Origin of the sequence: Nocardia sp. NPDC050175, from assembly GCF_044459885.1 — a bacterium.
Lineage (GTDB): Bacteria > Actinomycetota > Actinomycetes > Mycobacteriales > Mycobacteriaceae > Nocardia.
On the sequence record NZ_JBITJI010000008.1, the window covers coordinates 1 to 450,569 of the forward strand.

Below are 450,569 nucleotides of genomic sequence, written 5' to 3' on the forward strand. Positions count from 1 at the left end.
GGTCAACGCCTTCGCGATCACCTTCGCTGACCGCTGGCCCAACGCCCAAACCTACTGAGAGAAACCGCCGGAAACACCGTTAGCGAGATAGTCCCCCCGGAGTAGACCGGGCCGCGTCGATACGCGGACCGTGGGAGCTGCGCGGGTGGGGGCGGACGATCGTATGCTCGTCGGCATGGAGTTCTGGGCGATGGTGGCGCATGAATCGGATAGCGGGATCGTGCTGACCAAGCAGGAGGTCGGGGAGGAATTCCTCGGGGCTGGTGAGGTCACGATCAAGGTGCACTTCTCCAGCGCTAACTACAAGGACGGGTTGGCGATCACGCCGGGGGGTGGGGTGGTGCGCAAGTATCCGATCATTCCCGGCATCGACATCACCGGCGAGGTGGTCTCGTCGGAGGACGACGACTTCGCCCCGGGCGACCTGGTGGTGGCGCACGGCTACGACATCGGGGTCTCGCAGAACGGCGGGTTCGCCGAGTACGCCAGGGTGCCTGCCGACTGGGTGGTGAGACTGGACGGCTTGAGCCCCAGGGACGCCGCCGCACTCGGCACGGCGGGCTTCACCGCGGGACTGAGCGTGCAGTCGCTGCTGGACCGCGGCATCACCCCGGAGACGGGCTCGGTGCTGGTCACCGGCGCGACCGGCGGCGTCGGCAGCGTGAGCATCGACATCCTGTCCGGGCTCGGCTTCGAGATCATCGCCTCGACCGGCAAGGCCGACGCGGGCGATCTGCTCAGCGAGCTCGGCGCCAACGAGATCATCGGCCGCCTGCCCGAGGATCCCGACGCCAAGCCGCGCCCGCTGAACAAGGCCTGCTGGGCCGCCGCGGTGGACAGCGTCGGCGGCAAGTCGCTGGCCTACATCCTCAGCGCCATCGGCTACGGCGGCGCGGTCGCGACCAGCGGCCTGACCGGCGGCTCCGGCCTGCCGACCACCGTGCTGCCGTTCATCCTGCGCGGCGTCGCGCTGCTCGGTATCGATTCGGTGTTCGTCCCGATCGAGAAGCGTCGCGAGCTGTGGACCCGCCTCGCCAACGAGCTGCGCCCGCAACATCTTTCATCGCTCACCCAGTTCGCGTCGATCACCGACGCGGCCGAGGTCCTGCATTCGATCCAGCACGGCACCCACACCGGGCGCACCGTCTTCAACGTCCTCGGCGAATTCTGAACGGACAGTAGGAAATAGACAGCGAAAGACCGGTTCGATCATCGAGCCGGTCTTTCGCTGTATTCGGTTGTCCTACTGGACGAGTACTTCTTCGAGCACCTCCGCCGGGGCGGTCTTGTTGTTGCGCATGACGAACAGGGCGACAATCGCCCCGGCCAGGATTCCGACACCCCCGGCGATAAAGCTGACCGACATGGCGGTGGTGAATGCTTCCCGCGCAGTGCCGAGAAGCTCGCTGTCGCCGGTCCGGGCGGCCAGCGCCAGCGCGTCGCCGATCGAATGCCGGGCCAGCTCCGGGGTCGATTCCGGCATGCTGCTGGTGAACGTGCTGGACAGGATGCTGCCGAGCACCGCGATGCCGAGGGCGGCCCCCGCCTGCTGAATGGTGTCGTTCAGCGCGGACCCGACACCGGCCTGCTCCGGCGGCACGGCACCCATCAGCGCGGCGATGGCCGCAGGCTGCGCGAGGCCCGCACCGGCACCGAGCACCACCAGTGCAATGGACAGCACGCCAAATCCGCTGTTCGCGGACAGGCCGGCCAGCAGGCCGAGCCCGACGGTCGAGACGAGCATGCCGGTGACGGCCAGCGTGCGGTTGCCGACCTTGCTGCCCAGACCGGCACCGAGCACGTTGAACACGATAGAGGCAGCCATCATCGGGATGAAGGCGAGCCCGGCCTTCGTCGGCGAGTAGCCGAGCACGAACTGCAGGTACTGGGTAAGCACCAGCAGCAGACCACCATTGGCGACCTGCACCAGCGTCAGCGACAGACTGCCACCGGCGAAGTCACGGTTGCGGAACAGGTCCAGCGGCACCATCGGATGCTCGACGCGCTTCTCCCACACGATGAACGCACTCAGGCTCACCACGGCGATGGCCAGCGTGACCAGTGTGGACGCGTGATCGAAACCGCCCTTGGGGAATTCGATGATGGTCCAGACCAGCGCGACCATCCCGACCATGGACAGCACCGCACCGGGCACGTCCGGCTTGGTCCACGGCCCCTTGGATTCCGGCATCAGCACCAGCGCGGCGATGATGGCGACCGCCGCGACCGGGATGTTGATCAAAAACGCCGCGCCCCACCAGAAGTGCGCGATGAGTACGCCACCGAGCACCGGACCGCCGACCAGGCCGAGCACCGAGGCGGCACTCCAGAAGCTCATCGCCTTCCGCCGTTCCTCGTCGTCGAACACGGTGATCAGGATCGACAGCGTGCTCGGCAGCACCAGCGCGCCACCGATGCCCATCACGGTGCGCGCCACGATCATCTCGATCGGGCTGGCGGCCAGCGTGGCCCCGAGCGAGGCAACGCCGAACAGGACGAGCCCGATCAGCATCACCCGCCGCCTGCCGAACCGGTCGGCGAGGCTGCCCGAGGTGAGCAGCAGGCCCGCGAAAACGAGGATGTAGGAGTCCAGGATCCACTGGATGTCCTGGGCGCTCGCGTGTAGATCCTCGGCCAGCGCGGGCACCGCGACGGCCAGTACGAAATTGTCGATGACCAGGACCAGCGTGCTGAGGCACAGCACGACCATAATCCACCAGCGTCTCGGATTGCGGGTCTCGATCGCGTCCATCGGAAACTCTCTCTCACGGTGTTGCGTACGTCGTTCTCTTGTTGCGAACATCGTACGCAGGATCTTAGTACGTTCGCAAGTGCGAACATTGTGCGCTAAGCTGGTGGTAACCGAAGGGAGTCGACGTGGCCGTCGAAAAACAGCAGGTCGGATCGGTGTGGACGCGCCCGCGCAAAGGCAGGGAACAGCCCGCGCTGACCAGGGAGCAGATCGTGGCCGAGGCCGTCGTCCTGCTGGATGCCGAGGGGATGGAAGCGCTCACCATGCGCCAGCTCGGTGCCCGGCTGAACGCAGGCGCGACGTCGCTCTACCGGCACGTCGCCAACCGCGACGAGCTGATCGAACTGGTCGTCGATGAGGTCTACGGCGAGATCCGGGTGCCCGAGATCGCCGACCCGGCGGCCTGGCGTGCAGCCACCGAGGATTGCGCGGAAAGCCTGCGCTCGATGATCCTGCGGCACCCGTGGATGGCCTCGACCCTCGGTCAGGTCGGGTTGTCCTACCTCGGCCCGAACGTCATGCGGCTCAACGACAGCCTGGTCGGACTGTTCGAAGCGGGCGGATTTCCAGCGGCCGAGACCGGCGATGCCATCAGTGTCGTCATGAGCTACGTCGTCGGGATGGGCATCAGCGAGGCCGCCTGGCTGGCCCTACTCGCCCGGTCTGGGCAAACGGAGCGGGAGTTCGTCGCCGAGTTGCGCCCTGCCGCCGAGGAGGCCGCCAAGGACTACCCCAGGTTTCAGCAGGAAGACTGGGACGCCGACCCGGTCGAGCGGCGGGACCGGAAGTTCCGCTACGGCCTGGATCGCATACTGGACGGGCTCGACGCTCGCCGGGATTGAGCCGAAACGCGGAACTGCTCAGTGCCAGGTGTGATCGGTGAGCGGCGTGCGCGGACCGAACTTCGGCTTGTGCGCCTGCCCGCTGACCTCCAGCAGCCGCACCGCCCGATAGCGGTGCGGCCGAAGCGGTTCCAGGTATTCGACCATCGTGTCGTCATCGATCGGGTGGCCGAGCAGGGTCCAGCCGACGATGGCCGCGAGATGGAAATCGCCGACCGACAACGCATCCGCATCGCCGAACGCGCGCTGCGCGGTCTCGGCGGCAGTCCACACGCCGATCCCCGCGATCGTCCGTAGCCTGCGGGCGGCCTCGGCCGGGTCGACGCCGGCGGCTCGCTCCAATGAGCTGGCCACCCTGGCGACCCGCACGATCGTCTGCGCTCGCTGCGGACCGACATTGGCCCGATGGAACGCCCAGGACGGAACCCGTCGCCAGGTATCGGCGTCGGGCGGCAATCGCAGGCCCTCCGGCGCCGGGCCGGGTGCGGGATCACCGAACTGCCGCACCAACTTTCGCCACGAGCCGCGGGCTGAGATGGTGTGCACCTTCTGCTCCAGCACCGCGGGAATCAGCGCCTCGAGCACCAGGCCGGTGCGCAGCATTCGCAGACCGGGGAAGCGCCGATGCGCCTCGACAATCTTGGGGTGGTCGGGGACGAAACCGTCCATGTCCTCGTCCAGGCACAGCATGTGGTCGAGTCCGTCGAGAAATTCCTCCGCACCCGGACCCCAGGCGTGGCCCTGCACCGAGGATGGTCCTGACTGCGTCAATCGGTAGGTGACCGGGCCCGACGACATGCGTGAGGCGTGCCAGTGCGCACCGTCGGCGGTCGTCTGGTGGCACGGATCGCCGGTGCCGCGACGCAGCGGCGCGATGGTGCACGCCAGGTCGATCGGGTGGTCGGACGTCACGGTCCTGGCCAGACCGGTTGGCTCACCTACCGGCTCGACCATCGCGTTACGCATCGGACCATTCTGCCCGATGACGCGGCCCGGAATGCGCGCCCGTCCGCGCCCGGTCGAGAAACTATTCGCGCGCAACACAATTCGCCGCTATCCGATGCCGAATATGCATCATCGCAGGTACCCGGTATTTTGTAACGCTAAGAATGAACGTGGCGATATTGGTTTCGATCGGCAAACAGCTGGCAGTCGCCACATGGAGGTATCGAATGATCACCAACTTGCTCAACTGGTTGCTCGCCGCCTGGGGCGGCGTTTCCGCAGGCAGTTCGGGTTATCAGATTCCGCCGGGCAGCCTGCCGTTCGGCAGCTGACCGGTCGCGCGCACTCGCCGCGGCCGGCACATCCGGCGAGGGCGCGAAATTCTCACCGCTCCAACAGGAGTTGGGCCAGGTGGCGGCTTCGGCGGCCGGCCAATTGCGCGGCCTGGGTGCGGCAGGAGAAGCCGTCCGCGAGGAAAGTCGACTCGTTGTCGGCGGTCCGCAGCGCTGGGAGCAGGCCGTTCTCGGCTACCGCGACCGAAATGTCGTAATGGTCCCGTTGCATTCCGAAGTTTCCCGCGAGACCGCAACAGCCGGTGATTTCAGTCACATGGATTCCCATTGTGGCTAATAGCTGGCGATCGGTCTCGAATCCGAGAATCGCATGGTGATGACAATGCGGCTGAACCAGCACGGTTCGGCCCGGCCATTGCGGCGGTTGCCAGTCCGGTTGTTCGGTCAGGAACTCGGCGAGCGTGCGCACCGCGCGTGCGGTGGCCGCCGCGCGTGGGTCCTCCGGTAGCAGTTCGGGCAGATCCGACCGCAGCACCGCGGTGCAGGACGGTTCCAGCCCGACCACGATGCCGCCGCTGCGCACATGCTCATCCAGCGCGTCCAGCGTGGCGCGCAGCCGCGCGCGGGCACCGTCCAGTTGCCCGGTGCTGATCCAGGTGAGCCCGCAGCACACGCGTCGCGCGGGAATGCGCACCCGGTAACCGAGTGACTGCACCAATTGCGCTGCCGCCAGGGCTATCTCGGGATCGAAGGCGTCGGTGAAGGTATCGACCCACAGCATGACTGCGGGCCGATCCGTATCGGCTTCCGGTGTGGCGGTAGGACTCTCGGCCGCATCGAGTTCGTCCGCCGATACTGCGGGCGGGACAACTCCGCCGAGGTCACGCCACATGCGGCGAAAACTGCGTTCCGCCAGTCGCGGTACCTCTCGGCGCGGGTCAATGCCCGCCGCGCGCAATCCGATCCGGCGCAGCATCGAGTTGTCCGCCAGCGCATTGGCGGCACGCGGCATCCGGGTCGCCACCGCCAGCCAGCGCGGCAGCCAGCCGAGCGAGTAGTGATCGAGCGGCCGCGGACGGCGCCGGTATCGGCGGTACAGCGCCTCGGCTTTATAGGTGGCCACGTCGACGCCCGCCGGGCAGTCGGAGCGGCATGCCTTGCAGGACAGGCACAGATCGAGCGATTCGGCGACCGCCTCGGACGACCACGGCAGCGCGCCGCGGACCACCTCCTGCAATACCCTGGACCGGCCGCGGGTGCTGTCCTTCTCGTCCTTGGTGGCCAGGTAGGACGGGCACATGAAACCACCGGTCGCGCGCGTGTCGGCGCGGCACTTGCCGACTCCGACGCAGCGATGCACCGCCGTACTCAGATCGCCGTGATCGTGCGGGAAGGCGAAGCCGCCCGAGGCGGGTACCAGTGGCAGCCCGACCAGTCGCAGGTCGGCGTCGATCGGTCGGGGCGCGACGAGCACTCCGGGGTTCAACACATCGGCGGGATCGAAAAGGGTCTTGAATCCGGCGAATACGTCGAGCACCTTGCGGGAGTACATGACTGAGAGCAACTCCGAGCGAGCACGACCGTCGCCGTGCTCACCGGACAGCGAACCGCCGTGCCGCACAACCAGTTCGGCGGCGTCGAACAGGAACCGCCGAAAGCGTTGCGGCGCATCGGCGATCGGCAGGTCGAGTCGCACGTGGATACAGCCGTCACCGATGTGCCCGTACAGCAATCCATCCACACCGTGCTCGTGCGTCAGGTCGGCGAAGTCACGCAGGTAATCGCCCAGCCGCTCCGGCGGCACCGCCGCGTCCTCCCAGCCCGGCCAGGCAGGCTGCCCGTCCGGCGTGCGACCGGCCAGGCCCGCACCGTCCGCGCGAATATGCCAGAGTGCCGCTGCCGCAACGGGATCGGTGACGATGCGGGAGTCCAGCGCGTCGACCGACCCGCGCAGTTGCTCGGCGATGGCCAATGCCTCGGCGGGTGTGTCGCCCGCGGTCTCCACGAACAGCCATCCGCCGCCGCGCGGCAGGTCGGGCACGGTGCCGCGATGGGCCCGGACCGTATCGACGAGCCGCGCGTCGATGCCCTCGACCGCGGTGGGCTTGCACGCCATCACCGCGGCGACATTGTCCGCGGCGGTGGCGATATCGGGGTAGCCGAGCACCGTCAGCACCGCGGCCTTCGGCAGCGCGACCAGCTCGACCGTCGCATCGAGCAGCAGCCCGCAGGTGCCCTCGGATCCGACGAACGCCTTCGCCACCGCCGAACCACGTTCGGGCAGTAGATGTTCGAGCCCGTAGCCGGAGGCTTGACGTTCGAAGCGACCGAGTTCGGTGCGCAGCACCGCGAGATGCGCGCCGGTGAACTCGGCCAGCCCCGGCAGCACCGACAGCTCGTTCGCGAGCGTCCGCTCGACGCCCGTCCCGTCGAGAATCCGCAGCTCCCGCACCGTATCCGAGGTGCGTCCCCAGGCGACCGCGCGTGGGCCGCAGGCATTGTTGCCGATCATGCCGCCGAGGGTGCACCGGTTCTGCGTGGACGGATCCGGCCCGAACCGCAACTCGTGCGGCCGCGCCGCGCGCTGCAATTCGGACAGCACGACACCGGGCTGCACCCTGGCGATCCGTGCCTGCGGATCGACCTCCAGGATCCGATTCATATGCCTGCTGAAATCCAGCACCAGGCCGGGGCCGATGGCATTGCCCGCCACCGAGGTGCCGCCGCCGCGCGCGGTGACCGACAGTCCGTGCTCCGTGGCGACCGCCAGCGCGACGGCCACGTCCTCGTCCGTGCGGGGAAAGACAACGGCCCGCGACGGTACGCGATAATTGGAGGCGTCCGACGAATACTCCGCCCGCCGGCGGTCGGAGGCGTCGACCTCACCGTCGAGCCTGCCGTCCAGCACCTCCACCACCCGGTCCTTGGTCACCTGGCCAGCCTAAGCGCGGGTACGGAAATTTCGCTGAGCGCGGAATCGGAACCTGGCGGAAACGACTTGCTCTCAACCTTTGTTGAGGTCTTAGTGTCAGTGCCGAGGGCTTTGATGGGTGGGGAGCGAGAGGGAGAAAAACGTGAGCATCGAATCGGTGGCTTGGAGCCAGATGTACCGGCGGGCCAACGCGCCGCAGGAGCAGCGGCAGTTCAGCCTGGCCACCGCGCGGCGCATTCTCCGCTTCGCCGCGCCACATCGGCGCCGGATCGGCGTGTTCCTGCTGTTCAGCGTCGTCTCGGCGCTGCTCGCGGTGGCCACCCCGGTGCTGGCGGGCCGGGTGGTCAACAACATCATCGGTGGTTCGGCGCCGCGAGTGGTGGTCGATCTCGCGCTGATCATCGCCGTCCTTGCCGTCTTCGACGCCGTGCTCGGGTTGGGCATCCGCTGGCTGTCCTCGCGCATCGGTGAGGGCCTGATCCTGGATCTGCGCACCGCCGTCTTCGATCACGTGCAGAAGATGCCGATCGCGTTCTTCACCAGGACTCGCACCGGCGCACTGGTCAGCCGGTTGAACAACGACGTGATCGGCGCCCAGCGCGCGTTCAGCGACACCCTGTCCGGCGTAGTCGCCAACCTGGTGACGCTCGCGCTCACCCTCGGCGTGATGCTCAGCATCTCCTGGCAGATCACCCTGATCGCACTGGTCCTGCTGCCGGTGTTCGTGCTGCCCGCCCGGCGCATGGGCAACCGCCTCGCCGACATGCAGCGCGAGGCCGCCAAGTTGAACGCCGCCATGAGCACCCAGATGACCGAGCGGTTCTCCGCACCCGGTGCGACGCTGGTGAAGCTCTTCGGCCGCCCGCAGCAGGAATCCGGCGAGTTCGAGGTGCGCGCCCGCCGGGTGCGCGACATCGGCGTGCGGACCTCGATGCTGCAGACTATTTTCGTCACCTCGCTCACCCTGGTGTCGGCGCTGGCGGTCGCCCTGGTCTACGGGCTCGGCGGCTGGTACGCGCTGCGCGGACAGTTGGACGCCGGTGCCGTGGTGGCCCTGTCGTTGCTGCTGACCAGGCTCTACACGCCACTGACCGCATTGGCCAGCGCCCGGATGGAGGTCATGGCCGCGCTGGTGAGCTTCGAGCGGGTCTTCGAGGTGCTCGACTTGAAGCCGCTGATCGAGGACGCGCCCGACGCCGTGCGGGTGCCGGACGGCCCGGTCGCCGTCGAGCTGGACAACGTGACCTTCGGCTACCCATCCGCCGACAAGGTGTCGCTGGCCTCGCTGGAGGACGTCGCGACCCTGGACACCCGCGGCGGCGTCGACGTGTTGCACAGCGTGTCGCTGCGCGCCGAGCCCGGCCAGCTCATCGCGCTGGTCGGTTCGTCGGGTGCCGGTAAATCCACTGTCGCCCAGCTGGTTTCCCGGCTGTACGACGTGGACGGCGGCGCGGTCCGGCTGAACGGCACCGACGTGCGCGACCTGACCACCGAGTCGATCAGGGAGACGGTCGGCCTGGTCACCCAGGACGGGCACCTGTTCCACGACACCATCCGGGCCAACCTGCTGCTCGCCCGCCCGGAGGCGCAGGAATCGGAACTGTGGGACGCGTTGCAGCGGGCCCGGTTACGCGACCTGGTCGACTCGCTGTCGGACGGCCTGGACACCGTGGTCGGCGAGCGCGGCTACCGCCTCTCCGGCGGCGAGCGCCAGCGTCTCACCATCGCCCGCCTGCTGCTCAAGCAGCCGCGCGTGGTGATCCTGGACGAAGCAACCGCCTCGCTCGACTCCACCTCGGAAGCCGCGGTGCAGGAAGCACTCTCGGAGGCCCTGGAAGGACGGACCGCACTGGTGATCGCGCACCGCCTGTCCACCATCCGCGCGGCCGACCAGATCCTGGTGATGGAGGACGGTCGAATCATCGAGCGCGGCACGCACACTGAGCTCTTGGCGGAAGAGGGCCGCTACGCCGAGCTGTACCGCACCCAGTTCGCCGACGAACCGGCGACGGCAGCCGCCTGACCAATCGAAGTCATAAAACTGTTCGGCACCACCGATTCCGACACACCGATATGCAAGATATCGAGGTGCGGCATCCACTGAGTAGCCCCGCGTATGTTCTTTCTGCGGTCGAAGAAAGCGCGCGACGAGCGAAAGGACGGTAATGGCGGTCCAGCAGCCGAAAACGGCCGATGTGGTGATTATCGGCGGCGGCATTGTCGGCGTATCGACCGCCTTGCAATTGGCGAAACGGGGCATCCGTGACGTTGTCGTGGTCGAACGGGAACAGCTGGGTGCGGGCGCGACCGGGAAATCGGGTGCCCTCATTCGCTGCCACTACGCGAATGTCCCGGAGGCCCGCCTCGCCTACGAGAGCCTGCGCGTCTTCCGTTCCTGGGACGACGAAGTCGGTGCAGGCTCGCCCGACTTCGACCCGGTCGGCTTCCTGCGCCTGGTGGCACCGAGGGACGAACCCCAGCTGCGCGCGAATGTCGCGGCGCAGCAGGCGATCGGCATCGAAACGAGCATCGTCACCGCCGACAACCTGCGCGCGATCGAACCGCTGATCCGCACCGCTGATCTGACGGTCGCCGCGTTCGAGCCCGGTTCGGGTGTCGCCGATCCCAACGGCGCGCTCTACGGTTTCGCCGAGGCCGCAAGGGAACTCGGCGTGACGATCCTGACCGAGACACCCGCGACGGAGATCGTGACGCGCGGCGACCGCGTCACCGGCGTCGTCACGTCGGCGGGACCGATCTCGACGGGGACCGCCGTGCTCGCCGCCGGTGCGTGGTCCGATCAACTGCTGCGCCCACTCGGTCTCGACTTCGGCCTGGTCCCGGTGCGCACCCAGGTGGTGATCTTCCGCTGGCCCGCCGCCGTCGACCACGAACGCAAGCATCGGGTCATCGTCGACTCGGCCCGTGGCTCCTGGTTCCGGCCCGAGCCGGGCGCCGCGACCCTGGTCGGCGTCGGATCGGCGGCCCGCCCGACCAATCCGGACGAGGTCGACGAAACCATCGACGCGCCGGCGATCGCCCGCGCCAGAGCTGCGATGGCGCACCGCTTCCCGGGCTTCGCCGCCGCGACAATGCGCGGTGGTTGGGCCGGTACCTATATGCGCAGCCCGGACGGCCATCCCATCATCGATCAGGTGCCCACCGTGCCCGGTCTCTGGGTGATGACCGGCGACAGCGGCACCTCCTTCAAAACCGCGCCCGCGATCGGCATCTGCCTGGCGGAATGGATCACCGATGGCGCCCCGAAGCTGGTCGATCTCGCACCGTTCCGGTCAACCCGATTCGCCGACGGCCAGCTATGGATCGACGACAATCCGTACACCGATCCCGTCGATCTGACTGTTTTGCATTGACCGCCAGGACAACTCGCTAAGGAATTACCCTCGCGGTGGAATAGTCCGATATCCCGCGACGAAATATCAGAATGGACCGCTGTTCGTCGAATTGCTATACAGACGCTGTCCGCTACTGACTCGCTTGATCCGCATAGCAAGTCGTGTCCTCCGCAGGCAACGTCCCCGCACCGAAGTACGTATTGATTGCCTCGTTCACACAGGCACTGAGCCCAGGCCGAAATGTCATGTGAATCCGCACATCCTGCAACGTGACCAGCCGCGACCCGGACATGTCCTGATGCAGCCGAACCGCATGGCCGTACGGAGTCCGCGGATCGCCGGTCGAATTCAGGATGAGCGCGGGCACCGCATTGCGCACCACGGTGGCCGGTTCGACCGGCCCAGCCCAGAACGCGCACGGCTGAATGTTGCTCGCCAACGCCCCGAACACCGGCTGCGTCGCCCGGGTCTCCTCGATGTTGCGCCAGTACCAGCCCGGATCCCGCGGCGCCCCAACGTCTCCGCAGGCGATCTGCGCCAACGTGGAATCCTCGCCGTCCCGCAACGACTCGACAATCGCTTTGAGCCACGGCGTACGCGCCTTTGTCGGCGGGCCGCCCACGGCATCGGCGATCTCCCGCACCACAGCGGCCAGCTTCTCGTTCAGCCGGAAGTTCATCAGCATCCCGTGCAGCAGGAACGGCAACCAGTGATCGTCGACCGCGAAGCCGTCGAAGACGACCGGTTGCCGCGCCACGCTACGCACCAGCCCCTCCACCGTGGCCCGCACCTGCTGCGGCGTCGCGCCGAGACGGTAGGTGTCGTCCTTCGTCGCGGCCCAGGTCGCCCAGTCGTCCAGGGCGCGCTCGTTCGCCGGACCCCAATCCTGCACGAGCCCTTCCCAATACCGATCCGGATCGATCGCGCTGTCCAGCACGATCCGCCCGCTGCGCTCGGGGAACATCTGCGTGAACACCGCACCGAGGTAGGTGCCGTAGGACAGCCCGAAGTAGTCGATCGTCTGCTCGCCGAGCACGCCGCGCACGACGTCCATGTCCCTGGCGGTATTGCGAGTGGTGAACTGCCGCATCATCTCCGGGTCATGGATCAGGCAACCCGCGGCCATCCCGACCGACTGCACGGTGTCGTGCACGAACCCGAGCGGATCCAGACCCGCCGAGCGGATCATCTCGCCCACCGGCCAGCCGCACCGCGGACTCCGCCCCGACTCCCCGACGCCGCGCGGATCCATCCCGATCAGGTCGTGCGTCGCCGTGACGTCCGGCGTCAGCACATCGCCGAGCAGGTCGATACTGTCCAGTCCTTCGCCGCCGGGCCCGCCGGGGTTGGCCAGCAGAATCCCTTGGCGCCGAGCCGGATCGGTGGCCTTGACCCGGGAGATCGCCACGGTCATGGTCCGGCCGTCCAGCCGACCGTAATCGAGCGGCACCTGTACGTCCGCACACTCGCCGTCGGCTTTGTCCAGATTCGAGATCCCGCAGGGATGCCACTGCAGCTGCTGGCCATAGAACCGTTCCATGCCGACGGGCCGCGTGTCACCGCCTGGCACCGCATTGCTGTACACCGGCACCGCGGCCAGCACCGACACCGCAACCACTGCCACCGACCGCCGGAGTACCCGAACCAACACCACACTCGCCTCTCACACAAACCTTGTCGCGCAGAGAACGGTAGTGGATCGGCCCTGTTTCGGTCAGGTGTACCTCAGGACGGCAGCGCCCGCTCGTCGAGCACGCATCGGCCCGCCTCGACCAGCGTCGCCCGTGCCCGCCGCCGCACCCGGCACCGGTCCACCGTGCAATCGAGGTGCAACTGCATGGCCGCATGAGCCTGGTCGATATTCAGCACGCCCGGATCGGTGCCGCAGGCCAGCATGGCCGCCACGTGCATATTCAGATTGGTGAGTTGCATCAGGCGACTCCCGCCGGATGCGCACCGACGCTCCAGCGAGGTCGGGCCGGGTGCGGACGTTCCTCCGGCCACGAGGATTGCCGTACCGCCATGCCGACCGCCTCCAGCGCGGTCAGCCCGACCTCGTCGGCGAGCTCGCCGACCAGGTCGAGCAGCGCGGGCACCACCTCGGCGACCCGCAGCGCGGCCACGGCTTGCGCACACGTCAGGGTGCGGCCGGGCAGGTAGGACACCACCCAGCTCCCGTGTCCGACGCTGCGCGCGCGATGCGCGGTGAGATCGCTGGTCATCAAGGACGACGCAATGACATGTACAGCCATGACTCCTCGTTCCTGCGGGCGACTCGTGCTCCAGTGCCCGGAAGTGTCGAGGCGGCGACGCCGAGGATGGCGTTCGATCCGTCCGGGCATACTTCCAGCACACCATTGCCGGGTGTACGAAACAACGCCCGCGATGGATATCCAAAGATTTCGCGCGAATTCCCAGCACGAAAACCAGCCGGGAGGGGAGGATTCTCCATAGTGGACGAAAGAGCCCGCTGCCCAAGCGAAGTGACGGGGAACCGAGCTTGCTGGTTGCCCCCGGAAAATCACGGGTGAGCAGCCGAACACAGAACGGAGCGTGCTGTGTCAGCGAGTTCGGCAAGAGCGTCAACGAGTTCGGAGCGACTGCCCGGGTTGGACAAACCGACCGGTATCGAGGGCGCCTCCTCCACCCTACCGCGCAGGCAGCTCGGCCGGTATCTGCGCGACTGGCGCACCCAGGCCGGCCTCACCATCGCCGAGGCCTCGCGGCTGATGGAGTGGGGCGCAAGCACTTTGCAGCGCCTGGAGAAGGGGCAGGCCGATCGGATCCGCACCATCGACATCCAGGAACTGTGCCGCATCTACGGCATCAACGAGGACCTGGCCGACGGCCTCAAGGGCCTGGCCCAGCAGGCCGCGGTCAAGAGCTGGTGGCACGCCTACGGCGACCTGATCCCCGAAAACTTCGATGTCTATGTGGGTTTGGAGGCATCGGCCCAGCAACTGAGTTCCTACCAATCGGAACTGGTGCTCGGTCTGCTGCAGACGGCGGACTACGCCAGGACCCTGCATCGTCTCGGCTATCCGAACGATTCCGAGTCCGAATTGGAGCGGCGCGTCCAGCTGCGGTTGCAGCGACAGGCGTTGATCACCAGACGGGCCGCCCCCGCGAAGGTTGCCGTGGTGTTGCACGAATCGGTGCTGCGCCGCGTGGTCGGTGGCGTGAAAGTGATGGCGGCACAGCTACGACACCTCGCGGATTTGAGCACCAGCGACAATGTCTCGGTGCGCATTCTGCCGTTCACGGCGGGCATTCCGCTCGGGGATCCCACCGGCCCGTTCACCGTGCTGGAGTTCGGTACCGACGGCAAGGGGCAGCCGGTCGAGCCGCCGGTGGTGTACGTGGAGGGTTTCACCGGAGATCTGTATCTGGAAAGACCGGTAGATGTGCAGCGGTACCATCGGGCACACCAGAGCCTGCAGCACGCCGCGCTGGATATCCAGACCAGCCGGCAGCTGCTCCGGCAGGTGGCCAAAGAGTTCGCGGTGTGAGTTATCGATCTAATTGGGGCGCAATAGTTTACGTGCACAGCCGAGTGCGGCGTGGAGGTTCCTCCGCGCCGCACCCGGCTCCAACGAAGGAGCTTTTGTCGTGAGCATCAATAATGGCGCGAATGTCGACCTCGCCGGCGCGACGTGGCGTAAAGCAGGCGAGGGCGAAGGCAAGGACAGTGTGGAGGTGGCCCTGCTCGCGGACGGTCACGTCGGCCTCCGCGACGGCAAGAACCCGGACGGCCCGGCGTTGGTCTTCACCCCGGCCGAGTGGGCCGCGTTCACCGCGGGCGTGCACGACGGCGAGTTCGACCGTCCGACTAGCTGACCACGGCCCGGCGCGTCGGGCCGTTCGCTCTTGCCAACCGGACAACTGATCTCGAACGCACATGGGTAACTCGCCGGGGACCGGCTAACTCCCCCGCAGTGCTGCCGCCGGTCGCCAACGCAAGCCGCCCCGCGCCTGAGTCCGGCCTGAATACTCGGAGAGGCGGATTAGCTTGGATAACAATCGGGTAGACCACTCTTTGTGGACCGTGGGCTCAAAGGCTCCCACTCCCGGTACAAGAAATTGCGACCTGGTGATTGGGTGGAATGGCTGATCGTCGCGTTGCTGTTTGCCGTGACGACGATCGGGCTGTTCATCCTCACCGGCTCGCTGGTGTCGTCACTGGTCATCGGCGTGCTCGTCGGAGTTGTCGCCGTCGGCGTAGTGGCGATGTTGTAAATAGCGCAATCTCCGGCCGAGGGGAATTCCCGGCCGGAGATCACGTCGTCAGCGACGAAACAGCTTGTTGCCCAGCCACACCAGCGGGTCGTACTTATGATCCGCCACGCGCTCCTTCATCGGGATCAACGCATTGTCGGTGATCTTGATGTGCTCGGGGCAGACCTCGGTGCAGCATTTGGTGATATTGCACAGCCCGAGCCCCTGCTCGTCCTGCGCCAGGTCGCGCCGGTCGCCGACATCGAGCGGGTGCATCTCGAGCTCAGCGATCCGCATCAGGAACCGCGGCCCGGCGAACGAGGTCTTGTTCTCCTCGTGGTCGCGCACCACGTGACAGGTGTTCTGGCACAGGAAGCATTCGATGCACTTGCGGAACTCCTGCGAGCGCTCCACATCGATCTGCTTCATCCGGTAGTCACCCGGCTTGAGATCCGCGGGCGGCGTGAACGACGGGATCTCCCTGGCCTTCTGGTAATTGAAGGACACGTCGGTGACCAGGTCCTTGATCACCGGGAAGGTGCGCATCGGGGTCACCGTGATCACCTCGGCCTCGGTGAAGGTGGACATCCGGGTCATGCACAGCAGGCGCGGCCGCCCGTTCACCTCGGCCGAGCAGGAACCGCACTTGCCCGCCTTGCAGTTCCAGCGCACCGCCAGATCGGGCGCCTGGGTGGCCTGCAGCCGGTGGATGATGTCGAGCACCACCTCGCCCTCGTTCACCGACACGGTGAAGTCGTGCAGCTCACCGCCGTCGAGGTCGCCGCGCCACACGCGGAATTTGGCGTCGTAACCCATCGCTACGCCTTTCCCTCTGTCGATTGCCCGGCCGCCGCCGGATGCCCGGCGGTTTCGCCCGGGGTGTAGTACTTCTCCAGCTCGCTCAGGTCGAACAGGGCGAGCAGCTCCGCCCGCATCGGGGTCTGATCCTTGGGCGTCACAGTGACATCGGGGATCGTCTCGCCCGCCGTGCTCGGATCCACCGAGCAGACCAGCAGCTTGTTGCGCCAGCCGGGATCCATCGCCGGATGATCGTCGCGGGTGTGCCCGCCGCGGCTCTCGGTGCGCAGCAACGCCGCCTTCGCGACGCACTCGCTGACCAGCAGCATGTTCTCCAGATCCAGCGCGAGGTGCCAGCCGGGGTTGAACTGCCGGTGACCCTCGACGGTGACCTGCTTGAACCGGGCGCGCAGCTGGTCCAGCTTGGTCAGCGCCTCCTGCACCTCGTGTTCCTTGCGGATGATGCCGACCAGGTCGTTCATCGTCTGCTGCAGGTCGGTGTGCAGGGTGTACGGGTTCTCGCCCGCGCCATCGGCAGGCGGATCGAACGGTGCGAGCGCGACTTTCGCGGCCGCGGTGATGTCGGCGTCGGTGATCGTCGGCCGCTCGCCGAGCTGCTCGACGTAAGCGGCGGCACCGAGCCCGGCCCGGCGGCCGAACACCAGCAGGTCCGACAGCGAGTTGCCGCCGAGCCGGTTGGAGCCGTGCATGCCGCCGGAACACTCACCGGCGGCGAACAAACCGGGCACCGTCGCCGCCCCGGTATCGGGATCGACCTCGACACCGCCCATCACGTAGTGACAGGTCGGCCCAACCTCCATCGGCTCCGCCGTAATGTCCACGTCCGCAAGCTCTTTGAACTGGTGGTGCATGGACGGCAGCCGGCGCTTGATCTCGTCGGCGGGCATCCGCGAGGCGATATCGAGGAAGACGCCGCCGTGCGGCGTGCCGCGACCGGCCTTGACCTCCTCGTTGATCGCGCGCGCCACCTCGTCACGCGGCAGCAGATCGGGGGTGCGGCGCGCGGAGTCGTTGTCGCGCAACCACTGATCGGCCTCCTCCTCGGTCTCGGCGTACTGCCCCTTGAAGACCGGCGGGATGTAGTCGAACATGAACCGCTTGCCGTCGGTGTTCTTCAGGACGCCGCCGTCGCCGCGCACGCCCTCGGTGACCAGGATGCCCTTGACGCTGGGCGGCCAGACCATGCCGGTCGGGTGGAACTGCAGGAACTCCATGTTGATCAGCGTCGCCCCGGCCCGCAGCGCGAGCGCGTGGCCGTCGCCGGTGTACTCCCACGAATTAGAGGTCACCTTGTACGACTTGCCGATGCCGCCGGTCGCCAAAACCACTGCGGGCGTTTCGAACAGGATGAAGCGGCCGGATTCGCGCCAGTAGCCGAACGCGCCGGAAATCCGGTCGCCGTCCTTCAGCAGTTCGGTGATGGTGCATTCGGAGAAGACCTTGATGCGCGACTCGTAGTCGCCGGTCGCCGCGAAATCCTCCTGCTGCAGCGAGACGATCTTCTGCTGCATGGTGCGGATGATTTCCAGGCCGGTGCGGTCACCGACGTGCGCGAGCCGCGGATAGGTGTGGCCGCCGAAGTTGCGCTGGCTGATCCGGCCGTCGGCGGTCCGATCGAACAGTGCCCCATAGGTTTCCAGCTCCCACACCCGGTCGGGTGCCTCCTGGGCATGCAGTTCGGCCATGCGCCAGTTGTTCAGGAACTTGCCGCCACGCATCGTGTCCTTGAAATGCGTTTGCCAGTTGTCCTTTTCGTTGGCATTGCCCATCGACGCGGCGCAGCCGCCTTCGGCCATCACGGTGTGCGCCTTGCCGAACAAGGATTTGCACACCACCGCGACGGAGTGGCCGTGTTCTCTGGCCTCGATCACCGCGCGCAATCCTGCGCCACCGGCCCCGATGACGACGACGTCGTACTTGTGCCGTTCTACTTCTGGCATGGCCGCGAATACTCCTGGGGTTGGGACGGATCAGTTGATGAACCGCAAGTCCGAAATCGTCTTGCTGGCAACCAACATGACGTAGAAGTCGGTCAGCACGAGGGTGCCGAGGGTGGTCCAGGCCAGCGCCATGTGCCGGGTGTTCAGTTTGGAGACCTGGGTCCAGAACCAGTAGCGCACCGGATGGGCGGAGAAGTGCTTGAGCCGCCCGCCCGCGATGTGCCTGCAGGAATGGCAGGACAGCGTGTACGCCCACAGCAGGATCACGTTGAGCCACAGCACGAAGTTGCCGAGGCCGAGCCCGAAGCCGCCGTCCTTGCCGTGGAACGCGGCGATCGCGTCGTAGGTGTTGATCAGCGAAACCACAATGGCCACATAGAAGAAGTAGCGGTGCGCGTTCTGGATGATCAGCGGCAGCCTGGTCTCGCCGGTGTACTTGGCGTGCGGCTCGGCGACCGCGCAGGCAGGCGGGGAGAACCACACGGCCCGGTAGTAGGCCTTGCGGTAGTAGTAGCAGGTCAGCCGGAAGCCGAGCAGGAACGGCAGCACCACGAAGCCGAGCGGAATGATCGTGGGCAGATCGCCGAACGGCGTGCCGAAGTGGCTGGCGCCCTCGACGCACGAGGTGCTCAGGCACGGCGAGTAGAACGGCGTCAGGTAGTGGTAGTCCGGAACCCAATATGCCGTTCGCACATAGGATCTGATCGTCGCGTAGATAACGAACGCGCCGAGTCCGAGCACGGTGACCAGTGGTGGGACCCACCATCGGTCGGTGCGCAGCGTGCGTTCGGAGATTCGGGCCCTGGTCTTGCTGAAGACACCGTTCCCCGTTTCCGGAGTGGTGGTCGAAGCGGCACTCACTGGTGGATGCCTCGCTGATCTGCAGTGCGGGTGGTCATCGATACCTCCGCAAATCGAATGTGATGCCCAGCACCATACGACACCCCCGCTATCGCTCGAGCAGGGTCCCGGGATACCGGACCCAGCCGGATGCCCGTGATTTGCGCCACATTGGATGTCACTTCAACGGCCGAGGTCGAGTGGTGAACGGACCGCTAACTCTTCGAACTCGACTAAAACAGAACAGCATTCGTGGACAGCCCGACTAAACGAAACCGGAAGTCGAAATAGCGACGCGCCGGTTGTCACACGGAGGCAACATAATTGTGGTCCTCTTTCCTCGAGATGTACCCGCTGACGTGCGCTGATGTCCACGTCGCGCCGGACTTGGCCGGGGGAAGGAGCCCAAGATGAGAAGAGCCGCGATCGTTGCGCCGGTGCGTACGCCGAGTGGGATCGAGGGGGGTGCGCTGTCCGGAATGCCGCCGGAATGGATGGCTTCGACGGTGCTGTCGGCGGTGATCGAACGCTCAGGGATCGACCCGATGCGGATCGAGGACGTCGCCATGGCGTGTATCGACGGGGGTCTGGCTACCGGGCCGGAGTTGAGCAGGCTTGCCGCGCGCGGCGCGGGTCTGCCCTTCGCCGTTCCCGGGTTTCTGACCGATCGACGCTGCGGCAGCGGCCTGCAGGCGGTGATCACCGCGGCCATGATGGTGCAGACCGGCGCGGCCGATGTCGTGGTGGCAGGCGGCGTCGAGTGCGCCGCCGATGCCGCTGCCTGCCATGGGGAATCGGCGACCACGTCCGATCTGATGAACGCGGAGGACCTGGCGCGCTACTACGGCATCAGCCGGATCGAGGCCGACGAGTTCGCGGTGGCCAGTCATCGCAAGGCCGCGCGCGCCTGGCGGCAGGGCAACTTCGCCGCCGAGGTGATCCCGGTCGGGGTGGTGGATGAGCCGGGTTGGGCCGACCCGGGCCTCGAAGGCACTGGGGGACACCGCATTCTGCGTGATGAAGGTTTACGCGACGACGTCTCCACCTACACCCTGGCCGCGCTGCGCCCGCTGCTCGCGAACGGCGTGGTCACCGCGGGCAATATGAGCGCCCACCGGCATGGCGCGTCGGCCTGCCTGGTCGTCGCGGAGGACCGCCTGGTGGATCTCGGCTTGACGCCGATGGCGTATCTGGTCGGCTGGGCCGCGGCCGGATGTGATTCGGAGACCGCCACTCTCGGCGCGGCACCGGCCGTCGCCAAGCTGCTCGGCCGGACCGGGGTCACCCTCGACGATATCGATCTGGTCGAGGTGAACGAGGGTTTCGCGGTGGAAGTGCTTGCGCTGGCCCGGGAATGGGATTTTGATCCGCGCGACCGGCTCAACGTGAACGGTTCGGCCATCGCCCTCGGGCATCCGGTCGGCGCCACCGGCCTGCGGATCATGACCACGATGCTGCACGAATTGTCCCGCACCGGCGGCAATTACGGCCTGGAGGCGATCGCCCTCGGCCACGACCACGGCATCGCCGCACTATTCGAATCGGCCGGGGCCGACCCGGTGGTCGAGACGCCGCGCGGCGCCCGCTTCCACGGGGCCCGCCCGGCCCGCCGCTTCGGGCGGCATCGCGCCTGACCGTGTGCGAACAGCACTTCGCGGGCCCGCCGGCACGGACCGGGCCCGCGAAGTTCGGTCTTGCGCTACTTGGTCCTCGGGCGGGAGTGGAAGCCCAAGCCCTCGTCCTGGGCGCCCATCCAGGCCGCCTCGTCGGACTTGCTGTCCGGGACGTAGATGGTGTCCTGCGGGCGACGGTGCACCTCGGGCGGCGGTGACTGCTCGAGCTCGTCGGCGTCGATGACGAGCCGCTCGAGGTCGTTCTCCAGCCGCCGCACCATATTGGCATCGCCGTAGTGGGCCCGCAGTGCGCCGATGGATTGCCGGAGCTGGCCGACCGTGTAGCGGAGTTCAGCGATTTCGCTGCGTGTCATCGATACCTCCTGTGTTCCTGGCAGACCTGCGAACTCGGTGGGTAACGGGTACTTCCATGGTCTGCCTGGAAGCGCGCTGCACCAAGTCGTGTGACTCACCACACAACGTGATCTTTAACACAGTACATAAAGAATTCGGATCTGGCTCGTCAGCTGCCAAAGTTCGGCAGTTCGCCCAATTGTTGCTCGCGCCCGGCCGTCGCGCTTGGTGTGAACCACCGATCGGTCAATTTCGGTGTTCGGGGACCGCCCAGCATTCATCCGGCGACGGCGTACTCCGGCCCCTGCCCGCGCATCCCGGCGACCACCTGATCGACCAATCCGACGATGGACAGCGCCACCTCCTCGGCCCGCTCGAAGATCACGCTGTGCCCGGCGCCCTCCAGTGGAACCAACTGCGACCCGGCCAGCTGCGAGGCGAGCACCACCGAGTGCGCGAACGGCACCACGATGTCCGCGGTGCCCGCCAGCACCAGCGCCGGGATGGTGCCGAGCCGGTGCAAGGTCGCGGTCTCGTCGAAGGTGATCAGCGAGGCAAGGAAGCTCGACATGGTCAGCAGCGGCGTGTCGTTCAGCATGGCGGTGGCGACCGCGACCATCCGCGGATTCACCCGCCTGGTTCCGGTATTCGCCGCCCGCATGATCGGCTCGAAGAGCCTGCGGGACAGTCGCTTCGAGCCCTGCATGACTCGCGGCGCGCGCACCACGGCCACCTGCAGCGAGTTCACCGCGCGCCGCTTCAGGAACCGGCCGAGCCCCACCTCGGTGAGACCGTTCGCGGCACCGGCGATCAGGCCGACGCCGACGATTCGGGTGCCGATCGTTTCGGGGAACAGCCGGGAGTAGGCCAGCACGACCATCGCGCCCATCGAATGTCCGACCAGGATCACCGGACCGGTGGGCGCGACCGTCCGCAGCACGGTGTCGAGATCGCGGCCGAGTTGATCGATGGTGTACGTCGACGGGTGCGCCTCGCCGGATTGGCCGTGGCCGCGATGGTCGTAGAAGACCATCCTGGTCTCGGCGCCCCACTGGCGCAGCAATTGGTCGCGGAGGAAGGACCAGGATTCGGTGCGCAGGCAGTGCCCGTGCACGAAGACCACGGTGAGGGACGCGGAATCGGTCCCGAAGGTGCGAACCGAGATCGGGATACCGTCCTCGGCCGACACCGTGACCCGGTGACCGTCGTAGTCGGCGGCGCAGCGCGCGATCGTCGTGGACATGACGTCCTCCTAGGAGGGTGCATCCTTGCGGAGCGTTCTTGCCCGGTTGTCGATATACATTTCCGCTGCGTTACCAGCTCATACCCGGCGTTATGGACAAGTTGTCCAACTGACGCATGGGATGTATGTACGGGCCGGGCGGCCCTCGGCGATCGGGGAATCTACGAATCACTAGGTCGAGCCCTAGATTCCGGTAGAGAGCCATGATCGGCCCTCGCTTGCCGAGTATCGGCCCATCGACCGGATTTCCTAGAGTCTCCTAGATTCAGCTACGAAGCAGTCACTGCTCCCCTGCCATAGAAATCTACTGCTATCTAGCGATTTGCCGATACGGTCGGATATTCGCCTGACGATGACACCCACGGGGCCGCACGTTCGGCGAAGAACGTGCGGCCCGGTGGGGTTGTCTTCCTGGTCAGGGTGCCGAGTGGCTGCGCGTGGACGGCAGGAACGGGCGCAGCAGGTTCTCTTCGGTCGACGGACCCAGCTGCCATTCGGCGATCCACGGCCCGGTGCCCTCGCTCGGATCGAACACGCCCTCCTCGAGCCAGGTGTAGCGCCCGCTGAGCACACCGCGCGACAGCGTGCGGTCATCGTCATCGGTGTTGTCCCAGAGCGCGTCGAACAGCCTGCGCACCCGGACCCTGGACTGTTTGCAGAAGGCGTCCGCGAGTTCGGTTGCCGCGGTGGCCTCCGGCGCGTTCGCGGTGCGCAGCGACTGCGCCCGCATGCAGGCCGCGGACATCGCGAACAGCTCGGCGCCGATGTCGACGATCCGGCCGAGGAAGTTCTGCTTGTACTCCAGCCCCGCCTGCCAGCGGCCCATCGCGTACATCAGCGACCTGGCCTGCTTGCGCGCGCTGCGCTCGACGAACCGCAGATGCTTTGCCAGCGTGCCGAATTCGGTATAGGTCGCGGGCACCGTGCCCGAGCCGACCGCGAGCTGCGGGAACCACTTGGCATAGAAGCCGGTCGCGCCGACCGCTGCCTTGGCCTTGTCCTTGAACTCGGCGTTGCGGTCCACCAGGGCACCCGCGGCGGACATGTGCGCATCGGCCATCTCCCTGGCGATCAGCAGCCGCATGATCTCGCTGGAGCCCTCGAAGATTCGGTTGATGCGCAGATCGCGGACCAGCTGTTCGGCGCCGACCGCGCGTTCGCCACGGGCCTCGAGCGAGGCCGCCGTCTCGTAGCCGCGCCCGCCCCGGATCTGCACCAGCTCATCGGCGATGGTGCAGCTCATTTCGCTGGCCCAGAGCTTGGCCAGCGCCGCCTCGATCCGGATGTCGTTGCGCGCCTCGTCGCACATGGCGGCGGACAGGTCGAGCGCCGCCTCCAACGCGTATGTGGTTGCGGCGATGAAGGATATCTTCTGGCCGACCGCCTCGTGCTCGCCGACCGGCCTGCCCCACTGCACCCGCTCCGTGCTCCACTCCCTGGCGATCTTCAGCGACCACTTCGCCGACGCGGTGCACAGCGCCGGGATGGCGAGCCTGCCCGCGTTGAGGGTGGTGAGCGCGATCTTCAGGCCGTCGCCCTCGCGGCCGATGAGATTGGCGCGCGGCACCCGCACGTTGTACATCCTGGTGACGCCGTTCTCGATGCCGCGCAGGCCCATGAACCTATTGCGCCGCTCCACCGTGATGCCCGGCGAATCCGCCTCGACCACGAATGCGGAGATGCCGCCGCGATGCCCCTCGCTCTTGGGCACCCTGGCCATCACCACCAGCAGTTCGGCGACCACACCGTTGGTGGTCCACAGCTTGACGCCGTTGAGCTGGTAGGCGGTGCCGTCCTCGATCGGGGTCGCGGTGCTCGCCATCCTGGCCGGGTCGGAGCCGACGTCGGGCTCGGTGAGCAGGAACGCGCTCACCGCGCCCGCGGCGCAGCGGGGCAGGAACTCGGCCTTCTGCTCGTCGGTACCCGCCAGCTTCAGCGGTTCGGGCACGCCGATGGACTGGTGCGCAGAGAGCAGCACGCCGAGGCTGGGGTGCGCCGAGCCGACCAGCATCAGCGCGCGGTTGTAGCCGAACTGGGAAAGACCCTGTCCACCATAGGATTCCGGGATCTTCAGGCCGAAGCAGCCGAGCTCGGCCAGCCCCTTGACGTACTCGTCCGGGATCCGGCCCTCCGCCTCGATCACCCGGCCGTCGATGGATTCGCAGAACGGGCGCAGCTTGGCCAGGTAGGCCGCGGTGCGGGCGGCGTCCTCCGCCCCCGGCTGGGGGTAGGGGTGGATCAGATCGAGCCGGAACCTACCGAGAAACATCTCCTTCGCGAACGATGGTTTGGCCCAGCTGGTTTCGCGGGATTCCTCGACCAGTGCGCGGGCCTGCTCTTCGGTGGCGTCGACTTTCGCGGCTGTCGCCATGATGTCCTCCTCGGACGTGATCAGGATCACATTCGAGTGTAGGAACTTTAGTTACCGGCCGGTAGGGCTGCAGGTCGATTGATTTCTATCGATCTCTAATGATCTTGGTAGACAAGCTAATACGCCGCTATCCCCCGTTGTTCGTATTGTCCGATTCTCGACCTCACACGCTGCGCAGGTAGCGACCGAAGTGCGGCACGGTGAATCCGATGGTGCCGCGCTCGGCCGAATAGATCAGGCCCTTCTTGATCAGCCCGTCGCGAGCGGGCGAGAGCGAGGCCGGCTTGCGGCCGAGTTCGCTGGCCACCGCCGAGGTGGCCACCGGACCGTCGTCGCCGGCCAGATCGGCCATGGCGCGCATGTACTCTCGCTCGGCCGGCGTTGCCCGTTCGTAGCGGGAGCCGAAGAAGCCGACCGCCAGTTCCTCCTCCGCGGTCGGCGCGGCCACCTCGACGTCCTCGGCCGAGATCGGGCTCTCCGGCGCCTGATCCCAGGCGGCCTTGCCGTAGGCCTGCACGAAGTACGGATAACCATCCGCCTTGTGGTACAGCGCATCCAGCGCTTCGTCGGTAAATTTCACTTCCTCGCGCTCGGCGGGCGCGATCAGCGCGAGGTCGGCCGATTCCCGGTCGAGTCGATCGATGCGGTGATAACTGAACAGTCGCTCGGAGTAACTCTTCGACGCGGACAGCACCGCGGGTAGGTGCGGCAGGCCCGCGCCGACCACGATGAGCGGCGCGGTGTCCTGGCTCAATTCGTGGCAGGCCCCGCAGATCGCGGAGATGTCGGCGGGACCGAGATCCTGCATCTCGTCGATGAAAATCGCGATGCCGACACCGATTTCGCTGGCCAGCGCCGCCGCCTCGACCAGCAGCTCGACCAGGTCGATCTCGATATCGCCGGAATCCGCGCGGCCGGTCACCGCGGGCACGTCGATGCCGGGTTGCCAGCGTTCCCGCATCCCCTTGTCCGCGGTGGCGCGCAGCGCGAAAGCCTTGAGGATGCCGAGGAAGTCGTCGACCCGCTCCGGATTGCGGTGCGACATCGCGATGGCGCGGACGGCCATGTGCAGCGCGGAAGACAGCGGCCTGCGCAGTTCCTGATCGGGTCGCGCCTCGATCTTGCCGGTGCCCCAGCCGCGCGAGATGGCGGTGGAGCGAAGTTGATTGAGCAGCACCGTTTTTCCGACGCCACGCAGGCCGGTGAGCATGACGCTGCGTTCGGGGCGGCCGCGCGCGATGCGCTCCAGCACGATGTCGAAAGCGGTGAGTTGCTTGTCGCGCCCGGCTAATTCGGGTGGGCGCTGTCCGGCTCCGGGAGCATACGGATTCCGCACGGGGTCCATGCCCTAACACCGTAGCGCGTTATGTCCGCGAAATCTGTCCGTATCTACGGCGTGTCCTAGATATTGCTAGCGGCCGGTATTGCACGATTGCTCTCGCCCGGTTGAGATGGGCACGGAAGTCATTACGCTGGTGGCGTTTCCAGCGAGTATCGGAGGGTCATGTCCGACGAGCCCACCCCGACCACCGCCGAGGTGGTCGAATCCTGGAACGTGCCGGCCGGCGCGACGGTGGCGCGACGCATCCGCGCCAACATCCTGGTGGCGATAGAGCGCGGCTACGACGATCCGCAGCTGGTGGCCGACCTCGCGGTCGGGCCGTTGGTGATGGCGCTCGGTCAGCTCGAGGTCGGGCTCGCCGACGCGCGGCGCCGGATCGCCGAACTCGAGCAGGCGCTCGCCGAACGTGACGGCGAAGCCTCGAACGGTCGCGAATCCTGAATTACCAGCGGACGATTCGGACATTTGCCACCGATCGGTAACAGACACTTATTCGCCGATATCGTGTCGTGACCCGATGGGCGTGTCGGGATTCCGGGCGATCGTCCAGGGAGTTTGTCGGGACCGGAAAACTACCAGGTCGTTGCGCTGGACAACACCGCGTCGGCATCGTAATCTCTTCGTGACTTAGTGGAGTCCTGTCGTTTCGAAAGAGAAGCGGCGCCACACAGTTACCGCCTTAGCGGCCGTCGGGGCCATCTTCCCGCCTGCCGTGCCGGGAACACCCACAGTGTTCGTCTGGGTGATTCCTTGCGGCCATTTACTGGTCGCTCACCGGTCGGCGGGAGAGTACGAAGATCGGAGACGTAGCTCGGTGGGTAAACACAGCATGCAGCGGGATTCGCGCTTGCCGAATTCCGTCAAGGGTGCCCTCGTCATGGGCGCGGTGGCCGCGACAACCGGCGCGATGCCCGCGATCCCCGCGATGGCGGCAACCATCAACCTCCCCGGACTCGGCAACTTCGATGTTCCTGTGCCACAGGAATACGAGGCGCCCGTCCAGCAACTCAACCAGCAGATCCAGCAGGCCGTGTCGGCCATGCCGAACGCGCAGGTTCCCGGCGCACCGCAGCAGCAGGCGGCGCCCGGCATCCCGAACTTCGCGCCGAACATGCCCGGTCTGTTCAATCCCGCACCCAGTGCCAGCGATATCGCGCTCGACGCCGCCAAGACCAAGGTCGGTGCGATGTACTCCTGGGGCGCCGCAGGACCCTCCAACTTCGACTGCTCGGGTCTGGTCCAGTGGGCCTACCGTCAGGCCGGCGTCGAACTCCCCCGCACCAGCTTCGAGCAGTCGCACGTCGGCGCTCCGGTGGCCTTCCAGAACCTGCAGCCCGGCGACATCGTCGTGACCAACGGTGGCGGCCACGTCGGCATCTACGCGGGTGACGGCAAGCTGCTCAACGCCGTTCAGTCCGGCTCGCCCGTCTCCTACACCCCGCTCCGCCAGGGCGATATCGTCACCGCACGCCGTATCGTCTAACGAGTGACCCCCGCCGAAAACGGCATCCGTGTAAGCGGAAACAAGAGCACCGCGACGCAGGCCCGAGTCGATTCATGGACTTGGGCCGTGCGCCTGTTCAAAACCAGATCCGCTGCCGCCGAGGCGTGCCGAGGTGGGCACGTCCGCGTCAACGGCGCGGCGGCCAAGCCCGCCCAGTCGGTCAAGCCCGGCGATGAAGTGCGCATCCGCATCAGCGGCCTCGAACGCATCGTGATCGTCGAACAGATCGTCACCAAGCGCGTCAGCGCACCCCTTGCCGCGCAATGCCTGATCGACCGCAGCCCGCCGCCCCCCTCCCGCGAGATCATCGCCACCATGCCGCGCCGCGACCGCGGCTCCGGCCGACCCACCAAACGCGAACGGCGCGAGACCGATCGGCTACTCGGTCGCGCCGACGAGTGAGCGCTATGTCGCGGCAGCCTCTTTCGGAGCGTGTGCGGCCACTCGATTCGCCGCCACCGCGGCTGCGGCGATCGTGCACAGCGCGCCGAGCATCAGGGCGGCCGCCTCGCCCGGCACCAGCACCTGCAATTCGGTGCCGACGGTGACCGCGGCGACCGGAACGCCGATCTGTGCCGCCGCGAGTGCGCCGTAGCCGACCGGCTGGCCGATCAGCCGCGGCACCACATGGACGAGCACCGCGCCGACGCCGAGTGCTAGGCCGAGGGCGATGAGGCGCGGATGCTCGCCGAAATCGCGCAGGTTGAGCCGAGCGCCGAGCCAGACGAAGAACAGTGGACCGAGAAAACCGTCATTGATCGCGAACAGTTGGCGGGCCACCCGGCGCGGCTCGCCGATCGCAGCCACCGCGAGCCCGGCGGCGAAGCCCGCCAACATGATCGACACCCGAGTCTGGGTGGCCACGGCACACAGGGCGAACAGCACGGCGAGACTCACCCGCAGTTCGAGCGCGAGTTTGCGGTCCTCGGACAGCCGGTGCGCCCGGCGTCGCACGCCGGACACCGCCAGCCATCGCAGCAGCACGAAGAGCACGATCCCACAGGCGGCGACCGCCAACGCGCCGAGCGCCGCGCGACCGGCATTGTCTGGATCGATGGCCAGCGGCAGCGCGACAACACAGGCGGTATCGGCGATCGCGACCTGGGCGGTCAACGCCAGCACCGGCTTACCCCGCAGGCCGAGCGAGTCGATGATCGGCAACACCAGCGCCGCCGACGAGGAGGCGAGTAGCACCGCGTACATGGCGCCGTGGTCGGTATCGAACCAGTGCGCGATGCCGAAACCCGCTGCGACAGCGAGCAATCCGACCAGCACCGCGCGTACCGCACCGACGCCGAGTGCGGAGCGAACCGCCGGATCTCGCACCGGCACATGGGTGCCCGCCACGAACATGACCACGGCGAAGCCCATGTCCGCCAGGAAGGTGAAGATCGGATCGGCGCTGTGCAGCACGCCGAACCCGGTGGCGCCGAAGACAATTCCGGCAATCACCTCGCCGAGAATCACCGGCACGTGCCACGAACTGCGCAGCGCGAGCAGCGGACCGCACAGGCCGAGCGCGAGGACGAGCGCGAGGGTGGAGAAGGTCACGGCATGGCGGCTATCTTCGCCGGAATGGCGATGTTCTCATCCGCCCAGTGGATCGCGCAGACCCGGTGGTAGCCGTCGGCGATCACCAGCGGCGTCCCGGTGCGGAAATCGCCGCGCACCAACAGGATCGGCGACAGCGCCTTACCATTGTTGATCTTGATCAGGTCCTGCCGGACATGCGGATTCTCCGGCGGCAGCAGCTCGAGCCGGGCCGCCCGCAGAATGTCCTTGGCCTTCTTGTGCACGATGGGGGCGGCCCGCAGATCGTCCACCACGGCACTGACGACCTTCGGACCGGCCAGCAGCTCCAGGTAGTCGGCCGCTGCCGGATAGTCGTGCTCCTCGGGAGTGTCTTTCCACTGCACGGAGATGGTGTCGGTCGCCATGCGCCTCATCATCGCGGCCGACGGGCCGGATCAGCGGGACCTCGCCGGTGTTTCGGGCGAGCTCAGATCATCGCCACCGGGTCGAGCTGACCGGCGATGTAGCGGGCCCGGCATTCGCCGCGGCGCAGTTTGCCGCTGGTGGTCTTGGGGATTCGGCCCGGCTCGACCAGCATGACCGAGCCGGGCATCACCTCGTGCGCGGCTGCGACCGCGGTGCGGATCCGGCGGGCGAGCACCGAGAGTTCGGCGGGCTCGATGGCCTCGACGATGCGCAGTTCGGCGACGATGACCAGGTCTTCGCGGCGTCCGTCGTCGTGCCCGAACGCCGTCACGTGCCCGGGCCGGATCTCGATGGCGCAGGCCTCGACCGTCGCCTCGATGTCACCCGGAAAGTGATTGCGGCCGTCGACGACGATCACGTCTTTGCGCCTGCCCGCGATGAAGAGCTGGTCGTCGAACCAGAAGCCGAGGTCGCCGGTGCGTAGCCAGCGGGCGTCGCTGCCGCGCAGGGTGGCGTGGAACGCCTCGGCGGTGGCGTCGGGCCTGCCGTAGTAGCCGTCGCACACGTTCGCGCCCGCGACCCAGACCTCGCCGACCCGGCCGGTGGGCAGCTCGGCGCAGGACACAGGGTGCACGATGCGCACGTCCTGGCCGACCGGCGCGCCGCAGCCGACGAGCGATGTCGCGCCGAGCGGGTGCGTCTCGGCGGTCGGCGGCACCGCCCGGCCTTCGGCGAGTGCGCTGCGGTCGAACTGCCGCACCACCGGTTCGTCTCGCCAGTCGCAGATGGTCACGGTCAGCGTCGCCTCGGCCAGGCCGAAGCCGGGCGTGTGCGCACGGTGCCGGAAACCGTATTCGGCGAAGGCCTCGGTGAATTCGGTGAGCGCTTCGGGCCGGATCGGCTCGGAGCCGTTGAGCAGCATGTCCAGCCCGGACAGGTCGAGCCCGGCCCGCTCCTCTGGCGTTGTCGCCGAAACAGAAAGGGCCAAACCGAAATTGGGTCCGCCGGTAATGCCGGCGTGGTAGTCGCTGACGGCGCGCAGCCACCGGATCGGCCGCTTCGCGAATTCGGCGGGCGACATGGTCAATCCGTGCACACCGCAGTAGAGCGGCAGTGCCATGCCGAGGATGAGGCCCATGTCGTGGAAGAACGGTAGCCAGGTCAGGATGGGATTGCGCGGCGTCAGGGCCTGTCGCAGCTGTTCCAGCGCCGTTGTCATGTTCGCGTGGGTGACCCGGACGCCCGCGGGCGATTGGGTCGAGCCCGAGGTGTACTGCAGGTAGGCGAGCTCGGCGCGCAGCGGTTCGACGATCGGTTCGGCCGAATCTGCCGGGGGTACAGTGACATCCGAGGGCAGCTCGGCCACCTGGCCGAGCATGGAGCCGAGCACCGCCGCGCTGGTCGAGTCGCCATACGACAGCAGCGCCAGCGTCGGTCGCGCGTCGGCGAGCACCGCGAGCAGCCGTTCCTTATTGCGCGTGCCTGCCGCCGGAAACAACGGCACCGCAATGCGATTGCTGTACAGGCAGGCGAGAAACGCGACGGCATAATCGAGTCCGTGCGCGCAGAGGATGGCGACCCGGTCACCCGGCGCGCTCCCGTCTCGGACGCGCTCGGCGAGTTCGCCTGCGGCGGAATGCAAGCGGGCGTAGGTGAGGGAGACGGGTATCCGCTCCTGCATCCGGTACCGCAGCTCGGTGTAGGCGACGTCATCCGGACGGGTCGCGGCCAACTCGGCGACCCGTGCGGCGAGGCTGTTGCATGGGGTCACGTGGCCTCGCTGGTGTGTGCGACGACTAGCGGGCCGGTCGTATCGGGTGGCGGTATCGAGAACGTCGGCGGGTCGAGGTGGGCTGGTGGCCGATGCTCGGCCACCAGCTTCGGGTCGACCGAAGAGCTCATGGGGGCAAGCAGATTCGACAGCCGCCGCGACAGGGGCGAGGTGTCGGCCGCCGGAATGTAGTCCACCGCTGAGAGGTATGTACCGGCGTACCGCAGTACCTCCGACAGCAGCGCGGCACCGTACCGGGTGTCGAAGGCGGCGATACCCGCCTGTCGCACCGGCGAACCCGTCGCCCACCTGCCCCAGCCGATGCTGAGTACGCCTCGACCCGGATACGTCAGCGCGAGCGAGTCCATTGCCGCGTTGGCGGCGGCCTCGGCGGCGCGGCCCGGCCCGCCGAGCGCTCCGGTGGCGGCGGAGAACAGCAGAATGAAGTCGGTCGGGTCGGCCGCGGTGAGGTGGATCAGGTTGCCTGCCGCAGTCAGTTTGGGCGAGAACAGCGTGGTCAGCTGCCCGGGTGTGATGGTGCCGAAGGCGGCGTCGGCGGTCGTGCCCGCCGCGTGCACGACGCCGCGAATGGTCGAGCCGCATTCGCGGATGTCGTTGAGTGCGTTGGCAAGATCGCGCCGGTCGGCGGCATCGCAACGCACGACGACGATCCGGTCCTCCAGCCCGTCGAGCAGCGGCGGCACCGGGCGGGGCGCGCGGGTGAGCACCACCACGTCGCGGGCCCCGGCATCGAGCAGCCAGCGCACCGCGACCGCGCCGACCGTGCCCAATCCGCCGGTGACGACGTAGGTTCCGGTGGCATCGATGGTGGCCGGGGTCGACCGGAGTCGCGCGGGCGTGAAGCGGCGGACGGCGAGTTCGCCTGCGCGGAGGCGCAATTCGTCGGGGAGTTCGGGTGCGGCACTCTCCGCGACGAGCCGACAGAGCGGTGCGAGGCTACGGGGATCCGCGTCCGCCCAGATCAGGCGTACCGGGTGGCCGGATTCGAGCTGCAGGGACCGCACCAGACCGGCGATCGCGTGCGGGGCGGCGAGCACATCGGGATCACTGTGCTGCGGCTCCGGCACGGCGGGTTCCGGCAGCACGATCGTCAGAGAGGCGGTGCCGTCGTCGGCGTGCACCCGCTGGAGCAGATCGAGGACGCGGCAGGTCGTCGCGGCGGCACTGCGGCCGGGGCCGATGGGGTCGGATTGTGTTGCTGACGAATCTGTTTCGGTCGGCCACACGAGGACGACGGCGGTGTGTGCACGGCCGGTATGTCCGATCGGCAAGGCGGTGATGAGGGGCCGCGCGGCATCGGGCTCGCGGGCCAGCCGGTCGGTGGGCAGGGTGACCGCCAGTGCGTCGGCCAACCGTTCGGCCAGACCCGAGCCGCCGATCACCAAGGCACGCTCGACATTCGGGCCGCCGGACTCGTCGAGGCCGAAGACGGCGGGTGTCTGCCAAATCTGCTGCCGGAACGGCGGAGGACACTCGGCGGCGCGCGGTGCCGCGACGACGCTGGCGGGCGCATCTGCTCCGGCGAACCGGATTCGCACACCAGAAAACGCGAGACAAGGCACCCCGTGCTGGTCGGTGCCGATGACATCGCCGGTGAGTCCGGTGGCCGTTCGCTCGCGCAGGAACGCGTGGGCTTCGAGGACGGTCCGATTCGGTTCGGCGGACAGCCAGCCGGATTCGAGGCCGATCGGCAGCGGGATCAGCTCGGCGGGCAGATCGTCGTAGACGGTCGCAACGAGCAGTTGCAGGCAGCCGTTCAGCGTTGCGGTGTGGTGCAATTCGGCGACATCGAAGAGGCCGATGGCACTGTCCGGCCCCGTCGCGATGCCGCGCAGCACCTGGAAGCGTGGCCCGTACTCCAGTCGCAGGCCGCGCAGTTCGGTGTAGAAGGCGGCGGGCGCGATCATCCGCATGCGGTGGCGCCCAGCCCGGTTGGCATCCACGACCCGCATCCATGCGACGATATCCGCGGGTGTGGGGTCACCGCCGGGCCGCGCCGATGCCAGCGCTGCGGCCTCCGTGACCTCCGCCCGTAGACTTCCGTCGCCGTGCCTGCGATAGCGCACCTGCGGCAGGGCCGAGAGCTCGGTGCGTTCGTGCACCACGAAATCGGTGAGCACCGTCGCTGCTCCCGAGTCGGTGCGCGCCAAATGCAGCAGCCTGCGCAGCCAGAACGCCACGGGTACCACCGGCGCACTGTTGATCACGTGATCGGTGAGATCGTCAGGGGGAAAGCCGGATTCGGTGTCTCCCGGCTCCGCGGGAGTGGTAATCAGGGGGAATCGGCGTTTGCGCCACACTCGCCGTGGCGCGATTCGGAACGGGCCCTGCGCGGACCAGTCGACCGGCCGACCTTCGAGATGCAGCCGAGCCAGGCAGCTGAGGAATTCGCCCGCCTCGTCGTCACGAGTCGCCACCGGGTGCGTGGCGCCACGGAATTCGGGATACTCCTGGACCGCCTGGTTCAGCATCGGATGCGGCGCGATCTCCAGCACAGTCGATAGCCCAGCCGCGGCAGCGCGCTCCAGCGCGGCGGCGAGTTCGACTGTTCCCGTGGCGTTCTCGGCCCAGTACGCGCCATCCATGGCTGCCGTGGTGATCAATTCGGCACGGCGGACGGTGGAGTACATGGGGACATGCGGTGGCATCGGCTTCAGGTCCGCGAGCGCTTCGATGAATTCCGGTGGCACGGTGTCGACCAATGGGTTGTATGTGGCGGAGTCGTCGGCGATCCGCAGCGCGGACATATCCCGGCGTTTGGCCCGCCGGACCAGCGTATCGATGTAGCGCGGTGTCCCGCGGACGATCACCGACCGTGGTCCGTTGACCGCCGCGATACCCACCTGCGCGCGCATCGGCTCCACCAGCTTCGCCGCCTCGTGCGGTGCCGCCGACAGCAATGCCATCGCGGTTCTGCCCTCCGGTGCGGCCGGGATCCTGCTGCGCCGCACCACGATCAGCGCCGCATCCGACAGCGACAGCGCGCCGCCAGCGACGGCAGCGGCGATCTCGCCGAGTCCGTGCCCGGCCACCGCGTCCGGCCGAATGCCCCACGCCGCCAGCAACTCCGCCAGCGCCACTTGGAACGCGAAGATCGCGGGTTGCGCGAATGCCCTAGCGTGCGAGACGTTTCCGGTGCTCCCGTTGCCCGAGGCGGCCATCGCGAACCCGTGTCGCGGCGTCCAGACCCGAGGGCCGCCTACCGCGACGATCGCGTCGGCGGCCTCGGCCAACGCGGCGGCGAAGGCGCTGTGCCGCGCCGCGAGCGCCCGTCCCATCGCGGGATGTTGTCCGCCTTGCCCGGCGAACAGGAACAGCACGCCACCCTGCCGCCGTGTCGTGGACGGACCGAGTACCGCCGTACTCGAATCGCCTTGCGCGACCGCCCGCAGCTGCCGCACCGCATCGCCGCGGTCACGCACCAGCACGCAGGCTCGCGTGCGCGCGGGCAGCAATCTGGCGGCCGCGGCGGCGAATTCGCGCAGCGGCTCGCCACCGAGTTCGAGCCGGTCGGCGAACCGAAGGGCCTGGGCACCCAGTTCCGCGGCGTCGCGCCCGGTGACCGGGATCAGCACCGGCGGGTCGTCGCCGCGGACAACTCGGGGAACCTCGACACCGCGCAGCACCGCGTGCACGTTGGTGCCGCCGAAGCCGAACGAGCTGACACCCGCCCGGCGTTCACCGAGCGGCACGGTGCTCCAGTCGACGGGTGCGGTCGGCACCCGCAGGCCGCGCTCGGCCAGCTTCAGCAGCGGGTTCTCGGTGTGGAATCCGACGGTGGGCGCGATGACGCCGTGATGGATGGTGAGCGCCGCCTTGATCAGGCCGGTGACACCCGCGGCCGCCTCCAAATGCCCGATATTGGACTTCACCGAGCCGATCCAGATCGGTGCGGTGCTCGCTGAACTATCTTGTGCGACAACGGCAGCCAGCGCGCCGATCTCCACCGCATCGCCCAATGGCGTTCCGGTGCCGTGGCATTCGAGGTATCCGGCGGTCCGTGGATCGAGTTCGGCGCGCGACCAAGCGGCGCGCACCGTGTCCTGCTGCGCGCGACCATTCGGTGCGTAGAGGCCGTTGGAACGCCCATCCGAACCGACCGCCGTCCCCGCGATCTCCGCGTACACCCGATTGCCTTCGCGCACCGCGTCTTCGGTGCGCTGCAGGATCACCACGGCGCAGCCTTCGCCGCGCGCGAAGCCGTCCGCGGTGACATCGAACGGTTTGGCACGTCCGTCCAGCGCCAGGAATCCGGCTGCCGCAAGGTAATTCGAGGCATGCGGCAGCAACGTGAGATTGACACCGCCGACGATCGCGAAGGGCACCGCGTCGTCGGCGAGCAGCCGCACCGCCACATCGACGGCGGCCAGCGACGACGAGCAGGCGGTGTCCAGCACCAGGCTCGGCCCGCGCAGATCGAGCACATAGGACAGTCGGTTGGCGATGATGCTGAGCGCGGTACCGGTGACCGCGTAGCGTGCGTCGAAGCCGTCCCGGCCGAGCACAGCGATGCCGTGGTCGTAGCCGCCGACACCGAACACCACCGCCGCACCGGAACCCTTGGTGCGGTAGCCGATCCCGGCGTCATCGATGGCCTCGACCGCGACCTCCATGGCCAGCCGCTGTTGCGGGTCGAGCAGCGCGGTCTCCCGGTCGGCGAGGGCGAACCACTCGTTGTCGAACGCGTCGACACCGTCCAGATATCCGCCGTGCCCGGTGCCGAGCCGCCCGGCCGGTGGTGGCCCGGTGGCATCGCGTCCGGCCAGCAGCAGCCGCCAGAACTCGTCGCCGCCCTCGGCTCCCGGCACCCGGCAGCCGATCCCGACGATGGATATCCCGGTCATCGCATCGCGAGATACTCGACCAATTGGTCTATGTCGGGGTAGTCGTAGATCGCGGTCAGCGAAACCTCGACACCCATCGCATCCTCCAGCCGCGCCGTCAGCCGGGCCAGCTGGGTGGAGCTGAGGCCCAGATCGGAAAACGGCGCGTCGGTGCAGACAGTGGTCGCGTCGACGCCGAGCAGCTCGGCCACGGCCGCTATCGCCGTGGTCGTGAGCGCCGCACGACTGCGTACCATCGAGCTCCGATCCATCCCGAGACGCACTACCCCCGCAGCGGCGGCTCGTCTCGACCGCCCAGGTACACCCCCCGCGATTATGCCGAGATATCGCACTATGGAGAAGAGTCTTTTGCGTGGCTTGCGTCCCGCTGCGCCGCCAAGGCCCGTCACCTACCGTTGCGACGTGAGCGAAAACTCCACCCGACTGGCCGATGGCCGCCCCGGCACGCTCCGAACGCTGGGGCGCTGTTGCGCCGCGCTGGCCGCGACGCCCGGCCGATTGCTCCGGCCGCGCCGCCCTGATCAGGCGTTTCTGGCGGGTCTGGTCGCCGCGCCCGCCCCGAAGGCCACCGCAGCCGTCCGGCTGACCGCGCTGCCGCAGGCGCGGATGGCCGCGCCGACCATCATCGTCGCCGAGGGCGTGCGGAGTTTGCGCGAGTTGCCGATGTCGATGGGGGCCTTCCTGGTCGAGCATCCGCAGGCCAGGTTTCTGGTCGATCCCGCCATCTGCGCCGACGTGCACGCGCGCGTGCTGCCGGGCCACCCCTTCCCTGTCGGCAAACTGGTGGCGCCGGACAAGCCGGTGCTCGGACTGAGCAACGCCCTCGCGGCCCGCGACCTCGCGGTCGCCGATGTCGACTTCACCCTGGCCACCCACCTGCACTGGGACCACGTCGCGGGCCTGCTGGAGCTGCCGGACTCGACCGAACTCCGGGTCCCCGCGGTGGAATACGACTGGGCCATGCGGGGCGACACGGCGCCGATCGGCGTGGTTCGGGAAACGTTGCGCGGGCAGACCATCGCACCGGTGGAACTCGACGGACCGCCCGTGCTCACCTTTCCGCGCAGCCACGATGTCTTCGGTGACGGCGCCGTCGTCCTCGTCGACCTGGCGGGGCACACCCCGGGCAGCGTCGGCGTGCTGCTCGCGGTGGACGACGGCACCCGGGTACTGCTGGCCGGCGACGCGGTGTGGAACACCCTGCAGATCAAGCTGATCCGCGAGAAGGCCCCGATGCCGGGCAATCTCTTCGACGCCGACCGCGACGCCGCGTTCCGCACCATCCAACGGTTGCACGCGCTCCCGGCCGACGTCGAGGTCATCGCCAGCCACGACTATGACGCGGTGCTGGCCCGCGCGGTCCGCTGAAGGCGGCCATCGACCACACCCCGATCGGCGACCGCCGGACCCGGCTCGGGTCCGGCGTCTGATCAGCACATCAGCTGGCGCGCAGGCCGATGATCAAACCGTCCTTGGTGCAGCTGGACGGTGTCGCCGGGTCGGGTTGGGCGCTGCACTGCCAGCCCTGGATCGTCTGGGTGTCGGTGTTGCTGACCGTCGTCGCGTAAGTCGTCGCGACATTGATCGCCTCGGTGCACCCGACGCGACCCGTCGGGGTGCCCACGGCGATGACGGTGCGGGTGCCGCCGCCCGCGTCGGTGACCGGGCCGCAGTCGACGTCCGCCACGACGGGGGCCGGGGCTTGCTTACTCGCCTCGGCGGTGCGGAGGGGCGCCGCGGTGGCCGAAGTGGCGGGGGAGGTGGCGATGGCGTGCACCGAGTGGTCTTCCGAGGCGGCCTTGCTGCAACCGGTCGCACCGGCTACGACCGCGAGGGCGGTGGCGGCGACTATCCCGAGGTTGGTGAGTTTCACCGAGTTAACTCCTGATCTCTGGGCGAATCGACCGAATCGGCGCGGAGGCACCGAGATTCGGCCATAGCGGTCATGTTGCCAATACCCATTCCAGCACGGCACCACCCGTCCGGGCCGAGATCAACGGCGGGTGATCAACTCCAGCGCCTGCGCCGCGGACAGCGAACCAGCGGTGATGAGTTCGAGATTGGCCAGTGCCGCCTCGTGCGCTTCCGCACTGGCCGCGGCGGTGCAGTCGGCCACGGGATGCACGGTGAAGCCGAGATCGGTCGCGTGTCGCGCGGTCTGCTCGACGGTCAGATTGGTCGCGACACCTGTGACGAACAACGTATCGATCCCCTGACCGGCGAACCACTCCGCCAGTTTGCTGCCCGCCAGCCCGGACAGCTTCTGGTTGTCGAACACCTCGCTCGCCTGCCCGGCCACCTCCGGAATGAGCTGACTACCAGGCGAATCCGGCCGGAACTCGGTCTGCGCAGCGCCCACCGAGCGCATGAAGCCGGTGTTGCGCACCAGCTCGCCCTCGCCGACCGGAATGGTGAAGCGGGTGAAGATCACCGGAACACCCTGTGCGGCGGCGGCTTCGTGGAAGTCCACCGCGCGCGCGACGACCCCGCTGGCCGCGACCGGCGCCGCGAGCATTGGCCCGAAGAAGCCTTCGGGCTTGATCACATTCACCTGCCAGTGCAACGCGAGCACGGCCGCGCGGATACGAGGGATCGCCATCTCCCGACCCTACCGCCGGGCACCGAAGTCAGCTTGAATAATCCTTGCGCAGTTGGACTTTCACGACCTTGCCGCTGGCGTTGCGCGGCAGTTCCGCGACGAGCATCAGATCCTTGGGATGCTTGTAGCGTGCCAGGTTGTCGTTGAGGAACACCGTCAGCTCGTCCAGCGTCAGCTCGTCCCCGGGATTGTTCAGCGCGACAACGGCGACCGGCACCTCGCCCCACTTCTCGTGCGCCCGGCCGATCACCGCGGCCTCGCGGATCTTCGGATGCGCGAAGAGCACGTTCTCCACCTCGGCGCAGTAGATGTTCTCGCCGCCGGAGATGATCATGTCCTTTTTGCGGTCCACCACCCAGACGAAGCCCTCCTCGTCCTGGCTGACCAGGTCGCCGGAGTGGAACCAGCCGCCGGCGAAAGCCTCCGCCGTCGCCTCGGGCTTGTTCCAGTAGCCCTGCATGAGCGTCGGCCCGCGATAGACGATTTCGCCGATCTCACCGGGCGCGACGTCGTTCATCTCGTCGTCGACGACCCTGGCCTGGATGGTCGGGATGGGCTTGCCGACCGAGCCGAGCTTGCGCAGCGCGTCCTTGCCGTCGAGCACACAGGTGATCGGCGACATCTCGGTCTGCCCGAACACCGCGACGTTGAACGCGTTCGGGAAGCAGTCGGCCATCGCCCGCAGCACCGTGTCGGAGGCGGGCGCGGCACCCCAGCTGAGCGCGGTCAGCGCGAGCTTGCGCTCCTTGACCCTTGGCTCGGCGCAGATGGCCTGCCACTGCGCGGGCACGCAGAACGCGCTGGTCGCCTGTTCCCGCTCGACCGCGTCGAGGAACTCGGTGGCGTCGAACGCGCCGAGCGGATGCAGCACGGTCTTCGCGCCGAGCAGGAAACACGGTGCGAGACTGCCGAGTCCGGCGATGTGGAACAGCGGCGAGGTGCAGAAGCCGATCGAGCTCTGCTCGGTGGCGAGCGCCCGAATGACCGTCAGCGCTTGGGAATTCATGTTCGCGTAGGACAGGATGGCGCCCTTCGGGCTGCCGGTGGTGCCCGAGGTGTACATGATCAGCGAGGGCGTGTCCTCGGGGATGTCGAGCGGGGTATGCGGCTCGCCGCCCTCGGCGAGCACGTCCTCGAAGCCGAATACGCCGTCCGCGCTCGGCCCGCCGATCACGAAACATGTTTCCAGCGTGGCGGATTGCGACTGAACGGCGGTGGCGAGCGGCAGCAGCATGGTGTCGGTGACGATCGCCTTCGCGCCGCTGTCGCTGACGATGTAGGCGACCTCGGGCGGGGTGAGGCGGAAGTTGACCGGGACCGCGATGGCGCCGAGCGCGTTGATGCCGAACACCGCCTCCACGTATTCGGGGTAGTTCAGCGCGAGGATCAGCACCCGGTCGCCGAAGCCGACACCGCGGCGGGCCAGCGCGTCGGCGAACTTCAGCGAGCGCTCGTGCAACTGCCGCCAGGTGGTGTCGGCGCCGCGGAACCGCAGCGCGACCGCGTCCGGGCGCATCTGCGCGTGCACGGCGATCTGGTTGTTCCAGTGATTGCGCCGCGACCTGAGCGGCTCGTCGAGCGCCTGCACACGGGGGGTCATGCCACGAACTCCTCTCGGACCGTCACCTGCGTCCACCGGGCTGGCCGACAACTGTGACGGGCTGAACTGAGCGCAGAATATCAACTAACTTATCGCGACGGCAAGGGTTCAGGAGATGAACCGTCGTTAATCTGACCGAAGCGGCGTTCGGTTCAGCAAAGGCAGCTTCAACTGCTATTTTGTGGTCACTTTTGGTTGTTCAGTTGAGGTAAGAAGGCCTCGGGATCGACGTGTCGATGCGAATGTCGGCTTACTTATGGGTTGAACCGGAGTGGATCCTCGTGTCACCATTCAGATCTTCGGGCGAACTGGCACGCCCGCGCGAGGCAAGAGGAGAGCGCAATGCTGCGGACCAGGTTCACCGAGACCTTCGGCGTGCAACACCCGATCGTGCAGGGCGGCATGATGTGGGTCGGCCGGGCCGAACTCGTCGCGGCGGTCGCCAACGCGGGCGGGCTCGGCTTCATCACCGCGCTCACCCAGCCGACGCCGGACGACCTGCGCCGCGAGATCGCCCGCACCAGGGAGCTGACCGACAAGCCGTTCGGCGTGAACGTCACCATCCTGCCGTCGATCAACCCGCCGCCGTATGCGGAGTACGTGCAGGCGATCATCGACAGCGGCGTCAAGATCGTCGAAACGGCGGGCAGCAATCCGGAACCGTTCCTGCCGTACTACAAGGACGCCGGCATCAAGGTGCTGCACAAATGCACCAGCGTGCGGCACGCGCTCAAGGCACAGCGGATCGGCGTCGACGGTGTGAGCATCGACGGCTTCGAATGCGCGGGCCATCCCGGCGAGGACGACGTGCCCGGCCTGATCCTGATCCCCGCCGCCGCCCGGGTGCTCGACATTCCGATGGTGGCGTCCGGCGGTTTCGCCGATGCCAGCGGCCTGGTCGCCGCCCTCGCCCTCGGCGCGGACGGCATCAACATGGGCACCCGCTTCCTGTGCACCCAGGAGTCCGCGGTGCACCAGAAAGTCAAGGAACAGATCGTCGCGCACACCGAACGCGACACCCAACTCATCTTCCGCACCATGCACAACACCGCCCGCGTCGCCGACAACGAGATCAGCCGCAAGGTCGTCGAGATCGAAAGGGCAGGCGGCACTTTCGACGACGTCCGCGACCTGGTAGCCGGCGCCCGCGGCCGCCGCGTCTTCGAAGAGGGCGACCTCGACGCAGGCATCTGGAGCGCAGGCCAGGTCCAAGGCCTCATCCACGACATCCCCAGCTGCGAAGCCCTCATCACCCGCATAGTCACCGAAGCCGAATCCCTCATCACCACCCGCCTCACCCAAACCGTCGTCGCCTGAACCCTTCTCGCCGACTTGACGTACGAAGCACGCTCTTGACGCACGTTGCAGCATGCGTCAAGAGCGTGCTTCGTACGTCAAGTGCTACAACTGAGTCAGCGTGATCGGACCCGCCCGGACAGGCCGGGGCCGATCAGTTGTTCCAGGCGTTGGTATGCCTCGGTGGGTGTTATCGGGGGGTCTGCGTCGGCGATCGCGCCGAGTACGCCGACTACGCCCCAGGACAGGAACGTGATGGTCGAATCGAATTCGGCCTCGTCCATGTCGAGCAGCTCGGCAAGGCGCTCGGTGAGGATCTCGGCGACCATTTCCCGCGTCGTTCGCAGCAGCAGGGCACCGCTCTTGCGGCCGAGCAGGGCCTGGTACACCTCAGGATTCGCGGCCGCCAGCTGAAACAGTGTGTGCACCGGCGCAAGTGGCGTCGCGTCGGCACCGGACTCGGTGCCAGGCGCGGTCACCGCGGCACGCAGATAATCGGTGCTGCTCAGCAACAGCAGGTCGTCCTTGTCGCGGAAGTGCGCATAGAACGTGGACCGCCCGACGTCGGCCCGGTGCAGTATGTCCCGCACCGAGATTCGGTCGTAGCCGCGCTCGAGCATGAGTTCGATCAACGCCCGATGGAGCAGGCTTTTGGTCCGCCGGACCCGGCGATCCGTGCTGCCCGTCAGCCTTTTTACTTCCGACGACAATGTGCCTCCCGTACAAATGTCGCGAATCCGTCCCGAATGGAACGGTTTCCGTGGTTTTGCCTCTGGTCGAAGCGGCGGCCCCTCCCGACCATGAACACATGACCAAAAACGCACCCCAGTCTTCCATTCGACAGGGCCACCATGACACCGAAACCGGTGTTCTGCTTACCAAGCCTCGGAGTTACCGCACATTCAAGGCCCTATTTCTGCTCGGACGCGGCGCCGGACTCAACGCTCGACCGGTCGCCCTCAGCGGCGCGGCACTCGGCCATCGGGTCGTCGATATCGGTTGCGGCCCAGGCGATCTCGTCCGAGTGCTGGCGGCGCGAGTAGGTCCCGGCGGCAGCGTCATCGGTATCGATCCGGCCGTGGAAATGATCGACTACGCGACCGAACATTCCTAAGCTGTGACGAATTGCCGATTCGAACTAGGGGCCGCCCAGACGCTGACGCTGCCCGATGCAACCTTCGATGTGGTGACCTCCACCTTTGCCATGCACCATATCCTGGAGGCGCAACGCCCCGCGGATCTGTTGGCGGCGGTCGACATTCGCCGTTATCGGGACATGGTGCGGGCGGCCGGATTCGGCACGCTGACATTCAGCGCGGTGCGACCTTCGACCGGAGTTCTGCTCGCCACCAAGGACATCCGTGGCTAGATCATGTCTTTCGAGGCCATCCAGCGCATGGTGAACCAGCCGCACAGCACCGGCAGCCAGCAGGTGAGCACGCGATAGAGCAGCACCGACGGGACCGCGATGTCCAGCGGCACGTTGAAGGCGCCGAGGCCACCGATCAGCGCGGCCTCGACGGCGCCGACGCCACCCGGGGTCGGCGCGGCCGAAGCCAGCGTGCCGCCGATCATGGTGACGATGGTGACGGTGACGAAGGTGGTGCCGCCGCCGAATGCCTCCACGCTGGCCCACAGCGCACCGGCCATGCCGAGGGTGATCGCCGCGCAGCCGAGGATGATCACCGAGAAACGCTTGGGATCGCGCGCCAGATCGGCGAGCTCGGTGAGCACCTCCTGCAATTGCGGGCGCACCGAATTGTTCAGCCAGTGTCGCAATTTCGGCACGAACATGAAGGTGCCGATGATGCCGACGCCGACACCGGCGATCAGATACAGCACCGTGGCATCGGGGACGAAATGGGAAAGGTCCGCGGAGGTGCCCGCCGCGACGCTGAACACGGCGAGCAGACAGAGGTGGGTGATCACCTGCACCGCCTGCTGCAGCGCCACCGCCGCGGTGGCGCGCACCGTGCCGACACCACCCTTCTGCAGGAATCGCACACTGAGTGCGAGCCCGCCCACCCTGGCCGGGGTGGTGGTCGCGGCGAAGGTGTTGGCGATCTGCATGATCACCAGATTCTTGAAACTCACCGCACCGGACGCACAGGCCCACAGTGCCGCCGCCGCACCGAAATAGGTCAGGCAGGAGACCGCGAGCCCGAGCAGGGCCCACCACCAGTTGGCCGACTTCAGCTGGGTGAAGAAGGTCGGCACCGCGCTGATGAACGGATAGGCGACGTAGACGAGCGCGATCAGCAGCACCAGCTGGATGATCTGGTTGCGGGTGAACCGGGTGATCTGCTCGGCCTGGATCCGATCCTGGCCGGTCTGCTTGCGCACCTCGTCGCGCGCGGCGCCCAGCGCGTCCTTCCAATCCGGGACCGTCTTGCGCAGCCCGGCGGGCATGGCGGACTTGGTCAATCGGCTCGCGGCGGCGAGTACCGGCTGCTCGCCGAGGGATTCGATGGCCGCGCTGACAGCGGGTTCCTTGCCGAAGATCGAGGTCGTCGACACCAGCAATTGGGCGATGTCGGATTGCTGCTGCTTGAGCGAGGCGCCGTATTCTGCGCTGGCGAATCCGCCGAAGAGCGTGGTGCCGTTGTTGATTCGGATCTCGGTCGGGCGCAGGTCGCCGTGCGAGATCTGGCCCTGATGCAGGTCGTCGAGTGACTTCCACACCCCGGCCAGCTGCTCGACGGGCGCCTCGCTGATCCGGGTGCCCTTCGGCATGGTGTGCGCATGCAGCATCCAGCCGCGGTCCAGCGCCGCGACGGCGACCGGCGTGCTGCTCGCCAGGCCGAGTTCGCCGACCGCGAGCGCCATCAGCGCGCGATGCTCGACGGCGCGATGCATGGATCCGTGCAGGGCCGCGGTCTCGCTGGCGCGGAAGGTCAGCCAGCGCCACAGCTGGCGCAGCGCACCGAAGCTGCGCTGGTTCTTGCCGTACATCTCGACGACGAGTCCGCGTTCCGGCCCGTCGATGGCGGCGGCCAGCACCAGCGGGCCGCGCCCGGCCGGATGCACCACGGTGAATCTGGTGACCGTATGCCCGCGTTTGGCCAGCACGCGCACCGCGGCATCGAGCGGCACCTCCAGCGCGGGCGTGCCGACGACGAGCACGATGACCGCGCCGACCAGCCAGCCGACGGCCAGCCCGAACATCGCCCGCGCGGGCACCACCGTGCTGACCACCAGGTGGATCGGCGCGAACGCCAGCAGCAGGAACCACAGATACCGCCGGGGACGGTTGGGCAGCCACGGACTCGACACCGTCAGCACGGCCGCCAGCATCGCGATCCAGCGCGGATCGTCCAGGAACTGCGACAGGAAGGTATCGAGTCGATCCGGCACCTGCAGATGCCATTTCGGCGCGGACAGGCCGGTACCGGTGATCGAGAGCAGCAGTCCTGCGGTCAGGCCCGCCGCCGCGTAACCGGCCAGCAGCTTCCACTGCCTGCCGATGATCAGCTCGAGCAGGATGGCGAACGGCAACGCCAGTATCGCCATGCCATAAACGAGATAGACCAGGTTCGATTGGTCGGGATTCAGGAATCCGACGATATTGGATACCGAACGTTCCAGCGCAAGCCATTCCGGCCGGGTGATCACCGACGCGGCAACGACGATCGCCACCCACACCGCAGCCAGCACGACCCGGATGATGTCACTCGTCCGCCGGATAAGCGGCTGTAGCAGGTTGCCCGTTACCGGGATTTCCCGCCCATCGACTCGCATGTATCGGCACTTTCGGATCGAGTTGGAGCTGCGTCGGCCACCCTCGCTCACCCTTTTGGTGAGTATGCAGGAGACCGGCGTGGACGATACACACCAACACGCCGCGCGCGCCCAGGCCAAATGTCAGCTGGGCCAGTGCCGTGTGCGGTATCTCACGCCATGCGGAGGTTGAACGTGACACTGGTGTCAGGTTTGAGAATTGACGGCATGGACAACGAGCTCTACGACTACCGCCCGATCACCGATCGCGCGCCGATTCAGTGGCCCGGCGGCGCGCGGGTCGCCTTCTACGTCGGACTCAACGTCGAGCACTATCAGGTGGATCGGCCCTCGACGAGCATCTTTCCCGGTACCGCGGGCCTAGCCCCCGATCCGTTGAACTACGGCTGGCGCGATTACGGCCCTCGGGTCGGCATCTGGCGACTGACGGAAATACTGGACCGGCATCGGATCCGCGCCAGCGTGCTGCTCAATTCCGATGTGGTCGAGCACAATCCGCAGATCATCACGGCGGGCTTGGCCAGGGATTGGGCCTGGCTGGCACATGGCAAGAACAACTCGATCTTCCAGGCCGACATGACGATCGAGGAGGAGCGCGGCTATCTCACCGAGGTGGTCGAAACCATCGAGCGGGCCACCGGTCGCAGGCCGCGCGGCTGGATGGGGCCCGCGCTCACCGAAACCTTCCACACCCCAGCGCTGTTGGCCGAGCTCGGCCTGAACTATGTGCTCGACTGGACCAACGACGACCAGCCGTATCCGCTGAATGTGCCGGGGCTGCTGAGTGTTCCGTACACGGTCGAGCTGAACGACAACACGCTGTTCCTCGGCAAGGGGACCAGCGGGCCCGACTTCGTGCAGATCGTCAAGGATCAGCTAGACCAGCTCTACGCGGAATCGGCCGAGAGTGGCCGGGTGATGGCGCTCGCGCTGCACCCGTTCGTGATCGGCCAGGCGTTCCGGGCCAAGTATCTGGACCAGGCGCTCGAGTACGTGACGAATCATCCCGGCGTGTGGCTGACCACGACCGACGAGATCGCCGCGCATTTCGCGGGTGCTCTTGCCGAATCTGCCCGCGCCGAAGACGATCAGGTCAGTTAGACCAACGTTCAGGAGGCAGGGATGGCTGTGCAGGACCAGGATCTGACCGGGAAGACCGTGGTGGTGACCGGCGCGAGCTCCGGCATCGGCGCCGAGGCGGCCGCGATATTGGCCGCGCGGGGTGCCACCGTCGCGGTGGTCGGCCGCTCGCCGGAACGGACGGCGGCGGTGGCGGCCAAGGCGGGTGCCGAGCCGTTCGTCGCCGACTTCGCCCGCTTCGACGAGGTGCGCAAGCTCGCCGACCAACTGCTCGACCGCTATCCGCGCATCGACGTGCTCGCCAACAACGCGGGCGGCTCCTGGCCCAAGCGCACCGCCACCGACGACGGCAACGAGCTGACCTTCCAGGTCAACCACCTGTCCCCGTTCCTGCTGACCACCCTGCTGCTCGACCGGCTGGTGCAGTCGCAGGCCAAGGTGATCAACACGGCCAGCACGACCTACCGGATCGCCAGGCTGAACCTCGACACCGTCAACGCGACGACGGGCTCGTTCAACCAGATGGGCGCCTACGCCGCGTCGAAGCTGGCGAACATCCTGTTCACCAGGGAGCTGGCCCGCCGCACCGAGGGCACCGGGGTGGTCACCGCCGCCTTCCATCCCGGCGCGGTCGCCACCCACGTGTATGACCAGGCGCCGCTCGGCCTCGGCCGGCTCATCCGATCCCCACTGTCCAAGCCGTTCTTCATTCGACCGGACAAGGGCTCGGAACCGTTGGTGCACTTGGTGACCACGTCGGACGAGATCAACGGGCAGTACTTCCACCGGTTCAAGCTGGAGCCGCCCAGCAACAGGCAGGCGGTGGATCCCGCTCTCGCGCAACAGCTGTGGGAGATGTCCGAGCGGGTCACCGGGTAGTTACTGTTCGGCCTCGGCGAGTTGTTCGTTGCGGCCACCATCCGCCTCGGGCTCCACGCCAACGCCGAACACACCGCCGGTGTAGCTGCCGCGGTCGAGCTCGACGATCGCCTGCGCGACCTGCTCGGTGGGGACCAGCGCCGGAAAACTGTTGGGCGCGATGCCATTCGCGCGCACCCCGAACTCGGCGAATTCGTCGGCGATGTTCCTGGTCAGCTGATTGAGCGCGGCCTTCGACGCCGAGTACAGCGTCTGTCCCGGGTACACCTCCGAGCCGGAGATGCTGGAGACATTGACGATGTTCCGGTTCGCCGCGCGATTCTCCGGCCCGGCATGCAGCCAGCACCGCTGCGCCAGTCGCACCGAAAACCGCAGCGGCACGGCGACATTCAGCGTGAAATGCGGATCGAATTGCTCCAGCGCGGCATCGCCGTCGACGATGCCGCGCGGCTGCAACTGGACGTGCGCGGCATTGTTGACCAGCAGATCGACCTTGCCGAACCGGGCGAGCGCGAGGTCGACCACCCGCTCCACCTCGCCCGGCGCGGTGAGATCGGCGCGGACCACGTAGACGCGCGAATCGTTCTCCGGCACCGCCTTTTCCGGCTCGAGCGGATCGACGAACCACTCCAGCTGGGACGGCACCGCGGGCGTGCGGGTGCGGCAGACGGCGACGATGTCGTAGTCGGTGTAATAGGAGCGGCAGAACACGTTGCCGAGCGTGCCGCCCGCGCCCGTGATCAGGCAGACCCGGCGTTCACCAGTAGACAATGCGGTCCCCTCCCCAACGCTCGATCGCTTCGTCCTTGGTCCGGTGCACCCACATCACCACGCTGTTGCGGTCCTTGGTGTTGCCGCCCGCGAAGGTGTGCCAGGTGCGCGGCGTGACCTCGAACAGGATGAGCGAATTGTCCAGCGGCGGAACGAGGGTCAGCTCCGGCAGCTTGTCGCCCTCGGCGATGTGGTCGTAGAGCGCGGTCTCGCCGCCGTCGCCCGGCTGCCAGCCGGGGTTGCCGAAATAGAACAGCATCGCGACCGCGCGGACCGACTCGCGGGCGACCACACCCGACGCGCGCGTACCGAACTTGGTATCCACCCCGTCGCCTGGCAGCCGCACCTCGTCGGGCCCCGGCGCTTCGCCGGGGAACCATGCGGGATTGAGATCGTTGTGCGGCCACCCGTACGGGGCGCCGGGCGAATGATGGTGCACCGAACCCTCGACGTCACCGGTCGCGGTGACGCCGCCGATCCCGGCGACCAGGTCGTGCCACTCGCGGGAGGTGAACACCGCGAGCGAGGTGTCGCGCAGATCGGCGAGGCGGATCCCGTCGGCGCTGTAGTTCGTCGCGACCTGACCGGCCAATTCGGGGCGTTCGCGCTGCACGCGCGCCAGATCATCGGTCATCCGCTGATAGAACTCCGGCACGAATACGTCCCTGGCGTACACGTGCGGGAACGGCTGACTGCGCCGGATCCAGCGCCGATGGGCGAACAGGTCGGCGAACCGCTCCGGCCGTGCCTGTGCCTCCAGCACCGACTCGGTTGTCACATCATCACTCCCTCCCGGTCGAACCACTCGCGATCATATTGCCCAGATGTCGCTGCGCGCTGGTGGTGTTCGTTTTGTGCGCGAGCGATGGAGGGCGGTGCGAATGGTCGGGCCGGGCGGCGGCGGACAGGCTCGATCAGCGGGTGCCGATGCGCGGGAACCACCAGTTCCAGCGGCCCATGATCTGCATCAGGGCGGGCACCAGGATCAGCCGGATCACGGTCGCATCGATGATCAGCGCCATGGCGATGGTGAATCCGATTTCCCGCATGCCGCTGATTCGGGACACCAGCAGGCTGCCGAACCCGACCGCGAGGATCACCGCGGCCAGCGAAATCGGCCGAGCGGTGCGCCGCAGACCCGCCACCACCGAGGCGCGATTGTCGCCGGTGATCCGGTACTCCTCTTGGATCCGGCGAACGAGGAACAGTTCGTAGTCGGTGGATAGCCCGAACAGGACCACGAACACGATCAATGGCACTTGCGGCCAGATCATGCCGTCGGTAGTCAAGTCGGCACCACCGTCGCGCTGGAAGACCAGCACCGTGAGCCCGAATGCCGCGCCGGTGGCCAGCAGACTCATCACCAAGGCCTTCAACGGCAGTAGGAGGCTGCGGAGCACGCCGACCAGTACCGCGAACATCAGCGCCAGCACGCAGCCGACCACCCACCACAGGTGCGCCGACGTCTCGGTGAGGATGTCTGCCATCAGCGCGCTGGGTCCGCCGACGAGCACCGGAAGTCCGGGAGGCGCGGCCGCGGGCACGATCTGGGTGCGAACTCGGTGCACCAGCTCGATCACCGCAGGTGAGTTGGGAATGTGTTTCGGGATGGCGATCACCGCGGTGAGGTCGACGCCGTTGCCGAACGTAGTGGCCACGGCCACTTCGGGATCCGCGCTCAGGGCAGTCAGCAGCGGCCCGGTATCCGGTTCGGCACTGTCGGCAGGTCGTCTCAGCACGATGGTCACCGGACTCGCCAAACCGGGTATGTCTCGTTCGATGATGGCGCCGCCGGCGCGGTACGTCGTATCGGCCAGGGCGTGCCGTTCCGCGTTGAAACCGAGCGTCATGTCGGGCATCGGCGTCGCGGCCAGCAGCAGACCGGCGGTGACGGCGATGGCATACGGCCAGGGGTGCCGCATCAGATGATCGGCCCAGCGGGCCAGCCATGCCCCGCCTCCGGCCGGGCCATCGATGAGCGGAGCCCGCCGGGCCAGCCATCGTGGCTGGTATTCGAGCCGTTCGGTGAGCGACACCAGCACCGCGGGCAGCAGCGAGACCGAGCCCGCCAACGTCACCGCGACCACCGCCATTGTTCCGACCGCGGCCTGGGCGAAGATGTGCCAGCGCATCAGGAACAGACTCGTGCAGGCCAGCGCCAAGATCAGTCCCGAGTACACCACCGTTCGTCCCGTGGTGGCCGCGGCCGTCGCGATGGCTTGCGCCGGGCCCGCTCCGGCCGCCAGCTCTTCCCGATAGCGACTCGTCACGAACAACGCGTAATCGACACCGATGCCCAACCCGGTCGCGCCTACCTCGATCAACAGCATGCCGTCTACTGAGAACACCGGACTGAGTAGGGCGAACAATCCCAAGGTGGTCACCACCGATGCGCAGGCGATCACCATCGGCACCAGCGCGGCTACCGGCGCCCGAAGACCCAACAGCAGCACCAGGATCGCGATGGGTACCGCCACCAGCTCGATGCGCATGAGGTCTTCGACCTCGGCCTGCTGCAGTCCTTGGCCGATCCCCGATGCTCCGACCAGGTAGGCCCGCACCGCATCGCCGGACGCGCCTCGGGTCGCCTGGTCGATCGCGGCCTGCTGCGCCGGTAAGCGGCCTTGCCGTTGCCTGTCGTCACCGGAAGTTCCCACCAGCACATAGGCGGTGTGCTCATCGTGGAACAGCGGGCGCAGCGGTTCCATGCCGCTGGCCAGCGCTGTGTCCGGGTCGTCTGCCAGCGGAAACAACAGTGCCCCGGAGATGCCGTCCTGGTCGCCCAACGCAACCACCCCGGCGGTGATCGCGTGCTGGAACGCCGGGTCCGTCGCCCGCAGCGCGGGAGAATGCAGTACCGCGATCATCGACTCGTTGCCGAGCGTCGGCAGCGCTTCGCCGAGGACCTCGCTCGCCTGTTGCGATTCGGAACCCGCGACCTCGATCGTGGGGGCGACGACCGTTCCGAGTAGATGCGGCAGCCCGAACAGCCCGATAGCTACCGCGATCAGCCACCCGGCGATCACCCGGCGTCGATATCGGGCCATGACGATGGCCAGCCGCGCCAAAGCATCCTTGCGCTCGGCGAGCACGTTCCACCCCTTTTGCTGAACTATTTCCTGTCAGATATCGAGCACCGCGCCGATAGTTACCGGCGCGGGTGCAACGAATTAGACTTCTCGATGCGAATCGAGCTATTGATTCGGATCGTCCGTTGTGATGGAAAAATCTTTCAAGGTAAAGACTGTCGCGAGTGGTACGGCACTCGCTTTACACTCCTTCATTTTCAATCCCGTTATTTTCGCGTTAGCGAGGGCATTTTCACCGGGTTCGTCGGGGCTGTCCTTGGTCGCATTGACATGGGCAAACACTTTCGCCGGCGTATCCTTGCCCAGTGCCACCTCTATCCGAATCGACCCTTTCGACTCGGGCTTGTTGCCGGTCGTCTTGTCCAGGCCCGCGAGATCGTCCGAGATCAACGTGCAGGTCGCCCCATCCTTGGAGACCTGCAGGGCGATATCCGAGGCTGAACCCTCGACTTTGTGGATACACGTCCCGCCGTCTTCATTCTTGAATTTTCCTTCCCCCTTCCCCGAGGCTGTAAGCTTGTCGGAATCGTTCTTGATAGTGAATGTGCCGGTGACTCCGGAGAATGTGCCGTCAGCCGTCTTGCATTCTTCAGCTGCTATCGAGCTCGGCGCAGTGAGAATGCCGTAGCCGATGGCGGATACACCCAACAAGCCTGCGGCGAGGAGAACCGCCGGCCGCGCTCCCCGGCGACGCGTGCGCGGCGCGATTGCCGGCTCGAATTCTTCTGATCGGTTGGTTTCCATCGTAAAACCTTCCTATCGACTGTGCGGTTATCCGAACGTCACTCCCACGCATTGCGCCGCCCGATGCGGGAGTCGCCGAAACCAGAACCTCGCTATCCGGCGTCGTCACCTAGCATTCGTCACCGCGATACACGTGGATGGGTCGAATCCCGGTCGGTCGCACTCTCGGACGCTGGTGAGCGGACCGTCGTGCCAACGTGTTTGACGCCCGAGGCCTGGAAGAGGAACGCCGTCGTCGGGGACGGCACCATCCGCACGGTGTCCTTCCGGCCGGAAAGCCAGCTCAGCAGGTCGAGCGCCGATGGCCGGATCCCACTGAGCCGCAACACAACACCGTGCCGTCGGCATTCCTCGACCAGTGCCGCTCGGTCCACCAGCAACTGTGGATCGTGCATGCCGCGCGGGATACCGCCGGGCACCCGCTCAGCGACGGTGATGGCGAGAAAGCGGGACAGGAAGGTCGCGGCGAGGGTGTCGATGACAAGCAACCCACCTGGCCGCAGCACCCGGCACGCTTCGGCGACCGCGGCGGACAGGTCGGTGACGTGCTCGAGAATCTCGCCTGCCACAACCACATCGGCGCACCCATCGGCAAGTGGCAGCCGGAGGACGTCGGCCCGCACAGTGCGCACCCCGTGATCGGCCGCCTGCCGCAACGCGCTCGAGGAGAGGTCGACGCCGATATGGGTGTAGCCCTTTCCCCGCAGATGCGGGGCCAAAAGCCCTGCGCCACAAGCGAGGTCGACGAGCACGGCCCCATCGCGGACGGCGGGCGGGACCATCCTGGCTCGCGCAGGTGCCAGCCAGTGCAGCCCGGCCAACGCGCCGCGCGGTTGCCACCATTCGTCGGCCAGATCCTCGTACTGGGCCGGATCATTGCGGGCTCGGATCGGACCGCTCGGCCAACGTCCGGTCCTGGCGAAAGCTGCCCGCGCAGTGGGCATGTACCGCAATCGAGTTGGCAGCATCGGCCAGCAGACTTTGACAACGGCGACCAGCACACGCAGCGCCATCGCCTCCGAGCGCCGCATGCGCAGACCGAGTCGGTCCAGGACCACCCGCGGAGTCGTGCCCTTGGCGACCAGCCACAGCAGCCAACTGGCCGGTCTGCAGATCAACGACCATAACCAGTTGGGCAGGTAGGGATTACGCGCGAGCCCTGGCTGCCGCATGATCGCCAGCGTGTGCCGCGCCGAGGGGGTCAGCCGCAGCGTTCGCGCACAGGTATCGGCGATATAAGCGTCATAGTCGGCCAGGTCGGTCGGCAGCACCCTCGGGTTGACGCCGTACCTCGAATACCACTGACACGATTCCTTGAAGAGCAGTTCGCGCTCGGCAGTGGCCAGCGGGCCCTCGAACAGTTCCAGCATGCGCTCTACGGCGTCGACGAACACCACGTGCGACCAATAGAACGCTTGCGGCTCCAGTGCATGCCGGAGCCGAGTTTCGTCGACGCGGGTCACATCACGGTGCAGCCTGCGGATGCGATCCCCGGTCTGCACACCCGCTGCTCCGCCATACACAACAGCGAGGATCTGTGGCAGGGCACGAGAACTGCGGATCCACGGCTGCCGGACCCAGTCGGCGTCGGTCGCGACCGACGCGTCGACATCGGGGTGGGCCAGCTGCAGCAGGACACCGCGCGCGGCGAACAGCAATAGTCGGCGATCTCCCAGGTGCCGCCACAGCAGTCCCTCCGGGCGAACAACTTCACCGGACACGGCGGTCACGCAATCCGCGGCCTGGCGAGCAGCCAGCCGACGACCCACGCGCAACAGATGAAAACCGTAGCGGCGTATACCGGGACCCAACTAGCGAGCCCGTGGCCCCCGCCCTGCAAGGTATCGACGACCAGTCCCGACATCGCCGCGCACACAATCGCCGGAAGCTGCATGGAGGCCAGGAACGTGACGAGGTTCGCCCGTCGGGGGACCCGCATCGCCTCGGTGAGCAGTTGCCGCCCGACCCAGATCGGCAGCGGGCAGGTGAGCAGCATGGCGAAGCAGACCGGCAACGGCAGTGCGCCGCTGACGCCGAGTGCGAGAATGAGCGTGTAGCAAGCGATTTGCCCACCGATATACAGGCGGATCACGATGCGCGGGCCGACAATCACCGCAATGGTGCGTTTATCCGCGAGCCGGTCACCTTCGATATCCGACAGATTCATCAGGAACTGCCGCAACATCTGGATGAACAGGATCGGGACAACGATCGCGAACAGCATGGTCGACCAAGTTCCCGCCTGCAGGCGGTAGCACAGGGGCGCCAGGCCGTAGAGACAGATACCTGTCGTCAGCTCCCCGAGCCCTCGGTAGTTGAGCCGGATCGGGGGTGCCGTATAGAACCACGCCAACGCGACCAGCAGCACGCCCAGCTCGCGGACCAGCAGATCCGGCACGGCAGCCAGGATGAAGAAGGCGAGGAAACCGAGCAGGAACGCGGTTCCGAGACTGGTCTCCGGCTTGACGAGGCCCTCCACCAGCACGCGGCTACCGCCGGTCCACTGGGTGTGCTCGACATTCTTCCGGTCGGCGTCGAGGTCGAAATACTCGTTGCAGTAATGCACCATCAGGTGGCTGATCCAGGCGCCCAGCAGCGCGAATACGTACCAGACCGGATGCAGCGGATGCCCGTCGTAGGCCGCGACTGTCATGCCGAGACCGACTGCGGCCGCACTCTGTAGCAGGAACTTGGGGCGTCCGAGTCGGATGAAGGCACGTAGCCATGCCCATCCGACCGGCACCGCGACGACTTCGAGCTTGTCCGTTGTGACCACGCGAGCTCCTTGTTGAGTCCGTGGCCCACTGATCAGTGGGCTCGTTCGATAGCAAAAGCTGGCGAAACAGGTGGACCAACGGGGCCGCCGACGGCTACGGCAGACTCCCTGAATATCCCTGCCCCCTTCCGGCCAACGGCCATGCGAGAGCCCAGCTCTCGTGCGCGTGGGCACGGACCGAAGCGACGGTAGTGCAGGCGAGTTCGGGGTGGTCGAGCAATGCGGAGGCGTCTAGGCGGACAACCGGATGTCCTCCTAGCCGCGTTTAATATCAACGGTTTTCGGCGTACCTACCAGCCGCGCGGTGATCACGACGGGATGCTGCGGTGGCTTGCCCGCCGCGAGCACCCGAGTTGCCTTGCGCCGCTTGCGACGGCCGATGATTCTGCTGCGCATGTCTCTCCTCGACGCCTAGGTGCGGACGCTCAGTCTGCGGCTGCGCATGAACTCGGCGAGGTCCTCGTTGGTGAACGAGTCCGGCCGGACGTCCTCGATGTCGCCGGTGTACGTGGCGGTAGTGTCACCCGCCATCTTGGTGAACGCGTAGTGGTCGAACGGGAAATGCTTATTCCCCCACCACATTTCGAGATGTGTACTCGGCCGGATCGCCGCCGGGTCGCCCTGATAGTTGACGTAGTACGTATTGGAACCGGCACACGCGTCGGACAGCCACATTGTCTGCGACCCGCGACGCACACACTGCTGGAAGTAGGCGTCGTGCGGCTCCTGCTTGATCTCCACCGCGGTGGCGCCGCGCCTGCGCGCCTCCTTGATCGCCCTGGCCGCGTGCCTGGTGGTGCACTCGATCATCGCGAGATAGGAGCCGGCTGCGAACCCGTACGGGCCGGTGATCAGGAACAGATTCGGAAACTTCGGCACCGTCACGCCCTGGTACGCCTGGTAGTGGTTGCGGTCCCAGAACTCGCCGAGATCGAGGCCGTCCCGGCCGGCCAGCGGATACGGCGGCGTGTAGCCCTTGTCCATCACCCGGAATCCGGTGGCGCACACCAGCACATCGGCCTTGCGCAGCACCCCGTCCGCGGTGACCACGCCGGTCTTGGTGACCTTCTTGATCGCGTCGGTGACCAGCTCGACGTGGTCCCTGGTGAACGTGCGCAGGTAGCGGTTCGACACCGACGGCCGCTTGCAGCCCGGCGCGTAATCCGGCGTCAACCGTTGCGCCAGTTCGGGATTGCCCGGCAGCTGCGCCCGATACAGCGCACCGCCGCCGCGCTGGGCGAGCTTGACCACGCCGGGAATCTGGCTGTGGAACACCCCGACACCGGAGATGCCGAAGTCGATGCCGAGTGTCACCGCCGCGCGCAGTACCCGGCGCAGCGGACCCACATTGACCATGATGTTCTTCGCGAACGCCGGAATCGGGAAGTCCGGTTTCGGGGCGACCCAGATCGGCCGCCGCTGGAACACCGTGAGACTCGACGCGATGTCGGCCATCTCCGGAATTAGTTGCAGCGCAGTGGCACCCGTGCCGATGACGGCGATCCGCTTACCCGCGTAGTCGTAGTCGTGGTCCCACTGCGCGGTGTGCACGATCTTGCCGCCGAAGTTGTCGATGCCCTCGATATCGGGCATCTTCGGCACCTCCAGGCCGCCGACGGCGCCGACGACGAACCGCGAGGTCACCACCTGGCCGGTGTCGAGCTTGCCGCGCCAGAGATGGTGCTGCTCATCCCATTCGCCGCCGACCACCTTGGTGTTCAACAGGATTCGTGACCGCAGCCCGTACCGGTCGACCACCTGGTCGGCATAGGCCTTCACCTCGGCGCCCGGCGCGAACATGCGCGACCACACCTTCGGCGGCTCGTAGGAGAAGCTGTAGTAGACCGACGGAATGTCCACCGCCACACCGGGATAGGTATTGGCCTGCCAGGTGCCGCCGATATCGCTGTTCTTGTCGACGATCAGAAAGTTGTGGATTCCCGCCTTGCGGAGTTCGACGCCCATCCCGATGCCGCCGAAGCCCGCGCCGATCACGACGACTTCGAAATCGGGTTGTTCGACCGAACGCGAGTGCGCCGCCTGCGCAGGTGCTATCGACACGGTTTACCTCCGTTGGTAGTGCTGCGTCGACGATAGCACTGTCTGGGACAGTAAGGCCAGGTCTGGTCAGCCGACCGACATCTGCCGGTTGTCCGTGTCGTTTCGCCGCTTGCGCACCGCGGCCAAGTCCACCGGACGATCCGGGTCGGGCTCGTCGACGGTCCCGAGCGCCTCGGCGAGGCCCGGCATCCAGCGCAGGATCTCCTCGCGGTACGGGCCCTCGGTCTCCAGCTGGCTCAGCACGCCGATCAGGGTGAGCGCGGCCCTGGCGAACGGGGTGAAGTAGGCGGGCATGGTCATCTCGCGCACCACATTCGACAGCCGCGGATTCGTGGTGCGCAACACCTGCTTGCGCAACCAGGGCGTCGTCATTCGATAGGTCGCGTGCTTGAACGGTTCACTGCACGGTTCGACGATGGCGTAGAGCTCTTCGGTGTCGAAGGCCCGCCCGGTCGTGACGAAGCCGTGCCGCCGGGTCGCCAGCTCCAGCTTCTCCGGCCCACCGCCGTTGAAGAAGGCCTTGCAGTAGTCGAGCGCCAGTTCCTCGAAACCCTCTGGCGGCCAAGCGCAGCAGGCGCCGAAATCGACCACGCCGAGCCGTCCGTCCGGCAGCACCCGGAAGTTGCCGGGATGCGGGTCGGCGTAGAGCAGCCCGTGCCGTCCCCAGCCCGAGGTGACGAAGCGGACCATCAGCATGCCGACACGATCGCGCTCGGCCTGTGCGCCGGAGGCCACGATGCGAGTCAGCGGGGTGCCCTCGACCCACTCGGTGATCAACACGTCGCCGCGCTGCGCGATCACCTGCGGCACATAGAAGTCCGGATCGTCGGCGTAGGCCGCGGCGAAGGTGCGCTGATGTTCGGCCTCGGCCGCGTAGTCCAGTTCCTCGCGCACGCAGTCGCAGATCGCCTCGGTGACCGCCTTTACGTCGGCGCCGGGCAGGAAAACGGTGGCCAGATGCGAGATCCGGCGCAGCTGCTCGAGATCGCCCTCGACGGCCTGACGGCCACCGGGGTACATCACCTTGACCGCGACCTGCCTGCCGTCGTGCCACACCGCGCGGTGTACCTGGCCCAGCGAGGCCGCCGCCGCCCGCCGGTCGTCGAACTCGCGGAAATGCCAGCGCCAGTCCTCGCCCATGCTGGCCGCGATGGCCGCGTGCACGGTTTTGGGCAGCATGATCGGCGCCGCGTCCTGCAGCTGGCTCAGCGCGATCCGATACGGCTCGGCGATCTCCGGCGGCAGCGCGAGTTCGTAAATGGCAAGCAGCTGACCGAGTTTCGCGGCGCAGCCCTTCAGCTCGCCGAGTACCTCGAACATGTGCTGCGCGGTGCGCAGCTGGATGTCTCGATTGACTTCTTCGGACGATCTGCCGAATGCCCGCTTGCCGACGCCCGCCGCCTGCCGTCCGGCGAAGGCCAGCGGCAGCGCGGCCAGTTTGGCATTGCGAACAGTCGCGCGAACTGGGGGTTTGCCGCCGGACCTCGACGCGAACAGGCGCGAGCGCCTGCCCGTTGAACCCTCGTCAGAACTGTCGCCGCTGCGCCGGATAGCCATGACTCACCTCACACTGTGCGCGGACCAGTGTTGCACACGTGCAGTCTGGCACAGTAGGGCTTAGACTGTCTGGGACGTAATCTAACGTAGTCGAAAGGTGACTTCGATGGGATCCCAGACGGTAGTCGCCGACGTTGCCGATGAGTTGGCACGCCGGGTTGCCGCGGGGGAGTATCAGCCGGGGGACCTCATGCCGTCCGTGCGCCAGGTAGCCGAAGAGTTCGAGATGAACCGGGCGACCGCGCAGCTGACGCTGGGGCGGCTGGAGACAAACGGGTTCGTCGAGGCGCGCCGCGGCAAGGGTTTCACCATTCGGGACGTCCGCGAGGCGGGCGGCGTCGATGTGTACCGGCAGCTGTTCCGTTTCTCGATTCCGATGCCGGACATCGCGATAGAGATGTTCCGCGACATCGTCGACGTCGAGCGCGGCATCGTGATGGAGACGCTGCTCGCCTACACGGGCAGCGATCAGGCGATCGATCAGGCCGAACTCAAGGCCGAGATCGACAAGCTCGAAGCCATTGCCCGACAGGACGATCCGGACCTGCGCCAGATTCTGAGCATCGAGGTCGGCCTGGTGCGCAGGCTGCTCACCGCGCTCGGGCTCACCATGCAGCGGGCGATTCTGAACTCGGTCGGCGAGATGGTGCTCGAGGTGCCGGAGGCGGTCGAGGCGTTCTTCGCGGGCGCACCGGACCTGCACGTGCTGGTCTGGCGGGCGCTCGCGGCGGTGTGGGACTCCGGTTCCGGGCCGTCCGAGGCGCAGGTCGCACTGTTCGAAGACCTGTTCGGGATGTATCACGAGAAGGTGATCATCCGGTTCGACGAGCTGGTCGGCGCATCCGACGAGCAAACCGACCAGGAGCACGCGGCCACCGCCTGACGGTGCGCATCGCTCGGTCACGCCCGGCAAGTGCCGCTTTTTCGCGCCCCGAATTCGGCCTCCGCTGACGTATTGCCCCATTGCCTCGCTGTCTCAGACAGAATAGGGTGGGTGGTACGCACCGAAGCGAGGTAACCATGGCAGGCAGTAGGCGTAAGGGTTTGGCGCGGTCGGCGAAATTGGCGGGGCTGCCGATGGGCATCATGGCCCGCCGGGTCACCGCGACCGGTCGCGCGATGATGACCGGCGTACCGCGCGGCGAACTCGACGACGAGCTCATCGACAAGGCCGCGGATCAGATGTTCGCGGTGCTCGGCGAGCTCAAGGGCGGCGCGATGAAGCTCGGCCAGGCGCTGAGCGTGGCCGAGGCCAGCATCCCGCCGCGCTTCGCGGACCGCTATCGCGAGGCGCTCACCCGGCTGCAGTCGCAGGCGCCGCCGATGCCGACCAGCTCCGTGCACCGGATGCTCGCCGAACAACTCGGCACCCGCTGGCGCGAGCGCTTCACCGAGTTCGACGACAAGCCGGTCGCCGCGGCCAGCATCGGGCAGGTGCACCGGGCGGTGTGGCGCGACGGCCGCACCGTCGCGGTGAAGGTGCAGTATCCGGGCGCCGACACGGCGCTGATGTCGGACCTGAAGATGCTCCAGATGTTCTCCGGCGCTTTCGGTCTCATGCTGCCCGGCGCGGACGCCAAGTCATTGATCGCGGAGTTCATCGACCGCACCGCCGACGAGCTCGACTATCGGATCGAGGCGGATCACCAGCGGCGCTTCGCCAAGGTGTTCGCGGGCGACTCGTCTTTCCAGATCCCCAAGGTGATCGCGAGTGCGCCGAAAGTGCTTGTCTCCGAATGGATGCAGGCCACTCCGCTGGCGAAGATCATCGTCGACGGCACCAAGGCGCAGCGGGATCGGGCGGGCCGACTGCTCGTCGAATTCTCGCTGTCCTCGCCGGTGCGGGTCGGCTATCTGCACTGTGACCCGCATCCGGGGAACTTCCAGCTGCTCGCGGACGGTCGCCTGGGCGTCATCGACTTCGGCGCGTCGATCGCACTGTCGGAAGGGATTCCGGCGGTGATCGGTGAGCTGGCCCGCTGTGCGATGCAGGAGGACTACGACCAGTTGGTGATCGTGCTGCGGGACAACGGTTTCGTGCGTCCTGGTCACGCGCTGGAGCTCGGTCCGATCGAGCGGCTGGTCGCGCCGATCGTGGCGCAGCTCAACGGTGACAGCGTGCACATCAGCCGAGAACTGTTGCAGGGGCACACCGCTCGCGCGCTCGACATGAAGAACGTGTCGCTGACCAACACCCGCGCGGTGAAGGCACCCACCGAGATCCCGGAGCTGGCCATGCTCGGGCGGGTCTTCGCCGGAGTGGTCGGGGTGTGTGCCCAGCTCGACGCCGAAGGTCCGTTCGTCGAGCTGGTTTCCCGCTGGCTGCCGGGGTTCGGCGAAGACGGCGCCGCCGCTTAGATTCGAGTGGCGAGCCCGCCCAGGCTCCACCGGGCGAGCGGACGGGCCAGCGGCGCGAAGAGCTGATACGGCAGCAACCACCCGAAGCGCGGCTGCGCGGCCAGTGTCCAGGTGAGCGTCGTCGCGCCGGAATCCGTTGGGCTGAGCGCGTATTCCTCGACGATCGACTTCATGACGAATGGCACCGAGGAGGTGGTCGCGGTCAGCGCGAGTCGATGGCCGTCCTCCCTCGCGACCACCTGCTCCGCACCGGCGACCAGCAAGCCGTCGAAGACTCGGGTGGCGCCGACGGCGCGGCCCTGGTCGCGGTAGCGCATGCCGTTGATCAACGGCAGCCAGGAGAACAGGCCGTTGGTATCGAGCGCGGCCCATACCCGATCCGGTGCCGCCTCGAAGGTGCGCTCGGCGGTGACCACGAAGGCCGCCTTGTTGTCGACGAAGTGCCGAAGTTTGTCGGCGCGGACGGGTTTGAGGGGATTGCCGCCACCCGCGAGCGCCGCTTTGGTCCAGTGCCGCAGTACGACGAGCGTCGCCGCTCCGGCCAGTCCGAGGACAACCAGTACGGCGGCGATGATGATCCAGATTGTCATGCGGCGAAGCCTGTATAGCAGTTGGTCATTCGCAGAGCATACACTGTCTCAGACAGTTGAAGATCACTCGTGAGAAGCGGCTCGACGAACTAGCCGGGTTACCGGCGTACCGTTTTCTCCATGACCGTCTCATTCGAGCCGTTGCCCGCGATTCCGCTGGAGTCCTGGCGGCCAACCAAAGAGACACTGCACCGCTTCGCCCAGATCGTGGGCAAGGTGGCGCTGGCCAAGGGCGTCCGGCGCAACCACTGGTGGCATATGACCTACCGGCTCACCGCGCGCGGCTGGACCACCGTCCCGCTCGGCTCCGCGCGCAACGGCCCGGTGTTCACCTGCGCGTTCGACTTCTTCGATCACGTGCTGCGGATCGCGACGGATCAGGGAACGCAGGTCGAGATCGACCTCGTCGACCAGTCGGTGGCCACCTTCTACGGTGACGTGATGAACGGCCTGCGCGACCTCGACGTGGATGTTGTTCTCGCGCACCCACATCCGTTCGATCTGCCGGACGTGCGGCGGCCGTTCGAGGACGACGACGAACACCGTGACTACGACCGGGACAGGGCGCAGCACGCTTTTCGGGTGCAGAGCCAGGTCGGGCGGGTGCTGGAGGAGTTCAGCGCGACCTACTCCGGCAAGATCAGCCCGGTCCAATTGTTCTGGCACACCTTCGATATCGCGGTGCAGCGGTTCTCGCCGCGGCACATCGAGCTGCCCGACACGGTGGATTCGGTGACCAGGGAGGCGTACTCCCGCGAGGTGATCAGTTCCGGATTCTGGTTCGGCGACGACAAGGTGCCCGAGCCGACCTTCTACTCCTACACCGCGCCCGAACCCGCCGGACTGGCCGAGCGCCCGCTGACCCCGGCGGCCGCCCACTGGGTCGCCTCCGGTGCCGGCCACTCGGCCTACTACCCGTACGACGCCGCCCGCGAGACCACCGACCCGGTCGGCGCCGCACTCGAGTTCTTCCAGTCCGTCTACGCGAACGGCGCCGAGCTGGCCGGGTGGGACACCGACCAGCTGACCTGCTGGGGCGGCGTCACCGACCCGGTGCTGCGCGAAAAGGGCTGGCCGGAATGGCCCGAATAGCTACAGGCTGCCGTTGAGCTTGTTGAGGCGGTCGCAGGCCTCGACGTACTCCTGGATCAGCCGATTCACCACGTCGGCGGAACGCTCGACCTTGGTCATCATGCCGACCACCTGGCCGACCGGGTTGAAGTTCACGTCCTTGGCGGCCTCGGGATAGCGGTGCCCGCGCTTGACGCCGTCCAGGGCCACCATCATCTGCAGCGGCATGGGCAGCGGGTCCGGGGTGTCGGCCTGCTCCCAGGCATCGGTCCAGTCGTTGCGCAGCATCCGGCACGGCTTGCCGGTCCACGAGCGCGAGCGCACGGTGTCGTGGCTGGACGCATCGATGTAGGTCTGCATCTGCGCCGGTGGCACATTGGCCTCCTCGACGGTCAGCCACAGCGAGCCGGTCCACGCGCCCGCCGCGCCCATCGCCATCGCGGCGGCCACCTGGCGGCCGTTGCCGACGCCGCCCGCCGCCAGCACCGGCAGGTCGCCGACGGCGTCGATCACCTGCGGCCACAGCACCAGCGAGGAGATCTCGCCGCAGTGTCCGCCGCCCTCGGTGCCCTGGCAGACCACGAAGTCCAGGCCCGCGTTCTTGTGGTTGAGCGCGTGCTTCACCGAGCCGCACAGCGCGCCGATGAGCCGGCCGGAGTCCTGCACCTGCTTGATCACGTCGTCGGGCGGGGTGCCCAGAGCATTGGCGACCAGCTTGGCCTTCGGGTGCCGCAGGATCACCTCGACCTGCGGGGCCGCGGTCGTCGCGGTCCAGCCGAGCAGCTGGTTGTGCCGCTCGCCGTCGGGCAGCGCGGGCACGCCGTGGTCGGCCAGGATCTTCTCCGCGAAATCGCGGTGGCCGTGCGGAACCAGTTCCGCCAGTTTGGCTTCCAGCTCGTCGGGGGTGAGGCCGTCGATGCCCTTGCCCTCGTATTTGCTCGGGATCACCAGGTCGACGCCGTACACGCCGTGCACATGTTCGTCGAGCCAGCTCAGCTCGACCTCTAACTCCTCGGCCGTGAAGCCGACCGCACCGAGCACGCCGAGTCCGCCGGCATTGCTGACCGCGGCCGCCACGTCGCGGCAGTGGGTGAACGCGAAGATGGGGAATTCGATCCCGAGCCGTTCGCAGATTTCGGTACGCATGGCGTGCTGGTCTCCCTCGCTGCCGCGCCGCCGCGAACGACGCACCGCAGCTTGTCCTAGAACGAGTTACATAGTTGTCCGCGGTGCCGTCCGGAGCATGCTCGGATCCCGACTCGTCGAATCAGCCGCGGGCCGTAGCTATCGCCATGACACGGCCGCGGCGTCCTCGACTGGTCGTGCACCATTCTTCGACAGTAACACGTTCTAGTTTTGTAGGGCAGGCCTCTTTCAGACGGCGGCTTCCTCCAGCTCGCTCAGCGCGTTCTCCAGGTGGTCGAGCAGCCGGGGGAGTTCGGGGACGCTGCGTCGGCAGCCGACCAGGCCGAAGTCGAGATTGCCCGCGTTACTGGTCAGCGTGATGTTCACGGCCTGGCCGTCGAACGGGATCGACATCGGGTAGGTGGCGTCGAGGCGGGCGCCGTTCCAGTACATCGGTTCGCGCGGGCCAGGCACGTTCGAGATGACGATGTTGAACGCCGGATTGGTCAGCGGGACCAGGCCGGGCAGCAGGCTGAGCGCGATCGGGCTGACCATGAGCGCGGACAACGCCATCGTCTGGAGGCTCGACAGCGAGCTGTACACGTCCTTGCTCTTGCGCATCGATTCGCTGACCACGCGTAGCCGGTCCAGCGGATCGGCGATGTCGGTGCCGAGGTTGCACAGCACGGCGCCGACCTTCACGCCATTGGTCTCGACATCGTCGGCCGCGCGCAGCGACATCGGCACCATGGCGATCAATGGCTTGTCCGGCAAGGCATCTCGCTCTTCGAGGTAGGAGCGCAGCGCACCGGCCGACATGGTGAGCACCACGTCGTTGATGGTCGAGCCGGTCGCCTTCTTGACCTGCTTGATCCGCTCCAATGGCCAGGAGCGGACCACGGTGCGCCGGGCTCCGCCGATGGGCACGTTGAACATGGTGCGCGGCGCCTCGAACGGCATGGTCAGCTGCTGCTGGAGCAGCACGGAGCGGGCGGTGCGCAGCAGCGTCGGCCCGGATGCGGCCGCCGACAACAGGTTTCGGGCCGCGCCGCGCAGTCCGGAGCCGGACTCGGGCGCGGGTTTGCGCGGCGTCCTCGGCAGATTCCACGGCACCTTGGCCTCGCCCGCGGTCGGTTCGCTGGTCAGCGTTCGCTGCATCACGCGTTGCGCGGAGACGCCGTCGATCAGGGCGTGGTGCATCTTCGAGTAGACGGCGAAGCGGCCGTCGGCGAGGCCCTCGATGAGGTAGACCTCCCACAGCGGGCGGTGCCGGTCGAGCAGGTTGCTGTGCAGCCGGGAGGCGAGCTCGACCAGTTGGTCCATCCGGCCGGGACGCGGCAGCGCGAGGCGGCGCACGTGGTATTCGAGCTCGACGTCGTCTTCCCTGGTCCACGCCATTTGCGGGGCGCCGAACAGGGTGGCCGGGCGCTTACGGAAGGTCGAGTCGATGTCCTTGCAGGCCAACAACTTTTCGAAGGTCTGCCCGGCGAAGTCGGGTCCGGCGTCGTCGGGCGCTTCGAACAATTGAAGCGAGCCGACGTGCATCGGGTGTTCGCGGGATTCGGCGAGCAGGAAGACAGCATCAATCGGTGCGATGAGATCCATGGTGTGGTCGCCCCCTGACGACAGGTGGTGGTTTGTAATCGAATCGACCACGTTGTCGGGCGGGCCCGCGCGCAGCCATGAATCCTGCGCGACACAACCAAGTTACCTGGTCCGGACGGTCCCTGCGCTGTCTTTAGCGAAGCTTTGATACCAGTAAGTAGGCCTGCTGGAATCGTTCGCCCGGATCCGGCTCCCGAACCATTCGGGTGTGCACCGTGAATCCGGCGTCCCGCAACAGTGCGGCAAGTCGCTCCGGTGACCAGCGGTAGGCGCGAGCCACCCTGTGGTCGAACGCTTCTACCGTGTCGGGTGTGTCGGTCGCGAAGAAGGCAAGCAGCGCGTGCCCTTCCACCTCGAGTACCCGATAGAACTCGGCCAACACCTCCGGCATGCGTTCGGGCGGCAGATGGATGAACGAATACCAGGCGACCAGCCCGCGCACGCTGGCATCGCCGAGCGCCAACTGCTCCATCGAACCCTCGGCGAAGGACAACTCCGGATACTGCTGCCGGGCAAGGGCGATCATGGCGGGTGACAGATCGATGCCGAAGGCCGGTAGGCCGAGGGTGTGCAGGTGTGCGGTGAGTCGTCCTTCGCCACAACCGATGTCGGCGACCGCGCCGGAACCGTTGGCCTGCAACAGTTCCGCGAACACGGCCAGCATCGCGCGATCGTGCGCCTGCTTGGCGAGATGACCCTTGACGAATTCCGCATAGACATCCGCGATGTCGTTGTAGGCGTTGCGGGTGATGTCCACGTCGGCGGGGGCGTTCGTATTTCCAACCACCCCAACATCATCCACATCGCCGGACGGGTTCAGGCGTCGGCCTCGAAGGCCTGCGCGACGGCCAGGCTGTCCTCATAGACGTGATGCCTGGTGACCAGGCCCGCCTCGACGGTCAGGTGCAGTGCGAACCGGGCGCGATAGGCGCGCCCGGTGCTGCGCGCGGTCTGCCGGATCTCGCCGAGCACCACCGCATCAGCGCCGTCGACGAGGACGCGCTCGATCTCGGTCGCCACCTCTTCCGGCACATGGTGTTCGGCGATCGCGCGGAAGTGGGCGGCCGATTCGGCGCCCGTCGACCGGTGCCGAATCCACGGTGTCGCGGCCCGGCCGTGCTCGGCCTCCGGCCAATCCAGCTTCCAGTCCACTTCGTCGGCGTATAGCTCAGCGATCGCATCGGCCTCGCCGGAACCGATGCGGCGCAACAATTCAGCCACCACGCTGTGGGTGGTGGACGTCGTCGACGACAAGGTCGATCCCTTCGATCTCCGGCTCGCCTCCCGTCGAGGCGGCCTGCGCATTATTCTGGCCGCGGCCGTCGACGCGGTCGATTACCTCGCGGGTAATGGTGGCCGCCTCGGGTGCCGCGGGGGTGGTGCACAACGCCTCCTCAGGTACCTCGCGGCTGCGGGCGGTGCCGAGGATCGAACCGAGGATCACCAGCGGGAAGCCGATCGCCATGCCCGCGGTGAGTGGTTCGCCGAGCGCCGCGACGCCGAGCACGATGGCCACCGCGGGATTGATGTAGGTGATCACCGTCGCGCGGGCCGGACCGACCTCGGAGATGAGCGCGAAGAACAGCAGGAACGCGGCGGCCGTGCAGATCAGCGCGAGGCCGACCACGGAAAGCGTGGCGTCGGCGGGATAGCTGGCCGGTCTGCGCCAGGCCGCGAACGGCGCGTAGACCACGGCGGCGATGATCAGCGACGCGGTCACCACGCCGAGCGGCGGCAGGTCGGCCAGCGCCCGGTTGATCACGATCGGCCCGACCGCGTACCCGATGGTGGTCAACGCGATCGCGCCAAGGGCCGCGGGATTGGACAGGTCGATATCCAGGCCGACCAACGCGGCGACGCCGGCGAACCCGACCATCAGCCCGGTGACCCGGCGCCGGTCGAAGCGGTCCTGGCCGAGCTTGGTCACGATGACCACCGCGATCAGCGGGACGGCCGCGATCAACAGCCCGACGGTCGAGCTGTTCAGCGTGGTCTCCGCGAATCCGATGAACAACCACGGCCCGACGATCTCGACCACCGTGTACAACAGCAGCGGCCGCCAGCGGCGGAACACCGGCCCTAATGCCTTGGTATACAACGCGATCGGCAACAGCACCAGCGCGCCGATCAACGTTCTGGCGAACGCGACAACCACCGGATCGAAGTCCTCCACCGCGATTCGGATCATCGCGTAGGGCACGCCCCAGATCACGCCCATCGCGAGGAATAGCAGCCAGCCGCGCCGCGTCATCGCGCGACCGCCCGTCGGCACAGAACAATGGGGGACGTCGTAACTGGCATGCTCCACTCGCTTTCGATCAAACGGGAGCTTAGACCGCAGATCCGATCATCCGACAGATCCACTTCTCAGGGCATGGACCAGGCCACTTGCCCCTACTACTCGGGGCATCAGCGCTTTTCGGCCTCAGACGGAATCGACAAGTGGGCGCAGGTGGGCGGCGGCGCCTCGATCGTTGTGCCACGTACAGGCCAGCCCGAATGCGGCAACTCGGCCGGTGTCCACGATGCCGCGGATGGCGCCGGCGACCGTTTCCAGGCTCGGGCCGCCCGGCGCGGGGAAGAGCAGTCCCGGCAGGTCGCCCGGATCGACCACATCGCAGTCGAGATGCAGGTAGAGCGGGCCGTCCGGGAGCTCGCCGAGGTCGTCCACCCTGCGGTGCCGGATCCGCGCCGTGCGCAAGAACTCCGCTTCCGGCGGATCGAGATCGCGGCCGTCGACCAGGATGGCGCGTTCCTCGGGGATGTCGCGCAGGCCGATTCGATCGGCGATCAGGTGCCTGCCGTATCCGGTGAGCATCCGCAGCGGCATGCCGCCGAGGTAGCCGGAGGTGGAGGTCTCCAGCGTCTGGACGTCGCCGTGCGCGTCGAACCAGACGATCGCCGGGTCGAATCCGGCTCGCTGCAGTCCGGCGACGACGCCGAGCGAGGTGGTGCAGTCCCCGGACGCGACCACCGCCGGGTGTTCGGCGCGGCGGATGGACGCCGCCACCTGCTCCGCGACGGTGTCGTACAACACCGCCATGCGGGCCCACGGGTCGTCGACGTCCGGTAGTTCGGGGGTGATCACTTCGTCCGGGGTCACCGGCGCATCCAGCTCGGGTAGGTACTCGTCGAGGTGGTAGGGGACGAGAAAACGCATGGGACCGAGCGTAATTCGGCGGCCGATCACAGGCACCCGATTATTGAGCGGCTCCGGCGCTGCGGCGCAGCGTGCGGATTCGGCTATGTGGTCGAGTCACTTTCGGCATCGATGTGCGCAACGCACTAGGTGATCGTGGCGCTGACCGGCCCAAATGTGGCAGGTCATGGCAGCTCGATGCGCGTAGGCTCAGTAGGTGAAGCAACTGACGATCGGTGTAGTCGCGACCTCCCGCAAAGAGGACGAGCACCGGTTGGCGATCCATCCGGCGCACCTGGACCGGATCGATCCGGGGCTTCGCGAGCGAGTTTTCCTCGAACACGGCTACGGCGACCGATTCGGTTACACCGATGAGCACCTCGCCCCGCTGGTCGCCGGACAACGCAGCCGCGAGGAACTGTTCGCCGAATGCGACGTGCTGCTGTTGCCCAAGCCGCTGCCCGAGGACCTGGAGCACCTGCGTGCCGGACAGATCGTCTGGGGGTGGCCGCACTGCGTGCAGGACCAGCGGATGACCCAGCTGGCCGTCGACCGCGGGCTCACCCTGATCGCCTGGGAGGCGATGAATCACTGGACGAAGGAAGGCAACTTCAGCGTCCACGTCTTCCACAAGAACAACGAGCTGGCCGGCTACTGCTCGGTGCTGCACGCGCTGCAGCTGCGCGGATCCAGCGGCGACTACGGGCGCCGGATGCGGGCCGCCGTGATCAGCTTCGGCGCCACCGCCCGCGGTGCGGTGCGCGCGCTCAACGCGATGGGCATCAGCGACGTCACGGTGCTGACCCAGCGCAGCGTCTCCGCCGTCGCCTCGCCGTTCGCGTCGGTGCGGATGCAGCACTTCGAGCGCGATCCCGCGAACCCCAGCCGGACCCTCGCACTGAAGGCGCCCGAACCCGGCCCGCTGGCCGAGGTGCTCGCCCAGTACGACGTGGTGGTCAACTGCATCCTGCAGGACACCGAAGAACCGCTGATGTTCGTGCTGAACGAGGATCTACCGCTGTTCGCTCGCGGCACCCTGTTCGTCGATGTCTCCTGTGACGAGGGCATGGGTTTCGAATGGGCCCGCCCCACTTCGTTCACCGACCCGATGTTCACCATCGGTGAGGACCTGCACTACTACGGCGTCGACCACAGCCCGTCCTTCCTGTGGAACTCCGCCACCTGGGAAAACTCCGAGGCCCTGCTCGAATACCTGCCCATCGTGATGGCGGGCCCCGACGCCTGGGACGGCAGCGAAACCGTCCGCCGCGCCATCGAAATCCGCGACGGGCGAGTGCAGAACCTCCGCATCCTCTCCTTCCAGAACCGCGCCGCCGCCTACCCTTACGCGGTCGTCTGATCCCGCCGACAGCAAAAGACCCTGCCCGACGCGAAGTGCGTGGGGCAGGGTCTTTTTGGATTCAGTTAACCGACGGCGCTGGTGGTCGGCGTCGGGGTGACGCTGGTGGTGGTCGGTGCCGCGGAGGTGGTTGTCGGAGTGATGGTCGGCGCCGTGGTCTCGGTCGGTGTGACCGAGGTCGGAGCCGGTGCGTTGATTGCCTGCGGTGTCACCGGGATGGTCGAGGTGGTGGTCGGTGCCACCGTCGTTGTCGGCGACGGGGTTGTCGCGGTGCTGCTCGTGGTCGGAGCGGCACTCGTGGTGGTCGGCGTCGCGCTCTTGGTCGGCGTGGCCGTCGGCGACGTCGAGGTGGGAGCTGCGGCCTTGTAGGCGGCGGCCAGATCGGCCTCGGTCGGCTGGGCGTTCGTGTCGACCTTCTTGCCTGCCTGTGCCTGCTGCGCCAGGTGGGTGATCCACGCGGCCGCGTACTCGGCGGAGGTCATCGGCTTACCGTTGGCCGGATCGGCGTCGTGCCAGTAGTCGAAGTGGTGACCGGTGTGGTCCGGGCCGAGGGTCTGCTTGTACGGATCGCTCATGATCACCGGGATGGTGTTCTGGTTGGTCACGATCAGACCGATGATCTCGTTCAGGATCTTCTGCGGCAGGTAGGCCAGCGGCGACATGTTGTCGGCCGCGATCGCGTCCGCCTTCGCCACCGGTTCCTTCGGCGCCTGGCCCGGCTTGTAGTTCGGATCCGACACCTTCAGCAGCACCTGGAGGAAGGTCTCGTCGCTCTTCAGCCAGTTCGGCTGTGACGAGATATCGGCGAACGCGGCGAGCGCGATCCGGCCGAGCACCACCGCGACGTCCTGTCCGGTCGCGGGGGTGAGTCCGTCCTGTTGGAGCGCATCGCCATTGAGCTGGCGGCCGACGTTCACCACCAGCTGCAGCAGTGAAATATTCTGCGGCGCAGAGCAAGTGAGGTCACCGTCGGAGCAGAACGACGCGATCTTGCCGTTCAGCGCGCCGAAGTCGCCGCTGGTACCCGGCAGGGCGCCCTGGCCCGGCGTCGGGTTCTTGCCGTTCTGGTAGTTCTGGTCGAAGCCGTCGGGATGGCTCGGGTCCTTCGCGCCGGGGAACGGCCCGTCGCCCGCCGAGCGACCGGCGTCGGCGATGATGACCACACCGACGACCTTGGCCGGATCGACGATCCCGTATTCGCCGTCCTTGCCCGCCTCCTGATGCCCGACCTTCATCGCGACGCGGCGCACGACGTCGGCGCCCTCGCTGTAGCCGACGATGGAGAACTTGGTGTTCGGGCACGCCTGCGCGATCTGCCGCATCACCTGTTCGGTATTCGCGGCACCGGTGTTGACGGCGTCCTCATAGGTCGCCAGGTTCGCCGGATACGCGATGTAGACGGCGGCGTAGGAGCCGGGATCGACGGCGCCTGCGGCCGGGTTGACCACCGGATCGACCCACTCGCTGTTGTAGTCACCCGCGAGCGCGGCGGGCAGTTCGTTGCCGTTGGCGTCGACCAGCAGCTTCGTCGTGCCCTGCTTCGGTGTGTCGTTACGGCCCGCCACCGAGATGCTGACCATGTCGTGGCACTCGGTGACCGACGAGGTGAGCTGGGTATCCCTGGTCTGCGGCGACGACGTCAGCGCGAACGTGGTCGCGACGATCGCCGCGACGCCGAGCACCGCGGGCGCGGCGACCGCCGAGGCAATGCGATGTCGGGCGAAGAACCCGCGAAAATCCATGTCCTGTTTCCCCATTCCAATTACCGGCATGTTGGACGGGCAGGCCCCCCGAGGCCGTGCGTCACCAAGGACGTCGGAAAAGGGGAGGTGAGCGTTACGGTGCCGAGTCCATAAGGCGCCGCCGGACACGGTCGAGTCACGCTGTGGCAACGGCATTTGCCCCCATCAATAGGGGCATCGACCATTCCTGGTTGAGATCGGCTACACCTGGTGAATGCCGAGGTAATGGAATCGGCGAATTCTGATCATGGCGGTGTCGAAAACCGCTCATATGGCTGAAAAGTGACATTGCCGACTCGGCGTGACCGCACGGTCTCGCCGAAAAATCCGTTGACCTTGACGCTGCGTCGATCACTATCGTGATCGACCGTGACGATCACCGTGCTGGACAGCTACACCGCGACGCGCGCCATCCTGACCGCGCCGCTCGCCGAACGACCCGAGTTGCTGCGCCGGATGCTCGAACCGACCGCGGACATGTACCGCTACTTCCCCGGCACGCCGGACCTGGTGCAGCTGCACCACATGAGCGGCGGGTTCCGCGCCGACCGCGCAGTCGACGGAGCCCTGGCCGGGCTGGAGGAACTACACGACGCGCAGGCCTGGGATCGGATCGAAGCCGCCATGAACGCGGCGCTGTCGGTTCAGTTGACCGCGACACCGGATATCCGGGTCCCCGACATCACGGTGATGATCGTGCTCGGCGACCACACCGACGCACACTTCATCGACGTAGGCCTTGGTATGAGTGGTAACGGCGGCATTTCCGGCTACATCTGGCTCGCGTTCTGGCCGAGCCCGGAGAATCTGGCGCGGCTGGAGGCGGTGGCGGTGCACGAGCTGAATCACAACCTGCGCTACAGCAACGTGCGGTGGGACCCGGAAACCGTGACGGTCGGTGAGCACGTGGTCAGCGAGGGCCTCGCCGACGCGTTCGCCAGGCACCTGTACGGCGACCTCGGCTATACCCGCATCGGCGTGCCGTCGCTGACCGATGATGCGGTGTACGACAAGGTGATCGGCGGCCTCGGCGTGCGCGGCATGCAGAACTTCGCCGCCTACGTCCACGGCGATGCGATCGCGGCGCGATACGGCGGCACGCCCGTCGGGCTGCCGACCGGTGCGGGCTATGCCGTCGGAAACCGGCTCGTGGACGCGTATCTCGCGCGCACCGGACAGCAGTCGCCCGATGCGCTGCTCGTCGACGCCGCGGACGTCATCGAATTGGCGACGAAGGGTCGCTAGCGGGAAAGTCTGTCACGCAACGTTTCCAGCAACCGCACCATTCTTAGGCGCAAATCCTTAGCAAAGAACGCGACCTGTCCCGCTTGTCCGTCCGTGGCAGCGGGGAACCCGGGTTATTGCACGTGTCACCGGTTACCGCGATACGCTTCTGTGGCAGGCAATAGGTGTTGCTCTGGTCAGTAGATGGCCGCGAACGATGTTGTCCGCGTGGAGACTAACCGGATAAAGAAACTGGGCGGTCGGCTTTGTTGCCGGGCGCTCTGTTCTCATGCGAGTCCTCTGAGACAACAGAAAGGCTGCGATCAATGAGAATCCAGCCACGGCGCCAGATATTGAATGTCTGGAGTTCACTGCTGGCCGCCTGCTATCACGACGACACCTGGGTCTGGGGCGGGCGCGACGGCTCCAACTCCATCAGTGACGCCGAGCAACTGTTGTGTCTGCTTTATCCCGCCACCCAGATCGATAGCTTCTCGCTGCACAACCCCGACCGGATCGCCGACGATGTCCGGACGACGCTCAAACCCCTTGGCCGCGAACGCCGCATCGGTCTCAAGATCGTCGAGGTGATGGACGAGTATCTGCGGCGCTACGAACGCGACGATCAGCCGATCTTCTCGGGCGGCAGTTACCTGCGAGCCACCGAGGGGATCGAGGCGAACGAGCGACAGCGCGCGGTCGACGTGGTCGATTCCTACTCGATGTCGCTCACCGTCTGCCTGGCCGGGCTGCAATACCTGCGCGCGCTGCAGGATTCGATCGGTTCCGGCGACCAGCAGCGGCTGGAGCGGCTGATCAAGCCGGTGCAGGCCCGGCTCAACAAGCGACTCACCGCGGCCATGGTCGGGCTGGTGCGCAGCTTCGTGGTGCAGTCGGTGGATCCGGAGACCGACACGGGCGCGGCGATGCTCAGCATGTTCAATCAGACCGGGGCCGAAAACGACGCGATCGTCGCGAGCCTGGCCAAACGGCTCGAGCGGGTCCGCGGTCGGCTGCTCCGAGATGTCACGCTCAACAAGACGCCACAGGCCGACCTTGCCAGCCCGGCGCTGATGTTCGAGTGCGGCTGGAGCTGGGGCGTGGTCGAAGGCGCCGAGGTCATCGACTTCATCGACGTGCCGATCGCCAAGTCGGAGGGTTTCGCGGTCGGGCGTCCGTATCTGTATTTCACCATTACCGCGTTGGACGGCATCAACGACTTGACCCAGCCGCGCACCCGCGAGCTCGATCTGCTCGACGCGGACCAGCGCCGCTTGGCCGACGCGCTGCAATTGCGCTGGGACCTGGCGCAACGCTATTGGTCGGCGATGGCCCGTTTCGGCGAAGGGGATTGGCCACTCGAGGACATTCCGTGGCGCACCTCCGACGGCGAGGAATCGGACTATTTCAGCCTCTGCGTTTCCGGCCTGCTGATCCAGGACCTCATTGCCCGCGAAGCCGATGACGACGACCTCACCAGGGCCACGCGAATTTTCGATGAGCTGGCTCGCCGCGGCCGGATCACCCGCAGGCTGACCGAGAACGATCCCGCGCGCCGCCTGCACGTGCCAGGGGTGCTGCTGCGATTGAACGGTACCGAGGCCATCGACGACGGCCCGCTGCTGTACTGGGCGGTGTCGGACTACGCGCCCATGTTGCTGAAACGGACGCTGCAGGCGGCCCAGCTGTCGCGCACGCTGTCCACCCGCAGGCAATTGCTGGAACTGGCGCAGTCGACCATGGACCATCTGGAATTGCGTGCCTTTCAACGTATTCCGGCCAAGGGTCTGTGGGACGACGCCTTGCGGGTTTTCGTGGAACCATCGCCGACCGGCGAGGTGGTCCCGCCCGCGTCGGACGGGCCGCAGGAACCTTCCTGGTACTTCACCGAGCGCATCATCGAATGTCTGGTCGTCGCCGAATCGTCCTACCAGAATCCGCCGTTCCGATCTCCGACGTCGCTGACCCGCGCGCTGGAACTGCTCGACGAGGCCGACCATCTGCTCAATCAAAAATTCCTGGAGCTCAGCGAACGGGACAACACACCGAATCGCCGGGCGTTGGAGAACATAGAAAAGAATCTGGTGCGCGCAAGCAGATTGGTCGACGAACGTCCGGCCACGGCATTCAGTCTCTGTGTCGACGCGCTGCGTGAATTGGACGGGCTAGAAGTCGCCGGCCTCGATGCCATGAGGGGTGAATAGGTTGAGCGAGCGCATGCTTGTATTCTCTACCTCGGACAAGGGCGGCACCGGCCGTTCGGTGACGAGCTGCAATATCGCCTACCGGCTCAGTGTGGACGGCAAAAGCGTCGCGTACCTCGACTTCGATTTCGGCTCACCGACTTCGGGTGCCCTGTTCGAGATCGAAAAAATGGATCGCGGCGTATCCGGCAAGCAGGGATTGCACGAATACCTGAACGGCCGGATCACCATACCGGCCAGGTGCGATATCCGGTCGGAGACCAATCGCAAAGACCTGCACGCGCTTCGGCATCCCTACCAGCTCACCCTGTTTCCGGGTGATCGCGGCGGCGGGGAGTTCCCCGCGTCCGCGCAGGTGGTGAAGCAGTGCGTCGAGCTGTTGATGATCTGCCAGCAGGAATTCGATGTCACCTTCGTCGATCTCAGCGCGGGCCGTTCGGCGGCATTGGAGATAGTGCTGCGGGCCACGGCGGCCGAACCCCTGCGTGCGGTGGCGGCGCGGTGGCTTGTCTTCCATCGGTGGACCCGCCAACATATCCTCGCGGCGAACGGCCTGGTACACGGCCCGAACGGATTGCTGGAGGCGGGGCAGAAATGCGGCCACGACGTCGGTGACCTGCTCGAGTCGGTGCGCTATATCCGCACCGCGGTGCCGTCGACGAACGAGGGATCCGGCGACAAGGACCGTGGGCCGCAGTGGGCTTGGTTGCGCAAGCAGAACGAGGCGCTGGAACAGCTCGCCCTGGCCAATCAATTGGGCTCCAGCGTCACGCTCGGCACGACACCGATGGAGCCGGTGCTGCAGTGGCGCGAGCAGCTGATCCTCGACGCCGACGTCGATGCGAAGATCGCCAACGAGGAAACCGTGAACGCCTTCACGGAGTTGGCCGTTGAACTCATGGACGACGCGACGTGGGAGAGGCTCTTCTGACGATGAACGCCACTGTGTACAGCGAGGCGGCCGAGCAGGTCCAGACCGCCGGGGTGAAATTCGCGCACCTGTCCATCGAGACCGGGCACTTCTACATGAAGAGCCTGCTCGATGGGGAAGAGAAGATCCGTGCCCATTTCCAGCGGGTAGCCAGGCTGGTCGAGCTGCATACCGCCGAGGCCGAGGCGGAATACGGCAAATCGGCGCGGGTGAGCACCTGCTTCCTGGTCGATGACTACTTCGGGTCGAACACCGACCCCAGCGAGATTCTGGACAAGGTGCTCGGCATCGCCGACAAATGCGGGCTGCGCATCGATTACCTCGCGCGCGAGGCCGGGTGCTGGGAGACACCGCTGTATGTCGACGGCCGCCTGACCGGGCAGCAGATCCCGCTGGCCGAGATGGTCGCGTCCTGGGTGGTCGCCGAACCGTTGAAGCAGACGACGGGCCAGCGTCCGCCCGACGTCGAGTCCGGCTGGCTGTGCAACGGACGTCGCTCCTCCGAACACGACTCGGAGCAGGCGATGCAGGTGGCGGCGGCGTATCGCCGCCCGGAGGAGTTCGCGAGCCGGGAGCACACGATCTTCCTCGACATCGAGCTGTGGAACACCCAGATCAACAAGGACGGCGAGGAGCACACCCGCTGGTCGTGCCCGTTCCTTGCCGCGATCTGGCAGCTGCTGCGCCTTGGCATGGTTCGCTACGAGGGCAGGGCGGTGGTCGAGCCGCAACCTCGCGGTGCGAGCTGGCCGGCGAGCTGGTGGGAGATGCCGTCCGTCATCCAGCTGAACCCCCATGCCGCGCCGTTCGAGGCGTATCGAGCTCTGTCCATCCTGCCGCGCGAGTATGTGAAGATCGAACACGCGGTGCAGACCATCCTCGATCACATCGTGATCGATCAGGAAGTGTTGAACAAGGCCATCATTCGCGCCGATGCGGAGGGGATCGCGATGCCGCGGGAGATCACCGGGCGGCTGTCGCACATGTTCGTCGATGAGGTCGCCAAGCGCCCGCGCGCCGGTAAGGCCTGATATGGCACAGGCACAAGCGAATTCGGATGACGCGCCGCTGGTCGTGCTCGGCGAGATACACACCTGCCTGCTGCCGTCACAGCACGTGCTGGACACCGCGGCATGTATCGAACTGCTGAGCGCGGTACAGCGCGGCCTCACGGTGACCTCCAGGGAGCGGCCGATGCCGCTGGTGGTCTCGCCGAATCGTTTCGAGGGCGTCGACTGCAACCTGATTCCGGTGTCGGGCAAGCACATTCACGTGATCGGCACGGTGGCGTCGCGCACGGTGGTGATCGGCGGCCGGGTGCTGCAGGGCTCGTCCCAGACCCGGGTGATGCGCGCCGAGGAACGGCAGCCCTGGTCGTACTACCTGAGCAGGCCGGGAACCGTGGACGCGGTGAGCAAGCTCGGCAGCGAGCCCGCAGGCCGAGTGGTGGACGGGCACCTGAGCTCGCACGGTGACGACAAGCTCGATCTGACCTCGATCAGCCAGCGGATGTCGACCTTCGCCAGGGTGGATCCCCGGCTGGATCAGAAAATGCCGTTCCGGGCGGGCACCACTCGGCTGCGCTGGGCCGTCGAGGTGGGTGATGAGTCGGATCAGTTGCCCCGCTTCGCCTTTCATCTTGCGGGCAACACGCTGCGGACGGTGCGGCTCACGCTCGCCGGTTCGAATGTGGCTGCGGCGCAACGTTTCTGCGAGGATCTCGCGATCCACGATTGGCTGCTGACCGCGATAGGTCAGGTGGCCGATCGTGCGGGACGTAGCGATCACGAGACCGATGCACTGCTGGATCAGCTGGTGCCGCTACTGGATCAGCTGGTGCCGCTGTGGATGCCGGGCGCGCACACCGCGCCGCAGCTGCGTCAGTTGTGGGCGGATCTGGAGACGGACCCCGGCTTCACCCGCCAATGGACCGCGCGGGTCGGGCAATTGCGCGACCGCATGACCACCGCGACCCTCAAGGCGCTGCGCCATTCCAAGATCATCAGCCACGACTGGTGAAGTCTCAGAGCCGAAACCAGCGACGTACCAGCAGCGCGAAGAACACCGACGTCGATAACACCCCCGCGTACGCCTCCACCACGAACACCAGCTGATCGGTCCCGTCGAGCCCCGCGGTATCCGCGGGGCCGAGGGGATTCAGATAGTTCATGGCGCAGTCGTAGACGATCGACAGGGTCGACTCGGTGGACAGCGCACGCACGACCACAATCGACAATGCGACCTGGAGAATGATCCACAGCAGCATTCGATACGGGCGATAGCCGTAGCCGCACACCAGGTCCGAGAAATAGCCGACGAAGCGACGCCACCGGACCGGCTGCGCCCACCGCTTGGCCCGGGCCAGACTCAGGCCGCAGCGGTCCTCCGCATCGGTATCGCCGTCCTGGCGGTACAGGCTCCACGCCCGCCGGAACGACAGCGCCGCGTGACCGGGCAGGTCGAGCGCCAGCAGGCCGCCGAGCTGTTCGTAGACCTCGGCGAGCCGTCGGCTTTGCGTGCGGCTCAACTTCAGTGGGCCACGGTATTCGACCTCGGCGGCGAACAAGGCGACCAAGATTTCCGGAGCTATCTGCGCCGCCGAGTCCGACGCCTTGCCGAGGTCTGCGTAAGCGCGGGCGAACAACAGGCTGTCGCTGCGCCGTCGAATGCCGGGCGGGTCGTACCCGGCGATGACGGCCTCGACGTGGCGGTTGAACGAATCCAGCAGGTCCTGTTCGCCTTCTCGCCTGCGGTCGACCCAGTTCTTCGCCAAGAACGGATAAAGGTCCAGATCGGCGTATGCCTTGGCATGCCGGTCAACCCGGGTGAACATCGAGCGCGCGAAATGCGAATCCTGTTGTTGCTCATCCACTGCAGCCCCACCATCGACGTCGTTTTTCGGCGCACCGCCACGATAACGCGATACGACAATTGAGCCGACGTTCTCGCCGAGGTGCAAGCCCACACATCGTTTGCCGTGTTCACGGGCAGGTGCGTAGCTAGAATGTTGTTGTGCCGCACCATGCGGCGGGGTGCGACGGGGAGGCAAGCCATGGCCGACGTGTTGTTCATCGTTTCGGCTGGTTCGGGGGACGAACAGCAGTTGGATCGCCTGGCCGAAGAACTGGCCGGCGAGCTACGGGAAGTCTCCGGGGTGACGATCGGTGCGGTGACGACAACCGGCAGTCCCGGCACCAAATCCGGTACCGCAGTGGAGATCGGTCAGCTGCTGGTATCCGGGGGTGCGCTCAGCACCACTGCCTGGGCAATCCGCGATATCGTCCTGCGCTTCCTGGCCCGCGGCCGCGCGGAATCCGTCACCGTGCGCAACGGCGACCGCGACGTCACCATCGTCCGGCCGACCGATGGACAGGTCGACGGCGTCGTCGATCAGTTGCGGAGTCTATTCGCCGATGACTAGCCCGCGGGGTCGCCGGATCGCGCTGTTCGTCGCCAACGACACCTTCTACTCGACGTCGATCTCGCAGCTCTACGCGCCGGTATCGGATGCCAGAGAGCTGCGAAACCTGTTGCACGACCCGAGCATTGGCGCGTTCCAGCCCGCGGAAATACTGGTCAACGAGTCGAAGACGGAGATCGAGCGCAGCATCGAGCGGCTGTTCCGCAATGCGGGCCCGGAAGATCTCGTGCTGTTCTACTACTCGGGCCACGGTTTCCGCACCAGCCGCAACCTGTATCTGGCCGCCTGCAACACCGATCCGAACCTGCCGAGCAGTTCCGCGGTGTCGTCCGCGTTCATCAAGGAGCTGATCCGCGAGTCGAGCGCCGCGGCGAAGATCATCCTGCTCGATTGCTGCTACAGCGGCGCGTTTCTCGGTAATGACGTGATCAAGGCGGTCGGCGGCATCGACGACGGCGTCGGCGAGCACCTGGTCACCGGGGACGGGATCTGCGTGATGACCGCCTGTACCGGCGTGCAGATCGCCGAGGACGGGATACGTTCCGCCGCAGATGATTCCGTACCGCTGTCGATGTTCACCTCGGCGATCGTCAACGGCATCACCACCACCGGGCTGGCGGGCAACGGGACCGGGGAGATCAGCACGCACGACCTGTGGACGTATGTCAGCGACGAGGTGCGCCGCCGCACTGATCGCCAAACACCAAGTCACTACGGCTTTTTGAACGACGAGGTGTACATCGCCCGCACGCGACGCCGGACCGCGGGTGCGAGCGACGGCGGCGATCGGGTGCTGCTCGGCAGTCTGCTCGGGCGTTTGGAGCAGGTGGAGGACGCCGGACTGCGGGCGGAAAGTTGGTGGGGCACCGGCAAATTGGCGGTGCCGATCGGCAGGCAACGCCGACCGGACGGCACCGTCGGCGATATCGTGCAGCTCGAGTTCGCCGGGCCGGACAACGGCCTGCTGGTCGTCGGTCGCGCGGGTTCCGGCAAGAGCACTCTGCTGCGCACCTTGGTGGCGTCGCTGGTCCTGACCCATTCACCGGGCGAAGCGCGCGTGCACGTCCTGGAATCCAGCAATCGGTTGGGCTCGATGCGCGAGCTGCCGCACGTCGCCGACGTGGTCTGCGACGACGAGCCCGAGCAGGTCGCCGCCCTGTTGCAGCGCATGCTCGAGGAGATCAGCAGCCGAAAGCGGCTGTACCGCAAGCACAATATCGACTCACCGGCCAGCCTGCGGGCGGTCCGCGACGCGCTGCCCGAGGGGCCGGTGCCGGATCTGTTCCTGGTGCTCGACCGCTGGGACGATTTCGCGGAGCTGCTGCCCGCGGCGGCGGACACGGTGCGCCGCATCGCCGATGCCGGGCCGGAATACGCCGTGCACGTGGTCGCCACCGTGCGGGACTGGAACGAGGTGCCGGACTGGATGGCCAGGCTGCTGGCCGTCCAGATCGAGCTGCGCATGCATCAGCCGCGCGATTCACACATCGATCCGGAGCTTGCGGTGCGCCTGCCGGAAGGTCCAGGGTGGGCGCTGCACCAGCAACAACCCTTCCGGATCGCGGTACCTGATATTCGTGAGCCACCCGCTGACCCCGCGATGGTGGACGATTTCACCGATGGCGCTGCGGATCTCGTCGCTCGCCTGCGGGCACGGCACACGGCCGCAGGGCTCGGCCCCGGATCGACCGGGCCTGAGGTCGAGGCCGACTTCGCCGCATTGCACGGCCTCGACGATGTCTCGGTGTTCGACATCGGCCAGTGGTGGCGCGAACGCCCCGCGCGGGAGTTGCTGCGTATCCCCATCGGCGCGACGCGACCCGGCGACCCGGTGCTGCTCGACCTCAAACAGGGGGCCGAGGGCGGCATGGGCCCGCACGGGCTGGTGGTCGGTGCGATCGGCTCGGGCAAATCGGAGCTGCTGCGGACCATCGTGCTCGGACTGGCGTTGCGGCACAGCCCGGATCAGGTGAACTTCCTGCTCGTCGACTTCAAGAACGGTGCGACGTTCCAGCCGTTGACCAGCCTGCGGCACCTGGCCGGACATGTCCGGAATGTGGAACAGGATCTCTACCTGAGGGACCGGTTGCAGGATGTGCTCGACGGCGAGATCGACCGACGGCGCAGGCAGCTCGAGGAGAGCGGTCCGTACACCACGATCGGCGAATACGAGCGGGCCCGCGCGGGCGGCGCGGCCCTGCCGCCGCTGCCCGTGCTGGTGATCGTGATCGAGGAGTTCGTGGAATTGCTGTCCGGGACTTCGACGTTCGTCGATGTGCTGGTCCGGATCGGGCGCCTCGGCCGGTCGCTGGGCATGCATCTGCTGCTCGGCACCCAGCGTCCCGATGAATGGCGGTTGCGCGCGCTCGACAGCTATCTGTCGTATCGCATTGCGCTGCGGACCTTTTCGCCCGCCGAATCGCGATTGGTACTCGGCACCACCGATGCTTATCACCTGCCGCGGGTGCCCGGCTACGGGTATCTGCGAATCGGCACCGGCACCGCTACGCGCTTCCGGGCCGCGTACGCGTCCGGTCCGGGACCGTCCGTTCCCGGTGACAGCGATACTGAGCCGGTCGATCGCCCGGTGTCGGAATCGCTCGCCGTCGCCCTAGGCAGGCACGGATCCGCGGCACATCTCGTGTGGACCGACCCGCTGAGCGACTCGCCGACGGTGGGAATGCTTTTGCGACAGCGGAATTCACCGCCGTCGACGGATGGGCCCGGACTGCTGCGGCTGCCGATCGGGGTCGTCGATGTGCCGCGCAAGCATTACCGCGAGGTGCTGTGCGTGGACCTGTCGGACAGTTCCGGTCACATGGCGATCGTCGGAGGTCCGCGTTCGGGGAAGTCGACCGCGCTGCGGACGCTGATGGTGGCCGCCGCGGCCACGCACACACCCGAGCAGGTGCAGTTCTACTGCCTGGACCTCGGTGGCGCCCTGGCCGGACTGGCCGAGTTCCCCCATGTGGGATCTGTTGCCGGGCGACGCGACTCGGATCGCGTGCGCCGCACCGTCGCTGAGGTCGGCGCGCTCGTCGGTCGCCGGGCACAACGGTTCCGCGAACTCGGCATCTCCTCGATGCACGAATTCCGTTCCCGTAAGGCGCGATTGATCGAGATATCACTGGAAAAGCAAGCAGCCGACCCGATCTCGGCGGACCGGTACGGCGACGTCTTCCTGATGGTCGACGGACTCGATGTCGTCCAGCAGGACTACCCGGCACTCGAGCAGGCCATCATCACCATCGCGACGCAGGGACCCCGCTACGGCATCCATGTCGTGGTCACGCTGCCGCCGTGGACCAGGACCCGGCTCGCGCTGCCCGACATGGTCGGCACCCTGATCGAACTGCGGCTCGGCGACCCCGCGGACTCCCAACTGGACCGTCAGGCCGCGGGAACGGTGCCACCCGATCGGCCGGGCCGCGGCCTTTCCCCCGACAAACTGCACCTGCTCATCGCGCTGCCACGGCTGGACTCGATCACCGACCCGAAGCAGTTGCCAGCCGGTATCGCCGCAGCCGCCCGGCAGCTGCGGACAATCTATGGTTCGCGACAAGCCCCCGAGGTCCGGCTGCTGCCACTCGAGATTCCCCGCGCGCACGTGCTGCGGTCGGCCCTGCACGCAGGTGTCGCGCAGGACGTGACACACCTGGCGGTTGGCCTCGGCGAGAACGAATTGTCTCCGCTCATAATGGATTTCGACGCCCACCCACATCTCATGGCGTTCGCGGACCAAGGCTGCGGCAAGACCACACTGCTGCACAACATCCTGCTCGGCATCAGCGAGAATTCCACCCCCGAGCAGGCCCAGATCCTCCTGATCGACTACCGCCGCACCCTGCTACACGCGGTCGACCCGAACCGCCTGACGGCCTATTGCGCTTCGGCGACAACAGTTCCGGACGCCATCGACCAGCTCTGCCACCTCCTCACCACCCGCCTCCCCGGCCCCGAGATCGGCCCCAACCAACTCCGCGACCGCACCTGGTGGACCGGCCCCGAGTACTACGTCGTCGTCGACGACCACGACCTGATCGTCACCGAAGGCGACGATCCCCTGGAGCCCCTCCTCGAGTTCCTGCCAACCGCCTACGACATAGGCCTGCACCTGATCATCACCCGCCGAGCAACCGGCCTGGCCAGAGCACTACACAGCACCCTGCTCGCCCGACTCCGCGAAGAATCCGCAGCAGCCCTACTCATGAGCGCCCCCGCCGAAGAAGGCAAACTCTTCGGCGGCGACCTCCGAGCCACCCCCCTCCCCCCGGGCCGAGGCACCCTCGTCACCAGATCCCAAGAGCCCCAACTCATCCAGATCGCCTACCTACCGCCACCCCAGTGAAACCCGGTTATGAAGGCAGCTTCTGCATGGCCCGCTCGGCCTGCTTACGCACCGAGGCAGCCCGGTCATCGACGAGCGGTTCGATCAGGTGCCGTACGCCGGTCGCCTTCATCTGAACCAGCGCCTTGATCGCGTATCCACGCGCGGGACCGTCGAGATAACGTACTGCGGTATCTCGGGATTCGGCTGTCTCGACTTTGCCGAGGTACTCGACCAACGGCAGCATCGCGGTCCCCTTCGGCAATTCCGCGAGCAGATCGGCGATCTGGGTGAAGTTCTTCGGCCCAGCGTCATGGTGTAGCCGTTGTCCCTGGCCCACTGCTCCTCGATGAGCAGCTGCTTCTCCGCATCGACGATGCTGTTGGTGTTCTTGACTTCGGTGAGCTGCCGGTTCGTATCGTCGATGCGATCGGGGATCGCCGAATGATCGTCGTCGTCGCGGTCCAAGATCGTGATCTTGCGCTTCGGCGCGTTCGGGTCGATCCCCGCGCGCCTTTCCCCTTCGTCACCGGCCGCGCTGTTCTGCTGGATGTCACGGCCGCCGATGTATTTCGTGCTGCGCGGAGTCCGGCCGAGGATCGACTCGAGGTCGGCGGTCTCGGTGCTCACCAGGTCATAGATCCCGGTGTTCGACTTCACCGCCTCGGCGACCTTGGTCTCGATATCGCCGAGTCGGTCGGAGATAGCCTTTGCGTACTCGGTCTTGTTCGAGGTGATCAACGCGTCGATCGCGGCCTCGGCTCCGTCGCTGGCGGGCAGCCGTTCCGCGGCGAGTTTGTCGGCCGCATAGGAGGCGAGAATGACCGAGAGGAGATTCAACGACGTCCGGCAATCGTCCTTGGCCGATTTGGCGGTCGCCGCGACTTGTGTGCAGGCGAGGCCCAGGTAGGAGGAGCCATCGGAGTGCGCCTGGATGGCCCGGCACACGGCACCGGTGTCATCGACGTATTCGGCCAGGATCGGGTCGTCGCGCTGGGCATCGGCGGGGAAGAGCGTGGTGACGCTGGTGTACAGCTGGGTCGCGTAATCCCGAGAAAACGTCAGACCAGTGAGAAGAAAGGACAGCCAACGATGAAACACACCAATCAAGCCGGTCATCGGGAGCGCCGATGCCGACGACGACGCGAACCTGCGGCCACCGGCAGGCGCAAAACCATTGAGACACAACATGATCAGACCAGCCGACCCCCACCGCGACCGAAGGCGCCAGCCATGACGACCCCGACTTGGCCCAGACTATTGGACCTCTGCCGGCCCGATCACCGATTCCAAGCGCGCGATGCCCCCGTCGTCGAGTCGATACGGCGCCGCCACGATCCGCAACCATTCGAATCGTTCAACTCTCGACATCGACTCCCACTCAGGATGCTGCGGGAGATACGCCGAAATCCGCTCAACCTGCCGCTCACCGGCAGACGACAGGGCATACCAGTCGCGCCAGTTGGTGGCCTTCCCGGCATACCCTTCCTGGTCCCAGCCGTCAGCGATGGCCGAAAGCATCTTTTCCAGAGCGCTCGCCATTATCGGGCTGCCCATAAAGATATCCGCGTCCTCGGAACCGCTGAACTTGAACGTTGCCATCGCACGGAAGGCCACCTCAAGCTCCCAAAGGGTGTCAAACCGCACTTCCGGCATCGTCGTGACCACGCTCTCTTCCGAACACGACCGCTCGGACCGCGCAAAAACAGGACAACAGCCGTCGATCATACCGAGCGACCCCGACCTGTCAGTCAGCCTCAGACCCCGCGCCTCCTGGTCCGCCGCAGCAGGCAGCAGGGACCCGACAACCAAGTCCGGTTTGTCGACGGTTTCGAGAAAGTGCCACACCCACGATGCAAGACCAGCGAGAAACCACATGATCTGCCCTGGTCACGGTGAGCCGGAATGCCAACTTCGGCGAGAACCTACAGCGCGGGTCACCTCGGACTCGACCAGCGACCAGTGGTCTGGATTGCCCTCGGTGCCGCCGATCGACAGCTGCGTGGGGTGCAGGTTCATCGTCAGCGTTGTCCCCTTCTGGATATCCGGAATGGGGTCGGGCGTGCCAGGGTGCGAGCCGTTTTCGCTTCGGATGAGGTTCTGGCCGGCGGTGCGGATCTGGATGCCGAGCGCATTGCACGCCATGGCGGCGGTCGGCCCGGCCTCGAAGATGTCGGCTGCCGACTGGTCGAAACTGCGCCCCCAGCTCGGGCCACCGTACGGATACAGCCCGGCGGATCGCGCGACGGCGAGGCCTTTGTCGAGCGTGCGCAGCAGACCTTCCAGGAGCGTGCTGATCTTGATCAACCCCTCGCCGACTCGGAAGTACGTGTCGGCGTCAACTGTGGTCATCGAGAGCCCCGGTGTTCACGAGCGCATCTCCTTGTTGGCCTGCTCGGCCTGTAGATAGTTGCTGTGTGCGAGCGCGATCTTTTCGCGTATCGCGCGCAGCTCATCGACGAGCGTTGTTGTGCCGGAAAGCCATTCGCGCTGACTGTCGGAGAAGGCTTGGGCGGCAGTGCCACTGAACTGAGCAACCTGGCGGAATCCGACTCTTTCTCGTGTGCGGCTGACGAAGATCGACTACACCCGGACCTCGGTTTGTGTCTTCTGTTGAAGTCTCTCATAGGGTGTTTGGCCGTCGAGTCCGCCGTGGGGCCGGTGGTAGTTGTAGTAGTCCTGCCAGTCTTTGAGCCGTGCGTTGAAGACATTGACGTCATCGATGACGACGCCGTCGAGCAGCCGGTAAAATTCCTCGGCGTCGATGCGGTGCGAGCGCTCGACTTTCCCGTTCAGTCGAGGCGTGCGGGGCTTGATGTAGACGTGTTTGATGCCCTTGTCCAGCACGTGCCAGTGGAAGCCGGACTGGAACTCGGCGCCGTTGTCGGTCTGGATCGTCTCGACCGCGAACGGCAGCTGCGAGAGCACGTAGTCGAGGAACTGGATCGCGGTTTTCTGGTTGTTGTGCGGGTAGATCTTCAGGATCCGCAACCGGGTGCAATCGTCAATTGCCGCACATCACACTTTCGCCGACTCTCGTGTGAGCGTTTGTTTCTGGAGCCGTGAGTGGCGCCTCGGTGTCGATACACGGGGCAGTATCGCTCATCTCCAGCGCATACCCATCTAAGTTGTTCATAGCTTCGAATAAGCGGACGTACCTTCAGCCGACTGGCTGGTCTACCTTCTAGAGATGGGAACCGCTTTGCGTGTGGATCGTGGACAAATCGCAGCCCTTGTCACCGCCTGTGGGGTTGCCGCTGCGGCCTGGATTGTTACTGCTCCAGCGGCCTATGCTGCAACCCCGACGTACACCTGCGACACCGAGAGCTACACCCAGGACTACTATGGACGGACTTACTACTCCGGCACCGGCCACTGTGTCGCATCTGACGGCGCAGGCGAAAAAAGTACCTCCGGCAAGGCGAAGATCGCCAGGCGCGACTCCAACAGCTACTACAGTTGCAACAATGTAGAGGCCAAGTTGCCTGACTACGCCGGAAGTAAGAGTTGCACCTATGTTAAGCCCTAGGACGTGCCTCTCCATTGATTTCGGTATCTGGGCCGCAGCATAAGTTGGTATCGCCGCCGGGACGGAGGCGGCGGCCTGGCCGCCACCGCTCGCACGGCATTCACCACCGCGATGTCGAGCACGTTCGTGGTCGCCGCCTGCAGGGTGTTCACTGAGCACGGCTGCAAGATCGCGCCGTCCACCCACTACGGTGCCCGCAACCGCACCGCATCCAAGCGTGCCGTGGCCGATGAGGCGTTGAAGGTCGAGATCACCCGGGTGCACCAGGAGAACTACTCGGTGTACGGGGCCCGCAAGGTGTGGCTCCAGTTGCACCGCGAGGGTAGCCAGGTGGCCCGCTGCACGGTGGAACGGCTGATGCGCGACCTCGGCTTGCGGGGCGCGTTGCGGGGCAGGGTCAAACGAACCACCATCGCCGACCCCGCGGCGGATCGCCCGGACGATCTGGTGCAGCGAAAGTTCAACCCGCCGGCACCGAATGTGTTGTGGGTGGCGGACTTTACGTACGTCTCGACATGGTCGGGGTGGGTGTATGTGGCGTTCGTGATCGACGCGTTCTCGCGGCGGATCGTGGGCTGGCGCACGTCTACCTCGATGACCACCCCACTGGTCCTCGATGCCATCGAGCACGCCATCTGGACACGTAAACGCGAAGGAGTGGAAGATCTTTCAGGATTGATCCATCACAACGACCGCGGGTCGCAAGGCGGATTCAACTGTAGGTCTCAATGGTTTTGGCGGTTGCCACCGGTCCGGGTCACGCGGACCGGTGGTTTCGGAGCCCACTTCGAGGCTGCGTCACCTCTCCCTGACTGGGCCTCACGGAGAGGTGAGGTGGGCATCGCGCTTCGGGCCCCGGGCGAGCAGGTAGAGGAGCAGGGTTGACATGACGGCGACGCCTGCCCACATGGCTTGCTGCCAGCCGTCGACGAAGGACTGTTGGGCGGCTTGGATCAGCGCTTCGGCCTGTGAGCCTGTGTTGTTCGCTGCGGCAACGGCATTGGCGACGCCTTCGCGTGCGGTGTCGGCGGCCTCGGTGGGGACGCCGCCGAGCTTGTCATCGATGGCGTTGCGGTAGCCGGCGGACAGGAGCGCGCCGAGTAGGGCTACGCCGAGTGCGGTGCCGAATTCGCGGGTGATGTCGTTGAGTGCGGAGGCGACACCCTGGCGTTCCCGCGGCAGCGAGCTGGTGATGGCCTCGGTGGCGGGTGTCATCGACAGGCCCATGCCGAGGCCCATGACGAGCATGCCGGGCAGGATGGACAGGTAGCCGCCGTCGACGGAGACGAGGCCCGCCATGAGTGCCAGACCGGCGCCGGATAGGGCGATGCCCGTGGCCATGGTCGAACGAGAACCGATGCGCCCGGCGAGCTTTGGCGCGAGACCGGAGGCCGTCATCATCAGCACGGCCATGGGCATGAACGCGAGGGTGGACAGCAGTCCCGACCAGCCGAGCACGGCTTGGAAGAACGGGAACAGGACCACGAAGATGCCTGCCTGCACACCGAAAACCGTAAGCAGGGTGAGCGAGCCGCCGGCCAGCTCACGCTCGCGGAAGAGGCGAACGTCCAGTAGCGCGGTCTCCTGACGACGCTGCTCCCAGAGCACGAAGCAGACCGTGGCGACGATTCCGACGACGAGGCTGATCAGGGTGGCGGGGGCGGTCCAGCCGCGTTCCGGTCCCTCCTGCAGGACGAAGATGAGGGCGACCACGGCGACTACGGAGGTCAGCGCGCCACCGGTGTCGAAGGCGTGTCCCGAGGTCTCGCGGGAGTTGGGGACCGAGCGCAGCGCCATCGCGAGCGCCACGATGACCAGCGCCACCGGCAGGACGAACAGCCACCGCCAGCTCGCCACGTCGACGAGCGCGGCGGAGAGGAACATGCCGAGGATGCCGCCGCCGCCCGCGACGCCGGTCCAGACGCCGATCGCCCGGCTGCGTTCCGCTTCGGGGAAGGTTGCGGTGATCACGGCAAGGGTGATGGGCATGATCATCGCCGCGCCGACGCCGCTGAGCACGCGTGCGGCGAGCATGACCTCGGTCGAGGGCGCAAACCCGGCGAGTGCGCTGGCCACGCCGAACACACTCAGACCGGCGATCAGCATCGGCTTGCGACCGAGCCGGTCGCCGAGGGCGCCGAGTGGCAGCAGCAGCGCGGCCAGGGCGAGGGTGTAGATGTTGATGATCCACAGGATCGTGCTCTGCGAGGCGCCGAATTCGATCGCGAGATCGGGCTGGGCGACATTCAATCCGGAGACCGAGGCAATGACGGCCATCAACGCGACGCAGACGGCGATCAGGATCATCCGCCGCTGACGCTCGTCCGGCGTGCGGGTCGCCTCGGCGGTGGCAACCGGTGCTGGCTGGTTCGTACTCATGGATTCCTTTCGAAAACTGCAGGCAGGGGGCCCGGCGCTGGGCAGGGGAGCAGGCCCGCTGTTGCCGAAGCTAACTGCGTTTTGCATGAAAGGCATAGACTCTTGCTTATGGCGCAAAATGATGACGACCTGGACAGCCTGGTGCGCAAACGCATCCGTGCTTTGCGGGTGGCGCAGGGCTGGTCGTTGGAGGAGTTGGCGGGTCGCGCTCGGCTCAGTCAGTCCACGCTCAGCCGCATCGAGAACGGCCAGCGCCGACTGGCACTGGACAGCCTCGTCACGCTCGCCCGAGCCCTGGACACCACCCTGGATCAGCTCGTCGAGACCGCCCCCGATGACGTCGTCACCAGCCCGATGATCGACGGGGCGCACGGGTTGATGCGCTGGTCCATCAAGGGGGATCCGGGCATGAGCGTGGTGCGCCAGCGGATGACCGAACCGCCGCCCGACAACCCCGCGCGGATGCGCGCGCATCCCGGCCGGGAATGGCTCGTCGTCCTGTCCGGCACCGCGATCCTCATGCTCGGCCAGCGCCGCTTCCGCATCGAGACCAATCAGGCCGCCGAGTTCCCCACGATGCTGCCGCACGCCATCGGGACCGCGGGCGGTCCGTGCGAGATTCTCGGGATCTTCGATCGCGAAGCCCGCCGTGGCCACCAACGCGCCGAGGGCGGCTCCGGCACGTAAGGCGCATTGCGCGTTCGACACCGTCCGCGACCATCTTCTTGCCAATACGGAAAGGGATCGTGCTGTAGACGCATGATCGTCATAGCGTGTCGATATGCCTCATGACCACGCACATACGGCGCAGCACGACACCGACGGTCAGGCGGAGATTCTCGACCTGGACGCGGAAGTCCTCGCCGAGCGCATCGCCGCCATCACCGGGTGGCTGCCCATCGCGACGCCCCCGCGCCAGATCGTGGATCTCGGCTGCGGGACGGGAGCGGGCACGTTCGCCCTGCTCGACCGTTTCCCGGAGGCACATGTCACCGCGGTCGACACCTCGGCCGGTCATCTGCGTCGCTTGCGCGAAAAGGCCTGTGCGCGAGGCGTGCACGAACGCGTGCGCACCGTAGCGGCCGACCTCGACACCGACGACTGGCCCGACCTCGGCACCCCGGACCTGATGTGGGCCTCGGCCTCGATGCACCACCTGGCCCACCCCGACCGCGCACTGCGCAAGGTGCACGACACCCTCGCACCGGGCGGGCTGTTAGCAGTCGTCGAGCTGGCCGGATTCCCCCGTTTCCTACCCGAGAACGCCCCGGACGAGCGCCCCGGCCTGGAAGAACGCTGCCACACCGCGAGCGACCGCTACCACGCCGAACACGTCCCGCACCGCGGTGCCGACTGGGGACCGAAGCTGATCGACGCAGGCTTCACCCTCGACGGCGAACGCACCTTCACCGTCGACATCGCAGGCCTCGGCAATCCGGCGGTCGGCACCTACGCCCGCAGCAGCCTGCAACGCCTCCGCACCAGCGTCGCCGACACGCTCGCGGCCGAAGACCTCGCCGCACTCGACCGACTGCTCGACACCGACAGCCCGCACAGCATCCTGCGCCGCGACGACCTCGCGGTACGCACCGAACGCACCGTGTGGGCCGCGCGCCGCGGGTAGGGGTGAACACCCGTCCGTCCGATGAGAACGCTCACCAGATATCGGCCCAGATGGGCCGTTTGGGAATGTCGAATACTGCGTAATTCTTGTGCACCACAAGGGGAACCGAGCTACCGACGCTCAGTCGCTCGGCCAGCGCGCGCGCTTTGACCTCGTGGAATTGCGGATAGAAGTACCGCTTCTGGACGCGCGCATCCGTACCCGAGTCCGGGTGCGGGAACTGCACTTCGACCTGTACCTGCCACAAATCGAAATTGAACATGGCCCGACCGTGCTTGCGCCGCAGATCAGAATTGACCACCACTGCGGACATCGCGATCCCGATCCGCCGCAGGTAATTCCGACGCACCCGCCATGCGGCAGCCAGCACGAGCATCCATCCACCGATGCCGACCATGACGCTTATCGGAATAGACAGTGCCATGGCGACTTCCGAGTCGGTCCACTGGATTATCGCGAAAACCAGGTTAAGCACGTCCCCGGCGAAGGCCACCGCCGCCACTGCGGAACTCAGCATCCACACCAGTGTCATGGCACCGATCAACTTCTGGGACCGCCCCATACCCCAACTCCCCCTGTGTAAAGCCGCAGCCCTGCGCCGCAGACTATGAACTGCGGCTTTAGCGTTGTCCGACAAGGGTTTCAGTGCCTGGCTGTCTCATCGGACGCTGTGTTTCCTCAGCCATAATGTAGTGCCTCTGGAAATTGCGGAGGCCCTACAGCGATTGCTGCAGGGCCTCGGAGTCGGCACCTGACCCACACGTGGCGTGCTGGGCCGGATGCGACGATCTCGGAAATGGTTGGCGCGCTAGCAGATCCCGGGAACTTCGCCGTGGATCAGGACTTGGATCAAGCACTGAAGGTTCGAGCTGCCCGAACTCGGCGCAGGCGCGGGTGCCGGATCCGCGCTCGCGGTCGGCGCGGCCACCAGCGCCGTCAAGACGAAAGCGGCAGCCGATACCGATACAGCCACACTGTTTCTGATACGCATACCAATCTCCTTTGGTTAGGAAGCCAGACCACGGTAGCGATGCCCGAGCAATCCCCCCAGCCCCTACTTTTGCGGTGCCGGACCGGCGCGGCCGCTGGGTAGCGTCACCGCCCGTGGCACCGGACACCAGCACCGAGCTCGTCCCGAGCCTGCTACTGATCGACGCCGACACCGTCGACGTAATCGCCGAGCGCCCTCGGTAGCGGGTGGGCTCCGAGCGGTGGAGTCGCGGTTATAGCGTGATCACGATTTTGCCGTGGACGTGGCGTTCGGCTTGCTGTGTTACGGCGTCGCGGATCTTCTCGATCGGGAAGGTCGCGGCGATCGGGACGGTGATTGTGCCGGCGAGGATTGCGTCGGTGATGTGGGACATAGCATCTGGGCTCGCATCGATGCCGCCGGTCGCGCGTACGCCGCCGGGAGGGTTGGGGCCCGCGGCGACGGTGGAGATTCGTTCGGGCGGTACGCCCAGTGCGAGTGCGGTTTCGGCAGTTTCGGTGCTGAACAGATCGGTTGCGGCGGTTACGCCCTCCGGAGCCAGTGTCCGTACCCGGTCCGCCAACCCGGGGCCGTAGGTCACGGGCGCGGTGCCGAACCCGCGCAGGAACTCGAATGTGCGCTCCGAGGCCGTGCCGATTACCTTGGCGCCGGCCAGTTTCGCGAGTTGTACGGCGAACACGCCCACTCCGCCCGCGGCGCCGCCGATCAGGATGGTGTCGCCGGACCGCAGCTCGATCGCGGCCAACGCGGCGGCGGCGGTCATGCCTGCCACCGGGAGCGTGGCCGCCACCTCGTCGCTGATGCCTTCTGGTGTGTGCCAAAGCATCCCGGCTGCCGTCGTGGGTGTCTCGACCACTACGAAATCGGCGATGGCTCTACCCAATGCGCCACCGTAGACGCGGTCGCCCACCGCGAAACCCGTGGCGCCGTCGCCGATTTCGTCGATGACACCGGCGAAGTCGTAACCGAAGCCGGACGGCACGGTGATGCCGAACTGCGCTGCGGCCTCGGGTCGCGCGGCGATACCCCAGTCCATGGGATTCAGGCCTGCGGCTGTGACGCGGACGCGGACCGCGCGCGGCCCGGCATGCGGTTGCGGAACCTCCCGCAGCTCCAGGACCTCGGGACCGCCGAACGTTTCGTAGATGACGGCTCGGCTCATGACTACCTCCAGCAATCTAACGGGACTTGGTCCCATCACTGTACGCCCAGTGACGGGACCAAGTCCCGTAATATGTTTGCCATGGCCCGCTGGCAACCCAACGCCTCGCAGCGACTCGTCGTCGCTGCCCTCGAGCTGTTCGAGGAGCAGGGCTACGAGAACACGACGGTGATCGAGATCGCCGAACGCGCCGGGCTCACGAAAAGCACCTTCTTCCGGCACTTCCCGGACAAGCGGGAGGTCCTCTTCGGCGGGGGCACGATGGCCGGACTGCTGGTCGACGGGATAGCCGCGGCGCCGGCCGAGGCCGGACCGGTCGATGCGGTGGCGCACGCCTTGGCGGTGATCGGGCGCGAAGCCTTCACCCCCGATCGCCGCGAGTTCAGCGCTCGGCGGCGCGCCGTGCTGGCCGCCCATCCTGAACTGCGAGAACGCGAGGCATTGAAGGGCCTAGGTCTCACCGCGGCAATGGTCGAAGCGCTCGCGCGCCGCGGCGTCCTTGCCCTGACCGCGCGTGTGGCCGCCGAACTGGGCGCGCTCGCCTGGAAACTCGCCTACGAGCGCTGGAGCGACCCGACCAACAGTGACAACTTCGGTGACCTCGCGCGGCGCACCCTCACCGAAGTGCGAGCGGCCAGCGCCTTGTGCTGACCGCAGCGCGGGGTTCGAGCGCTTTCTCAGCGGACGAGTTGCGGATAGAGCAGCGCCGGATCCTCGCCGAGGCGCGCCTTCCACGCCACGGTCTGCGGATCGGCCAGCACCTCGAGGGCGCCCGCGCGCACACCGTCGAGTGCGCGGCGCGCGATCAGGGCCGGATCGATCTTGTCGACGTCGATACCGGCCATCATGTCGGTATCGACGCTGGCCATGGCCAGTCCGGTGACCTGGGTGCCTTGATCCGCGAGCTCGAGGCGGATGCCGTTGGTCAGCGCCCAGGCCGCGGCCTTGGAGGCGGAATAGCTGTTGGAATGTTCGTAGGCCATCCAGGCCATCACCGACAGCACATTGAGCACCGCGCCACCGCCGTTCGCGGCCAGCACCGGCGCGAAGGCGCGGACCATGCGCAAGGTGCCGAAGTAGTTGGTCTCCATCTCCTGCCGGATATCGGGCATCGCGCCGTCCACCAGTTTCGCGAACGTCGACATACCGGCGTTGTTGATCAACAGGGTCACGTCACCAGCCGCTGCCGCCGCGGCCGTCACGGACGCATCGTCGGTGACATCCAGCCGGATCGGTACCACCCCGGGCAGATCCACCTCCTCCGGATTGCGGGCTGCCGCATAGATCTTCGCTGCACCCCGGCTCTGCAATTCAGTGACGAAGCGTCGGCCGATGCCACGATTGGCGCCGGTCACCAGTGCGATCGAGTTCTCGAGTTCCATGACCGCTACGCTAAAACCTGACGTCGGCGTGAGAGGCAAGCCGATCCAGCGTGAAAGACGGCACATCTCATGCGAATCGGAGAACTCGCCCACCGCGCCGGTGTCAGCGTGCGCGCCCTGCGGTACTACGAGGAACAGCAACTACTCATCCCCGACCGCACCGCCTCCGGTCAGCGCGTCTACACCGAGGAAGCGGTCGAGCGGGTACGCGTTTTCCAGCTGTTCTACGCGGCCGGACTCGGCAGCCGCACCATCGCAAAGCTGTTGCCCTGCATCGATACCGGCCACACCACCCCCACCCAGCGCGACGAACTACTCGCCGAGCGCAGCCGCCTCGCCGGCCACCTCATCACCATGACCAACGCCCTGCACCGCCTCGACGACCTGATCACAGCCGCCGACCAGCGCACCGAAATACAAGCTGCCCCTTAGCCGCGGGCCATATCCACGAACCGACTCAAATGCAGCTGGTGTGCGACGGTGATGGTGGCGGTCGGGCCGTTACGGTGCTTGCCGACGATCAGGTCGGCTTCGCCGCCGCGCGGGTCGTCTCGTTCGATGGCGTCCGGGCGGTGCAGCAGGATGACCATATCCGCGTCCTGCTCGAGGGAGTTGTGAACTGAAATTCCTTGAGCCACAAAGTTATGCGTGCCTGGAACGGTGCCGTCGTAGACGTCCTGTTCGCCGAGGCTGGTGATCTCGACGATCTTGTCCCAGAAGACGTCGTTGGTGGCGAGCATGTCGATTTCGGCGTCGTCGAGCACTGCCGCGACGCGGGCGAGACGTGACCGGCTGGGGGAGCATTTCCACATGGTCGAGCCGCAGAAGCGTGAGCCCATTGCTGCCGAGAACTCGCGGTGTGTCATGTGTTTGGTGGACAGCAAACCGCGGACCTTGGTCCAGACTTCCTTGGGCACGGTGTCGACGTTGGTGTTGCGCACCACCGGCGCCAGCTCGGCCAGTGCCGCTTCCGCGGCCTTGCCACGGGCGCCGTGCACGCCGATGTCGCGGAGGAAGATGGTCTGGTTGTCCGAACCATCGATCATGAGGTGCCAGCAGGGACGGTAGCCGGTCTTGTTGACCTGCTTGATTCGTCCGTGCACGCCGAGGCGAAGCAGTAGTTGCGCTACGTCATCGACGAGTCGGCGGCTGGTCGAGGCATAGTAGACGCGCGCTTGATGGCCCTTGGCGTCCCAGCGCACCGAGCCGTCCGTCGCCCAGAGGTGCTTGAGGAACAGTGCAACCTGGTCGTTGGGGAGTGCGAAAACGGGTTGGGGGACGAACTTTTCGTAGCTGCGTAAGCCGAACAGGCCCAGTTCATCGAGCCATGCGGCGATCGGATTGCGCTTACCGTGGGTGAGGCGTTCGGGGGCACGCAACCGTAACGTTGTCACACGCGCCGCCGGATAGTCGTCGCGTGCGGCGGTGACACCGAAATGAGTGGCCGCCGCAGTGACGGCGGCGAGGTTCTCCTCGTCGATGCTGGCGTAGCGGATCGGTTGGCGCTTGACACAAGAACCATCACCGATCATATGCGCCAACAGGATCACCTCGGCATCCGCCATCCGCGTGGTCTGCACCGGCTCGGGGACGACGCGCGGGGTAGCCAGGCGATCGTCAATGGCCAGCTTCTCCAGCGGGATCCAGCCGTCGACGGTCAGGAAGGGATGGTTGCCGGTGGCTTCGACCTCACGTCCGGAGGCGAGGCGGAGCCGGAATACTTCTTTGCGCCCGCTGGGGAACACCTTGACCATCGGGCGAGCGACCATCCGCATACGATCGTCCAGCGACCACACCAGCGGCTGTTCCCCGCTGGTGAGGAGCTCGCCCAGGGTGGTCTCGCCACCAGTGTCGGCACGGAGGATGCGGGTAGCCGCAGGCAGACAACCCGATTCACGGAGGTCGGAGACCATCGGCCGCTTGTCGGTTCGCTGTTCGGGACCACGGTTCAGCTGGCTGATCGCGATCACCGGAACCTCGAGTTCCTTGGCGAGCAGCTTCAGACTTCGCGAGAAGTCCGAGACTTCCTGCTGCCGGGATTCGACCTTCTTACCCGAGGACATCAGCTGGAGGTAGTCCACGACCACGAGTTTCAGGTCATGCCGCTGCTTCAGGCGTCGCGCCTTGGCTCGAATCTCCATCATGGTGAGATTCGGCGAGTCGTCTACGAACAGTGGCGCTTCACTGATCTCGCTCATGCGGCGGGCCAGTTTGGTCCAGTCGTCGTCGCTCATTCGTCCCGAGCGCATGTCACCGAGTTTGATCTTCGCCTCGGCCGACAGCAGACGCATCACAATCTCCGTGCGGCTCATCTCCAGCGAGAAGATGACGCTCGGCAGGCCGTGCTTGATCGAGCAGCTGCGCATGAAGTCCATGCCGAGGGTGGAGTTGTGGGTCGGCACCATGGTCCGCCCGGCGAGGTAGAGATGGTCGCCGTTGTCGACCTCGACGCACCGCACGGGGATCGTGTCGATTTTGCGGACGTCCACGATCTGTCGCGACTCCGAACGCGCGGTGGCGGGCACGGCGTGGTTCAGGTTGTCGTCAGCCGATCGAAGGGTGTGGCCGATGTCGCCAGTTGTCCGTACTGCCGACCGAGTCCCTGGGGAGCGGGCGACGGTGAGCCACTGGTGTTCCTCGTCCGCGACGAGCACTGTGCCGTCGGAGAATTCGACCTCGTAGCACGGGCGGTCGGTGAGGACGTCGGTGGCGGCTACGACGCGAGTGGGGTGGCCGTTGGCGTCGAGGAGTTCGTCGCCGACGCGGACTTCGCCCATGGTGGTCCAGCCGGTGGGAGTCGGCAGGGGAGTGTCGAGGGCGAGGGCCTTACCGACGCCGGGTCGGGCCGCGACGATGATCATTTGGCCGGGGTGGAGGCCGTTGGTGAGTTCGTCTAGTTCGGTGAAGCCGGTGGGGACGCCGAGGGAGATGCCGCCGCGGCTGGCGATGGAGTCGATTTCGTCCATCGTTGGCTGCAGGAGTTCCTCGAGGGGGAGGAAGTCTTCGGTGGTGCGGCGCTCGGTGACCTCGTAGATCTCGGCTTGGGCGCGGTCGACGACCTCGGCGACGTCCTGGCCGTCGGCGCCGGCGTAGCCGTACTGGACGATCCGGGTGCCTGCCTCGACGAGGCGGCGCAGGATGGCCTTTTCGGCGACGATCTCGGCGTAGAAGCTGGCGTTGGCCGCGGTGGGGACGGTCTGGGTGAGCGTGACGAGGTAGGGCGGTCCGCCGATGCGCTTGAGTTCGCCGCGGCGGTCCAGGCCGGCCGAGACGGTCACCGGGTCGGCGGGTTCGCCGCGACCGTAGAGGTCGAGGATGGTGTCGTAGATGAGCTGGTGCGCGGGGCGGTAGAAATCGCCGGGGCGCATCACCTCGATGACGTCGGCGATCGCGTCCTTGCTCAGCAGCATGCCGCCGAGCACGGACTGCTCGGCCGCCATGTCGTGCGGTGGCTGACGCCCGAAGTCCTCGCCGGGCGGCTCGGGCGGATAGTTCGCGTGCCCTCGGTCATCGACGACTGCCATGAGACTCGACCGTCCTCTCTCCACCTACCGGGCTCACCCTATTGATGATTGGTCCCACTCTCGGGCTCCGACACGTCTGCCGCAGGGCAGCGGTTGCCACCCGCGTGATGGTTGGTGCCACCTGCGAGTTCCAGCTACCGTTGCGATATCGATGGATCCGGACGTTCGGGGCCGCTTGATTCACGTCGTAGCGACGAACCTAGGCGACCCGAGGGCGGTCAACAAACCGTACTGTGCACACACCTGTGGATAAGTTGGGGACTGTTCACCTAACGGTGTGCACCCCCTGTGTACTACTTGGGGAAAACCCAGGTCATCCCGCGAAAACTCGCAGATAGATATCGATTTCCTGATCTATCCACGTGTGGATGAATAAAGTCGCGGCGTGTCGGCCAAGTTGAACAGCCGGGCGTGTTGAGTTAACGGCACGGGTAACGGTTATGAGCTGAATCACATTGCCACCGGTCGGTTTTCTGAGTAATCCACAGGCCCAGCACAGGGAACCCCGGTGACCAGCGGTGATTTGCCGAGAATGTTCCGTATGGCAGAGCTGCCCATGAGGCAAACAATTAGTTACTCAGAAAAGTGGGCAGCGTCGCACAGCCGAAGACCACCCCCGTGCCGAACACGGGAGTGGTCTTCGAAGTGGTGCTATATCAGCTGGCAGCGACCGTGAGGTCGAACTTGGCCACCACGTCCGGGTGCAGGTGCACTACGACGCCGTGCTTGCCGGTCGACTTGATGTGCGACTTCGGCAGCTCGATGCTGCGCTTGTCGACCACGGGCCCGCCGGCCGACTTGATGGCCGAGGCGACATCCGCCTGGGTCACCGAGCCGAACAGCTTGCCGGTGCCCGCCGTCTTCACCGAAAGCGCGACGGCATCGAGGTTCTCGATGGCCTGCTTCAGTTCGTTGGCGTGATCCAGGTCGCGCACCTTGCGCGCGTCCTGGGCCCGGCGGATGCCCGCGACCTGCTTCTCGGCCCCACGGCTGGCGACGATGGCCAGTCCGCGCGGCAGCAGGAAGTTACGGCCGTAGCCGTCCTTGACCTCGACGGTGTCGCCGGGCGCACCGAGGTTGTCCACGTCTGCAGTCAGAATCAACTTCATTTGCGTGTCTCCCTTACTCAGCGAGCCGTCGACACGTAAGGAAGCAGGGCCACCTCACGCGAGTTCTTGACGGCAACCGCGATGTCACGCTGGTGCTGCACGCAGTTGCCGGTGACGCGGCGGGCGCGGATCTTGCCGCGATCGCTGACGTACTTACGCAGCAGTGCCGTGTCCTTGTAATCGATGTTGACGATTCCGGACTTGGCTTCCTTGCAGAATGCGCAGGCCTTCTTCTTGAGCACCTTTTCGCGCGCTGGCGCTTTAGGCATGGTCTTTTACTCCGTAATCAGTGATGGTCCACGCAAGGCAGACCTATGAGTTGCCGTTATCAGAACGGCGGTTCGTCATCTACGCGGCCGCCGCCCCCGAAGGAGCCTGCCGCGGGCGCACTGCCCCAGGGATCGTCCTCGGCACCGCCGGAACGTCCACCGCCACCACCGGAGCCGGCCGGGGCGTTGCCGCCGCCGGAGCCACCGCTGCCGCCGGACCCGAAGCCGCCGCCGCCGCCGCCACGACTGGTCTTGTTGACCTTCGCGGTGGCGTACTTCAACGAGGGGCCGACTTCATCGACCTCGAGCTCGACGACGGTGCGCTTCTCACCCTGAGCAGTTTCGTAGGAGCGCTGCTTCAGCCGCCCACTCACGATGACTCGGGAACCTCGGGTCAGGCTCTCGGCGACATTTTCCGCAGCCTCGCGCCAAATATTGCAGCGCAGGAAAAGCGCTTCGCCGTCTTTCCATTCGTTCGAATTACGGTCGAACATCCGGGGAGTCGACGCGACGGTGAAATTAGCCACCGCCGCTCCCGCGGGCGTGAATCGAAGCTCGGGGTCGGCCGTCAAGTTTCCGATGACGGTGATGACCGTGTCGCCTGCCATGTGGTTCCTCCTGCTCGGGGTGCAGTCCGCGTCTCGCTGTTGCGCTAGAGCCTAGAGATAGACACCGACGCAATCGAGGGTTGCGGGACTACTTGTCGTGGCGCAGAACCTTGGTGCGCAGCACCGACTCGTTCAGGCCGAGCTGGCGGTCGAGTTCGCTCACGGTCGCGGGCTCCGCGGTCAGATCGACCACCGCGTAGATGCCCTCGGCCTGCTTGGCGATCTCATAGGCAAGCCTGCGGCGGCCCCAGATATCGACCTTGTCGACCTTGCCGCCTTCGGTACGAACCACGGTGAGCATCGTCTCGAGAGACGGGGCTACGGTGCGCTCGTCCAGACTGGGATCGAGGATAACCATCACTTCGTAATGACGCACGGACCAATCACCTCCTGTGGACTAGGAAACGGCCACGGGCTCTCCGTGGCAGGAGGGTCGTTGCGTCAGCAACCCGACAAGGCTACATGAACACCCTCTGACCATTGAAATCGATCTCATCGGCGAGGGAACGGGGGCATTGACGTATCTCGCCGCTTAGGGTGGTCCACATGCCGACCGGACTCGCCAGCAGCGACCTGATCGCGCGCCGCGTCGGCCGTCGCGCGGCGCTGGCGGCGGTGGTGCTGGTGCTGTGCGGGCTCACGCTCGTGCTCGGATATGCGAACAAGGCGCGGTGTGCGGGCGCGCCGTTCAGCGCGGACGGTCGCAGCTCGGTGTTCGATACCACCAAGGATTCGGATGTCTGTTACTCCGATATCCAGTTCCTCTGGCTCGGCCGCGACATCAACGAGCACGTCTTCCCGTACGTGCGGGGCGGCATCACCGACGACGGCACGCTGGTCGGCGGCGCGGTCGAATATCCGGTGCTCAGCGGCACTTTGATGTGGCTCGGCGCGCTGGGCGCGCACAACGACGCCGACTTCCTGCGGCATTCCGCACTCCTGCTAGCGCCGTTCGCGCTGCTGACCGCGTGGATGCTGGCCCGGCTCGCGGGCCGCGCGGCGCTGCTGTGGGCGGCGGGGCCACCGCTGGTGCTCTACGCCTTCCACAACTGGGAACTGCCGGTGGTTTTCACGGCCGTCGCCGCGGTCTATGTGGTCGCCACCCTGACCCGATACTCGTTGCGCACCAGGGGAATTCTGGCCGCGATCCTGCTCGGCCTCGGGTTTTGCCTGAAGCTCTATCCTGGGATTTTCGTGCTGCCGCTGCTGGCGTACGTGCTCACCGGCGGCGTCGAACGCGATCCCGGCGAGCGGCGGATGGATGTGCGCGGCGCGCTGCTGACGGCGGGCGCGGCCATCGGCACGGTGATCGCGGTGAACCTGCCGTTCGCGCTGGCCGGGTACGAGGGCTGGCGCGCGTCGATCACCTTCCAGCAACTGCGGCAGGCCGACATCACCACGAATTCCATTTGGTACTGGGGACTTCGGCCGCTGTTCGGCGCGGATACGCAGAGCGAGGCGCTGTTCCAGCAGGTCGTTTCGGTCGCCTCGCCCGCGCTGGTGCTTGCCGCGTTCGCGCTCGCCATGTGGCTCGGCTGGAAGCGCTATCTCGTGACGGGTGTGTTCCCGTGGGTCGGGGTGAGCGGCGCGATGCTGTGTGGATTCCTGTTGTTCCACAAGGTGCATTCGCCGCAGTACACGCTGTGGCTGGTGCCGTTCCTGGTGCTGCTCGAGGTGCCGTGGACGGCGATCGGCGCGTATCTGGTCGCCGACGCGGCGCTCGGGATCGGCGTGTTCCGGTACTTCTACGCGCTCGGCACGGGCAGGCCTGCGGAGCAGATGGAAAAAGTCGTGCAGTTCGGGGTGTGGGGCAGGGCGGTGCTGTTGGTCGCGTTGTTCTTCCTGTTTCTGCGTGCGCTGCCGCGCGGCTTTCGGCCGGTGCCGCCGCAGGTGCCGAGGTTCGCGCCGGGTGAGCTGATCCCGGTCGGTTAAGCCGGCGGATTCCACCCGCTGTTCCACCCTCGGGTGGTGCCGGGCAACCGGCGATTCCCGGAGTCTTACGGGCATGACCTCGAACAACTTGCTCACCGCCGTGTTGGTAATCGCGATACTCGGCTGGATCATCTATCGCCAGAATCAGTGGCGCCCGTTCGATCCGGCCCGAATGTGGCGCGGGCCGCTGGTTCTCGGCATCGTCGGCGTGGTGCTCTTCGCATCCTCCGACAACGCCCCCGCGGTGCACACCGTGGATATCGCGCTGCTGGTCTTCGAGGGTGTGCTCGGGCTCGCGGTCGGCGCGCTGATGGGTGTGCTGTCGAAGTTCAGTCGGCAGGACGGTCAACTGATGGTGCGCACCGGCGTCGTCGCCTCCGCGCTGTGGGTGGTGCTGATCGCGGTGCGCATCGGAGTGGACGTGGTCGCGGTCGACATCGGTGCGTCGGCGGTGGTCTCGGTCGGCGCGATCATCGCGCTGCTCGCGGTGAACCGGCTCGGCCGCATGCTGGTCATCTCGACGCGGGCGGAACGGTTGACCGGTCCGCGTGCGATGGTTCGGGCAGACTGAGCGAATGCCGCCCCGCGCGGACAACGCGCCGACGACCCCGACCAGGCTGCTGCGCCTGACCGGGGTCATCGCCATGGGTGTTCTGCTGCGCGATGACCAGTTATCGCGGCAGGGGATTCCGGTCCTGGTCCTGATCGGTCTTGCCGGGCTCGCGATGCTGGTGTTGGCGGTGGATCCCCGAGGCAGGCCGTGGTTGAGCAGGGCCGCGCTCGCCGTGATGGCGGTGTGCGGTGGTCTGACGGTCGCGCAGGCGGGCGCCTCGCTGGTCCCGCTGCTCGTCGCCGCGTTCGCCGGGTTCGCGCTGGTGCAGCACTCGATCCTGTTCGGGGCGTTGATCATTGGCGTCGAGCTGATCACGGTGGGGGTGTCGTCGGTGGTGGCCGACCACACGCCGAGCGCCTACCTCGGGACGCTGGCCGGTGTGCTGTTGGTGGCGCTGCTCGGCCTGAGCCGCAGGCAGTTCCGGGTCACCGCCGAACAGAATCGGCTGCTGGTGCAGCAGAGCCGGGAGATTCGCGCGGAGCGCGACCGCGCCGCCGCGCTGGCCGAGCGTGGGCGGATCGCTCGTGAGGTGCACGACGTGCTCGCGCACACCCTGGGCGGGCTGGTGCTGCAGCTCGATGCGGCCGACGCGCTGCTGGAGGCGGGCGAGACGGAACGGGCGGCCGACAAGGTTCGTGCCTCGCGGGAACTCGCGGCGTCGGGGCTGGCCGATGCGCGCCAGGTCGTCGGTGCATTGCGGGCCGAAAGAGTTGATCTACCAACAGAATTCGATGCATTGGTAGCCGAACATCGCGATGCGGGCGGCCGGGTGGACGTGCGGTTGGACGGTGACACCCAGCATCTCGGCGAGCAGGTGAATGTCGCGCTGCTGCGCGGCGTGCAGGAGTCGCTGACCAATGCCCGCAAGCACGCGCCGGGCGCGGAGGTCGAACTGCGGCTGCGGGTCGGCGCGGAGCAGGTCGAGCTGGTCGCGTCGAATCCGCTGTCCGATCGGATCGGGCTACTGTCGGCTTCGGGCATGGGCGCGGGCCTGCTCGGTATGCGCGAGCGGATCGGCGCACTGGGCGGCACAGTCGAGGCGGGAAAGGTGGGTGACCGGTGGACAGTGCGAATAACGGTGCCGCGCAGGTGATCACGGTGGTCGTCGCGGACGATCAGACCGTCGTGCGGGAGGGGCTGACCACCGTGCTTTCGCTGCTGCCGGATATCGAGGTGGTCGGCGAGGCTCGAGACGGTGCCGAAGCGGTCGAGCTGGTGAGCCGTCTCGCGCCCGATGTCGTCCTGATGGATTTGCGGATGCCGATCCTGGACGGTGTCGCCGCCACCGCTGCGATCACCGCGGATCACCCCGAAACCGCGGTGTTGGTGCTGACCACCTACGCCGACGACGAATCGATCGCGGGCGCGTTGCGTGCCGGTGCGCGTGGATATTTGACCAAGGACGCGGGCCGCCGCGAGATCGCCACGGCCATCCGCGCGGTCGCCGGCGGACAGGCCACCTTTGCCGCGGAGGTCGGCCAGCGCCTCGTCGCTTCGCTGTCGTCCGTGGCGCCCGCTCCGTCCGATGCGGCTGAATTAGGACTCAGCGCAAGGGAACTCGATGTGCTGAGGTTGATTGCCAAGGGGCACAACAACTCTGAGATCGCCAAGGAACTGTTCATCGGTGTCAGCACCGTCAAAAGCCACATCAACTCGCTGTTCGCGAAGCTCCACGTCCGCGACCGCCCGCAGGCGATCGCCCAGGCCCACCGGCTCGGTTTGAGCTAGCCCGGGTCTCGGTCATTGCTGTGGTTGCCAAGTAGTAGATGGATCGTGCCTCGACTACCGCGGTGTGCGGTCGCTTCGTCTCCTGGTTTCGCGCTGCGAGGTGTGTCACTGCCCTTCGGGGTCGCGGTGTGGTCGCCGATTGCCCATGGATTGCTGAATGCCCAGCTCAGGAAGAGGTCGGGCGGCGGTCGGACAAAGGTCACCTCGGTGTGGGCCGAGCCATGCGCTGCGGATGCGTCGTGCTGACTGGCCGCCGGCCCGCTTACCCTGATCCGGGGCTAGGCGACACATCGAGGCGGTGGCGAACGGATGGATCACGCGGACACGGGCACCCTCGTGCCCGATGTGCTGCGGTTGACGCTGCTCAACGGGGTGGAAGCGCACCTTGCCGGACAGGTTCTCCCGCTCGGTCCGCCACAGCGGCGGGCGGTGCTGTGTGTGCTGGCGTTCCGGCGGCGGCAGTGGGTGTCGGCGTCGAGTCTGCTCGCCGCGTTGTACGACGGTGTGCCGCCGGCCAGCGGCGTCGGCGTGATTCAGACCTACGTGTCGGCGTTGCGCCGGGTGCTCGAGCCGGACCGCAAGCCACGGACACCGCCTGCGGTGCTGCTGTCCGGGCACGGCGGGTATCAGCTGCGGATCGAGGACGAGCAGACCGATCTCGGTGTGTTCGACCGGTTGGTCGGCGAGGCGGCTCGGGCACGCGAAGCGGGCGATTGGGCGCGCGCCGAAGATCGGTACGCGCAGGCACTTGCACTGTATTCCGGCGAACCTTTGGCGGGGCTGCCCGGGCCCTTCGCGCAACGACAGCGGGCCGGGCTGGCCGAGCGGCGACTCGCCGTTGTCGAGGACAGTCTCGATGTCGTTGTCGCACTTGGTCATTCCGACGATGCGATCGATCGCCTGCGTATGCTGACCGCGGAACATCCACTGCGCGAACGTCCGCGGGCGGTGCTGATGCGCGCGCTGTACTCGCACGGCCGTCAGTCCGAAGCGCTCGATGTCTACCGCGATACTCGGAATCTGCTGGTGGATCAGCTGGGCGTGGAGCCGGGCGAAGAGCTTCGCGCGCTGCACAAGCAGATATTGGCGGGTGAGAGCGTTGTGCGACCGCCTAGATCTGTCGCCGCGCTCACGTCGGCAACCCGGGGCACCGGCGTACCGGCGGACGGGTCAGCAGATCGTGAGACCCGAACGCCGACTGCCGAAATGTCAGGCCCGACCGACGCGGCCGATGGGGAGACCGCCGCCGACTCGGCAGCTGACCCAACGCCCCCGGTCGAGTCGAGCTCGCGCACCGGCTTGTCGGAAGAGGCTGTTGTACAAGAACTTCCGAGTTCGACGACCGCGAACGGAGCCGAACACCGCCTGGCAATGGTGGGAGCGTTGTGGCCGACGCCGACGCCGGCACCGGATTCGGCAGCGCCTGTCGTATTCGAGCGCGATCAGGAGTTGACCAGGATCACGGCGTGGACGGAGCGCGCGGCCGCGGGCAACGGTGGGCTGGTGGTGATCTCGGGACGCCCCGGCTTCGGAAAGACACAACTGCTGGACGAGGTCGCCCGGCGCATGCCTGGTGCACGCAGGGTGGACCTGCTGCCGTCATGTGACGGTACACCGCCGGTCAGCCTGGTCTCGGAACTGCTCGGCACTGCGATATCGCGGGACGACAGCGACGCCCAGGTAGTAGAAGCTTTGTCCGCCACACTGATTCAGGACACGGCAGCGGGACGGCTCATCGTCCTGGTAGACGGCGCGGAACAGTTGGACGAGCGTTCCGCGCGCGTACTGGCCGCGCTGGCCCCGCGACTGCGCGGCATGCGGGTGCTCATCGTGCTGACGCTGGACGAACGTTCCTGGGAGCCGGCGATTCTCGCCCTGCACGCGCGGCTGGAGCCGATCGCGGTCGCGGTATTGCGGCCGAGCGGACTCAGCGTCGCCGCGATCGCGGGACTTTACGAACGACGCACCGGCACCGTATGCCCGCCGGGTCTGGCCGCCGACATCCAGCGCGCGGCGGGCAACGTCCCGTTGCTGGCCGACGCGTTGATCACCGACCTCGCCGCACTCCGCGACCACGGCCGCATTCCGGAATACCTACCGGAGGGCTGCTATTCACGCTCGATCAACCGGCTGCTCGGCCGGTACTCGCCGGGTGGGGTCGCCATGCTCCGCGCGCTTGCCGTGCTGCAAGATGTCGCGCCGACCATCGAGGTGCTCGCCGCGGCCTGTGCCGAACCGGCCTGCGTGGTGCGCCACCGCTGCGAATTACTCGCCACCACCGGCGTTTTGGCCTCGGTCGAACCGCCGGCTTTCCGGCATCCCTTGATCGGTAACACGATTCGCTGGCTCGGCGGCGACACGGGGCAGATCCGGATCGCCGCCGCCGAGCAGGCCCGCAGCGCCGGATACTCGGCCAGGCAGGTCGCGGCCTACCTGCGTGACCTGGTCGGGGTGCGGTACTCCCGGTGGACGGTGGTGCTGCTGGACGCGGCCGAGGAATGCCTGCGCAACGGCCTGATCGCCGACTCCGTGCGGCAGCTGGCGGCGGCCTTGCGGATCACCACGCCCGAAGGCCGCGACGACATCCTCGTCCGTCTCGGCCAGCTCGAGTTGTGGACCAACCCGGCCGCGGCCCGCGCCCACCTGGAGGAAGCGCTGCACAGCCAGCGCGACCGCCGCGTCGCGCCGACCGCGCTCATCCCGCTGGCCTGGACGATGTCGACGCGGTGGCAGGCCGGTGCGGCGATGGCGCTGATCGGCGAGGTTCTCGCCGAGACCGAGGAGCGAGACCCGCTGGCAGCCAAGAACATCAGGGCCGCATCCTGGGCGGTCGCGGGACTGACCTCGACGACGTGGCAAGGGTTCATCGCCGAGTTACGCGCCACCGCATCGACCGATCAGATCAGCACGGCGGTACTCACCTGGGACGACGCCTTCAGCGTCCGGCACTCCGCACGTGAGACGCTCGCTCGTTTCCCCGCCGGACCCGATCCGGCGCTCGGCTGGGATGTGTTGCCGCAGCAGCTGATCGGGCTGCTCGCGCACCTGTCCATGTGGTCCGGCGATCTCGCGTTGGCCAAGCAACTCAGCGAGCAGCGCAGGGATCACCACTTCGGCACCATCGATGTCTACCGGCTCATCCTGCGCTCGGAAGTGCTGCTGCGCTGCGGTGACTACCGGCAGGCGCTGCGCGAGGTCGCACCGACCGTCGGCACCCTCGGCGACGAATCCATCCGTCCGCCACTGGCATTGGTCGCCCAGTACGCCCATGCCCTGCTCGGGCTCGGCCGACTGACCGAGGCCGAGCAGTGGCTCGACAGCGTGACCGACCACGCCAACCCCGAAACCTGGGAGTGGACGGTGGTCATCCACGTCAAGGGCATGCTCTGCACCGCTCGCGGCGATTCCCGCCAGGCCATCGCGCACTACCTCGACTGCGGACGCCGGGTCGCTGCGGTCGGTATCAGCAACCCGGCCCACATCCCATGGCGCAGCTCCGCGGCCATGGAACTCGTGCGCCTCGGTGAGCACGAACAGGCCCACGAGCTCGCCGCCGTGGAACTCGAACTGGCCCGGCAGTGGGATACCCCGGGCACCATCGGAAGGGCTTTGCGCGCAATGGCTTCGGCTGCCCTGGGTGGCGTGGACGCGGAATTGCTCGACCAGGCCGTCGCCCAGCTGCGCCGCTATGACTCACCGGTCGAGCTGATCCCGGCGCTGCTGGAGCTGGCCGCGGTCCGGCACGACGAAGGTGCCATCGAGCGTGCGGCCGAGCTGCGCTGGGAAGCCCGATCGCATGCCGAAACCATCGGCGCCACAAGGTATCTCGAGCTGATCGGGGACCTGCTCGGCGCGTCGGCCGATGGCGTGACCACCGGCTGACGGCAGCCTCACTGACCGGCGGCGGCCCGCGCGATGAGGTCGGCGATCGCGTCCGGCTCGGTGACCATCGACGCGTGCCCGGTGGCCAGCGACACGATGTGGTCCTCGGTGGCCACCTGATACGCCATCTTGGTCTCCAGATCCGGGTGGATCATCGCGTCCAACTCCGAGATCTGGTACCAGGTGTTGTCCCGCAGCGTTTCCCACGCGGGTGTCGCGGCGCCCGAACCGGCAAGGGAGAGCACGGAAGTCGGCTTCTGGGTGGCGGCGAGCAGCGCGGCCTCGCGCGGGTCGGCGTCGGCGGCGAAGTCGACGTGGTAGCGGTCGCGGGCGATGATCAGGTCCGGGGTGTCCGCGGCGCCGATGTTCACCAGATCCGCACCGCTGGGCAGCTCCTGCCCGAATTCCTGGTTGATCTGGAAGGCGGACTGGCCCGCGACGGGGGTGTACGCGGCAACGAACACCAGCCCGGTGACGTCGGTCCGGCCGGAACCGGCCTGGCTGATCACCGCGCCACCGTAGGAGTGACCGACCAGGATCGTCGGCCCGGTGAGCGCGTCCAGGTCGCGGGTGACGGCGGCGACGTCGTCGGCGAAGCCGCGCAGCGGCAGCTGGCCGGCCACCACGGTGCCGAAGCCCCGGTCGAGCAGGCGCTCGATCACCTTGTTCCAGCAGGACCCATCGGCCCAGGCGCCGTGCACGAGCAGCACATTCGGGGTGGTCATCGACATCCTCCAGTTCGTGTCGGATCGCCGGAACAGGTGGGCGATCGATCGCCTACAGCATCGGGAGCCGACTGAACGTGGTCTGAATGTCCACCGAACGCGCTGGTCAGCGCCTCACTCGGCGTGCCGGGCGCGGAAGGCCGCGCTCTTGACGCGGTTGCCGCAGATCGTCATATCGCACCAGCGTCGGGTGCCGCCGCGGGAGGCGTCGACGTAGAGGCGGGTGCACTCGGGTCGGCCGCATTCCTTGATCGTGGCCGAGCTGCCGAGGAGTTCGATGGCGGAGCGGGCGATCGCGGTGAGCGCGGCGGCGGGCGTGCCGGATCGGGTGACGGTGCCGTCGGGTCGCAGGCTGATGGCGGGGAGTTCGCCTGCGGCGCAGTCGTTCACGATGCGGCGGTCGGCCTCGGCGAGTGGTTCGCCGAGGGATACCGCGACGGCCATGCGGTACGCGGCCTCGCGCAAACGCACGGCGCGGTCGAGGGTCGCCGCGTCGCAGTCGGGGGCGTGGTCGAGCAACTCGGCGGCGACCAGCCAGTCGGCCAGGGCCGAGGGCGCGTCGAGGGCGTCGTCGAACGAGCCGGTCCTGGCCTTGACCGTGCCCGCGAAATCCAGGGCGAGGTTGCCGCTGACGAAGGTGAACACCTTCTCATAGTAACCACCTTGACAGGTTATGTGGCGAGGTGTCACGGTAGTAACCATCTAAGGCGGTTAGCTCAGGAGGGCTCGTGAAGGCTCAGTTCATGTCGGTGGCCGCGCAGCCGCTGTTCGTCGTGCTGTGGAGCAGTGCGTTCATCGCCGGCATCGTCGGCGTCGGTGCCGCGCCGCCGATGATGGTGTTGTTCGCGCGCTACGCGATCGCCGGAATCCTGCTCATCGGCTATGCCTTCGCCGTGCGCGCGACCTGGCCGCGCGGCCGTCAATGGCGACATGTCGCGGTCGCCGGGTTGCTGATGCAGGCGGTGCAGTTCGGTGCGTTCTACACGGCGATGGGCGAGCACGTGTCCGGCGCGGTCATCGCGCTGGTGCAAGGCCTGAATCCGGTGGTCATCGCGTTGTTCGCCGGGGTGCTCGGCGAGACGGTCACGGCGCGGCAGTGGTTCGGCTTCGGCATCGGCGGGGTCGGCGTCGCGATGGCGGTCATGGATCAGTCGAACTTTTCCCGGATCGGCTTGCTGCTGTGCGTGATCGGCTTGCTCGGCTTGAGCATCGGCACGGTGTATCAGAAGCGATTCGTGCCCGAGGTCGATTCCCGGGCGGCCACCGCGGTGCACGTGGTCGTGAGCGCGCCCGTCGCCGGTGTACTGGCCTGGCTGACCGGTCAGCTGCACGTGACGGATGTGACCAGGTTCGCCGGATCACTCACCTGGATGGTGCTGGTGAACTCGATGGTCGCGTTCCTGTTGCTGAACTCGATGCTCCAGCGTTGGGACGCCACCAGGGTCGGCAGGCTGTTCTTCGCCACCCCAGCGGTGACCGCGCTGCTCGCCTGGCTGCTGATCGATCAACCGTTGCGGCCGTTGACCGTTGCCGGACTCGGGGTCGGGCTGATCGGCCTGGTCTTCGCCTCACGCAAACCGTCGGCGGTGCCCACTCCCGAGCCACGCCTCGCGGTCGCGGCGCGCTGAACTACTTGCAGGCCCTGAGTTACTTGCGGGCGCTGTGCCAGTTCATGCCCCAGCGGTAGGCCTCGTCGATCTCTTTCTGCGCACCGTTGATGTAGTGCACCTCCCGATGCACGGTGATACCGCTGCCCTGGTTCTGCAGCAGCGCGATCGCGCAGGAGCGAGCGCCGTCCACGGGGGAGTCGAGGCGGACCTCGATCTGCGGGCCGGCGGTGGGGAACAGCGTCACGACACCGTCGGCGGCGGCCCAGTTCGGCACGCCCTCGTAGATGAAGGCGAAGATCAGCACCCGCCGGAACAGTTCGGGCCGAGCGAGATTGATGTGCATGTTCTCACCGCCGGTCGCGGTGCCGCTGCGGTCGTCGCCGTCGAGCTTGATGAACGGCTCGGCGTCGAGCGTGCCGAAGTTGTTGCCGATCGCCTGCACAACACCCTTGGTGCCGTTGGCCAGTTCGTAGAGGCAGCCGAGGTCGAGATCGACCGGCTTGGCCCGGCGGAAGAAACCCTTCGAACCGGTGGACCAGTTCAGGTTGACCCGCATGGTCCCTTGCTGCTCACCCGGTTTGGTGAGGTTGATGCTCGGCGTCGCCTTCGACAGGGTCACCTTCGATAGGTTGACCCCACCGGCGTTGCTGTCGTTCGCCATCGGCGTGATCCCCCTCGGACAGAGTGCATGACACAGATATGGGAGCGGCAGCGGTCCCCCCGAGGGAGTGGCCGCTGCCGCACGAGTCTTCGGCTTGCTTGCCGAAAATCAGCCTACCGGGGTGGGCTCTCGTTCGCTGTCCACTTTTTCGTCGTCTTCACGCCGGTTGCGAATGACGCTGGTAATGAACGCCGCACCGATGAACGCGACGCCGACCAGACCGGTGATGATCTCGTTGATGTGCACGCCGATGGAGACGAACAGGATGATCGCCAGCGCGCCGATCGCCCAGTGCGCGCCGTGCTCCAGGTACACGTACTCCGACAGCGTGCCCTTGCGCACCAGGTAGACGGTGATCGAGCGGACGAACATGGCACCGATCAGGCCGAGGCCGAGCGCGATGATGATCGGGTCGGAGGTGATGGCGAACGCGCCGATCACGCCGTCGAAGGAGAACGACGCGTCGAGCACCTCGAGGTAGAGGAACAGGAAGAACCCGGCCTTACCCGTCGCCTTGACCAGCTCGGACGGGCCGCCTTCGGAGTGCTCCTCGGTGTGGAACATCGAGCCGAGACCGTCCACGACGATGTAGACGACCATGCCGAGCAGACCGGAGATGAGGACGGTGGCGCGCTTGTCGTCGGCTGCGATCACTTCAGCGGTGAGCACCAATACGACGGCCGCGACGACCACCGAGAACATGTCGAGCTTGCCGAGTTTGGCGAGCGGGCGCTCCAGCCAGGACAGCCAGGTGATCTCGCGCTCTTCGAAGATGAAGTTCAAGAACAGCAGCAGCAGGAACATGCCGCCGAACGCGGCGATCTGCGGATGCGCGTCGGTGAGCAGCGTCTCGTAGCTCGGGTCGCCGTTGGCGAAGTGCGCGGCGCCGTCGGCGGGCGGGTTCAGCGCCAAGTCGAAGGCCTTCACCGGGTTCAGCCCGGCGGTGACCCAGACGATCGCCAGCGGGAACACCAGGCGCATGCCGAACACGGCGATCAGCACGCCGACGGTGAGGAAGATGCGCTGCCAGAACGCACTCATCCGTTCGAGCACTGTCGCGTTGATGACGGCGTTGTCGAAGGACAATGACACTTCGAGGATGCCGAGGATCGCGGCCAGCGCCAGCGCGGTCGGTCCTCCGTAGAGCAGCGCGGCGGCGAGCGACAGCACCGTCACGATGATTGACATGCCGAAAATGCGCAGGACCACGCGGGGGACCTTTCGTTTGCGTCGGCCGGACATCCGTCCGAGCGCTCGTTTTATGTGACCGATCTGACGCCGCTGTTACCAGCGTGGCCGCTGAACCGCCGGATGTCCAACGGTGTTCGCGCCCACCGCGGCGGGTGCGTTCTCGGGTCGTCCCGGTTGGCCCGGGCGCATGACGAGGGGGCCCGTCGCCGGGCCCCCTCCGAACGACAAAGTGTTCCTTAGACGTTCACGCCGTAGTCGCGGGCGATCCCGGCGAGGCCGGAGGCGTAGCCCTGGCCGATCGCGCGGAACTTCCACTCGGCGCCGTTGCGGTACAGCTCGCCGAACACCATGGCGGTCTCGGTCGACGCGTCCTCGGTGAGGTCGTAGCGGGCGAGCTCGTTGTTGTTGCTGCGGTCGACAACGCGGATGTAGGCGTTGCGCACCTGACCGAACGACTGCTGCCTGGTCTCGGCATCGTAGATGGAGACCGGGAAGAAGATGCTCTCGATGGTCGGCGGGGTGTTGGCCAGGTCGACGTTGATGACCTCGTCGTCGCCCTCGCCCTCGCCGGTGGTGTTGTCACCCGCGTGCTCGATGGCGCCTTCCGGCGACTTCAGGTTGTTGAAGAACACGAAGTGCTGGTCCGAAAGCACCTTCTTGTCCGCGCCGGTCGCGATCGCGCTGGCGTCCAGGTCGAAGTCGGTACCGGTGGTGGTCCGCACATCCCACCCTAGGCCGACGGCGACGGCGGTCAGGTTAGGCGCCGCCTTGGTCAGCGAGACATTGCCGCCCTTGGACAAACTGACACCCATGCGGGATTCCCTTTCAATAGTCCGTCATTGGTTCCCAGCATGTCCGAATCGCCGGGTACGCCTTACGACAGTAGTAGGTTTCCGCGAACTTGCGTAGGAACCCGCAGAACCCCCGGTGAACACGGGAGATCTCTAAGATCGGGGCGTGGTAGGTCGCAGGCGCGGATGGTTTCGGTCCGCCGGGAACAACGAATGGATCGAGTCGGCGCGACAGGCGCTGGCCTCGGCGTTCCTCGACATGGACAAGCGGCAGAGCGCGGCGGAGGCGGCGGTGCACGCGGCCGAGCAGGTGTTCCCGGACCGCCGGATGGCGGTGGCCTGGGAGCCGGTGCGGAGTCGTTGCTACGACGCCGCCGGTGCGTATGTGGCGCTGACCGAGCAGCTCGAGCAGGCCGAACGCGACGGAATCGCGCTACCGCAGGGACCGCAGCAGGCTGAGACGGTGACCAGACAGCTGACCGACGCGGCCCGCGCCGTCGACGAGTTCTACCGCGGCAATCAGGCACAACTCGAGCACGCGGTCGCGGTGCTCGGCACCGTGCCGCAACTGGCCCAGCAGGTGAAGATCGCGGCGGCCGGGGTGCGTGGGCAGGCGGCCGAATCCGAGTACGCGGACTACCCCTCGGTGCGCGAACACGCCGCCGCCGTGGATGAGGCTCTCATCACATTGGAAGCGGCCGGTTCGGGCGCGTCGGCGGCTGTGGTGCGCGAGTCGGCGAACCGGCTGGAGGCGGAGACGAAGCGATTGGCGGATGCGTTGGCGCAGGCCCCATCTCGGGCCGCCGCCGCGAAGACCGCGATCTCCTCGGTGACCACCCGCTTGGCCGCCGCCCGGACCAGGGCAGAAGGCCTGGCCCCGGCCTACTCGGGGCTGCTGCGCGAATTCAACGCTGCGAGTTCCGCGGATTTAGCTGACAATGAGCGGGAAAGCCAGCGAGCCATCGACGCCGCGGATGCTGCCCTTGGCCGGGCGCGTGCGGCAGCGGCGGAGAACAACCCGGAGATTGCACTTGATCTGACCACATCCGCCCGCGGGTATCTCACGGAGGCCGAACACCAGGTCGACGCCGTCACCAAGCGGCTCGCCACGTTGCGTGCGGTCAGGTCCGACCCGCAAGAGAAAGCCAAGGCCGTACGATTTCGGCTGCGGGACGCCCAAATGCTCGCGGTGAGTCGCGGGCTCGTCACCGAATGGGGCTCTGTGCTCGACGCACAGGCCGCCCGGATCGATCGAATCAGCGAGACACTGACGGGGCGCCACCCCGACTACTGGGCCTATGTGGCGGAGCTGGATACCATCACCGACTTCATAGCCGGGGTAGTGGATCGAATGAGAAAACAAGCAGGACCACGACGAGAATGAGGGTGGGATAACGATGACCGCAGGCATCGCCGTCCAGCGGGAAGTTTCCCTGCGGAAGCGAATGCCGCTGCGCCACTTCCGGCAGCTGCACGGCCCCGAGGCACGCAATCTTTTCTATCGAGAACCGGAGCCGTTCGGCGACGATTACACCGATCGAGAACTACTCGCCGTCGCGCTCGGCGCGACGCTGTACGCGCCGGCCACCCGGCCGGATCTGGCTTTGACCATCGGCAAACGCGCCGAGCGCGGCGTGTGCTCGATGGTGATCGACCTGGAGGACGCGGTCGCCGACCACGAGGTCGAGTTCGCCAAGCGGCAGACCGTAGAAACGCTGAATTTACTTGCCGCTAACGGGGATTCGAATCCGTTGCTGTTTGTTAGGGTGCGTGACGCGGACACCATCACCGAGATCGTCGAGCAGTTGGGCGCGGGGGCCTCGGTGCTGACCGGGTTCGTCTTCCCCAAGTTCGACAGCAGCACGGGGCCGCAGTATCTGGCGGCGTTGAGTGCGGCGGTCGAGCGGTTGGATCGGCCCATCTATGGGATGCCGGTGCTCGAATCGGCGGGGCTGGTGCACCGGCAGACGCGCGATCAGGAGCTGACCCGGATCGCCGAACTGCTGGCCGCGCATCGGGACCGGGTGCTCGCGGTGCGGGTCGGCGCGACCGACATGTGTTCCACGTTCGGTATCCGGCGGGACCGGGATCTGACGATCTACGACGTGCGGGTGGTCGCCGATGTGATCGCCGACATCGTGAACTATCTCGGGCGCGCGGACGGGACCGGGTTCGTGATCACCGGGCCGGTCTGGGAGTACTTCGCCGATCACGAGCGGATGTTCCGGCCGTTACTGCGCACCGCGCCGTTCGAGGAATCCGATGCGGTGCCGTTCCGGCAGTACCTGGTGAGCCGCGACCTGGATGGGTTACTGCGCGAGATCACGCTGGACCGGGCCAACGGGATCCAGGGCAAGACGGTGATCCATCCGTCGCATGTGGCGGCGGTGCACGCGCTGTCGGTGGTGACGCACGAGGAGTACTCGGACGCGTTGGACATCCTGCAGGTGGATGTCGGCGGCGTCGCGGCGTCGGGATATCGGAACAAGATGAATGAGATGCGGCCGCACCGCAGTTGGGCGCGGCAGACGCTGTTGCGGGCGCGGGTGTTCGGTGTGGCCAATAAGGGAGTTTCGTTCGTGGATTTGCTGACGGCGTTGGTGACGGTATGAGCGGCGCCGCGCTCGAAATTGTCGGAATTCCTTGGGCGACAAAAAATCTCGGTCTTCGGCTGCAGCATGCGGAGTCGTATGGCGTGGTCGAGGAGCGGTCGGCCAGTGCGTTGCCCGCCGAGTTGGCCATCGCGGAGCTGATTCAGCCTGGGCTGCGGCGCAATCCGAAGCGGGCGCATCTGCTGGTGTCCACCGTGCTCGGTAAACATCTGCCGACCGACCCCCGGGTCGTGCTCGACGGCGGGAATCGGCTGGGCGATCTGGTGCGGGCGGTGCTCGGCGATCGCGAGGCGCTCGTGCTCGGATTCGCCGAAACCGCAACGGGTCTCGGGCATTGCGTGGCTGCGCGGATTGGCGCGGTCGGTTACCTGCATTCGACGCGGCGCGATGTCGCCGAGGCGCAGACCCTGACCGGGTTCGAGGAGGGGCACTCGCATGCCACCTCTCATCAGCTGCAACCGATGCCCGCCGATATCTTCGTCAACGATCTGCCGCTGGTGCTGGTCGACGACGAAATCTCCACCGGCGCTACCGCACTCGATGCGATCCGTGCGTTGCACGCGTTCTCGCCGCGTTCGCATTATGTGCTGGCTTCGCTCGTGGACATGCGGTTCGAGGCGGATCGCATTGCCTTCGACAAGGCGGCAGCGGAGCTGGGGGCCAGCATCGATACCGTCTGCCTGGCGTCGGGGCACACCGTGCTGCCGGAGGGATTGGTGGACGCGGTCGCGGAGCTGCCGGAGCCCGAACTGAATCCACTTGCTGCGCAGCGTGGCTCGTTCACCCGACTCGATCTGCCCTGGCCGACTTCGGTTCCCGAGGGCGGCAGGCACGGGGTTTTGCGGTCGGACTACGCGGCCTTCGATGCCGCCGTCGGTGCCGCGAACGACGTACTGCGGTCGCGGCTCGCGGCGGAGTTCGCCGGTCGGCCGGTGATCGTGCTCGCGCACGAGGAGCTGATGTATCTGCCGCTGCGGTTGGCGGCGGCGTTGGCCGATTCGGGTACGCCTACTCGATACCAGACCACCACTCGGTCACCGGCCTATGTGCTGGATGAGCCCGGGTATCCGTTGCGCCGTGGATTCCGGTTCACCGCACCGGAATCCGGACAGGAACAGCCTCGTTACCTGTACAACGCGCACTGGGCCGCCGAGTTCTCCGGGCAACCCGGCGGTGTGGATTCCGCTGGCGTGCCGGGTGATCCGGTGTTGGTGGTCGTCATCGATCCACCCGCCGATACCGAGGAACTCGTCGCCGACGGCGGACTCGTCGACGTACTGACCGCCTCCGGCGCCGACGTGCTGGTCGCGCTGCTGCCCGGCGCCGATCCGCGCACACTGCACGCCGAGCGCAGCGCGGTCGCGGCACTGCCGGAGCCGCTGCACGGTCCCGCGTTCGGTTCGTATGCGGCCGAGGAGGTTTCCTGGCTGCTGAAGGATCTGTCCGACGTCGACCTCGAGGCCGACGTGGCCGAGCGGGAACGCCGCATCCAGTCCGGCGCCGCGCACTACGCGGAATCGCTGCCGATCGAGTATCAGCCGGACGCCGCCTACCGCTCGCTGTTCGACGAGGTGCTCGCCGACAGTGCCGAGCGGCTGGCATTGGCCGTGGCGACCGTCGCGGAACTCGTGGTGGCCGAACGCGGCGACGACATCGTGCTGGTGTCGCTGGCGCGGGCCGGTACGCCGATCGGCATTCTCATGCGGCGCTGGCTGCTTTCGGGGCGCGGTGCCGATCTGCCGAGTCTGGACGTGCCGCACTACGCGGTGTCGATTGTGCGTGATCGAGGTATCGATGCGGTCGCGCTGGATTACCTCGCGCGGCATCATGATCCGGCGTCGATCGTGTTCGTGGACGGCTGGACCGGCAAGGGGGCCATCACCCACGAGCTCGCCGAGGCCCTCGACGCCTATCACGCGGCGGGCGGGGCCCGGTTCAACGCCGAGCTCGCCGTGCTCGCCGATCCAGGGCATTGTGTCCGCACCTATGGCACGCGCGACGACTTCCTGATCGCCTCGGCCTGCCTGAATTCCACGGTGTCCGGCCTGGTTTCCCGCACGGTGCTGAACGACACGTTGATCGGGCCCGGCGAGTTCCACGGCGCCAAGTATTATCGCGAGCTGGCCGAAGACGACGTTTCGTTGCGCCTGCTCGACACGGTCGGTGCCGCGTTCGACGCCGTCCGCGATCGGGTGCCCGCGGCGGTGGCGGCTGTACTCGGCAGCGATCGCACGCCGACCTGGACCGGCTGGGCCTCGGTCGAGCAGGTGCGCGCCGAATACGGCATTGCCAGTGTGAATTTCGTGAAGCCCGGGGTCGGCGAGACCACCCGGGTGCTGTTGCGACGGATGCCGTCGCTGGTGCTGGTTCGCGACGCCGAGGCGCCCGAACACGCGCATATCCGCCTGCTCGCCGCGGCCCGCGGCGTGCCGGTCGAGGTCGTGCCCGACCTGGCCTACTCGTGCATGGGACTGATCAAGGACGTGCAGACATGATGGACCTACGCAGGCTACGAAGACATACGCTGGTCGCCACCGACCTGGACCGAACAATGATCTACTCGCGCAACGCTTTCAGCGCGAACACCGACGTGCCGACCGTCTGCGTGGAACACCTCGAGGGCGCGCCGCTGTCGTTCATGACGACGGCCGCCGCGCTCCGCATGCAGACCCTCACCGAGCCCGCCGCGGTCATTCCGACCACCACGCGGACCATCAAGCAGTTCAACCGCATCCAATTGCCCGGCGCGCCATGGCGTTACGCCATCACCAGCAACGGCGGCAATATCCTGGTCGACGGCGTGCCGGACCTGCGCTGGCGCATCGACATCGACGCCAAGGTCCGCGCGGGCGGCGCGACGCTCGCCGAGGTCACCGCCGAACTCCGGGCCCGCATCGACGATTCGTGGGTCACCAAGTTCCGCGAGGCCGACGACCTCTTCTGCTACCTGGTCGTCCGCCCCAAAGAGGTCCCCGCGGGCTTCCTGGCCGAATGGGACGCCTGGTGCCGGGCCCGCGGCTGGTCCGCCTCCCAGCAGGGCCGCAAGATCTACTCGATGCCCGACGTCGTCTGTAAGAGCCACGCGGTCGCGGAGGTCCGTCGCCGCCTGCACGATTCCGGCGAACTCGACACCGAGGCAACAACTTTCGCGGCAGGCGACGGCGCCCTCGATGCCGAGATGCTGCGCGCCGCCGACTACGCCATCCGTCCCCGTCACGGCGAACTCGAACACCTCAACTGGACCCACCCCAACCTCACCGTCACCCGCGCCACCGGCATCCTCGCGGGCGAGGAAATCATCAACTGGTTCATCAAGGGCGCACCGTCGGCTGAATAGACGGTTCAGGCCGGTTTCGGCTTGCGCGTCCGAATCGCCTGGGGTGCAGGGCCTTCGAAGGTCGACTTGAAGTCGGGGCACGCCACGAGCGGCTCGTGGGTGCACGTCGACGCGTGCCGGAGGCTGTCGCGCATGCGGGTAAGCCGGGCGATGTCTTCGTCGAGTTCGCCGGCTTTGCGGGCCATGCCTGCGCGGAGTTCGGTGTCACTGGGGGTGGCGCGGAGGAACCTGGCGATTTCGGTGATGGTGAAACCGGCGCCGCGGGCGCAGGAGACCAGGGCCAGGCGGCCGAGTACCTCGGGGTGGAAGGTGCGGCGCAGGCCGTTGCGCCCTGCCGGGGTGATGAGGCCGCGCTTTTCGTAGAACCGCAGCGCGGACGGGGCGAGCCCGGACTCCTCGGCCACCTCGGCGATGTCCAGCAGGGTGTCGGTCATTGTTCTCCTTGACTTGAAGCGCGCTTCAAGTCAGAGACTACTCGGCATGAACATTCATCACCTCAATTGCGGCTCGGTGCGACAGATCGAAGCGACCTACGACGGCCCGGCGCCCGCGCACGCGGTCAACCACTGCCTGCTGGTCGAAACCGATTCGGACGGACTGGTTCTCGTCGAAACCGGGATGGGCCTGGACAATGTCCGCGACCCGAACGGCACCCTCGGCGCGGACTGGGTGACCATGGCCCAGCCGCTGCTCGACGAGGACGAGACGGCCATTCGCCAGGTCTCGCGTCTCGGCTACGCGCCGGAGGACGTCGGCCACATCATCCTCACCCATCTCGACGTTGACCACTGCGGTGGTCTGCCCGACTTCCCGCAGGCTCAGGTCCATGTCCTGGCGGCGGAACTCGAAGCGGCAGTGGCGGAGGCGCCGAGTTTTCGCTATCGCGAAGCACATTGGGCGCACGGCCCGCATTGGGTCACCTATGCGCCGGAGGCGGGCGAGGACTGGTTCGGGTTCACCTCGACTCCATTGCAAGGCCTGTCCGCCGACTTCAAGTTGATCCCGCTGGGCGGCCACACCGCGGGCCACACCGGAGTCGCGGTGCGCGACGGCGAGCGCTGGTTGCTGCACAGCGGCGACGCCTACTACTACCACCGTGAACTGGAACAGTTCCATCACCCGCACCCGATCATGGACATCGTGCAAACCACCTCGGAGGTGCACCACGACCTGCGCGTCGGCACCCAGGCCCGGCTCCGCGAACTGGTGCGCGACCATGGCGACGAGGTCTCGGTGTTCAGTGCGCACGATCCGTGGGAGCTCAACAGCTACCGGTGAGAGCTATGCCCGACAATTGCTCGGTGCGGGTACTGGTGACAGGAGCGAACGGGTATCTCGGCGGGGCCGTTGTCGAGGCGCTGCGTGCCGACGGGCATGACGTGGTCGGACTTGTGCATCTCGCGCGGACGCGCGTGCCGCAAGGGGTGGGGGTTCGGTCCGCCGACTTGCTCGATACCGAGGCGCTGACCGCGGCTGTCCAAGGGGTCGATGCGGTATGTCATTTGGCCGGGCTCACTCGCGTTCGCGAATCGTTCGCTGATCCGCTGCGGTATTTCGAGGTCAATGTCGGCGGGACGGTTTCGCTGCTGCGGGCGATGGCCGAGGCGAAGGTCGGCAGGCTGGTCTTCGCGTCCACCGCGTCGATCTACGGGACGCCGGAGCGGCAGCCGATGTCGGAGGAGTTGCCGGACCAACCGCCGCATCCGTACGCGGCAAGCAAGCTGGCCGCCGAATCGGTGATCGCGGCGCAGGCGGCGACTGGTCCGCTGGCCGCTGTGGTCTTGCGGCTGTTCAACATTGCGGGCGGCGCGGATCTGGATCCGACCAGGATCGTGCCGCGCATTCTGGCGGTGGCGGCGGGTGACAGTCCCTGCCTGGCGATCAACGGGGACGGTACCGCCGTTCGCGACTATGTGCATATCGACGATGCCGCAACAGCTTTCGCGGCAGCGGTCGCGCATATGCCGGATCCTGGTTCGTGTCGCCGATACAACATCGGCAGCGGTACCGGAACCAGCGTCAACGAACTTGTGGCTGCGGCGGGACGAGTAACCGGCCGGACCATCTCCGTCGAGCATCGTCCTGCGGTACCGGAGCCGGCACGGCTGATCAGCGACTGCAGCCGGGCGCACGACGGATTATATTGGGAGGCAAGAACCTCCGATATCGACGCGATTGTTCGCGATGGGTGGGCGCAGGGCGGCCGGTGATCACGGCCTGCGGTCGCGGACCTGGTTGAGCCAGTCGAGGCCGTCGCGCAGCGTTGGCGAGCGATCGGTTCGCGGCCGCTCCCGGTAGCCGCGGTCGTCTCCGCGTTGGTCGTATCGTGCGTCGGCGGGCGCGGACTTGCGCAGGTACTGGTCTTGATCGGACCGATCGCGTGGCGGGGTGTGCCCGAAGTCGCGGTTCGGCAGACCTGGTTCACGCGGCTGCGCTGTCCCGGGGTGCCCGAGGTTGTTCAGGAAGCGGTCGAGATATGAATTATCCGCTCCGCGTTGGTTATCCGCAGCAGATCGAGCCGCGGCCTTCTTGTCCGGCGCGAAGGGAATACCGCTGGACAACGCCCGCAGCCCGAGCGTCAGCATCTCGCCGAGCATGCCGATGCCGATCGACAAGGTGACGGGTTTGGCATCGTGATGCATACCCATCGTGCTGCCGAGCAGGCTGATCCCGAAACCCGCGGCCACCGAAGTTCCCCATATGACAAGGGTTTTCACGGTATACCGCTGCCAGAGATGCCCGTCGCGAGCGAAAAGCACAGTGGTGGTGCCACGCACGGCCCCGAACGCGATGCCGACCACACCGCCGATCACCAACCACACGATGTCGATCCCACTCAGGTCCTCGACCTTGGTCACGCTGTAAACGCCGATCCCCACCAGGATCAACGGCGTCACAAACGTATCCCGTGCGTCCACCGGTTCCCCCATGAACCGCTTCACGATCAACACGATCGCTCCGACAATGATGACGAATATCAATCCGACACTCATAACCCCTCCCAGCAAGAAGTCCTGCCGGAAAACTAACGCCGCCCCGGCGAACGCTGAGTCCGCCGAACGGATGACCCGAGGGAGGATTCCCGGATCCGACCGCCGGGCTCAGTGCCCCTGCTGCCCACCCAACTGCTGGGCGATGATGCCCTGAAGTCGTTGCAGGCCGGTCGGCGTGATGCCGCTCTGGATCTGGCCCTCGATGGTGCGCACCAACATGGCGTCGCTGAGCACCTTTTCACTGGATTGGATCAGCACGGTGCCCGCGCCGGTGAAGTCGAATTGGCGTTCCTCGCCGGAGTTCACGCCGAACCGGGCGGCACCGGCGGCGAGGAAGCTGGAGATCCAGCGCTGGTCGTAATGGTGGCTGGGGGAGGGGCAGTCGGCCCAGCCGACCAGAGCTTCCGGGTCGACCCGCAGCGGCGGCTCGGCGAACATGACCGGACCGTTGGAGGAGGCGAGGAACTTGCCGGTGCCGATCAGCGTGAGGAAGCCGGGCACGATGGACTGGTTCAGCGACAGGCCGGGCTCGAAGGCGAGCAGGTTGGCGGCGCGGATGGTGAGGTTGCCGTTGTCCTCGAGGTCATAGGAATTGATGTCGTAGCCGCGGTCGCCGATGATCAGCTTCCCGTGTCCCTCGGCCACCACATAGTCGCCGGTGAACAGCGGCGCCGAGAATTGTTGCGCCACCATGTGCAACAGCCCGCCCTGCAGGCCGTGGGTGAGCATCTGGAATCGCATGTCGCCGTAGTAGGCGATCATCGCGCCTTTGCGCATGAACCACGGTTTGTTCAGGTCGATGCAGTAGGCGTAGCTGTTTCCCGGAAGATTGTCGCTCTCACCGAGATTCATCGGATTCAGAATTTCCGGCATGGTCACAACTTCTCTTCCGAGGCCTGCACGTACACGACACCCTGTCCGACACAATGCAATTGCATGGCTTCACCGGAGCCACGGCCGACGGCGTCGCGCCAGCTGAGCGCCGTCTTCAGTTCGGTCTGCACATTGCCGTAGGCGGCGACGAAGGCCTGCGGGTCGACCACGATCGGATTCGGCCCGCCCACTGGCAATTCCAGGAAGCCGCCGTGCGCCAGCAGTACCGCCGCGCCCTGCCCGGACAGTTGGGTGGTGAACATGCCCTGACCGGTCAGTGCGCCCGTCGCGGCACCGCGCAACGCACCCATCAGCCCGCCGCCACCACCGCCCCCGCCACCCGAACTCATCACCGAGACAATGGAACTCTGTAATCCCGCGGTATTGGCGAGCAGCCGCGACGCCTCGACCCGCAACGTCGCGCCGGGCTGCATCTGGACCACGTGGACCTCCAGCCCCGCGAATCCGTAATGCACTTCGCCGGTGCCCTGCGCGAGCATGGTGCGCTCGTGCTCACCCGCCATCATGCGACCGGCCACCCGCATCAGCCCACCGCCGCCACCCATCCCCTGGCCGCCCGGAATCTGGTGCGGCGCAAAGGAAACATCGCCGGTATAGAACAGCATCGCGCCAGTGCGGGCGGCCACGCCACCCGCCATGCCGACATTGACCTTGACGACCTTGCCGTTGACTTTCTCGAACATCCGCTCGCCCTTACCGTTCCGCAGGCTGGATCAGCACCACGCCCTGGCCGTCCCAGCGCAACGAGAACGCCTCGCCCGCGTCTTGGCCGACGAACGTGCGCCAGGACACGTCGGTGACGAACGACTGATTGAGGTTGCCGCGCGCCGCGACGAACGCGTCCGGGTCGACCACCAGGGGGTACTGCGGCGCCACCTCGAGGTGGATCAGCGGCCCGCCCGCCGACAGCAGCGCGACCTGCCCCTGCCCGGTCACCGTGGTGGTGAACAAGCCCGCGCCGGTCGAGGCGCCGCGTAGCCCGGCGAAGCGCACGTCGGTGCGCAGGTTCCCGGCGAAGGCGAGCAGTTGCTGGGATTCCACCTGCAGCGTCTCGTTGTTCAGGTTGACCACGGTCACGTGCTGGCCGTTCACCGCGAAGAAGACCCGGCCGTTGCCGGAGCATTCCATCAGCGAGAGCTTCTCGCCGGTCGCGCGGCGCTTGAGCCCGGCGAGCACGCCGTCGCCGCCGCCGAATCCGGCCGCCTTGAACTGCACATTGCCTTCGTAAGCGACCATCGAGCCGGAAATCGCGCGGAGACTGGTCCCGGCGAGATGCGCCTCGATCACCTTCTTGGATTGTTCGAACAGTTGCGCCATGAGGGTGTGCTGCCTGCTGTCTCGATCGGGAACATGGAAAAACCACCACATTCCAACTGCGTGTCGTCACATTAACCGATGGCCCCCAGAACTGCCGGGGTTCATCGACCCGATTAGCGGAACCGTCACCCGAGCGTTTCTCGTAGAGTGGCATTCGAACGCACCGACAAGCGAAGGGTCTAACTTGTCCGCAACACTCGCCAAGGGCCAAAACGGTCCGCTGGCCACGAACGACGTGGTGGTCTCCATCCAGCTCACGGCGCCCGCGGATCTGTCCGCACTATTGGTCACCGAACAGGGCAAGGTCCGTACCGATGCGGACTTCGTCTTCTTCAACCAGCCCAGCGGACCTGGGGTCAACTTGCAGCCCGCACCCGCCGGGCAGCCCGCCTCGCTTGCGGTGTCGCTGAACGCGGTGCCCGCCGAAATCGCGCAGATCCGTGCGGTGATCACGCTGGACGACGCGACCAGCAACTTCGGCCGGTTCCCCGCGCCCACCGCGATCGTGTCGGACGCGACCGGTAATCGGTTGTTCGAGTACCAGATCGAGGGTTTGAGCACCGAGTCGATCGTCATCGCGCTCGAGCTGTACCGCCGCCAGGGCAGCTGGAAGGTGCGCGCCGTCGGACAGGGGTACGCGGGTGGTTTCGCCGCGCTGGTCACCGACCACGGTGTGACGGTCGATGATTCGCCCGTGCAGCCCACCCAGCAGGCCCAGCCCACTCAGCAGGCCCAGCCCGCACCGCAGGCCGCGCCACCGCCGCCCGCCTACCAGGCCCAGCAGCCGCCGGCCTACCCCACGCAGCCCGCGCCGAACTACCCGCCGACCGCGCCTGCGTACCCGGCCCAGGGCGCGCCGACCGGTGGCTACCCGCCGCCCGGACCCGGTTACCCCCCGCCGGGCCCCGGTTACCCGCCCCCGCCCGGCCCCGGCGGTTACCCGCCGCCAGCCCAGGGTGGCTATCCGCCGCCCGGGCAGCCGGTTCCGCAGCAGCCGCCCGCCGAGGTGAGCCTGAGCAAGGACCGTCCGGTCAGCCTGACCAAGGGCCAGCGGGTCACCCTGCGCAAGGAGGGCGGCGCCGCGCTGACCTTCGTCAAGATGGGCCTCGGCTGGGATCCGGTGAAGAACCGCGGCATGTTCGGCAACCGCACCGTCGACGTCGATCTCGACGCGTCGGTGGTCATGTTCGCCGACAACAACCCGGTGGACGTCGCCTACTACGGCCAGCTGACCTCCAAGGACGGCTCGATCCGGCACCAGGGCGACAACCTCACCGGTGAGGGCGAGGGCGACGACGAGGTGATCCTGGTCGATCTCACCCGCATCCCGGCGCACGTGAGCACGCTGGTGTTCATCGTGACCTCCTACAAGGGCCACACCTTCGAGCAGATCCAGAATGCGTTCTGCCGCTTGGTCGATGGCACCAACAACGCCGAATTGGCCAGGTACACGCTGGCCGGCGGCATGCCCTTCACCGCGATGGCGATGGCCAAGGTGTTCCGGGTCGGCAACGACTGGAAGCTGCAGGCGATCGGCGAGGGCTTCGCGGCCAAGCATCCGGGCGAAGCCGTGCCGCACCTCGGCCGGTTTCTGCAGCACGTTTGATCGGGTGACGCGGACAGCAAGGCAGACAACGTGATTCAACTGAAGGCCGGTCAGAACATTCCGCTGACCGGTAAAGTCGTTCGATTCGGTGCGAAAGCCGAAGCCGCACTGGATGTTTCGGCGCTGGTGGTGGCGGAGAATCTCAAGGTCTTCGCTACCGAGGATTTCGTCTTCTACAACCAGCCGAGCGCCGCGGGGGTGCGGCTGGACGCGGACCAGGTGACCATCACGCTGCCCGAGGTGCGCGGCGACGCCAAGGCGGTGCTGCTGGTAGTGAGCGCCGACCCAGCGGTGCCCGGCCGGACGGGCGGCCTCGGCTCGGTGACCGCGACGCTGTCCGAAAACGACCAGCTGGCAGCGGAATTCGTGATCACGCCGTCGTCCGGCGAGGCGGCACTGATCTGCCTCGAGGTGTACCGCCGCGGCACCGACTGGCGGCTGCGCGCCGTCGGGCAGGGCTACTCCGGCGGCCTCGGCGTGCTGCTGACCGCGCACGGCGTCGAGGTCGAGGACGATCCGGCGGACCCGGCGGCGCAAACCGGTTCGGCGGCACAGACCGGCGACTCGCCGCAGCCGAGCGTGACCCAGCAGCCCGGCCCCGGCGTGCACACCATGGCCGGGCCGATGGCCAGCGAGGCCCGCTCCGCCAAGGCGGCGCCGCTCGAGGTCGGGCACGGCCTGGAACGACTGTGGATGATTTTCGAGGACGCCGCCCGCTCGGCCGCCGCGCTGGTCTCGGCCCGTGACTACGCGGCCAAGCGGCTCGATCACGAATTGTCCGTCGCCGTCTCGGATCCCGCGACCCGCAACACCCCGGCCGCCGATGCCGCGCGCCGGGCCGCGCAACAGCGCAACGACGAGTTGATCGCCACCGCCGAAAGCAACCATCAGCGCGACAGCGTGCAACTCGTCCGCGAGCTCGCCGATGCCGACCTGATGCTGCCGCCCGCGCTGGCGTCCTGGGACGCACCGGCCTGGGACAAGCCGATCACGCCGAGCGACGGCATCCGGCTCGGCGAGCTGTACGCGCGCGAACGCGGGACGCTGCGGGTGCCGTATTGCGTTCCGGTGCCGTTGAATCGGCCGCTGTGGATCGACACCGAGTCCACCCGCGCGGTCGCGCCGGTGGTCGGCGCGTTGCTCGCGCGGCTGCTCACCTCGACCCCCGGTCGGCGCACCCTGGTCGACATCATCGACCTGACCGGGGCGTTCAGCGGCTTCACCGGGCTGCTCGCGCCGGTGCTGAACGGGCCGCCGATCACCGACCACACCGAGATCTCCGAGCGCTTGCAGGCCCTGGTGCAGGCGGCCGAACTGGCCGAATTGGCCTTCACCAGCGGCATGGGCAGTGCGCCGTCGGAGCACCGGATCCTGGTCGCCGCCGACTTCCCGCACGGCTACCAGAGTTCGGACGCGCAGCGGATCGGTTCGCTGATCATGCGCGGCGACCTGATCGGGCTGTCGACGGTGATCATCGGCAGCGACGAATCCGACTCGGGCGACAGCACCGTGGCGATGCTGTCCCAGTCCTGCAGGCACCTGCCGACTGTCGACGGGACACCGCTGTTCGATCCGTGGACCGGCAGCCCGTGGCAGCTGGACCTGGACCTGCTGCCCCAGGAACCGGCGCTGCTCGCGCGTTACCTGCGCACCCACTGAATCGGATCGGCGACGTTCGCTACCCCTACGTGGTTACGCGTGGTGGAATCGCCGGCCTGCGAGTGCCACTCGCGGGTCGGCGCCACCCGGGGGCGCAAGAACTCGGGCAGCCACGCCAGCAACGGATCCGGTGCCCGGTCGAAGACGCCGCCGATCGGGTCGTCGACGTAGTCGCGGCGGACCAGGTCCTCGTCGGGGCGATAGATCTGCCGAACGATCAAGGCGCACAACGCGATCACCGCGAGGTCGCGCAGCACCACGGTGCCGGTGAACCACTGCTCGGGCAGGCCCTTCTTGTCCAGGCCGAGGTAGTAGAACATCCGCGGCGCCCAGACCAAAGCGTCGATCGTCATCCAGGCCAACAGGATTCGCCGGTGCGGCAGCGCGAGCACCGCGATCGGCACCAGCCACAGCGAATACTGCGGGCTCCACACCTTGTTCGTCAGCAGGAACGCGGCGACCACCAGGAAGCACAGCTGCGCCAGCCTCGGTCGTTGCGGCGCGGTGAGCGCGATGTAGCCGATGATCGCGCACGCGGCCACGAACACCAGCAGCGACACCGCGTTCAGGATGACCGGCTGTTGCGCGTGGGTGAGCGTCCCGTCGAAACCGGTCCAGCCGGTGAACGAGGTGATCACGTTGTACAGCGAGTCCGGGTCGGCGTGCCGGGAGGTGTTGAGCCGGAAGAACTCCCGCCAGCCGTCCGGATACAGCGCGGCGATGGGCAGGTTCACCACGACCCAGGTGCCGAGCGCGGCGGACACTGTCACGGCCGCGGCACCGAGCGGCCGGGTGCTGAGAAGGTGGACGCGATAAGGGGTTTCGCGGATCCAGTCCCGCGCCGTCGACCAGCTGTCGATATCGCGCAGCCGCAGCCCGAGCTGGGTGCTCGGCATCCGCTGCATCGGATCGGCGCGCAGGCACAGCACCACGATCGGGCCGAGCAGCAGCAGTGGATACAGCTTGGCGGCGCCGCCGAGGCCGAGCAGCAGACCGGCGAGCACCGGGCGTCTGCGCGCCCAGGCCAGCAGCCCGGTCGCGGCCAAAGCCGTTGCCAGCGCATCGAAATTGGTGAAGATGTGCACGATCACCAGCGGCGAGCAGGCGACCAGCGCCGCGTCCCACACCCGGCGCCCGGCCAGCTGCGCGGTCGCCCACACGGTGACCAGCCAGGCCAGCGCGAGGCCGAACGCGACCACGTTGAAGTAGATCACCACCTGCAGCGCGCCGGGTAGCGGCGCGGCATCCCAGGCCTTGGCGATCCGCATCGAAAGATATTGGTACAGACCGGATAGCACCGGATATTCCATGTACCGGGTTTCCCGGCCACCGTCCGAGGTCGTCTCGGTCCAGTCCTTCTTGTACGGGAAGGCGCCCTCGTTCAATCGCTCCGCGCCGTACAGCGGCACGGTGTCCGAGTAGCACATCGCCACGTACTGGCGGCCGTTGTTCCAATCGAGGGTGAGCGATCCGTCCGTGGTGCCGGTCTGCTGGATGCAGCCGGCCTTGCCGAACCAGCCGAACGCGAGGAACACCACGGTGAACGCCAGCAGCACCCGCATCGGCGTCCAGAACCGCACCCGCCCGATCAGCGCGTGCTCACCGACCGGCCCGCCGATGACGGTGGACAGCTGCGCGGTCAGCGAATCGTTGCGGCTGGGCCGATCTCGTGCGTCGGCCGACCGCAGATCCGGCGCGAGCGGGCCGGGCGCGATGTAGTGCGCGCCACCGGAAGACGCCCCACCCGATTGCGGCACGCTCCCGTTCGTTCGCTGGTCCACCAGTTCCTGATCGGTCACGGCACCCGACGCTACCTTGAGTTCGGCTATGGGTTCGGATCGCGTCGTCCCCACTCGGCTGAGTAGCGGCGGTACGCGCAGTGCGGATTGCGTTTCTCGCAGGCTTTACCGAAACCCTGCGGCCCCTGGCGCCAGGGGCCGCAGGCTCGGACTATCTGCTGCGGGTGGTCGGCGGAGCTCCGGTGCTCTCGCCCTGATTGGTGTATCCGTTGGCGCCGGGCCGTGGCGAGTTGGTCGAGCTCGGCGACGAGGGATCGGTCGCCATCGGCTGGCCGGGCAGCGGCGTCGGTCCGTCCTCGCGCTGTTGCTGCTGTTGCGGTTGCTGCTGGGCCTGCGGGCGTGGCTGGGCACCGGGGATCTGGATCGGCCCGAACGGGGTGTCGATCTGCGGCGGCAGCATGATCGGCGGGATCAGCGGCGGCGCCTCGGTGGTGGACGGCGGGGTGAACGGGGCCGACCACGCGGGCACACCGGCCTGTCCCTTGATCGGGGCGGGCTTCGGGAAGCTCTCGTTCTTCGTGCCTTCCAGCGCACCGTCCATGGTGGCCTTCCAGATGTCGGACGGCAGCCCGGAACCGTAGATCATGCCGCCCTGGTAGTTACGCAGCGCCGTGCTGTCGACGGCGCCGACCCAGACCGCGGTCGACAGGGACGGCGTGTAGCCGACCATCCAGGCGTCCTTGTTGTCGAGGGTGTCGCCGAGCTGGGCGGTGCCGGTCTTGGTGGCCGACTCGCGGCCGCCCGCCAGATTGTGGTTACGCGACCAGGCCGCGATGGGCTTCATCGCGTCGGTGACGTTGTCGGCCACCGCGGCGTCGACCCGCTTCTCGCCGGCCACCTCACCGCGATCGAGCACCACCGTGCCGTCGGCGGCGACCACCTTCTGCACGAAGTGCGGCTTGTGATAGACGCCGGAGGCCGCCAGAGTGGCGTAGGCCGAGGCCATGTCGAGCGGACGAGAGTCGTACTGGCCGAGCACGATGCCGTTGTTCGGGCCGTTGCCGTCCGCTTCGGTGAGCGACTTGCCGACGCCGGGAATGTTCTCCGGGATGCCGAGCTTGTGCGCCATGTCGGCGATCTTCTGCGGGCCGTTGCCCATGTCGACTTCCATGCGGTAGAAGCTGGTGTTCAGCGACCGCTTGAGTGCCTCGGCGATGGTGCAATTACCGCACCCTTCACCCTCGACATTGGTGATCTTGATGCCGTTGACGGTGACCGGCGAGCTGTCGTACAGCTGCGAAAGCGGAACGCCCTGTTCGAGATTCGCCGCCAGACCGAACACCTTGAAGGAGGAGCCCGGTTGCAGGCCTGCGTTGGCGTAATCCCAGCCCTGGCCGTCCTCACCGCCGTAGTAGGCCTTCACCCCACCGGTCTTCGGATCCACCGAAACGACTGCGGCACGCAGCTTTTCCGGCTCGCCCTGCATCTTCTTCTGCGCCGCGTCGACGGCCGCCTTCTGCGCCTTCGGATCGATCGTCGTGGTGATCGACAGACCGGAGGTGTTCATCTGCTGCTCGCTGATGCCCTCCGCGGCCAGCTCCTTGAGTACCTGCGTCTTGATCAGGCCCTCCGGGCCGGTGTCCAGGGTCTTGTCCTTGGTCGTCGACACCGGGGCCACCCGCGGATACTGCATGCCCTGCCGTTCGGCGGCGGGCAGGTTGTTGCCGGCGACCATGCCGTCGAGTACATAGTTCCAGCGCGTCTTCGCGCCCTCCGGGTTCTTCTCCGGATCCAGGCCGGACGGCTGCTGGATGGTGGCGGCGAGCACCGCGCCCTCGGCGGGAGTCAGTTCCGTCACCGGCTTCTCGAAGTACGCCTTGGCGGCGGCGTCGATGCCGTAGGCGCCGCGACCGAAGTAGATGGTGTTCAGGTACGCGGCGAGGATGTCTTCCTTGCTCCACTGGCGCGCCATCTTGGCCGAGATGACCAGCTCGTGCAGCTTTCGGGTGAGCGAGCGTTCGTCGCCGACCAGTGCGTTCTTCACGTACTGCTGAGTGATGGTGGAACCACCACCGGCGCTTTCCTTGCCGAGGACGTTGTCCCTGGCGGCGCGGGCGAAGCCGGAGATCGAGAAGCCGGGGTTGGAGTAGAAGTCCCGGTCCTCGGCGGCGATCACCGCGTTGCGGACGTGCGCGGGGATCTGCTCGATCGTGACGTCGGTCCGGTTGCCTTCCGGCGGAACGACTTTGCTGATCACCGATTCGCCGTCGGAGGCGAGGATGGTCGCGACCTGATTGGTTTTGAGGTCACCGGGCTTGGGTACCGAAACAGTCGTGTAAGCGATGAGGAAGACGCCACTGGGGATCAGGATGGCCATGGCCATCATCACGTAGATGACCCGGCGCACGATCCGCCACGGCGACTTCTTCTTGGCGCCCGGCTTGCGCTTGCCAGGGCCGGAGCCGTCGCCGCCGCTGCCACCGTTGCGGCGCGGGGGCGGGCCGGACGGCGGACCACCTGCGGTCTGCCTGCGTTCGCCGGTGCCGTTGCCGGGGTCGCCGACGCGGCGGGCTCGCTCGGCGGTCGGCCGCGGCCCGGTGGGCGGGCCGCCACGGCGGTTGCGCTCGGAGACCGCGTCGGTCAGCGAGTTCCGCTCGATCTTCTGGGTGGCGCCGGCGCCGGGCGGCGGGGCCGGGTTCGGTCGGCCCTGCGGCGGCCGCTGCTGCGGCGGCGGGGGCGGACCGGGACGACGCTGCGGCTGCGGGCCACGAAGCTCCCCCGGGTAGGGGGCGGGGCGCTGCGCGGGCGGCGGTCCGGGCCGGGGGCCGGGGCCGGGGCCGGGCGGCGGGCCGGGACGCGGATTCTGATACGGATTGGGACCAGGCTGTGAACTCCGTGGAGGACGGCCGCCATGCGGTTCATCGCCGTAGGGGGAAGTCTCGTAGGGCGAATTCACTGACAAGATCTCCATAACTCGTAACGTTGCGGATGGCTCGGGGCGGTCATCTCGACCGCAGCGGACACGTGTTGGCTCCGCGAGTCATCCGACGGGCAGATGACCAGGCACTTCATTCGGCTGCGGTGCGCCGGGTCCCGGTGCGACGCCGCGTTGGCGCCGGCGTGGTACCGAGGACGTAAGACTGCACCAGATGATTCCAGCTGCAGCTGCGGCATACCTCGACGACATGGACCGAGAACTCCTCACGAGTCTCGGCGAGGCGGGTCAGCTCCTCCGGTGTGCGAGCCGAGCCCGCCACCGGTCCGAGACCGTCGCCGTAGACCCAAGATACAAGCGTGAGTTGTTCTTTCCGGCAGATCGGGCATGTGACCTCGCTCCCCCGGCCGTGGAACTTCGCCGCACGCAGCAGGTAGGGATTCGCATCACACACCGAGGCGACATCGACACGGCCCGCATACACGTCAGCCAGCAACGACCGACGCCGTAGGGCGTAGTCGACCACCTGCCGCTGGATTCGCACGAGAACCAGAGTAGCGGTGTTGCCGAGGGGCCGCCCCGGCTCAGGGGTATGAGATGCCCGGTAGATCCAGGTTTATATCGACCAGGACTGTGCACAGTTATATCGGCCCGATATAGTGTGGAGTCGCATCCATCGGTTAGGTCTGTACATAGTCAGGGAGGTGAAGCCCGGTGCTCGAGCTGGCAATTCTCGGGCTGCTCCTCGAATCGCCCATGCACGGCTACGAGTTGCGCAAGCGGCTCACCGGCCTGCTCGGCGCGTTTCGGGCCTTCTCCTACGGTTCGCTCTATCCCACGCTGCGCCGCATGCAGTCGGACGGGTTGATCGCCGAGGAGATTCCGGCGGGCGTGGTCACGCGCCGAGCCCGCCGCGTCTACCAACTGACTCCGGCGGGCCGCGAGCGGTTCAGCGAACTGCTCGCCGATACCGGACCGCAGAACTACACCGACGACGGCTTCGGCGTTCATCTCGCCTTCTTCAGCCGCACCCCCGCGACCGCGCGGATGCGGATTCTGGAGGGCAGGCGACGCCAGGTCGAGGAGCGCCGAGAAGGACTCCGGGAGGCGATCAAGAAGGCCAGCGGGTCACTCGATCGCTACACCCGGCAGCTCCACCAGCTCGGACTCGAATCAAGCGAGCGCGAAGTGCGCTGGCTCAACGAGTTGATTGCGGCGGAGCAATCGACGAAGGCGGCACCACAGAAAGAGGGAAATATCGGCCATGAGTGATGACAAGAAGGCTGACAACGCCACAGAAGTTCGCGTCGCCATCGTAGGTGTGGGCAACTGCGCTTCCTCGCTGGTCCAGGGTGTGCAGTACTACAAGGACGCGGACGAGACCGCGGTCGTGCCCGGACTCATGCACGTCAAATTCGGCAAGTACCACGTCCGGGACGTGAAGTTCGTCGCCGCGTTCGACGTCGACGCGAAGAAGGTCGGCTTCGACCTCGCCGAGGCCATCTTCGCCAGCGAGAACAACACCATCAAGATCTCCGACGTGCCGCCGAGCGACGTTGTCGTGCAGCGCGGTCCGACCCTCGACGGCATCGGCAAGTACTACGCCGAGACCATCGACCTGTCCGAGGCCGAGCCGGTCGACGTGGTCAAGGTCCTGAAGGACAACAACGTCGACGTCCTCGTCTCCTACCTGCCGGTGGGTTCGGAGGAGGCCGACAAGTTCTACGCACAGTGCGCCATCGACGCGAACGTCGCCTTCGTCAACGCGCTGCCGGTGTTCATCGCCTCCGACCCGGTGTGGGCCGAGAAGTTCACCAAGGCAGGCGTTCCCATCGTCGGTGACGACATCAAGAGCCAGGTCGGCGCGACCATCACGCACCGCGTCATGGCCAAGCTGTTCGAGGACCGCGGTGTGCAGCTCGACCGCACCATGCAGCTGAACGTCGGCGGCAACATGGACTTCAAGAACATGCTGGAGCGCGAGCGCCTGGAGTCGAAGAAGATCTCCAAGACTCAGGCCGTCACCAGCAACCTGAAGAAGGAAATGGGCGCCAAGGACGTGCACATCGGCCCGTCCGACCACGTCGGCTGGCTGGACGACCGCAAGTGGGCCTACGTCCGGCTCGAGGGCCGCGCCTTCGGCGACGTGCCGCTGAGCCTGGAGTACAAGCTCGAGGTGTGGGACTCGCCGAACTCGGCGGGCATCATCATCGACGCGGTCCGCGCGGCGAAGATCGCCAAGGACCGCGGCATCGGCGGACCGGTCATCCCGGCCTCGGCCTACCTGATGAAGTCCCCGCCCAAGCAGCTCGCCGACGACATCGCGCGGACCCAGCTCGAGGCGTTCATCATCGGCGCCGAGTAGTTCGGTAGCGCTGAGTAGTTCGGTAGCGCAGCGCGCGAATGAGCCGGGCCCCACGAACTTTCGTGGGGCCCGGCTCATTTCGCGTGTTCTCGCGGATCAGTCCAGCGAGACGTAGACCTCGACCGAGGTCGGTCCGGTGTAGCGCTCGATCTCCGCGGTGTGGGATCGGGTGATGGTTCCGGCGCTCTCCGCCTTGCGGACCTGAGCCCACGCGGTGCGCAACAGGTCGTAGGGCTTGTCGGAGACGACGAACTTGGCGTAGCGGCCCTGTGGGACGCGGGTGAGCACGTCGCCCGCGTCCATCTCGTCCATCGAGGCCACCTCGTAGCCGAGCACGGCGACGGCGTGGTCGTTCTGGCCGATGTAGGCGGCCACCCGCGGCACGCTCTTCTCCCGCGCCAGGTAGCGGTCCCAGGTGAAGTTCACCAGGTCGAGGTCGCGCGCGGTCACCTCGCGTCCGGCGAGCGGGACGGTCAGTCCGGCGACCAGGCTCTCGTCCAACGTGACAATCTCGAAGTCCACAGTGTTGTTCCTACCCGTCGACTTGATCGTCTGCCAGCGCTACGAATACTTCGGCCGTGCGCGCGTCGGGATAGTGCTCCCAATCCCCGGTGTAGGCGCGCACGAATCGGCCTGCGGCCTCGGCGTCCCACACCGAGCGCCAGATGTGCACGATGGTGTCGCCGAGGTTGTCTCCGCTGGCGATGAACCGGGCGAATTTGCCCGCGGGCACCCGGGCCAGCACGTCGCCGGGTAATAAGTCGTCCACGCCGCGGCAGCGGTAGCCGACGATATGGGTTAAATACGAATTGATTTCCGGCGCGTGGTCGACATACGCGGTCGTCGGCGGCCCGGGCAGCTGGCGGGCCAGGTTGCGCTTCCACGCCTCTTCGACTTTCGCGCGGCGCGGTCCTTCGACCGCGAGCGCTGGGCTGCGAAGTACTGTTCCCGCCACCAGCGTCTCGGGTTGGTCAACGACATTGAAATCCACCGGCGTAGCCCCTATGTCTCGTCTGTCTCCAATTGGCGGCGTCGTCGCTCGAGCGCATATCCTTCCGCATCGATCCCGCGGCGTCGGCGTCGGCCTTGTCCGACACACTCGCTGTTCGCTCTCACTCTGGCAAACGATGCTGCCATGTCATCCGTTCCCCTGGGTGCGGGAAGGTCACAGCATCATCGCTATCCCGGCACCGGGATGGTCAGTCCGGGAAAAATTTCCACTTCCTTAGGTGTTTGTGGCGCGGGCGGGATGATGATCACCGGCTCCCGCGGCGGGCCGGGCGGCGGATTCAGGATGTCGTAGGTGCCGCCGGACGGCTTGCTCGCGGACGGCGGCGTGATGGCCGCGGCGGCGCCGGGCGCGGCCGGGAACTGCTCGACCGGGGTGCCGTCGAGCGCGCCGTCCATCACCTGTTTCCAGATGTCGGCGGGCAAGCCGGACCCGTAGATGTCGGTGCCGCGGGCGGTGTGGATCGGCTGCGACTGTTCGGTGCCGATCCAGACCGCCGTGGACAGCGAGGGCGTGAAGCCGATCATCCAGGCGTCCTTGTTCAGCTTGGACTCGCCGAGCTGGGTGGTGCCGGTCTTCGCCGCGGACGGCCGGCCACCGGACAGGGCGTGTCCGTTGGAGTAAGCGGCGATCGGCGTCATCGCCTGGGTGGTGTTCTCGGCGATCGCCTTGGGGATGCGCTGCTGGCCGTCCGGCAGTTGCTTGCCGGTTCGCTGCTCGGGCGCGCCACGGTCGAGCAGCACTCGTCCGTCGCCGGTCACCACGCGCTGCACGAAATATGGCTGGTGATAGACGCCGGACGCGCCGATCGTCCCGTACGCCGACGCCATGTCGATGGGCCGAACGAGATACTGCCCCAGCACGATTCCGTTCAGCGGGCGCCCGCCGTCCTCGGTCAGCGTCTTGCCCGCCACGCCGGGGATCTCCTCCGGAATGCCCGCCGCGTGCGCAGCGTCGGCGATGGCCTTGGGTCCGTCGAACATCGACATGGTCAGCCGGTAGAAGCTGGTGTTGAGCGAGCGCTTCAGCGCCTCGGCCATGGTGCACCGGCCGCATGACTCACCGTCCACATTGGTGATCTTGGTGCCGCGGTCGGTGACCGGGGAGCTGTCCAGCAGCCGGTTCAGCGGAATGCTCTGCTGCTGTGCGGCGACCACCGCGAAGGGCTTGAACGCCGAACCGGTCTGCAACGGCGCCTGGGCGTAGTCGTAGCCGATGCCGTCGGTGCCGCCGAAGTAGGCGCGCACCGCGCCGGAACGCGGGTCGATCGACACGATCGCGGCACGCAGTTCGGGCGGCTGCCCAGCGAGCCGGTCATGCACCGCGTCCAGCACGGACTGCTGCGCCTTCGCGTCGATCGTGGTGGTGATCTGCAGGGCGCCGGTGTCCAGCTCGTGTTCGCTGATGCCGGACGAGCGCAGTTCGCGGACCACCTGGGCGCGGATCAGGCCCTCGGGGCCGCGGGCCACGTTGTCGTCGGGGATCTCGTTGAGCGGGATGATCGCCGGGAACACCGTGGCGTCCCGGTTGCCCGGCGAGAGGACGCCCATCTCGACCATGCCGTCGAGCACGTACTTCCAGCGCGCGGTCAGGTCGGGCAGGTGCGTTTCCGGGTCGAGGATCGACGGCGTGCGCACGAGTGCGGCGAGCACCGCGCCCTCGGCCAGCGTCAGCTGGTTCACCGGTTTGTTGAAGTAGGCCTTGCTCGCCGCGGCGATGCCGTAGGAGCCGCGGCCGTAGTAGATGGTGTTGAGGTAGGCGGCGAGGATGTCGTCCTTGCTCCACTGCCGTGCCATCTTGGCCGAGATGACCAGCTCGCGCATTTTCCTGGTGAGCGTGCGCTCGGAGCCGAGGAAGGCGTTCTTCACGTACTGCTGGGTGATGGTGGAACCGCCGCCCGCGTTGTCGCGGCCGAGCAGGTTGTCGCGGGCGGCGCGCAGGAAGCCGGAGGTCGAGTAGCCGGGGTTGGTGTAGAAGTTGCGGTCCTCCGCGGAGAGCATCGCGTCGCGGACCGGCTGCGGCACCTCGGCCAGCGGGATCGGGCTCCGATTGCCGTTGGGCGGCACGACTTTGGCGATCACGGTGCTGCCGTCGGCGGCCAGGACGGTGGCGATCTGATTGGTCTGTACCGAATCCGGATCGGGGATCTCGGCGCTCCAATAGACGAGTACGAAAAGGAGTGCGGGCACCGCGCCGAAGATGATGAACAGGGCGAGCACCAAGCGCCGGAAGCGTTCCCCCCGGGTGCGCGGCGGGCGATGCGGATCGGGTGTCGGCCGCGGGGTCTTGGGCTCTTTTGCCGGGCGGGCGTGCTTTCGCCGTGGCGAGGTGTCGAGCTCATTGAAACCGGCGATCGACGTATAGGGCGCGGGTTCCGGTTTGGCTCTCGCACTACGTCGCCGCTTGCCGAACGAACTCACGACTGCGCCTCGCTGCAACTCGTGCGTCCGAACGCGCGGCAACCCCGGTTCACTCGCTGGCGCTCGCTCACGATCATCTCCTCCCGGAGCGTCGGCCGAAACTCACCTGCACGAACAACGATCGGAAATGGGCCCCCACGGGCACGACTTTACTCGCGCCGTGGGTGACCCGCGATGCTATCACCGGGCCGCTGCGGCACATCGTCATTCCAGCTATTGCCGGAAAAACGTGCGCTGAGCGGTGTTTCTAGCTCTTGACGCCACCCGCGGTGAGGCCGGAGATGATGCGACGCTGGAACAGCAGCACCATGATGACCAGCGGGATCGACACCATCACGCCGGCGGCCATGATCGCGGCGTAGGGCTCGACCAGCGGGTCGTTGCCGGAGAAGCGGGCCACCGCGACGGTCACCGGTTCGGTGCTGCCGCTGGAAAGCAGTCGGGCCAACAGGTATTCGTTCACCGCGGCGATGAACGCGAGGATCGCGGTGGTGAAGACCGCGGGCGCCGCCAGCGGCAGCATCACCAGCCGGAACGCCTGCAGCTTGGTGGCGCCGTCGATCCGCGCGGCCTCCTCGAGTTCCCAGGGGAGCTCGGCGAAGAACGAGGCCAGGATGTAGACGGTCATCGGCAGCACGAACGAGATGTTCGGGATGATCATCGCCTGGTACTTGCCGATCCAGCCGATGTTGGTGAACAGCTGGAACAGCGGCGTGACCAGCACGACCACCGGGAACATCGACGCGCTCAGGATCAGCCCGGACACGATGTACTTGCCCCGGAAGGTGAGTCGCGCCAAGGCGTATGCGGCCATCACGCCGAGGACCAGCGCGGCAACAGTGGTGGCCGAGCCGATGATCACGCTGTTGGCCAGCGCCTTGCCGAAGTTGTTGCCGCGACTCGTGTCGAACGCGTTGCGGAAGTTCTCGAAGGTGACATGCGTCGGCCACGGCGTGCTGTCGAAGGTGTAGTCGGGATCGCGGAACGCGGTGACCGTCATCCAGTAGAACGGGCCGAGCCCCCAGATGAGCACGATGGCCACACCGACGTACAGCCGTACCGACCGAAGCCGTTGTGTCCACGAAACGGCTTGTGCGGCAGGCTTTTCAGCAGTCCGAACAGACATCAGTGCGCCTCCCGCTGTTCTTCCTGAGTGCGGACTGCGTTGGCGCCCAACACCTTCACCAGTACGAAGGCCACCGCGAAGATCATCAGGAAGGTGATCGTCGACAGTGCGGCCGCGCTGTTCGGGCCCTGCCGGACCTGATCGACCACCAGGATCGACACCACCCGGGTTGACGGGTTGCTCAGCGTCATGATGGCGGGCAGGTCGTACATGCGCAGCGCGTCCATGGTCCGGAACAGCACCGCGACCAGCAGCGCCGGCTTGAGCAGCGGCAGCGTGATCTGGGTGAACCGCTGCCAGGCCGAGGCGCCGTCGACCCTGGCCGCTTCGTACACGTCGGCCGGGATCACCTGCAGACCGGCCAGCAGCAGCAACGCCATGAACGGTGTCGTCTTCCACACGTCGGCCGCGATCACCGCGAACCGCGCGGGCCACGCGTCGGAGGTCCACAGGATGTGCGTGCCGAGGACCCGGTTCACCACCCCGTTGTACTGGAACATGAACTCCCACAACCGCGCCGTGACCGCGGTCGGGATGGCCCACGGAATCAGCACCGCGGCGCGCAGCAGCGCGCGTCCCTTGAACGTCTTGCCCATCACCATGGCGAAGCCGAGGCCGAGGGTGGCCTCCAGCGTCACCGTGATCACGGTGAAGAACAGCGTGACGCCGATCGCCAGCCAGAACTGCGAACCGAGGTTGCCGGTCGGGCAGCTGACCGTTTCACCGCCCGCCTGACACTGTTGCAGCAGCCAGTGCGTGTAGTTCGAGAAGCCCGCGCCGCCGCCCTCGACGAACATGCCGGTCGCCGGGTCCAGACCCGAATCCTTCTGGAACGACATCCACAGCGCCCGGATCACCGGGTAGCCGATGACCACCGCCAGCGACAACAGCACCGGCGTGACGAACAGCCAGGCTTTGCCGGAGCGCCGCATTTCCAAAGCCAGGGTCTCGCCGAGGCCACGCTTGCGTGGCAGGAACTCGTCACTCGGCACAGTGCTGGCCGCTCCCGAAGGATCCGACACCGTTTCTCTCTCCTACGGGTCTCGTCGGGTCCGTTGCGCTATCCGCCTACGATCCCGCGGTCTCGATGCCCTTCTGCATCCCGATGATCGCGTCGTCGACGGACTTGGACTGCTTGAGCGCAGCATAAGCGTTGTCCTGGATGGCTTTCGACACCGCCGGGTAGAACGGCGTGACCGGACGCGGCACCGCGCTGGCGATGGAATCCTTGAGCGCGGGCAGGTACGGCATCTTCGCGATCAGCGCCGGGTCGTCGTACATCGAGGCGCGCACCGAGGGCAGCGCGCCCGAGGCGACGATGTGCTGGGCGTCCTCGCTGATCAGGAAGCGCAGGAAGTCCAGCGCGGTGGCCTTGTTCTTGGAGTACGAGCTGATCGCCGCGTTGTAGCCGCCGAGGGTGGAGGCGCCGACGCCGTTCTCGCCGGGCAGCGGGGCGACACCGAACTTGTCCTTCACCGAGGACGCGTCGCCGCCGACGTCACCGTAGGTGGATGGCCAGGAACGCAGGAACATGAGCTTGCCCTGCGAGAACGCGGTGCCGCTCTCCGGCTCCTTGAAGGTGATCGCTTCCTGCGGGATGTTGCCGTCCTTGTAGGCGTCGACCAGAACCTTGAGTCCTGCGCGCGCCTGCGGGCTGTTCACGGTCGGGGTCTTGCCGTCGGCGCCGACGAAGCTGCCGCCGTAGGCGTTGATCGCCTCGGCCGCGTTCACCGTCAGGCCCTCGTACGGCGCGAACTGCCCGGCGTAGCAGCCGATGTTCTGTGCCTTGGCGATCGGGCACTGGGCCATCATCTCGGTCCAGGTCTTGGGCGGGTTCGGCACCAGGTCCTTGCGGTAGAACAGCAGGCCGCCGTTGGTGTTTCGGGGCGCCGCGTACAGCGTGTTGTTGTAGGTGGCGCTGGCGACCGGCGGGGAGAGCAGCGCGGAGGTGTCGATGGCGAAGGAATCCTTCAGCGGCTGGATCCAGCCCTTCGCGGCGAACTCGGCGGTCCACGGCACGTCAAGGGCGACGACGTCGTAGGTGGACTGCTTGGACCGCATGTGCTCGACCAGGTCGTCGTACTGCTGCGAGGCGTCGTTCGACTGTTCCTTGAACGTCACCTGCTCGTCCGGGTGCGACGCGTTCCAGCGCTCGATGAGCTGCTTGACCGCACCGGTCTCGGTGGTGTCCTTGCCCTCGACGTAGGTGATCGGCCCACGCCCGCTGAGGTTCTGGCTCGTCGGACTCCCGCCGCTGTCGCTGGAGCAGGCGCTGGTGAACGTCGCCGTCAGCAGCGCGACCGAGACGGCCGCGTACACGGCCTTCGGTACGAGCGACGCTCGTAGGGACGACACCTTTTTCACAGCCATCGCGGACACTCCAAGTCGATCGTGAGCATTAGCACACCCTGCCGGTTGCACAACGCAAGATACATGGTGTGGGAGTGACTCGCGGGATTGTGGCGGGAAGTCCTCGCTACTCTGGCGTGTGATGACATCGCCGAACCCGGTTCCCGAGCGGATGCTGACCCGCATCGGCGGGCTGCTGCGCCAGGCCGAATCGACCGACAACGAGCACGAGGCCGAGGCGTTTCTCGCCGCGGCCCAGCGACTCGCGACCAGATCGTCCATCGATCTGACGGTGGCGCGTGCGCACATCGCGGGACGTGAGCGCAGGCCGACGCCGATTCAGCGGATCATTCCGATCGGCGAGCCCGGCAAGCGCGGATTGCGCACCTACGTCCAACTGTTCGTCGCCATCGCGCACGCCAACGATGTGCGCTGCGATGTCGCTCGCACCTCGACCCAGGTGTACGCCTACGGTTTCGATTCCGATATCGACACCTGCGAGGCGCTGTACGCGAGTCTGCTCGTGCAGATGGTGCGGGCCTCGGATCAATACATCAAGTCCGGGCAGTACCGCTCGGCGACGGTGGAGAAGGTGGTCACCGAAAAGCGCTGGGGACGCAAGGTGCAACGGCGGGTGCAGGCCCCGGTCGCCGGTGTCACCGCGCGGTTGAACTTCCAGATGGCGTTCGCCGCGCGGATCGGCCAGCGGCTGGCCGCCGTGAAGGCGGAGGTCGAAGCCGAGGTGGTGCCCGGCGACACCGCGGGAGCGGGCACCGCGCTCGCGTTGCGCAACAAGGAGATCGAGCTCACCGACTTCTACACCAGCACCTCCGAAGCGCGCGGCACCTGGCGCGGGCCGCAGGCCTCGGCCGGACACTCGGCGGCCGCGCGGCGCGCGGGGGACCGGGCGGGTAAGGCGGCTCGGCTCGGTACCTCGCCCGAACTCGGTGCGGCGCGTGGGCAATTGACGCGGAAGTCGCGTGGTTCGGCCAATGGGTCGGCGTGAGTGCTGCGGATTTCCCGCGCCGGAACGGTGGACGTGGGAATTCGGAATGGTCTGCGGCGTGTCTGTCCGTGGGCGCGCGGGGGAGGGCTGACTCGGGTCGCGCAGGTGTCTTTTGTGGACGATGCTCGTGACCGAGCGCCAGCGAGTGAACCGAAATCACAGTGCGCACTCGCGCACGACGGAGCCGAGCACTAGCGAGGGGGATTCGTGAGTGAGCGTCAGCGGAGTAACCGCAGGCACAGTGCGCGTTCTCGTATGACGGAGTCGAATGCTTGCGAGGGGGATTCGTGAGTGAGCGTCAGCGTGTGAACCCGAGACACAGTGCGGCCACGTGTACGACGCAGCGGGGCGCTAGCGAAGGGGAGTCGTGAGCGTGCGAGATACGCAGCGCGCCAAGGTGTATGATGCCGAGCAGTTGGTGCGTGGGATGTTCGACCGTGCCGATGAGCATGGCAGTCGCACTGTCGAGCTGTACGGTTCGCACATCACGCTGCCGATCGAACGACGTTTCGCCTCTGTCGATTCCGTGCAGAGCTATGCCGACAAGGTCCTGGCGCTCAATTGGGTTCGGGCCCAATGGGATCGCGCGGGCACCTCGGTCCGGGTCCGCTCGCGCGCGGGCGCGACCGCCGCCCACTACGAAGCCGCCGACGCTGTCCTCGCCGTGCCACTGCACACCGGCGGCACCGCGTGGGCGCTGCGCGAACTCGTGGTGCTGCACGAAATGGCGCATCATCTCGAGCCCGATCCCGGCTCGGTCGCACCGCACGGCCCCGAATTCTGCACCCGCTACCTGGAATTGGTCGACGGCATCATCGGGCCGGAGGCAGCCTTGGTGTTGCGCGCGACACTGTTGGGTTGTGGTGTGCGGCTCGGGTAATGCATCGTGCCGGTCTGCACGGTCAATATCGAAGCTGTAGCGGCTATTTCGGTGTGACAGTCGCGAAAAATGTCCGCTCAGAACGACTTCGGTGGTGCCTCGACCATTCGCAGGACGCGCGCCAGCCGGTCTTCCCACCATGCGGTCCGGTCCGGGTCACGCTGCCGGTACTGCTCGGCCAGGGCAGGATCGGGTTGCGGTGGTGTACTCGGAACGGGCAGGTACCCGTCGACAGGGCGCAGGGAATCGACCACCACGTCACCGGTGAGCAGCGACAATGTGCCGAGCCCGCAGGCGAAGTCGAGTTCGGGCAGCGTTCCGGCGAGCGCGAGTTGCGCGGCCAGTCCGACGCTGGTTTCCAGCGCCGAGGACACCACGCAGGGGAGTCCGGCTGCTTCGGCCACGCGCAGCGCGCGGCGGACTCCGCCCAGCGGAGTGCATTTCAACACCGCGATGTCGGCGGCCCCCGCGACGGCGACCCGCAGCGGGTCCTCGGCGCGGCGGATGGATTCGTCGGCGGCGATCCGCACGTCGACGCGACGGCGAACCGCGGCCAGTTCTTCGATGGTCCGGCAAGGCTGCTCGACGTACTCCAAACCGCCTGCGGCCTTATCGATTCGGGTGATGTGCGCGACGGCAGTCTCCACATCCCACACCGCGTTGGCGTCCACCCGAACGGCCCCACTCGGTCCGAGCGCGTCTCGCACCGCCTCGACCCTGGCGAGGTCCTCGGCGAGCGAATCGCGATGATCGGCGATCTTCACCTTCGCGGTGCCACACCCCGACTCCGCGACAATCGCGTGCGCACGTTCCGGATCGACCGCAGGCACCGTGCAGTTGATCGGAATCCGATCGCGCACCGGCTCCGGCCACCCCACCGTCACCTGTTCGAGCGCGGTGGCCAGCCATCCGGCCGCTTCCCGATCGTCGTACTCGGTGAACGGACAGAAGTCGCCCCACCCGAGCGGCCCCCGGATCAGCATCCCTTCGCGCACGGTGATGCCACGGAACCTGGTGCGCATCGGGATCGCATAGACGATGCTCTCAACAACGTGATCGGTCATCGCCGCCCAGCTTAACGGGCGCCGCCAGGTTCGGGCCTGGCTCCGGCAACGGTCACCTGACCAGCTGTTTGCCGAATTCTCCCCATGCGGTCTGAGTAGTTTTGCGGTCCTCCACACGCAGGCCGATCGCGATGCTGAGTACATGACCTACTACCCGACAACGCAGCAGCAGTGGCAACAGCCGCAATGGCAGCAGCCGACGCCACAGCCGCAACAGCGGACCTGGGACCTGGTCCTCACCATCGTGCTGTACTCCTGCGCCGCACTGCTCGGCCTTCTCGCCGCCTACGCCACCCTCTTCTTCGCCTTCGCCACCGACGCGTGCGGCACCAACAACTGCAACGACAGCTATCTCGGCGCCGCCTTCATCGTCTCCTGGGGCGGCACCGCCCTCGCCCTGGTCGGCTCCCTCGTAATGATCATCGTGGCCGGCCTGAAGCGCTGGTACATGTGGTACTGGCCCGTGCTCGCCGCACTCCTGATCGTCGCCTCATTCGCCAGCGGCGTAGCCCTTGCCTCCCACGTCTACGCAGGCCCCTGACCCACCCCGCGCACGAATTGTGCCGCTGCGCACGAAATCGTCCGCAAACTCGTCCGCAGCAAGCAATGTCATGTGCGCGCTCACAGCTGCTGCACACGCAACGCCTGGGCCAGTCAGCAACTCGCGTACAGCAAGTGCTGCGCGCTCAGCTGAACAGGCGTGCTGCGCACGAATTGTGCCGCTGCGTATGGATTCGCCAGCAATTTCGTGCGCGTCGAGCAATGTTGTGCGCGCGAGCATCCGGCGCATCCGCCACGCGTGGGACCGTCAGCAACGTGTGCTCGGCGCGCGTGCCGCCGATCAAGGGTGCTGCGCACGAATTGTCCTGCTGCGAATGAGATGGTCGGCAAAGGTGTGCGCGGCGTGAGACTTTGCGCGCGGACTGCACGGTAGGTCTGAACGGGTCATCCTGGGGTATGGCATGGGAACGACCGGAGCGATTGCCGGACCTCGTGCGCGCGGGGCTCGGGTCGCTGATCACGGTCGCCTTCGCCTGGTTCGTCGGGTCGTTCGTGCCGCTGTACGAGGTGGTCGCGCGCGATGACGAGGATGGGCGAGCGTGGCGCTACCTGTCGGTGGCGCAGGTCATCGGTTGGGGAGGGATCGCGGCGTCGGTGATCTGGGCCGGTTGGCTGATGGTGCGGAAGGCGCGGGCGCGCAGGCAGATCGGGTGGACGCCGTTGATCGCGGTGCCGTTGATCATCGAATCGTGGGTGGTCGGATTTCTGATCGCGCTGGTGCTCTGACGCGGTGCCCACCGCGCGATGGGCACCGCGTCGGCGCGATTCAGAGGCGTTCGAGAATCATGGCGTTCGACAAACCGCCTGCCTCACACATGGTTTGCAGGCCGTAGCGGGCGCCGCGGTCCTGCATGGCGTGTACCAGGGTGGTGGCGATGCGGGAGCCGGAGGCGCCGAGCGGGTGGCCGATGGCGATCGCGCCGCCGTTGACGTTCACCTTGGCGAGGTCGGCGCCGGTCTCCTGGGCCCAGGCGAGCACGACCGGTGAGAAGGCCTCGTTCACCTCGAACAGATCGATGTCGGAGATCTGGAGTCCCGCGCGCTGCAACACCTTTCGGGTCGCCGGGATCACGGCGGTGAGCATCAGCAGCGGGTCGTCACCGACGACGGCGAAGCTGTGCAGCCGGGCCAGCGGCTTCAGTCCGAGTTCTTTCGCGCGTTCGCTGGTCATGATCAGTACTGCGGCGCTGCCGTCGCTGACCTGGCTCGCGGTCGCCGCGGTGACCTGCCAGCCGATCTGCGGGAACCGGGTGGCCATCGCCTCGTCATAGAAGGCGGGGCGCAGCTTGGCGAGGGAGTCGAGGGTGCTGCCGACCCGGATGCCCTCATCGGCGGTCAGTCCGTTGATCGGCGCGAGTTCGTTGGCGAACAGACCGTTCTTCGTTGCCAGCGCGGCCTTTTCGTGGCTGCCGAGCGCGAACTCGTCGAGCTGGGTGCGGTTCAGGCCCCACTTGGCGGCGATCAGTTCAGCGCTGATCCCTTGCGGTACAAGGCCTTCCGGATAACGTGCGGCGAAGCCGACCCCGGAGACATCCTCGGAGCCGATCAGGTTGGCGCCCATCGGGATCCGCCCCATCGATTCGACACCGGCGGCCACGACGATGTCGTAGGCCCCGGAGATCACGCCCTGGGCGGCGAAGTGGATCGCCTGCTGGCTGCTGCCGCACTGCCGGTCCACCGTGGTGGCGGGGACGGATTCGGGATACCCGGCGGCCAGGGCCGCGCGCCGGGTCATGTTGGCGCCCTGCTCGCCGATCTGGGTGACGATGCCACCGATCACGTCGTCGATCAGCACCGGATCGATGCCGCTGCGATCGACCACTTCGCGCAGGCTGTGTGCGAGCAGATCCACCGCGTTGACGTCATGCAGCGCGCCGTTCGGCTTGCCCTTGCCGATCGGAGTGCGTACCGCTTCGACAATTACCGCGTCTCTCATCGTGCTTCCTTTCGGACCGAGAACCGGGCGGCCTTGCCTGGCTCTATCAACACATAGTCAGGTTACACCTGACGATAGTTGAGACAAGTCAGCAAGGGTATGATGTTGGTCATGGCAGCAGTGATGGAAGGACCGTTGGCCGATCTGAGCTCGTGGCAGACCACGGATTGCTCGATCGCCAAGGCGATCGAGCTCGTCGGCACCCGCTCGACCGTGCTCATCCTGCGCGAGGCCTACTACGGCACCACCCGCTTCGATGGCTTCGCCCAGCGTGTCGGCATCACCGACGCCGCGGCCGCCACCCAACTCCGCAAACTCACCGAAGCGGGCCTGCTCACCAAGCAGCCCTACCGGGAGCAGGGCAAACGCACCCGCCACGAATACATCCTCACCCCCAAGGGCCGCGACCTACTCCCCGTAGTCCTGGCCCTCATGCAGTGGGGCGACACCTACCTCCAGCCCGGCCCGCCGCCACTCCTGCTGGTCGAAGAAGCCACCGGATCACCCGTCCGCGTCCAAGTCCGCAGCGACTCCGGCCGCGAGATAGCCCTCGAAGAACTAGGCATCCGCGTCAACGACGACTACTTGGACTCCCGCCGCGCCCGCAAAACCAAGCGCTGAAACGCCCACCTGTCGAAGGTGTTCTGCTCATTCCGGAAACCATCGGCTCGCCCATCGGTTGAGCGCGGCGACCGCTTCCTGTAGGTCTCGGCCCATCTCGGTGAGCTCGTACTCCACGCACACGGGAGTCTCGTCGTAGACGGTTCGCGACACGATGCCTGCGGCTTCGAGCTCGCGCAGGCGAGTCGACAACATGCTGTCGGTCAGGTCCGGGATGGCTCGCCTGATCTCGACGAAATGCTTTGCGCCGAGCAGTAACTCGCGCAGGATGACGCCGTTCCAGCGCTTGCCGATCAGCTCGACACCCCGGTGGTAGCTCGCGCAGAACCCCGGTCGCAGGTCGGGGTGCGCCACCGCTGCTTCGTCCATTCTCCGACGGTAACACGGATCGGGTATTGACTCTAAGATTGGTAGTCACTATAAATTTCATAGTGTCTCCATGGGTCGGGAGGACCGGAGCCGGCACAACAGAGTTGGAGATGGACGTGGACACCGTCGACCACAAGAAGGCTTTCCGCGCGGCCTGGGAAGACCCGGCCAACACGACTTACGAGCTGCCGCCACTCGATGTCAACCAGGTGCTCGCCGAGCGCTACGAACTCGCGAGCCCGCTGGTCTTCACCCGAACCATGCTGTGGGACATGGAGACTCGCAAGGCCCGCCGCCCCGACATCTACATCCCCGCCGTCGTGACAGGCGGCGCGCAATCGTGGGGCGAGGGGGATGTTTTCGTGCGGAAGTCCCGGCAGCGGCTGTGGCTGCGACCGGACACGGACGGTCTTGTCCTCGAACAGACCCACCTCGATCATGCGAACCAGGTCGTCACGTTCATTGGCGCCGCTGAATTGCCCGGCCCCGCAGGTGAACTCCTGCACGCCGGAACCGAGCAGCCGATCTTCCACGTCGAGCACGGTGCGTCGGGCGGCGAGGAACGGCCACTCAACACCTGGCGGATCGTGCACTTGACCGAAACGCCCGACCCGCGCTTCGCCGAGGTCTTCGACCGGATAGCGGCGGATCCATATCTGCCGGTGTTCTTGGAGATCTACATCCGCGACGTGCTGGAGATCGGACTCACCCGCCGCTGAACGCCGCGGTCGGCTGTCGAGCCACTGCGGATGTCACAGCTGCGGTGGCTGCTTCGTCGTCTCTGTGACGGCGGATTGCAGAGGTTGGGAGTGGAAAGTGGTTGCTACGAAAGAAATTGCGCAGGTTGAGTCGGTGGAGAACGTTGAGGTAAGGACGGGCAACGGGCATCCGGCGAAGTGGAAGTTCTGGCTACTGACGCTGATCGGTCTCTACCCGATGCTCACCGTGCTGGTGACGGTGACGGCTCCGCTGCTGGAACCGCTGCCGACGCCGCTGCGGCTGGCCTGCATTCTGCCGGTGGCGGTGGGCGCGATGGTGTGGGTGATCATGCCGTTTCTGACCCGGCGCTTTGCCGGATGGTTGGCGCGCTGACCCTTGGTGGTCGAGAAATGACCGAGCCCGGTCCGTTGCGGACCGGGCTCGGTGGCTGGTGCTGACTGAGCGGGCTCAGTGCAGGCGGCGCCCGTCCTTGGCGGAGAAGAAGTAGGTGTGCTGGGGGTCGGTGGAGAGCCGGACCCGGGTGCCCTTGGCGGGCGGGTTGCGCCAATCCGCCCGCGCCACAATGGTTTCGCCGATGGCGTTGCCTTCGGAGGTGGTGCGGCCGTAGATGTAGGCGTCGGAGCCGAGCTCCTCGACCACGTCGACCTCCATCTCGATGCCGGAGCCGGCACCGTTGCCGAGCTCGAAGTGCTCGGGGCGGATGCCGACCGACACCGAACCTTCGGCGGAGTCGATGACCGAGCGCGGCAGCGGCAGCACGTGCCCGCCGAGTGAGACGGAACCGTCGGACACCGGAAGTGTGAACAGGTTCATCGCGGGCGAACCCATGAAGCCTGCGACGAACACGTTGACCGGGTCCTGGTACAGGTCGCGTGGCGTCGCGCACTGCTGCAGCAGACCATCTTTGAGCACCGCGACCCGATCGCCCATGGTCATCGCCTCGACCTGGTCGTGCGTGACGTACACGGTGGTGGTGCCGAGCCTGCGCTGCAGCTGCGCGATCTGGGTGCGGGTCTGCACGCGCAGCTTCGCGTCCAGGTTGGACAGCGGCTCGTCCATCAGGAACACCTGCGGCTGGCGCACGATCGCCCGGCCCATCGCGACGCGCTGGCGCTGACCGCCGGACAGCGCCTTCGGCTTGCGGTCCAGGTACGGCTCCAGGTCGAGCAGCTTCGCCGCCTCGAGCACCCGCTTCTGCGTCTCCGCCTTGGCGACCTTGGCCAGCTTCAGCGCGAAGCCCATGTTCTCCGCGACGGTCATGTGCGGGTAGAGCGCGTAGTTCTGGAACACCATCGCGATATCGCGTTCCTTGGGTTCGGCGTGCGTCACATCCTTGGCGCCGATCAGGATGCGCCCGTCGCTGACGTCCTCCAGGCCGGCGAGCATGCGCAGCGAGGTCGATTTTCCGCAGCCCGACGGGCCGACGAGAACCAGGAATTCGCCGTCTTCGATTTCCAGATTCAACTGGTCGACAGCGGGTTTGGTCGAGCCAGGGTAGAGCCTGGTCGCGCTGTCGAAGGTCACTGTGGCCATGACAAATCACATCCCATCACCGGCAGGAACGTGCCGGACGATCCGAGTAAGGGTTGACCGGCGACATTACTAGGTCTGCTCGATTCGCGCTCGAAATGCTCGAGTTCGCGCGCGAAGTGCGGAGGACGCAACGCCTCTGGGCCGCGGATCGGATTGCCGAGAGCTCCGGCCGGATACCGTCCGCGCCGGTAGCCTCGATCGGGGACCAATCCGGACGACGAGGAGAGTTTCATGAGCCGAGCGGTTCGTATCGGAGTTCAACTGCAGCCGCAGCACGCGCCCAAGTACGGACTGATTCGCGACGCCGTACTGCGGTCCGAGGACGCGGGCGTCGATGTCGTCTTCAACTGGGACCACTTCTATCCGCTCAGCGGCGACCCCGACGGCGCCCACTTCGAATGCTGGACCATGCTCGGCGCCTTCGCCGAGCAGACTGAGCGGGTGGAGATCGGCGCGCTGGTCACCGGCGGCGGCTACCGCAACCCGGACCTGCTCGCCGACATGGCGCGCACCGTGGACCATATCAGCGAGGGCCGCCTCATCCTCGGCCTCGGCGCGGGCTGGTTCGAGAAGGACTACGACGAATACGGCTACGAATTCGGCACGCCGGGTACCAGGCTCGCGCTGCTGAAGGAGAACATGGCCCGGCTCAGCGCCCGCCTGAAGAAGCTGAACCCGCAGCCGACCCGGGAGATCCCGATCCTGATCGGCGGCGGTGGCGAGAAGAAGACGCTGCGCCTGGTCGCCGAGTACGCGCACATGTGGCACACCTTCGCCGACCTCGACTCGCTCGCGCACAAGAACAAGGTGCTCGCCGAGCACTGCGCCGTCGTCGGCACCGACGAGTCGCGGATCGAGCGTTCGGTGCAGTGGCCGGGCGTCGAGAAGGCGTCGGCCCTCGTCGAGGCCGGTGTCTCGCTGTTCACCGTCGGCGTCAGTGGCCCGGGCTATGACCTGAGCGAGGTCGAGCGAGCGATCCGCTGGCGCGACGAGGTGAACCCCGAGCAGGTCAGCAGGCTCGCCTGATCCCTGCGCCGAGTCGGGCCAGGCTCGCGGCGAGTGTGCACCGGCAATGTGATGCCAGATCCGGCCCGACCCGGATTGCCGACCGGGGCATGCCCCCGTGACGCCGAATTCGGATCACGTTGATCCGAACTCTGTCGCCGCTGGTCCGACTTGTCGCATTCCAGGTGGCGCAACGTCGGCGGCGGGGTAGCTGCGAGTTAACACTTGGTCGCGGCTAGGGTTTGTCATCATGGCTGGTCTGCCCGCTGTGCGGTCTCGTGCGTTGATCGCCGTGATATTGCTTGCTGTCGGTCTCGCGGCCACGGCGTGTGGTTCCGGCTCCGATGATGCGTCCTCGGAACGCAACCTGTGTTCCCCGCCGGGGGTGAGCGCGGCGTCGGCCGCGCCGACCAACCTGGCCTCCGCGCAGACCGCGGGCGCGGACAAGTACACGACGGCGAGCGCCGCGCCGGTGTCCTCGATCGACACCTCGAAGCTCGGGCTGATCACACCGGGCAAGCTGAGCGTCGGCACGCTGTCGGACGCGCCGCCGAGCATCTGCGTGAACGGCAAGGGCACCTTCACCGGCTTCGACAACGAGCTGCTGAAGGCGATCGCCACGAAACTCGGCCTGCAGGTGGAGTTCTCGGGCACCGAGTTCGCCGGACTGCTCGCCCAGGTGGCGGGCAACCGCTTCGATGTCGGCTCGTCGAGCATCACCACCACCGATGCACGCAGGCAGCTGGTCGGCTTCACCAACGGCTACGACTTCGGCTACTTCTCCCTTGTCGCGCCGAATTCCAGTGGCATCAAGGGCTTTTCGGACCTGAACAAGGGCACCCGGATCGCCGTGGTGCAGGGCACGGTGCAGGACGAGTACGTGATCAATACGTTGCACCTGGACCCGGTGAAGTTCCCCGACTACAACACCGCCTACGCCAACCTGAAGTCCGGCCAGGTCGACGCCTGGGTGGCGCCGTCGGCGCAGGCCGAGGGCGCGATCAAGCCGGGTGACGGAACGGCGGTGGTGCAGAACACCTTCAGCCTGGACAACTTCGTCGGCTGGGCGGTGTCCAAGAACAACCAGCCGTTGACCGACGCGCTCAACAGCGGCCTCGACGCGGTGATCGCGGACGGCACCTACGCCAAGCTCTACGGCGACTGGGTGCCGCGGGAACTGCCGCCGGGCTGGAAGCCGGGCTCGAAGGCGGCGCAGCTGCCGCAGCTGCCGGACTTCGCCGCCCTTGCCGCGGAACACAAACCGGCCGACACCACGGTGGTCGCGCCGAAATCCACGCTGCAACAACTGAAGGACACGTTCTTCGACTGGTCGTTGTACCGCAAGGCATTTCCCGACCTGTTCAAGACCGGCTTGCCGAATACCCTGATCCTCGCGGTGGTTTCGGGTGTCCTCGGCACCGTCCTCGGCATGCTGCTCGCGGTGGCGGGCATCGCCCGAACCCGCTGGCTGCGCTGGCCCGCCCGGGTCTACACCGACATCTTCCGCGGCCTGCCCGCCGTGGTGATCATCCTGTTGATCGGCCTCGGCATCGGCCCGGTGGTCCGCAACGTGACCGGTAGCAACCCGTACTGGCTCGGCGCGGTAGCGCTGGCATTGCTGGCCTCGGCCTATATCGGCGAGATCTTCCGTTCCGGCATCCAGTCCGTCGAAGCCGGTCAGCTGGAGGCGGCCCGCGCCATCGGCTTCGGCTACCGGCAGGCAATGACGCTGGTGGTGATCCCGCAGGGTGTCCGGCGGGTGCTGCCCGCGCTGATGAACCAGTTCATCGCGCTGATCAAGGATTCGTCGCTGATCTACTTCCTCGGCCTGCTCGCCACCCAGCGCGAGCTGTTCGCGGTCGGTCGCGACCTCAACGCGCAGACCGGCAACCTGTCCCCGCTGGTGGCCGCAGGCCTGGTCTACCTGCTGTTGACCATCCCGCTCACCCACCTGGTGAACTACATCGACCGCCGCATGCGCACCGGCAGGCCGGACCGGCCGATCGACCCGGTCGAGGCCGCCACGATCACGGAAGGGCGCGGTTAAAACATGAGCGAGCGCAGCGAGCGAATCGACAACACAGCGCCCGGAGGCGATCAGGCCGGAACCGAGCGCCAGCGAGGTGGAGGTCTGAGTGCCTCCCTCACCGGAACCAATTTGCACCTCAAGCTCGGGCACAACCACATCCTTCGCGGCATCGACATCCACGTCGACGCGGGCAAGACCACCACGGTCATCGGCCCGTCCGGCTCGGGCAAGTCCACGCTGCTGCGCGTGCTCAACCGGCTGCACGAGCCGGACCAGGGCGATGTGCTGCTCGACGGCAAGTCGGTGCTCAAAGAGGACCCGGACAAGCTGCGCCAGCGCATCGGCATGGTGTTCCAGCACTTCAACCTGTTCCCCCACAAGACTGTCGCCGACAATGTCTCGCTCGGCCCGCGCAAGCTGCGCGGACTGTCCAAGGATGAGGCGCGTGCCGTGGCGGCGGAGCAGCTGGAGATCGTCGGGCTGTCGGACAAGCTGGACTCGCGGCCGGCGAACCTGTCCGGTGGGCAGCAGCAGCGGGTCGCCATCGCCCGCGCGCTGGCCATGAAGCCGGAGGTGATGTTCTTCGACGAGGCCACCTCGGCGCTGGACCCGGAGCTGGTCAAGGGCGTGCTCGCGCTGATGGCCGATTTGGCCGCCGGTGGCATGTCGATGGTCGTGGTCACCCACGAAATGGGCTTCGCTCGAACGGTTTCCGACCGGGTTGTGTTCATGGACGAGGGACAGGTCGTGGAGACCGGCACGCCCGACGCGCTGTTCGACAATGCCGAGACGCCGCGCCTGCAGCGCTTCCTTTCGCAGGTGTTGTAGCGCACCCTCGGCTAACTCGCATTGATGCGCATCTGTTAATGTGTCTGCGCTCACATATCCATCTGTCCACGCTTGGAAAGAGGGAGATCTGATGACAACGGCACATATGCAGCACACCGCGCACGATCACGCGCACGGCCCGGGTTGCGGGCATGCGGTGATCGAGCACGGTGATCACGTCGATTACGCGCACGACGGTCACCTGCACCGCGAACACGACGGCCACTACGACGAGTGCGAGCCGCAGGGCCACGCCGAACACACCGATCACGCGCACGAGCACGGCCCCGACTGCGGCCACGACACCGTCCAGCACGGCGATCACGTCGACTACGTGCACGACGGCCACCGCCACGCGGCACACGACGGCCACTACGACGAGCACTGAGGCTCCCCCGCCTCTCCGAGTATTCAGGCCAGACCTAGGCGCGGCGATCGGAACGTTGGCGGCCGGCGGTGACCACGTGGATGCGGTAGCCCGTACCCGGCGAGTTACCCATGTGATTGCGAGATCAGTCGGCCCGTTCCGTGACCGTGTGACTGCCTGCCGAGATGCCGAGGGGTTCTAGAGTCGAGCATGTGATCGAGGCAATCAAGATTCCTACCGCTGCCGGAACGTTCGATGCGTTGTCCAGCGGGGAGGCCGGGGGACGGGAAGTCATGCTGCTGCACGGCTTTCCGGAGGCGGCCATCGAGTGGGAGTTCCAGCTGCACGCGCTCGGTGGCGGTGGGTGCCACGTGGTGGCGCCTGATCAGCGGGGGTATTCGCCCGGTGTGCGGCCGGACCAGGTCGCCGACTATCGGCTCGACGAATTGGTCGGCGATCTTGTCGCGATCGCCGACGAATTGGGTTGGCAGCGCTTCGATCTGGTCGGGCACGACTGGGGGGCTTATGTCGGGTGGGCGGCAGCGGCAGACATTCCGGAACGGATCCGCAGTTTCACCGCGGTGTCGCTGCCGCATCCCGCCGCGTTCCTGCGGGCGATGACCGAGGACGAGGATCAAGCGCAACGGTCGCAATACTTTTCGCTGCTGCGCAAGCCGCGGGTGGCCGAGCGGGCGCTGCTCATGGACGAGGGGGCCGGGCTGCGGAAGATCTTCGAGTGGAAGATTCCGGAGGAACGCATCGACGAATACGTTCATCGTCTTTCGCAGCCGGAGGCGCTGACGGCGGCCCTGAATTGGTACCGAGCGATGCACCTGTCCGGGCCGACCGGACCGGTCTCGGTGCCGACGCTGTACGTGTGGAGCACCGAGGACAGCTCCATCGGCTCCACCGCCGCCCTGGCCACCGGGAAGCACGTGACCGGACCGTATCGATTCGAAATGCTCGAGGAAGTCTCGCATTGGATCCCGGAGCAGGCGCCGGAGGAATTGACCCGCCTGATCATGCAGCACCTGCTCGCGCACCGCACCTAACGCGGCCGTTCGCCTGACACAGCACCGCCTGGGGTGAATTGTGGACTACAGGGTCTACGCACCGGAGGCGAGTTCATGGACGTCAAAGAAATCAACCGCACCACCATCACCCAATTCCGCGCGGGCGGCGAGATCGAGGGCATGCATCGCGACAAACTCGTGCTGCTCACCACGATCGGCCGCCGCACCGGCAAACCGCACACCACACCGATGATGTTCCACCTCGACGGCGACCGTCTGCTGGTCATCGCCTCGAATATCGGTGCCCCGACGCATCCGGACTGGTATCAGAACCTGGTCAGCAACCCCGAGGTGATCGTCGAAGTCGCCGACGAACAATACGACGCCCTCGCCACCCCGCTCACCGGCGCCGAACGCGACCACATGTGGACCATGTTGAAGCAGCTCTATCCGTTTTTCGCCGACCACGAAACCAAAACCGACCGGACAATTCCGATCGTTGCGCTAACAAGACGGTGAAACTCCGATCCAAAAGGGCAGGCCGCTCCGAATGCGGAGCATGCCCAACACGAACACACGCAATCTCCACGAGCTGTCTGCCGACATCACCGCCGTTGTCCGCGACGTAATAGCGACCGGCGAAGACGCCGTCATCACCGACGACGGCACCGAAGTCGCGGTCATCATGTCGATGGCCGACTACGACCGTCTGCACCTCTACGCCGAACTGGCGGACGCGGCGCGACCCGGCTACGCGGGCGCGACCGAATTCCGGGCGATGTCCATCTCGGAGATGCTCGATGTGCTCGGCGTGCATCCCACGGTGGACCGCGGGCTCCGTGGCTGACTCAGGCGCCCCGTTGCTGACTCAGGCGCACAGCGTGGCGAACGCCGACCACAGCAGCGGCGAGTGCTCGACGGTGCGTTCGGTGCGCCAGGCGTGCAGGCGCTCGCGCTGCCAGGTGGCGAGCGCGGCGACCGGGTCCGGCTGTTCGTGCGCGGCGTCGATGGCGCAGATGGCCTGGTGCAGCGGGTGGGCGTCGGGTGGCGCGCCCGCGATGCGGTGGAAGGCGAGGTCGGTGGGCAGCGGCCAGCGGCTGGCCGTCACCAGTTCGGCGCCGCCGTTGATCATCGCCGCGGTCAGTCCGAGTGCCTCGGTGAAGCGCAGGTCGCCGCCGCTCTCGCAGGCGATCAGGGCAACTCGGCTCGGGATAGGCCAAAGGTCCTGGCCGTCAGCGGGTTCCGGGGCGAGGGTGTGCGTGCCTAGCAGGAAGTCCTTGGCGGACAACGGGCGATGGGTGCGGGTGGGGATGGCGAAGCCGAGTGTGTCCGCGGTGCAGGCCAAGTGGAGTTCGGCGTCCTCGCTCTGGCCGGATTCGGGTGCTGCGGCGGTGACGTGGCCGACGTAGATCAGGCGGCTCGCGCCGTCGCGTAATGCTGTGCTCAGCCAGGTGCGGTCGATATCGGTCCGGCGGAAGGCCTCCGTCGGGTCGAGCACCGCGGGCCGCAGGCGATCCTGTGCCGCGTACTCGGCGATCCGTTGGGTGAGTGGGGCATTCGCGGGCATGCGGCCGAGCACCGAGCCGAGGATCGAGTCGGCGCGAAAACCGGGAATGCGCGGATCCAGCACGGCGACGACGGGTGCGCCGTGCGTCGCGGACCAGGTGCGCGCGGTGCGTCCTGGCGCGTGCACGATGCTCGCCGGTGCGAGCAGGCTGACGTCGGCGATGTCGATCAGGCGGACCTCCGGACCGGGAGCGATGATCTCCCACGGCACCTGGGCCACCCGCGGCGACGGCTGGAGTCGGATATGCGGGCGGATGCCGCGTTGGTACAGCTCATACAGCTGTGCTGCCAGCATGTGCGGCAACAACGCACGAGAAAGAGCCTGGGCAACAAGGTATTCGGTGTCGAGCTCGGCGAAAGCCCCGGTGGTCATGGCGCGTTCGAGCCGACCGGGCTCGGCCGGATGCGGCAGGGCGTCGGACAGCCGCCGCACGGCCTCCACTACCGGTTCGCCCGGCAGCATCGCGGCACCCCGTGGTGCGGAGTCCCCGACCCAGCGCCAGGACATGTACACGTCACCCGCGTCCGCCATGCGCACCACGACGGTCGGCTGTTCTTGCGTCATACCGTCAATACCCGGCTGTCTCGGATCACTCGTCCGTAGCGTTGCTCGGCAGCGGCGATATAGGGGGCCAACGCGATTCGGCCCTCGGCGGCCAGTGCGAGGCGCGGCGGCGGGGAAACCGGCAGGCCTGCGCTGGCCGCGACTTCGGCCAGCGCCGCGCCCAGCTGGAGCGCGGTGGCTCCCGGGCGCTCGGCGAGATCGGCTGGGGGATCGAGGAGTTCGAGCGGCAGTCGGATCGCGCTGCGGTCGTCGGATCTATCGATGTTCAAGGTGGTTCCCGCGCATTGTGTTTCGATCAGGTCGGCGAGGAGCAGTCCGTTGCCGGACAGGTAGGCGAAGCGGAAGGCCAATCGCATGGCAGGGTCGGCGATCTGGCGGTTCCACTGGTCGCGCTGATTGCCGTTGGGCAGGGTGTAGCGCACCGCGTCGATGGCCAGTGCGGCCGGGACCGCGACGTCGACCGCTTGGGCGAGTAGTTCGGGCGAGTCCGCGAGGGCACCTTCCAGCAGCGTCGCATGCCAGTAATCGAGCTGGGCACAGTGCAACCCGAGACCACGCTCGGCGTACGCGTCGAAAGCCTCGGCGAGCAACGCCTCGCACTCCTCGTACCGGCCGCTCTTGAACGCCACCGTGGATAGGCGCATGCGCAGGTCGGCGGCATCCAGCACCGCACCGGATTCGATGAAATAAGCCAGGCTGCGGCGGTAGAGCTCCTGCGCCTGCGCGAGATCGTCGCGACCCTCGGCGAGGAAAGCCAGTGTCTTGAGCCCGATTCCGGCGCGGTAGCCGAGCCCGGCCTGCTCGAAGTACTGCTGGCTCGCCCGCAGCGGCGCCTCGGCCTCGTCGAGGCGATCGGTGCGGACCAGCATGGTGGCGAGGTTCTGCTGGGTCTCGGCGACGGCGTTGCGGTCGCCCGCCGCCTCGAACGCGGCGAGTGCCTGCTGGACGAAGTCGACCGCGAGGTCGCGGCGGCCGGTCTCGAAATACGTTGCGGCCAGGTTCATCAGCGGATGCCCGGCCAGCTGCGGCGCGAATCGCCATGCCGCGTCCAGGGATTCGGTGGCGAGCTCGGCGGCGTACGCCCAGTGCTGGCGGTGCAGGGCGACGGCGGTCAACGACAGCAGGCAGGCCACCCGGAGCACGCCCTGATCGGTGTTGTCGGCGAGCAACCCCCGTGCCTGCTCCAACGCATCCTGGGCCGCGTCGAGTTCGCCGAGGTGCTGCAACGCCTGCGACATGTTGACCAGTGCGTTGGGGCGCAGTTTCGGAGCGTCCTCGGGCATGGCGGCGAGCGCCTCGCGGTACAGGCCGAGCGATCTGGCGTGATCGCCGAGTTCGTCCGCCATGCTCGCCGCGTTGACGATGGCGCCGATGCGGACGTCGCCGGTGGTGTTGCGGGCGGCGTCCTCGAAGATGCGCAGAGCTCCGGCGGTGTCGCCGCGGGTGTACGCGTCGGCGCCTGCGGCGAGCAGAGCGCGACCGTCATCGGGTGTTTCGCCGGTCATTTCAGAAGTCCGAATCTGAAGCAGCAGCGTCTATTTCGGCGAGCAACGGCGCGTCACCGGCCTCGTCGGCGGGGTCGGCGGCACGGCGCAGTCGCTGGACGGCGAGGTCGCGTATCCGTTGGCGCACCGCTGGGCCGCCGTGCTCCGAGCTGTCCGAGCCGACACCCGGCACGTAGATCGCCACGGTCACAGCGGATTCCGCGCCTTCGGGTGCGGGCACCTCGGTAGTCCAGATGTCACCGGCCAGGGTCAGCGCCGCGTCGGCGGTTCCGGCGCTCGTGCGGACCAGCACATGAGGATGCAGGTACGAGGGAAAGTGGCTCTGCGGCGCGGTGACCGCGCGTACCGAGACCGTCGTAGTTCCGGCCTGGCGCACCACTTCCCACGACACAGCCTGCTCGGAGGCGTCGAGCAGCCTCGGTGGACAGCGGCGCCAATCCCAGCCGCCGCTGCCCCTGGCCAGTACCAAGGCGCCAGGCGGTGTCGCCGACGCCGGTCCCGCCGCAAGGGCGTAGTCCTCCGCGCGGCCGCGCGCCTCCGGTACCCGGTCGGGCGTTTCGGTCACCTCGAACGGCGCGTCCGCGCCGTCGACGATCATCTCGCATTCCTCGGAAAGCGTCGCGATGTCGTCCAGCAGCAGCCGTTCGTCCAGTGGCGCAATGCCATCGATGATCGATGCGGGCCACCATCGCGCCGCCCAGTGCGCGTATCCGAGCCGCCGCGCGCTCGTGACGAGCTCCGGCAAGCCGGGCACGGCGGTCAGTTCGCCGGTTTCGCCCGCGTCGACCGCCAGCGCGACCTCCTCGCCGAAGACTGCCCACAGCCAGTCCTGGGCCAGCTTCACATCATCGATCACCGCGGCCGGAAGTGCCGGTCCGTCGAGCAGACTCCACGTCAGGTGTCCGCCTGCCGCCTCGAGCACCAGCACGTCGATCTCCGGTGCACCGTCGAGGACGGTCGGCGCACCGTCGGGCGCGATGATCAAGAGCCCGTCGGCGGCCCGCCGCAGCCGCACCGTGCCGTTCATCAGCTCGCCCTCGATTCCGTCGAATCCGATTCGGCCGCACTCGCACTCAAAGCCTGTTTGACTCGCGTCCGGTGATCGAGGATGACCGAGCGTGCCACACCGTCGAGCAGATCCCACAGTTCATCCGGGTCGTCCACCGCGAACTCCCGAACATCGCGCCCGTGCAGGCGAACCCACAGCCGCCGCAGGTACGGCCGCCACGGTGTGGACAACTCGGCCGCGATCGCGGCGAGCGGCCCGGTCGGTGGCGACGCGGTGTCGGCGCGCACCACCAGCCGCCGGGCCTGCAACACGTAGGCCTCACGTTGCCAGCGGCCGTTGATAACTCGGTGCGCGGTGGTCTCTCCCGCGGCAGCCGCAGGCAAGCGTGCCATACCGACTTCTACACGTTGCCGCCGAACGGCCCCGATCGGCGCAAGCCCATGCGCGAGGGCGACGCCCGCCGTCGCCGTCACCCGGAGCGTCTCGTCCAAAAGTGCCCACGGCGAACAACTTCGAGCGATCTCGGTGGTCACCAACTCCGGAATCGGCGGCAGCTCGGCGCGTTCGCTGGAAGCCTGCAACGCGGTGAACACCCGCTCGTACACGGTGCGGTCGAACGGCAGCCCCAGCGTTGACTTCGAGGCCGACGCGCCGACGGCGGGCGGCTGCGGCACCGGATACACGGTGAGTCCCAGTTCGTCTGCGGTGTAACCGGATTCGGCCCGCCACAGTCGTATTCCGGCATGCGTCCCCGCATGCGCGCCGACCAGCGCGTCCAGTGCCGCCTGCCCGTTGTCTCGACTCTGCGCCAGCCGGGCCGCGGCACAGGCGTCGAGCAGTTCGGCGACCGTGGCGTGGTGGTCACCGCCCGCCGGACCGGTCAGTGGCCGCCGTCCCCACGCGACCTCGACCAGACCCGCGAGCTCCGGAGTCCGTTCGGCGACATACTCCTTCAACGCCTGGGTAGTACGGCCCGCCGCGTACTCGTGCACGTCGCGCAATGTTGCCTCGGCTATGGGCCTGTCCCGCACCGGATCCGGCATCCCCGACGTCGTCGCCAGCTCGAAACACCGTTGGAAGTACAGATCCTGCGGATGCCCCTCGGTGATCCGCAACGCCCGCCGCACCTGCTTGAGCACCGTGAACCAGGCCGCCGTCGCGCGCAGCACATCCGCCGCGGCGTGCACCCGCGCGGCCAGCAGCACTGCGCCGTCGGCCGTCACGATCGGCCCGGCGCAGGCCGGATGCTGCACCGGCCGGATCACCAGCGGATCCAGGATCAGCTTCACCGTGCGGCGCAACGGCCCGCCGTGCGGACCGCTGAGCGGTTCGACGCCGTCGAGCTTGCGCCACACCTCGTCGAGCACCATGGCGCGCGGTCGTCGCATTCGACCAGGTTAACGGACTTTTGTCCGATTCGACCCGGCGAAAACCTGGGATCGGTAGGACGCGAACCGTTCCTAGGTTTCTCGTATCGGCCCAGACACCCGGGCCGCACGAACACAGGAGACACCATGAACACCAAGTCCATCACCGCAGCCCTCGTCGCCTCCGCCGCCGCGGCCGCCTTCTTCGTCACCGGTTGCAGCGACAACGCGAGCAGCACCCCGCCCAAGTCCTCGGCCGCCCCGCAGACGAATTCGGCCCCGTCGGGCAAGTCGACCGCGTCGGTCGACGGCAAGGCGTTCGACGCGAAGTTCACCACCACCTGCGCCAAGCAGGGCGGCACCCTGGCGCTCGCGCTGACCGACGCCGCCAACACCGCCTACGGCAACCTGTCCGTCAGCGCCACCATCACCGGCACCGACACCGTGCAGGCAATCGGTATCGCGGGCAGCAAGGGCGGCGACGCGGGCCAGCCGTACGCGGTCGGCTTCGGCAACGGGATGCCCGGCGGCTCGGCCACGCTCACCAAGGACGGCAACACCTACAAGGTCACCGGCGAGGGCGTCAGCGCCGATCTCAGCAACCCGCTGGCCGGCCCGAAGACGTCCAAGTTCGACGTCACCTTCGCCTGCTCGACCGTCGTCGGCGGCTGAATCGTCCGCGGCCCGCTCGGGTTTCGCTCGAGCGGGCCGACAACGTGGGCGACCACTTTCGAATCATCGAGGAACATCATGAAATCCCTCCGCTGGATCACCGCCGCACTCGCCGCACTGGCCATCGGCTACTACCTCTTCCACGGCCTCACCTACGTCAGCCCCAACGAATTCGAGCCCGCCGAATTGGCGTGGGTCGGTTGGCAGATGGCGCTGCCGATCACCGCGATCACCCTGGTCCCCATTGTTTTCGCGTGCACCGGCGAAGGTATTGTCGCGGCCTTCAGCGGCCGCAACAGCGCCGAATTCCGTGACGCCCTGGTCGGTCTCGGCACCATCAAGTCGTTCAGGCAAACCGGGTTGAGCGTCAACGACCAACCGCAGGTGCGCATAGAATTCAGTGTGGAGGGGGTAGACGGCAAGAACTTCACCGCCGCCGCGAAAATGATTGTGCCGCTTACCGAACTGGCGCTGCTCCAGCCCGGTGTCGTGCTGCCGGTGCGCTACCTGCCGGACCGGACCGACAAGGTCGAGGTCGATAGGTCCGGCGACACGACCATCGCGCAGCGGGCCATGAACGAGTCGATGATCCGCAAGGGCATCACGACCAGGCACAAGCTCGACATCGCCGAGCGCGGCATCGCCACTCAGGCTGTGGTGCAGTCGCTTTCGGTCCCCGGCGAGATCCGGGACGGTCACTCCAAGATCGAACTCGGCCTGGTCGTCACCCGCCCGGACGGCTCGACCTTCAGCACCCGCGTGGAGAAATTCCTCGCCCCGAGCCTTGTCGGACAGGTACAGGTCGGCCGCATCCTGCGGGTGCACTATCTGCCCGATAACGAGCAAGAGGTCGTCATCGCCCTCGCGGTGAATGCCTAGCCCCAACGAATGCCGCGTTGCTTCGAGCTTCTCGAACAACGCGGCATTCGCCTGTGCGGGGCACTACATGTTGGCGAAGCGCGCGAAATCGCCCTGGGCGCCGCTGTATACGTTCAGATCGGTGTTGCCCGCGATGCCGTCGATGCCGCCGCTGTCGGTGGTCTGCCAGAACGTCCAGGTCGGCCAGCCGCCCGGCACCTCGGGTGCGTCGTTGCCCCGGTAATCGGCGATCCACAGCGGGTACCTGGTGAACTCGTTGGTGTCGGCCATCGCCGTGCGCCAGAAGTTCGGATAGGTGTAGACCACCGGAGTCCGTCCGGTCAGCGCCTGCACTGTGTTCAGATACCGGTGCGTCCAGTCGATCAGTGCGGCAGGCGGCAGCCCGCCCGTGGTCTCCAGGTCGAGCACCGGCGGCAGATCCAGGGCGCCGTTTTGGCCGAGCACCACTGCGGCGTACATCGCGGCCTGCGGTTCCGGCGCCAGGTTCGGCCTGGCGTAGTGGTACGTCCCGCGTGCGACACCGGCCGCGCGCATCAGCAGGCTGTCCGCGACGAAGTACGGGTTGATGTAGCTCACGCCCTCGGTGGCTTTGACCATGGCGAACGTGTGACCGGAGCGCCGCACCGCGAACCAGTCGATCAGTCGGCCGTCGATGTGCTGCCAGGACGAGACGTCCGGGCCCGTCGGTGTTGCCTCGGCGCGTGCGGAAAAGGTAGCCGTAAGGATGCCGGATAGGGCGATCAGTGACAGCGCCGTGCCGCGGCGACGGATGGTCGAGCTCCAACGCGAGGTGTCCATGGTGTTCGACGATAGCTATTTGATCTTAAAGTGACCAATGTTGCACAAGGTGCAGTTGCGCAATGTTTACCTGAACATCGGTCAGGCCGTCATCAGCCGAGCCAATCGAGCACCGAGGCCGCCGTCCACGACTGCTGCATACTGCCGAGCGGTTCCCCGGTGAACGGCTCGTAGTACTCGGCGAAACTGCCGTCGCTGGCCTGACGCAGGCCCTCGGCCCGCAGCATGAACGAGCGCTCGGCCCAGCCGCGCCGGGCGAACACCCAGGAGAACAGCCAGCTCATCACCGGCCACACCGGGCCACGCCAGTACTCGCGGGACCGGAAGTCCCGCGACACCGGCGAGGTCGACGGCGGCAGCGCGTACCGCAGATCCGGATGCCCGCAGAAGCGCGGCCCCTCGAACGTGCGCAGCAGGCTGCGTTCGGCGTCGCGCGGCAGCCCGCCGCACAGCAGCGGCGCGAACATCGCCAGCGTCTCGGTGCCGATCCAGCGCTGCAACCGCACGTCGAAGTCTCTGGCCGCGCCGGTGCGCGCATCGGCCGTCGCGACAACGCCGGCCCGGAAGCGATCGGCCCACCCGTACAGCTCGCGGACATCGGCGAGCGGCTGTTTGTACTCCTCACCGATATTCGCCAGCACCTCACAGGCCAGCGCGAAGATCCCGGTGACGAACACATCCTCGACGGCGAAACTCATCGTCGAGGACAGCTGGTAGTCGTCGTAGCCCGCCCGGCGCATCTGCTCGACCAGCCACAGGTACCGGTCGTATTCGCGGTCGCTCGGCCGCTGCGTCGGATCGGCGACCACCCGCACGTCCTCGCGGTGATACGGCGGCAGATCGCCGGGGATCACGTTCTCGTAGGCGCGGTCCCAGCGCGGCGAGTTGTCCATGCCGGATTCCCAGCCGTGATACAGCGTGATCCGCCCGGTCTCCTTGGGATCGCGCGCGTGCGCCAGCCAGCGGTGCCAGCGCACCAGGTCCGGCCAGCGGCGGTTCAGGAATTCCTCGGCGACCGCGCGGGTGCTGCGGCCGTGCCGCCGGGAGTGATCGAGAATGCGCTGCACCGCGATGGCGTGCACGGGCGGCTGGGTGATCCCCGAGGTGTCCGGGCCGTCCGGCGCGTTGGCGGCCAGCTTGCGGCACTCCCAGCGGGACGGGCCGGGAAAGTAACCGTCGACGCCGTTGGCGAAGACGATGTGCGGGATCATGCCGTTCTTCCACTGCGCGGACAGCAGCGTGTCCAGCTCGATCACCGCGCGTTCCACGCTCAGCGGGGCGAGCCCGACCGCGACGAACGCGGCGTCCCAGCTCCACATATGCGGATACAGCCGGGGCGCGGCGCTGGTCATCGTGCCCAGGTCGTTGCCACGCAGCAGGTAGGCGGCGCGGGCCGCGAGCTGTGTCGGAGTGAAACCCGGGTGTGCCATCCCCCTATTCTGCGATGCCACCGGCAAGTACGCCCGCTCGGCGGTGTCCGACTCGGCCGCGTCCCACCTGCCGGTGGGTGGCTCGTGCTCGGCGCTTCTCACTCTCGAATGCCCCGTCCGTAATTCGCTGCTCGAGATTTTCGCATAGATGTATGCGTGCATCGTTCCGCTTTCGCGGGCTATTACGGTGGGGCGCATGACCAATGCCGTGACCAGCTCCCCGAAGCCGACCGCGCTGATCACCGGCGCCAGTCGTGGACTCGGCGCCGCCATCGCCCGTGAGCTCGCGCCGACGCACGACCTGCTGCTCGGCGCCAGATCCGCCGACGCACTGCGCGACATCCGCAAGGAACTGCCCGAGGCGACCGGGTGGCCGGTCGAGCTGACCGACTATCCGGCGGTGGCCACGGCGGCCGAGCCGATCCGGCGGCTGGACGTGCTCGTGCACAACGCGGGCATCCAGGACCTGGCCTCGATCGCCGAGTCGACGGTCGATCAGTGGCGAAACACGTTGGAGGCCAACCTGATCGCGGTCGTCGAGTTGACCAGGCTGTTGCTGCCCGCACTGCGCGCTGCGGACGGCCATGTGCTGCTGATCAATTCGGGGGCCGGGCTGCGCGCGAACGCGGGCTGGGCCTCCTACGCCGCGAGCAAGTTCGGGCTGCGCGCCTTCGCCGACGCGCTCCGGCTGGAGGAACCCAAGCTGCGGGTTACTTCGATTCATCCCGGCCGCATCGACACCGACATGCAGCGCGAGATCATCGCGATGGAGGGCCGCGAGTACCGGCCGGAGCAGTTCCTGCGCGCGGAGACGGTCGCTGGTGTGGTGCGCAACGCGATCGAGACGCCGCGAGACGGGCATCCGACGGAGATCGTGCTGCGACCAGCGTCGAGCTAGTCGGCGCGTCGTTCCCGCGTGATCAACGGTTCAGGCTGTGGACAGATTCGATCGGTAGCCTGTCGCTGTTTGTGCGCCGTCGCGCCGGGTGTGGGTGACGGCTCGTTCGACCAGAGCAGGGGTTCAAAGCAGTGGACAGACGTCGGATGTTGATGCTTGCCGCAGGTACTGCGGCCGTATTGGCTGGGTGCGCGGTCGCGGAGGGTGATCCGATCAACAGCGGGTCGGCCGGCGGCGGACCGCTCGCGCCGCCGAAACCGCCGCTGCTACCGCCGCCGCCCGGTGGGCCGAAGACACCGATTCCCGCCGCCACCATCACCGGGTTGCCCGGTCCCGGCACCAGCATGGCGCTGACCGTCGACGACGGGGCCAGCCCCGAGGTGGTCGGCGCGTACATCAAGTTCGCCAAGGACACCGGCGCCCGGCTCACCTTCTTCGTGACCGCCTACTACGACTCGTGGGCGATCCACCGAGACGCGTTGCGCCCCTTGGTCGATTCGGGCCAGATCCAGCTCGGCAACCACACCTGGGACCACCCCGACCTGACCAAACTGTCCGCAGGCGCGGTAGCCGATCAGCTGCAACGCGCGAAGACCTACCTGCAGAACAACTTCGGCGTCGACGGCGCCCCGTACTACCGCCCGCCGTTCGGCAGGCACAACGCCACCGTCGACAAGGTCGCCGCCGACCTCGGCTACACCGTGCCAACCATGTGGTATGGCTCACTGTCGGACTCCGGCGTGATCACCGAGGACTACCTGATCGAGTGCGCCCGCAAGTACTTCCACCCGCAAACCATCATCATCGGCCACGCCAACGCCCCCGCCGTCACCCACTGCTACGGCCAACTGGTCGACATCATCAAGGAGCGCAACCTCTCCCTGGTCACCCTCAACGACGTCCTACTACCCCCGCACTAACCCATCGAGACGAGCGACACCGTCCAATCAGCTTCCTACGCTGAACCCCTCACCCTTTGTGTAACCCGCCCACCCGGTATACGCGGTGAGCGGCCTATACAAAGGGTGAGCGGCTTCCAATTACCCACGTGGTCAGCGGAATCCGCACCCCGTGTCGAGATCGCGCACCCGGATTAGCGCCCAAGTACCGGGCGGATTCCGAGGGAGGGTGCGGATCCGTGGTCGAACCGAGCACAACCCCCGCCACGAGTACCCAGCCCCCCCAAGCCGAACCCAGAATCTGCGCACTCTCTCGGGATCGGCACTGGCTTTAGGGTCCTATTCCGAGTGCCGATCCCGAGTGAGAGTGCAGATCTTGGGTGTACCGGTTGGAGGGGTTACTTCGCAGGCTGATTGATCACCCGACGTCGCGCACCCCGCACAGAGGAAGCGCACCTCGCGCAAACGCTGTGCGACCCCGCACTCGCCACTCTGACTACAGAATCCGCACTCTCACTCGGGATCGGCACTGGCTTTAGGGCCCTATTCCGAGTGCCGATCCCGAGACAGAGTGCAGATCCCGGGGACACCGGTCGGGGAGCACCTCGCGGGTCTGATCGAGCATCGAAACCGCCGCCGACCACCCGCTCTTGTCCAAAGCGCTTGTGACGCAACCACAGCCAGATGACCACCTCACCAACGTGACACCGCGCACCTGACGTGCACCTAAAGCCGGGTACGGCAGGCGACGCGCCCAGCACTACTCACGGGAAAATGTGGATAGGTCTTCAGCTTCTCTGGACTGTCCACCTTTGGAGTCCTGAGAAGCACTTGCCCGGATAGGTGCACTATTCCGAGGGTCTCTGCGTGTACTGGTCCGAGATCGTGTACTGAGAGATCTCCGGTGGTGTGCTGTCTGCGAGGTTTTCGACTGGTTCATCGGATGACCGGAGTAGTGCTGAGCACGTCAGGTGGGGTACCCGACCTTCTCTTCCGTAACTTGTGATGGGCAGCGTGTGTGTTCCAGCGTGAGGACTGGCTGTGGTCCGGTTGAAAGATGCTGGGGAAAACGAGGCGAGTCAAAGGGTCGTTGGGCGTCATCGAGGCGAGTCAAATGGTTGCTGTTGAAGATCGTTTAGCGACCATATGACTCGACTCGATGGGGCTCAGGCGACGATGTTGATCAGGCGGCCGGGGACGACGATCAGCTTGCGGGGGGCGGCGCCGTTCAGCAGTGCGGCGATCTTCTCGTCGGCCAGGGCGGCCGCCTCGATGGCCGCGTTGTCCGCATCCGCTGGGACCTGAATTCGGCTGCGTACCTTGCCGTTTACCTGGATCGGGTACTCGACGGACTCGTCCACCAGGAGCGCCGGGTCGGCGATCGGGAACGGACCGTGCGCCAGGGAAGCGGTGTGGCCCAACCGCTCCCACAGCTCCTCCGCGATGTGCGGCGACAGCGGGGCCAGCATCAGCACCAGCGGTTCCACCACCGCGCGCGGGGCGCCGTCGGGGTAGGTCTTGGTGAGGTGGTTGGTCAGCTCGATGAGCTTCGCGCCCGCCGTGTTGTCCCGCAGCGCGGCCAGATCCTCGTCGACACCGGCGATCGTCTTGTGCAGCAAGCGCAGGGTTTCGTCCGCTGCCGCGGCCTCGGTGACCCGGATGCCGCCGGTCTCCTCGTCCACCACCAGACGCCACATCCGTTGCAGGAAGCGGTGTGCGCCGACGACGTCCTTGGTCGCCCACGGTCGCGAGGTGTCCAGCGGGCCCATCGACATCTCGTAGAAGCGGAAGGTGTCGGCGCCGTACAGATCGCACATCTCATCGGGAGAGATGGCGTTCTTCAACGACTTGCCGATCTTGCCGTACTCCTGGTTCACCGAGATCTCGGTGCCGGTCGGGTCGGTCCAGAAGAACTTGCCGTCGCGCTCCACCACCTCGGCGGCCGGGATGTACGCGCCGCGCTCGTCGGTGTAGGCGTAGGCCTGGATGTAGCCCTGGTTGAACAGTCGCCGGTACGGCTCGTAGCCGGACACGTCACCCAGGTCGAACAGCACCTTCTGCCAGAACCGCGCGTACAGCAGGTGCAGCACCGCGTGCTCGACACCGCCGACGTACAGGTCGACGCCGCCGGGATCGTTCGGGCCGTGCTCGCCCGTGCGTGGGCCGAGCCAGTACTGCTCGTTCTCCTTGGCGCAGAACGCTTCCGAGTTCGTCGGGTCGGCGTAGCGCAGCTGGTACCAGGAGCTGCCCGCCCAGTTCGGCATCACGTTGGTGTCGCGCCGGTACCGCTTCGGCCCGTCGCCCAGATCCAGTTCGACATTGACCCAGTCGGTCGCCTTGGCCAGCGGCGGCGACGGCTCGGAGTTCGCGTCGTTCGGATCGAAGGTCACCGGGGCGAAGTCGTCCATCTCCGGCAGCAGCACCGGCAGCATGGATTCCGGCAGCGCGTGCGGCGCGCCGTCCTCGTCGTAGACGATCGGGAACGGCTCGCCCCAGTAGCGCTGCCTGGCGAACAGCCAGTCGCGCAGCTTGTACTGGATGGTGCCCTTGCCGTGGCCGTCGGACTCCAGCCGGGCGATCACCGTCGCCTTGGCCTCGTCGATCGAAAGTCCGTCCAGGTAATCGGAATTCACGATGGCACCGTCGCCGGTGTAGGCCGCGGCGCTGAGGTCACCGCCCGCCACGACCTCCTTGATGGGCAGGCCGAGCGCGGTGGCGAAATCCCAGTCGCGCTGGTCGTGGCCGGGCACCGCCATGATCGCGCCGGTGCCGTAGCCGCTCAGCACGTAGTCGGCGATGAAGATCGGCATCGGCGCGCCGTTCGCCGGGTTGGTGGCGTAGCTGCCCAGGAAGACGCCGGACTTCTCCTTGTTCTCCTGGCGCTCCAGATCGGACTTGGCCGCGATCGACTTGCGGTAGGCCGCAACGGCATCCGCAGGGCTCGCGCCACCTTCGTTGGTCCAGCGGGCATCCGTGCCTTCGGGCCATGCGGCCGCGGTCAACGTGTCGACCAGCTCGTGCTCCGGCGCCAGCACGACATACGTCGCACCGAACAGCGTGTCGGGCCGGGTGGTGAAGACCTCGATCTGCGCGCCGTTCGCGTCGAACTTGACCTGCGCGCCACGCGAGCGCCCGATCCAGTTGCGCTGCATGGCCTTCACGTTCTCCGGCCAATCCAGGTGATCGAGATCGTCGACCAGCCGGTCCGAATACGCGGTGATGCGCATCATCCACTGCCACAACCGCTTACGGAACACCGGGAAGTTGCCGCGCTCGCTGCGGCCCTCCGCGGTGACCTCCTCGTTGGACAGCACCGTGCCGAGGCCGGGGCACCAGTTGACCATCGAATCGGTCTGGTACACCAGGCGATACGAGTCGAGCACGGCCGCGCGTTCGGCGGCGGTCAGCGTCGCCCAGTCCTTGCCGTCGGGGGCGGGGCGGGCGCCGCTGGCGAACTGGTCGGCCAGCTCGCCGATCGGGCGGGCCCGGCCCAGCTCCTGGTCGTACCAGGCGTTGTAGATGCGCAGGAAGATCCACTGGGTCCAGCGGTAGTACTCGGGATCGGTGGTGGCGAACGAACGTCGCCGGTCGTGCCCGAGTCCCAGACGATCGAGCTGGCGCTGCATGGTGCGCATGTTCGACTCGGTGGTGTCGCGCGGGTGCGCGCCCGTCTGCACCGCGTACTGCTCGGCGGGCAGGCCGAACGCGTCATAGCCCAGCGCGTGCAGCACGTTGCGGCCGTGCATCCGGTGGTAGCGGGCGAAAACATCGGTGGCGATGTAGCCGAGCGGATGCCCGACGTGCAGGCCTGCCCCGGACGGGTACGGGAACATGTCCTGCACGAACAGCTTGTCCGCGGGGGTGGCACCGGCCAGCGGGCCGACCGGATTCGGCGCATGGAAGGTCCCGCGCTCGCCCCACGTCTGCTGCCACCGACGTTCGATGCGGCCCGCGAGGTCCGCGGTGTACCGGTGCTCGGGTACGTCGCTATCGGTTGCACGAGTGTCCTGCACGGTCCTGCCTTCTTGTGATCGCCGATCCCCGACAAACTTCGTCTATCAGGGTAGAACGTGTGGACCGCAGTACTGAAAATCGGGCTGTGCTGCCTGCGTCGGCGCGTCCGCGTTCACGCCTCGGGGAAAGCTACCCGCCCGTCGGGATCGGACTGTGCCGCACCGTCTTCTCGTTACTCGCGGGTTGTCGTTCCCATCCGAGCGGTCCCAACAGTGCGTTTGGTTGCTACAGCTCCGGCCTGGTGTCGCGCGGTGTGGAACACGCCTGTCCGGGCTGGTGCGTGGTCGGGTGCTGATCAGTTGCGGGGAGCTCTCGGCGGGCCAACGACACCGATGCGCTAGCCTGCATGAGTGCTCGTCGTCGCTCTCGTCCTGTTCGTGCTGGCCCTGGTGGCCATCGCAACCGGCGCTCTCGGACTGATCGGCAGGCTGCCGCGCAACCGCTTCGTCGGGGTGCACACCGAGGCCGCCCTGTCCGATGACGAGACCTTCCGCATCGCGAATCGTGTCGCCGCCCCCACCTCGCTGGCTGCGGGGGCACTGCTGTTCGCCGGTGGTCTCATTGCTCTCGCCGCGAGTGCCGTCGTCGCGCTGCTCGTCGGTGCGGGCGCGGTCGTTATCGCCCTCTTCACCCTCGGTGCCGGAGCCAATGCCGCAGCCTCGACGGCTGCCGCCATCGCGCCGCCCGCAGAGGTCGGCGGTTGTGGCAGTGCGTGTGGCGCGTGCTCGCTGCGCGACGCTTGCCAGCCCGCGACCTAACGACCTTTTTCGCACTCCGGTGCGGGCACGCTGCGGGACAGCGGACTCCCGAGCGGATTGACGTAAAGCACGCACAGGTGAACCGGCACTGAGCCGCGGTTGCGTGCGACATGTGGATAACTCGGGCCACTCGGCTCACGAAAGACGCGCCCGCGACGGTAGACCACCGGTGCGCAGTCCGCGCCGGGATGATCGAGGGTGCCGCGCGTGACCACAACCAGCAGCGTGCCGTCGTGATAATGCCAGCCGCTGCTGCCGCCGGGCTCGATGATGGTCTGGCGCAGCACGAACTCGCGGCCGCCGAGGGCGAAGCGGAACAGCACGCGACTCGCCGTGCCCTGCGCGGGCGCCGCGTTCACCTGATACTCGCGTCGCATCAGACCATCGAACCATTTCCCCGCGGTCCGCGTAGCACTGTGCCGACCAGGCCTTTCCGTGTGGCGCTTCGATATCCGGGTGGGTTGAATCGACCGAGTTACATTTCGGGTCGAACCCTGTCGGCCGCGGTATCGGCAGTCCATACTTGGGGCGTTGCAGTACAGCTTGATTTTCGGGGTGGAAATGAACTCGCTCGACTTTGTTGCCGCAGGCAATACCTGGGGAATCTCCGGACCCGACTTCATGGCGCTGTATTGGCCATTCATCGGCCTCGCGCTGCTATTCGGATTGTTGATGCGATTGCGGGTGACCCGCGGCGCCGTCGACAAGCGCGGCATCGAGCGACCGGGCATGGACCTGTCGCTACCCGAGATCGCCATGCTGTTCGACGATCGCCGCGCGGTGCTGACCGCGCTGGCCCGGCTGCGCAGCCACGACCTGATCGACTCGGCGGCCGCACCGGCGCGGCCACTGACCGACGCGGACAAGCATCGCCTCGACCCGTTCACCCGGTCGATCTACGACCGGATCGTCGCCGGAGCCAAGCCGACGGTCGTCTCGCTGACCGCCAATTCGGCGGCGGCCCTCGGCCCGCTGCGCGACTCGATGATCAAGCGCGGCTACTTTCCCGACGCGGCCTTCCGGCGCAGGCTGTGGGACGCGGGGCTGCCGTTGCTGATCGTCGGCGCGGTCGGTGTGGTGCGATTCATCGCAGGGACGCTGAATCACAACCCCGTCGCGTTCCTGGTCATCGCTCTGGTGGTGCAGGCGTTCGGTTTTTGGCTCGTGGTGGCCAAACCCCGGCTGACTCCGCTCGGCCGACTGGCCCGCAAGAACGCGACCAGTAGCAATATGCATCTGCGGCCGTCCAATTCGCCCGCCTACGCCACCTACGGCGCCGAGAGCGCCGCGCTCGCCGCCGCGGTCTTCGGCGGTGCCGCGCTGCTGTCCCTCGATCCCGGGCTCGCGAATGCTGTTCAGCCCCCGAGCTCTTCGGGCGGCGACGGCGGTAGCAGCGGCGACAGCGGCGGTGGTGGTGGCTGTGGCGGTGGTGGCGGCTGCGGTGGTGGCTGTGGCGGCTGACCACGGCCCGCATCGGATGAGTGGACCGTTGCCGGACGGGGCGCTCGGTATCGGCTGGCGCCCGGAGATCTGCGGGGTGATCGCGGAGCTGACTGGTCTCGGATTCGGTGAGGTGATCGCGGAGTCGCTGCGAGTGCGGCGACGGCTGCTCGGCCGGTCGGAAGTTGCGATTCCCGATGAACTGACGGCATTGATCGACCGAGGGGTAGCCATTGTGCCGCACGGCATTTCGTTGTCGCTCGGTGGCGCCGAACCCGTGGACGAGCATCGGATCGAACATCTCGCCGCGTGCGCGCAGGCGGTTGGCGCACCACTGGTGAGCGAGCACGTCGCGTTCGTCCGGGCCGGCGGAGTCGAAGCAGGACATCTACTTCCGGTACCCCGCTCTAAAGCGTCCTTGAATGTCTTGGCCCGCAACATCTCCCGCACCCAGGAAGCGCTCGACGTACCGCTGGCTGTGGAAAACATTGCGGCACTGTTCGATTGGCCGGACGACGAATACACCGAGTCGGAATTCCTCGCCGAACTCGTCGACCGCACCGGGGTATACCTGCTGCTCGATATCGCCAACGTCTACGCGAACGCCCGCAACCGCGCCCGCGACCCCCTCGACGAACTCCTGCGCCTGCCCACCGAACGCATCGCCTACTGCCATGTCGCGGGCGGCCACGAATCCGGCGGCCGCTACCACGACACGCACACCGACCCGATCCCCGCCGAAGTCCTCACGCTCGTCAGCGAATTCACCGATATCCACCCCGTACCTCTGATGCTGGAACGCGACGGCAACTATCCACCCGCCGCCGAACTCCTCGATGAACTCGACGCTATCGCGGCGGCCGCGCATCGCCCGTCCATCACGGGCCACGCCCGATCGGCGCGTACATGAGGTCGCCCGAGGCGCAGACCGACGCCGACGTGCTTGCCGAGCGACAGGCAGCATTGGTCCGGGCCTTGGTAGCCGGGAGCCCGGCCCCGGACGGCTTCGATACCGAAGCCGTCGCCGCGGCAGCCCGCGCATTGCTGCACAAACGCGCGGGCGAAGTCGCACGCCGCTTCCCAGTGCTGGTGCACACCTGCGGCGACGACTTCACCGAACGGTTCATTGCCTGGGCCGCAGACAAACCGAAGACGTCTACCGCTTCGGACGCAACGACTTTCGCTGAATACCTGGGTATCGCACAGCAGACGAGCAGCCGCTCCCGTGTGTGGTTCCTGCGCCGACGTCGATAGCCGGGCTATTCGCCGTGCGTTGTCGCTAAAGCTCCGAGCTCTCGTGATTCGCCCGGTGCCAGCACGGTGACGTGCACACCGAGGTCGGCCGCCGCGGCCTGGAACTTGGCCAGCGAGTCGTCGACCTCCACGTAGTACGGCGGGCTGTCGAGGCCGAAGTGAATCGGGATGATCGTGCGTGCGCCGAGGATGTTGCCCGCCGTCGCCGCTTGCTCCGGGGTGAGCACGGCGGGCAGCGGGCTCGCCGGGCGCAGGTGGGAAAACCGCACTGCCGCACCGTTTATCGGCAGTATCGCCGCGTCGATGGGACCGCACCGGCGGGCGATGAGCCACCACAGGCCGTGAAAGATGGTGTCACCGCCGTGGAAGATGCGGTGGCCGCCGGCGCTGACGACCCAGTTCACCTGCAGGTCGCCGAGGCCGTCGACGGCAGGAACGGCAGTGACCTCGAACGGGCCGATCGTGGTGGTCTCCCATTCGTCCATCACCTGGGTCGTCAGATCGTGTGCGGCAAAACCTTTTTCGGCATCCCTGGTCCACACGAGATCATCGCCTGAACCCACCATCGGTGCCGGGCGCAGGACGATCCCGTCCGTCGTCAGGATGCGGCGCAACGCGGCGGGGTCGGCGTGATCGGAATGTAGGTGGGTGACCAGGGCGGCCAGCGCGGCATTCGGCTGGCGCGGGGCGGTCAACGCGTCGTGCGGCAGCGAGCTGCGCAGCGGCTCGCTGTCCTGCACCGCGTCGATCACCAGTGTGGCCCCGTCGAATTCGACTTCTACGCCTGCCCAGCCGAGTCTGCGGATCTTCATTGCTGCTCCTTCGTTCGCATACGCTGCAGAAAGTGTACGGACGAACGTTCGTATTTTTCTAATATGCCAAGAGGTCCTATGGTGTGACGAATTACGTACTTTTCGGTTCCATCCGGACACACCCTCGGCGTTAGCGTGTGGTGTGCGATTCCTCAGCAAGTTCTATATCGACGGATTCATCTTGTCGATCCTCGCTACGGTTGCCCTGGCCAGCGTGTTTCCCGCCCGGGGTACCGCTGCCGACGTAGTCGGTGTGCTGACGAAGATTGCCATCGCATTGCTATTCCTGCTGTACGGCACCCGCCTATCGCCGAAGGAGGCCCTGGCCGGCCTCACCCACTGGCGGTTGCACATCGTCGTGCTGGCGAGCACGTTTGTGCTCTTCCCGCTGCTCGGCCTGGCGGCCCACCTGTTGGTGCCGGGGGTGCTCACCGACGATCTGTACACCGGTTTGCTGTTCCTGTGCCTGGTGCCGTCCACCGTGCAGTCCTCGATCGCCTTCACCTCGATCGCGAAGGGCAATGTGCCCGGCGCGATCGTCAGCGCGACGGCGTCGAACCTGCTCGGTGTCTTCGTGACCCCGCTGCTGGTCATCCTGTTGATGAACACCACCGGCCAGGCCAGCGTCGACTTCTCCTCGATCGGCGACATCGTGCTGCAGCTGCTGGTGCCGTTCGCCGTCGGCCAGCTGATCCGGCCGAAGGTGCACCGCTGGCTCAGCCGGTACGCCGAGCCGACGAAGCTGGTGGATCGTGGCTCGATCCTGCTCGTCGTCTACAGCGCGTTCAGTGCGGGCATGGTCGAAGGCATCTGGCACATGCTCTCGCCGTGGCGGATCCTCGCGCTGGCCGGTGTGTGCTGTGTGCTGCTCGCGCTCGTCATCGCCGCGACCATGCTGATCGGCCGGATCTTCGGCTTCGCCATGCCGGACCGGATCGTCATCGTGTTCTGCGGCTCGAAGAAGAGCCTCGCCACCGGGCTGCCCATGGCGACAGTGCTTTTCGCCAGCCAGCCGGTTGGGCTGATCGTGCTGCCGCTGATGATGTTCCACCAGATTCAGCTGATCACCTGCGCCGCGTTGTCGCAGCGCTGGGCCAAGAAGGCGGCGGAGTCCGGCGAGGAAGGCGAACTGCCTGCCGCCGCTTAACGCAGCGTCGCCAAGGCCTCCAGCACCGCGTGATCCGCCGCCGGATCGCCGACCGAAATACGCGCGCTCCCATCGGGATACGCCTTGGCGGCAATGCCCGCCCGCCGCAGCGCGGTAGCAACACCGGGCCCCGGCAGGTACAGGAAGTTCGCGTGACTGAGCGGCACCGCGATCCCGCAGCGGCGCAACGCGTCCCGCAGTGTTTCCCGCGCGGCGGTGATCCGCATGGTCCGCGCGGCGAGTTCGGGTTCGGCGGCGTAGGACGCGGATACCGCGGCCACCGCCGCCGAACTCACCCCGAACGGCAATTGCAGCCTGCGCACCCTGGCCATCAGTTCGCGCCTGCCGAAGGCGTACCCGATGCGCAGCCCGGCCAGCCCGTACGCCTTCGAGAAGGTCCGCAGCACAAGCAGATTCGGATGCCTGCTCAGCATGGCCAGCGGGTCGATGTAGTCGGCGGCGCCGAGGAACTCGACGTACGCCTCGTCCAGGATCACCGGTACCCGCGCGGGCACGCTACTCAAGAACGTCTTCAACTCGCTGGCCGAGACCACCGTGCCGGTCGGATTGTGCGGACGGCAGACCACCACCAGCTCGGTCCACTTGTCGATGGCCTTGGTCATCGTGCGCAGATCCTGGTTGCCCGCGGCGTCCAACGGCACCGGCACCATCTCGACGCCCGCCATCTCGGCCATGATCGGGTACCCGTCGAAGGTCGGTGCCGCATAAACCATTCCGGCGCCAGGCGTGGTCAGCGACTGGATGATCTGCATCGCCACCCCGGTCGCGCCGGAGCCGACCACCACCTGATCCGGCTGCACGCCGAGATGCCGCGCGATCAGCTTCGGCAGCCGCAGCGGCAGGAACTCCGGATAGCGATTGGCCTGTGCCAGCACGCTGTTCACCGCGCGAAGCACCGAAGGCAGCGGCGGGAACGGGTTTTCGCTGAGGGTCAGATCGAACCGGGGTGGCGTCGACGAGCCGCTAGGCCGCCGTGACGGCGTGGTCTCGTCGACGAGGTGCAGGCTCATCGCGCCGCGCCCCACCGGATGGCCGCGGCGCCGGCGAAGTCACCCGCGTGCGCGAACGCCGACATGAGGACTACCGAGCCGTTGCGCAGTCTGCCCGCCCGGTTCTCCACATCCAATGTCACCGGAATACCTGCGGCGAAAAGGTTTCCGCACATGTCGAAGGTGTCCGGATGTCGTTCGGCGGGCAGCTCGAGCGCGTCGTGCCAGTTGCGCAGGAACAGCCGGTTCGGCTGATTGGTGACGAACGTGTCGATGTCACGCCCCTTCACCCCGATCCGATCGCACACCGCCAGTGCCACTTCCGGCACCAGCCGGTTGCCACGCGCGAACACCTTGGTGATCTTCGATTCGGTGAAGCTGACGCAGCCCTGGCCCTCGCCCGGCTCCCAGTACTTGCGCTCGCCGTTGGTGGAAAACTCCATGTCCCCGGCGAATTCGGGATAGGTGCGGCATTCGATGTCCAGGATCGGCGCGCTGTCGTCCTTGACCAGCAGCCCGACCCCGCAGCCGTCACCGGGCACCGGCGCCTGCGCCAGTTTGCGAATGTCGGGTTGGGTGAACACCGGGCCCGCGCAGTTCTGCGTCGCCACGATCAGCGCGGTACGAGCGTTGGTGGTCTGCAACACCATTCGAGCGATCGACATCATGTGCACGAAGGCCGCGCAACCACCGTTGTGCACGTCGTACACGAAGGCGGGGTGCGCGCCCAGCCGCTTGGCCACCTCGGGCCCGGCGCCCAGCACCGGATTATCCGGCAGCTGGGTGTGCGTGATCAGCACGTCGATGTCCGAAATGAACTGCGCGCCATGACGTTCGATCAACGGCGCGACGGCGCGTTCGACCATGTCCACCGCGGTCTCGTCCCGATCCACATGGTGACGGGCCTTGGGCGACCGGAACATCACGTTCTTGGCCATCCGGTCCGAACGGGAGAACTGGGTGAAGTATTCGGTGCCGACCGGCTCCCCAGGCAGGTAGCTGGCCACATCGACCAGGCTGACCGAGGGCAGCGCGGGTGCGTCCGGGTTGGTGGGGGTCATGCCGGGTCTCATTTCATCCAGTCGGGCTTGATGGGCAGGCCATGCGCCGCCCGGTACTCACAGATCGCCTTGAGGTTGTCCATCTCCAGCTGATGGCCGGCGGAGAACATGTCCCAGAAGTCGCCGACCCACACCGGGCGCTTCGCGGGAGCGGTCTCGGGATAGGGGTTCTCGTCGTAGAACGGGTGCCGGCAATTGACCCACAGCACCACCGAACCCGGCTTGTTGAACACCGTCTGCGCGTCGACGACCCGCAGCAGGTAGATCATCCACAGGTGCTGCGACTGGTCCCAGGCGCAGTGGTAGTCGACGGTCATCCCCTCGGGGTGCGCGACGGTGCGGGTGAAGATCTCGGTCTCGTCGCCGAGCCGGTCGTAGGCCAGCCACAGGCCGGGTTCCTCGGTCGGCACGAAGCCGCGCAGGCTGTAGGTCCACTCCTCCAGCGAGCGGGTGTCGGCGAGGTATTCGTACACCTCGCGCGGCGGCGCGGCGATATAGGCCTGCACCGGGCAGTATTCGCCGAAGATCTGGTCGTGCGGGTACACCGACCGCAGCATGTCCACGATGATCGGGGTGGTCGCGTCCTTGTCGGAATTCTCGATCCGCAAGAGCCCGGGCGGCAGCGCGTGCTCCGGGATATCGCTGAGGGCTGGCAGGGCGCTTGTCGTCACGGCTTACTCCTGGATTGTTCGATGGTCGTCAAGAACGGAAGAAACGGTGGTACCTCGTCCGGGTCGACGTCGATCGAAATGAACGACGGCCCTGGGGTTTCCATGCAGTGCCGCAGCGTCGCGGCCAGCTCGGTCGGTAGCCGCACCGAGAAAGCGGGGAGTTCGGGGAACATAGCGGCGACGCCGTCACCGAGGTGTGCTGGCCGGAATCGGTTGAAGCTGTAGCGATCTCGGTAGTACAGCTGTTCTCTGGTCACGCACATGGCGTGGGCGTTGTTGTTGAGCACGATGAACGTGATCGGCAGCGCGTGTTCGATCGCGGTGTGTATCTCCATGCCGTGCATGAAGAACGCGCCGTCACCAGCCACCACCACCGTGCGCCGCACCCCGTCGGACCCGTGCCCGCGGGCGAACGCGGAACCGATGCCCGCGCCGAACGCGTAACCCATGCCGCCCATCCCGAGCGCGACCACGAACCGGCCACGGCGCGGTACCCGCAGGTGATGCACCACGGCCGCACCGGTATTGCCCGCGTCGGCGAAGACGTCGGTGCCGTCGGGCAGCCCCGCGTCGATCGTCTCCACCAGCTGCCGATAGCGCAGCCCGGGGCCGGAGGCTTTCGGAACATGCAGTGGGGTAAGCGAAGTGGTGGTGCGCCGCTCGGGTGCCGCAGTGGCAGCAGCGAATTCGTCGGCCAGCTCGCCCAGGGTGCGTGCCAAGTCGGTACTGGTGGCATGGGTTGTCGGCAGGTGTGGCGGTGTCACACCGATACTCGCCACCGTGCCGTTCGCCAGCGACTCGTCCAGCCCGGTCCGGGTTGTCATGGGCATCGTTGTGCCGATGAGCAGGCACAATGCCGCCGACCGGACGGCCGCGCCGAGTTCGGGATGCCCCATGGTGCCCGCGACCCCGCAGAAGCCGGGATCGGTGTTGTCGTAGGTGTCCTTGGCATCGGGCGCGACGCCGACCGCGGCATCCAGGACGGTGGCCAACCTGGCCAGTTCGTCCCGCGCGTCGTCGCGGGCGACCTGGTCACCGGCGATGATCACGATCTTCCCGGTCCGCCGCGCCGTCGTCAGCGCGTCGCGCAGCCGGGTCAGACCGGCCTCGTCGCGCCGATATACCTTGCTGGGCAACCGAATCGGCCGAGCCGCGCCTATGTCCGCCTGCTGCACGTCCTTGGGCAGCAGCAGCACGGCAGGCCCACCACGCCGGGCCGCGCCGACCGCCCTGGCCAGCAGATCCGGCAGGTCGGCGGCGGATTCGACGCGTGCGCAATAGCGGGTGATCTCCTGGAACATCCGGGCAGCGTCGATGGTGCCCGCCTGTCCGCTGGTGTCTTGAAAGGCGCCATTGCCCTCCAGCGCGGTCGGCGGCTGGCCGACCAGCGCGAGCACCGGTACCCGCGAGGCGAACGATTCGGCAAGTCCGGCAACGAGATTCATCGCGCCACCGCCGGACGTCGCGGCGACCACACCGAGTCCACTGGTCGAGCGGGCGTACCCGTCGGCCATGGTGGCCGCCGAGAATTCGTGCTTGGCGATCACCCCGGTGACGTCGTAGGGCGCATCGAAGATCGCGTCGTATAGATCCTCGATATTCGCGCCGTCGACGCCGAAGATGTGCCGGACTCCCAAGGCCGAAACCGCCTGCACCAAATAATCCACGACCCGGCTCTGCATCGGCACTCCTTCCCGCGGTGTCCCCCTGTGCCCTGGGCACACGCGAGATCACTTCCTGCGTACAGCAGTGATACGGGTTGGGAGCACGGACGGTTCAACGCCGAACCGGAAGTGCGGCGCCGGCGCCGCTACCGGAGGGCGGTCAGCTCAGCTCGATGGGGTCGCTGTAGACGACCTCGCTGGTCTGTCCGCCGGGCGTCACCAGGGTGAATTTGACGAAGGTGCGCACGGTCACCGGCCCGAACGCGCCGGTGACGGTCAGGTGCGTGTTGGACAGGTCGGCGTAGGCCATCGGCTGGGTCAGCGCGACCGTCGCCAGCGTCGTCGCGACGATGCCGCCGTGTCCCACCTGGAACGACGTCTGCTGGGACGGCAGCACGGTGGCCAGCGCGCCGAACTCGCCGCCGAGTTCGTAGTTCAACGGGGTTTCCGACGAGGCAGACTCGGATTCGGACTGGGACTCGGATTGGGATTGAGACTGGGACTGGGACTGCGATGAGGTGGTGCCTGCGATCTTCGGCTTGGCGTTTCCGGTGACCGCCACCGACGGCGAGTTGAGCGTCGCGGTGATCCCGTTGGGCGCCAGCGCCACCGGATAGCCGATTTCGTAGCCGACCTCGAGCACCGCGCTGACGATCTTGCCGCGTTTGGGCCCGTCGACCTGGCCGATGCCGATCCCGGACAGGAACGCTTCCTTGCTGAACGGATTCTGGTCCAGCGGCGGCGTGCTGTTGGCCGCGGTATTCGCCTCGATGATCATGAACGAGTAGCCGTCCATGGTCCGTTTGACCAGCTGGTGGCCGATTCGGACGGGCAGCGTCGCGGGATCGACGAACTTGGCCGACGCGGGTGTCGCGGCGGTCAGCGGCAAGGCCAGCGACAGCAGGCAACTCCCCAGCACCAATCGCATGCTGTGCTTTCGCTCGGCGTTCAGAGGCTTCACAGCCGCACCTTCTCGCAATCCGCGTCCAGCAGCTGGTGCCGAGCTGGCGGTTCGCTGCCAGTCGGCGGATAGTGGTGACCTTCCAGCAACCTACAAGAGCCGGATTCCGAAATGCCGCATTTCGCCGGGCGGTGTCGCAAGGCTTGCGTGTACGTATACATCTACGTATAGTCGAATCATGCCCAACAAGACGATCTATGTTGCCGATGACGATCTGCCGCTGTTCCAGCGGGCCCAGGAACTGGTAGGCGGCAATCTCTCCGGGGCGGTGACCACGGCGCTGCGCCGGTTCATCGAATTGGAGGAAGGTCGGCAAGAAGGGTACGACGAGGTCATCGTCCGGGTCGGGCACAACGGTGTCCGGCAGGTCCGGTTCTCCGGCGCGCTGCTCTTCGAGACCAACGACGTCAACGACCATCGGATGGAACACGTCCGGGTGTTCCGCAGCCGCAAAGGCAAGTTCGTGCTGCACGCCCACTACGCCAGCTGGGACGAATATCCGCAATCGGCCAACTGGATCAAGGATTTGAAGAACTGGCGGCGCATGCTCGGTGTCGGCGAACAGGATTGGGGCGATTTCATCCTGGAGATCGTCGACTCGATCGAGGAGTTGAAAGGCAAGCTGCCGGACAAGGTTTACGAACGGGTCGTCGATATCGCGAAGCGGCCGCAGATCGAAGACCTCGACATCTAGCCGAATCGTGGTTCCGCACAACTGAATAGCACCTGTCCGACCCGAAAAGCCGCTCCCTGGGAGCGGTGTCGATGATGCATGCGCGCATGCGCATTCAATGATGTAATTCACTGAAAGGACCGTCATGGTCAACGGCCATCGCGCACCTGCCATTTCGGCACTGGGCCTGCGCAAATCGTTCGGCGAGCAGGTGGTGCTCGACGGCATCGACATCACCGTCCCCGAGGGCACGATCTACTCGCTACTGGGCCCGAACGGCGCGGGCAAGACCACCACCGTGCAGATCCTGAGCACGCTGATCCACGCCGATGGCGGCGACAACCGGGTCGGCGGCCACGATGTCGAGGCCGACCGCGACGCGGTGCGCAAGGCGATCGGCGTCACCGGCCAGTTCTCCGCCGTCGACGAGCTGCTCACCGGCCGGGAGAACCTGCAGCTGATGGGCGACCTGCAGCACCTGCCGCGCCGCGAAACCCGAAGGCTGGCAGCGGATCTGCTGGAGCGCTTCGACCTGGTCGAGGCCGCCGACAAGCCCGCGTCCACCTACTCCGGCGGCATGACCCGACGGCTGGACCTGGCCATGACGCTGGTCGGCGACCCGCGCATCATCTTCCTCGACGAGCCGACCACCGGCCTCGACCCGCGCAGTAGGCGAGCCATCTGGGAGCTCATCCGCGGCCTGGTCGACGACTACAACGTCACCGTCTTCCTCACCACCCAGTACCTGGAGGAGGCCGACTACCTGGCCGACCGGATCGCGGTGCTCGACCACGGCCGGATCGTCGCGGAAGGCACTGCGGCGGAACTGAAGCGACTGGTGCCCGGCGGGCACATCCGCTTGCAGTTCGCCGACCGCGCCGCCTTGTTCGCCGCGTCCGCCGCGCTCGGCGTCGCCGCACAGGTGCTCGACGACGCCGACGAAGACCTGACCCTCGCCGTACCGAGCGACGGCAGCGTGAAATCGCTACGGGCCCTGCTGGATCGGCTCGACTACGAGCAGATCGAGGTCGAGGGACTCGCCGTGCACACGCCCAACCTCGACGATGTCTTCCTCACCCTCACCGGCCAGCCGACCTCCGAAAAGGAACCCGTCTGATGAGTACCATGTCCTACGCGCTCGCCGACTCGGCAACGATGTTGCGGCGCAACCTGACTCATGCCAAGCGGTATCCGAGCATGAGCGTCGGCGTCATCGTGATGCCGACCATCCTGCTGCTGATCTTCAAGTTCGTCTTCGGTGGCGCGCTGGAAAAGTCTTCCGGCGGAAACTACATCGACTACCTCGCGCCCGGCATGCTGCTGATGGTTCCGGCCTACATCACCGCGTCGGTGGCGGTGTCCATCGCGACCGACACTTCGAAGGGCATCGTTAATCGGTTCCGCACCATGGGGATTACGCAGTCGTCGATGCTGACCGGCCATGTGCTCGGCGCGCTGCTGCAGGCGCTGGGCGGCATCGTGCTGATGGCCGCGGTCTCGCTGCTCATCGGGTGGCGGCCCGACGCCAACGTGTTCGAATGGATCGCCGCGCTCGGGCTGCTCAGCTTCACGATCTTCGGATTGAACTGGCTCGCGGTCGCGCTGGGCCTGCTGTCGCCGAACCCGGAGGGCGCGAGCAACGTCATCTTCCCGATCATCATGCTGCCGTTCCTCGGCAGCGGTCTGGTCGGCACCGACACCATGCCGGTCGGGCTGCGTCAGTTCGCCGAGTATCAGCCGTTCACCCCGATCACCGAGACGGTGCGCGGCCTGCTGATGGGCACCGAGATCGGTAACAACGGCATCCTCGCGCTCGCCTGGTGTGCGGGCCTCACGCTTGTCGGATTCCTTTGGGCGAACTCGATTTTCCGTCGCCAGACCAGCTGACCAATTTGCGACGAGGGGTACTGATCCCCCGCCGGTATCCGGCGGGGGATCGGTGTGTGCTCAGACGGTTCCGGACAGCAGCGTCTCGCCCGAGGACGCCAACCGGATCTGCACGGCCTGGATCTGCTCCGGCGTCTTGTCGATGGTCCGGTCGATCGTCAGCTCGGTGCCCGGTCCGGCCGGCCACTGATCGAGCTCGGTCTGGCTGCCGTCGGTGCCGAGCACGAACAACTTCAGATTCCAGCTGTACTGCTGGTCGCTCGGTCCGTAGCTGCAGGTCATGACGATCCGCGTCTTGCCGTTGGCCTGCACGACCTTGAAGCTGGCCGTCACCGGATTCGGCTTGAGCGGTTGCATACTGCGTTCCGCGACAACCTGTTCGGAGCTGGTGTTGCCCGACGAGGTCACGGTGGCGACCACCGGAACCGCGATGGCCACCGCGGCAGCGGCCGCCGCGACCGCCGCACCGACGGCCACCCACCGGCTGCGGCGCCTGCGCTTCGCGGCCGCGTCGGCGAGCCTCGGCAGCAACTGCGGCACCGGCGGACCGGCTTCGGCCGCAGCCGAGCCCAGGCCCGACGACGAGCCCAGCTCCGCCGCAATGGCTTCGGGTAGCTCGATCATCGCGAGCGCGGTCGCGGGTTCGACCATCGCGAGCATGCCAGGCATGCCGGCCAGTTCGGCGACGGCGGCCTGGCATGCGGGGCAGCCGGCCAAATGCTCTTCGTATTCCCGGCGCTCGGTTCTGGTCAGGGAGCCGAGCACGTAGGGCGCGTCCCACGTGGTGTAGTCGTCAGCGATGTCGGTCATTGGTTCGTCACCCCCATCTCCTGTAATGCCAGCCGTAGTGCCCGCATGCCGTAGTGCATCCGGGATTTCACCGTGCCCGCCGGGATGTCGAGTTCCTCGGCGATCTGGTGGGTGGAAAGGCCCCGATAGTAGGCCCGCACGATCACCTCGCGGTGATCGGGACTGAGCCTGCCCAACGCGTCCGCGACCACCCAGCCGTCCAGCGCGCGATCGGCTTGATCGGGCGTGGCCTGCTCGGGCGGTGCGTCGGTGCGGAACTCGCGCCGGTTGCGGGCGCTGCGATGCTCATCCACGGCGAGATTGCGCGCCACCGTGAACAGCCACGCGCGCGCCGACGTGTCGGACTGATCCAGCACCTGCGGGCGTTGCCACGCGCGCAGCAACGTTTCCTGCACGATGTCCTCGGCCCGTCCAGGGTCGCGAACCAAACCGAGCGTGTACCGCCATAGAGCGGCCGCATGTTCGTCGTACAGGACCCGCAACAACTCGGTTCGGTTGTCGGGCTTGTCCGCCTCTCCGAGTATTTTGCGCACAAGTAGGTGCCTCCGGACTTACGTTGCGGGCCGGCGGCGTGGTGCCGAGTCGAGTTCTGGGCGTACCCGATGAGTTACCCATGTTCTCGCCAGATCAGTTGTCGCGTCGCCATGCCCTAATTCGCTTGTTCGAGGAGTACACGTCTTCAGTTGCGTTCTAGTTCAATCGGGTGTGTCGCCAGCAGCGAGAGCGGCAGCGGCTGGCGGCGCAGCACGTGCGCCCACAGGTCGGCGCGGCCGGTGCTGATCGGGTCGGAGGGCAACGCGGACAGCACGATCCAGTCGTCGTTCTCCAGCTCGCCTTCCAGTTGGCCGAAGGTCCAGCCCGCATAACCAGCGAAAATGCGGATGCCCTCGACCAGCTGCCCGATCTCCTCCGGGTCGGCGTCCAGGTCGACGAGTACCACCCGGCCGTCGATCCGGCGCAGGCCGGGGATGCCGTCGATGGTCGCGCCGACGCGGATGGTGCCGAGGCACAGCGCCGCGTCGCGTTTGACCGGGCCGCCGATGAACAGGGTGCGCGGCGCGGCCGCCACCTCGGTCCAGCGGGGCAGCACGTCGTGCACGGCCGTATCGCTCGGCCGGTTCAGCACGACGCCGAGGCTGCCCGCATCGTTGTGCTCGATGATGTAGACAACGGTGCGCCGGAAGGTAGGTTCGGCCAGTTCGGTCGCCGACACCAGCAGGGTGCCGGCGCGCACCGTCTGCTCGCCGTGCCGGAAATCGCGCCGCTTGCGGTCGCCGTGCCCGCCGCGAGTTTTCCGATCATCCGGGTCGTCTGCGCGTGCCACTCGGACATCATCGCAGTTGTTTCGGCGATATGCGCTTCTGCTGAGCAGTTCGGTACCGGGAATTTGTCTCGGGGCCCGATGCTGGGCGCTTGCGGCCGTCGTAGAGTCCGTGTCATGGAACCTCCCGAGGTACGCCTCGAGAACAGCGATACCGTGTACGACTTCTATCTCGATCATCGGCAGAATCGGCTGAAAGCCTGGGCCGCATACGCCATTCTGGGTCGTCGTTACTATCCCCGCGTCTCCTACGCCGAGGGTGCGCAGGCCGGTTTGCGTGCGGCGATCCGGCAGGGCCGACCGCTGTTGATCTCGATCAATCATCTTTCCGAGAACGATCCGTACACGGTCGCGGCGGCGGCGTGGCGCAGCGCGTTGCGACCGGTGATCGGGCGGGTCCGGGTGCTGGCCAAGGACGAGTTGTTCGAGGAGCCCGAGCAGCGGCGCAAGATCGACATGATGGGCGGGATTCCGGTGTTCCGCGGTAAGGACCACGGGATTCGGGCGGTCAACGCGGCCGGTCAGCGGATGATGGACATCTGCGCGCAGCGGATCGCGCGCGGTGACGGCGTCGCGGTGTTCCCGGAGGGCACCTGCAACGAGGTCGACCCCACCCAGGTCCAGCCGGTCGGTAGCGGGATCGGGCACATCGCGTTTCGCGCGATGAAGCTCGGCGTCGAGCCGGTGCTGGTGTCGATGGGCCTGAGCTACGGGCCGCGCGCCGACCCGACGGTGCAGCCGAACAAGGAGCAGGCCAAGTCGGCCAGCTTCTACTTCGGCGTGCCGATCACCGAATTGCCGAGCAAGCCGGGCGATATCGCGCGGCTGGTGCGCACCGATCTGCAGCAGGCACTGGACGGGGCGGTCGCCGCTTACTGAGGCAGGTTCAGGCTGTCGCGCGCCCAGTGCGGCACCATCACCAGATATTCGGGGCGGGTCTCGATGAAGTGGTGCACCATCCGGCACATCGGCAGCGCGCCGAGTTTGTCTTCCGCAGTGCTGTTCAGGGCCGCCTCGACCAGCACTCGGCCGTAGCCCTGGCCCTCATAGCGGGGGTAGATCTCGGTGTGCACGAACGCGCGTTCGGACTGGGTGTCCTGGTATTCGACATACCCGGCGTTGTCACCGTCGACATAGAGCTCGAAGCGTTCCAGAGCGGTGTTGATACGGACCTCCGTCGACATGGCTCGACGCTACTCCCGTGCGACGTCATCCGCGCATTCCGCGCCGCATAGCGCCGCGCCCGTTCGGTCTGGGGACGGCGGCGCCCTCGGGGGCCTGACCGGCGTAATCCGGTGCTCGACTTGTCTGCCGGTGCCTGCCTGCGCAGAATGCTCATGATCGGGGTCGCGTACGCGCGCGTGGCGGCGGCCCGTGGAGGTACGAAACATGATGAAGGTACGGCTGTTTTCGCGGGCGGCGGCTGCCATGGCCGTCTGCCTGCTCGGCGGATCGATCGGCTCGGGCACGGCCGACGCCGCGCCGTCGTTCGGGGCCTGCCCGGACGGCTCGGTGGTCGCGGGGCACGGCGTGCAATGTGCTGTCGTCGACGTGCCCATGAACTACGCCGACCCGGACGGGCCGAAGATCCAGGTGACCGTCAGCCGGATCGCGGCAACGGGGGAGCGGCGCGGCGCCATCTTCGCCAACCCCGGTGGACCCGGCGCGGACGGGCTGGACTTCTGGGGTCTGCGGACCGAGGTGCTGCCCGCCGAGCTGAACGCCCACTACGACCGGATCGCGGTGCAGCCGCGCGGATTGCGCTGGGCCACCCCGTTGAACTGCACCGCCGAGGGCGGCGCCCAGGTGCCGCTCGGCGGCGGCGACCGCACTGCCATCAAGAAGGCGTGCGACGAGACGCATCCGGGCTACCTCGACACCATCACCACCGAGAACACCGCCCGCGACCTGGACGCGGTGCGGGCCGCGCTCGGGCTGGACCGGATCAGCTACCTCGGCACCTCCTACGGCACCTACCTCGGCGCGGTGTACGCCTCACTGTTTCCCGGCCGGGTCGAGCGAATGGTGCTGGACTCCAACGTCAATCCCGACTGGGTGTGGACCGAGGAATTCGCCCAGCAGCAGATCGCGGGCAAGCAACGACTCGATGATCTGTTCGCCTGGATCGCCGACCACAGCGCCGAATACCATCTCGGCGACACGGCTTTGCAGGTCTATCAGAACTGGGTACGGATGGCAGTGGACCAGGGTGGTGGCTGGTACGCCAACCTGACGCCGCCACCGGCCAGCCTCGCCGACCTGCCCGGCTCGCTGCCCGAGCCGCTCGCCGAGATCGCCCGCGACGGTTACACCGGCAGCCTCGAGCAGACCGGGAAACTGCAGAACCTGTTGCGCACCTTGATCTCTCGTGGTGCTACCACGCAAGGCCCACTGCTCGGCGCGACGTCGGTCGCCAGCTACACCCGCACCTACTGGCCTGTTTTCGCGCGCGCGATGGCGGATGCGCTGGCCAATCCGGCGAACGTGCAACGGTTGCGCGCCATCGAGGGCGTCACCTCCACCGACTCCACCGGGCAGTTCGTGTTCGCCGCGATCACCTGCAACGAGAACGCGATCCCCGGGCGACTCGAGGTGATCGGCTCGGCGATCGCGACCATCGCCTCCGGCGGCGATGCGATGGATGCGCGCGCCGACCTCGTTCGCTCCGGAATGGCCTGTGGAACATGGAAACCCGTCACCACGCCGGTCCTGATCACCGGCGCCGGTCTCGGTACGCGACCGCTGATCCTGCAGAGTCGCCACGATGCCCTCACCAAATACGAAGGGGGACCGGCGATGTCACGCGCACTGAACGGCTCTCTGATCTCCGTCGAGGGTGGCGATCACGGCAACTTCAGCCGTGGCAACCAGGTGATCGATGATGCGGTGATGACCTACCTGCGCACCGGACAGGTCACGATCACCGAGGCGGCGGAGGCGCCCTTACCGGCGCGCTGACGCTCCCCCTGTATTCGTGGCGGACGTGCTGTCTCGGCGAGTAGGCACGGCCGCGCCGAGCGGGTTGTCTGGTTGGGTGGACGGTAAGTTCGGCTCGGCGTTGCCTGCTCCGGTCGGTGCGGATCACACTGCAATCCATGACGACATGGATGCCGCTGCACGGTCAGCCTTATCAGCCAGTTGCGTACCACCCGAACCGGATTCCCGTAGCGGAGGCGCTGGCCGCGTCGGCCGCGTTTCGCGCGCGGATGGACGAGCGTCGGACCGTGCGGATGTTCTCGACCGAACCGGTGCCGGAGCAGTTGGTGCTCGACGCGATCGCGGTGGCGAACACCGCGCCGTCGGGTGCGCATCAGCAGCCGTGGACGTTCGTGCTCGTCGAAGATCCCAACGTGCGCAACAGGATTCGGGAGGCGGCCGAGGCGGAGGAGCGGATCTCCTACAACGGGCGGCTCGGCGAGGAGTGGTTGTCCGCCCTGCAGCCGCTCGGCACCGATGAGCACAAGCCGCACCTCACCGACGCACCTTACCTCTTGGTCGTCTTCCAGCAGCGCTTCGGCTTGCGCCCGGATGGCACCACCTACAAGCACTACTACGGCGACGAATCGGTAGGCATCGCCGTGGGCATGCTGCTTGCCGCGCTGCACATCGCCGGCCTGGCCGCCCTGACGCACACCCCGAGCCCGATGAAGTTCCTCGCCGAGGTGCTGCAGCGGCCCCGCAACGAAAAGGCTTTCGCGGTAATCCCTATCGGCTACCCTGCCGAAGATGCCGTCGTCCCCGACCTCGTGCGCAAGGCAATGGATCAGGTACTCGTTCGAATCCGATAGGGCGCAATACTTTACGGTTTCGGCGTTGGGGGTGACTGCAGCTCGGCGGCCAGGTCTTCGGGAGCGGACAACCGCCAGGCTTCGAAGACGAGCTCGGACAGTTCGTCCGCCTCGATACCCGCCAGGTGGACGACGACCCAGCCGAAACCGCCTGCCGTGAACTGTTCTTCGAAGACGTCGGGTCGCTCGGCGACCAGCGCCTTCTGTTCGGACAGCAGCTGTTTCAAGCCGACCGTCTTGGTGCGCGGCCAGTAGTAGCCGAACAACTTCCCGCGCACCTTGTACGAGGTGTACTTCGCACCCTTCGTGCCCTGCACATCGACCAGGCCGCCGACGACCCGGAAGAACTCATCACTCTGCACTGCCACCGCGGACCCCTCACAAGTCAGAGTCCGCAATATACCTGCGCCGCTGGTCAGCGGGTCACGGTGGCCGAGGTGAGCACAACCTGCTGGACCGGCACGTCCTGTCCACCGGTCTTGACCTTCCCGATCTGGTCGACGACGTCGTTGCCGCGGGAGACCTTGCCGAATACCGCGTAGCCCCAACCGTCTTGCCCGGGGTAGTCGAGGAACCCGTTGTCGCTGGTGTTGATGAAGAATTGGGCCGACGCCGAATGCGGGTCGGAGGTGCGGGCCATGGCGACGCTGTAGATGACGTTCTTCAGCCCGTTCTTGGCCTCGTTCTCGACCCGGTTCGGGGCCGGCTTTTCCCGCATGGTCTTGTCCAGCCCGCCGCCCTGGATCATGAAGCCGTCGATCACGCGGTGGAAGATGGTGCCGTCGTAATGACCACTGTTGACGTAGGTCAGGAAGTTTCGCACGGTCTTGGGTGCTTTCGCTTCGTCGAGTTCGAGCTCGATGTCACCCATAGAGGTTTGGAGCAGGACCTTGATCATGATTTCCCCAATTTGTGCGACGGGCTCAGTCCCGCAATCGCCCTGACGGACGCGTGCTCCAACCGAGCTGGACACGGACCCGTGCAGCTTACCGGTGCGTGGCCGCGAGGAAACCGTTTCGGCCCCGCACCGGTGCCCGCCTCGGCAACTACACGGCCAGGTCCGGCAGTACCTCGCCCGTCTCCAGCAAGGTCTTGAGGTTGGACAGGATGCCCGGCCAGCCGCTGCTGATCCCTTCCCGCACACCGCTGTTCGGCGGAAAATTGTTGTGCACGACGGTCAGCTTGACCACATCGTCGCCGGCCTGCTCGAGTTCGAAGGAGACATGGGAGCGCGGCTCACGGGCCCAAGCGGCGACTTCGTCGGGGTTCATGTCGAAGGCCTCGGCGAACGCGGGATCGAAGGTGTGCCAGGTGTAGGCGAGCTTGTTGTACGGGTCCGCTTCCAGCACCACCTGCTCCGGGTCCTTGCTGGTCCAATCCCGTTGGTGCCAGACCATTTCGGAGCCGGGCTGCCAGTCGGTGTCGAAGGACGAACCCCAGTATTGCTTGGTGAAGGCCGGTTCGGTGAGGGCCTGCCACAGCTTTTCCCGGGTGGTTTTGATGAAGGTCGTGTAGACGAAGGTGTTGTCGCTCATCGGTGCTGCCTCCAAGGCTTTCTTGAGATCGGCGAGTGCGTGCACGCGCCCGCGGTCGTAGCGGGTGATCCAGCGTTCGGTGATGGCGTTGATGGGTTCGGCATTGAGGTAGTGCAGTTTTTCGCGGCCGCTGCGGCGGGTGGTGATCACGTTGGCCGCCTCCAGCACGGCGAGGTGTTTGCTGACCGACTGCCGCGTCATCGCCAGCCCCGCGCACAGCTCGCGCAAGGTCTGCCCGTTGCGGGCATTCAGGCTGTCGAGCAGTCGTCGGCGATGGGGATCGGCCAGCGCCTTGAATACCTCGTCCATGTCACCTTTCCGCATTATGCAACCGTTTGGCTGCATGTTTGGAGATTAGGCAGCCGAATGGCTGCATGTCAAGGGATCTCGATTCTGAAGAAAGCATTGTCGTGGCGAAATGTAGTAGATATGCTACGAAAAGACAGAAACCCGCAACGGGGGGAGCAGTATGACAGTGGGGCAGGGCGTCGCACTCGACGTCGAGAAATTGCGGATGCGGTACGGCAGCACCGACGTCTTGCACGATGTGACGTTCCAAGCGAGGCACGGCGAAGTGCTGGTGCTGCTCGGCCCGAACGGTGCGGGCAAGACCACCACCATCGAAATCCTGGAAGGCTTCCGCATGCGGTCGGCGGGCCGCGTCGAGGTGCTCGGTATCGATCCGGCGCACGGCGGCGAGGCGTGGCGGGCGCGCATCGGCGTCGTCCTGCAATCGTGGCGTGATCACGGCAAGTGGCGGGTCAGGGAACTGCTGGACTATCTTGGTGCGTTCTACGCGCCGTACCGCACTGACGGCATCCAACGACCTTGGGACACAGACGAACTCATCAAGGCGGTAGGCCTCACCGACCAGTCGTCCAGCAAGATCAGAGACCTGTCCGGCGGCCAGCGCCGCCGGATCGACGTCGCGATCGGCATCGTCGGCCGCCCCGAGGTGCTGTTCCTGGACGAACCGACCGCGGGATTCGATCCGGAGGCCAGGCGTGAGTTCCACGATCTTGTGCATCGGCTGGCCGACGACCAGCAGACCACCATCCTGCTCACCACGCACGACCTCGACGAGGCCGAGAAGCTCGCCGACCGGATTCTGATCCTGGCCGGCGGGCGGATCATCGCCGACGGTTCGGCCGACGAGCTGTCGCGCCGGATCGCCGGCGAAGCGGAGGTGAGCTGGACCAACGACGGGCAACGTTTCGTGCACGCGACCGCCGAATCGACCAAGTTCGTCTACGAACTGTTCAAGCAATACGGCGACGCGATCGGCGACCTGGAGGTCCGCCGCGCCTCGCTGGAGGACACCTATATGACGCTGGTGCGCCGGTTCGAATCCGGTCAGGTCGAGTCCGAGCCGCGCACGATCGAGGAGGTGGGGCGATGAACCCGATCGCGGTGGCGGTTCGCCAGGGCGGGGTACGCGGCAGGATCGAGCTGCGGCAGTTGCTCACCAATGGTCAAGACCTGTTCGGGCTGCTGTTCTGGCCACTGGTCGTGCTGGTCGTGTTGTTCTTCATGCGGCACGCGTCGTTCCAGTCGAGCGGGCTGCTGCTCGGCTCGCTCGCCTTGCCGAGCGTGATCGGCATGCTGGTCGCGATCAACGGAATGGTCGGCATGGGGCAGCAGCTCACCATCGACCGCGAGGACGGAACGCTGTTGCGGGCCAAGGCGACCCCGAACGGCATGGTCGGCTTCCTGATCGGCAAAATCATCCAGGTGTCCGGCATGGTGCTCATTCCCGGTGCGATCATCCTGGTGGCCGGGTCGTTCATCGTCGACGGACTCGCGCTCGACGACGCCGGGTCATGGCTGACGCTGTGCTGGGTGATGGTGCTCGGGCTGCTCGCCACCTTGCCGATCGGGGCCGTGTTCGGGTCGATGTTCGCCAACCCGCGCAACTTCGCGTTCATGACGTTGCCGATCACGGGACTGGTCGCGGTATCGGGCATCTTCTACCCGATCACGTCGATGCCCGGCTGGTTGCAGAGCGTCGCCCAGGTGTTTCCGGTGTACTGGCTCGGGCTCGGCATGCGCTCGGCGATGCTGCCCGACCAGGCGGCGGCCGTCGAGCTCGGCCAGTCCTGGCGACACCTGGAAACCGTTGGGGTGCTTGGTGTCTGGGCCGTGATCGGGCTGCTCCTCGCGCCGACGGTGCTGCGCAGGATGGCGCGCCGCGAGTCCGGCTCCAGCGTTGCGCTCCGGCGCGAGAGGGCGATGCGGCGTGTCTAGTGAGGCCATCTACAACCGCATCGCGATGCTGCGCGCCGAGCGCGGCATCTCGCGGCGCGAGTTGGCGGAGGCGCTCGGCGTGCACTATCAGACGGTCGGTTATTTGGAGCGTGGTGAGTACAGCCCGAGCCTGCATCTCGCACTGCGGATTTCGGCCTACTTCGAGGTGGCGGTGGAGGTCATCTTCGCCACCGCCCCCTTCCCGCGTCTCGGGTCGAGTAGCGAAACCGCCTGAACCGCAAGCAGCTACACCTGCTCGCCACGGAGTAGGGCGTAGGTCGACACCGCCTCGCCCTTCGCCTCGCTGGCGGCAACGGCCTTGCGCCACAACGACTGTGCGGTGTGCGAGAACGTCGCGTCCACGCCGACCTCCTCGCTGGCATCGATGATGTGCTGCGCGCCCGCGTCCATCATCTTCAAGCTCGCCAGGCTGGCCCAGCCGCCGTTCTGATTGGCGACCGAGAACTCCTCCATGAAGTAGGGGAACGCGGCGGCCGAGCGGACGGCGAACGGCACGAACTGGGCGATGCTGTGCCCGGACCGGTCGATCAGCGCGGTCGCCTGATCGAACGCGAGCAGCCACGGATGGAAGATGGTCAGCAGCGCCTGGTAGAAGACCTGTGCGAGACCGTCGTCCGCGCCGAGGTATTCCTGCGGGCTCAGCGGCCGCAGCAGTTCGGCGTGCGCGTCGAAGACCTCGCGCGGTCCGCTGTAGAAGATGTACGACGCGGGATGGACGATATTGTCACCCGCCGACATCACGCCGCCGGAAATGAATTGCGCACCGTGCGAGCGAACCCACTCGGCACCCTTGCGCGTCTTGTCCGGCGAATCGGAGGACAGGTTGGCGATCACCTTGCCCGCCAGGTGATCGGTGGCCTGCCCGAGCACGTCGTACATGGCGGCGTAGTGGGTGAGGCTCAGCACGGTCACCTCGTTGGCGTCCAGTGCGTCGGCGACGGTCGCGGCGCGCGCGGCACCGAGTTCGACCATCGCGTCGACCTTGTCGCTGCTGCGGTTCCACACGGTCACCTGGACGCCGGCGTCCAGGAATGCCTGGACCATCGCCTGGCCCATCGGGCCGAGTCCGACGACGGAGACGGAGCGGGGGCTGGTCTGTTCGGACATTGTGTGTCCCTTCGGTTCTCGTTCGGATGGTGTCGGCGCCGGAATCAATACTCGTTGTCGCAGGTAGGGTCGGGAAGACCGAACGTTCAGGTGGGGTTGCTTACCTAGAGGTTCGAAATGCGGTCAGAAGGAGTGCGGTGGACATGAGCGGTGACGCGGATCACGACGTGTGTGGCATGTCCGTGGCGATCGATGTCGTCGGCGGCAAGTGGAAACTGCACCTGATGTGGGCACTGAGCGCCCGCCCGCAACGGTTCGGCGAGATCCGCCGGCTGCTCACCGGCGTCAGCGAAAAGGTGCTCGCGGAAAACCTGCGCCACCTCGAGGCGAGCGGCGTCGTGCATCGCGAGGTCTACCCCGAGGTCCCGCCCCGCGTCGAATACTCCCTCACCCCACTCGGCGTAGAACTCGCCGCAGCCTTGCGCCCCCTCGAAGAATGGGGCGAGAAGTACCGCAACGACCTCCTCGGAAACCTGCTCGCCTCGGTGACCTAACGGCGCAGGTGCTGTTCGGCTATCCGCGCGCCGACCTGTTCCAGGAGGAGGCTCGCGTTGGCGATCGAGCGGGCGGGGTCCGGCTCCAGATCGGTGAGCGGGTAGCAGGCGGTGAAGCCCGCCGCTCGAATCTCTTGGGCAGCAAGGAGTGTGCGGCCGACGACGGCGATGACGGGGACGCCCGCCTTACGGGCGGTGTCGCAGACGCCGATCGGGGCTTTGCCGTGCAGGCTTTGCGTATCGAGCGAGCCTTCGCCGGTGATGACTAGGTCGGCGCCGTCGAGTAGGGCGGGGAAGTCGAGGAGTTCGAGGATTACCTCGATGCCGCTGCGCACCTGTGCGCCGAGCAAAGCCAGTGCGCCGAAACCGGTTCCGCCTGCGGCACCCGCGCCGGGCTCGCTTGCGACATCGGGTCCCGCGAGTTGTGCCCAGTTGGTGAGTGCGGACTCCAGCGTTTCGAGATCCCCTGCGTCAGCACCTTTCTGGGGTGCGTAGACCGCGACTGCTCCGGTCGGACCCAGTAATGGGTTGTCGACATCGCAGGCCAATGTGAAAGTGGCGGAAGCGATTCCGGGATGCGTAGCGGAGCGGTCCAGCTGTGCGGCGTGGGCCAAAGCCGTACCACCCTTGGGTAATTCGTTGCCATCGGCGTCCAGAATCCGGGCGCCGAGCGCCTGCGCCATGCCCGCTCCGCCGTCGGTGGAGGCGCTGCCGCCCAGTCCGAGGACGATGTCGGTGGCACCGTGGTCGAGGGCGTGCGCGATGACGACACCAAGGCCGAAGGTGCTCGCGCCGAGTGGATCCGGTTGGCCCCCAGGGAGTTTCTCCAGTCCGACAACCGTCGCCAATTCGATGACGGCCGTCGTCTCCTGTCGCGCGTACGACGTGCCGCCGGGCACGCCCGTCGGACCGGGCGCGGTCAACTCGACCCGCGTCCACCCGGCCGCCACGAACGCGTCGACGGTCCCGTCGCCGCCATCGGCGACCGGCACCTGCCGGATCCGCACCCGCGGCGCGACCCGCGCGATGCCCGCGGCAAGGGCCGCCGCTACCCGCGGTGCGGTCAGCGACCCCTTGAACTTGTCCGGGGCGAGCACTACCCGGCGAACGGTCTCGCGCGTCATCCCCACATTGTCGGGTGCGTTCCGGGCTAGCGCGCGCCGGGCCGTTCCCATTTCATCCACAGGCTTGTCACCCCCTGTGAGACCTGTGGATGGACGACGACGTCGCTCGTGAGCAGCGCAAACAGAAAAGAGAGCACTGCTCTTGACTTTGCCTTCGCCAAAGTGGAACACTTATCGCAACAGAGAGCAGTGCTCACTAAGGAGTAAAGATCATGGACCACAGCACCCGCTACATCGGCCCGGCCGGCCTGGATCCGATCATGAACCGGATCTTCAACTGGCTGCCCAGGCTCGGTATCAGCGTGATGGGTTCGCGGCTGCTCGCGGTCCGCGGCCGCAAGAGCGGGGAGTGGCGCACCACGATGGTCAACCTGCTGCTTCGCGAGGACGGCGCCCGCTTCCTGGTCGCCCCGCGCGGACACACCCAGTGGGTGCGCAACCTGCGCGCATCAGGCGGCGGCGAGCTGCGGCTCGGCCGCAAGGTCGAGGAATTCACCGCCACCGAGCTCGCCGACGCGGACAAGGTCCCGGTGCTGCGGCTCTATCTGCAGAAGTGGGGCTGGGAGGTCGGCAAGTTCTTCGAGGGCGTCACCAAGGACGCGACCGACGACGAATTGGCCGCCATCGCACCGGGATTCCCGGTTTTCCAGATCAACTGAACGCGCGGCCTGCGTAATTACGTTGAGCGCGCGAGGAATTCGATCGCGGCGGCGTAGCCCTGGATGCCCATCCCGGCGACCACCGCGGTGGCGATCGGGGAGATGTAGGAGTGATGCCGGAACTCCTCGCGGGCGTGCACATTGCTGATGTGCACCTCCACGATGGGGAGTTCCGGGATCACCAGCGCGTCCCGCAGGGCCACCGAGGTGTGCGTGAGCCCGCCGGGATTGATCACGATGCCCGATTCGACGCCGCGCGCCGCGTGGATCCGGTCGATCAGCGCGCCTTCGGAATTGGATTGGAAGGCGACGACCTCGCGGCCGTGGCGTTGCGCGGTCTGCCTGCAGAGCTCGACGACGTCGTCGAGCGTCGCCGACCCGTAAACCTCCGGCTGACGAGTGCCGAGCATGTTCAGGTTCGGGCCGTTGAGAACCAGGATCGGACCGGGTGCGGACATGCCAGCAACATTAGTCCGTATCGAATGAGCGGCCTGCCCGGCGCAAAGCTACTGCGTCCGGGCGCGTCGCTAGAGCCCCTGCGGTCCTTCTGAGCGCAGGTCGTCCACTGTGCGCATGGCGCCGCGCAGTTCTTCCAGCCAGGATTCCGCGTGCTTGCCGGCCAGTTTTACCGTCCAAGCCAGTGCGTCGGCCCGCGAGCGCGCCACGCCCGAGTCGACAAGAGTGTCGAGCACTTTGCGTTCGGGCTGCCGCAGCCGGGTCATCACCGGAACCGCCAGGTGGGTGAACATGACTCGCTCGCCGCCCACCGACACGCCCCACGCGACGCTGCGCCCATAACGACGCTGTGCCTCGTCGGCGATCTGCATGCGGGCCCCACGGGTGGCCTCGCGGAAGCGGGAGATCGCGCCCTCCTTGGTCGCCTGCGGAACTTCCTCGGTCGGCGCGTCCGCGTCGCCTTCCGCAGGCGCGTCGACGGGGGTCTTCTCGGGCTGGGTGAGCGGCAGTTCGCCGATGACGACGATCTCGTCCCGGTCGATCTCGATGACGGGGGAACCGACGAACCAGTCCTCGGGCAACCGGCCCGCGAACCAGTCCGGCGCGTCCGCGGGATCCGGAAGGTCGGCCTGCTGCCAGCCGCCCGGTCGTCCGAATCCTCGACCCCGATGTTCGTGTCTCATGAGGGATTCACCTACTTACTTTTCAGCTTTGCTTACAGTGATTACAAGATTACGTCGCAATCTCTGCCAATGGTTCCGCTCTGTGCGAACAGAGTTCGCCGCTGGTTAACGGGGGTGATTTGCGGTTCGTGGACGCTCGCTCTGGGTACTCATTGATCCGAAACGCCGAGTAAGGCAGTAAGCGCACAACTTTGCGTGGGGCCCCGGTACGGTAGCGGCGCCGGTTGTCGCCGCAGCACTGGACAACGATCATGATCGGTCCCCCGAGACGGGAGATTTCGGGCACAATTGAGATGCTGAGCATAGGTAACGTCCTTGCGGCGTAGGCACCGCAGACAGGTCTTTTTCAGGTACGGTGGTCTTGTTACTGGAGTGACAAGAGTGAAGAGTGGGCGACATGGATGTCTGGGGATCCCGCCGCTTTCGCGTCCGGGGCGCTATGGCACTCGCGGGGGTGGCGGCGCTCGCGATCGCGATGGGATCGTGCGGCGTACACGAGGGTAAGAACGAGGCCGAGGCTGTCGTAGAGCGCTTCACCGAGCTGTTGGACAAGCAGGATTACGTCAAGGCTTCGGAGCTCACGTCGTATCCGTCGGCGGCTTCGGCAACGCTGAAGCAAATGTTTGCTGGGTTGCAACCGGGCAAGGGCGATTACAAGAAGACGCAATACATCGGCCTCGATTCCGAGTCGGCGATCTTCAGCATGGACGCCGACTGGAACTTCGGCGAGGGCAAGAACTGGACCTACAGCCTGCAGGGCAACGTACGCAAGCTCGCCATCGGCTGGCGCATCTCCTGGGATCCGGCGATCGTCATGCCGCAGCTCGACCACAATCGCACCGTGCGCCTGGTGCGCACCGAGCCTGCCCCGGCCCCGCGGGTCAACGACATCGCGGGCCAGCCGCTGATGACCGAGCAGACCATCAACGTGATCAAGCTCGACCCCGCGAAGATGCCCGACCCGGTCGGCTCGACCAACGCGCTGGCCAAGGCCATCGAGCCGGTCGCGCCGCTGATCACCGGGCCGTCGCTGATGCAGCAGGTGGCCACCTCGCAGGGCAAGCCGGTGGTCGCGGTGAACCTGCGCGAGCCCGACTTCGCGATCTTGGAGAAGAACATGGCGCCGATCCCCGGCGTGGTCATGGAGAAGCAGTCGCGGCTCATCTCCGCCGACCGTCGGGTCTGGTCGCCCATGCTCGACGCGCTGAGCAAGGTGCAGCAGGAAAGCCAGGCGAACCACTCCGGCTGGGGTGTGCAGATTTTCGAACAGGACGGCCGCTTCGTCGGTCAGCTGGCCGGCGTGCAGGGCCCGCCCGGCCCGGACATCGCGGGCACCATGGACCAGCGCCTGCAGCGCGCCGCCGAGGACGCGGTGGTCAGCGCGGCGACGCCCGCCTCGATCGTGGCCATCCAGCCCTCCAGCGGCGCGGTGGTCGCGGTCGCGCAGAACACCCAGGCCAGCGAGCACGGGCCGGTCGCCTTCACCGGACTGTATCCGGTGGGCGGCAATATCGAGCTGTTCCGCAATATCGCGGCCGTCGCCAAAGGCAAGGCACCGCAAGAGATTCCGGTGCAGGAGGCGGCCGAGGCCGCGACCACGCTCGGCGTCGGCATCGACTTCAAGGTGCCCGGCCTCGACGAGGTGACCGGACGGCTTGCCGTCGCAGGCCGCAGTGCCGAGCAGGTCAGGCAGGGTGGCGGTTCGGATGCGGTGCTGGCCAGCCCGTTCGGGATGGCGATCGCCGCCGCCGCGATCGCCCGCGGCGAGGTGCCGCCGCCGATGATCGAGGTGGCCCGGCCGAGCACCACCGACGCCCAGCTCGCCCCGCTATCGCCGGAGATCGCCGACCGGCTGCACGGCATGCTGCGCGATTCGACCAACGCGCCGGACCTCGCGAGCCTGCGCGGGTACCGAGACGTCAACGGCTACAGCGCGACTGCGGGACGCGACGGCTGGCTGATCGCGATCATGGGCGATCTGGCCTTCGCCATCCACATCAACGACGTGGACAGCGGCGACGCCACCGCGCGGATGGCGGTGCGGATGTTGCAGTCGCTGGCCGCGCCGGAGACGTAGGTCTTATCGCAACGCGGTGATGGCGGCGCGCCAGCCGAGCAGGAACAGTGCGAGCACCGCCGTCGCGACGACGATGAAGCTGAACGCGGTGCCCTGACCACTGACCGCGCGCAGCAGCATGCCGCCGCAGAGGGTGCCGAGCCAGACCAGGATTCCGGTGGGCCACAGCGCGGTTCCGTCGAATCGGGTGTCGCGCCCCGCGTCACCGAACATCCGGCTCGCGGCGGCCACCGCCACGGTCCAGCCGATCGCCAGGCCGATCGCGAACGGCCATAGCGTGCGAAGTAGTCCGGTGAGTACCGCCTCGTCGTGACTGCGCCTGCCGATCGCACAGAACAGGATCACCAGTAGCGCATCTACCAACAACGGCACCAGTTTCTTCACCCGGCCAGCGTAGTTGGGTGGGCCGGGTGAGATGTGAACTGCCCGCGCGCTGCGTGTTCGTCCATCCGCATCCACCACGCGCGAGTTTTGCGAGCGCCGTTCGCGGCCCGTCTCGCGTCCGAGCTGTCGAAGCGCATGCGCCGCAGGCGCGAGTCTCGACAGCTCGGACGCGAGACACCCAGGGGCCGCGAACACGCCGCGGCCACGCGGCCAAAAATTTAGAAGCGGCGCTGGGAGAATTCTTTCTCGAACTCGGCGTCGTCGTCCTGCGGGGTGCGGAACAGGAACAGGAAAACTATCCAGCCGACGATCGCGACCAGGATGAAACTCACCAGCCGGTAGACGAATGCGGCGGCGACCGCCTGCGCGGCGGGCAGCCCGGCGGCCGCGGTGAGACCGTAGATGAGCGTCGCGTCCACGTAGACGATCCCGCCGGGCGCGAACGGAATCGAGCCGACCGCCTTACCGATGGCGAACGCGAGCAGCAGCCCGGCCAGCCGCGGGTCGGCGCCGACGGCATAGCAGGCGGCACCGAGACAGGCTACGTCGGCGAAGCGGTGCAGCACCGCCCACACCGCGACCAGCGCGCCGTCGCGCTTGCCGAGATCCACCGACTCCAATTGCGCGAGCACGTCGGCGATCTTGCTGACGCCCTGGTCGGCCGGGCGCTTGCGTACTCGGTTGACCAGGCTGAGTGTCTTGCGCAGCAGCGCTTCCAGCGACCCGGGATTGCGCGAGACGTAATTGCCGCCCCACACCACCGCGACCACCGCGGCCAGCGACAGGATCAATTTGAACGGCCCGATGGTCCCGCCGGACAGCAGCGTGCCGCCGACCCCGAGCAGCGCGAGCCCCGCCGCGGCGACCACGCCGGAGAACACCAGCTGCCAGGACGCGACGATCGGACTGGCGCCGAAGCGCCGGGTCTGCCGATAGGTGAAGGCGGTGGAAAACACCTGGCCCGCAGGCAACGTGACGGACATGGCGGTGGCGCCGTAGACCACCGCGACGGATTTGCGCTGACTTACCGCGACACCCCCGGCGTTGAGCAGTTGTTTCTGCACCCGCCCGAATCCGCTCATCGACAAGGCCTGCAGCCAAATACAGGCGGCGACCCACCCCCAGTGAATGTCGCTGAGTTTGCGCCACGATTCGTGTAGTCGCGGCCACAGATAGATACCTTCGGCGATCAGCAATGCCAGCAGGGCGACGCCGAGCACCCATTTGACCCACCAGAATTTGCCACGGCGGCGTTCGGACATGGGCGGTGTTTGATTTGCGGCATCCCCTTGGCCCTGCGTGGTCACGCTCCGCTACCGCCTTCGGGCCTGACGCTCATGCCGCAGGGCGCAGCTTCTCCCGCCGGTTCCCCATCAGCCGTCACCCGGTCAGCCTAACGAACGCACCGTTTCGCTGTCTGTAGGCTGATCGCCCTCCTTCGGATAGGCGAGCAGCGTTTTTCGCCGCCGTCCGCGCAGCTGTACCTCGTCGCCGGTTTCCCACTTGTCCTGCTCGCTTTCATCGGCGAAATACAACGCGCTGCCGGAGGCCAAGGTGCGACCCGGCTGGTCTTTGGCGAGCTCGGTCAACCGGGAAGCCTCGTTGACCGGATCGCCGATCACCGTGTATTCGAAACGGTTTGCGGCACCGATATTTCCGGCGACGGCCAGACCGGCCGAGACGCCGATCCCGATATCGAGACCGGGTACTTCGCGCAGCACCTCGCGCAGTTCGCGGGCCGCGGCCAGCGCGGCGGTCGGCGCGTCCGGCCGATCCAGCGGCGCGCCGAAGATGGCCAGCGCGGCATCACCGACGAACTTGTTGACGAAGCCGTTGTGCCGGTCGATCACGTCGACCACGATCCGGAAGAACTCGTTGAGCAGGCTCACCACCTCGGTCGGCGGGCGCTCGGCGGCGGTCGCGGTGGAACCGACCATATCCACGAACAGCACCGCGACGAACCGGGTTTCACCGCCGAGCTCGGTGCCGTAGTCGAGGGCGCGCTGCGCGACCTCCTCGCCCACGTGCTGACCGAACAGTTCCTGCAGCTGGCGGCGCTTGGCGGCCTCTTCCATCATCCGGTTGAAGCCGACCTGCAGCAGCCCGATCTCGCTGCCGTCGAATACCTCGACCTGGACGTCGCGCGCGCCCTCCTGCACCCGGTCGATGGCCTGGCTGAGCTGGCGCACCGGGTCGGAGATGCTGGAGCCGGTGAGCATGGACAGCGCCAGCGCCTGCAGGATCACCACGCCGCAGAGCAACAGGATGGAGATGGCCAGCGATTGGGCGGAGAACTTCACGTCCGAGGAGATCTGGGTGATACACAGCAGCACGATCGCGATGGTGGGGGCGAAAGTGCCCATGCCCCAGGTCATTGCCATCCGGGTGCCGACACCGGGGGTCAGCGTGTGGTCGAACGTGCCAGCGGTCAACGCCGCCGCCGCGACCGGACGCAGGATGCGTTCGCCGAGCATGTAGGTGAAGCCGAACACGATGGTGGCGGCCATACACAACGTGACGATGACCGCGCCCGCCAGCTTGGGTTCGTCGGTGATGATCAGCAACGCCAGGATCGCGCCGCCGATCAGCCAGAGCGCCAGATGCAGGATGGCCTGCCGCAGCGGGGCGTGCAGCGCGGCCATCTGCTCTTGGCGGCTCGGTGGTCCGCCGCGCATCTGCCAGCGCATCACCGGGCGCAGCATCAGCGCCGACGCGGCCATGCTGAGCAGGCCGCCGGTCAGGAAGACCAGCGCGGGGATGAGCAGGCCGGTGCTGCGCGCGCCGTCGTGCGCGCCCTCGGGCACCGGCAGCCCGTACTGGATGAAGGCCCAGACCAGCACCGCGCCGAAGGCGTTGGCCAGCAGCATCGAGGTCAGGTACAGCGGCCAGCGCGTTCGCATGGTCTGTTTGACCGCTTCCAGGGGCGCTGACACAACCAACAATCTAGCGTTTCGATCGCGCGCGCCTCGCCGCGGCGCTGTCGCGCCCCCTGGCATTCGCCCGGCTCGGCGCAGGCTGAGGACGGACAACTGTCTGCTTTGCTCGTTATGCTCGGCCAGGTGACGGACCCGAAGCCGAGCTCGAAGCGGAAAGCCTCCCTGACGCGGCCTGCCGCCGACTCCGTGCACCCGATCGTGCGGGTGTCGGCGGAGTGGGGCTGGCGCCTGCTGATCATGTTCGCGGTGGTGCTCGCGCTGGCCGCGATCGTGCAGAAGCTGGCGACGGTGGTCATCCCGCTGGCCATCGCGCTGCTCGCGGCCGCGCTGCTCGCGCCACTGGTCGACTGGCTACAGCGGGTCGGGGTGCCCCGCTCGGTCGGCGTGTTCGTCGCCTTGGTCGGATCGCTCGGACTGGTCGCGGGGGTGATGACCTTCGTCGTCGAGCAGTTCATCGCGGGCGTGCCGCAGCTGTCCGACGAATTCACCAACAGCATTCACAAGATCCAGGATTGGCTGATCACCGGTCCGCCGCATCTGAGCAACGATCAGATCCGCAATGTGGGCGACCAGATCATCAAGACGATCCAGTCCAATCAGGACCGGCTCACCAGCGGTGCGCTGACCACCGCGACGGTGATCGCCGAGTTGCTCACCGGCACCTTCCTGACCCTGTTCATCCTCATCTTCTTCCTGTACGGCGGCGATCAGATCTGGCGCTTCGTCACCCGGATCGTGCCGACCGAGCAGCGCGAGAAGGTCCGCACCGCCGGACAACTCGGGTTCGGCACGCTGGTCGGGTTCGTCCGCGCCACCGTGGCCGTCGCGGCGGTGGATGCCATCGGCATCGGCACCGGCCTCGGCATTCTCGGTGTGCCGCTGGCACTTCCGCTGGCCTCGCTGGTGTTCATCGGCGCGTTCATCCCGATCATCGGCGCGTTCGTCGCGGGGTTCGTCGCGGTGTTCATCGCGCTGGTGACCAAGGGGCTGATCACGTCGCTGATCGTGCTCGGCATCATCATCGCGGTGATGCAGCTGGAAGGGCATGTGCTGCAACCGCTGCTGCTCGGGCGGGCGGTGAGCATCCATCCGCTGGCGGTGGTGCTGGCGATCACCGCGGGCGTGGTGCTCGGCGGGATCGCGGGTGGTCTGCTCGCGGTGCCGTTCGTCGCGGTGATGAATACCGCTATTCGGTCGCTGCTCGCGGAAAGTCCGGAGGAGTTGTTCGAGGAACTACAGACCGGGGAGGTCGAGCCGGACGATCCGGAGCCAGGTCGGTTCGACGTGACGGCCACATTGGCGAAGGAAGACGCTCGCGAAACCCGGGTCGCCGAGCCGGAATCCGATGATGGCGCGCCGAAAGGCTGAGCCCGATAGGGGAGGCGGGGCTTGATGGCGCGCGGGGCTGAGCCGCGCTCGGCCGATGTGGCGACTACGCCGCTGTGGCGGGCCGCGCAGGCGTTGCGGCTGGTGACTCTGCTGTACGCGGTGCTGCAGCAGGTCGCGTCGGCGCCCTACTACCAGAATCAGCGGTTGAGCTGGGTGCTCATCGCTCTGATGGCGGTGTGGTCCGGTGCGTCGGCGATCATGTTGTCGCAGTGGCAGTTTCCCGATGTGCGACGGGTGCGCGTCTGGGTGGTGTTCGGTGACCACGTGGTGGTGATCGCGCTGATGGCGGCGACCAGGCTGGTCGCCGACTACGACTGGTACCACGGACATCAGACGCTGCCGACGACGCTGTGGGCCACCAATGCGGTGATCGGTGCGGCGATCCTGCGCGGGCCGGTCGCCGGGGTGCTGTCCGGCGCGTTGATCGCGGCCGTCGCGTTGACCGTGCGGGACCAGTGGGGGCAGGACGTGTGGACCGATGCGACCGTGCCGGTGCTCGTTTCCGTCGGCCTGGCGCTGGGTTTGGCGGCGAACACCGCGCGCCGCGCGCAGGACCAGCTCGAACGCGCGGTCCGGCTCACCGCGGCCACCGAAGAGCGGGAACGGCTTTCGCGTGAGGTGCACGACGGCGTGCTGCAGGTGCTCAGCTACATCAAACGGCGCGGCACCGAGATCGGCGGGCCTACTGAGGAATTGGCGCGGCGCGCGGCGGAACAGGAAGTGGCGCTGCGGGTGCTGATCACCGAGAGCGCCGTTCGCGACGATTCCGGTGGGGCCGAGGTCGATCTGCGTCCGCTGCTGACCGTGCACGCGACGCCGTCGGTGTTCGTGTCGACGCCGGGTAACCCGGTGCCGATCGGACGCTGGGCGGGCGCGGAAATCGCGGCGGCCGTGGCGACGGCGCTGTCCAATGTCGGACTGCACGCCGGACCCGACGCGAAAGCCTATGTGCTGCTGGAGGACACCGGGGATGAGCTGGTGATCAGCGTGCGCGACGATGGAGTCGGCATCCCACCCGGTCGACTGGCCGAAGCGGAAGCCGAAGGGCGGCTCGGGGTTTCCCGGTCCATCGTCGGCCGGATCGAGGCGCTCGGCGGGACCGCTGAGCTGCTCACGGACACGGAGGGTGGGGTCGGCTTCGGCACCGAGTGGGAATTCCGGGTGCCGCGAGCATGAGACCGTTGCGATCGACCCAGGAGGTGTGGCGTGACCGATAATGTTGCGGCCGAAGGTATTTCGGTGATGGTGGTAGACGACCACCCGATGTGGCGCGACGGTGTCTCGCGCGACCTCACCGAGGCGGGCTTCCACGTCGCCGCCACCGCGGACGGGGTCGGCGCGGCGACCAGGCGGGCGGCGGCGGTGCGGCCCGCCGTGGTGCTGATGGACATGCAGCTGCCCGACGGGAACGGCGCCCAGGCCACCGCGGAGGTGCTGCGCGTCTCGCCGGACAGCCGGGTGCTGGTGCTCTCGGCGTCGGCCGAACGCGACGATGTGCTCGACGCGATCAAGGCGGGCGCCTCGGGTTACCTGGTGAAGAGCGCGTCGGTCGCGGAGCTGATCGAGGCGGTGCACGCGACCGCGGCCGGACAGCCGGTCTTCACCCCCGGCCTGGCGGGCCTGGTCCTCGGCGAATACCGGCGGATGGCCACCACACCGGCCGAACCCGATGAGCCACATCGTCCGGCACTGACCGATCGGGAGACCGAGGTACTGCGGATGGTGGCAAAGGGATTGTCCGCCAAGCAGATCGCGTCCCGGCTCGGGCTGAGTCATCGAACCGTGGAAAATCACGTCCAGGCGACCCTGCGCAAGCTGCAACTGGCCAACCGGGTCGAGCTCACCCGCTATGCGATCGAGCAGGGCCTCGACGAGTAAGAGCTGACCGAAAGTCGTACACCGTTATCCGGGATCGCCCTGATACATCTCGGCTCTCGAATCGGTAATCTCGAATCATGGGCGGACCCGAATCGGAATCCAGTGGCGTCGGCTCCGGAGACGCGATAGGCGACCGGGATCTACGCGTGTCCGACGTCGAACGCGAGCACGTCGGCCAGCTGCTGCAGCGCGCCGTCGGGCTCGGCATGCTCTCACTCGGGGAGTTCACCGAGCGGATGGACACCGCGCTGGCCGCGAAGACCCGCGGCGAGCTGAATGCCGTGCTGATCGATCTGCCAGGCGTCCGCCTGGTCGGTCAGCCCGCCGCGCGGCCGTCGACCTTCGTGAACACCGCCCCCTCGTTCGTGAAGCAGCACCGGCCGGCACCGTCCCCGCTCGGCGTGCCCAACGTGCCCGGCGGCGTGATCCGCTCCCGCCTGTCGGGGGTGAACAGGCGCGGGCCATGGCATGTCGCGCCGTCGCTGCAGCTCAACAGCTGGCTTTCGGGGGTGACCCTGGATTTCACCGAGGCGATCATGTCGACCCAGGTGGTCGAGTTGACCGTCGATGACTACTGCAGCTCACTCACGCTGATCCTGCCCGCGGAGGCGACCGTCGACCTCAACGACGTCGACCTGATCGGCTCCAGCGTGAACAACAAGGTCCGCACCGGACCGCCGTTCGGACCATTGCACTTGGTCGTGCGCGGTCGCGTCCGGTTCAGCTCCATCACCGCCAAGCACACCTTCATGACGCACTGGCGTCGCATGATGGGCCACTGACCGTTCGGGTCAGGTGTTGACGCCGATCCGGCGGGCGAAGGCGCGCAACGGGACTCGGCGGTCGTGATCGAGCAGTTCGGAAACGATGTGGCGCGGCAGCGACTGGTATTTGAGCCAGTCGGCGCCACCCACTCGTTCGGCGGTGAGCAGCGTGTCGAGTGCGCGCTGATGCTGGCCGGTGCGAGTCAGCGCGACCGCGGTATCGGTGAGATGGCGCGCGCGGGAGGCCTGCGGCAGGCCGCCGTTGGCCGGCATCGCCTTGGCGGCGGCCAACGCCTCGGGATAGCGCTCGGAGGACACGTTGACGTCGACCGTCTGCATGACGACTTGAGAAGGGCCGAAATAGGTTTCGTAGTCCCTGCGGTCGCTGCCCAGGCGCAGTGCGACCTCGCCCGCGGCCTCGACCAGCGACAACGCGTCGGGTATCGCCTGCGCCCGGCCCGCGGCGGTCGCGCTCAGCAAGACCAGCGAACCGTATGCGGACAGGTGCCCGGGGGTCACCTCGCCGCTCGGTTCCAGGCTCGCGGCCGCGCGCAACGCGACCCGGCGCGATTCGTCATAGCGGCCCTGCACCAGCAACTGCCAGGCGACCGAGCCGCGGATGGTGCCGAGCAGCAGCGGGTCGTTGCCGTCCTCGGCCGCCGCGAGCGCCTGCCGGATCGCCAGGAACGCCGGATCGGTCTGGCCGAGGTGCACCAGCGTGCAGCCGGTGACCCAATACATCCGGGCCAGCAGCTCATTCGCCGGCGCGACCGAGCCGTTGCGCGCGGCGTGGACGGTGGCCCGCAGCTGGGTGAGCCCCGACGGCAGGATCGAGGTGAGCAGTTCGTAGCGGCCGACCCAGTACGCGCCCCACGCGTAGTCGACGGCGCGGCGGCCGTCGCCGAGGCTGATCGCCGCCTCCTCGTTGGTCTCGCCGAGCAGGTCGTCGACCGGGGTCAGCGCGCGGCGGATGGCGACGATGCCCGAATCGGGATCGCTGGACGGCACGCCCGCGCGTTTACCGATGAGGTCGGCGATGTCCACATCCAGTGCGCGGGCCAGCTTCTGCAGGCTGGCGATCGAGGCGGTCTGGCGGCCGCCCTGCTCGAGTTTGCGCACCAGGTCGACACTGACACCGGCCTGATCCGCGAGCTGGCGCTGGGTGAGCGCCTTGCCGCGGAACATTCGGATGCGAACGCCGATCGACGAATCGTCCATGTACCCAATTCCTTTTGTTACATCTAAGTTTCAGGGTACGACGCTAAATCACCGAACTCGACCAAAGTGGGACATTACGTACGACTCGTTCACTGCTGGATGGAATACCGTTGCCTTTCTGCAACTTTGATAGCAAAGGGCGGCGGCAAATGAACACCATGCCGAACACCTCTGTGCAGGGCAAGCGTGCCGATCGCGCGCTGGGACCCGCGAACCATCGCATCGCCCGGCTCTCCCGCACGGCATTACCGACCTACCGTGGCGTCACCGCACGCCACCTGCAGCGCGTGCGCGAACAGCACGGCCCGCTCCGCCGAACGACGACCTCCGCGATCCGGTCCGCTGTTCTCGCCGAAGGGTAAATCCATGTTCGAGCGCTGTCATACCCCCCTCGATATCGCCCACCTGCTCCGCGACCTGTACGGCCTCCCGGTCCAACTGCTGGCCGGCCGCCCGATGGTCACCACCGGCTCCATCCTCGGCGCCATCGTGATGCCGCCCGACCTGGGCCGCAAAGTCCTCGCCACCCTCGACCGCACGCACACCGCCCCCGTGATCGCCGACCCCGGCGAACGCAACTGGACCTTCCTGGTCACCCCACCCACCCCGGCCCACCCCGTCGAGATCCCCGTCCGCCGCACCCTGGCCGGCCACCACGTCACCATCGTCCCCGGCGGCCACCACATCCTCCTCCCCACCACCGACTCCACCCTCGGCTGGCACTGGGCAGGCGAACCAGCCCCCGGCGCCCTCCGCATGCCCCCACGCCAAGCCGTAATCAACGCCATCCACCAAGCAACCACCCTCCAAACCACCACCCCCTGACCACCCGTCGAGACCGACCCCCACCCGCCGCACCGGGGTGGGGGTCGGTCGGCAAGCCCGCCCGCCTTCACCCAGTCGGCGAACTGCTCGCGGCGTCGGCGGTGCACAACATCAGCCAACGCCGCGTTGACGGTCGTGGTGTTGGCCGACGTTCCTAAAACGTTGGCCGCTTGCTCGACCAGGTCAGCATCGATGCCAAGAACGGTGCAGGTCATCTGGCCTCCGATAGCCATGGTGTCACCCAGTAGCACAAGGTGCTATGCGCGATATAGCCTGAAGGTATGTCTCTTCAACCTGAGATTACGCAGCGGGATCTGCGAAACAAGTCCAAGGAGATCATGGATGCCGTCGAGCATGGACGGTCATTCACGGTCACACGAGACGGCCACCGGATCGGCGAGTTGATCCCGTTGCGTCGCAAGCGAAGGTTCGTCAGCCGAGAAGATTTCGCGGCGATGTCACGGAATGCTCCGGACATCGATCTCGAAGCGTTCAGGGCTGACCAGGAGGCTGCGGTCGACACCGAAGCGAGTAGTCCGTATGACCGATGAGATTCCCGAATTCGGGCTGCTCGATACCAACATCCTGATCCTGCGTCGACACATCGATCCCGCGCTGCTTCCTGCGAGCATGGCCATCAGTGCCATCACGCTGGCTGAGTTGTCGTCAGGGCCGCATGAGGTGCGTCGCAACGAGGAGCAGGGCGACTATGACGAGCACGAGGAACGGGCCCGGCGGCTCGATGTCCTACAACGGGCTGAAAGTGAATTCGATCCGATCCCGTTCGATGTAGAGGCTGCGCGTGCGTACGGACGGGTATCGGCGGCAGTCGTCGCGATCGGCCGAAAGCCTCGAAGGCGCCTCGCGGACTTGATGATCGCTTCTACTGCGGTTGTCGAAGACTTGCCGTTGTTCACGACCAACCCCGATGCCTACCGAGGTTTGGAGAAGTTGCTGCAGGTCGTTCCAGTAGCGCGACCGTTGGGATAGGCCAGCAATTTGTCTGGCCGCGAGAGCGTCCCGGCTGAAGTCGGGTAGATATCGGTGGTCTACAGGGGGTAATTACTCATGCTGGTCGGTGGGTGGGCGGACAGCATGGGGTTATGACCACATCTATCGATCCGGTGTTGATTTCGCGCATTTCGGGGGAGTTCTCTGCGTTGGGGGCGCAGATGGGGGTGCTTGGGCGGGATCTGGAATTGCTGCGGACTCAGGTTGTGGGGGGTTCGGTTGGGGTGCAGGGGGTTTCGGCGGTTGCTCCGGCCGAGGGGGCGCCGACTCCGGTAGCGCCGGTGCCGGGTCAGTCGGCGCAGGTGCCATGGGTGGGGCAGCAGGTTGTCCCCGGCATGGTTCCGCCGAGTTCGGCTGTGCCCCCGGCACCGACGTATGTTCCGCGGTTTGCTCCGGCGGTGCCCGGGTGGGCTGCAGGGGCGCCGGGTGGGGCGGTGCCGCCGATGGGTGCGCCGATGCTGCCACCGGGGATGCGGCCGCCGCCTCCGCCGCGGCTGGGGCCGCCGGTTCCACATACGCCGTGGTGGCAGCGGGACGGGGTGATCAGTCGGGTGCTCGCGGTGGCGGGGGTGGCTGTCACGTTGATCGGTGTGGTGATGCTGTTGGTGCTGGCCGCGCAGGCGGGGTTATTCGGGCCGGTGCCGAGGGTTGTTGCGGGCGCGGTGTTCTCGGCGGGGCTGGTGGCGGCCGGGATGCGGGTGTTCGGGCGGGTCGGTGGCCGGGTCGGCGGGATCGCGTTGGCGGCCACTGGTATTGCGGGGGCATACCTCGATGTTGTTGCGGTGACTTCGATTTACCATTGGTTGCATCCGGTGATCGGGTTTGCGGTGGCGTTCGGTGTCGCGGCTATCGGTGTCGCGCTGGCGATGCGGTGGCAGTCGCAGCCGTTGGCGGTGTTGGTTGTGGTCGGCGCGGCGGTGTTGTCGCCGGTGCTGACGACGGAACTGGTGTTGCTCGCGTTCCTGATCGTGTTGCAGTTGGCTTGTGTGCCAGTGCAATTGGTGCGGGATTGGCCGTATCTGCATGTGGTGCGGACGTTGCCCGCGGTGCTGGCCACGTTCCAGCTCATCGCCGGGGCGATTCTGAGTGGACCTTCGGACCGCGAACGTCCGCTGCTGTTGCTCGCCGCAGTGGCGGTAGCAGCGGTGGGGCTGGTCGGGACCGTTCTGGTGGTCCGCCGCAGGCCCAACGATCTCACCGCCTCGCTGATGCTTGCGCTGGCAACCGCGCCGATGCTGGCCGCGCCGGGGCTGTATGAAGTCGATCGACCCATCGCGGCAACGATCGCGGGGATCTTCGCTGTGGTGTTGCTTTCGGTCGCTGGAACCACGCTCGTGCCGAAATTTGCTGCGGTAGCAAAGATTCCGAGTCACACCGCAGTGGTCGCCGCCGTCGCCGGTTCCATCGCGCTGCTCGAAGTCTGTGTCTCGGTGACCGATCCGCGAACCCTGCCGACCGCATGGTTCCTGGTGGCCTTGGGCTTCCTCGGCGTGGCAGGCCAACGACGCTCCGGCGTCGCAGCGGGCCTCGGCGCGGCCTTCGCGACACTCGGCGCCCTCGCCTTCCTGAACGTCGCCGGACCGGATGTCCTTGCTTCCCAACAGCGTTCGACAGACAGCCTGAGCGTCTCGACGGTGTTCGGCGCGGTGCTCGCCCTCGCCGTCGTCGCCGTAGCGGTGTGGAGCGCACGCCAACTGCCGAGCATGCAGAACACCGCTGAACTGCAGTGGATCGTCGCAAGCATCGCCGGCCTGTACGCGGTAACCGCAGCGACAGTCTCGATCGGCATCGCCACCGGCGCGGACGACGGCTTCGTCATCGGCCACAGCGCCGCAACCATCCTGTGGATGGCAGGCGCTACCACCGCCCTGTTCTACGGACTCCGCAACATCGGCAAAGCCACCGCAGTAGCCAAACTCGCCCTCGGCTCCGGCTTACTGGTCACCGCAGCAGCTTTGGCCAAACTCTTCCTCTTCGACCTCGCCACCCTCGACGGCCTGGTCCGCGTAGCCGCCTTCCTCGCCGTGGGCGTCCTGCTCCTCCTCGTCGGCACCAGGTACGCACGAGCGTTCGCCGAAGCGGGTGCGAACTCGCGGGAATCCAGCGAGGCGCCGACTCACTGACGCTCTCAGCTGGATTGTGAATTACCTAGGGGCGGTCGAAGTTTGCGACTTCCCAGCTGTCCTTACCCGTGTCCCAGTAGCAATCTCCCGGATGGCCGCCTGCCTGGATGGCCCAATCTCGCAGGCTCGAGCACGTTGCTTGAGTATTTCCCCGAGGGTTGCTGGGGCTCGCCGCAGCAACGCCCAACCCGACTCCGGCGATCAGCGTGCTCGACATCAGTCCGGCAACAACAAATTTCGTGATCATTTGATACTCCCCGATATCAGTACTCCCCGTTGGTACAGAACCTGAGGTTCTGTACCAACGCAGAATAGCGCGATCGACTGCGGCGGACAACAAGATCTGTTGTTGTCCAAAAGAATCCGCACATTGTCAGCGTGCTGGCCTACTCGCCGCGATGCTGGCGACGCAGCAGTTTTAGTTGACGCTGACGGTCCTGCTGTCGCGCCCTTCGTCGGTGCTACGCCGAACTACTCCCGGTCGCGCCGACGAAGCAGTTCGTTGACGCTGACGGTGCGCCCGTCCCCTCCGGAATGACGTCCCTCGTCCGCCTTGCCGGAGCGGCGGGAGGAGCGGAGTCCGGCCATCCAATCCTCGATGCTGTTGCGGTTCGGGTCACCGGGATCGGTTGAATCGTCTACCGCGGCAGTGGGTTCGGGGGCGGCGTGATGGGTGGGCGGCTCCGCCGGGGCAGGCGGGTCCTGGCGCGGCGCGATGAATTCGGTGTACGCGGGCGGATCCAAGGGTGCCAGTGACGGTGTCGGCTGCGTCGGCTCGAACTTGGCCTCGGGACGTCTGGCTCCGTGGGCCTGCGGTGCCGGAACTGCCGGTGGTGTCGGAACTGCCGGCGGCGCGGGCGCCTCGAACGAACTTGCCGCAGGCGATTCGAACGCCGAGAACGAGGTTCCCGCAGACGTTTCGGACCGAGCGCCGCCGATGTCGAAGGGCAAAGCGGGCGGAGCCGGTCGCGGCCCGGTGGGGTCGTGCGGAATCGCCGGGAAAGGTATGGGCGGCTGCCCATTCGGGCTCACCCCGGTAACCGGCGCCCCGGTACCCGAAGGTCCGGCCGGGCGCGGCATGTTCGGATCCGACAGGAACCCCGACGGCGGCGTCGCCCGCTGCCGAGTCGGGTCGAGCGGAGCCGGTGCCGGTGTCCCGGGCGGCTTCGGCACGGCGGGCGGAATCTTGTTGAGATGCTGGGTGGGCGCCTCGGCCTCGATCTCCTCCACCGTGCGCGGCCGCCGCGGCTTACGCGGCCGATTGCCGTTGTCGATGGCGGGGATCTGCATGGTGACCGGGTCGGTGATCGGTGTCGTCTTGACCAGGTCGACCACCTCGCCGCCGCCGGGCCGCTCGTCGTCGAGGATGGGCTCGCCGAGTCCGATCTTCTGCTGGATCTTCTTCATCCAGGCGGGTGCCCACCAGCAGTCGTCGCCGAGCAGCTTCATGGTCGCGGGCACCAGCAGCATGCGCAGAATGGTGGCGTCGATGAACAGCGCGGCGATCATGCCGTACGCGAGGTACTGCATCATCACCAGATCCGAGAACGCGAACGCGCCGGTGACCACGAGCAGAATCAGCGCGGCCGCGGTGATGATGCGGCCGGTCTGCGCGGTACCGATGCGGACCGCCTCGGTAGTCGAGGCGCCTTGCGTGCGCGCCTCCACCATGCGGGACAGCAGGAAGACCTCATAGTCGGTGGACAGACCGTAGATCACCGCGATGATCAGCACCAGCACCGGCGACATGATCGGCTGCGGCGTGAAATTCAGCAGCCCCGCCCCGTGCCCGTCGACGAATATCCACGTCAAAATGCCGAGCGTGGAACCCAAGCCGAGCGCGCTCATCAGCGCGGCCTTGATCGGCAGCACCAGCGAGCCGAAGGTCAGGAACATCAGCAGGGTGGTGACGAGCAGCACCAGGCCGATCATCAACGGCATCCGGTGCAGCAGCGCGTCGATGCTGTCCTTCTGGATGACCGGCTGCCCGCCGACGTACATGGTCACGCCGTCGGGCACGTCGATCGAGCGCAGATAGTCGATGGTCGGGTCGGCGTCCTCGGAGTCGGCGAGGGTCGCGCTGGTGCGATAGACCTGGTTGTTGGTATTCGATCGGGACGGCACGTCGAAGGTGCCGTTGAGGCCGGGCGCCTGCTTGGCCGCGGCCCACGCCTTGCCGACCTTGTTGCTGTCGTCGGAGACGAACACCAGCTGGATCGGATCGGATTTGCGCAGCGGGAAGATCGAGTCGAACTTCGCCTGCGCGAGCCGGGTCGAGTTGTCCGGCGGCAGATATCGCTCGTTGATGCCGCCGAAGGCCAGGTTCTTGACCGGAATGATCAACAGCAGCAACAGGATGCAGATCGGGATCGCGATCTTGAGCGGATGCTGCATCACCCAGCGGGTGGACTTGCCCCAGAAGCCGTTCTCCACCTCGTCTGCGGTCTTGGTCTTGCGGAACCGCTTGAACCCGAACATGTCTACGCGCGGGCCGAGCACGCCGAGCATCGCGGGCAGGATGGTGATCGAGGTCAGCGCCGCCAGCGAAACGGTGGCGATGGACCCGTAGGCGATGGATTTCAGGAAGCCCTGCGGGAACAGCAGCATGCCGCCGAGGCTGGCGATGATCATGGTTGCGGAGAACACGACGGTGCGGCCCGCGGTCATCACCGATCGGCGTACCGCAGCCGGGGTGCTGTAGCCCTCCGCGAGTTCCTCACGGAATCGGCTCACGATGAACAGGCCGTAGTCGATCGCCAAACCGAGGCCGATCATCGAAACAACCGGTGCGACGAACGAATTCACCTCGGTGAATCTGGTGATGAACAGCACGATGCCCTGCGCGCCGATCACCGTGAGACCACCGACGATCAGCGGCAGCCCGGCGGCGACCAGGCCGCCGAAGATGAAGAACAGCAACACCGCGACGGCGGGGATGGCCAGGATCTCCATCCGGTGCTGGTCCTCGGCCATGGTGTCGTTCAGCGTGCCCGCCACCGCCTGCAGGCCGGCGACCTGCACGTCTACTCCCGGAATAGTGAAGACGTCCTTCACTTTCCGGAAGTTGTTCAACATCTCGGTGTCGTTGTTGCCCTTGATGGCAATCGAGGCGAACGTGTACTTCTTGTCTTTGGAACCGAACGTCTGCGGTACGGCCTGCCCGGTGTCGGTCTTCCAATAGGCGCCGTTGATCTGGGAGATCTCCGGGTGTTCGCGCGGCAGCCGGTTCAGGCTGTCGACGACCTTCTGCCGGAACTCCGGATCATCGATCGTCTTACCGTCCGGCGCGGTGTACAGCACGATGACGTCACTGTTGTGGTCGCGCCCGAAGGAGGCGTCCGCGATCTGCGCGCCCCGCGAGGATTCCGACGTCGGGTCGTCCCACCCGCTGGAGCTGAGGTGGTCGCCCAAACCGAGGCCGTACCCGCCGAGCGCCAACAGCGCGGCCGCGACGATGCCGATGACGCCGAAGCGCAGCTTGTAGACCAGATCGCCCCAGCGTGTGAACACTTAAGCGACTCCTTGCGCTGGGCGAGAGGTGAGCAGCGCCGTCAGCGGCCGGAACGGCTGCAGCCAGGCGCCCTCGTCGGGCAGCGAGTCGAGGCTGACCCTGGGCAGTGGTTCACGGAACACACCCGGGATGTCCTCGAGATCGATGAACTCGAGGGTATCGGATGTGACGGCCCAACTGGCATGCTCGCGGAAGCCTAGTACCTGACAAGGTATTCCGCTCGCGGCGAGTTCTTCGAGCGGTTCACGGAACGCCTGGCCGTCGGCCGAGGCGACCATGATGCCGGCTAGTCCGGCACCGCGGCTGCGCAGTTCGATGTGCGCGAGCATGTCCGCGTCGACATCGGAGTCCTCGTCGATCTTGGGCTTGGCGAATACCGCGTAGCCGACGTTGCGCAGCGCCTCGACCCACGGCCGCACCACATCGGCGGTGCCGGGCGCGATGTTGGTGAAGACGGTCGCTTCCGGTTCGACCCGGTGCACGGTGCCGACCGACAGTTCGGCCGTGCGGGCCAGCAGCCAGCGGCCGAGCGCGTCGAACCGGGGGCGGTAGGCCGCGGTCGGCCGCCCGCCGAGAATGGCCCCGAGGCCCATGTCGAGGTTCGGGGCATCCCACACCAGCAGGACCCGGCGCACATCCGGCGTTGCGCCACCCAGGCCTTCCGATCCGGTGCCCTGCACCTCCCCGGCAACATCGACCACCTCGTGGGCCATCTCACTGACACTCATAATTGAATCTTCCCCCATATGAGCTCAGTAATGGCGCTACCGGCACGATGTGCCTTGCCCTCGAATTTCGTGACGGGCCTTTCGAAACCGATCGGCGCGCTGTCGCGATGGTCCGCGCTGACGCCGCCCGTGGCCTCGTTAAGGCCTTTGAGCAGCGGTTCTTCCGCGCCTACCGCGGCAATGTGTTCCGCATAGTCGGCGTGGTCTGTCGCGACATGCAACACACCGCCCGGTTTTAGTCGATTGGCGATCAACGCGAAAGTCGCGGGCTGCAGCAGGCGCCGTTTGTGATGACGCGCCTTCGGCCACGGGTCGGGAAAGAAGACTCGAACGCCGGTCAGCGATTCGGCAGCAATCATATTTTCCAGCACGTCGACGGCGTCGCCGCGCAGCAGCCGAATGTTGTCGATCTGCTGCCGTTCGATGCGCTGCACCAGCTGGGCGAGCCCGGGCCGATATACCTCGATGCCGATCAGGTTCAGGTGCGGTTCGGCCTGTGCCATCGCCGAGGTGGCCGTGCCGGTGCCGCAGCCGATTTCGACGACCAGGGGCGCTTCGCGGCCGAACCAGGCGGCGGCGTCCAGCGGTTCGTCGGCGACCTCGCGGCCGATCGCCGGCCACATGCGGGCCCACGATTGCTGCTGTGTCGCGGTCAGCGCGCCACGGCGCGACCGGAAGCTGGTTACGCGTGGGTACAGGCGAGAGCCGGTGTTGTTCCGGGGCTCAGGCTCGTTCTGGGCCGAACCTGTGGACGGCGGGCCCGGAACTGACTCGGCAGTATTGTTCGCGGCGTCGTTCACGGCATCCATTGTCCAGCATCGGCGCGGTGGTGCGGCAATCGAGTGCGTGCTTGCCGTCCATCGGGAGGTCAGGCGGCGCGTGCGCGGTCGATCCTGGCCACCGGCGCGCTCTCCTGTCGCAGCGGTCGGCCCAGGGCGACCTTGGCCGCGGTCACCATCATCTCGTACAGGCCGCGCGCTCCGGTCAGTGACGCGGCGACCGACCACACGGTGCGGTCGCCCACGTCGCTCACCGGTTGCCCGGCCAGCCGGTCCGCGAGCCACTCCAGGCTGATCGGGGTGGCCAGTGGCAGCAGTGAGAAGTGTTCGCTGAGCCGGTCGCGCACATAGGTGACCTGCGCGCCGCCGCGCCGGTAGCGGTCCACCTGGCCGTCGATGCCGTCCAGGTGGATCACCTGGTCGTGGATCGGCTGCACCACCAGCAGCGGGCAGGTGGGCGTCGAATTGCCAAGGCGCAGATCGTCGAACATGGCCTGGAACTCCGGCGTCGCGATCACCTCGTCGAGCGGGCGGCTCAGGTAGTCGTCCATCCGCTTGTTGGCCAGGCCGAAGATGGCGCCGAACGGCGTGGCGTTTTCCGCGCGGGCCACGAAACGGCGGCCGTCCAGGGTGAGTTCGTTCTGCAGCATCGCGCCGAGCACGGGATAGAGCCTGCGCAGCGCCGCGATCACGATGGCGGGCAGGCCCGCGTAGCTGGTGCCGTTCAATCGGGCGAAGACCTGGCCCGGGTCGCCGACCGGTGCGCCGAGCACCGCGCCGACGATGTCGAGTTCCGGGGCGTAGGTCGGTGCCATCTCGACCATCCAGGCGCTGGCCATGCCGCCGCCGGAGTAGCCCCACACCGCGATCGGCGTGTGCGGGCCGAGGCCGAGCGGGGCGAACCGCTGCGCGGCGCGCACCCCGTCGAGCGCGCGATAGCCGGGTTCGCGTGGCGCGCCGAAGTTTCCGCGCGGGCCCTCGTGATCGGCGATGCTCACGGCCCAGCCGCGGCGCAAGGCGTTCGCGACCAGCAGCCACTCGAACTGGGTGACCGAGCCGAGCGCACGGGCGCCGTAGCGCAATGCGTAAGAAGGGGAGCATTTCTCGGTGACCGCGTCCATCGCGGTCTGAAAGGCCAGTAGCGGCCGGTCTTCTCGCGGGTCGGCGTCCAGCGGCAGTAGCACCGTGGTGATCGCCGCCTCCGGGGTGCCGTGCATATCGCAGCTGCGGTAGAGCAGCTGCCAGGCCGAGACCTGCTGCGGCACAACACCGAACAGCGCGAGCTCGATCTTGCGGCTGCGCAGGATGGTGCCGGGCGGCTTGGCCGCGAAACCCTTGGGCGGCCGATGGAACGGGTCGCTACTCGGCAGCAGCGGTTTCCCGTCCGCTAGGGCGGGCTCCGTATCGGCAGTGCCGATGACATCGGCTGTCATCGCGACCTCCTCGTCGGTGAGGTCGGTTTGCCGCGTTCGAAAAGCGAAGTTGCGCACCAACAATGGCGCCGACCACTTGAATGCAGGGTAAATGACCGGTGCGGCTCTGGGAAGCCCGGTCGTACCTGGTCGACCGCACTAGACTGCGCGGTATGGGCAGACCGTCAGTGTTCATCACCGGTGCCGCGGCCGGGATCGGCCGGGCGACGGCCCTGCTTTTCGCTGCGCAGGGGTACCACGTCGGCGCCTACGACATCGATGAAGTCGGCTTGACCAGGCTCGCGGCCGACGTCACCGGCACGGGTGGCAGCGTGCACACCGGGATACTCGATGTGACGAATGCCACCCAGTGGGCCGAGCGGCTCGCCGAATTCCACGCCGACGCCGGACAGCTCGACATCCTGATCAACAACGCGGGCATTCTGCGCGCGGGCCCGTTCGAGGGCCTCGAACTGTCCGCCCATCAGACGATCATCGACGTCAACCTCGGCGGCGTGCTCACCGGCACGCACACCGCGTTCAGCTACCTGCGTGACACCCCGGGTGCCCAGGTGGTGAATCTGTGCTCGGCGTCGGCCATCTACGGCCAGCCGGAACTCGCCAGCTACGGCGCGAGCAAGGCCGCGGTCAAAAGCCTCACGGAGGCCTTGGATCTCGAATGGGAACACCACGACATCCGGGTGATCGCGATCTGGCCGCTGTTCGTGGACACCGCCATGGTGAGCGGGGTGGAAACCGGCACGACGAAGTCGCTCGGCGTCCGGCTCACCGCCGAGGACGTCGCGGCGGGCATCTGGGACGCCACCCGCAAGCGCGGCAGGCTGCCCAAGGTGCACTACGAGATCGGCGCGCAGGCAAAGGTCCTGGCGGCCGCCGCGAAGTACGCGCCGAACTGGGCAGTGCGCACCGCGAACAAATACTTCAGCGGTACCTGAGGCGGTCGCCACCTGCCGCGTCGCGTCTTCTGCAAGAATTGCGCACCGTAAAGGGGGTGCAACATGCCGACAGCCACCGAGTCCGACGGGCCGTTGCGCGAACGCGGCGTGCCCGCGCGCGAACACGACCAGCTCGACCGGCTCCTCGCCGACCTGCGGTTCGGCACGGGGCGTGACAAGCAGATCGGCTATGCCGCCGGCGCCGCCGTCAGTGCTTGGCGCACGCCGCCGCGCATCCAGGTGATGGGTCGTGCGCACGCGGGCCGCACGACGGTGCTGCAGGCCCTCGCGCTCATGTCGGCCGTGGAGACCGGTCCGGTCGACGAGCCGGACATGCCGGATCCGGCCTTCGACGCCGACATCGTCATCTACGTGCTGTCCGCCGCACCCTCGCCCGCGGACCGCCGCGTGCTGGCGACGCTGCCGCCGGAGCGCACCATCGTGGTGTTGAACAAGGCCGATGCGATCGGCGGGCGCTGGGGCGACGCGGTCGCCGCCGCCGAGCAGTACGGCCGGGAGGTCGGCACCGCCGTGCTTCCGGTGGTCGCCTCGCTGGCCCTGCGCACCAGGTCGGGTGCGATGACCGACCCCGACGTGATCGTGTTGCGCAGGCTTGCCGCGAATGCCGATGCCGCGCTGACACTTTCGCCGGACCTGTTCGTCGCCCCCGGCCCGGACCTCGCCGGTCGCGAAGAATTGCTGCAGCGCTGGGACCTGTACGGCGTGAGCTGCGCGCTGGCCGCGCTCGGCCACGATCCGGAGCTCGCCCCGCAGACCCTGCTGCAAATCCTGCACGCCGCAAGCGGAATCGACGCGCTGCACCGCCTGCTGCACCGCCGTTACGAGCAGGTCTCCGCGCTGCGCGGCGGCGAACTCCTCGACGAACTCACCCGGCTGGCCGCCAGGGCGGTTCCAGAAGCGGGCAGCACGGCCCGAGACATCTTGGAGGCGTACCTCTTCGGCGACGATGCCCGCTGGCTCGGCCTGTGCGCGGGCTTGGCCCACCCCTCCGTCGCCCACCTCGCCGCGGGCTATGCCGCCCCGGCGCCGGCCGACGCCGACGACGCGATGGCCCGTGCCGCCCGGTGGCGCGCCGTGGTGTCCAGCGACATGCCGCCCACCGCGCGACGGGCCGCGTTACGCGTGCACAACGGTTATATCCGACTATGGGAACGGATGAGCAGTGCCGGGCTCTGAACCCCCGCCCGTCGGGGCCGACCGGCCGCTCGAGCTGCCTGCCGACGCGGCTGTCGCACCCGAGACCGCTCGTTCCGTCAGTCCACCGCCGGAGGTGGAAGCCGTGGTGGCACGGTGGAATCCGCAAGGTATCGCGCTGCTGCGGGCGGTTCAAGGGGCCGGCGCGGCCGGTGCGGTGACCTTGATCGGGCCCGCCGACGCCAACACCACACTGCTGCGGACCGAGCTCGCCCGCTTCGAACCGCGCATCACTATCGCCGATCCGGTGGCCGACGCGACCGCGGCGGTGGAGACCACGTCGCCGTCGGGCACCGCGCCGTCGCCGGTCGCGCTGATCCTGTTGGACGCCGGAACCACGATCGGCGCCGACACCCTGCGCATCGTGCACCGCCTGCGCTCGGACGGCACCCGCATCCTGCTCGCCATGAACGGCATTCACGCCTACCAGGATTGGCGCTCGGTGCGGGCACGCGACCTGGAACTGCTTGCCGCGCAGGGCGCCGTCGAGCTGGACATCCTGCCGGTGTCGGCGCGCCTCGCCACCGCGGCGCGCACCGCGAACGACGCGGGACTGATGGATCGGTCCGGGCTCGGCGCGCTGCACGCGGCGTTGGCCGCGGCCGCACTCGGCGCGGAAGCCGAGGGCGGCGGCAGGCTCGCTGCGGTGACCGCACGCGTGCTCAGCGATACCAGGCAGCGGGTCGGCGAACAGGTGACGGCGCTGCATTCCGGCGCCGAGACGGCCAAGCTGCGCGAGGAGCGCGCCGTGCTGCTCGCCGGTCGCGACGGCGGCCGGGCCACCGCGATGTCCACCCTGCGCGGCCAGCTGCACCTGGCTCGGGTCGACCTGATGACTGATCTCGGCGCCCGGATCAGGGCGCTGCACACCGCGACCCGCGCCGACCTCGATCGGCTGCGCCGCAGCGAGCTCGGCGGCTACCCGGAGCGGTTGCAACACGCCGCCACCGAACTGACCGGTGCGGTCGACCTCGCCATCGACCAGCGACTCGCCGAACTCACCGCACACATCATCGGCGACGTCGCGCCGGGAAACAGCCTGCCGCTGCGCCGCCGCGACCCCGCGCCCCGGGTCGGCCCCGACCCCGATCCGCGGCACCGCGGTGTCGAAGATCACCTCATGATCGCGCTCGGCGCGTCGGCGGGTGTCGGCCTCGGCAGGCTGTTGGTTTCGCCACTTTCCCTGGTGCCCGCCCTCGATTTCGCGAGCGTCCCGGTGACCCTGCTGCTCGGTGCCGGCGCGGCGGGCTGGGTGGTGCGGGCGCGCGGGCAGCTGGCCGATCGCGCGCACGTGCGACAGTGGGTGTCCGACGCGCTGATCAATGTAAAAGCCCAGCTCGAGCAGCGCGTCGCGACCGCACTCGTGGAAACCGAGACGGTGCTGGCCGATCGAGTCGTGCAGGTGAGTACGACCCGTATGGTGGACACCGATCGCAGAGTCGCCGAACTCGAGGCTCGTTTACGGCGCATGGTCACCGAACAACCGGGTCAGTTGGCGGCGTGCGAACGGGATATCGCGATCCTCGATCGTTGGATCACGGGTTGATTAACTCATAAGAATGGGTACATAGTGACGAACCCGATTCAGTACCGGTCGTCACATCGCGTTAACCTCTAACCAGGAACTTGGGCGTCCGCTAAGTCCTCGTCCGCCGTCCAGCCGGGGCGCGCTTTCGATTGGTCGTAGCGGGTGCCTTCCCGCCAATGGTGGCGCTCGGTGTTTGTTCGCGCTGGTCAAGGGCCTAAGCGTAGCGACTGCTCGCAGGTCGCTCGAAACGGTCAGTCAGGCGGGGACGCATCGTAGGGACCGCCCATCTCAGGAGAGTTTTCATGACCTCAGCGACCATTCCTGGTCTTCGTGGATCCGACGGTAAGCCGCCGACCGAGCACAGCGAACTACTCGCCTGGGTACAGGAAGTCGCCGAACTCACGCAACCAGAGCGGGTGGTCTGGGCCGACGGTTCCGATGAAGAATGGGACCGCCTGACCGCCCAGCTCGTCGCGGCGGGCACGTTCAAGCAGCTCGATCCGAAGAAGAAGCCGAATTCCTTCCTCGCGCTTTCCGATCCCTCCGACGTGGCTCGGGTGGAGTCGCGCACCTACATCTGTTCCAAGAGCGAAGCCGACGCAGGCCCGACCAACAACTGGGTCGACCCCGCCGAGATGCGCGCCACCATGACCGAGCTGTACCGCGGCTCGATGAAGGGCCGCACCCTGTTCGTGGTGCCGTTCTGCATGGGCCCGCTCGGTGCCGAGGACCCCAAGCTCGGCGTGGAGATCACCGACTCCGAGTACGTCGTCGTCTCGATGCGTGTCATGACGCGCATGGGTAAGGCCGCGCTGGAGAAGCTCGGCACCGATCGCCCGTTCGTGAAGGCGCTGCACTCCGTCGGCGCGCCGCTGGCCGACGGCCAGGCCGACGTGCCGTGGCCGTGCAACGACACCAAGTACATCACCCACTTCCCGGAGGACCGCGAGATCTGGAGCTACGGCTCCGGCTACGGCGGCAACGCGCTGCTCGGCAAGAAGTGCTACTCGCTGCGCATCGCCTCGGCGATGGCGCACGACGAGGGCTGGCTGGCCGAGCACATGCTGATCCTCAAGCTGATCTCGCCGGAGAACAAGGCCTACTACATCGCCGCCGCGTTCCCGAGCGCCTGCGGCAAGACCAACCTCGCGATGATCCAGCCGACCGTGCCCGGCTGGCGCGCCGAGACCCTGGGCGACGACATCGCCTGGATGCGTTTCGGCAAGGACGGCCAGCTCTACGCGGTGAACCCGGAGTACGGCTTCTTTGGCGTCGCGCCCGGCACCAACCACAGCTCCAATCCCAACGCCATGGCCACCATGGAGGCGGGCAACACCGTCTACACCAACGTCGCGCAGACCGACAACAACGACGTGTGGTGGGAGGGCCTGGAGGGCGAGCCCGATCATCTGATCGACTGGAAGGGCAACGACTGGTTCCTCCGGGAGACCGAAACCCTTGCCGCCCACCCGAACTCGCGCTACTGCACGCCGATGTCGCAGTGCCCGACGCTGGCGCCGGAGTGGGATGACCCGCAGGGTGTGCCGATCTCGGCGATCCTGTTCGGCGGCCGCCGCAAGACCACCATCCCGCTGGTCACCGAGTCCTTCGACTGGCAGCACGGCGTTTTCATGGGCGCCACCCTGTCGTCCGAGCAGACCGCCGCGGCCGAGGGCAAGGTCGGCACCGTGCGCCGCGACCCGATGGCGATGATCCCGTTCATGGGGTACCACGTCGGCGACTACCTGAACCACTGGATCAACCTCGGCAAGAACGCCGACGCCACCAAGTTGCCGAAGATCTTCTACGTCAACTGGTTCCGTCGCGGCGCCGACGGCCGCTTCCTGTGGCCCGGCTTCGGTGAGAACTCCCGCGTGCTGGAGTGGATCGTCGGCCGCGTCGAGGGTTCGGCGGAGGCCACCGCCACCGCCGTCGGCAACGTCCCCGTCGCCGCCAACCTCGACCTCGAAGGTCTCAAGGTCGACCCCGACGACGTCGACGAGGCCCTGAAGGTCGACGCCGCCGAGTGGCGCAAGGAGATCCCGCTCATCGAGGAGTGGTTCGAATTCGTCGGCGACAAGCTGCCTTCGGGCGTGCGCGATGAGTTCGAGGCACTGAAGGAACGCCTCGGCTGATCAGCTCGAAACCTCAACCGCCCGCACCGTTCCCAACGGTGCGGGCGGTTTCGTTTGCGCCCCAACATTTTCCGCCATTACCGCACCGCCACCGTTTGGACACCCGCCCACCGGCTATACGTGCCCTGTGCCTACGGCCAACTTGGGCACTGGCGAGTGGCACATGGTGGAGAGGGCTCCTACGGCATCGCCGTAACCATGTGCCACTCGCTGCACAGGCGACCTTCTCCACACCCCGGTGTGGTTTCTCGCGCAGCTGTCAGCGCTGCGCCTATCATTCCTCCGATAACTGAGCTTCGCTCGTCCCCGGTTCTCGTGTACTCCTCGGCACCGTCCACGACACAACTCGAACGGAGGGTCCGTGTGTGAGGAATATCGGTTCTGTAAAATTTTTGTGCGGAACGCAGAGCCTCCGGTTCTGATGCAGTTGGTCGCCGGATTGCTAGGCGAAAATTTCGCACTCCGAACCTTGGCGCTGCCCACTGCGACTGTAGATGTCTTGAAAAATCCGGATGCCAAAGGCGATTCAGATGACTTCCTATTCTGGCCATCGATGGTGGAGATCGAGGCCCGGGATCCGATTGATCCACAAGAAATCCTCACCACAACTCGGCGAATCTTGGTCGCGCTGTGGGAAGCAGGGTTTCCTGCTGTAGCGGCAGGCGACTTCGAGGACGAACTTCCTTGGCGCGGTGGCGTCGACCGACTGTCACCAGGGACATGAGTCGTATAAGTTTCCGGGTGCGTCCAGGCGGTCCCATTCCGCTGACGCCGCTCTATCGGAAGTCGGAGCACTCATTCGATGTGACGCCCACCGCCGTCGAGAGTGCATCGGTATGGATACACCCTGAATTTACCGACTAGCAGCGAAAATTGGCAGCTACTGGAAATGCATACGTCGAGATCGGAGAGCTGATCAGACCATGAGCGGTGAGAAGATGTGCCGGAAGCTGTCGCCGATCGAGTTCGAGATAATCGATCGATTTGTGCGGTCGTCGAACTTGCGTGGTGGCGACGAGCTGTTGGCGCAGCTCGATACTGCCATGGCTGCACCGACTACTGCGAAGTGGATCATAGACATCATGGTATCGCCGGGTGCAGCAAAGGCGGACATATCTCATGGTCCGTTGCCGGTAGGAGCGCCAGTATTCGACGGGGGTGATTACCAGGGTGAGATACTGGTATGGGTCACAGATGGCTTACTGTCGGGGTTGGAGTATGCATGGGTCACCGATGATTCCCCTACGCACTGGCCTAATCTTGCCAGTATCGAGTTCGAAACACCTGACTCCCGAAGTGGCAGAGCAGGTCGGCCTCGTCTCAACCAGCGGAGGGGGTTCTGATGTTGTCTATCCGCTTCGGCGACGACCGCGAGTGGTGGGCATCCGGCAGTATTTTCGACCGGCTGTTCGCTGCGGGCTTGCGTAGCGAAGTGATCCCGCCCGAGCTTGCCGAGATGCAACACCTTGCCAACGCGAACGGCGGACTGGACTTCGGTTTGCTGGACGCGAAACAAGCCGCTGAGTTGACTATTGCTATTCGTGACGCCGCGCGTCAAGAGATTACCGAGCTGGCATCGCTGTCTCTGTGCCCGGACGATCAGTCGTATCTGGCACGCCTTACGCGACTATTGGAAGTCGTTCCGCCACATGCGGAATGACGATTTCGCTCGAGCTTATGAAAGTTCGTTGCCATCGAGGGAGTGAGTGTTGTCCATTGAGACGAGAGTGTTTCTCGGTGTGCTCAGGGGGATGTTGAGTGGGTTCGCGGCGGCTCGTGAGCGGGCCTGCGATGAGGTGACTGATCTGACGGCCGAGTGGTCCGCCCAGCAAACGGGGGTGCTGGTTGCGGTTATGTGCTGGCTGGCGGCGGAGGAGTCGGATCCCGACGCGTTCGAGGCTGAGTTGCATGCTGTGAGTGAGCTTGTCGAGAATCGTGAAGTTGAGCGAAGGGATTTTCAGGGGGTGCTGGCTGTTGATCGAAACAAGCTGTCGGGCTCCACGGTTGAGTATTTCGACTACCTCGTTTCGATGCTCGAAGGTTGAGCGTGGTCTATTCGGAGAACGGCGCGTAGCGGATCAGTTGGAGTAGGCCCGTGTGGGTGTTCAGCCAGCGGGTTCGGCCTTGGGGCATTGCTTTGGCCTCGTTGGTCAGTGCGGTGATCATGTGCTTGCTGAAGTTGAGTCGCGGGTGGCGTTTCAGGAGTTCTGCTACCCAGGTCGGGTCGAGTTCGGACATGCGGCTGCCGATCACGTCGACTGAGGCGCCGGCGTAGATGAATCGGCCTGGGTCGCTGAGGTTTTTGCCGTCGCCCGGGGTGATGTGGGTGGCGATGGCGTGGCCGATTGCCTGGACTTGGGTGGGCGTCGCGCCGGCGCTGGACACGAAATCGACGGCGCGCTTGGCGCCGGTGACTGCGAAACAACTTCCGGGCGTGGGGTGTTCGAGCTGGAGGTCGTGCAGTAGGCAAGCGATGTACGCGACTTCGTCGTCGTAACGGGCACCGTCTAGTTCGGCGAGGACTCGGCCGAAGAAGTAGGTGCGGTACGAATGGCCGAGGACGTGAGGTGAGAGTGATTCGTGCGCTTCGACTTCCGCTGCGCGGGCGAGCGTGGAGTCGGGTAGGCGGAGGCCGGCGAAGTCGAGGCGGCCCGCACCGCGGCGGCCGCTGGTGAGGCGGGCGCGGTCGGCGAGCATGGCGGGTAGGGCGCGGGTGACGGTGACCATGAGTTGCCGGCGTTGTCGGCTCGACAGTGCGCCACTTGTTCGGGTTGCCCAGTCCCAATCGATGCCGGTCAACATGGTCATCCCCGGTTCCTCCCGCTCGCTTGTGAATTGGGTTCAGTCAAGCGTGTATGGGCGGCGGACAGTGAGTGGCAGGCATGACAGTGATGCTCGGATACGTGCCAAACGTGCCTACCGCTGCCTTACCTGCCACAGTTCTGAAGACAGCAGTGCGGTTTCGCTGATCGGGAGCAGCCCGTCGTATTCACGCAGGTTCCGGTAGATCGCTTTCATCGCGGCTCGATCGGGGACGTGCACACTGCCTGCGGCTCGTTCCAGAATGCTGGCGGTGTTGGTTAGGACAATCGAGCCGACTGGATGCCGTTGCGCACGAAGCCGGTTGAGGCGCAACGACTCGGCGGTGGCCATTTTGGCGCCGGATCGGTCATCGATGACGACGGTTACGTGGTGGCCTTGCTCGGCCGCGGCGACCGCGTGTGCGACGACCAACAACTCACCTAGGTCTTTCGCCTGTTTCTGACGCTCGGACCATGACATCTGGGTGAGGCGATTACAGACCGCTTCCAGTTCTTGGGTCCAATCGTCGGACAGAACCTGAATCCATTTAGGTGTCAGTTTGGACCACACCAGACCGACACGGTGGAACCTGTGGTCTGTCCTTGATTTTCGCAGCACTTCGTTCTCAACGGTCTCGGGCGTACTGATCGGGCCGAGCACGCTGATCAACAGCCGTTCTTGGTTGATGGCCAGAAAATTGAGCGCGGGTCCAGCATCGATAACCGGCTTGCGCTCATTCGATCCCGCTATCGCCCAAGTCCGCGTCGAGTTCGGTGAGATCGACATCGACGTCGGGAAGATCGCCGGGCTCAACCCAGGCCGGGACCAGTTCAGCAGGGGTGAGTCCAGCGTCTGAAAGTTCTTTCTCGACAACTGCGGCGTCGAGACCGCGGAGTGTCGCAATCGTTCGGATCGAAACCGCATTCTGCAGGTAACCCGAGATTGCCCGAGCCAGCAGCCGCTGCGGGGCCCGTCGCTGGTTCGATTCCCTTTGCATTGCCTGATATTGATCCGACCACCCGAACCGCACCGCCAGTCGGGGAGTGGTTTCGGACATGAACAGCGCCTTGTCAGCGGTGCTGATATATCCGACCTGCTCCAACGCGATCGCGGCGATCGCTGGCGAGACCTGAAAGCGTTGCACAATTTTGGACAACATCGCGAGGTGGTCGTGCCCGGACTCCGCAGCCGTCAGATCCTCGACACTCTGGAGTGGGAGCAGTAGGTGCCGGGCGAACGCATTCGCCCGGCTTTCGGTGGGGCTGGCCGAATCGAGCTGTGGTTGGTCCGCCCAATCATCGAAGACCACATGGGCCAATTCGTGTGCGAGAGTGCTACGTTGCCGCATCGGGTTCGGGGTCCGGGCTACCGCGATGTACACCGTCCCGTGGTCCCCGCGCCGCATCGTCATACCGTGCTGATCGACGCCGGTGTCGAGCACAGCAACGTCGGCACCGACTGTTTGCTCGATCAACGTGACGAGATCCCCGAGTGGCTGAGAGCCGAGACGATATTCCTTCCGGAAGCGCTCGGCCGCATCCCGGCCCTCCGACTCTGCGATCATCCGATCGCCTCGATCGCTTGGTCATCGAGGTAGGCATCGAGCTCGAGGAAATGCAGCATCTGCTCGTACATGGAATCCATCGGCGCGCAGTTGGCTGAACGCGCGGCGCAGCGCACCTGATCGGCCACCTTGGAGGTGCCGGTGAGCTCGGCCAACATCACTCCAGTGGCCTGAGCGATCGCCACCAGCTCATTCATCTTCGCTGGTCGCTCACCGGCGATGGTCCGCGAAAGGGTCGATTGGGAAATCCCGGTCTCGGTGGCCAAGTCGCGCTGGCTCAGCCCGGCAGCGCGCAGTGCACGCTCGATCCGCTTACCGATCGTCATCGAAGTCATGCCGCGCCTCCTTCTGAATCAAAACCAGATCGTGTGATTCAGCATAGAGAAAACCGCAGGACAAGGCAATATTTCGGCCTCCTCGCCGGTCGGGTCCGTGGGGTGCGTGCAATGTCGATGGCAGGAATAGCAGTGAAGCTCGGATTCATGCCAAGCTGGGCCGATGAAGCAGGTTGTCGCTCTCGCCTTGGACGGCGTTATGACTTACGACCTCGCCTGTGCGGTGCAAGTGTTTCGGCATGGGCCGGGGAAGTTCGGGGCGCCGGTGGGGTTTCAGATGGAGACGTGTGGGGTGCGGGCCGGGCCGGTGTGGACGCCGAACGGGTTCGATCTTCGGGTCGAGCATGGGCTGGAGGCGTTGGTGTCCGCCGATATCGTGGTGGTGCCCGGCATCGGGTTGCCGACGCTGCCGCCGCCGGAGGAGGCTCTCGCGGCACTGCGTGCCGCGGCGGCGCGGGGTGCGACCATGGTGAGCATTTGCGTCGGCGCTTTCATTCTCGCGCGGGCGGGGTTGTTGGACGGCCGGCCCGCCACGACACACTGGGCCTATTGCGACGAATTCGCCGACCTGTTCTCCGCCGTCAAGCTGGATCCGACCGCTCTTTATGTAGACGACGGCGACGTCCTCACCTCCGCCGGCCTGTCGGCAGGACTGGATCTGTGCTTGCACATCGCCCGCCGGGAACTGGGCGCGAGTCCGGCGGCGGAATTGGCGCGGTGGAACGTGACACCGCCGCATCGTGCGGGCGGCCAGGCACAATACATTCCGGATGCCTTGGCGGGCAGCGATTTCCATGGTGGACTGGCCGCGACCATGGCGTGGGCGACACAGAACCCAGCTGCGGCACCGGATGTTTCGGCGTTGGCGGCGCACGCGCTGATGAGCGAGCGCACGTTCATCCGCCGGTTCAAGGCGGAGGTCGGCACCACACCGCGGCGGTGGCTCGACGCACAGCACACGGTGCGAGCCCGTGAACTGCTCGAAACCACCGACCTGCCAGTCGAAGTGGTCGCGGCGCAGTCGGGCTTCGGCAGCGTGACCGCATTGCGCACCCACCTCCGGGCGGCGACCGGCACAACTCCGGCCGACTATCGCCGTTCGCTGCGGCACTGACCGGTCGGTGTGCAGACACAATCCAATACGGTGAGACAGCAACTTTCGGCGCGAACGCCGTGAATCATGGCGTACCGCAACCTGTCGCGAACGACAAACGTCCGCCCGCCAACCCGCCTTGCAACTAATGATGGATCATCAATCGCCGTTATGGCGTGTTTCCCGCCGCGCGAACCCATTGTTGTGGTGCTATTGGTAATGGTCGGTGTGCACAGGTCACGAGCACCATAGGTTTGCCGAAGCTCGATATGGGGTAGTTGCCCGGTGTGCGAGATTTGCGCAGAAGTGGCTTATGCTTGCCGTGTTCTTGGTCTCATGACCTACCAGTCAGATTGCCAACTGTTTACTGATCGACTGAACTACTTCCCTATCGACATCGGGTTTCCGCGATGCTCGCGGCGAACGATGAGATCGACGCGCGAGAGGTGGTTGGAGCATGACCGATCTGGAGACCGGGGCGTCCATCACGCCCCTGGTTGCCGGTTTCGAACTGGCGACCGCAAGCACACCGCTGCGCCGCGCTGCCGGGCGTTTGCAGGCCGTGCTGCCCCCCGGCTGGCGCGTCGAGATCGTCGACGCGCCGAGCCTCACGGGCCGCCACAGCGAGCCCGTGCTGCGGGTGGTCATGCCGACCGACTGATCAGCCTGCCCAGCCCATGGGCATGAGCAGCGACTTCTGTTCGCAGAACGAGTCGAGGCCCTCCGGGCCGTTTTCGCGGCCGAGGCCGGAATTCTTGTAGCCGCCGAACGGTGAGCTGGGATCGAACGCGTACCAGTTGATCGCGTACGTCCCGGTCCGCACACGTGCGGCGATCTCCGCGCCGTGCTCGACATCGGCGGTCCACACCGAACCGGCCAGGCCGTAGACCGAATCGTTGGCGATGGCCACGGCCTCGTCCTCGGTCTCGTACGGGATCACCGACAGCACCGGGCCGAAGATCTCCTCCTGGGCGATGGTCGACTTGTTGTCCACGTCGGCGAAGATGGTCGGCTCGACGAACCAGCCGCGATCCAGGCCCTCGGGCCGCCCGCCGCCGAGCGCGACACGCGCGCCCTCTTCTTTGCCCTTGGCGATGTAGCCCTCGACCCGCTCGCGTTGGCGTTCGGAAATCAGCGGGCCCAGTTGCACGGTCGGATCGTTGGGGTCGCCGACCTTCATCGTCTTCACGTGCTCGACCAGCGCGTCGAGGATCTCGTCATACCGGCTGCGCGGCGCGAGGATTCGGGTCTGCGCGACGCACCCCTGCCCGCTGTTCATCAAACCGGAGAACGCGAGCACCGGAATACCGGCGATATCCATGTCCGGCAACAGGATTGCCGCGGACTTGCCGCCGAGCTCCAGCGAGACACTCTTGAGCTGTCCGGTGGCGATAGCGCCGATCTTCTTGCCGACGGCGGTGCTGCCGGTGAAGGTGACCTTGTCGACGCCGGGATGCGATACCAGGTATTCGGCGGCCTCGGCCTCGGCGGGCAGCACCGAGAGCACGCCCTCGGGCAGACCGGCCTCGGTGAAGATGTCGGCGAGCATATTGGCTGTAATCGGTGTCAGCGGTGCGGGTTTGAGCACCACCGTGCAGCCCGCGAGCAACGAGGGCGCGAGCTTGTTGGCCGCGAGGAACAGCGGCACGTTCCATGCGGTGACGGCCGCGACGACGCCGCGTGGTTCCCGGCTGACGCGCGAGGTGCCGAACAGGCCGGTGCGAGTTTCGTTCCACGGGAACGACTTCGCGAGCCCGGCGTAGGAATCCAGCGCGGCGACCGCGGGAATCTGGTTGAGCGTCATCGCGATCATCTGCGGTGCGCCCATTTCGGCGGTGAGCGCGGCCATCAGGTCGGCCGAGCGCTCCTCGATCAGTCGCGCGGCGCGGGTGAGCACCTGGGCCCGCTCTTCCGGCGGGGTCGACGGCCACGGGCCGTGATCGAAGGCGTGCCTGGCCGCGGCGACCGCGGCGTCGACGTCGGCGCGAACCACCGTGGGGACGCTGCCCACCGGCTCGACCGTGGCCGGCGAGATGACCTGAACGCGCTCGGCGGAGGCTGGCGCGGTCCAGCGGCCGCCGATGAACAAGCTGTCGTAATGCATGAGAACACGTTACAGTTTTGCCACCCGGTTGTCTGTAACCTGTTTCAGTTCTGGGTCCGCACAGTCCCACTGAGCAGGACCAATCCCAACCTGTCGGTTCGCTTTTCGTAGAACGCACTATTGCGTTCTGTTGCTGGAAAGAGGATGCTGTAGCTACTGATCAGCTCGCTCGATTCCTGAACCGATACCACCATTGGGGAGCCCGAGTCATGGCGGTGCAAGTGGTCGACCGATCGTTGATGACCAGCGATCAAACCGAGCATCAAGCGAAAAGCGTTGGTGCAGGCGGATGGGTGGTCTCCTTCCTACCCGGCCGCACGCTGACAATCGAGCAAGCCACCGCAGCCATGCAGGCGGCAGAGGCCATTGCCGTCGTCGGGGTGCTGGCGGATCAGGTCGGATTGACCACGCTGGAAACCGTCGGACTGGCCATTCAGGAATCGCCGTGGACCCGGCCGATGCACGAGCCGTGCGGCAGGCGCAGCTGGCGCCGCGGCTGGCTGGAGCCCTAGAGCTACTTCTTGGTAGCCACCACCACGAGGTTGCTCACCAATAGCTCCCGCACCACCGGGATACGGACCAGCCACCAGGCCCAGCGCGGGTGATAGCGCGGGAAGATGGTCCGCACCTCGGCGGAAGTGTCTGCCGCCCAACGCAACCCGTCGGACGCGCGCACCGCGAACAGTGACTCGCCGAACCGGTTCTTCGGTTCCTTCCCGAGCTTGCGCCGATACCGGCGCGCCGCGTACTCGCCACCGAGGTAGTGCCACGGTCCGGTCTCGTGTCCGCCGAACGGCCCGTGCCACACCGTGTACGACAACACGATCAGCCCACCCGGCCGCGTCACCCGCACCATTTCGTCCGCCATCAGCCACGGCCTGGACACGTGCTCGGCGACATTCGAGGAAAAACAGATATCCACCGCGTCGTCGCGGAACGGCAACGCCATTCCCGAGCCGCGCACCGCACCCGCCACCGACAATCCGGCCGCGTGCATCTCCGACGGATCCGGCTCGACCGGAATGTAGCGCGCGCCCGTCTTGACGAACTCGTCGGCGAAATAACCCGGCCCGCCGCCGACATCCAGAATCGTCGCCCCCGCCAAACCATTGCCCGTGAGGTCTGTGTAGAAATCACCGATCATCGCCGCGCTGTCCTCGGCCAAACCGCCGTAGAACACCGCGGGATCGGACTGCTCGAACCGGAAACTACCGAGCAGCCGCAGCGACCGGCGCAACGTCGCCCGGCGCGCGAACCGGGGCGCACGCGATCGCACACCAGCGGACGGTGTCTTTTCGGCTTTCAACACGGCGCCGAGTCTCGCATAACGTGTTCTCCCCTCGCGGCGAGGACCGGTCGTTCGTTGGGCGGCACGGTTCGTGCTGGAAATGAACTGGGCGGACGCCGCCGGTCGACCAGGCGTATTTGCCGACAATGCGCCTGCGGATCGGTCGGCGATCAGGCTTGGGCGTAACACACGGGTTAGGGTGTAGCGCGATATCCGACGTTCCCGACCGGGACCACCTGACCGAGAGAAGCTCGACCGTGCGCGAAGTCCTCCTGCTGTGCTGGCGTGACACCGGGCACCCGCAGGGCGGCGGCAGCGAGCGGTACCTCGAGCAGGTCGGCGCGCAGCTCGCGGCACGCGGGGTCAAGGTCACCCTGCGCACCGCCCGCTACCCGGGGGCACCGAAACGCGAGCACCTCGACGGCATCGACATCAGCCGAGCGGGCGGCCGATTCTCCGTCTACCCGCGGGCCCTGGCCGCGATGGCACTGGGCAGGCTCGGCCTCGGACCGCTGCGCGGCCTGCGCCCCGACGCGGTGATCGACACTCAGAACGGCATCCCGTTCTTCGCGACGGCCGCCACCAAGGCGCCCGCCGTCGTGCTGGTGCACCACGGACACCGGGAACAGTGGCCGGTCGCCGGACGATTGGTCGGCCGGATCGGCTGGTTCATCGAGTCGCGGCTGTCCCCGCGGGTGCATCGACGCAACCAGTACCTGACCGTCTCGCTGCCCTCGGCCGAAGAGCTGGCCACCCTCGGCGTCGAACAGTCCCGGATCGCGGTGGTGCGCAACGGTGCCGAACCTGTTCCCGCCGGCGCGCCGACCGGCGCCACCGAAACGCGCACCGAGAACCCGCGCATCGTGGTGCTGTCGCGGCTGGTGCCGCACAAGCAGATCGAGGACGCGCTCGCCGTGGTCGCGCGACTACGGACCCGCATCCCCGGTTTGCACCTCGACGTGATCGGCGACGGTTGGTGGGCGGACAACCTGAAGGCCGACGCGCACAGCCTCGACATCGCCGACGCGGTCACCTTCCACGGCCACGTCGATGAGCGTCGTAAGCACGAATTGCTTTCCCGCGCTTGGGTACACGTGCTGCCTTCGCGTAAGGAAGGTTGGGGTCTCGCGGTCATCGAAGCCGCGCAGCACGGTGTGCCGACCATCGGGTATCGCAGTTCGCGTGGTCTCACCGACTCCATTGTCGATGGGGTTACCGGTCTCCTGGTCGACGATGTTGCCCAATTGTCCGACGCGGTAGGCGAATTGCTCGATGACCGTGCCGCGCGGACTGTTATGGGGGAGAAGGCTCGCTCGCGGGCGCGTGAATTCTCGTGGGAGCAAACGGGAAACGGTGTGTACGACGTGTTGGCCGCTGTCGCTCGCGGTGAGCATTCTTCCGGGCTGATCGCTCCCCGATCGGCCCACTGAGCCGGTCCTGCCGCACATCGCCGCCGAGCTCCCGTCGCCTTGATGGGAACTCGGCGAGGCGTCATGCGGGAACGATCGCAACCACGTCCGGTTGAGTTCGTTGTGCCGGCTCGGATTGCGGCGGGTCAGCGCTTTTGGCGCGTGATCGTTGCGATGAGTGGGCCGCCGACGAGTAGGACCAGCCAAAGTAGGTGGGCCGCAATGGTAAGGACGCGATCTGTCGCTGATCCCTTGTCCTGCCGGATGGTTCCAGGGACTCGGTACAGGGCGAGATCGTTGTCGCTGAATATCGGATCGAGTTGTGCGAGTGTTGTTTTCGATTCGCCAAGAGGGCCGGGGGTACCACGTTCGAGCAGGACCCAGCCGACGCCGTGGTCGGCCAGTTCCTCGGCTGAACCGCCGTGCAGCAGCAGGGTTTCCACCGCGCGGGCGCGGGTGCCTTCGCCGGATACGGTGCGGCCGCGCACCGGGAGTTCGCCGGTTTGCAGGACGTCCTGCGGCAGCAGGCGCGGAGCGGGATCCAGGACAGGAGCTTTCCCGCTGTATCGGAACTTTCGGAACATCCCGCCCGGCAGTACCGCGACGTCGCCGGGATCGTCCATCCGGTCGGCGATCTGCTGCCACCCGGCGGGGTAGTGCACAGGTCGCATCGCACCGCCGACGCCCCACGCGAGATCGAGCAGTGGCAGCACCAGCAGGGCGATGAGAATCGTCGCGACCGTGCCCGTCACAGTTGAGGATAACTTCGACACCGGGTCAAAAGTCGCGCTCGGCAGTGCCGCGCCGTCGGAGCTGCCGGTTATCGAGGCGCCGATCTCTTGTCGCACCACGGATTCCGAGTTATCGACAGGGCGCTGTGCACTGTCGATCGGTGCGGATGCTTGGTCAGCCGAGAATCGTCTGGCGAGCACCCCGCAACCCGCGGCAGCGCACAGCGCGTAGGCGGGCATCGCCAGCGCCACATACTTCTGGGTATCCCGCAGCAAGCCCGCGCCGGGCACGTGGGCGACGAGCCATTCCAGCACGTGCATGCCCCACGGGGTCGCGCCGAGTGCGGGCAGCAGAATGGCGAGCGCTGCGAGTACGACGAGTGCACGGCGGACGGACGGATCATTGCCGTCGGTCATCACCGAACGCACGCCTGTCGCGACGATGACGAGCAGCAGAACAGTGCCGATCAACGCGAGAAGTGTTGTGCGCGAATCGGGTACCGCGTCGCCGTTCCAGATGCCGCCGAGCCCGGCCAGGCTGCCCAGTGTGCCGAGGCCCGGTTCGGCGCGGGCCGCGAATGCGGCAATGCCTGCCGGATCGGACGGTTCGCTGGCTGTGCCGGACAACGCGGTGGCGGTCAACCACGGCACGGACGCGGCGATCAGTAACGCCAGCACACCGGCAAGATGCCGTCGCCCGGCCAGCGACAGCGCGGTGATGCCGGCGAGCAAGGCGCCGGTCGGTGTAAGCCCCGCTGCGGCAAGGCATCCCGCCAAACTCGCCCAATTGCTCGCGGTGTCGCGCCCCGCATCCGTCCGAATCCGGTACGCGGCCAAGACAACCCACGGCAGCGCGGCATACCCCGCAAGCAAACTCCAGTGGCCCTGCAGCAGACGTTCGGCCACATACGGATTCCACAGCGCCACCGTCGTGGCCACCAGCTGCGCACCGACCGAAGCTCGCAGCAGTTCACGCGCCAGCACAGCCGCCCCGTAGCCCGCCGCCCACAACGCGACCAGCAGAATCGCTTTAACGATCAGACCACCATCGACAACCGGCGACAACATCGCGAGCAGCGCATCCTGCGGCACGGCACGCGGTGCGGCATCCCCGAGTCCGAGCGCCGAATCGGTCAGATAAGACCGCGGCGTACTCACCGCATCCCGCAGCAACAGGTACCCGGATCCAAGCAGCGGACCCATGATGAGCAGCGCAAGCACCGCGCTGTACCCGGCAGGAACGAACGTCACCCACCGGTCGCGCCGCACCACTCCGCTCGCACTCACGCTTGTGCACCCTACGGTCCGCCAACCCCGCGCTCGGTGCCGCCACGGTCGGAAAAGAACTGGGCAGTCATCCTCAGCCGCCATATCGTGGATCCGTGGTCAGGAGATCCCCGCAGGAGAAGAAGCAGCTGCGCTACGCCAAGGATCGCCGCAACGGCTACGGCGAGAACGACAAGGCGTCGCGCAAGAACCTGCCGCGCAAACGAGCGCGGGTGCATCGTGCCAACCGGCACCAAGCCCATGCGGATCTGCAACAGGCGACCGGACCGGTCGATGCCGAATCATCGGATGCCGCCGAAGTCCGGCTGCGTGGCCGCCGACCCAAACTGTTCCAGAAACATCCGGACGTCCCGCTCGGCGACCACGTCCGCTGGCAGCTCAGGCGTCGACAGCCTCGTTGATCGGCCCGAACCCACAGATTCTCCACACGCCTCACAGGGAGTACAGACCCTGTGAGGCGTGTGGAGAATTTGTGAGTCTCCGCCGAAGCTGGCGCCGAATCGGTAGGTGTGGGCGTCCACTTTCCGGCGAGTTGCCAACCAGCAGCGGAGCGGGCTCGGTTCGTGGCAGGGCCGGTGCGGCAGGGCGGGACGCCCCTGCTGACAGGCGGGTGGGACGATGGCGGGCGTGTCTGCTGTCCGTCGGTTTCCTGTGGTGGCGGATCTGACGTTGGTTACGGCGGGGGCGATGGCCGCCAATGTGGCGGGATATCTGCTGCAGTTGCTGGCCGGGCGGTGGCTGGGGGTTTCGGGGTACAGCGAGTTCGCGAGTCTGCTCGCGGTGCAGTTGTTGTGTGCGGTGCCCGCGTTGGCGTTGCAGAACGTGGTGGCCAGGGAGCTGGTTCGAGGGGCGAGTGTCGGGGCGCTGCGCGGGTTGCAGTGGCGGTGTGCGGTGATCGTCGCGGTGGTTGTCGCGGTCTTGGTGCCGGTGGTGACCAATGCGTTGAACGTCGGTGTCTGGGCGTGTGCGGCTGCACTCGGTGCGGCACCCGCATTGGTGCTGTTGTCCGGTGAGCAGGGAGTTCTTCAGGGCGGCAGGCGGTTTCGTGCTTTAGGCGTAGTGCTCGGTGCCGCCGGGATTCTCCGGGTGGCCCCTGCGCTTGTGGTGCTCGCCGTGGGTGGCGGCGCCGCGCTGGCCCTGTGCGCGGCCGCGTTGGGCATCGCGGTTGCCGCGATATTCGCGCGCTTCGTTGCCGGGACACCGGCCTCGCGGGCCCGCACCGGAACCACACCGGCCTCGCGGGCAAGCACTGGAACCTCCGAAGACGCGGTCGTCCACGCCATCGGCGTACTTCCGGTGCTGCGGGCCGCGCAGGTCCAGGCGGCGCTGATGGCGCTGTCGTCCACGGACCTGATCGTGGTCCGGATGGTGCTCGACGACGCGGACGCCAGCCGCTATGCGCTCGGCACCATCGCCGCGAAGATCGCGTTCTGGCTGCCGCAGGCGGTCGGCGTCGTGCTGTATCCACGGATGGCCCAGCCCACGCACTCGGCGCGCGCGATCAGATCGGCGCTGGCGGTGTTGTCCGGCATCGGCATCGTGGCAGTTGTCTGCGCCGCGCTCGCCGCGCCGTTGGCTCCGCTACTGGCAGGCCAGGATTACGCCCCCATCCAAGGACTGCTGTGGCTGTTCGCCTTACACGGCGCCATCCTCGCGGTCCTGCAGGGCGCGATGCTTTCCGCCATCGCGGTGGACCGCACCGCCCTCGCCGCGCTGACCTGGCTCGGCCTCGTCGTCGAAGTGACACTGATGGTTTCGTTCGCCCGCTCGATCCCCACCCTCATCACCACGGTCGCCTCCGTCGCGGCCGTCACCACCCTCGTGGTCGCGGTGGTCGTCCTGCGCACCGCCGATCGCGACAGCGGCGTGCGCACCCCCCAACCCGAGCGACTGCCGTAACCCACGCTCGCCACTGCGCACCGGCGCGCTCAAATTTGCCCGAAGCGACCGAATTCGCTGGAGAAACCATGCGCTGCGTCAGAATTCGTGCGCGCGAGGCATCACCTTGCGCCACCCATCACCACGATCGGCCTGCGTGCCGTCATCGCGACCGACCCGCACCATCCGGCGAGCTGGCTCGCCGTCGGATTGCACCGCCAGCTGTGTCGGCGCGCTAGCGTGGACGCGCACTGATTTGCTCGAAGCGAACGATATTGCTGGAGAATTCTTGCGCGGGAGCAGAATTCATGCGCGCGATCGGTCCAGCGATCCCGGTGGCGGCCGGAGCCCAGCCGAGAACCTGAGGGCGAGAACGAGTTCGGCCCCCGGTCTGGGACCGGGGGCCGAACTGTTCAACTAACTCAAGGCTGCTTGGTGATCTTGATCTGCTCGGTCGGCGGATCATTGTCCACAGGCCGCGCGCCACGCCCCTGGCTCAGCGGCCCACCGCCACCTGCCGCGGCAGGAGTCGAACCGCCGCCGCGAATACCGAGAACCGCACCGGCGATCAGCGCGATCACGCCGAGGACGCCGAGGACGATCGGCATGATCCGCCCGTACAGCGACAGCTTGTCGATGTTCTCCTTGGCCACCGAGATCTGCGACTCGATGGTGTTCTCGTCGAACACGATGTGCGACTTCAGCGCGGTGACCTCGGGCTTGGAGTCGCGCCCGTAGTACAGGTGGATCTGCTCGCCACCCTTGATCACGGTGCCGGTCTTCGGCTCGACCCACAGGTCACGGGTGTTGGTGTACCAGCGCGCCATGGTGACGTCGCCGTCGCCGGGCACGCCCCACTTCGCGGCCGGGAAGGTCAGCTTGTTGGTCGGCGCCTTCACCACGTCGTACAGGTTGGTCGCCGGAATGGCCTGCTGGAAGTGGTAGACCTTCATGTTGTTGATCTCGGACTCCTCGACGAAGTTGATGTCGAAGGTCTTGCGCGCGTTGAGATCGAAGTACGGGTAGTTCTTCTTCTCGGTGCCGATCGGGAAGCGGTACTGCAGGCCGGTGTGCTGCACCGGATCCGCGACCGACTTCATTTCCTTGTCCACGGTGACCGCGATGGAGCCGTTGGGATCCTTCGCGACGGGCTCACCGGACTTGCGGTCGATGGTGACCCGGTCGATGGTCGCGGTGAGCAGGCCGGTGTCGCCCTGCTTGTCGATGCGCCGCAACGTCTGACCCGCCTGCACCGTCATCTCGTCGGCGTCGGAGGGCTCCTCGACGGTGAGGAAGCGCTGCGAGACCAGCGGCACGTTCGAGTCGATCTTCGCGGCACCCTCCGGCGCGGTGAGCGACTTGGAGTCGAGCACCAGGCTGTCCTCGCCGGGCACATTGGTCGCGATGGTGGTGATCTCGAGATCGAGAGGAGTCTTCGCCAGTTTGCCGACGGTGTAGGTCGGGATCAGCAGCGCGGCGACAATCAGCAACGCGCCGAGACCCACGAGCAGGCAGGCCACCGTCCTTCTGGTTCCGGCACTCAGTGCCATGCAAACTCTCCTCGTCGTAGAACAGGGGTCGTTCCGGCGAGTACGGCGGGCCGCCCGCGGCACTCGTGAGCCCCGACACTAACAGTCCGGTGTCGTACCATGCGGTGCCGAGGCCGGAAACGGCCGAGAAATCGCCCGAGTTTAGCGCGGAATGTGAAACGTCGAGTTATCACCTGATAATTGGCAAGGCAGACTGGAGCCCAACGAGTGAAAGCATCGCGGAGCGATTCGATGAGGGGCGGCGGTCGGGTGGCGGGTGGGCCCGCAACACTGCCGACCGCCGCCGCTGCTGCCGCCCCGGCGACCGAATCGGTGCCGACCCGCGCCTTTCTGCCCGCACTCGAAGGCATGCGTGGGATGGCCGCCCTCGGTGTGTTGTTGACACACGTCGCATTCCAGACCGGAGCCGCGGGAGCGCCGGTGATCGGGCGGGTGTGGGGCCGGTTCGACATGGCGGTCGCGGTGTTCTTCGCGCTCTCCGGCTTTCTGCTCTGGCGGCCACATGCCGCCGCGGCGCGCGGACTCGGCCGGGCGCCGTCGCTCGGTTACTACCTGCGGCATCGCGCCGCGCGCATCCTGCCTGCGTATTGGGCTGTGGTCTGCGTGGTGCTGGTGCTGTTGCCGAGTGCGGCGGGGACCGCGGGGTTGCGCGTCTGGGTGTCGAATCTGGCGCTGCTGCAGGTGTTCGTGCCGTTGACGCTGACCGATGGGCTCACGCAGATGTGGAGTCTTTCGGTCGAGGTGGCCTTCTATCTGGTGCTGCCGTTGCTGGCGTTCGCGGCGGTGTGGTTGCGCGGCAATGCCGTTCGATGGCGGGTTCCGGTGCTGCTCGGCCTGGCGGCGATCTGCCTGAGTTGGAACTTCATTCCGGTGCCGACGCCGGACGCGATCCATTCCGACAATTGGCTGCCCGGATATCTGCCGTGGTTCGCGATGGGAATGGTGCTCGCCGAACTCTCTTTTGGTAGCGAACGGCTATCACAATGGCGTCGGCTGGTGGGTAACCAGTGGTTGATGTGGACCATCGCACTGGCCGCTTTCCTGGTCTCGGCCACCGATATCGGCGGACCCGGCGGACTCACGCACGCCGAGCCGTGGCAATACGCGTCGAAGATGGGGCTCGGCGCGATCATCGGCTTCGCGCTGCTCGCTCCGCTGGTGCTCGGCGATACCGGCCGGCCGCATCGATGGCTGAAATCGCGGGTCGCCGCGACCATCGGACGATGGTCCTACGGCATCTTCCTGTGGCATCTCGCGGTGCTGTGGGTGGTGTTCCCGGTGTTCGGGATCGTGCCGTTCAGCGGGGACTTCGGCTACGTCGTCGTCCTCACCATCGTGCTGACCCTGCCCGTCGCGGCGGCCAGTTACGCGTTGATCGAGGAACCGATGCGGCAGTGGGCGCGCGGTAGGGACCGGGCGAGGCCCGCGCGGGAAGTCGAAGAGGAAGACCGGCTCGCGGCTCCGTGACAGGTCAGGTATCCAGCTGCCGGTGCATGTCGAGCAGATGGTGCCGCAGTTCGTGCAGGGTGTGCAGCGCCAGCCAGCGCAGCGAACGCTTTTCCGGCTCCGGGTAGCTGAAGATCAGCGTCCGTTTCCAGTCCTCGGCGTCCAATCGGTCGAGCACATTGGCGAACAGCAGTGCGGCGTCCCGGAGTTGGCGGCCGACATCGGACGGCTTCTGGTCCGCATAGCCGTCGTGCTCGACCCGCTCGTCGCGGCCCATCGGCGTGGTCTCCGGCGTATCCGTACGGCGGGCGGCCAGCACGCGCTCCCGCTGCATGAGCAGCACATCCCGCATGTGACAGGCGTATTCGAGCGGGGACCAGGTGTCGGCGTCCGGTCGCTGCCGTAGTTTCGGCGAATCGGTGAGGAGCAGGTCCGCGTATTCCACCGCGTGCTCTTTGGCCAACAGTGCGACATCGGTAGCGCGGGTCAGGTCATAGACGAAACCGCATTCAGCACAGGAGCTCACGACTCCACCTCGCTGGCGCTCGGCTCCGTCGTGCGCACCGGCGCGCGGTATTTTCGGTTCTCTCGCTGACGCTCGCTCACGCGGGGTCACATTATCAACGAGGTCCGTTGCGGCGCAGCCCGAATGACCGACGGGATGGCAGCGCGGCGACGCCGACGGCGATCACCGCGAGCACGGCCGGCAATTGTGCCCAGAGCGAGCCGCCCATATATCCGCCCGAAGCACGCCACGGGCCGGTCGATAGCGCAGCCGCCGACAGTGCCGTGCCGACGCCCGCCACGATGACAAGCACTCTCGGTGCGACCTGTGGATAGAAGTAAGCGGCAGCGAGTGTGCCTGCGGCGATGACGGTTCCGACCGGACCGGCGATCAAGGTCGCTGCGGCCGCGAGGCCGACTGCGCCGAGCCAGCGCGGGCCCCAGGTTCGCGGTGCGGAATCCGATACGCCGCCAACGGCATTCGTCTCGGCGAGCTGCGCGCCGGCTGCCTCGGCTGCCGGGATGTCAGCCTGGTCAGGCGGGGTATTCACTTTTGATTCAACCGTTTTCGCGGTGCGTGCGCGACGCGGAATCGCCAATACGATGAGCGGAAGAAGTAGGAACAGTCCGCCGAAGATGCCGAGGCGGTACCAGCGATCGGTGGGGAACGAGACGGTGACCGGCCCCGTCGTGCCGGGTGGGAGCAACCAGGCCTGCTGCCAGCCGTCGATGACCACGGCCTCCAGGGCGCGCCCGTCGGAAGTTGTTGCGTGCCAGCCGGCGTTCGTGCTCAGCGGCAACACGAGCAGCCGGGTCCCGGCGGCCGAATCGGCCGGTGCGGCGAGACCGGTGCGGTCGAGGCGGAGTCGATCGACGAAGAACAGATCGGTCGGCCCGACGGTGACGTCGGCGCGGCCCTGCGGCAGCGCGAGCGAATCGGGCTGGGACGAAGCATCATCCGGGCAGAGGCGCGCGGGAACCGGGGCGCCGGAACGCAGTTGGTCCGCGGTGGCGGTGACGGTGGTGCGCCGGAGCTGTCCGTCGATATTGATGGTCGGCCCGATTTCGCACGGGACGGTGATCTCCCGGTCGAGGGCCGCGGCGGCCGGGTAGTCCGGACCGAGCACCGACACCTCGGCCAGGCCCGGCGGCTGCGACTGCACGAAGCCGAGCGCCGTCATGTCCAGGACCGGCTGCCAGGACTGGATGCTGAGCTCGATGCGATCGGTGACGTAGGGGTGCAAGGAAATTCGAGTCGAGGTGCCGGGAGCGCCCTTGTCCAGCTCGCGCACCTGTGGGCCGTCACCGAGATTGACGGCCACCGAGGTGGGTGCGGCGGGTAGGCCACCGAGCGACGGAGTCAGTTCCAGCCCGGTCACCAGCGCGGGCTCCGGCAGTTCGATTGTCAGGGTCGGCTTGGCGCCGGTCAGTGTCCGCACCGAGTCCTCCGGCGCGGTCCAACTGGTCCGCGGATCGCCGTCGGTCGCGGCGAACGCGGCGCCGCGCAGGTCGCCGACGTCGGCCTTGCCCCTGGCGACCGGGTGGTCATGGTCGGTGAGCAGTGCCTCCAGCGCGGGGCCCTGTCGGGTCCGGACGGTCAGCTCGGGCGTGACGGACATGGGTTCGGGCACCGTGAGCGTGCGTTCGAAGGTGCCGGGTTCTTCGGGAGCCAAGGCGAGGGCCTTGCTGCAGCGCACCCGGTTCGGCGAATCGAAACACGCACTGCGCCCGGGGAACTCCTGCCCGAGATCCCACCCGCGGACCTGCGCGCCCGGCTGCGTGGACGGTAGTACGGTCCGATGCCGGATGTCGACGCGGACCGGCTGCTCGCGGTCGGCGTAGTCGTCCAGCGTGAGCTCGCTGATGCCGAACTGCCCACCGCTCTTGCCGGTTTCGGTGCGGATCGCGGTGATGGTGACCCACTGCGTCTGGCCCGCGGGCAGCGAAACCGACACCGGCTTACCGGGTTCGGAGATGTGACTCGCCACGGTGCCGTTGGCGGTGCGCACCTCGACCCACTTCACCGGGTCGCCGATGGCGGCGGCGCTGGTGGTGAAGGTCAGCTGGCCGACGCGGATCGGCTGCGCCAGGTCCAGCCGAAGCCATTGTCCGAGCGCGTGTTCGGCGCCGTTGCTGATCCAGGCCGTGGCCGGATCGCCGTCGACGACGGCCGCGGTGGAGCTGCCGGGTGCCGCGCCGCCGAGCTGGGTGGCGTCGGCGGCCGAGCTGGACGCGGTGATGGTCGCGCCCGACCATTCCCCGCGCACCAGTTGGGCGCCGGGTACCGGGTAGTCGGGCACCAGGTTGTGCGTGCGGCGGGCGTCGTCGGGGGCGCGGACGGCGGAATTATGGTTGTCGACGCGACCGAAGTCGGACTCCCGGTCCATCGGGGTGTCGGTGACGGTCACCGGCCCGCCCGGCAGTCCGGCGCGCGCCGCGTCGGCCGCGAGCATGGTGGGGGTGCCGGTGGTTCCCGGATCGCGATGCAGTCGTTCGAGCACTTCGGGCCCGCCTTGCACAACGGGTACCGCGCCGAGCGGCACCGTGTACGCGCCGGGGAACGACTGTGGCGCACCGGTTCCGCTGCGCACCTCGGTCGGCGTGCCCGGAGTCGGCGTCCGCACCCGGTAGATCTCGACCGCCGGGTAGGCGGGCCGCAGATCACCGTCGGCGACCAGATCCTCGGCGATCACCTTGGCTTCGATCGGATCGCCGAACTCGGCCACCTTGGTCAGGCCGGGCGAACCGTCGATCGCGCTGTGCGCCAACATCGGCCGGGTCGACCGTGACGTCTCCGGGTCGAGATCGTTGCGCAGCACCAGAATTCCGATGCCCTGCCCGGCCAGCGTCGCCGCGAGCCCGGCCGACGGCCTGCCGTCGGCGATCAGCCGCTGCACCGAGTCCATCGCGCGGATGGTGCCCGGCGGATTCAGCGGCACCGCGTCGCGGATCGCCCACGGCGTACTGGCCAAGGCCTGCAACGGCTCGTCGCGGGTCAGTCCCCACACCTGACTGCCGAACGGTGCGCCAGGCACGACCAGTGCGCGGGTGTCGGAAGCGTTGTGCTGCAACCAGTCCGCAGTCTGTTGCCAATACGCGGGCACATGGTCGTAGGCGCCGCGCGGGGCCAGCTTGCCGGTCCAGGCCAGCGAGGTGGACAGGGTAAGCGCGGTCAGGATGAGCGCGGCCACCGCGACGACACGATCCCGCTCCGGATGCGCGAACGCGCTGCGCCACACCGGCATCGGCACCGAGGCGGGTAGCGGCACCCTCGCGAGCAGCTGCGCGAGGCCGAGCACCAACGGGATTCGGATCAGCGGCTCCAGCTTGTGCACATTGCGCAGCGGCGCGCCGCCGGAGTCCAGGAAGACCCGCACCGACTCCGCGAACGGCCCACCGAGCTCACCGGCGTATCCGGCGCAGATGCCGACCAGCCCGACGCACAGGATCAGCGTCAATCGCCCCCGATACGGCATGGACCGCATCGCCAATCCCGCCATGCCCGCCGCCGCGAGCAGCCCGGTGGCGAGCACCGCCGCGGGCTGGGTCACCAGCACCGCGCCCGCGATGCGCTCCGGCGAGACGAACGGCGTCCAGCTGTCGGTGCCGCGCAGTACCTCGGCGAGCGAGGCCCATTGCGTTGTCACGCCGGAGGATTCGATGTAGTCCAGGAACGGCGGGCTCACCTTGCCGAGCAGCAGCAGCGGTACCGCCCACCAGAACGTGGCGAGCACCAGCAACGGAACCCAGGCCCTGGTGAATCGCCACCACTCCCGATTCGGCCGGTACGACGCCCACCACAGCAGCGCGGGCAAGAACGCCGCGACCGTCGCCACGGCATTGACCGACCCCATCAGCGCGAGTGCCAGCGCGCTTCCGGCGGCCGATTCGGCCCCGCCGCGTCGCTCGTGGCCCGAAGCTGCCTGGCCGGAGTTGTCCTGAGTGTGGTCCGAGTCCGTCTCGCCAGGCTGCGCCGCGAGATCTGCCTGCCGTCCACGTGCTGCGCCGACCGCGTGCCGTCGATTTCGGTAGCCGATGCCCAGCGCGGCCGGTGCCAGCAATACCCACGGCGCCAGCATCATCGGCAGCGTCTCCGAGGAGATCGAGCCGAGCGTGGTGAGTACGCGGGGGGACAGCGCGAACGTGATCGCCGCGATGACGCGCGACCCGCGGGTGCCGATGCCGAGGGTCTCGCAGAGCCGGATGATGCCCCAGAATCCGGCGAGTAGCAGTAATGCCCACCAGATTCGCTGGGTGGCCCAGGCGGGCAGGCCGAGTACGTGGCCGAGCGAGAAGAACGCGCCGTGCGGGAAGAAGTAGCCGTAGGCCTGGTTCTGTACCTGGCCCATCGGGGCCTGGCTGCTCCACAGATGACTGGCGCGTTCGAGGAAGCCGAGTGGATTCTGCGCCAGGTCGTATTTGGTGTCGGCGGCGGTGAGTCCTGGCGTCTGCAGGAAGGTCAGCAGGAACGCTGCGAGCACCGTCGCGGCGAACCAGCGTCTACCCAGCGGCGCAGTACAGAGCGCTTGCGAGCCGCGAATGCGCGAGGCCGCGTGGTGCCGCCGCGCCGCCGGTTGGAGCGAGTCGGCAGGTGAAGCGGGGGTCAGCTCAGCGACTGCCGTACTCGACGTTGTTCAGCAGTGCGGAGTCCTTGTCGCCGGTGCGGTCGATGTCCGGACGCGAGTTCTGCTGCACCGCCACCGTGACGAGGAGCACCGCGATCACGCCGAGTACGGCGCCGCCGACAGCACTCGCAACACCTGGAACAGCAAACTTCATTGCGGCACTCCAATACATCGATGCAGGCACATTCCCGGTCAACCTAGCAGCCCGGTCCGCCATCCGGTGCGTTCAGCCCGCCGATTCCCGGCAGGTAACGCGGCTGGGGCGGCGATCACAGCGGATCGACGGCGCTATTAGCCGCCCGCTCGGACGGCGAACGCGCTGGGTCAGTGTGCCGGGATGGCGCAGTGCAGGCCGCCGAGCAGGGTGCGCAGCTTGGCGGTGGTCTCATCGAGCTCGGCCTTGGGGTCCGAGGCGGCGACGATGCCGCCGCCCGCATAGGCCTGCACGGTGCGCCCGTCGGCCGACAACTCGGCGCAGCGAATGGCGACCACCCACGCCCCGTCGCCGCTCGCGTCGCACCAGCCGACCGCGCCGCCGTAGAAGCCGCGGTCCTCCTCCAGATCGGCGATCGTGTCGAGCGCGAGCTCGGTCGGGGTGCCGCAGACGGCGGGCGTGGGGTGCAGCAGCAGCGCCAGGTCGAGGGCGGTGGTCGACGAGTCGCGCAGCCGCCCGGTGATCGGAGTGGCGAGGTGCCAGACCTCGTGGGTGTTGATCAGTTCCGGGCCGTCGGGGATGGACAGTTCCGCGCAGACGGGGGCGAGTTTGTCCCGAATCCACTCGATGACGAAGGCATGCTCGTCCCGATTCTTGGTGCTGGCCAGCAGTTCTCGGGCCTGGGCCGCATCGGCGTCCGGATCGGCGCGGCGCGGCGCGGTGCCCGCCAGCGGCCGCAGCGTGACCGTGTCGCCGTGCCTGGCGATGAGCACCTCGGGTGTCGCGCCGACCAGCGTCGCGCCGGTGCGCCCGGCCGGTGTCAGGTCGACCGCGAACACATTCGCGTGCGGATGCCGCGTCAACAGGTGGGCCGCGACGAGTTCGGGCTCGAGCGCGTCGGCCGCCTCCGCCACTACCGACCGCGCCGCGACCACCTTGCGCAGCGGCTGCGCCGGATCCTTCAGCTGCTCAACGAGTTTCGTCACCCGCGCGATATGTTCAGCGGCACTGGGGATTTCGGTGACGAACCGGACGGCGGGCAGGTCGGGCAGCGCCGCGGGCCGCCACGGCCCCGCGGTGTGCTGCACCCGCTCCGGCACGCTCAACGCGGCGGGCTTACGTGGATCAAATGGCAGCGCACCGACGATCATCGCCGCGCCGTCCCGCAGCGCGGCCACCGCCCGATCAGCCTCATCGAACGCGACCCGGCTGCCGGAGGCCCGGACCACCTCGTCCGGCTGAGCAAGCAGGAAACCATCCATAGTCTCTTGACACTAGCCCCGTGCGGCCCTACCGCGACCTACCCGTGAGCGCCCTCACGGCGCCACGCACGCACCGGCTAGCCCGTTTTGGCGACGGGTTCCTTGCCTGGCGGGACCATCAGCACCGGGCGGTGGCAGTGCTTGAGGACCGCGTCGGCGACGCTGCTGTGCATCAGGGCGCGGATGCCGGTGGCGCCCCGGGTGCCCGCGACGATGATGTCGACGTCCAGGTCGTCGGCGCATTCGACGATGGCGTTCCAGATGGTCGTCGTGCATTCGGCGGTGCGCGCCTCGGCGTTGAGCCCGGCGAGTTTGGCCAGCCGGACGCCCTCGGTGTTGATAGTGCGGGCGTCGACAAAGGCGACGTCCTCGATCTCCTCCTCGGGCACCCACTCCGGCTGCATCACCCCGGACAGGCCGGACAGGCGAGCGGCTTGGCGCACCATCGGCTCCCACGCGGTCAGCACTATCGCTTTGTCCGCGCTGAGGAACCGCCCGGCGTATTCAATGGCCCGCTTGGCGTTCTCGGACCCGTCGTAGGCGATGAGCATCAGATCGCAGGGCATGGTGACCTCCTGGTGGGAGACTCACGGCTATTGAACAAGGCTACCTTGACCCAGCACGGCCCACCTGCTGCCGCGCGGAATCGATCTCGCGTCGCGACACCCAGTTCGGGTAACCACGCGGGCCGACCCCCCGGTGCCGCGATAGGGCTCGATCAGTGCGGCCTCGCGCATTCGCGGCTCGCAAGCGCTCTGTACGGTTGACGTCCATGCGGAAGACGCCCCTGCTCATGCTCGCCGTGCTGGCCGCCGTCGCGACCGCCTGCTCGAGCGGCGGTGGCGGCGAATCCGCGCCGTCCCGGGCGGCGAATCCCGCGTCGACGTCCGTATCGCCCACGCAGCCAACAACATCCACGAAACCGGATTGCACCGCAGGCTACCTCGCGCAGTTCACGCTGCGACAGAAGCTGGCACAGCTGTTGACCGTCGGCATCACGGGTGATGCCGACGCAGCGAACGTGGTGCGTACCGAACAGGTCGGCGGCATCTTCGTCGGCAGCTGGACCGATCTCTCGCTGCTGACCACCGGCCAGCTCGACCAGGTCAAGCAGTCGGCCAAGGTGCCGCTCATGGTGACCATCGATGAGGAAGGCGGCCGCGTCTCCCGGGTGGGCAGCCTGATCGGTAAGGCGCCATCGGCCAGGTCTACGGCGCAGACCATGACCGCCGAACAGTTCCACGACGCCACGCTGACCAGGGGCCGCGCGCTGAAGGACCTCGGTGTGACGGTGGACTTCGCGCCGGACAGCGATGTGAGCAGCCAGCCCGACGATTCCGTCATCGGCGACCGTTCCTTCTCCGACGATCCCGCCGTGGTCACCAAGTACGCCGACGCCTACATCCGGGCCATGCGTGAGGCCGGTGTCGGCACCGTGCTGAAGCACTTCCCCGGTCACGGCTCCGGCTCGGGCGATTCGCATCGGGGCGCGGTCCGCACGCCGCCGCTGGCGGACCTGCAGAACGTCGATCTCGTCCCGTTCCGCAACCTGGTCAAATCCGGCGCGGGCGTGATGGTCGGCCACCTCGACGTTCCCGGCCTCACCACCCCCGACGTGCCCGCGAGCATCAGCCCGCAGGTCATGGCGCTGCTGCGTGGCGGAAGTGGCTACGGTGCCGCGCCGTTCGACGGCCCGATCTTCACCGACGACCTCAGCGGGATGGCCGCGATCACCAGCCGTTTGTCCATCGCCGACGCGGTGGAGGCCGCGCTGGTGGCCGGCGCCGACAACGCGCTGTGGATCAGCACCAACGCGGTATCCAGCGTGCTCGATCAGCTGGAGCAGGCCGTCGCGGCGGGCCGCTTGCCTGCCGCCAAGGTGGACGCGTCGGTGCTGCGGATGGCCACCTTCAAGGGCGCGCTGCCGCGCTGCTGAGGCACTGTTTCCGCGACTGGTGAGCAAATACGACCCGCGGAACTTACCTTGGAGTAATATATGAGCTTCACCATTGGTAGGAGAGTGGATGGCGGGCGGAACGAAGCGACTTCCTCGGGCGGTTCGTGAGCAGCAGATGCTCGATGCCGCCGTCGAGGTGTTCTCGCGGAAAGGCTTCCACGATACGTCGATGGATGCCATTGCCGCCGAGGCGAAGATATCGAAGCCGATGCTGTACCTGTACTACGGCTCCAAGGACGAATTGTTCCGCGCCTGCATCCAGCGCGAGGGACTGCGCTTCATCGAATCGGTGGTGCCCGCGGGCAATCCACAGCTGTCGCCGCACGAACAGGTGCGGGTCGCGCTGGAGGGTTTCCTCGGGTTCGTCGACCGCAATCGCCGCTCCTGGCAGGTGCTGTACCGGCAGGCCATCGGCCAGCAAGCGTTCGCGTCCGAGATCGAGAACGCCCGCGAGCGCGTCATCGAACTGACCGCCAAGCTGCTGGAATCCAGCGCCAAGCACCCCGAACCCGGCACCAACTTCGACGTGGTCGCGGTCGCCGTGATCGGTGCGGGCGAGGCCATCGCGGACCGGGTGGCCAGCGGCCGCATCGAGGTCGCCGAGGCCGTCGACCTGCTCGACGATCTCGCGTGGCGTGGTCTGGCGGGACGCAAGAAGGCGGAGTAGGCGACGGCCTCGTTGCGGTTGCCGTGTGGTTGACGGCCTGTCAGAGTGCGGAGATCATCAAGCACGGACCGGCTCCAACCAGGACGAGCCGGGGAGAACGGGGCGGAATTGTTCGGGTTGCTCAGGCCGTGTTCGCACGGCGCGGCGAAGTATGGAATCGATGCGGCCGAATGGCGCACGCATATGTGCGGGCTGTGTCTGGGGTTACGGGATGGGCACGGCCAATTAGCCCGTGCGACAACGAATGTCGATGCGATCGTGTTGAGCATGCTCACCGAGGCGCAGTCCGCGGGCGCGGTCGAGCGCACGACGGCGGGACGGTGTGCACTGCGGGGGATGCAGCGCGCGTCGGTCGCGTCCGCGAATTCGCCCGGTGTGCGGCTGGCCGCGACGGCGTCACTGTTGCTGGCGTCGGCCAAGGTTCGTGACCATGTGGACGACGGCGATGCCTCTGTCCTGGCTCTTACGCCGATGGCCAAGGCCGCGAGTCGATGGGCCGGGCAGGCAGAGGTGAGCGCGCAGCGGATCGGCCTGGATGTGGCACCGCTCGTCGCCGCGCTGAACGCGCAGACGCAGTTGGAGCAGGCCGCGGGCGCCGGGGCGGAGGCGCTGGCCCGATTGACCGCGCCGACCCAGCTCTGCGCATCGGAGTTCTTCGCGCACACAGCGGTTTTGGCCGATCGCCCGGAAAATGTCGACGCATTGCGCACTGCGGGTTGGCAATTCGGCCGGATCGCGCATCTCGCCGATGCCGTGCAGGACTACGAGCAGGACCTGACGCGCGGCCGGTTCAACCCCCTCGCCGCTACCGGGACCACCATGCCGCAGGCGTACGACTTACTGCGGGAATCGGATTCGCGACTGCGCGAAGCCGTCGCACAAGCCGAGCTGGATGCGGTACCCACCGTCCGCTGGATGCTGCTCGACCCGCTGGCGTCGGTACTCCGCAAGCTCGGTCAGGGCATCGGCACGGTAGTCGGCCACACCTGCGGGGTATCCCACGACCACGCCGACGTGCAAATGCATTCCCGGCGCACGGGTCAGCGCCCCGGCCTGAGCGAATCGCTCACCCTCATCCTCGGCTCGTACTGCACCGGCTATGCCTGCTGCGCCGAACACGCCCAGCCGTGCACCGGCGAACGCAAGCAACCGTGGATCAACAACTGCGATTGCAGCCCCTGCGATTGCAGCGATTGCGATTGCGGCTGCGGCGACTGCTGTGGCGGCTGCTGCTGCGACTGCAGCTGCTGAAACGACCGGAGCCGCACCCTGATCGGGTGCGGCTCCGGTGTCGTTCAGTGCATCAACGCAGTGTTGCGGTGAGGTGCGGGAACCCCTTCTTCGGGTTCAGCACGGCCAGATCCCAGCCGCCCGCCACCTGATCCGCATACACGTTCACCGTCGACGGCAGGAAGATCGGCTTGCCGAACTTCACCGCGTAGGTCGCCTTGCCGGGCACCCTGCCCTCGATCGTGCCGAGGATGTGCGCGGCCGACCACATGCCGTGCGCGATCGGCTTCGGGAAGCCCAAAGCCTTGGCGCCCAACGACGAAATGTGGATCGGGTTGTGGTCGCCCGACGCGGCGGCGTACTGGCTGATCGTCTTCTGATCGATCCGCCAGGTGCGCAGCGGCGGCGGCGCGGCCTCTTCCGGCTTGGGTTCGGGCTTCGGCCCGCCCGACAGCGAGGTGCGCTGCTGGTGCAGGAAGGTGGTGACCTGTCGCCAGACCAGCTCCCGGCCGACGCTGATCTCGCTGATCGCGTCGACGAGCAGCCCCTTCGGGTGCTCGCGCAGATTCTCGATGTGCGACTTGATATCCAGCGGCTCGCTCACCGAGATGTCGCGGGTCCGCTCGATCAGGTTCTCCGCGTGCACCGCACCGACCGCGACGAACGGAAAGTCGCGCTGCACAACGAGTTGCATCACGATCGGGAAGGTGAGGATGAACGGGTAGGTCAGCGGCAGCGCGTCGCCGAACCGCAGCCCGGTCGCCCGGCAGTAGGCGGCCAGGTGATCCGGATCCACCCGCAGGCCGTCGAGCTGACTCGACCGATCCGGCAGCGTCGACTTACGACCCGAAACCAGCGGCAGCGGAATCGCACCCAGCGCGGCCTTCAGGTACAGCGGGCCGTTCTTCGGTGTCTCTTTCAGCGAGATCACTTGCGACATCATGCTCCGATCAGGCTCTGCCCGCAGACGCGAACGATGTTGCCGGTCACCGCGTTCGACGCCGGGCTGGCGAAGAAAGCGATGGTCTCGGCGACGTCGACGGTCTGCCCGCCCTGCAGCAGCGAGCTCATCAGCCTGCCCGCCTCGCGGGTGGTCAGCGGGATGGCGGCGGTCATCGCGGTCTCGATGAAGCCGGGCGCCACCGCGTTGATGGTGATGCCCTTTTCCGCCAGCTTCGGCGCCTCGGCGTTGACCATGCCGATGACACCGGCCTTGGAGGCGCCGTAGTTGGTCTGGCCGCGGTTGCCCGCGATGCCCGCGATGGAGGACACGTCGATCACCCGGCCGCCGTCCTTCAGCGCGCCACGGGCCACCAGGCCCTCGGTGATCCGGTGCGGCGCAGCGAGATTCACGTTGAGTACCGAGTTCCAGCGGCCCTCGTCCATGTTGGCGAGCAGCTTGTCCCTGGTGATGCCCGCGTTGTGCACGATGATGTCGATGCCGCCGAAGCGCTCGGTGGCGAATTCGGCCAGCTTCTCGGCGGCGTCGGGCGCGGTCACGTCGAGCGCGAGCGCGGTGCCGCCGACCTTGTTCGCGGTCTGCGAGAGCGCCTCACCGGCGGCCGGGATATCGGCGACGATCACGGTCGCACCGTCGCGGGCGAACACCTCGGCGATGGTCGCGCCGATGCCGCGCGCGGCACCGGTGACCACGGCGACCTTGCCGTCCAGCGGGCGGTCCCAGCTGGCCGGCGCGGTGGCGTCGTCCTTGCCGACCCGGATGACCTGGCCGTCGACGAACGCCGACTTGGCCGAGAGCAGGAAGCGCAGCGTCGACTCCAGGCCGGTCGCGCCGGTCGAAGCCTCGGGGTGCAGGTAGACCAGCTGTGCGGTGGCGCCGCGCAGCAGCTCCTTGGCGACCGAGCGGGTGAAGCCCTCGAGCGCGCGCTGGGCGATCTGCTCGTCCACCGTCGCGGCCAGCTCGGGCGTCGTGCCGATCACCACGATGCGGCCCGAGGCGGCGATGCTGCGCATGGCGGGCTGGAAGAATTCGTAGAGCTGCGACAGATCCTCGACCGAGCCGATGCCCGTCGCGTCGAACACCAGCGCGCCGAACTTGGTTCCGGCGCTTGCCGAATCGGCGAAGGTGTAGTCCGTCAGCAGCGTGCGCAGCGGCTCGGCCACCCGGCCCTTGCCGCCGAGCAGCACCGGCCCTGGCAGCGGCGCCTCGCCCGCTTTGTAGCGACGCAGGTTCTCCGGCTGCGGCAGCCCGAGCTTGCTCGCCAGGAACTGACCCGGGGAGGAGTGTACGAACGATCCGTAGAGGTTGGGAGCACCCTTGCTCTTGCTGGCTGCCACTGTTCCTACCTTTTCTGTGTGGTCGGCGGCGTGCACGGTCCCTGCCGTGTGGTTACGCAAGCTACCGCCTCCGGGACTGTCGCTCACGCCGCGATGCTGTTCTCGGGTCTGCTGGTTCCCCCGGCATTTGGTCTGCTCACGCACATTTGCGGGGGTACGGTGTCGACAACAAACTTACTCCAGAGTAAGTTTAATGTAAACCAACCGCGACGGGGCGCCGATCTGTGGAGACTTCCACTTGGACTCCGGAGCGCCGGACATCCCCAACGAGACCTGGAGACTCGAGTGACAACCAAATCCCGTTCGGCGAAGAGCACCGCCAAGACCGGTAAGACCACCCGCCCGGTCGCGATCGTGGGCGGCAACCGGATTCCGTTCGCTCGCTCCGACAAGGCGTACGCGCACGCCTCCAACCAGGACATGTTCACCGCCGCGCTGGACGGCCTGGTCAGCCGCTTCGGCCTGCAGGGCGAGCGGCTCGGCATGGTGGTCGGCGGCGCCGTGCTCAAGCGGGTCGGCGAGCACGGCATGATCCGGGAGAGCGTGCTCGGCAGCAAGCTCAGCCCGTACACCCCGGCCCACGATCTGCAGCTGGCCTGCGGCACCGGCCTCCAGGCCATCGTCACCGTCGGCGACGGAATTGCCCAGGGCCGCTTCGAAGCCGGCATCGGCGGCGGCACCGACACCACCTCCGACGCCCCCATTGGGGTTAGCGAGGGCATGCGCGAGTGGATGCTCGACGCGAACCGCGCCAAGTCCAACAAGGACCGGCTCAAGCTGGTCGGCCAGCTGCGCCCGAGCATGCTCGGCATCGAGATCCCGCGCAACGCCGAGCCGCGCACCGGGCTGTCCATGGGCGAGCACGCCGCGATCACCGCCAAGGAATTCGGCGTGCCGCGCGAGGCGCAGGACGAGCTGGCCTACCTGTCGCACAAGAACATGGCCGCCGCCTACGACCGCGGCTTCTTCGACGACCTGATCACCCCGTTCCTCGGGCTGACCCGCGACGACAACCTGCGTCCCGGCTCCACCGTCGAGAAGCTGGCCACGCTGAAGCCGGTGTTCGGCGTCAAGGCGGGCGACGCCACCATGACCGCGGGTAACTCCACCCCGCTGACCGACGGCGCCTCCGCGGTGCTGCTGTCCAGCGAGGAATGGGCCACCGAGCGCAACCTGCCGGTGCTGGCCACCCTGGTCGACAGCGAGGTCGCGGCGGTCGACTACATCCACGGCCCGGACGGCCTGCTGATGGCCCCGACCTACGCGGTGCCGCGCATGCTGGCCCGAAACGGCCTGACCCTGCAGGACTTCGACTACTACGAGATCCACGAGGCGTTCGCCTCCGTGGTGCTCGCTACGCTGTCCGCGTGGGAGTCCGACGCCTACTGCAAGGAGCGCCTCGGCCTGGACGGCGCGCTCGGCTCGATCGACCGCAGCAAGCTCAACGTCAACGGCTCCTCGCTGGCGGCGGGCCACCCGTTCGCCGCGACCGGCGGCCGCATCGTCGCCTCGACCGCGAAGCTGCTGGCGGAGAAGGGATCCGGCCGTGCGCTGATCTCCATCTGTGCCGCGGGCGGCCAGGGCGTCGTCGCGATCATCGAGCGGTAGAGCTCGAAAACAGCTGATAGAAGGTGGCATCCGGCCCGGATGCCACCTTCTTGCTGTCAGCGCACCACACTGCCTCGGGCGGCGGCGAATCGGACAACGCTCGGTGCGAAGCGGCCGAAGACGTACTGCAGCCTGGCTTCCGGAGTCACCGGGACAACGTCCTTGTTCTTCTGCACGGCCCGCACGATCTGCTCGGCGACCTTCTCCGGACCGTATCCGCGCAGGCGATACAGCCGGTCGTAGAGCTGTTGCCTGCGCTGCTCTTCCTCGGCGGAGACGCCCGACATGCGGGTGTTCGCCACGATATTGGTGTGCACGATGCCGGGGCAGATGGTGCTGACACCGATTCCGCGGCCGGACAATTCGGCGCGCAGGCAGTCGGAGAACATGAACACTGCGGCCTTGCTGGTGGAGTACGCGGTGAACGCCTGCTGCGGAGTGTAGGCCGCCATGCTGGACAGGTTGACGATGTGTCCGCCGAGCCCGCGCTCGGCCATCGCACCGGCGAAAGCGCGGCAGCCGTTGACAACTCCGTGCAGGTTGACCGCGAGCACCCGGTCGAAGTCCTCGGCCGAGGTGTCCAGGAACCGTCCGGCCTGTCCGATGCCCGCGTTGTTGATCAGGACATCGGGCACGCCGTGTTCGCGGATCACGCCGTCGGCATGCTTGCGCATCGCGGACTCGTCGGACACATCCAACTCGTAGGCGTGCGCTGTGCCGCCCGACTGCGCGATCAACGCGACGGTCGCCTCGGCCGCGACGCCGTTGACATCGGACACCACGATTTCGGAACCTTCGCGCGCGAACGCCAGCGCGGTGGCCCGGCCGATACCGCTGCCGCCACCGGTGATCACGACGAGCTGATCCTCGAATGGCTTGCGCGACAGACCCATTCGCGCCCGGCGTAAGGCTCGAGCCGGTGGCGCACCCGCTACGGAGTCGATCAATTCGATCGCGGCCGAGGCGAGCAGCTCCGGGTGCGAGAACGGCAGCCAGTGCCCGCCTTTCACCACCCGCAGCCAGACCTGATCAGCCCACCGGTCCTCATCGGCGTAACTCGATTGCCGCACTGCCGGATCTCGGGTGCCGATGATGATCTGGGTTGGCACCGTGGTGAATTGGTCGCGGGCCCGCAGCGGATTGGCGGCCAAGGTCGACCGGTAGATGCGCAGCCCGTTCGCCATGTCCTGCTTGAAGGTCGGCGCCAGGTGAATCCGCTCCGGCGGCGCACCCTCGGCTGCGGAAAGCCCGGAGCGCCAAAGCTGTTCGCTCATCCCCAGCTTGATCGCCGCCTTCGGCAGTCCCGGTAGCGCGAGGAAGGTCGAGTAGGCGAACGAACCGAGCTGAGCCAGCGGCAGCGCGATATTGCGCGGCGTCGGCCTGAACAGCCGGGCCCGCGCCCACTTGCTCACATGCGCGATGCTCGGCCCGGAGACCGAGGTGAACGACGCGATCAGGCGTTCGGCCTCAGGGCCACAGACGATTTCCCAGGTGGCGACGCTGCCCCAGTCGTGCGCGAGCACGTGCACGGGTGCGCCGTTGCCGAGCGCCTCGATCACCGCGACATAGTCGGCGGCCAGCGTCGTGGTCGAAATGGCCTCGGTACCAAGCGGGTTGGATGATTCCCCGTGCCCGCGGTTGTCCACGCTCAATACCCGGAACCGGTCGGTCAGCTCCGGAACGACGTTGTCCCACAGGTGATGTGAGTCCGGCCAGCCGTGCAGCAGCAGGATCGTCGGCCCGTCCGGATTCCCTTGCTCGTAGACGGCGAGGTCGACCTCGCCATTGCGGACCACATGCTTCTCGGCCATGGATTCACCCCACTATCCGGGCCGCGACGGTCGCGGCCCGTGGACGTAGCTTCCGACCCATTCTGTCTGAGACGGTGAGATTCGGGTAGTCCCCGCGGCCTCGATGGCTCGTCGGGGGCACTTGTGAGCTATCTCATGAATTCCGATTCACATTTCCTAGGTATTTCGCCACGTCTGCGGGGCGATTTACCAGCAACTAGCAGGCAACTTACGTGTTACACGTTTTCTTCGATTGTTGAACGCTCGTCACATCGCTGCTTGCGACGGGACTGATCTGTGTGTTTACCTGCACGTCACCTACTGTGCTACCGGAGCTACGCGCTAGTCGAGGCGATTTATCGCTGGCATATCGATATCCAGCTACCGGCAAGACATCTCTTCGGCTTAACGAATTACTCGAATCGAGCTAGCAGAGAGGAAGGCTGAACAGCTGATGCGAATCGGTATGGCGCTGCGCGCCACCGCACTGGCTCTCGCGGCCGTGACCGGTCTCGGACTCGCGGCCACCGCCCCGGCCGGAGCCGCAGGCGACGTGGACCGCTACCTGGACCTGCCGCTGGTCAACCGGGATGCCGCGAGCAGCCCCGGCGGCGTCAATCCTGAGCTGCCCTATGACGTGAACGAGCTGCGCGGGCTGTTGGACGAGGCGCGCGCCCAAGGGGTCGCGCCCACCCGATACGCCGCCCTGCTCTATCAGTACTGGCTGGTCGACGCGACGAACAAGGCGGGCATCGACCTGCGGTCCTGGGATCCGCGGGCCGGTGTCGAGGCCAACCGCACCAACCTGATCAGGTCCTACCGCTACTACGAAGACCTGCAACTGAACCACCGCGAACTGCAGTGGGCGGGCATGGGCGGTCAGGTCGGCGCCGACTTCGGCGGCGGGCTGGTCGATTTCGAGCTGATGGGCAACATCTACGGCCTGCCCGGCCTCTCCGAATCCGCGCGCGGTGTCATCGCCGCGGTCGAGCAGGCCGCCGGACCGCAAGCGGTGGCTCAACTTCCGCACGGGCTGATGGCCTTGGCCGAGGCGGGTTCGCAGATTTCGCCGGAGGACCTGCGCTACATCATCGGGATGATCCTGGTGATGCAGAAGAACATCTTCTCGGATCTGATGCCGATGCACGACGCCTACGTCACCGAAGGCCTGCCCGCACTGCAGGAGTTCCAGGCGGCCGGGCTGTTCGGCGACGACATCATGGAAGCGTGGCGCGGGGTGGCCTCCGGTGATTACGGCCGGATCGCCTCGGGCAACGGGGCTTTGCTGCGCAGGGAACAGGAGTGGGTGATCCGCGACCAGTGGGACTCGGTGCGCGGCTACAAGGGCAGCATCGGCGAGGCGATCACCTACGTCAGCGGTGCCGCCGGATCGCCGTCGGTCGCGGGCGTCGCGCCGCCGCGGGAATTCAACCCGGTGCGCATGCAGGTGACCATGGCCAACGGCCAGCCCGCACTGGTGACAGTGCCACTGCCGGAATGGAATTGGTCCGAGTTCGATTCCCGCTGGGACTACATCACCACCGAACTGCTGCCGAAGTACAAGTTCCAAGTCGAAAACAACTGGCCCGCACTGGAAGCCGTGATGCGCACGCCCTACGAGATGCAAATGGAATCGCATCGACCGCTGTTCAACATCCCGCAGCTGCTGGATTCGGCGGCCAGGCAGATCCAGGTAACCCCGATCGACACGATGGCGGTGCGCTAGATGAAACTGTTCACCGCGGCCGTCGCGACGGCCACCGCGCTGATGTTGTGTGCGGGAACCGCTGCGGCGCAAGGGGAAATGCCGACACCAGGACTGGATCGAGTCTTCAACGGCTTCGTCGTCGGGCAGATCCAAGGCGCGCAACCGGTTCCGCCGGATCAGGCGTTCCAGGCCTTGCTCGCCAACGACCCGTTTTACCAGGAGCCGCCGCTGACCGGGTCCGAGCAGCCGGGGACGTTGCTGAAGGCCAAGAAGGTCGACGTGATGTTCCTCGGCACCACCCCGCCCGACGTCGAGGCCTACAAGCTGATGTATGTGACCACCGGCATCGACGGTGTCACCCCTGTCATCAGCACCGGCATCCTGATGATCCCCAATCACGGTGCGCCCGTTGGCGAGAAGAAGCTCATCTCCTATCAGGAGGCCAACGACAGCGTCGGCTGGTCCTGTCATCCGAGCACGCAGTGGACCGGCGGCGATCCGCTGGACGGTTCGTCGTGGTCGGCGCTCGGCCCGCTGGCGCTGATGTTCGACAAGGGCTACGCGGTGATGATCTCCGATGTCGGCAACGACGGTGATCGCAAGCCGCACGGCGTCTTCGCGGGCAAGTTCGCCGCGCACGCTCAGCTCGATGGTGTCCGTGCGGCGTTGGCGCATCGCGAGGCCGGACTCGACCCGAACGCGCAGACCGCGTTGTTCGGCATCGCGGGCGGTGGCGTCGGCGCGGCCTTCTCCGCCGAGCTGCAGCCGACCTACGCGCCGGAGCTCGACGTGAAATCCGCTCTGCTGGAAGGGATGGTCGTCAATCCGCGCAATTTCATGCGGGTCGCCGATGGTTCGGTCGGTTCCGGTTTCGCACTGGCCACGCTGCTCGGCCTGGAGCCCGCCTACCCGGAGATGGCGGTGAATTCGAAGCTGAACCCGGCGGGCGTCGGGTTGGCGAACGCGTTCCGCACCCAATGCCAGACGCCCGCCTACTTCGGGCTGCCGTTCCTGCCGCTGAACACGCTGTTCAACTCGGGGCTGAGCCCCGCCGACGAACCCGCCTTCCAGCGCGCGTTCGAGGACAACATCCTCGGTCGCTCCGGCACACCGAAGGCCAAGGTGGCCATCACCTCCTGCGTCGCCGACGACTCACCGATGTCGCTGGTGCCCGCCAAGGACTCGCGGGAACTCGCCGATATCTACCGGGCAGGCGGCACCGACGTCACCTACCAGCCCACCGATTGCGGCATGGTCCGCATGCTCACCGATATCTACGGCTGGGGCACCGACCTGTTCGGCATGCAGACGATCGACTGGATAGATCGCAACTTCGACTGAAAAGGATTACCCGCCATGGCATTTCTCTACGGCATCAACTATCTGTTCTGGTACGGCCCGCTGGCGGTCGCCAAGCTGATGGCGCAGGCGGCCGGCTTCTGACCGGTCGCTGAGCACCGCGGCTCCCGCACGCTGCGGGAGCCGCGGTTTTCGCTACGCCCCGGGTAGCTCGTTGTGCCCGCCGAACGCCTTGCGCATCGCCGACAGCATCTTGTCCGCGTACAGCGATTCGCCGCGCGACGAAAACCGTTGGAACAGTGCGGAAGCGAGCACCGGCACCGGAACGCCGGTGTCGATCGCGGCATCGATCGTCCACCGGCCCTCGCCGGAATCGGAGACCCGGCCGCTGTAGGAATCGAGGTTCGGGTCCGCGTACAGCGCGCTCGCGGTGAGGTCCAGCAACCAGGAGGCGACCACCGAACCGCGCCGCCACACCTCGGTCACCTCCGGCACGTCCAGGTCGTATTTGTAGTACTCGGGATGCTCGAGCGGCGTCTCCTCGGCGGAGAACTCGCCGTCGTGCTCGTTGCCGTAGTTCGCCTTGTGCAGGATGTTCAGTCCCTCGGCGTAGGCGGCCATCGCGCCGTACTCGATGCCGTTGTGCACCATCTTCACGAAGTGTCCCGCGCCGGCGGGCCCGCAGTGCAGGTAGCCCTGCTCGGCCATCGACGGCTCACCGGTGCGTCCCGGCGTCCGCTCGGCCGCCTCGACGCCGGGGGCGATGGACTTCAGCAGCGGATCCAGGTACTTCACCGGATCCGCCTCGCCGCCGATCATCAGGCAGAAGCCGCGGTTCAGGCCGAAGACGCCACCCGAGGTGCCGATGTCCACGTAGTGGATGCCCTTGGGACGCAACTGCTCGGCCCGCTTGATGTCCTCGTGGTAGCGACTGTTACCGCCGTCGATGATGATGTCGCCCGGCTCAAGCAGCTCGGCGACCTGGTCGATGACGGCCCCGGTCGCGCCCGCCGGGATCATCACCCAGACCACCCGCGGCGTTTCCAGGGTGCGCACGAAATCCGCGAGGTCGGTGCTGCCCTGGAAGTGGTCGCCGAGCTCCTGGCGCAGGATATCGATCTGGTGTGGGCGACGTTCGTAGCCGACGGCGGTGTGCCCGTCCTTGACGATGCGACGCACGATATTGGCGCCCATCCGCCCGAGGCCGATCATTCCCAGCTGCATGCCATCCATCTCCCTCGTGTGTGCGGTGGCCGGACACTCGTCTACCGGATTGTCCCGCTTCGGTCCGATCCTGGTCCGTCCGGCGGTGTAACGCACGGTGCGCCGCACCGATAATCAGATCGGCTCCGCGTAGTTGCCAGACCCCCGACCCGGCAACTGCGCGGGGCCCTTTGCGTATACCACCTGCTCCTTTGCACGGAGTTTGCTGCAGATCGGTGCTCACCGGCCGATGTCGGCGTCGCGCACTATCGTTGGCGGGAACTCGCATCCTGTGAGTCCCAACTCAACCGAACGGGGAGGACGGTTCGTGACGAGCCAGTCGAGCACCGGACGCCGTGGCCACCAACCGGCGGGCGAGGTCGGCTTACGCCAGCTGCTCGAATCGGCCCAGGCCAACAAGGCGAACCCGGCCCAGGGCTCGGTCGACGACTCGGCACCCACCGAACCGATCCGGGTCATCCCGTCCCGGCGCGCCACCCATCGGGCCGAGCCCGCCGAGCGTCCGGCCCGGCGGCCGATCTCCGGTCCACCGCCGCAGCGGCTGAATCGCACCGTGCTGAAGCGGGCGGGTATCGCGGTCGGTGCGGTGCTCGCGGTGGCCGGCATCGGCTACGCGGTCGACTGGGCGCTGTGCTCCGGGCAGGTGCCGCGTGGCACCGTTGTCGCGGGTATCGAGGTCGGCGGCCTGGATACCGCCGCCGCGGACGCGAAGCTGCGCGCCGAGCTCACCCCGCGAGCCGACCGGGAGCTGCCGCTGCGCATCGGTGACGTGCAGACCCGGCTGGTGCCGACCGCCGCGGGGTTGGCGGTCGACTGGGACGGCACCTGGGCGCGCATCGGGACGCAGCCGCTCAATCCGCTCACCCGGCTCGCCTCGTTCTTCGCCGCCCGCGATGTCGCGGTGGCCAGCGCGGTGGACGACGCCGCGCTGGACCGCCAGCTGACCGCGCTCCGCGTGCACGACCGGCCGTCCGTCGAGGGAACAATCGCCTTCGACAAGGCAAGACCCGTCGCCGTCGCCCCGGTGCCCGGCCGAGTTCTCGATGTCTCCGCCGCCCGCGACGAGCTGATCGGCAACTGGATCACCGGCATCACGCTCGACCTGCCGGTGCACCCCGCGCCGCTCACCGTGCGGCCGGAAGCGGTCGATCAGGCCTTGCACACGGTCGCCGAGCCCGCGGTGCGCGCGCCGATCACGTTCGCGGGCAAGGGCGCGTCGGCCAAGCTCGACCCGGAGCAGATCGCCACCGTGCTTTCCTTCGTGCCCGACGGCCAGGGCGGCCTCGGCGTTTCCATCGATCAGAACATCGCGGTCGGTTTGCTGGCGCCCCAACTGGTGGCGACGGAGATCGAGGCGAAGGACGCGACGTTCGCGCTGACCGGCGGCAAACCGACGGTGGTGCCCGCGGTCGTCGGCGACAAGATCAACTGGCCGAAGACGTTCGAGCAGTTCACCGCGCTGCTGTCCGCGCCGCAGGAACGCAACGGCCAGGCGGTCTACGAAAAGGTGGAGCCGAAGCTCACCACCGAGGCGGCGCAGGGACTCGGCGTCGTCGAGCCGATGGGCTCGTTCACCACCAACGGATTCAGCGGTCCATCCGGCGTCAACATCAAGGTGGTCGCCAGGAAGGTGAACGGCGCGGTGGTGAAGCCGGGGGATACGTTCTCGCTCAACGACTTCACCGGACCGCGCGGCACGGCCGAAGGCTACGTCGAGTCCGGCATCATCGACCACGGCAGGCCGGGCACCGCCGTCGGCGGCGGCATCAGCCAGTTCGCCACCACCCTCTACAACGCCGCGTACTTCGCGGGCATGGAGGACGCGGGCCACACCGAGCACAGCTACTACATCTCCCGCTACCCGGCCGCGCGCGAGGCGACCGTCTTCGACGGCGCGATCGATCTGAGCTTCCGCAACAACACCCCCACCGGTGTCTACATCGAGGCCGTAACCACGGATTCCGAAGTGACCGTTCGACTCTGGGGCACCAAGACCGTCGAGGTCGAATCCGTCACCGGTGACCGGACCAAGCCAACGGAGCCGACCACCGTGAAGCTGCCCAAGGGCAAGGACTGCATCGCCTCCGAGGGCGCGCCGGGCTTCACCACGTCCGACACCCGCATCATCACCGACAAGCGCTCCGGTCGCGAGGTCTACCGGCACACCAGGACGGTCAAGTACGACCCCATCCCCGTCGTGAAATGTGAGTGAGCGCAACGACTCCGGGGTAGCACCCCGTCCCCGTCGACGAGCCGCGCGTCGCCGCCACCTGGCTGCTTCTCGCGGCTCGAGCCAACTTCTGGCTATCCGGTAGCGCGTCGCTGGTCGGGCGGGGGCGCGACGAAACATTCTGCGGCAGGGCGACTTTGGTGGGCGACCCCTCGGCGAATGGGATATAACTACGCCAGATTCCGGGACGCAAGTCCGGTTCCGTCTCGGAGTGGGGCTCAAGGTAGAGCGAGTGAAGGGGATAACAGTCGTGGACCAGATCGACTCAGTCAGACCGTATGCGGCAGGGCGGGGAAGCAACGCCGCAGTCACGCTGGGTATTGCTATCGGAGATGACGTGGCTCTGCGAGTTGTGCAGGGCAACGGCACGTTGTGTGACGTCGTGCGCGCGGCGTGGGCGATGGGTGTCGACCCGATCGAGGCGGTGCTGCAGTACGCCGAGGCGGCAACCGGCGTGATCGTCGATGACATGGTGGTGGTCGACGGCGCAGATCCACGCTGCGCGTAGGCGTTTCCCGTGCCGGCCGCAGTGCCCGCACGGCTCTTCACGGCGCTGGCGCCGATTTCAGGGCGTGAAGTGTTGCGCCGCAACAGTTCGCCGGTCGTCGGTCCGGCTTATTGTCCCGCGCAGTAGCTTTCGCGCCGCCGGGACCTGGGTGGCGACGGCAGCGGAGGGCGATGTGCTGTTGTGTCGCGCTACTCCTCGGGGCGTTCGACATCGCGCAGTGCTGCGGCAACGAACTCCCGCATGGGAATGTCGAGCGCGGTGCACAGTGCGTGCAGCTGCTGCATGTCCGGCGATCGATCGCCGTTTTCGAAGCGTTGGATCGTGCTGACCCCGAGTCCGGTCAGCGCGGCGAGTTGCGGGCGCGTCAGAGCCCGTCGAGCCCTGGCCGCCCTGAGCTCCGCTCCGACCGCACGATTGATGTCCGAAGGTACCTTTTCCACACCCATACGGACCATTCTGAGGTCCGAATGGCTACCTGGCAAACGACATGCCGTAAAAACGCCGAGGATCCCCGCTGGTACCGGGCATTTCACCCATAAAGGTCACGGAAGAGTTGCAACAGGTCCGAACGGACCTTAATGTGCTCCGTATGGAACACCTAGACCACATGGTTGCCGGGAGAGTGCGGCGCGCCATGTCCGACGCGGGACTTTGTCTCGAGGACGTGGCCGCATGTTCCGGGCTGCCGGCTTCCGACCTGCGCAGCCTGCTTGCCGCGCACGGCTCGTTCACGGTGGACGAGCTCGTTCGGATCGCCGCGGCGCTGGATTGCCGCGTTGTCGACCTGCTGCCCGACGAGGGGGAGATGCGATGACCGTCGCCGATGACCGCCGGTCGCCCGGCGAGTCTCAACTGGGGAGCTCGGCGTGTCGCATCAAACATTTTGTGATGCGAATCACGCTGTGCCACAAGGTGGATGAGCTGTGTTGAGCGATCGATCAGCTACCGCCGCGACGGCCCTCGATCAGGTCGCGCGCAGCGTGCCGCGGCTCGCCGGATTCGGTGCATGGCGGCCCGGCATCTCCGGCATTCCCTATCTCGGCGGCGATGAACCACATGCCGTCGCAGTGGTTCTCATCCACGATCCACGCGAACCTCGGGTGCGCAGTACGACCCTCGTTGCCACCCCGCATCGCGGGGCGCAAGCGCCGGCCGACGACGAACAGAGCCCGCGGTGAGAAAGCCGGCGCGAACCCGTCGCGCGAACCCAGCCCTCGAAATATTCCGGCACCATATCGGTGCCCGCGTCACCTTCATCGGGCTCGCGGCCGAACGCGGCGCCACCGAACACGGCGTCATCGTCGACGTGGATCACCGAATGGTGTACGTCGATTACGGCTATCCCAATCCGGTTTGTGCCGAAATCGGCAATGCCATCGCCACCCATCCGTCGAATCTTCGACTGGAAACCACTGTCGCAGCGGCAGATACCTGCGATCACTGTGGCACCGCGGCAGCACGCCCCGGTCCGCCAATTCCCGCGTCCCGCTGATCCGGCGCTCCTCGAATCTCATTTCCGACGTGATCGGGTGGTTCCGTCATGGGCTCATCCGGTCTCGTCGTCGACGAAAGGTAAAGGTCCGTGGCCATTTTCGGCCGCCGTTTATTCGGCAAGTTGCTGGCTCCCGGCGAGGTCATCGATGTGCTCATGGTCGGAGGCACCTGGAATCCGAACGGCGACGCGATCACTGCCGCGTTTGCCGACGCCCTCGACCCGAAGCGTTTTGTCGTGCGAATGGTGCCCTACCCGGCGGATTACGGACGGCACGTCGCGTTCGCCGACAGCGTCGCCATCGGCAGGCGCGCGCTGCTCGAGGCGATCGAGGCAACACCCAATCGCGTACTGCTGGCAGGTTATTCACAAGGAGCGGGCATCGCGGGCGACCTCGCCGCCGATATCGGGAACGGCTTGTTCCCGCAGATTGAGGTGGTGGCCTGTGCCCTGATCGCGGACCCGCTGCGGCCGGCCGGCCGGTGCCTCGGCAAGGATCCCGGCGGCTACGGCGTGATCGGGCAGCGGAATATCGCCAAGATCCCGACGTATTGGGTTGCCGCGGCAGGTGATCCGATCACCGCGCTGCCCGCCGGGAATCCGCTGCGTCTGATCGCCGATCTCAGTGCGTATTTCAGCCTGTCCGGGCCGGAGGCCATGGTGCGCTGGGGGCAGAGCATCATCGAGATCGCCACCCGTCGCCAGCTGCAACGCTGGTGGTCGCCGGCGAACTGGCGTACCTGGGGCGGTGCCATCGCCTACGCCCGCGGCTATTTGTTCGACGGGCGGCACACCGAGGACTACATCCGACACGGCCACGCCCGGCTGCTCGCCGAGGCGATCAACCGTGAGGTGGTTGTGGGGGCCCGCTGATGCCCTGGTTCCAGGTCGACGACCAGCTCGGCTTCCATCCCAAGGCCGTCGCGGCGGGCAATGCCGCGATGGGCCTGTGGGTGCGGGCGGGTTCGTGGTCGATGCAGCAGCTCACCGAGGGTTTCGTGCCCGCCGCGATCGTGCGCGGCCTCGGCTCGGCGGCCCAGGCGAAAAAGCTTGTGGAGGTTGGGCTGTGGACGACTGTGGACGGCGGCTACCGGTTCCACGACTGGGCCGAACGGCAGATGTCCAAGGCCGAGATCGAAGACCGACGCCGGAAACGGGCCGACGCGGGTCGCAAAGGTGGCCAGGTATCCGGGCAGGCCCGGCAGCTTCGAGCGCAAGCAAGTGCTGCACCTAATGCTCGAACATCTGCTGCGACAACCGCTTCGGTCCCTGCTCAGCCGGCGGTCGACCAACTGCCCGAGCAAGTCGCAACCCCTGTCCCTGGCCATGACCTTGGAAATTCTTCCAGGGGAGCACGATCCGCGCCGCCGGCCCGGCAGTGTCCCGTCCACCGCAACCACCCGGCGCCGCCTCCGTGCGGTGCCTGCGCCGATGCCCGGCGCGCCAGGCAGCGGTGGGACGCCGCACACGGCGACGACCTGCGTGCCGATGCGGTCCAGCGCCGCGAGGCCGCCCGCAACTGCGCGATGTGCGACGACGCCGGTTGGCGTAACCCACCCGCCGAACTGCTCGCCGTCAATCCCGATCCGCCCGTGCTCCGCTGCGATCACCGCACGGTGACCTCGCTCGACCACTGGCATCACACCGAAGAGGAAGCGACACCATGACGACCACCACCGCGCAATGGTCTGCCAAGGCGGGTTCCCGGTGACCGAGCACCCGAACCACCTCTACCTCGACCGCGCGGAACTCCGGGCGCTCGCCGAGCTGCTTCGTGAAATCCCCGACCTCGACGAGGATCTCGGCATCGCCCGCACCCGGCAGTCCCGGCTCAGCACCCGCGGCGACTACCGGATGAATCGCCGGCCGAGCGAACAGCCGCTGCCCTACAACCCCGCCGCCTCCCGTGCCGCCGACGAGTTGCACGCGGTCCTCGTGTCCTGGGTGCGGCTGGTGTGCGAGCAGCGTGGTCTCGACTACGCCGGGTCACCGTCCACGCCGGGGCTGGCCCGTTGGCTCGACCGAAACCTCATCGCGCTGGCCATGACCGAGGGCGCGGAGGGTGCGCCCGAGGAGATCCGGACGGTGGTGCAGGCCGCGCTGTGGATCGTTTGCCCGCCCGTGGCGCCGGTGGTGCTGGACGAGGCGATGGTGGCGCAGGCGCGGCGGCATCGGCTCAATGCGTCCGGGATCGCCTCGCTGGCAAAGGAACTCGGTGCGCAGTATCAGGGGCTGACCGTGCGTCGGATTCAAACACTCAGGAACGCAGGAAGGATCGTGCCGCTCCCTGGACCATGGGCGCCAGGGTGGCCGGAGTTGTACACCGTTGGTGCGGTATTGGACGAACATCTGCTGTATCCGACGCGCCGTCGGGTCTCGGCCGACGCGAGAGACTCGAATTGATGTGTCTTGAAACAAGATCCGCAGGTCAATCGGTGGTGGCGGCCGAAAGTTACAGCACTTCCATATGAAATGAATCACAACATAACTTCTGAATTGCTGGGCATTCGAAATCGAGTCGGCTGCCCGTGGATTCGTGCTCTGGAGTTGCTGGATATCGGTTCGCGGGTTTGGGACGCTCCGTCTCCCGTGTGCTACTGGCGGGGCGTCAACATGCCGGTATGTAGATTTTGACCTTGCGTCGGCAGGGCGGCCGTAGAAGTCGCAGTAAGACACCAGATTTGCAGGTATTGTTCCGAATCCCTCACTGTGCATGCCCCGTTATCGATGGGCAATGGCACCGTAGTCAACGGTGTGGCTGAAAGGTCGCTGACCGACGAATCCCTGTGATAGAAAAATCTTGCTCGGCGACCAGCAGGTCGCCGATGGAGGGTTCAATTCTTCAAGGGGAAGATTTCCAGATGAGCAAGATTCGCGTGTTCGGCGTTGTGTTCGCGGCTAGCGCCGGCATCATCCTGGCCGGTTCGGGCCTGGCCTCGGCCGCCGACACCGGCTCCGCCAGCCTCAGCGCCGACGCCAAGCGCAACGTAGTGGATGAGGGCACCGGCTCGTCCGCCGTGCTCGTCGACCTCATCAAGGCGCTGAGCACGGGCTCGGCGTCGGGCTCGGCAAAGTAGTTATCGAAGACACCGATATGCCTTGATCCACCACGGACGGCATATCGGCTCGGAGGGCAGACATGATTGCCCCGCCTCGCAGGAGGCGGGGCAATCGTCATTTCCGGTCCATCCACGACCCCGGCTGGACTGCCCAAAAGTTGCTATCTAGCTGCGATTTCGACGCTAAACCGTATTCGGGGGTTGACATCCGCCGCGCTTTAGGTGAAGCTTTGTGCAGCGCCAGAGCTGCGCCCTCATCCCGAACTTCCCGGGAATCTTCTTTACTGCCAATCACTTTCATACTTCTATCCATCGCGGCCCCGTCCATCATCGTGGACGGGGCCGCGAACGGTGAAGCAGCAGAGCATATTCCGCTCCGCCCCCGACATGTGGCATGCCCCCGAAAACTCTTCGAGATCGACGACAAGCGGGCACGAGCCTGCCACATACCCGCCCCGGTTTCCGCTCCCGTCTCCCGCCGACCCTTGCGCTCGCGGTCGTAGACGGAAGAAGCGACCGGGGCGTTTCGCCCCACCCCCGATACACCCCCTGATCGGGGGTGGGGCTCAAACCTCCCACGCCGCACCGGCACCCGTTGGCGCCGTGGACCTTTCGACTACCCGAGGTCTGACTTGGACAACACCGTCGCGGAACTGCTCGACATGGCCGACCACGCCACGCCCGCAGCCCCACTCACCATCGCCAAGGCCCACGAGTCGATGCGCGTCCACCGTGCCTGCTCCACCGACCACTGCCGCCGAAAAGCACTGGCCTTCAACACATTGGTCGCCGCAGGCCGCATCGTGCCGGACTCATCCCGCCGTCACTGAGGAGAGGAGGTGAACCCATGCTCACCATCGTCCTCGATCTGCTGAAACTGGCCTACGATCTCGCACCCCTGATCCTGCCCGTGCTCCTCCCGCTCCTCGGCCTGTGATCACGCCGTCGGTGCGGCCGCGCTCGACCATCCGACCAGAAACTCCGGAGAAGATCTTGACCGCACACGACGACGTCGATAACGAGACCGAAACCGTATACAACACCGGCACTTTGACTGTCGAAGTACAGGTGAAGCGATGACCGCTCCCTATCCGATCCCGGGCCAGTTCCCGGATTTCGAGCAGTTCGTCGTCGACCTGTTCGCCACTGTCGGCACCACCTCGACGACGCTGCCCGCCACCGGTGACCTGATCCAGGCGAAGCTGCCGTTCCTGTGGATCCGCAAGGTCAGCGGCAGCCTGGACGCCAACGCGATCACTTATATCGCGAAGGTGCGCGTCGTCGCACTAGGCCAGACCAGGGCCGACGCCGCACAGCTTGCGGACAAGGCGCGAACGGCGATGCTCGCAGCGCCGGGCACCCGGGTAAACGGCGTGCTCGTCGATTGGGCGGAAGAGATCGCCGCCGACGAAGTGAAGTACTTCCCACCCACCGTGCAGCGCAGCCAGGGTAATGCGGATTTCCCCAACCTCGACCCACTCGACCGGATGGTCGAGCTGGGTTTCGCGCTGCACGCACGCCGCCAGTAACCGGCGGTCGAAATCGTTCCTACGAATGGAGATTCATACATGCCCGGCACAAACCTGACTCAGCTCAAGGACGCACAGCACGAGCTGCTGCTGAAGCCGCTCGACGCCGCGGTGTTCCTTGCCCCGTGGCCGACGGCCATCCCCAGCCCGTTCACCGACGCCACCGGCGCTCTGCAGCCCTTGCCCGCCGCGTTCAAGTCGGTCGGTCTGATCGACAAGAAGACCGGTGTGGCGTTCGCCCGCGGCATCACCGCGGCACCGATCGAGTCGTACGGTGAACTGCAGCCGTCGCGCAACGACATCACCAGCGACATCACCACCCTCGAGTTCGAGACGCAGCAGACCAACGCGCTCACCCTCGCGCTGACCACCAACGCCAACCTCGACCAGGTCAAGGCCAACGCGACCTCCGGCGAGGTCTTCTTCGCCCAGCCGACGGCCGAGCAGATCACCTACTACTCCGCGATCGTGATCGGCAAGGACGGCAATGACGCCACCCCGATCTATGTCTTCAAGGTGCTCCCGAAGGTCGCCGTCAGCAAGTACGGCGGCGAGCAGTGGACCCCAACCAACATCATCTCGCAGAAGCTCACCTTGACCGCGTTCAAGGACACCACCGCCGGCTACTCGGTCGCCCACGGTTTCGGCGGCGCGGGCTGGAAGAAGCTCCTCACCAAGGCCGGTATCGCGTCCGCCTGACGTCGGTTCTCGATCGTGGGCGCGTGCCGGATATCTCCGGTCCCGGCACGCGCCCACTTCTTCCCCGAATCAGCACCGGAGAGATGACAGGACCAACTATGTCTGCGATTCCCACCCAGTACCCCGTCACGATGACCGACGGCACCACCGACTACGAGGTGTTCGACGCCTCCGCCTACGTGAACGCCGTCTTCAGCCTGGGGCACCAGGAAAAGACCGAGGCCGCGAAGGCCGCAGGCCGCCGCAAGTGAGCGATCGACGGCCGTCCGAAGTTGTCGCTCGTCAGCGCGCTCGCACGGTCGTCGATCTCCGCTATTCCACTTTTCGATGAGACCGGAGACCTCATGACATCAACCCCTGGCGCCACTGGTACCGGACGCTTCTATGAGCTACAGGAAGAACTCGGCGGCCGCCGTCGCGGTCCGTACCGCCTCACCGACGACATCGTCATCCAGCCCATTACTCGCGGTCAGCTCAAGGCCATGCGCGCAGCGCAGAGCGAGGACGAACAGTTGGAGATTCTGCTCGGCGACCAGTACGCGGCGGTAGAGGCGCTGTATGCGGAGCGGCCCTTCGACGACTGGCTCGCCTTCCAGCACGACCTCTACGCGTTCCTGTTCGGCGCAGGTGCGGCGGAACTGCCGGGGGGATCCGAGGGCTCGTAGCGTTCTGGGACCGATTCGGTGTCGCACTCGACTACGACTTACTCGAACGCGGCATCGACGTCCGGGACTGCTTCGGGCCCAAAGAATTACGAACCCGTGACTGGCGGACGATCTGGCGATTCAAAGACCGGCTACCGCGCGGATCCCAGTACAAGACGGCCCTTGTGATGGACCGCGAACTCGCCGAACAGTTGGTTGCGGTCGAAGATGCCGGTGCGACAGATGATTTCGCCGGCGCGGTCGGGCCGACGCCGGAGGGCTACACCCTCGAAACCTACCTGCTGCTGTCTGTCATCGATGCTCTCCAAGGGGTGCAGGCTGCGGTAATCGCGGCCGCCGGTGCCGATCCCCCCTCGGTCAACCCGATGCCTCGACCGATGACCGCGCTCGATCAGCTCCGCGAGGAGCGTCGTCTGCGGTCCATGCAAAAGCTTATCGACGAGTTCACCACACCGGTGCCAGACGATTGATCGGTTGAGTGCCGGGGCCGCGGTGTGTTCTTACCGAACCGTGTAGATCCGACCAGTTATGGAGCTCACCAATGGCTGATATGAAAAAACCCGGCTCCTCCTTTGACCCGGACAAACCATATCGTCCTGATCAACCCGGCCAGCCGACACCGTTCTACAACCCGCCACCGCCTGAACCGCGTCCGAATCCGGGCAAACAGCAACCTGCCCCGGTCAACCCGCTGACTACGTCGCCGCCCCCGAAGCCTGCTCCGCAGCCAACGCCGAACAATACGACCAGGCCGACGATCGACAATGTGCTCTTCGGCAACCTGGCCGGCCCGGCTCAGCCGAACAACACGGGTCGGAATACGCCGCCCCCGAACGACAACGTACTGAATGTGCTGGTCCCTGGCGCGAATCTGCCGCCGAAGCCGAAGCCCGGCGGAACCTCGACACTGCCATTCAATGTCTTGTCCGACAAACCGAAAGTCGCAACCCCGCCGGTTTCTTTCGGCGACGCATACACTCAGATGCAAGGCGTCCAGCCGCCCAAGACCACGAAACCTCCGGTTTCTTTCGGCGACGCGTTCACCCAGATGCTCGGCGTCCAGACGCCCAGGCCCACCGTCCCGAAGAGCGACACGCGACCACCCGTCTCCTTCGGGGACGGGTACACGCAGCTGCTCGGAGTCCAACAGCCCAAAGCAGGGCCATTGCCCTATTCGAATGCGCCGATCCCACCCGGAAAGCCGGCCCTGCCAATTCCCACCCATTTTCTCGGCGATCCGCCAGGAAAGCCCGCCGACGGTGGTTTCGGGACGTTGATGGACCTCTGGGGTGGAAAGGTGGACGCCCGACCGATCCAGCCTTGGGGCGTCGAGGACAGGACTGCGTTGCAGTTCGACTCCAGATATCATGTACCGAACTCGACAGTCAGGCTACCCTCCGGTGGCCTCGTCCAGAATGAAGAAACTGTCGAAGGCAATGTGACGGCAACGCGTCAGATCATCACAATGCCGGGGCAGCCACCGATTATCACGACAAGTTTCAGCGCTCACCACGACGATCCTTTCCAAGGGTACGGAACCTCTTATGACTTCAAGGTTGATGCGACAGGTCGTCCACTCTATGTCGATATCAATGATTCGTCGAGTGTAAAACGTATCTACTTCCATGCAGATGGGTCGCGTACGTTTGTTCCCACGGATTCCAAGCTCAAGGAATTCACGCTCAAGCCGACAGAAGGGGACATACAGAATGCGGCCAGTGCCGCAGCTACCGCGGGTGTATACGAGGGTGCGCGGATGGGAATCGGCGCCGGTCAGTACGCGCCCCCGTCCTGGAGCTCTTGGGTCGACGACATAAAGTTCGGCGACTTGAAGACAGGGCTGAGCCGATTGGGACCGGCCGTAAGCTTGTTGGCCGCGGCCGCCGCCGTCGAAGGTGATATCGATGGGAAGATGGATCCTCAGGTTGCGGTCTATTCCGAACTCGGTGGCGCGGTGGTCGGGTACGGGGCAGGCTCACTGGCGGGTGTGGGTGCCTCGGCGCTTACCGGCATGCTGGCGGGGTCTGAAGTGCCGATCGTTGGCAACGTGGTGGGATTGGTGGTCGGCACCGTGGTCGGCGGCATCGTTGCTTATGGCACAACCAAAGGGCTGCAATACGAAATGTTGGGTCCGACCGCTGATCAGAGATTTCTGTTACCTGACGACCCGGCAGCTTTGAGGTCGTTACAAGAGCGCCTCAATCAAGAACACCCGGACTGGGCCGGCGGAGATATTCCACGTCCCTTTGTCGGATCATTCGGCGGCGGAGCAACTTATCCCCCGGATTACACGGAATGGATGCAAAAGCAAGGGGCTGTGGCCGAAAAACTCGAACGTGTGAGCCCGAAAAAGCGTGCTGCCGGTGGCGAAGTGGCGAGTGGCGGACCAGCCACTGATCTGAATGATCCGCTGCTGCAATCGATCAACCGTGACATGCTCCTTCTACGTAGGTTGGGTCTCCCGGCCGGGGCGATAGGTCCGGAGGGGGTCAGCCCGAACCCCGAATCTGGTCGAGGCACCGTCGATCGGTCGCTGTCTGTCCATATCTCGACCCCAGATCTCGACGCCGCGTTCCAGAAGGCGAAGCTCTGGGAACATCAACGTGCCATGGCGTACACCGTGAGCTAGGGGTGGGCGCGACTCGGTTGGGCTGGCGCAGCGCAACCGCTGCCCGCATAATTGTCGACATGCGGGGTAGGCGATGATCAACAGAACAGTTCCGGTACCTATCGGATATCAATGGACGCCTAGATGGGATGGCTCCCCGGGACTCTTCGGAATTTTGCTCGGCGTGCTCCTGGTCGTATTATCTTTGTTCGGCATCGGCAGAATACCGATGTATTTCATAATTGTGATGTGCTCGGGTGGTCTGATCCTGATTGCCGGATCGATTCGGGGCGGTCATCTCGCCGCAGAAGTAACCGAAGACGTGGTAGCCGTGCGCTATCAGCCCTGGACGAGCCCGATAGTGCTGATAAACGGACTGGCCGTGTTGGTGGGTTTGGAAGCGGCGTGGGGCGGCTTCACCGGTAACGCTCCGGAATGGTTCGGACCGGCCGGCGCCCTGGTGGCAGTGATTCTCGTACCGATGCTCGTCGGGCACTTCACCATCCTTCGGCGTAACAGAATCCTGCTCACACGCCGAACGTTGCGCATCGTGCAGAGCGGATTCGACTGGGAATTCAAATGGTCGTCTATTTCGAGTGTGATTCCCAGAACAATTCCCAATCTCGGTCCGGCGGTAACAGTTGTGTGTCCGACTGAATCGACAATCGACCGCTCGCGAGGCCCACGGTTCCTGAAACGGAAAGACGCCGATGGCGAGTGGACAATATTGTTGCAGGCTTTCAATGTAGAGCCGAACGCACTGCTGTCCACCCTCGAATTCATGGTCAACAATCCTCGCGGTCACCGACGCGAACTCACCACAGCAGATTTTATTGCGATGCTTACCCCGCCGGACTGAAGCTGTCGATTGCTGACGTAATTGCAGCCATGTCCCGCAATGGTGAATTGTCAGCTAACTCGATGGGCTCGAAGGTGACCTGTTTGTCGTGTTCTGGCCATCATGCCGTGATATAACTCGGGTGGCCGGTGGCGAGGGTCGCCAGGCGAGGGGATAACTTCGGGAGGGGCTCGATGCGCCGACTACTACTAGCGCTACCACTTGTCGCGTTGACCGCGTGTTCGGTCAGTGTGGGACACGCGAATGTGGCGGACGAAGACACCACTGCGACTATTGCTGGTCTCTTCAAGGAACAAGCAAAAGAAGATCCATCGAAGGTCTCCTGCGCGGCGCAGCTCGACTGGCGGGTCGGAGCTTCGCAGAAATGCGTGGTGACTGACCGTCGGAATGTGAATTGGCCGGTTACGGCACAAGTTTCCGAGCTGGCCGATGACAAGGCGAAGATTCATGTTGTCTTCGATGACGAGTTGGTGCCGATCGAGACGGCCGAAGAAAACGTTGGTCAGTCTTACGAAGAGGTGGCAGGTGTCAAGCCGAAGTCGGTCGACTGCAAGGGTCTGCAGCGATCCGTCGTGGACTCGTCTCGCTCCTGTGAGCTCACCGAGGTCAATGACGGCAAATGGGATATCGAATTCAGATTGACGGAAGTCTCCAACGATTCCTTCAAATACGATACCTCGATGGCTGATTTCATTGCCCCGAAAGATATTGCTGAAGAACTCGTGAAATATCGCACTGCCCAGGTGGGTTCGGCTCCTGTCGCAGCGTCCTGTGCTGGTCTGTTGCATAACGAAACCGGTGCGAGCATGCGTTGCGCGTTCACTGAATCCAGTGGCGCGAAGTGGGGTGCGACTGCGCGGGTTTCGGGTCCGGAGAAGAAGGTCGAGTTGGTCATCGACGACAAGCCGCTACGTTAGCCTGGTGGCCTTATTGCGCAGGAACAGGGTATTCATATCCCGTCGAACCCTGCGGATCGTGCAGAGCCGGTTCGATTGGGAGTTCCGCTGGTCTGCTATTTCGGCGTGAACTAACCGCCGCAGAATTTATTGCGATGCTTACCTCGCCGTACTGAAGCCATCGATAGCTCGTTGCCGCGTCGGTCTGTTGATATCAATGAGATCCACCCGGCTGCATTCGCCACGAAAAGGCGCCAAGTAAGGAAGTATTGTGAGCTTCGACGATAACCCTGTCAATGAACTAGTGCGTTCGTTGGTGCAGCCGGCGCCGCGGCGATTCGCCGAACCGGCTGTGCCGAGTGCCAAGAACATCCCGGCGCCCCTCGCGCCGGTCGGCGTATTCGATCGCAGTGTATTGCGGAACCCTGCCGAGCACGGTTCGTTCCGCACCGCCCCCGGGCGACTGGCGATCGGCGCCGGTCAATCGGAGACGCCGGCGGTACCGGCGGAACGGACCCTCCGTATCGGCGGTAGTCCAGCGCGGATCCCTAGCCTGAACGAACTCCTTGATCGAGCGGCCCCCGGCCTGCTGGACAACGTGTCGGGAGTGGCGTCGCAGCTGCGTGGAATGGTGCCGGAGGGACTGTTCGGAGGTGGCTTGCACGCGGGACTTTCCTTCGTGGACAACGACCTTCGCAAGGCGGCGTCCAGCGCGGCTTTCTACAAGATATTTCGCCGCGAGCCGCGGAGCCCAACGGAATGGACGACCGCGGAGGCACTGAACCCGAACAGCTACGACCCGAAATACAAGGGTGTAGGTCCGGAGATCCGGGTCGCGCGGATCAATCCGGTGCCGGGTCAGGGTGTAGTCCGCACCGCGCACTGGATCGAGAACGAGGATGTGTGGAATGCCTACACCAATGAACTGAATCTCGGCGACAAGCGGGCGGCGGACCCGCACTTCGATCCCGAGCACGCCAAGGTCACCATGTACGTCGACTACGAGAGCGGACTCGTGGTGATGCGGCAGAATCCGTCGGTGCAGCCGAAGCCGCATTCCAAGGAACCCGATGTCGTCAGGGTCGCGGTGCCGGAGGCGAATGTCTGGCAGACCGAAGATGGTTCGGTCCGGATCCAGTACGGAGCCAGGGACGGGTTCAATCCAGATCTCGGTCGTACCACCGGAACCGTGAACGGTGACATCGTCATCCGACCCGGACACGGTGCCCCTGGTACCCCGGGCTCGGAGGGCGCCACGATCAACGGGACGCGCACCAACTTCCCCTCCTTCGAGGCGTATCAAGACGACCCGACGGGAGCGACCCACCGCCTCGTGCTGGATCCGGCCGGTGATCATGGCCTCGGGCCAGGCACCAGGCTCGGGCCCGCGGTCAACCTGTGGGCACACCACGATCTGGGCTCCGGCCCGGACGCGTTCAAGCCGTTCTATTATCCGATCTGGGATGACTCGAAGGTGTACGTGCCCGGCCAGATGACCAGAGTCGACAAGCCATCTACCGCTCTCGGTACCGTGGACAGCCCGCCCAAGGTCGCGGTCTACGCCGCGGGCGGCGAGGTATCCGGTCCGGGTTCCTCGATCGGCGACATGATTCCCACCTGGCTGTCGAACGGCGAATTCGTCGTGAATGCCAAAGCGGCAGCGGCGAATCGGTCACTGCTGCGGGCGATCAACGGCGATGCCAACGCGATGGCGGGCTTGGCCCGGCCGATGGCGATGCCTGATCGTGCCTTCCCGCGTTCGAACGCTTCGGGCGATCAAGTGGATGAGTCGATGACGATCAACATCTCCACGCCGGACATCGACAACGAGTTCAGGCGATCGAAAATGCGGCAATCGCAGGCCGCGCTGACCTACACCGCACGCTGGTCGTAGCGGCGAGGTCCGCGTCATCCGCCCTGGATGACAGCGGGCGGCTCGCTCGTTCCCACCTTCCGGTCGTGCGGGAAGCACGGCGATGTCGTATAGACGGTCACGCCACCGTTTTCCGCGAACTGCGCGATCAAGGTGTAGTGATCCGCCGAGTCGGCTTTGACAACGGCGGGTTCACGGTAGTTCGTCCGATAGTCGTACTGGTCGAACTTGGTCGACCACCCGAAGCTCCGCCACGTCGATTCGAACGACTTCAGATAGTCGTACTCCCGGCCTTGCGTGCCCGGAATCGCGTAACTGGTCATCACTCGCAGCGGTGGGTCCACGGCTTTGGGGTCGAATACGCACGAGAAGATGTCTGGTGTTCGGGCCAGCTCGAACCGCAACCGGTCCGGTAGCGCACGAGCGGTAGCGACAAGATGCGCCACCGATCGCTGCTGAGCGACCGCATCGGTGAGCTCGTTCTCGACCGGAAAGTCGCTCAGATAGGTCAGTTCCGGTACCCGGCTCCACTCGGGCCCGACGCTGTGATCCTGGGTGCCGCAACCACCTACGAGCAGGACCGCAAGCACGGCGTTGAGAGTCCCCACGATCCGCCGCGATAAAGCCGGTGCCATGGATCTCCTAGCCATTGGTCGAGAACGCATCCCGATCTCACCACAACACGCGAGGTCGGCGCTGCCGCAAGACGGCCGGTGAGTCCGATCCAACAACGAAACAGAGGTGAACTTATCGTGGCTGAGGCTGCGTTGATCGAAGTGGAAGGCGTCGACGGTTCGCTGTGGACGTTGTCCGGGCCGGGGCAGGGGCTGGAGGGCGTCGAACTCGGCACCGCCCCGACGGGCCTCTACGACGCCCCGGTGAAGACGATCTGGAACTCGTCGGCCTATCAGATCGGTGCCACCTACGGTGGTGCGAACTGGCAGAAACGCGACGTTGTCTTCGGCGTCAATGTGTATGAAACAGATTCGGCCAGTTGGGAATCTGTGGACTCGGCGTGGCGCAAAGCCTGGGCGTACGACCGCGATTCGAAGCTCACCGTGACCACCGAGTACGGGGCGCGCACGCTGCATCTGCGGCTGTCGGAACAGCCGGAGTTCAAGCCGAAGCGCGACCCGCATATGAAGCGGTGGGGCCAGGTGACGATGACCTGTACCGCGGGCATTCCGTGGTGGGTCGAGGACGACGTCACCGTCACCGCTGTCTCGGCAACCGACACGCGGCAGGACGGCAAGTCCGAGACGCTGTGGGTGCCGGTCTCGAACCCGACGGATCAGCCGATGTGGCTGCGCTGGGTAGCGACCGCGCCGGCTGTCTGGACCTTGCCGGACTACTCGTTCGCGGACGACGGACATCGCAGTCGTGTCATCACCTTGCCGAGTCTAATTGCCGGACAGGATATTACGGTCGACACCGATCCGATGGAAGAGATGATCGCCGCGGCCGACAGCAGTTCGGTGTGGGCGCGGATGAACGGTCAGATGTTCCTGCATCCGGTGCCGGCGTGGACTTCCGAGACCAAGCTGCCGGTCACCGTCAAGGGTGCCGCGCCCGGTGCGACGGTCCAGGTGCGCTGCCCGCGTAACTGGTCGCGGCCGTGGGGCCTGCAGTGACCGCCCCGCAGACCGCGGCTATCGCGCGCGCGGAGCAGATCTACGGCGACGCGGTCGCGGTGCGGCAGCAGCGCAAGGACTTACGGATCACCCCGCCGCTGATTCGGCTGTGGGACGGCAACTGGAATCTGCGCGGCATCAGCCGCGCCGAGTACTCCGCCGACTTCAAGTGGCTCCTGAACGAATCAGGTACGGGCCGACTGGAATTGCCTGCCGACCACTATCTCGCCAAGTGGATCATGGACGCATCGTCGAGATCCACCCAGAATGTGCACGTCACGGTGGACAAGGACGGCGCGCGCTGGTCGGGCCGGATGAAGTTCGCCACCTTGAAGAAGACCGAAGCGGGCTTGAACACCGTGGTCGTGCAGTTCATGCACGACTACGAGGAGGTCAAGTGGATCCAGGTGTGGAGTAATCCCTTCCTGCCCGCGGCTTTTCAGTTCCCTCGGGTGTTCATGCTGGCCGGCCCGTCCCGGTGGTGCCTGAAACTTGCGCTGTTCCTGAACATTCTGCGCAAGGAAACGAACCTGTGGACGTTCCCCGATGCGGCCCAGTGGGCGCTGCCCGACGATCCGCTCGACCCGGCGCAGTGGTTCAATCTCGACCAGTCGCGTTGGTCGATGGTGGTGGCCCCCAACGACTTTCTGTCGGACACGTCCGTGTGGACGGTGCTGTCGTCGCGGTGGAAAACCTGGCACGACATGGCCGAGCACACGCTCGAGGACGCGCAACTGATGGTCACCACCCGGCGCTACCTCGCCGGTGATCCGCCGCCGTGGCCCGGCGCCCGGCTGCGGCACGGCTGCTTGGTGTTCGACATCGTCGACAAGTCCGGCTTCTACACCGGGACCTCCGAGGGCGGTTCGGTGCTCACCGGACTGGAGCACACCGTGCAGAAGATCATCAACGAAGGGCGCGAACAGCTACCGGATCCTCTCCAGGACCCGGCCTATCCGGAGGAGTACAAGCGCCCCGACTGGATCGGTACCCTGCCGAGCAGCCCGTGGGTCGTCTACCGCGAGGGCGAGTACACCGGCATCGAAACGTCCGAGTTCACCATCCGGCCCGCGACGGCCGTACAGATCAACTGTGGTGGCCGCAGCCCTTACGGCGTGAACGAGGCTATCTCCCAGGTCATTCAGATGGTCGGCAACCTCACCTCGACCATCTCCATCGGCACGCCGATTGCCCAGATCAGCCTGCCGCCGATGGGTGGTGTGATCGATACGATCCTCAAGCCGCTCTACACCGACACCGTGCTGGCCTGGATGTCGTTCAAGTCGCCGCTGCGAGCCCCGGCCATGGGGTGGTCGCATTACTTCGAGTTCTTTCAGCAGGGCGCCGATCGCGCGTACACGCTGTCGTCGCTGATCGCGGTTCGGATGGGGCTGTGGGCAACTCGTGGATACCACGGTCACAAACTCACCGTCGCCGACGGTTCGCCCTATCTGATCGGGGAGAACGGCCAGGGGCACTTCTTCCTCGGCGATCGGATCGGCGCGACGGTCAAGGGGTTACCGCGCGGCCAGATCTATGTCGATCAGGTGACCTCGCTGGAGCTGTCCTGGAAGCGCGGTGTCACTCCCGCGTGGAAGGTGACCATCGGCAACGATGCCGCGCTAGAGGATCCCGTGGCCAAGGCCATGAAGTACGTCCAACGGATCATGTCCGACCTGCGCGATCTCGGCGTGATGTCTTGACGCGCAGCCCAATTCACTGAGACAGAGAGGTGTGTCATGCCGCTCCCCATGCAGCACGAGTGCAACCAGGACGACCCGGAAGAGGCGTTCGTGTGGGCATTCGTCGGAATGCCCGGCCCGCACAACGGGCCGCTGCTGGTGCCGCCGCAGGTGCTCGGCAAGTGGTCGAAACATCTGTGGGAGCTCGGTTTTCGGCACTTCCCGGAGCATCAGATGTCGGAGTATCACCCGGCGGCGCGCGGTGGCGAACACTGGCTCGGCCAGTCCGGCAGCTGGGTGCCGGTAGGCACGCCGATGCCACCGGAGCTCACCGTGCCGTCGGTGACCGACCTGACCCCGGCCGAACGGCAGGTGCTGGTGCGACAGCTACAGGAGTCCGGCGAGCTGGGGCATCTCGTCGATGTCCGGGAGCTGGAACCCGATGTCGCGCAGGCGGGTTCGTTCGAGGGTGGCGCTGGATGACCTCTCCCGACCGCAAGGTTCCCACCGGGGCGTACTCCGGTACCGGGGGTGCTCAGCGCTTCGCGGGCATGGGAAAGCTCACCCTGGAATCGGCGAAATCCGCGGTGCAGGTCGATCTGGTCCGGCCGTACACGCAGGTCAACGTAAACCTCGGTTCGGTCGTCGATTCCGGTGTCAAGCAATTCGCCGCCGACCTGTGCGACGCGGTGACCGGTGCTACCGGCGGGCTGATCAATCTGAGCGGCTGGGCCAGGCAGTTGCGCTCGGATGCCGATCAGGCGCTGCGTAATTCGGTCAACGCACAGCAGACCGCGGACGGAGCCAAGCAGACCGCCGACAATCAGACGGCGATCATCCAGGCCACGAATTCGCGGGTGCAGGTGGTGGTTAACGGGCTTCCGGTGAAGCCGTACTGGGAGACGATGAATCTCACCGAGGAAGCCTCGTTCCCGCGCAACATGCTGCACCGGGCCGCGTGGTCGGTGTCGGCGTCGGGTAGCAGCATCGACGTCGGCTACACGCCGGTGTACACACCGCCGGTCAACACGCTGGAGGGTGCGTTCATCCGTTGCCTGTACAGCGGAGGGCGCAAAGTCGTCAGCTACATCCCGGACGCGGTGTCGGGTCCGTGCGAGCTGTATGTCGTTGTCGGGCGGATGGTGCCGTCGGGCGACATCAAGATCGAGTGGGTTTCCCCGAACCAAACCCCCGATATCACCGGCGTGCGGGTCGAGCGAACCGTCGAGTTGCCGTCCGAGCTCGTGTTCGAGCAGGGTGAGACGGCTTTCGTCGGCATTCATCAGCGCGGCGCTGGGCGGGCCCGGCCGCTGCTCGGCATCGAGGCTGTCGAAATTCCGCGACCGCCGTCGGTGTGGCCGCCGCAGCTGAATGCGCAATTCCCGGCTGCGGCGCTGTTGAGCGCGGGCACCACGCTCGCGGCGAACTCGCTGGCCTTCGGCTCGCGGAAGGTGCCCTACCTTTCGCTCGGAAAGGCGGCGGCGGGCGACCCGGTCAAGTTGATGTTCTTCGAGGACTTCGAGTCCGGTGTGATGCCTGATTCGCTGGTGCGGATGTCCAACCGTGCCGCGAAGGTGAGCAACGGGGTCTTCGTCGTCGACGATCTGAACGATGGCCTCCGGCGCTACCTTTCCGCGCAGAAGCTCTCCTACGACGACCAGATGGTGACTGGACGGATCCGCAAACCCACTGGTCGAGGTGCGCGGTTGTACTTGCGTTCCGACGCGGGCAACAACAGCTACCTGGGGTTGACGGTCACCGATACGTCCGTCTTGCTCAGCCGATGGACCGATCGTGAAACGGGGACGCTGCTCGCCAGTGCCGACGTCGGCATTGCGGACAACGACCAGGTGCGGATCAAGGCGGTAGGCAACGTCTTCACCGCCGAGAAGCTGGTCGACGGAGCCTGGACCACAATCCTCGTCCACCGCGACCCCGACAACACCATCCCCAAGGGCGCTGCCTTCCGCTACCCCGGACTCGGCACCGAGCGCGCCTCCTGGGTCAACGGCGGTGGCTGGGGCGAGTGGAAGGCAGAAGACCTGTGACGGTGTGCCATGACCAGTCCTGATCGTGCGTTACCCGCCGGTGCCTACACCGGATCTCCGGGCGCACGCAGTCTCACGCGCCTCGCGTCGGCAAATCAGCAATCTGTGCAGCCGGGCGTCTCCGGGGAAGTCATTCGCTCCTATGCCGGCATACCGGGGACGCTGGCCGGCGTCGTTCGATCCGGACTGCACGAATTCGCCGCGAATCTCTGCGATGCGATCACCGGCTTCACCGGTGGACTGATCAATCTCGGCGGCTGGGCGAAAGGCTTACGCGAGCGCGCGAAGCAGGCGATGGATGACGCGACGACGGCAAAAGGATCCGCCGATACCGCGCAGCAGACCGCGGCGAATACCGCCGAGGTCGTCAAGGCGACCGGTTCTCGGGTGCAGGTGGTGATCGACGGTCTGCCGATCAAACCCTACTGGGAGACAATGAATCTCACCGAGGAAGCGTCCTTCCCGCGCAGCACCCTGCACCGCAGGGCGTGGGACGTCGCGGACTCCGCGAGCGCCGGATACGAGCCGTTTCAGTACGAGTACCAGTGGGGCACCGACGCCGACGGCAGACCGATCTACGACACGCGGCGCTTCTACGTCAGGTTCGCGCCCGTCTACAGTCCACCGGCCAATACCTTGGACGGCGCCTTCATCCGCTGCCGGTATGCGGGTGGCCGCAAGATCGTCACATACATGCCGGATGCGGTGACTTCACCGTGCGAGTTGTATGTCGTGGTGGGGCGGATGCTGCCCAACGGCGACATACAGGTCGAATGGGTGTCGGAGAACCAGACCCCGTTGATCACGAACTCCCGCTTCGAGCGTTCGGTGGAGATGCCGTCCGATATCGTCTTCGCGGTCGGCGAAACGGCGTTCGTCGGCATTCAGCAACGGGGCAGCGGCAATCCGCGTCCATTGCTCGGCGTCGAGGCGACCGACCTACCTCGCGCGGCGACATCGTGGCCGCCGCGCACGGGCGTCAGGTTCGCCTCGTCGGCGGTGCTGGCGGCGGGGGCGACGCTGGCAACGAACACCCTGAATTTCGGCGCCGCCAGCGTGCCGTACGTGTCGCTCAGCAAGAGCTTGGTCGCAGGCCCGTTGCCCAAATTGGCCTTCTACGAGGACTTCAACGCCGGGTACCTGCCGCGGGCGCTGCTTCGCCTGCCCGGCCCGGAGGCCACCGTGTCCGGCGGCGCGTTCGTGGTTCTCGGCACCGAGGCCGGCCGGCGCCGGTACCTCAACGGCCAACCGCTCGGCTACGACAACCAGATGGTGACCGGGCAGATCGTCGCCCCGTCGGTATCGCACGCTTGGCTCATGCTCCGGTCGACGCCGGACAACAAGACCTTCGTCTCGCTCAACGTCACCCAGTCCGCCGTCAGCCTGTTCACGTTCGCGAGCGAAACGTGGACCGTGTTGAGCACCGTCGAGACCTCGGTCGCGGCCGGGGAAGCGTTCCGCGTCAAGGCAATCGACAACGTATTCACCGTTCAACGCAAGACCACCGGCGACTGGACCGACCTCTTCAGCTACCCCGACACCCAAGGCCTGTTGTCCAAGGGCCCCGGGTACCGCTATGTCGGGCTCGGCAACGAACGCGCGTCCAAGGTCAACGGCGGCGGCTGGGACTACTGGAAAGCAGAGGATCTATGACAACACGTGTGACCGTCGACGGTCTCGACCTGGATCTGGTGGTGGAGAACAACATGCTTGTTATCTCCATCGTCGAGAACGGCGTACCGATCCGTCGCGGCAGCCTTTTCATCGGCAAGCTCGAGCCCGCACCGGGGCCGATCTACATCGAGCCCGATCCCGTTGCGCCGCAACCCGACCCGAACGCAGGACCGCATGCCTGACCAGAAGCAGCTCGGCTACGACCCGACCAACCTCACCCTGGTGCTGTCCAAGGGCGCGGACTTCGTGCACACCGTCTCGCTGGCCGCGCCTTCGGCCTTCCCGACCGGAACCAAGGTCAGGATCGTGTTGAGCAACGCCGCCGAAACGGTGCTCGACACCTGGCAGGCGGTGCTCAGCGACGCCGAGGCGAAGTTCGTCATCCAGTCCGACCTGGCCGACGCCATTCCCGCGGGCACGAAATACCGCCTGTACGTGTCGTATCCGACCACACCGACCACCGAATATCTCTGGTTCTTCGGCGCCGTCCGCCGCAAGCAGTAGCGGCACACCGCCGCGTCACTGTAATCCACTATCTTTCAGGAGTTTTCATGACCATCAGCGTTCCCGCCACCCGTCAGGCGCTGGCCGATGCCTACAAGAACGTCGCCGGTTCGAACACCGTTTTCGTCAGCGTGCACATCGCCGACCCGGGACCGACCGGGATCAACGAGGCGAAGGACGGCACACCCACGTACGCGCGCAAGCCGTCGACGTGGACCTCGGGTACCGGTGGTGTGATCACCGGCTCACAGGTCACCATCGATGTGCCCGCGGGCACCTACAGCTGGGTCGGCCTGTGGAAGACGGCCACCGGCGCGGCGGGCAGTGCCGATTTCATCGACAAGGTCGCGATCAGCCCGACCACTCTCGGCGCCCAGAGTCAGCTGCTCATCACCCCGACGTTCACCCAGAGCTGACCGAGAGGCGCGCCGAATGGCCACGCAACAACTGCTCACGCAGGCTGTACCACCGGCGCCGCCCGTCACCGTCGCCTCGGCGCCCGCGCCCGCAGTGGCGCCCGCGATGCCGCCCGGTCCGCCGAGCACAACGCTCGACACCGCAGTGCCGATCATCAAGCCGTATTCGGTTGCCGCCTCGGGCGGTAACGGAATTCTCGGCGCCGTGCTCGGGGTGATTCGCACCAGTCCCGCCGCACTTCCGACGGGCTCGGGCACCCTTGCCACGACCCACAATTGGGTAGCACGGGTGCCCGCGGCCCTCGGCGCGGTCGGTCAGGCGATCGCCCGCATCGCCATCAAGTCCGGCACCGCTGTTGTGCCTGCGCCGCTGACCGGCAGCGGCCTGTCCACCGGCACGATCGATGCCCAACTTCCCGCTGCGGCCGCCGGTTCCGAAGGATCGGTTACCGCAGCGCTGTCCGTCATCACGACAGCGGACGCCATTTTCGGCGGCGAAGGCAGCGGATCGGCGCTGACGCCGGTGACGACCGAGGGCGCCGGGCGCGGCGGCCTCGCGGTGGCAACGGCGGTCATCGGCAAAGTCGTGCTGCTCGCGGCATACACGGCCGCGGCAGGCGTCGCCGCGGCGGCGGCACCGGGGACCTTCGCTCCCGTCGAAGGGCTCGGCGCCCTCGCCGCGACCGCGTTGACCAGCGCCGCGGTGAACCAGACGAACACCGGATCACTGGCCATCGAGTACACCCCGCGGTCTATGCCATCGACTCAATACGCTGCGGCCGGCACACTATCCGTCGATGTCAGATCTACCTTCACGCCGTCATCGATGAAAAAGAACGACACGTGGTATGAGATGGATACCTCGTGGAAGACGGTCAGTGGCTGGCTCCCTGACCTCGACGGCTATCCCGGATCGACCGTGTCGAACAACAACGGTCTGGTCGTGCGGAGTGCGAAAACCGGGGCAAATCTGGAGGCCGGCATCCAGCTCACCGGTGCCGGTGCGTTCACCTCGTCGACGATTACCCTTCGACTGCTGGTGAACAACGTGTCTGTCGTGGAAATCTCCAAGAGTGTCGGCGGTGAAGAATCCGTGACGGTCAAGCTGACCAATACCCGAAATGTCGCCGCCGGCAATGTCATCACGGTCCAGGCCAAAGCGCAGAGCACGCTGAATCCAGCCCACGTCGACCTTGCGTCCTTTGTGCGGGTTACCTGACTCTCGCGGGCGGCAGTGCGGTACTTCCACGCGCCAGTCGTCGAAAAGCGTTGTCATTGGCAATAACTGACGCTACTGTGCATCGAGTGTAGGTGACAGTGTGTCTTTCGAGGACTGCAAACTGAGTGATTCGAGATCGAGCTCCGCATCGCCTATCGCCGATCGGTGTTACGAAACATTTTTGTGACTCTTGTCTCTGACGTTGCTATTGGATAACCGATCCGGCACGGGACCTGATTCAAGGGCCGAGTGTCATTGGCAAGTTGCACAATATTATTCGTCGAATTCACTACAGCGGTGAACTTCGGAGCACGAGTCATTCGTCCCTGGCGTCTTGTGTAGGTCGCCTCATGCCCTATGCGTCGCCTCGTCTTGATTGGTGGACGGCAGGGTTGTGCTGTGCAGTTACGTATCAGCTAATGAGCTGGTGTCGTCCGGCCGTTCGGGTCTCATTCGGTCGTCCCATCATGTGATACGACTATCTATCGGCAGGTGAAGCTGCCGAGCCTGCGCAGTGCGGTCACTGAAAGTGGCTGCATTGGTGCGGTGGCGAGGGGATGGTCTCCGCTCATCGGAAGGTGGGACGGCGACCCGCGTGAAGGGGAAAAGACCGACCGCAACTTCGTGGCTTTCATCAGGGCCACTAAGTTGCGGTCGTGCCCGGGGCTCCGAAGGGGGGAGCCCCGGGCCCTCGAATTCCACACGGGTCGCGCCGGTCACGCCAGCTGGACTCGGCGGGTGTCTATTCGCTCCGAAGATCAATGCAGCGCCATAGCTGCGCCGTCATCCCGAAATCCGGGAATTTCTTCCCTCCCACATCATTTCGAACGTCGCTTGTTCGCGGCCCCGATTCACCGCGGTGAATCGGGGCCGTTGGCGTTCCGGTACCGGGGTGGGTATTCGCGCAAACCATCGGAGGATCCCGCACACCATGTCAGACAAGGAAATCGTCGAGTCCGTGACGTTCGGCAACCATCAGCCCGCATCGGAGTACGTGAAAACCGATACCGGCCAGCTGGTTACCCCCGAATTCCTGGCGTTCATCCAGCACGCGCTCAGCGGGAAACTCACCGAATCGCAGCAGACCGACGAGTTGGAGCCGTTGGTGCGCGAGCTGGCCGAGGAGCTGACCGTCATCCACCTGCCCGAATGGCACGACCCGTCCGGCCGTAAACGCGCCGAGCCGACGGTGACCACCATCAAGCAGGCCACCAGAGTTGCCGAATACCTCGTAAAGCGCGGTGTGCGAAAGCATTCCGAGCTGGAGGAGCTCCGCTGGGTAGCCACTCCAGGCGGCCCGCCCGGCGCGTTCGACATCGGGATGCACATCACCAAGGACGAGAACGGGCAGTGGCCCGCGCCCGACCCGGAGAAGTTCTACGACCTCGACGACATCGAGGTGCAACAGACCGATGACGGGATGTGGTGCGCCACCCATCCACGTGGCCTCGCATTCGAGGGCGCGACCAAGACCGAAGCCTACGCGGGTGTCGTCGATCAGCTGCGACAGCGCATCGAACAAGCCCGCGAGGCGCGATAGCCACGAAAGGTGGTAGCGCGATGACCGAACGAATCGTGTACCCCGACATCGAGAAGACGCTGGTCGACTACCTCACCGCGCAACTCGACGCCGCGTCCGACGCCGCGAAAGTCGTTACCAGGGCGCCGGATCCGCGACCGACGCGAATGGTGCGGGTGGTCCGTAACGACCGCAAGCGCCGGCTCGACCGCGAGGACCGAGAGGGGCAGCGCGGCCCGAATCTGATCCTGGACCGCCCGCGCGTCGTCTTCGAATGCACCGATGATGCCGGTGCCGCAGCGGGATTGGCCGGCCTGGTCCGCGCCATTCTGTCTGGTGTGGCGCCGGGCTATCTCGGCACCGTCTGGTGTGACCACGTCGAAGACGTCGGCGTGGAGAACGACACCGATCCGGCAACCGCCGCCCCCCGGCAGGTGATCATCGCCGACTTGTTCGTGCGAGGCACCGTCCTCGCCTGACTCCCCTACGGGAGCCACAACTGAATAACCGTCCCTGGGCCTGCGCAAATCCCAAGGGAGAAAACAACAATGGCACTGCCTTCTAGCAAGTACATCGGCGCGGGCACCCCGATCTCCGTTACCGGCGGCGTCCTGGTCGCCGCGCCGAATGCCACGCTGCCGGTCTCCGCGGCGGATCCCATCGACACCGCCATCTTCAAGCCGCTCGGGTACGTGTCGGAGGACGGCATCGAATCCAAGGGCGAGCGCAAGATCGAGCAGGTCAAGGACTGGAACGCCGATATCATCGCGAACCTGCAGACCGAGCACTCGGTCCGGTTCGGCTTCACCCTGTACGCCGTGTGGGACAAGGACGTGCTGAACGAGGTGTTCGGTGCGGGCAACGTCACCCTCCTGACGGCGGCGACCCCGACCGCGGGCAACACCTACAAGATCACCGAGACCGGCACCGTGCTGCCGCGCCGCGCGTGGGTGTTCGACATGAAGAACGAGAACAAGAAGCTGCGGATCGTGCTGCCGAACGCCTCGATCTCGCAGGTCACCGAGCGGAAGTTCGTCTCGAAGGAACTGGCCGGTTTCACCGTCACCGTCGAAGCGTTCAAGGACAACGACGGCGTGAAGGCCTACCGCTACCTCGACGACGGCGTGCACACCGCCTGATAAAGCCCCCAGTGGCGGCGGGATTCAACCTACGCGCAGGCCCACCCGCCGCCGCTGGGCCCTACCAAGCGCCTGCGCACGCCAGTATTGATGAAAGGGTCTGCGAACCAAATGACTACTGCGCCTAATGCCGATAGCCTCGACAAGGTGAAGGACGACTTCGTCCGGACGGTGGGTGACGCTGAGATTCGACTCCCCTCCCTGTCGTATCTGAAGCCTGGCCTGATCCGCCGGATCCGTCGCATGCACGACATCGACGCCATGTACACATTGATCGAATTGACAGTCACCCCACAGGCTTTGGCCGCCCTGGACAACATGGATCAGGACGAATACCACGCGCTCCTCGACGAGTGGCGCGTCCATTCGGGGGTAGGCCTGGGGGAATCCTGAGCCTCGACGCCCTTCTCGAAGAGCACACCGAGGCAATCGAATACGACCTGATCGCCCTCGGCCTGCGCCTGCGCAGGTTGGCAACGGACGATCTCAGCTGGAGCGATCTGAAAGCGATCGTCAAATACGCGCCCCTGGACTCGGCCCTGGCTCGAGCGACGAAAGGCGCGGACCATCAATGGCAGTTGAGCGAGCATCTGCTCGCCGACGTCGCCGACTCACTACGCTGGCTGGTTTGGTCGAAAACCACAGCGGCACAGGATGGCCGGGACCGTCCCGTACCGATTCCGCGCCCGGGGGTGCGGCGCGCCGAACGGATCGGCACCGCAACCAGCATCGACGAGATGAACGGTTTCCTGACCTGGTAGTGCTGACCGGTCTCCGCCGTCACGACTGGCGACGGAGTTCGCCGGCCGGACTACGATTCGCTGCCGCTCGGCAGTTGCTCAGTCAACGCTCGCCGCACCGGAAGCGGCGGCGGGGTCAGCATCGAGGTGAGCTGTTCCCGGGTCAGTGCGACACGACGTGCGGGATCGGCGGAGAGGTAGTTGAGAGTGGACAGCAACGAGTTCGGTGTCACACCCCACATGGCTGGGATGATCTTCCACGGGCCGTCCTTCGAACGGCGCGGTGCCAGCCAGCGCGCGGGCGTGCGCCGGGGTGCCGGGCGCGCGATCATTTGATCGCGTCGGCATCGAATGGCGATCGCAGCGGCGCCACGCCCGTCGTCACTTGCCGAAATGGCGGTAATGGCCGTCCACGGAAATTCCCAGTCGCAATATCGGGTAGTTACCCTGATCTCGCCGGGAGACAGGGCCAGCTCAGCATTACGGCGTAGGCGCAACAGCGTGATCGTGACGAATACCGAGACCACCACGAGGGCTGTGCCGCCGAGTACGAGCTCGATATTCGCTTCGCGCGCGCCGATCCACAGTGCGGCCGCAGCGATGATGCCGAAACCGGCCACAGCCGATAACAGACGGAGGCGGGAGCGGGGGTATCGCAATAAGAAGGTCGTCGGCTGCTCGGAATAATGAACGGCCGGGGACAAGCCCGCTCGGAACGTGAACCCGGCGACGATCGCGATTACGCCGAGAGCCGCGATGAAGAGCGCGACAGGCACTTCCACCGAGCTATCGGTAGCTATCCCGATCGCAAAGCAGATCACCGCCACCGCCAGCATAGGTGCTGAGGCGCTGAGCCACCTCATGTCGGCGGCCTCCGGCCACGCACAGCTCCATCTGTAGTCCGGCGGGGTTCCGGAAATGCCAGGCGTCGCAGGCACGTTCAACGGGCCTGGCTCGAACTCGGTGGAAGATGCGGTGAACGGATCCATATATGACCTCGGATATTCCAAGCGCAATACTGCTGCCGATCTTACCGTGTGCATCGGCCTGCCCCACATCCTCTGGCGATTTCGGATGCGAGCGCGCCGGGACTCAGGATTGGCAACCATTTGGCTACTTGGACGTCGAGTCGTCCGTCCTGGGCCCGGGAAATTCAGTTGAGAAGAATTGGACGGTGAAAAGTGTCTCCGAATCCGCCAGGGTACGACCCTGTCAACGATCAAAACTTTCTGCGCGTAAATGGCCCATACACGCCACAGGCGGAGACAGCACGCGCAGCCGCTCGACAGCGTTTGAACGACTATGCGGCCACGACTTCCCCGGGTACGCCCGACGCGGGTAAGGCCGCTGCCCAGCAACGGCTCGACAGTCATGGGTCGTATGTGCAGAACGCCGCGGGTGAGCAGTCGCGAGACCAGCGCGCGGCAAACTTCATCGGGCCGATCGGTGGCGGCGGTGAATACGAGCGGGAGCAAGCGCAACAGCGGCTGAATCAGCACGGAATTCGGCAGGATCCAAAAGCTGCGACGCCGGGCTGGGATCCGCGGCTCACCTCGCCGGATAACAAGACATATTGGAACAATGTACTCGCCACGCATGTCGAGACGAAGAATGAGCCTTGGTACGGCGAGGGCACGTCCTACAGCATTGTCAAGGGTGCCGAGGGGATACCCATTCAGATCGATATCGCCGGTTCGCCGAATATTGGTCGTATTATCTTCAATCCGGATCGGTCGTGGACTATTATTCCACCGAATCCGAAGGCTCAGCCGAGTGTGCATGTGCCGTTCTTGATGGATGATATTTCCGGTGTACCGGACACGAATTCTGAGTTCTCGGTTCCTACCTCCGATGCGGCTGTACTGGCAACCAATGTTGGGATGACGATCGGTGTCGAGGGTCTGAGTAAAGGTGCGGACACACTCGGTCGTGCCATCCAAAATGGTGCGAATCCTGTGACCAGGGGGCTGTACTGGCTTTATGGTGATCAGATCGATGCGGTCCGCCCCTGGACACAATCAAGAGTGCCGTCGACCACGCTCCCGCTCCTCAGCAAGCTCGAGTACTCGAGGATGGGTGGGATAGTCGCCGCCCTCACCATCCCGCTGTCGGTTAATTCCGATATGCAGGGCGATGACCCTGACTCACTACAGCGTGCACTCGCTCGTGAAGTTCCGGCCGCCGGAGTCGGAATTCTGGCGTCTGCCGCAGTCGGCGCGGCGGTCGGGTCGATTGTTCCGGTCGCTGGGACGGCGGTGGGATTCGTTGCGGGTGCGGTCGCCGGTGGCCTGGCGGCCCTGGCGATGTCGAAAGGTATGAACCACCTGCTGCCCCGCTTCGCCGCAGGTGGTCTGGCTGCCGGATCCGGCAACTCCACCAGCGATGACATTCTCGCTTGGATCTCCAACGGGGAGTACGTCGTCAACGCGGCGTCGACTTCGCTTGCGCTGCCATTGCTTCAAGCGCTCAACGCGGGATGGGTGCCATCACCCGAATTCTTGCAAGGCATGCTTTCCGGGTCCGGTTCGCCCAAGACCCTTGCGGGATCTCCGGGTGTGCGTGCGGTGCAGGCGCAATCGTTGGAGTTACGTGGGGTAGCCCCGAGTAGCGAGGACGATGACTCCTTGCTCATGGCGGCCCTGCTCGGAGCCCAGTTGGGCGAGCTGGCGGCCTCCATTCTCGACCCACAGCAGCCCGCGAAGACATTGGAATTGCCTGGACCCGCTATCGCGCAACCGGCGGATTCGTCTGTGCCGCAGTTCAAACCGGTGCAGGTCAATCCGGATACGGTGCTCAGCTCTGGCCTCGGCGGCGCGCTGTCCGGCGCCCAGTCGGGTGCTGCCCAGCATGGTCTGGTCGGGGCGTTGACCGGCGGGATCTCCGGTGCGGCTTCGTCGATCGGTGGGACCATCGGGTCCGCCGCCGGCACTGTGATCGGTGCCGCGCTCGGACCGGTGGGTGCGGTGATCGGTCCGGTGATCGGACAGTTCCTCGGTTCGATGGCCGGCTCGAAGATGTCGGAGGTCGTGACGAAACCGATCGAGTACGCCGCCAATACGGCCAAAGAGGTGATCGGCAGCGGCTTCGGCCTGGTCGATCTGGCCAAAGGTCCCGGCGGGCATACCGCGCGGGGCGACATCTACAACTTCAACGGCATGGACCCGAAGAGCGCCGCCATCGCGGTGGAACGGGTGCAGCGGCGCCGGACGCTCGCACAGCAGCGCGGCGGCGGCCTCGGTCGATGAAACCGTGCACGACCCAATCCGAACAGGAGTTTCGATCATGACCAAGTTAACTCGCATCAATATCCCCGCTAGCGACGACTGGGCCACCATTCAGGTCCCGTCGGGCAGCGAACTCGTTTGGGCGGCATGGTTCTACGGCGGCTCAGTCGGCGGCCCCGGCCTTCCGCTTCCGGAGCCCAAAACCATCAGCACTTACTGGCGCAGTGAAGACTTTTCGTCGGGCACCGAGCCCTGCGCGATCCGCCGGGACGTCCTGCCCGACCCGGAATCACAGCACCCCGGCGGCAATGCGGGCGTCTACGGCGCTTCGTCGTTCATCACGGCGGCCAACATCTTCCTCTGGTGGAAAAAGGGCGCGCCGCTTCCCCAGTTTCCGAGTTCGACTCCGGCCGCATAGCCAGGCCGGTTATGGCCGCGCTGCGGCATTCATCAACGGAGAAGGGGCTACCTGTGACCCATCAACTACTCGAAGGCCACGACACCAAGATCGTCGTATGGGACATCAACGGCAGGGTGTGGCACCTGGCCGGTGTCAACGCGGGACGCGAAGGGGTCCGGTTGTCCAAACAGTCCGGATTCATGTTCGCACCAGTGCAATTGCTGGTTTCCGAGGGTGCCCGCCAGGACGGCGCGACGTTCCAGCGTTCGGTTCGTTCGAAGAAGGAATGGGACTTCCTGGTGGTGATCTCCGGGGGTGCGAACACATCGACCGTGCACCCGGTGCGCGACTTCCTGGCCGTGCACGACGCCTGGTTCCGCGGCTGGTCCACCGACCAGCCGGTGACCGTTGGCTACTTCACCAAGCATCAGGGCTGGCGGTTCCAGCAGGCGCAGCTCGACGGCGCGCCCGAACCGGTCGGCGACATCGATCCGGCGCGCAATGGTTTTGCGGCATACAAGATTTCGGCCACCGCGATGGATCCGCTCGAACGCCATTTCGACGAGACCTCGGTGTGGACCAATACCGCGGGCCTCAATGAAGGCATCGTGCGCGTTCGCAACGCCGCCGATCAGCCCGGGTGGGTCCGTTACACGATGAACGGGCCCGGTCGCTGGTCGATCCTGGATCCGGTAGAAGGTGATCGACTGCGTTTGGTCGACACGGTGACCTTGACGGCATACGAAACCCTGCGGATCGATACGCATCCGCGTCATCGCACGGCTCGGGTCTACCTGGAGGGCAGCAGCAAGGTCAGAAATGTGTGGGGTCAGCTGGCGGGCCGGCGTTGGCTCGCCGCGATACCACCGTGGAGTGCCACCGACCGGACGGTGCGGATCGAAGGCGGCACCACCCGATCGAGTCTGATCGCCACGATCACGCCGCGTTCGTCGAGGCCGTTCTGATGACGGCCGCCTGGGACCCGCAGTCCGCGTCGCTGCGGATGGACAAGATCGACCGGGACGAGCAGCGGGAAGTCAACAATCCTGAAGTGCTGGTTCGGTATTGGGACAAGTTCATGCAGGAGGTCGGCGAGGAGCACAGCTACCTCTCGCTGGAATTCACCTATCCACGCAACAGCGCGGGCGGCCTGAAGATGACCTGCCCGCGCGACATGGTCCACTTCGATCACCTCTTCAACAATGACGACGGCGAAGACGCCACCATCCCGATCACCGTGAACACCTCCGGGTTCCGCTGGGACGGCTACATCACCAAGGCCTCGATCGTGCGCGACGAGCAGGGCGTGGAGACGGTCGACATCGAGGCCATCCACTGCTGGAACCACATCGCCACGATCTGTTGCTGGGCAAGTCCTTTCGCGCCGATCCTGGCGCAGTTCCCGCGTCACATGATCCTGTTCGGCCCGGTGCGCACCATGATCACCACCTACCTGACGACGAACCTCATGAGGTTGCAGGCGCCGGGTTGGGTGCCCAAACAGCATGAGGGTGAGCCGGAGTGGGGCGGCATCGGCAACTCGCTGTTCCCGATCGCGGTGGTTCCGGTCGACCCGATGACCGATACCAGTCGATGGAGTGCGGCGTCGGCGCGGTTCGACATGGCGGACAAGCTGTTCGCCCCGATGCTCGAGGACTCGGGCGTCATGCTCACCGCGCGGTTCTTCCTGCCCGGCGAGGATGACCAGCCCGCGCCGGAGTGGTTCTACCTCGACAAGCCGACCGTGGTGCTCGATACCGTCGACAAGTCCGGCGTCACGGGCAATACCGGAACCTTGCTCGCGGGAATTCAGACGTGGCTCGAAGAGTTCTCCGACGACGGCACCACCCCGGTCCGTTACCCGAACTTCAACTCCATCACCGAATACGAGGCGGTGTACGGGGAGGCCGGAAAGTTCGGAACCTTCAAGAACTTTCCCTGGGTCTGGTACTTCGAGGGCGAGTACTCCGGTATCGGCAAGTCCGAGATCGCCTTGCACAAGCCCACTGCCACCGACATCATCATCGGCGGCCGTTCGCCCGGCTGGGTGAACGCGGGTATCGAACTCGCGATCAAAGGTCTGCTCTCGCTCGTCGGGTTGGACTGGCTGTATCGCGGCCAGCTCAACGATGTCTTCCTCGCCTGGATGGTGTACCGGGACATGGCACGCGTGAATCGCGCGGGGCCCTACGCGTTCCGCGAGTTGTACATCAGCGGTAGCGACAAGGCCTTCACCCTCGATGGTCTCGTCGCCGCGCGCCAGGGTTTGCACCTCACCCGCGGCTACACCAGCAAGCGGGTGACGGTCGAAGACAACGCGCCCTACATCCTCGGCAAGGACTTCGGCCTCGGCGACCAGATCGGATTCTCGCTCGAGAACCATATTTTCACCGACTACGTGACCGAGCTGACCTTCACCGACGACCGCGAATCCTCGGCGAAATGGCACATCGTCGTGGGCGACGGATCCGACGAAGAGGATTCGATCGTCAAGGCCTGGCAGCGGCTCGGCCGCGTTGCGAGCGCGATCAAGGATCTGGCCACCGACGTGGGCGCCGATCTCGACCTGCTCATCTTCTGACCTCCCTGTGGAGAGGAGAAATCATGGCGGACATCAGTTTTCCCGCCCGCATCACGGTAAATCGACAGTCGGATCTCGACGGTCTGCCTATCTTGACCGCGAAAGTCGCTGTCGCAGAGGAAAATGCCGGACTAGCGCTGCCCACCGGCCCCGCCGGTCGGCCCGGAAAACAGGGCAGGCCGCGCGCGACCTTCCAGAAGATGGGCGAAATCCCCGACGCCGCAGCCCGTCCGACCGGACTCGGTCCCGATGACCGCGGTAAATGGTGGCATCGCCGCGACGACGGCGGTATGGACACCTGGATCGGCACCGAGTGGCGGCACTCCCCGAATGCGGTTGGTGGACAAGGCCCGTCGGCTGCGCCGAACATCATCACCGGTGTCGAAACGACTAATAAGGCTCAGTATGTCAACCCTGCCGTCGAGTTCGTCGGTACTGGCGCGGCGCAGCAGCTGAAAGTCACTGTGCCGGCGGGCTTGCCAGGGGCCAGAGGTCCGGCAGGAACGTCGGGACAGATCTCGGGTTCGCCGGACTTCGACCAGAGCACCGTGCCGATGCACGGTGGGGTATTCGCGTACAACCGCGCGACCCAGAAGTTCCGCCCGCTGCCCGCTCCCATGGGGGTCGGCCCCTGGGTGTGGTACCAGGAAGACTTCGCCGCCGACCAGACAGGTGCTGCCGGCCAGCTCATCGGGGGCACTTTCACCGTCCCCGCGCAGCCGTTCGTCTGGCGTCCGATCGTCTACGGGCATATCGCCAGCTTCTGCGAATTCATCAACTCGCAGAGCGCGCAGCCGACGGTACGGCTACACCACGCGCAGGGCGTCAATGTCGCCATCGGCCCCGGGTCGGCGGGCGCGTACTTCTTTACTCCGCTCATGCCGGCCTACCGCGACGGGCAGGTGACCAAGACCTTGTCGCCGAGCTCTACCTTCGCCACGGTGCCGGCCGGCCAAGCGGCGAATCTTGTCGTGACGATCGATCGAAGCGGCGACGGTAACGCGTCCATCGGATACAAACGTGCACGTGCCTCGCTGGTCGTGTATGCCCAGCCCATCTGAATGAGGTGACATGTCCACCGTTGGTGAATACTTCCAATCCACCGTCATCCGGGGCATCGATGAGGGAGTCGGCGGTAGCGGACTCGTCCAGTCTTTGCACGGTAGCCCCAGCGACGCCTCGCTCGAGCTGGCGACCGGGACGCCCGGCAAGCGCGGCGACGCCGGCGAGTCTGCCCGAGCTTTCCGCTGGGAAGGCGATATAGAAGATCCGACCGCGCTCGCCGCGCTTGCCACCAAACTCGGACCGGCACAGGCGGGTAAGGCCTGGCGGGTGCTGCCCACCGACAAGTCGCCCGACACGTTGGTCTATTGGAATGGCACCGGTTTCGACAATTTCGTCGACGCGTTCGGCGCCGCGGGACCGGACGGTCAGTCGTGCACGGTGACCATCGGCGTGGTCGATACCGGACCGGTGGGCTCGGAGCTGCGCGCGACGATCAGCGGGACGCCGCCGAACCTGACGCTCGACCTCACCGTGCCGCGCGGGGTGCAGGGACTCGCGGGTGAACCCGGTCCGCCCGGCCCGCTCCGTCAGGCGCCGGACTACGCCGATGGGCCGCATATCGACCGGACCGTGCCGATGTGGGACGCGACCGTCGCCAAGTGGGTGCCACGGCCCTATCCGGGACTGCGTGGCCCCTGGTCGATCGTCGAGAACCAGGCGTGGGACGGCGGTGCGGGCTTCGCGGCCGCGCAGAGCAATGTCGGTACGAATCCGAATACTGTTGCTGTCCTGAATATTCCGGCGCAAGACACCGACTGGCGGCCCTACATCACCGGTGGTGTCGTGGTGGCGGCCGGCGACGCGAGCGAAACCCGCGTCGATGCCGAGGTGCGCCTCGGCTCGGCCGGCGGCCAGATCGTCGCCCTCGGGTCGGGCTGGCCGTCGGGAGTATTCGGGCACAACCGATTCCAGCCGTATTTCGGCGCGCGAATGACCCCGGAAAGCACCGTGGGTATGGTGCCCGCCGGTCAACCGGCCGCCTTGTATGTCGTCCTGCGGCGGAACGCGGGCAGCTCGAACTACAGCTACACCGCGGCAGGCGCGCAGATCGTGTGCTGGGCCCGTCCGGTCGGCAAGACCCAGTGATCAGCGCCGCGAGTTTGGAGTCAGAACAGTGACAAACGACCCCATCGTCTACGAGGACGATGTCATGATCACCATGCGCGGCGTCAGCGACTCGATCGGATTGCCCAACACCGTCAATCCCGTCGAGCTCGTCGATCGTGAGGTCCTGATCGAACTGCGCGAAGGTCCGGCGGGGCCGGACGGTCCGGAGGGCGCGCCCGCGTGGCCATGGGAGTGGCAGGGCGATGTCGCCGATCTTGCCGCGTTGCAGGCACTGCACCTGACGACGTCGGATGTGCACAAGGCCTGGCGCGTAGTCTCGGAAAACGCCGTCTACTTCTGGACCGGCATGGAGTTCATCGCCTTCGGCACCGCGTTCCGCCAGCCGGGCCGGCGTGGAAAGCCCAACCGGCTCATAGGATCCGGCGTGGCCGGTGCCGCGGGAACCGCTGCGGCGGCGCAGGTCACCGGGACCGCGCCCGGTCAGCAGGTGATGATCACGTTCCCGCGGGGCGAGACCGGCGATGTCGGCGACCCCGGCGTGGCCGGGCGGATCCAGGACGCGGTGGACGTCGTCGTCGATCGAGACCATCCACTCGCCCAGGACCATGTGCTCGCCTGGAATGTCGCGGCAGGCAAGTTCGTGCCCATCGCGCACCCGCGCCGGACCGGGCCATGGGCGATCGCGCAAGCCCAGTTCAACGGGGGAGCCAACCTCGTCGACAAGGAGAAAACCCTTGCCGCCATTACGATCCCCAGTCAGCCGGTGCCCTGGCGCCCGATGGTGGAAGGCTGGGTGAACGCGGCGAACCGTGGCCCACGCGGCCGAACCCAGTGCGATATCGAAGTCCGCATCGGCGCCGACGGTGACGTGGTCGGCCGGGGGCACGGGTTCTCCGATCCCAGCTTCGGCGGTGTGATTATCTCGCCCGAGTTCCAGTACCCGCTGTCCCCGGCGACGCAGCTCGGGATAGTCGCGGCGAACCAGACCATCACGCTGCACGTCATCATCAAGCGTATTCGCGGCGACGACCCGTACGAGGTCAAGGTCGAAGACGCGAATCTCATCGTCTACGCACAGCCGATCTGAGTCGGTCGTCGCCGCGGTGCAGCGCTTTATCAGACTGCGCCCCTGAACTTTTCACCCCGACCGGGCGGTTCGACGCCGGTCGCCCCGATTCCTTCGCATGCCGAATCCGGCTGCTTGCTGTTCGAAAGGCATTGATCCATGGCCGAGCTGCCTCCGTTGAAGTACGGAAAAGTCGTCGGGCGATTTCTCGCCAATGTCATCGACGGCGCCGATGTCGAGGACCTGCCCGAGTTTCTTCCGCTGAGCGGTACGGTCACGTTCAGCGCCGACGCGCCGAAGGTGCTGGTGGCGGGGGCGCGGCCGCCGGCCACCTACGTCCAGCTGCCCAAACACTATGAGTGCCAGCTGAATCAGTTCGGCTTCCTGACCTGGCGCGGTAAGCCGGGTGTCCGGTTGGTCGCGCCGAGCGCCGCGACGAATCCGTCGCAGTGGACCTGGCGGGTGTCGTTCGACCTGTCCTACGACGGGGCACGCGTGCCGATGGACTCCTTCAGTTTCGTTGTGCCCGAGTATATTCCGGGATCCGATCCGGTCGATCCGGACGCCGGATCGACCGGCCTGGTCGATCTCACGCTCGCATCGCCGGTACCCGCATCGCCGGGCAACGCGGTCGTTGCCGGTCCGCGAGGCGAGGGCCTCAAGATCGACGGCCAGGTCGCCACCTACGCCCAGTTGCCGCCGAGTCCCGCGGAGGGCACCCAGTATGTAGTGAAGTCGGACGGCCTGCTCTACGTGTTCCACGCGGCGGGCGGCGGCTGGCTGCCGAACGGGCAGGGCGTCATCATCCGCGGTCCGGCCGGTGCCGGCGACTGGGCCGGAATCACCGGCAAGCCGGCCACCTTCGCGCCGATCATCGGTGCGACGGCGACCACCGCGGTGGCCGGCGACGACCCACGCCTGACCAACCCGCGCACCCCGACCGCGCACACGCACACCGCGAACCACATCACCGACTCGTCCACGCTCGGTCGTTCGCTGCTCACGGTGGCCGATGCCGCGGCGGCACGCACCGCGATCGGCGCCATCGCCGCCACCGACCCGCGTCTCACGGACAACCGCACGCCCACGGCCGCGGGGCAGGCTTACGACATCGCGTTCAAGTCGCACAGCGGAACCCGTGCGGCAGGGCCGGGCAATGTGATGCCCGAGGGTTTGCGTATCGAACGCAAGATCAACGTCAGCTCGGTGACCTATCGTGGCGAAACCCAGGGTGCGGGCAATCTGGTCGTCGAAATCCGGAAGAACGGCGCCCCCGTCGTGCCGAGCTCGGCGGCGACCATCATTGCCGCCAATCACACCGGGGACACGACGATTACACCCGCTACGCCGTGGCTGTTCGAGCAGAACGACCGGATCACCGTGTTCGTCACCACGCTCGACACCACCCCGGGTAAGGGACTGCAGGCGAGCCTGAAAGGGATGACCGCGTGACCCTGAACATCGTCACCGGCGGACCGATACCGGGCGTATTGATGGGTATCGACAAGAACAACAGCACCCTTGTCGCAGACGCGAAGAAGACCACTGCGGTGGTCGGCTGGGTGGTTCGTCCCGGCTATCCAGGAACGGTACTGGACAACAATGCGCTGGTCATCGACATTGCGGCGAGTGGGGTCGTGCGCGCCCAGGTCACGTTGACCGGCGGATGGCAGACCAGTAGCAGCCTGTGGGCCCAACTCGTTCGCAATGGCACCGAGGTCGCGAGTGCCGAATTCGCACAGGGGCAGGCCGTCGGGACGATCGCCCAACAGACGATCACCGTCGCGCCGGGCGACCGACTCGCGTTGAACATGGTCAACAGCCACTTCCTGTACGCCGCGACGGTGCAGTCCGGCCCCGGCACCTATCTCGTCTTCGAGCCCGCTTCCTGAAAGTGATTCCCTTATGCCGTTCCATATTGTTGGTGGGGTCGCACCGATTACGACGGTGCCGATGGGTATGGACCTCAGTACTGACCGGGTGGTCATCAGTGATGACGGTGGGCTCTTCACGATGGATCTCGGTGGCTGGACGGCGCGCGCCGGATTCCCGAACACCGCGATCAGCGGCAATGTGCTCGTCGCGAACGGTGCGGGCACCGCTACTGTCCGCTGCCGCGTGCAATTGACGGCACCTTGGACAAGCAACAGCCGACTGCTGCGAATCATATTGCTGAAGAACAACATTGAGGTCAACAGCGCCGATTTTACCGTCAACACCTCGTCACTCACCCTCGGTGACATCTCGCTCGCGCTGGTATCCGGCGACCGGATCGGCGTGCGCGTGGCCACCACCGACGAGCGCGGCGTCACCGTGCAGTCGGGCGCGAACACCTACCTGTACTACGACGCCTGACCTTCAGCTTTCCAGAGAAAGGCAGGACAACCATGTCTTGGACCGGCGATCCGGTATGGCTCGCGGAGGTGCTCCGCGATGCGGGCCTGCGGGTGGTGGAATTCCCCGGTTGGCGCGAGCGCGGACACGGCGACTTCGGCGAAATATGGGGCATCGTCGCCCATCACACCGGCGGCTCGACCACGCCACCGACCGAAATCGCCTATGGAATCCCCTCTTTGGCAGGCCCGCTGTCGCAGTTGCATCTGGCGCAGGACGGCACGGTCACCATCGTGGCGGTCGGTGTCGCCTGGCACGCCGGAGCCGGCTCGTGGCCGGGTCTGCCCGAGGACAACGCGAACTTTCACACGATCGGCATCGAGGCCGCCAACAACGGCACCGAGGGCTGGTCGGACGAGCAATACGACGCCTACGTCGGGATATGCGCCGCGATCCTGCGCAAGCTCGGTCACGGAGCCGATCGGGTGATCGGCCACAAGGAATGGGCCGGACCCAAACAAGGCAAGTGGGATCCCGGCGCCATGGACATGGACCATTTCCGCGCCGATGTCGCGGAACGAATGAAAGGCAGTGCACTGATGGCACTTTCGGATATGGAGCAGCGTGAGTTGCTCGACAAGCTGCGCCGGGTGCACTTCGAGTTGACCTACGGCTTCCAGTCTCGGGTCGCCGACTCGGAATACCGCGACACGGTGGCGGGCTATGTGCTCAATTCCGATGCCGCCGACTACCGCAACGAACAGCGGCTGAAGGCGCTCGAACTCAAACTGGACCGGCTGCTCGCGGCGGCGGAAGGGCGGATCTGATGTCTACCAACAGGATTCCCGAGCCCGCGCTGGTCCGTTCGGTGCTGGTCGCCGTGACGGGTGTGATCGCCTTTATCGTCGGCCACCAGATCGATACCGGGTGGATCGAGGCGGTGCTCGCCGTGTACGGGCTGCTCACCCCGGTGCTCGCCGGATTACTCATCCGACCGGCGGTGACCCCGGTCGACCGGCGGGAAGGCAGGCTATGAATGGCCGAGCATTGGATGAATCCCGAACTCGTGCAAGCCTTCGGCATCGCGATCGCCACCGTTATCGGCGCGATCACCGCCTGGCAGGCGCGTGAGGTCGGCAAACTCCGTACTCGCGTCGACGTACTGGAAACCCAAGCGGCAGACGACAAGAGGCGCTTCCGGGAGGCGATCCGGCTGATCCGTGCGCTCCAGCAGCACATCGACGAATTGCGCGGCTTCCTCCGCCTGCACGTGCCAGGGCAGGAACCGCCGAAGGCCCGCTACAAGATTCCGTCCTCGCTCCAAGAGGAAATCTGAATCTGGGCATAGTCGCTGAGTGTCGTTGCGGTAGCGAGGTATTCCGCGCTACCGGTTGAGCGCGATGCGAGTCCACGGCTACCGTGCTGTCCATGGACGCAGACACCGCGAATACGCACGCTCGCCGGAGGTGGGGCATAGCTGTCGCGTGCATTATCGGCGGCGTGGCAGCGGTGGGGGGCATTGTCTGGTGGTTCACACCGGAGAGCGAGCCGGCCACCCGCCTCGGCACTGTTCGGGTGGCCGGGTTCGAGAAGGTGGCAACGGAGGGCTCAACCGACGCGGTCCCTTCGGCCGCAGCACTTTTCGTCGGGCCATCGGTCGATGATGTGAGCCGGATCATTTCCGCGCCTGGCCTTACCGTGACCCTCTTGCCGCCGCGCGCGCCCAGCCCGCCGCGCCCGGATCCGCTGCCCGGCGAGCGCGCCTACGTGTGGGCCCCGATCGCTGCCGGTCGATGGAGCAACGGGTGTGCACTGGAGATCCGCCGGGAGTTCGAAACCCCTTACCACGAAGAAAAATTGACGAAGGCTCAGATCGCAGGCATGAAAGACGGCTCCGTGTACCTGCTCCGCATGACTGCCACCTGTGGCGAACGGTAATTTCGTGCCGTACGCCGACTGGCTCTGATCCCTTGGTCGCGACCGACAGATAGGGACAGTGCAACATGGCCGATATGACGTACACCTGGGATAGTCCACCCCCTGAATTCAAATGGAAATATGAGGGGAATGGCGAGGCGGAGCTGGAAGGGCGGGTGCCCGCCTGGGGTCAGGATTCCGTGAAATATGGCAGCGCGGCCGGGGTGGATCCACGACTGGTCATGGCCATTGTGTATAACGAAGGTGGCGATACGCCACAAGCGCTGCGGCCGGGGTTGGATCTCGGCCGTGAAACTGTCCCTCGCGGAATTCTCCCTGGCCCGGGCGGCTCGGACGGTAATTCCCTGGGTTTGACGAATATGAAGAAGCCGACCTTCGAGAAGCTGAAGGCAAAATACCCGAAGGAGTTCGGCGACAGCGAATGGTCCGATCTGATCGGGAACGATCATCTCGCCATCAAAGCGACGGCTTGGAACCTGAGGCGCCTGAAAGACGAGTTGACGCCGGAGATCCCGGCTGCGATGAAGGCTCGATACAGCCTCAATCAGATTCTGGCTGCGGGCTACAATTCGGAGGCGAATTTCTATACGCCGGATGACGGCTACCTGCGCAAGGGTGCACTGGGCGATCACGTTTCTGCCTACGTGGTCAAGGCGATGGACTCGTTCAACCGAGCGGACAGTGCGCTGGGCAAGATGTACACGTGGAAGGACGTGGTCGCTCCCGGAATGCCGAGCAAGAATCCGATCATCGACCCCAACGATCCCAACAGTCGCATCGTGGATATACCGCCGACCGGCGGATACCCGAACTCGAACAATCCTGGGTATATCGCTGGGCAAGTGGGGGTTCCGGTGCTACCGCGAATCGGGCCGAACCAGCTACCCGTCTCGGCACTGCTGGGCCGTGCCATCGCACCTAGGCTGCGAGATCCCGGTGTGCGATCGGATCTTCCGCTGGTGCAGGCCCTTAACCACGACGCGAATACACTGGCTGAGCTTGCCTTTCCACAATCTGGATTGGCGTCCACACTCGAGCTCCTCCGCCCGATCGGCAACGGAGGTCCGGTCGATCGGGCGATGAAGATCAATGTATCCACCCCCGAAGTCGATACGGCCTTTCAGAGGGCGAGGATTTGGGATCAGCAGCGCGCCCTGACCTACGGTGGTCGTTGGGGTTAGTCGCCGGTACGACAGCATCCGGTATCGCAGGGCGGTATTCGGAGGATCGGCCGTCGATGTTACATGCATTCCGTATGTGATGAATCACAAATTAGCCGGTGGATTGCTGGGTTCGTGCGTTTCATTCGGTTGATGAATTTCCCCGAGCACGATTGTATGCTCACTGTTTGCTGCATCTATCATTCGATGTCATATATCGTCGATGTCGAATGTCTATTGCACCGTATATCGGGCCGGTCGCCAGCGGCTATAGTGCCTGCCCCCGACGGCATTGCCGGTAGAAATTGGGTCATAGCCTGGCTATACGCTAGCTTACGCTTTGAAAGTTGTATGACCTTCGACTTGCAATCGATGAGCAATCAAATGGCGGAAATCCGCGATGGCTGAATGGTCGCTGGATGCTGAATCTGCGTGATAGAACTGGCCTCGGTCGATACCAATGGGGTTTTCGGCCAGGGAAGATTCTGTAAAGGAAACAGCTGAATGAGCAAAATGCGTGTGTTCGGGATCGTGCTGGCCGCGGCGGCCGGCGTCATCGTCGCCGGGTCGGGTTTGGCTACCGCCGGTGCGGCACCGGCCATCACGGTGGAGCCGGGTATCACGGTGCAGCCGGTGATCGGTGTCGGTGAGCCGGATCCGACCGGAACGGGCTCGAGCAAGGCCATCACGGACCTCGTCAAGGCGCTGTCGAGCGGCTCGGCGGGCGCCAAGTAGTTCGTCGAAGAGATAGCGATACAGCCCCGCGTACTGCTGGGGATGGACGGCGGGGCGTCCAGAATTTTACGAAGCGGCCCGGAGCGATCCGGGCCGCTTTGTCGTATCCATGACCCGCTCACCTCGGTGGGCGCGGAGGTCGTCGGCGTTTGCTGAAGGTTCACGCTTTGCCGGGATTCGGATCGGTCATATCGGGCGGTGGTTCGCGATGGCGGGACCCAAGATCTGAGCCGCAGTCTTGGTCGAAGGCATAAAAATGCTGTTGACCAGCGATGACCCTTTACAAATGAGCTACCTGACACATGGTGAATGCGTGCACCGCCGGGCATCAAGTCATACACTTGACCAGTTAGCTGGTGAGATTCCGACGATGAAATCTTGCGCTCGGCGTATGCGATGGAATTGATCCTTCTGCGCTTGGTGGTGATCCGGTGGCCAATGCTCGCGTGATGGTCAAGGCTTGGTGGCACGATCAGGCCGATTACAACTGGCTGGCGCGCGCCCTCGACTCGCATGCGGCAGTGCACTGGACCAAGGTGATCGTCGGCGCGGGCGGCGTGGTGCTCGCCGGCATCGCCGTCCTGGTGTTGGCCTCCGACACGGGTCCGCCCAGCGAGATCGGCCGGGCGCTCGACTGGATCATTGCCGCGTTCGCACTGTTCTGGGCCGTGCGCTGGTGGTTTCTGCCATGGCCGAGCCGGGTCGAATCACTGGCGCTTTTCGCGGCCGCGGACCTGGCGATCACGGTGGCCTGCCTGCAGGAAGCGAATCGGGTGTACGGCGCGCTCGGGGTGATCCTGCTGGTCGTCACGGGCGGCTATCTGGCGGTCATGCACAACGCGAAGGTGCTGGCGGTGCATGCCACCTGGACCGTGCTTTCGGTGGTGGCGTTGACGATCAGCATGGTGGCGGTGGGTGGCGATCCGATGGTCGGCCTGGCGATCGTGCTGATCTCGGTGGCCGCAGGCGTCGTGCTGCTGCCCTCGATGCAGTTCTGCTACTGGGTGTTGCGCCAGGACGCGATCACGGATCCGTTGACCGCGCTGTTGAATCGTCGTGGCCTGGAACTGCATCTCGCGAAGGTGGGTGCGCCGGGTTGCCGGACGCCGACCTGTGCGATCGCGCTGGATCTCGATCGGTTCAAGGACGTCAACGATCGCTTCGGGCACGGGGTGGGCGACGAGGTGCTGGTGCGGACCGCGAAGCGGCTGCGTGCCGCGGTGGGCGAGCGGATGGTGGTGGTGCGCACGGGTGGCGAGGAGTTCGTGCTCTTCGGTCACCTCGGCGTGGAGACGGCGCGGGCCCAGGCGGAGTTGGTGCGGCGCGTTGTCGCGGAGCCGGAGCCGGTGCGGCGCTCGGCCGAGCCGGTGGAACCGGTGACGGTGACCGCGAGCATCGGCGTGATGGTGGTCGACGACGCCTGGCTGCCGCACTCGGTATTGATCCAGCGTGCCGACACCGCCATGTATCAAGCCAAACAGCTCGGCGGCAATACGGTCGTCATCGACGAACTCATCGAATCCAGCGCTGCCTGAACACAAAAACGGCCCGGAGTGATCCGGGCCGTTTTCGTCGTAGGTGCGTCAGAACGCCGCTTCGTCGAGCTCCATGATGTCGTTGTCCAGGTTCGACAGGATGGTGCGGACCGAGGTCAGCTCCGGCAGCATGTTGCGCGCGAAGAACTGCGCGACCGCGACCTTGCCCTGGTAGAACGACTCGTCGGCACCGGTGGCGCCGTTGTCGAGCGCCTTGATGGCGATCTCGGCCTGCCGCAGCAGCTGCCAGCCGATGAGCAGATCGCCGACGGCGAGCAGGAAGCGCACCGAGCCGAGGCCGACCTTGTACAGCTCGGACGGGTTCTCCTGGGCACCCATCAGGTGCCCGGTGAGCGTCGCGGCCATGCCCTGCACGTCCTCGAGCGCGGTGGCGAGCAGCTTGCGCTCGCCCTTGAGCCTGCCGTTGCCCGCTTCGGTATCGATGAACTTCTGCACCTGGCCGGCCACATGGGCCAGCGCGACACCGCGGTCACGGGCGATCTTGCGGAAGAAGAAGTCCTGCGCCTGGATCGCGGTGGTGCCCTCGTACAGCGAGTCGATCTTCGCGTCGCGGATGTACTGCTCGATCGGGTAGTCCTGCAGGAAGCCGGAGCCGCCCAGGGTCTGCAGCGATTCGGTCAGGTACTGGTAGGCCCGCTCGGAACCGACGCCCTTGACGATCGGCAGCAACAGGTCGTTGACCCGGTCCGCGAGATCGGCGTCGGCGCCCGAAACCTGCAGGGCGACATCGGGATCCTGGTGCGCGGCGGTGTAGAGGTAGATCGCGCGCAGGCCCTCGGCGTAGGCCTTCTGGCTGGCCAGCGAGCGACGCACGTCGGGGTGGTGGGTGATGGTGACGCGGGGCGCGGCCTTGTCGGTCATCTTGGTCAGGTCGGCACCCTGGACGCGCTGCTTGGCGTAGTCGAGTGCGTTCAGGTAACCGGTCGACAGGGTGGCGATGGCCTTGGTGCCGACCATCATGCGCGCGTTCTCGATGACGTCGAACATCTGCGCGATGCCGTTGTGCACCTCGCCGACGAGCCAGCCCTTGGCCGGAATGCCGTTGCCGCCGAAGGTGACCTCGCAGGTGGCCGAGACCTTCAGGCCCATCTTGTGCTCGACGCCGGTGACGAAGACGCCGTTGCGGTCGCCGAGTTCGCCGGTCTCGTGGTCGAAGTGGAACTTCGGCACGAAGAACAAGGACAGACCCTTGGTGCCGGGGCCTGCGCCCTCGGGGCGAGCCAGCACCAGGTGGACGGTGTTCTCGAACATGTCGTCGGCGTCGGCCGAGGTGATGAAGCGCTTGACGCCCTCGATGTGCCAGGTGCCGTCTTCCTGCTTGACGGCCTTGGTGCGACCAGCACCGACGTCGGAGCCCGCGTCGGGCTCGGTGAGCACCATGGTGGCGCCCCAGTCGCGGTCGATCGCGATCTGAGCCCACTTCTTCTGCTCGTCGGTGCCGTTGTTGTGGAAGATGGTGTTGAAGCCGGGGCCTGCGGCGTACATGTACGCGGCGGGCTGGGCGCCGAGGATCAGCTCGCTGATGGCCCAGTGCACGGTGCGCGGCACGCCGAGTCCACCGAGCTCCTCGGGGATGCCGAGCTTCTCCCAGCCGCCTTCCTGCATGGCGCGGAAGGACTTCTTGAACGACTCGGGGATCGCGATGGTGTGCGTTTCCGGATCGAAGACCGGCGGGTTGCGGTCGGCGTCGGCGAACGACTCGGCGAGGGGACCCTCGGCGAGGCGACGTACCTCGTTGAGCATCTCCTTCACGGTGTCCGTGTCGAGGTCGCCGTAGGCGTCGCCGTCGATGATGGACCCGAGACCGAGGACCTCGAAGAGGTTGAACTCCAGGTCGCGGACGTTGCTCTTGTAGTGACCCATGTCAGTACTCACTCTCCGTTGAGTTGGTGCGGTCGGTTGGTTGACCGTTCCCGCCCGTTTCTCGTCTACCGGTTCGCCGGCCCGCGTAGCGACTGCTTGCAGGTCGCTGGAAGCGATCAGCCGCATGCTACTGGCGGGTAACTTACGATCTATATTACCGGTCGGTAATGGACTGGCAAAGGCTGGAGCGTGAATGTGACGCGAAAAACAGCGGCGCGCGCTGTGTCACGAGTTGACACGCCGAAGCCGAGTTACGGTGAACCGTGCGCATCGAGACGAGTGCCGGACCGGCCGAGATCGAGCTCGACCGGCCACGCAAGCCCACCTTCCTGCTGCTCCTCACACACGGCTCGGGCGGCGGCGTCGAGGCGAAAGACATCCTGACCGTGCGCGATGCCGCGCTCGACCTCGGCGGCGCGGTGGCCAGAGTGGTGCAGCCCTACCGGGTCGCCGGACGGCGCGCGCCGGGCTCGGCGGTCAAGCAGGACGAGGCCTGGCTCGAGATCGTGGCCGCGCTGCGGACCCGGATCAAGAAGGTGCCGCTGATCCAGGGTGGGCGAAGCAACGGCGCCCGGGTGGCCTGCCGCACTGCGGTCGCGGTCCAGGCGCGCGGGGTGATCGCGCTGTCGTTTCCGCTGCATCCGCCGGGAAAGCCGGAGAAGACTCGGCGCGAGGAACTGCTCGACGCGGGTGACATCGAGGTGGTCGTCATCAACGGCGGCAGCGATCCGTTCGGCATCCCGGATGCCGCCGACGCCGCGGAGGTGCGAGTGATCCCCGGCCAGCCGCACTCGTTCCGCACCGGCTTCGACGTCATCGCCGACACCGTCACGCCGTGGTTGCAGCGGTGGAGTGCGTAGTCGGAGCTGTCACAGCGCAGTCGGGACTATCTCACGAGGCCGGTTCGATCTCGTCCGATTCGGTGGCCGCGCGGGTGGCGATGACCAGGGCGTCGATGGCGTCGCGGCCTTCGGTGGGGCGGAAGACGCGCTCGGCCAGCTGGATTCGAATGCGGTGGTCGGCGATGGCCTCGCCGAGGTCGGCGACGATGTCGTCCGGGGTGAAGAGGACGGCGGGATTCTGCGGACCGCCGTAACCGTCGGTCAGGTTGGTGCTGTCGTGACCGAGCACGAGCAGGGTGCCTTCCGGGACCAGCAGGTCCGCGGCCCGGCGGACCACCTTGCTCCGCTGGTCCGCGGGCAGATGTAGGAAGACCATCAGGACCAGCTCGAACGGACCGGTGATCTCGGCCGTATCGAAATCGGTGACGTCCGCACACTGCCAGCTGACGCGGCTGCGCACCGACCGGGACAGCCGGGTGGCGATGGTGCGGCCCTTGTCGACGCCGACCTGCGAGAAGTCGACGGCGTGCACCTGCCAGCCGTGGGTGGCCAGCCACAGGGCGTTGCGGCCCTCGCCGCAGGCCAGGTCCAGCGCGCGCGGCAGCTCGGGCGCTTCGCCATCGGGGCCGTCGGGCCGCAGTGGAGTCCGTCGTTCGAGTCCGAAGACGTGCTCCACCACGGTGCTGTTCGGCGGTGCGCCCCAGACCAAGTCGGTTTGGGCGTAGCGCTCGTCCCAGTCGGTCGCATCCATGACCGCGAGTCTATTGATCGTCGAGCGGCAGCCAGTGCACCGGCGAGGTTTCGCGGATGTGCACCAGTACATCGAAGGCGTCGGCCAGGGATGCCACGGAGATGTTGGCCTCGGCGTCCTTGGCGGGGTCGTAGATGCCGCTGATGACGCGTGCCTTGACCGGGCTCTCGAGCCACGCACGCACCGAGTCCGGCACGGTGTCGCGCAGGTCTACGTAGTAGGCGGGCAGGTCGACCGAGCCGAGGATCGCGTCCACCAGCTCGGGTTGCGGGTCGGGCGCCGTGGTCATGCCGAGGTCGCCGTGGTGGAAGCCGAGGGCGACCGAGGCGTAACCGGTGCCGAACTCGTCGTGCAGGTAGGCGCCGAGGCCGCGGAATTCCGCTGTCCCCATGCCCAATCGGAGGTTCGTGGTGTGTGCGATGCCGTCCCAATAGACGATCTTCGTGCCGGTGTCGCGTTGCCAATCGATGACCCGCCGGCCTGCGGGCCGCTCGTCACGGGCGAACCCGCCCTGTCCGGCGACGCTGTTTTCGTGGAAGTCGAGAATCAATTGCAGATGCCGGTGGACGTCTGCGTATTCCGTTGTGGTCGGCAGGTTTTCGAACAAGGCAACAGCGTCTCGTGCGTGTTCGGCAAACGGACGTCCCGGATGAATGCCCTGATGGCGCTGGACATGTTCGTCCACCTGATGCGCCGTCCGAATCGGCGCGAGGTGAGCCTCGATGGCGGCCAACCGATCCGGCGCGACCCGGCGCACATAGTCGAGCACCACGTCGTAGTCCGCGGGCTCCGCGCTGGGCGGCTGGACACCGAACACTCGCACCTGGTCGTCGGGATGCGCCTGGTTGAACGCGCGGATCCACTCCAGTGCCGCAACGGTTTCCGTCGTCCGCCACGGCCGCCATGAGCCGGCGAGCACCGATTCGGGAGCACCGGCTCCGGTGCGCACGTATCGATCCCACCGCTCGCCGGAACGAGCGCTGTCCTGAATTGCCAACCCGCGGAAACCATGTCGCTCGACCAGCGCCCGGAAGACCCGCTCCTGCACCCCGTAGATCTGCCGGGAGAACCGCGTCGACTCACCGAGTCCGACGACCGTCGCGGAACCGAGCCGATCGATCAGCGGATCGAGGTCGGATCCGGCGTAACCGGGATCGGTATCGACGATCGGACGGGCATTGGCACTGAGCCACGCACGGACGGTGGCGATTTCGGGTGCGACGGTTCCCATGGTTCCTCCTGCGACGACGATCCAACACGGCCAAGCCTCATACATGAAGCAATGTTGAGGTCAAGGCCGCGTCGGAACTCGGCGATGGAACCCTTACAGCGGCGTGCGCATGAGCAGCACGTTGTACTGGCTGTGCACGGTCGTGAGGTAGTACAGGTCACGCCCGGTCTGGTACGGGAAGATCGACGGCGCATACGCGCTCGGCAGTTCCCTGGTGTCGATCAGCACCTCGGGATCGCTCCACGGACCGGTCGGCGCCGACGCGCGACGCAGCACCACCGAGTTGAACGGGTCGGTGGTGAGCGAGATGTATTGGCCGAGATAGGCGTTGTACATCACCGACAGCTCGCCGACACCCCACATGATCGGCGCCGCGGCATTGACGTCTCCGCGTTTCCACGCCCCGCCGTCCCAGTATTCGTACGCGCCGAGATCGGCGATCTGGGCTTCCGGCACCCGCGCGACGAACGCCTCCTGGTTACGGCCGGACGGGGTGCCGTACTCGTAGATGAATCCGCCGTCCTTGAGGAAGGCGTTCATCTGGAAGTTGCTGTTGCCGCCGTCGTCCGGGCGCCGGGTGGCGGGCAGCTCGCCCCAGGTCTCGCCGTTGTCGCCGGAGGCGGCGAGCCCGGAGTAGTTGGTGCTCCACTGCCCGACCTCGTCCCAACTGCGCACGGACATGAGGCTCATGAATTGGACGCCGCCCACCGAGATGCCCGCGGTGGGAATGCGGCTAATCTCCAGAAAAGGGATTTTGGGGCTGGGCACCAGATCGCGCGCCTGACCGAATACATCGCGGACAACGCTGTCGAAGTAGATGCCGCCCGCCGGATTCTGGGTGTGGCTGCGCGTCAGAATATTGGACCGCCACGACCACATACTTCCGGCCAGAAGGTTCGGAAATCCGACGCCCGCGGTGTCGCCGAATGCGGTCAGCAACTCGCCGTTCCCGTTGTCCCACATGATGCCGAGGTCGGTGCCGAGCACGTTATAGGCCTGGGTGTTGTTCGGGCTGGCCATGCCGGTCATCTGGAACACGGCCTTGGTGCGCCCGACGAGGTTGGGCAGGCCGTTGCTTCCGTTGAGCACCGGAATCGGATTGATGGTGTTTGGGTCCGCGATGGCCGGGGTACTAGCAGTGATAAACAATGCCGAAGCGCCCGTCAACGCCGAAAGCAAGATGGCTGCCGTCTTGGTCAAGGTTCGTGAGCCCTCCGTGTCCTCGCCGAGAAGCAATGCGAAACACAGACTCCCGCGATACACAGACCACTCGCGGTGTGTACGCACCACAATTCGACTGGCTGGCAAATCTCTAGGAAATGCTAGCAGTGCAGTCGTCGAAAATGTGGTGCGTACTTCAAATGGGCTCGTTGACCGTCAGCCCTTGGTGGGCTTGCTCCGCGTCGTGGCCAGCCGAATGATCAGCGGCAGTTGCGTCGCGCGTTCCACCGCGAAGGTGCGGCGTGTCGAGGCCTCCCACGCCTTGTCGAACAGTCGCTTGACGCCCGCGACAGCATGCGGCGAGCGGGTCGCGATGCGGTCGGCGAGCTTCTCCGCGGCCGCCACCGGATCCGCGGTGACCTCGGTGACCAGGCCGATGCGCTCGGCATACGCGGCGTCGACCGTGTCCGCAGTCATCGCCAGCAGTAGCGCCTTGTCGACGCCGATCAGCCGGGACAGCGTTGCCGCGCCGGTCATGTCGGGCACCAGGCCGTGCTTGGCCTCCATTACCGAGAACTCCGCGTCCGGGGTGGCGAAGCGGAAGTCGGCGGCCAGCGCGAGCTGCAGCCCGCCGCCGTAGCAGCGGCCGTGCACCGCGGCGATCACCGGAACCCGCAGTCTGCGCCAGGCCCAGCACGCTTCCTGAAACCTGTTGGTGCCGCGCCACGGCAGCGGAATGAAGCTGCGCACGATGGACAGCGGGTCGCCGGTCGCCTTGGCGATGTCGAGGCCGCTGCTGAAACTCGGGCCGTTGCCGGACAGGATGACCGCGCGCACCTCGTCGCGACTCGCGATGGTGTGCGCGGTGTCGATCAGGTCGCCGAGCATGTCGATGGTGAGGCCGTTGTGCTTGTCCGGCCGGTCGAGGGTGACGTAGGCGCGGTCGCCGTCGAACCGCAGCGCGATGTTGGTGCCCATGCCCGGATCTTACCCGTGAGTCAGTTCTGCGTCCTGGCCCATTGCCCGGCCGTGCGGTCTCTGTTCTAATCGAACCCGAGTTACCGTCAATGCTGACGGTATCCGCGCCGACGGTGCTGTCGACGCCCCGCAAGATCATCGGAGGAACAATGCTGCCAGCGGGAATGGATCCCCGGACGCCGGTGCTGGTCGGTGCCGGGCAGGTCGTGCACCGAAGCGGCGAATCGGGACTGCCCGGTCCGGTCGAACTCGCCGCCGAAGCCCTGCGCCGCGCGGGCGCCGACAGCGGCACCGGTGATCGGCTGGTGCGCGCCGCCGACCTGATCGCGGCCGCGGCACCGGTGAGCAGGCCGTACCCGGATCTCGGTGCGTTGGTCGCGGCCGAACTCGGCGCGTCCCCGAAGCGCACGATGCAGTCCGTGCGCTTCGGCGGCGACGCACCGCAGCGCCTGGTCAACACGGTCGCCCAGGCGATTGCCAACGGGCAGTCCGACATTGCGCTGATCACCGGCGCCGAGGCGGTGGCCGCGTGGAACACCGCGACTCGCACCGGCACCGAGCTGCATTGGCCGGAGCAGCCCGACGACGTGCAACCGACCGAACTCATCGGCTCGGACCGCGCGCCCAACTCCGACATGGAAACCGCGGCCGGGCTGTGGGGTCCGGTGTACTTCTACGCCCTGATGGAAACCGCGCTGCGCGGTCGGCTCGGGCTGAGCGAGGACGAGCACCGAGCGCGGATCGGCGGACTATGGTCGCGGCTGTCCGCGGTGGCGGCGGGCAATCCGTATGCGTGGCAGCCCACGGCGCACTCCGCCGCCGATCTGGTGACGCCGACGCCCGCGAATCGGATGGTGTCTACGCCGTATCCGAAGCTGCTCATCGCGAATCTTTCGGTGAATCAGGGCGCCGGGCTGATCCTGTGCAGCGCGGCCGCCGCCACCGCGGCCGGGGTGCCGCGCGACCGCTGGGTGTTCCCGCACGGCGGTGCCACCGCGACCGACGAGTGGTTCGTCTCCGAACGCGCCGACCTGGCCGCCTCGCCTGCCATCGCCGCCGCCGGACAGGCCGCGCTCGGCGCCGCCGGTATCGGCATCGACGATGTCGCGCACATCGACCTGTACTCCTGCTTCCCGGTCGCGGTACAGGTCGCGGCCGAGGCGCTCGGGCTGCCGATCGACGATCCGGCGCGGCCGTTGTCGGTCACCGGCGGGCTCACCCTCGGCGGCGGCCCGGGCAACAACTACAGCACCCATTCGATTGCGACACTGATCGGCTTGTTGCGTGAGGACCCGAGCGCCTACGGTCTCGCGACCGCGCTCGGCTGGTACATCACCAAGCACGGCGTCGGCGTGTACTCGGCCGAACCGCCTGCGCAGCTGTTTCATTCGATCGAGGCGGAGGTCCCTGTCGCCCGTCGCGACGCCGCTCCTGGCTACACCGGACCGGCCACGGTCGAGTCGTACACGGTCGCCTATCGCAAGGGTCCGGCGCCCGACCATGTCGACGAACCCGAAGCCGTCGTGATCAGCGCGCTGACGCCGACCGGTGCCCGCATACTGATCCGGGCGTCCGACGCCGAGACGGTTGCGGCGTTCGACGACGGCGATCCGCTCGGCGCTGCCGCCGACATCACCGCCGCTGACAAGCTCACTCTGCTCTCCGAGAGGACTGTCCGATGACCGATCTGATCTTGATCGAACGACGCGACGCGATCACCGTGTTGACCATCAATCGCCCCGAGGCCCGCAACGCCATCAACCTCGCGACCGCGCAGGCCATCGAGACGGCCGTGGACGAGTTCGAGGCCGACGACACTGCCAGGGTGCTTGTGCTCACCGGTGCAGGCGGAACCTTCAGTGCGGGTATGGATCTCGTCGCCGCGTCGAAGGGCGAGATGCCGATGACGCAGCGGCGCGGGCCGCTCGGTATCGCCGCGAAACCTCCGGTGAAGCCGATGATTTCGGCGGTCGAGGGTTTCGCTTTGGCCGGTGGCTTCGAATTGGCGCTGTCCGGTGACCTGATCGTGGCCGCCGACAACGTCCAGTTCGGTATCCCGGAGGTGACGCGCGGTTTGGTTGCCGCAGGCGGCGGTGTGCTGCGCCTGACGCAGCGCCTGCCGCGCAGCATTGCCGCCGAACTCGCGCTCACCGGTGGGCGGATCAGCGCCGAACGGCTCTACCAGCTTGGCCTGGTCAATCGGGTCACCGAGCCGGGCGCCGCATTGGACGTGGCTCTGGAACTGGCCGCCGCGATCGCCGCCGCCGCGCCACTGGCCGTCGCCGCGAGCAAGCGGATCATCGATGAGTCGCCGGACTGGACGGTGACCGAGGCCTTCGCCAAGCAGGGTGAGATCGCTTTGCCCGCAATATTTTCCAAGGATGCTGCCGAGGGCGCGCTCGCCTTCGCGCAGAAGCGCGAACCCCAATGGCAGGGACGCTGACCTCCGCCGGGGAACGCGTCCGGGAGACGCAGGCGCAGCGCCGCGCGCGCATGCGCACGCGGCTCCTGGACGCGGCGGTGCAGAGCCTGACCGAGGTCGGTTACGCGGGCACCACCACGCTCGAGGTGCAGAAGCGGGCCGGGGTGCCGCGCGGCACGCTGCAGCATCACTTTCCGACCAAGGCGGATCTGCTCGCCGGTGCGGTCGAGCATCTTGCCGCCCGCCGATTCGACCAGCTGACAAGGGAATTCGCGGAACTCCCGGCCGCGGCGGATCGGCTGGAGGCCGCGGTCGAGCTGACCATGCGGATGCTCAGCGGGCCGTCGTTCTGGGCCGCGCTGGAGATGTGGGTCGGTGCGCGCACCGACCCGGAACTGCTCGCCGCGTTCCTGCCGCTGGAGCAGCGGCTGTTCGAGTTGATGCACAACAGCATTCGGGACGTTTTCCGCGCGGAGTTCCCGGATGACCCTCGGGTGCCGACGATTACCGAGTTCACCATCGAGATCATGACCGGTCTGGCCCTGCGGGTGCTGCTGACCGGTGAGGTGGATCGGAACCGAATCATCCAGCAACGCTGGCGAAATGCGGTTCGCATCCTGCTGGGGACGGCGCACCCGGACACGCTGATCGAGCCGCGTCCGGAGCGATGACCGGCCCTTATGTTTTGCCGACGGTGCCCAGTACGGCTTGCGCGCACGCGATGGGGTCGTCGTAGAACGGCGTGTGTCCGCTGCCGTGCAGGGTGATGTGTTCGGCCCCCGGCAGTTCCGCGCGGGCGCGGCGACTCTGGGTGCGATAGGTCAGCAGGATGTCGCGATTGCCCCAGGCGATGGTGACGGGAAGGTCTGCCAGAGCGCCGATTTCGTGCAGCTTCGCGTCGGCGAACGAAGCCATCGCGGACTCGAAGCCCGGTGCGTCGGCCGCACCGTTCGCGGTATCCACCGCCACCTGGGTGCTGACCGCCCAGGCCTTACCGAACACCAAGGTCAGGAAGGCGGTCCGCCCGGCGGCGGTGCCCAGGATCGTCGGCAGCGCGGGCTTCAGCCGGCGCGCGAGCAGCCGTGACCTACCGAGCGACTGCTGACACCAGATGCGACCTGCCTTGTCCCAGAACGCAATCGGCGAAAAGGCGGTGACCGAGCGAGCCAACCCGCGGGCACCGAGGTTGAGCGTGATCAGCCCGCCCATGGAGTTACCCGCCAGGTGCGGCCGCTCGATCCCTTGCGCGGCAAGGAATTCCGCGAGCGCCTCGGTGAGCGTGTCGACGGTCGTGGTGGCCAGCGGTGCCGAATCGCCGAAGCCGGGAAGATCGACGGCGATCACGTCATAAGACTCGGCAAGCGTGTCGATGATCGGCTCCCACACCTGCCACCGGCTGCCGATGCCGTGCACCAGCACCAATGGCTCACCCGCACCGACCCGATGATGGTTCAAAGTAGTCATCGCACCCATCCCAACTCTTCGCCCGGCGGTGCGCCCACAGTAACAGCAGTCACCAGCCATCAGTTGTGCCTTTGCTTTGGTCTTTGTACTGACGAACCGACTGATTTCGGAAGCACATGGGTAACTCACCGGGTACCGGCTAACTCGGCTCGCCGCATCACCGCCGACCGCCAACGCTGCTTTCGTGGCACCCGAGCCTGGCCTGAATACTCGGAGAGGCGGTAAGGTAAAAGGTATGGCAACGCGTAAGGTCACTCTTTCGCTGGACGAGGCCGCCTGGTCCTTCGCCGAGCAGGCCGCGGCCCGCGCGGGCATGTCGCCGTCGGCCTGGATATCGAAGGCCGCTCGGCGTGAGGCCGTGCGCACCGGGTGTGGTCCGGCACCGGATGTGACGGCGCAGGCCGCCGCCGACGCGGCCGAAATGGCCGCCGCCGAGGAGGCGATGCGTGCGGCGGGGTGAACTGTGGATCTACAACCCGCATGGTTCGCCGCGACGCCGCACTGTCGTGCTCATCAGCAGTGATGGCATCAACGAGTCGCCGAGGCCGTGGCTGATCGCCGCCGAGGTGGTCGAGGACGATCCCCAGGACATCCTCGCGGTGCCGGTGCAAAGTTACGGCTGGGTGCACGCCGGGAATATCGGCCGCATCTTCCGGGGGTGGCTCGCGGAACGCGTCGATGAAATGGAATCCGAGACGCTGGAACGCCTGGATACCGCGCTGCGCGCCGCAATGGATTTGTGAAAATGCGGACCCCGCGAAGGTTTCCGACCTGATGGGTACCATCGTGGCCGACGTCCCACAGCGTCCATTCGACGGTGTCCATTTCGACAGATAGGGATTCAGGTGCGGATCTCCCTGATCGCCGCGGCGCTCATCGCGCTGCCGGTGCTCGCGGCATGCGGCAACGACAAAGCGGCGGCGGCGCCGACGGTGACGCAGGCGGACCTCGCCAAGTCCCTGCAGGACAAGGGTCTCAAGAGCCAGCAGCTCGCCGACTGTGCCGCGAAACTCTTCATCGACCAGGGCATCTCGCAGGAGGGTCTGCGCGTGATGGTCAGCAACGAGTACGACACCAAGGCCGCCGACCAGGAAACCCTCGGCATGAGCAAGGACGACGCGGAAAAGGCGCGCACCGCGAGCACCCGCATCGCCACCGAATGCATCACCGTCCCGCACTGACGGCACCGGGCGACAACCAGCTCGATCCGCGGTCCTGACCCGGCGCCGAGTTCTTCGGCGCCGCACCGCCACCGATAACCGCGCCGGACCAGCATTTCGATCGCGGTGCGCGCAACCAGTGAGCCGAGCACGGCGCTGCGCCATCGTGGGGTGATGACATCCATCGAGGCCAAATCCGCCACAGACTCCGAACTGGATGCGGTCTTCGGACCGATCTTCGAGCGCATCGCGCAGGGCGCGGTGGCCCGCGAAGTCGATCGACGCCTGCCGTTCGAGGAGGTGGGCTGGCTGCGCGAGGCGAAGTTCGGCGCGCTGCGGGTGCCGGTCGAGTTCGGTGGGTACGGGGTCACCGTGCGGCAGCTGTTCCGGCTGCTGATCGAGCTGGCGGCGGCCGAATCGAACCTGCCGCAGGCGCTGCGCGTGCACTTCTCGTTCGTCGAGGATCAGCTGCTCGCCGAGCCGGGACCGAGCCGCGAGCAGTGGTTGCGCACGACGACGAGCACGCTGGTCGGCAATGCGATCACCGAGCCGGGGGTGGGCGCGGTCGACCGCTACCGCACCCGGCTGTCCAAGGACGGCGACCGCTGGCTGCTCAACGGCGTGAAGTACTACAGCACCGGTTCGCTGTACGCCGACTACATCCTGGCCGCGGCCGACCGTGATGGCGAGCGGGTGGGCGTGCTCGTCGACGCGAATGCCGAAGGGGTGCGCCAGCACGACGACTGGGACGGCTTCGGGCAGCGGCTGACCGCCAGCGGCACAACGGAATTCACCGATGTCGTGATCTCCGAGGAACGAATCCTCGGCCCCGGCTATGGCGCACCCGGCCCGACCTACGCGACCTCGTATCTGCAATTGGTCCAGCTCGCGGTGCTCGCCGGTATCGCACAGCGTGCGGAGCTGGACGCACGGGAGTGGGTGGCCGGACGTACCCGCAGCTACTCGCATTCCGCCGCGGGCGTGCCGCGCCAGGATCCGCTGGTGCAGCAGGTGATCGGCCGCCTGTCGGCCGCCGCGTTCGCCGCCAGGTCCACGGTGCTCGCCGTCGCCGATGTCCTCGACGAGGTACTCGCGAGCGGTGCCAAGGACGAAAAGTCCTTGGTGGCAGCCGAACTCGCCGCCGCACAGGCGCAGCTCGCGGTGATCGATCTGGTGCTGCCCGCCACCACGCTGCTCTTCGAGGTCGGCGGCGCCTCGGTCGTCTCGGAACGCCAACGGCTGGACCGGCACTGGCGCAACGCCCGCACCATCTCGGTGCACAACCCGGCCATCCAAAAGGCAAGGGCGATCGGCGATCACCTGCTCAACGGCGCTGACCTGCCGTTCGCCTGGAGCGCGGGCGAACGCAAGCCCGCGACGGAGGCGGCGCAGTGACCCGCCGAATTCGCTTCAACGCCTTCGACATGAACTGCGTCGCCCACCAATCACCGGGCCTGTGGCGGCATCCGGACGACCAGTCACACCGGTACAAGGAACTGAGCTACTGGACCGACCTGGCGAAACTGTTGGAGCAGGGGCGATTCGACGGCATCTTCATCGCCGACGTGCTCGGCACCTACGACGTCTACGGCGGCACCGATGTCGCCGCGCTGCGGCAGGGCGCGCAGATTCCGGTCGCCGACCCGCTGCTGCTCGTTTCGGCGATGGCCGCGGTCACCGAGCATCTCGGGTTCGGCATCACCACCGGCACCGGTTTCGAGCATCCCTTTCCGTTCGCGCGCCGACTCTCCACCCTCGACCACCTGACCAACGGCCGCATCGGCTGGAACGTGGTCACCGGCTATTTGCCCTCGGCGGCAAGGAATTTCGGCGCGGACGACCAGCTCGACCACGACGAGCGCTACAACCAGGCCGACGAATACCTCGAGGTGCTGTACAAGCTGTGGGAAGGCTCGTGGGAGGACGACGCGGTGGTCCGCGACGCCGCCGCGGGCGTCTACGTGGACCCGGCGAAGGTGCACCACATCGGCCACCAGGGCAAGCACTTCACGGTGCCCGGCATCCACCTCTCGGAGCCGTCGCCGCAGCGCACGCCGGTGATCTATCAGGCGGGCGCGTCGACCCGTGGCGTCCGCTTCGCCGCGGCGAACGCCGAGGCCATCTTCATCGCCGCGCCCTCGAAACGACTTCTCGCCCAGACTGTTTCCCGCATCCGCGCGGCACTACAGGAGGCGGGCCGCGATCCGTACTCGGCTCGGATCTACGCGCTGGCGACCATCATCACCGACGCCACCGACGAGGCGGCCCAGCGCAAGCACGAGGAGTACCTGTCCTACGCCAGCATCGAGGGCGGCCTGGTCTTCATGTCCGGCTGGATGGGCATCGACCTGTCCGGCTATGACCTGGACGATCCGATCGGGCAGGTGGAGAGCAACGCCATCCAGTCCGCCGTCGCCGCCTTCCAGGAGTTCGACGACGACGGCCGCGAGTGGACGGTGCGCGATATCGGCCGGTGGGCGGGCATCGGCGGGATGGGCCCGGTGTTCGTCGGATCCGGCGCCACGGTCGCGGACCGGCTGCAGGAATGGGTCGACGATACCGACCTCGACGGCTTCAACCTGGCCTACGCCATCACCCCGGGCTCCTTCGAAGACGTTGTCCAGCACGTTGTTCCGGTGCTGTCCGAACGTGGCGCCTACGCCACCGACTACGTCCCGGGCACCCTGCGCAACGCCCTGTTCGGAGCGGGCGACCGGCTGCCCGACGAGCATCGCGGTGCGCGCTATCGGGTGGGCGCACCCGGATCCACCGTGCTGCCCGACGAGGTTTCGCGTCCTGGAGTCGCCATCGCCGCGCCATAGTCCGAGCGTTCCGGCGAGCACTCGGGTGCTCGCCGGAACGACAGGCTAGGACGGGAGGGAATCGAGAAAAGCCTTGGCGACGGATTCCAGTCCGTCCTTGTCGATGTCGTCGAACCGATCCGGTTTCGGGCTGTCGAGGTCGAATACGCCGATGAGTGCGCCATTGTGCACCAAGGGAATAACGACCTCGGAGCGTGTTTCGGCGTCGCAGGCGATATGGCCGGGGAACGCGTGCACGTCGGGAACCAGTTGGGTTTCCCTGGTCTGTGCCGCGGTCCCGCACACGCCTTTCCCGATGGCGATGCGGACGCACGCCGGCTTGCCCTGGAACGGTCCGACGACGAGCTCGTTTCCGTCATAGAAATAGAACCCGACCCAATTCAGGTCGGGCAGTGCGTGAAATACCAGCGACGCGACATTGGCGGCGTTGGCGACCCGGTCCGGCTCGTCCGCCACCAACGCTTGCGCCTGCGCGGCGAGCTGCTGGTACTGCTCGGTCCGGTCTCCGGTCAGATCGGCAACGGTGAACGACATGGCCCGAATGGTACGCCAGGCAAAACTGTTGTCTGCTCATTGATTCTCGCTGATCGCAACACTCACGAGGGCCAGGTCACAGCACGGATGATCCGAACATGACAACGCAGAATTCCGTTCCCCGTTCCATCCGTTCGGCCGCGGTAATCGGTGCCGGCCAGACCGGCGTCACTGCGGCACTAGGTTTACTCGACGCCGGTTTCGACGTCACCCTCTACAGCGACCGCGATCAACGCGCATTGCGCGACGACGTCCCCGCCACCGGCACCGCGCTCGAATTCGGTATCACCCAGCAGGCCGAGTCCGCCCTCGGGCTGGACACCTACACCGCGCGGGCACCGCGGCACACCGGACTCAGTGTCCGCATCGCCGGACCGGACCGCGCCGAATTGATCCAATTCGACGGCCATTTCGACGGCTACGTCGGTATTGCCGTCGACACCCGCCTGAAGGCGGACGAACGACTGACCGCCTTCCAGGAGCGCGGCGGCCGCTTCGTCGTCGAGCAGGTGACCCCGGAATCCCTCGACACGATCGCCGCGGCCAACGCCCTCACCCTGGTCGCCACCGGTCGCGGCGGACTGTCCGACCTGTTCGCCATCGACGAGGCGCGCACCCCGTACGACGCACCGCAGCGCTCGCTGCTCACCGTCACGGTGACCGGAATCGGGTACGACAAGGACGTTTTCGCGCACCGCAGCGCGGCGGGCGGCGGGCACAGCGGCTTCTCCATTCTGGCCGAGCAGGGCGAGGCCTGGTGGGGCCCGTACCTGCACAAGGACGCGGGCCCGAGCTGGGCGTTCCTCGGCTGGGCGCGTCCGGGCAGCGAATGGGAAACCCGGTTCGCCGCAGCGGATTCCGCTGAGTCCGCACACCGGATCGTGCAGGATCTGTACCGGGACTTCATCGATTGGGATCTGCCCGAGGTGCTGGCCACCCAGGTGATCGCCGACGACCCGCATTCCTGGCTGAAGGGCGCGGTCCGGCCGGTCGTGCGCTCCGCCGTCGGGCACACCGCGGGCGGGCACGTGGTGGCCTCGCTCGGTGACACCTCCGCCGCCTACGACCCGATCGCGGGTCAGGGTGCGCAGAGCGGGCTCATCCAGGCGCAGCGGCTCGTCGCGGCCGCCGCGGTGCACGACGGCGCGTTCGACGAGGCGTGGTTCACCGAGCAGTACGCGGGCTTCCTCGCGGTGCGCGGCGACGCCGCCAACAAGGTCACCCGGCTGTTCCTCGGCGATCCGGAGCTGGCCGAGATCGGCAACACGCTCTTCGCCGCCGCGAGCGTCGACCCGAGGTTCGCCGCCGCCCTCGTCGGCCTGCTGCACCACCCGCAACCGTTCCTCGCGGTCGACTCGGTCGAAGCGGCCAACGCATTCATCACCAGCGTCACCGGCGAAGACGCGGCGGCCCTGCTCGGCCGCTTCGCACCGGCCGGCACGTTCGCCCGATCCACCTACGCAGACACCCTCACCAACGCCTGACAACCCGAACATCGCCAGCACCGCGATCCGATCGCACAGATTCAAACCCTCGTGCCGGTCGGATCGCGGTGCTGGAGTGGGAGGAGATCGACGGCTACCCCCGACCCCATGGAGCAAAGCTATGACCACGGAGCAGATCGCCGATGAGATCAAATTCGCCTACTGGGTGCCCAATGTCAGCGGGGGACTGGTCACCAGCGAGATCGAACAGCGCACCGGCTGGGATTTCGAGTACAACAAGAAGCTGGCGCAGACCGCGGAGAACAACGGCTTCGAGTACGCGTTGTCGCAGGTGCGCTACACCGCGTCCTACGGCGCCGAGTTCCAGCACGAGTCGACCTCGTTCAGCCTCGCGTTGCTCGGCGCGACCGAGCGCCTGAAGGTGATCGCGGCCATTCATCCCGGCCTCTGGCACCCGGCGGTGCTCGCGAAGTTCGGCGCCACCGCCGACCACCTCTCCAACGGCCGTTTCGCCATCAACGTCGTATCCGGTTGGTTCGCGGGCGAATTCACCGCGCTGGGCGAGCCGTGGCTGGAGCACGACGAAAGGTACCGGCGCAGCGGCGAATTCCTCGAGGTGATCCGCAAGATCTGGACCGAGGACGACGTGAACTACGGCGGCGACTTCTACCGGATCCGCGACTTCACGCTGAAGCCGAAGCCGCTGAACACCCCCGAGCGCCCGAATCCCGAACTGTTCCAAGGCGGTAACTCGACCGCGGCCCGCCGCAACGGTGGCCGCTACGCCGACTGGTACTTCTCCAACGGCAAGGACTTCGACGGCGTCACCGAACAACTCGACGACCTGCGCGAGATCGCCAGGGCCAACAGCCGCGAGGTGAAGTTCGGCCTGAACGGCTTCATCATCGCCCGCGACACCGAGAAGGAAGCGCGCGACACCCTGCGCGAGATCATCGAGAAGGCGAACAAGCCTGCGGTGGAAGGCTTCCGGGACGCGGTGCAGCAGGCCGGTGCGTCCACCAAGGACCGCAAGGGCATGTGGGCCGACTCCTCGTTCGAGGATCTCGTGCAGTACAACGACGGTTTCCGCACCAAGCTGATCGGCACGCCGGAGCAGGTGGCCGAGCGCATCGTCGCCTACCGCGAGCTCGGTGTCGACCTGATCCTGGGTGGCTTCCTGCACTTTCAGGAGGAGATCGAGTACTTCGGCGCGAAAGTGCTTCCGCTGGTGCGGGAATTGGAGGCCGCGCGACGGCCGGTCGCGGCGGTCGGCTGATGACTGCGGTCGCGGCCGACCGAATAACGTCGGCCGCGCAAGCCTTTTCGGTCGCGACTCAGCTGGCGGCGGACTTCGCCCAGGGGGCGGCCGCGCGGGATCGCGGCCGGATACTGCCGCATCAGGAGGTGGAGCGGCTCGCGGCCAGCGGGCTGCTCGCCATCACCGTGCCCGCCGAGTTCGGCGGCGCGGACCTGCCGCCGAGCGCGGTGGCCGAGGTGGTGCGCATCCTCGCGGCCGCCGATCCGAATATCGCGCAGATTCCGCACAGTCACTTCGTGTACGTGAATCTGGTGCGGTTGGCCGGTACCGCTGAGCAGCGGCAACGCTACTTCGCGCAGGTGCTCGACGGTGGGCGGATCGCCAACGCCCAGTCCGAGCGCGGCGGCGCCACCATCGCCGATATCTCGACCACCTTGCGACCCGCCGGGAATCAGTTCCGCGTCGATGGGCGCAAGTTCTATTGCACCGGTTCGCTGTTCGCGAATCTGCTCGCCGTGCTGACCAGGCTCGACGATCCCGAGGGACGCAGCGGCCTGGAGCCGGGGGAGTACATCGCGTACCTGCCCGCCGATACGCCCGGCGTGCGGATCATCGATGACTGGAACGGCGTCGGCCAGCGCACCACCGGCAGCGGCACCGTCACGTTCGAGGAGGTGCTGGTCGAGCGAGATCAGCTGATCCGGCGGGCCGCCGCCGTGCAGGCGCCCACCGGTTACGGCGCGTTCGCGCAACTGCTGCACGTGGCGATCGATGCCGGGATCGCGCGTGGTGCGCTTTCCGCCGCAACGGAATTCGTGCGGACTACGAGCCGTCCCTGGTTCGAGTCCGGTGTCGCGAACGCCGTCGATGACCCGCTGTTGATTCAGCGTTTCGGCGAACTGTCGGTCACGGTCACCGCGGCCGAGGCGACCCTCACCGCGGCGGGTGTCGCGGTCGACGCGGCCACCGGAACCGGACAGCAGGGGACTTCGGAACCCCCCGAAGGGGGGCTTGCCAGATTCGCGCCGAGTGGCACAGTTGATAGCGGACAAGACAATGCCGCCGGTCGGGCATCGCTGGCGGTAGCCGCAGCGAAGGTGCTCGCCGACCGCGCGGCCAACGAGGTGTCCAGTGCGCTGTTCGAAGTGGGGGGAACACGCAGTGCCGCGTCCGATCTCAATCTGCATCACTTCTGGCGCAACGCGCGCACGCATACCCTGCACGATCCGATTCGATGGAAGTACCAGCACCTCGGCCGTGCGCTGTTGCACGGCACCGCGCCACCGTTGCACGGCGTGATCTGACCGGCCTGCCGGTCGAAACAGCATGTGATTGAAAAGGATACAAAAGTGACAGTGACGGTCGTAGTAGGCAATCCGAAGCCCGCCTCCCGCACCTTGACGGCGGCCACGCTGGTCGCGAAGGGGCTGCGTCCCGAGGTGGAGCCCACCGTCATCGACCTGGTCGATTTCGGTGCCGCCCTGCTCGGCTGGGGTGATCCGGCCGTGGCGGCGGCGGTGCGCACCGTATCCGAGTCCGAGCTCGTGGTTTTCGCGAGCCCGACCTTCAAAGCCACCTATACCGGGCTGTTGAAGTTGTTCCTCGAGCAGTTCGACGGTGGGACCGGACTGGCGGGCGTCCTCGGCGTTCCGGTGATGCTCGGCGCGGGCCCCGTCCATGCGCTGGCACCCGATCTGTTGCTCAAGCCGGTGCTCGTCGAGCTGGGCGCCACCACGGCGCTGCCCGGTCTGTACCTCTCGGACCGCACCTTCCAGGAGGACGGCGTGATCGATCGCTACAGCGTCCGCTGGCGCTCCGTCGTGCAGGCGCTGGCCGATACCGCAGCGGTGACCAATCATGCATGAGCTCTTCGAGTTTCCCGCGGACGGCAGCGGACTGCGCGGCGCCTTCGCCAATTTTCCCAGCGGTGTGGTCGCGGTGTGCGCCGAAATCGACGGCACCCCAGAGGGGCTCGCGGTGAGCACCTTCGTGCCGGTCTCGCTGGATCCGCCGTTGGTGTCGTTCTGTGTGCAGAATTCCTCCTCGACCTGGCCCAAGCTCGCCACCGCTGGGCATCTGGGCCTGAGCCTGCTCGGCACCGATCAGCAGGACGCGGCCCGATCGCTCGGCGCACGCAACGGTGACCGGTTCCGGGGCACCGAGCTGCATCGCGGTACGGGCGAGGCGATCTTCATCGACGGCGCGTCCGCCTGGATCGAGGGTGTGCCCGAGGCGCACGTGCCCGCGGGTGACCATGCGGTGGTCATCTTGCGGATCCACCGCATTGCCACGCGTACCGATGTCGATCCACTTGTCTTCCACGGCAGCCGATTCCGTCGATTGGATGCGGAGGCCAAGGAGCGCAGCCATATCGCCAGCTGACCGATCGTGCGCAGCGGGTGACCCGATCGGCCCTGGTCCTCGGCCGGTGTGGGAAACTGGAATTGCATCTATTCGGAAGGGTCGGTCATGACAATGGGCATGGTTCTCGGTGACGTTTCCTCGCGCACCTCGACGCGGTAGGAACACCCGACCTCAGTAACTCCTCGTCGCGGTGCACTCCGTGTCCCCGCATGCTCGACAACGAGGAGTCGCCGATGTCCACGATGACCTGGACCGAAGCCGATACCGTCCGAACCGCACCCTGGCATTCCGAAAGCGCGACACCGTCCCCGACCCGGATCGTGGTGGCCGACGATCGGATGACCGCCGAGACCGCCTACCGCCTGGCCTGTGAAGGCACGGCGCTGCTGTGGCGCGGCGATTACCACAATGGCAGGCAGCTGCTCCAGGCGATGAGCCGCCGCGTCGACCGGAAAACGCCTGGACCAGGCGATAGTCCGGCCGAGTCGTTCCGGTTGCAGCGCAGGGCGCGCAACCATCGCGCGCGGGTGCTCGGCAAGTTGCTCGTCCAGCTAGAGGGCGATCACGCGCTCGCGCTGCGTCGCGCGCCCGATGTGCGAAAAGCGTGTGACGACGTCTACGGGCCGCCGCACGAGTCCATGCTCATCGCCCTCACCGAGCTGCTCGGCGTGCTCGGTGCGGCCCAGTGGCGAGAGAAGGGTGTGCGGATACCGTCGCTGGACGCCAGCATCTACCCGCACTACGGCGTTTTCTCGCCGATCCGCGGCGAATACGTCGATCTGGTCGCGCGCACCCCGCTCGCGTCGACCGGCGTGCACACCGCCTTCGACCTCGGCACCGGCACCGGCGTGCTGGCCGCGGTGCTGGCCCGGCGCGGTGTCGGGCACATCGTCGGCACCGACGACAGTCCGCGCGCCCTGGCCTGCGCCCGGGAGAACATCGACCGGCTCAGGCTCGCCGCGTCCGTCGGTATCGTCGGGCCTGCGCTCTTTCCGGAGGGGCGCGCCGACCTCATTGTCTGTAATCCACCATGGCTACCGGCCCGCCCGACCTCTGCGATCGAGCACGGTGTGTACGACCAGGACAGCGGTATGCTCCGCGGCTTCCTCGCGGGCCTGGCCGACCATCTCGAGCCTGGTGGCGAAGGGTGGCTCATCCTGTCCGACCTCGCCGAACATCTCGGCCTGCGCACCCGTGACGACTTGCTCGCGATGATCGACTCGGCTGGACTGCGCGTCATCGACAAAGCAGATACCACCCCGCGCCACCCGCGCGCCCAAGACGCCACCGACCCGCTGCACGCCGCCCGCGCTGCGGAAGTCACCTCCCTCTGGCGGCTGGTTGTCTCCCCGTAGTGCTCGAGTGGCACTTGGTGTGCGCCCGTTCGGCGGCCTTGATCAGGCTGCGGGGCAGCGGGTTTGGGGGATGGTCAGGTTGATGAGGTACTGGTCGGCGGCGTTGGTCGTGCAGGGCGAGCGGTCATAGACGCCGTGGCCCCAGCCCTCGTAGGTCAGCAGGGTGGCGCGTGGCGTGTTCTTCGCGACGCCAAGCGCCCACTCGTACGGCGTCGCCGGGTCGTGCAGTGAGTTGATGATGAGAACCGGTGGCCCGTCCACGATCTGCGGGCGGTGTGCCGGGTTCGGCGGCGCGATCGGCCAGCCGGAGCACAGCGAGCCTGCGCCCCAAGCGAAGTGGGCGCGCAGCGGTGCGGAGTTGGCGTTTTGTTCGTGCCACAGTTGGGTCCACTGATCCTGGCCCGCGATGTCGAAACGCCAGTCGGAGCAGACGATGATCTCCGGCATCGGCGCTGGTTTGCCTTGCTGTCGAGGCGTGGCAGGCGGCAGCGGGCTACCGGCAGGCTGGTCGGCCCATGCTTTCAGATCCGTTGCCAGCCGCGACCATTCGGGACGATAGAGCCGTTGAACAATCTGCGCGTTCAGGTCGAACGGTCCCACCTGCTTGGTCGCGTCGGTGAGGTCGCGCAGCTCGCCGCGCACAGCCTTGGCATACACATCGCCGAAGATCCGGTCGACCTCCGCCCCGTGCAGGACGCACTGTGGATCCCGGGCACACCACGCCGCGAACTCGCCGAAAGTGTCTTTGCCCGCCCGTGCTTCGCTGGCCAGGAACGCCCGGCCATCCAGGCTGTGATCGTCCACGCTGTCCAACAGCATGGCCCGCAAGTGTTTCGGGAACAGCTCCGCATACGACTGCGCGGGCATCGTCCCGTAAGACCTGCTGTAAGTACTGATGTGGTCCACCCCGAGCGCCACCCGCACCGCCTCGACATCCCGCGCGACGCTCGCCGCATCGAGATGATCCATCAGCGCCCCGGTGTACTGCCGGCAGCTCGCCGCGAGATCCCTTGCATACGACTGCACTTCATCGATCCGCCCACCCAATTCCGGCACCAGGTTCGGCCGATACATAGCCAGCCCCGCATCACACCGCACCGGATGACTCCGCTTCACCCCACGCGGATCAAGACTGACAATATCGAACCGCCCCCGCAGCTCCGCCGAAAACTTTCCCCCCTTGATGATTTCATCCACCCCCGACGACCCCGGCCCACCAGCCAACGAAACCAAAGTCCCCACCTTCTTCGACGGCTCGTCAGCCCGATCCCGCACCACCGCGACCTCGATCTTCTCCCCATCCGGCTTCGCCCAGTCCACCGGCACAGTGACTGTGCCACAGTCGAACTCGGCATTCTCCGAACAAGGCTGCCAATTCAACGAAGCACTAGGCTTCGCCTCCGCAGTACAGGCGGCCAACACCCCCGCCCCAAGCCCGACAGCCAGACCTACCACCAACACAGCGCGACGAACCAACATGCCCAGATCGTCGGCCCACCCATCCCCCGCCCACATCCCCCCACCGAGCCACCCCAACTCACCCTCGGGTACTGCAGACAAGAAAAAGCCCTGCACCAGGATCCCTGGCCAGGGCTTTCGCGATAAGAGCCGATGACGGGAATCGAACCCGCGCTGTCTGCTTGGGAAGCAGAAGTTCTACCATTGAACTACATCGGCGAAGCGGCGAACCGCCAGTCCAGACTTTAGCAGAGTCCGCCCGCAGCCGAGAAAAGTCCAGGTAGATGCCGCTGACCTGCGGAGATGCATCCGTCTGAAACGCTGTTCGCGTGACTGCAACGATCTGGACGCGAGTCCCGTCCGGTCGCGTTCAGAGCCGGTCGGAGGCGTTCGGTCCCAAAATCCTCCCCAAAATCCTCCCCAAATCCGGCCGACGATCGGGCCGACGATCGGGCACCTGGGCCCCTCTCGATGACTTCGCCCACGCTCTGATTCCGGGGGAGTAACTGATGGATTGCGAAGAAAGACTGCAACTAGCGGCGTGTTGTACACCCCGGCGTGTCGTTTATCCATTGCAGTTGCGGCGGAATCGATTTCGCCGCTACTCTTAGTCGAACCTGCTGGCCATCTGCCGCAGGAGGCGTCGAGGGGATCAGTCCGGCGCGAGGACTACCCAGTACCCGGTTGGGATTGCGTGACGTGCGCTGCTGGGCATCCCTGTTCGCGCTGTCGTCAGCGCCCGACGCCTCGGGAGGGTTCCTTTGGGGTACGCGAACCCGCGTAGCGGCTATCACGAAGCCAAGTACTTGGTCGGTCCCGATCAGTACGTCTCGCTCAAAGATGGCCGCGGCAAAGTCATCAAGTTCAAGAGCAAGCGCGCAGCCAAGAAGGCCGCCGATGCGGCAGAGGTCAACATCCAGAACGGCCTCAGCCCAGCGGGCGAGGCGATTGTCCACACTGCAGTCACTCCCACGGTCACGACGCCCAGGGGTAAGCCCCGGATGCTGTTTTCCGTGTACGTCGGGAAGTGGATTCTTCGCCATGACCTGGCCGAAAGCACCATCAACAACTACCGGAACTACATCGAATGCCACCTCCTCCCAGCGTTCGGAGGCATCTACGTTGACGAAATCGACGCCGATGCGATCGCCCAGTGGGAAAGTGCCGAACGAAAAGCAGGCCACAAGCGGTCAAGCATCATGAAGTGGAGGGGATGTCTTCACACGATCTTGGGCGATGCCATGCGCGTCGACAAGCTGATCGAAACGAATGCAGCGGAACGGCCGCGCGGTCGGGGACGCCGTACCAGCAGGCGGCGCAGCCGCGCTGAGGAGAAGGTGATCACGAACGTCCTCGGTGGACTGTTGATCGCTGAGCGCATGGCGCTGCTGTCAGGGCGGGACGATGAATTCGTCGCGGGAATCCTGAAGCGGTTCACTGGTATTCGGAGTGGCGAACTATGGGGGCTGGAGCTGGATTACGTACGCACAGAGCAGATTCGGATCGAGCACCAGCTCGCATCGGTCGGGAGCAGGCTGATCCAGTGCCCGCCCAAAGACGAGTCTCGCCGCTATATCGACTGGCCTGACTTTCTTCGGAGCATGGTCGCGGCGCACGTCGCTCGCACGAATCCTCAGCGCTGCCCATGCCACAACATGCTGTGCATCTTCACAGGTCTTCCCCGCACACGTAGCCGGTCCAGCGTGAAAGGGGTGACTATGGCGTCTCTGGCTGCTCATCTGGGTATTTCGGAGCGCACGGTCAGTGTTGCCCTTCGTGGCAGCGGCGGCCGGATCGCGGATGCGACTCGCGAGCGAGTTCTCCTTGCTGCTGCCGAGTTCGGTTATGACGTCGTTCCGCCCGGCGAGCCAGTGTGGCATTGGACGCGCGACAGCTTTCGCAGATGGATCTACACGCCCGCGGTGAGTGGCAAGTTTCCGCCGCACAAGAAGAACGGCCCATGGAACCCGGTCTCGCTGTGGATGCCTGGCGCGGAGACGATTGAGCTTTCGACAGACGCGGTTCGCGACAGCGTCCTCGCCATCCCAGTGAAATCGGCACGGGCACGCAAGGCGAACGCCAGCTGGCTGCCGATCGCGGCGGGGATGACACCGCACGGCAACCGGCATGCCCATCGAACCGACCTGGAGGAGAGGGGAATCCCCCAAGTCCTGATCAATGACCGCATCGGACACGAGGACAATTCGGTGCAGGGCAACTACTCACATGTCACACAGGTCATGCGCGACAGGCTCAATGAAGTCTTGACCGAGATGTGGTTCGAGGCGTTGGATGCCCGCCTGGCCATGTGTCCGACGTCCAACGTGGAGGTCTTGAACACGCTGCTGCAGGAACGGGCGCGAGAGCTCGGGGGGAATCGCTCGATGCTTGCGGCGGCGTGACGATGACACAGGCCCCGCGCGTGTGACGTGCAGGGCCTGTGTCGTGGATGCCGGACTGGTGCTAAGGCAATTGGGCACGAATGTGCGCTGGCAGTCGGACAGGTGTGGTCGAGGTCTCAGCCGGAGGTTTTGGCGCAGCCTGTAGGTACTGCACGTGCGGTGGTCGCGCAACGGGTTCGATCTCGACTGTGCAGTTTTTGACGATCTGATCGATTTGTGCCCGAGTGAATCGAAGCCGCCGGCCGAGCTTCGTGTGGGGGATCTGATCGGCACGCGCACTCTTCTCCAGCCAATCTGGCGACTCCAACTGGAATGCGAGGGCGACTTCCTCCGCGGTGTAGAGCTTGTCGAGGCTCATGCGCATACCAGCGCTGTCTTTTGGCGGAGGCGGGAGATGCCTGTTGCGTTCGCCGCGCCAGTCGCTTGGTGTGGCGGCGAGGCAGGCTTTGGTACGTGTCACTGTGTGGATGAATCGGAGGTGTCCGGTTTTGGTGACTTTGTCGAATTCCCAGCCGTGGGTGAGTGCCCAGTGGATGTCCGGGCGGCGGCGGTCGATTCGGGTTCTGCTCATGGCGCGTCCTTCGAACCCGTCCGTTACGGACGGCGTTTGGGGATCGCGCGTATTGAGCTGTCACACGCAGTGAGGTGTCGCAGTGTGCGACTGCGCTGATTTTGGCATGAGAGGTGTTGTGGCGTCAACGAATTGCCTGGACTGCGCTGCGGTATCGGTCGGTGTTCTCCTGACGGAATTTCGGCACGCACCGATGTGGATTCGTGTCGGTTGTCCCTCTCGGCCGTCTTGTTGCACACTGTGGTCCCTACAGCGCGAGCAGGTGTCTGAAGTCCGTCGAGACTTCCGTGCCAGGCGTTGAACGCGGTCGAGCCCCGCGAGATGAGCTAGTTGTGCTGCGCCCCAACCGAACCGGGAGTGTAAGGCAACACGGCGTTCTTGTGATGCGCTTAATTCTCCGCGAAATCCCTTGTCCTGCTTTGCCTTCCTGCGCCCGTGAAGTTGTTACGGGTGATCCGGTATCGGTCTGACCGTCTTAGCCGCCGGAGTCGTCGCCCGTCAGAGGGGCAGCTGCGATCGTGCCTGTCTCAAGGAGGCCGGCGCGATCACATTTCCGATCACGAGTGGGCTGACCTGGTAAAGGCGGACTCGGACAGGGACGGCGTGGCACGTCGTACCAGCCCCTCGGAGTTTCCCAGTCCCGGCGCGACGAGTAATCCCCGACGCGCGTGCACATCGACCGACCCGAACTGCCTCTGCATACCCATACGGAGCAACCGGGGTGTACCCATACTTATGCAGTACGGGGTACGTCCTCCCTCGCCACCAACCAGCAGCACCCCACCAGAGCACGTGGCGACAAGCAGCGAGCCTGATATGAACGTGCCGATCGAAATACAGCACCGCATCAAGCCGTTACTCGCGCGGTGGATTCACGTTGTAACTGAATGTACACCTATCGTCGCCTGCGGCTGTTCGCTGGAATTTGCTACTATTCCGTATTTCAATCGTGAAGCTTCGCGATTCGCCGACATCAGCTTCGCTGACCACCCATTCGAATGTTGCCGTGTTTCCGGTGTTCTCGTCGATCACGCCTCTTGCATTCCAGCTAGTTCTGCTGAAAACCCAGCTGATCTTCCTATTTCGCGGGTCGGTTGCGGAGCATTCGAAGAATACGCGGTCGCCGACGTTTAGGCGCGGCCGAGGTCGTGCGGCAGTGTGGAGCGGATCGTTGGCTGCGAGTTCTTCGCCGAATGAGTCTCGAATATAGTTGATGGAAGCGTAGTGTGCGTCCGGGCCATTAACCTGGCTGCGATATTGCGCAAGCTGGTTCTGTAACTGACCTGCAGCGCCAGCGATCAGGAGTCGTTCCGCTGGCACGACTGGTCGAGAGTGTGCGATTGTGTTTCGGATGTCCAGTATGATGCCGAAATAGGCAGATGCCCGATTCTTGTCGTCGAGGACCGGCTTAAACTCGTTCCAATGCTTGTCGATTATTAGCGTCTTGAGATGATATGTCTCGGTGTAGTCCAGGAGGTCAGAGCTCACCGATACGCCGTCCCGACGTTTGTCTTCCTCTATTTGCTTCGCCTCAAGTTTTGCAATGTCCGTTTCGCTGAAATTGTCTTTCCATTTCTCGCCTAGGACTAGTCGTACCGCGTCACGAAGAACGGTTTCCGCCGCGACCAATTCTGTATACGCGTCGACCTGGAAAGGGTTTATGACATCCAGTTCTTGCGGCTCGATACCCGGTCGCGAAGCCTCGACGTGATCCGCCAGCGCGATAAGGTCATCTTCTTTAGCGCCGAGCAGCGACCGGCCGATCCCGTCGTCGATGGTCCTCTCCGGGTCTTCGATATAGCTGATGTCGAACGCAGTCAGCATGAGCACCTGATCGGAGTAGTCAATCATGCTCATTTGATGCCGGATAGCAAAAGCCAGCTTTAGGCGTTCGGAACGGCTCATCATTTGGTAAGTCCCCTGAGGTTAGTCAGTGATGCCTTGAACCGACCGGTTTAGTCGGACAGATTGCAGTCGTACGAGCATACGCGCCTGCTGAGTCTGCCACTGCGGGGTTATTTTAGGAATGGCAACGGTTCACACACGGGTCGACCGAGTGCGGAGTGCGTGCAAGCACCGGTAAGCGATGGCGTGTAGATGGTGCATTCACAGGTGCGGGCCAGGTCGCCGCTACCGAGTCATCCGGTTGCCGTGGGCCAGCACCGCGAGCGTGACTTGATGAAAGCTTCGGCGTTCAGTCTCGGAGTAGCGGTCGTCAGTCAGCTCCGCCTCGACCGCCTTCAGCATTTCTTCGACCGCGAGGGCACGTCCGTACATGGGGCTGTGTGGATGGCCGGCGGCGCGAACCACCTCACCGATCCGACTCCGCAACTCCGGTCCCAAGCGATCCATCGTCCAACTGTACATCGAATCGAACGCATGTTCGAGAAGCACTTCGCGTGACCACCCCCGGCCATCCATTGCATACTGATTGGTCTAGTTGTTCTTCAGCGACGAAGGGCACGTCGGATGCTGTCGGAGTCGGACGCAACCGGGGGGTGGACCCTGCACGAGCACCCGACCCAGGGCGTCATGCTCACCCGGCAGATGCACCGACGTCAGCTCACCGTGTGGGAGGAAGGGTCGCTGCTGTGGTTCGCCGTCGACAGCGACACCAAGACGTTGCGATGGGGGCGACGCGGCACCGTCACGGCGGCTAAGGCTGCTGCTGAGAAAGCGGCCAGGCCCACACTAATGACCGACTGAGTGGAACGCGCTGTAGTCGATTTACGCGCGCCCCTCCAGGGGTGGGTGGTCGCGACACCTGACGTTTCCGTGCCCGTCCGTCCGGGGTGTGCATGGCGGTTATGGCATCCGGCTGATAAGTGCTCGATGCGATAAAAGGAGGAGTACCGTAGCCACAATGAGATGGTGCGCACTCGCTTTTGTCATATCAATCGTCTCCATAACGTTGAGCATCTTCAATCTAATCCGCCTGCTTGGCTGGGAGATAGAATTAGGACCTCTTGGGACATGGTTCGGCGCAACGGCTTCCACGGCAGCAGTCATTGTGGCATTGTGGGTTGCACTGGATGGCAGAAGCGAGCGTACGAAACAAGAGTCGAAAGCGGTTGAAGAAGCCAAGGAAAGGGCGCTTCGTCGCGCTTCTCGTATTGTCGTCACCACTCATGCAGAGAATATGGATTCCGACCTCCGGCATAGTTGGCGAATTTTCGTATTCAATGGCGACGACAGGCCGATATTTGATCTCATCTTTCATCCAGGGTTGACCCTGGGGACAGATGGAAAATCAGTCCGATCTACGCCGGTCGAGGCGGCAACGAGTCGCGCAGTTACATTGAAACCCGAGGGGCCGACGCATGTTAGTTTCGTGACGGCGGACCATGTCGGCCCTGCGGGCGGCGTGAAGCCAGCGGATGGAGCATTCTTCTATAAGTATGCACCCGCGCTTGAATTTATAGACGATGACGGATATCGATTTTGCTGGGATAATAACCCGCGAGATCTGGCTTCAGGCGGAGGGGTTTCAGGATCTTGGGCAATAAAGGACGATTCGCGCGCGAACTACCCGGAGGATCAGCCAAGCGTCGGTAAATTCTATGAGATTTCCAGAATGGGTGCCGATGGACAGAAGGGCGAGATCGAGGATCTCTGGCGCGGCGTGATTCAAAAAAATCTGATTGAGTTCGAGTCAAACCGTGCGCAGACTCCCCTTTCGTAGTTGCAAGCGGAATTAGCGATCGCGACTGTGGCCCTCGGCTCTCCGCCTGGGAATTAAACGGGTGCCGGAGAAATATTCTGACCGCCGATACACAGCCGTTATCGGAGGTTAGGTTCAGGTGATGGTGGGGCAAAACCCTCCGGCCACTGTGTAGTCTCGTCGTATTTCGCGTGGATGAAGCTCGCATCGTCCAGTTTCGCGTCGGTTAGGTCTACGCCGGTTAGGTTCGCCAAATGCAGATTCGCGCCGTTTAGGTCCGCGCCGGTTAGGTTCGCGCCCAGCAGTTTCGCGCCGGTCAAGTCCGCACCGTTCAGGTCTGCAACGTGTAGGTAAGCACCGGTCAGGTCCGTGTGGATCAGCGTCGTGCCGTTCAGTTTCGCGAAGCCCAGCTGCGCGCTGGTCAGGTTCGCCTTCATCAGGTCCGCGCCGTGCAGGTTCGCACGGTACATGAACGCACCGTTCAGGTTTGCACTGTTCAGGTACGCACCGGTCAGGGTTGCGTTAGCCAGGTCCGCTTCGACCAGGATCGAACGGAACAGGTGAGCGTCGTCCAGTTTCGCGCCGGTCAGTTTCGCGCCGGCAAGTTTCGCGTCTTTTAGGTCCGCGCTGCGGAGGTCCGCGTCATGCAGGTCCGCGTCATGCAGGTCCGCACCATGCAGGTCCGCGTTAGTCAGGTCCGCGCCGGCGAGCTTCGCGTTGCTCAGGTCAACGTCGGGCAGGTGGAGATCGGCGAGATTTATCCCCCAGAAGACGCAGTTCGGCAGTGATGCCTGATGCAGGCTGATGACGGTGGTGGCCCAGGATTTCGGATGCTCGGCGGGGCGGCGGCGGCGTTCAGTCAGGATGCCAACGATGGTCTGGCGGATTTCGCGTTCGGACAGATCCGGCTTCTCGGGGTCGTCACCCACTGGAAATGGGACACGCAGATACCACTGGAGCAGGTTGATGCAGACCTGTCGTTCGTCGTCCTCACCGAACGCATGCCAATCGTCGGCAAGCGCGGTCAGCGCATAGACACCCGCCTGCCGGATGGCAGCTGAGTTGGTGTCGGCGATCTGGGCGGCAATGGCGGTGTAGCGGTCACGCAGGGTCGAAACCTGTGCTCGGCGTGAGTCTTCCGCGTGCCGTTCGCGCTCACGATCCATGTCGGCCTTGTGGTGAGCTTCGGTTTGGGCGCGGCTGTGTTGACCGTTGAAGTAGGCCAGGAGGCCCGCAGCGAGTACGCCCGCGCCGCCCAGCAGCGTCGCGAGTGGCTGACCGAATGCGGGCGAGGCTCCGGCCAGCACGGCGGCACCGAAGCCCGCGCCGCCAGCACTGGCAATAGCGATCCCAGTCCAGATTGATCGACGGTGCGCCACGCTCCAGCGGCGGGCCAGATTCCCAGTATCGGTCCCAGTGACGGTCGTCTCCCCCTCGAACATGGGAGGACGGTACAGCGCGGGCGATTTCCGCGTCGAAGATTCGGCAGGCCGGTCCTACCGGCTGCCGGGGTCAGAATGCGCATTGCCGGCGGCATCGCACTCTTCGTCGAAAACCCACCACTCCTTACGCGGCAGCTCTGCGATTTGTGGTTGACGCCACATCGTGGCGACAGGCCAGCGGAAGTTTTGTTTGGCGTGACTGCGCCATCGGATCAGCTCTCGTCGCCCGCGCATGGTGATGATGACGGTTCGTTTGCCCTGCCACTCCCTCGAACCTTCCGCCCAGACCAAGCCCCGCTTCAACAGCCCTCCGAATCCGGCTTCAAACAGGGGCAAAGGTTCTCTAGCTCGGTACCGAAGGGACGCATAAGTTGTCCGTCCTCCTGGAGACGTAGCAACGAGTGTCAACAGCTTGCAGGCGTTGGGGTACTGGTACAGATAGCCGAGTATCCCTCCAGGCTTTTTCACCTCGGCCACCTGACTATCTCCAACGTCCGTTGGGCGGAGTCACGCCGAGCAGGATCTGGATGAAGGGTCGCTACCCCAACAGCGATAATTCGCGGAATCTGCGCTACCACAGCGGCAACAAGCGAGGCGGTGGCCAGGTCGATAATCGTCACACCACGCAGAATCCACTCTTGGTGAACGAGCTTCAACTTGCAACTTGATACCACTGAATCGTTTTCGTATCTCCGCAGTTGGCAGGCCATTTTTTTCAAAAATGTGAATCAGGTCACTAGCGAATTTTCGCCACCGGATGGACCCTTCTCGCCTTCGTATGTGAGCACCAGACCCTCCCAACGCTCCGGCCGACGACTTCTCTGTTTGCTGCTCTCCAAACGTTGCCCGGTCCGGCGTAGACCGGACCGGGCGGCCGTTAACAGCTTCTACGAGCTGATTGCGTGGTGAAGCGCGGAGGTCCACGGCACCCAACGCGGGTCCGGAGCGTCTGGGTTAGCGCCGGTCATGTTGGTGCAGGTATAGGCGACTGCGATACCAGTTTCGGGGTGGGCGTAGCCGATTCGGCCGCCAGTGCCGACGTTGCCGATGAGACCATGCGCCGAGCATGGGGCGTGATGCCCCAGGAATTTCGTAGCCGCTGGCGAAGGTATGCGTCACCGGGATGACATTCAGCGGTGCAGGGTGGGGCAGACCGATGGTCTGGGGTTGGCGTGCTCGGTCGAGGGTCTGCGGCGAGAGCGGCTGGATGCCGATGACTTCACCGTGGTTTCGGGTTCTTGATCTAGCTTCAACGGTCGCCACTACCCAGTGAAGGTCCTTATTTACCCTGTATTTTCAGCCGAATCCGGTCGAATCAGATGCAGCACAGGAAGATTCGAAACAAAATAGCCACAGGCTATTCCTACTGATGAGAGTATGTAAGCGAAGATGATCGCAGAGAGCCGAATCCTGTTGTGGCAGAAGCAGAAGTTCTACCATTGAACTACATCGGCAGACCGGTAAAGGTACTTCCGAGACTTTAGCAGAGTCCGCCAGCAGGCGAGAAAAGTCCAGGTAGATGCCGCTGACCTGCGGTGATGCTTTGGCTTGGGCAACGCATAACCCCCCGTCGGACAGCCTGTCCGACGGGGGGTTGCGCGGTTGGATCGGGTGGTTACTTCTCGCCGTGGTGTCCGGGTGCGGCGCTGCCGCTGTATTCGCCGAGGTCGGAGACCAGCTTGGTGAGTTCGGGGTCACTGTCGTAGCGGCGCTGGTGCAGTTCGGCGATCTTCTCCGCCATCGCGGGGTCTTCGTCGTCGGTGATGTCGAAGGAGGCGAACTTGTCGACCAGGGGCAGGCCAACGCGGTCGGTGTTGCGGTGGGCCGGGTGGATCAGGTACTCCCAGTAGCCGGCCAGGTCCTCGATGACGAACACCGCACCCCACTGGTATTCGCCGCCGAAGTCGGGGCCGACCACGAACGACTTCACCGAGGGGATGGAGCGGCCCTGGTTGCGCAGGCTCTCGAGGGCTTCCTCGACGGCTTCGGGGGTGGCGTCGGCGCGGAGGGTGAAGCGGTTGCCGTGGTAGATCATTTCTTTCATCCTTCATTCAGGTGAACCCGCAGGTGTGCGGACTCGGTGGTTGGTGGTGAATTCGATGGTGTTACTTGGTATTACGGAGCAGGGGCAGGGCAATCCCCGCGCCTACGGTCATCGCGATTCCAGTCCAGCCGAACGCGCCGTTGATGCTGGTGGCGTGGATCAGTGGCGCGATGATCAGCGGAGAAACGAACTGGCCCAGGAAGATCGCGGTGACCAGGCCGCTGAGGATCCGGCCGCGAGTGGCCGCGGGTGCCAGATCGCTCAACCGCAGGTTCAGGTTCGGCACCGCCAGGCCGACACCGAAGCCGCCCACGAGCAGTCCGGCCACTACCTGCACCACCGTGCCCGCGGTGCCGACCAGCATCCATCCGATGCCGAGCAGTCCGATGCTGGCAGTGGTCAGGACACTCGGTGACCAGCGGCCCCGCAGCGACGGAAAGGCTAGTGCGCCACCGACACTGCTGAGTGTGGTCGCGGCGATCACCGCACCGACCAAGGCCGGACCGATGTGCAGTTGCGCCAGCAGGAACGGCAGTTGGGTGGGGGCCATGTAGAAGGCCAGCGTCACCAAGAAGGCGAGCAGGTAGAGCCCGGCGATCGGGGCGAAAACTCCCGACCGCGAACCGGCGGCCTCGACGCCAGCCGGTCCGGATACCTTGTCGCGTCGCAGTTCTCGCAGCGCGAACAGCGCGAACGGCAGGATCACCGCGCCGACACCATAGATCCAGAACGGCAGCTTCCAGTTCGACGCGGCCAGCAAACCCGCAAGCGGCAAGAACACGACACCGCCGATGCTGGCGGAAGCCTGTTGCAGCCCAAGGAACTTCGCCCGCTGCGGCCCCTCGAACCAGTCGGTGATGATGGCGCTGATCGCGGTCATGATGCCGCCGACCGCGACACCCACCAGGGCCCTGCTCACCAGCAGCGCACCGATGCTGTCGAGGAAGAACCCGGCTGTTCCCGCCACCGCGTAGAGGGCGAGACTGCCCACCAGCAGCGGTTTACGCCCGATCCGGTCGGCGGCCATGCCCGCCAGCGGCGCGCTCAGGCCGATCGCCAGCGACGTGATGGTCAGCACCAGCCGCACCAGCACATCCGCGCCCGCCACCGCGGAGAACGCCTCGCGCATCGCGGGCAGGCTCGGCGCGATGACCGCCGGACCCATCACCGTCAGCGTCGCGGCCGCCAGCACTGTGGCGCGGGCAATGCGCGCCGGCGTGGCCGGCTTGGTCTCCACCGCCTCGTAAGGTGCCGCGTTCATGGTGTTCCTCCTCGTGTCCGGCAAGTCGTGCTCGCTTGCTGACATGAAGATTTCCATCCACGCACCGGCATTCGCGTCGGTGATTTTCACCTAGATACGTAGTCGAGACGGCGAATAGGTAAGTGGCTTGTCTGCGCGTTCGGTCAGGACCGAGACGCTTGATGCAGCTCCACGACGTTCCCGTCGGGATCGGACAGGAAGGACTGGCGGCCTCGACCTATCTGAACAGGATCGGACACGGTCAGTCCCTGCGATCGCAGCGCGGACACCGTGCGGTCGAGCTGGTCGACGAGAAGGGCGAAATGCTGGCCGAGGGCGGCCGGGACGTCGGGTTGCTCGATGAGGTGGAGCTGTCGGTCGCCGACATCCAGCCAGGCACCCTCGATCCCGAGGTCGTCGGGGCGGTCGGTTCGCTGGGTCAAGCCAAGCACGTCGACATAGAAGCGCAGGGCTCGACCGATGTCGCGCACGTTGATCGAGACGTGATGCAGCGCGAGCACCTTCGCGCCCGCCGTCTGTCCCCCGTGGATGCCTTCTGACATGATGCTGGCCTCGTCTCTCCCGAGGAGCCTAAATCAGTTGTCCACCAATACCTTAGCGCGATTGCCCGCCCCGAGTAGGGCAGAACGGGTAAGAAGCGCCCGCAGTGCGGAGGCCGAGGCGGTAAGGTTGTACCCGTATAGCGGGTCGGTGAGTGATTCCCGTCCGGGGGTTCAGATGCCTTGGCGGGTATCCGTTTTCGGAGATCCCCGCCTGGTAGGCGAGGGAGTCGGGTATGGATTCAACGTCCGATATCAGTCAGGCTGAGCGCGATGGGTCGGCGCTGTACTCACCGAGAGTTCTGTCCGTCTATGACTTTTGGGTCTGGTTCAACTGTCGTTTCGTGTGGCGCTGTCCCCTCCGCCAGACGCTGGCCCTGTACAACGCCAATATGTCCGGCGATCACCTGGACATCGGCACCGGTACCGGGTGGCATCTGTGTCACACCGCCTACCCGACGACCCAGCCAATGGTCACCCTGGTCGATTTGAATCATCATTCGCTCGATGAGACGAGCCGGCGTCTGCGCCAACGCGGCATCGACGCGGTGAGCAGGGTCGGGAGCGTGTTGCAGCCGTTACCGGTCGACCGCCGCCGGTTCGGCTCGGTCTCGGCGACCTGGCTCATGCACTGCGTGCCGGGCGGATGGGACAGCAAGGGCACGGCCTTCGGCCACATCGCCGATGTCATGGCCGATGACGGCGTGTTCTTCGGAGCGAGCGTGCTGGCCAGGGATGTCCCGCAGACGGCGCTCAGCCGTGCCACGCTGCGCCGCTTCTGGCGTACCGGCGTCTTCCACAACGCGGCCGATGACCTCACGGGCCTGGTGGCCGCGCTCGAGCGCGCGTTCGAGTCGGTGGAGGTCGGCACGCGCGGTTCGGCCGCGGTGTGGACGGCGCGCGGGCCGCGCCGCGCACCGGAGACGGGCACCACCGAACCGAATTGACGGGTCACCTGGCCGGGACGAGCAGGATCCCGATCAACGACCCGGGCTGAACCTGGCCGGCAGGCATCGCGAACAGCGCGGCCTGGAACTGTGACCCCTCGATCGAAATCGTCTGCTCGACAACATCGTTGACGGGCGCTGCGATCAGGCGGTCCAGGTCGATCTGGGTGAGCACGCGGGCCAGGCGCGGTTCGTCGGCGAGCAGCGCTTCGGCGAGATCCCCGGAGCCGGCCACGACGTAACGGGAATGCACGTCGACCATGATCAGGCTGGCGCCGGTGTACCGGACGAGGGTGCCGAGCCGGGTGTCGAGCTCACGATGGGGCAGATGCAAGGTGAGCCCGTAGACCGAGCGCCCCGGCTGCGGTGCGCCGAGATTCGTTGCCGACGACCAGAAGTGCACCCAATCGTCCTCCGGGCGGATCGACCACACGGCGTCGACGGTGACGCCCTCACGCTCGTGTCCCGCGTTGTACACCAGGGCGGTCCATCCGGGTGCGTCGTCGGGGTTCAAGTTGCGGAACACACCCATGATCGGTTTGTACTCACCCACGGTGCGTTTGACGCCGTAGAGCTCCAAATCGTCGCCGTCGGGCGAGGTGGCGAGCTTGCGGAGGTCCATGATCCAGCTGTTGTAGACCGGGCGCGGTGGCACCGGCGGCGGTGCCAGCCACACGAGCAGCGCGACCGCGGTGCCGTCGGCGGCGTTGACCCAGTGTGTCCGGCATTCGATCCCGGCTTCGGTGCGTGCGTGGTCGATCCGCGGTCCGTTCATGACGTCCGCGACGACACCGCGAAACAGGGCTTCCCCGCTGTGGTCGTATCCCAGCTTCGGCGCGATGCGGCGTAGCCGCCGAGCCACCGGCTGACCGCCGGCGGAATGCACAACGATCTCGCCGTGCAGCAGGGTGCCGATGAGGTCGATGCCAACCCACAGTCTCGGTAGGTCCATGACCGGGCAGCCTAGTTCGGCAAGGACCGTATTTCGGCGTGTTCGCCCCGACGGGAGGATGTTAAACTGACGCTCGTACCCGGCTGGTGAGCGACTCCCGCGTCGGAAGCTAATTCTCTTGTGCGAATGAAGCTTTCGGCTGCAATGGGAGGGGTCTCCGTATGTACCAGCACGCGTCGAGGGAGCAGGTTGCGGGTAGCGCCGGCTATTCGGTAGCACCACACGGCATTCACGAAATCGTTGCGTCGTACGGCGTCGATGCTGTCCACACGCGGATTACGCAACTGCGTGACCGCGGCGATCATCTAGCGGCGGACTGCATCGCGCGTGAGCTGGGTTCGCTGCCCGCTCATGGTGATTCGTCCGTGCCCCTACGATAGGCCCGTGCGGAACTTTTTCAATTCATCACATCTCGACTGGCCCCAGCTGCACGGTTCACTGCACGTCTACGTGCTACCCGATCCGGAGTTCATCGCATCGGTACAGCCCGCGCTGGACGCCGTCGAAGCGTTCGAGGGCTGCGCCGCTGTGCAGCCGCGCTGGCAGCACGCGACAGTCACTCGAATCCCCTGGTGGCGCAACGAAGTAGACGACGAAGCCGTCGACCGCTACACCGAAGCGCTGGCCGCCGTCGTCGCAGGCACCTCCTCGTTCACGATCCCGATGCAGGGCCCATGGCTGCACGACTACGGCGTCGGCGTGGCCGCCCCCGAAGACGCCCAATGGAAACAGCTCTACACCGCCACCCGCGACGCGGCTGTACAGGTCTTCGGAACCGACCGCGCCCTACCTGCCCCACCGCCGATGCCACACGTATCCCTCGGCTACGGCACCGCCGAACGCGACTCCGCCCCACTGGAACTCGCACTCTCCACCATCCAAACCCCCGCCTCCCTCGACGTCGACTCCCTCCATTTCCTGGCGGTCGACGTGGATCTCGACGAGGGCATCTTCACCTGGAACGCGATCTCATCCCATCCTTTGAAGCGTTAGTCGAGTGTCTTTTCGAGGGCAGTGATCCAGGGGAGCCAGCGGGGGTCAGGGCCCGCTACGTCATCCAAGAGCATGTTGGTGCAGGTGTAGCCGATGGCGAGGCCGGATGCTGGGTGGGCGAAGGCGATTCGGCCGCCGGTGCCGTTGTGGCCGAAGGATCCGTTGCCGAGCATGGCGTGGGCGGGGCCGGGGATTTCGTAGCCGTTGGCGAAGCGGTGGGTGACGGGGAGGATGTCGAGGGGCGCCGGTCCGCGCAGTTGGTCGGTTTGGGGTTGCTGTGCCTGTGTCACGGTTGCCGGTGTCAGCAGTCGGATGCCGTCGACCTCGCCGATAGTCGCGGCGTACATCCGCGCCAGCGAACGGGCGTTGCCGATCGCGTTGCCTGCCGGGACCTCGGCGGCGTGGCCCTCGCGGGTATTGAGTAGGGCTATTCCGGCCTCGCGGGTTTCCACGGCCGCGAGGAGCGTCCGGATCAATGGCGCGTCGACGTCGATCCCCATCCCGCCCAGTACCGTCGCTACTTGCGCGGGCGTGGGTTGCTCTTGGCGGCTGAACTGCGGAACAACCCGGTATTCCTCGTTTTCCGGCAGCCCGATCCACAGACTCAACCCGAGCGGTTCAGCGATTTCGGCGGCGAGGAAATCGCCGACGCTCTTGCCGGTGACCCGCCGGATCAGCTCGCCGGCCAGGTAGCCCCAGGTGATCGAGTGGTAGTAGAACGCGGTTCCCGGCTGCCACCGGGGAGCCATCGATGCGAGGGCGGCCGTACACATCGACCAGTCCGTCAGCTCCTGGGCCCCGATGCCTGCCGCCGGGTCGAAGCCGGGCAGACCTGCTCGGTGTGCCAGCAGATCGGCGACGGTCACATCGCCTTTGCCGCCTGCCGCGAACTCCGGCCAATACTCGCGGACCGGCGCCAACAGGTCGAGCTGTCCCCGTTCGACCAGCATGTGCACGCAGGTCGCGGTCACCCCCTTCGACACCGACATCAGCACCGACAGCGATTCCCCGTCCCACGGCATACCGGATATCGGGTCCTGCCCAGCCCAGAGATCGACAACGACACGGCCATGCCGATACACACACAACTGCGCGGCGCCCTCGTCATCGGCCTGCGCCTCCGCGAACGCGTCACGAACCGCCTCGAACCCACCTTCGACCAATCCGTCCACCACGACAACGCCTCCTCGACCAGCTCCGGCGGGGCACGCCAACCCTACGAAACCCCCTCGCCGCCAAGACACTATTCGACTGTTAGAGCCACCGCATTCAGGGCGTACCCGAGGACATCTCAATCAGGTTTGGAGACGGCAACGTACACGTGAAATGCCTTGTCGGACTCACCGATTCGCCGATGATCCTGGATGCCGAATCCCGCCTCTTCGATGAGGCCCACAACCTCCGTCGTCGGCCGGTTGATCAGTCCGTTGCGCCAAGGCGTCGTCGCTATGTACGACGGGTCACCCACCCCGACAACGAGTCGGCCACCCGGCCGCAGGATTCGCGAGACTTCGGCGAGCGACAGTCGCAGTTCCGAGTCGGGGATGTAGTAGATGGTGTTGACGGTGACGACGCCATCCAGGCCGCCGTCCGGGATCGGGAGCTGCTTCATCGGCGCTTGGATCAGCTGTAACCGGCCCGCATCCACGGGACGCCGGAATGCGCGCTGCGCCTGGGCAATCGCGGTGCTGGAAAGGTCGATGCCATACACGGTGCCTTGCTCGCCCACCTGGTCCAGCAGGATCTTCAGCCCGTATCCGCCGCCGAATCCGATGTCGGCAACGCGGCTGCCCGGCGCGGCCGCCAGCGCGTCAGCCGACCCCGCCATCAACGGCCGGTTGGCGATGTTGAGCACCCTGGTGACCAGACGCCCATACCCGCCGGAGGGAAGCCCGAGCTGTTGGGCGAACCGCCGCATGAACGTCGACTCCGATAGGCGCACAACCGCCAGCATTCCACAGGTTGTACAGGTGGACACGGTCGAGTTTCGCGAATGTCACTCAGCGGCACCATGTTCGGCGTGGGTCGAGCGCCGGTCTCATTGCTGGTGCTCAGGAGTCCGGCGGTCGCGGTATCGATAGATACTGAAACACACGATCACCCACAGTGCCCCTATGGACCAACCGCCGAGGACGTCGGTCGGCCAGTGGACGCCGAGGTAGATGCGGGAAAGGCCAACTGCGGCAACGAAGGTGGTGGCGGCTATGGCGGCGGTCCAGCGGGTGGCCGGGCGGCGTAGGCGGGGGATCAGCAGGATGGCGAGGATGCTGATCACGGCGATCGAGCCGAGGCTGTGGCCGGATGGGTAGGCGAAGTTGGTTTTGACGACGAGGTGATCGTGGAGGGGTGGGCGTGGCCGGGCGATGAGGTTCTTGCCGCCGTCCACCAGCACCCAGGCGCCGAGGCCGGTGACGGCGACCAGCACGGCCTCCCGTCGGTATCCGCGCGTGCCGAAGGCGACGAAGGCGAGTGCCGCCAGGATGGTCATCGCGACGGTGCCGCCGAGGTTGCTGATTGTTTTCGCGATGGGTGTCAGCGTGCCGTTGCGATGTGCGATGGCCCAGTCCGACACGGGTGTGTCGATCGCGGTAAGTCCGTTCTTCCCGAGGACGTTGCTAGTCAATCCGACGACGAAAACGGCCAGAACCGCAGCAGCCACGGCGAGTACCGGCACTCGCTTCCAGATCCGCTCGGGTGGGGAATTCGTGGTCACCATCCCACGATCCCATCTCGACGCTGAGTATTGGCTGAGGACCGTTGCGCGCGGCGAAGTCAGCGACCGATCAGAACATGCTGTAGCCGCCATCGATGAGCAGGGTGTCCCCGGTGTGATACGAACTGGCAGGGCTCGCCAGGTACACCGCGACCGCCTCGAAGTCGGTCGGCCGTCCCCAGCGCTTCGCGGGGATACGCGGCTGCACCCGGTCGCGGAATCGGTCCCACGCGAAAACACCGTCGGTCATGGGTGTTTCGATCCACCCGGGCAATACCGCGTTGGCGCGAATGCCGTGCTTGCCGAGCTCGACCGCGATGGAGTTCATGATCGCGATCAGCCCGGCCTTGCTCGCCGCATAGGACTGCCCACGCGGAACACCCTGGCGGGCAGCGAGACTGGCGGTGCCGACCAGGCTGCCGCCGTCACCCTGCGTCACCATCACCTTCGCGGCCTCGCGCAGCGTGACGAACGCGGCGTCGAGATTGATCGAGGTGACCCGGCGGAACTCGGCGAGATCGGTCTCCAGGAACGGCGCGGCACCGGCAGGCACACCGGCATTGACGAAGCACGAATCGATCCGGCCGAGCTCGTCGGCCGTCCTGGCGATGGTGTCGATCACCTGCTGCTCGTCCGCGACATCGCAGGACAGCGCGAGCACTCGACCGCCGTAGGCGCGCAGGATGTCGGCGGCATCGGCATTGCGTTCGGCATTACGGCCGACGATGCACACGTCGGCGCCCGCCCTGGCGAGGCCGCGGGCGAAGCCGAGGCCGATGCCGGAATTGCCGCCGGTGATCACGGACACGTGGCCGGTCAGGTCGAACAGCGAAGCCTCGGTCATGCGAACATCCCTTCGGTCGCGGGCCACCGCGCCCGAACGAACGCGAGAATATCGGCCGCGCTGTCCTGCCGCGCGGCGAAGATCGCCCAGCAACGGCGTGGCGCGCTTGCGAGCGCGCATGCGCCAGGCCGCTTGGAGCGCTTGCGAGCGCGCATGCGCCAGGCCGCTTGGAGCGCTTGCGAGCGCGCATGCGCGAGGCCGCTTGGAGCGCTTGCGAGCGCGCATGCGCGAGGCCGCCTGTCGCTGTGCGGCTGCCGAGCACGGACGAGCAGGCGCTACGCTGCTCGGCGTGCTGCTTTCCGATCGTGACATCCGTGCGGAGATCGCCGCTGGGCGTCTCGGCGTCGAGCCGCTCCTGGAGAGCCTGATCCAACCGTCGAGTATCGACGTGCGGTTGGACGGGATGTTCCGGGTGTTCGACAACTCCCGCTACACCCACATCGATCCCGCGCAACGCCAGGACGAGCTGACCAGCCTGGTCGAGCCCGCCGCGGGCGAGCCGTTCGTGCTGCACCCCGGCGAGTTCGTGCTCGGCTCCACCCTCGAGGTGTGCACGCTGCCGGACGATCTGGCCGGTCGGCTGGAGGGCAAGTCGAGCCTCGGCAGGCTCGGCCTGCTGACGCACTCGACCGCGGGCTTCATCGATCCCGGCTTCAGCGGCCACATCACCCTCGAGCTCTCGAACGTGGCCAACCTGCCGATCACCCTGTGGCCGGGCATGAAGATCGGCCAGCTGTGCCTGCTCCGGCTGACCAGTCCGGCCGAGCACCCTTACGGCAGCGCCACCACCGGCTCGAAGTACCAGGGGCAGCGCGGTCCGACGCCGTCGAAGTCCTACCTGAACTTCCCGCTGCCCACCGAAGCGGTGGACGCCGCGAAATCGCGGTAGCGCTACGCACTGTCGAAAGTGACTGTCACTCGGTCACTTCCGCGACCGACGCGGACTCCGACACGGCCAGGGTGCGTGCCCGGCGAAAGTACCGACGCGTCGATCCCGGCACCCACAGCAGCGTGAGCACCGCCACCGACAGCGCCCAACCGCCGATCAGCGCCAGGTGCGCGCCAGCACTGGGGAACATCACCCATACGACGAACCGCCCGAGGAACTGGCCACCGAGAAAGAAGGTGATCAGGATCCGCGCCCAGTTCTTGCCGAGCAGCACCGGCCACACCAGGGCGGCGTAGAGCGGCGCGTGGATGAGATGGAAGACGGTGCCGACGTTCCAGCTGAACGGCGAGAACACCAGGACGAGTACATGGTTGATCGCGTGAATGGCGATGCCGAGGGCGGCAATCCGCACGGTGATCGGTGAAGCGGACATCGTGGACGTTCCTTCGCGGTCGAGGTGCGTGGAACGCTACGTTCGGCCGGCCGCCACGGTATTGGACGAATAGGACATGCTCAGCCGAGCAGGCGCCCCGGTGGTGCACCGGCGAAACGCTGGAAATCCCGGATCAGATGCGATTGGTCGTAGTAGCCGAAATCGCCGGCGAGACGGCTCATGTCGGACCGGGGTTCGCGCGTCAACGCGGTGAGCGCGGCGGAGAAGCGCAGCAGTGAACCGTAGTCTTTCGGCGGCAGCCCGACCTGTTCGGCGAATCGTCGCCGGAAATGTCTTGCGCTCCAGCCACTTTCCGCTACAAGAGTGGCGACGGGCAATATCCCTTTCGACCGCCGCAATTCCCGGACGGCATGCGTGATCGCGCGGTCTTCGTCCAACTCGCTGGCTCGCGTGCGGAAATGGTCGGCCACCAGGTCGAATCGTTCGGGCCAGGTGGGTGTTTCGGCGAGACGCTCGGCTAGTCGCCGCACCTGACGACCGTGAAACTCGGCGAGTTCGACTGCGCCATTACGCAATTCGTCCATCGGCACCCCGAGTAACCGCCGCGCGGTCAATGGATCGAGTTGCAGCTGAACACTGCGCATCCGCCCGACGTGCCCGGCCGTTCCCGCCCGATCGTGCAAACCGATGACCAGCGCGGTCGGGTCGAGGCTGCGTCCCTCGAAGGTCCCCTCCAACGCGAACACGATCTTGACCGTGCCGCCCGGAATCTTCCTGCGCCGCACCGGATTCGGCTCCAGCACGTCGAACCCGAAGCAGCGAACCACGTCGAGCCCGGCGAAGGCGGCGGCCGACGCGGGCACGACCTGGTGCGCGCGCACCTGATACGTCCCACGCAGGTCACTCAGCCGATCGCTGCCCATCCCGCAACAGTAAAGGCAGCTCAGCCGGACCGGACCGAGTCGAGATAGGCCCGCACCATCGTGGTGAATGCCGCCAACTGGGCACTGTCCTGTTCGGGTGTCGGGAACGCGGCGTCGGTGACGGCGCTCGCGTCGAAGTACTGCAGCGCAATCGATCCCACCGTGCGCAAGGCCTCGGGCGCAACCCCGGCCGCGACCGGCAGGGTGACCGCGTGCTCCACGATGGCCGCACGATATTCAGCGCGAGCAACGGCCATGTGCGCGGCCAACGCCGGATCGGTGCGCGCCGCGACGTTCAGTTCGATCCACACCGCGTTCGTCGGCACGCGCGCACTGTCGCGCAGCAGCTCGAGTATCGCGGCGAGGTCGGCACCGTCCGGCAGTTCGGCGACCGCGGCGATGAACCCGGCGGTCAGCCGCCGCCCCGCCTCCACGGCGGCGGCCACGATCAGGTCGAACAACGTGTCGAATCGACCGAACAGTCCACCGTGCGACACCCCGGCGCGCTGACAGATCTCCCGCACCGACATGCGGTGATAACCGATCTCGACGATGCACTGAATCGTCGCGTCGATCAGCTTGGCCTCGGTGCCCGCCCGGCGTTCGGCCTGCTGGCGCCGTGCTTGCGCGGTCATGTCGCGGGCCATCGAAAGCCCGGTCCGAGTCCGCCCCGTCGACTGCCAAAAAAGGGGCGGACTCGGCCCGGTCCGGCGCCGGACGGCAACGGGAACCGATCGCGGCGCGTGATCAGTCCCCGCCGCCCGCTCCCACCGCCAGCGCCGTCGTGATGATGACGGATAGCGGTGGCAGCGTGTCGCCGCGCCTCGGCGGGGATACCCAGAAGCACCCTTCCCGGGTCCACCGTCCGAGGCCAGTCGGCAACATCACGGCACTGCCGATGGCAGGAATGCCGATATCGAGACGATTGAGCACCTCCAATACCTGCGTTCCCGGCCTGCTGTCCGGCTCGGCCAGAAAGCTCCACCGGATCTGCCTGGCCAGCATGGGCCCCCTGGTCCCTTGCTGATCCAGTGCGGCGCGCACCTTTTCGGCACGAGCGGTAGGCAGGTGGACAACGCAAACGCGGCCGGTGATCGGCAGCATGACGAAGCCGCCACGCTCGGTCACCGGTAGCCCGAACTCGTGCCGATAGAACGCCACCCAATCGTCAACAGTCCTGAGTTTCTCCACATTCACGGCGAACTCCTTGCCTCCCGCCCTCAAGGGTCCCGGTCCGGCCCCGGATGCGGTATTGCCCGCACGCCCGCCTTCTGCTGCCTTTCCGCTGCCTCTGTCACCAGCCGCCGTTTCGGATTCTTCTGATACCAGGTCTGTTTCGTATATGGCCGAGCTCACAAACCCCTCGTACCCTGGGAAAGAGTTCGTTCGGAAGGGATGACATCGTGGTCCGGCAATGGTCAGGTAAAGAGGCCCGTGCCCTTCGCGATGCCAAGCGCATGAGCATCAGGCAGTTCGCGGCCCACCTCGGGGTACACGAACGCCTGGTGTCGAAGTGGGAGGCCGGCGGCGTCCGGGTCCATCCACGTCCGATCAATCAAGCCGCTCTCGATACCTCCCTGGCCAGGTCGGACGACGTTGTGCGGGCACGGTTTGCGGCGATGATCGATCAATCGATGGCCGACCGACCGACCCCGCCTGGAATCGATGCGCCCGCCGATGACTCGGCGCGCGTCCAATATTCGAGCGACGCGGACCTTTTGGCTCTCATAGACGCCGGTGCGATGAGAGGCGATGCGTTAGCAGCGATTTCGGAGAGGGATCTGATCATGGCGGCTGCCCATGAGGCCAGCGAGCACGCCGGCCAGGCGGAGAGCACGAATGTGGGTGCGACCACCTTGGAACAGCTCGATGCCGATGTCACACGCATCGCGAACGACTATGTGCATGTTCCCCCGGTGCCGATGATGGTCGAGATGCTGCGGGTGCGGCGCCGGGTGTACCGACTGCTAGAGGGCCATCAGCGACCCGTTGATACCAGCCACCTGTACCTGCTGGCCGGCACGTTGTCGGGTCTGCTGGCCAATGCGAGTACCGATCTCGGCTATTTCGACGCGGCGGGCGAACAGGCCAGGGCGGCGTGGGCCTATGCGGAACTGTGCGGGCACAACGGGTTACGCGCTTGGACCCGCGGCATGCACGCGCTCATCGAGTACAAGGCGGAGCGGCCGCGGCGCGGGGTGTTGCTCGCGCAAAGCGGTCAGCAGTACGCGGAGTCGGCGACGGCGAAGGTGCGGCTGTTCAATATCGAGGCGCGGATCTGGTCGCGGCTGGGCAGCCCGTCCGATACCGACCGCTGCATCCGGGCCGCCGACGACGCGCGTGAGGTGCCCGAGACCGACACGCTGCACGACGAGGTGGGCGGGGTGTTCGGGTTCAACGACGCGAAGGCCCAGTATTACGCGGGCGCGACCTATATCCATCTCGGTCAGGCCGAGCCCGCGCTGGCCGCCACCCAGCGCGCCATCGAGCTGTACGCGAGCGGGCCGTCGGAGCAGCGCTCCTATGGCGCCGAGTCGCTGGCCCGGGTCGACTGCGCGGCCGCGCACCTGATCAACGGCAGCCTCGACGGCGCCGCCGAGGCGCTGCGGCCGGTGCTCGGGCTCGCGGAGGACAAGCGCATCGCGCAGCTGGAGGAGCGGCTCACCGGGGTGCGCAGGCGGATCGCGGGTCCGGACTTCCGGGACGCGGTCGAGGCGCGTTTCCTGGACGAGCGAATCGAAGAATTCTGCGGCGCCACGGCCGCGAAAGGGATACCGCCTGGCAACCCCGCTTCCTGAGGTATATGAAATGTCGCGCGCACTACGGTAGGCCCAACAACGATCAGGCCGCCCCTGCCGGGGACGGCTCCCACTGAGGAAAACGAACTCGACGTGACGGAATAAGACAAACACCGAGCCGGCAGACAGGTTCGGAGCAAGTACACGCAGGTGGGCCATGGCACCATAGGACGGGTGAGCCCAAGTCATCTACCGCATCGCCCGCCGCGTGTTCTGGAGCAGTCCACGAAGCTGCAGAACGTCGTCTACGAGATTCGTGGACCGGTACACGCGCAGGCAGCACGGCTGGAGGCCGAGGGGCATCGGATCCTCAAGCTCAACATCGGCAACCCGGCCCCGTTCGGGTTCGAGGCTCCCGATGTGATCATGCGCGACATCATCGCGGCGCTGCCGTATGCCCAGGGCTACTCCGAATCCAAGGGCATCCTGTCGGCCCGGCGCGCGATCGTCACCCGCTACGAGCTGGTGCCCGGCTTCCCGGAGCTGGACGTGGACAGCGTCTATCTGGGCAACGGCGTCTCCGAGCTGATCACCATCACCATGCAGGCGCTGCTGGACAACGGCGACGAGGTGCTGATTCCCGCGCCGGACTATCCGCTGTGGACCGCGATGACCAGTTTGGCCGGCGGCACGCCGGTGCACTATCTGTGCGACGAGTCCAGCGGCTGGCAGCCCGACATCGCCGATATCGAATCGAAGATCACCGACAAAACCAAGGCGCTTTTGGTGATCAATCCGAATAATCCGACCGGCGCCGTATATTCTGCGGAAATTCTTCAGCAACTCGCCGATATTGCGCGCAAGCATCAGCTGCTGCTGCTCGCCGACGAGATCTACGACAAGATCCTCTACGACGACGCCAAGCACATTTCGCTGGCCTCGGTTGCGCCAGATCTGCTGTGCCTCACCTTCAATGGGCTGTCCAAGGCGTATCGGGTGGCCGGCTACCGCGCGGGCTGGCTCGCCATCACCGGCCCGAAGGAGCACGCGTCCGGCCTGCTGGAGGGCATCGATCTGCTCGCCTCGTCCAGGCTGTGCCCGAATGTGCCTGCGCAGCATGCGATTCAGGTCGCGCTCGGTGGGCATCAGAGCATCGAGGATCTGATCCTGCCCGGCGGGCGGCTGCTCGAGCAGCGCGACGTCGCGTGGGAGCGGCTGAACATGATTCCCGGCGTGTCGTGTGTGAAGCCGAAGGGCGCGCTGTACGCGTTCCCCCGGCTGGATCCGAATGTCCATGAGATCCATGACGATTCGAAGCTGATCCTGGACCTGCTGCTGCAGGAGAAGATCTTGATGGTGCAGGGCACCGGCTTCAACTGGCCGGAGCATGATCACCTGCGGATCGTCACGCTGCCGTGGGCCAGGGACCTCGCGGTGGCCATCGAGCGGTTCGGCAACTTTCTGTCGAGCTATCGCCAGTAGGTTGCGCGGACGCGGCGGGGCTGCCGAGTCGCCCCGCTTCTAGCTCTTAAACAGACCGAATGTACGGATATATGCGAAGTTTGGAGACTAGCTAGCGCATTAGAAGTACTTTTGTGTACAGTAGGACTCGGCACTTTCGAGTGCCCGGCCGGGTTGCCTACCCCCCTGGGTTAACCCGGTCTCGGGTTCGGCCGCCTACCCCCCTGGGCCGCCGACCTGTGGGCGGCGGAGACATCCCCCTGCTCTCCGCCGCCCCCTCCGAACCTTTCTCCCGGCCACCGCGCCGACTCCGGCTCGACCTTTCCGGTCGCCACGCCGCTTTTGAAAATGAAATCCTTTAAGCTCGGCTGCGGGCAGCCGACTCCGGCTGAACAGCCGTTCCTGCCCGCTGGGAACAACCCAGCGCAGACGACCGGACAGGGTAGGAGCCCCGCGCAGCCATGACCGAGCACCACCATCACCACGACCACTCCGGTCCGATCGCGATCGGTGACAACGCCGCCCGCGTCGTCGTCGGGTTGCTCACCGTCATCGGCGCCGTCGTGCTACTCGGCGCGGTCCTGCTATGGCCGAGCAATCAGCACATCGACATTCCGCTACCCATGCAGAACGCGGGCGGCGGCGCGGTGCAGACCGAGGCGGGCACGGTGGTCATGCAGGACATCGGGCCGTGCGGCAGCACGTCCAACGGCAAGGTGTTCGTGGAGAAGCCGGACGTGCCGCGCAACAGCCCCTACACCTGTCAGCGCAGCCTCGTCGACATCGAGTCCGGGCCGCACAAGGGCAACAAGACGCTGTTCGAAATCCCGCCTGGCCCAGGGCAACCCGATCTGCACGCGGGCGACAAGATCCGGATCGTGCGGCAGGCGGATCCGAGTGGCACGCCGATGTATTCGTTCGAGGATTACTCGCGTGGCATGCCGTTGCTGCTGATCGTCGCGGTGTTCGTTGTGGTAGTCGTGGTGGTGGCGCGCTGGCGCGGGCTGCGCGCACTGCTCGGGTTGGTGTTCGCCTTCGCGGTACTGGTGATGTTCTTGCTGCCCGCGCTGTTGGACGGCAAACCCGCGATCCCGGTCGCGCTGGTCGCGGGCGCGCTGATCCTCTATGCCGTGCTGTATCTCGCGCACGGCGTGAACCTGCGCACGAGCTCCGCGCTACTCGGCACGCTGACCTCGATGCTCGTCGCGGCGCTGCTGTCCTGGGCCGCCATCAAGATGACGCATCTCACCGGGCTGTCCGAGGAACAGAACACCAACGTCGCCACCTACATCGAGCACGTCAGCATCACCGGGCTGCTGCTGGCCGGGTTCATCATCGGCTCGCTCGGTGTGCTCAACGACGTCACCATCACGCAGGCGTCGGCCGCGTTCGAGTTGGCGGCGATCGACGAGTCGGCTACTCGGCGTGAGGTTTTCACGGCGGCCATGCGGGTTGGCCGTGATCACATCGCGAGCACGGTGTACACCCTGGTGCTCGCCTATGCCGGTGGTGCGCTGCCGCTGCTGATGCTGTTCAGTGTCGCAGGGCGATCCATTCGCGATGTGCTGACCGGTGACGCGGTGGCCATCGAGATCGCCCGTTCGTCCGTCGGCGGGATCGCGCTCGCGCTGTCGGTTCCGCTGACCACGGCTATCGCGGTGGTGCTTGCGAAACCGTTCGGCAGGCGGGAACACGTCGAGCCGCCGCGTCGGGCCCGGCACGCGCGCAACTGATTCCGCGCTCGATCATCGCCGCACGCATCTTGATCTCCCGCACAGCGAATCGCCTGCGATTTCGGGAGGTCAAAGGATGTGTGTAGCGGTGCGCCTTGTTGCCGCGCACTCCTTGTGGCCGAGCACACAGCTGACTTCTCGACCGTTCAGCTCGCGTTAACGCGAGTTGACTCGAACGATCAGCGCGGCGGAGGCGGCGGGAACGGGAACACCTCTGGCGGGATCGTCGGCACCACGATCGGCGGAAGGCCGGGCACGACAATGGTGTTCGGGCCTGGCGCGGGCGGCGGCGGATCGGTGGTGGTCTGGCGGCGCGGCGGGGGCGCGGCGACCGATTCCGCGGCCGACTCGGTCGGGGTGGCGGGCGCGACCGCGATCTGCGGGGCCAGGTTGGTGGTGCGCGGCGAGGTGGTCGTCGGCGCCGAGGGCGAGCCCTCGCTGTGCGAATCGCGTTGCAGCACCTGCGGGCCGTAGCCGAGGCCGAGGCCGATCGCGGCGACCACCGCGAGCGCGCTGACGGTCAGCACCGCGCCGCTGATCTCGCGCTTGCGGCGCTTGGGCGGAGCCGACAACCATGCGGGGGACAACTCGGGGTCAAGAGTCGCGGGGGCGGCCACGGGCTCCGGCAGCACCGGCCGGGCCAGCAGCGCCGCGCCGCGGGCGACCACCGTCTCCGGGCTCTCCGGCACGATCACCGGCACCCCCATCCAGCGCTCGAGCACCCTGGCCACCAGCGGAATCCGGGCGCAGCCGCCGATGGCGAGCACGCCGTGCACCGGCCGGTCGGAGCGGGTGATCACGTCGCGCGCCATCCGCGCCGACGATTCGACCGCCAGCATGATCAGCGACTCGAAGTTCTCCTGTGCCAGCAACACCAGGCCCTGCTCGCTGGGCAGCGCGACCGCGGTGTTCGTGGACAGTTGTTCCTTGGCCTCGCGACACAGTCCGTCCAGCGCGGCCAGACCGGCGGCGTCCGGCGGATGCGCGATCCGGCCCGAGGCGATCTGCTGTTCACGGATCAGCGAGTCGAGATAGTCGCCGCTGATATCGCTGGTGCGTTCGCTGTAGCGGACCTCGCGCGACTGGGTGTCGACCACGCTGACGGTGAGTCCGGAGCTGCCGAGGTCGTAGACGACCAGCGAGGAGATGCCCCGGATATCGCCGGTGGACTCGGCGAATTCGAGCGCGGCGACGACCTCGGGGACGAGTTCGTAGTTGGTGAGCTGCTGGCGCGCCATGGCCGCCCGCACCGCGCGCGCGTGCTGCTCGCTGCGGTACGCGATGGCCGTCGCGGTGATGCCCGGCGTGGTCTCCAGCGTGACGCCGATCGCCTCGGCGGCCAGTTCCTCCACCGTCTGCTCGGCGACCGGAATGGTCTGCAGATCGAACGAATGCGCCTCGACGTGTCCGTGGGGGTTCGCGGTGTGCGGACGCGCCATACGGACAGCGCCGGCCCCCACCGAAACTCCCAATACCGAACTCATCAGCTGCCCATCTCGTTCACACTTCACGACATGCGAGCCAGCGCGAAGGCCCGCTCCCCGGACCATACCGTCGACGAGCGTCTGTGCATACGGCAGGACTATTCGTCCGGCCGTAGACCCCGCCTTCGCGACGCAACTCTACGGTGTGCCGAGTCCCGCGTACACCCATCCCGCCGCTCGCCAGTTGGCACGATTGAGACAATTCCTCCCGTCGATGATCGACTTTGTCCGAACTACCCGATTCAGATCCTCCGGGCGCAGCGCCGTGAACTCGTCCCATTCGGTGAGCACCAACACAACGTCGGCTCGCTCACACGCCTCCGCCACCGAGGTCGCGTAGTTCAGCGTCGGGAACACCCGGCGTGAATTCTCCAGCGCCTTAGGGTCATACACCGTCACCACCGCGCCGTGCAGTTGGATCATTCCGGCGACATTCAGCGCGGGCGAATCGCGCACATCGTCGGATTCCGGTTTGAACGCCGCGCCGAGCACCGCGACATTCGCGCCGAGCAGCGAACCGCCGCAGGCGCGCGCCGCCATGTCCACCACCTTGGTGCGGCGGCGCATGTTGATGTTGTCGACCTCGCGCAGGAATGCCACCGCGTGGTCGGCGCCGAGTTCGCCGGAGCGCGCCATGAACGCCCGAATATCCTTCGGCAGACAACCGCCGCCGAAACCCAGTCCGGCATTGAGGAATCGGCGGCCGATGCGGGCGTCGTAGCCGAGCGCGTCGGCCAGCATGGTCACATCGGCGCCGGTCGCCTCGCAGACTTCCGATACTGCGTTGATAAACGAAATCTTAGTTGCCAGAAAGGCATTGGCCGACACTTTGACCAATTCGGCGGTGGCCAAATCGGTCAGCAGGAACGGCACCTCGTCGGCGATCAGGTCCGCGTAGATCTCGCGCACCAGGTCCTCCACCCAGCCCGCGGCGGCGCGAGCCCGATCCACCCCCAGCACAAGGCGATCCGGGCGCAGCGTGTCCTTCACCGCGAAGCCCTCGCGCAGGAACTCCGGGTTCCAGGCCACCTCGACGTCGGTCGAGGTGAGCTCGCGTGCCCTGATGCCGAGCGCCGTGGCCGTGCCGACCGGCACCGTCGACTTGCCGATGATCACCGACGGGCGCTCCAGCATCGGCGCCAGCGTGTCGACCACGGCGTGCACGTACTTCAGGTCGGCGGCGTACTCACCCTTTTTCTGCGGCGTGCCGACGCCGAGGAAATGCACGTCGGCGTGGGCGGCCGCCTCGGCGTAGGAGGTGGTGAATCGCAGCCTGCCGGTGTCGAGGTTGCGCCGGAGCACGTCCTCGAGACCCGGTTCGTAGAACGGCACCACACCATCGGACAGCTTCGCGACCTTGCCCGGGTCGACATCCACCCCGATGACGTCATGCCCGAGCTCGGCCATGCACGCTGCGTGCGTGGCCCCGAGGTACCCGGTTCCGAAGACTGTGCATCGCATGATCGATTGATAAGCCCTGCCGGTGGCCGCACCACGTCACCGAGGCAAGGGTCACGGCAACGGTAGGTGTACATGTGGCGACATATATCGGGCTGGACGCCCTGACCTGCGATGACGCCGCTAGCATCGATCGGATGCGACGTCGCCGATGGGTCTGGACCGGGCTGGTCCTCGCCGTTGTCGTCGCCGTGGTCGTGACCGCCCTGTGGCCCGTCTACGTCCGCCCGCGCACCGACACCCCCGTCCCCGCCGACGCCATCCTCGTGCTCGGTGGAGCCCACGACGGCCGCGAACAACTAGCCCTCCGCCTCGCCCACGAGGGCCTGGCCCCGCGCGTCCTCGTCTCCAACCCCTACGAGCACAGCGCCATGATCAACCGAATCTGCCACGGCGGCTACAGCTTCGAGGTGGTGTGCTTCGACCCCGCACCCCGCACCACCCGAGGCGAAGGCCGCGAACTAGCCCGCCTGGCCACCGCCAACGGCTGGCACCGCATCATCGTCGTCACCTTCACCCCCCACATCTCCCGAGCCCGCTACATCCTCGGAAAGTGTTGGCCCGGTGAACTTCTCTTCGTCGACCCGGAACCGCGGCTATCCGTGGCCCGCTGGACCTACGACTATTTCTATCAATCCGCCGGCTACATCAAGGCCGCCTTCGAGGGCTGCTAGCCGCTCACATCGAGGTCGTGCAGATTGGGTCTCTCGAAGGACCATTTGGGTAAATAACCGCCGCTGCTGGGCCTGAGCGCCGCGGCCGCCGCACTTTGTCGGGTAAACGACGGACATCGCTCGTGGGTGGTTCGGCAGTAGGTTTGCCTTCTCGTTTTCTACCCGGGGAGCAGGAACGGCATGACGTCGTACAGGCCGGAACATTCGAATATCTATGGGACGCAGCGAGAGTGCTTGGTCGCATGGAGCAGGCAGACATCGGCGCGGGGGTTGGTGATCGCGGGTATTTGCGTGTTGGTCGTGGTCGCCGTCGGCGGGTGTGGGGTCGACGGCAACAAGGGCAAGGCGGTGGTTGTCTCTGCGACCACATCGATTGCGGCACCGCCGAGTTCCACCGTTGTCGCGTCGCCTGCCGTCGTTATCCCCAAAACGACTGCTCGGCAGGAGGTTCCGGCAGCTCCGGCGCCGGTGCAATCGCCGCCGACTGCGGCGGCTCTGATGCCGAACGTGGTGTGCATGAATCTGCAGGCCGCGCAGAATAAGATCCAGGAAGGGGGAGTCTGGTATTCGAGGTCGACCGATGCGACCGGAAAGGGGCGCATGCAGGTGCTCGACGCGAATTGGATCGTTGTTGCCCAGACGCCCGCGGCTGGCGTCCCGATCGGCGAGGGAGACGCCGTGCTGTCAGTAGTCAAGATCGGCGAACGCAACCCCTGCTAGCTGCTCCATCTAGTGACTGCTACCTAGGCGGCGTACCTCGACGTTCTGTGTCGGTTGGCGAGCGAGGAAATGTAAGGAATCGAAGCCACGCTGGCGGAACTCTCGGGGGACCAGTAGCCATGATCGATGGGTGGGATCTGAAAGCTGCTGGGCCAGTGTTCGAATCCGGCTTCGATCGCTGCCTGCCATTCGAGTCGCCTCGGCGCGCGGCGTAGTGAGGGCGCAGACGAGTACTGCCGCGTCATCGAGATGTCGGTCCCGATCTCGTGGATCTTCGCGGTAGGCAGCACCTTTGAGTATCAATGCGCCGAGAACGTCGGGAATACTCAGCGTGACAGTGACGCCGGGGCTGATCTCCAGCTCGCAATTGGCTGTTTTGCGGAGCGCCGACGTCCCCGCCGGTACCTGGAAGACCGGGCGTCCTGCGACCGCTGGGCAGTGACTCGGCGCCAAGTGGTCGGCCACCATGGCATCGACCTGGTCGGATCCACGGATGAAACGGTGTACTGGCGCTCGACGACGACTCGGAATCTGCAACTCGTATCCGAGTGTCGCCAACGCGCGCCGAGCTCGATCGAAAGTTGTTGCGCCCGTTTCGATATGCAGACATGTCGACATCGACGGTCGCGCGTATCGCTGGGAGTCCGGCTCGGAGAATTGAGCCATCGTGGGCGATGGTGCCTATCGCCAACGATGGCTCAATTCTCCGAGCAGGGCTGCCAGATCCCGCAACCCTGCCGCGTGGTCTCTGGTATCCAGCGATTCGGCCAGGTCCAGGGCGATAGCCGCGCGTGGCGTCTGTCCGTCGGCAAATGCATCCTCGGTGGCGACCGTTCGGAGTATGACGTTGCCTGTCACATCTGCGGACAGGTCGAAGCCATCGATGATGGGGCCGAGCGCGTCGGGCGGAATGTAGCCGTCGAGTCGGTCGGCGGCTCTGGTCAAACCTAGCTGTGCGAGGTCGGCCTCGGTGAGGGCGGATGTTCCCGACCGCACGATGTGGGCGGAGAGTTCATCGAGTGCGGATGGGTGACAGCGGAAGTACTGGACCTGTGCACGGCGACTCGTGAGGTAGGCGAGGTCCTCGGCTTCCGTCTTTCGAAGGCGGTGCGTGAGGCGCACACGCTCGGGCGGGGTAATCCAGGCTACGTCCGAGCCCGAAAGGATCGTCAGCGTCGCCCATGCGATGCGCTCGGTCCACGGCCGACCGCGGCGGCGACGCTGCTGGGCCAACCGACGCACCGACTCGGCGTCGAGCACCAGTGTCCGTCCGACTCGTCGCGCGCCCTGGATTCGGCCTTCCGCTGTGCCAGTAAGTGCTGGCGGGCGACATCAGTTTGATACAGTGGCGAGCGATACGTAGGTTCTTGTCGCGTTTTCGGCCTGCGAGTCGACAGCGACGCATTGGTGCGCACCCTCTGGGAGGGCTGATGGATTACGACTGGTCAGTGGCGGATTCGGCGTTTCGGGATGAGGTGCGGGAGTTTCTCGAGGCGAAGCTGACGCCGGAGTTGCGGCGGGCGGGGCGGCTGGCGACGAGTGTGTATCCGGACCACGAGGCGAGCATGGCGTGGCAGCGGATTCTGCATGAGCGGGGGTGGGCGGCGCCTGCCTGGCCGGTGGAGTTCGGGGGGTGCGATTGGAGTTTGACGCAGCACTACATCTTCAATCGGGAGTCGACGTTGGCGGGGGCGCCCGCGTTGTCGCCGATGGGGATCAAGATGGTGGCGCACGCGATCATCGCGTATGGGACGGCGGAGCAGAAGGCGTTCTATCTGCCGGGGATCCTGACCGGGGAAGTCTTCTTCTGCCAAGGGTATTCGGAGCCGGAGGCGGGGTCCGATCTGGCGTCGCTGACGATGGCGGCCGTCGAGGACGGCGACGACCTGGTGTGCACGGGCAGCAAGATCTGGACAACCCATGCGACCGAGGCGAATTGGATCTTCTGCCTGGTGCGCACGTCGCGATCCGGGAAGAAGCAGCAGGGCATCACGTTCCTGCTGATCGATATGAGCACGCCGGGCATCGAGATTCGGCCGTTGGTGATGACCTCGGGTGAGCAGGTGCAGAACCAGGTCTTCTTCGACAATGTCCGGGTGCCGAAGAGTAACGTGCTCGGGCAGCTCGACGACGGGTGGACCGTCGCGAAATACTTGCTCGTGCACGAGCGCGGCGGGTCGATGGCGCCGTACCTGCAGGCAATGGCGCAGGAGATCGCCGTCGAGGCGGCGCAACAGCCTGGGCCGGACGGCAATTCGCTGATCGACGATCCGGCGTTCGCGGCGCGGCTGGCCGAGGCGCGGATTCGCACCGAGGTGCTGGAAATCCTGGAGTACCGCACGATTTCGGCGATGGCGCGGGGACGCAACCCGGGACCGGCCTCCTCGATGCTGAAGATTCTGGCCACCGAGCTGAGTCAGCAACTGACCGAACTGGCGTTGACGGCCGCCGGTCCGCGCGGCCGTGTGTACCAGCCGCACGCTACGAAACCGGGTGGCCCGATCGCGGAATTCACGCCGCCGACCGACGATTACCGCAGCGGTGCGGCGTGGCAAGCCGTCGCGCCGTTGCGCTACTTCAACGACCGCGCGGGCTCGATCTACGCGGGCAGCAACGAGATTCAGCGAAACATCCTCGCCAAAGCAGCATTGGGGCTCTGATGGACTTCACCCTGACCGACGAGCAGGAACTGCTCCGCACCGCGATCGCCGGATTCCTCGGCGCCCGATACGAACTGGCGAAGAGCCGCACCGCGGCGAAGGTCGGCGCCGGGTGGCAGCCCGCGGTGTGGCGCGGATTCGCCGACGAACTCGGCATTCTGGGCGCGACCCTGCCCGAACGGGTCGACGGGATGGGCGGTGGCCCGGTCGAATTGATGGTGATCGCCGAGGAACTCGGGCGGGCACTCGTGGTCGAGCCGTTCGTGGACACCGTTGTTGTCGGCGCCGGATTGTTGAACCGGTCCGGCGGTGAGCGCGCCGATGCGTTGTTGCGGCAGATCGTGTCCGGCGACGTGCGCACCGCTTTCGCCGCGCTGGAACCGACTTCGGGCCAGACGCTGCACGATGTGTCGACTACCGCACGGCGCGAAGGTGATTCGTGGCTCATCGACGGTACGAAGACCGTGGTGACCAGCGCGCCACTGGCGACCCACCTGCTGATCACCGCACGCACCGCGGGCAGTCGCCGCGACGAACACGGTATCTCGTTGTTCTGCACCGACTTCGACGCGGACAACCCGCCCGCAGGCGTCGAGGTGCACTCCTATCGGACCATCGATGACCGCGTCGCGAGCGACATCGTCTTCGCCGATTTCCCCCTGCCCGCCGACGCATTGCTCGGTGTCGACGGAGCCGCCTGGGTCGCCATCGAACCCACCGTGGACGAGGCGATCGCGGCCATCGCCGCCGAGGCCGTCGGCTGCCTGCGCAAGGTGCTCGCCGATACCCTCGACTACGTCAAGCAGCGCAAGCAATTCGGCCAGCCCATCGGCAGTTTCCAAGTCCTGCAACACCGTATGGTCGACATGTACATGGAGCTCGAACAAGCCATCGCCGCGGTCTATCTGGCCATCTACTCGCTGGAGGCCGACACCCCGACCCGCGCCCGCGCGGTCTCCGCCGCCAAGGTCACCGTCACCCGCGCCGCCCGCTTCATCGGCCAGAACGCCGTCCAACTGCACGGCGCCATGGGCATGACCGAAGAACTGGCCATCGGCCACTACTTCAAGCGCCTCACCGCCATCGACCAAGAATTCGGCACCGCCGACCAGCACCTCGCCCGCTATGCCGCCCTGACCCGGCCTTAGACAGGCAACCGTCCCGGACCTCGACGGGGGGTCGAGGTCCGGGAGGCGGGGTGGCTCAGATCTTTTGCCATAGGGCAGGGGTGTTCGGGGGTTCCCAGCCGGAAATCGCGGTGTGCGATTGGAGGCAGATGTAGCGGAGGCCGTCGTAGCTGACTTCGTTGCCTGCCGCGTAGCTGGTGCCCGCCGTCCATGGGCGGGAGGCGGGTGGGGTGGTTGTGGGTGGCGTTGTGGTTGTCGGTGGCGCGGTTGTTGTCGTGGGTGGGGTGGTCGTCGTGGTGGGGGCGGGGGTTGTCGTGGGCGGAGTGCCGCCGATGTTCAGGTCTACGCAGGAGTAGAAGGCGTTGGCGGTGTCGGCGATGTTCCAGATGGCCAGGAGTTTCTGGCGGCCGGTGATGTTGCCGAAATTCACGGTGTGCGTGACGGTTTGGCCGGGCTGCTGGTTGTTGCCGGGGACCACGCCGACGCGCGTGCTGCCGATGTAGTACTCCCAATTGGAGGTGCTGTGCCGGGCGGTGTTCGTCCAGGTGAAGGTGGCGGACTGGCCGACCGTGCTCACTTTCCACGGCTTGCTGTCGTCGTTGAGGTCGGCGAATTGGGAAAGATTGCCGTTGCAGGTGCGCAGGCCCTTCGGTCCCTCGACGCTTTGCGGCTCGTACTTGATCGGGCCGCAGGACACGGTGCCTTGCGCGCATTGGGCCTGCCTGCTCGGCGGCGACGAAACGTAACCGTGTGCGTTCGCCAGACCGGCCGGGAACAAGACCGCCAGGAAAGGTGCGATTCCTATTGCTGCCCCGAGTACCGTCAGCTTTCGTTTGTTGATCATTGCGCTCCTAATAGCCTGAGCAGCAGGGGCCGGCATACTGATCAGTAATCAAACGTCATGGCAGAGGGAACATTTCGAGCTCTAATGTGCCAAAGACGATAAGTCGCTTACCGGAATCGCGGCAAGGGGCCGAGCAGGCGCGGCACCGGAGGCCTTGCATATCGCGGCCGGGATCGGTAGTGCCGTAAGGGAACTGGTGATTGTTGCGCGACGTAGCGAGCACTCCCCAGTGCCTCCCCACTCGTCGGCCGCAGTTTAGGTAAACGTAGGAAACGCAGTGTCGCATTCTGGCGCGAATTCGGTCGACCAAGCCTCCGTAGGCCCATGGGAATCCGCTTGTGCATCAATGGAATGGAATACAGATCGCCCCGGGTCCGTCGCGTGGACCCGGGGCGATCTGGATTGTTATTCGGTTGTGCTGATCAGTTCTTGCGACCGGGAGCCTTGGCGCCGGACTTGAAACCGAGGCCGCCCGGCTTGGCGGCCGGCGGAGCGGCCTCGGCGGCGCCGTTACCGTTGGCGGGCTGCTCCGGAGTCGATTCCGCCGCAGCGGATTCCGTGGCAGGTTCCGCAGCTGGCTCAGCCGCGGTCGGCTCAGCCGGGGCGGGTGCGGAGCCGCCCGGTGCCTTCGCCGCAGGACGCTTGAACCCGGACTTCATCGCCAAGCCCTTGGCCGGAATCGACGGCTTGGTCTCGGTGGGTTCCGAAACCGTTTCGGCGGCCGCGGTTTCCGGGGTAGCGCTGCTCTCGGCGGGAGCCGCCGGGGCCTTCGCGCCAGGCGCTTTGGCACCGGGCGCCTTGGCTGCGCCCTTCATCCCCAGACCCTTGACCGGCTTGGCTGCCGGTGCCTCGGCCGCAGGCGCGGACTCAGCGGCCGGGGCCGGAGTCGCCTTGGCGCCAGGTGCCTTGGCGGCACCCTTCATCCCGAGCCCACCGGGCTTCTTGCCGGGGCCCTTCATGGCGAGGCCCTTGACCGGTGCGGCCGGTGCCTCGAGAGTCGATTCGCCTTCGGCCGCAGGGGCTTCGGTATCGGCCTTGGCTCCAGGCGCCTTGGCGGCGCCCTTCATCCCGAGCCCGCCCGGCTTCTTCCCCGGGCCCTTCATGGCGAGGCCCTTGACCGGTGCGGCCGGTGCCTCGGCAGCCGACTCGGCTTCGCCCGCAGGGGCTTCCGCCGCCTTGGCGCCGGGCGCCTTCGCGGCCCCCTTCATGCCGAGCCCGCCACCGGGGGCCTTGGCCGGACCCTTCATCGCGAGCCCGCCACCGGACGGCGCCGCCTTCGCGGGCGTCGATGTCTCGGCGACAACCTCGGGCTCCGGCTCGGAAACCTCTTCGACCACAGGCGCTTTCGGCTGCTGGATAACAACCAGGTTCTCGGTGAGCTTCGCCGCGTCCACCCGATCGATGGCATCGAGCATCAACTGCGCGACGTCGACGACCTCGACCCCTTCCCCCTCGCCCTGCTCCTGACGGGCGGTGACACCGTCGTTGAGCATGACGCGGCAGAACGGGCAGCCGGTCGCGATCTTGCCGGGCGTGGATCCCGGGTTCGCCGCGAGAGTGTTCAGCCCCTCGTCGACCCGGTCGACATTGATGCGCTTGCCGAGCTGCTCTTCCATCCACATGCGCGCACCACCGGCACCACAGCACATGGAACGTTCGCCGTGCCGCGGCATTTCGATCAGCGTGGAGCCGGAGGCTTCCATCAGTTCACGCGGCGCGTTGTAGACCTTGTTGTGCCTGCCCAGGTAGCAGGGGTCGTGGTAGGTGACGTTCTGCGACACCGAGGCGACCGGGATCAGCTGCTTCTGGCGCACCAGGCGGTTGAGCAGCTGCGTGTGGTGCACCACCTCGTAGTTGCCGCCCACCTGCGGGTACTCGTTGTTGAGCGCGTTGAAGCAGTGCGCGCAGGTGACGACGATCTTCTTTTTCTTCTCCTCGACCCCCTCGAACACCGAGTTCAGCGTCTCGATGTTCTGCGCGGCGAGCTGCTGGAAAAGGAATTCGTTGCCCGCGCGCCGGGCCGAGTCGCCGGTGCAGGTCTCGTCCTGGCCGAGCACCATGAACTTCACGCCCGCGGTGGCGAGCAGTTCGGCGACCGCCTTGGTGGTCTTCTTCGCGCGGTCCTCGTAGGCACCGGCGCAACCGACCCAGAACAGGTAGTCGTAGCCGTCGAAGCTGGCTATTTCTTCCCCATTCGGGGCGGACTGCCCGAACACCGGAACGGTGAACTCGACCTCGTTGATCCAGTTGAGCCGGTCCTTGGAGTTCTGGCCCCACGGGTTGCCCTTGTTCTCCAGGTTCTTGAACAGACCTGCGAGCTCGGACGGGAACTCCGATTCGATGAGCACCTGGTAGCGGCGCATGTCGATGATGTGGTCGACGTGCTCGATGTCGACCGGGCACTGCTCGACGCACGCGCCACAGGTGGTGCACGACCACAGCACCTCGGGATCGATGATGCCGCTGACGTCGGTGCCGCCGACCAGCGGACGCTCCGCCTCGGCCTTCGCCGCGTCCGAGATCTTCGCCAGCGCGGCCTCGTTCGGCTTGCCCTCGGCGTCGACCAGGCCGATCTCGTCGCCGCCCATGTCCTTCCGGCCGCCGGCCAGCAGATAGGGCGCCTTGGCGTTGCCGTGGTCGCGCAGCGACATGATCAACAGCTTGGGCGACAACGGCTTTCCGGTGTTCCAGGCCGGGCACTGTGACTGGCACCGGCCGCACTCGGTGCAGGTGGTGAAGTCGAGCCAGCCCTTCCAGGAGAAGTCCTCGATCCGCCCGGCGCCGAAGGTGTCGTTGTCCGGGTCGGCGGTCTCCATGTCGACCGGCTTGCCGTTGGACATCATCGGCTTGGCCGCGCCGAGCGCGACGCCGCCGTCGTCTTCGCGCTTGAAGTAGATGTTCGGGAACGCCGAGAACCGGTGCCACGCCACACCCCAGGTGGTGTTGCGGCCGACGAGATAGAGGAAGGCCATGCCCGACATCAGCTTCACGAAGGCGAACAGCGCGACCATGGTGGTGCTCGCGGGCAGCAGCTTGGCCACCTGCATGGTGAAGAAGTCGGTGTACGGGTCGGAGTGCCCGTAGGCGGCGATCTTGCCCGCCTTCACGAAGATCATGCCGAGACCCTCGATGAGCACGATGCCCTCGATCACGTACGCGGGACCGAACTTCGAGCCGCTGAACCGGGACAGCCGCTCCGGCAGGCGCGGGTGGTTCAGCTGGCGCAGGATGATCAGCGTGCCGATGCCGACCACGGTGCCGATGCCGAGGATCTCGTCCCACAGGTGGTAGATCGGCCAGTTGCCGATGATGGGCCAGTGGAAGGACGGGTCGAAGGTCTGACCGTAGGCCTCGAACCACAGGATGGCGCCGCCCATGAAGCCGATCATCACGAGCCAGTGCGCCCAGCCGACGGTGCGGAATTTGGCCATCCGGGTGTGCGCGAGGAACTCGATGACCATCTGCTTGAAACGCGGGAAGAACGGTCGCCAGCGATCCGGTGCGGGCTGTCCGACCATGATGGCGCGGACGATGCTGCGGACGCCGCCGAAGAACGACGCCCAACACAGGAGGCTGAGCGTCGCCCCAATCGTGCCCAGCGTCACTGTCAGGGCATTCATGTCGCGACCTTTCTCTAGAGGCAACACGAGCGGGGGCGGTTCGGGACCGCCCCGATTGGCTCGTATCCTAACCGGCAGTAAGTTACCCACCGGTAACTTATGCTATCCGTCGTATCATTTACAGCTGGGCTATGCCCCCTCTTACTGGGGCTTGACTCAAATTAAGCCTGTGATGAACGTCACACCGGGTTTGCCAATCCAAGCGCGTCTTCAGGTGATCACCACCGTAAACGTCGAGGCATCCGGCCTAATCGGTAAGGACAGGCTTAGTCCGCAAGGCCCGTAATGGATCTCGCTTATAGCTCGTCGGTGGATTACGCTCACGACGTTCTGTCTGCTGTGCCTGTCTTCACACTGCTCGGGGAGGATCCGGGGCGACCGCCCGGATTTGATGAAGAGCGCTCTCGCGTGCGGGGATCGGCGGGCAGGCGACCTGATGATGGATTGGAAACTGAATGAACCTCCGCAGAACCACCGCGGGTGCCGCGTTGGTCATCGGCGCGATGACCATCGGTCTCGGGACCGCGCATGCCGAGCCTGTCGCCGCACCGGCCGACCCCGGCATCAACTACTCCGTCAAGCTGGTCGACAAGACGGTAGTCGCGTCGCTCAAGGGGGGCACCTTCTCGGTCACCGAGAAGGACGGAGCTACTGCCACTGATCCGAAGATCTCCGTCGCCAACGTCCGGGACGGCCAGGGCAACACCCTGGTTTCCTTCCCGCTCGACGTCGACGTCGATGGCAAGCTCGTGCCGGTCAAGACCGAGCTGAAGAAAGATGCCACGGTGCTCGAGGTGACCCCGCAGAAGCCTGCGGATCTGGTCATCACCGATAAGCCGGTCGTCGCCAAGCCGACCGTCGTGCAGGACATCGCCTCGCCGATGGAGAACCAGCGCGCGCAGAACGAGTTCGCGAGCAACTTCGGCATCGCGACCGCGATCGGCGGCTTCGTCGGCACCGCGATCGGCGCCACCATCGGTTGCATCCTGACCATTGCCGCGATGTGCCTCCCCGGCCTGGTGGCCGGCGCGGGCGTCGGTGGCATCCTCGGCACCATCGCGGTCGGCGGCCCGGCCCTGATCGCCGCGGGTGTCGAACTGCTCAACACCTTCCAGGCTGCCGACGGCACCACCAAGTGGGCCGACAAGCCGCTCCCGGTCAAGTAAGAACCGCTTTCCGGCACTGGGCCCGCCGCTCCGAGGAGCGGCGGGCCCAGTTGTCGTTTTCAGGCCGGAAGATCCAGGGTGCCGTGGAACGACACCGCACCCTTGCGCCGCCCGAACCGCCCGAAGGTCCGCTCCGCCATCTCGAACGAGCCGTCCTCGCGCACCAGCAGCACCGTGCTCGCCCGGGTGCCGTGCGCGGCGTCGGCGATGAACCGGGACGACACCCGCCGCTCCATCAGGCGCGGCACCCCGGTGTCCGGCAACTCCGAGTCGGTGGCCTTGGTGCGATCGGCCAGCACCGCGAAATAACGGTCGACGGCACCGGGATCGGACTCGATCACCGCCCGCAGTTCGATCACACCGCTGCGTACCTTGGGCCAGATGGGCTGTGGGGCGGTCAAATCCGGCTCACCCGGGTTCAGCCCTGCCGAGCTGACGAATGTGCCGTTGGAGAGGCCGTGGAAGCCGGGCGTCAGCTCGCGCGGCGGTGTGTCGCTGCGGTTGGAATGCCACCACAGCGATTCCAGGTCGGACACCACCAGGTTGTAGCCGTTGTAGTCGTCCGGGGCGGTCGCGACGTCGAGCACGTATTTCTCCGGGCCGACGAAATCCACGCCGGGGTGCCGAGCCGAGGTGCCGCGCAGGAAGTCCATCAGCAGCGCACCGCGGGAACGGGCGTCGGCGCGCTCGTTCTTCGGGTTGCGCACATTGGTCACCGTCGCGAATCGGTTGTGGCCCTTGTCTTCCCGCATCAGCCCGAGCCAGGTGCCCGGCGGGTCACCCTCGGCCTTGTTCTTGGCCCCTTGATCCCGCCCGGCCAGTAGCCCGGGTACCTCCGGCCACCAGCGCATGGACTCGGTCGGCCGGGTATAGAACTCGTCTCGGTTGGCCGCGACGATCAACCGATACTCCGGATGAGCCCGCCAGCCGATCAGTACCAAACACATACAGACCAGAATGCCGGAACATTGCCGGACGCAGCACGCATTGCCCGCTGGACGGGTCGCGCAAGGCCAGTGGAACCGTCGCCAGGACAGCGAAAAGGCCGACAGCGTGACGCTGCCGGCCTTGTCGACTGGGTGGAACTAGTTGGTGCGAATCTTCAGCCCCGGGTTGTCCGAGAGCACCACGCTCACCGGCTGCGCGAACAGCTGCGGCGCGTTGCCGGTCAGGGCACCGATCAGGTTGGGGATCTCGCAGATCGGGTAGTCGGCCACCGACGACGCGCTGGAGATGCCGAGGGCGAGCCTGCCGGTCACGATCGGGCCGCCGCTGTCGCCGGGCAGCGCGCAGATGTTGGCCGAGAAGGCCTGGGTGAGCTCACGCTCGCCGACCTGCACGGTCTGGTCGACCGCGTTCACGACGCCACAGCTGAAGCCGGTCCGCGAACCGGACTTGCAGACCGGCGCGCCGACGACCGGAGTCGCGACGCCCTCGATGCGCACCGACGCGGCACCGGGCACCCGCACCTCGTTGTTGCTGAAACGATCCCGCGCCTGGTCGGCGATCCGGACGATCGAGTAGTCCTGCGCGCCGAGCACCGACTTCTCGAAGCGGCCGAGCTCGTTGCCGAGCCGGTCACCGTTGAGCTCGTGCACCCGCGCGGCGTTGTCGTTGCCCGCGGACGGGATGTCCGGGTTGCAGTGGCCCGCCGTGACATTCACGATGTTGCCGTTGCGGTCGGTGCCGTTGAAGCCGAGCGAGCAGCGCAGCGAGAGGCGACCGGCGACCGAGGCGTAGCCGTCGCCGCCGGCGAGCACGCCGTTCGCGGCACCAGCGATCTCGGTGGCCTGCAGCGTGCCCTGCTCACCGGCCACCGGCGGCGCCATCACGATGACCCTGGCCGGGTCGATGAAGTTCGGCATCGGCAGGCCGGCCTTGTCGACGCGGACCGCGATGCTGTTGTTGACCGTGTCGATCACCACGCCACGCACGAGGGCCGACACCGCCTCGGGCTGACCGTCGAGCCAGCGCTGGAACGCGGTCTTCTCACCGCGCAGCGCGGACTCGCTCTTGGCGACGTTGCGAACCTCGAAACCCGCTGACTCCGCGGCCTTTCGGGCATCGTCGGCACCGGGACCCTGGGCCAGCGCGACGACGGCCTTGCCGCTGTCGTCGAGCCAGGAACCGGCGAAGACCGCCGGGAACTGCCGCTGCGCGTTGGTGGCGAACCCGGCGACCTGCTGGGCCACGTCGGCGCGGTGCAGGTACTCCTCCGGGGAGATCTTCAGATCTCGGGCGATGGCACTGACCAGTTCGGCGGGCAGACTCGGCGCCGGATCGGGTTGTGCCGTCGCTACTGCCGCCGTGGGCCCGAACAGCAGTATCGCCGCCGAGGCGGCGATAACTGATTTTCGGACCCGGGTCTGTCGCGCAGCTGATCGGAGATGACCTATACGTGGCAGGAGCATGCCCAGACTATATGGGCTCTGGGCCGGTATGCCTACTTATAACGAGGCCCGATTTGGTCGCCCGGTGCTCAGCACGTCTTACCCGGCGTTGGGCCGGGTCCGCACCGCGATGCCGCTGCCGACGCCGCCACCGGACGACGCGTCGATATCGGCCAGGATCGGCCGGATCGGAATGCCGAGACTGGCCGTGCCGCCGTACTGCGCCAAGGCGATATTGGCCTCGTTGCAGTCCGGTGCCTCGGCCGCGTTGGAACCGCTGGTGATACCGAGGGCGAGGGTGCCGGACACGATCGCGCCGCCGCTGTCGCCACCGAGGGTGCAGGCCGAGCTGGCGAAGCCGCGCACGGTCTTGCTCACGCCCTCCGCGGTGTACAGCTGGGTCTCCACCCGATCGGCCACCACGAAGCCACACGTGAAGGTGGACGACTGCCCCGACTTGCACACCGGCGCGCCGGTGATCGGGTCGGCGGTGCCGGTGATGGCGATCGTGGTGCCGTTGGCGCCGCGCACCGTCGGCTGGTCCATGCCCGCGCGCACCGCACGGTCGTTCAGCTTGATCACCGAGTAGTCCAGCGCGCTCTGCCCGCCCAGCTTCGCCTGGACGAACGAGCCGAGCTCCGGGCTGTTCGGGATGTCCTTGACGTTGGGGAAGTAGACGGTGGCGTCCTGGTTGCTCTGGTCGACGTTCGGATCGCAGTGTCCCGCACTGATATTCAGCGCGTTGCCGGCCGCGTCGATGCTGTTGAAGCCGAACGAGCAGACGTCGACGCCCTTGAGCGAGGCGTCGTGCAGCGAAACCGGGGCGCTGATGTAGGTGTCGCCGCCCATCGGCCGCCGTTCCACCCCGCCGCCGCTGCCGGGCGAGAGGATGACCTTGACGTTGGCGATCAGGGTCGGCAGGTTCAGCACGTGGCCTGCCGGGGTGTTGGCGACGCTGAGCACCAGCTGGCTGTTGAGGAAGTCGATGGCGACCGAGTTGATCGCGGTGGAGATTTCCTTGGGCAGGCTGGTGATCCACTGATTCAGTTGCATCAGCGAGCCTTCCAGGCCGTCCGCGGACACCGGGGCGAGCCGGGTCTGGTAACCGTCGGCCGCGGCGATCTTGGCGGCGTCGAGCGAGGTGACCGCGACGACGGGCTTGCCGTCGGTGCCGATCCAGGCGCCGGCGAAGGACTCCGGGCGTTCCGAGCGGAAATCGCGGGCGTAGTCGCGCAGCTGCTGGGCGCGGGCCGCACGGTCCAGGTACTCCGTCGGGGTCATCTTCAGATCTCGGGCGATCGCCTGCACCAGTTCCGGCGGCAGATTATCGGCATTCAGCTGTGCGGGTGTCGCCGGTGCCGCCGCGGCGATGGTCGTGCAGAGCAAGGGTGCGAGGAAAACGGTCGAAGCGAGGGCGACAGCTTTGACCGTGGCGCGGCGCGCCACCAACTTGCGCATGAAATCCCTTCGTTGGCACACACGTGCCAGCTCAATCCGCGGCAACGGGCCTGGAATCGTTGCTCACAGTCGTCCGCCATCAACAGACCGGGCGCCTGCAATTCATCCGACAACACCGGTCAGCGCATCACTTTAAGGCACAAACCGGGGAAGGTCTCTACTAATCACCGACTGCCCGGTATCTGCAGGCCAGGGATCGTCGGAATCTGCGGCAAGGGGTTGTACGGCGTCGTGGTGGTGGGCCGTGGCCGCGTGGACGGGCTCGGCGTCGTCGTCGGTGGCTCGGTGGTCGGTGGCGGCGGCGGGGGTGGCGTCGTCTCCGGCGGCGGTGCCGGCGCGGTGGTGGTGACCGGTGCCTCGATGGTGGTCGGTGTCAGCGGAACGGTCGGGAAGTTGATCGGCGGTGCGGGGGGCGGCGTCGGACTCACCGAGACCTGATCGGATTTGGCGTCGCGCATCGGCGGCACCGGCGTGCTGCCGTCGTCACGGAAAAACACAGCCACCGCGAAGCCGCCGAGCACGAGTCCGATCAGCGCGGCGGCGCCGATCAGCAGTGGGAGCTGTTTGCGGTCCTTCGCCGGTTCGGTTTTGCGCGCGGGTTCCTGCGGCGCGGCGGTTTCCGCCGTCGCTACCGGTTCGGCCATCGGGATGGCCGCCGAGTACGCCTGCGGCGTCGCTTCGGACGCGGGCACGGCCGGGATGATGACGGTGTCCACCGTCGAGTTCTCGGCATGGCTCGGGTCCGGTGGCGTACTGCCCGCCGGGGTGGACAGCACTGCGGCCAAGGCCGCGCGGGCGGCGTCGTAGGCGTACGTGCTGCCCGGCGCGCCGACCTCGGCGATCGGCAGGTCGGCCTCGCTGACCAGCAGCACCGACCGCAGACCCAGGTAGTCGAGTGCGTCGCGCAGGGCCTGCACGTATTCGCGCGGCCAGTCACCAGGGTGGGTCGCGTAGAACTCGGCCGGACCGTTGAGATGGTCGGCGGTGAGGTTGATCAGGCAGAACAGCGCGGTCGCGACCAGGTCCTCGGCCCGATAGGCCTCGCCGTCGTCGACCGAGATACCCGCCGGATCACCCACGGCGTGCGCGAAGCCGGTGATCGCATGGGCATTCTCGTCCGGCGGTGGTCCGCCGAGCGTGGCGTCACCGTCGTCGGACATGTACAGCAGCGACTCGCGGACGATGAACAACGGTTCTTCGCCGCCGTCGGTGACGATCGCCGCCGTGCACTCGTCCTCGGCGATGCGTAGGCCCACCCCTGTGGCCATCCTCAGTACCTCGCTTCGGCTTCCCGGCTGACGAATCCGCACTCTGTCACACCAGTAGGGAGCCGTGTCCCATGGCGCGGAGCATCGACAATAACTCCGATCGGGACCGAGCACCGATCCGGCGCCGAATACGGGCGACATGATGCTCCACCGTCTTGGCGGAAATGTACAGACGAGCACCGATCTCCCGGTACGTCAGCCCGAGCAGCACCAGCTCGGCGACTTCCCGCTCGCGCTCGCTGAGGATCGCGGTCGGCTCGCCGACCGCCGGATCCGGGGCGGGCTTGCTGCCCTGCTGCGGCGGCGTCGCGGCCGGCGGCAGGATCGGGTCCTGCGGTTTGGCGTCGGCGCGGACCGTGCGGGCCAGCTTGAGCAGCGCGGTCGCGGTCGCCGAGTCGGCCGCGGCGAGGGCGGCCTCGCTGGCCAGCCGGGCGGCGTCCCAGGTCAGGCCGATCTCGCTCAATCCGGCGACGGCCGCTTCGACCGGTGCCGCCGATACCTCGCCGCGCAGCACGAGCACCCAGGTGCGGCCCGCGTCGGCGAGCACGGCGGCGTGCCGGTCGCCCGCTTCGGCCGCGGCCTTCAGCTGCCGGGCATGCGGGAGCAGCTCCTGCGGGCTCTCGTGCAGGATCGCGGCCTGCACGCCGTACCAGTGGAAGGCGTTCGCCCAGGCGGGCGGTTCGTCCAGCCGACGCAGCAGTGCTTGCGCGGAGTCGATCAAGGGCGCGATGCGGCCCTCGTCCCGCAATCGGATTCCGGCCAGCCACAATTCGCCGATCGGCAGCAGCGCGAGCAGGTCGGCCTCTACATCGTCGAACATCAGATAGGCCGCCTGCCAGGCCTTCGACAGCGCGGCGTGATCGCCGGTGCGCCTGGCCAGGCCGACTGCGACGCCGTGCGCGAGCAGGCGGTCGCGGACGTCGAGCGAATCGTGCTCGAGCGCGGCAACCGTTGCGGCGGCGGCGCGTTCGTCGCCGCCGAGCATGGCCGACCAGGCCGCGAGCACCTGGAGCTGATGGCAGCGCAGGCCGCTGGCGGTGGCGCGGCGCAGTGCGTCGCCCGCGCGGCGTGGCTCGCCGGTGCCGAGGCAGAGCAGCGTCGCGATGGATACCGCGGTGCAAGGGAGGAACCGGTCGACGCCGGAATCGGCGTGCGCGGCTTGCACCAGTGCGGAGACGGCTGCGGGCGTGCCGTTCGTGGATAGCGTTGGTGCGGTGGGTATTCCGCGATCATCTCGGCGTCCGCCAAGAGTGCCGGCCAGTGCGGTGGCGATCAGTCGGGCATGGGCGGTGGCCTCGGTCGGCGGCCACTGCGTCGACGAGCCGGACATCTCCGCCGCGCCGGATACGTCGCCGGCCAGTGAGAGAACCGTGGCTCCGATGGCCCAGTCCGCGCCGACCCGTTGTGCGCCGAGCCACGAATACAGTTGGGCCGCACGGGTGACCAGGCCGCGCCGGGTCAGCGCCGCGGCGCAGATCCGCACCGCGTCGGCCAGTTCCGCGCTGGACACACCGGATCGGGCCAGCACCGGCTCGGCCAGCCGCATGGCGGTTTCGCCGTCGCCGTTGCGCCCGGCGGCCTCGGCCCAACGCAGTGCGATGAGGTCGGGGTCGGCACCGGTCGCCGCGGCCGCCGCGTAGTAGCGCACCGCCTCGCGGCCCGCCTTTTCCGCTGCGGCGGCGAGGAATTCGGCCAGGCGCGGGTCGCGGACGCCGGATTCGGCGAGCAGCAGCGCGGTGTGGTCGCGCAGCAGTCCCGCGTCCAGCCGTGCGCCGAGCAGCTTGCGCTGGACCGCGACGAACCGTCGGTCGCCGAGCAGCGTGCGCAGCGGGCCGACGGCCGGGGTGAGCAGCAGGTCGGCATCGGTGACCAGGGCACTGGCCCTGGCCCGATCGATGAGGTGCTGTGCGGCAACGGGTTCCACACCGAGCACCTCGGTGAGCTCGCTGGCGTCCAGGCCTGCGCCGGTGGTGGCGACGACGAGGGTTTCCAGCAGATCCGGCGCGAGGTTGTCCAGCAGCGCGCGGGCCCACGCGGCGATGGCCGCGTCGACCGCGCCGATGCCCGCGTCGAGCCGGGCCGAGCAGGCGGCGGTCAGCGCGGCGACCACGCCGCCGCGGATGCCGTCGGTCTGCCGGTGGATGTGCTGGGACACCTGGCGCGGCACCATCATGCCGAGCTCCCTGGCGAACGGGGCGATGTCGGCGACGCCGAGGGCGCGCAGTTCCATCACCCGGCCGCGCCGGGCGACCGTGTCGGCCAGTGCGCGCAGCCGCAGGTCGTGCGGGCGCGGCTGGGCCGCGATCACGACCGTGCGCTGGCCGGATTCGATAGTGGTGCACAGGTATTCGAGTTCGGATTGGCTCAGCGTGTGGGCGTTGTCGACGATCAGGGCCGGGCGCTGCTCGGTCGTCGGCGCCGGACGGGTGCCGGATCCGTTGGGGGAACTGACGTTATCGGCGGGTGCCGTCTCGACCGCGGGGGTGTCCTGGAGGGGAATGCCGCGTGCGCGCAGCCGCAGGCGAATCTCGTTGAGCAGGGTCGATTTACCGGTTTGCGAGCGGCCGCGGATGAGGAAGACGACCGGCTGCTGGTCGGCGGACTCCAGTTCCCGAAGGATCTCGCGCGCGGACGGCAGGGTGTCGAACGCGATGTCAGCCACCGTTTCCTCCGAGAATCTGGCCGGGGGCACGCAGCACGGTGCCGACGGTGTTGCCGACGGTATCGATCGGGTCCTTCAGGACACCGGTCGGCAGGCTCGGTGCCTGCGGTGGGGTCGGGGGTGCGGGGTAGTTACCCGGTGCTGGAACGGGTACGGGTGCCGGAGCCGGCTGCGGGGCCGGTTGTGGCGCACCGGGTTCCGCGGGCGGTGCGGCGGGCTGGTCGGCGGGCTGACTGTTCACCACGGATACTGTCGTTGCGGCGGGGGAACCAGGTTGCCCCGCAACGGGTTTCGGGCGACCCGCAGCGGAGGTGGTCGAGTCGGTCGCGGCGACAGGTGCGTTGGGACTGGCCGGATCACCGGCCGGTACCCCGTTGGTCGCGGCGATCTCCGCTGCGGACGAGTGTCCGGTCGAGGGCGAGTTCGGGCCGGGCTGGGCACCGGTGCCGATCGCGACGGTGCCGGTGGCCAGCAACCCGATCAAGACCGCGGCGCCCGCGACGATGGCGGCGCGCTGCCTGCCGCTGAACCGCGGCTTGCGCGGCGCGGCATCCTGCGGCAGCGGCGAGATCGCCACGGAGGGAAGCTCTTTGGTCTGCGGTGCGGCGGGCACGGCCGGTGTGACCGGCGCGGTGACCGTTGCCAGATCCGCGGCAAGCGCGGCGGCACCGCGGGCACTGGTGTTGGCCGGGTCGGGGGCCGCGACCACCGGAAGACCGAATTCGGTGGAGATCAGCTCGGCGACCAAGGGGATCGCGCCGCCGCCGCCGGTGAGCAGCACCCGGCCGATATCGCCGATGTCGAGCCCGGCCCGCTGCACCGCGTCGCGGATCAGGTCGATCGAGGTCAGCAGGGGCGCGCGGAGCAGGTCCTCCAGTTCGCCGCGCACCAGCCGGACGTTGCCGCTGTGCGTGTCCGCCGGATTCAGCCGCACCTGCACGACAGTGGCGGTATTTATCGACAGCTCTTCTTTCGCTGTTCTGCAGCGCTCGCGTAATGCCGACAATTCCCGCTCGACCACCGGGTCGTACGGGTCGAAATCATTTGCGAGCACAGCGTTTGCCAGCACGTAGCGCATGGTCAGCAGATCGAATTCCGCACCGGCGACGTCCGTGGTACGCAGTGGTGTGCCGAGCAAGCCCGCGTGATCGCCGGTGCGCACCACCGAGACGGTCAGGCCGGCCGCGCCGAGGTCGTACACGATCACCGCACCGTCGCCGAGCGGGCCGTGCGCCGATTCGAGCCAGCGGACCGCGGCGGTCGGTTCCGGCACCAGGGTCACCTCGCGCAGGCCCTCCCGATCGAGGGCGGCGCGCTGGATGTCGACGGTGTGCGCGGGCCACCACGCCGGGTGGCAGGCGACCGTCGAACCGTACTCGCGGGCTTGCGTGCTGATCTCGTCCATCAGGCAGGCGGCGGCGGCGGCGACGAGGTCGGCGGCGGAATGTGCGGTGCCGTCCTCGGCGAGCATGTCCACCGGATCGCCGACCCTGGCGAGGAAACCCTCGACCAGCACGTCGCCGGAATGCCGCCCGGCGGCGTGCGTGGCGGTGCCGAGGGCGGGCGGCGTGTCGGCCGCGAGGCGGAGCACGCTGGGATGGGTGACCACGCGGTCGCTGCCATCCTCCGCTGCCGCCACCGCGACCGAATTCGACGCCCCGACAGTGATGCCGAGCGCCAGACGCTGTGTCATTCGTGAACCCCGTTCGAAAACTCTGTGGTCCGGTGTCGCTGCTGTCTAGTCCGAGTGCGGAAGGCGGGACGAGCACGCCGACGCACTCGTTGTTTCGGTTGCTGGCCGTCAGCCGTTACCGCTTTCGGGGAACTTCCGGGGAAATTCCCCTAATGCCACGGATGCCCCTAAGGGCGGGATCGGGTGAGTTGTGGGGGTCGGCCCCGTTACGCGTAACGAGTGACGCCCCTAGCGTGAAATGCATTCCAACGATGCGGATCGCGGAGGTCCGCCGGCTCTCAGGAGATTTTCTGATGACACCCAACGCGATTCTCGAGTTCATCCTCAACCTGCTGCGCGACCACGAGGCGGCGGTCGGCTACTGCGCCAACCCGACGCAGGCGCTGGTGGCGGCGGGTTTGCCCGCCGTCACGCCGGAGGACATCGCCGCCGTCGCCCCGATGGTCGCCGAGTCGGCGCTGGTCGCGGGCGGCTCCCAGCTGTCGGCGATCGTCGCCGCCGGTGCGCAGACCGGTGCCGCGGCCGTGCTCGGTGCCGCGGGCACCGTCGGTACCGCCGCGGCGGCCGATGCCGGGTTGAACCTCGGCGCTGATCTGGGCATCGACCTGGGCGGCCAGGTCGGCACGGGTCTCGACCTCAACGCGGGGTTGAACTCCGCGATCGGCGCCGGGCTGCAGGTCGGCGCGGACCTCGGTGCGGGGCTTTCCGCGGGACTCGGGACTGTTGCCGATATCGGCGCGAATCTGTCCGCCGCGGTCGGCGGGGCGCTCGGTGTCGCCGGGCAGGCGGTGACCGGTATCGGTGCCGATGTGCAGGGTGCCGTGGATGCCGGGCTGCACGTCGGGACGGGGCTCGAAACGAGTATCGGCGGTGCCCTCGGCGCGGTGGGACAGGCCACGACCGGAATCTCTACCGGACTCGATGCCGCGATCGGCGCGGGCACTCAGGTCGGGGCTGATCTGTCCACGGGGCTGCAGGGTGCGCTGCACGCAGTGACCGATGTCACGACCGGACTTGATGCGGCGGTCGGCGCGGGTGCTGATCTCGGTGCCGGTCTGAATGCCGGGCTGCACGGCGCGGTTGATGCCGGGAGTCAGTTGGCCGGCGGTTTGTCCACGGGGTTGGGTGTCGACGCTGCGGCGAATCTCGGCACGGGCCTGTCCGCCGGTTTGGGCGGTGCGCTCGACGCGACCGGGCAAGCTGCGGCCGGGTTGTCGACCGGACTCGGTGGTGTCGCGCAAGGTGCGGCCGATCTGAATGCCGATCTCACCACCGAGCTTGGCGGTGGGTTGTCCACAACTGTTGGCAGTGTGGCTAATTCGACGGCGCAGGCGACGGCCGGGCTGGCGACCGGACTCGATGCCGCGATCGGCGCGGGCACCGACATCGGTGGTGGGCTCAACTCTGCAGTGGATGGCGCAGTGAATACGGGCGTGCAGGTCGGATCGGGGCTGGAGACCGGCCTTTCCGGCAGCGCGGGTGCGGTTCTCGGCGCCGGTACGCAGGTGGGCGCCGATCTCGGGACCGGGTTCGCCACGAGTGTGGACAGTTCGATCAATGCCGGGGCACAGGTAGGTTCGGGCTTGGCGACCGGGCTGTCGACAGGTCTTGGCGGTGCCCTAGATGCCGGCGCTCAGGTCGGTGGCGCGGTTGATGCGGGCACGCACGCGGCAACCGGTTTGGCGACGGGCTTGTCCACCGGGATCGGAGCTGCTGCTGACGCCGGTGCGGGTCTGGGTGGTGGGCTTTCCGCCGGGCTCGACGGTGCGGCTGGTGTCGGTGCGCAGGTCGGGACGGGGCTCGAGACCGGGCTCGGCGGTGGCCTCGAAGCGGGTGCCCATGCGGCGACCGGCCTCGAGACCGGACTGTCGACGGGAATCGGCTCGGCCGCGGGTATCGGCGGCGATCTGTCCACGGGTATCGGCGGTGCGGTGGATGCCGGTGCTGGCCTGGGCGGTTCGCTCAGCAGCATTACCCACGGCGCTGTGGATGCCAGTGCGGGACTTGGTGGATCACTCGATGGCACTACCCACGGAGCGGTGGATACCGGTGCGGGGCTTGGTGGTTCGCTTGGTGGGAGCACCCACGGCGCTGTAGATACCGGCGCAGGGCTCCAGGGCTCACTCGGTGGGAGCACCCATGGGGCGGTGGATACCGGAGCAGGGCTTGGTGGTTCGCTCGGTGGCGCGACTCATGGAGCCGTGGATACCGGCGCGACCCTCGGTAGCTCGCTCAATGGCACAACCCATGGGGCGGTGGATACCGGTGCGGGACTCGGTGGTTCGGTTGGCGGCGCAACGCATGGTGCGGTGGACACAGGTGCCGGGTTGAGCGGTGACATCGGGTCGACCGCTAACGCCTGGTCGTCACTTGACGTTTCCAGTGCCTTCGGGTCGGGGCTGGACAGTACTGCCGGGGTGCACGGCGACACCGGACTGTTCGGCGATACGCATGCGGGCGCGGATCTGGCCAGCAGTGCCGGTGCGGATCTCGCCGGCGATGCGATGCTGCACTGATCGCGCCGCCGCCCTGACAACGCTCGTTCCACTGGAAGAGGTCGACACCGCGATGGGGACGCCCGCACCGAACGCCACGCCACCGGCGGTACCGCTGCTGTCGGTACTCGGCGAAACCATCGCGGCGGCACGCGCCGCGGGTCGCAACGATCTGGTCGGCCGCCTAGAGGTGGCGGCCGATCGGGTCCGCGACCCGCGGCGGCGCATTGTCATTGCGGGACAACTGGATCAGGGCAAGAGCCGGTTCGTCAACGCGCTGCTGAATCTCGAGATCTGCCCGGTGGGTGATGACGTGACCACCACGATCACCACCTTGCTCGCCTACGGCCCAGAGCCGAAGGCGGAGCTGGTGCTCACCGGCCCCGGCGGCGACTCCGGCGGCCCGGAGACCCGAGTTCCGGTGCCGATCAACGAGATCGGCACGATCACCGCGCGTTCCCCGATGGCGCAGGGACGGCGGATCCTGCGCTTGGAGGTCCAGGTGCCCAACGCCTTGCTGGCCGACGGCATCGTGCTGGTCGACACTCCGGGCGTCGGCGGGCACGGAAGTTCTTATGCGGCAGGCGTGCTGAGTATGGTGCCCGCCGCCGATGCGGTGCTGGTGCTCTCGGACGCGTCCACCGAGCTCACCGAGCCCGAGCTCGCGTTCCTGCGTCAGGTGCGCGAGCTGTGCCCTACCGTCGCGCTGCTGGTCACCAAGACCGACCTGTACCCGCACTGGCGTCAGGTGCACGAGGCCGACCAGCGGCACCTCGACAAGGCGGGCCTCGATGTGCCGATGATCGCGGTGTCCTCGTTGCTGCGCAGCCACGCGTTGCGCCTGCAGGACCAGCAGCTCGGCCTGGAGTCGGGCTTCGGTGTGCTCTACCAATTCCTGCGTGATCAGGTGGTGGCCCGCGATCAGCTCGCCACCCGCGCCGCGGTGGCCCGTGACATCCGTTCCGCCGCCGAACATTTGGCGCTGGCCCTGGGTAGTGAACTGGTCGCGGTGCGTGACCCGGAACGTGGCGCGGCGGCGGTCCGGGAACTGCAGGCCGCGCGGACCTCGGCCGAAGAACTGCACCGCCGCACCGCCGCGTGGCAGACCACCCTCGCCGACGGAATCACCGACCTGGCGGGCGATGTCGACCACGATCTGCGAGAACGGTTGCGCGGCATCGCCAGAACCACCGAGGAATGGATCGACGAGCACGACCCCGGCCGGCACTGGGACAGCATTGCCGAATACCTCACCGGCACCATCGATACGGCGGTCGGTGACAACCTGCTCTGGACCCATTCCCGCGCACTGCAACTCGCGCAGCGGGTGGCCGAGCATTTCACCGAGGTCGGCACCGCCGATCTGCCGGACGTGCGGTCCGATGCGGCCGTCGAGGGCAGGCACGTCGGTGCGGGCACCCTCGCCGACCTGGAGCCCGACATCGGCTTCGGCAGCAAACTGCTCGTCGGCATGCGCGGCTCCTACGGCGGCGTGCTGATGGTCGGGCTGGCCAGCACGTTCGCCGGGCTCGCGCTGCTCAACCCGATCTCGCTCGGCGCCGGACTCGTGGTGGGCGGCAAGGCTTTCCGGGACGACAAGCAGGCCAGGCTGGCCAAGCGGCGCAACGAGGCGAAGGTCGCCGTCCGCCGGTTCGTCGACGACGTCGCGTTCCAGACCGGCAAGGAGTCCAAGGACCGGCTGCACCGCATCCATCGGGCGCTGCGTGACCACTACGCCGGTATGGCCGAACGGAGTCTACGGTCGATCGACGATTCGCTGCGGGCCGCGCAGGAGGCGGCGACCATGGCCAACGCTCGCCGGGCCGAGCGCGGCACGGTACTCGAGCGGCAGCTGAATGTGGTCGCCGAGCTCGGTCGCTACGCCGACGCCATGCAGGCCGCGCTGCCGAGCGCGACCGTCGGTACGGTGGCCTCGTGAGGCGAGAGGTCGGCGCGACGCCGGGGATCGTGGCCGAGGCGCATCGGCTGGTCGGGGCGGCGCGCGCGGCGCTGGCGAGCGAGCCGAGGCCGCGGGCCCTGCTCGCTGACTGTGCCGGTCGCTTGGATCAACCGTTGCGCATCGCACTCGCGGGCTCGTTGAAGGCCGGTAAGTCCACGCTGCTCAATTCCCTTGTCGGGCAGGACATCGCGCCGACCGATGCGACCGAATGCACCAGGGTCGTCACCTGGTACCGCTACGGCTCCACCCCGAGCGTGACGGCGCACGCGGGCGACGGCGCCCGCGCGAACGTGGTGGTGCGACGCGGTGGCGGTACGCACGGGCTGACCTTCGACCTGGATCGCCTGAATTGGAACGCGCCCGCGGCACGCGAAGTCGATCACCTCGAGGTCGAATGGCCCGCCGCCGCGCTGGCCCACACGACGATCATCGATACGCCGGGTACCTCGTCGCTGTCGCGGGAGGTGTCGCGGCGCACGGCCCGATTGCTCACGCCAGGTGTGGATATGGAGCAGGCCGAGCAAGGCGTCGCGGTTCCGGGAGCCGACGCCGTCGTCTATCTGCTGCGCAGGCTCGACGCCGCTGACGTCCGGTTCCTCGAACGGGTTGGTGCCGGAACCGGAGCAGCACAGGGTGTTTCGGGTCCGCTCGGCGTAGTCGGCGTGGTCTCCAGGGCCGACGAGATCGGCGCGGGCCGGATCGACGCCTTGCATTCGGCGCGCGACGTCGCGACCCGTTTCGCCGGCGAATTGGAGCGAACGGGCCTGTGCCAGGCCGTGATTCCGGTTGCCGGACTGCTCGCGTTCGCCGCCGCCACGCTGCGCCAACAGGAGTACGCGGCGTTCGAGGCACTGGCCGGTGTCCCGGTCGACGACCTGAGCACGGCACTACTGTCCGCGGATCGATTCGCCCGCCCCGACGTCGCGTTGCCGGTGGCACCGGAACTCAGAGCCCAGCTCGCCGAGCGATTCGGCCTGTTCGGCATTCGAATGGCCGTCACCCTGATCCGACTCGGCGTACGCGATTCCGCCACGCTGGCAGCGGAGTTGACCAACCGCAGCGGCGTAGACGAACTCCGCTCGGTCCTCGATGTCCAATTCGGCCAGCGCGCCGACCAACTCAAGGCCCACTCCGCCCTCACCGCCCTCGCCCGCGTCCTCACCGCCTACCCCGGCAGCGAGGCCGACGCCCTACTGCCCCGCGTCCGCACCCTCCTCGCCGACGTCCACGGCTTCGCCGAACTCCGCCTACTCGGCCGCCTCCGCACCGACGAATTAACCCTGCCCCCACCAGATCTAGCCGAACTCCACCGCCTCATCGGCGGCTCCGGCATCGCCCCCCACCTCCGCCTAGGCCTCCCAGTCGACGCGGCCCCCTCGGTCCAACGAAACCAAGCCATCGCCGCAGTCCGCAAATGGCGCTCCCGAGCCCGCCACCCCCTAGCCGACCAATTCACCACCACCGCCTGCCTAACCGCCGCCCGCAGCGCCGAAGGCACCCTCACCCAACTACCCGAGTAGTTGCCAAGCGGTCAGCTGAGCGTGGTGGCCGAACTTGCTGGGTCGATGAGGATTTTGGCGTGGTGGTCGGGGTTGGCGAGGGTGGTGAAGGCGGATTCGATGCCGTTGAGGCCGACGGTGCCGGTGATCAAGGGGATGGGGTTTACCTTGCCTTCGGCGAGCATGTGGAGGGTGTCGCGGAATTCGCCGGGATCGTAGCCGAGGACGAAGCGGAGTTCGATTTCTTTGTTGATGGCCATGGCGGGGTTGATGCGGTCGGGTTGCATGCAGACGCCGACGACTACCACGCGGGAGAGTGGGGGTGCTGCGGTGAGGATTTGGTCGAGAATGCCTGGGACGCCGACGCATTCGAAGATGACGGGGCCGGAGGGGCCCGCGTTCAGGGTGTTCGCCAGCCGGAAGATGTACCACCAGGGGAGGTTCGGGACGCGGCGCAGGCGGTCCATGGTGTCGAAGCCGAGGTTGAGGATGTCGGTGACGCCGTTGATGCGGCCGTGTTTCGGGGCGGCGGTCCAGGGTGAGTCGGTGGCGGGGTCGACGACGATGTCCGCGCCGCACGCGGTCGCGAGTTCGCGGCGGCGCGGGGAGAAGTCGCTGGCCACCACGGTGCGCACGCCCGCGGCCTTCAGCATGCTGATCACCGCGAGGCCGATGGGTCCGCAGCCGATCACAAAGGCGTTCTGTCCCTTGCCGACTCGCCCTTTGCGCACCGCGTGCCAAGCCACGGCCATGGGTTCGGTGAGCGCGGCGTGTTCGGCGGACAACCCGTTCGGCACCGGCATGGTCATCGATTCCTGGACCACCACTTGCTCGGCATACGCGCCGGGCGCCTCGACCGACAGCCCGGTGAGCTGCGGCTTCGAACCGTGCCGCACGATCGGCAGCGCCACCACCGGCGTGCCCGTCGCCCACCGCTTGCGGCAACCGGGCCCGTAATCGACGACCGCACCGCTGAATTCGTGGCCGAGCACCACGCTCTGATCCGACCGCATGAACGAGTCGTAGCCGGTCGCCACGCCCAACTCGGCCATCTCGTCGGCATGGGTTCGGGCATGCAGATCCGAACCGCAGATGCCGCAGCGCGAGACGTCGATCAGCAGCTGCCCGCGCCCCGGTATCGGTGTCGGCAGGTCGATGACCTCGAATTTCGAGTTGGTGACGACGGCGGCCCGCATAGTGAACTCCTCGTATCGGCAGCGTCACCCACGCTACTGCGCCCCGTCCGACAAAACAGCGATCAGCCGCACGATCCTCGATTTCCCGCACCTGAAATCGCATGCGAAATCGGGTGCGGGAAATCAGAAGGAGTGCCGGTGTCACTGCTTAGCGCGCAGGACCGGGAACACCTCCTCCTGGAGGTAGGTTTTGAGGTCGCGCCCCTTGCGGTTGGCTTCGATCACCGAGACGCCGTGCTGCTCGGCCTTCTTGATCAACAGTTCGCGCGAATCGCTTTCCACGCCGCCGCCGATCAGCAGGTAGTCGACCGGATCGGCGGCGAGGACCGCGAGGGCGTCCTCGTCGGCGATCACGCCGTGTGCGCTGAAGCCCTGGGCCCGGAGCTGGGCGATGCCCGACTCCACCACGCTCGGCCCGCGGCCGATGATCAAGATATCCATTGTTCTCATACTCCTATCGGTGTCAGATCCGCTGTCGCGGTATCGGTTTCGTGTGGTTCGAGCTTGGCGTCCTTCGGCAGCGCGAAGAACCCGAGGCACACCAGCAGCAGCATTCCGATGCCGTACCAGAGCGTGTAGTCGAAGGTGTTGGCGAAGTTCGCCGCGTTCGCGTCGGCCCCTGCTTCGGCCACTATCCGGCCGACCTCATCGCTGCCGCTGGGCGCGCGGCAGCTGTCCGGCACCACGGTCGGATCGATCTCGGCGGATCGATCCCGTACGCAGGCCCGGAAATTGGTGAGAATTTCGTCCTGCGCGGGCAGCGGCAAGCCGGCCACCGCGAGCTCGGCGCGGATCCGCGGGGTTACCGCGGCCACCCCGCGGCCCGAATCATGGTCGAGCTGAGTGAAGAACACGACACCGACCAGTGCCACGCCGAGCGCGGTGCCGAGCTGCTGCCCGGTATTGAGCAGCCCGGATGCCGCGCCTGCCTCTCTGGCGGGCACTTGGCCGAGCAGCAGATCGATGGTCGGCGCGACCACCATGCCGAACCCGGTGCCGATCACGAGCAGCGGGAAAACCATTTGCCACGAGGCGATCTCGGCCCCGTAGTGCGCGGCAAGCCAGCCGTAGCAGCCGAACCCGATTGCGTTCACCACGCCACCGGCGATCAGCACCCGCCTGCCGAACCTGGGCGCCAGCACGCCGACCGAAACACCCGCGCCCACACCGGCGCCCACGGCGAAGAACACCGCCGTCAGCCCGGCCCGCATCGGCGACCAGCCGAGCCCCGACTGCATGAACAGCGTCCAGACCAGGAAGAACCCGCCGAGCCCGATCCAGAACAGCAGCCAGCTGCCGAGCCCGATCGCGAACGGCCTGGACCGGAACAGGCCGAGATCGATCAGCGGCGATCCGCCGGTCCGCGCCCGTCTGCTTTCGTAGCCGACGAACAAAGCGAACGTCAGCACCGCCGCGCTGATCATGACGAAAGTCCAAGCGGGCCAACCGAGTCGGCGACCCTCGGTGATCGGATAGACCAGCAGCAGCACCGCACCGACGGCCAGCATCATGCCGACCACATCCAACCGCGGTGGCACGGGCGAACGAGAATCCTTCAGCACGGCCGCGGCCGCGAACAGCGCGGCAATGCCGACCGGGATATTGACCAGGAAGATCGGCCGCCAGGCCAGCTCGAACAGGTCCCACTGCACGAGCAACCCGCCGAGCGAAAGCCCGACCGCCGACGCGGACCCGCCGACCGCGCTGTAGAGCGCAATCGCTTTGGCGCGTTCGTTTTCCGGGAAGGTGACCCGGATGATGGCCAGGATCTGCGGCACCATCAGGCCCGCCATCGCGCCCTGTACGAAGCGCGACGCGATGAGCATCGTCGGGTCGGTGCTGAGCCCGCAGGCCGCGGACGCCAGCGTGAATCCGGCCATGCCGACCAGGAAGACGCGTTTGCGCCCGTAGATGTCGCCGAGCCGGCCGCCGGTGATCAGCACCGCGGCGAACGCCAGCACATAGGCCGCGACAATCCATTCGATCTGCGAGTACTGGGCTTTCAGGTCGGACTGGATGCTGGGGACGGCGACATTGACGATCGTGACGTCGAGCAGATCCATGAAGCCCGCGGCGAGGACGACTGCGAAGGCGATCCAGCGGCGGGGGTCGAGTGGGGTTGTGGTGGGGAGGTCGTGGTCCACGGCGGCTCTCTTCGATTCGATGGGCGTGGCGACCCCTCAAACTATGCACATGAAGTGATTATCACGCAATAGGGCAATCATTATGGGTGCATTAACGGTAAGCTGGGTGCGTGACCGACGCCGATCCGAGGTTCCCGCCGCTGTCCGACCAGCCTGGCTTCCTGCTCGGCCAGTTCGGCTCCTACACCGGAGGCCGCTTCGGCGAGCTGCTCGCGCCACTCGGCATCAGTCCCCGGCACTTCGGCATGCTGCGGATGTTGCGTGAACACGATGGGCAAACGCAGCAGCAGCTGTGCGAGACGCTCGGCATCCATCGCAATGTGATGGTCGGGCTGGTGGACGAGCTGGAGAAACGACAGCTCGTCGAACGACGCAGGCACCCGACCGACCGGCGAGCCCACGCCGTCTATCTGCTGCCCGCCGCGCACGACGTACTGGTCCGCGCGCAACAGGCGGTGACCGTCCTCGACGGCGAACTGTTCGCCGATATCGACCCGGAGGAGCGGGCGACGCTGCTGCGGCTGCTGCAACGGATGGCCGCGAGCAACGGCTTACGCCCGGGCATTCACCCCGGTCTCACGCACGAGCGAATGCGCCCCTGCTGACCAGGGGTCGGTAATTCACAGCAGCACACCGGGATTCAGGATGCCCGCCGGATCGAGGGCGGACTTGGCCGCGCGGAGTGCGAGCGCGAACGGTTCCGGACGTTGCCTGTCGTACCAGGGCCGGTGATCCCGGCCCACCGCATGGTGGTGCGTGATCGTGCCGCCTGCGGCCGAGAGCGCTTCGGACACAGCGGCTTTGATCTCATCCCACTGCGCGACCGTGCTGCCCCAGCGGCCCGTGGCATAGATGCCGAAGTATGGGGCGGGCCCGTCCGGATAGACGTGGGTGAACCGGCAGGTGACCACGCCGGTCGCGCCCGCCGCGCGGATCGCGTCGTTCGCGGCAGTGGTCACGGCGCCCTTCAGCGCCTCGAATTTGTCCCAGGTGCAGGCGGTTTCGAAGGTCTCGGTGATCATCGACTGTGCGGCAAGGGCATCGCGCTGGTACGGCATGCGCAGGAACGACGAACGCCAGGTATCGGCCGTACCGCCGCTGTGCGTGTTCGTGTCCGAATCCGAATAGCGCACGGGTTCCGGCAATGTGCCGCCGTGCTCGACGGCGACCTCGACAGCACGCTCCATCCATGGCCGCGTCGGGTGATCCGCGGATTCGAAGCCGAGCACCAGCACCCCACCTGCGGTCGCCGCACCGGCATTGAGGAAGGCCTCGGCCGGATCGAGCAGTCGGCAGTTGGTCGGATACAGGCCAGACTGTGCGATGACGCGGGTGGCGGCGACCGCGCGGCCGTAGTCGTCGAAGTGCACGGAAGCCGTTGCGCGCCAACGTGGCCGGTCCTGTAGGCGCACCCACGCCTCGGTGATCACACCGAGCGTTCCCTCGGAGCCGAGGAACATCCGGTCCGGCGCGGGCCCGGCACCTGAACCGGGCAACCGGCGGGATTCGCTGATGCCCGCAGGCGTTACCACCCGCATCGACTCCACCAGGTCATCGATGTGGGTGTACAGCGTCGCGAAGTGCCCACCCGCCCGGGTGGCCAGCCAGCCGCCGAGCGTGGAGAACTCGAACGACTGCGGAAAATGCCGCAGGGTCAGCTTCGCTTCGCGCAGTTGGTCTTCCAGCGCGGGCCCGAACACTCCGGCCTGAATCCGTGCGGCACGACTGGTGGGATCGATCTCGAGCACGCGATCGAGCGCGCCCAGATCGAGGCTCACCGCACCGGCGAAATCGCCGTCGAGCCGCGGCTCCACCCCGCCGACGACGGAAGTCCCACCGCCGAACGGGATTACCGCGATATTCGCCCGACTCGCCCAGTCGAGCACGTCGACGATATCGGCCTCGGTGCGCGGCCGGACGACGAGATCAGGCGGAGTTCGCACGTCGCCCAACAGATTTCGCACGACATCGCGGAACGCCTTACCGTGCGCGTGCGCCGCCCGATCGGCGGGATCCACGGAAACCAACTCGGCGAGCGCGTCCGGCGCGGCGACCCGGGATGCGGGCAGCGCGAGCGATTCGATCGTCGGCGGCTCGTGCACGGTCAGATCCGCGCCCGGCAGGATCGCCGCGACCCGCGCCGTCAGCGCCGCCCGCTCCGCGCCGTCGACCGCGTCCTCGACGTTGCCCCAACCCCACCATGACCGCGTCTTCGTCGACACCGTGACTCCTCTCGCCCGCAGCGGGAGTCATTGCACCACGGGTGGCCCGGGTGGGTCCGGGAGACGAGAATCGCGAACGGACGAAATTGGGGTCGGCGTTCGGGAATGATCCTCGGCGGTCGGCCGTTGAGCTATTCGACAGTGTTGAGTGTGTCGGACTCAAGTTTGAGTTGACTCCCGGTGATGATTGGGGGCAGGATTGAGTCGACCACGCTCAGCGTAGCGACTGCTCGCAGGTCGCTCGAAAGGACCAGCGTTGCTGGGACCGTGCTCCGTCAGGTGCTGGGGCGAGGTCTCACGGCACAGGGCGACCTGGCCGTAGGGCGACACTTGCCCAGCACCGACACCAGTAAGTACGTCAAATAGGAGGAACAACAATGGCTCGTGCGGTCGGAATCGACCTCGGGACCACGAACTCGGTCGTCGCCGTACTCGAAGGCGGAGAACCGGTCGTCGTCGCCAACTCGGAAGGATCGCGCACCACCCCGTCGATCGTCGCCTTCGCGAAGAACGGCGAGGTGCTGGTCGGCCAGCCGGCCAAGAACCAGGCCGTCACCAACGTCGACCGCACCATTCGCTCGGTCAAGCGCCACATCGGCACCGACTGGACCGTCGAGATCGATGGCAAGAAGTACACGCCGCAGGAGATCAGCGCGCGCACGCTCATGAAGCTGAAGCGCGACGCGGAGGCCTACCTCGGTGAGGAGATCACCGACGCGGTCATCACCGTGCCCGCGTACTTCGAGGACGCTCAGCGGCAGGCCACCAAGGAAGCCGGCCAGATCGCCGGCCTGAACGTGCTGCGCATCGTCAACGAGCCCACCGCGGCCGCGCTGGCGTACGGCCTGGACAAGGGCGACAAGGAACAGACCATCCTGGTCTTCGACCTCGGTGGCGGCACCTTCGACGTCTCGCTGCTGGAAATTGGCGAGGGCGTCGTCGAGGTCCGCGCGACCTCCGGTGACAACCACCTCGGTGGCGACGACTGGGACGAGCGCGTGGTGACCTGGCTGGTCGACAAGTTCAAGGCCAGCGCCGGCATCGACCTGACCAAGGACAAGATGGCGCTGCAGCGGCTGCGTGAGGCCGCCGAGAAGGCGAAGATCGAGCTCAGCTCCTCGCAGAGCACCTCGATCAACCTGCCCTACATCACCGTCGACGCGGACAAGAACCCGCTGTTCCTCGACGAGCAGCTGACCCGCGCCGAGTTCCAGAAGATCACCTCGGATCTGCTCGACCGCACCCGTGCGCCGTTCCAGTCCGTGATCAAGGACGCGGGCATCAACGTCGCCGATATCGACCACGTCGTGCTCGTCGGTGGCTCCACCCGCATGCCCGCCGTCTCCGAGCTGGTCAAGGAACTGACCGGCGGCCGTGAGCCGAACAAGGGCGTGAACCCGGACGAGGTCGTCGCCGTCGGCGCCGCGCTGCAGGCCGGTGTGCTCAAGGGCGAGGTCAAGGACGTCCTGCTGCTCGATGTGACCCCGCTGTCGCTGGGCATCGAGACCAAGGGTGGCGTGATGACCAAGCTCATCGAGCGCAACACCACCATCCCGACCAAGCGCTCGGAGACCTTCACCACGGCCGACGACAACCAGCCTTCGGTGCAGATCCAGGTGTTCCAGGGTGAGCGCGAGATCGCCTCGCACAACAAGCTGCTCGGCTCGTTCGAGCTGACCGGCATCCCGCCGGCCCCGCGCGGTGTGCCGCAGATCGAGGTCACCTTCGACATCGACGCCAACGGCATCGTGCACGTGACCGCGAAGGACAAGGGCACCGGCAAGGAGAACACGATCAAGATCCAGGACGGCTCCGGCCTGTCCAAGGAGGAGATCGACCGGATGGTGAAGGACGCCGAGCAGCACGCGTCCGAGGACAAGGCCCGCCGCGAGGAGGCCGAGACCCGCAACCAGGCCGAGTCGCTGGTGCACCAGACCGAGAAGTTCATCAAGGAGAACGAGGACAAGGTCCCCGCGGACATCAAGTCCAAGGTGGAGGCGGCCATCGTCGAGGCGAACGAGGCGCTCAAGGGCACCGACATCGCCGCGGTCAAGGCGGCCGTGGAGAAGCTGGCGACCGAGTCGCAGGCGCTCGGTCAGGCGATCTACGAGTCGTCGGCCAACGAGTCGGCCGCGTCCAGCAATGGCTCCTCGGCGACCGACGCCGATGACGAGGTCGTCGACGCCGAGGTTGTCGACGAGCCGGTGGACACGGAGAAGAAGTGACCCACGGCAACAATTCGGAGCAGCGCAACTCCGAGCAAGAGCCGATCACCTTCGTGGACAATCGCAAGATCGACCCGGAGACCGGTGAGGTTCGCGAGCCGGCGGCGCAAGACGCCGCCGGCTCCGGCCCGGACGCCGGTAACGGTACCGAGTCCATCATCGGCGCGGCGCAGGGTGCCGAGCTGCTGGCCGACGCCATCAGCAAGGAACTCGCCGAGCGCACCGCCGACCTGCAGCGGCTGACCGCGGAGTACGCCAACTACCGGCGCCGCGTCGAACGCGATCGCAAGACCGCGATCGACACCGCCAAGGCCGCCGTGGTCACCGAATTGCTCGGCGTGCTCGACGATCTCGATCGGGCGCGGGCGCACGGCGACCTGGACAACGGACCGCTCAAGTCGGTGGCCGACAAGCTGGCCACCGCGCTGCACAAGCAGGGGCTCGAGGAATTCGGTTCGGCGGGTGAGCCTTTCGATCCGACCCTGCACGAGGCCGTGCAGCACGAGGGATCCGGGCACGACCCGGTGATCGGCATCGTGATGCGCAAGGGCTATCGGTTCGGCGATCGGGTGCTTCGGCACGCGCTGGTCGGGGTAACCGATGGCGTGGCCGATGTGGCCAGCACCGATCCGACCGAGGCATCGGACGCTGATGCCGGCGCGAACAAACAGTAATAAGACGCGAGAGGAGGAGATATCCGGTGAGTCAACGGGAGTGGATCGAAAAGGACTTCTATAAGGAACTGGGTGTCTCCTCCGGCGCCTCGCAGGACGAGATCAAGAAGGCGTACCGCAAGCTGGCACGCGACCTGCATCCGGACGCCAATCCCGGTGATACCAAGGCGGAGGAGCGGTTCAAGACCGTCAGCGAAGCCCACGCGGTGCTGTCGGATCCGGCCAAGCGCAAGGAGTACGACGAGACCCGCAAGCTGTTCGCGGGTGGCGGCTATCCACGCGGCGGTGGGTTCACTCCCGGTGCGCCGGGCGGCTTTTCGCAGGACTTCAACATCGGTGACATCTTCGGCGGCGCGAACGCCGGCGACGGTGGCCTCGGTGACCTGCTCGGCGGCCTGTTCAACCGGGGCGGCCAGCGCACCACGAGCAGGCCGCGGCGAGGGGCCGATGTGGAGACCGAGACGACTCTCGGCTTCCGCGAGGCCGCGCAGGGCGTCACGGTTCCGCTGCGGATGACCAGCCCGTCGCCGTGCACCACGTGTCACGGCAGCGGCGCCAAGCCGGGCACCAGCCCGCGGGTCTGCCCGCATTGCAACGGCACCGGCATCATCAGCCGCAACCAGGGCGCGTTCGGCTTCAGCGAGCCATGCGATGACTGCCGGGGCACCGGCTCGATCATCGACGACCCGTGCGTCGACTGCCACGGCAGCGGCATCCAGAACCGCACGCGCACCATCACGGTGCGGATTCCCCCGGGAGTCAGTGACGGACAACGGATTCGGCTGGCCGGACAGGGCGAGGCGGGCCTGCGCGGCGCGCCGTCGGGCGACCTGTTCGTCAGCGTGCACGTCAGCCAGGACAAGGTCTTCGGCCGCAACGGCGACGACCTGACCCTGGTGCTGCCGGTCAGCTACAGCGAATTGGTGCTCGGTACCACGGTGTCCGTGCCCACCCTGGAGGGGCGGGTCGGCGTCAAGGTGCCACCGGGCACCGCGGACGGCCGCATCCTGCGGGTACGCGGTCGTGGCGTGCCCAAGCGCGGCGGCGGCGCCGGTGACCTGCTGGTCACCGTCAAGGTCGCGGTGCCACAGAAGCTGGACGACAATGCGGCCGAGGCGCTTCGGCGCTACGCGGAGGCGGAGAAGGCCAGCGGCTTCGACCCACGGGCAGGATGGGCAGGTGCTTGATGTCCAATGATCCGAAGCAGGCGGGCGGCGGTTCGTCGCGCGTCGAGTTCTTCATGATCTCGGTGGCGGCCCAGTTGGCGGGCATGCACGCGCAGACCCTGCGCACTTATGACCGTCTGGGACTGGTTACGCCACAACGGACTTCGGGCGGCGGGCGACGCTACTCGGCCAGGGACGTCGAGCTGTTGCGCGAGGTGCAGCGGCTGTCTCAGGACGAGGGCGTCAACCTGGCGGGCATCAAACGCATCATCGAACTCACCAATCAGGTCGAGGAATTGCAACAGCGCGTAGCCGAACTATCGGCCGAGCTGGATCGGTTGCGAGCGGGCTATCGGCCCGATCTTTCGCCGCCGCAACGCAGTACCGCACTGGTGGTGTGGCAACCGCGTAATCGCCGTGGTATTTGAGCGAACAACAGTGCCGCAACAATACTGAATACGGCTAGCTAACTATCGGGCCGCCGGCCTCGGCATATTGATCATGCGCCGAGGTCAGCGGCCCGAAGTCATGCCGGACTGGGCATTTCGAAGGTTAGCCAACGGTAAGCCGAGACTCGGTGTGCGACAGCGCATCAGGTCGGCCATTTCGGGTTGATAGCCGACTGGTCAGTTTCATCGGGAGCCCCGGTGGCGTGGCGCGCGGCGCGGCCCGACTCAGTCGGTCAGGCGTCCAGTGGTGTTGCCGCACGGTCGCTCTGAGATCGCCGTCGAAGCGAAGACTGCATAACGAGTCTTGCAAATTCAGTGTATCCGTGACCGATTTCATCCGGTTTTTGCGGTCTGCCAGTCTGTTTCGTGAGTGTTTTACGCCGGGTGTCCTCGTTTCCGGGGAATTACACGCTTGTTGTTTAAACGGAGGATTCCGCTCCTGGCAAACCTCGCCTACACTCCTTGGCAACGGCTGCTGACGAGTGTCCCGCAGCACCTCACTCGCCGGCACAGTTTGTGTTCGAGTGCGAAATGGGGTTGTGACACAAATGGATTCGCGGACTGTCGCTTTGATCAGAACGACGTTCAAGGCGGTTGCTGCGGAGGAAGGGGGGCCGGAGAAATTAGCGAGATCGTTCTACGCGATCCTATTCACCGACTACCCCCAAGTCCGCGATTTCTTTCCAGCAGCCATGGACGCACAGCGAGACCGCCTGGTCAAGGCCATCGCCTATGCCCTGGATCGGCTCGAGGAGCCGAACAAGCTGTTGCCCTTCCTTTCTCAGCTCGGTCGTGATCACCGCAAATACGGTGTGCAGCCCGAGCATTACACGGCGGTTGCGGTCTCGCTGAAGACCGCGATGCAGGTGTACGCGGGCACCGAGATGTGGACCGACGAGGTCGACCGGGCCTGGGACGAGGGCCTGAAGATCATCGGCGAGACCATGATCGGCGCGGCGGAGAAGGAAACCACGCCGCCGGTCTGGACCGGCACCGTGATGGAACGCCGCAACGTGCTGCGCAACCTCACCGTGCTGCGGTTGCAACTGGACCAGCCGATGCAATACGCCGCCGGTCAATACCTGAGCGTGCAGATACCGGCCCGGCCGCGGATGTGGCGCTACATGTCGCCCGCCGTGCCCGCGAATGCCAACGGGGAGATCGAGTTTCACGTTCGCGGCGTGCTCGGCGGCTGGGTCAGCTCGGCCATCGTCGGCAAGACCGCGGTCGGCGACAAGTGGCTGCTCGGCTCGCCGCTCGGCGGCCTCGGCATTCCGCGCAACACCAAGCGCAAGATGCTGATGGTCGGCTGCGGCACCGGCATCGCGCCGCTGCGCGCACAGCTGATGGCGATGGCACAGCGGCGCACCAACCCGAAGGTGCACCTGTTCGTCGGCGGCCACCATCCGTGCGACCTCTATGACCTGGACACGCTGAACAGCCTGGCCGTGAGCAACCGCTGGCTGACCGTCACACCGGTCACCGAACACGACGAAAACCCTTGGTGGTACACCGAATCCAGTGAACTGGCGCCCGCGCACGCGGGCCTGGAGCCGCGGCTGACCGGTCAGATCGGCAAGGTGGTCGCCAGCTTCGGCGCCTGGGCCGATCGGGACGTGCAGATCGTCGGCTCCCCATCGATGGTGCAGACCACCAAGTTCCGCATGATGGCCGCGGGGACGCTCACCAAGAACATCCGCCACGACCCGCTGTTCTGACCGGCCGTCCGGGATTTCGACCCCTCCCGTTATCCCGGGCTCAGTCGGAATCCGGTCGCGCCCAGTTCCGCGGCCGGATTCCGGCAAGGCAGGCGATCACACGCCCTCGAACTGGATCCGCTCCGCCGGAGTTCCGGTGGCGAGCAGGCGATCCACCGTGGCATTGATCATCGCGGGGGAGCCGCACACCAGCACCTGATGGTTGTCGAACGCGCCGTGCGAGCCGACCACCTCGGCGAGCGTGCCGAAGAGCATCTCGTCCGGCGGGAAGCCGATCTTCACCCGGCTGCGCTCGTACCATTCGTCTTCCCAGCTCGGGTCGTCCGGGCTCTCCACCACGGGAATGACTGTGAGCCACGGCAATTCACCGGCCAGCAGGTACAGCATGTCCGAGGCGTACAGGTCGCGCGGGGTGTGCCCGCCGAAGAACAGGTAGGTGTGCGGCGGTTCCGGCTCGCGTGCGAGGTCCAGGATCTGCGCCCGCAGCGGGGCCAGGCCGGTGCCGCCCGCGATCATCACCACTTCGTCGCCCGCCGGGTCCACCGCGAACCTGCCGAACGGCGCGCGGATCTGCCACTCGTCGCCGGGCCTGGTGTCGGCCACGATGGAGCCGCTGCACCAGCCGCCAGGCACGGTGCGCACATGGAACTCCAGCTTGCCGTCCAGCGACGGCGGCAGCGCCGGGGAAAGCCTGCGCCGCATGCTCGGCTGCTGCGGCACGGTGACCTCGACGGACTGGCCCGCGAGGAACGGAACGAACTCGCCGATCAGGCGAATCACCGCCAGGTCGTGGCGGATTCGATGGTGTCCGACGACCGTGGCTGTCCACTCGGTCGGCAAAGGTGCGCCATTGCCTAGCGCACTGGGGTCCCCCGGTGTTCTACCCACCCCGCGGACTCCGTCCGCTTCCATTCCCCATGGGGGCCTCCTTCGTCACACAGGGTCGGAGCTGATGATGTGCTCCGGAGTACCGACCGCGATCAACGCGCGCCGGGTGTCCGCGATCATCTTCGCCGAACCGGCGATCTGGATCTGCCGATCCGCCCAGGCGCCGAAGCTCGCGACCACCGCGCCCAGGTTACCGATCAGCCGCCGGTGCATGCCGTACGGCTCTTCCTGCGGCGGATGCGGATACCACCACGGATTGGTCTTCTGTTCGCAGACCGGGACGATGGTGAGCCACGGATTGCTCTGTGAGAGCTGCCACATGTTCTCCACGTCGTAGAGATCGCAGGGGTAGCGGCCGCCGATGAAGAAGTGCACCCTCGGGTTGATGCCGCGCTGACCCATCTCGATCAGCTGGGCGCGCAGCGGGGCGATGCCGGTGCCCGCGCCGATCAGCAGCACGTCGCGGCCGCTGTCCCGGTCCACGTGCAGCCCGCCGAGCGGTCCGGCGATCTGCCAGCGGTCGCCCACCCTGGTCTCGTTCACGATGGCCGGGCTCACCCAGCCGCCGCGGATCTTGCGGACGTGAAACTCGATCTCGCCGTACGGATTGGCCGGGATCGCGGGCGAGAAGTAGCGCCACATCTTCGGCCGCTGCGGCACGGTGAGCGGCACGTACTGTCCGGCCTGATAGGGGATCGGGCTCTCCGACTGCAGCCGCACGATGGCCAGGTCCTCGAGCACCCGGCGATGACCGACCACGGTCGCCTCCCAGTACGGCTGGGACTTGTCGGAGTTCGCGCCGATGGCCATGGACGCGGAGATCAGGATGGTGATGTCGCGCCAGCCCTCTTCCAGCCCACGATGCCAGGTCCCGATGCCGTTGTACGCGCGGAACGCCGAAAGCAAGGCTCGACCCGCGGCGTCGTAGTGCGCCGCGTCGACTCCGTATTTGCGATGGTCACGGGCCAACTGCTCCAGGAACTTCTGCGCCCGCCCCCAGTCCTCGAGGTGATCGAGCACGTACTGGATGGCGGTGACGATCCGCTTTGCCTGCATTTCCATCGCAGGCGGGAACAGTTCACGCAGTTGCGGGTTCTCGGCGAACAAATGACCGTAGAACGCACTGACCAACCGTTCGGGTCCGTGCGGTGACTCGATCACCGAACGGAAGTTGGCGCGGACCAGCGCAGCCGAACGCGCATCCACGACGCGAAGCTTCCTTTCCCTCAGTTCTGCCCGGGGACGTATCCGTAACCGGCCGTCCTCGCGATCAGTATCCCTGAAAAAGCCGTGGTCGTGTTGGTATGCACAACCTGCTTGTGACGACGCCTCGTCGGCGCTCGGCTAGGTCGCGAGCCTGTCATGTCCACAGGGCTTGCTCACCGGCGCTCGCGCGGCATGCGCCGCGCGGGTGGGATACGGCCTCGCTGGAGCTTCGGCCGCTGCTGACAGGTTATCTGTCGGATTGCCCGGCCCGTTCGGGCAGGGTGTTTACCGGGGGTGCTCGGTCGGCTGGCTATCGGGCAGCGTGTGGGTGCTAGATGGTGAGGACCGTCTTGCCGCGGGCACCCGCCGCACCGATGGCCGTTGTGCCGTCGGCGAGGGGAATGGTGGCGTCGATCGGGACCACTACATCGCCTTCGGCCACTCGGTCCAGTAGTCGGGCCAATTCCGGTGCGCCGCCGCTGGATTCGATGTTGCCGCCGCGGATGCCCCTGGTGCGCAGGGCGTCTTCGTCGGCGGACCAGATGGTGGAGTAGACGGTGCCGCCGTCGCGGACCAGGGTGGTCAGGTCGGCGAGGACCTCGGGCGGGCTCACCAGGTCGTAGAGGACGTCGATGCCGTCGGGGTGGGCGGCGGCGACCTGGTCGCGCACCGGGCCCGCGGTGTAGTCGACCGTTTCGGCGGCGCCGAGCCGGGTCATCTGGTCGGCGACCTCGCCGCGGGCGGTGGCGATGACGTCGGCGCCCGCCATGTTCGCGAGTTGGACGAGGAAGGAGCCGACGCCGCCGGTGGCGCCGACGATCAGCACGGTCTGGCCCGGCTCGATCTTGGTGGCGTCCACCATGTCCTGCGCGGTGACGCCCGCGGTGGGCAGTGCCGCGGCCGCGACGGTCGGCACACCCTCGGGGATGCGCACCAGCGTGCCGCCCTCGGGAATGACGGCGTACTCGGCGAAGGAGCCGTGGCCGGCCGGTGGGGTCAGGAATTTGCCGACCACCCGGTCGCCGACGGCGAAGTGGCCGACGCCGGGGCCGACGGTGGCGATGGTGCCCGCGCCGTCCACCCCGAGGATCATCGGAAAGTCGTGCGGCAGCTTGCCGTCCAGTATCCCGTCCGCCATTTTCGCGTCGAACGGGTTGACGCCTGCCGCCTCGAGCTGCACCCGCACCGCGCCCGGTCCGGGCTCGGGGACCGGCATGTCGGTCAACTCGGGTGCGGCTCCGAACTTCCGTACGACAATCGCGCGCATCCATTCGCTCCTTGAATCGGGCTGAAGAGTGATGCATCAACTAACGACAAAGGTCATCGTATGCATCCATACCGCATGGACGCTGTGATTCACGGCATTGGCAGGGTGTCGCGGCGGTACCGTTCAAACGCGGTGAAAATATCTAAACTTGAGCGGAACAGACTCAACCTTTCCCACGTTGGATGTAGAGGACGGCGCGGAGCCGCGCGAGATTCGTGCGGATCAGGCTTCGGCGCCAGCACAATCGACCAGTAGGAAGGTGACTTGTGGACTCGTTCAATCCCACCACCAAGACCCAAGCGGCCCTGACCGCCGCGCTGCAGGCGGCCTCCGCCGCGGGCAACCCGGAGATCCGGCCCGCCCACTTGCTGGTGGCGTTGCTTGATCAAACCGACGGCATCGCCGCCCCGCTGCTCAAGGCGGTCGGCGTCGACCCGGCGACGGTGCGGCGCGAGGCCCAGGACATCGTGGACCGGCTGCCCAGCGCGACCGGCGCGACCACGACCCCGCAACTCGGCCGCGAGGCCCTGGCCGCGATCACCGCGGCCCAGCGCCTGGCCACCGAGCTGGGCGACGAGTATGTCTCCACCGAGCACGTCATGGTCGGCCTCGCCGCGGGCGACTCGGACGTGACGATGCTGCTGAAGAAGTACGGCGCGAGTGCCGACGCGCTGCGCGAGGCGTTCACCGCCGTGCGCGGCAGCGCCAGGGTGACCAGCCCCGATCCCGAGGGCAGCTACCAGGCGCTGGAGAAGTACTCCACCAACCTCACCGAGGCCGCCCGCGCGGGCAAGCTCGACCCGGTGATCGGCCGGGACACCGAAATCCGGCGCGTGGTCCAGGTGTTGAGCCGCCGCACCAAGAACAACCCGGTGCTGATCGGCGAGCCCGGCGTCGGCAAGACCGCGATCGTCGAGGGCCTGGCCCAGCGCATCGTGGCCGGTGACGTGCCGGAGTCGCTGCGCGGCAAGTCGGTGGTGTCGCTCGACCTCGGCGCGATGGTCGCGGGCGCGAAGTATCGCGGCGAGTTCGAGGAGCGGCTCAAGGCCGTGCTCGAGGACATCAAAAACAGTGCGGGACAGATCATCACCTTCATCGATGAGCTGCACACCATCGTCGGCGCCGGTGCCACCGGCGAGTCCGCGATGGACGCGGGCAACATGATCAAGCCCATGCTGGCCCGCGGCGAGCTCCGCCTGGTCGGCGCGACCACGCTGGACGAGTACCGCAAGCACATCGAGAAGGACGCCGCCCTGGAGCGCCGCTTCCAGCAGGTGCTGGTCGGCGAGCCGTCGGTGGAGGACACCATCGGCATCCTGCGCGGCATCAAGGAGCGCTACGAGGTGCACCACGGCGTGCGCATCACCGACTCCGCACTGGTGGCCGCCGCCACCCTCAGCGACCGCTACATCACCTCCCGGTTCCTGCCGGACAAGGCGATCGACCTGGTCGACGAGTCGGCGTCGCGGCTGCGGATGGAAATCGACTCGCGCCCAGTGGAAATCGACGAGGTCGAGCGCGCGGTGCGCCGGCTGGAGATCGAAGAGGTCGCGCTGAGCAAGGAGACCGACGAGGCCTCCAAGCAGCGACTGGAGAAACTGCGTTCGGAACTCGCGGATGACCGGGAGAAGCTGAACCAGCTGATGACCCGCTGGCAGAACGAGAAGAGCGCCATCGATCAGGTCCGAGTGCTCAAGGAGGAGCTGGAATCGCTGCGCGGTGAGTCCGAACGGGCCGAGCGCGACGGCGATCTCGGCAAGGCCGCCGAGCTGCGCTACGGCACCATCCCGGCGCTGGAGAAGAAGCTCGTCGAGGCCGAAAAGGTCTCCGGCACAGCGGCCGACGGCGAAGTGATGCTCAAGGAAGAGGTCGGCCCCGACGACATCGCCGAGGTGGTGTCGGCCTGGACCGGTATCCAGGTGGGCAGGCTGCTCGAGGGCGAGAGCCAGAAGCTGCTGCGGATGGAGCAGGAACTCGGCAGGCGGGTGGTCGGCCAGACCGAGGCGGTGCAGGCGGTGTCCGACGCGGTGCGCCGGGCGCGGGCCGGTGTCGCGGATCCGAACCGGCCGACCGGCTCGTTCATGTTCGTCGGCCCGACCGGTGTCGGTAAGACGGAGCTGGCAAAGGCGTTGGCGGACTTCCTGTTCGACGACGAGCGCGCCATGGTCCGGATCGACATGAGCGAGTACAGCGAGAAGCACTCGGTGGCCCGCCTGGTCGGTGCCCCGCCCGGCTATGTCGGCTACGACCAGGGTGGTCAGCTCACCGAGGCGGTGCGGCGCAGGCCGTACACGGTGGTGCTGTTCGACGAGATCGAGAAGGCGCACCCGGATGTGTTCGACATCCTGCTCGCCGTGCTCGACGAGGGACGGCTCACCGACGGCCAAGGCCGCACGGTGGACTTCCGCAACACCATCCTCATCCTGACCTCCAATCTCGGTGCGGGTGGCGATCGCGACCTGGTGATGAACGCGGTGCGTTCGGCGTTCAAGCCGGAGTTCCTCAACCGCCTCGACGACGTGGTGATGTTCCACGGGCTCGACGAGGAGCAACTGGAGCACATCGTCGACATCCAGCTCGACCAGCTGCAGAAGCGGCTGTCGCAGCGCAGGCTGAAGCTGGACGTGAGCGACTCGGCCCGGTTCTGGCTGGCCGTGCGCGGCTACGACCCGGTCTACGGCGCGCGGCCGCTGCGCAGGCTGATCCAGCAGTCGATCGGTGACACCCTCGCCAAAGAGCTACTGGCGGGCGAGGTTACCGACGGTGACGTGGTGAAGGTGACGGTCACGCCGGATGGGGACGGGCTCATCGTCGGCAAGTAAGCAACAGCGGTGAATCGGCGGTCGATGCCTTCGGGTATCGACCGCCGACTTGTCGGATGGGGAGCCCGCGGGCGACACCCCCGAACGCGACGAGCAGTACAGCCGCCGGAGCAGGGCCCATCTGGCGTGTCACGACTTCAGATCGCGCAAGACCGGAGCGAACGCGACGGAACGCCTAACCTGGAACCCATGACCAACCCGAACGATCCGTGGGGGCAGCGGCCGGCGGAGGCACCGACCGAGCACCTGGGCGGCAAGTCCGGGTTCGAGCAGCCGCTGCACACCACGGAGTACGCCGAGGCGTACGGGTCCGGCGCGCCGTCGGCCTATCCGGCTACCGAGCAGTTCGGGTCGTGGTCACCGCCGCCACCGAACGCCACCCGCGAGTTCCCGCCGCACGACAACCAATGGGGTGCTTACGAAAGCACTTACGGCGATCAGTGGGCGGGGGTCGCGCAGCAGCCTGGCGGTCCCGTTCCGCCCGGCGGCATGCAGCCCTCGGACCTGCCACCGGAACCGCCGCGGCGGCGCAACACCGGATTATGGATCGCGCTCGGCCTCGGGATCCTCGCGCTGGTCGCGGTGCTGGGTATCGTCGGCGGAGTGGTGCTCGGCAACAAGAATTCGTCGTCGACCAGCGCCGCGAGCACCTCGGCCTTCCCGACCGCGAGCCGTCCGCTCCCCGGATCGCCGCGCGCCACCCCGAGCGGGGTGCCCGGCGTGCCCGGCCTCGGCGGCGGCATCGACAATCTCGGCGCGACGATGGGCACCATCACCACCAACGACGGCGGCACGCTCACCGTCAGCACCCTGCTCGGTGCCACGACCACCGTGCACACCGACGCCAAGACACAGGTGATCTCGATGTCCGGCACCAAGGTCTCCGATCTGCCCGTCGGCGACATCGTGTTGATCCAGGGTGACAAGGCCGCGGACGGATCGATTCAGGCCAAGGTCATCATCAGCACCGCGCTGCCCGGCGGCGGAAGATGAACTACCGCTGCTTCGCTCGGGCCGGCTCGGGCTGTCGACGGACGTTGTCCGTCCGCGCCCATTAAGCTGGACACCGATGACGGCAATGTGGTTCGGCTTGGCGGCGATCGCACTCGTGGGTGCGATCGTGCTGCTGTATTTCGATCGGATCCAGCGACAGCGGACCGGTCACGCGCGGCAGGTCTGGGCGAAATCCCAGGGCTACACGTATGTGTCGGTGGAGCCAGCGCTCCCATCGACCTGGCGACGCGGCGCGCTGGCCAAGCTCGGCTACCTCTCGGCGGTCGATGTGGTGTCCGGCATTCGCAAGGGTGAGAAGTTCGTGCTCTTCGATCTGGAGGACTCCGCGACGCTGATCGCGGTGCGCCGCCAGATCGGCTCGGACATCGACGTCGACATGCGGCTCAAGACCGCGTCGCCGCCGAAGGACGCCGATCTCGAACTGCTCGGCGCGATCGGCGATCGGGTGGTGTTCGCGACCAACCCGGAAATCGCCAGGCACGCCGTCGATCAGCGGATGGTGGCGTTCATCGAGACGCTGCCCGACACCGTGCAGATGCTCTGGAGCGAGGGCAACTGGACCCTCGGCATGTTGTCCGTCGGCACCTCCTCGCGCGAGTGGGAGACCTCGATCGACGCGGTGCTGCGCCTGTCCGGGCTGCTGCACGTGCTGCCGCCGGTCAGCGAGCCGCGCTTCGACAACGGCGGGCACGATCCGGGCCGCCCGCGCCCGCGCGGCAGGCAGCGGCCGGAGGAGTCCGCGGACGACGAGCTCGACGAGCCGCTCGGCGGTGCCAGGGTGCAGCCGCCGCGGCTGCGCAAGGACGAGGAGTTCGACGAGGCGCCATTCGTCGAACAGGACTACGACGAGGACCGCGCCCCGCTGTCCGCACTCGACGATCCGGAGCCGCCGCGCCGCCCGTCGCTGGCCGTGGTGCCGGACGCGCGGGCCAGGGTCCGCGAGGACCGCAGGACCGCAGACGAGTGGACGCCGGAGCGCCGCGACGAATGGTCGCCGGAACCGCGCGAAGAGTGGTCACCCGAGCCGCGGGACAAGCGACCGGTCGAGTCGCGGGACACGTGGGCACCGGCGCAGCGAGACGAACTCCCCGCCGACGACGACTGGGCCGACGAGCCCGGCCGTCGCCCGGCGGCGCGCGAGGAGGACGCTACGGCCGAACCGCCCGGCGGCCCGTTCCATCCCGGCTTCCGTCCATACCAGGGACCTGTGCCGCAGTGATCGGCTCGGCCCGCGTCCGCGCGGTTCTCCGGCCGATCGAGCGCAGGTGACCGAACACCCCGCGGTCACCCGGCTGCCCGGCGCGACCCGTCCCGTGGCGTTGATCACCGGACCGACCTCCGGCATCGGTCACGGCTACGCGATGCGCCTGGCCTCGCTCGGCTACGACCTGGTCCTGGTCGCCCGCGATCAGCAGCGGCTGGCCACCCTCGCCGCGGCGCTCGAGCATCGTTTCGGCACCCGCTGCGAGGTGCTCGTCACCGATCTGACGCAGCAGGCCGACCGGAACCGGGTGGCGGCCAGGCTGGCCGAGGGCGTCGAATTCCTGGTCAACAACGCGGGATTCGCGCACTCGGCGGAGTTCTGGGCGCTCTCGCCCGAGCAGCTGCAGGACGAGGTGGACGTCAACATCACCGCGGTGGTGCAGTTCACCCGCGCGGCGGTGCCGTCTATGATCGCCGCGGCCAAGGGTTCGGTCGTCAATCTGGCCAGTGTGGCGGGGGTGATCCCCGGACGGGGCTCGACGTATTCGGCGGCCAAGGCCTACGTCGTATCCTTCACGGAAGGGTTGGCAGGTGGACTGGCCGGAACAGGTGTCCGGGTCCAGGCCCTGTGCCCGGGATTCGTGCACACCGAATTCCATGAGCGAGCCGGTATCGATGCGTCGTCGCTGCCGAAAGCCTTGTGGCTGAGTGTCGACCAGGTAGTTGCCGGTTCCCTGCGTGATCTGGAGAAGGACCGGGTGCTCAGTGTGCCCGGTGTGCAGTACAAAACGCTTACCACCGTCGCCGGGATGATCCCGCGAGCCCTGGCGGCCCGACTGAATCGCGGCTTGTTCAACACACGCGGAAGGACTTAGGAATGATCGACGAGGCAACCACGAACGAGTCGGCGCTCGACACCGCGGCCGGTTCGGACCGAGACAGATTGGCGGCGCTGGTGCGCGAGCTCGCCGTCGTGCACGGCAGAGTCACCCTGTCCTCGGGCAAAGAGGCCGATTACTACGTCGACCTGCGCCGCGCGACGCTGCACCACAGCGCGGGACCGCTGATCGGCAAGCTGCTGCGCGAGCTGGTCGCGGACTGGGATTTCGACGCGGTCGGCGGGCTCACCATGGGTGCCGATCCGGTCGCCTTCGCGGTGATGCACGCGGCGGGCCGCCCGATCAACGCCTTCGTGGTGCGCAAGGCGGCGAAGGCGCACGGCATGCAGCGGCAGATCGAGGGCCCGGACATCGTCGGCAAGCGGGTGCTCGTCGTCGAGGACACCACGACCACCGGAAACTCCCCGCTCACGGCGGTGCGCGCGCTGCGTGACGCGGGTGCGACGGTGGTCGGTGTCGCTACCGTTGTCGACCGGGAAACCGGGGCCGATCAGGTGATCGCGGCCGAGGGGCTGGAGTATCGATCCATCCTCGGGCTGAAGGATTTGGCCCTCAGCTAGCCTGGACAGCGGTCTAGTTCTTCAAAGGTGAAGGGTCATCTCCAGTGGTGAGCATTGCAATCAACAAAAATCGCGACAATGTTGCGATGCTCGGTATCGGTGCCTATCGACCGCAGCGAATTGTCAGCAACGAGGAAGTATGCAAGGTCCTCGATTCCACCCCGCAATGGATCTATGAGCGCACCGGCATCGAGAACCGGCGCTGGATCAGCGGCGACGAGACGTTGCAGTCGATCGCCGCAGCGGCCGGTGAGCGCGCGATCGTCAACAGCGGCATCGACCGGTCCAAGATCGGCGCGCTGATCCTGGCCACCTCGAGCTGGCTCATGCTGACCCCGCACGGTGCCCCGTCCATCGCGCACGACCTCGGCATCAACGGGATCCCGGCGTTCGATCTGACGTCCGGGTGCGGCGGTTTCGGTTACGGCCTCGGCGTGGCCGCGGACCTGATCCGGGCCGGCTCGGCCGGGTACGTGCTGTTGATCGGCGCCGAGACGATGACCGTCGGACTCGACCCCACCGACCGTGGCACCGCGATGATCTTCGGTGACGGCGCGGGCGCGGTGGTGGTCGGGCCGAGCGAGGAGAACGGCATCTCGCCGACGGTCTGGGGCAGCGACGGCGAGAACGCGGGCGCCATCGCGCAGGACGTCAACTTCCTCGAATACATGGAGAAGGCGCAGGCCATGCAGGGCACCGACCCGGCGGTCGAGCCGATCGGCCGGATGTCGCTGCGGATGGCGGGCCCGCGGGTGTTCCGTTGGGCCGCGGTCACTTTGCCGCGCGCGCTGTCCACCGCGCTGGAGCGGTCCGGGGTGGCGAAGGAAGACATCGAGGTCTTCGTCCCGCACCAGGCCAACGCCCGGATCAACGAGCTGATGAAGAAGAACCTCGGCCTGGCCGACGACATCCCGATGGCCAACGACATCGTGCAGACCGGCAACACCTCCGCCGCGTCGATCCCGCTGGCGATCGAGGAGATGCTGGTGACCGGCAAGGCCAAGGGTGGTCAGCTGGCGCTGCTGCTCGGCTTCGGCGCCGGACTCAGCTACGCGGGCCAGGTCGTCACGCTGCCGCCCAAGCCGGTCGAGCCGAGCTTCTGACCGATGCGGTTGTTCCGGGCCGGGTTTCTCGCCGCGGCCACTGTCACCGTCTATGCCGCCGTCACCGGTCGCGAGAAGGTGCAGTGGATCGCGAAACCCTTGCTGATGCCGCTGCTGGCCGCCGATGTGGTCACCCACGGGAACGGCATCGATCCCACGGATCGCACCGTGTTGCTCGGCTCGCTGGGCGCCGCGACGCTCGGTGACATCCTGCTCATCGACCCGGACAACGACCGCCGCCTGATCGCCGGTGCGTCGTCGTTCGCGGTGATGCAGGCCGGGTACTCGGCGCTGTGGTTGCGCAAGGGTGCGCGCCCGCGCGCCGAGGTGGCGCTGCCGCGAGTGGGTGCCTGGCTCGGCGCGGCGGCTCTGCTGCGCGCGAAGGCGCCCACCGTTGCCGCACCGCTGACCGCCTACGGCGCGACGCTGGGCACCGCTGGCGTGCTCGCCTCGGACCCCGCACTGGCACCGGGCGCGAAATCCATTGCAGGCGTGAACATTCCCAACGCCGACCCGCGTAGCCGACTGGGTCTTGGTGCCCTACTGTTCACCGTCTCCGACGGCCTGATCGTGCTGCGCCGCCTCTTCGCCCACACCGAACGCACCCGCAGCCTCGCCGAAGCCGTCATCCTGACGACCTACGCAGCCGCCCAGTTCCTGCTCGCCGATCCGGCCGCCCACGCGAAATCCGAACGGCCGCAGTCGCTCAGCCGCGGGTGACGGCGAGCGACTCGGTCGTCCGCAGGAACAACTCCAGCGCCGTGAGCAGTGCGTCCGGCGCGTCCTCTTGCGGAAAGTGGCCCGCGTTCGGGAGCTCGATCACCGGTGCGCTCGGGAAGGCTTCGCGAAATGCCGGAATGATGTAGCGGGGTAGCAGGGCGGTATCGCGCATACCCTCCAGCAGCACGGCAGGTTTGGCCCGGAGTGCTGCCGCCGCCGCTGGATCCGGCAGGGGCAGTGGCGGTTTCGCGCCGAGCGTCACCAACTGCTGTGGAAATCGAATGACACCGCGGCAGGCCGCGCGGTCGGTGAAATGACCTGCGTAAGCGCGGATCCAGGTGGGCGTCACGATCTCGGGTCGGGTGATGGTCTGCAATGCGAGCATCAGATGAGTCACGGAACTGCCTGCGTTACCGAGTATTTCGTCGAGGGTGCCGTTCGCCTGCGCCGCGCCCGCCCAGCGGAACCAGGCACTGTCGGCGTGGTTCGCGTTCATCAGGTCCTGGTATCCCGGCATACCCAGCGGAAGCACCGTGTTGATCGCGACGATCCGATCGACCCGATCGGGATGACGCAAGGCGAAGCCGGTACCGATCGGACCGCCCCAGTCGTGCAGCACGAGCGTGATCCGGTTCAGGTCGAGCACGTCGACGAGCAGGGTTTCCAGGTTGTCGATGTGGTCGAGCGCGAGGTAGTCGGAGTCGGGCGGGGTCGCGCTCTTCCCGAAGCCCATCTGGTCGGGAACGATTACCCGGTGCCTTCGGGCCAGCGGGTCGATCAGGTGCCGCCACAGATAGCCCCAGGTCGGTTCGCCGTGCAGCAGGACCAGGGTTTCGCGCGCCTCGGGCGGGCCCTCGTCGACGTAGTGCTGGCGAAAACCGGCGGCCTCAGTATACCGGGCGCGGTAAGGCCAAGTGCCGTCAAAGGTTTCATCGCTCGGGATCATGTGCTGCCTCTCTCGTTCGGGTCTGGCTCGGCGAGGCTAACCGGGGTTCACTGCCATCTGCTGTCAGTGGAAAGCTGATCCGCATGCGGGCGAGCAGGTTGTTGTCGATCGTGCTGTTGCTGCAGGCCAGGGGGCGGATGACGGCGGAGCAGCTGGCGCGGGAGCTCGAGGTATCGGTGCGCACGATCTATCGAGACGTCGAATCGCTGAGCCTGGCGGGTATCCCGCTCTACGGCGAAGCAGGTCACGACGGCGGCTACCGGCTGATCGATGGTTATCGCACACGATTGACCGGCTTGACCGCCGACGAAGCGGAGGCGCTGTTCCTAGCGGGCCTGCCCGGTCCGGCCGCCGACCTAGGACTCGGTGCTGTGCTGGCCACGGCGCAGCTCAAGTTGAAGGCGGCGCTGCCGGACGAACTGAACGAGGGCGTCGGCCGGGTCCAGCAGCGGTTTCACTTGGACACCTCCGACTGGTACGTCGATCCGGACAGCACCGCGCAGTTGGCGGCGGTGGTCGATGCGACATGGAACCAGCGCCGCATCCGGATGCGCTACCGGCGGTGGGCGCCGCCACGGGAGGTGGATCGCGAGGTCGCGCCCTACGGCCTTGTCCTCAAATCCGGCCGGTGGTACCTGGTCGCCGAGTCAGGCGGGTTCCGCACCTACCGGATATCGCAAATCCTTCGAATCCAGTTGCTGGACACCACATTCGAACGATCAGCAGGATTCGATCTCGCGGCGCGCTTGGCCGAGTACCTCGATGATTTCGACGCCCGCCGCTATCTCGGCGACGCGCGAATTCGGCTGTCGAAGCGCGCACTCGAGCGCCTGCCGCACCTGCTCGAACCCGCGTTGGTCCGGGCGGCCAGGGATACCGCCGAGCCTGCCGATCGCGACGGAAGGATCATCGTGACAATGCCGATGGAGACTATCGAACACACCGCGGGCCTGCTGCTACGCCTCGGCGATGACGCGGAAGTGCTGGCGCCCGCCGACCTGCGCGACCGGATGGTCGAGATCGTCACCGGACTGGCCGAGATCTACCACACAAACGATCCGAAAACCCCTGTCACAGCACGACGATGATCCGATCCCGGTTCGCTGGATCGACCCGGATCGAGATGGTCTCGCCGACCGCGAGGCGTGGCTTATCCGCTGGTGTGACGTCGAAAACGATTGTCCCCCGGTAAGTCTCGGACCCCGGAATGGTCAACTCCAAATCCAGTTCGGTCAACTCGGTGTGATGATCGGTCCGCTGCAACGGATGCACCCCGTGCACCGTCGCCCACCCTTCCAGCCCATCCCGCCACAACCGCCGATCCGCTTTCGACGGCCGCGACGCCACCATCATCCCGATCCCCACACACGTCCCGAACAGCCCGACCAATGCCACGATCTGATACGGCAACGTCCCCGGCGGCGTGTGCTGAACCACCCATCCCAACCACAGCCCGAGCACAACCAGGTACGCGGCGGTCACCGCGAGCACCGTGCGCAGAATTCGCCCGTGATCCATCCCAGCCTCCACCCCGACTGTCGGACCTTCAGGATAGGCCCGCAGCAGCACTGACGTGCGCAAATCGGGGCGTGACAGCCGGATCGGGTCGGCCGATCCGGCCGGTTCGCGGTACGGCGGAACCGCTACCAAGCGTCGGTGAGGTCCGCGTGCTGACGGACCCAGGCGTGCATGGCGATCCCGGCGGCGACGCCCGCGTTGATGCTGCGGGTGGAGCCGAATTGGGCGATCGAAACGGTCATGGCCGCAGCGTCTTTCGCGTGCTCGGTGACGCCGGGGCCCTCCTGGCCGAACAGCAGCAGGCAGTCACGCGGCAGCTCGGCGGTTTCCAGCGGGACCGAGCCCGGCACGTTGTCCACCGCGACCACCGTGAGCCCTGCTTGCGCGGCGAAATCCAGCAGCTCGGCGATGCTCGCGTGATGCTCGATGTGCTGATAGCGGTCGGTCACCATGGCGCCGCGCCGGTTCCACCGCTTCCGGCCGACGATGTGCACGGCCGCGGCGGCGAAGGCGTTGGCGGTGCGGACCACCGTGCCGATGTTGGCGTCGTGCCCGAAGTTCTCGATGGCGACGTGGAACGGGTGCCTGCGCCGGTCGATGTCGGCGACGATCGACTCGCGCGTCCAATAGCGGTAGGCGTCGACCACGTTGCGGCGGTCGCCGCCGGTCAGTAGTTCGGGGTCGAGCCGGGGATCGTCCGGCGGCGGCTCGGCGTGCTCGGCGGCCCACGGGCCGACGCCGTGCGGGTGCTCGCCCCACTCGGTCGGCCCTGGTGGGTCCTGCTCCGCCGCGTCCGGCACTGGGTGATTCACTCCGACGATGCTAATTCCGGCCGCGGCCGCGCTGTCATGCGGCCGGATCGGCGCGGGTCAGTACGTGTTGGTGCTGCTCCAGACGCCGACCAGGCCGAGCACGATGAACAGCACGAAGAACAGGATGCCGAGGATGATCAGCGTCGAGGCGATGATCCCGCAGACGTAGCCGACCATGACATTCGAGCGGCCGCCGAGCGCACCGCCGGACGCGTCGATCTCGTTGAGCGCCCGCTTGCCCATCACCCAGGCGACCGGGCCGATGATCTGACAGAACACCAGGCTGAGAATGCCGAGGATCAGGATGATGGTGGCCTGTGGGTGTTCCGGCGGCGGTCCGTAGGCCCCGTAGGCTGGATAGCCGTACGGCGGCTGCTGCGGCGGATAGCTCATCCGCTGGATGGTAGTGGGTGTAGCTGGCTACACCACATATTCGGCGGACAGCTCCATCGAACACCGCCGCCGCGCCGACAACGATGGGAGCCATGACCGAGACACACGCCGAGCCCACCCTCGTGCTCGACCCGACGCCCGGAAAAGCCGGGCGTTCCGCCGAGCGGGTGGCCCGTGCCGTGCTACGCGCCCCGTTCCAGGCCCGCGTCTGGAAAGAACTCGTCTACGTGTTCACCGTGTTCGTCCTCGGCTGCCTCGCCCTCGCGTACATGTACATCGGGTGGGGCGGCGGCATAGCGATCTCGTTCCTCATCATCGGACTGCCGATCCTGGCGCTGATCCTGCTCGGCGGCCGGACCTGGGCCCGGATCTATCGGGCGCTGGCCAAGGATCTGCTCGACACGGACGTGACGCCACCGCCGCCGTTTCGGCCAGGACCGGGCCTGCTCGGCTTCGTCAAGAGCGCGTTCACCGATCGGGCCAGTTGGCGGGCCGCGTTGTTCCTGCTGGCGCAGTCGGTGCTGGGTGTCGCGGTCGGCTGGCTGCTGCTGATCGTTATCGCGATGACGGTGTTCGTCGCGCTCTCGCCGCTCCCGTGGTGGCTCTTCGATCCGATCAACATCGATGCCCAAGGCGTGGAACATCATTCGCTGGCTCAGTTCGGCGACTACTACATCGAAACCTGGCCGCGGGCGATCGGCTTCGCGGCGCTCGGTGTCATCGGCTGCTTCGCGCTGCCCTGGCTGCTGCGCGCGGTCTGCTGGATTCATCGACTGCTGACCATCGCGTTGCTGAGCGTCACCGCGGGCGATCGGCGAATCGTCGAACTGCAGCAGGGCCGGAAGGCCGCGGTCGACGATTCGACGGCCACGCTGCGGCGGCTGGAACGAGATCTGCACGACGGCACCCAGGCCCGACTGGTCACCATCGCGATGGCGCTCGGCCGGGCCGAGGATCGGCTGTCCGCGGGCGGCGATCCTCGCGACCTGATCGCGGACGCACACGCCAGCTCCAAGGAGGCGCTGACCGAACTGCGCGAGCTGGTGCGCGGAATCCACCCGCCCGCACTGGAACTCGGGCTCGCCCCGGCCCTGGAAACCTTGGCCGCGCGCAGCTCGGTTCCGGTGGAGCTGCGGGTACACCTGCCCGAACGGCCGGATCCGGCGATCGAGGCGATCGCCTACTTCTCGGTGGCCGAGCTGCTCACCAATGTGGTCAAACACGCCAACGCCACCAGGGCCTGGATCTCGGTGGTGCCGACAGACGCGCGGACCATCGCGGTCACCGTGCGGGACAACGGAATCGGCGGTGTGCTGCAACCCGCACCGGGCGAATTCGCCGCGGGCAGCGGGCTTTCCGGCCTGTCCGCGCGAGCACGCACCGTCGACGGCACCCTCACCGTGCAGAGCCCGACCGGCGGGCCCACCGTGGTGACCATCCTGCTGCCGAAGGATGGCTCACGGTGACCGAGTCGCTGCGCATCGTGATCGCCGAGGACAGCGCGATCCTGCGGGACGGTCTCGCGGGTCTGCTGACCGAACGCGGTCACGAGGTGGTCGCCATGATCGGCGACGCGACGACATTGAGCGACGTGGTCGGCCTGCACAATCCCGATGTCGCCGTGGTGGACGTGCGGATGCCGCCGAGCTTCACCGACGAGGGCCTGCTCGCCGCCATCGAACTGCGCCGTAAGTACCCGATGACCGGCGTCCTCGTCTTCTCCCAGTGGGTCGAAACCCGTTACGCCACCGAACTTCTCGCCGGCGGCGCGAGTGGAGTCGGCTACCTGCTCAAGGACCGGGTGGCCGACGTCCGCGATTTCGTCGACGCCCTCCACCGTGTCGCCACCGGCGGCACCGCCCTAGACCCGGAGGTGGTGAGCCAATTGATGGGCGCATCCCGCCAACAGGATTCCCTGACCCGCCTCACCCCGCGCGAACGCGAGGTCCTCGAACTGATGGCACAGGGCCTGTCCAACAACGCCATAGCCACCGCCCTCACCGTCACCGAACGCGCCGTCGAAAAACACATCGGCAACATCTTCACCAAACTCGACCTACCCCCCTCCGACACCCACCACCGCCGCGTCCTCGCGGTGCTGCGCCTGAAAGGTTGATCGGTGCTGCTGCCGGAGATTCGGCCGAATAGTGCGGGGCCGGCGCATCGGATGCCTGTAGGACATGAGTGCGAGAACAAATACACATCGCTTGTGTAACAAATCGGGCGCGGAAATCCGGGCGGGGCTGGCACCATTGGTGCATGACCACGCGGAGGGCACAGGATCCGCGGCGCGCGACGCCGCGGTCGCTGGGTGAACGCTCGCAGGCCGGGCGGGATGCCGCAGCGACACCTGCGCTGTGGTCCGAACGCGCGGACATGGCGGAGTCGGCGATCGTGTCCCGGCATTTGCGCGCGCTGTGGGCGTTGCCGGGGACCGAGCTGGGGGTGGTCGGCTGGCCGGCGACCAAGCGGGAGCGCGCGTTCGGGTCCTGGCACTACTGGTGGCAGGCCCATCTGATCGATTGCGCGGTCGACGCGGCCAACCGGCTGCCGACGCCGGTGCGGCGCAAGCGGATTACCGCGATCGCGCGCTCACATCGCATTCGCAACATCACCGGCTGGACCAACAAGTACTACGACGACATGGCCTGGCTGGCCATCGCGCTGGAACGCGCGGAGCGGACCGCGGGCGTCACCGAGGCGCGCGGCGGGCTGATCGCGTTGGAGAAGCCGCTGTACGAGGGCTTCAATCCGGCGGTCGGCGCCGTGCCGTGGCGCATCGGCTCCGACTACTACAACGCGCCCGCCAACGGCCCGGCCGCCATCGCGCTGCTGCGGCTCGGGCGGCACGCGCGGGCCCAGGAGATGGCCGACTGGCTGGACGCCACGCTGCGCGATCCGGACAGCGGGCTGATCCTCGACGGTATCCACCTGCCCTCCGGTGAGATCGAGCGTCCGGTGTTCAGCTACTGCCAGGGCGTGGTGCTCGGCGTGGAAACCGAACTGGCGATGCACACCGGCGAGCCGAGGCACGGCGAGCGCGTGCATCGATTACTCGAGGCCGTCGAGGAGCACATGACCACCCGGGGCATCGTCAACGGTGGCGGTGGCGGCGACGGCGGTCTGTTCAACGGCATCCTGGCCCGCTACCTCGCGGTGGTCGCGCTGATGCTGCCCGGCGACGACAAGGCGCAGGAGGAGACTCGACGCTGCGCGGCCGAGATCGTGCGCGCCTCCGCGACGGCCGCCTGGGCGAACCGGCTGGAGGTCGAGGGCGAACCGCTGTTCGGGCACGACTGGAGCCAACCGGCGACGCTGCCCGGCGGCATCGCGGGCGCGGGCCATTTCACCGCCGGTGGCTCGGTGACCTCGTCCAAGGTGCCCGAACGCGACCTGTCGGTGCAGCTGTCCGGCTGGATGCTGATGGAGGCCGCCTACCTGGTCAGCGCCGCCGGGCTGTAATCAGTCGGACTGTAATCGGCACCGCGACTTCGCTTTCCGCTCAGCCGTCCGCGTCGACGATGCCGCTCGGCGAGGTCTCCAGCTCGAATTCCTCTGCGGGCTTGGCCATTTCCTGCCGGTAGTGCCGGATGCCGAGCACCGTTCCGATGATCAACCCGAGCACCAGCGTGCCGATCACGATCGGCATCAGCCACGGCACCCGATCCAGGAAGCCGCCCGCGTAGTACCCGATGAGCAGCAGCACCGGCGCCCAGATGATCGCGCCGACCGTGCTGGCCACGGTGAACTTGCGGTGATCCATGCCCGCCGCGCCCGCGACCGTCGGGCACAGCGTGCGCACCCACGGAATCCAGCGGGCGATGAGCACCGCGACGAAACCGTGCCGCTCCAGCAGTTCGGTGACCCGTTGCAGGTTGCGGGTGTTGATATAGCGGCCGTTCTTGCGCGCCACCAGGCGATGCCCGGTCCGCGCCCCGATGACATAGCCCACCTGATTACCCGCGATGGCCGCGAGCATGGTGCCCACCGACAGTGCCCACACCTGCGCTTCGCCGGAGGCGTTGGACGCCATCACGATGCCCGCGGTGATCAACATGGAGTCGCCGGGTAGGAAGAGCCCGAGAATGACCGCGCACTCGATGAAGACAAAGGCAAGTACCACTGTCCAGACGAGCGCGGGCCCCGCTGACATCAGCGGATCGAAATTGCCCACTGCTAGGGGCGAGGACGCCGCGATCACGAGCTCAGCGGGTCGGCTCGTTCGTCGAGACGGACAACTCGGCTTCTTGCCGGGCCGCCGGCTCCGCGCCACGGTTGAGCAGCTTCTTCGCCACCGCGAAGATGCCGGGCAGCACCGAGATCAGCACGATGAGCAGGAAGATCGCCTCGACGTGGTCGCGGATGAAGGCGACATTGCCGAGGAAGTAGCCGAGCACGGTCACGCCGCCGCCCCACAGCACCGCGCCGACGATGTCGAACGCGACGAACTTGCGGTAATCCATCTTGGACACCCCGGCCAGCACCGGCATGAAGGTGCGCACGATCGGCACGAACCGGGCCAGGATGATGGTCTTGGGACCGTGCTTTTCGAAGAACTCGTGCGTCTCGGTCACGTAGTGCTTCTTGAAGAAGCGGGTGTCTTCCTTGTGGAACAGCGCGGGCCCGATCGCCCGGCCTATCCAATAGCCGCTCTGGTCACCGGCGAAGGCGATCGCGATCACGGCGGGCAGCAGCAGCCAGATCGACACCGGCGGATTCGCCTGCGCCGCGAGCAGCCCGCCGGTGAACAGCAGCGAATCGCCGGGCAGGATCGGGAACAGCAGGCCGGTCTCGATGAAAACGATCACCAGGATGGCCGGGAGCACCGCGTTCTTGAGCCACGTCTCCGTGAGCAGGTGCATCGGGTCGAGCAACTCTTTGAGAGCGAGGTTGCTCGTCACCGATTCTGTCGCTGCCAGCAGAATCACGCGGTCTCCTGTTCTGGATACGGCTGGCCTGATCGCTTGCCATCGCATCGGAAGCTGCCAGCGTAATTACCGGGCCCACAGTACCGGGTTCGACTGAGAAACCCCGCGCTGTGCGCGAAACTACCGACTGGTCACCTGATGGTTCCTTGTGGACTACCGGCTGGTCACTGCTGCTGACCCGACTCCGCCCTCCCTGGATACCAGGCGAAACACCGCTGTCCTAGTGTGGTGGCTGACAAAATAGGTCTTTGCCGCAACAATCACGGAGGTCTTACTGTGCCCATCGCGACTCCGGAGGTCTACGCCGAGATGCTCGGTCGGGCCAAAGCGAACTCCTTTGCCTTCCCCGCCATCAACTGCACGTCGTCGGAGACGATCAACGCGGCCATCAAGGGCTTCGCGGACGCGGGTAGCGACGGCATCATCCAGTTCTCCACCGGCGGTGCCGAATTCGGTTCCGGCCTGGGCGTGAAGGATATGGTCACCGGTTCGGTCGCGCTGGCCGAATTCGCGCATGTGATCGCCGCGAAATACGACATCACCATCGCGCTGCACACCGACCACTGCCCGAAGGACAAGCTGGACGGATTCGTCCGGCCGCTGATCGCCATTTCCCAGGAGCGGGTGAAGAACGGGCAGGCCCCGTTGTTCCAGTCGCACATGTGGGACGGTTCCGCGATCCCGATCGACGAGAACCTCGAGATCGCCAAGGAACTGCTGAAGGCCTGTGCGCAGGCCAACATCATCCTCGAGGTCGAGATCGGCGTCGTCGGCGGTGAAGAGGACGGCGTCGAGGCCGAGATCAACGACAAGCTCTACACCTCGCCCGAGGACTTCCAGAAGACCATCGACGCGCTGGGCGCCGGCGAGAACGGCAAGTATCTGCTCGCCGCGACGTTCGGCAATGTGCACGGCGTGTACAAGCCGGGCAACGTCAAGCTCAAGCCCGAGGTGCTGGCCGAGGGCCAGCGGGTGGCCGCGGCCAAGCTCGGCCTGAGCCAGGACGCGCAGCCGTTCGACTTCGTCTTCCACGGCGGTTCCGGCTCGCTGAAGTCGGAGATCGAGGATTCGCTGCGCTACGGCGTGGTGAAGATGAACGTCGACACCGACACCCAGTACGCGTTCACCCGGCCGATCACCGGCCACATGTTCAGCAACTACGACGGTGTGCTCAAGGTCGACGGCGAGGTCGGCAACAAGAAGGTCTACGACCCGCGCAGCTACCTCAAGAAGGCCGAAACCTCGATGGCGGCACGTGTCACCGAGGCGTGCAATGATCTGAAGTCCGCGGGAAGGTCGATCAGCGCCTGACCCACTCATCAACCCACCGGGGGCTCGACAGCTCATGTGTCTGGATGTGCGCGTGCTCGGGCCCGTCCGGTTGCTCGTCGGCGGTGAGCCGGTGGCGGTCGGCGGGCCCAAGCCGCGGGCTCTGTTGGCCGCGCTCACCGTGAATCGGCGGCGCGCCGTGTCGTCGGCCGCGCTGGCCGACATGGTGTGGAACGAGGATCCGCCCGACTCCTACGCGGCCAGCCTGCAGGTATTCGTCTCGAATATCCGTAAGGCGCTGCGTAATTCGGGAGTGGATCCGGCGACGGTGTTGCGCACCGAATCCTCCGGCTATCGCCTGGAAGTGGCCGAGACCGCCTGCGATCTCGGCCGTTTCGAGGCGACGCGGGAGGCGGGCAGCCGGGCGGCCGCGCTCGGTGATCACGCCGGTGCCGCACAGCTTTTCGGTGCCGCGCTGCGCGAGTGGAGCGGTCGCGCGCTGGCCGATCTCACCGGCCTGCAGTTCGCCGACGGCTTCGCCACCGCGATGGACGAGGAGCGTCTCGCCGTCGCCTCCGCCCGGATCGACGCCGAAATCGCCCTGGGGCGTGCGTCATCGGTGATCGGCGAGCTGGTCGCGATGACCGGCGAGCATCCGCTGCGCGAGCCGCTGTGGGGCCAGTTGATCACCGCGCTGTACCTGTCCGGTCGACAGGCCGACGCGCTCGACGCGTGCCGCCGGGTGCGGGCCGTGCTCGCCGACGAACTCGGCATCGACCCGGGTCCGGCGCTGATCGAGCTCGAACATCGGGTGCTGCGCCAGGAACCGCTCGGCGCGGCCGAACACCGGCAGGTGGAACGGATGGCCGCGGCGATGACCGAGACCGTCACCGAGGCGCCGAGCACGGTGCGCAACGGACAGCTGCGGATGCCCGATGGGCGGGTGGTCGCGATCGCGCAGGGCGGCCTGCGGATCGGCCGGATGACCGACAACGATCTGGTGCTCGACGACCCGAAGGCCAGCCGGTACCACGCGCACATCATGCCGAGCCGGGCCGGTCTGCTGATCAAGGACCTGCACTCGGCCAACGGCGTCTACGTCAACGACGACCCGATCGAGAACGGCGCGCTGCTCGCCGACGGGGACCAGATCCGCATCGGCGCAACGATGTTGATCTTCCAGGCCGTGCTGTAGGCGTCAGTCGCAGGCGATGCCGTCGCCGTCCTGGTCGAGGTAGGAGTTGTAGCCCGGCTGGCCGCGGTAGAGCGTCCCGGCGCCTTCGGCTCGTACCTGATCGCAGTCGGTGTAGATCTTGGTCGATCGCTTCTTCTGGTCGCTGTCGCCGTTGCCGTTGCGATCCGGCGTCGGCCACGAATCATTCGGGCTGCTGATAAAGGTTGCGGTGGTGGGTGCGGCGGCGGAGGCGGTCGACGGCACCAGCGCGACGACGCCGACCGCGAGACATGCGGCGCCGATCGCGGGTGCCATGCGGCGCAATACTGAGTGGGTCACGACCTCCATCGTGCGCCCAAACGCCGCACTACGGGGTGTGGATTACCTGTGAGCCGGAAGCCGTGCCGGAGAATAACTCTGACCTGCGACGGAACAGATCCCTAAGCTAGTCGGACCTCGGCGATGGCTCGCCCGAACAACTTTCGACCCTCCGAGGTGCCACCGAGCACGATGGTCGCGGTGCGGGTATCCGGATCGAGCGACTTGATCCGGCCGACGAAGTCCACCGTGCTCGCCGCGTTCGCGGTCACCGGCACGAAGCCGGAGAACCGCACGCTGAACTTCTCGATGGCGGTCGGATCGCCGAGCCAGGAGGTCAGGTAGCCACCGGCCAGGCCCATGGTCAGCATGCCGTGCGCGACCACCGTCGGCAGACCGACCAGCTGGGCGGCGTGGTCGCTGAAGTGGATCGGGTTGGCATCGCCGGACACTCCCGCGTAATTGGCCAGGTCACCGCGGGCCAGCCGGAAGGATCCGGCGGGCAGCTGGTCGCCGACGGCGAGCTGGTCGAAGTCGGGCAGCGTCTGCACCGGCAGGATCGCGCGCTCCACCGCCGGGGCGGGCAGCTCGCCGAGGCCGAGCGGGATCAGCGCCGAGCTGTCGTCCAATCCGTCTTCGGCGGTGGGGAATTCGACCACCTGGCCGTGCATCATGATGTTGTCGACCACGTCGGTCAGGCTCGGGTCCACCTCGACGCCGCGCCGCGCCACGATGGTGGTGGAGCCGATCAGCGCGAGCTCGCCGTGCTGGTTGACCAGGGCGGAGCGGACCACGACGAAATCGTTGTCGCCGAACTGGCGGATCGACTCGATCAGGATCTCGCTGGTGAGCCGGTCGCCGGCCAGGATGGGCTGGTAAGCCTGGAAGACCTGATCGGTCTGCAGGATCTGGGACAGGTCGTATTCGGTGAGCACCGATTCGAGCAGCGAGCGGGTGCCGGACGAGCCGATGACCGAGGCGAAGGTGGGCGGCGCGATCACAGCGTCGTGGCCGAGCTTGTGCGCGTCGGGTTCCTGGTGGTGCGCGCCGTGGTGGTTCTGCACCGCCCGCGCGAACTCGCGGATCTTCTCCCGGCCGACCTCGTAGTGGTCCCGCACGCGGAACCGCTGTCCGGCCAGCGTCGCCGTCTGCTGCACGTCATCGGTTTCGAGCGCCATCGTCTGTTCCCTGCCCATGATGCGGCCACGCTACTAATGAACAGGACCGTTGACCAGCTGAGTGTGAGCAGCGCTACCGCCGATCGATGCGGAATTGCTATCGAATTCGCCAGTTCTTCACTTGCGGGCCCGTGACGTGCGATTTATACCAATTTGCGGTGATGTTTATCGGCTATGAAAAGCAAATAGGCTGCCCGGCGGCCGGGCAGCCTATTTCACGTTTCCGGTCGATTACGGAGTGCTGGTCGGCGGGTCGCAGACCTTCCAGCCGTTGTCCGTCTGCTGGAGATCGAAGGTGCGCGCCGAGCGCTTGTTCGGATCGGCCTCGGTGTAGACGGTGGCCTGGGCGACCGCGGTCTTGTCCGTGATCTTGACCGCATCGACCTCGTCCACCACCGGAATGGTGCGCCGGTCCATCGACAGCTGGTGCACGCCGGCGAACTGATCCGCCGGAATGCCCTTGTAGAAGTCGTGCAGTGGACCGCAGGTGGTGCTCTGCAGGGTGGCCAGATCGCCGGTCTTCAGCGCCTGCGTGTAGTCGGTGATCGCGGCGCGGACCTTGGTCTCCGGCGAATTGTCCGTCGAGTTCGCGAACACCGCCACGATCACCCCGATCAGCACGACCACCAGCGCGGCCGCACCCGCCACCGCGAGCAGCCAGCGCTTGGAGCGGCCCGGTGCGGACGCGGGTTCGGCCGCGGCGGCCGGGGCCTGCGCGGGTGGGGCGATCCGCTGCGGTTGCGCGATCGGCCGCGGTTGCGGCGGGCGCGGTCCGCCGAGCTGCTGCGCGGGCATCGTCGGCTGGATGTCCGCGGGGGAGGGCGCGGAGCCCGGTCGAGGCAGACCGGGCGGCGGCGGGGCGGGTCGAGTGTCCTCGACCGGCCCCGGTCCGCTCTGCGGCGACGAAGGCCCTTGCGGACCAGGCTGTTTCGGGCCGGGGGCGGAGCGCGGCGTGGCCGGGGGCTTGGTGATCGGCACGCGACCGCCGCTCGGCGTGACCCGGTCGGTCCCGGCGGGCTTCGGCGCGTCGGTGGGTCGCTGGATCGGCAGCGCGACGGTCTGCGCGTCGTCCGGCTTGATCACCGGCATGGCCATGGTCACGTCTTCGGACCCGGGCGGTGCCTGTTGACCGGCGCCCGTCTGCATCTTGACGGTGTCCGCCTCGGGCGCGACATCCTCGACCGGCGGCGCGGGCCGCTGCACCCGCATCACCGTGGTCGGTGCGTCCCCGTCCGGTACCTCGTCCTTCGGCGCGGCCTCGGCAGGTTGCGCGGGCGCGGCGGACTTGTCGGGTGTGCCGGCCTGGGCCGCACCAGCTTTCGTGCCACCGAACCAAGGGCTGGCTTTCGCCGGAGCAGGACTTTCCTCGGCTGCTGCGCCAGGTGCTCCGGTGGTGGAGCTGTCTTTCTGCGCCGCAGTAGTTTCCGCGCCTGCCGTCGCCGAAGGTGTCGACTCGGCCGGTGCGCTTTTACCGGCCGCACCTGGCTGATTCGGGGCACCTCGTTTGATCGTCTCGGTCTTCGCCTCGGACGCGGCTGTGCTGCTGGCGATTCCGCCTTGGGCAGCGCCGGCCGCGGGAGTGCCTGTTCCGCCAGTTGTCTTATCGGATCGGCCGGTCTCGGCTGTGGCGGCTTTGCCAGAAGCAGGGCTGTTCTCTTGTGCAGCAGTGGGTTTTGAGCCCGGCTGTCCGCCCGATGCGGATGGTGCGGGCGCTCCCGTGCTCGCCGGAGTAGAGCCGGGCGCGGGATCGCCGCGCTTGATCGCGGCACTTTCGGCGGTCCCGAGGGCGCCGCCCTTGGCGATGTCGGAAACCACGTCGCCCGAAGCGGGCTTGTTTTGTTGCGTTCCTGCGGTTTTCGCGCCCGGGGCGGTAGAACCGGTCCGGGAAGACTCGGTGCCGGACTTGTTCCGGTCGTCGCGTTGGATCGCTTCGGTCTCGGCGTCGCCGGTGCCCTCGGCCGCCGGGCGATCACTCGAAGCGGGGCCATCCTGTTGAGCCGCGCCAGTTTTCGGGCTGGCCGAAGCTGTTTCAGCAGCTCCGCTCAAGGCGCTGGCTCCGGCTGCACCGTCGGATGCGCCGCCCTTAGACGCTGCCGCGACACCTGGCGCTGCCTGCTTCGCCGTGTCGGCTGAACCGAGACGCGGGGCGGCGGTGCCGGGTGGATTCGTGGGCTGTGCGGGTGGGCTGACCTTGGGCACGGACCTAGGGTCCGTCGAGCTGGGCTGTTGCGCTGCGGCACCGACCGGTGTCGAGGGAGCCGCCGGGCCGGACTTTGCGCCGGCCGCTGCGGTTCCCGGCGCGGAAGAGGTTGCCGCTGCAGTATTTCCGGGTGTTGCACCGGATGTGGCGGAGTCCTTGCCCGAGAACGCGGAGGCACCACCCGCAGCAGCTGGCTTACTCCCACCCGATGCGGCGGAGGCTTGGCCTGAGTTCGGTGCCTTCGGTGCGGCGGAGTCCGTACTTCCCGAACTGGCGGATTCCGCAGCGGAGCCTGTTGTACCCGCGCTACTTCCGGCCGTCGCACCTGGCTTGCCGGGAGCAGCGCCGGACTTCTCGGCAGCCGGTGCGGTCGAGCCCGGGTTCGCCGAGCCCTTGGTCGTCGGAGCCGAGCTACCCGCAGCGGAGATGGGCCGCGTGGAAGCGGCGGGCGCGGGCTTGTCCGCACCGGCGACCGGGTTGCGTTCCGTGGTGGCGTCGGGACGTGCGTCAGCCGCGGCCGGGGTTGCCGGGTCGGCGCTCTCCCGCGCCGGGTTCTTGTCGTCGTTCGGGTCGGACACGCACTACCCCTCGCTCAGGCGGAACAGTTGAACTCGACGGCCAGCTTAACGGGCACACCCGAACGAAGTCCGACTTCAGACCGCGCATGGCCGTGGCTAAATGTCCGCCCGTTTGTCCGGAGTGAATGCGGAGGTAATCGGTCATCGGTGCACAATGAACCGCATGACCTCGTTCGGTGATCTGCTCGGCCCCCAACCGGTACTCCTCCCCGAAATCTCCGACGCGGAAGAAGCGTTGCTCGACAAGACCGATCCGGTCCGCGTCGCGGCCGACCATCCGGCCGCGTCGATCGCCTGGGCCTACCTGGCCGAGGCCGCGCTGACCAGGGGCGAAGCCCAGGACGAACCGATCAACCACGACATCGTCGCCGCATACGCGTTCGCCCGCACCGGTTACCACCGCGGCCTCGATCTGCTGCGCCGCAACGGGTGGAAGGGTTTCGGCCCGGTCCCATGGAGCCACGAGCCCAACCAGGGTTTCCTCCGCAGTGTCGGCGCGTTGGCCCGTGCGGCCAAGATCATCGGCGAGACCGAGGAGTACGCGCGTTGTTTGGATCTGCTCGAAGATTGCGATCCGCGTGCCGCGGCTGAGCTCGGTCTCGACTGAGACGTAGTGACGCAGCATCGCGAAGCGATTCGATGGGGGGCGGCGGTCGGGTGACGGGTGGGCTCGACCTCAATATCAGACCCCGCGTCGGAGTCGCCCGGGCCAGCAGCATGGATCGGCTGCGTTCCTCGTGGGCGCGGTTGCGGCTGTCCGCATTGCCGATCCTGCAATGCGCGGTCGGTGCCGCACTGGCCTGGTTCATCGCGCGTGAGCTCGTCGGCCACCCGCAGCCGTTCTTCGCGCCGACCGCGGCCGTGGTCTCGATCGGCATCTCGTTCGGCGCCCGGCTGCGGCGTTCGGTGGAGCTGGTGGTCGGTGTCGCGGTCGGCATCGGCATCGGTGATCTCTTCATCACCAGGGCCGGTACCGGCGTGTGGCAGATCGCGCTGGTGGTCGCGGTCGCCATGGCCGCCGCGGTGTTCCTCGACGGCGGCTCGATCATCACCATGCAGGCGGCCGGTTCCGCCGTGCTGGTCGCCACCCTGCTGCCGCCCTCGGCGGGCGGCGGCTTCTCCCGGATGATCGACGCGCTGGTCGGCGGCCTGGTGGGAGTTGTTGTGGTGGCGTCGATTCCGCTGCACCCGGTGCGGCGCGCCCGCGAGCAGGCCGCGGAAATCCTTGCGGTGATGAGCAAGTCGCTCACCGAGTGCGCCGACGGCCTGCTCGAACAGGATCCCGACAAGCTGCGCTCGGCGCTCACCGCGGTCCGGGCGACCCAGCCGCAGCTGGATACGCTGCGCGCCACGCTGGAGGGCGGCAAGGAGATCAGCCGAATCTCCCCGCTGTACTGGAATTCTCGCGCCCGCCTCGAACGCATCAAGGCCACCGCCGATCCGCTCGACAACGCGGTGCGCAACACCAGGGTGCTGCTGCGCCGCTCGCTCACCCTGGTGCAGGACGACGAGATACTCGACCCGCGCCTGATCGACGAGGTCGAACGGCTCGGCCAGGCAAGCGAAGTGGTGCGCCGGATGATGCTCGCCGATCCGGGCGAGCAGCCCGACCAGGCCGAGGCGGCCAGGGTGCTGCGCACCGTCGCCAAGGAGGCGCGTCCGGAACTCGTTGATGGCGCCGGACTTTCGGCCCACGTCGTGTTCGCCCAGGTGCGCTCGATCGTGGTCGACCTGATGCAGGTGTGCGGCGTGAAACGCATCTCCGCGATCGCGCTGCTCCCGCCGACGGTGCCCAAGCCGTTCGTGACGCCCGAGGACTGACGACTACTCAGCGGATTATGGACACTCGTGCCAGAAGCGGGTGGTCATTCGCCGCGGTAAGAACGACCGCGCTGCGCTTTGGGGTAGTCCGCTACTCGTGTTCCGGCGATCCCCGCCACATAACTTGAACAGGTGACCGCGATCGAACGAGGGGTGTCGCGGTCGACCACTTCGCACACAAGCGAACTGCCCCATCGGCCACAGGTGTGGTGGCCGGCGGGTCGGGGCAGTTCGCCCGCTGCGAGGAGTGGAGCCGCCTGGGCCGGGGTCCGACCGGGCGGCTCCGCGTTCGTCAGCTGTCGCCTTCGGCCTTGCTGAGCGGGAACATCCTGGCCTGGCCCGGTCGCAGCGTGAAGCGGCGCCGGTCGAAGTCCCACAGCCGGTAGATCGGCCACTGCACGGTGTGCGCCAGCCAGGCTCCGACGATGACGGCCCGGTGGAACGGCAGCACCTGGTAGCCCTGATTGGTGATGGTGCGCAGCCCACCCAATTGGAACTGCCACCAGCGACTCGGGCTGGTCCGTCGACGCCGGGCCGACGTCTCGACCCGCATGTTCTTGAGCTGGTCGATCGGCAGGCTGCGCTTGCTGAGGCACAACGCCAGGTCGAGATCATCGATCACGTCCGGCCGCACCACGGTGTCCTCGCGCACCTCGAGCCAGGCGGTGCGGCGGATGGCCATGTTCGGGCCGTGCATGTTGCCGACTCGCCCGCCCAGCTTGCCGCGCCGATCCTGCAGGTAGTAGCCGAATTTCAGGAAGAAGCCGACCGGCGAGTCGTAGTAGGTGGTGATGCCGGTGACCGCGGCGACCTCGGGATGCTCGGTCAGGTGCTGCCGGATGACGGTGCCCCAGTCGGGCGCGACCAGGCAGTCGGCGTCGGTGCGTCCGATGAAATCGCCACGCGCCTTGTCGAATCCGGTATTGCGGGCGCGCGCGACACCGCGCTGGGGTTCGTCGACGAGTTCGACTTTCGGGTGGCTGAGCGCGTAATCGGTGACGATTTCGCGGGTGCCGTCGTCCGAGCCGTTGTCGACCACGATGATCTCGTCGATCGAGTCCTGAATCACCAGACGGTCGAGGGTTTGCGTGATGCACGCGGCTTCGTTCAGCACAGGGATGACGATCGATAAAGCCGTCGCCGAATCGGGGGTGCTCATGGGTGGTGCTGCTCCAATTTCTCAGTCGGGCATGCCAATTACCGCCAGAACGGTCTGTTACCTGCCCTGAACAGACGTGCGGCTTAGGTGATACGAAGGTTTTCGAGCGCGGACCCGGCCACGAATTGTGGCCAGGTCCGCGAAGACTGCTGATTATCGAGTGGGCCCACCCGATAAGATCACTTGTTCGACCCTAGTTGTCTTGGCGCACAGACAGAATCCCCAAGGCTTTGGGGCACCACTGCTCAGGTCGGACTCGCCGGGTCGCCGACCGCGGAGACCCGGGCCGGTGCCGGACGCAGCGTGAAGCGTCGGCGGTCGAAGTCCCACAGCCGGTAGATCGGCCACTGCACGGTGTGCGTCAGCCAGGCGCCGACGATGACGGCCCGGTGAAACGGCCGCACCTGATAGCCCTGGTCGGTGATGGTGCGCAACCCCGTCAATTGGAATCGCCACCAATCGCGCGGACCGGTCCGGCGGCGCCGGGCGGAGGTCTGCACCCGCATGTCCGTCAGCTGATCGATCCGCAGCCCGCGTTTGGTCAGGCACAGCGCCAGATCCAGATCCTCGGCGACATCGGACCGGGTGGTGGTCTCCGCCCGCACCGCCCGCCAGGCGGACCGGCGGATGGCCATGTTGGGGCCGTGCATGTTGCCGACCGGCCCGCCCAGCTTGCCGCGCCGATCTTGCAGGTACAGGCCGAATTTCAGGAAAAAGCCGATCGGCGAGTCGTGATAGGTGGTGATCCCGGTGACGGCGGCGGTGTCCGGATGTTCGGTCAGGGTGTGCCGGATCACCGCGCCCCAGTCCGGCCCGACCAGCGTGTCCGCGTCGGTCCGCGCGAGGAAATCGCCTCGGGCCCTATCGAATCCGGCGTTGCGCGCGGCGGGGATGCCGGGCTTCGGTTCCTCGATGAGGGCGACCTCCGGGTGGTCGACCGCATAGTCGCGCACGATCTGCTTGGTGTCGTCCTGGCTGCCGTTGTCGACGACGATGATTTCGTCGATCGCGTCCTGGACGACGAGGCGATCCAGCGCGCGCACGATCGACTTTTCTTCATTCAATGCTGGAATCACGACGGATAGCACCGTCGCTGTTGCTGTGTTGGTCATAGATCAAGCTCCAACGTCTGCTGATAGGCAGCGGAAACCCCAACTGAGCGGCCGGTTTTCGCTGCGAGGCGCGCGTTCGCGCGCGGTGGCGGTCGGCCGGACGCGGTCGTCTACGGTGACGCCGGTCCGAAGACGGCAGTTCGGCCACTATCGCGTTGTGTGCCGATACATTGCACGACGATCGTGGTTACTTACCGATCTCGCATGCGTGAATACCCCATTCCCCCCGAAACGATCATCGAGTTCGCACCCTACTCGATCGAATCGGTCGCGGCATCTCTCGGAGCTAAGTCCAGAAACGCGTCAGATAGCTGCCGAAGCGGGACCAATTCGATGGCACCCCAGACACTTCGAACAATGCGTACACCGCGTCGAAGAAGATCCCATTGATGGCGGGGGTGAACAGCAGCGCGAACAGGATCAGCATGCCGAACGGCTTGAACTGGTCGAGCGCGCGCCGCGTCTGGTAGCTGAGCGATGGCTCGAGAATCCCGTAGCCGTCGAGGCCCGGCAGCGGGATCAGGTTCAGCAGGGCCGCGGTGATCTGCAGGAAGCCGAGGAAGCTCACCCCGAACCACAGCGCGGGATGTGAACTGGCACTGCCGAATACCCGCACGATCACCAGCAGCAGCACCGCGCACAGCGCGTTCACCGCCGGGCCCGCGCCGCTGATGATCCGCTGCGTGCGCGGCGAAAAGTTGTGTGTGTGCACGTATACCGCGCCGCCGGGCAGGCCGATGCCACCCAGTGCGATGAACACCATCGGCAACACGATGGACAACAGCGGATGGCTGTACTTCAACGGATTCAGCGTGAGGTACCCGCGCAATTCGACCTCATGATCACCGGCCCGCCAGGCCATGAACGCGTGCGCGAATTCGTGCAGGCACAGCGTGATGATCCAGCCGAACACCACGAGCACGAACACGCCCACCTTGGCACGGGTGGAATCCAGATCGGCGTCCCAGGCCAGCGCACCGCCACCGATGGTGATGAGGACCACGAGCAGGAAGATCGGGCTCGGCCGCACCGCACGCGAGCGCCGTTCGGCGGGGAACTGGGCGGTCAACGGACCAACAGCCAGGGCTCGTGGTGCCGGTAGAAACTGGATCGCGGCACCGTCCGCTCGCTGCGGATGCCGTCGCGGGTCACCACCGCGCCCGGCGTGCCGAGCTGGGCGGCGCGCCCCTCGACCCAGCGGCGCTTGCGCATGCCGCGCTGCGCGGTGGCCCGCACGCCCGGCTGGTGCAGTGTCGGCGACACCAGCATCGCGGTGATCTTGCCGGAGAACAGTTGCACGTCGTCCACGTAGGCCTCCCCCTCTAGTCTCTCCTCGCCGACCCCGGTGATCTTGGCGCGACCGACCAGCACCTGACCGGTGTCGTCGCGGATCAGCGGCACCTTGGTGGCCCGGCCGTCGATGGCCCGCTTGGCGGCGGCGTTTCCGGTGCCCGTCTGATAGGCGCGGGAGCCGTAGGTCTTCTCGACCGGCACATAGCCGAGCTCCACGTGCAGTCGCTCGGTGCGCATCAGGTGGGTCAGCACGGTGGCCAGCGCCGCGTCGTCACCGAGCACGATGAGCCGAGGCAGGCTGTCGGCGGCCAGCACGGGAAGCAGTTCGTCGATCTCGGTGGTATCGGGGATGGCGGCCGTCGAACTGGTCGGCAGCGCCGCGAGGGCGATAGGTACCGGTGCGCCGTCGCAACGGAGAACGTGGGTACTCAAACTGCCGTACACCCTCCTCGGTTCGAGCCGACACCCCGTCGGACCCTTCGCCAGTTCCGCCGAACCGTGCCCGGTCCCGACGGCTGCAACCATAGCTCGGCGGGGCTGTGGTCACAGGGTGTCGAGCCTACGACGAGATCCGGTCCGATGCCGCCGCCGACGCGTCGACTAGACTGTGCTCCCGGCCACCGCCTCGACACGGCAGTAGCTGCAACACGGGCGTTTATCCGCCCCGCCGGTTCCCCCGGCCGCCATCGCTCAGGGTGTTGCACGTCGAACCGTAGGAGATACAACCATGCCGGCAATCGTCCTGATCGGCGCCCAGTGGGGCGACGAGGGTAAGGGCAAAGCGACCGATCTACTCGGTGGCCGGGTGCAATGGGTGGTCCGATACCAGGGTGGCAACAACGCGGGCCACACCGTGGTGCTGCCCAACGGCGACAATTTCGCGCTGCACCTGATCCCCTCCGGCATCCTTACTCCTGGCGTGACGAACGTCATCGGCAACGGCGTCGTGATCGATCCGGGTGTGCTGCTCGACGAGCTGGCCGGACTGGAGGAGCGCGGCGTCGACACCTCGGGCCTGCTGCTCTCCGCGGACGCGCACCTGATCATGCCGTACCACGTGGCCATCGATAAGGTCACCGAGCGCTTCCTCGGCAACAACAAGATCGGCACCACCGGTCGCGGCATCGGCCCCTGCTACCAGGACAAGGTCGCCCGCGTCGGCGTGCGCGTCGCCGACGTGCTTGACGAGAAGATCCTCACCCAGAAGGTCGAGGCCGCCCTGGAGTTCAAGAACCAGGTGCTGGTGAAGATCTACAACCGCCGCGCGCTCGACCCGCAGCAGGTGGTCGACGAGGTGCTCGCGAAGGCGGAGGGCTTCAAGCACCGCATCGCCGACACCAGGCTGAAGCTGAACGTGGCGCTGGAGAACGGCGAGACCGTGCTGCTGGAGGGTTCGCAGGGCACCCTGCTGGACGTCGACCACGGCACCTACCCGTATGTCACGTCGTCCAACCCGACCTCGGGTGGCGCGGCGGTCGGCGCGGGCGTCGGGCCGAACAAGATCACCGCGGTGCTCGGCATCCTCAAGTGCTACACCACCCGCGTCGGTTCCGGTCCGTTCCCGACCGAGCTGTTCGACGAGTTCGGCACCTACCTGGCCAAGACCGGCGGCGAGGTGGGCGTCACCACCGGCCGGGCCCGGCGCTGCGGCTGGTTCGACGCGGTCATCGCCCGCTACGCGACCCGGGTGAACGGCATCACCGACTACTTCCTCACCAAGCTCGACGTGCTGTCCAGCCTGGAGACGGTGCCGATCTGCGTCGCCTACGACGTAGACGGCGAGCGGGTCGAGCAGATGCCGACCACGCAGACCGGGTTCCACCACGCGAAGCCGATCTACGAAGAGATGCCGGGTTGGTGGGAGGACATCTCCGGGGCCCGCACCTTCGAGGAACTGCCCGCCAACGCGCAGGCATATGTGCTGCGGTTGGAGGAGCTTTCCGGGGCCAGGATCTCCTGCATCGGCGTCGGACCGGGTCGCGATCAGACCATCGTCCGGCACGACGTGCTCGGCTGATACCGGAACGTTATAACTGGCTGAATGATTGTGGCCGTTCATCGTTCGTTAGGTACGTTCCATGATCGGTTACATCTACAGTAAGAGTTATGGCTCGGAATTGGCCGATGGTCGAGCGGGTGACCGAGTTCGATGCGATTCGCGCTGCTCTCACCGGCACGGAACATGTCGGCGCGGTCCTCACCGGCGATGCCGGTGTCGGTAAGACAACACTGGCGAGGCAGGCGACTGCCGCGGTAGGCGGCAATATTCGGTGGGTAGCGGGCACCGAATCGGCGCGCAGCATCCCGCTCGGAGTGTTCGCGCATATGGTCGGCGTCTATACGGCCCATGATCCGGTGACGTTCATGTCCGCGGCGCGGGAAGCACTTCTTGCCGACGGGCACACCATCATCGGCGTCGATGATGCGCACCTGCTCGACCAGTTGTCCGCGACGCTGCTGTTGCAGCTGGCCATCGACAAGGCGGCGCACATCGTGGCCACCGTGCGCAGCGGGGTACAGGTGCCCGACGCGGTGACCTCGCTGTGGAAAGACGGCCATCTGCTGCGCATCGATCTGAATCCGTTCAGCCAGCGGCAGAGCGTCGACCTGGTGGAGTCGATGCTCGGCGGGCAGCTCGAAGGGTTCACCGCGAACCTGATGTGGGAGTCGTCCGGCGGAAACGCGCTGTTCCTAAGGCATTTGGTCGAGGGCGCGCTGGAGGCAGGCTCGCTGCGCCAGGTGAACGGTGTGTGGCAGCTGCGTGGGCGGGCGGCGGTGACCTCGGAACTGGCTGCGTTGCTGGAGGATCGGGTCGAACAGCTGCCCGAGGACGTGCTGCACGTGCTGGAGCTGCTCACCTTCTGTGAGCCGATCGACCTCGACGTGCTGTCCGAACTGGCCGGCGAGGGCGCGGTGGAGTCCGCCGAAACCCGTGGCGTGATCCGGGTTGTCGAGAATTCGCACCAGCTGATCGTGCGCTACAACCATCCGTTGTTCGGCGAGGTGATCCGGCGCAGGCTCGGCATCGCCTCGGCCCGGCGGTTGCGCGGCAGGCTGTACTCCTCGCTCAAGGAGCGGCCGATCAATTCCGCCGCCGACCGGATCCGGCTGGCCGAATTGGCTTTGGACAGTGACAAATCCGCCGATCTGGAGTTGTTCGAGGCGGCCGCCGCAGATGCCATCGGCTTGGCGAATCTGCCGCTGGGCGAACGCTTCGCCAGGGCGGCGGTGGAACGCCGCGGCGGGGTGGAATCCGCCGATCTGCTCGCCCGTGCGCTGCTGTGGCAGGGCCACCGCATCGAGGCCGAGCGCACGCTGGCCAGCTTCGACCCCGATCAGCTCACCGAGGTGCAACTGGCCCGCTGGGGCAGCACCCGGGTGGCGAATCTGTTGTGGGCCATGGGCGATGCCGATCGGGCCGACGAGGTGCTGAAGCTGGTCCGCGGCAAGGTCACCCACCCGAAGATCGCGGCCATCCTCGACGGCCTGGCCTCCGCGTGCGCGGTCAACGAGAACCGGATCGACACCGCGGTCACCGAGGCGGAGCAGGCGATGTCGGTGAAAGGCGCACCGCCGTGGGCGATCTGGTGGGCCTCCTTCGGCGGCGGGCTCGCGCTGGCGCTGATGGGCAAGGGCGAGGCCGCCCGGCAGTACGCCGAACGCGGGCACGAGGTGGAAAGCGAGATCGACGGGCTCAACCGCTTCATGTCGACCCACGCCGAGGTGCTCGCGCTGACCCTGACCGGCGATCTCGAAGCCGCACGACGTTGTGCCGCAGCCTATTTCGGCTATTCGGCACCTGGTCAGTATCTGGCGTGGGGCATGTCCAAGATTCTGCAGGGCACTGTGGACGTGGCGCAGGGACATTTCCCGGACGGCATCGAGAACCTGGAGCAGGCGCTGGCCGCGCTCGCCGCCGAGGGGGCGGCGGCCTGGATGTTTCCCGCGAGAATCCGGCTGGCCGAGGCGTATTCGGCGCTGGGCCGGTCCACCGAAGCGGCCGAGGCCATCGCGGAGGCGACCGCGCGGGGCGGTAGACACAGCGCCGTCTACGAACCACAGCTCGAAATCGCGCGGGCCTGGCACGCCGCCGCCGAGGGCACCGTCACCCCGGCCATCCGCCTGGCGATGAGTGCGGCCGACGCGGCCGCCCGCTCGAACCAGCACGCGATCGAGGCGATGGCGCTGCACGCCGCCGCCCGCTTCGGCGATCACTCCGCGGCGGGCAGGCTCGCCGACCTCGCGGCCCGGGTGGACGGTCAGCTGGTGCAGGCCCAGGCCAGGCACGCGGTCGCGCTCGCCGCGCACGACGGGCCCGGACTCGACGCCGCCGCAGCCGAATTCGAGCGGATCGGTGCGCTGCTCTCCGCGGCGGACGCGGCCGCGCAGGCGGCCTCCGCGCACGAGCGCGCGGGTGATCGCCGCCGCTTGCTGGAATCCGCTGCCGCGGCCAATCGCCTGGCGGCGGCCTGTGGTGGGGCGAGCACGCCCGCGTTGCGGCAGGCGGCCCAACCGCTGCCGTTGACCGCCCGTGAACGCGAGATCGCCAATCTTGTTGCGGCGGGGCTGTCCAACCGGCAGATCGCCGACCGTCTCACCGTTTCGGTGCGCACCGTCGAGGGCCATCTCTACCGCGCCTGCATCAAGATGGACGTGACCGATCGTGAGTCGCTGGGCGCGCTGATGCGCGGCGAATCGTCGTCTTGACCCCATCGCCGCACGCTTCTTGATCTCCCGCACCGAGAGTCGCATGCGATTCTCGGTGCGGGAAATCGAAAGGCGCGCGGGTGTTCGTTACTGGGCTCGAGGTAGTGGCCGACCTGCGGCGAAAGGACTGCACCCGGCCGCCGCAAGGACCGCATCGGTGCACGGCCGCATACCGTCGAGAGCAATGCCCGGCGTACGAATCTGGTTCTGGCCGAGGGGGATAGGGAGTCTTGCGCGAGCGCGACACGATGCGCTCACGCAGCAACGGTCACCTTTCAGCTATTGATGCTCGCTCTGTCGATCGGGGAGAAGTATTTGCTGCAAATCGGACTTTTTCCTGTTGGTGAACCCTGTGCGCAGGACATGTGAAGTCGCCGACTCAACTTGACAGCATCCGATCAGCTACAGATAGGGTGCGAGCGCGCAGTACGCGGGGACGTGCTGGCTGACCCAACCTGATGGTGGTGCTTCGACGTGGCTCGTCGGTATCGAGGACTGAACAATCCGACGACCCGGCGCACCATGCGTCCGATCGTCGGCGCTCTCCCGCTGGCCATCGCGGTCGCCTGCGCGGGGGTGGCAGTCGCCGATCCCGGCACCCCGACTCAGCCCGGCGTGACCACGCCGAGCGCCCCGACCGCCCCGGCAACGCCCGCGCCGAGTCAGCCCGGCGTCACCACCCCGAACCAGCAGGGCGTCACCGGCCCGAAGCCCACCCCGGCCGACCCCGCCGACTCGCAAAGCCTCAACTACGCCCGCCCGGTCCCCACGCCGGAGCCGGCCCCGCCGATCCAGCCGCAGCAACTGCACGCGCCGGAGCCGGTCGAACCCGTCGCCCCGATCGCCCCGCCGCCACGCACCCTGCGCATCGGTGACTTCACCGCCGCGGCCCCGAACGAGGTGCCCAACGAACTCCTCGACGGTGTCAACACCGCCGCCGCGGACGTCGAGGCCGCCATCGCCACCGGCGGCCGCTCCATCGGCATCAACCCCACCCGCTCCGACAAGATCGCCGCCGCGACCGCGGCAGGCGCGGTCGGTGGCGCACTGGCCGGCACCGCGATCGCAGGCATTCCGGCCGCAGTAGTCGGCGGACTCGGTGGTGCCGCCATCGGCGCCGGTGTCGGTGCGGGCATCGGCTTCGCGGTCGGCGTCGCCGGAACCGCCGCCGGTGGCGCGATCGCAGCTGCCGCGGCGGGAGTTCCGTCCGGTGGCGCGGGCGCGCTTCCCGCAGTAGGCGCCGCCTTCGTCGCGGCCTGGCCGATCGCCGCCGCAACCACCGGTGCAGGTGCCGCGATCGGCGCCGGCGTCGGCGCGGTAGCCGGTGCCGCAGTAGTCGGCATCCCCGCAGCCGTAATCGGCGGCGTTGCCGGTGGCATTCTCGGCGGCAGCGCGGGCGCAGGTTTCGGCGCCACCGCCTGACAGCTGAGGCGGCTATTCATGCCCTGACCGATCACCATGGCCAAGTACAGGTGCGGGTGTTGTACCGGCTAGGTGGTGGTTTCCGCTGTGCCGGTGAGGAATTCGCCTGCGGCGGGGGCCAGCAGGCTGACGTTCGGGTTGTGGCTGAGCTTGGCGATTTCCTGGAGTTCGGCGTCGGGGAGGACGGCGGCGATGGCCTTGGCGCCCTTGCGGAGCAGGGCGTCGCTCTTCGCGCCCGCGATGACCAGGGTTTGGGCTTTGACGGTGGTCCAGTCGTCGGTGCGTAAGGGTTCGCCGCGCATGTAGTCGCGCATCACCGCCCAGTCGTGCGGGGTCGAGTTCGCGGTGGCGACGAGGTTCTTCCAGAACGGCGTGCAGCGCATGACGGAGACCATCGGGCGGGGGATGCCCATCGCCTTGGTCATGTAGAAGCGGACCGTGTCGGCGCGGCGGTCGGCGGCCACCAGTTCGTGCAGCGTGGTCTCCAGGTCGGTGGCCGGGACGAAGCCTTCCTGGTCGACCACGAACGGCGGCTCGAAGGCGACGACCTTGGTGATGCCGAGGATGCGGCCGGATCCGGCGGCGCGCAGCGCGAGGGCCGCGCCGGACGACCAGCCGAACAGCATCGCCGAGCCGCCGACCGCCTCGACCAGGGCGGCGATGTCATCGATCTCGCGCTCGACGTCGTAGCCCGCGGCGTCGGTGCTGTCGCCGCGGCCGCGCCGGTCGTAGTTGAGCACGGTGAGGCCGTAGTGCTCGTTGAGCGTGGTAGCCAGTTCGACCATCTTCGGGAACTTCCGGTAGCCGAAGGCACCACCGATCAGGATGACGGTGCCTGCGTGGCCGTCGTGCCGGTCGTAGGCGATCACGGTGCCGTCGGCGGAGGTCACGGTCTCCACAACAGTCTCACTTTCGACGCGGGTGTCGGCCAACGATGCGTTGGTGCCTTGCCTGTTCAGACGGTGCCGGGTGCGTGGATTCATCGACGGCGGTAGCGACAGACCAGACCCCGCGAAAGTCTGTGATGCTGCTCACTATGCCGGTCTCGTGTCCGGTATGCCCGTGAACGTTATGTACGGAAACCGTCCGGGAGCCGGGACGCCCCGACTGGCCCTGACGTCGCGATGCCACCCGCGGGTCGCGACAGGTCGGATCGCGCACCACGCTGGGCGCGAAAACCGTTCACTCAGAACAGGGTCGGCTCGCCGAACCCCGGTGTCCGTTCGATTTCCAGCAGGTTCTGCTTGGTGGTGATGCCGCCGGGGGCGGAGAAGCCGGTGAGCGCATTGTCCGCGGCGAGCACCCGATGACACGGGATGATCAGCGGAATCGGATTGCGGCCCAAGGCTTGTCCGACGGCCTGGGCGGCGCCGGGCGCGCCGATGCGGTCGGCGACCTGGCCGTAGGTGAGGGTGTGGCCGGGATCGATCGCGCGGGTGACCTCGAATACCGCGCGATGGAATTCCGGAATCGCGCTGGTGTCCAGGGGAATCCAGCGCAGGTCGTCGAGTTCGCCGGCCAGGTGGGCGCGGATGCCGGTGATGGCCTCGGCGATGACGCCGGTGGGCGCCTCTTCGCGGACCTCGTCGTCCGGCAGGCCGGTGCGGCGGCGCGTGATGCGCGCGCGGGTCGCGGCCGGGTTCGCCTCGGGGAGCTGGAACCGGATCACGGCCGTACCGCTCCATGCGATCGCGCAGAGGCCGATCGCGGTGTCGAAGAGTGTTGCCTCGGCGGACAGGCAACTGGCGTCACTCATGGTCTCAGTGTGCACGGCGGGACCGACAAGTTTCGAGATATCGGTCCAGTTTTCCTCAACTGGCCTTGTTGTGCAGCGTGCTCGGGTCTGTGACGAGCCGCCGGACGCCTTTCGCGGGACGCCGCGCCGCGTCGCGGCTGTGCGCGACGGTCCGGCGCGACCGCCATGCGTACTCGGTGACCGGTGTTTCGGCTGGTTGCCGGACCGGCTCGACGGTGGTCAGCTGCGGTGGCTCGGTCCGGCCGACCGGCGCGACCTGCGGCGAGATCTGTTCCGGCACATCACTACGCCCGTAGATGGCGGCCAGATCCGAATAGCGCCGCTGCTCGTCGTAGTACGAGGAGGGCCAGTCGGACATCGGCGAGTGCGGGTGGTAGCGGTCCAGCCGGAACGCCCGCTCGGTGCCCCTCGGCAGGTAGCGATAGATCAGGTAGCCGAAGGCGGCGACGACGAGAAGAGTGGCAAAGGTGGTCATGGTGCCAGCCTGCGCCCCGACTGGCCTTGCTTTAAATAGCCACTCCCTCAATACTGGACCTTATGGCGACGAGAGTTATCGGAGCGGGCACCCTGGCTCGCGACCTTGGTCGGTGGCGGCACGTGGTCGAGGACGGCGACATCGAGTCGGCTCGGCGCTCCGCCCGCCCGGCGTATCTCGCACTCGCCGAGGGCATTCGGCTGCTGATCCATGACGGCCGGGCCCCGCTCGGCGTCGCGTTGCCCAGTGAACGCGATCTCGCCGCCACCCTTGCGGTCAGTCGCACGACGATCACCTCCACCTACTCGCTGCTGCGTGAGAACGGCTACCTGATCAGCCGCCAGGGCTCGCGCAGCACCGTCGCCCTGCCGCGCGACGTGCAGCACGACGGCAGCAAGCCGGCCAGGAGCATCCTGGCGATGATGGCGTCCTCGGAACTGCCGACCATCGACATGACCTATGCCGCGATGTCCGCGCCGCTGGAGATGCAGGAGGCGTATTCGGTTGCGCTGGAGGGGTTGCCGACCTATCTCGGCACCCACGGCATGGATCCGGTCGGCGTGCTCACGCTGCGCGAGGCGATCGCGCGCCGCTACACCGAGCGCGGGCTGCCCACCGAACCGGACCAGATTCTGGTCACCCTCGGCGCCCAGCACGGCCTGCGGCTACTGCTGAATGTGCTCACCGCGCCCGCGGCCCGGGTGCTCATCGACCACCCCACCTACCCGAACGCGATCGAGGCGATCCGCGATGTCGGGGCCAGGCCGGTGCCGGTGCCGCTGCGGCCCGAGTCGCCGGACAAAGCCTGGGACGTCGACGGAATCCGCAGTGCCGCACGGCAAACCGCGGCGACCCTGGCCTACCTGGTGCCCGACTTCAACAACCCGACCGGCCTGCTGCTCGACGCCGACGGCCGCGCGGAACTGGCCGCCATCGCCAGGGAAACCAGGATGACCGTGGTGATCGACGAGTCGATGGGCGATCTGCACCTGACCGGCGAGCAGCAGCCGCCGGTAGCCGCGTTCGCCAAGGGCAACGAGATCGTCACCATCGGCTCGGCCTCGAAGTCCTTCTGGGGCGGCCTGCGGGTCGGCTGGATCCGCACCAACCAACCCCTGATCACGAAGCTGCTCGGCATCCGGTCCACGGTCGACCTCGGCACGCCGGTGATGGACCAGCTGGCCACCGTGCACCTGCTGGCCAACGCGGGCACCATCCTCGACCGCCGCCGCGACCAGCTGCGCGCCCAACGTGCCGCGCTGCTCGACGCGGTCGCCGAGGAGCTGCCGGATTGGCGCGTCGGCTACGGCGCGGGCGGCATGTCGGTGTGGGCGCAGCTGCCCGCGCCCGTCTCCACCGCGCTGGCCGCCACCGCGCCCAACCACGGCGTATTGCTTGCCGCCGGACCGAGATTCGGTGTCCAGGGCGCATTCGAACGGTTCATCCGGCTGCCCTTCACCCACCAGGAACCCGACCTCCGGTTGGCGGTCAAGGCGATCGCCGCCGCCTACGAGGCGCTGACGCCGCGCGCCGCAGACGCGCTCCAGCCGCTCACCTGCTACTGATGTCGTTGCGCGGCAGGGTATAACGCGTTCGACAGTGGTTCGACGACTACTGACGTCGGCCGGTGCCTACGCCCGCGAGGAGTGTGTCGATGACGCGACCCGCGAGGGTATCCGGGTCGGTGGTGCCGTCCAATTCGGTGCTGCCGTGCACGGTTTCGGTGATCAGCGCGAGATAGACCCGCCGGACCCAGGTCAGGTCGGCGTCGGCCGCGATGAACCCGTCGGCGCGCGCTCGCTCCAGCACCGCGTCGCATTTCGCGAAGACGTCGGCCTGTAGTCCGGCGACCTCGGGGTCGGTGCTGTCCACCCGATCGAGCGCGTACGAGGCCCCGTACTTGATCTCGATGACATTGGCCGTGGCCTGATGCAGCGCGACCAGCGGCGGGGCCGTCTGCGGCCGGGCGGCGTCGACCGCGGTCGCGATCTGCCGCCAGGCGGCGACCGCCATGGTGCGCACCAGGTCGTCCCGATTGGCGAAGCGCCGGTGCACGGTGGTGCGGGCGACCCCGGCGGCCTCGGCGATCTGCTCGAGGGTCGCGTTGGGGTGCTCGCTCAGCACCCGTTCCGCGGCGTCCAGGATGGCGCGGACGGTGCGCTCGGCATCGGCACGTAAGGGGCGTGCGGATGTGGGCGACATGGTGGCCTCCGTTCCATGGGATCTTCTCGACACACTACATGTGAGCTGCGATTTACCATGAAACTGCAACATTAGTGTTGCAGATATTAGATATGTTGCTACTCTGGTGTTGCATCGAATCGAAGGAGCTCGAAATGACCCGCACTGGAAAGACCGCTCTCATCACCGGCGCCTCGTCCGGCATCGGTGCGGAGTTCGCCGCCGAGTTGGCGGCCCGCGGCGACGACCTCGTTCTGGTCGCCCGCTCGCTACCGCGCCTGGAATCCCTTGCTGCGCAACTGCATCAGCGACACGGTGTCCGGGTCGACGTGATCGGTCAGGACCTCACCGCGCCCGACGCCGCCGCGCGAGTGGGGGATGAGCTTGCGGCACGGGAACTCTCGATCGACATCCTGATCAACAACGCGGGATTCGGCAGCGCAGGCCGCTTCGAAGACCTCGGCGCGGATCGCGAACAGGATCAGCTGATGGTCAATGTCGTTGCGCTGGCGGGGCTTACCCGTCGGCTGATCCCGGGCATGTTGGAGCGCGGTAGCGGTGAGATCGTCAATGTCGCTTCTATCGCGGCTTTTCAACCGTCGCCCTACTTCGCGACCTACTCCTCCGGGAAGGCGTTCGTGCTGAACTTCAGCCTGTCGCTGTGGAGCGAATACCGCGGCCGCGGAATCAAAGTCCTCGCCGTCTGCCCCGGCCCGACGGAGACAGCGTTCTTCGACACCGTCGGCACCCGCGATGCCGCCCTAGGCCAAATGGGTAGTGCCACACAGGTTGTGCGGTCCGCGCTGCGCGCGCTGGAACGCAACAAGGGTTACGTCGTACCAGGCGTACAGAACTTCGCCAGCGCGCATCTGCTGCCGCGCCGCCCGCGTACGGTGGTGGCTCGCATCGCCAAGCTCGTCACCCGTGGGCTCGCTGACGGCGGTCGTCCGATCAACGCCGAGCCTGCCGCGGTTACCGCTTGACCCGGCCAGGTCGAGTCGACGAAAAAGGCCCCGGAGGTACGCCCGGGGCCTTTTCGTTGTAGCGAGAAGTCAGTCCGCCCAAACGGATTCGATCGGAGTCGCTTCGCTGGGCGGCGGGGTCGGGATGCCGTTCGGGGTGCGGGAGAAGCGGGGCGCCGGGGCGTGCTGGGTGATGTTGTCGACCTCGATCAACGAGCCGCGGGCCGTGATGTGCTCGTTCTTCGTGGCTTCCTCGAACGTGAGAACGGGGGAGACGCAGGCGTCGGTGCCGACGAAGATCTCCGCCCACTCGTCCCGGGTCTTGGTGAGGAAGCGTTCCGTGAACAGCTTTTTCAGGGTTTCCTGGCCCGCCGGATCGAGCTGGAAGGGCAGGCCCTCCGGGTCGATGCCCAGACCCGCGAGCAGCTGGGCGTAGAACTGCGGCTCGATCGAGCCGACCGCCATGTACTTGCCGTCGGCGGTTTCGTAGGTGTCGTAGAACGACATTCCGGTGTCGAGCAGGTTCACCCCGCGCTCGTCGGACCACGCGCCATAACCGCGCATGCCCCAGATCATGTGCGAAAGGGCAAGGGCGCCATCGACCATCGCGGCATCGACGACCTGCCCCTTGCCGGAGGTCTGCCGCTCGACCAGCGCGGCGAGCAGCCCGAACACCAGGAACATCGAGCCGCCGCCGAAGTCGCCGACCATGTTCAACGGCGGCACCGGGCGCTCACCCTTGCGGCCGATCGCGTGCAGCACACCGGTGAGGGAGATGTAGTTGATGTCGTGTCCGGCGCGATCGGCGAGCGGGCCCTCCTGGCCCCAGCCGGTCATCCGGCCGTAGACCAGGCGCGGGTTGCGCGCCAGCGCGTCGTCCGGGCCAAGCCCCATCCGTTCGGTCACGCCGGGCCGGAAGCCCTCGATGAGCACGTCCGCTTTCTCGATGAGCCCGAGCACCTTCGCGATATCGGCCGGGTCCTTGAGGTTGGCCTCGACGATGGTCCGCCCGCGCTGCTGCGGCCGGTCGAACCCGCCGGGGATCTGCCCGGCCCGCTGGATCCGCACCACATCGGCGCCCAGATCGGCCAGCAGCAGCGCGGCGTGCGGGCCGGGGCCGATGCCGGCCAGCTCGATGACCTTGATGCCCGCGAGCGGGCCTTTGACGGCGGTGGATGGAGTGCTCACGCCCTACCTCGGTTCGTCGTTGATCCAGTACACCGGCGGCCCGGCGCTTCCCGGGAGCGGCCCGGGAGGTGTATTGACAGTATGACAATAACGTTGCCGCAACCCGCCGCGTCCGCCGCTGGGTGCCACCGGTTCCGGACAGCCTCCCGCCGTGCACCGACGCACTCGGTTACGTCACGACCCAGCAGTGCACTGTTCGCGGGAATGTCCGGCGAGCCCGCGCAGTGGGGAGGCGTTCATGCGTGAGACCGACGATCCGCGGTCACGAGCGACGCGAATGGGGTGCGTCAGAGGCGTTGAGCCATTTCGAATCCGATGTCGATCTGCGTCGAGGAGACCCGGTCGAGTCCGCGATGGTTGCTGAAGAGTTCTGTAACGAGGTCGTGTCCGAAGGATCGGACCGTTAGCGCAAGAATCCCGACGATATCGATGTCGACGAGATCGATTGGAGCGGAACAGTTCTCCCATAGATGGGTATTCGTCTGCGCAAGCTGGACGGCTTCGTCGTATGCTGCGCACATGGCATTGATGTGAGTAACAAGAGTAGTCGGCGTCTTTTGCTCGATGATCGATCGAGCGATCGCCCAGTACCGATGAATAGGTGTTCCCAAGGCCCCCACGGGCAGAACTCCCGATCGTTGCGGAGAATCTTGGAGAATGCTGAGCAGCAATCTCTCGTGCCGGCGGGCGATCCTTCGATTGCACACTGCGGATATGAGAATATACGCGCTCTGCTGTGGTTCGGTCAGGAAGTGATGTCCAACTTCGCGGTCTACATAACCGTCTCGTGGCTCTTGATAAGGAAAAATTGCAAGCGCGTCGTCGAGCAGCTCGGCTGTGGTGTCGGATTCTCCATCAGCTAGAACGTTCAAGAACAGCCCGAACCCGGCTCCCAGTTCTATGAATACGGTACTGGCTTGGCGTAGTAACTCTATTGCTCGTGGTGGGTCGAGCATCATGCACAGTTGTCCCGCTTCGCGGAGGGCGGTCGCGTAGTCGGCGCGAAGTAACCACAGATCATCTTTGTTGTCTGCGACCGGCGCGCTGCTCAATGATTCGAGCTCGTCACGAGCTGTCGCCGCATATCCTAGGAGAAACTCGATGCGCGCTGAGAATCTAGCTGGATCGAGTCCCATCCGTGCCAGCTGGTCGACTGTCATCAGAGCAGCTCGCGTACGTTGCTGAGCGTCTGGGGTGTAGTGAAGTCTTTATTCTCGTGACGCCACTGACGAACGAATTTGCGATCTCCGGATGCCGTCTTGGTGTCCCATCGCTCGCACGCTGCGATTTGATTAGCGGGAATCGATATCTTGGCCGTTATCTCGCCTTCCGGTTGATAAGTGGAGTAGCGGCGATATGTGTTCAAATCTCGAATTTCCTCGGCAACTGCCTGCACGGCAACAGCGGGCCGAGGACTGAGGATCAGCCAGCATTCGAACAAGTAGGCCACCTCCTTTTGGTAGAATTCTGTGCCGAACCACAGCGCGGTCTGCCGGGCGCGACGGACGAAGTTGGTCTTCGCGGCCGCGTCACGTTCGACGACCCCTGCTGACAGGGAGATAAACGGGCTGATCTCATTGAATGGTCGGCCCGTCGTCGGATCTGTCGATGTAAAATGATTGACATGCAGGTCGAGATTGTTTTCTGTGAGCTTTTCCGGAATGGCCTGCTGATTTATCCGCCCGGTGTCACGCCACCAGCTGCATACGAGACCGCTCCGTTGGTCAATGATTGCCTTTGCGGCTACATCGCTCGAGAGGTTGATTCCCTTCAAACACCATTGCACAATCATCGTGTAGCCACCTCGCGATCGGCCTGTGCTGTCAATAGCGAGCGGATCTGCTGAGCCACCTCGTATCGGTCCGTTCCGGCGACTATTCTGGTGCTTTCCAAAGCTGACTCAACGAGGGCTCGCTGCCCTTCACTGAGGACCTTGTTAGTATTCAGCAGAATTCGAAGAGCAACCAACGCGTGGTACTGTTCGAATGCAGACCGTGACTCGCCTATCGCTTGCGTCAACCGTGCGCTGTCAGAAAGTGACACATCGCCTTGCATCAAAGCGATGGCCATGATCCGGTCGCCATCCTTGCCCTGGTCGAACAATTGTATTGCAGCGTCCTGACTCAACTGAGTAGTTTTTGCGAGGAGGCGGCTGCTTGCAACTAGCTCCTCGAGCTTGCGAGTGCGGGCGGAACCAGGCTGCTGGCTGGTCCTCAGCTGTTCGTATCGGGCGGCGAATGGTGCAACGGTGATCAACGCATCGGCAGCCTCCCGCCGAAGCTCAATTGCACGCGGTAGATCGCCCTGGTCCTCGGCTTGGTCGGCTTGGTCGAGGAGTTCGATTGCAATATCAGCTGTCGCCAAAGCCTCCCCCAGATAGAGCCGCGTGAGTAGCCAGCTGCTAATGAAACCGGCAGTGGCAAAACCTATGACGAGCGCTGCGGCGAATGGTGCGCCGATTTCACCGCCGCCAAGGGAGGGCGCCATAGCGTCGAACAAGCGCCCGGCCCCGTCTTTGATGGGGCCGAGCTGTGTCAAGGTCACTCCAACAATGATCTTTGTCAACCAGTCGGATATCTGCTCGAGATTCGTGTTCGCGGCGAATCGCGCACCGCGATTCACGCGAGGTCGATCAAGCTCTGACGAGGTGTCGCTCGAAAGCGCGCGTGGTATCCCGAACAGGAATCCGAGGAGGCCGCCGGCGGACGTGGTCGCGATTGCGTAAAGTATGGCGGATCCGGCAACGCCAACTGGGTTCGAGGTCTGTGTCGAAAAGAGTGCAATCGCACCAAGAGCTAATATGGGCAGTGCGCCGATAGCCACCCCGGAGACTGTCGTCCGGCGAGAGACTCGCACTGTTGACCGCCGTCGGGAACCGCTTTGGGATGCCATAGGCCACCTTGTCGAGTCTTGCTGTCCGCCTTAGGCTTGCGCTGTACTCATCGGCCCGCGGCGCTCAATACTAACGCTCGATTGGAGTCATGAACTCGGATCGGTGCGAACAGCGAGCCTGACCAGGTCAGGGCGTGACCTCTGATGCTGACGATGCGCTATGACAATCACTTCGAACCGTTCTCGCACGCTCCTCGTTATGCACTGGCCGACGGGGTAGGTGACAATCCCAGCAGCGCGACAATCGCGGGAGCGTCCGGTGAGCCAGCGCGGTGAGGTGGAGTCATGAGAGAGCGCGCCCCGCGCATGACGGAGCCGAGCGCTGGCGAGGTGGAGTCGTGAGCGAGCGTCAGCGAGCGAACCAAAGACACAGCGTGCCGGTGCGCGCGACGGAGCCGAGCGCTAGCGAGGCGGAGTCGTGAGTGCCGCGGGTGAGGTCGTTGTCGGCCTGGTCATTCTGGTCGGCCTGCTCGGCATCATCATTCCGATCCTGCCCGGCGTCATCCTGATCTTCGGCGCAATCGCGGTGTGGGCCTTCATGACCGGCGGCGCCACCGCCTGGACCGTCTTCGCCGTCAGCACCGCCCTGCTCGTGCTTTCCGGCGTCATCAAATACACCTGGCCCGGTCGAAAGATGAAGGACGCGGGCGTCGCCAACCGATCACTGATCCTCGGCGCGGTGCTCGGCATCGTCGGCTTCTTCGTCATCCCCGTGATCGGCCTGCTCGTAGGCTTCGTGCTCGGCGTCTACCTCTCCGAACTCCAACGCCTCCGCGTCGGCCAACAAGCTTGGCAGTCAACGGTTCACGCACTCAAGGGCGTCGGCCTGTCGATGCTCATCGAACTGCTCGGCGCGCTGCTCGCCACCGGAGTCTGGGTGATCGGCGCAATCGTCGCCTGACCCAGCGTTATTCGATGATGGGCAGCGGGATGGTGTCTGCCACTTCGAGTTTCGGGAGGCTGTCGCGGCGGATGGGGATGGTCGGCTGCTCGGTGGTGTACATGGGCAGCGTGGGGGCCGGGTCGGCAGGCAGCGGGCGGACCCGGGCCGGGAGGCGGTAGAACGCGCGGGCGTTGTCCTCCAGCACGGCGAACATATCGGTGCCGACCACATCGCAGATGAGATCGACATCGGCATCTTGGAACGGGCGACCCGCGCGGGTGCCGGGCAGGTCGGTGCCGAACATCAGCGCCTCCGGATTGACCGCGTGGATGCGCCGCAGCGTGTCCGGCACGCTCATCGCGACCCGCCCGAAACCCGTCGCTTTGACCTTGGCGCCGCGATCGACCAGATCCAGCAGGTACGGCAGGCCCTCGTCGGACATGCCGAGGTGGTCGATACAGAACACCGGCAGCTTGGAGATCACCGGTTGCAGCGACGCGAGCATCTGCCCGTCGATGTACACCTCGACGTGCCAGCCGACCAGTTCATGGGCGCGCAGCGCCTGCAGCGTCATGCCGGTGATGTCGGCGGCGGCCCGCTTCAGATTGAAGCGCAGGCCGCGGATGCCGATCCGGTCCAGTTCGATGATCTCGTCGTCGGTGGCGTCCAGGTCGAGCCTGGTGACGCCGACCCAGCCCTCGCCGAGTTCGGCGAGGGCCGCCTTCAGATACGTCTGGTCGGTGCCCTGGAAGGACCCGCTGACCACGGCGCCGCCGCCGACATCGAAGCGCGACATGCGCTTTCGATAGTCGGCGATGGTGAAGGAGCCGGGCAGGTAGCCCTCGTTCTCGAACCGCGGGAACCGCGGATCGAAGATGTGGAGATGGGCATCGAACACCTGTACAGAATGCCTCAGTGCGAGTTTTTCTGCTGTCGCGGAGCTAACAAGCGGGTCGCTCAGACCTTGTGTGGCTCGCTGGCGCGCAGCATGTCTTCGCGCTCGACCACCTTGACGCGTTCGCGGCCCTCCGGCTCGCCGAGCGAGCGCTCGTGCGCGTCCAGGCGGTACCAGCCCTGCCAGGTGGTGAACGGGATGCCCTTGCCCTCCAGGAAGGTGGTGACGGCGTCGAGCTCCGGCTGCGCGGCCGGGGTGAAGTCCTTGCTGTCGTCGAGCAGGCAGGCCACCGTCTCGTTGGCGTCGCCCTTGGTGTGGCCGATCAGGCCGACCGGGCCGCGCTTGATCCAGCCGGTGACGTAGGTGGCCGGGACGTAGCGGTCGGCGCCGTCGGCGTTCTCGTCGCCGATCACCCGGCCCGCCTCGTTGGGCACGGTGCCTGCCTGGTCGTCGAACGGCAGGTTGGTCAGGTTCTGTGACAGGTAGCCGACGGCGCGGTAGACCGCTTGCACGTCCCATTCGGTGAAGGTGCCGGTGCCCTTGACGTTGCCGGTGCCGTCGAGCTGGGTGCGTTCGGTGCGCAGGCCGACGACCTTGCCGTCCTCGCCGAGGATCTCCGCGGGTGATTCGAAGAAGTGCAGGAACAGCTTGTGTGGGCGGTTGCCGACGTCGCGAATCGCCCACTGTTCCAGGGTGTTCGCGATCATGTCGACCTGCTTGGAGTGGCGGCGTGCGGCCTCGGAGCCCTCGTCGTAGTCGATGTCGGCGGGATCGACGATGACCTCGATGGTCGGCGAGTGGTCCAGCTCGCGCAGTTCCAGCGGGGTGAACTTGGCCTGGGCCGGGCCGCGGCGGCCGAACACGTGTACCTCGAGGGCCTTGTTGGCCTTGAGGCCCGCGTAGACGTTCGGCGGGATCTCGGTCGGCAGCAGCTCGTCACCGGTCTTGGCCAGCACGCGGGCCACGTCGAGCGCGACGTTGCCGACGCCGAGCACGGCGACCTTCTCCGCGTCCAGCGGCCAGGTGCGCGGCAC

General features: G+C 66.6%; 416 protein-coding genes, 2 tRNA genes and 3 pseudogenes. 224 read left to right on the plus strand and 197 right to left on the minus strand.

All coding sequences use genetic code 11. The features are described from left to right. Positions 1-175: 175 nt before the first annotated feature. Positions 176-1,171 (plus strand): oxidoreductase, encoded by a 996-nt coding sequence (locus ACIBK2_RS26520; protein ID WP_396970847.1) that lies wholly within the window; start codon positions 176-178, stop codon positions 1,169-1,171. A gap of 72 nt (positions 1,172-1,243) precedes the next feature. On the opposite strand, the gene ACIBK2_RS26525 is transcribed toward ACIBK2_RS26520, so the two are convergent. Next, positions 1,244-2,752, minus strand: coding sequence for an MFS transporter (locus tag ACIBK2_RS26525; RefSeq protein ID WP_396970849.1), 1,509 nt, complete (start codon positions 2,750-2,752; stop codon positions 1,244-1,246). A gap of 125 nt (positions 2,753-2,877) precedes the next feature. Between ACIBK2_RS26525 and ACIBK2_RS26530 the strand changes: the two genes are divergently transcribed. Then, positions 2,878-3,594, plus strand: coding sequence for a TetR/AcrR family transcriptional regulator C-terminal domain-containing protein (locus tag ACIBK2_RS26530; protein ID WP_396970850.1), 717 nt, complete (start codon positions 2,878-2,880; stop codon positions 3,592-3,594). An 18-nt stretch (positions 3,595-3,612) separates the two neighbouring features. On the opposite strand, the gene ACIBK2_RS26535 is transcribed toward ACIBK2_RS26530, so the two are convergent. After that, positions 3,613-4,560, minus strand: a complete 948-nt coding sequence (locus ACIBK2_RS26535; protein ID WP_396970852.1) for a DNA-3-methyladenine glycosylase family protein — start codon at positions 4,558-4,560, stop codon at positions 3,613-3,615. 363 nt (positions 4,561-4,923) lie between these two features. Further along, positions 4,924-7,764: an FAD-binding and (Fe-S)-binding domain-containing protein gene (locus ACIBK2_RS26540; protein ID WP_396970854.1), complete on the minus strand. Its 2,841-nt coding sequence runs from the start codon at positions 7,762-7,764 to the stop codon at positions 4,924-4,926. A 142-nt stretch (positions 7,765-7,906) separates the two neighbouring features. Between ACIBK2_RS26540 and ACIBK2_RS26545 the strand changes: the two genes are divergently transcribed. Both ACIBK2_RS26545 and ACIBK2_RS26550 read left to right on the plus strand, forming a co-directional pair. Beyond that, a complete protein-coding gene (locus tag ACIBK2_RS26545; RefSeq protein WP_396970855.1) occupies positions 7,907-9,787 on the plus strand; it encodes an ABC transporter ATP-binding protein in 1,881 nt (626 codons plus the stop codon). A gap of 142 nt (positions 9,788-9,929) precedes the next feature. Continuing rightward, positions 9,930-11,138, plus strand: a complete 1,209-nt coding sequence (locus tag ACIBK2_RS26550) for an NAD(P)/FAD-dependent oxidoreductase (RefSeq protein WP_396970857.1) — start codon at positions 9,930-9,932, stop codon at positions 11,136-11,138. A 112-nt stretch (positions 11,139-11,250) separates the two neighbouring features. Here ACIBK2_RS26550 and ACIBK2_RS26555 read toward each other — a convergent pair whose 3' ends face one another. The 3 genes from ACIBK2_RS26555 to ACIBK2_RS26565 form a co-directional block, all read right to left on the minus strand. Further along, positions 11,251-12,744: an alpha/beta fold hydrolase gene (locus ACIBK2_RS26555; RefSeq protein WP_396970858.1), complete on the minus strand. Its 1,494-nt coding sequence runs from the start codon at positions 12,742-12,744 to the stop codon at positions 11,251-11,253. 101 nt (positions 12,745-12,845) lie between these two features. Next, positions 12,846-13,052, minus strand: coding sequence for a hypothetical protein (locus ACIBK2_RS26560; protein ID WP_357380194.1), 207 nt, complete (start codon positions 13,050-13,052; stop codon positions 12,846-12,848). Next, positions 13,052-13,372 (minus strand): hypothetical protein, encoded by a 321-nt coding sequence (locus ACIBK2_RS26565; RefSeq protein WP_396970859.1) that lies wholly within the window; start codon positions 13,370-13,372, stop codon positions 13,052-13,054. The genes ACIBK2_RS26560 and ACIBK2_RS26565 overlap by 1 nt, the downstream gene beginning before the upstream one ends. Positions 13,373-13,729: 357 nt before the next feature. On the opposite strand from ACIBK2_RS26565, the gene ACIBK2_RS26570 reads away from it, so the two are divergent. The 3 genes from ACIBK2_RS26570 (at position 13,730) to ACIBK2_RS26580 (ending at position 15,356) form a co-directional block, all read left to right on the plus strand. Next, positions 13,730-14,629, plus strand: a complete 900-nt coding sequence (locus tag ACIBK2_RS26570) for a helix-turn-helix domain-containing protein (protein ID WP_396970861.1) — start codon at positions 13,730-13,732, stop codon at positions 14,627-14,629. A 100-nt stretch (positions 14,630-14,729) separates the two neighbouring features. Continuing rightward, on the plus strand, positions 14,730-14,957 hold the full coding sequence (locus ACIBK2_RS26575) for a DUF397 domain-containing protein (protein WP_396970863.1): 228 nt from the start codon (positions 14,730-14,732) through the stop codon (positions 14,955-14,957). Positions 14,958-15,218: 261 nt separating this feature from the next. Then, the gene (locus tag ACIBK2_RS26580; protein WP_396970865.1) at positions 15,219-15,356 is read left to right on the plus strand and encodes a hypothetical protein; all 138 of its coding nucleotides are present in this window, start codon (positions 15,219-15,221) and stop codon (positions 15,354-15,356) included. Between the two features lie 48 nt (positions 15,357-15,404). Here the strand turns inward: ACIBK2_RS26580 and ACIBK2_RS26585 are convergent, their stop codons facing one another. Genes ACIBK2_RS26585 through ACIBK2_RS26595 form a run of 3 tightly spaced genes read right to left on the minus strand, consistent with a single transcriptional unit; the run spans position 15,405 to position 18,955 of the window. Further along, positions 15,405-16,151 carry a succinate dehydrogenase/fumarate reductase iron-sulfur subunit gene (locus ACIBK2_RS26585; RefSeq protein WP_396970867.1) on the minus strand — a complete coding sequence of 249 codons (747 nt, stop codon included), beginning with the start codon at positions 16,149-16,151 and terminating at the stop codon, positions 15,405-15,407. A 2-nt stretch (positions 16,152-16,153) separates the two neighbouring features. Continuing rightward, entirely contained in the window at positions 16,154-18,094 is a 1,941-nt protein-coding gene (locus tag ACIBK2_RS26590) for a fumarate reductase/succinate dehydrogenase flavoprotein subunit (protein ID WP_396970868.1), read from the minus strand. 30 nt (positions 18,095-18,124) lie between these two features. After that, on the minus strand, positions 18,125-18,955 hold the full coding sequence (locus tag ACIBK2_RS26595) for a hypothetical protein (protein WP_396970870.1): 831 nt from the start codon (positions 18,953-18,955) through the stop codon (positions 18,125-18,127). Between the two features lie 389 nt (positions 18,956-19,344). Between ACIBK2_RS26595 and ACIBK2_RS26600 the strand changes: the two genes are divergently transcribed. Further along, positions 19,345-20,568 carry an acetyl-CoA C-acyltransferase gene (locus ACIBK2_RS26600; protein ID WP_396970872.1) on the plus strand — a complete coding sequence of 408 codons (1,224 nt, stop codon included), beginning with the start codon at positions 19,345-19,347 and terminating at the stop codon, positions 20,566-20,568. Between the two features lie 65 nt (positions 20,569-20,633). Here ACIBK2_RS26600 and ACIBK2_RS26605 read toward each other — a convergent pair whose 3' ends face one another. From ACIBK2_RS26605 to ACIBK2_RS26620, 4 genes are all read right to left on the minus strand, one after another. Next, positions 20,634-20,921 (minus strand): hypothetical protein, encoded by a 288-nt coding sequence (locus ACIBK2_RS26605; RefSeq protein WP_379283254.1) that lies wholly within the window; start codon positions 20,919-20,921, stop codon positions 20,634-20,636. A gap of 257 nt (positions 20,922-21,178) precedes the next feature. Next, positions 21,179-22,144 carry an alpha/beta fold hydrolase gene (locus ACIBK2_RS26610; RefSeq protein WP_396970874.1) on the minus strand — a complete coding sequence of 322 codons (966 nt, stop codon included), beginning with the start codon at positions 22,142-22,144 and terminating at the stop codon, positions 21,179-21,181. A gap of 415 nt (positions 22,145-22,559) precedes the next feature. Then, positions 22,560-24,515: an acyl-CoA dehydrogenase family protein gene (locus ACIBK2_RS26615; RefSeq protein ID WP_396970876.1), complete on the minus strand. Its 1,956-nt coding sequence runs from the start codon at positions 24,513-24,515 to the stop codon at positions 22,560-22,562. Between the two features lie 163 nt (positions 24,516-24,678). Next, positions 24,679-25,860, minus strand: coding sequence for an AAA family ATPase (locus ACIBK2_RS26620; RefSeq protein ID WP_379283257.1), 1,182 nt, complete (start codon positions 25,858-25,860; stop codon positions 24,679-24,681). Positions 25,861-26,019: 159 nt separating this feature from the next. Between ACIBK2_RS26620 and ACIBK2_RS26625 the strand changes: the two genes are divergently transcribed. The 3 genes from ACIBK2_RS26625 (at position 26,020) to ACIBK2_RS26635 (ending at position 27,763) form a co-directional block, all read left to right on the plus strand. Next, the gene (locus ACIBK2_RS26625) at positions 26,020-26,298 is read left to right on the plus strand and encodes a hypothetical protein (protein ID WP_379283258.1); all 279 of its coding nucleotides are present in this window, start codon (positions 26,020-26,022) and stop codon (positions 26,296-26,298) included. A 406-nt stretch (positions 26,299-26,704) separates the two neighbouring features. Then, positions 26,705-27,340, plus strand: coding sequence for an NlpC/P60 family protein (locus tag ACIBK2_RS26630; protein WP_357380208.1), 636 nt, complete (start codon positions 26,705-26,707; stop codon positions 27,338-27,340). 3 nt (positions 27,341-27,343) lie between these two features. Further along, positions 27,344-27,763, plus strand: a complete 420-nt coding sequence (locus tag ACIBK2_RS26635) for an RNA-binding S4 domain-containing protein (protein ID WP_396970878.1) — start codon at positions 27,344-27,346, stop codon at positions 27,761-27,763. Between the two features lie 3 nt (positions 27,764-27,766). On the opposite strand, the gene ACIBK2_RS26640 is transcribed toward ACIBK2_RS26635, so the two are convergent. The 5 genes from ACIBK2_RS26640 to ACIBK2_RS26660 all read right to left on the minus strand — a co-directional run bounded on the left by ACIBK2_RS26640 (position 27,767) and on the right by ACIBK2_RS26660 (position 36,171). Next, on the minus strand, positions 27,767-28,912 hold the full coding sequence (locus ACIBK2_RS26640; RefSeq protein ID WP_396970880.1) for a cation:proton antiporter: 1,146 nt from the start codon (positions 28,910-28,912) through the stop codon (positions 27,767-27,769). Beyond that, positions 28,909-29,298 (minus strand): hypothetical protein, encoded by a 390-nt coding sequence (locus ACIBK2_RS26645; RefSeq protein WP_396970881.1) that lies wholly within the window; start codon positions 29,296-29,298, stop codon positions 28,909-28,911. Before ACIBK2_RS26645 ends, ACIBK2_RS26640 begins: the two co-directional genes overlap by 4 nt. Before the next feature lie 62 nt (positions 29,299-29,360). After that, positions 29,361-31,070 carry a fatty acyl-AMP ligase gene (locus tag ACIBK2_RS26650; protein WP_396970883.1) on the minus strand — a complete coding sequence of 570 codons (1,710 nt, stop codon included), beginning with the start codon at positions 31,068-31,070 and terminating at the stop codon, positions 29,361-29,363. Further along, positions 31,067-35,935, minus strand: coding sequence for a type I polyketide synthase (locus tag ACIBK2_RS26655; RefSeq protein ID WP_396970884.1), 4,869 nt, complete (start codon positions 35,933-35,935; stop codon positions 31,067-31,069). Before ACIBK2_RS26655 ends, ACIBK2_RS26650 begins: the two co-directional genes overlap by 4 nt. Then, complete coding sequence (locus ACIBK2_RS26660; RefSeq protein WP_396970886.1) at positions 35,932-36,171, minus strand: acyl carrier protein; 240 nt, start codon at positions 36,169-36,171, stop codon at positions 35,932-35,934. The genes ACIBK2_RS26655 and ACIBK2_RS26660 overlap by 4 nt, the downstream gene beginning before the upstream one ends. A gap of 166 nt (positions 36,172-36,337) precedes the next feature. Between ACIBK2_RS26660 and ACIBK2_RS26665 the strand changes: the two genes are divergently transcribed. Beyond that, positions 36,338-37,303: an MBL fold metallo-hydrolase gene (locus ACIBK2_RS26665; RefSeq protein ID WP_396970888.1), complete on the plus strand. Its 966-nt coding sequence runs from the start codon at positions 36,338-36,340 to the stop codon at positions 37,301-37,303. 70 nt (positions 37,304-37,373) lie between these two features. On the opposite strand, the gene ACIBK2_RS26670 is transcribed toward ACIBK2_RS26665, so the two are convergent. The 3 genes from ACIBK2_RS26670 to fadD5 form a co-directional block, all read right to left on the minus strand. Continuing rightward, on the minus strand, positions 37,374-37,808 hold the full coding sequence (locus ACIBK2_RS26670) for a hypothetical protein (RefSeq protein ID WP_396970890.1): 435 nt from the start codon (positions 37,806-37,808) through the stop codon (positions 37,374-37,376). Between the two features lie 120 nt (positions 37,809-37,928). After that, positions 37,929-38,534 (minus strand): cysteine hydrolase, encoded by a 606-nt coding sequence (locus tag ACIBK2_RS26675; RefSeq protein WP_396970891.1) that lies wholly within the window; start codon positions 38,532-38,534, stop codon positions 37,929-37,931. A 28-nt stretch (positions 38,535-38,562) separates the two neighbouring features. After that, positions 38,563-40,134: a fatty-acid--CoA ligase FadD5 gene (fadD5, locus tag ACIBK2_RS26680; protein WP_396970893.1), complete on the minus strand. Its 1,572-nt coding sequence runs from the start codon at positions 40,132-40,134 to the stop codon at positions 38,563-38,565. 342 nt (positions 40,135-40,476) lie between these two features. On the opposite strand from fadD5, the gene ACIBK2_RS26685 reads away from it, so the two are divergent. Beyond that, positions 40,477-41,451 carry an NAD(P)H-dependent flavin oxidoreductase gene (locus ACIBK2_RS26685; protein ID WP_396970895.1) on the plus strand — a complete coding sequence of 325 codons (975 nt, stop codon included), beginning with the start codon at positions 40,477-40,479 and terminating at the stop codon, positions 41,449-41,451. A 95-nt stretch (positions 41,452-41,546) separates the two neighbouring features. On the opposite strand, the gene ACIBK2_RS26690 is transcribed toward ACIBK2_RS26685, so the two are convergent. Further along, complete coding sequence (locus tag ACIBK2_RS26690) at positions 41,547-42,140, minus strand: TetR/AcrR family transcriptional regulator (RefSeq protein WP_396970896.1); 594 nt, start codon at positions 42,138-42,140, stop codon at positions 41,547-41,549. 98 nt (positions 42,141-42,238) lie between these two features. On the opposite strand from ACIBK2_RS26690, the pseudogene ACIBK2_RS26695 reads away from it, so the two are divergent. After that, a pseudogene (locus ACIBK2_RS26695) lies at positions 42,239-42,799 on the plus strand (methyltransferase domain-containing protein). Here ACIBK2_RS26695 and ACIBK2_RS26700 read toward each other — a convergent pair. Then, on the minus strand, positions 42,796-45,168 hold the full coding sequence (locus ACIBK2_RS26700) for a flippase-like domain-containing protein (protein WP_396970898.1): 2,373 nt from the start codon (positions 45,166-45,168) through the stop codon (positions 42,796-42,798). The pseudogene ACIBK2_RS26695 and the gene ACIBK2_RS26700 sit on opposite strands and share 4 nt — an antisense overlap. Positions 45,169-45,375: 207 nt before the next feature. Between ACIBK2_RS26700 and ACIBK2_RS26705 the strand changes: the two genes are divergently transcribed. Then, positions 45,376-46,269 (plus strand): polysaccharide deacetylase family protein, encoded by an 894-nt coding sequence (locus ACIBK2_RS26705; protein ID WP_396970900.1) that lies wholly within the window; start codon positions 45,376-45,378, stop codon positions 46,267-46,269. A 21-nt stretch (positions 46,270-46,290) separates the two neighbouring features. After that, a complete protein-coding gene (locus ACIBK2_RS26710) occupies positions 46,291-47,127 on the plus strand; it encodes an SDR family NAD(P)-dependent oxidoreductase (protein WP_396970902.1) in 837 nt (278 codons plus the stop codon). On the opposite strand, the gene ACIBK2_RS26715 is transcribed toward ACIBK2_RS26710, so the two are convergent. The 9 genes from ACIBK2_RS26715 to ACIBK2_RS26755 all read right to left on the minus strand — a co-directional run bounded on the left by ACIBK2_RS26715 (position 47,128) and on the right by ACIBK2_RS26755 (position 58,125). After that, entirely contained in the window at positions 47,128-47,898 is a 771-nt protein-coding gene (locus ACIBK2_RS26715; protein WP_396970903.1) for an SDR family NAD(P)-dependent oxidoreductase, read from the minus strand. Beyond that, positions 47,885-48,676 (minus strand): 2OG-Fe(II) oxygenase family protein, encoded by a 792-nt coding sequence (locus tag ACIBK2_RS26720; RefSeq protein WP_396970905.1) that lies wholly within the window; start codon positions 48,674-48,676, stop codon positions 47,885-47,887. Before ACIBK2_RS26720 ends, ACIBK2_RS26715 begins: the two co-directional genes overlap by 14 nt. Before the next feature lie 136 nt (positions 48,677-48,812). After that, on the minus strand, positions 48,813-50,990 hold the full coding sequence (locus ACIBK2_RS26725) for an MMPL family transporter (protein ID WP_396970906.1): 2,178 nt from the start codon (positions 50,988-50,990) through the stop codon (positions 48,813-48,815). 102 nt (positions 50,991-51,092) lie between these two features. Then, on the minus strand, positions 51,093-51,731 hold the full coding sequence (locus tag ACIBK2_RS26730; RefSeq protein ID WP_396970908.1) for a hypothetical protein: 639 nt from the start codon (positions 51,729-51,731) through the stop codon (positions 51,093-51,095). 119 nt (positions 51,732-51,850) lie between these two features. After that, positions 51,851-53,452 carry an oxygenase MpaB family protein gene (locus ACIBK2_RS26735; protein ID WP_396970910.1) on the minus strand — a complete coding sequence of 534 codons (1,602 nt, stop codon included), beginning with the start codon at positions 53,450-53,452 and terminating at the stop codon, positions 51,851-51,853. Between the two features lie 5 nt (positions 53,453-53,457). Continuing rightward, complete coding sequence (locus ACIBK2_RS26740; RefSeq protein ID WP_396970912.1) at positions 53,458-54,507, minus strand: prenyltransferase; 1,050 nt, start codon at positions 54,505-54,507, stop codon at positions 53,458-53,460. Positions 54,508-54,762: 255 nt separating this feature from the next. Continuing rightward, positions 54,763-54,903, minus strand: coding sequence for a hypothetical protein (locus tag ACIBK2_RS26745; protein ID WP_396970914.1), 141 nt, complete (start codon positions 54,901-54,903; stop codon positions 54,763-54,765). A gap of 15 nt (positions 54,904-54,918) precedes the next feature. Then, positions 54,919-56,472: a flavin-containing monooxygenase gene (locus ACIBK2_RS26750; protein WP_396971494.1), complete on the minus strand. Its 1,554-nt coding sequence runs from the start codon at positions 56,470-56,472 to the stop codon at positions 54,919-54,921. Between the two features lie 162 nt (positions 56,473-56,634). After that, positions 56,635-58,125, minus strand: coding sequence for an ABC1 kinase family protein (locus tag ACIBK2_RS26755; protein WP_396970916.1), 1,491 nt, complete (start codon positions 58,123-58,125; stop codon positions 56,635-56,637). A 106-nt stretch (positions 58,126-58,231) separates the two neighbouring features. Between ACIBK2_RS26755 and ACIBK2_RS26760 the strand changes: the two genes are divergently transcribed. Together ACIBK2_RS26760 and ACIBK2_RS26765 are read left to right on the plus strand one after the other, a co-directional pair. Then, on the plus strand, positions 58,232-59,008 hold the full coding sequence (locus ACIBK2_RS26760; RefSeq protein ID WP_396970918.1) for a GntR family transcriptional regulator: 777 nt from the start codon (positions 58,232-58,234) through the stop codon (positions 59,006-59,008). A gap of 137 nt (positions 59,009-59,145) precedes the next feature. Continuing rightward, the gene (locus ACIBK2_RS26765; protein WP_396970920.1) at positions 59,146-60,483 is read left to right on the plus strand and encodes an ABC1 kinase family protein; all 1,338 of its coding nucleotides are present in this window, start codon (positions 59,146-59,148) and stop codon (positions 60,481-60,483) included. Here the strand turns inward: ACIBK2_RS26765 and ACIBK2_RS26770 are convergent. Beyond that, entirely contained in the window at positions 60,480-61,073 is a 594-nt protein-coding gene (locus ACIBK2_RS26770) for an SRPBCC family protein (protein ID WP_396970922.1), read from the minus strand. The two genes, ACIBK2_RS26765 and ACIBK2_RS26770, sit on opposite strands and share 4 nt — an antisense overlap. Before the next feature lie 120 nt (positions 61,074-61,193). Between ACIBK2_RS26770 and ACIBK2_RS26775 the strand changes: the two genes are divergently transcribed. Then, positions 61,194-62,165: a DUF5996 family protein gene (locus ACIBK2_RS26775; protein ID WP_396970924.1), complete on the plus strand. Its 972-nt coding sequence runs from the start codon at positions 61,194-61,196 to the stop codon at positions 62,163-62,165. Here the strand turns inward: ACIBK2_RS26775 and ACIBK2_RS26780 are convergent, their stop codons facing one another. From ACIBK2_RS26780 to ACIBK2_RS26805, 6 genes are all read right to left on the minus strand, one after another. Further along, positions 62,166-63,290: an NAD(P)H-dependent flavin oxidoreductase gene (locus tag ACIBK2_RS26780; protein WP_396970926.1), complete on the minus strand. Its 1,125-nt coding sequence runs from the start codon at positions 63,288-63,290 to the stop codon at positions 62,166-62,168. A 228-nt stretch (positions 63,291-63,518) separates the two neighbouring features. Then, complete coding sequence (locus ACIBK2_RS26785) at positions 63,519-64,874, minus strand: wax ester/triacylglycerol synthase family O-acyltransferase (RefSeq protein ID WP_396970928.1); 1,356 nt, start codon at positions 64,872-64,874, stop codon at positions 63,519-63,521. Positions 64,875-65,007: 133 nt separating this feature from the next. Beyond that, positions 65,008-65,661, minus strand: coding sequence for a class I SAM-dependent DNA methyltransferase (locus tag ACIBK2_RS26790; RefSeq protein ID WP_396970930.1), 654 nt, complete (start codon positions 65,659-65,661; stop codon positions 65,008-65,010). 29 nt (positions 65,662-65,690) lie between these two features. Next, positions 65,691-66,095, minus strand: a complete 405-nt coding sequence (locus ACIBK2_RS26795; protein WP_396970932.1) for a nuclear transport factor 2 family protein — start codon at positions 66,093-66,095, stop codon at positions 65,691-65,693. Then, the gene (locus ACIBK2_RS26800) at positions 66,088-67,146 is read right to left on the minus strand and encodes a DMT family transporter (RefSeq protein WP_396970934.1); all 1,059 of its coding nucleotides are present in this window, start codon (positions 67,144-67,146) and stop codon (positions 66,088-66,090) included. The genes ACIBK2_RS26795 and ACIBK2_RS26800 overlap by 8 nt, the downstream gene beginning before the upstream one ends. Positions 67,147-67,299: 153 nt before the next feature. Next, a complete protein-coding gene (locus ACIBK2_RS26805) occupies positions 67,300-68,034 on the minus strand; it encodes an arginase family protein (RefSeq protein WP_396970935.1) in 735 nt (244 codons plus the stop codon). Between the two features lie 196 nt (positions 68,035-68,230). Here ACIBK2_RS26805 and ACIBK2_RS26810 point away from each other — a divergent pair, with 196 nt between their 5' ends. Further along, positions 68,231-69,373: a N(5)-(carboxyethyl)ornithine synthase gene (locus ACIBK2_RS26810; RefSeq protein ID WP_396970937.1), complete on the plus strand. Its 1,143-nt coding sequence runs from the start codon at positions 68,231-68,233 to the stop codon at positions 69,371-69,373. Between the two features lie 65 nt (positions 69,374-69,438). Here the strand turns inward: ACIBK2_RS26810 and ACIBK2_RS26815 are convergent, their stop codons facing one another. Then, positions 69,439-71,115 (minus strand): cutinase family protein, encoded by a 1,677-nt coding sequence (locus tag ACIBK2_RS26815; RefSeq protein ID WP_396970939.1) that lies wholly within the window; start codon positions 71,113-71,115, stop codon positions 69,439-69,441. Positions 71,116-71,484: 369 nt separating this feature from the next. Here ACIBK2_RS26815 and ACIBK2_RS26820 point away from each other — a divergent pair, with 369 nt between their 5' ends. The 5 genes from ACIBK2_RS26820 (at position 71,485) to ACIBK2_RS26840 (ending at position 77,493) form a co-directional block, all read left to right on the plus strand. After that, a complete protein-coding gene (locus ACIBK2_RS26820) occupies positions 71,485-72,360 on the plus strand; it encodes a DUF2268 domain-containing protein (protein WP_396970941.1) in 876 nt (291 codons plus the stop codon). 305 nt (positions 72,361-72,665) lie between these two features. Then, positions 72,666-74,543: an SCO2524 family protein gene (locus ACIBK2_RS26825; RefSeq protein ID WP_396970942.1), complete on the plus strand. Its 1,878-nt coding sequence runs from the start codon at positions 72,666-72,668 to the stop codon at positions 74,541-74,543. Positions 74,544-74,556: 13 nt separating this feature from the next. Beyond that, positions 74,557-75,474: an SCO2523 family variant P-loop protein gene (locus ACIBK2_RS26830; protein WP_396970943.1), complete on the plus strand. Its 918-nt coding sequence runs from the start codon at positions 74,557-74,559 to the stop codon at positions 75,472-75,474. Between the two features lie 2 nt (positions 75,475-75,476). Next, complete coding sequence (locus ACIBK2_RS26835) at positions 75,477-76,505, plus strand: SCO2522 family protein (RefSeq protein WP_396970944.1); 1,029 nt, start codon at positions 75,477-75,479, stop codon at positions 76,503-76,505. A 1-nt stretch (position 76,506) separates the two neighbouring features. Then, complete coding sequence (locus ACIBK2_RS26840; RefSeq protein WP_396970946.1) at positions 76,507-77,493, plus strand: SCO2521 family protein; 987 nt, start codon at positions 76,507-76,509, stop codon at positions 77,491-77,493. Positions 77,494-77,497: 4 nt separating this feature from the next. On the opposite strand, the gene ACIBK2_RS26845 is transcribed toward ACIBK2_RS26840, so the two are convergent. Then, on the minus strand, positions 77,498-78,346 hold the full coding sequence (locus ACIBK2_RS26845) for a hypothetical protein (RefSeq protein ID WP_396970948.1): 849 nt from the start codon (positions 78,344-78,346) through the stop codon (positions 77,498-77,500). A gap of 180 nt (positions 78,347-78,526) precedes the next feature. On the opposite strand from ACIBK2_RS26845, the gene ACIBK2_RS26850 reads away from it, so the two are divergent. Together ACIBK2_RS26850 and eccCb are read left to right on the plus strand one after the other, a co-directional pair. Next, positions 78,527-78,895 carry a hypothetical protein gene (locus ACIBK2_RS26850; RefSeq protein ID WP_396970949.1) on the plus strand — a complete coding sequence of 123 codons (369 nt, stop codon included), beginning with the start codon at positions 78,527-78,529 and terminating at the stop codon, positions 78,893-78,895. Further along, entirely contained in the window at positions 78,888-83,243 is a 4,356-nt protein-coding gene (gene eccCb / locus ACIBK2_RS26855) for a type VII secretion protein EccCb (RefSeq protein ID WP_396970951.1), read from the plus strand. The genes ACIBK2_RS26850 and eccCb overlap by 8 nt, the downstream gene beginning before the upstream one ends. Positions 83,244-83,351: 108 nt before the next feature. On the opposite strand, the gene ACIBK2_RS26860 is transcribed toward eccCb, so the two are convergent. From ACIBK2_RS26860 to ACIBK2_RS26880, 5 genes are all read right to left on the minus strand, one after another. After that, positions 83,352-84,341, minus strand: a complete 990-nt coding sequence (locus ACIBK2_RS26860; RefSeq protein ID WP_396970953.1) for a putative toxin — start codon at positions 84,339-84,341, stop codon at positions 83,352-83,354. Positions 84,342-84,479: 138 nt separating this feature from the next. Continuing rightward, positions 84,480-85,100, minus strand: a complete 621-nt coding sequence (locus ACIBK2_RS26865; RefSeq protein WP_396970955.1) for a hypothetical protein — start codon at positions 85,098-85,100, stop codon at positions 84,480-84,482. Between the two features lie 12 nt (positions 85,101-85,112). After that, the gene (locus tag ACIBK2_RS26870; RefSeq protein ID WP_396970957.1) at positions 85,113-85,574 is read right to left on the minus strand and encodes a hypothetical protein; all 462 of its coding nucleotides are present in this window, start codon (positions 85,572-85,574) and stop codon (positions 85,113-85,115) included. A 15-nt stretch (positions 85,575-85,589) separates the two neighbouring features. After that, complete coding sequence (locus ACIBK2_RS26875) at positions 85,590-85,802, minus strand: WXG100 family type VII secretion target (protein ID WP_396971495.1); 213 nt, start codon at positions 85,800-85,802, stop codon at positions 85,590-85,592. Positions 85,803-85,805: 3 nt separating this feature from the next. Then, complete coding sequence (locus tag ACIBK2_RS26880) at positions 85,806-86,213, minus strand: integrase core domain-containing protein (RefSeq protein ID WP_396970959.1); 408 nt, start codon at positions 86,211-86,213, stop codon at positions 85,806-85,808. 199 nt (positions 86,214-86,412) lie between these two features. Here ACIBK2_RS26880 and ACIBK2_RS26885 point away from each other — a divergent pair, with 199 nt between their 5' ends. After that, the gene (locus tag ACIBK2_RS26885) at positions 86,413-86,751 is read left to right on the plus strand and encodes a hypothetical protein (protein WP_396970960.1); all 339 of its coding nucleotides are present in this window, start codon (positions 86,413-86,415) and stop codon (positions 86,749-86,751) included. 75 nt (positions 86,752-86,826) lie between these two features. Next, positions 86,827-87,456: pseudogene (locus ACIBK2_RS26890) on the plus strand (IS3 family transposase); the annotation flags it as partial. A gap of 114 nt (positions 87,457-87,570) precedes the next feature. On the opposite strand, the gene ACIBK2_RS26895 reads toward ACIBK2_RS26890, so the two are convergent. Continuing rightward, entirely contained in the window at positions 87,571-89,130 is a 1,560-nt protein-coding gene (locus ACIBK2_RS26895) for an MFS transporter (RefSeq protein WP_396970962.1), read from the minus strand. 108 nt (positions 89,131-89,238) lie between these two features. Between ACIBK2_RS26895 and ACIBK2_RS26900 the strand changes: the two genes are divergently transcribed. Together ACIBK2_RS26900 and ACIBK2_RS26905 are read left to right on the plus strand one after the other, a co-directional pair. After that, positions 89,239-89,817 (plus strand): helix-turn-helix domain-containing protein, encoded by a 579-nt coding sequence (locus ACIBK2_RS26900; protein ID WP_396970963.1) that lies wholly within the window; start codon positions 89,239-89,241, stop codon positions 89,815-89,817. 94 nt (positions 89,818-89,911) lie between these two features. Next, positions 89,912-90,754 carry a class I SAM-dependent methyltransferase gene (locus ACIBK2_RS26905; RefSeq protein ID WP_396970964.1) on the plus strand — a complete coding sequence of 281 codons (843 nt, stop codon included), beginning with the start codon at positions 89,912-89,914 and terminating at the stop codon, positions 90,752-90,754. 31 nt (positions 90,755-90,785) lie between these two features. On the opposite strand, the gene ACIBK2_RS26910 is transcribed toward ACIBK2_RS26905, so the two are convergent. Then, positions 90,786-91,271, minus strand: coding sequence for a hypothetical protein (locus tag ACIBK2_RS26910; RefSeq protein WP_396970965.1), 486 nt, complete (start codon positions 91,269-91,271; stop codon positions 90,786-90,788). A 706-nt stretch (positions 91,272-91,977) separates the two neighbouring features. After that, complete coding sequence (locus ACIBK2_RS26915; RefSeq protein ID WP_396970967.1) at positions 91,978-92,907, minus strand: NADP-dependent oxidoreductase; 930 nt, start codon at positions 92,905-92,907, stop codon at positions 91,978-91,980. An 81-nt stretch (positions 92,908-92,988) separates the two neighbouring features. Between ACIBK2_RS26915 and ACIBK2_RS26920 the strand changes: the two genes are divergently transcribed. Continuing rightward, the gene (locus ACIBK2_RS26920) at positions 92,989-93,558 is read left to right on the plus strand and encodes a helix-turn-helix domain-containing protein (protein ID WP_396970968.1); all 570 of its coding nucleotides are present in this window, start codon (positions 92,989-92,991) and stop codon (positions 93,556-93,558) included. Positions 93,559-93,584: 26 nt separating this feature from the next. Here ACIBK2_RS26920 and ACIBK2_RS26925 read toward each other — a convergent pair whose 3' ends face one another. Further along, entirely contained in the window at positions 93,585-94,289 is a 705-nt protein-coding gene (locus tag ACIBK2_RS26925; protein WP_396971496.1) for an SDR family oxidoreductase, read from the minus strand. A gap of 69 nt (positions 94,290-94,358) precedes the next feature. Here ACIBK2_RS26925 and ACIBK2_RS26930 point away from each other — a divergent pair, with 69 nt between their 5' ends. Then, positions 94,359-94,721: a MerR family transcriptional regulator gene (locus ACIBK2_RS26930; RefSeq protein ID WP_396970970.1), complete on the plus strand. Its 363-nt coding sequence runs from the start codon at positions 94,359-94,361 to the stop codon at positions 94,719-94,721. On the opposite strand, the gene ACIBK2_RS26935 is transcribed toward ACIBK2_RS26930, so the two are convergent. The 5 genes from ACIBK2_RS26935 to rpsF form a co-directional block, all read right to left on the minus strand. After that, positions 94,718-97,813 carry a replicative DNA helicase gene (locus tag ACIBK2_RS26935; RefSeq protein ID WP_396970972.1) on the minus strand — a complete coding sequence of 1,032 codons (3,096 nt, stop codon included), beginning with the start codon at positions 97,811-97,813 and terminating at the stop codon, positions 94,718-94,720. The genes ACIBK2_RS26930 and ACIBK2_RS26935 overlap by 4 nt on opposite strands. Positions 97,814-98,469: 656 nt before the next feature. Continuing rightward, a complete protein-coding gene (rplI, locus tag ACIBK2_RS26940) occupies positions 98,470-98,922 on the minus strand; it encodes a 50S ribosomal protein L9 (protein WP_379283334.1) in 453 nt (150 codons plus the stop codon). Positions 98,923-98,939: 17 nt separating this feature from the next. Next, a complete protein-coding gene (rpsR, locus tag ACIBK2_RS26945) occupies positions 98,940-99,191 on the minus strand; it encodes a 30S ribosomal protein S18 (protein WP_014989074.1) in 252 nt (83 codons plus the stop codon). A gap of 59 nt (positions 99,192-99,250) precedes the next feature. Beyond that, positions 99,251-99,799: a single-stranded DNA-binding protein gene (locus tag ACIBK2_RS26950; protein WP_396970974.1), complete on the minus strand. Its 549-nt coding sequence runs from the start codon at positions 99,797-99,799 to the stop codon at positions 99,251-99,253. An 88-nt stretch (positions 99,800-99,887) separates the two neighbouring features. Continuing rightward, positions 99,888-100,175, minus strand: coding sequence for a 30S ribosomal protein S6 (gene rpsF, locus ACIBK2_RS26955; RefSeq protein WP_150400327.1), 288 nt, complete (start codon positions 100,173-100,175; stop codon positions 99,888-99,890). Positions 100,176-100,345: 170 nt separating this feature from the next. On the opposite strand from rpsF, the gene ACIBK2_RS26960 reads away from it, so the two are divergent. From ACIBK2_RS26960 to ACIBK2_RS26980, 5 genes are all read left to right on the plus strand, one after another. Next, positions 100,346-101,731 carry a glycosyltransferase family 87 protein gene (locus ACIBK2_RS26960; protein ID WP_396970976.1) on the plus strand — a complete coding sequence of 462 codons (1,386 nt, stop codon included), beginning with the start codon at positions 100,346-100,348 and terminating at the stop codon, positions 101,729-101,731. Positions 101,732-101,804: 73 nt separating this feature from the next. Next, on the plus strand, positions 101,805-102,302 hold the full coding sequence (locus tag ACIBK2_RS26965; RefSeq protein ID WP_396970977.1) for a hypothetical protein: 498 nt from the start codon (positions 101,805-101,807) through the stop codon (positions 102,300-102,302). A gap of 4 nt (positions 102,303-102,306) precedes the next feature. Then, the gene (locus tag ACIBK2_RS26970; RefSeq protein ID WP_396970979.1) at positions 102,307-103,437 is read left to right on the plus strand and encodes a sensor histidine kinase; all 1,131 of its coding nucleotides are present in this window, start codon (positions 102,307-102,309) and stop codon (positions 103,435-103,437) included. Then, a complete protein-coding gene (locus ACIBK2_RS26975) occupies positions 103,404-104,072 on the plus strand; it encodes a response regulator (RefSeq protein ID WP_396970981.1) in 669 nt (222 codons plus the stop codon). The genes ACIBK2_RS26970 and ACIBK2_RS26975 overlap by 34 nt, the downstream gene beginning before the upstream one ends. Before the next feature lie 309 nt (positions 104,073-104,381). Continuing rightward, the gene (locus ACIBK2_RS26980) at positions 104,382-107,954 is read left to right on the plus strand and encodes a BTAD domain-containing putative transcriptional regulator (RefSeq protein WP_396970983.1); all 3,573 of its coding nucleotides are present in this window, start codon (positions 104,382-104,384) and stop codon (positions 107,952-107,954) included. A gap of 8 nt (positions 107,955-107,962) precedes the next feature. Here the strand turns inward: ACIBK2_RS26980 and ACIBK2_RS26985 are convergent, their stop codons facing one another. Together ACIBK2_RS26985 and ACIBK2_RS26990 are read right to left on the minus strand one after the other, a co-directional pair. Next, positions 107,963-108,679 carry an alpha/beta fold hydrolase gene (locus ACIBK2_RS26985; RefSeq protein WP_396970985.1) on the minus strand — a complete coding sequence of 239 codons (717 nt, stop codon included), beginning with the start codon at positions 108,677-108,679 and terminating at the stop codon, positions 107,963-107,965. 114 nt (positions 108,680-108,793) lie between these two features. After that, positions 108,794-109,324, minus strand: coding sequence for a CGNR zinc finger domain-containing protein (locus tag ACIBK2_RS26990; RefSeq protein WP_396970987.1), 531 nt, complete (start codon positions 109,322-109,324; stop codon positions 108,794-108,796). 83 nt (positions 109,325-109,407) lie between these two features. Between ACIBK2_RS26990 and ACIBK2_RS26995 the strand changes: the two genes are divergently transcribed. After that, a complete protein-coding gene (locus ACIBK2_RS26995; RefSeq protein WP_396970989.1) occupies positions 109,408-110,307 on the plus strand; it encodes a DMT family transporter in 900 nt (299 codons plus the stop codon). 19 nt (positions 110,308-110,326) lie between these two features. Here ACIBK2_RS26995 and ACIBK2_RS27000 read toward each other — a convergent pair whose 3' ends face one another. The 3 genes from ACIBK2_RS27000 to ACIBK2_RS27010 form a co-directional block, all read right to left on the minus strand. Further along, the gene (locus ACIBK2_RS27000; protein WP_396970990.1) at positions 110,327-110,950 is read right to left on the minus strand and encodes a Tellurium resistance; all 624 of its coding nucleotides are present in this window, start codon (positions 110,948-110,950) and stop codon (positions 110,327-110,329) included. 108 nt (positions 110,951-111,058) lie between these two features. Continuing rightward, complete coding sequence (locus tag ACIBK2_RS27005) at positions 111,059-112,159, minus strand: DUF475 domain-containing protein (protein ID WP_379283347.1); 1,101 nt, start codon at positions 112,157-112,159, stop codon at positions 111,059-111,061. A gap of 218 nt (positions 112,160-112,377) precedes the next feature. Beyond that, the gene (locus ACIBK2_RS27010) at positions 112,378-112,953 is read right to left on the minus strand and encodes a TerD family protein (RefSeq protein ID WP_014989064.1); all 576 of its coding nucleotides are present in this window, start codon (positions 112,951-112,953) and stop codon (positions 112,378-112,380) included. Positions 112,954-113,098: 145 nt separating this feature from the next. On the opposite strand from ACIBK2_RS27010, the gene ACIBK2_RS27015 reads away from it, so the two are divergent. From ACIBK2_RS27015 to ACIBK2_RS27030, 4 genes are read left to right on the plus strand one after another with little or no spacing between them, the layout of a single operon-like run. Beyond that, positions 113,099-114,316: a hypothetical protein gene (locus ACIBK2_RS27015; RefSeq protein ID WP_396970993.1), complete on the plus strand. Its 1,218-nt coding sequence runs from the start codon at positions 113,099-113,101 to the stop codon at positions 114,314-114,316. A gap of 13 nt (positions 114,317-114,329) precedes the next feature. After that, positions 114,330-115,544 carry an HpcH/HpaI aldolase/citrate lyase family protein gene (locus ACIBK2_RS27020; RefSeq protein WP_396970995.1) on the plus strand — a complete coding sequence of 405 codons (1,215 nt, stop codon included), beginning with the start codon at positions 114,330-114,332 and terminating at the stop codon, positions 115,542-115,544. Next, positions 115,541-118,039, plus strand: a complete 2,499-nt coding sequence (locus ACIBK2_RS27025; protein WP_396970997.1) for a phosphoribosyltransferase domain-containing protein — start codon at positions 115,541-115,543, stop codon at positions 118,037-118,039. The genes ACIBK2_RS27020 and ACIBK2_RS27025 overlap by 4 nt, the downstream gene beginning before the upstream one ends. Further along, positions 118,036-118,881 carry an HAD family hydrolase gene (locus tag ACIBK2_RS27030; protein ID WP_396970999.1) on the plus strand — a complete coding sequence of 282 codons (846 nt, stop codon included), beginning with the start codon at positions 118,036-118,038 and terminating at the stop codon, positions 118,879-118,881. Before ACIBK2_RS27025 ends, ACIBK2_RS27030 begins: the two co-directional genes overlap by 4 nt. A 5-nt stretch (positions 118,882-118,886) precedes the next feature. Here ACIBK2_RS27030 and ACIBK2_RS27035 read toward each other — a convergent pair whose 3' ends face one another. Continuing rightward, the gene (locus ACIBK2_RS27035; protein WP_396971000.1) at positions 118,887-119,315 is read right to left on the minus strand and encodes a MerR family transcriptional regulator; all 429 of its coding nucleotides are present in this window, start codon (positions 119,313-119,315) and stop codon (positions 118,887-118,889) included. A gap of 46 nt (positions 119,316-119,361) precedes the next feature. Here ACIBK2_RS27035 and ACIBK2_RS27040 point away from each other — a divergent pair, with 46 nt between their 5' ends. Both ACIBK2_RS27040 and ACIBK2_RS27045 read left to right on the plus strand, forming a co-directional pair. Next, entirely contained in the window at positions 119,362-120,159 is a 798-nt protein-coding gene (locus ACIBK2_RS27040) for an MBL fold metallo-hydrolase (protein WP_396971002.1), read from the plus strand. A gap of 5 nt (positions 120,160-120,164) precedes the next feature. Further along, positions 120,165-121,091, plus strand: a complete 927-nt coding sequence (locus ACIBK2_RS27045; protein WP_396971004.1) for an NAD-dependent epimerase/dehydratase family protein — start codon at positions 120,165-120,167, stop codon at positions 121,089-121,091. Here the strand turns inward: ACIBK2_RS27045 and ACIBK2_RS27050 are convergent, their stop codons facing one another. The 4 genes from ACIBK2_RS27050 to ACIBK2_RS27065 all read right to left on the minus strand — a co-directional run bounded on the left by ACIBK2_RS27050 (position 121,092) and on the right by ACIBK2_RS27065 (position 124,085). Continuing rightward, positions 121,092-121,874, minus strand: coding sequence for a hypothetical protein (locus tag ACIBK2_RS27050; RefSeq protein WP_396971006.1), 783 nt, complete (start codon positions 121,872-121,874; stop codon positions 121,092-121,094). It abuts the gene before it with no gap. Positions 121,875-121,982: 108 nt separating this feature from the next. After that, positions 121,983-122,747, minus strand: coding sequence for an AIM24 family protein (locus ACIBK2_RS27055; RefSeq protein ID WP_396971008.1), 765 nt, complete (start codon positions 122,745-122,747; stop codon positions 121,983-121,985). Positions 122,748-122,749: 2 nt separating this feature from the next. Next, the gene (locus ACIBK2_RS27060; protein ID WP_396971010.1) at positions 122,750-123,451 is read right to left on the minus strand and encodes an AIM24 family protein; all 702 of its coding nucleotides are present in this window, start codon (positions 123,449-123,451) and stop codon (positions 122,750-122,752) included. A gap of 10 nt (positions 123,452-123,461) precedes the next feature. Further along, positions 123,462-124,085: an AIM24 family protein gene (locus ACIBK2_RS27065; protein WP_396971012.1), complete on the minus strand. Its 624-nt coding sequence runs from the start codon at positions 124,083-124,085 to the stop codon at positions 123,462-123,464. A gap of 184 nt (positions 124,086-124,269) precedes the next feature. Here ACIBK2_RS27065 and ACIBK2_RS27070 point away from each other — a divergent pair, with 184 nt between their 5' ends. Next, entirely contained in the window at positions 124,270-125,691 is a 1,422-nt protein-coding gene (locus ACIBK2_RS27070; protein ID WP_396971014.1) for a TerD family protein, read from the plus strand. Between the two features lie 30 nt (positions 125,692-125,721). Continuing rightward, positions 125,722-127,350, plus strand: a complete 1,629-nt coding sequence (locus tag ACIBK2_RS27075; RefSeq protein ID WP_396971016.1) for a TerD family protein — start codon at positions 125,722-125,724, stop codon at positions 127,348-127,350. On the opposite strand, the gene ACIBK2_RS27080 is transcribed toward ACIBK2_RS27075, so the two are convergent. From ACIBK2_RS27080 to ACIBK2_RS27090, 3 genes are all read right to left on the minus strand, one after another. Continuing rightward, positions 127,332-129,149: a glycosyltransferase family 87 protein gene (locus ACIBK2_RS27080; protein ID WP_396971017.1), complete on the minus strand. Its 1,818-nt coding sequence runs from the start codon at positions 129,147-129,149 to the stop codon at positions 127,332-127,334. The genes ACIBK2_RS27075 and ACIBK2_RS27080 overlap by 19 nt on opposite strands. Before the next feature lie 151 nt (positions 129,150-129,300). Then, positions 129,301-131,475, minus strand: coding sequence for a transglycosylase domain-containing protein (locus ACIBK2_RS27085; RefSeq protein ID WP_396971498.1), 2,175 nt, complete (start codon positions 131,473-131,475; stop codon positions 129,301-129,303). A gap of 682 nt (positions 131,476-132,157) precedes the next feature. Continuing rightward, positions 132,158-132,568 (minus strand): DUF5318 domain-containing protein, encoded by a 411-nt coding sequence (locus tag ACIBK2_RS27090; protein WP_191093751.1) that lies wholly within the window; start codon positions 132,566-132,568, stop codon positions 132,158-132,160. Positions 132,569-132,738: 170 nt separating this feature from the next. Between ACIBK2_RS27090 and ACIBK2_RS27095 the strand changes: the two genes are divergently transcribed. Together ACIBK2_RS27095 and ACIBK2_RS27100 are read left to right on the plus strand one after the other, a co-directional pair. Then, positions 132,739-133,296 (plus strand): PadR family transcriptional regulator, encoded by a 558-nt coding sequence (locus ACIBK2_RS27095; RefSeq protein ID WP_107653374.1) that lies wholly within the window; start codon positions 132,739-132,741, stop codon positions 133,294-133,296. After that, positions 133,289-134,389 (plus strand): inositol-3-phosphate synthase, encoded by a 1,101-nt coding sequence (locus ACIBK2_RS27100; RefSeq protein WP_396971020.1) that lies wholly within the window; start codon positions 133,289-133,291, stop codon positions 134,387-134,389. The genes ACIBK2_RS27095 and ACIBK2_RS27100 overlap by 8 nt, the downstream gene beginning before the upstream one ends. A gap of 96 nt (positions 134,390-134,485) precedes the next feature. Here the strand turns inward: ACIBK2_RS27100 and ACIBK2_RS27105 are convergent, their stop codons facing one another. The 6 genes from ACIBK2_RS27105 to ACIBK2_RS27130 form a co-directional block, all read right to left on the minus strand. Continuing rightward, positions 134,486-134,911 (minus strand): GyrI-like domain-containing protein, encoded by a 426-nt coding sequence (locus ACIBK2_RS27105; RefSeq protein ID WP_357380295.1) that lies wholly within the window; start codon positions 134,909-134,911, stop codon positions 134,486-134,488. Positions 134,912-134,921: 10 nt separating this feature from the next. Further along, the gene (locus tag ACIBK2_RS27110; RefSeq protein WP_379283369.1) at positions 134,922-135,380 is read right to left on the minus strand and encodes a GyrI-like domain-containing protein; all 459 of its coding nucleotides are present in this window, start codon (positions 135,378-135,380) and stop codon (positions 134,922-134,924) included. Between the two features lie 188 nt (positions 135,381-135,568). After that, positions 135,569-137,818, minus strand: coding sequence for a transglycosylase domain-containing protein (locus tag ACIBK2_RS27115; RefSeq protein WP_396971022.1), 2,250 nt, complete (start codon positions 137,816-137,818; stop codon positions 135,569-135,571). Between the two features lie 247 nt (positions 137,819-138,065). Continuing rightward, entirely contained in the window at positions 138,066-138,944 is an 879-nt protein-coding gene (locus ACIBK2_RS27120; RefSeq protein WP_396971024.1) for a carbohydrate ABC transporter permease, read from the minus strand. Beyond that, positions 138,944-139,966: a carbohydrate ABC transporter permease gene (locus tag ACIBK2_RS27125; protein WP_396971026.1), complete on the minus strand. Its 1,023-nt coding sequence runs from the start codon at positions 139,964-139,966 to the stop codon at positions 138,944-138,946. Before ACIBK2_RS27125 ends, ACIBK2_RS27120 begins: the two co-directional genes overlap by 1 nt. A 46-nt stretch (positions 139,967-140,012) precedes the next feature. After that, positions 140,013-141,314 carry an ABC transporter substrate-binding protein gene (locus ACIBK2_RS27130; RefSeq protein WP_396971027.1) on the minus strand — a complete coding sequence of 434 codons (1,302 nt, stop codon included), beginning with the start codon at positions 141,312-141,314 and terminating at the stop codon, positions 140,013-140,015. 121 nt (positions 141,315-141,435) lie between these two features. On the opposite strand from ACIBK2_RS27130, the gene ACIBK2_RS27135 reads away from it, so the two are divergent. Both ACIBK2_RS27135 and ACIBK2_RS27140 read left to right on the plus strand, forming a co-directional pair. Next, a complete protein-coding gene (locus ACIBK2_RS27135; RefSeq protein WP_396971028.1) occupies positions 141,436-142,299 on the plus strand; it encodes a DUF2786 domain-containing protein in 864 nt (287 codons plus the stop codon). A gap of 367 nt (positions 142,300-142,666) precedes the next feature. Continuing rightward, on the plus strand, positions 142,667-143,179 hold the full coding sequence (locus ACIBK2_RS27140) for a TIGR04338 family metallohydrolase (RefSeq protein ID WP_396971030.1): 513 nt from the start codon (positions 142,667-142,669) through the stop codon (positions 143,177-143,179). Between the two features lie 77 nt (positions 143,180-143,256). On the opposite strand, the gene ACIBK2_RS27145 is transcribed toward ACIBK2_RS27140, so the two are convergent. Further along, positions 143,257-144,243 (minus strand): o-succinylbenzoate synthase, encoded by a 987-nt coding sequence (locus ACIBK2_RS27145; RefSeq protein ID WP_396971032.1) that lies wholly within the window; start codon positions 144,241-144,243, stop codon positions 143,257-143,259. Positions 144,244-144,385: 142 nt separating this feature from the next. Here ACIBK2_RS27145 and ACIBK2_RS27150 point away from each other — a divergent pair, with 142 nt between their 5' ends. Beyond that, the gene (locus ACIBK2_RS27150) at positions 144,386-144,784 is read left to right on the plus strand and encodes a hypothetical protein (protein ID WP_396971034.1); all 399 of its coding nucleotides are present in this window, start codon (positions 144,386-144,388) and stop codon (positions 144,782-144,784) included. A 416-nt stretch (positions 144,785-145,200) separates the two neighbouring features. Beyond that, on the plus strand, positions 145,201-145,530 hold the full coding sequence (locus tag ACIBK2_RS27155) for a hypothetical protein (RefSeq protein ID WP_396971036.1): 330 nt from the start codon (positions 145,201-145,203) through the stop codon (positions 145,528-145,530). A gap of 40 nt (positions 145,531-145,570) precedes the next feature. On the opposite strand, the gene ACIBK2_RS27160 is transcribed toward ACIBK2_RS27155, so the two are convergent. Continuing rightward, complete coding sequence (locus tag ACIBK2_RS27160; protein WP_396971037.1) at positions 145,571-146,740, minus strand: thiolase family protein; 1,170 nt, start codon at positions 146,738-146,740, stop codon at positions 145,571-145,573. A gap of 99 nt (positions 146,741-146,839) precedes the next feature. On the opposite strand from ACIBK2_RS27160, the gene ACIBK2_RS27165 reads away from it, so the two are divergent. After that, positions 146,840-147,361 carry a winged helix-turn-helix transcriptional regulator gene (locus tag ACIBK2_RS27165; protein ID WP_396971039.1) on the plus strand — a complete coding sequence of 174 codons (522 nt, stop codon included), beginning with the start codon at positions 146,840-146,842 and terminating at the stop codon, positions 147,359-147,361. Positions 147,362-147,388: 27 nt separating this feature from the next. Here ACIBK2_RS27165 and ACIBK2_RS27170 read toward each other — a convergent pair whose 3' ends face one another. Next, positions 147,389-147,730 carry a winged helix-turn-helix transcriptional regulator gene (locus tag ACIBK2_RS27170; protein ID WP_396971041.1) on the minus strand — a complete coding sequence of 114 codons (342 nt, stop codon included), beginning with the start codon at positions 147,728-147,730 and terminating at the stop codon, positions 147,389-147,391. A 110-nt stretch (positions 147,731-147,840) separates the two neighbouring features. On the opposite strand from ACIBK2_RS27170, the gene ACIBK2_RS27175 reads away from it, so the two are divergent. Together ACIBK2_RS27175 and ACIBK2_RS27180 are read left to right on the plus strand one after the other, a co-directional pair. Then, positions 147,841-148,449 carry a hypothetical protein gene (locus tag ACIBK2_RS27175; RefSeq protein ID WP_396971043.1) on the plus strand — a complete coding sequence of 203 codons (609 nt, stop codon included), beginning with the start codon at positions 147,841-147,843 and terminating at the stop codon, positions 148,447-148,449. Between the two features lie 133 nt (positions 148,450-148,582). After that, entirely contained in the window at positions 148,583-148,822 is a 240-nt protein-coding gene (locus ACIBK2_RS27180) for a hypothetical protein (protein ID WP_396971045.1), read from the plus strand. Positions 148,823-148,897: 75 nt separating this feature from the next. On the opposite strand, the gene ACIBK2_RS27185 is transcribed toward ACIBK2_RS27180, so the two are convergent. Continuing rightward, complete coding sequence (locus tag ACIBK2_RS27185; protein WP_396971047.1) at positions 148,898-149,983, minus strand: ABC transporter ATP-binding protein; 1,086 nt, start codon at positions 149,981-149,983, stop codon at positions 148,898-148,900. A 231-nt stretch (positions 149,984-150,214) separates the two neighbouring features. Here ACIBK2_RS27185 and ACIBK2_RS27190 point away from each other — a divergent pair, with 231 nt between their 5' ends. From ACIBK2_RS27190 to ACIBK2_RS27220, 7 genes are all read left to right on the plus strand, one after another. Continuing rightward, complete coding sequence (locus tag ACIBK2_RS27190; protein ID WP_396971049.1) at positions 150,215-151,009, plus strand: LLM class F420-dependent oxidoreductase; 795 nt, start codon at positions 150,215-150,217, stop codon at positions 151,007-151,009. A gap of 229 nt (positions 151,010-151,238) precedes the next feature. Beyond that, positions 151,239-153,035, plus strand: coding sequence for an ABC transporter substrate-binding protein/permease (locus tag ACIBK2_RS27195; RefSeq protein ID WP_396971051.1), 1,797 nt, complete (start codon positions 151,239-151,241; stop codon positions 153,033-153,035). Positions 153,036-153,119: 84 nt separating this feature from the next. Then, the gene (locus ACIBK2_RS27200; protein ID WP_396971500.1) at positions 153,120-153,845 is read left to right on the plus strand and encodes an amino acid ABC transporter ATP-binding protein; all 726 of its coding nucleotides are present in this window, start codon (positions 153,120-153,122) and stop codon (positions 153,843-153,845) included. Positions 153,846-153,936: 91 nt separating this feature from the next. Beyond that, positions 153,937-154,233, plus strand: a complete 297-nt coding sequence (locus tag ACIBK2_RS27205) for a hypothetical protein (RefSeq protein ID WP_379283388.1) — start codon at positions 153,937-153,939, stop codon at positions 154,231-154,233. A 191-nt stretch (positions 154,234-154,424) separates the two neighbouring features. After that, complete coding sequence (locus tag ACIBK2_RS27210) at positions 154,425-155,264, plus strand: alpha/beta fold hydrolase (RefSeq protein WP_396971053.1); 840 nt, start codon at positions 154,425-154,427, stop codon at positions 155,262-155,264. Positions 155,265-155,339: 75 nt separating this feature from the next. Then, positions 155,340-155,744, plus strand: coding sequence for a nitroreductase family deazaflavin-dependent oxidoreductase (locus tag ACIBK2_RS27215; RefSeq protein ID WP_396971055.1), 405 nt, complete (start codon positions 155,340-155,342; stop codon positions 155,742-155,744). Positions 155,745-155,784: 40 nt separating this feature from the next. Further along, positions 155,785-156,072, plus strand: coding sequence for a type II toxin-antitoxin system Phd/YefM family antitoxin (locus ACIBK2_RS27220; protein WP_150400283.1), 288 nt, complete (start codon positions 155,785-155,787; stop codon positions 156,070-156,072). A 21-nt stretch (positions 156,073-156,093) separates the two neighbouring features. Here ACIBK2_RS27220 and ACIBK2_RS27225 read toward each other — a convergent pair whose 3' ends face one another. The 4 genes from ACIBK2_RS27225 to ACIBK2_RS27240 are packed head-to-tail and all read right to left on the minus strand — an operon-like array spanning position 156,094 to position 161,240. After that, positions 156,094-157,356: a CHAT domain-containing protein gene (locus tag ACIBK2_RS27225; protein WP_396971057.1), complete on the minus strand. Its 1,263-nt coding sequence runs from the start codon at positions 157,354-157,356 to the stop codon at positions 156,094-156,096. Next, positions 157,353-158,861: a tetratricopeptide repeat protein gene (locus tag ACIBK2_RS27230; protein ID WP_396971058.1), complete on the minus strand. Its 1,509-nt coding sequence runs from the start codon at positions 158,859-158,861 to the stop codon at positions 157,353-157,355. Before ACIBK2_RS27230 ends, ACIBK2_RS27225 begins: the two co-directional genes overlap by 4 nt. A gap of 1 nt (position 158,862) precedes the next feature. After that, positions 158,863-159,888 (minus strand): hypothetical protein, encoded by a 1,026-nt coding sequence (locus ACIBK2_RS27235; protein ID WP_396971059.1) that lies wholly within the window; start codon positions 159,886-159,888, stop codon positions 158,863-158,865. After that, positions 159,888-161,240, minus strand: a complete 1,353-nt coding sequence (locus ACIBK2_RS27240; RefSeq protein ID WP_396971502.1) for a hypothetical protein — start codon at positions 161,238-161,240, stop codon at positions 159,888-159,890. Before ACIBK2_RS27240 ends, ACIBK2_RS27235 begins: the two co-directional genes overlap by 1 nt. 144 nt (positions 161,241-161,384) lie before the next feature. Here ACIBK2_RS27240 and ACIBK2_RS27245 point away from each other — a divergent pair, with 144 nt between their 5' ends. Next, positions 161,385-161,909, plus strand: coding sequence for a lipoprotein LpqH (locus tag ACIBK2_RS27245; RefSeq protein WP_396971061.1), 525 nt, complete (start codon positions 161,385-161,387; stop codon positions 161,907-161,909). 75 nt (positions 161,910-161,984) lie between these two features. After that, positions 161,985-162,788, plus strand: a complete 804-nt coding sequence (locus ACIBK2_RS27250; RefSeq protein ID WP_396971504.1) for a hypothetical protein — start codon at positions 161,985-161,987, stop codon at positions 162,786-162,788. A 63-nt stretch (positions 162,789-162,851) separates the two neighbouring features. On the opposite strand, the gene ACIBK2_RS27255 is transcribed toward ACIBK2_RS27250, so the two are convergent. Beyond that, positions 162,852-163,586, minus strand: coding sequence for a glycoside hydrolase family 25 protein (locus ACIBK2_RS27255; protein ID WP_396971063.1), 735 nt, complete (start codon positions 163,584-163,586; stop codon positions 162,852-162,854). Positions 163,587-163,678: 92 nt separating this feature from the next. Further along, positions 163,679-165,016, minus strand: a complete 1,338-nt coding sequence (locus ACIBK2_RS27260) for an MGH1-like glycoside hydrolase domain-containing protein (RefSeq protein ID WP_396971065.1) — start codon at positions 165,014-165,016, stop codon at positions 163,679-163,681. Positions 165,017-165,212: 196 nt separating this feature from the next. On the opposite strand from ACIBK2_RS27260, the gene ACIBK2_RS27265 reads away from it, so the two are divergent. Continuing rightward, positions 165,213-165,914, plus strand: a complete 702-nt coding sequence (locus ACIBK2_RS27265) for an SDR family oxidoreductase (RefSeq protein ID WP_396971067.1) — start codon at positions 165,213-165,215, stop codon at positions 165,912-165,914. A gap of 146 nt (positions 165,915-166,060) precedes the next feature. Next, positions 166,061-166,834: a polysaccharide deacetylase family protein gene (locus tag ACIBK2_RS27270; protein ID WP_396971506.1), complete on the plus strand. Its 774-nt coding sequence runs from the start codon at positions 166,061-166,063 to the stop codon at positions 166,832-166,834. A gap of 377 nt (positions 166,835-167,211) precedes the next feature. Here the strand turns inward: ACIBK2_RS27270 and ACIBK2_RS27275 are convergent, their stop codons facing one another. Further along, positions 167,212-167,574: an RCC1-like domain-containing protein gene (locus ACIBK2_RS27275; RefSeq protein WP_396971069.1), complete on the minus strand. Its 363-nt coding sequence runs from the start codon at positions 167,572-167,574 to the stop codon at positions 167,212-167,214. A gap of 405 nt (positions 167,575-167,979) precedes the next feature. After that, the gene (gene leuS / locus ACIBK2_RS27280; protein WP_396971071.1) at positions 167,980-170,826 is read right to left on the minus strand and encodes a leucine--tRNA ligase; all 2,847 of its coding nucleotides are present in this window, start codon (positions 170,824-170,826) and stop codon (positions 167,980-167,982) included. 351 nt (positions 170,827-171,177) lie between these two features. Here leuS and ACIBK2_RS27285 point away from each other — a divergent pair, with 351 nt between their 5' ends. Next, positions 171,178-171,585, plus strand: a complete 408-nt coding sequence (locus ACIBK2_RS27285) for an SdpI family protein (protein ID WP_396971072.1) — start codon at positions 171,178-171,180, stop codon at positions 171,583-171,585. On the opposite strand, the gene ACIBK2_RS27290 is transcribed toward ACIBK2_RS27285, so the two are convergent. Beyond that, positions 171,582-171,962, minus strand: a complete 381-nt coding sequence (locus tag ACIBK2_RS27290; RefSeq protein ID WP_396971074.1) for a cupin domain-containing protein — start codon at positions 171,960-171,962, stop codon at positions 171,582-171,584. The genes ACIBK2_RS27285 and ACIBK2_RS27290 overlap by 4 nt on opposite strands. A gap of 154 nt (positions 171,963-172,116) precedes the next feature. On the opposite strand from ACIBK2_RS27290, the gene ACIBK2_RS27295 reads away from it, so the two are divergent. From ACIBK2_RS27295 to ACIBK2_RS27305, 3 genes are read left to right on the plus strand one after another with little or no spacing between them, the layout of a single operon-like run. Next, on the plus strand, positions 172,117-173,046 hold the full coding sequence (locus tag ACIBK2_RS27295; RefSeq protein WP_396971076.1) for a TIGR04222 domain-containing membrane protein: 930 nt from the start codon (positions 172,117-172,119) through the stop codon (positions 173,044-173,046). A gap of 16 nt (positions 173,047-173,062) precedes the next feature. Beyond that, the gene (locus tag ACIBK2_RS27300) at positions 173,063-173,935 is read left to right on the plus strand and encodes a DUF692 domain-containing protein (protein ID WP_396971507.1); all 873 of its coding nucleotides are present in this window, start codon (positions 173,063-173,065) and stop codon (positions 173,933-173,935) included. After that, on the plus strand, positions 173,932-174,279 hold the full coding sequence (locus tag ACIBK2_RS27305) for a hypothetical protein (protein WP_396971078.1): 348 nt from the start codon (positions 173,932-173,934) through the stop codon (positions 174,277-174,279). Before ACIBK2_RS27300 ends, ACIBK2_RS27305 begins: the two co-directional genes overlap by 4 nt. A 5-nt stretch (positions 174,280-174,284) precedes the next feature. On the opposite strand, the gene ACIBK2_RS27310 is transcribed toward ACIBK2_RS27305, so the two are convergent. Continuing rightward, positions 174,285-175,091 carry an MBL fold metallo-hydrolase gene (locus ACIBK2_RS27310; protein WP_396971079.1) on the minus strand — a complete coding sequence of 269 codons (807 nt, stop codon included), beginning with the start codon at positions 175,089-175,091 and terminating at the stop codon, positions 174,285-174,287. A gap of 142 nt (positions 175,092-175,233) precedes the next feature. Between ACIBK2_RS27310 and ACIBK2_RS27315 the strand changes: the two genes are divergently transcribed. Then, complete coding sequence (locus ACIBK2_RS27315) at positions 175,234-176,238, plus strand: bile acid:sodium symporter family protein (protein ID WP_396971081.1); 1,005 nt, start codon at positions 175,234-175,236, stop codon at positions 176,236-176,238. Here the strand turns inward: ACIBK2_RS27315 and ACIBK2_RS27320 are convergent. From ACIBK2_RS27320 to ACIBK2_RS27340, 5 genes are all read right to left on the minus strand, one after another. Next, on the minus strand, positions 176,235-177,269 hold the full coding sequence (locus tag ACIBK2_RS27320; RefSeq protein WP_396971083.1) for an aminotransferase class I/II-fold pyridoxal phosphate-dependent enzyme: 1,035 nt from the start codon (positions 177,267-177,269) through the stop codon (positions 176,235-176,237). The two genes, ACIBK2_RS27315 and ACIBK2_RS27320, sit on opposite strands and share 4 nt — an antisense overlap. After that, on the minus strand, positions 177,266-178,309 hold the full coding sequence (locus tag ACIBK2_RS27325; protein WP_396971085.1) for a 3-oxoacyl-ACP synthase III family protein: 1,044 nt from the start codon (positions 178,307-178,309) through the stop codon (positions 177,266-177,268). Before ACIBK2_RS27325 ends, ACIBK2_RS27320 begins: the two co-directional genes overlap by 4 nt. 8 nt (positions 178,310-178,317) lie before the next feature. After that, positions 178,318-178,980, minus strand: coding sequence for an SRPBCC family protein (locus ACIBK2_RS27330; RefSeq protein ID WP_396971087.1), 663 nt, complete (start codon positions 178,978-178,980; stop codon positions 178,318-178,320). After that, positions 178,977-180,662: a thiamine pyrophosphate-binding protein gene (locus ACIBK2_RS27335; RefSeq protein ID WP_396971088.1), complete on the minus strand. Its 1,686-nt coding sequence runs from the start codon at positions 180,660-180,662 to the stop codon at positions 178,977-178,979. The genes ACIBK2_RS27330 and ACIBK2_RS27335 overlap by 4 nt, the downstream gene beginning before the upstream one ends. Before the next feature lie 142 nt (positions 180,663-180,804). Next, entirely contained in the window at positions 180,805-181,605 is an 801-nt protein-coding gene (locus ACIBK2_RS27340; RefSeq protein ID WP_396971089.1) for an MspA family porin, read from the minus strand. Positions 181,606-181,783: 178 nt separating this feature from the next. On the opposite strand from ACIBK2_RS27340, the gene ACIBK2_RS27345 reads away from it, so the two are divergent. The 3 genes from ACIBK2_RS27345 to ACIBK2_RS27355 all read left to right on the plus strand — a co-directional run bounded on the left by ACIBK2_RS27345 (position 181,784) and on the right by ACIBK2_RS27355 (position 184,165). Then, entirely contained in the window at positions 181,784-182,299 is a 516-nt protein-coding gene (locus ACIBK2_RS27345; RefSeq protein WP_357384617.1) for an EXLDI protein, read from the plus strand. 124 nt (positions 182,300-182,423) lie between these two features. Further along, positions 182,424-183,395 carry an ATP-binding cassette domain-containing protein gene (locus ACIBK2_RS27350; RefSeq protein ID WP_396971091.1) on the plus strand — a complete coding sequence of 324 codons (972 nt, stop codon included), beginning with the start codon at positions 182,424-182,426 and terminating at the stop codon, positions 183,393-183,395. After that, complete coding sequence (locus tag ACIBK2_RS27355) at positions 183,395-184,165, plus strand: ABC transporter permease (protein WP_396971093.1); 771 nt, start codon at positions 183,395-183,397, stop codon at positions 184,163-184,165. Before ACIBK2_RS27350 ends, ACIBK2_RS27355 begins: the two co-directional genes overlap by 1 nt. Positions 184,166-184,225: 60 nt before the next feature. Here the strand turns inward: ACIBK2_RS27355 and ACIBK2_RS27360 are convergent, their stop codons facing one another. The 3 genes from ACIBK2_RS27360 to ACIBK2_RS27370 form a co-directional block, all read right to left on the minus strand. After that, the gene (locus tag ACIBK2_RS27360) at positions 184,226-184,975 is read right to left on the minus strand and encodes a zf-HC2 domain-containing protein (protein WP_396971095.1); all 750 of its coding nucleotides are present in this window, start codon (positions 184,973-184,975) and stop codon (positions 184,226-184,228) included. Then, positions 184,972-185,508, minus strand: coding sequence for a sigma-70 family RNA polymerase sigma factor (locus ACIBK2_RS27365; RefSeq protein ID WP_396971096.1), 537 nt, complete (start codon positions 185,506-185,508; stop codon positions 184,972-184,974). The genes ACIBK2_RS27360 and ACIBK2_RS27365 overlap by 4 nt, the downstream gene beginning before the upstream one ends. A 146-nt stretch (positions 185,509-185,654) precedes the next feature. Beyond that, a complete protein-coding gene (locus ACIBK2_RS27370; protein WP_379283959.1) occupies positions 185,655-186,299 on the minus strand; it encodes a YqgE/AlgH family protein in 645 nt (214 codons plus the stop codon). A gap of 114 nt (positions 186,300-186,413) precedes the next feature. On the opposite strand from ACIBK2_RS27370, the gene ACIBK2_RS27375 reads away from it, so the two are divergent. Further along, positions 186,414-187,175: a lysophospholipid acyltransferase family protein gene (locus ACIBK2_RS27375; protein WP_396971097.1), complete on the plus strand. Its 762-nt coding sequence runs from the start codon at positions 186,414-186,416 to the stop codon at positions 187,173-187,175. Here the strand turns inward: ACIBK2_RS27375 and ACIBK2_RS27380 are convergent. Continuing rightward, the gene (locus tag ACIBK2_RS27380) at positions 187,169-187,480 is read right to left on the minus strand and encodes a GNAT family N-acetyltransferase (protein WP_150400259.1); all 312 of its coding nucleotides are present in this window, start codon (positions 187,478-187,480) and stop codon (positions 187,169-187,171) included. The genes ACIBK2_RS27375 and ACIBK2_RS27380 overlap by 7 nt on opposite strands. 205 nt (positions 187,481-187,685) lie before the next feature. Between ACIBK2_RS27380 and ACIBK2_RS27385 the strand changes: the two genes are divergently transcribed. Next, the gene (locus ACIBK2_RS27385; RefSeq protein ID WP_396971098.1) at positions 187,686-189,254 is read left to right on the plus strand and encodes an alpha/beta fold hydrolase; all 1,569 of its coding nucleotides are present in this window, start codon (positions 187,686-187,688) and stop codon (positions 189,252-189,254) included. A gap of 137 nt (positions 189,255-189,391) precedes the next feature. Next, a complete protein-coding gene (locus ACIBK2_RS27390) occupies positions 189,392-190,084 on the plus strand; it encodes a nitroreductase family protein (RefSeq protein ID WP_396971100.1) in 693 nt (230 codons plus the stop codon). Between the two features lie 11 nt (positions 190,085-190,095). Here the strand turns inward: ACIBK2_RS27390 and ACIBK2_RS27395 are convergent, their stop codons facing one another. From ACIBK2_RS27395 to ACIBK2_RS27405, 3 genes are all read right to left on the minus strand, one after another. Beyond that, positions 190,096-190,452 carry an MmcQ/YjbR family DNA-binding protein gene (locus ACIBK2_RS27395; RefSeq protein WP_396971101.1) on the minus strand — a complete coding sequence of 119 codons (357 nt, stop codon included), beginning with the start codon at positions 190,450-190,452 and terminating at the stop codon, positions 190,096-190,098. 47 nt (positions 190,453-190,499) lie between these two features. Next, the gene (locus ACIBK2_RS27400; RefSeq protein WP_379283970.1) at positions 190,500-190,982 is read right to left on the minus strand and encodes a peptidylprolyl isomerase; all 483 of its coding nucleotides are present in this window, start codon (positions 190,980-190,982) and stop codon (positions 190,500-190,502) included. A 148-nt stretch (positions 190,983-191,130) separates the two neighbouring features. Then, entirely contained in the window at positions 191,131-191,928 is a 798-nt protein-coding gene (locus tag ACIBK2_RS27405; protein WP_396971103.1) for an ArsR/SmtB family transcription factor, read from the minus strand. 205 nt (positions 191,929-192,133) lie between these two features. Between ACIBK2_RS27405 and ACIBK2_RS27410 the strand changes: the two are divergent. From ACIBK2_RS27410 to ACIBK2_RS27425, 4 genes and pseudogenes are all read left to right on the plus strand, one after another. Continuing rightward, positions 192,134-192,634 (plus strand): annotated as a pseudogene (locus tag ACIBK2_RS27410) (ABC transporter ATP-binding protein); the annotation flags it as partial. 269 nt (positions 192,635-192,903) lie between these two features. Next, positions 192,904-192,981, plus strand: a tRNA-OTHER gene (locus tag ACIBK2_RS27415). Positions 192,982-193,014: 33 nt separating this feature from the next. Continuing rightward, positions 193,015-193,863, plus strand: a complete 849-nt coding sequence (locus tag ACIBK2_RS27420) for an ABC transporter permease (protein WP_396971105.1) — start codon at positions 193,015-193,017, stop codon at positions 193,861-193,863. Then, positions 193,856-194,098 carry a helix-turn-helix transcriptional regulator gene (locus tag ACIBK2_RS27425; RefSeq protein WP_396971106.1) on the plus strand — a complete coding sequence of 81 codons (243 nt, stop codon included), beginning with the start codon at positions 193,856-193,858 and terminating at the stop codon, positions 194,096-194,098. Before ACIBK2_RS27420 ends, ACIBK2_RS27425 begins: the two co-directional genes overlap by 8 nt. Before the next feature lie 11 nt (positions 194,099-194,109). Here ACIBK2_RS27425 and ACIBK2_RS27430 read toward each other — a convergent pair whose 3' ends face one another. Next, the gene (locus ACIBK2_RS27430) at positions 194,110-194,991 is read right to left on the minus strand and encodes an NAD(P)-dependent oxidoreductase (RefSeq protein WP_396971110.1); all 882 of its coding nucleotides are present in this window, start codon (positions 194,989-194,991) and stop codon (positions 194,110-194,112) included. A gap of 143 nt (positions 194,992-195,134) precedes the next feature. On the opposite strand from ACIBK2_RS27430, the gene ACIBK2_RS27435 reads away from it, so the two are divergent. Further along, a complete protein-coding gene (locus ACIBK2_RS27435) occupies positions 195,135-195,485 on the plus strand; it encodes a winged helix-turn-helix transcriptional regulator (protein ID WP_396971112.1) in 351 nt (116 codons plus the stop codon). On the opposite strand, the gene ACIBK2_RS27440 is transcribed toward ACIBK2_RS27435, so the two are convergent. After that, complete coding sequence (locus ACIBK2_RS27440) at positions 195,482-196,609, minus strand: glycerate kinase (protein WP_396971114.1); 1,128 nt, start codon at positions 196,607-196,609, stop codon at positions 195,482-195,484. The two genes, ACIBK2_RS27435 and ACIBK2_RS27440, sit on opposite strands and share 4 nt — an antisense overlap. A 212-nt stretch (positions 196,610-196,821) precedes the next feature. On the opposite strand from ACIBK2_RS27440, the gene ACIBK2_RS27445 reads away from it, so the two are divergent. Beyond that, entirely contained in the window at positions 196,822-197,268 is a 447-nt protein-coding gene (locus ACIBK2_RS27445; protein WP_396971116.1) for a nitroreductase family deazaflavin-dependent oxidoreductase, read from the plus strand. Between the two features lie 17 nt (positions 197,269-197,285). On the opposite strand, the gene aroQ is transcribed toward ACIBK2_RS27445, so the two are convergent. Both aroQ and ACIBK2_RS27455 read right to left on the minus strand, forming a co-directional pair. Beyond that, positions 197,286-197,726: a type II 3-dehydroquinate dehydratase gene (gene aroQ, locus ACIBK2_RS27450; RefSeq protein WP_396971118.1), complete on the minus strand. Its 441-nt coding sequence runs from the start codon at positions 197,724-197,726 to the stop codon at positions 197,286-197,288. 69 nt (positions 197,727-197,795) lie between these two features. Continuing rightward, positions 197,796-198,407: a hypothetical protein gene (locus ACIBK2_RS27455; RefSeq protein ID WP_396971120.1), complete on the minus strand. Its 612-nt coding sequence runs from the start codon at positions 198,405-198,407 to the stop codon at positions 197,796-197,798. A gap of 397 nt (positions 198,408-198,804) precedes the next feature. Here ACIBK2_RS27455 and ACIBK2_RS27460 point away from each other — a divergent pair, with 397 nt between their 5' ends. Next, positions 198,805-200,484, plus strand: a complete 1,680-nt coding sequence (locus ACIBK2_RS27460) for an NTF2-like N-terminal transpeptidase domain-containing protein (protein ID WP_396971122.1) — start codon at positions 198,805-198,807, stop codon at positions 200,482-200,484. A gap of 3 nt (positions 200,485-200,487) precedes the next feature. On the opposite strand, the gene ACIBK2_RS27465 is transcribed toward ACIBK2_RS27460, so the two are convergent. From ACIBK2_RS27465 to ACIBK2_RS27475, 3 genes are all read right to left on the minus strand, one after another. After that, on the minus strand, positions 200,488-200,868 hold the full coding sequence (locus ACIBK2_RS27465) for a DUF3054 domain-containing protein (RefSeq protein ID WP_396971124.1): 381 nt from the start codon (positions 200,866-200,868) through the stop codon (positions 200,488-200,490). A 218-nt stretch (positions 200,869-201,086) separates the two neighbouring features. Continuing rightward, the gene (locus ACIBK2_RS27470) at positions 201,087-202,130 is read right to left on the minus strand and encodes a YbhN family protein (protein ID WP_396971126.1); all 1,044 of its coding nucleotides are present in this window, start codon (positions 202,128-202,130) and stop codon (positions 201,087-201,089) included. Between the two features lie 126 nt (positions 202,131-202,256). Beyond that, positions 202,257-203,768, minus strand: a complete 1,512-nt coding sequence (locus ACIBK2_RS27475; protein ID WP_396971509.1) for an adenylate/guanylate cyclase domain-containing protein — start codon at positions 203,766-203,768, stop codon at positions 202,257-202,259. A gap of 159 nt (positions 203,769-203,927) precedes the next feature. Here ACIBK2_RS27475 and ACIBK2_RS27480 point away from each other — a divergent pair, with 159 nt between their 5' ends. The 4 genes from ACIBK2_RS27480 to ACIBK2_RS27495 all read left to right on the plus strand — a co-directional run bounded on the left by ACIBK2_RS27480 (position 203,928) and on the right by ACIBK2_RS27495 (position 207,853). After that, a complete protein-coding gene (locus ACIBK2_RS27480; protein ID WP_396971127.1) occupies positions 203,928-205,172 on the plus strand; it encodes an AI-2E family transporter in 1,245 nt (414 codons plus the stop codon). A 24-nt stretch (positions 205,173-205,196) separates the two neighbouring features. Next, positions 205,197-206,369: a MacS family sensor histidine kinase gene (gene macS / locus ACIBK2_RS27485; RefSeq protein ID WP_396971128.1), complete on the plus strand. Its 1,173-nt coding sequence runs from the start codon at positions 205,197-205,199 to the stop codon at positions 206,367-206,369. A 66-nt stretch (positions 206,370-206,435) separates the two neighbouring features. Further along, the gene (locus ACIBK2_RS27490; protein WP_357385843.1) at positions 206,436-207,071 is read left to right on the plus strand and encodes a response regulator transcription factor; all 636 of its coding nucleotides are present in this window, start codon (positions 206,436-206,438) and stop codon (positions 207,069-207,071) included. 125 nt (positions 207,072-207,196) lie between these two features. Continuing rightward, positions 207,197-207,853 (plus strand): DUF1707 domain-containing protein, encoded by a 657-nt coding sequence (locus ACIBK2_RS27495; protein ID WP_396971510.1) that lies wholly within the window; start codon positions 207,197-207,199, stop codon positions 207,851-207,853. Between the two features lie 9 nt (positions 207,854-207,862). On the opposite strand, the gene ACIBK2_RS27500 is transcribed toward ACIBK2_RS27495, so the two are convergent. After that, positions 207,863-209,053, minus strand: a complete 1,191-nt coding sequence (locus tag ACIBK2_RS27500; protein WP_396971130.1) for a helix-turn-helix domain-containing protein — start codon at positions 209,051-209,053, stop codon at positions 207,863-207,865. A 158-nt stretch (positions 209,054-209,211) separates the two neighbouring features. Between ACIBK2_RS27500 and ACIBK2_RS27505 the strand changes: the two genes are divergently transcribed. The 5 genes from ACIBK2_RS27505 (at position 209,212) to ACIBK2_RS27525 (ending at position 213,012) form a co-directional block, all read left to right on the plus strand. Next, a complete protein-coding gene (locus tag ACIBK2_RS27505) occupies positions 209,212-209,415 on the plus strand; it encodes a hypothetical protein (protein WP_396971132.1) in 204 nt (67 codons plus the stop codon). 4 nt (positions 209,416-209,419) lie between these two features. Then, entirely contained in the window at positions 209,420-209,878 is a 459-nt protein-coding gene (locus ACIBK2_RS27510; protein ID WP_396971133.1) for a hypothetical protein, read from the plus strand. 281 nt (positions 209,879-210,159) lie between these two features. Continuing rightward, entirely contained in the window at positions 210,160-210,429 is a 270-nt protein-coding gene (locus ACIBK2_RS27515) for a type II toxin-antitoxin system Phd/YefM family antitoxin (protein ID WP_396971135.1), read from the plus strand. After that, positions 210,419-210,868, plus strand: coding sequence for a type II toxin-antitoxin system VapC family toxin (locus tag ACIBK2_RS27520; protein WP_396971137.1), 450 nt, complete (start codon positions 210,419-210,421; stop codon positions 210,866-210,868). The genes ACIBK2_RS27515 and ACIBK2_RS27520 overlap by 11 nt, the downstream gene beginning before the upstream one ends. Before the next feature lie 113 nt (positions 210,869-210,981). Further along, the gene (locus ACIBK2_RS27525; RefSeq protein ID WP_396971139.1) at positions 210,982-213,012 is read left to right on the plus strand and encodes a DUF2339 domain-containing protein; all 2,031 of its coding nucleotides are present in this window, start codon (positions 210,982-210,984) and stop codon (positions 213,010-213,012) included. A 471-nt stretch (positions 213,013-213,483) separates the two neighbouring features. Here ACIBK2_RS27525 and ACIBK2_RS27530 read toward each other — a convergent pair whose 3' ends face one another. From ACIBK2_RS27530 to ACIBK2_RS27545, 4 genes are read right to left on the minus strand one after another with little or no spacing between them, the layout of a single operon-like run. Beyond that, complete coding sequence (locus tag ACIBK2_RS27530; RefSeq protein ID WP_396971140.1) at positions 213,484-216,522, minus strand: MMPL family transporter; 3,039 nt, start codon at positions 216,520-216,522, stop codon at positions 213,484-213,486. Further along, complete coding sequence (locus ACIBK2_RS27535; RefSeq protein ID WP_357384686.1) at positions 216,523-217,251, minus strand: NYN domain-containing protein; 729 nt, start codon at positions 217,249-217,251, stop codon at positions 216,523-216,525. Continuing rightward, positions 217,248-218,060 (minus strand): tRNA (guanosine(46)-N7)-methyltransferase TrmB, encoded by an 813-nt coding sequence (gene trmB / locus ACIBK2_RS27540; protein WP_396971142.1) that lies wholly within the window; start codon positions 218,058-218,060, stop codon positions 217,248-217,250. Before trmB ends, ACIBK2_RS27535 begins: the two co-directional genes overlap by 4 nt. Positions 218,061-218,119: 59 nt before the next feature. Then, a complete protein-coding gene (locus ACIBK2_RS27545) occupies positions 218,120-219,463 on the minus strand; it encodes a lipase family protein (protein ID WP_396971144.1) in 1,344 nt (447 codons plus the stop codon). A 152-nt stretch (positions 219,464-219,615) separates the two neighbouring features. Between ACIBK2_RS27545 and ACIBK2_RS27550 the strand changes: the two genes are divergently transcribed. From ACIBK2_RS27550 to ACIBK2_RS27580, 7 genes are all read left to right on the plus strand, one after another. Next, positions 219,616-220,398, plus strand: coding sequence for an SDR family oxidoreductase (locus ACIBK2_RS27550; RefSeq protein ID WP_396971145.1), 783 nt, complete (start codon positions 219,616-219,618; stop codon positions 220,396-220,398). Positions 220,399-220,461: 63 nt separating this feature from the next. Then, the gene (locus ACIBK2_RS27555) at positions 220,462-221,595 is read left to right on the plus strand and encodes a hypothetical protein (RefSeq protein WP_396971147.1); all 1,134 of its coding nucleotides are present in this window, start codon (positions 220,462-220,464) and stop codon (positions 221,593-221,595) included. Beyond that, positions 221,582-223,159 carry a hypothetical protein gene (locus ACIBK2_RS27560; protein WP_396971149.1) on the plus strand — a complete coding sequence of 526 codons (1,578 nt, stop codon included), beginning with the start codon at positions 221,582-221,584 and terminating at the stop codon, positions 223,157-223,159. Before ACIBK2_RS27555 ends, ACIBK2_RS27560 begins: the two co-directional genes overlap by 14 nt. A 284-nt stretch (positions 223,160-223,443) precedes the next feature. Beyond that, entirely contained in the window at positions 223,444-225,276 is a 1,833-nt protein-coding gene (locus ACIBK2_RS27565; RefSeq protein WP_396971150.1) for a phosphoenolpyruvate carboxykinase (GTP), read from the plus strand. 361 nt (positions 225,277-225,637) lie between these two features. Then, the gene (locus ACIBK2_RS27570) at positions 225,638-226,000 is read left to right on the plus strand and encodes a hypothetical protein (protein ID WP_396971152.1); all 363 of its coding nucleotides are present in this window, start codon (positions 225,638-225,640) and stop codon (positions 225,998-226,000) included. A 618-nt stretch (positions 226,001-226,618) separates the two neighbouring features. After that, positions 226,619-226,936 carry a hypothetical protein gene (locus ACIBK2_RS27575; protein ID WP_396971154.1) on the plus strand — a complete coding sequence of 106 codons (318 nt, stop codon included), beginning with the start codon at positions 226,619-226,621 and terminating at the stop codon, positions 226,934-226,936. A gap of 49 nt (positions 226,937-226,985) precedes the next feature. Beyond that, entirely contained in the window at positions 226,986-227,321 is a 336-nt protein-coding gene (locus ACIBK2_RS27580) for a hypothetical protein (protein WP_396971156.1), read from the plus strand. A 7-nt stretch (positions 227,322-227,328) separates the two neighbouring features. Here ACIBK2_RS27580 and ACIBK2_RS27585 read toward each other — a convergent pair whose 3' ends face one another. From ACIBK2_RS27585 to ACIBK2_RS27600, 4 genes are all read right to left on the minus strand, one after another. After that, positions 227,329-228,084 (minus strand): HD domain-containing protein, encoded by a 756-nt coding sequence (locus ACIBK2_RS27585; protein WP_396971158.1) that lies wholly within the window; start codon positions 228,082-228,084, stop codon positions 227,329-227,331. Positions 228,085-228,192: 108 nt separating this feature from the next. Further along, positions 228,193-228,747 (minus strand): hypothetical protein, encoded by a 555-nt coding sequence (locus tag ACIBK2_RS27590; RefSeq protein ID WP_396971160.1) that lies wholly within the window; start codon positions 228,745-228,747, stop codon positions 228,193-228,195. A gap of 64 nt (positions 228,748-228,811) precedes the next feature. Further along, a complete protein-coding gene (locus ACIBK2_RS27595; protein WP_396971162.1) occupies positions 228,812-229,642 on the minus strand; it encodes an ImmA/IrrE family metallo-endopeptidase in 831 nt (276 codons plus the stop codon). Beyond that, entirely contained in the window at positions 229,639-229,977 is a 339-nt protein-coding gene (locus ACIBK2_RS27600; RefSeq protein WP_396971164.1) for a helix-turn-helix domain-containing protein, read from the minus strand. Before ACIBK2_RS27600 ends, ACIBK2_RS27595 begins: the two co-directional genes overlap by 4 nt. Positions 229,978-230,140: 163 nt before the next feature. Between ACIBK2_RS27600 and ACIBK2_RS27605 the strand changes: the two genes are divergently transcribed. After that, a complete protein-coding gene (locus tag ACIBK2_RS27605; RefSeq protein ID WP_396971166.1) occupies positions 230,141-231,091 on the plus strand; it encodes a GlxA family transcriptional regulator in 951 nt (316 codons plus the stop codon). Positions 231,092-231,527: 436 nt separating this feature from the next. Continuing rightward, on the plus strand, positions 231,528-231,731 hold the full coding sequence (locus ACIBK2_RS27610) for a hypothetical protein (protein ID WP_357384699.1): 204 nt from the start codon (positions 231,528-231,530) through the stop codon (positions 231,729-231,731). Here ACIBK2_RS27610 and ACIBK2_RS27615 read toward each other — a convergent pair whose 3' ends face one another. Then, the gene (locus tag ACIBK2_RS27615) at positions 231,732-233,174 is read right to left on the minus strand and encodes an aldehyde dehydrogenase (protein ID WP_396971168.1); all 1,443 of its coding nucleotides are present in this window, start codon (positions 233,172-233,174) and stop codon (positions 231,732-231,734) included. A gap of 209 nt (positions 233,175-233,383) precedes the next feature. Between ACIBK2_RS27615 and ACIBK2_RS27620 the strand changes: the two genes are divergently transcribed. After that, a complete protein-coding gene (locus ACIBK2_RS27620; protein WP_357384703.1) occupies positions 233,384-233,686 on the plus strand; it encodes a hypothetical protein in 303 nt (100 codons plus the stop codon). Between the two features lie 2 nt (positions 233,687-233,688). On the opposite strand, the gene ACIBK2_RS27625 is transcribed toward ACIBK2_RS27620, so the two are convergent. Next, positions 233,689-234,483, minus strand: coding sequence for a class I SAM-dependent methyltransferase (locus ACIBK2_RS27625; RefSeq protein ID WP_396971170.1), 795 nt, complete (start codon positions 234,481-234,483; stop codon positions 233,689-233,691). Between the two features lie 236 nt (positions 234,484-234,719). Here ACIBK2_RS27625 and ACIBK2_RS27630 point away from each other — a divergent pair, with 236 nt between their 5' ends. Next, positions 234,720-235,892 (plus strand): glycosyltransferase family 4 protein, encoded by a 1,173-nt coding sequence (locus tag ACIBK2_RS27630; protein ID WP_396971172.1) that lies wholly within the window; start codon positions 234,720-234,722, stop codon positions 235,890-235,892. Between the two features lie 125 nt (positions 235,893-236,017). On the opposite strand, the gene ACIBK2_RS27635 is transcribed toward ACIBK2_RS27630, so the two are convergent. After that, a complete protein-coding gene (locus ACIBK2_RS27635) occupies positions 236,018-237,871 on the minus strand; it encodes a hypothetical protein (protein ID WP_396971511.1) in 1,854 nt (617 codons plus the stop codon). Positions 237,872-237,984: 113 nt separating this feature from the next. Between ACIBK2_RS27635 and ACIBK2_RS27640 the strand changes: the two genes are divergently transcribed. After that, the gene (locus ACIBK2_RS27640; RefSeq protein WP_396971174.1) at positions 237,985-238,290 is read left to right on the plus strand and encodes a hypothetical protein; all 306 of its coding nucleotides are present in this window, start codon (positions 237,985-237,987) and stop codon (positions 238,288-238,290) included. A 217-nt stretch (positions 238,291-238,507) separates the two neighbouring features. Continuing rightward, the gene (locus ACIBK2_RS27645) at positions 238,508-239,788 is read left to right on the plus strand and encodes a polysaccharide biosynthesis protein (protein ID WP_396971176.1); all 1,281 of its coding nucleotides are present in this window, start codon (positions 238,508-238,510) and stop codon (positions 239,786-239,788) included. Positions 239,789-240,189: 401 nt separating this feature from the next. Here ACIBK2_RS27645 and ACIBK2_RS27650 read toward each other — a convergent pair whose 3' ends face one another. Continuing rightward, positions 240,190-241,317, minus strand: coding sequence for a DUF3068 domain-containing protein (locus ACIBK2_RS27650; protein WP_396971178.1), 1,128 nt, complete (start codon positions 241,315-241,317; stop codon positions 240,190-240,192). Positions 241,318-241,548: 231 nt separating this feature from the next. Between ACIBK2_RS27650 and ACIBK2_RS27655 the strand changes: the two genes are divergently transcribed. Further along, on the plus strand, positions 241,549-242,784 hold the full coding sequence (locus tag ACIBK2_RS27655; RefSeq protein WP_396971180.1) for an acyltransferase family protein: 1,236 nt from the start codon (positions 241,549-241,551) through the stop codon (positions 242,782-242,784). A 4-nt stretch (positions 242,785-242,788) separates the two neighbouring features. Here ACIBK2_RS27655 and ACIBK2_RS27660 read toward each other — a convergent pair whose 3' ends face one another. From ACIBK2_RS27660 to ACIBK2_RS27680, 5 genes are all read right to left on the minus strand, one after another. Further along, entirely contained in the window at positions 242,789-243,289 is a 501-nt protein-coding gene (locus tag ACIBK2_RS27660; RefSeq protein ID WP_396971182.1) for a DinB family protein, read from the minus strand. Positions 243,290-243,383: 94 nt separating this feature from the next. Then, positions 243,384-247,808: an alpha-(1->3)-arabinofuranosyltransferase family protein gene (locus ACIBK2_RS27665; protein WP_396971512.1), complete on the minus strand. Its 4,425-nt coding sequence runs from the start codon at positions 247,806-247,808 to the stop codon at positions 243,384-243,386. Between the two features lie 67 nt (positions 247,809-247,875). After that, positions 247,876-248,046 (minus strand): DUF2613 domain-containing protein, encoded by a 171-nt coding sequence (locus tag ACIBK2_RS27670; RefSeq protein ID WP_396971183.1) that lies wholly within the window; start codon positions 248,044-248,046, stop codon positions 247,876-247,878. A 170-nt stretch (positions 248,047-248,216) separates the two neighbouring features. Next, positions 248,217-249,308 (minus strand): isochorismate synthase MenF, encoded by a 1,092-nt coding sequence (locus ACIBK2_RS27675; protein ID WP_396971185.1) that lies wholly within the window; start codon positions 249,306-249,308, stop codon positions 248,217-248,219. A 77-nt stretch (positions 249,309-249,385) separates the two neighbouring features. Beyond that, the gene (locus ACIBK2_RS27680) at positions 249,386-249,874 is read right to left on the minus strand and encodes a universal stress protein (RefSeq protein WP_396971187.1); all 489 of its coding nucleotides are present in this window, start codon (positions 249,872-249,874) and stop codon (positions 249,386-249,388) included. A 206-nt stretch (positions 249,875-250,080) separates the two neighbouring features. Here ACIBK2_RS27680 and ACIBK2_RS27685 point away from each other — a divergent pair, with 206 nt between their 5' ends. The 3 genes from ACIBK2_RS27685 (at position 250,081) to ACIBK2_RS27695 (ending at position 253,183) form a co-directional block, all read left to right on the plus strand. Further along, positions 250,081-251,244 carry a glycoside hydrolase family 3 N-terminal domain-containing protein gene (locus tag ACIBK2_RS27685; protein WP_396971189.1) on the plus strand — a complete coding sequence of 388 codons (1,164 nt, stop codon included), beginning with the start codon at positions 250,081-250,083 and terminating at the stop codon, positions 251,242-251,244. A gap of 88 nt (positions 251,245-251,332) precedes the next feature. Then, positions 251,333-251,932 (plus strand): TetR/AcrR family transcriptional regulator, encoded by a 600-nt coding sequence (locus ACIBK2_RS27690; protein ID WP_357384726.1) that lies wholly within the window; start codon positions 251,333-251,335, stop codon positions 251,930-251,932. A 117-nt stretch (positions 251,933-252,049) separates the two neighbouring features. Continuing rightward, positions 252,050-253,183, plus strand: coding sequence for a DUF5685 family protein (locus ACIBK2_RS27695; protein ID WP_396971513.1), 1,134 nt, complete (start codon positions 252,050-252,052; stop codon positions 253,181-253,183). A 52-nt stretch (positions 253,184-253,235) separates the two neighbouring features. On the opposite strand, the gene ACIBK2_RS27700 is transcribed toward ACIBK2_RS27695, so the two are convergent. Together ACIBK2_RS27700 and ACIBK2_RS27705 are read right to left on the minus strand one after the other, a co-directional pair. Next, a complete protein-coding gene (locus ACIBK2_RS27700) occupies positions 253,236-254,105 on the minus strand; it encodes a MaoC family dehydratase (protein ID WP_396971191.1) in 870 nt (289 codons plus the stop codon). Then, the gene (locus ACIBK2_RS27705; protein ID WP_396971193.1) at positions 254,102-255,460 is read right to left on the minus strand and encodes a 3-oxoacyl-ACP reductase; all 1,359 of its coding nucleotides are present in this window, start codon (positions 255,458-255,460) and stop codon (positions 254,102-254,104) included. Before ACIBK2_RS27705 ends, ACIBK2_RS27700 begins: the two co-directional genes overlap by 4 nt. Positions 255,461-255,745: 285 nt before the next feature. On the opposite strand from ACIBK2_RS27705, the gene ACIBK2_RS27710 reads away from it, so the two are divergent. Beyond that, complete coding sequence (locus tag ACIBK2_RS27710) at positions 255,746-257,068, plus strand: acetyl-CoA C-acetyltransferase (RefSeq protein ID WP_396971194.1); 1,323 nt, start codon at positions 255,746-255,748, stop codon at positions 257,066-257,068. A gap of 56 nt (positions 257,069-257,124) precedes the next feature. On the opposite strand, the gene ACIBK2_RS27715 is transcribed toward ACIBK2_RS27710, so the two are convergent. Beyond that, complete coding sequence (locus ACIBK2_RS27715; protein WP_396971196.1) at positions 257,125-258,879, minus strand: SDR family oxidoreductase; 1,755 nt, start codon at positions 258,877-258,879, stop codon at positions 257,125-257,127. 433 nt (positions 258,880-259,312) lie between these two features. Between ACIBK2_RS27715 and ACIBK2_RS27720 the strand changes: the two genes are divergently transcribed. Both ACIBK2_RS27720 and ACIBK2_RS27725 read left to right on the plus strand, forming a co-directional pair. Continuing rightward, positions 259,313-260,584, plus strand: coding sequence for a hypothetical protein (locus ACIBK2_RS27720; RefSeq protein WP_396971198.1), 1,272 nt, complete (start codon positions 259,313-259,315; stop codon positions 260,582-260,584). Then, the gene (locus tag ACIBK2_RS27725; protein WP_396971200.1) at positions 260,585-261,907 is read left to right on the plus strand and encodes a lipase family protein; all 1,323 of its coding nucleotides are present in this window, start codon (positions 260,585-260,587) and stop codon (positions 261,905-261,907) included. Between the two features lie 153 nt (positions 261,908-262,060). On the opposite strand, the gene gnd is transcribed toward ACIBK2_RS27725, so the two are convergent. After that, positions 262,061-263,089, minus strand: coding sequence for a phosphogluconate dehydrogenase (NAD(+)-dependent, decarboxylating) (gene gnd / locus ACIBK2_RS27730; RefSeq protein ID WP_396971202.1), 1,029 nt, complete (start codon positions 263,087-263,089; stop codon positions 262,061-262,063). Positions 263,090-263,396: 307 nt separating this feature from the next. Here gnd and ACIBK2_RS27735 point away from each other — a divergent pair, with 307 nt between their 5' ends. Both ACIBK2_RS27735 and ACIBK2_RS27740 read left to right on the plus strand, forming a co-directional pair. Beyond that, complete coding sequence (locus ACIBK2_RS27735) at positions 263,397-265,301, plus strand: VanW family protein (protein ID WP_396971204.1); 1,905 nt, start codon at positions 263,397-263,399, stop codon at positions 265,299-265,301. A 355-nt stretch (positions 265,302-265,656) separates the two neighbouring features. Continuing rightward, positions 265,657-265,827, plus strand: a complete 171-nt coding sequence (locus ACIBK2_RS27740; protein ID WP_396971206.1) for a hypothetical protein — start codon at positions 265,657-265,659, stop codon at positions 265,825-265,827. Positions 265,828-266,015: 188 nt separating this feature from the next. On the opposite strand, the gene ACIBK2_RS27745 is transcribed toward ACIBK2_RS27740, so the two are convergent. Continuing rightward, positions 266,016-266,273: a helix-turn-helix domain-containing protein gene (locus ACIBK2_RS27745; RefSeq protein WP_191093744.1), complete on the minus strand. Its 258-nt coding sequence runs from the start codon at positions 266,271-266,273 to the stop codon at positions 266,016-266,018. Between the two features lie 143 nt (positions 266,274-266,416). Between ACIBK2_RS27745 and ACIBK2_RS27750 the strand changes: the two genes are divergently transcribed. The 17 genes from ACIBK2_RS27750 (at position 266,417) to ACIBK2_RS27830 (ending at position 279,528) form a co-directional block, all read left to right on the plus strand. Next, positions 266,417-266,641, plus strand: a complete 225-nt coding sequence (locus ACIBK2_RS27750; protein WP_396971208.1) for a helix-turn-helix domain-containing protein — start codon at positions 266,417-266,419, stop codon at positions 266,639-266,641. A gap of 109 nt (positions 266,642-266,750) precedes the next feature. After that, the gene (locus tag ACIBK2_RS27755) at positions 266,751-267,005 is read left to right on the plus strand and encodes a hypothetical protein (protein WP_396971210.1); all 255 of its coding nucleotides are present in this window, start codon (positions 266,751-266,753) and stop codon (positions 267,003-267,005) included. After that, the gene (locus tag ACIBK2_RS27760) at positions 267,002-267,319 is read left to right on the plus strand and encodes a hypothetical protein (protein ID WP_396971212.1); all 318 of its coding nucleotides are present in this window, start codon (positions 267,002-267,004) and stop codon (positions 267,317-267,319) included. The genes ACIBK2_RS27755 and ACIBK2_RS27760 overlap by 4 nt, the downstream gene beginning before the upstream one ends. A gap of 90 nt (positions 267,320-267,409) precedes the next feature. Next, entirely contained in the window at positions 267,410-268,192 is a 783-nt protein-coding gene (locus ACIBK2_RS27765) for a hypothetical protein (RefSeq protein WP_396971214.1), read from the plus strand. Further along, positions 268,192-268,986 carry a hypothetical protein gene (locus tag ACIBK2_RS27770; protein WP_396971216.1) on the plus strand — a complete coding sequence of 265 codons (795 nt, stop codon included), beginning with the start codon at positions 268,192-268,194 and terminating at the stop codon, positions 268,984-268,986. Before ACIBK2_RS27765 ends, ACIBK2_RS27770 begins: the two co-directional genes overlap by 1 nt. Positions 268,987-269,026: 40 nt before the next feature. After that, entirely contained in the window at positions 269,027-269,722 is a 696-nt protein-coding gene (locus ACIBK2_RS27775; protein WP_396971217.1) for a hypothetical protein, read from the plus strand. 458 nt (positions 269,723-270,180) lie between these two features. Then, positions 270,181-270,396, plus strand: a complete 216-nt coding sequence (locus tag ACIBK2_RS27780) for a hypothetical protein (protein ID WP_396971219.1) — start codon at positions 270,181-270,183, stop codon at positions 270,394-270,396. 614 nt (positions 270,397-271,010) lie between these two features. Further along, complete coding sequence (locus ACIBK2_RS27785) at positions 271,011-271,208, plus strand: hypothetical protein (RefSeq protein WP_396971221.1); 198 nt, start codon at positions 271,011-271,013, stop codon at positions 271,206-271,208. 246 nt (positions 271,209-271,454) lie between these two features. After that, the gene (locus tag ACIBK2_RS27790) at positions 271,455-271,907 is read left to right on the plus strand and encodes a hypothetical protein (protein WP_396971223.1); all 453 of its coding nucleotides are present in this window, start codon (positions 271,455-271,457) and stop codon (positions 271,905-271,907) included. A 39-nt stretch (positions 271,908-271,946) separates the two neighbouring features. Continuing rightward, on the plus strand, positions 271,947-272,606 hold the full coding sequence (locus ACIBK2_RS27795) for a hypothetical protein (RefSeq protein ID WP_396971225.1): 660 nt from the start codon (positions 271,947-271,949) through the stop codon (positions 272,604-272,606). A gap of 98 nt (positions 272,607-272,704) precedes the next feature. Further along, on the plus strand, positions 272,705-272,857 hold the full coding sequence (locus tag ACIBK2_RS27800) for a hypothetical protein (protein WP_396971226.1): 153 nt from the start codon (positions 272,705-272,707) through the stop codon (positions 272,855-272,857). 93 nt (positions 272,858-272,950) lie between these two features. After that, entirely contained in the window at positions 272,951-273,271 is a 321-nt protein-coding gene (locus tag ACIBK2_RS27805; protein ID WP_396971228.1) for a hypothetical protein, read from the plus strand. 167 nt (positions 273,272-273,438) lie between these two features. Further along, a complete protein-coding gene (locus ACIBK2_RS27810; RefSeq protein ID WP_396971230.1) occupies positions 273,439-273,741 on the plus strand; it encodes a hypothetical protein in 303 nt (100 codons plus the stop codon). Positions 273,742-273,812: 71 nt separating this feature from the next. After that, a complete protein-coding gene (locus ACIBK2_RS27815; protein ID WP_396971231.1) occupies positions 273,813-275,900 on the plus strand; it encodes a hypothetical protein in 2,088 nt (695 codons plus the stop codon). A 73-nt stretch (positions 275,901-275,973) separates the two neighbouring features. Beyond that, the gene (locus ACIBK2_RS27820) at positions 275,974-276,738 is read left to right on the plus strand and encodes a hypothetical protein (RefSeq protein WP_396971233.1); all 765 of its coding nucleotides are present in this window, start codon (positions 275,974-275,976) and stop codon (positions 276,736-276,738) included. Positions 276,739-276,911: 173 nt separating this feature from the next. Beyond that, positions 276,912-277,655 (plus strand): DUF4333 domain-containing protein, encoded by a 744-nt coding sequence (locus ACIBK2_RS27825; protein WP_396971235.1) that lies wholly within the window; start codon positions 276,912-276,914, stop codon positions 277,653-277,655. A gap of 250 nt (positions 277,656-277,905) precedes the next feature. Next, on the plus strand, positions 277,906-279,528 hold the full coding sequence (locus tag ACIBK2_RS27830) for a hypothetical protein (RefSeq protein ID WP_396971237.1): 1,623 nt from the start codon (positions 277,906-277,908) through the stop codon (positions 279,526-279,528). Between the two features lie 14 nt (positions 279,529-279,542). Here ACIBK2_RS27830 and ACIBK2_RS27835 read toward each other — a convergent pair whose 3' ends face one another. Continuing rightward, complete coding sequence (locus ACIBK2_RS27835) at positions 279,543-280,142, minus strand: hypothetical protein (protein ID WP_396971239.1); 600 nt, start codon at positions 280,140-280,142, stop codon at positions 279,543-279,545. A gap of 117 nt (positions 280,143-280,259) precedes the next feature. Between ACIBK2_RS27835 and ACIBK2_RS27840 the strand changes: the two genes are divergently transcribed. From ACIBK2_RS27840 to ACIBK2_RS27905, 14 genes are all read left to right on the plus strand, one after another. Further along, positions 280,260-281,138 (plus strand): phage tail protein, encoded by an 879-nt coding sequence (locus ACIBK2_RS27840; protein ID WP_396971240.1) that lies wholly within the window; start codon positions 280,260-280,262, stop codon positions 281,136-281,138. Further along, positions 281,135-282,841 carry a phage tail protein gene (locus tag ACIBK2_RS27845; protein WP_396971241.1) on the plus strand — a complete coding sequence of 569 codons (1,707 nt, stop codon included), beginning with the start codon at positions 281,135-281,137 and terminating at the stop codon, positions 282,839-282,841. The genes ACIBK2_RS27840 and ACIBK2_RS27845 overlap by 4 nt, the downstream gene beginning before the upstream one ends. A 36-nt stretch (positions 282,842-282,877) precedes the next feature. Continuing rightward, positions 282,878-283,303 (plus strand): DUF2744 domain-containing protein, encoded by a 426-nt coding sequence (locus ACIBK2_RS27850; RefSeq protein ID WP_396971243.1) that lies wholly within the window; start codon positions 282,878-282,880, stop codon positions 283,301-283,303. Continuing rightward, positions 283,300-284,868, plus strand: a complete 1,569-nt coding sequence (locus ACIBK2_RS27855) for a hypothetical protein (protein ID WP_396971245.1) — start codon at positions 283,300-283,302, stop codon at positions 284,866-284,868. The genes ACIBK2_RS27850 and ACIBK2_RS27855 overlap by 4 nt, the downstream gene beginning before the upstream one ends. Positions 284,869-284,877: 9 nt before the next feature. Then, the gene (locus ACIBK2_RS27860) at positions 284,878-286,521 is read left to right on the plus strand and encodes a hypothetical protein (protein WP_396971247.1); all 1,644 of its coding nucleotides are present in this window, start codon (positions 284,878-284,880) and stop codon (positions 286,519-286,521) included. Continuing rightward, a complete protein-coding gene (locus tag ACIBK2_RS27865) occupies positions 286,518-286,724 on the plus strand; it encodes a hypothetical protein (protein ID WP_396971249.1) in 207 nt (68 codons plus the stop codon). Before ACIBK2_RS27860 ends, ACIBK2_RS27865 begins: the two co-directional genes overlap by 4 nt. Next, on the plus strand, positions 286,717-287,046 hold the full coding sequence (locus ACIBK2_RS27870; RefSeq protein ID WP_396971251.1) for a hypothetical protein: 330 nt from the start codon (positions 286,717-286,719) through the stop codon (positions 287,044-287,046). Before ACIBK2_RS27865 ends, ACIBK2_RS27870 begins: the two co-directional genes overlap by 8 nt. Before the next feature lie 47 nt (positions 287,047-287,093). Then, a complete protein-coding gene (locus ACIBK2_RS27875) occupies positions 287,094-287,462 on the plus strand; it encodes a hypothetical protein (RefSeq protein ID WP_396971253.1) in 369 nt (122 codons plus the stop codon). 16 nt (positions 287,463-287,478) lie between these two features. Beyond that, complete coding sequence (locus tag ACIBK2_RS27880; protein WP_396971254.1) at positions 287,479-288,681, plus strand: hypothetical protein; 1,203 nt, start codon at positions 287,479-287,481, stop codon at positions 288,679-288,681. Positions 288,682-289,612: 931 nt separating this feature from the next. Then, positions 289,613-290,221 (plus strand): hypothetical protein, encoded by a 609-nt coding sequence (locus ACIBK2_RS27885; protein WP_396971256.1) that lies wholly within the window; start codon positions 289,613-289,615, stop codon positions 290,219-290,221. Positions 290,222-290,241: 20 nt separating this feature from the next. Continuing rightward, the gene (locus ACIBK2_RS27890) at positions 290,242-290,679 is read left to right on the plus strand and encodes a hypothetical protein (RefSeq protein WP_396971258.1); all 438 of its coding nucleotides are present in this window, start codon (positions 290,242-290,244) and stop codon (positions 290,677-290,679) included. A gap of 69 nt (positions 290,680-290,748) precedes the next feature. Next, on the plus strand, positions 290,749-291,339 hold the full coding sequence (locus tag ACIBK2_RS27895) for a hypothetical protein (RefSeq protein ID WP_396971260.1): 591 nt from the start codon (positions 290,749-290,751) through the stop codon (positions 291,337-291,339). Between the two features lie 111 nt (positions 291,340-291,450). Further along, positions 291,451-291,732, plus strand: a complete 282-nt coding sequence (locus ACIBK2_RS27900) for a hypothetical protein (RefSeq protein WP_396971261.1) — start codon at positions 291,451-291,453, stop codon at positions 291,730-291,732. Further along, the gene (locus ACIBK2_RS27905; protein ID WP_396971263.1) at positions 291,693-292,100 is read left to right on the plus strand and encodes a DUF5361 domain-containing protein; all 408 of its coding nucleotides are present in this window, start codon (positions 291,693-291,695) and stop codon (positions 292,098-292,100) included. Before ACIBK2_RS27900 ends, ACIBK2_RS27905 begins: the two co-directional genes overlap by 40 nt. Positions 292,101-292,150: 50 nt before the next feature. Here ACIBK2_RS27905 and ACIBK2_RS27910 read toward each other — a convergent pair whose 3' ends face one another. Next, complete coding sequence (locus ACIBK2_RS27910) at positions 292,151-293,068, minus strand: hypothetical protein (protein WP_396971265.1); 918 nt, start codon at positions 293,066-293,068, stop codon at positions 292,151-292,153. Positions 293,069-294,151: 1,083 nt separating this feature from the next. On the opposite strand from ACIBK2_RS27910, the gene ACIBK2_RS27915 reads away from it, so the two are divergent. From ACIBK2_RS27915 to ACIBK2_RS27995, 17 genes are all read left to right on the plus strand, one after another. Continuing rightward, positions 294,152-295,324: a glycine zipper domain-containing protein gene (locus ACIBK2_RS27915; protein WP_396971266.1), complete on the plus strand. Its 1,173-nt coding sequence runs from the start codon at positions 294,152-294,154 to the stop codon at positions 295,322-295,324. Positions 295,325-295,361: 37 nt separating this feature from the next. Beyond that, positions 295,362-295,721 (plus strand): hypothetical protein, encoded by a 360-nt coding sequence (locus ACIBK2_RS27920; RefSeq protein ID WP_396971267.1) that lies wholly within the window; start codon positions 295,362-295,364, stop codon positions 295,719-295,721. Between the two features lie 53 nt (positions 295,722-295,774). Beyond that, a complete protein-coding gene (locus ACIBK2_RS27925; protein ID WP_396971269.1) occupies positions 295,775-296,668 on the plus strand; it encodes a phage tail protein in 894 nt (297 codons plus the stop codon). Next, positions 296,668-298,284, plus strand: coding sequence for a phage tail protein (locus ACIBK2_RS27930; RefSeq protein WP_396971270.1), 1,617 nt, complete (start codon positions 296,668-296,670; stop codon positions 298,282-298,284). Before ACIBK2_RS27925 ends, ACIBK2_RS27930 begins: the two co-directional genes overlap by 1 nt. Before the next feature lie 23 nt (positions 298,285-298,307). Continuing rightward, a complete protein-coding gene (locus ACIBK2_RS27935) occupies positions 298,308-299,345 on the plus strand; it encodes a hypothetical protein (RefSeq protein ID WP_396971272.1) in 1,038 nt (345 codons plus the stop codon). Positions 299,346-299,355: 10 nt separating this feature from the next. Next, complete coding sequence (locus ACIBK2_RS27940; RefSeq protein ID WP_396971274.1) at positions 299,356-300,435, plus strand: hypothetical protein; 1,080 nt, start codon at positions 299,356-299,358, stop codon at positions 300,433-300,435. A 28-nt stretch (positions 300,436-300,463) separates the two neighbouring features. Continuing rightward, a complete protein-coding gene (locus ACIBK2_RS27945) occupies positions 300,464-301,504 on the plus strand; it encodes a hypothetical protein (protein ID WP_396971276.1) in 1,041 nt (346 codons plus the stop codon). Positions 301,505-301,642: 138 nt separating this feature from the next. Beyond that, a complete protein-coding gene (locus tag ACIBK2_RS27950) occupies positions 301,643-302,935 on the plus strand; it encodes a hypothetical protein (RefSeq protein WP_396971278.1) in 1,293 nt (430 codons plus the stop codon). Next, on the plus strand, positions 302,932-303,375 hold the full coding sequence (locus ACIBK2_RS27955) for a hypothetical protein (protein WP_396971280.1): 444 nt from the start codon (positions 302,932-302,934) through the stop codon (positions 303,373-303,375). The genes ACIBK2_RS27950 and ACIBK2_RS27955 overlap by 4 nt, the downstream gene beginning before the upstream one ends. Before the next feature lie 67 nt (positions 303,376-303,442). Beyond that, on the plus strand, positions 303,443-303,838 hold the full coding sequence (locus ACIBK2_RS27960) for a hypothetical protein (RefSeq protein WP_396971282.1): 396 nt from the start codon (positions 303,443-303,445) through the stop codon (positions 303,836-303,838). Positions 303,839-303,870: 32 nt separating this feature from the next. After that, complete coding sequence (locus ACIBK2_RS27965; protein WP_396971284.1) at positions 303,871-304,644, plus strand: N-acetylmuramoyl-L-alanine amidase; 774 nt, start codon at positions 303,871-303,873, stop codon at positions 304,642-304,644. After that, entirely contained in the window at positions 304,644-304,853 is a 210-nt protein-coding gene (locus tag ACIBK2_RS27970; RefSeq protein ID WP_396971286.1) for a hypothetical protein, read from the plus strand. Before ACIBK2_RS27965 ends, ACIBK2_RS27970 begins: the two co-directional genes overlap by 1 nt. After that, positions 304,854-305,153: a hypothetical protein gene (locus tag ACIBK2_RS27975; protein WP_396971288.1), complete on the plus strand. Its 300-nt coding sequence runs from the start codon at positions 304,854-304,856 to the stop codon at positions 305,151-305,153. A gap of 92 nt (positions 305,154-305,245) precedes the next feature. Further along, a complete protein-coding gene (locus ACIBK2_RS27980) occupies positions 305,246-305,755 on the plus strand; it encodes a hypothetical protein (protein ID WP_396971290.1) in 510 nt (169 codons plus the stop codon). A gap of 65 nt (positions 305,756-305,820) precedes the next feature. After that, positions 305,821-306,936, plus strand: a complete 1,116-nt coding sequence (locus ACIBK2_RS27985; protein WP_396971292.1) for a hypothetical protein — start codon at positions 305,821-305,823, stop codon at positions 306,934-306,936. Between the two features lie 483 nt (positions 306,937-307,419). Next, on the plus strand, positions 307,420-307,650 hold the full coding sequence (locus ACIBK2_RS27990) for a hypothetical protein (RefSeq protein WP_396971294.1): 231 nt from the start codon (positions 307,420-307,422) through the stop codon (positions 307,648-307,650). A 431-nt stretch (positions 307,651-308,081) separates the two neighbouring features. Next, the gene (locus tag ACIBK2_RS27995; RefSeq protein ID WP_396971296.1) at positions 308,082-309,185 is read left to right on the plus strand and encodes a GGDEF domain-containing protein; all 1,104 of its coding nucleotides are present in this window, start codon (positions 308,082-308,084) and stop codon (positions 309,183-309,185) included. A gap of 48 nt (positions 309,186-309,233) precedes the next feature. Here ACIBK2_RS27995 and ACIBK2_RS28000 read toward each other — a convergent pair whose 3' ends face one another. Beyond that, positions 309,234-311,069: an acyl-CoA dehydrogenase gene (locus tag ACIBK2_RS28000; RefSeq protein ID WP_396971515.1), complete on the minus strand. Its 1,836-nt coding sequence runs from the start codon at positions 311,067-311,069 to the stop codon at positions 309,234-309,236. 263 nt (positions 311,070-311,332) lie between these two features. On the opposite strand from ACIBK2_RS28000, the gene ACIBK2_RS28005 reads away from it, so the two are divergent. Then, complete coding sequence (locus ACIBK2_RS28005) at positions 311,333-311,929, plus strand: alpha/beta family hydrolase (RefSeq protein ID WP_396971298.1); 597 nt, start codon at positions 311,333-311,335, stop codon at positions 311,927-311,929. Positions 311,930-311,960: 31 nt separating this feature from the next. On the opposite strand, the gene ACIBK2_RS28010 is transcribed toward ACIBK2_RS28005, so the two are convergent. The 4 genes from ACIBK2_RS28010 to ACIBK2_RS28025 all read right to left on the minus strand — a co-directional run bounded on the left by ACIBK2_RS28010 (position 311,961) and on the right by ACIBK2_RS28025 (position 316,032). After that, on the minus strand, positions 311,961-312,662 hold the full coding sequence (locus ACIBK2_RS28010; RefSeq protein WP_396971300.1) for a class I SAM-dependent methyltransferase: 702 nt from the start codon (positions 312,660-312,662) through the stop codon (positions 311,961-311,963). A gap of 10 nt (positions 312,663-312,672) precedes the next feature. Continuing rightward, complete coding sequence (locus ACIBK2_RS28015) at positions 312,673-313,893, minus strand: erythromycin esterase family protein (RefSeq protein WP_396971301.1); 1,221 nt, start codon at positions 313,891-313,893, stop codon at positions 312,673-312,675. 93 nt (positions 313,894-313,986) lie between these two features. Continuing rightward, a complete protein-coding gene (locus ACIBK2_RS28020; RefSeq protein ID WP_396971302.1) occupies positions 313,987-315,093 on the minus strand; it encodes a DUF4185 domain-containing protein in 1,107 nt (368 codons plus the stop codon). A gap of 177 nt (positions 315,094-315,270) precedes the next feature. Then, a complete protein-coding gene (locus ACIBK2_RS28025; RefSeq protein ID WP_396971303.1) occupies positions 315,271-316,032 on the minus strand; it encodes a crotonase/enoyl-CoA hydratase family protein in 762 nt (253 codons plus the stop codon). Between the two features lie 89 nt (positions 316,033-316,121). Here ACIBK2_RS28025 and ACIBK2_RS28030 point away from each other — a divergent pair, with 89 nt between their 5' ends. From ACIBK2_RS28030 to ACIBK2_RS28040, 3 genes are read left to right on the plus strand one after another with little or no spacing between them, the layout of a single operon-like run. Then, a complete protein-coding gene (locus ACIBK2_RS28030; RefSeq protein ID WP_396971305.1) occupies positions 316,122-317,714 on the plus strand; it encodes a thiolase C-terminal domain-containing protein in 1,593 nt (530 codons plus the stop codon). Beyond that, on the plus strand, positions 317,711-318,475 hold the full coding sequence (locus ACIBK2_RS28035) for a crotonase/enoyl-CoA hydratase family protein (protein WP_396971307.1): 765 nt from the start codon (positions 317,711-317,713) through the stop codon (positions 318,473-318,475). The genes ACIBK2_RS28030 and ACIBK2_RS28035 overlap by 4 nt, the downstream gene beginning before the upstream one ends. Continuing rightward, positions 318,460-319,125: a TetR/AcrR family transcriptional regulator gene (locus tag ACIBK2_RS28040; RefSeq protein WP_396971308.1), complete on the plus strand. Its 666-nt coding sequence runs from the start codon at positions 318,460-318,462 to the stop codon at positions 319,123-319,125. The genes ACIBK2_RS28035 and ACIBK2_RS28040 overlap by 16 nt, the downstream gene beginning before the upstream one ends. Before the next feature lie 7 nt (positions 319,126-319,132). On the opposite strand, the gene ACIBK2_RS28045 is transcribed toward ACIBK2_RS28040, so the two are convergent. Then, positions 319,133-319,918 (minus strand): alpha/beta fold hydrolase, encoded by a 786-nt coding sequence (locus tag ACIBK2_RS28045; protein WP_396971310.1) that lies wholly within the window; start codon positions 319,916-319,918, stop codon positions 319,133-319,135. A gap of 235 nt (positions 319,919-320,153) precedes the next feature. Here ACIBK2_RS28045 and ACIBK2_RS28050 point away from each other — a divergent pair, with 235 nt between their 5' ends. The 5 genes from ACIBK2_RS28050 to ACIBK2_RS28070 all read left to right on the plus strand — a co-directional run bounded on the left by ACIBK2_RS28050 (position 320,154) and on the right by ACIBK2_RS28070 (position 323,900). Continuing rightward, complete coding sequence (locus tag ACIBK2_RS28050) at positions 320,154-320,378, plus strand: hypothetical protein (RefSeq protein ID WP_135233911.1); 225 nt, start codon at positions 320,154-320,156, stop codon at positions 320,376-320,378. After that, a complete protein-coding gene (locus ACIBK2_RS28055) occupies positions 320,365-320,661 on the plus strand; it encodes a hypothetical protein (protein WP_357384788.1) in 297 nt (98 codons plus the stop codon). The genes ACIBK2_RS28050 and ACIBK2_RS28055 overlap by 14 nt, the downstream gene beginning before the upstream one ends. 102 nt (positions 320,662-320,763) lie before the next feature. After that, positions 320,764-321,099 (plus strand): hypothetical protein, encoded by a 336-nt coding sequence (locus ACIBK2_RS28060; protein WP_396971313.1) that lies wholly within the window; start codon positions 320,764-320,766, stop codon positions 321,097-321,099. A 153-nt stretch (positions 321,100-321,252) separates the two neighbouring features. Continuing rightward, on the plus strand, positions 321,253-322,473 hold the full coding sequence (locus ACIBK2_RS28065) for an acyl-CoA dehydrogenase family protein (protein WP_396971314.1): 1,221 nt from the start codon (positions 321,253-321,255) through the stop codon (positions 322,471-322,473). Beyond that, a complete protein-coding gene (locus tag ACIBK2_RS28070) occupies positions 322,470-323,900 on the plus strand; it encodes an LLM class flavin-dependent oxidoreductase (protein WP_396971316.1) in 1,431 nt (476 codons plus the stop codon). Before ACIBK2_RS28065 ends, ACIBK2_RS28070 begins: the two co-directional genes overlap by 4 nt. A 45-nt stretch (positions 323,901-323,945) precedes the next feature. Here the strand turns inward: ACIBK2_RS28070 and ACIBK2_RS28075 are convergent, their stop codons facing one another. Continuing rightward, complete coding sequence (locus tag ACIBK2_RS28075; RefSeq protein WP_396971318.1) at positions 323,946-324,434, minus strand: GAF domain-containing protein; 489 nt, start codon at positions 324,432-324,434, stop codon at positions 323,946-323,948. A gap of 98 nt (positions 324,435-324,532) precedes the next feature. On the opposite strand from ACIBK2_RS28075, the gene ACIBK2_RS28080 reads away from it, so the two are divergent. The 6 genes from ACIBK2_RS28080 (at position 324,533) to ACIBK2_RS28105 (ending at position 330,856) form a co-directional block, all read left to right on the plus strand. Beyond that, positions 324,533-325,918 carry a styrene monooxygenase/indole monooxygenase family protein gene (locus ACIBK2_RS28080; RefSeq protein WP_396971320.1) on the plus strand — a complete coding sequence of 462 codons (1,386 nt, stop codon included), beginning with the start codon at positions 324,533-324,535 and terminating at the stop codon, positions 325,916-325,918. A 121-nt stretch (positions 325,919-326,039) separates the two neighbouring features. Then, positions 326,040-327,155 carry a dimethylsulfone monooxygenase SfnG gene (gene sfnG, locus ACIBK2_RS28085; RefSeq protein ID WP_396971321.1) on the plus strand — a complete coding sequence of 372 codons (1,116 nt, stop codon included), beginning with the start codon at positions 326,040-326,042 and terminating at the stop codon, positions 327,153-327,155. Further along, on the plus strand, positions 327,155-328,441 hold the full coding sequence (locus ACIBK2_RS28090; protein ID WP_396971323.1) for an acyl-CoA dehydrogenase family protein: 1,287 nt from the start codon (positions 327,155-327,157) through the stop codon (positions 328,439-328,441). The genes sfnG and ACIBK2_RS28090 overlap by 1 nt, the downstream gene beginning before the upstream one ends. A gap of 45 nt (positions 328,442-328,486) precedes the next feature. Further along, positions 328,487-329,002: an NADPH-dependent FMN reductase gene (locus ACIBK2_RS28095; protein WP_396971325.1), complete on the plus strand. Its 516-nt coding sequence runs from the start codon at positions 328,487-328,489 to the stop codon at positions 329,000-329,002. Beyond that, positions 328,995-329,519, plus strand: coding sequence for a flavin reductase family protein (locus ACIBK2_RS28100; RefSeq protein WP_396971326.1), 525 nt, complete (start codon positions 328,995-328,997; stop codon positions 329,517-329,519). The genes ACIBK2_RS28095 and ACIBK2_RS28100 overlap by 8 nt, the downstream gene beginning before the upstream one ends. A 215-nt stretch (positions 329,520-329,734) precedes the next feature. Continuing rightward, on the plus strand, positions 329,735-330,856 hold the full coding sequence (locus ACIBK2_RS28105) for a methyltransferase (protein ID WP_396971327.1): 1,122 nt from the start codon (positions 329,735-329,737) through the stop codon (positions 330,854-330,856). Between the two features lie 42 nt (positions 330,857-330,898). Here ACIBK2_RS28105 and ACIBK2_RS28110 read toward each other — a convergent pair whose 3' ends face one another. Next, the gene (locus ACIBK2_RS28110; RefSeq protein WP_396971328.1) at positions 330,899-332,176 is read right to left on the minus strand and encodes an alpha/beta hydrolase; all 1,278 of its coding nucleotides are present in this window, start codon (positions 332,174-332,176) and stop codon (positions 330,899-330,901) included. A 286-nt stretch (positions 332,177-332,462) separates the two neighbouring features. Further along, a tRNA-Gly gene (locus tag ACIBK2_RS28115) sits at positions 332,463-332,533 on the minus strand. A 542-nt stretch (positions 332,534-333,075) separates the two neighbouring features. Here ACIBK2_RS28115 and ACIBK2_RS28120 point away from each other — a divergent pair. After that, positions 333,076-334,716, plus strand: a complete 1,641-nt coding sequence (locus ACIBK2_RS28120; protein WP_396971329.1) for a hypothetical protein — start codon at positions 333,076-333,078, stop codon at positions 334,714-334,716. A gap of 1,426 nt (positions 334,717-336,142) precedes the next feature. Here ACIBK2_RS28120 and ACIBK2_RS28125 read toward each other — a convergent pair. Further along, the gene (locus ACIBK2_RS28125; protein WP_396971331.1) at positions 336,143-337,195 is read right to left on the minus strand and encodes a hypothetical protein; all 1,053 of its coding nucleotides are present in this window, start codon (positions 337,193-337,195) and stop codon (positions 336,143-336,145) included. 222 nt (positions 337,196-337,417) lie between these two features. Then, a complete protein-coding gene (locus tag ACIBK2_RS28130) occupies positions 337,418-337,639 on the minus strand; it encodes a hypothetical protein (protein ID WP_396971333.1) in 222 nt (73 codons plus the stop codon). Positions 337,640-337,756: 117 nt separating this feature from the next. Between ACIBK2_RS28130 and ACIBK2_RS28135 the strand changes: the two genes are divergently transcribed. Together ACIBK2_RS28135 and ACIBK2_RS28140 are read left to right on the plus strand one after the other, a co-directional pair. Then, positions 337,757-337,993, plus strand: a complete 237-nt coding sequence (locus tag ACIBK2_RS28135) for a hypothetical protein (protein ID WP_396971335.1) — start codon at positions 337,757-337,759, stop codon at positions 337,991-337,993. A gap of 205 nt (positions 337,994-338,198) precedes the next feature. Continuing rightward, entirely contained in the window at positions 338,199-338,969 is a 771-nt protein-coding gene (locus tag ACIBK2_RS28140; RefSeq protein WP_396971337.1) for a hypothetical protein, read from the plus strand. 98 nt (positions 338,970-339,067) lie between these two features. Here the strand turns inward: ACIBK2_RS28140 and ACIBK2_RS28145 are convergent, their stop codons facing one another. The 4 genes from ACIBK2_RS28145 to ACIBK2_RS28160 all read right to left on the minus strand — a co-directional run bounded on the left by ACIBK2_RS28145 (position 339,068) and on the right by ACIBK2_RS28160 (position 344,237). Further along, the gene (locus ACIBK2_RS28145; protein ID WP_396971339.1) at positions 339,068-340,390 is read right to left on the minus strand and encodes a pentapeptide repeat-containing protein; all 1,323 of its coding nucleotides are present in this window, start codon (positions 340,388-340,390) and stop codon (positions 339,068-339,070) included. Positions 340,391-342,005: 1,615 nt separating this feature from the next. Beyond that, positions 342,006-342,425, minus strand: a complete 420-nt coding sequence (locus tag ACIBK2_RS28150) for a Dabb family protein (protein ID WP_396962800.1) — start codon at positions 342,423-342,425, stop codon at positions 342,006-342,008. Positions 342,426-342,495: 70 nt separating this feature from the next. Then, positions 342,496-343,695, minus strand: coding sequence for an MFS transporter (locus ACIBK2_RS28155; RefSeq protein WP_396971341.1), 1,200 nt, complete (start codon positions 343,693-343,695; stop codon positions 342,496-342,498). Between the two features lie 143 nt (positions 343,696-343,838). Continuing rightward, on the minus strand, positions 343,839-344,237 hold the full coding sequence (locus tag ACIBK2_RS28160; protein ID WP_396971342.1) for a VOC family protein: 399 nt from the start codon (positions 344,235-344,237) through the stop codon (positions 343,839-343,841). Positions 344,238-344,470: 233 nt separating this feature from the next. Between ACIBK2_RS28160 and ACIBK2_RS28165 the strand changes: the two genes are divergently transcribed. After that, positions 344,471-345,181 carry a class I SAM-dependent methyltransferase gene (locus ACIBK2_RS28165; RefSeq protein WP_396971344.1) on the plus strand — a complete coding sequence of 237 codons (711 nt, stop codon included), beginning with the start codon at positions 344,471-344,473 and terminating at the stop codon, positions 345,179-345,181. Positions 345,182-345,185: 4 nt separating this feature from the next. Here the strand turns inward: ACIBK2_RS28165 and ACIBK2_RS28170 are convergent, their stop codons facing one another. Then, entirely contained in the window at positions 345,186-346,133 is a 948-nt protein-coding gene (locus ACIBK2_RS28170; protein WP_396971346.1) for a hypothetical protein, read from the minus strand. Positions 346,134-346,517: 384 nt separating this feature from the next. Between ACIBK2_RS28170 and ACIBK2_RS28175 the strand changes: the two genes are divergently transcribed. Beyond that, positions 346,518-347,126, plus strand: coding sequence for a 2'-5' RNA ligase family protein (locus tag ACIBK2_RS28175; protein WP_396971348.1), 609 nt, complete (start codon positions 346,518-346,520; stop codon positions 347,124-347,126). On the opposite strand, the gene ACIBK2_RS28180 is transcribed toward ACIBK2_RS28175, so the two are convergent. The 4 genes from ACIBK2_RS28180 to ACIBK2_RS28195 form a co-directional block, all read right to left on the minus strand. After that, positions 347,123-348,301 carry a serine hydrolase domain-containing protein gene (locus tag ACIBK2_RS28180; RefSeq protein ID WP_396971349.1) on the minus strand — a complete coding sequence of 393 codons (1,179 nt, stop codon included), beginning with the start codon at positions 348,299-348,301 and terminating at the stop codon, positions 347,123-347,125. The genes ACIBK2_RS28175 and ACIBK2_RS28180 overlap by 4 nt on opposite strands. Positions 348,302-348,417: 116 nt before the next feature. Then, entirely contained in the window at positions 348,418-349,080 is a 663-nt protein-coding gene (locus tag ACIBK2_RS28185; RefSeq protein WP_396971351.1) for a class I SAM-dependent methyltransferase, read from the minus strand. 84 nt (positions 349,081-349,164) lie between these two features. Continuing rightward, complete coding sequence (locus ACIBK2_RS28190; protein ID WP_396971352.1) at positions 349,165-349,839, minus strand: phosphatase PAP2 family protein; 675 nt, start codon at positions 349,837-349,839, stop codon at positions 349,165-349,167. A 70-nt stretch (positions 349,840-349,909) separates the two neighbouring features. Then, positions 349,910-350,683, minus strand: a complete 774-nt coding sequence (locus ACIBK2_RS28195) for an SDR family NAD(P)-dependent oxidoreductase (RefSeq protein ID WP_396971354.1) — start codon at positions 350,681-350,683, stop codon at positions 349,910-349,912. 289 nt (positions 350,684-350,972) lie between these two features. Between ACIBK2_RS28195 and dcd the strand changes: the two genes are divergently transcribed. After that, entirely contained in the window at positions 350,973-351,572 is a 600-nt protein-coding gene (dcd, locus tag ACIBK2_RS28200; protein ID WP_379284134.1) for a dCTP deaminase, read from the plus strand. A 25-nt stretch (positions 351,573-351,597) separates the two neighbouring features. On the opposite strand, the gene ACIBK2_RS28205 is transcribed toward dcd, so the two are convergent. From ACIBK2_RS28205 to ACIBK2_RS28220, 4 genes are all read right to left on the minus strand, one after another. After that, complete coding sequence (locus tag ACIBK2_RS28205; RefSeq protein WP_396971355.1) at positions 351,598-352,005, minus strand: hypothetical protein; 408 nt, start codon at positions 352,003-352,005, stop codon at positions 351,598-351,600. Between the two features lie 80 nt (positions 352,006-352,085). After that, the gene (locus ACIBK2_RS28210; RefSeq protein WP_396971357.1) at positions 352,086-352,889 is read right to left on the minus strand and encodes a helix-turn-helix domain-containing protein; all 804 of its coding nucleotides are present in this window, start codon (positions 352,887-352,889) and stop codon (positions 352,086-352,088) included. Positions 352,890-352,909: 20 nt separating this feature from the next. Further along, positions 352,910-353,524: a TetR/AcrR family transcriptional regulator gene (locus tag ACIBK2_RS28215; protein ID WP_396971359.1), complete on the minus strand. Its 615-nt coding sequence runs from the start codon at positions 353,522-353,524 to the stop codon at positions 352,910-352,912. Positions 353,525-353,636: 112 nt separating this feature from the next. Beyond that, positions 353,637-354,086: a hypothetical protein gene (locus tag ACIBK2_RS28220; RefSeq protein WP_357384834.1), complete on the minus strand. Its 450-nt coding sequence runs from the start codon at positions 354,084-354,086 to the stop codon at positions 353,637-353,639. Positions 354,087-354,676: 590 nt separating this feature from the next. On the opposite strand from ACIBK2_RS28220, the gene ACIBK2_RS28225 reads away from it, so the two are divergent. The 3 genes from ACIBK2_RS28225 (at position 354,677) to ACIBK2_RS28235 (ending at position 358,821) form a co-directional block, all read left to right on the plus strand. Continuing rightward, positions 354,677-355,687: an XRE family transcriptional regulator gene (locus ACIBK2_RS28225; protein ID WP_396971361.1), complete on the plus strand. Its 1,011-nt coding sequence runs from the start codon at positions 354,677-354,679 to the stop codon at positions 355,685-355,687. Positions 355,688-355,852: 165 nt separating this feature from the next. Then, a complete protein-coding gene (locus ACIBK2_RS28230; RefSeq protein WP_396971517.1) occupies positions 355,853-357,109 on the plus strand; it encodes a pyridoxal phosphate-dependent aminotransferase in 1,257 nt (418 codons plus the stop codon). Between the two features lie 440 nt (positions 357,110-357,549). Beyond that, complete coding sequence (locus ACIBK2_RS28235; protein ID WP_396971363.1) at positions 357,550-358,821, plus strand: YibE/F family protein; 1,272 nt, start codon at positions 357,550-357,552, stop codon at positions 358,819-358,821. Between the two features lie 179 nt (positions 358,822-359,000). On the opposite strand, the gene ACIBK2_RS28240 is transcribed toward ACIBK2_RS28235, so the two are convergent. Further along, positions 359,001-360,305 (minus strand): Hsp70 family protein, encoded by a 1,305-nt coding sequence (locus ACIBK2_RS28240; RefSeq protein WP_396971365.1) that lies wholly within the window; start codon positions 360,303-360,305, stop codon positions 359,001-359,003. 138 nt (positions 360,306-360,443) lie between these two features. Then, entirely contained in the window at positions 360,444-361,766 is a 1,323-nt protein-coding gene (locus ACIBK2_RS28245) for a UDP-glucose dehydrogenase family protein (protein ID WP_396971367.1), read from the minus strand. Positions 361,767-361,900: 134 nt separating this feature from the next. Between ACIBK2_RS28245 and ACIBK2_RS28250 the strand changes: the two genes are divergently transcribed. Continuing rightward, positions 361,901-362,437, plus strand: coding sequence for a YdcF family protein (locus tag ACIBK2_RS28250; RefSeq protein ID WP_396971368.1), 537 nt, complete (start codon positions 361,901-361,903; stop codon positions 362,435-362,437). A gap of 270 nt (positions 362,438-362,707) precedes the next feature. Further along, positions 362,708-363,157 (plus strand): hypothetical protein, encoded by a 450-nt coding sequence (locus ACIBK2_RS28255; RefSeq protein WP_396971369.1) that lies wholly within the window; start codon positions 362,708-362,710, stop codon positions 363,155-363,157. A gap of 681 nt (positions 363,158-363,838) precedes the next feature. Here ACIBK2_RS28255 and ACIBK2_RS28260 read toward each other — a convergent pair. Continuing rightward, positions 363,839-364,417: a hypothetical protein gene (locus ACIBK2_RS28260; RefSeq protein WP_396971371.1), complete on the minus strand. Its 579-nt coding sequence runs from the start codon at positions 364,415-364,417 to the stop codon at positions 363,839-363,841. Between the two features lie 170 nt (positions 364,418-364,587). Between ACIBK2_RS28260 and ACIBK2_RS28265 the strand changes: the two genes are divergently transcribed. Both ACIBK2_RS28265 and ACIBK2_RS28270 read left to right on the plus strand, forming a co-directional pair. Further along, on the plus strand, positions 364,588-365,817 hold the full coding sequence (locus ACIBK2_RS28265; RefSeq protein ID WP_396971373.1) for an acyl-CoA dehydrogenase family protein: 1,230 nt from the start codon (positions 364,588-364,590) through the stop codon (positions 365,815-365,817). Continuing rightward, positions 365,817-366,965, plus strand: a complete 1,149-nt coding sequence (locus ACIBK2_RS28270; RefSeq protein ID WP_396971375.1) for an acyl-CoA dehydrogenase family protein — start codon at positions 365,817-365,819, stop codon at positions 366,963-366,965. Before ACIBK2_RS28265 ends, ACIBK2_RS28270 begins: the two co-directional genes overlap by 1 nt. Before the next feature lie 55 nt (positions 366,966-367,020). Here ACIBK2_RS28270 and ACIBK2_RS28275 read toward each other — a convergent pair whose 3' ends face one another. After that, positions 367,021-367,788, minus strand: coding sequence for a lytic polysaccharide monooxygenase (locus ACIBK2_RS28275; protein ID WP_396971376.1), 768 nt, complete (start codon positions 367,786-367,788; stop codon positions 367,021-367,023). Positions 367,789-368,210: 422 nt separating this feature from the next. Further along, complete coding sequence (locus tag ACIBK2_RS28280) at positions 368,211-371,408, minus strand: (Fe-S)-binding protein (protein ID WP_396971378.1); 3,198 nt, start codon at positions 371,406-371,408, stop codon at positions 368,211-368,213. 455 nt (positions 371,409-371,863) lie between these two features. Here ACIBK2_RS28280 and ACIBK2_RS28285 point away from each other — a divergent pair, with 455 nt between their 5' ends. Further along, entirely contained in the window at positions 371,864-372,574 is a 711-nt protein-coding gene (locus ACIBK2_RS28285) for a hypothetical protein (RefSeq protein WP_396971380.1), read from the plus strand. Positions 372,575-372,633: 59 nt separating this feature from the next. Here ACIBK2_RS28285 and ACIBK2_RS28290 read toward each other — a convergent pair whose 3' ends face one another. The 6 genes from ACIBK2_RS28290 to ACIBK2_RS28315 form a co-directional block, all read right to left on the minus strand. After that, entirely contained in the window at positions 372,634-373,521 is an 888-nt protein-coding gene (locus ACIBK2_RS28290) for an NRDE family protein (RefSeq protein ID WP_396971382.1), read from the minus strand. A 138-nt stretch (positions 373,522-373,659) separates the two neighbouring features. Then, positions 373,660-374,985 carry a S1 family peptidase gene (locus ACIBK2_RS28295; RefSeq protein ID WP_396971384.1) on the minus strand — a complete coding sequence of 442 codons (1,326 nt, stop codon included), beginning with the start codon at positions 374,983-374,985 and terminating at the stop codon, positions 373,660-373,662. Positions 374,986-375,063: 78 nt separating this feature from the next. Then, on the minus strand, positions 375,064-376,422 hold the full coding sequence (locus ACIBK2_RS28300) for a S1 family peptidase (protein WP_396971386.1): 1,359 nt from the start codon (positions 376,420-376,422) through the stop codon (positions 375,064-375,066). Positions 376,423-376,586: 164 nt separating this feature from the next. Continuing rightward, positions 376,587-377,690 (minus strand): hypothetical protein, encoded by a 1,104-nt coding sequence (locus tag ACIBK2_RS28305; RefSeq protein WP_396971388.1) that lies wholly within the window; start codon positions 377,688-377,690, stop codon positions 376,587-376,589. Between the two features lie 46 nt (positions 377,691-377,736). Next, a complete protein-coding gene (locus ACIBK2_RS28310) occupies positions 377,737-380,352 on the minus strand; it encodes a LuxR C-terminal-related transcriptional regulator (protein WP_396971390.1) in 2,616 nt (871 codons plus the stop codon). Continuing rightward, positions 380,345-382,045 carry an Hsp70 family protein gene (locus tag ACIBK2_RS28315; protein ID WP_396971391.1) on the minus strand — a complete coding sequence of 567 codons (1,701 nt, stop codon included), beginning with the start codon at positions 382,043-382,045 and terminating at the stop codon, positions 380,345-380,347. Before ACIBK2_RS28315 ends, ACIBK2_RS28310 begins: the two co-directional genes overlap by 8 nt. Positions 382,046-382,338: 293 nt before the next feature. Between ACIBK2_RS28315 and ACIBK2_RS28320 the strand changes: the two genes are divergently transcribed. From ACIBK2_RS28320 to ACIBK2_RS28330, 3 genes are read left to right on the plus strand one after another with little or no spacing between them, the layout of a single operon-like run. Continuing rightward, positions 382,339-384,561, plus strand: coding sequence for an IniB N-terminal domain-containing protein (locus ACIBK2_RS28320; RefSeq protein ID WP_396971393.1), 2,223 nt, complete (start codon positions 382,339-382,341; stop codon positions 384,559-384,561). A 52-nt stretch (positions 384,562-384,613) separates the two neighbouring features. Beyond that, the gene (locus ACIBK2_RS28325) at positions 384,614-386,479 is read left to right on the plus strand and encodes a dynamin family protein (RefSeq protein WP_396971519.1); all 1,866 of its coding nucleotides are present in this window, start codon (positions 384,614-384,616) and stop codon (positions 386,477-386,479) included. Beyond that, the gene (locus tag ACIBK2_RS28330; RefSeq protein WP_396971395.1) at positions 386,476-388,020 is read left to right on the plus strand and encodes a dynamin family protein; all 1,545 of its coding nucleotides are present in this window, start codon (positions 386,476-386,478) and stop codon (positions 388,018-388,020) included. The genes ACIBK2_RS28325 and ACIBK2_RS28330 overlap by 4 nt, the downstream gene beginning before the upstream one ends. Before the next feature lie 11 nt (positions 388,021-388,031). Here ACIBK2_RS28330 and ACIBK2_RS28335 read toward each other — a convergent pair whose 3' ends face one another. The 3 genes from ACIBK2_RS28335 to ACIBK2_RS28345 all read right to left on the minus strand — a co-directional run bounded on the left by ACIBK2_RS28335 (position 388,032) and on the right by ACIBK2_RS28345 (position 391,339). Next, on the minus strand, positions 388,032-389,195 hold the full coding sequence (locus ACIBK2_RS28335) for a zinc-binding dehydrogenase (RefSeq protein WP_396971397.1): 1,164 nt from the start codon (positions 389,193-389,195) through the stop codon (positions 388,032-388,034). Between the two features lie 141 nt (positions 389,196-389,336). Beyond that, positions 389,337-389,636, minus strand: coding sequence for a hypothetical protein (locus ACIBK2_RS28340; RefSeq protein WP_396971399.1), 300 nt, complete (start codon positions 389,634-389,636; stop codon positions 389,337-389,339). A 5-nt stretch (positions 389,637-389,641) separates the two neighbouring features. Continuing rightward, positions 389,642-391,339, minus strand: a complete 1,698-nt coding sequence (locus tag ACIBK2_RS28345; RefSeq protein WP_396971401.1) for an MFS transporter — start codon at positions 391,337-391,339, stop codon at positions 389,642-389,644. 110 nt (positions 391,340-391,449) lie between these two features. On the opposite strand from ACIBK2_RS28345, the gene ACIBK2_RS28350 reads away from it, so the two are divergent. Then, entirely contained in the window at positions 391,450-391,944 is a 495-nt protein-coding gene (locus tag ACIBK2_RS28350; protein ID WP_396971403.1) for a MarR family winged helix-turn-helix transcriptional regulator, read from the plus strand. 15 nt (positions 391,945-391,959) lie between these two features. On the opposite strand, the gene ACIBK2_RS28355 is transcribed toward ACIBK2_RS28350, so the two are convergent. Continuing rightward, positions 391,960-393,561: an FAD-binding oxidoreductase gene (locus tag ACIBK2_RS28355; RefSeq protein WP_396971404.1), complete on the minus strand. Its 1,602-nt coding sequence runs from the start codon at positions 393,559-393,561 to the stop codon at positions 391,960-391,962. Between the two features lie 377 nt (positions 393,562-393,938). On the opposite strand from ACIBK2_RS28355, the gene dnaK reads away from it, so the two are divergent. From dnaK to ACIBK2_RS28380, 5 genes are all read left to right on the plus strand, one after another. Next, a complete protein-coding gene (gene dnaK, locus ACIBK2_RS28360) occupies positions 393,939-395,786 on the plus strand; it encodes a molecular chaperone DnaK (protein WP_396971406.1) in 1,848 nt (615 codons plus the stop codon). Then, the gene (grpE, locus tag ACIBK2_RS28365) at positions 395,783-396,460 is read left to right on the plus strand and encodes a nucleotide exchange factor GrpE (protein ID WP_396971408.1); all 678 of its coding nucleotides are present in this window, start codon (positions 395,783-395,785) and stop codon (positions 396,458-396,460) included. Before dnaK ends, grpE begins: the two co-directional genes overlap by 4 nt. A 26-nt stretch (positions 396,461-396,486) precedes the next feature. Continuing rightward, positions 396,487-397,647: a molecular chaperone DnaJ gene (gene dnaJ / locus ACIBK2_RS28370; RefSeq protein WP_396971410.1), complete on the plus strand. Its 1,161-nt coding sequence runs from the start codon at positions 396,487-396,489 to the stop codon at positions 397,645-397,647. Continuing rightward, complete coding sequence (locus tag ACIBK2_RS28375) at positions 397,647-398,054, plus strand: heat shock protein transcriptional repressor HspR (RefSeq protein ID WP_357384891.1); 408 nt, start codon at positions 397,647-397,649, stop codon at positions 398,052-398,054. Before dnaJ ends, ACIBK2_RS28375 begins: the two co-directional genes overlap by 1 nt. Before the next feature lie 569 nt (positions 398,055-398,623). Continuing rightward, a complete protein-coding gene (locus tag ACIBK2_RS28380; protein ID WP_396971412.1) occupies positions 398,624-399,793 on the plus strand; it encodes a globin domain-containing protein in 1,170 nt (389 codons plus the stop codon). 96 nt (positions 399,794-399,889) lie between these two features. On the opposite strand, the gene ACIBK2_RS28385 is transcribed toward ACIBK2_RS28380, so the two are convergent. The 3 genes from ACIBK2_RS28385 to ACIBK2_RS28395 form a co-directional block, all read right to left on the minus strand. Then, positions 399,890-400,681: an FAD-binding oxidoreductase gene (locus ACIBK2_RS28385; RefSeq protein WP_396971414.1), complete on the minus strand. Its 792-nt coding sequence runs from the start codon at positions 400,679-400,681 to the stop codon at positions 399,890-399,892. 45 nt (positions 400,682-400,726) lie between these two features. Next, the gene (locus ACIBK2_RS28390; RefSeq protein ID WP_379284178.1) at positions 400,727-401,887 is read right to left on the minus strand and encodes an FAD-binding oxidoreductase; all 1,161 of its coding nucleotides are present in this window, start codon (positions 401,885-401,887) and stop codon (positions 400,727-400,729) included. A 331-nt stretch (positions 401,888-402,218) separates the two neighbouring features. Then, positions 402,219-403,154, minus strand: coding sequence for an NADP-dependent oxidoreductase (locus ACIBK2_RS28395; protein WP_396971416.1), 936 nt, complete (start codon positions 403,152-403,154; stop codon positions 402,219-402,221). 266 nt (positions 403,155-403,420) lie between these two features. Here ACIBK2_RS28395 and clpB point away from each other — a divergent pair, with 266 nt between their 5' ends. The 7 genes from clpB to ACIBK2_RS28430 all read left to right on the plus strand — a co-directional run bounded on the left by clpB (position 403,421) and on the right by ACIBK2_RS28430 (position 411,475). After that, positions 403,421-405,976: an ATP-dependent chaperone ClpB gene (clpB, locus tag ACIBK2_RS28400; RefSeq protein WP_396971418.1), complete on the plus strand. Its 2,556-nt coding sequence runs from the start codon at positions 403,421-403,423 to the stop codon at positions 405,974-405,976. Between the two features lie 189 nt (positions 405,977-406,165). Next, positions 406,166-406,969 carry a DUF5666 domain-containing protein gene (locus ACIBK2_RS28405; RefSeq protein WP_396971420.1) on the plus strand — a complete coding sequence of 268 codons (804 nt, stop codon included), beginning with the start codon at positions 406,166-406,168 and terminating at the stop codon, positions 406,967-406,969. Between the two features lie 76 nt (positions 406,970-407,045). Next, positions 407,046-408,209, plus strand: a complete 1,164-nt coding sequence (locus ACIBK2_RS28410) for a hypothetical protein (RefSeq protein ID WP_396971422.1) — start codon at positions 407,046-407,048, stop codon at positions 408,207-408,209. 46 nt (positions 408,210-408,255) lie between these two features. Continuing rightward, the gene (locus tag ACIBK2_RS28415; RefSeq protein WP_396971424.1) at positions 408,256-409,068 is read left to right on the plus strand and encodes an SDR family NAD(P)-dependent oxidoreductase; all 813 of its coding nucleotides are present in this window, start codon (positions 408,256-408,258) and stop codon (positions 409,066-409,068) included. 2 nt (positions 409,069-409,070) lie between these two features. Next, on the plus strand, positions 409,071-409,652 hold the full coding sequence (gene pyrE, locus ACIBK2_RS28420) for an orotate phosphoribosyltransferase (protein ID WP_396971426.1): 582 nt from the start codon (positions 409,071-409,073) through the stop codon (positions 409,650-409,652). A gap of 44 nt (positions 409,653-409,696) precedes the next feature. After that, positions 409,697-410,755: a beta-ketoacyl-ACP synthase 3 gene (locus ACIBK2_RS28425; protein ID WP_396971428.1), complete on the plus strand. Its 1,059-nt coding sequence runs from the start codon at positions 409,697-409,699 to the stop codon at positions 410,753-410,755. A 3-nt stretch (positions 410,756-410,758) separates the two neighbouring features. Continuing rightward, positions 410,759-411,475 (plus strand): lysoplasmalogenase, encoded by a 717-nt coding sequence (locus ACIBK2_RS28430; protein ID WP_396971430.1) that lies wholly within the window; start codon positions 410,759-410,761, stop codon positions 411,473-411,475. On the opposite strand, the gene ACIBK2_RS28435 is transcribed toward ACIBK2_RS28430, so the two are convergent. After that, complete coding sequence (locus tag ACIBK2_RS28435; protein WP_396971432.1) at positions 411,462-412,421, minus strand: alpha/beta fold hydrolase; 960 nt, start codon at positions 412,419-412,421, stop codon at positions 411,462-411,464. The genes ACIBK2_RS28430 and ACIBK2_RS28435 overlap by 14 nt on opposite strands. Before the next feature lie 83 nt (positions 412,422-412,504). On the opposite strand from ACIBK2_RS28435, the gene ACIBK2_RS28440 reads away from it, so the two are divergent. Then, complete coding sequence (locus ACIBK2_RS28440) at positions 412,505-413,509, plus strand: helix-turn-helix transcriptional regulator (protein WP_396971434.1); 1,005 nt, start codon at positions 412,505-412,507, stop codon at positions 413,507-413,509. Here the strand turns inward: ACIBK2_RS28440 and ACIBK2_RS28445 are convergent. The 3 genes from ACIBK2_RS28445 to ACIBK2_RS28455 all read right to left on the minus strand — a co-directional run bounded on the left by ACIBK2_RS28445 (position 413,493) and on the right by ACIBK2_RS28455 (position 415,144). Beyond that, entirely contained in the window at positions 413,493-413,939 is a 447-nt protein-coding gene (locus ACIBK2_RS28445; protein ID WP_396971435.1) for a hypothetical protein, read from the minus strand. The genes ACIBK2_RS28440 and ACIBK2_RS28445 overlap by 17 nt on opposite strands. Positions 413,940-414,064: 125 nt before the next feature. Beyond that, the gene (locus ACIBK2_RS28450; protein WP_396971437.1) at positions 414,065-414,751 is read right to left on the minus strand and encodes a TrmH family RNA methyltransferase; all 687 of its coding nucleotides are present in this window, start codon (positions 414,749-414,751) and stop codon (positions 414,065-414,067) included. Between the two features lie 57 nt (positions 414,752-414,808). After that, a complete protein-coding gene (locus ACIBK2_RS28455; protein ID WP_396971439.1) occupies positions 414,809-415,144 on the minus strand; it encodes a DUF4190 domain-containing protein in 336 nt (111 codons plus the stop codon). 92 nt (positions 415,145-415,236) lie between these two features. On the opposite strand from ACIBK2_RS28455, the gene ACIBK2_RS28460 reads away from it, so the two are divergent. The 3 genes from ACIBK2_RS28460 (at position 415,237) to ACIBK2_RS28470 (ending at position 418,606) form a co-directional block, all read left to right on the plus strand. After that, on the plus strand, positions 415,237-416,610 hold the full coding sequence (locus tag ACIBK2_RS28460; protein ID WP_396971441.1) for a sensor histidine kinase: 1,374 nt from the start codon (positions 415,237-415,239) through the stop codon (positions 416,608-416,610). A gap of 8 nt (positions 416,611-416,618) precedes the next feature. Next, positions 416,619-417,260 carry a LuxR C-terminal-related transcriptional regulator gene (locus ACIBK2_RS28465; protein WP_396971521.1) on the plus strand — a complete coding sequence of 214 codons (642 nt, stop codon included), beginning with the start codon at positions 416,619-416,621 and terminating at the stop codon, positions 417,258-417,260. A gap of 260 nt (positions 417,261-417,520) precedes the next feature. Continuing rightward, positions 417,521-418,606: a glycoside hydrolase family 76 protein gene (locus tag ACIBK2_RS28470; RefSeq protein ID WP_396971523.1), complete on the plus strand. Its 1,086-nt coding sequence runs from the start codon at positions 417,521-417,523 to the stop codon at positions 418,604-418,606. Positions 418,607-418,646: 40 nt separating this feature from the next. On the opposite strand, the gene ACIBK2_RS28475 is transcribed toward ACIBK2_RS28470, so the two are convergent. After that, complete coding sequence (locus ACIBK2_RS28475) at positions 418,647-419,297, minus strand: DedA family protein (RefSeq protein WP_396971443.1); 651 nt, start codon at positions 419,295-419,297, stop codon at positions 418,647-418,649. 52 nt (positions 419,298-419,349) lie between these two features. Beyond that, a complete protein-coding gene (locus ACIBK2_RS28480) occupies positions 419,350-420,006 on the minus strand; it encodes a DedA family protein (protein WP_396971525.1) in 657 nt (218 codons plus the stop codon). Between the two features lie 342 nt (positions 420,007-420,348). Between ACIBK2_RS28480 and fbaA the strand changes: the two genes are divergently transcribed. Both fbaA and ACIBK2_RS28490 read left to right on the plus strand, forming a co-directional pair. Further along, positions 420,349-421,383 carry a class II fructose-bisphosphate aldolase gene (gene fbaA, locus ACIBK2_RS28485; protein WP_396971445.1) on the plus strand — a complete coding sequence of 345 codons (1,035 nt, stop codon included), beginning with the start codon at positions 420,349-420,351 and terminating at the stop codon, positions 421,381-421,383. Between the two features lie 34 nt (positions 421,384-421,417). Next, positions 421,418-422,536: a BTAD domain-containing putative transcriptional regulator gene (locus ACIBK2_RS28490; RefSeq protein ID WP_379284197.1), complete on the plus strand. Its 1,119-nt coding sequence runs from the start codon at positions 421,418-421,420 to the stop codon at positions 422,534-422,536. A 3-nt stretch (positions 422,537-422,539) separates the two neighbouring features. On the opposite strand, the gene ACIBK2_RS28495 is transcribed toward ACIBK2_RS28490, so the two are convergent. From ACIBK2_RS28495 to ACIBK2_RS28505, 3 genes are all read right to left on the minus strand, one after another. Then, entirely contained in the window at positions 422,540-422,854 is a 315-nt protein-coding gene (locus ACIBK2_RS28495; protein WP_396971447.1) for an excalibur calcium-binding domain-containing protein, read from the minus strand. A 101-nt stretch (positions 422,855-422,955) separates the two neighbouring features. Then, a complete protein-coding gene (locus ACIBK2_RS28500; RefSeq protein WP_396971449.1) occupies positions 422,956-424,029 on the minus strand; it encodes a fused (3R)-hydroxyacyl-ACP dehydratase subunits HadA/HadB in 1,074 nt (357 codons plus the stop codon). 213 nt (positions 424,030-424,242) lie between these two features. After that, complete coding sequence (locus ACIBK2_RS28505) at positions 424,243-425,826, minus strand: hypothetical protein (RefSeq protein ID WP_396971451.1); 1,584 nt, start codon at positions 425,824-425,826, stop codon at positions 424,243-424,245. Between the two features lie 541 nt (positions 425,827-426,367). Here ACIBK2_RS28505 and ACIBK2_RS28510 point away from each other — a divergent pair. From ACIBK2_RS28510 to ACIBK2_RS28520, 3 genes are all read left to right on the plus strand, one after another. After that, positions 426,368-426,820 (plus strand): hypothetical protein, encoded by a 453-nt coding sequence (locus ACIBK2_RS28510; RefSeq protein ID WP_396971453.1) that lies wholly within the window; start codon positions 426,368-426,370, stop codon positions 426,818-426,820. A 123-nt stretch (positions 426,821-426,943) separates the two neighbouring features. Next, on the plus strand, positions 426,944-427,396 hold the full coding sequence (locus tag ACIBK2_RS28515) for a DUF3151 domain-containing protein (protein ID WP_396971455.1): 453 nt from the start codon (positions 426,944-426,946) through the stop codon (positions 427,394-427,396). A gap of 110 nt (positions 427,397-427,506) precedes the next feature. Then, complete coding sequence (locus ACIBK2_RS28520) at positions 427,507-428,610, plus strand: aromatic acid exporter family protein (RefSeq protein ID WP_396971457.1); 1,104 nt, start codon at positions 427,507-427,509, stop codon at positions 428,608-428,610. Positions 428,611-428,902: 292 nt separating this feature from the next. On the opposite strand, the gene ACIBK2_RS28525 is transcribed toward ACIBK2_RS28520, so the two are convergent. From ACIBK2_RS28525 to ACIBK2_RS28540, 4 genes are all read right to left on the minus strand, one after another. Beyond that, a complete protein-coding gene (locus ACIBK2_RS28525; protein WP_396971459.1) occupies positions 428,903-429,769 on the minus strand; it encodes a glycosyltransferase family 2 protein in 867 nt (288 codons plus the stop codon). Positions 429,770-430,014: 245 nt separating this feature from the next. Further along, positions 430,015-430,881 carry a glycosyltransferase gene (locus tag ACIBK2_RS28530; protein ID WP_396971461.1) on the minus strand — a complete coding sequence of 289 codons (867 nt, stop codon included), beginning with the start codon at positions 430,879-430,881 and terminating at the stop codon, positions 430,015-430,017. Positions 430,882-431,167: 286 nt separating this feature from the next. Beyond that, the gene (locus ACIBK2_RS28535) at positions 431,168-431,950 is read right to left on the minus strand and encodes a site-2 protease family protein (protein ID WP_396971462.1); all 783 of its coding nucleotides are present in this window, start codon (positions 431,948-431,950) and stop codon (positions 431,168-431,170) included. Beyond that, complete coding sequence (locus ACIBK2_RS28540; protein WP_396971464.1) at positions 431,947-432,606, minus strand: hypothetical protein; 660 nt, start codon at positions 432,604-432,606, stop codon at positions 431,947-431,949. The genes ACIBK2_RS28535 and ACIBK2_RS28540 overlap by 4 nt, the downstream gene beginning before the upstream one ends. A 295-nt stretch (positions 432,607-432,901) precedes the next feature. On the opposite strand from ACIBK2_RS28540, the gene ACIBK2_RS28545 reads away from it, so the two are divergent. The 3 genes from ACIBK2_RS28545 to ACIBK2_RS28555 all read left to right on the plus strand — a co-directional run bounded on the left by ACIBK2_RS28545 (position 432,902) and on the right by ACIBK2_RS28555 (position 438,303). Beyond that, positions 432,902-434,191, plus strand: a complete 1,290-nt coding sequence (locus ACIBK2_RS28545) for an adenylosuccinate synthase (protein ID WP_396971466.1) — start codon at positions 432,902-432,904, stop codon at positions 434,189-434,191. A gap of 89 nt (positions 434,192-434,280) precedes the next feature. Then, entirely contained in the window at positions 434,281-436,881 is a 2,601-nt protein-coding gene (locus ACIBK2_RS28550) for a LuxR C-terminal-related transcriptional regulator (RefSeq protein ID WP_396971468.1), read from the plus strand. Between the two features lie 474 nt (positions 436,882-437,355). After that, on the plus strand, positions 437,356-438,303 hold the full coding sequence (locus tag ACIBK2_RS28555; protein WP_396971470.1) for a hypothetical protein: 948 nt from the start codon (positions 437,356-437,358) through the stop codon (positions 438,301-438,303). Positions 438,304-438,371: 68 nt separating this feature from the next. Here the strand turns inward: ACIBK2_RS28555 and ACIBK2_RS28560 are convergent, their stop codons facing one another. From ACIBK2_RS28560 to ACIBK2_RS28570, 3 genes are all read right to left on the minus strand, one after another. Continuing rightward, complete coding sequence (locus ACIBK2_RS28560) at positions 438,372-439,202, minus strand: alpha/beta fold hydrolase (RefSeq protein WP_396971472.1); 831 nt, start codon at positions 439,200-439,202, stop codon at positions 438,372-438,374. A gap of 287 nt (positions 439,203-439,489) precedes the next feature. Further along, entirely contained in the window at positions 439,490-440,059 is a 570-nt protein-coding gene (locus tag ACIBK2_RS28565; protein WP_396971474.1) for a methylated-DNA--[protein]-cysteine S-methyltransferase, read from the minus strand. Between the two features lie 55 nt (positions 440,060-440,114). Continuing rightward, positions 440,115-440,534, minus strand: a complete 420-nt coding sequence (locus tag ACIBK2_RS28570) for a hypothetical protein (RefSeq protein WP_396971476.1) — start codon at positions 440,532-440,534, stop codon at positions 440,115-440,117. A 62-nt stretch (positions 440,535-440,596) separates the two neighbouring features. Here ACIBK2_RS28570 and ACIBK2_RS28575 point away from each other — a divergent pair, with 62 nt between their 5' ends. Further along, positions 440,597-442,099, plus strand: coding sequence for a PLP-dependent aminotransferase family protein (locus ACIBK2_RS28575; protein ID WP_396971478.1), 1,503 nt, complete (start codon positions 440,597-440,599; stop codon positions 442,097-442,099). 46 nt (positions 442,100-442,145) lie between these two features. Here the strand turns inward: ACIBK2_RS28575 and ACIBK2_RS28580 are convergent, their stop codons facing one another. Continuing rightward, positions 442,146-442,736: a TetR/AcrR family transcriptional regulator gene (locus tag ACIBK2_RS28580; RefSeq protein WP_396971480.1), complete on the minus strand. Its 591-nt coding sequence runs from the start codon at positions 442,734-442,736 to the stop codon at positions 442,146-442,148. A gap of 134 nt (positions 442,737-442,870) precedes the next feature. On the opposite strand from ACIBK2_RS28580, the gene ACIBK2_RS28585 reads away from it, so the two are divergent. Then, positions 442,871-443,698 (plus strand): SDR family NAD(P)-dependent oxidoreductase, encoded by an 828-nt coding sequence (locus ACIBK2_RS28585; protein WP_396971482.1) that lies wholly within the window; start codon positions 442,871-442,873, stop codon positions 443,696-443,698. A 69-nt stretch (positions 443,699-443,767) separates the two neighbouring features. Here the strand turns inward: ACIBK2_RS28585 and ACIBK2_RS28590 are convergent, their stop codons facing one another. The 4 genes from ACIBK2_RS28590 to ACIBK2_RS28605 form a co-directional block, all read right to left on the minus strand. Continuing rightward, complete coding sequence (locus tag ACIBK2_RS28590; protein ID WP_396971483.1) at positions 443,768-444,865, minus strand: CaiB/BaiF CoA transferase family protein; 1,098 nt, start codon at positions 444,863-444,865, stop codon at positions 443,768-443,770. 287 nt (positions 444,866-445,152) lie between these two features. After that, entirely contained in the window at positions 445,153-446,025 is an 873-nt protein-coding gene (locus tag ACIBK2_RS28595) for a hypothetical protein (RefSeq protein WP_396971485.1), read from the minus strand. After that, positions 446,025-446,657: a hypothetical protein gene (locus ACIBK2_RS28600; RefSeq protein WP_396971487.1), complete on the minus strand. Its 633-nt coding sequence runs from the start codon at positions 446,655-446,657 to the stop codon at positions 446,025-446,027. The genes ACIBK2_RS28595 and ACIBK2_RS28600 overlap by 1 nt, the downstream gene beginning before the upstream one ends. Beyond that, positions 446,654-447,688 carry a hypothetical protein gene (locus ACIBK2_RS28605; protein ID WP_396971488.1) on the minus strand — a complete coding sequence of 345 codons (1,035 nt, stop codon included), beginning with the start codon at positions 447,686-447,688 and terminating at the stop codon, positions 446,654-446,656. Before ACIBK2_RS28605 ends, ACIBK2_RS28600 begins: the two co-directional genes overlap by 4 nt. A 487-nt stretch (positions 447,689-448,175) precedes the next feature. Between ACIBK2_RS28605 and ACIBK2_RS28610 the strand changes: the two genes are divergently transcribed. Continuing rightward, positions 448,176-448,658 carry a DUF456 domain-containing protein gene (locus ACIBK2_RS28610; RefSeq protein ID WP_396971489.1) on the plus strand — a complete coding sequence of 161 codons (483 nt, stop codon included), beginning with the start codon at positions 448,176-448,178 and terminating at the stop codon, positions 448,656-448,658. 7 nt (positions 448,659-448,665) lie between these two features. On the opposite strand, the gene ACIBK2_RS28615 is transcribed toward ACIBK2_RS28610, so the two are convergent. Together ACIBK2_RS28615 and ACIBK2_RS28620 are read right to left on the minus strand one after the other, a co-directional pair. Further along, the gene (locus ACIBK2_RS28615; RefSeq protein ID WP_396971490.1) at positions 448,666-449,538 is read right to left on the minus strand and encodes an amidohydrolase family protein; all 873 of its coding nucleotides are present in this window, start codon (positions 449,536-449,538) and stop codon (positions 448,666-448,668) included. A 59-nt stretch (positions 449,539-449,597) separates the two neighbouring features. Beyond that, on the minus strand, positions 449,598-450,569 hold a 972-nt coding region (locus ACIBK2_RS28620), incomplete at its 5' end, for a pyridine nucleotide-disulfide oxidoreductase (protein ID WP_396971492.1).

What these genes read in the sequence shown, in the direction of transcription:
- ACIBK2_RS26700 (WP_396970898.1), bottom strand. Translation starts at nt 45,168, where the DNA reads ATGCGAGTCGATGGGCGGGAAATCCCGGTAACGGGCAACCTGCTACAG.
- ACIBK2_RS26920 (WP_396970968.1), top strand. Translation starts at nt 92,989, where the DNA reads ATGGCCCGCTGGCAACCCAACGCCTCGCAGCGACTCGTCGTCGCTGCC.
- ACIBK2_RS28125 (WP_396971331.1), bottom strand. Translation starts at nt 337,195, where the DNA reads ATGATGAGCCGTTCCGAACGCCTAAAGCTGGCTTTTGCTATCCGGCAT.
- ACIBK2_RS28170 (WP_396971346.1), bottom strand. Translation starts at nt 346,133, where the DNA reads ATGGACCTACCGAGACTGTGGGTTGGCATCGACCTCATCGGCACCCTG.
- ACIBK2_RS27500 (WP_396971130.1), bottom strand. Translation starts at nt 209,053, where the DNA reads ATGGACGATTCGTCGATCGGCGTTCGCATCCGAATGTTCCGCGGCAAG.
- ACIBK2_RS26645 (WP_396970881.1), bottom strand. Translation starts at nt 29,298, where the DNA reads ATGGCGACCGACACCATCTCCGTGCAGTGGAAAGACACTCCCGAGGAG.
- ACIBK2_RS27770 (WP_396971216.1), top strand. Translation starts at nt 268,192, where the DNA reads ATGCCCTGGTTCCAGGTCGACGACCAGCTCGGCTTCCATCCCAAGGCC.
- ACIBK2_RS28130 (WP_396971333.1), bottom strand. Translation starts at nt 337,639, where the DNA reads ATGGATCGCTTGGGACCGGAGTTGCGGAGTCGGATCGGTGAGGTGGTT.
- ACIBK2_RS28225 (WP_396971361.1), top strand. Translation starts at nt 354,677, where the DNA reads ATGGCGGCTGCCCATGAGGCCAGCGAGCACGCCGGCCAGGCGGAGAGC.
- ACIBK2_RS27650 (WP_396971178.1), bottom strand. Translation starts at nt 241,317, where the DNA reads ATGGCACTGAGTGCCGGAACCAGAAGGACGGTGGCCTGCCTGCTCGTG.
- ACIBK2_RS28075 (WP_396971318.1), bottom strand. Translation starts at nt 324,434, where the DNA reads ATGTCGTTCACCGTTGCCGATCTGACCGGAGACCGGACCGAGCAGTAC.
- ACIBK2_RS27225 (WP_396971057.1), bottom strand. Translation starts at nt 157,356, where the DNA reads ATGACGCAAGAACAGCCGACCGTCGTGGTGCGCATGGCGGACGCGGGT.
- ACIBK2_RS27185 (WP_396971047.1), bottom strand. Translation starts at nt 149,983, where the DNA reads ATGGCCACAGTGACCTTCGACAGCGCGACCAGGCTCTACCCTGGCTCG.
- gnd (WP_396971202.1), bottom strand. Translation starts at nt 263,089, where the DNA reads ATGCAGCTGGGAATGATCGGCCTCGGGCGGATGGGCGCCAATATCGTG.
- ACIBK2_RS27375 (WP_396971097.1), top strand. Translation starts at nt 186,414, where the DNA reads ATGGAACCTCCCGAGGTACGCCTCGAGAACAGCGATACCGTGTACGAC.
- ACIBK2_RS27520 (WP_396971137.1), top strand. Translation starts at nt 210,419, where the DNA reads ATGACCGATGAGATTCCCGAATTCGGGCTGCTCGATACCAACATCCTG.
- ACIBK2_RS27265 (WP_396971067.1), top strand. Translation starts at nt 165,213, where the DNA reads ATGACCAATGCCGTGACCAGCTCCCCGAAGCCGACCGCGCTGATCACC.
- ACIBK2_RS27815 (WP_396971231.1), top strand. Translation starts at nt 273,813, where the DNA reads ATGGCTGATATGAAAAAACCCGGCTCCTCCTTTGACCCGGACAAACCA.
- ACIBK2_RS28445 (WP_396971435.1), bottom strand. Translation starts at nt 413,939, where the DNA reads ATGGATCACGGGCGAATTCTGCGCACGGTGCTCGCGGTGACCGCCGCG.
- ACIBK2_RS28040 (WP_396971308.1), top strand. Translation starts at nt 318,460, where the DNA reads ATGGCAGGGACGCTGACCTCCGCCGGGGAACGCGTCCGGGAGACGCAG.
- ACIBK2_RS28500 (WP_396971449.1), bottom strand. Translation starts at nt 424,029, where the DNA reads ATGGGCAGGGAACAGACGATGGCGCTCGAAACCGATGACGTGCAGCAG.
- ACIBK2_RS27795 (WP_396971225.1), top strand. Translation starts at nt 271,947, where the DNA reads ATGCCCGGCACAAACCTGACTCAGCTCAAGGACGCACAGCACGAGCTG.
- ACIBK2_RS27900 (WP_396971261.1), top strand. Translation starts at nt 291,451, where the DNA reads ATGACTACTGCGCCTAATGCCGATAGCCTCGACAAGGTGAAGGACGAC.
- ACIBK2_RS28155 (WP_396971341.1), bottom strand. Translation starts at nt 343,695, where the DNA reads ATGAACGCGGCACCTTACGAGGCGGTGGAGACCAAGCCGGCCACGCCG.
- ACIBK2_RS26525 (WP_396970849.1), bottom strand. Translation starts at nt 2,752, where the DNA reads ATGGACGCGATCGAGACCCGCAATCCGAGACGCTGGTGGATTATGGTC.
- ACIBK2_RS26705 (WP_396970900.1), top strand. Translation starts at nt 45,376, where the DNA reads ATGGACAACGAGCTCTACGACTACCGCCCGATCACCGATCGCGCGCCG.
- ACIBK2_RS28035 (WP_396971307.1), top strand. Translation starts at nt 317,711, where the DNA reads ATGACCGATCTGATCTTGATCGAACGACGCGACGCGATCACCGTGTTG.
- ACIBK2_RS26520 (WP_396970847.1), top strand. Translation starts at nt 176, where the DNA reads ATGGAGTTCTGGGCGATGGTGGCGCATGAATCGGATAGCGGGATCGTG.
- ACIBK2_RS28570 (WP_396971476.1), bottom strand. Translation starts at nt 440,534, where the DNA reads ATGACCACCTTTGCCACTCTTCTCGTCGTCGCCGCCTTCGGCTACCTG.
- ACIBK2_RS26935 (WP_396970972.1), bottom strand. Translation starts at nt 97,813, where the DNA reads ATGGCAGTCGTCGATGACCGAGGGCACGCGAACTATCCGCCCGAGCCG.
- ACIBK2_RS28295 (WP_396971384.1), bottom strand. Translation starts at nt 374,985, where the DNA reads ATGCTCCTGCCACGTATAGGTCATCTCCGATCAGCTGCGCGACAGACC.
- ACIBK2_RS28235 (WP_396971363.1), top strand. Translation starts at nt 357,550, where the DNA reads ATGACCGAGCACCACCATCACCACGACCACTCCGGTCCGATCGCGATC.
- ACIBK2_RS26760 (WP_396970918.1), top strand. Translation starts at nt 58,232, where the DNA reads ATGGGATCCCAGACGGTAGTCGCCGACGTTGCCGATGAGTTGGCACGC.
- ACIBK2_RS27255 (WP_396971063.1), bottom strand. Translation starts at nt 163,586, where the DNA reads ATGGACACCTCGCGTTGGAGCTCGACCATCCGTCGCCGCGGCACGGCG.
- ACIBK2_RS28065 (WP_396971314.1), top strand. Translation starts at nt 321,253, where the DNA reads ATGACATCCATCGAGGCCAAATCCGCCACAGACTCCGAACTGGATGCG.
- ACIBK2_RS26560 (WP_357380194.1), bottom strand. Translation starts at nt 13,052, where the DNA reads ATGCAACTCACCAATCTGAATATGCACGTGGCGGCCATGCTGGCCTGC.
- ACIBK2_RS27445 (WP_396971116.1), top strand. Translation starts at nt 196,822, where the DNA reads ATGGACCACAGCACCCGCTACATCGGCCCGGCCGGCCTGGATCCGATC.
- ACIBK2_RS26590 (WP_396970868.1), bottom strand. Translation starts at nt 18,094, where the DNA reads ATGCCAGAAGTAGAACGGCACAAGTACGACGTCGTCGTCATCGGGGCC.
- eccCb (WP_396970951.1), top strand. Translation starts at nt 78,888, where the DNA reads ATGACTAGCCCGCGGGGTCGCCGGATCGCGCTGTTCGTCGCCAACGAC.
- ACIBK2_RS28160 (WP_396971342.1), bottom strand. Translation starts at nt 344,237, where the DNA reads ATGTCAGAAGGCATCCACGGGGGACAGACGGCGGGCGCGAAGGTGCTC.
- ACIBK2_RS26930 (WP_396970970.1), top strand. Translation starts at nt 94,359, where the DNA reads ATGCGAATCGGAGAACTCGCCCACCGCGCCGGTGTCAGCGTGCGCGCC.
- ACIBK2_RS26765 (WP_396970920.1), top strand. Translation starts at nt 59,146, where the DNA reads ATGGCAGGCAGTAGGCGTAAGGGTTTGGCGCGGTCGGCGAAATTGGCG.
- ACIBK2_RS27130 (WP_396971027.1), bottom strand. Translation starts at nt 141,314, where the DNA reads ATGGCTGTGAAAAAGGTGTCGTCCCTACGAGCGTCGCTCGTACCGAAG.
- ACIBK2_RS27600 (WP_396971164.1), bottom strand. Translation starts at nt 229,977, where the DNA reads ATGACTTCGATGACGATCGGTAAGCGGATCGAGCGTGCACTGCGCGCT.
- ACIBK2_RS27940 (WP_396971274.1), top strand. Translation starts at nt 299,356, where the DNA reads ATGTCCACCGTTGGTGAATACTTCCAATCCACCGTCATCCGGGGCATC.
- ACIBK2_RS27290 (WP_396971074.1), bottom strand. Translation starts at nt 171,962, where the DNA reads ATGCGACGCGAGTATCAGGTGAACGCGGCGCCCGCGCAGGGCACGGCG.
- ACIBK2_RS27835 (WP_396971239.1), bottom strand. Translation starts at nt 280,142, where the DNA reads ATGGCACCGGCTTTATCGCGGCGGATCGTGGGGACTCTCAACGCCGTG.
- ACIBK2_RS27870 (WP_396971251.1), top strand. Translation starts at nt 286,717, where the DNA reads ATGCCTGACCAGAAGCAGCTCGGCTACGACCCGACCAACCTCACCCTG.
- fadD5 (WP_396970893.1), bottom strand. Translation starts at nt 40,134, where the DNA reads ATGACCCCCCGTGTGCAGGCGCTCGACGAGCCGCTCAGGTCGCGGCGC.
- ACIBK2_RS27780 (WP_396971219.1), top strand. Translation starts at nt 270,181, where the DNA reads ATGAGCAAGATTCGCGTGTTCGGCGTTGTGTTCGCGGCTAGCGCCGGC.
- ACIBK2_RS28250 (WP_396971368.1), top strand. Translation starts at nt 361,901, where the DNA reads ATGCGACGTCGCCGATGGGTCTGGACCGGGCTGGTCCTCGCCGTTGTC.
- ACIBK2_RS28565 (WP_396971474.1), bottom strand. Translation starts at nt 440,059, where the DNA reads ATGAGTGACGCCAGTTGCCTGTCCGCCGAGGCAACACTCTTCGACACC.
- ACIBK2_RS27880 (WP_396971254.1), top strand. Translation starts at nt 287,479, where the DNA reads ATGGCCACGCAACAACTGCTCACGCAGGCTGTACCACCGGCGCCGCCC.
- ACIBK2_RS28045 (WP_396971310.1), bottom strand. Translation starts at nt 319,918, where the DNA reads ATGACTACTTTGAACCATCATCGGGTCGGTGCGGGTGAGCCATTGGTG.
- ACIBK2_RS28515 (WP_396971455.1), top strand. Translation starts at nt 426,944, where the DNA reads ATGAACCGCATGACCTCGTTCGGTGATCTGCTCGGCCCCCAACCGGTA.
- ACIBK2_RS27555 (WP_396971147.1), top strand. Translation starts at nt 220,462, where the DNA reads ATGCCGACAGCCACCGAGTCCGACGGGCCGTTGCGCGAACGCGGCGTG.
- dnaK (WP_396971406.1), top strand. Translation starts at nt 393,939, where the DNA reads ATGGCTCGTGCGGTCGGAATCGACCTCGGGACCACGAACTCGGTCGTC.
- ACIBK2_RS27725 (WP_396971200.1), top strand. Translation starts at nt 260,585, where the DNA reads ATGAAACTGTTCACCGCGGCCGTCGCGACGGCCACCGCGCTGATGTTG.
- ACIBK2_RS28430 (WP_396971430.1), top strand. Translation starts at nt 410,759, where the DNA reads ATGCGGTTGTTCCGGGCCGGGTTTCTCGCCGCGGCCACTGTCACCGTC.
- ACIBK2_RS27390 (WP_396971100.1), top strand. Translation starts at nt 189,392, where the DNA reads ATGACGACATGGATGCCGCTGCACGGTCAGCCTTATCAGCCAGTTGCG.
- ACIBK2_RS26565 (WP_396970859.1), bottom strand. Translation starts at nt 13,372, where the DNA reads ATGGCTGTACATGTCATTGCGTCGTCCTTGATGACCAGCGATCTCACC.
- ACIBK2_RS28375 (WP_357384891.1), top strand. Translation starts at nt 397,647, where the DNA reads ATGTCCAATGATCCGAAGCAGGCGGGCGGCGGTTCGTCGCGCGTCGAG.
- ACIBK2_RS27460 (WP_396971122.1), top strand. Translation starts at nt 198,805, where the DNA reads ATGGATGTCTGGGGATCCCGCCGCTTTCGCGTCCGGGGCGCTATGGCA.
- ACIBK2_RS27430 (WP_396971110.1), bottom strand. Translation starts at nt 194,991, where the DNA reads ATGTCCGAACAGACCAGCCCCCGCTCCGTCTCCGTCGTCGGACTCGGC.
- ACIBK2_RS28545 (WP_396971466.1), top strand. Translation starts at nt 432,902, where the DNA reads ATGCCGGCAATCGTCCTGATCGGCGCCCAGTGGGGCGACGAGGGTAAG.
- ACIBK2_RS27510 (WP_396971133.1), top strand. Translation starts at nt 209,420, where the DNA reads ATGTTCGAGCGCTGTCATACCCCCCTCGATATCGCCCACCTGCTCCGC.
- ACIBK2_RS27525 (WP_396971139.1), top strand. Translation starts at nt 210,982, where the DNA reads ATGACCACATCTATCGATCCGGTGTTGATTTCGCGCATTTCGGGGGAG.
- ACIBK2_RS26660 (WP_396970886.1), bottom strand. Translation starts at nt 36,171, where the DNA reads ATGGTACGCAGTCGTGCGGCGCTCACGACCACGGCGATAGCGGCCGTG.
- ACIBK2_RS27790 (WP_396971223.1), top strand. Translation starts at nt 271,455, where the DNA reads ATGACCGCTCCCTATCCGATCCCGGGCCAGTTCCCGGATTTCGAGCAG.
- ACIBK2_RS28025 (WP_396971303.1), bottom strand. Translation starts at nt 316,032, where the DNA reads ATGGGCACCAACATCGCGCTGCGGTTCGACGGCGACCGCGCCTACGTC.
- ACIBK2_RS28080 (WP_396971320.1), top strand. Translation starts at nt 324,533, where the DNA reads ATGACAACGCAGAATTCCGTTCCCCGTTCCATCCGTTCGGCCGCGGTA.
- ACIBK2_RS27745 (WP_191093744.1), bottom strand. Translation starts at nt 266,273, where the DNA reads ATGGGTGTGGAAAAGGTACCTTCGGACATCAATCGTGCGGTCGGAGCG.
- ACIBK2_RS26960 (WP_396970976.1), top strand. Translation starts at nt 100,346, where the DNA reads ATGCCGACCGGACTCGCCAGCAGCGACCTGATCGCGCGCCGCGTCGGC.
- ACIBK2_RS27145 (WP_396971032.1), bottom strand. Translation starts at nt 144,243, where the DNA reads ATGACCGATCACGTTGTTGAGAGCATCGTCTATGCGATCCCGATGCGC.
- ACIBK2_RS27455 (WP_396971120.1), bottom strand. Translation starts at nt 198,407, where the DNA reads ATGAGACACGAACATCGGGGTCGAGGATTCGGACGACCGGGCGGCTGG.
- ACIBK2_RS28050 (WP_135233911.1), top strand. Translation starts at nt 320,154, where the DNA reads ATGGCAACGCGTAAGGTCACTCTTTCGCTGGACGAGGCCGCCTGGTCC.
- ACIBK2_RS26730 (WP_396970908.1), bottom strand. Translation starts at nt 51,731, where the DNA reads ATGGAAACCAACCGATCAGAAGAATTCGAGCCGGCAATCGCGCCGCGC.
- ACIBK2_RS27875 (WP_396971253.1), top strand. Translation starts at nt 287,094, where the DNA reads ATGACCATCAGCGTTCCCGCCACCCGTCAGGCGCTGGCCGATGCCTAC.
- ACIBK2_RS27825 (WP_396971235.1), top strand. Translation starts at nt 276,912, where the DNA reads ATGCGCCGACTACTACTAGCGCTACCACTTGTCGCGTTGACCGCGTGT.
- ACIBK2_RS27585 (WP_396971158.1), bottom strand. Translation starts at nt 228,084, where the DNA reads ATGACCATGTTGACCGGCATCGATTGGGACTGGGCAACCCGAACAAGT.
- ACIBK2_RS26755 (WP_396970916.1), bottom strand. Translation starts at nt 58,125, where the DNA reads ATGGCTATCCGGCGCAGCGGCGACAGTTCTGACGAGGGTTCAACGGGC.
- ACIBK2_RS28320 (WP_396971393.1), top strand. Translation starts at nt 382,339, where the DNA reads ATGACACCCAACGCGATTCTCGAGTTCATCCTCAACCTGCTGCGCGAC.
- ACIBK2_RS26850 (WP_396970949.1), top strand. Translation starts at nt 78,527, where the DNA reads ATGGCCGACGTGTTGTTCATCGTTTCGGCTGGTTCGGGGGACGAACAG.
- ACIBK2_RS27360 (WP_396971095.1), bottom strand. Translation starts at nt 184,975, where the DNA reads ATGACCGACATCGCTGACGACTACACCACGTGGGACGCGCCCTACGTG.
- ACIBK2_RS27575 (WP_396971154.1), top strand. Translation starts at nt 226,619, where the DNA reads ATGTTGTCTATCCGCTTCGGCGACGACCGCGAGTGGTGGGCATCCGGC.
- ACIBK2_RS28205 (WP_396971355.1), bottom strand. Translation starts at nt 352,005, where the DNA reads ATGTCCGCTTCACCGATCACCGTGCGGATTGCCGCCCTCGGCATCGCC.
- ACIBK2_RS28435 (WP_396971432.1), bottom strand. Translation starts at nt 412,421, where the DNA reads ATGATCCCGAGCGATGAAACCTTTGACGGCACTTGGCCTTACCGCGCC.
- ACIBK2_RS26785 (WP_396970928.1), bottom strand. Translation starts at nt 64,874, where the DNA reads ATGGATCTCATCGCACCGATTGATGCTGTCTTCCTGCTCGCCGAATCC.
- ACIBK2_RS27515 (WP_396971135.1), top strand. Translation starts at nt 210,160, where the DNA reads ATGTCTCTTCAACCTGAGATTACGCAGCGGGATCTGCGAAACAAGTCC.
- ACIBK2_RS28380 (WP_396971412.1), top strand. Translation starts at nt 398,624, where the DNA reads ATGGATTCGCGGACTGTCGCTTTGATCAGAACGACGTTCAAGGCGGTT.
- ACIBK2_RS28470 (WP_396971523.1), top strand. Translation starts at nt 417,521, where the DNA reads ATGGCGGAGTCGGCGATCGTGTCCCGGCATTTGCGCGCGCTGTGGGCG.
- ACIBK2_RS26885 (WP_396970960.1), top strand. Translation starts at nt 86,413, where the DNA reads ATGGGAACCGCTTTGCGTGTGGATCGTGGACAAATCGCAGCCCTTGTC.
- ACIBK2_RS27475 (WP_396971509.1), bottom strand. Translation starts at nt 203,768, where the DNA reads ATGCGAACGCGCTGGCCGCTGTACCTGACCTCGATGCTGCTGGCCAAC.
- ACIBK2_RS28440 (WP_396971434.1), top strand. Translation starts at nt 412,505, where the DNA reads ATGCGGGCGAGCAGGTTGTTGTCGATCGTGCTGTTGCTGCAGGCCAGG.
- ACIBK2_RS26710 (WP_396970902.1), top strand. Translation starts at nt 46,291, where the DNA reads ATGGCTGTGCAGGACCAGGATCTGACCGGGAAGACCGTGGTGGTGACC.
- ACIBK2_RS27230 (WP_396971058.1), bottom strand. Translation starts at nt 158,861, where the DNA reads ATGACCGGCGAAACACCCGATGACGGTCGCGCTCTGCTCGCCGCAGGC.
- ACIBK2_RS27910 (WP_396971265.1), bottom strand. Translation starts at nt 293,068, where the DNA reads ATGGATCCGTTCACCGCATCTTCCACCGAGTTCGAGCCAGGCCCGTTG.
- ACIBK2_RS28300 (WP_396971386.1), bottom strand. Translation starts at nt 376,422, where the DNA reads ATGCGCAAGTTGGTGGCGCGCCGCGCCACGGTCAAAGCTGTCGCCCTC.
- ACIBK2_RS27960 (WP_396971282.1), top strand. Translation starts at nt 303,443, where the DNA reads ATGGACCTCAGTACTGACCGGGTGGTCATCAGTGATGACGGTGGGCTC.
- ACIBK2_RS27950 (WP_396971278.1), top strand. Translation starts at nt 301,643, where the DNA reads ATGGCCGAGCTGCCTCCGTTGAAGTACGGAAAAGTCGTCGGGCGATTT.
- ACIBK2_RS27860 (WP_396971247.1), top strand. Translation starts at nt 284,878, where the DNA reads ATGACCAGTCCTGATCGTGCGTTACCCGCCGGTGCCTACACCGGATCT.
- ACIBK2_RS27750 (WP_396971208.1), top strand. Translation starts at nt 266,417, where the DNA reads ATGGAACACCTAGACCACATGGTTGCCGGGAGAGTGCGGCGCGCCATG.
- ACIBK2_RS27160 (WP_396971037.1), bottom strand. Translation starts at nt 146,740, where the DNA reads ATGAGAGACGCGGTAATTGTCGAAGCGGTACGCACTCCGATCGGCAAG.
- ACIBK2_RS28285 (WP_396971380.1), top strand. Translation starts at nt 371,864, where the DNA reads ATGAACCTCCGCAGAACCACCGCGGGTGCCGCGTTGGTCATCGGCGCG.
- ACIBK2_RS27935 (WP_396971272.1), top strand. Translation starts at nt 298,308, where the DNA reads ATGGCGGACATCAGTTTTCCCGCCCGCATCACGGTAAATCGACAGTCG.
- ACIBK2_RS28240 (WP_396971365.1), bottom strand. Translation starts at nt 360,305, where the DNA reads ATGAGTTCGGTATTGGGAGTTTCGGTGGGGGCCGGCGCTGTCCGTATG.
- ACIBK2_RS27170 (WP_396971041.1), bottom strand. Translation starts at nt 147,730, where the DNA reads ATGGACGAAGCAGCGGTGGCGCACCCCGACCTGCGACCGGGGTTCTGC.
- ACIBK2_RS28490 (WP_379284197.1), top strand. Translation starts at nt 421,418, where the DNA reads ATGTGTCTGGATGTGCGCGTGCTCGGGCCCGTCCGGTTGCTCGTCGGC.
- ACIBK2_RS27700 (WP_396971191.1), bottom strand. Translation starts at nt 254,105, where the DNA reads ATGATGTCGCAAGTGATCTCGCTGAAAGAGACACCGAAGAACGGCCCG.
- ACIBK2_RS27120 (WP_396971024.1), bottom strand. Translation starts at nt 138,944, where the DNA reads ATGTCTGTTCGGACTGCTGAAAAGCCTGCCGCACAAGCCGTTTCGTGG.
- ACIBK2_RS26610 (WP_396970874.1), bottom strand. Translation starts at nt 22,144, where the DNA reads ATGTCCACGACGATCGCGCGCTGCGCCGCCGACTACGACGGTCACCGG.
- ACIBK2_RS28325 (WP_396971519.1), top strand. Translation starts at nt 384,614, where the DNA reads ATGGGGACGCCCGCACCGAACGCCACGCCACCGGCGGTACCGCTGCTG.
- ACIBK2_RS28460 (WP_396971441.1), top strand. Translation starts at nt 415,237, where the DNA reads ATGACCGAGACACACGCCGAGCCCACCCTCGTGCTCGACCCGACGCCC.
- ACIBK2_RS27260 (WP_396971065.1), bottom strand. Translation starts at nt 165,016, where the DNA reads ATGGCACACCCGGGTTTCACTCCGACACAGCTCGCGGCCCGCGCCGCC.
- ACIBK2_RS28280 (WP_396971378.1), bottom strand. Translation starts at nt 371,408, where the DNA reads ATGAATGCCCTGACAGTGACGCTGGGCACGATTGGGGCGACGCTCAGC.
- ACIBK2_RS27085 (WP_396971498.1), bottom strand. Translation starts at nt 131,475, where the DNA reads ATGATGGCCATGGCCATCCTGATCCCCAGTGGCGTCTTCCTCATCGCT.
- ACIBK2_RS27890 (WP_396971258.1), top strand. Translation starts at nt 290,242, where the DNA reads ATGACCGAACGAATCGTGTACCCCGACATCGAGAAGACGCTGGTCGAC.
- ACIBK2_RS27980 (WP_396971290.1), top strand. Translation starts at nt 305,246, where the DNA reads ATGGACGCAGACACCGCGAATACGCACGCTCGCCGGAGGTGGGGCATA.
- ACIBK2_RS27690 (WP_357384726.1), top strand. Translation starts at nt 251,333, where the DNA reads ATGGCGGGCGGAACGAAGCGACTTCCTCGGGCGGTTCGTGAGCAGCAG.
- ACIBK2_RS28185 (WP_396971351.1), bottom strand. Translation starts at nt 349,080, where the DNA reads ATGCTGGCGGTTGTGCGCCTATCGGAGTCGACGTTCATGCGGCGGTTC.
- ACIBK2_RS27645 (WP_396971176.1), top strand. Translation starts at nt 238,508, where the DNA reads ATGGCGGGCGTGTCTGCTGTCCGTCGGTTTCCTGTGGTGGCGGATCTG.
- ACIBK2_RS28480 (WP_396971525.1), bottom strand. Translation starts at nt 420,006, where the DNA reads ATGCACCTGCTCACGGAGACGTGGCTCAAGAACGCGGTGCTCCCGGCC.
- ACIBK2_RS26535 (WP_396970852.1), bottom strand. Translation starts at nt 4,560, where the DNA reads ATGCGTAACGCGATGGTCGAGCCGGTAGGTGAGCCAACCGGTCTGGCC.
- ACIBK2_RS27435 (WP_396971112.1), top strand. Translation starts at nt 195,135, where the DNA reads ATGAGCGGTGACGCGGATCACGACGTGTGTGGCATGTCCGTGGCGATC.
- ACIBK2_RS27205 (WP_379283388.1), top strand. Translation starts at nt 153,937, where the DNA reads ATGACAACGGCACATATGCAGCACACCGCGCACGATCACGCGCACGGC.
- ACIBK2_RS27550 (WP_396971145.1), top strand. Translation starts at nt 219,616, where the DNA reads ATGGGCAGACCGTCAGTGTTCATCACCGGTGCCGCGGCCGGGATCGGC.
- ACIBK2_RS27565 (WP_396971150.1), top strand. Translation starts at nt 223,444, where the DNA reads ATGACCTCAGCGACCATTCCTGGTCTTCGTGGATCCGACGGTAAGCCG.
- ACIBK2_RS26780 (WP_396970926.1), bottom strand. Translation starts at nt 63,290, where the DNA reads ATGCGTACCGAAATCTGCGAACGGCTCGGGATCGAATTCCCCATCTTC.
- ACIBK2_RS27610 (WP_357384699.1), top strand. Translation starts at nt 231,528, where the DNA reads ATGACCGATCTGGAGACCGGGGCGTCCATCACGCCCCTGGTTGCCGGT.
- ACIBK2_RS28100 (WP_396971326.1), top strand. Translation starts at nt 328,995, where the DNA reads ATGCATGAGCTCTTCGAGTTTCCCGCGGACGGCAGCGGACTGCGCGGC.
- ACIBK2_RS27050 (WP_396971006.1), bottom strand. Translation starts at nt 121,874, where the DNA reads ATGAGTGTCGGATTGATATTCGTCATCATTGTCGGAGCGATCGTGTTG.
- ACIBK2_RS28305 (WP_396971388.1), bottom strand. Translation starts at nt 377,690, where the DNA reads ATGGCCACAGGGGTGGGCCTACGCATCGCCGAGGACGAGTGCACGGCG.
- ACIBK2_RS27400 (WP_379283970.1), bottom strand. Translation starts at nt 190,982, where the DNA reads ATGATCAAGGTCCTGCTCCAAACCTCTATGGGTGACATCGAGCTCGAA.
- macS (WP_396971128.1), top strand. Translation starts at nt 205,197, where the DNA reads ATGGCGCGCGGGGCTGAGCCGCGCTCGGCCGATGTGGCGACTACGCCG.
- ACIBK2_RS26550 (WP_396970857.1), top strand. Translation starts at nt 9,930, where the DNA reads ATGGCGGTCCAGCAGCCGAAAACGGCCGATGTGGTGATTATCGGCGGC.
- ACIBK2_RS26870 (WP_396970957.1), bottom strand. Translation starts at nt 85,574, where the DNA reads ATGACCACAGTTGACGCCGACACGTACTTCCGAGTCGGCGAGGGGTTG.
- ACIBK2_RS28270 (WP_396971375.1), top strand. Translation starts at nt 365,817, where the DNA reads ATGGACTTCACCCTGACCGACGAGCAGGAACTGCTCCGCACCGCGATC.
- ACIBK2_RS27620 (WP_357384703.1), top strand. Translation starts at nt 233,384, where the DNA reads ATGGCGGTGCAAGTGGTCGACCGATCGTTGATGACCAGCGATCAAACC.
- ACIBK2_RS28580 (WP_396971480.1), bottom strand. Translation starts at nt 442,736, where the DNA reads ATGTCGCCCACATCCGCACGCCCCTTACGTGCCGATGCCGAGCGCACC.
- ACIBK2_RS27355 (WP_396971093.1), top strand. Translation starts at nt 183,395, where the DNA reads ATGAGTACCATGTCCTACGCGCTCGCCGACTCGGCAACGATGTTGCGG.
- ACIBK2_RS27535 (WP_357384686.1), bottom strand. Translation starts at nt 217,251, where the DNA reads ATGAGTGTCAGTGAGATGGCCCACGAGGTGGTCGATGTTGCCGGGGAG.
- ACIBK2_RS27670 (WP_396971183.1), bottom strand. Translation starts at nt 248,046, where the DNA reads ATGAAGTTTGCTGTTCCAGGTGTTGCGAGTGCTGTCGGCGGCGCCGTA.
- ACIBK2_RS26770 (WP_396970922.1), bottom strand. Translation starts at nt 61,073, where the DNA reads ATGACAATCTGGATCATCATCGCCGCCGTACTGGTTGTCCTCGGACTG.
- ACIBK2_RS27020 (WP_396970995.1), top strand. Translation starts at nt 114,330, where the DNA reads ATGACCGCAGGCATCGCCGTCCAGCGGGAAGTTTCCCTGCGGAAGCGA.
- ACIBK2_RS28010 (WP_396971300.1), bottom strand. Translation starts at nt 312,662, where the DNA reads ATGGATGCGACCGACTGGGACGAGCGCTACGCCCAAACCGACTTGGTC.
- ACIBK2_RS28015 (WP_396971301.1), bottom strand. Translation starts at nt 313,893, where the DNA reads ATGGGAACCGTCGCACCCGAAATCGCCACCGTCCGTGCGTGGCTCAGT.
- ACIBK2_RS26815 (WP_396970939.1), bottom strand. Translation starts at nt 71,115, where the DNA reads ATGGATTTTCGCGGGTTCTTCGCCCGACATCGCATTGCCTCGGCGGTC.
- ACIBK2_RS27060 (WP_396971010.1), bottom strand. Translation starts at nt 123,451, where the DNA reads ATGTTCGAGAAAGTCAACGGCAAGGTCGTCAAGGTCAATGTCGGCATG.
- ACIBK2_RS28275 (WP_396971376.1), bottom strand. Translation starts at nt 367,788, where the DNA reads ATGATCAACAAACGAAAGCTGACGGTACTCGGGGCAGCAATAGGAATC.
- ACIBK2_RS27855 (WP_396971245.1), top strand. Translation starts at nt 283,300, where the DNA reads ATGACCTCTCCCGACCGCAAGGTTCCCACCGGGGCGTACTCCGGTACC.
- ACIBK2_RS26970 (WP_396970979.1), top strand. Translation starts at nt 102,307, where the DNA reads ATGCCGCCCCGCGCGGACAACGCGCCGACGACCCCGACCAGGCTGCTG.
- ACIBK2_RS27150 (WP_396971034.1), top strand. Translation starts at nt 144,386, where the DNA reads ATGACCTACTACCCGACAACGCAGCAGCAGTGGCAACAGCCGCAATGG.
- ACIBK2_RS27965 (WP_396971284.1), top strand. Translation starts at nt 303,871, where the DNA reads ATGTCTTGGACCGGCGATCCGGTATGGCTCGCGGAGGTGCTCCGCGAT.
- ACIBK2_RS27030 (WP_396970999.1), top strand. Translation starts at nt 118,036, where the DNA reads ATGATGGACCTACGCAGGCTACGAAGACATACGCTGGTCGCCACCGAC.
- ACIBK2_RS28315 (WP_396971391.1), bottom strand. Translation starts at nt 382,045, where the DNA reads ATGACACAGCGTCTGGCGCTCGGCATCACTGTCGGGGCGTCGAATTCG.
- ACIBK2_RS27975 (WP_396971288.1), top strand. Translation starts at nt 304,854, where the DNA reads ATGGCCGAGCATTGGATGAATCCCGAACTCGTGCAAGCCTTCGGCATC.
- ACIBK2_RS27545 (WP_396971144.1), bottom strand. Translation starts at nt 219,463, where the DNA reads ATGACAGCCGATGTCATCGGCACTGCCGATACGGAGCCCGCCCTAGCG.
- ACIBK2_RS27235 (WP_396971059.1), bottom strand. Translation starts at nt 159,888, where the DNA reads ATGAACGGCACGGTGCGGCTGCGGCGGGCCGCCGACGGGCTCTTGATC.
- ACIBK2_RS27720 (WP_396971198.1), top strand. Translation starts at nt 259,313, where the DNA reads ATGCGAATCGGTATGGCGCTGCGCGCCACCGCACTGGCTCTCGCGGCC.
- ACIBK2_RS27895 (WP_396971260.1), top strand. Translation starts at nt 290,749, where the DNA reads ATGGCACTGCCTTCTAGCAAGTACATCGGCGCGGGCACCCCGATCTCC.
- ACIBK2_RS26825 (WP_396970942.1), top strand. Translation starts at nt 72,666, where the DNA reads ATGAGAATCCAGCCACGGCGCCAGATATTGAATGTCTGGAGTTCACTG.
- ACIBK2_RS27850 (WP_396971243.1), top strand. Translation starts at nt 282,878, where the DNA reads ATGCCGCTCCCCATGCAGCACGAGTGCAACCAGGACGACCCGGAAGAG.
- ACIBK2_RS26860 (WP_396970953.1), bottom strand. Translation starts at nt 84,341, where the DNA reads ATGACCGGCTTGATTGGTGTGTTTCATCGTTGGCTGTCCTTTCTTCTC.
- ACIBK2_RS28475 (WP_396971443.1), bottom strand. Translation starts at nt 419,297, where the DNA reads ATGTCAGCGGGGCCCGCGCTCGTCTGGACAGTGGTACTTGCCTTTGTC.
- ACIBK2_RS27000 (WP_396970990.1), bottom strand. Translation starts at nt 110,950, where the DNA reads ATGGCGAACGACAGCAACGCCGGTGGGGTCAACCTATCGAAGGTGACC.
- ACIBK2_RS27885 (WP_396971256.1), top strand. Translation starts at nt 289,613, where the DNA reads ATGTCAGACAAGGAAATCGTCGAGTCCGTGACGTTCGGCAACCATCAG.
- ACIBK2_RS27675 (WP_396971185.1), bottom strand. Translation starts at nt 249,308, where the DNA reads ATGGATGGTTTCCTGCTTGCTCAGCCGGACGAGGTGGTCCGGGCCTCC.
- ACIBK2_RS27385 (WP_396971098.1), top strand. Translation starts at nt 187,686, where the DNA reads ATGATGAAGGTACGGCTGTTTTCGCGGGCGGCGGCTGCCATGGCCGTC.
- ACIBK2_RS28595 (WP_396971485.1), bottom strand. Translation starts at nt 446,025, where the DNA reads ATGACAGTCGACCAGCTGGCACGGATGGGACTCGATCCAGCTAGATTC.
- ACIBK2_RS28530 (WP_396971461.1), bottom strand. Translation starts at nt 430,881, where the DNA reads ATGACCAACACAGCAACAGCGACGGTGCTATCCGTCGTGATTCCAGCA.
- ACIBK2_RS27065 (WP_396971012.1), bottom strand. Translation starts at nt 124,085, where the DNA reads ATGGCGCAACTGTTCGAACAATCCAAGAAGGTGATCGAGGCGCATCTC.
- ACIBK2_RS28575 (WP_396971478.1), top strand. Translation starts at nt 440,597, where the DNA reads ATGGCGACGAGAGTTATCGGAGCGGGCACCCTGGCTCGCGACCTTGGT.
- ACIBK2_RS27245 (WP_396971061.1), top strand. Translation starts at nt 161,385, where the DNA reads ATGAACACCAAGTCCATCACCGCAGCCCTCGTCGCCTCCGCCGCCGCG.
- ACIBK2_RS27810 (WP_396971230.1), top strand. Translation starts at nt 273,439, where the DNA reads ATGGACCGCGAACTCGCCGAACAGTTGGTTGCGGTCGAAGATGCCGGT.
- ACIBK2_RS27300 (WP_396971507.1), top strand. Translation starts at nt 173,063, where the DNA reads ATGAGTGGACCGTTGCCGGACGGGGCGCTCGGTATCGGCTGGCGCCCG.
- ACIBK2_RS28030 (WP_396971305.1), top strand. Translation starts at nt 316,122, where the DNA reads ATGCTGACGGTATCCGCGCCGACGGTGCTGTCGACGCCCCGCAAGATC.
- ACIBK2_RS26980 (WP_396970983.1), top strand. Translation starts at nt 104,382, where the DNA reads ATGGATCACGCGGACACGGGCACCCTCGTGCCCGATGTGCTGCGGTTG.
- ACIBK2_RS28550 (WP_396971468.1), top strand. Translation starts at nt 434,281, where the DNA reads ATGGCTCGGAATTGGCCGATGGTCGAGCGGGTGACCGAGTTCGATGCG.
- ACIBK2_RS27035 (WP_396971000.1), bottom strand. Translation starts at nt 119,315, where the DNA reads ATGACCGACACCCTGCTGGACATCGCCGAGGTGGCCGAGGAGTCCGGG.
- ACIBK2_RS26915 (WP_396970967.1), bottom strand. Translation starts at nt 92,907, where the DNA reads ATGAGCCGAGCCGTCATCTACGAAACGTTCGGCGGTCCCGAGGTCCTG.
- ACIBK2_RS28520 (WP_396971457.1), top strand. Translation starts at nt 427,507, where the DNA reads ATGGATCGGCTGCGTTCCTCGTGGGCGCGGTTGCGGCTGTCCGCATTG.
- ACIBK2_RS27405 (WP_396971103.1), bottom strand. Translation starts at nt 191,928, where the DNA reads ATGGACGAGGTATTCAAGGCGCTGGCCGATCCCCATCGCCGACGACTG.
- ACIBK2_RS27025 (WP_396970997.1), top strand. Translation starts at nt 115,541, where the DNA reads ATGAGCGGCGCCGCGCTCGAAATTGTCGGAATTCCTTGGGCGACAAAA.
- ACIBK2_RS26805 (WP_396970935.1), bottom strand. Translation starts at nt 68,034, where the DNA reads ATGCGTTTTCTCGTCCCCTACCACCTCGACGAGTACCTACCCGAGCTG.
- ACIBK2_RS28165 (WP_396971344.1), top strand. Translation starts at nt 344,471, where the DNA reads ATGGATTCAACGTCCGATATCAGTCAGGCTGAGCGCGATGGGTCGGCG.
- ACIBK2_RS27310 (WP_396971079.1), bottom strand. Translation starts at nt 175,091, where the DNA reads ATGAAGATCCGCAGACTCGGCTGGGCAGGCGTAGAAGTCGAATTCGAC.
- ACIBK2_RS28145 (WP_396971339.1), bottom strand. Translation starts at nt 340,390, where the DNA reads ATGTTCGAGGGGGAGACGACCGTCACTGGGACCGATACTGGGAATCTG.
- ACIBK2_RS28150 (WP_396962800.1), bottom strand. Translation starts at nt 342,425, where the DNA reads ATGATCTACCACGGCAACCGCTTCACCCTCCGCGCCGACGCCACCCCC.
- ACIBK2_RS28265 (WP_396971373.1), top strand. Translation starts at nt 364,588, where the DNA reads ATGGATTACGACTGGTCAGTGGCGGATTCGGCGTTTCGGGATGAGGTG.
- ACIBK2_RS28090 (WP_396971323.1), top strand. Translation starts at nt 327,155, where the DNA reads ATGACTGCGGTCGCGGCCGACCGAATAACGTCGGCCGCGCAAGCCTTT.
- rplI (WP_379283334.1), bottom strand. Translation starts at nt 98,922, where the DNA reads ATGAAGTTGATTCTGACTGCAGACGTGGACAACCTCGGTGCGCCCGGC.
- sfnG (WP_396971321.1), top strand. Translation starts at nt 326,040, where the DNA reads ATGACCACGGAGCAGATCGCCGATGAGATCAAATTCGCCTACTGGGTG.
- ACIBK2_RS26605 (WP_379283254.1), bottom strand. Translation starts at nt 20,921, where the DNA reads ATGACACGCAGCGAAATCGCTGAACTCCGCTACACGGTCGGCCAGCTC.
- ACIBK2_RS27055 (WP_396971008.1), bottom strand. Translation starts at nt 122,747, where the DNA reads ATGCCGGAAATTCTGAATCCGATGAATCTCGGTGAGAGCGACAATCTT.
- ACIBK2_RS26865 (WP_396970955.1), bottom strand. Translation starts at nt 85,100, where the DNA reads ATGTGGTTTCTCGCTGGTCTTGCATCGTGGGTGTGGCACTTTCTCGAA.
- ACIBK2_RS27195 (WP_396971051.1), top strand. Translation starts at nt 151,239, where the DNA reads ATGGCTGGTCTGCCCGCTGTGCGGTCTCGTGCGTTGATCGCCGTGATA.
- ACIBK2_RS26600 (WP_396970872.1), top strand. Translation starts at nt 19,345, where the DNA reads ATGAGAAGAGCCGCGATCGTTGCGCCGGTGCGTACGCCGAGTGGGATC.
- ACIBK2_RS27135 (WP_396971028.1), top strand. Translation starts at nt 141,436, where the DNA reads ATGACATCGCCGAACCCGGTTCCCGAGCGGATGCTGACCCGCATCGGC.
- ACIBK2_RS27470 (WP_396971126.1), bottom strand. Translation starts at nt 202,130, where the DNA reads ATGTCCGAACGCCGCCGTGGCAAATTCTGGTGGGTCAAATGGGTGCTC.
- ACIBK2_RS26585 (WP_396970867.1), bottom strand. Translation starts at nt 16,151, where the DNA reads ATGGGTTACGACGCCAAATTCCGCGTGTGGCGCGGCGACCTCGACGGC.
- ACIBK2_RS26745 (WP_396970914.1), bottom strand. Translation starts at nt 54,903, where the DNA reads ATGCGCAGCAGAATCATCGGCCGTCGCAAGCGGCGCAAGGCAACTCGG.
- ACIBK2_RS27325 (WP_396971085.1), bottom strand. Translation starts at nt 178,309, where the DNA reads ATGACCCCCACCAACCCGGACGCACCCGCGCTGCCCTCGGTCAGCCTG.
- ACIBK2_RS27595 (WP_396971162.1), bottom strand. Translation starts at nt 229,642, where the DNA reads ATGATCGCAGAGTCGGAGGGCCGGGATGCGGCCGAGCGCTTCCGGAAG.
- ACIBK2_RS27420 (WP_396971105.1), top strand. Translation starts at nt 193,015, where the DNA reads ATGAACCCGATCGCGGTGGCGGTTCGCCAGGGCGGGGTACGCGGCAGG.
- ACIBK2_RS28395 (WP_396971416.1), bottom strand. Translation starts at nt 403,154, where the DNA reads ATGCGCGCGATTGTCGTACGGAAGTTCGGAGCCGCACCCGAGTTGACC.
- ACIBK2_RS26835 (WP_396970944.1), top strand. Translation starts at nt 75,477, where the DNA reads ATGAACGCCACTGTGTACAGCGAGGCGGCCGAGCAGGTCCAGACCGCC.
- ACIBK2_RS27680 (WP_396971187.1), bottom strand. Translation starts at nt 249,874, where the DNA reads ATGCCCTGCGATCTGATGCTCATCGCCTACGACGGGTCCGAGAACGCC.
- ACIBK2_RS28245 (WP_396971367.1), bottom strand. Translation starts at nt 361,766, where the DNA reads ATGCGATGCACAGTCTTCGGAACCGGGTACCTCGGGGCCACGCACGCA.
- ACIBK2_RS27305 (WP_396971078.1), top strand. Translation starts at nt 173,932, where the DNA reads ATGAGGTCGCCCGAGGCGCAGACCGACGCCGACGTGCTTGCCGAGCGA.
- ACIBK2_RS27215 (WP_396971055.1), top strand. Translation starts at nt 155,340, where the DNA reads ATGGACGTCAAAGAAATCAACCGCACCACCATCACCCAATTCCGCGCG.
- ACIBK2_RS27970 (WP_396971286.1), top strand. Translation starts at nt 304,644, where the DNA reads ATGTCTACCAACAGGATTCCCGAGCCCGCGCTGGTCCGTTCGGTGCTG.
- rpsR (WP_014989074.1), bottom strand. Translation starts at nt 99,191, where the DNA reads ATGCCTAAAGCGCCAGCGCGCGAAAAGGTGCTCAAGAAGAAGGCCTGC.
- ACIBK2_RS27100 (WP_396971020.1), top strand. Translation starts at nt 133,289, where the DNA reads ATGAGTGATGACAAGAAGGCTGACAACGCCACAGAAGTTCGCGTCGCC.
- ACIBK2_RS28340 (WP_396971399.1), bottom strand. Translation starts at nt 389,636, where the DNA reads ATGGATATCTTGATCATCGGCCGCGGGCCGAGCGTGGTGGAGTCGGGC.
- ACIBK2_RS26925 (WP_396971496.1), bottom strand. Translation starts at nt 94,289, where the DNA reads ATGGAACTCGAGAACTCGATCGCACTGGTGACCGGCGCCAATCGTGGC.
- ACIBK2_RS27350 (WP_396971091.1), top strand. Translation starts at nt 182,424, where the DNA reads ATGGTCAACGGCCATCGCGCACCTGCCATTTCGGCACTGGGCCTGCGC.
- aroQ (WP_396971118.1), bottom strand. Translation starts at nt 197,726, where the DNA reads ATGTCCGCACCCGGTCCGATCCTGGTTCTCAACGGCCCGAACCTGAAC.
- ACIBK2_RS27190 (WP_396971049.1), top strand. Translation starts at nt 150,215, where the DNA reads ATGAGCCGAGCGGTTCGTATCGGAGTTCAACTGCAGCCGCAGCACGCG.
- ACIBK2_RS27380 (WP_150400259.1), bottom strand. Translation starts at nt 187,480, where the DNA reads ATGTCGACGGAGGTCCGTATCAACACCGCTCTGGAACGCTTCGAGCTC.
- ACIBK2_RS27685 (WP_396971189.1), top strand. Translation starts at nt 250,081, where the DNA reads ATGCGGAAGACGCCCCTGCTCATGCTCGCCGTGCTGGCCGCCGTCGCG.
- ACIBK2_RS27865 (WP_396971249.1), top strand. Translation starts at nt 286,518, where the DNA reads ATGACAACACGTGTGACCGTCGACGGTCTCGACCTGGATCTGGTGGTG.
- ACIBK2_RS28195 (WP_396971354.1), bottom strand. Translation starts at nt 350,683, where the DNA reads ATGACCGAGGCTTCGCTGTTCGACCTGACCGGCCACGTGTCCGTGATC.
- ACIBK2_RS27605 (WP_396971166.1), top strand. Translation starts at nt 230,141, where the DNA reads ATGAAGCAGGTTGTCGCTCTCGCCTTGGACGGCGTTATGACTTACGAC.
- ACIBK2_RS27155 (WP_396971036.1), top strand. Translation starts at nt 145,201, where the DNA reads ATGGCATGGGAACGACCGGAGCGATTGCCGGACCTCGTGCGCGCGGGG.
- ACIBK2_RS27040 (WP_396971002.1), top strand. Translation starts at nt 119,362, where the DNA reads ATGAACATTCATCACCTCAATTGCGGCTCGGTGCGACAGATCGAAGCG.
- ACIBK2_RS26675 (WP_396970891.1), bottom strand. Translation starts at nt 38,534, where the DNA reads ATGGCGATCCCTCGTATCCGCGCGGCCGTGCTCGCGTTGCACTGGCAG.
- ACIBK2_RS28525 (WP_396971459.1), bottom strand. Translation starts at nt 429,769, where the DNA reads ATGAGCACCCCCGATTCGGCGACGGCTTTATCGATCGTCATCCCTGTG.
- ACIBK2_RS27220 (WP_150400283.1), top strand. Translation starts at nt 155,785, where the DNA reads ATGCCCAACACGAACACACGCAATCTCCACGAGCTGTCTGCCGACATC.
- ACIBK2_RS28410 (WP_396971422.1), top strand. Translation starts at nt 407,046, where the DNA reads ATGACGGCAATGTGGTTCGGCTTGGCGGCGATCGCACTCGTGGGTGCG.
- ACIBK2_RS28455 (WP_396971439.1), bottom strand. Translation starts at nt 415,144, where the DNA reads ATGAGCTATCCGCCGCAGCAGCCGCCGTACGGCTATCCAGCCTACGGG.
- ACIBK2_RS26900 (WP_396970963.1), top strand. Translation starts at nt 89,239, where the DNA reads ATGGCGCAAAATGATGACGACCTGGACAGCCTGGTGCGCAAACGCATC.
- ACIBK2_RS28585 (WP_396971482.1), top strand. Translation starts at nt 442,871, where the DNA reads ATGACCCGCACTGGAAAGACCGCTCTCATCACCGGCGCCTCGTCCGGC.
- ACIBK2_RS27920 (WP_396971267.1), top strand. Translation starts at nt 295,362, where the DNA reads ATGACCAAGTTAACTCGCATCAATATCCCCGCTAGCGACGACTGGGCC.
- ACIBK2_RS27490 (WP_357385843.1), top strand. Translation starts at nt 206,436, where the DNA reads ATGGTGGTAGACGACCACCCGATGTGGCGCGACGGTGTCTCGCGCGAC.
- ACIBK2_RS26615 (WP_396970876.1), bottom strand. Translation starts at nt 24,515, where the DNA reads ATGGCGACAGCCGCGAAAGTCGACGCCACCGAAGAGCAGGCCCGCGCA.
- trmB (WP_396971142.1), bottom strand. Translation starts at nt 218,060, where the DNA reads ATGGATGCCGTGAACGACGCCGCGAACAATACTGCCGAGTCAGTTCCG.
- ACIBK2_RS27820 (WP_396971233.1), top strand. Translation starts at nt 275,974, where the DNA reads ATGATCAACAGAACAGTTCCGGTACCTATCGGATATCAATGGACGCCT.
- ACIBK2_RS28335 (WP_396971397.1), bottom strand. Translation starts at nt 389,195, where the DNA reads ATGCGGGCCGCCGTCGTCACCAACTCGAAATTCGAGGTCATCGACCTG.
- ACIBK2_RS26965 (WP_396970977.1), top strand. Translation starts at nt 101,805, where the DNA reads ATGACCTCGAACAACTTGCTCACCGCCGTGTTGGTAATCGCGATACTC.
- ACIBK2_RS26750 (WP_396971494.1), bottom strand. Translation starts at nt 56,472, where the DNA reads ATGGGCGTCGAACTCCGCAAGGCGGGAATCCACAACTTTCTGATCGTC.
- ACIBK2_RS27615 (WP_396971168.1), bottom strand. Translation starts at nt 233,174, where the DNA reads ATGCATTACGACAGCTTGTTCATCGGCGGCCGCTGGACCGCGCCAGCC.
- ACIBK2_RS28135 (WP_396971335.1), top strand. Translation starts at nt 337,757, where the DNA reads ATGCTGTCGGAGTCGGACGCAACCGGGGGGTGGACCCTGCACGAGCAC.
- ACIBK2_RS26840 (WP_396970946.1), top strand. Translation starts at nt 76,507, where the DNA reads ATGGCACAGGCACAAGCGAATTCGGATGACGCGCCGCTGGTCGTGCTC.
- ACIBK2_RS28105 (WP_396971327.1), top strand. Translation starts at nt 329,735, where the DNA reads ATGTCCACGATGACCTGGACCGAAGCCGATACCGTCCGAACCGCACCC.
- ACIBK2_RS27270 (WP_396971506.1), top strand. Translation starts at nt 166,061, where the DNA reads ATGTTGATGCTTGCCGCAGGTACTGCGGCCGTATTGGCTGGGTGCGCG.
- ACIBK2_RS27715 (WP_396971196.1), bottom strand. Translation starts at nt 258,879, where the DNA reads ATGGCCGAGAAGCATGTGGTCCGCAATGGCGAGGTCGACCTCGCCGTC.
- ACIBK2_RS27930 (WP_396971270.1), top strand. Translation starts at nt 296,668, where the DNA reads ATGACGGCCGCCTGGGACCCGCAGTCCGCGTCGCTGCGGATGGACAAG.
- ACIBK2_RS27915 (WP_396971266.1), top strand. Translation starts at nt 294,152, where the DNA reads ATGGGTGGGATAGTCGCCGCCCTCACCATCCCGCTGTCGGTTAATTCC.
- ACIBK2_RS26905 (WP_396970964.1), top strand. Translation starts at nt 89,912, where the DNA reads ATGCCTCATGACCACGCACATACGGCGCAGCACGACACCGACGGTCAG.
- ACIBK2_RS28215 (WP_396971359.1), bottom strand. Translation starts at nt 353,524, where the DNA reads ATGACCGCGCAAGCACGGCGCCAGCAGGCCGAACGCCGGGCGGGCACC.
- ACIBK2_RS28210 (WP_396971357.1), bottom strand. Translation starts at nt 352,889, where the DNA reads ATGGGCAGCGATCGGCTGAGTGACCTGCGTGGGACGTATCAGGTGCGC.
- ACIBK2_RS27240 (WP_396971502.1), bottom strand. Translation starts at nt 161,240, where the DNA reads ATGGTGCTCGACGAGGTGTGGCGCAAGCTCGACGGCGTCGAACCGCTC.
- pyrE (WP_396971426.1), top strand. Translation starts at nt 409,071, where the DNA reads ATGATCGACGAGGCAACCACGAACGAGTCGGCGCTCGACACCGCGGCC.
- ACIBK2_RS27175 (WP_396971043.1), top strand. Translation starts at nt 147,841, where the DNA reads ATGGACGTGGACACCGTCGACCACAAGAAGGCTTTCCGCGCGGCCTGG.
- ACIBK2_RS27990 (WP_396971294.1), top strand. Translation starts at nt 307,420, where the DNA reads ATGAGCAAAATGCGTGTGTTCGGGATCGTGCTGGCCGCGGCGGCCGGC.
- ACIBK2_RS26830 (WP_396970943.1), top strand. Translation starts at nt 74,557, where the DNA reads ATGCTTGTATTCTCTACCTCGGACAAGGGCGGCACCGGCCGTTCGGTG.
- ACIBK2_RS26685 (WP_396970895.1), top strand. Translation starts at nt 40,477, where the DNA reads ATGCTGCGGACCAGGTTCACCGAGACCTTCGGCGTGCAACACCCGATC.
- ACIBK2_RS27800 (WP_396971226.1), top strand. Translation starts at nt 272,705, where the DNA reads ATGTCTGCGATTCCCACCCAGTACCCCGTCACGATGACCGACGGCACC.
- ACIBK2_RS27320 (WP_396971083.1), bottom strand. Translation starts at nt 177,269, where the DNA reads ATGAGCCTGCACCTCGTCGACGAGACCACGCCGTCACGGCGGCCTAGC.
- ACIBK2_RS27335 (WP_396971088.1), bottom strand. Translation starts at nt 180,662, where the DNA reads ATGCAGAGCCGGGTCGTGGATTATTTGGTGCAGGCGGTTTCGGCCTTG.
- ACIBK2_RS27655 (WP_396971180.1), top strand. Translation starts at nt 241,549, where the DNA reads ATGAGGGGCGGCGGTCGGGTGGCGGGTGGGCCCGCAACACTGCCGACC.
- ACIBK2_RS26775 (WP_396970924.1), top strand. Translation starts at nt 61,194, where the DNA reads ATGACCGTCTCATTCGAGCCGTTGCCCGCGATTCCGCTGGAGTCCTGG.
- ACIBK2_RS27440 (WP_396971114.1), bottom strand. Translation starts at nt 196,609, where the DNA reads ATGACGCGCGAGACCGTTCGCCGGGTAGTGCTCGCCCCGGACAAGTTC.
- ACIBK2_RS26625 (WP_379283258.1), top strand. Translation starts at nt 26,020, where the DNA reads ATGTCCGACGAGCCCACCCCGACCACCGCCGAGGTGGTCGAATCCTGG.
- ACIBK2_RS27345 (WP_357384617.1), top strand. Translation starts at nt 181,784, where the DNA reads ATGCCCAACAAGACGATCTATGTTGCCGATGACGATCTGCCGCTGTTC.
- ACIBK2_RS26620 (WP_379283257.1), bottom strand. Translation starts at nt 25,860, where the DNA reads ATGGACCCCGTGCGGAATCCGTATGCTCCCGGAGCCGGACAGCGCCCA.
- ACIBK2_RS28000 (WP_396971515.1), bottom strand. Translation starts at nt 311,069, where the DNA reads ATGGGTCACTACAAGAGCAACGTCCGCGACCTGGAGTTCAACCTCTTC.
- ACIBK2_RS28290 (WP_396971382.1), bottom strand. Translation starts at nt 373,521, where the DNA reads ATGTGTTTGGTACTGATCGGCTGGCGGGCTCATCCGGAGTATCGGTTG.
- ACIBK2_RS26895 (WP_396970962.1), bottom strand. Translation starts at nt 89,130, where the DNA reads ATGAGTACGAACCAGCCAGCACCGGTTGCCACCGCCGAGGCGACCCGC.
- ACIBK2_RS27045 (WP_396971004.1), top strand. Translation starts at nt 120,165, where the DNA reads ATGCCCGACAATTGCTCGGTGCGGGTACTGGTGACAGGAGCGAACGGG.
- ACIBK2_RS27010 (WP_014989064.1), bottom strand. Translation starts at nt 112,953, where the DNA reads ATGGGTGTCAGTTTGTCCAAGGGCGGCAATGTCTCGCTGACCAAGGCG.
- ACIBK2_RS27505 (WP_396971132.1), top strand. Translation starts at nt 209,212, where the DNA reads ATGCCGAACACCTCTGTGCAGGGCAAGCGTGCCGATCGCGCGCTGGGA.
- ACIBK2_RS27985 (WP_396971292.1), top strand. Translation starts at nt 305,821, where the DNA reads ATGGCCGATATGACGTACACCTGGGATAGTCCACCCCCTGAATTCAAA.
- ACIBK2_RS28600 (WP_396971487.1), bottom strand. Translation starts at nt 446,657, where the DNA reads ATGATTGTGCAATGGTGTTTGAAGGGAATCAACCTCTCGAGCGATGTA.
- ACIBK2_RS27805 (WP_396971228.1), top strand. Translation starts at nt 272,951, where the DNA reads ATGACATCAACCCCTGGCGCCACTGGTACCGGACGCTTCTATGAGCTA.
- ACIBK2_RS26985 (WP_396970985.1), bottom strand. Translation starts at nt 108,679, where the DNA reads ATGACCACCCCGAATGTGCTGCTCGTGCACGGCGCCTGGGCCGATGGG.
- ACIBK2_RS26655 (WP_396970884.1), bottom strand. Translation starts at nt 35,935, where the DNA reads ATGACCGGGATATCCATCGTCGGGATCGGCTGCCGGGTGCCGGGAGCC.
- ACIBK2_RS28405 (WP_396971420.1), top strand. Translation starts at nt 406,166, where the DNA reads ATGACCAACCCGAACGATCCGTGGGGGCAGCGGCCGGCGGAGGCACCG.
- ACIBK2_RS27165 (WP_396971039.1), top strand. Translation starts at nt 146,840, where the DNA reads ATGATGTTGGTCATGGCAGCAGTGATGGAAGGACCGTTGGCCGATCTG.
- ACIBK2_RS26950 (WP_396970974.1), bottom strand. Translation starts at nt 99,799, where the DNA reads ATGGCAGGCGACACGGTCATCACCGTCATCGGAAACTTGACGGCCGAC.
- ACIBK2_RS26910 (WP_396970965.1), bottom strand. Translation starts at nt 91,271, where the DNA reads ATGCTGAGTTCCGCAGTGGCGGCGGTGGCCTTCGCCGGGGACGTGCTT.